Source organism: Synechococcus sp. MEDNS5, assembly GCF_014279875.1.
Classification (GTDB): Bacteria; Cyanobacteriota; Cyanobacteriia; order PCC-6307; family Cyanobiaceae; genus Synechococcus_C.
Genome location: NZ_CP047952.1, coordinates 225,772 through 676,470, shown reverse-complemented (window position 1 = coordinate 676,470; position 450,699 = coordinate 225,772). Strand labels below are relative to the sequence as shown.

At 60.3% G+C, this 450,699-nt stretch carries 438 protein-coding genes, 15 tRNA genes and 3 rRNA genes (2 of these 456 cut by a window edge); 267 read left to right on the top strand and 189 right to left on the bottom strand.

The features are described from left to right. Positions 1-243: the beginning of a hypothetical protein gene (locus SynMEDNS5_RS03355; protein ID WP_186584367.1), read on the bottom strand. The gene continues 276 nt to the left of window position 1, outside the view; 243 of the gene's 519 nt are visible here — the first part of the coding sequence; it begins with the start codon at positions 241-243; its stop codon lies off the left edge, out of view. A 137-nt stretch (positions 244-380) separates the two neighbouring features. Here SynMEDNS5_RS03355 and SynMEDNS5_RS03350 point away from each other — a divergent pair, with 137 nt between their 5' ends. The 3 genes from SynMEDNS5_RS03350 (at position 381) to bchL (ending at position 4,288) form a co-directional block, all read left to right on the top strand. Continuing rightward, the gene (locus tag SynMEDNS5_RS03350; protein ID WP_186585812.1) at positions 381-1,655 is read left to right on the top strand and encodes a ferredoxin:protochlorophyllide reductase (ATP-dependent) subunit N; all 1,275 of its coding nucleotides are present in this window, start codon (positions 381-383) and stop codon (positions 1,653-1,655) included. Positions 1,656-1,659: 4 nt separating this feature from the next. Further along, complete coding sequence (locus tag SynMEDNS5_RS03345) at positions 1,660-3,246, top strand: ferredoxin:protochlorophyllide reductase (ATP-dependent) subunit B (RefSeq protein WP_186584365.1); 1,587 nt, start codon at positions 1,660-1,662, stop codon at positions 3,244-3,246. Positions 3,247-3,397: 151 nt separating this feature from the next. Further along, positions 3,398-4,288, top strand: a complete 891-nt coding sequence (gene bchL, locus SynMEDNS5_RS03340; protein ID WP_186584363.1) for a ferredoxin:protochlorophyllide reductase (ATP-dependent) iron-sulfur ATP-binding protein — start codon at positions 3,398-3,400, stop codon at positions 4,286-4,288. On the opposite strand, the gene SynMEDNS5_RS03335 is transcribed toward bchL, so the two are convergent. The 3 genes from SynMEDNS5_RS03335 to psaM all read right to left on the bottom strand — a co-directional run bounded on the left by SynMEDNS5_RS03335 (position 4,289) and on the right by psaM (position 5,817). After that, positions 4,289-5,239, bottom strand: a complete 951-nt coding sequence (locus SynMEDNS5_RS03335) for a protochlorophyllide reductase (protein WP_186584361.1) — start codon at positions 5,237-5,239, stop codon at positions 4,289-4,291. Between the two features lie 68 nt (positions 5,240-5,307). After that, complete coding sequence (locus SynMEDNS5_RS03330) at positions 5,308-5,649, bottom strand: hypothetical protein (protein WP_186584359.1); 342 nt, start codon at positions 5,647-5,649, stop codon at positions 5,308-5,310. A gap of 63 nt (positions 5,650-5,712) precedes the next feature. Continuing rightward, positions 5,713-5,817, bottom strand: coding sequence for a photosystem I reaction center subunit XII (psaM, locus tag SynMEDNS5_RS03325; protein ID WP_006043638.1), 105 nt, complete (start codon positions 5,815-5,817; stop codon positions 5,713-5,715). Positions 5,818-5,895: 78 nt separating this feature from the next. Between psaM and SynMEDNS5_RS03320 the strand changes: the two genes are divergently transcribed. From SynMEDNS5_RS03320 to SynMEDNS5_RS03310, 3 genes are all read left to right on the top strand, one after another. After that, entirely contained in the window at positions 5,896-6,396 is a 501-nt protein-coding gene (locus tag SynMEDNS5_RS03320) for a CRR6 family NdhI maturation factor (protein WP_186584357.1), read from the top strand. Next, positions 6,393-7,004: a hypothetical protein gene (locus SynMEDNS5_RS03315; protein WP_186584347.1), complete on the top strand. Its 612-nt coding sequence runs from the start codon at positions 6,393-6,395 to the stop codon at positions 7,002-7,004. Before SynMEDNS5_RS03320 ends, SynMEDNS5_RS03315 begins: the two co-directional genes overlap by 4 nt. Before the next feature lie 87 nt (positions 7,005-7,091). Continuing rightward, entirely contained in the window at positions 7,092-8,099 is a 1,008-nt protein-coding gene (locus SynMEDNS5_RS03310) for a hypothetical protein (RefSeq protein WP_186584345.1), read from the top strand. 2 nt (positions 8,100-8,101) lie between these two features. Here SynMEDNS5_RS03310 and SynMEDNS5_RS03305 read toward each other — a convergent pair whose 3' ends face one another. Then, positions 8,102-8,881 (bottom strand): sulfite exporter TauE/SafE family protein, encoded by a 780-nt coding sequence (locus SynMEDNS5_RS03305; protein ID WP_255440276.1) that lies wholly within the window; start codon positions 8,879-8,881, stop codon positions 8,102-8,104. On the opposite strand from SynMEDNS5_RS03305, the gene SynMEDNS5_RS03300 reads away from it, so the two are divergent. Continuing rightward, positions 8,880-9,653, top strand: coding sequence for a lipoate--protein ligase family protein (locus SynMEDNS5_RS03300; RefSeq protein WP_186584343.1), 774 nt, complete (start codon positions 8,880-8,882; stop codon positions 9,651-9,653). The two genes, SynMEDNS5_RS03305 and SynMEDNS5_RS03300, sit on opposite strands and share 2 nt — an antisense overlap. Here SynMEDNS5_RS03300 and SynMEDNS5_RS03295 read toward each other — a convergent pair. Next, positions 9,644-10,894 carry a site-2 protease family protein gene (locus SynMEDNS5_RS03295; protein WP_186585810.1) on the bottom strand — a complete coding sequence of 417 codons (1,251 nt, stop codon included), beginning with the start codon at positions 10,892-10,894 and terminating at the stop codon, positions 9,644-9,646. The genes SynMEDNS5_RS03300 and SynMEDNS5_RS03295 overlap by 10 nt on opposite strands. 72 nt (positions 10,895-10,966) lie before the next feature. Between SynMEDNS5_RS03295 and SynMEDNS5_RS03290 the strand changes: the two genes are divergently transcribed. Continuing rightward, on the top strand, positions 10,967-11,644 hold the full coding sequence (locus tag SynMEDNS5_RS03290; protein WP_186584334.1) for a phosphoribosylanthranilate isomerase: 678 nt from the start codon (positions 10,967-10,969) through the stop codon (positions 11,642-11,644). Between the two features lie 26 nt (positions 11,645-11,670). Then, positions 11,671-12,162: a hypothetical protein gene (locus SynMEDNS5_RS03285; RefSeq protein WP_186584332.1), complete on the top strand. Its 492-nt coding sequence runs from the start codon at positions 11,671-11,673 to the stop codon at positions 12,160-12,162. 29 nt (positions 12,163-12,191) lie between these two features. On the opposite strand, the gene folE is transcribed toward SynMEDNS5_RS03285, so the two are convergent. The 6 genes from folE to SynMEDNS5_RS03255 form a co-directional block, all read right to left on the bottom strand. Continuing rightward, positions 12,192-12,950 carry a GTP cyclohydrolase I gene (folE, locus tag SynMEDNS5_RS03280; protein ID WP_186584330.1) on the bottom strand — a complete coding sequence of 253 codons (759 nt, stop codon included), beginning with the start codon at positions 12,948-12,950 and terminating at the stop codon, positions 12,192-12,194. A gap of 12 nt (positions 12,951-12,962) precedes the next feature. Next, positions 12,963-13,670 carry an SDR family oxidoreductase gene (locus SynMEDNS5_RS03275; RefSeq protein WP_186584328.1) on the bottom strand — a complete coding sequence of 236 codons (708 nt, stop codon included), beginning with the start codon at positions 13,668-13,670 and terminating at the stop codon, positions 12,963-12,965. A gap of 24 nt (positions 13,671-13,694) precedes the next feature. Beyond that, the gene (locus SynMEDNS5_RS03270) at positions 13,695-14,684 is read right to left on the bottom strand and encodes an acetyl-CoA carboxylase carboxyltransferase subunit alpha (RefSeq protein WP_186584326.1); all 990 of its coding nucleotides are present in this window, start codon (positions 14,682-14,684) and stop codon (positions 13,695-13,697) included. A gap of 20 nt (positions 14,685-14,704) precedes the next feature. Next, positions 14,705-15,745, bottom strand: a complete 1,041-nt coding sequence (locus tag SynMEDNS5_RS03265) for a long-chain acyl-[acyl-carrier-protein] reductase (protein ID WP_186584324.1) — start codon at positions 15,743-15,745, stop codon at positions 14,705-14,707. Positions 15,746-15,882: 137 nt separating this feature from the next. Further along, positions 15,883-16,614 carry an aldehyde oxygenase (deformylating) gene (locus tag SynMEDNS5_RS03260; RefSeq protein ID WP_186584322.1) on the bottom strand — a complete coding sequence of 244 codons (732 nt, stop codon included), beginning with the start codon at positions 16,612-16,614 and terminating at the stop codon, positions 15,883-15,885. Positions 16,615-16,663: 49 nt separating this feature from the next. After that, positions 16,664-17,509, bottom strand: coding sequence for a creatininase family protein (locus SynMEDNS5_RS03255; RefSeq protein ID WP_186585809.1), 846 nt, complete (start codon positions 17,507-17,509; stop codon positions 16,664-16,666). Positions 17,510-17,560: 51 nt separating this feature from the next. Between SynMEDNS5_RS03255 and SynMEDNS5_RS03250 the strand changes: the two genes are divergently transcribed. The 3 genes from SynMEDNS5_RS03250 to pgeF are packed head-to-tail and all read left to right on the top strand — an operon-like array spanning position 17,561 to position 20,561. Further along, positions 17,561-18,853 (top strand): S1 RNA-binding domain-containing protein, encoded by a 1,293-nt coding sequence (locus SynMEDNS5_RS03250; RefSeq protein ID WP_186584320.1) that lies wholly within the window; start codon positions 17,561-17,563, stop codon positions 18,851-18,853. Continuing rightward, positions 18,850-19,764: a Tab2/Atab2 family RNA-binding protein gene (locus SynMEDNS5_RS03245; RefSeq protein ID WP_186584318.1), complete on the top strand. Its 915-nt coding sequence runs from the start codon at positions 18,850-18,852 to the stop codon at positions 19,762-19,764. Before SynMEDNS5_RS03250 ends, SynMEDNS5_RS03245 begins: the two co-directional genes overlap by 4 nt. Before the next feature lie 2 nt (positions 19,765-19,766). Then, complete coding sequence (gene pgeF, locus SynMEDNS5_RS03240) at positions 19,767-20,561, top strand: peptidoglycan editing factor PgeF (RefSeq protein WP_255440274.1); 795 nt, start codon at positions 19,767-19,769, stop codon at positions 20,559-20,561. A 12-nt stretch (positions 20,562-20,573) separates the two neighbouring features. Here pgeF and SynMEDNS5_RS03235 read toward each other — a convergent pair whose 3' ends face one another. The 6 genes from SynMEDNS5_RS03235 to hemH form a co-directional block, all read right to left on the bottom strand. Next, positions 20,574-22,241, bottom strand: a complete 1,668-nt coding sequence (locus SynMEDNS5_RS03235; protein WP_186584316.1) for an NAD(P)/FAD-dependent oxidoreductase — start codon at positions 22,239-22,241, stop codon at positions 20,574-20,576. A 34-nt stretch (positions 22,242-22,275) separates the two neighbouring features. Next, positions 22,276-23,532, bottom strand: coding sequence for an ABC transporter substrate-binding protein (locus SynMEDNS5_RS03230; RefSeq protein ID WP_186584301.1), 1,257 nt, complete (start codon positions 23,530-23,532; stop codon positions 22,276-22,278). Positions 23,533-23,566: 34 nt separating this feature from the next. Continuing rightward, a complete protein-coding gene (locus SynMEDNS5_RS03225; RefSeq protein WP_186584291.1) occupies positions 23,567-23,794 on the bottom strand; it encodes a GIVxVP protein in 228 nt (75 codons plus the stop codon). A 1-nt stretch (position 23,795) separates the two neighbouring features. Next, positions 23,796-24,152 carry a nuclease gene (locus SynMEDNS5_RS03220; protein ID WP_186584289.1) on the bottom strand — a complete coding sequence of 119 codons (357 nt, stop codon included), beginning with the start codon at positions 24,150-24,152 and terminating at the stop codon, positions 23,796-23,798. Then, a complete protein-coding gene (gene ilvB, locus SynMEDNS5_RS03215) occupies positions 24,152-26,005 on the bottom strand; it encodes a biosynthetic-type acetolactate synthase large subunit (protein ID WP_186584288.1) in 1,854 nt (617 codons plus the stop codon). The genes SynMEDNS5_RS03220 and ilvB overlap by 1 nt, the downstream gene beginning before the upstream one ends. Before the next feature lie 83 nt (positions 26,006-26,088). Continuing rightward, the gene (gene hemH / locus SynMEDNS5_RS03210) at positions 26,089-27,264 is read right to left on the bottom strand and encodes a ferrochelatase (protein WP_186584283.1); all 1,176 of its coding nucleotides are present in this window, start codon (positions 27,262-27,264) and stop codon (positions 26,089-26,091) included. A gap of 71 nt (positions 27,265-27,335) precedes the next feature. Between hemH and SynMEDNS5_RS03205 the strand changes: the two genes are divergently transcribed. The 3 genes from SynMEDNS5_RS03205 to cobO are packed head-to-tail and all read left to right on the top strand — an operon-like array spanning position 27,336 to position 29,849. Then, a complete protein-coding gene (locus tag SynMEDNS5_RS03205) occupies positions 27,336-28,490 on the top strand; it encodes a site-specific integrase (RefSeq protein ID WP_186585807.1) in 1,155 nt (384 codons plus the stop codon). A 13-nt stretch (positions 28,491-28,503) separates the two neighbouring features. Then, positions 28,504-29,187 (top strand): class I SAM-dependent methyltransferase, encoded by a 684-nt coding sequence (locus SynMEDNS5_RS03200; RefSeq protein ID WP_186584281.1) that lies wholly within the window; start codon positions 28,504-28,506, stop codon positions 29,185-29,187. Beyond that, entirely contained in the window at positions 29,184-29,849 is a 666-nt protein-coding gene (gene cobO / locus SynMEDNS5_RS03195; protein ID WP_186584279.1) for a cob(I)yrinic acid a,c-diamide adenosyltransferase, read from the top strand. Before SynMEDNS5_RS03200 ends, cobO begins: the two co-directional genes overlap by 4 nt. A 6-nt stretch (positions 29,850-29,855) precedes the next feature. Here cobO and SynMEDNS5_RS03190 read toward each other — a convergent pair whose 3' ends face one another. After that, entirely contained in the window at positions 29,856-30,038 is a 183-nt protein-coding gene (locus tag SynMEDNS5_RS03190; RefSeq protein WP_186584277.1) for a hypothetical protein, read from the bottom strand. A gap of 102 nt (positions 30,039-30,140) precedes the next feature. On the opposite strand from SynMEDNS5_RS03190, the gene pyrH reads away from it, so the two are divergent. Genes pyrH through SynMEDNS5_RS03175 form a run of 3 tightly spaced genes read left to right on the top strand, consistent with a single transcriptional unit; the run spans position 30,141 to position 32,532 of the window. Continuing rightward, complete coding sequence (pyrH, locus tag SynMEDNS5_RS03185; RefSeq protein ID WP_006043609.1) at positions 30,141-30,848, top strand: UMP kinase; 708 nt, start codon at positions 30,141-30,143, stop codon at positions 30,846-30,848. 8 nt (positions 30,849-30,856) lie between these two features. Then, entirely contained in the window at positions 30,857-31,405 is a 549-nt protein-coding gene (frr, locus tag SynMEDNS5_RS03180; protein WP_186584275.1) for a ribosome recycling factor, read from the top strand. Beyond that, positions 31,402-32,532 carry an NAD(P)/FAD-dependent oxidoreductase gene (locus SynMEDNS5_RS03175; protein ID WP_186584273.1) on the top strand — a complete coding sequence of 377 codons (1,131 nt, stop codon included), beginning with the start codon at positions 31,402-31,404 and terminating at the stop codon, positions 32,530-32,532. Before frr ends, SynMEDNS5_RS03175 begins: the two co-directional genes overlap by 4 nt. Here SynMEDNS5_RS03175 and SynMEDNS5_RS03170 read toward each other — a convergent pair. The 6 genes from SynMEDNS5_RS03170 to SynMEDNS5_RS03145 form a co-directional block, all read right to left on the bottom strand. Next, on the bottom strand, positions 32,529-34,001 hold the full coding sequence (locus SynMEDNS5_RS03170; protein ID WP_186584271.1) for a deoxyribodipyrimidine photo-lyase: 1,473 nt from the start codon (positions 33,999-34,001) through the stop codon (positions 32,529-32,531). The two genes, SynMEDNS5_RS03175 and SynMEDNS5_RS03170, sit on opposite strands and share 4 nt — an antisense overlap. A gap of 48 nt (positions 34,002-34,049) precedes the next feature. Then, positions 34,050-34,436, bottom strand: coding sequence for a Crp/Fnr family transcriptional regulator (locus tag SynMEDNS5_RS03165; protein WP_186584263.1), 387 nt, complete (start codon positions 34,434-34,436; stop codon positions 34,050-34,052). 66 nt (positions 34,437-34,502) lie between these two features. Beyond that, a complete protein-coding gene (locus tag SynMEDNS5_RS03160; protein ID WP_186584261.1) occupies positions 34,503-35,675 on the bottom strand; it encodes a transaldolase in 1,173 nt (390 codons plus the stop codon). Positions 35,676-35,767: 92 nt separating this feature from the next. Then, positions 35,768-37,573 carry a penicillin-binding protein 2 gene (locus tag SynMEDNS5_RS03155; protein WP_186584259.1) on the bottom strand — a complete coding sequence of 602 codons (1,806 nt, stop codon included), beginning with the start codon at positions 37,571-37,573 and terminating at the stop codon, positions 35,768-35,770. A gap of 3 nt (positions 37,574-37,576) precedes the next feature. Continuing rightward, positions 37,577-38,032, bottom strand: a complete 456-nt coding sequence (locus SynMEDNS5_RS03150; RefSeq protein WP_186584257.1) for a hypothetical protein — start codon at positions 38,030-38,032, stop codon at positions 37,577-37,579. An 83-nt stretch (positions 38,033-38,115) separates the two neighbouring features. Continuing rightward, positions 38,116-39,483 (bottom strand): CPBP family intramembrane glutamic endopeptidase, encoded by a 1,368-nt coding sequence (locus SynMEDNS5_RS03145; protein ID WP_255440272.1) that lies wholly within the window; start codon positions 39,481-39,483, stop codon positions 38,116-38,118. A 110-nt stretch (positions 39,484-39,593) separates the two neighbouring features. Between SynMEDNS5_RS03145 and SynMEDNS5_RS03140 the strand changes: the two genes are divergently transcribed. Continuing rightward, positions 39,594-40,922, top strand: a complete 1,329-nt coding sequence (locus SynMEDNS5_RS03140; RefSeq protein ID WP_186585805.1) for a histidine phosphatase family protein — start codon at positions 39,594-39,596, stop codon at positions 40,920-40,922. 5 nt (positions 40,923-40,927) lie between these two features. Then, positions 40,928-42,208, top strand: a complete 1,281-nt coding sequence (locus tag SynMEDNS5_RS03135; protein ID WP_186584255.1) for a dihydroorotase — start codon at positions 40,928-40,930, stop codon at positions 42,206-42,208. Here SynMEDNS5_RS03135 and lepB read toward each other — a convergent pair. Next, positions 42,180-42,881: a signal peptidase I gene (gene lepB, locus SynMEDNS5_RS03130; protein ID WP_186584253.1), complete on the bottom strand. Its 702-nt coding sequence runs from the start codon at positions 42,879-42,881 to the stop codon at positions 42,180-42,182. The two genes, SynMEDNS5_RS03135 and lepB, sit on opposite strands and share 29 nt — an antisense overlap. A 78-nt stretch (positions 42,882-42,959) precedes the next feature. Between lepB and SynMEDNS5_RS03125 the strand changes: the two genes are divergently transcribed. Further along, a complete protein-coding gene (locus SynMEDNS5_RS03125; RefSeq protein ID WP_186584251.1) occupies positions 42,960-44,465 on the top strand; it encodes a hypothetical protein in 1,506 nt (501 codons plus the stop codon). Here the strand turns inward: SynMEDNS5_RS03125 and SynMEDNS5_RS03120 are convergent. The 4 genes from SynMEDNS5_RS03120 to SynMEDNS5_RS03105 all read right to left on the bottom strand — a co-directional run bounded on the left by SynMEDNS5_RS03120 (position 44,428) and on the right by SynMEDNS5_RS03105 (position 46,511). Beyond that, positions 44,428-44,784: an arsenate reductase family protein gene (locus SynMEDNS5_RS03120; protein WP_186584248.1), complete on the bottom strand. Its 357-nt coding sequence runs from the start codon at positions 44,782-44,784 to the stop codon at positions 44,428-44,430. The genes SynMEDNS5_RS03125 and SynMEDNS5_RS03120 overlap by 38 nt on opposite strands. Positions 44,785-44,792: 8 nt before the next feature. Then, entirely contained in the window at positions 44,793-45,152 is a 360-nt protein-coding gene (locus tag SynMEDNS5_RS03115) for a 2Fe-2S iron-sulfur cluster-binding protein (RefSeq protein ID WP_186584246.1), read from the bottom strand. Positions 45,153-45,245: 93 nt separating this feature from the next. Then, positions 45,246-45,758: an inorganic diphosphatase gene (locus SynMEDNS5_RS03110; protein WP_186584244.1), complete on the bottom strand. Its 513-nt coding sequence runs from the start codon at positions 45,756-45,758 to the stop codon at positions 45,246-45,248. A 288-nt stretch (positions 45,759-46,046) separates the two neighbouring features. After that, positions 46,047-46,511, bottom strand: coding sequence for a resolvase (locus tag SynMEDNS5_RS03105; protein WP_186584243.1), 465 nt, complete (start codon positions 46,509-46,511; stop codon positions 46,047-46,049). A 146-nt stretch (positions 46,512-46,657) separates the two neighbouring features. Between SynMEDNS5_RS03105 and SynMEDNS5_RS03100 the strand changes: the two genes are divergently transcribed. The 4 genes from SynMEDNS5_RS03100 to SynMEDNS5_RS03085 all read left to right on the top strand — a co-directional run bounded on the left by SynMEDNS5_RS03100 (position 46,658) and on the right by SynMEDNS5_RS03085 (position 51,422). Continuing rightward, positions 46,658-48,454 (top strand): proline--tRNA ligase, encoded by a 1,797-nt coding sequence (locus tag SynMEDNS5_RS03100; RefSeq protein ID WP_186584242.1) that lies wholly within the window; start codon positions 46,658-46,660, stop codon positions 48,452-48,454. A gap of 32 nt (positions 48,455-48,486) precedes the next feature. Then, a complete protein-coding gene (gene psb27 / locus SynMEDNS5_RS03095) occupies positions 48,487-48,912 on the top strand; it encodes a photosystem II protein Psb27 (protein WP_186584241.1) in 426 nt (141 codons plus the stop codon). 112 nt (positions 48,913-49,024) lie between these two features. Next, positions 49,025-50,338 (top strand): adenylosuccinate synthase, encoded by a 1,314-nt coding sequence (locus SynMEDNS5_RS03090; protein WP_186584237.1) that lies wholly within the window; start codon positions 49,025-49,027, stop codon positions 50,336-50,338. Positions 50,339-50,408: 70 nt separating this feature from the next. Continuing rightward, positions 50,409-51,422 (top strand): adenosine kinase, encoded by a 1,014-nt coding sequence (locus SynMEDNS5_RS03085; RefSeq protein ID WP_186584236.1) that lies wholly within the window; start codon positions 50,409-50,411, stop codon positions 51,420-51,422. Here the strand turns inward: SynMEDNS5_RS03085 and SynMEDNS5_RS03080 are convergent. Next, the gene (locus SynMEDNS5_RS03080) at positions 51,419-52,228 is read right to left on the bottom strand and encodes a precorrin-6A/cobalt-precorrin-6A reductase (protein WP_186584235.1); all 810 of its coding nucleotides are present in this window, start codon (positions 52,226-52,228) and stop codon (positions 51,419-51,421) included. The genes SynMEDNS5_RS03085 and SynMEDNS5_RS03080 overlap by 4 nt on opposite strands. Positions 52,229-52,242: 14 nt before the next feature. On the opposite strand from SynMEDNS5_RS03080, the gene SynMEDNS5_RS03075 reads away from it, so the two are divergent. After that, complete coding sequence (locus SynMEDNS5_RS03075; protein ID WP_186584234.1) at positions 52,243-52,707, top strand: single-stranded DNA-binding protein; 465 nt, start codon at positions 52,243-52,245, stop codon at positions 52,705-52,707. Here SynMEDNS5_RS03075 and SynMEDNS5_RS03070 read toward each other — a convergent pair whose 3' ends face one another. Next, on the bottom strand, positions 52,708-52,917 hold the full coding sequence (locus SynMEDNS5_RS03070; RefSeq protein ID WP_186584233.1) for a hypothetical protein: 210 nt from the start codon (positions 52,915-52,917) through the stop codon (positions 52,708-52,710). 67 nt (positions 52,918-52,984) lie between these two features. On the opposite strand from SynMEDNS5_RS03070, the gene SynMEDNS5_RS03065 reads away from it, so the two are divergent. From SynMEDNS5_RS03065 to SynMEDNS5_RS03055, 3 genes are read left to right on the top strand one after another with little or no spacing between them, the layout of a single operon-like run. Continuing rightward, entirely contained in the window at positions 52,985-53,551 is a 567-nt protein-coding gene (locus SynMEDNS5_RS03065) for a DUF2854 domain-containing protein (protein ID WP_186584232.1), read from the top strand. A 10-nt stretch (positions 53,552-53,561) separates the two neighbouring features. Beyond that, on the top strand, positions 53,562-54,419 hold the full coding sequence (gene argB, locus SynMEDNS5_RS03060; RefSeq protein ID WP_255440271.1) for an acetylglutamate kinase: 858 nt from the start codon (positions 53,562-53,564) through the stop codon (positions 54,417-54,419). 3 nt (positions 54,420-54,422) lie between these two features. Then, positions 54,423-55,514, top strand: coding sequence for a DUF3153 domain-containing protein (locus SynMEDNS5_RS03055; protein ID WP_186584230.1), 1,092 nt, complete (start codon positions 54,423-54,425; stop codon positions 55,512-55,514). 2 nt (positions 55,515-55,516) lie between these two features. Here the strand turns inward: SynMEDNS5_RS03055 and priA are convergent, their stop codons facing one another. Beyond that, positions 55,517-57,808 carry a primosomal protein N' gene (gene priA / locus SynMEDNS5_RS03050; protein WP_186584229.1) on the bottom strand — a complete coding sequence of 764 codons (2,292 nt, stop codon included), beginning with the start codon at positions 57,806-57,808 and terminating at the stop codon, positions 55,517-55,519. A gap of 298 nt (positions 57,809-58,106) precedes the next feature. Here priA and rpoD point away from each other — a divergent pair, with 298 nt between their 5' ends. After that, positions 58,107-59,450, top strand: coding sequence for an RNA polymerase sigma factor RpoD (gene rpoD, locus SynMEDNS5_RS03045; protein ID WP_186584228.1), 1,344 nt, complete (start codon positions 58,107-58,109; stop codon positions 59,448-59,450). A gap of 122 nt (positions 59,451-59,572) precedes the next feature. On the opposite strand, the gene SynMEDNS5_RS03040 is transcribed toward rpoD, so the two are convergent. Then, positions 59,573-60,025, bottom strand: coding sequence for a DUF6561 domain-containing protein (locus tag SynMEDNS5_RS03040; protein ID WP_186584227.1), 453 nt, complete (start codon positions 60,023-60,025; stop codon positions 59,573-59,575). A gap of 201 nt (positions 60,026-60,226) precedes the next feature. On the opposite strand from SynMEDNS5_RS03040, the gene hemC reads away from it, so the two are divergent. After that, entirely contained in the window at positions 60,227-61,180 is a 954-nt protein-coding gene (hemC, locus tag SynMEDNS5_RS03035; protein ID WP_186584226.1) for a hydroxymethylbilane synthase, read from the top strand. 2 nt (positions 61,181-61,182) lie between these two features. Further along, complete coding sequence (locus SynMEDNS5_RS03030; protein ID WP_186584225.1) at positions 61,183-61,815, top strand: MarC family protein; 633 nt, start codon at positions 61,183-61,185, stop codon at positions 61,813-61,815. Here SynMEDNS5_RS03030 and SynMEDNS5_RS03025 read toward each other — a convergent pair. Beyond that, positions 61,805-62,314, bottom strand: coding sequence for a L,D-transpeptidase (locus SynMEDNS5_RS03025; RefSeq protein WP_186584224.1), 510 nt, complete (start codon positions 62,312-62,314; stop codon positions 61,805-61,807). The genes SynMEDNS5_RS03030 and SynMEDNS5_RS03025 overlap by 11 nt on opposite strands. A 159-nt stretch (positions 62,315-62,473) precedes the next feature. Here SynMEDNS5_RS03025 and SynMEDNS5_RS03020 point away from each other — a divergent pair, with 159 nt between their 5' ends. Then, complete coding sequence (locus tag SynMEDNS5_RS03020) at positions 62,474-63,451, top strand: hypothetical protein (protein WP_186584223.1); 978 nt, start codon at positions 62,474-62,476, stop codon at positions 63,449-63,451. Between the two features lie 91 nt (positions 63,452-63,542). On the opposite strand, the gene SynMEDNS5_RS03015 is transcribed toward SynMEDNS5_RS03020, so the two are convergent. Further along, entirely contained in the window at positions 63,543-64,130 is a 588-nt protein-coding gene (locus tag SynMEDNS5_RS03015; RefSeq protein WP_011932517.1) for an inorganic diphosphatase, read from the bottom strand. 71 nt (positions 64,131-64,201) lie between these two features. On the opposite strand from SynMEDNS5_RS03015, the gene SynMEDNS5_RS03010 reads away from it, so the two are divergent. Together SynMEDNS5_RS03010 and SynMEDNS5_RS03005 are read left to right on the top strand one after the other, a co-directional pair. Continuing rightward, positions 64,202-64,543: a multidrug efflux SMR transporter gene (locus SynMEDNS5_RS03010; RefSeq protein ID WP_186584222.1), complete on the top strand. Its 342-nt coding sequence runs from the start codon at positions 64,202-64,204 to the stop codon at positions 64,541-64,543. Positions 64,544-64,628: 85 nt separating this feature from the next. Next, positions 64,629-65,285 (top strand): TVP38/TMEM64 family protein, encoded by a 657-nt coding sequence (locus SynMEDNS5_RS03005; protein WP_186584221.1) that lies wholly within the window; start codon positions 64,629-64,631, stop codon positions 65,283-65,285. On the opposite strand, the gene SynMEDNS5_RS03000 is transcribed toward SynMEDNS5_RS03005, so the two are convergent. Then, positions 65,274-66,755, bottom strand: coding sequence for a malate:quinone oxidoreductase (locus tag SynMEDNS5_RS03000; RefSeq protein WP_186584220.1), 1,482 nt, complete (start codon positions 66,753-66,755; stop codon positions 65,274-65,276). The two genes, SynMEDNS5_RS03005 and SynMEDNS5_RS03000, sit on opposite strands and share 12 nt — an antisense overlap. An 85-nt stretch (positions 66,756-66,840) precedes the next feature. Between SynMEDNS5_RS03000 and SynMEDNS5_RS02995 the strand changes: the two genes are divergently transcribed. The 3 genes from SynMEDNS5_RS02995 to SynMEDNS5_RS02985 are packed head-to-tail and all read left to right on the top strand — an operon-like array spanning position 66,841 to position 69,521. After that, positions 66,841-67,086: a NifU family protein gene (locus SynMEDNS5_RS02995; RefSeq protein ID WP_186472709.1), complete on the top strand. Its 246-nt coding sequence runs from the start codon at positions 66,841-66,843 to the stop codon at positions 67,084-67,086. Positions 67,087-67,107: 21 nt separating this feature from the next. Beyond that, on the top strand, positions 67,108-68,250 hold the full coding sequence (locus SynMEDNS5_RS02990; RefSeq protein WP_186584219.1) for a hypothetical protein: 1,143 nt from the start codon (positions 67,108-67,110) through the stop codon (positions 68,248-68,250). After that, positions 68,247-69,521 carry an urea ABC transporter substrate-binding protein gene (locus tag SynMEDNS5_RS02985; RefSeq protein ID WP_186584218.1) on the top strand — a complete coding sequence of 425 codons (1,275 nt, stop codon included), beginning with the start codon at positions 68,247-68,249 and terminating at the stop codon, positions 69,519-69,521. Before SynMEDNS5_RS02990 ends, SynMEDNS5_RS02985 begins: the two co-directional genes overlap by 4 nt. Here SynMEDNS5_RS02985 and SynMEDNS5_RS02980 read toward each other — a convergent pair. Beyond that, positions 69,511-70,233: a DUF4079 domain-containing protein gene (locus SynMEDNS5_RS02980; protein WP_186584217.1), complete on the bottom strand. Its 723-nt coding sequence runs from the start codon at positions 70,231-70,233 to the stop codon at positions 69,511-69,513. The genes SynMEDNS5_RS02985 and SynMEDNS5_RS02980 overlap by 11 nt on opposite strands. Before the next feature lie 127 nt (positions 70,234-70,360). Here SynMEDNS5_RS02980 and SynMEDNS5_RS02975 point away from each other — a divergent pair, with 127 nt between their 5' ends. From SynMEDNS5_RS02975 to SynMEDNS5_RS02960, 4 genes are all read left to right on the top strand, one after another. Continuing rightward, a complete protein-coding gene (locus SynMEDNS5_RS02975) occupies positions 70,361-70,534 on the top strand; it encodes a hypothetical protein (RefSeq protein WP_186586038.1) in 174 nt (57 codons plus the stop codon). Between the two features lie 17 nt (positions 70,535-70,551). Then, positions 70,552-71,796: an aminotransferase class V-fold PLP-dependent enzyme gene (locus tag SynMEDNS5_RS02970; protein ID WP_255440268.1), complete on the top strand. Its 1,245-nt coding sequence runs from the start codon at positions 70,552-70,554 to the stop codon at positions 71,794-71,796. Between the two features lie 111 nt (positions 71,797-71,907). Further along, positions 71,908-72,627, top strand: a complete 720-nt coding sequence (locus tag SynMEDNS5_RS02965) for a Coq4 family protein (RefSeq protein WP_186584216.1) — start codon at positions 71,908-71,910, stop codon at positions 72,625-72,627. 140 nt (positions 72,628-72,767) lie between these two features. Next, positions 72,768-73,601, top strand: a complete 834-nt coding sequence (locus SynMEDNS5_RS02960) for a TSUP family transporter (protein ID WP_186584215.1) — start codon at positions 72,768-72,770, stop codon at positions 73,599-73,601. 9 nt (positions 73,602-73,610) lie between these two features. On the opposite strand, the gene SynMEDNS5_RS02955 is transcribed toward SynMEDNS5_RS02960, so the two are convergent. From SynMEDNS5_RS02955 to yidD, 3 genes are read right to left on the bottom strand one after another with little or no spacing between them, the layout of a single operon-like run. After that, positions 73,611-75,110, bottom strand: a complete 1,500-nt coding sequence (locus SynMEDNS5_RS02955) for a UDP-N-acetylmuramoyl-L-alanyl-D-glutamate--2,6-diaminopimelate ligase (RefSeq protein ID WP_186584214.1) — start codon at positions 75,108-75,110, stop codon at positions 73,611-73,613. Positions 75,111-75,136: 26 nt separating this feature from the next. Continuing rightward, positions 75,137-75,427 carry a glutaredoxin family protein gene (locus SynMEDNS5_RS02950; protein WP_186584213.1) on the bottom strand — a complete coding sequence of 97 codons (291 nt, stop codon included), beginning with the start codon at positions 75,425-75,427 and terminating at the stop codon, positions 75,137-75,139. A gap of 22 nt (positions 75,428-75,449) precedes the next feature. After that, on the bottom strand, positions 75,450-75,728 hold the full coding sequence (gene yidD, locus SynMEDNS5_RS02945; protein ID WP_186585803.1) for a membrane protein insertion efficiency factor YidD: 279 nt from the start codon (positions 75,726-75,728) through the stop codon (positions 75,450-75,452). Between the two features lie 72 nt (positions 75,729-75,800). Between yidD and rpsD the strand changes: the two genes are divergently transcribed. Then, positions 75,801-76,409 (top strand): 30S ribosomal protein S4, encoded by a 609-nt coding sequence (gene rpsD, locus SynMEDNS5_RS02940; protein ID WP_011932503.1) that lies wholly within the window; start codon positions 75,801-75,803, stop codon positions 76,407-76,409. Between the two features lie 103 nt (positions 76,410-76,512). On the opposite strand, the gene SynMEDNS5_RS02935 is transcribed toward rpsD, so the two are convergent. Then, positions 76,513-76,704 carry a hypothetical protein gene (locus SynMEDNS5_RS02935; RefSeq protein WP_186584212.1) on the bottom strand — a complete coding sequence of 64 codons (192 nt, stop codon included), beginning with the start codon at positions 76,702-76,704 and terminating at the stop codon, positions 76,513-76,515. Between the two features lie 162 nt (positions 76,705-76,866). Here SynMEDNS5_RS02935 and SynMEDNS5_RS02930 point away from each other — a divergent pair, with 162 nt between their 5' ends. Then, the gene (locus SynMEDNS5_RS02930; RefSeq protein ID WP_255440267.1) at positions 76,867-78,003 is read left to right on the top strand and encodes a fatty acid desaturase; all 1,137 of its coding nucleotides are present in this window, start codon (positions 76,867-76,869) and stop codon (positions 78,001-78,003) included. Positions 78,004-78,012: 9 nt separating this feature from the next. On the opposite strand, the gene SynMEDNS5_RS02925 is transcribed toward SynMEDNS5_RS02930, so the two are convergent. Further along, a complete protein-coding gene (locus tag SynMEDNS5_RS02925) occupies positions 78,013-78,267 on the bottom strand; it encodes a hypothetical protein (RefSeq protein WP_186584211.1) in 255 nt (84 codons plus the stop codon). Between the two features lie 82 nt (positions 78,268-78,349). Here SynMEDNS5_RS02925 and SynMEDNS5_RS02920 point away from each other — a divergent pair, with 82 nt between their 5' ends. The 3 genes from SynMEDNS5_RS02920 to cysK all read left to right on the top strand — a co-directional run bounded on the left by SynMEDNS5_RS02920 (position 78,350) and on the right by cysK (position 82,054). Further along, positions 78,350-79,504, top strand: coding sequence for a PLP-dependent aspartate aminotransferase family protein (locus SynMEDNS5_RS02920; protein WP_186584210.1), 1,155 nt, complete (start codon positions 78,350-78,352; stop codon positions 79,502-79,504). Next, positions 79,504-80,988 carry a PLP-dependent transferase gene (locus tag SynMEDNS5_RS02915; RefSeq protein WP_186584209.1) on the top strand — a complete coding sequence of 495 codons (1,485 nt, stop codon included), beginning with the start codon at positions 79,504-79,506 and terminating at the stop codon, positions 80,986-80,988. Before SynMEDNS5_RS02920 ends, SynMEDNS5_RS02915 begins: the two co-directional genes overlap by 1 nt. A gap of 79 nt (positions 80,989-81,067) precedes the next feature. Beyond that, positions 81,068-82,054 (top strand): cysteine synthase A, encoded by a 987-nt coding sequence (gene cysK, locus SynMEDNS5_RS02910; protein ID WP_186584208.1) that lies wholly within the window; start codon positions 81,068-81,070, stop codon positions 82,052-82,054. 9 nt (positions 82,055-82,063) lie between these two features. Here cysK and queA read toward each other — a convergent pair whose 3' ends face one another. From queA to lipB, 6 genes are all read right to left on the bottom strand, one after another. After that, on the bottom strand, positions 82,064-83,176 hold the full coding sequence (gene queA / locus SynMEDNS5_RS02905) for a tRNA preQ1(34) S-adenosylmethionine ribosyltransferase-isomerase QueA (protein ID WP_186584207.1): 1,113 nt from the start codon (positions 83,174-83,176) through the stop codon (positions 82,064-82,066). 36 nt (positions 83,177-83,212) lie between these two features. After that, entirely contained in the window at positions 83,213-85,099 is a 1,887-nt protein-coding gene (locus SynMEDNS5_RS02900) for an APC family permease (protein ID WP_186584206.1), read from the bottom strand. Positions 85,100-85,170: 71 nt separating this feature from the next. Beyond that, entirely contained in the window at positions 85,171-86,520 is a 1,350-nt protein-coding gene (locus SynMEDNS5_RS02895) for a dihydrolipoamide acetyltransferase family protein (protein WP_186584205.1), read from the bottom strand. Between the two features lie 68 nt (positions 86,521-86,588). Beyond that, positions 86,589-87,032: a YlqD family protein gene (locus tag SynMEDNS5_RS02890; RefSeq protein ID WP_186584204.1), complete on the bottom strand. Its 444-nt coding sequence runs from the start codon at positions 87,030-87,032 to the stop codon at positions 86,589-86,591. Between the two features lie 71 nt (positions 87,033-87,103). Further along, positions 87,104-89,047 carry an AMP-binding protein gene (locus SynMEDNS5_RS02885; protein WP_186584203.1) on the bottom strand — a complete coding sequence of 648 codons (1,944 nt, stop codon included), beginning with the start codon at positions 89,045-89,047 and terminating at the stop codon, positions 87,104-87,106. A 28-nt stretch (positions 89,048-89,075) separates the two neighbouring features. After that, positions 89,076-89,816: a lipoyl(octanoyl) transferase LipB gene (gene lipB / locus SynMEDNS5_RS02880; RefSeq protein ID WP_186584202.1), complete on the bottom strand. Its 741-nt coding sequence runs from the start codon at positions 89,814-89,816 to the stop codon at positions 89,076-89,078. 12 nt (positions 89,817-89,828) lie between these two features. Between lipB and hpf the strand changes: the two genes are divergently transcribed. The 5 genes from hpf to SynMEDNS5_RS02855 are packed head-to-tail and all read left to right on the top strand — an operon-like array spanning position 89,829 to position 94,534. Continuing rightward, on the top strand, positions 89,829-90,416 hold the full coding sequence (gene hpf, locus SynMEDNS5_RS02875; protein ID WP_186584201.1) for a ribosome hibernation-promoting factor, HPF/YfiA family: 588 nt from the start codon (positions 89,829-89,831) through the stop codon (positions 90,414-90,416). A gap of 36 nt (positions 90,417-90,452) precedes the next feature. Beyond that, positions 90,453-91,133 (top strand): 2-deoxyribose-5-phosphate aldolase, encoded by a 681-nt coding sequence (locus SynMEDNS5_RS02870; RefSeq protein WP_186584200.1) that lies wholly within the window; start codon positions 90,453-90,455, stop codon positions 91,131-91,133. Continuing rightward, positions 91,130-91,942, top strand: coding sequence for a DNA repair protein RecO (gene recO, locus SynMEDNS5_RS02865; RefSeq protein ID WP_186584199.1), 813 nt, complete (start codon positions 91,130-91,132; stop codon positions 91,940-91,942). Before SynMEDNS5_RS02870 ends, recO begins: the two co-directional genes overlap by 4 nt. Positions 91,943-91,951: 9 nt before the next feature. Next, complete coding sequence (locus SynMEDNS5_RS02860; RefSeq protein WP_186584198.1) at positions 91,952-93,334, top strand: MFS transporter; 1,383 nt, start codon at positions 91,952-91,954, stop codon at positions 93,332-93,334. Positions 93,335-93,361: 27 nt separating this feature from the next. Next, positions 93,362-94,534: a glycosyltransferase family 4 protein gene (locus SynMEDNS5_RS02855; RefSeq protein ID WP_186584197.1), complete on the top strand. Its 1,173-nt coding sequence runs from the start codon at positions 93,362-93,364 to the stop codon at positions 94,532-94,534. On the opposite strand, the gene proC is transcribed toward SynMEDNS5_RS02855, so the two are convergent. The 6 genes from proC to der all read right to left on the bottom strand — a co-directional run bounded on the left by proC (position 94,531) and on the right by der (position 99,256). After that, a complete protein-coding gene (gene proC / locus SynMEDNS5_RS02850) occupies positions 94,531-95,313 on the bottom strand; it encodes a pyrroline-5-carboxylate reductase (RefSeq protein ID WP_370593585.1) in 783 nt (260 codons plus the stop codon). The genes SynMEDNS5_RS02855 and proC overlap by 4 nt on opposite strands. Before the next feature lie 45 nt (positions 95,314-95,358). Continuing rightward, positions 95,359-95,931 carry a cell division protein SepF gene (locus tag SynMEDNS5_RS02845; RefSeq protein WP_186585801.1) on the bottom strand — a complete coding sequence of 191 codons (573 nt, stop codon included), beginning with the start codon at positions 95,929-95,931 and terminating at the stop codon, positions 95,359-95,361. Positions 95,932-96,007: 76 nt separating this feature from the next. Continuing rightward, on the bottom strand, positions 96,008-96,658 hold the full coding sequence (locus SynMEDNS5_RS02840; protein ID WP_186584196.1) for a YggS family pyridoxal phosphate-dependent enzyme: 651 nt from the start codon (positions 96,656-96,658) through the stop codon (positions 96,008-96,010). 22 nt (positions 96,659-96,680) lie between these two features. Further along, the gene (locus SynMEDNS5_RS02835) at positions 96,681-96,947 is read right to left on the bottom strand and encodes a PipX family protein (protein ID WP_186585799.1); all 267 of its coding nucleotides are present in this window, start codon (positions 96,945-96,947) and stop codon (positions 96,681-96,683) included. Between the two features lie 18 nt (positions 96,948-96,965). After that, positions 96,966-97,883 (bottom strand): energy-coupling factor transporter transmembrane protein EcfT, encoded by a 918-nt coding sequence (locus SynMEDNS5_RS02830; RefSeq protein ID WP_186584195.1) that lies wholly within the window; start codon positions 97,881-97,883, stop codon positions 96,966-96,968. A 5-nt stretch (positions 97,884-97,888) separates the two neighbouring features. Then, positions 97,889-99,256 (bottom strand): ribosome biogenesis GTPase Der, encoded by a 1,368-nt coding sequence (gene der, locus SynMEDNS5_RS02825; protein ID WP_186584194.1) that lies wholly within the window; start codon positions 99,254-99,256, stop codon positions 97,889-97,891. A 151-nt stretch (positions 99,257-99,407) separates the two neighbouring features. Here der and SynMEDNS5_RS02820 point away from each other — a divergent pair, with 151 nt between their 5' ends. After that, positions 99,408-99,791, top strand: a complete 384-nt coding sequence (locus tag SynMEDNS5_RS02820; RefSeq protein ID WP_186584193.1) for a L,D-transpeptidase — start codon at positions 99,408-99,410, stop codon at positions 99,789-99,791. Positions 99,792-99,793: 2 nt separating this feature from the next. On the opposite strand, the gene SynMEDNS5_RS02815 is transcribed toward SynMEDNS5_RS02820, so the two are convergent. Continuing rightward, positions 99,794-100,258: a DUF1823 family protein gene (locus tag SynMEDNS5_RS02815; RefSeq protein ID WP_186584192.1), complete on the bottom strand. Its 465-nt coding sequence runs from the start codon at positions 100,256-100,258 to the stop codon at positions 99,794-99,796. Positions 100,259-100,337: 79 nt separating this feature from the next. On the opposite strand from SynMEDNS5_RS02815, the gene SynMEDNS5_RS02810 reads away from it, so the two are divergent. Genes SynMEDNS5_RS02810 through SynMEDNS5_RS02800 form a run of 3 tightly spaced genes read left to right on the top strand, consistent with a single transcriptional unit; the run spans position 100,338 to position 103,999 of the window. Then, on the top strand, positions 100,338-100,919 hold the full coding sequence (locus SynMEDNS5_RS02810) for a hypothetical protein (protein ID WP_186584191.1): 582 nt from the start codon (positions 100,338-100,340) through the stop codon (positions 100,917-100,919). 51 nt (positions 100,920-100,970) lie between these two features. Beyond that, positions 100,971-101,987 carry a tRNA dihydrouridine synthase DusB gene (gene dusB, locus SynMEDNS5_RS02805; RefSeq protein WP_186584190.1) on the top strand — a complete coding sequence of 339 codons (1,017 nt, stop codon included), beginning with the start codon at positions 100,971-100,973 and terminating at the stop codon, positions 101,985-101,987. Next, positions 101,984-103,999, top strand: a complete 2,016-nt coding sequence (locus tag SynMEDNS5_RS02800) for a glycosyltransferase (protein WP_186584189.1) — start codon at positions 101,984-101,986, stop codon at positions 103,997-103,999. Before dusB ends, SynMEDNS5_RS02800 begins: the two co-directional genes overlap by 4 nt. Before the next feature lie 9 nt (positions 104,000-104,008). Here the strand turns inward: SynMEDNS5_RS02800 and SynMEDNS5_RS02795 are convergent, their stop codons facing one another. Both SynMEDNS5_RS02795 and SynMEDNS5_RS02790 read right to left on the bottom strand, forming a co-directional pair. Beyond that, entirely contained in the window at positions 104,009-104,617 is a 609-nt protein-coding gene (locus tag SynMEDNS5_RS02795) for a DUF4079 family protein (protein WP_186584188.1), read from the bottom strand. A gap of 14 nt (positions 104,618-104,631) precedes the next feature. Further along, positions 104,632-105,357 carry a precorrin-2 C(20)-methyltransferase gene (locus SynMEDNS5_RS02790; protein WP_186585798.1) on the bottom strand — a complete coding sequence of 242 codons (726 nt, stop codon included), beginning with the start codon at positions 105,355-105,357 and terminating at the stop codon, positions 104,632-104,634. A 118-nt stretch (positions 105,358-105,475) separates the two neighbouring features. Here SynMEDNS5_RS02790 and SynMEDNS5_RS02785 point away from each other — a divergent pair, with 118 nt between their 5' ends. Next, positions 105,476-106,033 (top strand): acireductone dioxygenase, encoded by a 558-nt coding sequence (locus SynMEDNS5_RS02785; protein WP_186584187.1) that lies wholly within the window; start codon positions 105,476-105,478, stop codon positions 106,031-106,033. Positions 106,034-106,111: 78 nt separating this feature from the next. On the opposite strand, the gene SynMEDNS5_RS02780 is transcribed toward SynMEDNS5_RS02785, so the two are convergent. Further along, entirely contained in the window at positions 106,112-106,348 is a 237-nt protein-coding gene (locus SynMEDNS5_RS02780; protein ID WP_186584186.1) for a hypothetical protein, read from the bottom strand. A 345-nt stretch (positions 106,349-106,693) separates the two neighbouring features. Here SynMEDNS5_RS02780 and SynMEDNS5_RS02775 point away from each other — a divergent pair, with 345 nt between their 5' ends. Then, positions 106,694-106,876, top strand: a complete 183-nt coding sequence (locus SynMEDNS5_RS02775; protein WP_186584185.1) for a hypothetical protein — start codon at positions 106,694-106,696, stop codon at positions 106,874-106,876. Positions 106,877-106,907: 31 nt separating this feature from the next. Here the strand turns inward: SynMEDNS5_RS02775 and SynMEDNS5_RS02770 are convergent, their stop codons facing one another. Together SynMEDNS5_RS02770 and aroQ are read right to left on the bottom strand one after the other, a co-directional pair. Further along, a complete protein-coding gene (locus SynMEDNS5_RS02770) occupies positions 106,908-107,558 on the bottom strand; it encodes a tRNA-(ms[2]io[6]A)-hydroxylase (protein WP_186584184.1) in 651 nt (216 codons plus the stop codon). Next, positions 107,555-107,998 carry a type II 3-dehydroquinate dehydratase gene (aroQ, locus tag SynMEDNS5_RS02765; protein ID WP_186584183.1) on the bottom strand — a complete coding sequence of 148 codons (444 nt, stop codon included), beginning with the start codon at positions 107,996-107,998 and terminating at the stop codon, positions 107,555-107,557. The genes SynMEDNS5_RS02770 and aroQ overlap by 4 nt, the downstream gene beginning before the upstream one ends. 77 nt (positions 107,999-108,075) lie before the next feature. On the opposite strand from aroQ, the gene SynMEDNS5_RS02760 reads away from it, so the two are divergent. The 3 genes from SynMEDNS5_RS02760 to SynMEDNS5_RS02750 all read left to right on the top strand — a co-directional run bounded on the left by SynMEDNS5_RS02760 (position 108,076) and on the right by SynMEDNS5_RS02750 (position 109,161). After that, positions 108,076-108,157 (top strand) — tRNA-Tyr (locus SynMEDNS5_RS02760). Positions 108,158-108,167: 10 nt separating this feature from the next. Then, positions 108,168-108,239 (top strand) — tRNA-Thr (locus SynMEDNS5_RS02755). A gap of 31 nt (positions 108,240-108,270) precedes the next feature. Next, complete coding sequence (locus SynMEDNS5_RS02750) at positions 108,271-109,161, top strand: LysR family transcriptional regulator substrate-binding protein (protein ID WP_186584182.1); 891 nt, start codon at positions 108,271-108,273, stop codon at positions 109,159-109,161. Between the two features lie 51 nt (positions 109,162-109,212). Here the strand turns inward: SynMEDNS5_RS02750 and SynMEDNS5_RS02745 are convergent, their stop codons facing one another. Further along, a complete protein-coding gene (locus SynMEDNS5_RS02745) occupies positions 109,213-110,661 on the bottom strand; it encodes a glycoside hydrolase family 13 protein (protein WP_186584181.1) in 1,449 nt (482 codons plus the stop codon). A 52-nt stretch (positions 110,662-110,713) separates the two neighbouring features. Between SynMEDNS5_RS02745 and SynMEDNS5_RS02740 the strand changes: the two genes are divergently transcribed. Beyond that, positions 110,714-112,219 carry a glycerol kinase GlpK gene (locus tag SynMEDNS5_RS02740; RefSeq protein ID WP_186584180.1) on the top strand — a complete coding sequence of 502 codons (1,506 nt, stop codon included), beginning with the start codon at positions 110,714-110,716 and terminating at the stop codon, positions 112,217-112,219. Further along, positions 112,212-113,789, top strand: coding sequence for a glycerol-3-phosphate dehydrogenase/oxidase (locus tag SynMEDNS5_RS02735; protein WP_186584179.1), 1,578 nt, complete (start codon positions 112,212-112,214; stop codon positions 113,787-113,789). The genes SynMEDNS5_RS02740 and SynMEDNS5_RS02735 overlap by 8 nt, the downstream gene beginning before the upstream one ends. A 20-nt stretch (positions 113,790-113,809) precedes the next feature. Here the strand turns inward: SynMEDNS5_RS02735 and SynMEDNS5_RS02730 are convergent, their stop codons facing one another. Then, positions 113,810-115,480, bottom strand: coding sequence for an alpha-amylase family protein (locus tag SynMEDNS5_RS02730; RefSeq protein ID WP_186584178.1), 1,671 nt, complete (start codon positions 115,478-115,480; stop codon positions 113,810-113,812). A 111-nt stretch (positions 115,481-115,591) separates the two neighbouring features. On the opposite strand from SynMEDNS5_RS02730, the gene SynMEDNS5_RS02725 reads away from it, so the two are divergent. Beyond that, entirely contained in the window at positions 115,592-116,992 is a 1,401-nt protein-coding gene (locus SynMEDNS5_RS02725) for an aldehyde dehydrogenase family protein (protein ID WP_370593563.1), read from the top strand. A gap of 78 nt (positions 116,993-117,070) precedes the next feature. After that, entirely contained in the window at positions 117,071-118,048 is a 978-nt protein-coding gene (locus tag SynMEDNS5_RS02720; RefSeq protein ID WP_186584176.1) for a LysM peptidoglycan-binding domain-containing protein, read from the top strand. An 8-nt stretch (positions 118,049-118,056) separates the two neighbouring features. Here SynMEDNS5_RS02720 and SynMEDNS5_RS02715 read toward each other — a convergent pair whose 3' ends face one another. Continuing rightward, entirely contained in the window at positions 118,057-119,544 is a 1,488-nt protein-coding gene (locus tag SynMEDNS5_RS02715; RefSeq protein ID WP_186584175.1) for an ATP-dependent DNA helicase RecQ, read from the bottom strand. Positions 119,545-119,586: 42 nt separating this feature from the next. Further along, on the bottom strand, positions 119,587-120,594 hold the full coding sequence (locus tag SynMEDNS5_RS02710; protein WP_186584174.1) for a hypothetical protein: 1,008 nt from the start codon (positions 120,592-120,594) through the stop codon (positions 119,587-119,589). A gap of 169 nt (positions 120,595-120,763) precedes the next feature. On the opposite strand from SynMEDNS5_RS02710, the gene SynMEDNS5_RS02705 reads away from it, so the two are divergent. From SynMEDNS5_RS02705 to mtnC, 4 genes are read left to right on the top strand one after another with little or no spacing between them, the layout of a single operon-like run. Next, positions 120,764-120,973, top strand: a complete 210-nt coding sequence (locus SynMEDNS5_RS02705; RefSeq protein WP_011932452.1) for a photosystem I reaction center subunit IV — start codon at positions 120,764-120,766, stop codon at positions 120,971-120,973. Between the two features lie 5 nt (positions 120,974-120,978). Next, the gene (locus SynMEDNS5_RS02700; protein ID WP_186584173.1) at positions 120,979-121,830 is read left to right on the top strand and encodes a DNA-formamidopyrimidine glycosylase; all 852 of its coding nucleotides are present in this window, start codon (positions 120,979-120,981) and stop codon (positions 121,828-121,830) included. A 3-nt stretch (positions 121,831-121,833) separates the two neighbouring features. Beyond that, on the top strand, positions 121,834-122,451 hold the full coding sequence (mtnB, locus tag SynMEDNS5_RS02695) for a methylthioribulose 1-phosphate dehydratase (protein WP_186584172.1): 618 nt from the start codon (positions 121,834-121,836) through the stop codon (positions 122,449-122,451). Beyond that, positions 122,448-123,176, top strand: coding sequence for an acireductone synthase (mtnC, locus tag SynMEDNS5_RS02690; RefSeq protein WP_186584171.1), 729 nt, complete (start codon positions 122,448-122,450; stop codon positions 123,174-123,176). Before mtnB ends, mtnC begins: the two co-directional genes overlap by 4 nt. 79 nt (positions 123,177-123,255) lie before the next feature. On the opposite strand, the gene rrf is transcribed toward mtnC, so the two are convergent. From rrf to SynMEDNS5_RS02665, 5 genes are all read right to left on the bottom strand, one after another. Further along, positions 123,256-123,372 (bottom strand): 5S ribosomal RNA (gene rrf, locus SynMEDNS5_RS02685). A gap of 115 nt (positions 123,373-123,487) precedes the next feature. Further along, positions 123,488-126,353, bottom strand: a 23S ribosomal RNA gene (locus SynMEDNS5_RS02680). A 447-nt stretch (positions 126,354-126,800) separates the two neighbouring features. Next, positions 126,801-126,873, bottom strand: a tRNA-Ala gene (locus SynMEDNS5_RS02675). Between the two features lie 9 nt (positions 126,874-126,882). Continuing rightward, a tRNA-Ile gene (locus SynMEDNS5_RS02670) sits at positions 126,883-126,956 on the bottom strand. Positions 126,957-127,141: 185 nt separating this feature from the next. Beyond that, positions 127,142-128,626, bottom strand: a 16S ribosomal RNA gene (locus SynMEDNS5_RS02665). Together the 16S, 23S and 5S rRNA genes with 2 tRNA genes alongside form the textbook arrangement of a ribosomal RNA operon. Before the next feature lie 677 nt (positions 128,627-129,303). Between SynMEDNS5_RS02665 and SynMEDNS5_RS02660 the strand changes: the two genes are divergently transcribed. Then, on the top strand, positions 129,304-130,800 hold the full coding sequence (locus tag SynMEDNS5_RS02660; RefSeq protein WP_186584170.1) for a glycoside hydrolase 100 family protein: 1,497 nt from the start codon (positions 129,304-129,306) through the stop codon (positions 130,798-130,800). Here the strand turns inward: SynMEDNS5_RS02660 and SynMEDNS5_RS02655 are convergent. The 3 genes from SynMEDNS5_RS02655 to petB form a co-directional block, all read right to left on the bottom strand. Further along, positions 130,779-131,978: an SLC13 family permease gene (locus SynMEDNS5_RS02655; protein WP_186584169.1), complete on the bottom strand. Its 1,200-nt coding sequence runs from the start codon at positions 131,976-131,978 to the stop codon at positions 130,779-130,781. The genes SynMEDNS5_RS02660 and SynMEDNS5_RS02655 overlap by 22 nt on opposite strands. 132 nt (positions 131,979-132,110) lie before the next feature. Next, positions 132,111-132,593, bottom strand: coding sequence for a cytochrome b6-f complex subunit IV (petD, locus tag SynMEDNS5_RS02650; protein WP_186584168.1), 483 nt, complete (start codon positions 132,591-132,593; stop codon positions 132,111-132,113). Between the two features lie 74 nt (positions 132,594-132,667). Then, positions 132,668-133,324 (bottom strand): cytochrome b6, encoded by a 657-nt coding sequence (gene petB / locus SynMEDNS5_RS02645; protein ID WP_006042106.1) that lies wholly within the window; start codon positions 133,322-133,324, stop codon positions 132,668-132,670. A gap of 67 nt (positions 133,325-133,391) precedes the next feature. Between petB and ctpZ the strand changes: the two genes are divergently transcribed. The 7 genes from ctpZ to SynMEDNS5_RS02610 all read left to right on the top strand — a co-directional run bounded on the left by ctpZ (position 133,392) and on the right by SynMEDNS5_RS02610 (position 138,142). Then, on the top strand, positions 133,392-134,687 hold the full coding sequence (gene ctpZ / locus SynMEDNS5_RS02640) for a carboxyl-terminal processing protease CtpZ (protein WP_186584167.1): 1,296 nt from the start codon (positions 133,392-133,394) through the stop codon (positions 134,685-134,687). Continuing rightward, on the top strand, positions 134,688-135,944 hold the full coding sequence (locus SynMEDNS5_RS02635) for an HD domain-containing protein (protein WP_186584166.1): 1,257 nt from the start codon (positions 134,688-134,690) through the stop codon (positions 135,942-135,944). It begins immediately after the preceding gene. A gap of 18 nt (positions 135,945-135,962) precedes the next feature. Beyond that, complete coding sequence (gene minC, locus SynMEDNS5_RS02630; RefSeq protein ID WP_186584165.1) at positions 135,963-136,664, top strand: septum site-determining protein MinC; 702 nt, start codon at positions 135,963-135,965, stop codon at positions 136,662-136,664. A gap of 33 nt (positions 136,665-136,697) precedes the next feature. Then, complete coding sequence (minD, locus tag SynMEDNS5_RS02625) at positions 136,698-137,513, top strand: septum site-determining protein MinD (RefSeq protein WP_186584164.1); 816 nt, start codon at positions 136,698-136,700, stop codon at positions 137,511-137,513. Between the two features lie 5 nt (positions 137,514-137,518). Next, positions 137,519-137,800 carry a cell division topological specificity factor MinE gene (minE, locus tag SynMEDNS5_RS02620; RefSeq protein ID WP_186584163.1) on the top strand — a complete coding sequence of 94 codons (282 nt, stop codon included), beginning with the start codon at positions 137,519-137,521 and terminating at the stop codon, positions 137,798-137,800. Positions 137,801-137,834: 34 nt separating this feature from the next. Continuing rightward, positions 137,835-138,080, top strand: a complete 246-nt coding sequence (locus SynMEDNS5_RS02615; RefSeq protein ID WP_186584162.1) for a response regulator transcription factor — start codon at positions 137,835-137,837, stop codon at positions 138,078-138,080. Then, positions 138,071-138,142 (top strand) — tRNA-Thr (locus SynMEDNS5_RS02610). Before SynMEDNS5_RS02615 ends, SynMEDNS5_RS02610 begins: the two co-directional genes overlap by 10 nt. Before the next feature lie 19 nt (positions 138,143-138,161). Here the strand turns inward: SynMEDNS5_RS02610 and SynMEDNS5_RS02605 are convergent. The 5 genes from SynMEDNS5_RS02605 to SynMEDNS5_RS02585 form a co-directional block, all read right to left on the bottom strand. Continuing rightward, positions 138,162-138,332, bottom strand: coding sequence for a hypothetical protein (locus SynMEDNS5_RS02605; protein ID WP_186584161.1), 171 nt, complete (start codon positions 138,330-138,332; stop codon positions 138,162-138,164). Between the two features lie 4 nt (positions 138,333-138,336). Beyond that, positions 138,337-138,936 carry an L-threonylcarbamoyladenylate synthase gene (locus SynMEDNS5_RS02600; protein ID WP_186584160.1) on the bottom strand — a complete coding sequence of 200 codons (600 nt, stop codon included), beginning with the start codon at positions 138,934-138,936 and terminating at the stop codon, positions 138,337-138,339. Between the two features lie 20 nt (positions 138,937-138,956). Continuing rightward, positions 138,957-139,856, bottom strand: a complete 900-nt coding sequence (prmC, locus tag SynMEDNS5_RS02595) for a peptide chain release factor N(5)-glutamine methyltransferase (RefSeq protein WP_186584159.1) — start codon at positions 139,854-139,856, stop codon at positions 138,957-138,959. A gap of 9 nt (positions 139,857-139,865) precedes the next feature. After that, positions 139,866-140,897, bottom strand: coding sequence for a DNA-processing protein DprA (locus SynMEDNS5_RS02590; RefSeq protein ID WP_255440259.1), 1,032 nt, complete (start codon positions 140,895-140,897; stop codon positions 139,866-139,868). Positions 140,898-140,983: 86 nt separating this feature from the next. Further along, positions 140,984-141,430 carry a thioesterase family protein gene (locus tag SynMEDNS5_RS02585; RefSeq protein ID WP_186584157.1) on the bottom strand — a complete coding sequence of 149 codons (447 nt, stop codon included), beginning with the start codon at positions 141,428-141,430 and terminating at the stop codon, positions 140,984-140,986. A gap of 52 nt (positions 141,431-141,482) precedes the next feature. Here SynMEDNS5_RS02585 and SynMEDNS5_RS02580 point away from each other — a divergent pair, with 52 nt between their 5' ends. Beyond that, the gene (locus SynMEDNS5_RS02580; protein WP_186584156.1) at positions 141,483-142,331 is read left to right on the top strand and encodes a universal stress protein; all 849 of its coding nucleotides are present in this window, start codon (positions 141,483-141,485) and stop codon (positions 142,329-142,331) included. A 24-nt stretch (positions 142,332-142,355) separates the two neighbouring features. Here the strand turns inward: SynMEDNS5_RS02580 and psbM are convergent, their stop codons facing one another. Together psbM and SynMEDNS5_RS02570 are read right to left on the bottom strand one after the other, a co-directional pair. Next, the gene (psbM, locus tag SynMEDNS5_RS02575) at positions 142,356-142,460 is read right to left on the bottom strand and encodes a photosystem II reaction center protein PsbM (protein WP_011932433.1); all 105 of its coding nucleotides are present in this window, start codon (positions 142,458-142,460) and stop codon (positions 142,356-142,358) included. Between the two features lie 58 nt (positions 142,461-142,518). Beyond that, complete coding sequence (locus SynMEDNS5_RS02570) at positions 142,519-143,007, bottom strand: 2Fe-2S iron-sulfur cluster-binding protein (RefSeq protein WP_186584155.1); 489 nt, start codon at positions 143,005-143,007, stop codon at positions 142,519-142,521. Positions 143,008-143,267: 260 nt separating this feature from the next. Here SynMEDNS5_RS02570 and psbB point away from each other — a divergent pair, with 260 nt between their 5' ends. The 11 genes from psbB to SynMEDNS5_RS02515 all read left to right on the top strand — a co-directional run bounded on the left by psbB (position 143,268) and on the right by SynMEDNS5_RS02515 (position 151,641). After that, complete coding sequence (gene psbB, locus SynMEDNS5_RS02565; RefSeq protein WP_186584154.1) at positions 143,268-144,827, top strand: photosystem II chlorophyll-binding protein CP47; 1,560 nt, start codon at positions 143,268-143,270, stop codon at positions 144,825-144,827. A gap of 21 nt (positions 144,828-144,848) precedes the next feature. Next, positions 144,849-144,944: a photosystem II reaction center protein T gene (locus tag SynMEDNS5_RS02560; RefSeq protein ID WP_006042122.1), complete on the top strand. Its 96-nt coding sequence runs from the start codon at positions 144,849-144,851 to the stop codon at positions 144,942-144,944. 115 nt (positions 144,945-145,059) lie between these two features. Beyond that, positions 145,060-145,536: a transcriptional regulator NrdR gene (gene nrdR, locus SynMEDNS5_RS02555; protein WP_186584153.1), complete on the top strand. Its 477-nt coding sequence runs from the start codon at positions 145,060-145,062 to the stop codon at positions 145,534-145,536. A gap of 104 nt (positions 145,537-145,640) precedes the next feature. Further along, on the top strand, positions 145,641-146,744 hold the full coding sequence (locus SynMEDNS5_RS02550; protein ID WP_186584152.1) for a 30S ribosomal protein S1: 1,104 nt from the start codon (positions 145,641-145,643) through the stop codon (positions 146,742-146,744). 14 nt (positions 146,745-146,758) lie between these two features. After that, the gene (locus tag SynMEDNS5_RS02545; protein ID WP_186584151.1) at positions 146,759-147,553 is read left to right on the top strand and encodes an HAD family hydrolase; all 795 of its coding nucleotides are present in this window, start codon (positions 146,759-146,761) and stop codon (positions 147,551-147,553) included. Between the two features lie 46 nt (positions 147,554-147,599). Further along, positions 147,600-148,859: a methionine adenosyltransferase gene (gene metK / locus SynMEDNS5_RS02540; RefSeq protein ID WP_186584150.1), complete on the top strand. Its 1,260-nt coding sequence runs from the start codon at positions 147,600-147,602 to the stop codon at positions 148,857-148,859. A 17-nt stretch (positions 148,860-148,876) separates the two neighbouring features. Further along, positions 148,877-150,145, top strand: a complete 1,269-nt coding sequence (locus SynMEDNS5_RS02535) for an FGGY-family carbohydrate kinase (RefSeq protein WP_186584149.1) — start codon at positions 148,877-148,879, stop codon at positions 150,143-150,145. 164 nt (positions 150,146-150,309) lie between these two features. Beyond that, positions 150,310-150,597: a DUF2470 domain-containing protein gene (locus SynMEDNS5_RS02530; protein ID WP_186584148.1), complete on the top strand. Its 288-nt coding sequence runs from the start codon at positions 150,310-150,312 to the stop codon at positions 150,595-150,597. Between the two features lie 22 nt (positions 150,598-150,619). Next, positions 150,620-151,282 carry a ComF family protein gene (locus SynMEDNS5_RS02525; protein ID WP_186584147.1) on the top strand — a complete coding sequence of 221 codons (663 nt, stop codon included), beginning with the start codon at positions 150,620-150,622 and terminating at the stop codon, positions 151,280-151,282. Positions 151,283-151,312: 30 nt separating this feature from the next. Beyond that, positions 151,313-151,385 (top strand) — tRNA-Phe (locus SynMEDNS5_RS02520). A 16-nt stretch (positions 151,386-151,401) separates the two neighbouring features. Next, positions 151,402-151,641, top strand: coding sequence for a hypothetical protein (locus SynMEDNS5_RS02515; protein ID WP_186584146.1), 240 nt, complete (start codon positions 151,402-151,404; stop codon positions 151,639-151,641). A gap of 18 nt (positions 151,642-151,659) precedes the next feature. On the opposite strand, the gene SynMEDNS5_RS02510 is transcribed toward SynMEDNS5_RS02515, so the two are convergent. Further along, complete coding sequence (locus SynMEDNS5_RS02510; protein WP_186584145.1) at positions 151,660-152,058, bottom strand: hypothetical protein; 399 nt, start codon at positions 152,056-152,058, stop codon at positions 151,660-151,662. A 163-nt stretch (positions 152,059-152,221) separates the two neighbouring features. On the opposite strand from SynMEDNS5_RS02510, the gene SynMEDNS5_RS02505 reads away from it, so the two are divergent. The 11 genes from SynMEDNS5_RS02505 to SynMEDNS5_RS13060 all read left to right on the top strand — a co-directional run bounded on the left by SynMEDNS5_RS02505 (position 152,222) and on the right by SynMEDNS5_RS13060 (position 160,099). Further along, the gene (locus SynMEDNS5_RS02505) at positions 152,222-152,665 is read left to right on the top strand and encodes a hypothetical protein (protein ID WP_186584144.1); all 444 of its coding nucleotides are present in this window, start codon (positions 152,222-152,224) and stop codon (positions 152,663-152,665) included. Then, positions 152,662-153,264, top strand: coding sequence for a phycobilisome polypeptide (locus SynMEDNS5_RS02500; RefSeq protein ID WP_186584143.1), 603 nt, complete (start codon positions 152,662-152,664; stop codon positions 153,262-153,264). The genes SynMEDNS5_RS02505 and SynMEDNS5_RS02500 overlap by 4 nt, the downstream gene beginning before the upstream one ends. Positions 153,265-153,318: 54 nt before the next feature. Beyond that, on the top strand, positions 153,319-154,053 hold the full coding sequence (locus SynMEDNS5_RS02495) for a phycobilisome rod-core linker polypeptide (protein WP_186584142.1): 735 nt from the start codon (positions 153,319-153,321) through the stop codon (positions 154,051-154,053). A gap of 1 nt (position 154,054) precedes the next feature. Then, a complete protein-coding gene (locus SynMEDNS5_RS02490) occupies positions 154,055-154,768 on the top strand; it encodes a pentapeptide repeat-containing protein (RefSeq protein WP_186584141.1) in 714 nt (237 codons plus the stop codon). 178 nt (positions 154,769-154,946) lie between these two features. Further along, positions 154,947-155,831: a phycobilisome linker polypeptide gene (locus SynMEDNS5_RS02485; protein WP_186584140.1), complete on the top strand. Its 885-nt coding sequence runs from the start codon at positions 154,947-154,949 to the stop codon at positions 155,829-155,831. Positions 155,832-155,886: 55 nt separating this feature from the next. Then, positions 155,887-157,533: a phycobilisome rod-core linker polypeptide gene (locus tag SynMEDNS5_RS02480; RefSeq protein WP_186584139.1), complete on the top strand. Its 1,647-nt coding sequence runs from the start codon at positions 155,887-155,889 to the stop codon at positions 157,531-157,533. A gap of 74 nt (positions 157,534-157,607) precedes the next feature. After that, positions 157,608-158,342, top strand: a complete 735-nt coding sequence (locus SynMEDNS5_RS02475; protein WP_186584138.1) for a phycobilisome rod-core linker polypeptide — start codon at positions 157,608-157,610, stop codon at positions 158,340-158,342. A 119-nt stretch (positions 158,343-158,461) separates the two neighbouring features. Next, the gene (locus tag SynMEDNS5_RS02470) at positions 158,462-158,635 is read left to right on the top strand and encodes a hypothetical protein (protein ID WP_186584137.1); all 174 of its coding nucleotides are present in this window, start codon (positions 158,462-158,464) and stop codon (positions 158,633-158,635) included. Next, the gene (locus tag SynMEDNS5_RS02465) at positions 158,625-159,167 is read left to right on the top strand and encodes a phycobiliprotein lyase (RefSeq protein ID WP_186584136.1); all 543 of its coding nucleotides are present in this window, start codon (positions 158,625-158,627) and stop codon (positions 159,165-159,167) included. Before SynMEDNS5_RS02470 ends, SynMEDNS5_RS02465 begins: the two co-directional genes overlap by 11 nt. An 8-nt stretch (positions 159,168-159,175) precedes the next feature. Next, positions 159,176-159,790 (top strand): chromophore lyase CpcT/CpeT, encoded by a 615-nt coding sequence (locus SynMEDNS5_RS02460; RefSeq protein ID WP_186584135.1) that lies wholly within the window; start codon positions 159,176-159,178, stop codon positions 159,788-159,790. Positions 159,791-159,793: 3 nt separating this feature from the next. Then, complete coding sequence (locus SynMEDNS5_RS13060) at positions 159,794-160,099, top strand: CpeR family transcriptional regulator (RefSeq protein WP_255440256.1); 306 nt, start codon at positions 159,794-159,796, stop codon at positions 160,097-160,099. Between the two features lie 10 nt (positions 160,100-160,109). Here the strand turns inward: SynMEDNS5_RS13060 and SynMEDNS5_RS02455 are convergent, their stop codons facing one another. The 3 genes from SynMEDNS5_RS02455 to SynMEDNS5_RS02445 are packed head-to-tail and all read right to left on the bottom strand — an operon-like array spanning position 160,110 to position 160,985. Continuing rightward, positions 160,110-160,343, bottom strand: a complete 234-nt coding sequence (locus SynMEDNS5_RS02455; RefSeq protein ID WP_186584134.1) for a Nif11-like leader peptide family natural product precursor — start codon at positions 160,341-160,343, stop codon at positions 160,110-160,112. Between the two features lie 37 nt (positions 160,344-160,380). Then, on the bottom strand, positions 160,381-160,662 hold the full coding sequence (locus SynMEDNS5_RS02450; protein WP_255440255.1) for a Nif11-like leader peptide family RiPP precursor: 282 nt from the start codon (positions 160,660-160,662) through the stop codon (positions 160,381-160,383). Positions 160,663-160,664: 2 nt separating this feature from the next. After that, positions 160,665-160,985 carry a hypothetical protein gene (locus tag SynMEDNS5_RS02445; RefSeq protein ID WP_186584132.1) on the bottom strand — a complete coding sequence of 107 codons (321 nt, stop codon included), beginning with the start codon at positions 160,983-160,985 and terminating at the stop codon, positions 160,665-160,667. A 238-nt stretch (positions 160,986-161,223) separates the two neighbouring features. Between SynMEDNS5_RS02445 and SynMEDNS5_RS02440 the strand changes: the two genes are divergently transcribed. The 6 genes from SynMEDNS5_RS02440 (at position 161,224) to SynMEDNS5_RS02415 (ending at position 166,497) form a co-directional block, all read left to right on the top strand. After that, positions 161,224-162,420, top strand: coding sequence for a HEAT repeat domain-containing protein (locus SynMEDNS5_RS02440; protein WP_186584131.1), 1,197 nt, complete (start codon positions 161,224-161,226; stop codon positions 162,418-162,420). 171 nt (positions 162,421-162,591) lie between these two features. Further along, positions 162,592-163,128 carry a C-phycoerythrin class 2 subunit beta gene (locus SynMEDNS5_RS02435; RefSeq protein ID WP_011128866.1) on the top strand — a complete coding sequence of 179 codons (537 nt, stop codon included), beginning with the start codon at positions 162,592-162,594 and terminating at the stop codon, positions 163,126-163,128. Between the two features lie 46 nt (positions 163,129-163,174). Next, on the top strand, positions 163,175-163,672 hold the full coding sequence (gene mpeA, locus SynMEDNS5_RS02430) for a class 2 C-phycoerythrin subunit alpha (RefSeq protein ID WP_011128867.1): 498 nt from the start codon (positions 163,175-163,177) through the stop codon (positions 163,670-163,672). Between the two features lie 367 nt (positions 163,673-164,039). Then, positions 164,040-164,921 carry a phycobilisome rod-core linker polypeptide gene (locus SynMEDNS5_RS02425; protein WP_186584130.1) on the top strand — a complete coding sequence of 294 codons (882 nt, stop codon included), beginning with the start codon at positions 164,040-164,042 and terminating at the stop codon, positions 164,919-164,921. Between the two features lie 166 nt (positions 164,922-165,087). Further along, complete coding sequence (locus SynMEDNS5_RS02420; RefSeq protein ID WP_186584129.1) at positions 165,088-165,993, top strand: HEAT repeat domain-containing protein; 906 nt, start codon at positions 165,088-165,090, stop codon at positions 165,991-165,993. Between the two features lie 159 nt (positions 165,994-166,152). Further along, positions 166,153-166,497: a Nif11-like leader peptide family natural product precursor gene (locus SynMEDNS5_RS02415; RefSeq protein ID WP_186584128.1), complete on the top strand. Its 345-nt coding sequence runs from the start codon at positions 166,153-166,155 to the stop codon at positions 166,495-166,497. Between the two features lie 10 nt (positions 166,498-166,507). Here the strand turns inward: SynMEDNS5_RS02415 and SynMEDNS5_RS02410 are convergent, their stop codons facing one another. Both SynMEDNS5_RS02410 and SynMEDNS5_RS02405 read right to left on the bottom strand, forming a co-directional pair. Further along, positions 166,508-167,188: a HEAT repeat domain-containing protein gene (locus SynMEDNS5_RS02410; protein ID WP_255440252.1), complete on the bottom strand. Its 681-nt coding sequence runs from the start codon at positions 167,186-167,188 to the stop codon at positions 166,508-166,510. Between the two features lie 32 nt (positions 167,189-167,220). Next, complete coding sequence (locus SynMEDNS5_RS02405; RefSeq protein ID WP_255440251.1) at positions 167,221-168,513, bottom strand: HEAT repeat domain-containing protein; 1,293 nt, start codon at positions 168,511-168,513, stop codon at positions 167,221-167,223. A 276-nt stretch (positions 168,514-168,789) separates the two neighbouring features. Between SynMEDNS5_RS02405 and SynMEDNS5_RS02400 the strand changes: the two genes are divergently transcribed. Then, a complete protein-coding gene (locus tag SynMEDNS5_RS02400) occupies positions 168,790-169,029 on the top strand; it encodes a hypothetical protein (RefSeq protein WP_186584126.1) in 240 nt (79 codons plus the stop codon). Here the strand turns inward: SynMEDNS5_RS02400 and SynMEDNS5_RS02395 are convergent, their stop codons facing one another. The 3 genes from SynMEDNS5_RS02395 to cpeB form a co-directional block, all read right to left on the bottom strand. Continuing rightward, positions 169,030-169,479, bottom strand: coding sequence for a DUF2656 family protein (locus tag SynMEDNS5_RS02395; RefSeq protein ID WP_370593561.1), 450 nt, complete (start codon positions 169,477-169,479; stop codon positions 169,030-169,032). Positions 169,480-169,588: 109 nt separating this feature from the next. Then, positions 169,589-170,083, bottom strand: coding sequence for a class 1 C-phycoerythrin subunit alpha (gene cpeA, locus SynMEDNS5_RS02390; RefSeq protein WP_011128874.1), 495 nt, complete (start codon positions 170,081-170,083; stop codon positions 169,589-169,591). Positions 170,084-170,141: 58 nt separating this feature from the next. Beyond that, a complete protein-coding gene (gene cpeB / locus SynMEDNS5_RS02385; RefSeq protein ID WP_011128875.1) occupies positions 170,142-170,696 on the bottom strand; it encodes a class 1 C-phycoerythrin subunit beta in 555 nt (184 codons plus the stop codon). A gap of 310 nt (positions 170,697-171,006) precedes the next feature. Between cpeB and SynMEDNS5_RS02380 the strand changes: the two genes are divergently transcribed. The 10 genes from SynMEDNS5_RS02380 to SynMEDNS5_RS02335 all read left to right on the top strand — a co-directional run bounded on the left by SynMEDNS5_RS02380 (position 171,007) and on the right by SynMEDNS5_RS02335 (position 177,176). Continuing rightward, positions 171,007-171,240, top strand: a complete 234-nt coding sequence (locus SynMEDNS5_RS02380; protein WP_186584125.1) for a hypothetical protein — start codon at positions 171,007-171,009, stop codon at positions 171,238-171,240. A 58-nt stretch (positions 171,241-171,298) separates the two neighbouring features. Then, on the top strand, positions 171,299-171,913 hold the full coding sequence (locus tag SynMEDNS5_RS02375; RefSeq protein ID WP_011128877.1) for a phycobiliprotein lyase: 615 nt from the start codon (positions 171,299-171,301) through the stop codon (positions 171,911-171,913). Between the two features lie 5 nt (positions 171,914-171,918). Beyond that, complete coding sequence (locus tag SynMEDNS5_RS02370; protein ID WP_011128878.1) at positions 171,919-172,626, top strand: 15,16-dihydrobiliverdin:ferredoxin oxidoreductase; 708 nt, start codon at positions 171,919-171,921, stop codon at positions 172,624-172,626. Next, positions 172,623-173,438, top strand: coding sequence for a phycoerythrobilin:ferredoxin oxidoreductase (locus SynMEDNS5_RS02365; RefSeq protein WP_186584124.1), 816 nt, complete (start codon positions 172,623-172,625; stop codon positions 173,436-173,438). Before SynMEDNS5_RS02370 ends, SynMEDNS5_RS02365 begins: the two co-directional genes overlap by 4 nt. Positions 173,439-173,575: 137 nt before the next feature. Then, positions 173,576-174,094: a phycocyanin subunit beta gene (locus SynMEDNS5_RS02360; RefSeq protein ID WP_186584123.1), complete on the top strand. Its 519-nt coding sequence runs from the start codon at positions 173,576-173,578 to the stop codon at positions 174,092-174,094. A gap of 44 nt (positions 174,095-174,138) precedes the next feature. Continuing rightward, complete coding sequence (gene cpcA, locus SynMEDNS5_RS02355) at positions 174,139-174,627, top strand: phycocyanin subunit alpha (protein ID WP_186584122.1); 489 nt, start codon at positions 174,139-174,141, stop codon at positions 174,625-174,627. A 77-nt stretch (positions 174,628-174,704) separates the two neighbouring features. Next, on the top strand, positions 174,705-175,298 hold the full coding sequence (locus SynMEDNS5_RS02350) for a chromophore lyase CpcT/CpeT (RefSeq protein ID WP_186584121.1): 594 nt from the start codon (positions 174,705-174,707) through the stop codon (positions 175,296-175,298). Then, positions 175,298-176,068 carry a HEAT repeat domain-containing protein gene (locus tag SynMEDNS5_RS02345; RefSeq protein WP_186584120.1) on the top strand — a complete coding sequence of 257 codons (771 nt, stop codon included), beginning with the start codon at positions 175,298-175,300 and terminating at the stop codon, positions 176,066-176,068. The genes SynMEDNS5_RS02350 and SynMEDNS5_RS02345 overlap by 1 nt, the downstream gene beginning before the upstream one ends. Then, positions 176,068-176,700, top strand: coding sequence for a HEAT repeat domain-containing protein (locus SynMEDNS5_RS02340; protein ID WP_186584119.1), 633 nt, complete (start codon positions 176,068-176,070; stop codon positions 176,698-176,700). Before SynMEDNS5_RS02345 ends, SynMEDNS5_RS02340 begins: the two co-directional genes overlap by 1 nt. Continuing rightward, positions 176,697-177,176, top strand: a complete 480-nt coding sequence (locus SynMEDNS5_RS02335; RefSeq protein WP_186584118.1) for a low molecular weight protein-tyrosine-phosphatase — start codon at positions 176,697-176,699, stop codon at positions 177,174-177,176. Before SynMEDNS5_RS02340 ends, SynMEDNS5_RS02335 begins: the two co-directional genes overlap by 4 nt. Here SynMEDNS5_RS02335 and SynMEDNS5_RS02330 read toward each other — a convergent pair. Together SynMEDNS5_RS02330 and SynMEDNS5_RS02325 are read right to left on the bottom strand one after the other, a co-directional pair. Continuing rightward, entirely contained in the window at positions 177,160-178,668 is a 1,509-nt protein-coding gene (locus SynMEDNS5_RS02330; RefSeq protein WP_370593560.1) for a bifunctional pantoate--beta-alanine ligase/(d)CMP kinase, read from the bottom strand. The two genes, SynMEDNS5_RS02335 and SynMEDNS5_RS02330, sit on opposite strands and share 17 nt — an antisense overlap. A gap of 44 nt (positions 178,669-178,712) precedes the next feature. Then, complete coding sequence (locus SynMEDNS5_RS02325) at positions 178,713-179,261, bottom strand: septal ring lytic transglycosylase RlpA family protein (protein WP_186584117.1); 549 nt, start codon at positions 179,259-179,261, stop codon at positions 178,713-178,715. 44 nt (positions 179,262-179,305) lie between these two features. Here SynMEDNS5_RS02325 and SynMEDNS5_RS02320 point away from each other — a divergent pair, with 44 nt between their 5' ends. The 3 genes from SynMEDNS5_RS02320 to SynMEDNS5_RS02310 all read left to right on the top strand — a co-directional run bounded on the left by SynMEDNS5_RS02320 (position 179,306) and on the right by SynMEDNS5_RS02310 (position 181,355). Continuing rightward, positions 179,306-179,476, top strand: coding sequence for a hypothetical protein (locus SynMEDNS5_RS02320; protein ID WP_186584116.1), 171 nt, complete (start codon positions 179,306-179,308; stop codon positions 179,474-179,476). Between the two features lie 93 nt (positions 179,477-179,569). Next, positions 179,570-180,607 carry a phosphoribosylformylglycinamidine cyclo-ligase gene (gene purM / locus SynMEDNS5_RS02315; protein ID WP_186584115.1) on the top strand — a complete coding sequence of 346 codons (1,038 nt, stop codon included), beginning with the start codon at positions 179,570-179,572 and terminating at the stop codon, positions 180,605-180,607. Between the two features lie 130 nt (positions 180,608-180,737). Beyond that, a complete protein-coding gene (locus SynMEDNS5_RS02310; protein WP_186584114.1) occupies positions 180,738-181,355 on the top strand; it encodes a histidine phosphotransferase in 618 nt (205 codons plus the stop codon). On the opposite strand, the gene SynMEDNS5_RS02305 is transcribed toward SynMEDNS5_RS02310, so the two are convergent. Beyond that, positions 181,343-182,302: an aldo/keto reductase gene (locus tag SynMEDNS5_RS02305; RefSeq protein WP_186584113.1), complete on the bottom strand. Its 960-nt coding sequence runs from the start codon at positions 182,300-182,302 to the stop codon at positions 181,343-181,345. The genes SynMEDNS5_RS02310 and SynMEDNS5_RS02305 overlap by 13 nt on opposite strands. A 244-nt stretch (positions 182,303-182,546) precedes the next feature. On the opposite strand from SynMEDNS5_RS02305, the gene SynMEDNS5_RS02300 reads away from it, so the two are divergent. Then, positions 182,547-183,050, top strand: a complete 504-nt coding sequence (locus SynMEDNS5_RS02300) for a hypothetical protein (protein ID WP_255440250.1) — start codon at positions 182,547-182,549, stop codon at positions 183,048-183,050. A gap of 26 nt (positions 183,051-183,076) precedes the next feature. Here SynMEDNS5_RS02300 and SynMEDNS5_RS02295 read toward each other — a convergent pair. Continuing rightward, positions 183,077-183,147: transfer RNA gene (locus tag SynMEDNS5_RS02295), tRNA-Cys, on the bottom strand. Between the two features lie 54 nt (positions 183,148-183,201). Between SynMEDNS5_RS02295 and SynMEDNS5_RS02290 the strand changes: the two genes are divergently transcribed. Then, the gene (locus tag SynMEDNS5_RS02290; protein WP_186585794.1) at positions 183,202-184,425 is read left to right on the top strand and encodes a lipid-A-disaccharide synthase-related protein; all 1,224 of its coding nucleotides are present in this window, start codon (positions 183,202-183,204) and stop codon (positions 184,423-184,425) included. A 43-nt stretch (positions 184,426-184,468) separates the two neighbouring features. Next, positions 184,469-184,723, top strand: a complete 255-nt coding sequence (locus SynMEDNS5_RS02285) for a hypothetical protein (protein ID WP_186584111.1) — start codon at positions 184,469-184,471, stop codon at positions 184,721-184,723. 33 nt (positions 184,724-184,756) lie between these two features. On the opposite strand, the gene SynMEDNS5_RS02280 is transcribed toward SynMEDNS5_RS02285, so the two are convergent. Continuing rightward, entirely contained in the window at positions 184,757-185,401 is a 645-nt protein-coding gene (locus tag SynMEDNS5_RS02280; protein WP_186584110.1) for a ribonuclease D, read from the bottom strand. A gap of 121 nt (positions 185,402-185,522) precedes the next feature. Here SynMEDNS5_RS02280 and SynMEDNS5_RS02275 point away from each other — a divergent pair, with 121 nt between their 5' ends. Genes SynMEDNS5_RS02275 through SynMEDNS5_RS02265 form a run of 3 tightly spaced genes read left to right on the top strand, consistent with a single transcriptional unit; the run spans position 185,523 to position 187,330 of the window. Next, positions 185,523-185,906, top strand: coding sequence for a PadR family transcriptional regulator (locus tag SynMEDNS5_RS02275; protein WP_186585793.1), 384 nt, complete (start codon positions 185,523-185,525; stop codon positions 185,904-185,906). 30 nt (positions 185,907-185,936) lie between these two features. Then, a complete protein-coding gene (locus tag SynMEDNS5_RS02270) occupies positions 185,937-186,491 on the top strand; it encodes a cofactor assembly of complex C subunit B (protein WP_186584109.1) in 555 nt (184 codons plus the stop codon). A gap of 17 nt (positions 186,492-186,508) precedes the next feature. Next, positions 186,509-187,330, top strand: a complete 822-nt coding sequence (locus tag SynMEDNS5_RS02265; RefSeq protein ID WP_186585792.1) for an N-acetylmuramoyl-L-alanine amidase — start codon at positions 186,509-186,511, stop codon at positions 187,328-187,330. On the opposite strand, the gene hemF is transcribed toward SynMEDNS5_RS02265, so the two are convergent. After that, a complete protein-coding gene (gene hemF / locus SynMEDNS5_RS02260; RefSeq protein WP_186584108.1) occupies positions 187,257-188,360 on the bottom strand; it encodes an oxygen-dependent coproporphyrinogen oxidase in 1,104 nt (367 codons plus the stop codon). The two genes, SynMEDNS5_RS02265 and hemF, sit on opposite strands and share 74 nt — an antisense overlap. 115 nt (positions 188,361-188,475) lie before the next feature. Between hemF and SynMEDNS5_RS02255 the strand changes: the two genes are divergently transcribed. The 7 genes from SynMEDNS5_RS02255 (at position 188,476) to ppc (ending at position 198,513) form a co-directional block, all read left to right on the top strand. Further along, on the top strand, positions 188,476-189,552 hold the full coding sequence (locus SynMEDNS5_RS02255; protein WP_186584107.1) for an Mrp/NBP35 family ATP-binding protein: 1,077 nt from the start codon (positions 188,476-188,478) through the stop codon (positions 189,550-189,552). 2 nt (positions 189,553-189,554) lie between these two features. Next, positions 189,555-190,829 (top strand): rod shape-determining protein RodA, encoded by a 1,275-nt coding sequence (gene rodA, locus SynMEDNS5_RS02250; RefSeq protein ID WP_186584106.1) that lies wholly within the window; start codon positions 189,555-189,557, stop codon positions 190,827-190,829. Between the two features lie 38 nt (positions 190,830-190,867). Beyond that, positions 190,868-192,223 carry a HAMP domain-containing histidine kinase gene (locus SynMEDNS5_RS02245; RefSeq protein ID WP_186585791.1) on the top strand — a complete coding sequence of 452 codons (1,356 nt, stop codon included), beginning with the start codon at positions 190,868-190,870 and terminating at the stop codon, positions 192,221-192,223. A 94-nt stretch (positions 192,224-192,317) separates the two neighbouring features. Then, the gene (locus tag SynMEDNS5_RS02240) at positions 192,318-192,749 is read left to right on the top strand and encodes a photosystem I reaction center subunit II PsaD (protein ID WP_011932371.1); all 432 of its coding nucleotides are present in this window, start codon (positions 192,318-192,320) and stop codon (positions 192,747-192,749) included. A gap of 78 nt (positions 192,750-192,827) precedes the next feature. Then, the gene (locus SynMEDNS5_RS02235) at positions 192,828-194,360 is read left to right on the top strand and encodes an anthranilate synthase component I family protein (RefSeq protein WP_186584105.1); all 1,533 of its coding nucleotides are present in this window, start codon (positions 192,828-192,830) and stop codon (positions 194,358-194,360) included. Beyond that, entirely contained in the window at positions 194,357-195,505 is a 1,149-nt protein-coding gene (gshA, locus tag SynMEDNS5_RS02230) for a glutamate--cysteine ligase (protein WP_186584104.1), read from the top strand. Before SynMEDNS5_RS02235 ends, gshA begins: the two co-directional genes overlap by 4 nt. Before the next feature lie 32 nt (positions 195,506-195,537). After that, complete coding sequence (gene ppc / locus SynMEDNS5_RS02225) at positions 195,538-198,513, top strand: phosphoenolpyruvate carboxylase (RefSeq protein WP_370593559.1); 2,976 nt, start codon at positions 195,538-195,540, stop codon at positions 198,511-198,513. Between the two features lie 480 nt (positions 198,514-198,993). Here the strand turns inward: ppc and SynMEDNS5_RS02220 are convergent. Next, positions 198,994-199,067 (bottom strand) — tRNA-Arg (locus tag SynMEDNS5_RS02220). 62 nt (positions 199,068-199,129) lie between these two features. On the opposite strand from SynMEDNS5_RS02220, the gene recF reads away from it, so the two are divergent. Continuing rightward, positions 199,130-200,236 (top strand): DNA replication/repair protein RecF, encoded by a 1,107-nt coding sequence (gene recF / locus SynMEDNS5_RS02215; RefSeq protein WP_186585790.1) that lies wholly within the window; start codon positions 199,130-199,132, stop codon positions 200,234-200,236. A gap of 40 nt (positions 200,237-200,276) precedes the next feature. Next, positions 200,277-200,759: an adenosylmethionine decarboxylase gene (gene speD, locus SynMEDNS5_RS02210; protein ID WP_186585789.1), complete on the top strand. Its 483-nt coding sequence runs from the start codon at positions 200,277-200,279 to the stop codon at positions 200,757-200,759. Between the two features lie 37 nt (positions 200,760-200,796). On the opposite strand, the gene larE is transcribed toward speD, so the two are convergent. Next, positions 200,797-201,648: an ATP-dependent sacrificial sulfur transferase LarE gene (larE, locus tag SynMEDNS5_RS02205; RefSeq protein WP_186584102.1), complete on the bottom strand. Its 852-nt coding sequence runs from the start codon at positions 201,646-201,648 to the stop codon at positions 200,797-200,799. Between the two features lie 60 nt (positions 201,649-201,708). On the opposite strand from larE, the gene SynMEDNS5_RS02200 reads away from it, so the two are divergent. Further along, on the top strand, positions 201,709-202,905 hold the full coding sequence (locus SynMEDNS5_RS02200; protein ID WP_186584101.1) for a cob(I)yrinic acid a,c-diamide adenosyltransferase: 1,197 nt from the start codon (positions 201,709-201,711) through the stop codon (positions 202,903-202,905). A 3-nt stretch (positions 202,906-202,908) separates the two neighbouring features. Here SynMEDNS5_RS02200 and moeB read toward each other — a convergent pair whose 3' ends face one another. Further along, positions 202,909-204,072 carry a molybdopterin-synthase adenylyltransferase MoeB gene (gene moeB, locus SynMEDNS5_RS02195; protein WP_186584100.1) on the bottom strand — a complete coding sequence of 388 codons (1,164 nt, stop codon included), beginning with the start codon at positions 204,070-204,072 and terminating at the stop codon, positions 202,909-202,911. After that, the gene (locus SynMEDNS5_RS02190) at positions 204,069-204,659 is read right to left on the bottom strand and encodes a M67 family metallopeptidase (protein WP_255440248.1); all 591 of its coding nucleotides are present in this window, start codon (positions 204,657-204,659) and stop codon (positions 204,069-204,071) included. The genes moeB and SynMEDNS5_RS02190 overlap by 4 nt, the downstream gene beginning before the upstream one ends. 20 nt (positions 204,660-204,679) lie before the next feature. On the opposite strand from SynMEDNS5_RS02190, the gene SynMEDNS5_RS02185 reads away from it, so the two are divergent. After that, on the top strand, positions 204,680-205,054 hold the full coding sequence (locus SynMEDNS5_RS02185; RefSeq protein ID WP_186584099.1) for a CAAD domain-containing protein: 375 nt from the start codon (positions 204,680-204,682) through the stop codon (positions 205,052-205,054). A 36-nt stretch (positions 205,055-205,090) separates the two neighbouring features. Here the strand turns inward: SynMEDNS5_RS02185 and SynMEDNS5_RS02180 are convergent, their stop codons facing one another. Then, complete coding sequence (locus SynMEDNS5_RS02180; RefSeq protein ID WP_186584098.1) at positions 205,091-206,002, bottom strand: fructosamine kinase family protein; 912 nt, start codon at positions 206,000-206,002, stop codon at positions 205,091-205,093. A gap of 6 nt (positions 206,003-206,008) precedes the next feature. Between SynMEDNS5_RS02180 and crtD the strand changes: the two genes are divergently transcribed. Further along, positions 206,009-207,523, top strand: a complete 1,515-nt coding sequence (crtD, locus tag SynMEDNS5_RS02175; protein ID WP_186584097.1) for a C-3',4' desaturase CrtD — start codon at positions 206,009-206,011, stop codon at positions 207,521-207,523. Here crtD and SynMEDNS5_RS02170 read toward each other — a convergent pair. After that, a complete protein-coding gene (locus tag SynMEDNS5_RS02170) occupies positions 207,507-208,412 on the bottom strand; it encodes a prephenate/arogenate dehydrogenase (RefSeq protein WP_186584096.1) in 906 nt (301 codons plus the stop codon). The two genes, crtD and SynMEDNS5_RS02170, sit on opposite strands and share 17 nt — an antisense overlap. A 99-nt stretch (positions 208,413-208,511) precedes the next feature. Here SynMEDNS5_RS02170 and SynMEDNS5_RS02165 point away from each other — a divergent pair, with 99 nt between their 5' ends. The 3 genes from SynMEDNS5_RS02165 (at position 208,512) to SynMEDNS5_RS02155 (ending at position 210,656) form a co-directional block, all read left to right on the top strand. Next, positions 208,512-209,960 carry a helicase gene (locus tag SynMEDNS5_RS02165; RefSeq protein WP_186584095.1) on the top strand — a complete coding sequence of 483 codons (1,449 nt, stop codon included), beginning with the start codon at positions 208,512-208,514 and terminating at the stop codon, positions 209,958-209,960. Between the two features lie 37 nt (positions 209,961-209,997). After that, positions 209,998-210,237: a DUF2839 domain-containing protein gene (locus tag SynMEDNS5_RS02160; RefSeq protein ID WP_186584094.1), complete on the top strand. Its 240-nt coding sequence runs from the start codon at positions 209,998-210,000 to the stop codon at positions 210,235-210,237. Positions 210,238-210,311: 74 nt separating this feature from the next. After that, positions 210,312-210,656 (top strand): DUF1815 family protein, encoded by a 345-nt coding sequence (locus tag SynMEDNS5_RS02155; protein ID WP_186584093.1) that lies wholly within the window; start codon positions 210,312-210,314, stop codon positions 210,654-210,656. 17 nt (positions 210,657-210,673) lie between these two features. Here SynMEDNS5_RS02155 and recA read toward each other — a convergent pair whose 3' ends face one another. The 6 genes from recA to SynMEDNS5_RS02125 all read right to left on the bottom strand — a co-directional run bounded on the left by recA (position 210,674) and on the right by SynMEDNS5_RS02125 (position 216,139). Further along, positions 210,674-211,822 (bottom strand): recombinase RecA, encoded by a 1,149-nt coding sequence (gene recA, locus SynMEDNS5_RS02150; RefSeq protein ID WP_186584092.1) that lies wholly within the window; start codon positions 211,820-211,822, stop codon positions 210,674-210,676. A gap of 152 nt (positions 211,823-211,974) precedes the next feature. Then, positions 211,975-212,685: an HAD family hydrolase gene (locus SynMEDNS5_RS02145; protein WP_370593584.1), complete on the bottom strand. Its 711-nt coding sequence runs from the start codon at positions 212,683-212,685 to the stop codon at positions 211,975-211,977. Positions 212,686-212,755: 70 nt separating this feature from the next. Continuing rightward, positions 212,756-212,827: transfer RNA gene (locus SynMEDNS5_RS02140), tRNA-Gln, on the bottom strand. Between the two features lie 100 nt (positions 212,828-212,927). Continuing rightward, positions 212,928-214,565, bottom strand: coding sequence for an AAA family ATPase (locus SynMEDNS5_RS02135; protein WP_186584091.1), 1,638 nt, complete (start codon positions 214,563-214,565; stop codon positions 212,928-212,930). Between the two features lie 72 nt (positions 214,566-214,637). Then, a complete protein-coding gene (locus SynMEDNS5_RS02130) occupies positions 214,638-215,609 on the bottom strand; it encodes an LdpA C-terminal domain-containing domain (RefSeq protein WP_255440246.1) in 972 nt (323 codons plus the stop codon). A gap of 68 nt (positions 215,610-215,677) precedes the next feature. Continuing rightward, positions 215,678-216,139 carry an NAD(P)H-quinone oxidoreductase subunit N gene (locus tag SynMEDNS5_RS02125; RefSeq protein WP_186584090.1) on the bottom strand — a complete coding sequence of 154 codons (462 nt, stop codon included), beginning with the start codon at positions 216,137-216,139 and terminating at the stop codon, positions 215,678-215,680. Between the two features lie 396 nt (positions 216,140-216,535). Between SynMEDNS5_RS02125 and rplC the strand changes: the two genes are divergently transcribed. The 30 genes from rplC (at position 216,536) to prfA (ending at position 233,119) form a co-directional block, all read left to right on the top strand. Then, positions 216,536-217,192 carry a 50S ribosomal protein L3 gene (rplC, locus tag SynMEDNS5_RS02120; RefSeq protein ID WP_186584089.1) on the top strand — a complete coding sequence of 219 codons (657 nt, stop codon included), beginning with the start codon at positions 216,536-216,538 and terminating at the stop codon, positions 217,190-217,192. Continuing rightward, complete coding sequence (rplD, locus tag SynMEDNS5_RS02115; protein ID WP_186584088.1) at positions 217,192-217,827, top strand: 50S ribosomal protein L4; 636 nt, start codon at positions 217,192-217,194, stop codon at positions 217,825-217,827. The genes rplC and rplD overlap by 1 nt, the downstream gene beginning before the upstream one ends. Beyond that, the gene (locus tag SynMEDNS5_RS02110) at positions 217,820-218,122 is read left to right on the top strand and encodes a 50S ribosomal protein L23 (RefSeq protein WP_131454714.1); all 303 of its coding nucleotides are present in this window, start codon (positions 217,820-217,822) and stop codon (positions 218,120-218,122) included. The genes rplD and SynMEDNS5_RS02110 overlap by 8 nt, the downstream gene beginning before the upstream one ends. Before the next feature lie 15 nt (positions 218,123-218,137). Next, on the top strand, positions 218,138-219,001 hold the full coding sequence (rplB, locus tag SynMEDNS5_RS02105) for a 50S ribosomal protein L2 (RefSeq protein WP_186584087.1): 864 nt from the start codon (positions 218,138-218,140) through the stop codon (positions 218,999-219,001). A 35-nt stretch (positions 219,002-219,036) separates the two neighbouring features. Next, positions 219,037-219,312 (top strand): 30S ribosomal protein S19, encoded by a 276-nt coding sequence (gene rpsS, locus SynMEDNS5_RS02100; RefSeq protein ID WP_006042208.1) that lies wholly within the window; start codon positions 219,037-219,039, stop codon positions 219,310-219,312. Between the two features lie 4 nt (positions 219,313-219,316). Next, positions 219,317-219,682 carry a 50S ribosomal protein L22 gene (gene rplV / locus SynMEDNS5_RS02095; RefSeq protein WP_186584086.1) on the top strand — a complete coding sequence of 122 codons (366 nt, stop codon included), beginning with the start codon at positions 219,317-219,319 and terminating at the stop codon, positions 219,680-219,682. A 19-nt stretch (positions 219,683-219,701) separates the two neighbouring features. Continuing rightward, on the top strand, positions 219,702-220,433 hold the full coding sequence (gene rpsC / locus SynMEDNS5_RS02090) for a 30S ribosomal protein S3 (RefSeq protein ID WP_006042210.1): 732 nt from the start codon (positions 219,702-219,704) through the stop codon (positions 220,431-220,433). Between the two features lie 16 nt (positions 220,434-220,449). Then, a complete protein-coding gene (rplP, locus tag SynMEDNS5_RS02085; protein WP_186584085.1) occupies positions 220,450-220,923 on the top strand; it encodes a 50S ribosomal protein L16 in 474 nt (157 codons plus the stop codon). 2 nt (positions 220,924-220,925) lie between these two features. Further along, positions 220,926-221,135 carry a 50S ribosomal protein L29 gene (rpmC, locus tag SynMEDNS5_RS02080; protein WP_011932342.1) on the top strand — a complete coding sequence of 70 codons (210 nt, stop codon included), beginning with the start codon at positions 220,926-220,928 and terminating at the stop codon, positions 221,133-221,135. 17 nt (positions 221,136-221,152) lie between these two features. Next, complete coding sequence (gene rpsQ, locus SynMEDNS5_RS02075; RefSeq protein ID WP_186584084.1) at positions 221,153-221,419, top strand: 30S ribosomal protein S17; 267 nt, start codon at positions 221,153-221,155, stop codon at positions 221,417-221,419. Further along, a complete protein-coding gene (gene rplN / locus SynMEDNS5_RS02070) occupies positions 221,416-221,781 on the top strand; it encodes a 50S ribosomal protein L14 (protein WP_006042214.1) in 366 nt (121 codons plus the stop codon). Before rpsQ ends, rplN begins: the two co-directional genes overlap by 4 nt. Positions 221,782-221,783: 2 nt before the next feature. Continuing rightward, on the top strand, positions 221,784-222,140 hold the full coding sequence (gene rplX / locus SynMEDNS5_RS02065; protein ID WP_186584083.1) for a 50S ribosomal protein L24: 357 nt from the start codon (positions 221,784-221,786) through the stop codon (positions 222,138-222,140). Positions 222,141-222,189: 49 nt separating this feature from the next. Beyond that, entirely contained in the window at positions 222,190-222,729 is a 540-nt protein-coding gene (gene rplE, locus SynMEDNS5_RS02060; protein WP_006042216.1) for a 50S ribosomal protein L5, read from the top strand. Between the two features lie 19 nt (positions 222,730-222,748). Then, positions 222,749-223,150 (top strand): 30S ribosomal protein S8, encoded by a 402-nt coding sequence (rpsH, locus tag SynMEDNS5_RS02055; RefSeq protein WP_186584082.1) that lies wholly within the window; start codon positions 222,749-222,751, stop codon positions 223,148-223,150. 15 nt (positions 223,151-223,165) lie between these two features. Then, the gene (rplF, locus tag SynMEDNS5_RS02050; protein WP_186584081.1) at positions 223,166-223,705 is read left to right on the top strand and encodes a 50S ribosomal protein L6; all 540 of its coding nucleotides are present in this window, start codon (positions 223,166-223,168) and stop codon (positions 223,703-223,705) included. 33 nt (positions 223,706-223,738) lie between these two features. Next, complete coding sequence (gene rplR / locus SynMEDNS5_RS02045; protein ID WP_186584080.1) at positions 223,739-224,107, top strand: 50S ribosomal protein L18; 369 nt, start codon at positions 223,739-223,741, stop codon at positions 224,105-224,107. Positions 224,108-224,120: 13 nt separating this feature from the next. Further along, positions 224,121-224,768 (top strand): 30S ribosomal protein S5, encoded by a 648-nt coding sequence (rpsE, locus tag SynMEDNS5_RS02040; protein WP_186584079.1) that lies wholly within the window; start codon positions 224,121-224,123, stop codon positions 224,766-224,768. Between the two features lie 5 nt (positions 224,769-224,773). Then, positions 224,774-225,226, top strand: coding sequence for a 50S ribosomal protein L15 (rplO, locus tag SynMEDNS5_RS02035; RefSeq protein ID WP_186584078.1), 453 nt, complete (start codon positions 224,774-224,776; stop codon positions 225,224-225,226). Between the two features lie 106 nt (positions 225,227-225,332). Further along, the gene (gene secY, locus SynMEDNS5_RS02030; protein ID WP_186584077.1) at positions 225,333-226,652 is read left to right on the top strand and encodes a preprotein translocase subunit SecY; all 1,320 of its coding nucleotides are present in this window, start codon (positions 225,333-225,335) and stop codon (positions 226,650-226,652) included. Positions 226,653-226,744: 92 nt separating this feature from the next. Continuing rightward, the gene (locus tag SynMEDNS5_RS02025; protein WP_186584076.1) at positions 226,745-227,296 is read left to right on the top strand and encodes an adenylate kinase; all 552 of its coding nucleotides are present in this window, start codon (positions 226,745-226,747) and stop codon (positions 227,294-227,296) included. A gap of 47 nt (positions 227,297-227,343) precedes the next feature. Continuing rightward, positions 227,344-227,457 carry a 50S ribosomal protein L36 gene (gene rpmJ, locus SynMEDNS5_RS02020; protein WP_006042225.1) on the top strand — a complete coding sequence of 38 codons (114 nt, stop codon included), beginning with the start codon at positions 227,344-227,346 and terminating at the stop codon, positions 227,455-227,457. A 74-nt stretch (positions 227,458-227,531) separates the two neighbouring features. Continuing rightward, a complete protein-coding gene (gene rpsM, locus SynMEDNS5_RS02015; RefSeq protein ID WP_006042226.1) occupies positions 227,532-227,897 on the top strand; it encodes a 30S ribosomal protein S13 in 366 nt (121 codons plus the stop codon). Between the two features lie 57 nt (positions 227,898-227,954). Beyond that, positions 227,955-228,347 carry a 30S ribosomal protein S11 gene (rpsK, locus tag SynMEDNS5_RS02010; protein ID WP_186584075.1) on the top strand — a complete coding sequence of 131 codons (393 nt, stop codon included), beginning with the start codon at positions 227,955-227,957 and terminating at the stop codon, positions 228,345-228,347. 45 nt (positions 228,348-228,392) lie between these two features. Next, positions 228,393-229,331 carry a DNA-directed RNA polymerase subunit alpha gene (locus SynMEDNS5_RS02005; RefSeq protein ID WP_186584074.1) on the top strand — a complete coding sequence of 313 codons (939 nt, stop codon included), beginning with the start codon at positions 228,393-228,395 and terminating at the stop codon, positions 229,329-229,331. A 36-nt stretch (positions 229,332-229,367) separates the two neighbouring features. After that, entirely contained in the window at positions 229,368-229,718 is a 351-nt protein-coding gene (gene rplQ, locus SynMEDNS5_RS02000) for a 50S ribosomal protein L17 (protein WP_006042229.1), read from the top strand. A gap of 20 nt (positions 229,719-229,738) precedes the next feature. Then, positions 229,739-230,620: a tRNA pseudouridine(38-40) synthase TruA gene (gene truA / locus SynMEDNS5_RS01995; protein WP_186585785.1), complete on the top strand. Its 882-nt coding sequence runs from the start codon at positions 229,739-229,741 to the stop codon at positions 230,618-230,620. Positions 230,621-230,775: 155 nt separating this feature from the next. After that, the gene (gene rplM / locus SynMEDNS5_RS01990) at positions 230,776-231,228 is read left to right on the top strand and encodes a 50S ribosomal protein L13 (protein ID WP_186584073.1); all 453 of its coding nucleotides are present in this window, start codon (positions 230,776-230,778) and stop codon (positions 231,226-231,228) included. Next, positions 231,225-231,629 (top strand): 30S ribosomal protein S9, encoded by a 405-nt coding sequence (gene rpsI / locus SynMEDNS5_RS01985; protein ID WP_186584072.1) that lies wholly within the window; start codon positions 231,225-231,227, stop codon positions 231,627-231,629. Before rplM ends, rpsI begins: the two co-directional genes overlap by 4 nt. Before the next feature lie 8 nt (positions 231,630-231,637). Continuing rightward, positions 231,638-231,907: a 50S ribosomal protein L31 gene (rpmE, locus tag SynMEDNS5_RS01980; RefSeq protein ID WP_186584071.1), complete on the top strand. Its 270-nt coding sequence runs from the start codon at positions 231,638-231,640 to the stop codon at positions 231,905-231,907. Between the two features lie 114 nt (positions 231,908-232,021). Beyond that, the gene (gene prfA, locus SynMEDNS5_RS01975) at positions 232,022-233,119 is read left to right on the top strand and encodes a peptide chain release factor 1 (protein WP_186584070.1); all 1,098 of its coding nucleotides are present in this window, start codon (positions 232,022-232,024) and stop codon (positions 233,117-233,119) included. Position 233,120: 1 nt separating this feature from the next. Here prfA and SynMEDNS5_RS01970 read toward each other — a convergent pair whose 3' ends face one another. Beyond that, on the bottom strand, positions 233,121-233,618 hold the full coding sequence (locus SynMEDNS5_RS01970) for an HNH endonuclease (RefSeq protein WP_186584069.1): 498 nt from the start codon (positions 233,616-233,618) through the stop codon (positions 233,121-233,123). A 73-nt stretch (positions 233,619-233,691) separates the two neighbouring features. Between SynMEDNS5_RS01970 and alr the strand changes: the two genes are divergently transcribed. Beyond that, a complete protein-coding gene (alr, locus tag SynMEDNS5_RS01965) occupies positions 233,692-234,873 on the top strand; it encodes an alanine racemase (protein ID WP_186584068.1) in 1,182 nt (393 codons plus the stop codon). Between the two features lie 34 nt (positions 234,874-234,907). Beyond that, a tRNA-Ser gene (locus SynMEDNS5_RS01960) sits at positions 234,908-234,996 on the top strand. A gap of 15 nt (positions 234,997-235,011) precedes the next feature. Here the strand turns inward: SynMEDNS5_RS01960 and SynMEDNS5_RS01955 are convergent. Continuing rightward, a complete protein-coding gene (locus SynMEDNS5_RS01955) occupies positions 235,012-235,911 on the bottom strand; it encodes a serine hydrolase (protein WP_186584067.1) in 900 nt (299 codons plus the stop codon). Between the two features lie 17 nt (positions 235,912-235,928). Between SynMEDNS5_RS01955 and SynMEDNS5_RS01950 the strand changes: the two genes are divergently transcribed. Both SynMEDNS5_RS01950 and SynMEDNS5_RS01945 read left to right on the top strand, forming a co-directional pair. Further along, complete coding sequence (locus SynMEDNS5_RS01950; RefSeq protein ID WP_186584066.1) at positions 235,929-236,669, top strand: C40 family peptidase; 741 nt, start codon at positions 235,929-235,931, stop codon at positions 236,667-236,669. 52 nt (positions 236,670-236,721) lie between these two features. Next, positions 236,722-237,681, top strand: a complete 960-nt coding sequence (locus tag SynMEDNS5_RS01945; RefSeq protein WP_186584065.1) for a glycosyltransferase family 2 protein — start codon at positions 236,722-236,724, stop codon at positions 237,679-237,681. Here the strand turns inward: SynMEDNS5_RS01945 and SynMEDNS5_RS01940 are convergent. Further along, positions 237,639-238,133, bottom strand: coding sequence for a hypothetical protein (locus SynMEDNS5_RS01940; protein WP_186584064.1), 495 nt, complete (start codon positions 238,131-238,133; stop codon positions 237,639-237,641). The two genes, SynMEDNS5_RS01945 and SynMEDNS5_RS01940, sit on opposite strands and share 43 nt — an antisense overlap. 114 nt (positions 238,134-238,247) lie before the next feature. Between SynMEDNS5_RS01940 and SynMEDNS5_RS01935 the strand changes: the two genes are divergently transcribed. From SynMEDNS5_RS01935 to SynMEDNS5_RS01925, 3 genes are all read left to right on the top strand, one after another. Next, complete coding sequence (locus SynMEDNS5_RS01935) at positions 238,248-238,364, top strand: photosystem I reaction center subunit VIII (RefSeq protein WP_006854791.1); 117 nt, start codon at positions 238,248-238,250, stop codon at positions 238,362-238,364. Positions 238,365-238,422: 58 nt separating this feature from the next. Continuing rightward, positions 238,423-238,914: a photosystem I reaction center subunit XI gene (locus SynMEDNS5_RS01930; protein WP_038005163.1), complete on the top strand. Its 492-nt coding sequence runs from the start codon at positions 238,423-238,425 to the stop codon at positions 238,912-238,914. A gap of 111 nt (positions 238,915-239,025) precedes the next feature. After that, complete coding sequence (locus tag SynMEDNS5_RS01925) at positions 239,026-242,163, top strand: efflux RND transporter permease subunit (RefSeq protein ID WP_186584063.1); 3,138 nt, start codon at positions 239,026-239,028, stop codon at positions 242,161-242,163. Here the strand turns inward: SynMEDNS5_RS01925 and SynMEDNS5_RS01920 are convergent. Continuing rightward, on the bottom strand, positions 242,160-242,465 hold the full coding sequence (locus SynMEDNS5_RS01920; protein WP_186584062.1) for a hypothetical protein: 306 nt from the start codon (positions 242,463-242,465) through the stop codon (positions 242,160-242,162). The genes SynMEDNS5_RS01925 and SynMEDNS5_RS01920 overlap by 4 nt on opposite strands. 158 nt (positions 242,466-242,623) lie before the next feature. Here SynMEDNS5_RS01920 and SynMEDNS5_RS01915 point away from each other — a divergent pair, with 158 nt between their 5' ends. Continuing rightward, positions 242,624-243,550, top strand: coding sequence for a cupin (locus SynMEDNS5_RS01915; RefSeq protein WP_186584061.1), 927 nt, complete (start codon positions 242,624-242,626; stop codon positions 243,548-243,550). Between the two features lie 83 nt (positions 243,551-243,633). Here SynMEDNS5_RS01915 and psaB read toward each other — a convergent pair whose 3' ends face one another. From psaB to SynMEDNS5_RS01900, 3 genes are read right to left on the bottom strand one after another with little or no spacing between them, the layout of a single operon-like run. Further along, on the bottom strand, positions 243,634-245,850 hold the full coding sequence (psaB, locus tag SynMEDNS5_RS01910) for a photosystem I core protein PsaB (RefSeq protein WP_186584060.1): 2,217 nt from the start codon (positions 245,848-245,850) through the stop codon (positions 243,634-243,636). Between the two features lie 22 nt (positions 245,851-245,872). Next, on the bottom strand, positions 245,873-248,176 hold the full coding sequence (psaA, locus tag SynMEDNS5_RS01905; protein WP_186584059.1) for a photosystem I core protein PsaA: 2,304 nt from the start codon (positions 248,174-248,176) through the stop codon (positions 245,873-245,875). Then, a complete protein-coding gene (locus SynMEDNS5_RS01900) occupies positions 248,173-248,391 on the bottom strand; it encodes a hypothetical protein (RefSeq protein ID WP_186584058.1) in 219 nt (72 codons plus the stop codon). The genes psaA and SynMEDNS5_RS01900 overlap by 4 nt, the downstream gene beginning before the upstream one ends. A 201-nt stretch (positions 248,392-248,592) precedes the next feature. Between SynMEDNS5_RS01900 and SynMEDNS5_RS01895 the strand changes: the two genes are divergently transcribed. Together SynMEDNS5_RS01895 and cobJ are read left to right on the top strand one after the other, a co-directional pair. Continuing rightward, a complete protein-coding gene (locus SynMEDNS5_RS01895; protein WP_186584057.1) occupies positions 248,593-249,888 on the top strand; it encodes a hypothetical protein in 1,296 nt (431 codons plus the stop codon). A gap of 189 nt (positions 249,889-250,077) precedes the next feature. Next, entirely contained in the window at positions 250,078-251,757 is a 1,680-nt protein-coding gene (gene cobJ, locus SynMEDNS5_RS01890; RefSeq protein WP_186584056.1) for a precorrin-3B C(17)-methyltransferase, read from the top strand. 15 nt (positions 251,758-251,772) lie between these two features. Here the strand turns inward: cobJ and SynMEDNS5_RS01885 are convergent. Beyond that, positions 251,773-251,846: transfer RNA gene (locus SynMEDNS5_RS01885), tRNA-Pro, on the bottom strand. 18 nt (positions 251,847-251,864) lie between these two features. Between SynMEDNS5_RS01885 and lipA the strand changes: the two genes are divergently transcribed. Continuing rightward, positions 251,865-252,743 carry a lipoyl synthase gene (gene lipA, locus SynMEDNS5_RS01880; protein ID WP_186584055.1) on the top strand — a complete coding sequence of 293 codons (879 nt, stop codon included), beginning with the start codon at positions 251,865-251,867 and terminating at the stop codon, positions 252,741-252,743. Here lipA and SynMEDNS5_RS01875 read toward each other — a convergent pair. Continuing rightward, positions 252,721-253,029 carry a YciI family protein gene (locus tag SynMEDNS5_RS01875; protein WP_186584054.1) on the bottom strand — a complete coding sequence of 103 codons (309 nt, stop codon included), beginning with the start codon at positions 253,027-253,029 and terminating at the stop codon, positions 252,721-252,723. The genes lipA and SynMEDNS5_RS01875 overlap by 23 nt on opposite strands. A 13-nt stretch (positions 253,030-253,042) precedes the next feature. Next, on the bottom strand, positions 253,043-257,641 hold the full coding sequence (gltB, locus tag SynMEDNS5_RS01870) for a glutamate synthase large subunit (RefSeq protein WP_186584053.1): 4,599 nt from the start codon (positions 257,639-257,641) through the stop codon (positions 253,043-253,045). Between the two features lie 101 nt (positions 257,642-257,742). Between gltB and SynMEDNS5_RS01865 the strand changes: the two genes are divergently transcribed. The 9 genes from SynMEDNS5_RS01865 (at position 257,743) to SynMEDNS5_RS01825 (ending at position 266,376) form a co-directional block, all read left to right on the top strand. Then, positions 257,743-259,440: a phosphodiester glycosidase family protein gene (locus SynMEDNS5_RS01865; RefSeq protein WP_186584052.1), complete on the top strand. Its 1,698-nt coding sequence runs from the start codon at positions 257,743-257,745 to the stop codon at positions 259,438-259,440. A gap of 43 nt (positions 259,441-259,483) precedes the next feature. After that, on the top strand, positions 259,484-259,810 hold the full coding sequence (locus tag SynMEDNS5_RS01860) for an AIR synthase (protein WP_186584051.1): 327 nt from the start codon (positions 259,484-259,486) through the stop codon (positions 259,808-259,810). Between the two features lie 79 nt (positions 259,811-259,889). Next, positions 259,890-260,264, top strand: coding sequence for a 30S ribosomal protein S12 (rpsL, locus tag SynMEDNS5_RS01855; RefSeq protein ID WP_006042261.1), 375 nt, complete (start codon positions 259,890-259,892; stop codon positions 260,262-260,264). Positions 260,265-260,345: 81 nt separating this feature from the next. Next, complete coding sequence (rpsG, locus tag SynMEDNS5_RS01850; protein ID WP_186584050.1) at positions 260,346-260,816, top strand: 30S ribosomal protein S7; 471 nt, start codon at positions 260,346-260,348, stop codon at positions 260,814-260,816. 86 nt (positions 260,817-260,902) lie between these two features. Next, entirely contained in the window at positions 260,903-262,978 is a 2,076-nt protein-coding gene (gene fusA, locus SynMEDNS5_RS01845) for an elongation factor G (protein ID WP_186584049.1), read from the top strand. 43 nt (positions 262,979-263,021) lie between these two features. After that, the gene (tuf, locus tag SynMEDNS5_RS01840) at positions 263,022-264,221 is read left to right on the top strand and encodes an elongation factor Tu (RefSeq protein WP_186584048.1); all 1,200 of its coding nucleotides are present in this window, start codon (positions 263,022-263,024) and stop codon (positions 264,219-264,221) included. 150 nt (positions 264,222-264,371) lie between these two features. Next, on the top strand, positions 264,372-264,692 hold the full coding sequence (rpsJ, locus tag SynMEDNS5_RS01835) for a 30S ribosomal protein S10 (protein ID WP_011932302.1): 321 nt from the start codon (positions 264,372-264,374) through the stop codon (positions 264,690-264,692). A gap of 56 nt (positions 264,693-264,748) precedes the next feature. After that, complete coding sequence (locus SynMEDNS5_RS01830) at positions 264,749-265,411, top strand: LON peptidase substrate-binding domain-containing protein (RefSeq protein ID WP_186584047.1); 663 nt, start codon at positions 264,749-264,751, stop codon at positions 265,409-265,411. Next, positions 265,411-266,376, top strand: coding sequence for a methyltransferase domain-containing protein (locus tag SynMEDNS5_RS01825; RefSeq protein ID WP_186584046.1), 966 nt, complete (start codon positions 265,411-265,413; stop codon positions 266,374-266,376). The genes SynMEDNS5_RS01830 and SynMEDNS5_RS01825 overlap by 1 nt, the downstream gene beginning before the upstream one ends. On the opposite strand, the gene pheA is transcribed toward SynMEDNS5_RS01825, so the two are convergent. Beyond that, entirely contained in the window at positions 266,352-267,191 is an 840-nt protein-coding gene (gene pheA / locus SynMEDNS5_RS01820) for a prephenate dehydratase (protein WP_186585784.1), read from the bottom strand. The genes SynMEDNS5_RS01825 and pheA overlap by 25 nt on opposite strands. A gap of 50 nt (positions 267,192-267,241) precedes the next feature. Here pheA and SynMEDNS5_RS01815 point away from each other — a divergent pair, with 50 nt between their 5' ends. Next, complete coding sequence (locus SynMEDNS5_RS01815; RefSeq protein ID WP_186584045.1) at positions 267,242-267,811, top strand: DUF1997 domain-containing protein; 570 nt, start codon at positions 267,242-267,244, stop codon at positions 267,809-267,811. On the opposite strand, the gene SynMEDNS5_RS01810 is transcribed toward SynMEDNS5_RS01815, so the two are convergent. The 3 genes from SynMEDNS5_RS01810 to SynMEDNS5_RS01800 all read right to left on the bottom strand — a co-directional run bounded on the left by SynMEDNS5_RS01810 (position 267,773) and on the right by SynMEDNS5_RS01800 (position 273,195). Next, the gene (locus tag SynMEDNS5_RS01810) at positions 267,773-268,357 is read right to left on the bottom strand and encodes a ribonuclease HII (RefSeq protein ID WP_186584044.1); all 585 of its coding nucleotides are present in this window, start codon (positions 268,355-268,357) and stop codon (positions 267,773-267,775) included. The two genes, SynMEDNS5_RS01815 and SynMEDNS5_RS01810, sit on opposite strands and share 39 nt — an antisense overlap. Further along, entirely contained in the window at positions 268,354-270,291 is a 1,938-nt protein-coding gene (locus SynMEDNS5_RS01805) for an Rne/Rng family ribonuclease (RefSeq protein ID WP_186584043.1), read from the bottom strand. Before SynMEDNS5_RS01805 ends, SynMEDNS5_RS01810 begins: the two co-directional genes overlap by 4 nt. 249 nt (positions 270,292-270,540) lie before the next feature. After that, positions 270,541-273,195 carry a TIGR03960 family B12-binding radical SAM protein gene (locus SynMEDNS5_RS01800; protein WP_186584042.1) on the bottom strand — a complete coding sequence of 885 codons (2,655 nt, stop codon included), beginning with the start codon at positions 273,193-273,195 and terminating at the stop codon, positions 270,541-270,543. Between the two features lie 62 nt (positions 273,196-273,257). Here SynMEDNS5_RS01800 and SynMEDNS5_RS01795 point away from each other — a divergent pair, with 62 nt between their 5' ends. The 3 genes from SynMEDNS5_RS01795 to SynMEDNS5_RS01785 are packed head-to-tail and all read left to right on the top strand — an operon-like array spanning position 273,258 to position 275,710. Beyond that, positions 273,258-274,484: an LL-diaminopimelate aminotransferase gene (locus tag SynMEDNS5_RS01795; protein WP_186585783.1), complete on the top strand. Its 1,227-nt coding sequence runs from the start codon at positions 273,258-273,260 to the stop codon at positions 274,482-274,484. Positions 274,485-274,535: 51 nt separating this feature from the next. Continuing rightward, on the top strand, positions 274,536-274,850 hold the full coding sequence (gene clpS / locus SynMEDNS5_RS01790; RefSeq protein WP_186584041.1) for an ATP-dependent Clp protease adapter ClpS: 315 nt from the start codon (positions 274,536-274,538) through the stop codon (positions 274,848-274,850). A gap of 56 nt (positions 274,851-274,906) precedes the next feature. Beyond that, on the top strand, positions 274,907-275,710 hold the full coding sequence (locus SynMEDNS5_RS01785; RefSeq protein ID WP_186584040.1) for a CPBP family intramembrane glutamic endopeptidase: 804 nt from the start codon (positions 274,907-274,909) through the stop codon (positions 275,708-275,710). Here the strand turns inward: SynMEDNS5_RS01785 and SynMEDNS5_RS01780 are convergent. Beyond that, positions 275,674-277,290: a photosystem II high light acclimation radical SAM protein gene (locus SynMEDNS5_RS01780; RefSeq protein ID WP_186584039.1), complete on the bottom strand. Its 1,617-nt coding sequence runs from the start codon at positions 277,288-277,290 to the stop codon at positions 275,674-275,676. The two genes, SynMEDNS5_RS01785 and SynMEDNS5_RS01780, sit on opposite strands and share 37 nt — an antisense overlap. Before the next feature lie 174 nt (positions 277,291-277,464). Between SynMEDNS5_RS01780 and psbA the strand changes: the two genes are divergently transcribed. From psbA to SynMEDNS5_RS01765, 3 genes are all read left to right on the top strand, one after another. Next, a complete protein-coding gene (gene psbA / locus SynMEDNS5_RS01775; protein WP_006040880.1) occupies positions 277,465-278,544 on the top strand; it encodes a photosystem II q(b) protein in 1,080 nt (359 codons plus the stop codon). Between the two features lie 132 nt (positions 278,545-278,676). After that, positions 278,677-279,570, top strand: coding sequence for a bile acid:sodium symporter family protein (locus SynMEDNS5_RS01770; RefSeq protein ID WP_186584038.1), 894 nt, complete (start codon positions 278,677-278,679; stop codon positions 279,568-279,570). Between the two features lie 75 nt (positions 279,571-279,645). Further along, the gene (locus SynMEDNS5_RS01765; protein WP_186584037.1) at positions 279,646-281,091 is read left to right on the top strand and encodes a permease; all 1,446 of its coding nucleotides are present in this window, start codon (positions 279,646-279,648) and stop codon (positions 281,089-281,091) included. 3 nt (positions 281,092-281,094) lie between these two features. Here SynMEDNS5_RS01765 and SynMEDNS5_RS01760 read toward each other — a convergent pair whose 3' ends face one another. Genes SynMEDNS5_RS01760 through SynMEDNS5_RS01750 form a run of 3 tightly spaced genes read right to left on the bottom strand, consistent with a single transcriptional unit; the run spans position 281,095 to position 284,089 of the window. Beyond that, positions 281,095-282,063: a glycine betaine ABC transporter substrate-binding protein gene (locus SynMEDNS5_RS01760; protein ID WP_186584036.1), complete on the bottom strand. Its 969-nt coding sequence runs from the start codon at positions 282,061-282,063 to the stop codon at positions 281,095-281,097. Further along, positions 282,060-282,956 (bottom strand): proline/glycine betaine ABC transporter permease, encoded by an 897-nt coding sequence (locus tag SynMEDNS5_RS01755; RefSeq protein ID WP_186584035.1) that lies wholly within the window; start codon positions 282,954-282,956, stop codon positions 282,060-282,062. The genes SynMEDNS5_RS01760 and SynMEDNS5_RS01755 overlap by 4 nt, the downstream gene beginning before the upstream one ends. Next, the gene (locus tag SynMEDNS5_RS01750) at positions 282,953-284,089 is read right to left on the bottom strand and encodes a glycine betaine/L-proline ABC transporter ATP-binding protein (RefSeq protein ID WP_186585782.1); all 1,137 of its coding nucleotides are present in this window, start codon (positions 284,087-284,089) and stop codon (positions 282,953-282,955) included. Before SynMEDNS5_RS01750 ends, SynMEDNS5_RS01755 begins: the two co-directional genes overlap by 4 nt. A gap of 314 nt (positions 284,090-284,403) precedes the next feature. On the opposite strand from SynMEDNS5_RS01750, the gene SynMEDNS5_RS01745 reads away from it, so the two are divergent. From SynMEDNS5_RS01745 to aroC, 4 genes are read left to right on the top strand one after another with little or no spacing between them, the layout of a single operon-like run. Then, positions 284,404-285,246 carry a class I SAM-dependent methyltransferase gene (locus SynMEDNS5_RS01745; protein ID WP_186584034.1) on the top strand — a complete coding sequence of 281 codons (843 nt, stop codon included), beginning with the start codon at positions 284,404-284,406 and terminating at the stop codon, positions 285,244-285,246. 5 nt (positions 285,247-285,251) lie between these two features. Next, entirely contained in the window at positions 285,252-286,112 is an 861-nt protein-coding gene (locus SynMEDNS5_RS01740) for a methyltransferase domain-containing protein (RefSeq protein ID WP_186584033.1), read from the top strand. Then, positions 286,112-286,615, top strand: a complete 504-nt coding sequence (locus SynMEDNS5_RS01735; protein WP_186584032.1) for a cupin domain-containing protein — start codon at positions 286,112-286,114, stop codon at positions 286,613-286,615. Before SynMEDNS5_RS01740 ends, SynMEDNS5_RS01735 begins: the two co-directional genes overlap by 1 nt. Before the next feature lie 30 nt (positions 286,616-286,645). After that, a complete protein-coding gene (gene aroC, locus SynMEDNS5_RS01730; protein WP_186584031.1) occupies positions 286,646-287,734 on the top strand; it encodes a chorismate synthase in 1,089 nt (362 codons plus the stop codon). A gap of 16 nt (positions 287,735-287,750) precedes the next feature. On the opposite strand, the gene SynMEDNS5_RS01725 is transcribed toward aroC, so the two are convergent. The 5 genes from SynMEDNS5_RS01725 to psbO all read right to left on the bottom strand — a co-directional run bounded on the left by SynMEDNS5_RS01725 (position 287,751) and on the right by psbO (position 293,018). Next, the gene (locus SynMEDNS5_RS01725) at positions 287,751-288,350 is read right to left on the bottom strand and encodes a hypothetical protein (protein WP_186584030.1); all 600 of its coding nucleotides are present in this window, start codon (positions 288,348-288,350) and stop codon (positions 287,751-287,753) included. 44 nt (positions 288,351-288,394) lie between these two features. Then, entirely contained in the window at positions 288,395-288,997 is a 603-nt protein-coding gene (locus tag SynMEDNS5_RS01720) for a bifunctional 4-hydroxy-2-oxoglutarate aldolase/2-dehydro-3-deoxy-phosphogluconate aldolase (RefSeq protein ID WP_186584029.1), read from the bottom strand. Positions 288,998-289,022: 25 nt separating this feature from the next. Next, positions 289,023-290,876: an ATP-dependent zinc metalloprotease FtsH3 gene (ftsH3, locus tag SynMEDNS5_RS01715; protein ID WP_186584028.1), complete on the bottom strand. Its 1,854-nt coding sequence runs from the start codon at positions 290,874-290,876 to the stop codon at positions 289,023-289,025. A gap of 45 nt (positions 290,877-290,921) precedes the next feature. Beyond that, complete coding sequence (sat, locus tag SynMEDNS5_RS01710; protein WP_186584027.1) at positions 290,922-292,091, bottom strand: sulfate adenylyltransferase; 1,170 nt, start codon at positions 292,089-292,091, stop codon at positions 290,922-290,924. A 105-nt stretch (positions 292,092-292,196) separates the two neighbouring features. After that, entirely contained in the window at positions 292,197-293,018 is an 822-nt protein-coding gene (gene psbO / locus SynMEDNS5_RS01705) for a photosystem II manganese-stabilizing polypeptide (protein WP_186584026.1), read from the bottom strand. 138 nt (positions 293,019-293,156) lie between these two features. Between psbO and SynMEDNS5_RS01700 the strand changes: the two genes are divergently transcribed. Next, on the top strand, positions 293,157-293,441 hold the full coding sequence (locus SynMEDNS5_RS01700; protein WP_255440237.1) for a hypothetical protein: 285 nt from the start codon (positions 293,157-293,159) through the stop codon (positions 293,439-293,441). Here the strand turns inward: SynMEDNS5_RS01700 and coaBC are convergent. Then, entirely contained in the window at positions 293,438-294,694 is a 1,257-nt protein-coding gene (gene coaBC, locus SynMEDNS5_RS01695) for a bifunctional phosphopantothenoylcysteine decarboxylase/phosphopantothenate--cysteine ligase CoaBC (RefSeq protein WP_186584024.1), read from the bottom strand. The two genes, SynMEDNS5_RS01700 and coaBC, sit on opposite strands and share 4 nt — an antisense overlap. 3 nt (positions 294,695-294,697) lie before the next feature. Continuing rightward, positions 294,698-294,925, bottom strand: coding sequence for a DUF2555 domain-containing protein (locus SynMEDNS5_RS01690; RefSeq protein ID WP_186584023.1), 228 nt, complete (start codon positions 294,923-294,925; stop codon positions 294,698-294,700). Between the two features lie 46 nt (positions 294,926-294,971). On the opposite strand from SynMEDNS5_RS01690, the gene SynMEDNS5_RS01685 reads away from it, so the two are divergent. From SynMEDNS5_RS01685 to SynMEDNS5_RS01660, 6 genes are all read left to right on the top strand, one after another. Then, positions 294,972-295,044: transfer RNA gene (locus SynMEDNS5_RS01685), tRNA-Ala, on the top strand. 50 nt (positions 295,045-295,094) lie between these two features. Further along, entirely contained in the window at positions 295,095-295,262 is a 168-nt protein-coding gene (locus SynMEDNS5_RS01680; RefSeq protein ID WP_186585781.1) for a PCP reductase family protein, read from the top strand. Then, a complete protein-coding gene (locus SynMEDNS5_RS01675) occupies positions 295,259-295,408 on the top strand; it encodes a hypothetical protein (RefSeq protein WP_186584022.1) in 150 nt (49 codons plus the stop codon). Before SynMEDNS5_RS01680 ends, SynMEDNS5_RS01675 begins: the two co-directional genes overlap by 4 nt. 65 nt (positions 295,409-295,473) lie before the next feature. Beyond that, positions 295,474-295,674, top strand: coding sequence for a hypothetical protein (locus SynMEDNS5_RS01670; protein WP_006042295.1), 201 nt, complete (start codon positions 295,474-295,476; stop codon positions 295,672-295,674). A gap of 224 nt (positions 295,675-295,898) precedes the next feature. Then, the gene (locus tag SynMEDNS5_RS01665; protein ID WP_186584021.1) at positions 295,899-296,240 is read left to right on the top strand and encodes a DUF565 domain-containing protein; all 342 of its coding nucleotides are present in this window, start codon (positions 295,899-295,901) and stop codon (positions 296,238-296,240) included. Positions 296,241-296,320: 80 nt separating this feature from the next. After that, the gene (locus SynMEDNS5_RS01660; RefSeq protein ID WP_186584020.1) at positions 296,321-297,814 is read left to right on the top strand and encodes an NAD(P)/FAD-dependent oxidoreductase; all 1,494 of its coding nucleotides are present in this window, start codon (positions 296,321-296,323) and stop codon (positions 297,812-297,814) included. Here SynMEDNS5_RS01660 and SynMEDNS5_RS01655 read toward each other — a convergent pair. Together SynMEDNS5_RS01655 and SynMEDNS5_RS01650 are read right to left on the bottom strand one after the other, a co-directional pair. Beyond that, positions 297,775-298,803, bottom strand: a complete 1,029-nt coding sequence (locus tag SynMEDNS5_RS01655; protein WP_186584019.1) for an aspartate carbamoyltransferase catalytic subunit — start codon at positions 298,801-298,803, stop codon at positions 297,775-297,777. The genes SynMEDNS5_RS01660 and SynMEDNS5_RS01655 overlap by 40 nt on opposite strands. Next, positions 298,800-299,477: a DNA-3-methyladenine glycosylase gene (locus SynMEDNS5_RS01650; protein ID WP_186584018.1), complete on the bottom strand. Its 678-nt coding sequence runs from the start codon at positions 299,475-299,477 to the stop codon at positions 298,800-298,802. The genes SynMEDNS5_RS01655 and SynMEDNS5_RS01650 overlap by 4 nt, the downstream gene beginning before the upstream one ends. A gap of 76 nt (positions 299,478-299,553) precedes the next feature. Here SynMEDNS5_RS01650 and SynMEDNS5_RS01645 point away from each other — a divergent pair, with 76 nt between their 5' ends. The 4 genes from SynMEDNS5_RS01645 to gatC are packed head-to-tail and all read left to right on the top strand — an operon-like array spanning position 299,554 to position 301,601. After that, positions 299,554-300,342 (top strand): queuosine precursor transporter, encoded by a 789-nt coding sequence (locus SynMEDNS5_RS01645; RefSeq protein WP_186585780.1) that lies wholly within the window; start codon positions 299,554-299,556, stop codon positions 300,340-300,342. Positions 300,343-300,346: 4 nt separating this feature from the next. Beyond that, positions 300,347-300,490, top strand: coding sequence for a hypothetical protein (locus SynMEDNS5_RS01640; RefSeq protein WP_186584017.1), 144 nt, complete (start codon positions 300,347-300,349; stop codon positions 300,488-300,490). Between the two features lie 32 nt (positions 300,491-300,522). Continuing rightward, on the top strand, positions 300,523-301,311 hold the full coding sequence (locus tag SynMEDNS5_RS01635) for a creatininase family protein (RefSeq protein ID WP_186584016.1): 789 nt from the start codon (positions 300,523-300,525) through the stop codon (positions 301,309-301,311). Further along, positions 301,308-301,601 (top strand): Asp-tRNA(Asn)/Glu-tRNA(Gln) amidotransferase subunit GatC, encoded by a 294-nt coding sequence (gene gatC, locus SynMEDNS5_RS01630; RefSeq protein WP_186584015.1) that lies wholly within the window; start codon positions 301,308-301,310, stop codon positions 301,599-301,601. The genes SynMEDNS5_RS01635 and gatC overlap by 4 nt, the downstream gene beginning before the upstream one ends. A gap of 16 nt (positions 301,602-301,617) precedes the next feature. On the opposite strand, the gene crtR is transcribed toward gatC, so the two are convergent. Together crtR and SynMEDNS5_RS01620 are read right to left on the bottom strand one after the other, a co-directional pair. Then, entirely contained in the window at positions 301,618-302,646 is a 1,029-nt protein-coding gene (gene crtR / locus SynMEDNS5_RS01625; RefSeq protein WP_186584014.1) for a beta-carotene hydroxylase, read from the bottom strand. Between the two features lie 53 nt (positions 302,647-302,699). Continuing rightward, a tRNA-Leu gene (locus tag SynMEDNS5_RS01620) sits at positions 302,700-302,781 on the bottom strand. Between the two features lie 54 nt (positions 302,782-302,835). Here SynMEDNS5_RS01620 and SynMEDNS5_RS01615 point away from each other — a divergent pair. Both SynMEDNS5_RS01615 and ileS read left to right on the top strand, forming a co-directional pair. Then, positions 302,836-303,390, top strand: a complete 555-nt coding sequence (locus tag SynMEDNS5_RS01615) for a Ycf66 family protein (RefSeq protein ID WP_186584013.1) — start codon at positions 302,836-302,838, stop codon at positions 303,388-303,390. Between the two features lie 22 nt (positions 303,391-303,412). Beyond that, positions 303,413-306,319: an isoleucine--tRNA ligase gene (gene ileS / locus SynMEDNS5_RS01610; protein ID WP_186584012.1), complete on the top strand. Its 2,907-nt coding sequence runs from the start codon at positions 303,413-303,415 to the stop codon at positions 306,317-306,319. Here the strand turns inward: ileS and SynMEDNS5_RS01605 are convergent. Continuing rightward, positions 306,297-306,614: a hypothetical protein gene (locus tag SynMEDNS5_RS01605; RefSeq protein WP_186584011.1), complete on the bottom strand. Its 318-nt coding sequence runs from the start codon at positions 306,612-306,614 to the stop codon at positions 306,297-306,299. The two genes, ileS and SynMEDNS5_RS01605, sit on opposite strands and share 23 nt — an antisense overlap. Then, entirely contained in the window at positions 306,614-307,225 is a 612-nt protein-coding gene (locus SynMEDNS5_RS01600; RefSeq protein ID WP_186584010.1) for a DUF3177 family protein, read from the bottom strand. The genes SynMEDNS5_RS01605 and SynMEDNS5_RS01600 overlap by 1 nt, the downstream gene beginning before the upstream one ends. A 70-nt stretch (positions 307,226-307,295) precedes the next feature. On the opposite strand from SynMEDNS5_RS01600, the gene SynMEDNS5_RS01595 reads away from it, so the two are divergent. From SynMEDNS5_RS01595 to SynMEDNS5_RS01580, 4 genes are read left to right on the top strand one after another with little or no spacing between them, the layout of a single operon-like run. Further along, entirely contained in the window at positions 307,296-308,621 is a 1,326-nt protein-coding gene (locus SynMEDNS5_RS01595) for an FIST N-terminal domain-containing protein (protein ID WP_186584009.1), read from the top strand. Next, positions 308,621-309,334, top strand: a complete 714-nt coding sequence (trmB, locus tag SynMEDNS5_RS01590) for a tRNA (guanosine(46)-N7)-methyltransferase TrmB (protein ID WP_186584008.1) — start codon at positions 308,621-308,623, stop codon at positions 309,332-309,334. Before SynMEDNS5_RS01595 ends, trmB begins: the two co-directional genes overlap by 1 nt. Next, positions 309,327-310,625 carry an IctB family putative bicarbonate transporter gene (locus SynMEDNS5_RS01585; protein ID WP_186584007.1) on the top strand — a complete coding sequence of 433 codons (1,299 nt, stop codon included), beginning with the start codon at positions 309,327-309,329 and terminating at the stop codon, positions 310,623-310,625. The genes trmB and SynMEDNS5_RS01585 overlap by 8 nt, the downstream gene beginning before the upstream one ends. Further along, a complete protein-coding gene (locus SynMEDNS5_RS01580) occupies positions 310,622-311,590 on the top strand; it encodes a BadF/BadG/BcrA/BcrD ATPase family protein (protein ID WP_186584006.1) in 969 nt (322 codons plus the stop codon). The genes SynMEDNS5_RS01585 and SynMEDNS5_RS01580 overlap by 4 nt, the downstream gene beginning before the upstream one ends. Here the strand turns inward: SynMEDNS5_RS01580 and glmM are convergent. Together glmM and SynMEDNS5_RS01570 are read right to left on the bottom strand one after the other, a co-directional pair. Next, complete coding sequence (gene glmM / locus SynMEDNS5_RS01575) at positions 311,577-312,965, bottom strand: phosphoglucosamine mutase (protein WP_186584005.1); 1,389 nt, start codon at positions 312,963-312,965, stop codon at positions 311,577-311,579. The genes SynMEDNS5_RS01580 and glmM overlap by 14 nt on opposite strands. An 87-nt stretch (positions 312,966-313,052) precedes the next feature. Next, on the bottom strand, positions 313,053-313,256 hold the full coding sequence (locus SynMEDNS5_RS01570) for a hypothetical protein (RefSeq protein WP_186584004.1): 204 nt from the start codon (positions 313,254-313,256) through the stop codon (positions 313,053-313,055). A 24-nt stretch (positions 313,257-313,280) separates the two neighbouring features. Here SynMEDNS5_RS01570 and SynMEDNS5_RS01565 point away from each other — a divergent pair, with 24 nt between their 5' ends. Next, the gene (locus SynMEDNS5_RS01565; protein ID WP_186584003.1) at positions 313,281-315,368 is read left to right on the top strand and encodes a lytic transglycosylase domain-containing protein; all 2,088 of its coding nucleotides are present in this window, start codon (positions 313,281-313,283) and stop codon (positions 315,366-315,368) included. On the opposite strand, the gene SynMEDNS5_RS01560 is transcribed toward SynMEDNS5_RS01565, so the two are convergent. Then, the gene (locus SynMEDNS5_RS01560) at positions 315,325-315,795 is read right to left on the bottom strand and encodes a hypothetical protein (protein ID WP_186584002.1); all 471 of its coding nucleotides are present in this window, start codon (positions 315,793-315,795) and stop codon (positions 315,325-315,327) included. The two genes, SynMEDNS5_RS01565 and SynMEDNS5_RS01560, sit on opposite strands and share 44 nt — an antisense overlap. Before the next feature lie 118 nt (positions 315,796-315,913). On the opposite strand from SynMEDNS5_RS01560, the gene SynMEDNS5_RS01555 reads away from it, so the two are divergent. Then, a complete protein-coding gene (locus tag SynMEDNS5_RS01555; RefSeq protein WP_186584001.1) occupies positions 315,914-316,462 on the top strand; it encodes a thioredoxin domain-containing protein in 549 nt (182 codons plus the stop codon). A 49-nt stretch (positions 316,463-316,511) separates the two neighbouring features. Next, positions 316,512-317,237 carry an FAD-dependent thymidylate synthase gene (thyX, locus tag SynMEDNS5_RS01550; protein ID WP_186584000.1) on the top strand — a complete coding sequence of 242 codons (726 nt, stop codon included), beginning with the start codon at positions 316,512-316,514 and terminating at the stop codon, positions 317,235-317,237. Between the two features lie 22 nt (positions 317,238-317,259). On the opposite strand, the gene dcd is transcribed toward thyX, so the two are convergent. Beyond that, a complete protein-coding gene (dcd, locus tag SynMEDNS5_RS01545) occupies positions 317,260-317,853 on the bottom strand; it encodes a dCTP deaminase (protein ID WP_186583999.1) in 594 nt (197 codons plus the stop codon). Beyond that, on the bottom strand, positions 317,853-318,461 hold the full coding sequence (locus SynMEDNS5_RS01540; RefSeq protein WP_186585779.1) for a cob(I)yrinic acid a,c-diamide adenosyltransferase: 609 nt from the start codon (positions 318,459-318,461) through the stop codon (positions 317,853-317,855). The genes dcd and SynMEDNS5_RS01540 overlap by 1 nt, the downstream gene beginning before the upstream one ends. Before the next feature lie 159 nt (positions 318,462-318,620). On the opposite strand from SynMEDNS5_RS01540, the gene rph reads away from it, so the two are divergent. From rph to SynMEDNS5_RS01520, 4 genes are all read left to right on the top strand, one after another. Then, the gene (rph, locus tag SynMEDNS5_RS01535) at positions 318,621-319,346 is read left to right on the top strand and encodes a ribonuclease PH (RefSeq protein WP_186583998.1); all 726 of its coding nucleotides are present in this window, start codon (positions 318,621-318,623) and stop codon (positions 319,344-319,346) included. A gap of 75 nt (positions 319,347-319,421) precedes the next feature. Beyond that, positions 319,422-320,156 carry a global nitrogen regulator NtcA gene (ntcA, locus tag SynMEDNS5_RS01530; RefSeq protein WP_186583997.1) on the top strand — a complete coding sequence of 245 codons (735 nt, stop codon included), beginning with the start codon at positions 319,422-319,424 and terminating at the stop codon, positions 320,154-320,156. 57 nt (positions 320,157-320,213) lie between these two features. After that, positions 320,214-321,419 (top strand): DUF3084 domain-containing protein, encoded by a 1,206-nt coding sequence (locus SynMEDNS5_RS01525; RefSeq protein ID WP_186583996.1) that lies wholly within the window; start codon positions 320,214-320,216, stop codon positions 321,417-321,419. Further along, positions 321,416-321,856: a resolvase gene (locus tag SynMEDNS5_RS01520; RefSeq protein ID WP_186583995.1), complete on the top strand. Its 441-nt coding sequence runs from the start codon at positions 321,416-321,418 to the stop codon at positions 321,854-321,856. The genes SynMEDNS5_RS01525 and SynMEDNS5_RS01520 overlap by 4 nt, the downstream gene beginning before the upstream one ends. Here the strand turns inward: SynMEDNS5_RS01520 and SynMEDNS5_RS01515 are convergent. Genes SynMEDNS5_RS01515 through psbH form a run of 4 tightly spaced genes read right to left on the bottom strand, consistent with a single transcriptional unit; the run spans position 321,834 to position 323,204 of the window. Beyond that, the gene (locus SynMEDNS5_RS01515; protein WP_186583994.1) at positions 321,834-322,091 is read right to left on the bottom strand and encodes a DUF3146 family protein; all 258 of its coding nucleotides are present in this window, start codon (positions 322,089-322,091) and stop codon (positions 321,834-321,836) included. The two genes, SynMEDNS5_RS01520 and SynMEDNS5_RS01515, sit on opposite strands and share 23 nt — an antisense overlap. Next, a complete protein-coding gene (pth, locus tag SynMEDNS5_RS01510; RefSeq protein WP_186585778.1) occupies positions 322,091-322,717 on the bottom strand; it encodes an aminoacyl-tRNA hydrolase in 627 nt (208 codons plus the stop codon). Before pth ends, SynMEDNS5_RS01515 begins: the two co-directional genes overlap by 1 nt. A gap of 5 nt (positions 322,718-322,722) precedes the next feature. Then, complete coding sequence (locus SynMEDNS5_RS01505) at positions 322,723-322,968, bottom strand: TatA/E family twin arginine-targeting protein translocase (protein WP_186583993.1); 246 nt, start codon at positions 322,966-322,968, stop codon at positions 322,723-322,725. Positions 322,969-323,003: 35 nt separating this feature from the next. Beyond that, entirely contained in the window at positions 323,004-323,204 is a 201-nt protein-coding gene (gene psbH / locus SynMEDNS5_RS01500; protein WP_006042330.1) for a photosystem II reaction center phosphoprotein PsbH, read from the bottom strand. A gap of 85 nt (positions 323,205-323,289) precedes the next feature. Between psbH and psbN the strand changes: the two genes are divergently transcribed. Next, positions 323,290-323,430 (top strand): photosystem II reaction center protein PsbN, encoded by a 141-nt coding sequence (gene psbN / locus SynMEDNS5_RS01495; protein WP_186583992.1) that lies wholly within the window; start codon positions 323,290-323,292, stop codon positions 323,428-323,430. On the opposite strand, the gene SynMEDNS5_RS01490 is transcribed toward psbN, so the two are convergent. Beyond that, complete coding sequence (locus tag SynMEDNS5_RS01490; protein ID WP_370593558.1) at positions 323,418-326,381, bottom strand: alpha-mannosidase; 2,964 nt, start codon at positions 326,379-326,381, stop codon at positions 323,418-323,420. The two genes, psbN and SynMEDNS5_RS01490, sit on opposite strands and share 13 nt — an antisense overlap. Positions 326,382-326,442: 61 nt before the next feature. Between SynMEDNS5_RS01490 and SynMEDNS5_RS01485 the strand changes: the two genes are divergently transcribed. Together SynMEDNS5_RS01485 and SynMEDNS5_RS01480 are read left to right on the top strand one after the other, a co-directional pair. After that, positions 326,443-326,562 carry a photosystem II reaction center protein I gene (locus tag SynMEDNS5_RS01485; RefSeq protein WP_006042333.1) on the top strand — a complete coding sequence of 40 codons (120 nt, stop codon included), beginning with the start codon at positions 326,443-326,445 and terminating at the stop codon, positions 326,560-326,562. Positions 326,563-326,670: 108 nt separating this feature from the next. After that, entirely contained in the window at positions 326,671-329,880 is a 3,210-nt protein-coding gene (locus SynMEDNS5_RS01480; protein ID WP_186583990.1) for a DUF3769 domain-containing protein, read from the top strand. A gap of 11 nt (positions 329,881-329,891) precedes the next feature. Here SynMEDNS5_RS01480 and SynMEDNS5_RS01475 read toward each other — a convergent pair whose 3' ends face one another. From SynMEDNS5_RS01475 to SynMEDNS5_RS01445, 7 genes are all read right to left on the bottom strand, one after another. Continuing rightward, a complete protein-coding gene (locus SynMEDNS5_RS01475) occupies positions 329,892-330,362 on the bottom strand; it encodes a pentapeptide repeat-containing protein (protein ID WP_186583989.1) in 471 nt (156 codons plus the stop codon). Positions 330,363-330,414: 52 nt separating this feature from the next. After that, positions 330,415-331,029: a 3-isopropylmalate dehydratase small subunit 2 gene (locus tag SynMEDNS5_RS01470; protein ID WP_186583988.1), complete on the bottom strand. Its 615-nt coding sequence runs from the start codon at positions 331,027-331,029 to the stop codon at positions 330,415-330,417. Continuing rightward, complete coding sequence (gene leuC / locus SynMEDNS5_RS01465) at positions 331,022-332,443, bottom strand: 3-isopropylmalate dehydratase large subunit (RefSeq protein ID WP_186583987.1); 1,422 nt, start codon at positions 332,441-332,443, stop codon at positions 331,022-331,024. The genes SynMEDNS5_RS01470 and leuC overlap by 8 nt, the downstream gene beginning before the upstream one ends. A gap of 6 nt (positions 332,444-332,449) precedes the next feature. Continuing rightward, a complete protein-coding gene (locus SynMEDNS5_RS01460) occupies positions 332,450-333,775 on the bottom strand; it encodes a competence/damage-inducible protein A (RefSeq protein WP_186583986.1) in 1,326 nt (441 codons plus the stop codon). Continuing rightward, positions 333,768-334,913, bottom strand: a complete 1,146-nt coding sequence (locus SynMEDNS5_RS01455; RefSeq protein ID WP_186583985.1) for an MraY family glycosyltransferase — start codon at positions 334,911-334,913, stop codon at positions 333,768-333,770. Before SynMEDNS5_RS01455 ends, SynMEDNS5_RS01460 begins: the two co-directional genes overlap by 8 nt. A 90-nt stretch (positions 334,914-335,003) precedes the next feature. Continuing rightward, positions 335,004-336,293, bottom strand: a complete 1,290-nt coding sequence (gene glyA, locus SynMEDNS5_RS01450) for a serine hydroxymethyltransferase (protein WP_255440362.1) — start codon at positions 336,291-336,293, stop codon at positions 335,004-335,006. Positions 336,294-336,383: 90 nt separating this feature from the next. After that, positions 336,384-336,457, bottom strand: a tRNA-Arg gene (locus tag SynMEDNS5_RS01445). Between the two features lie 94 nt (positions 336,458-336,551). Between SynMEDNS5_RS01445 and SynMEDNS5_RS01440 the strand changes: the two genes are divergently transcribed. The 3 genes from SynMEDNS5_RS01440 to SynMEDNS5_RS01430 are packed head-to-tail and all read left to right on the top strand — an operon-like array spanning position 336,552 to position 337,432. Then, positions 336,552-336,806 carry a hypothetical protein gene (locus SynMEDNS5_RS01440; protein ID WP_186583984.1) on the top strand — a complete coding sequence of 85 codons (255 nt, stop codon included), beginning with the start codon at positions 336,552-336,554 and terminating at the stop codon, positions 336,804-336,806. A 52-nt stretch (positions 336,807-336,858) separates the two neighbouring features. Beyond that, a complete protein-coding gene (locus tag SynMEDNS5_RS01435; protein WP_186583983.1) occupies positions 336,859-337,143 on the top strand; it encodes a DUF3181 family protein in 285 nt (94 codons plus the stop codon). Positions 337,144-337,168: 25 nt separating this feature from the next. Next, complete coding sequence (locus SynMEDNS5_RS01430; RefSeq protein ID WP_186585776.1) at positions 337,169-337,432, top strand: cytochrome-c oxidase; 264 nt, start codon at positions 337,169-337,171, stop codon at positions 337,430-337,432. Here the strand turns inward: SynMEDNS5_RS01430 and murJ are convergent. Then, positions 337,419-339,026, bottom strand: a complete 1,608-nt coding sequence (gene murJ / locus SynMEDNS5_RS01425; RefSeq protein ID WP_186583982.1) for a murein biosynthesis integral membrane protein MurJ — start codon at positions 339,024-339,026, stop codon at positions 337,419-337,421. The genes SynMEDNS5_RS01430 and murJ overlap by 14 nt on opposite strands. Positions 339,027-339,102: 76 nt before the next feature. Between murJ and sfsA the strand changes: the two genes are divergently transcribed. The 4 genes from sfsA to SynMEDNS5_RS01405 all read left to right on the top strand — a co-directional run bounded on the left by sfsA (position 339,103) and on the right by SynMEDNS5_RS01405 (position 343,448). Beyond that, complete coding sequence (gene sfsA / locus SynMEDNS5_RS01420; protein WP_186583981.1) at positions 339,103-339,864, top strand: DNA/RNA nuclease SfsA; 762 nt, start codon at positions 339,103-339,105, stop codon at positions 339,862-339,864. A gap of 95 nt (positions 339,865-339,959) precedes the next feature. Next, positions 339,960-341,429, top strand: a complete 1,470-nt coding sequence (locus tag SynMEDNS5_RS01415; protein WP_186583980.1) for an ammonium transporter — start codon at positions 339,960-339,962, stop codon at positions 341,427-341,429. Positions 341,430-341,561: 132 nt separating this feature from the next. Further along, the gene (locus SynMEDNS5_RS01410) at positions 341,562-342,761 is read left to right on the top strand and encodes a 4-hydroxy-3-methylbut-2-enyl diphosphate reductase (RefSeq protein WP_186583979.1); all 1,200 of its coding nucleotides are present in this window, start codon (positions 341,562-341,564) and stop codon (positions 342,759-342,761) included. A gap of 60 nt (positions 342,762-342,821) precedes the next feature. After that, entirely contained in the window at positions 342,822-343,448 is a 627-nt protein-coding gene (locus SynMEDNS5_RS01405) for a DUF1997 domain-containing protein (RefSeq protein ID WP_186583978.1), read from the top strand. A 15-nt stretch (positions 343,449-343,463) separates the two neighbouring features. Here the strand turns inward: SynMEDNS5_RS01405 and SynMEDNS5_RS01400 are convergent, their stop codons facing one another. Together SynMEDNS5_RS01400 and purH are read right to left on the bottom strand one after the other, a co-directional pair. Beyond that, positions 343,464-343,925 carry a DUF4079 domain-containing protein gene (locus SynMEDNS5_RS01400; protein ID WP_186583977.1) on the bottom strand — a complete coding sequence of 154 codons (462 nt, stop codon included), beginning with the start codon at positions 343,923-343,925 and terminating at the stop codon, positions 343,464-343,466. 69 nt (positions 343,926-343,994) lie between these two features. Continuing rightward, positions 343,995-345,581 carry a bifunctional phosphoribosylaminoimidazolecarboxamide formyltransferase/IMP cyclohydrolase gene (purH, locus tag SynMEDNS5_RS01395; protein ID WP_186583976.1) on the bottom strand — a complete coding sequence of 529 codons (1,587 nt, stop codon included), beginning with the start codon at positions 345,579-345,581 and terminating at the stop codon, positions 343,995-343,997. A gap of 59 nt (positions 345,582-345,640) precedes the next feature. On the opposite strand from purH, the gene SynMEDNS5_RS01390 reads away from it, so the two are divergent. Next, positions 345,641-346,264: an alpha/beta hydrolase gene (locus tag SynMEDNS5_RS01390; protein WP_186583975.1), complete on the top strand. Its 624-nt coding sequence runs from the start codon at positions 345,641-345,643 to the stop codon at positions 346,262-346,264. A gap of 9 nt (positions 346,265-346,273) precedes the next feature. Here SynMEDNS5_RS01390 and SynMEDNS5_RS01385 read toward each other — a convergent pair whose 3' ends face one another. Beyond that, complete coding sequence (locus SynMEDNS5_RS01385; RefSeq protein WP_186583974.1) at positions 346,274-346,642, bottom strand: DUF3155 domain-containing protein; 369 nt, start codon at positions 346,640-346,642, stop codon at positions 346,274-346,276. A gap of 384 nt (positions 346,643-347,026) precedes the next feature. On the opposite strand from SynMEDNS5_RS01385, the gene SynMEDNS5_RS01380 reads away from it, so the two are divergent. Further along, the gene (locus tag SynMEDNS5_RS01380) at positions 347,027-348,172 is read left to right on the top strand and encodes a sensor histidine kinase KdpD (RefSeq protein WP_186583973.1); all 1,146 of its coding nucleotides are present in this window, start codon (positions 347,027-347,029) and stop codon (positions 348,170-348,172) included. On the opposite strand, the gene SynMEDNS5_RS01375 is transcribed toward SynMEDNS5_RS01380, so the two are convergent. After that, positions 348,120-348,932, bottom strand: a complete 813-nt coding sequence (locus SynMEDNS5_RS01375) for an adenosylcobinamide-GDP ribazoletransferase (protein ID WP_255440229.1) — start codon at positions 348,930-348,932, stop codon at positions 348,120-348,122. The two genes, SynMEDNS5_RS01380 and SynMEDNS5_RS01375, sit on opposite strands and share 53 nt — an antisense overlap. 45 nt (positions 348,933-348,977) lie before the next feature. Here SynMEDNS5_RS01375 and tgt point away from each other — a divergent pair, with 45 nt between their 5' ends. Together tgt and SynMEDNS5_RS01365 are read left to right on the top strand one after the other, a co-directional pair. Continuing rightward, positions 348,978-350,096, top strand: coding sequence for a tRNA guanosine(34) transglycosylase Tgt (gene tgt / locus SynMEDNS5_RS01370; RefSeq protein ID WP_186583971.1), 1,119 nt, complete (start codon positions 348,978-348,980; stop codon positions 350,094-350,096). Between the two features lie 31 nt (positions 350,097-350,127). Continuing rightward, positions 350,128-350,271: a photosystem II reaction center protein K gene (locus SynMEDNS5_RS01365; RefSeq protein WP_006042358.1), complete on the top strand. Its 144-nt coding sequence runs from the start codon at positions 350,128-350,130 to the stop codon at positions 350,269-350,271. A gap of 5 nt (positions 350,272-350,276) precedes the next feature. Here the strand turns inward: SynMEDNS5_RS01365 and SynMEDNS5_RS01360 are convergent, their stop codons facing one another. Beyond that, positions 350,277-351,023 carry a WecB/TagA/CpsF family glycosyltransferase gene (locus SynMEDNS5_RS01360; RefSeq protein WP_186585775.1) on the bottom strand — a complete coding sequence of 249 codons (747 nt, stop codon included), beginning with the start codon at positions 351,021-351,023 and terminating at the stop codon, positions 350,277-350,279. A 49-nt stretch (positions 351,024-351,072) separates the two neighbouring features. Here SynMEDNS5_RS01360 and SynMEDNS5_RS01355 point away from each other — a divergent pair, with 49 nt between their 5' ends. After that, the gene (locus SynMEDNS5_RS01355; RefSeq protein ID WP_186583970.1) at positions 351,073-354,258 is read left to right on the top strand and encodes a glycoside hydrolase family 15 protein; all 3,186 of its coding nucleotides are present in this window, start codon (positions 351,073-351,075) and stop codon (positions 354,256-354,258) included. Positions 354,259-354,283: 25 nt separating this feature from the next. On the opposite strand, the gene SynMEDNS5_RS01350 is transcribed toward SynMEDNS5_RS01355, so the two are convergent. From SynMEDNS5_RS01350 to SynMEDNS5_RS01335, 4 genes are all read right to left on the bottom strand, one after another. Then, positions 354,284-355,288, bottom strand: a complete 1,005-nt coding sequence (locus SynMEDNS5_RS01350) for a Gfo/Idh/MocA family protein (RefSeq protein ID WP_186583969.1) — start codon at positions 355,286-355,288, stop codon at positions 354,284-354,286. A gap of 61 nt (positions 355,289-355,349) precedes the next feature. Then, the gene (locus SynMEDNS5_RS01345; RefSeq protein WP_186583968.1) at positions 355,350-356,657 is read right to left on the bottom strand and encodes a hemolysin family protein; all 1,308 of its coding nucleotides are present in this window, start codon (positions 356,655-356,657) and stop codon (positions 355,350-355,352) included. A 13-nt stretch (positions 356,658-356,670) separates the two neighbouring features. Continuing rightward, positions 356,671-356,743, bottom strand: a tRNA-Ile gene (locus SynMEDNS5_RS01340). Positions 356,744-356,755: 12 nt separating this feature from the next. Beyond that, on the bottom strand, positions 356,756-357,277 hold the full coding sequence (locus SynMEDNS5_RS01335) for a hypothetical protein (RefSeq protein WP_370593557.1): 522 nt from the start codon (positions 357,275-357,277) through the stop codon (positions 356,756-356,758). A 59-nt stretch (positions 357,278-357,336) separates the two neighbouring features. Between SynMEDNS5_RS01335 and pyrE the strand changes: the two genes are divergently transcribed. Beyond that, the gene (gene pyrE / locus SynMEDNS5_RS01330) at positions 357,337-357,918 is read left to right on the top strand and encodes an orotate phosphoribosyltransferase (protein ID WP_186583967.1); all 582 of its coding nucleotides are present in this window, start codon (positions 357,337-357,339) and stop codon (positions 357,916-357,918) included. Beyond that, complete coding sequence (locus tag SynMEDNS5_RS01325; protein WP_186583966.1) at positions 357,915-358,787, top strand: folate-binding protein YgfZ; 873 nt, start codon at positions 357,915-357,917, stop codon at positions 358,785-358,787. Before pyrE ends, SynMEDNS5_RS01325 begins: the two co-directional genes overlap by 4 nt. Here SynMEDNS5_RS01325 and SynMEDNS5_RS01320 read toward each other — a convergent pair. Then, a complete protein-coding gene (locus SynMEDNS5_RS01320) occupies positions 358,784-360,262 on the bottom strand; it encodes a TM0106 family RecB-like putative nuclease (protein ID WP_186583965.1) in 1,479 nt (492 codons plus the stop codon). The genes SynMEDNS5_RS01325 and SynMEDNS5_RS01320 overlap by 4 nt on opposite strands. A 52-nt stretch (positions 360,263-360,314) precedes the next feature. On the opposite strand from SynMEDNS5_RS01320, the gene SynMEDNS5_RS01315 reads away from it, so the two are divergent. The 6 genes from SynMEDNS5_RS01315 (at position 360,315) to SynMEDNS5_RS01290 (ending at position 367,334) form a co-directional block, all read left to right on the top strand. Beyond that, complete coding sequence (locus tag SynMEDNS5_RS01315; RefSeq protein ID WP_186583964.1) at positions 360,315-361,778, top strand: phosphoglucomutase/phosphomannomutase family protein; 1,464 nt, start codon at positions 360,315-360,317, stop codon at positions 361,776-361,778. Beyond that, positions 361,775-362,368 (top strand): RdgB/HAM1 family non-canonical purine NTP pyrophosphatase, encoded by a 594-nt coding sequence (rdgB, locus tag SynMEDNS5_RS01310; RefSeq protein WP_186583963.1) that lies wholly within the window; start codon positions 361,775-361,777, stop codon positions 362,366-362,368. Before SynMEDNS5_RS01315 ends, rdgB begins: the two co-directional genes overlap by 4 nt. Positions 362,369-362,444: 76 nt before the next feature. Continuing rightward, on the top strand, positions 362,445-363,482 hold the full coding sequence (locus SynMEDNS5_RS01305; RefSeq protein WP_186583962.1) for an SAM-dependent methyltransferase: 1,038 nt from the start codon (positions 362,445-362,447) through the stop codon (positions 363,480-363,482). Then, positions 363,482-364,534: a Glu/Leu/Phe/Val dehydrogenase dimerization domain-containing protein gene (locus SynMEDNS5_RS01300; RefSeq protein WP_186583961.1), complete on the top strand. Its 1,053-nt coding sequence runs from the start codon at positions 363,482-363,484 to the stop codon at positions 364,532-364,534. Before SynMEDNS5_RS01305 ends, SynMEDNS5_RS01300 begins: the two co-directional genes overlap by 1 nt. A gap of 11 nt (positions 364,535-364,545) precedes the next feature. Continuing rightward, on the top strand, positions 364,546-365,718 hold the full coding sequence (locus tag SynMEDNS5_RS01295) for an FAD-dependent oxidoreductase (protein ID WP_370593556.1): 1,173 nt from the start codon (positions 364,546-364,548) through the stop codon (positions 365,716-365,718). A 35-nt stretch (positions 365,719-365,753) separates the two neighbouring features. After that, a complete protein-coding gene (locus SynMEDNS5_RS01290) occupies positions 365,754-367,334 on the top strand; it encodes a BCCT family transporter (RefSeq protein ID WP_186583959.1) in 1,581 nt (526 codons plus the stop codon). On the opposite strand, the gene SynMEDNS5_RS01285 is transcribed toward SynMEDNS5_RS01290, so the two are convergent. From SynMEDNS5_RS01285 to fabI, 5 genes are read right to left on the bottom strand one after another with little or no spacing between them, the layout of a single operon-like run. Next, positions 367,261-368,493, bottom strand: a complete 1,233-nt coding sequence (locus SynMEDNS5_RS01285) for an MFS transporter (RefSeq protein WP_186583958.1) — start codon at positions 368,491-368,493, stop codon at positions 367,261-367,263. The two genes, SynMEDNS5_RS01290 and SynMEDNS5_RS01285, sit on opposite strands and share 74 nt — an antisense overlap. Positions 368,494-368,550: 57 nt before the next feature. Then, complete coding sequence (locus SynMEDNS5_RS01280; RefSeq protein WP_255440227.1) at positions 368,551-369,243, bottom strand: SIMPL domain-containing protein; 693 nt, start codon at positions 369,241-369,243, stop codon at positions 368,551-368,553. 58 nt (positions 369,244-369,301) lie between these two features. Beyond that, a complete protein-coding gene (locus SynMEDNS5_RS01275; RefSeq protein WP_186583956.1) occupies positions 369,302-370,789 on the bottom strand; it encodes a carotenoid oxygenase family protein in 1,488 nt (495 codons plus the stop codon). 54 nt (positions 370,790-370,843) lie between these two features. Beyond that, entirely contained in the window at positions 370,844-371,455 is a 612-nt protein-coding gene (hisB, locus tag SynMEDNS5_RS01270; RefSeq protein ID WP_186583955.1) for an imidazoleglycerol-phosphate dehydratase HisB, read from the bottom strand. Positions 371,456-371,495: 40 nt separating this feature from the next. Next, positions 371,496-372,278 carry an enoyl-ACP reductase FabI gene (fabI, locus tag SynMEDNS5_RS01265; RefSeq protein WP_186583954.1) on the bottom strand — a complete coding sequence of 261 codons (783 nt, stop codon included), beginning with the start codon at positions 372,276-372,278 and terminating at the stop codon, positions 371,496-371,498. A gap of 119 nt (positions 372,279-372,397) precedes the next feature. Here fabI and SynMEDNS5_RS01260 point away from each other — a divergent pair, with 119 nt between their 5' ends. Together SynMEDNS5_RS01260 and SynMEDNS5_RS01255 are read left to right on the top strand one after the other, a co-directional pair. Continuing rightward, positions 372,398-373,324 carry an FAD-binding domain-containing protein gene (locus tag SynMEDNS5_RS01260; protein ID WP_370593555.1) on the top strand — a complete coding sequence of 309 codons (927 nt, stop codon included), beginning with the start codon at positions 372,398-372,400 and terminating at the stop codon, positions 373,322-373,324. A gap of 30 nt (positions 373,325-373,354) precedes the next feature. Continuing rightward, positions 373,355-373,783, top strand: coding sequence for a hypothetical protein (locus SynMEDNS5_RS01255; RefSeq protein ID WP_186583952.1), 429 nt, complete (start codon positions 373,355-373,357; stop codon positions 373,781-373,783). 2 nt (positions 373,784-373,785) lie between these two features. Here the strand turns inward: SynMEDNS5_RS01255 and SynMEDNS5_RS01250 are convergent, their stop codons facing one another. After that, a complete protein-coding gene (locus SynMEDNS5_RS01250; protein WP_255440226.1) occupies positions 373,786-374,268 on the bottom strand; it encodes a hypothetical protein in 483 nt (160 codons plus the stop codon). A 109-nt stretch (positions 374,269-374,377) separates the two neighbouring features. On the opposite strand from SynMEDNS5_RS01250, the gene SynMEDNS5_RS01245 reads away from it, so the two are divergent. Together SynMEDNS5_RS01245 and SynMEDNS5_RS01240 are read left to right on the top strand one after the other, a co-directional pair. Beyond that, a complete protein-coding gene (locus SynMEDNS5_RS01245; protein WP_186583950.1) occupies positions 374,378-374,998 on the top strand; it encodes a thioredoxin family protein in 621 nt (206 codons plus the stop codon). 10 nt (positions 374,999-375,008) lie between these two features. Further along, complete coding sequence (locus SynMEDNS5_RS01240) at positions 375,009-376,232, top strand: DegT/DnrJ/EryC1/StrS aminotransferase family protein (RefSeq protein ID WP_186583949.1); 1,224 nt, start codon at positions 375,009-375,011, stop codon at positions 376,230-376,232. Positions 376,233-376,244: 12 nt separating this feature from the next. On the opposite strand, the gene SynMEDNS5_RS01235 is transcribed toward SynMEDNS5_RS01240, so the two are convergent. Genes SynMEDNS5_RS01235 through folK form a run of 3 tightly spaced genes read right to left on the bottom strand, consistent with a single transcriptional unit; the run spans position 376,245 to position 378,845 of the window. Next, a complete protein-coding gene (locus SynMEDNS5_RS01235) occupies positions 376,245-377,723 on the bottom strand; it encodes an FAD-binding domain-containing protein (RefSeq protein WP_186583948.1) in 1,479 nt (492 codons plus the stop codon). Continuing rightward, positions 377,723-378,283, bottom strand: a complete 561-nt coding sequence (locus SynMEDNS5_RS01230) for an NUDIX hydrolase (protein WP_186583947.1) — start codon at positions 378,281-378,283, stop codon at positions 377,723-377,725. The genes SynMEDNS5_RS01235 and SynMEDNS5_RS01230 overlap by 1 nt, the downstream gene beginning before the upstream one ends. 49 nt (positions 378,284-378,332) lie before the next feature. Beyond that, positions 378,333-378,845: a 2-amino-4-hydroxy-6-hydroxymethyldihydropteridine diphosphokinase gene (gene folK / locus SynMEDNS5_RS01225; protein WP_186583946.1), complete on the bottom strand. Its 513-nt coding sequence runs from the start codon at positions 378,843-378,845 to the stop codon at positions 378,333-378,335. Positions 378,846-378,848: 3 nt separating this feature from the next. Here folK and SynMEDNS5_RS01220 point away from each other — a divergent pair, with 3 nt between their 5' ends. Continuing rightward, a complete protein-coding gene (locus tag SynMEDNS5_RS01220) occupies positions 378,849-381,032 on the top strand; it encodes a putative cobaltochelatase (RefSeq protein WP_370593554.1) in 2,184 nt (727 codons plus the stop codon). Positions 381,033-381,042: 10 nt separating this feature from the next. On the opposite strand, the gene SynMEDNS5_RS01215 is transcribed toward SynMEDNS5_RS01220, so the two are convergent. Next, positions 381,043-381,972: an MlaD family protein gene (locus SynMEDNS5_RS01215; protein ID WP_186583945.1), complete on the bottom strand. Its 930-nt coding sequence runs from the start codon at positions 381,970-381,972 to the stop codon at positions 381,043-381,045. A 3-nt stretch (positions 381,973-381,975) separates the two neighbouring features. Further along, complete coding sequence (locus SynMEDNS5_RS01210) at positions 381,976-382,719, bottom strand: ABC transporter ATP-binding protein (protein WP_370593583.1); 744 nt, start codon at positions 382,717-382,719, stop codon at positions 381,976-381,978. Positions 382,720-382,907: 188 nt separating this feature from the next. Between SynMEDNS5_RS01210 and yvcK the strand changes: the two genes are divergently transcribed. Then, the gene (gene yvcK / locus SynMEDNS5_RS01205; RefSeq protein ID WP_370593553.1) at positions 382,908-384,329 is read left to right on the top strand and encodes a uridine diphosphate-N-acetylglucosamine-binding protein YvcK; all 1,422 of its coding nucleotides are present in this window, start codon (positions 382,908-382,910) and stop codon (positions 384,327-384,329) included. Here the strand turns inward: yvcK and SynMEDNS5_RS01200 are convergent. Genes SynMEDNS5_RS01200 through ndhC form a run of 3 tightly spaced genes read right to left on the bottom strand, consistent with a single transcriptional unit; the run spans position 384,326 to position 386,011 of the window. Next, complete coding sequence (locus SynMEDNS5_RS01200; RefSeq protein ID WP_186583944.1) at positions 384,326-384,874, bottom strand: NAD(P)H-quinone oxidoreductase subunit J; 549 nt, start codon at positions 384,872-384,874, stop codon at positions 384,326-384,328. The two genes, yvcK and SynMEDNS5_RS01200, sit on opposite strands and share 4 nt — an antisense overlap. Continuing rightward, positions 384,871-385,617, bottom strand: coding sequence for an NADH-quinone oxidoreductase subunit NuoB (gene nuoB / locus SynMEDNS5_RS01195; RefSeq protein WP_186585770.1), 747 nt, complete (start codon positions 385,615-385,617; stop codon positions 384,871-384,873). Before nuoB ends, SynMEDNS5_RS01200 begins: the two co-directional genes overlap by 4 nt. 31 nt (positions 385,618-385,648) lie before the next feature. Then, positions 385,649-386,011, bottom strand: coding sequence for a photosynthetic/respiratory NAD(P)H-quinone oxidoreductase subunit C (gene ndhC / locus SynMEDNS5_RS01190; RefSeq protein ID WP_006042402.1), 363 nt, complete (start codon positions 386,009-386,011; stop codon positions 385,649-385,651). Between the two features lie 100 nt (positions 386,012-386,111). On the opposite strand from ndhC, the gene SynMEDNS5_RS01185 reads away from it, so the two are divergent. From SynMEDNS5_RS01185 to SynMEDNS5_RS01155, 7 genes are all read left to right on the top strand, one after another. After that, complete coding sequence (locus SynMEDNS5_RS01185; protein ID WP_186583943.1) at positions 386,112-386,528, top strand: rubredoxin; 417 nt, start codon at positions 386,112-386,114, stop codon at positions 386,526-386,528. Between the two features lie 31 nt (positions 386,529-386,559). Continuing rightward, a complete protein-coding gene (locus SynMEDNS5_RS01180) occupies positions 386,560-387,570 on the top strand; it encodes a photosynthesis system II assembly factor Ycf48 (RefSeq protein WP_186583942.1) in 1,011 nt (336 codons plus the stop codon). 87 nt (positions 387,571-387,657) lie between these two features. Further along, entirely contained in the window at positions 387,658-387,906 is a 249-nt protein-coding gene (gene psbE / locus SynMEDNS5_RS01175) for a cytochrome b559 subunit alpha (protein WP_011932178.1), read from the top strand. 10 nt (positions 387,907-387,916) lie between these two features. Beyond that, a complete protein-coding gene (gene psbF, locus SynMEDNS5_RS01170) occupies positions 387,917-388,054 on the top strand; it encodes a cytochrome b559 subunit beta (protein WP_011932177.1) in 138 nt (45 codons plus the stop codon). Between the two features lie 18 nt (positions 388,055-388,072). Next, positions 388,073-388,192, top strand: coding sequence for a photosystem II reaction center protein L (locus tag SynMEDNS5_RS01165; protein WP_006042407.1), 120 nt, complete (start codon positions 388,073-388,075; stop codon positions 388,190-388,192). Between the two features lie 11 nt (positions 388,193-388,203). Then, positions 388,204-388,404: a photosystem II reaction center protein J gene (locus SynMEDNS5_RS01160; RefSeq protein ID WP_011932176.1), complete on the top strand. Its 201-nt coding sequence runs from the start codon at positions 388,204-388,206 to the stop codon at positions 388,402-388,404. Between the two features lie 157 nt (positions 388,405-388,561). Further along, a complete protein-coding gene (locus tag SynMEDNS5_RS01155; RefSeq protein ID WP_186583941.1) occupies positions 388,562-389,026 on the top strand; it encodes a hypothetical protein in 465 nt (154 codons plus the stop codon). Here SynMEDNS5_RS01155 and SynMEDNS5_RS01150 read toward each other — a convergent pair. From SynMEDNS5_RS01150 to SynMEDNS5_RS01130, 5 genes are read right to left on the bottom strand one after another with little or no spacing between them, the layout of a single operon-like run. Continuing rightward, complete coding sequence (locus tag SynMEDNS5_RS01150; protein WP_304623111.1) at positions 389,023-390,087, bottom strand: NAD-dependent epimerase; 1,065 nt, start codon at positions 390,085-390,087, stop codon at positions 389,023-389,025. The two genes, SynMEDNS5_RS01155 and SynMEDNS5_RS01150, sit on opposite strands and share 4 nt — an antisense overlap. Next, positions 390,084-391,514 (bottom strand): nucleotide sugar dehydrogenase, encoded by a 1,431-nt coding sequence (locus tag SynMEDNS5_RS01145; RefSeq protein ID WP_186583940.1) that lies wholly within the window; start codon positions 391,512-391,514, stop codon positions 390,084-390,086. The genes SynMEDNS5_RS01150 and SynMEDNS5_RS01145 overlap by 4 nt, the downstream gene beginning before the upstream one ends. A gap of 41 nt (positions 391,515-391,555) precedes the next feature. After that, positions 391,556-392,428, bottom strand: coding sequence for a glycosyltransferase family A protein (locus SynMEDNS5_RS01140; RefSeq protein ID WP_186583939.1), 873 nt, complete (start codon positions 392,426-392,428; stop codon positions 391,556-391,558). Between the two features lie 51 nt (positions 392,429-392,479). Next, complete coding sequence (gene hisS, locus SynMEDNS5_RS01135) at positions 392,480-393,790, bottom strand: histidine--tRNA ligase (RefSeq protein WP_186583938.1); 1,311 nt, start codon at positions 393,788-393,790, stop codon at positions 392,480-392,482. Positions 393,791-393,811: 21 nt separating this feature from the next. After that, positions 393,812-394,828 carry a hypothetical protein gene (locus SynMEDNS5_RS01130; protein WP_186583937.1) on the bottom strand — a complete coding sequence of 339 codons (1,017 nt, stop codon included), beginning with the start codon at positions 394,826-394,828 and terminating at the stop codon, positions 393,812-393,814. An 85-nt stretch (positions 394,829-394,913) separates the two neighbouring features. Between SynMEDNS5_RS01130 and SynMEDNS5_RS01125 the strand changes: the two genes are divergently transcribed. Further along, on the top strand, positions 394,914-395,177 hold the full coding sequence (locus SynMEDNS5_RS01125; RefSeq protein WP_186583936.1) for a Nif11-like leader peptide family RiPP precursor: 264 nt from the start codon (positions 394,914-394,916) through the stop codon (positions 395,175-395,177). On the opposite strand, the gene SynMEDNS5_RS01120 is transcribed toward SynMEDNS5_RS01125, so the two are convergent. The 3 genes from SynMEDNS5_RS01120 to SynMEDNS5_RS01110 form a co-directional block, all read right to left on the bottom strand. Next, positions 395,159-396,718 (bottom strand): hypothetical protein, encoded by a 1,560-nt coding sequence (locus SynMEDNS5_RS01120; protein WP_255440224.1) that lies wholly within the window; start codon positions 396,716-396,718, stop codon positions 395,159-395,161. The two genes, SynMEDNS5_RS01125 and SynMEDNS5_RS01120, sit on opposite strands and share 19 nt — an antisense overlap. 514 nt (positions 396,719-397,232) lie before the next feature. Further along, complete coding sequence (locus SynMEDNS5_RS01115) at positions 397,233-397,541, bottom strand: hypothetical protein (RefSeq protein WP_186583935.1); 309 nt, start codon at positions 397,539-397,541, stop codon at positions 397,233-397,235. Between the two features lie 81 nt (positions 397,542-397,622). Further along, a complete protein-coding gene (locus tag SynMEDNS5_RS01110; protein WP_186583934.1) occupies positions 397,623-397,847 on the bottom strand; it encodes a hypothetical protein in 225 nt (74 codons plus the stop codon). Between the two features lie 134 nt (positions 397,848-397,981). On the opposite strand from SynMEDNS5_RS01110, the gene SynMEDNS5_RS01105 reads away from it, so the two are divergent. From SynMEDNS5_RS01105 to SynMEDNS5_RS01095, 3 genes are all read left to right on the top strand, one after another. Next, complete coding sequence (locus SynMEDNS5_RS01105) at positions 397,982-398,356, top strand: DUF6447 family protein (protein WP_186583933.1); 375 nt, start codon at positions 397,982-397,984, stop codon at positions 398,354-398,356. A 338-nt stretch (positions 398,357-398,694) separates the two neighbouring features. Then, positions 398,695-401,649: a hypothetical protein gene (locus SynMEDNS5_RS01100; protein WP_186583932.1), complete on the top strand. Its 2,955-nt coding sequence runs from the start codon at positions 398,695-398,697 to the stop codon at positions 401,647-401,649. Continuing rightward, entirely contained in the window at positions 401,646-427,244 is a 25,599-nt protein-coding gene (locus SynMEDNS5_RS01095) for an autotransporter outer membrane beta-barrel domain-containing protein (protein WP_186583931.1), read from the top strand. The genes SynMEDNS5_RS01100 and SynMEDNS5_RS01095 overlap by 4 nt, the downstream gene beginning before the upstream one ends. 91 nt (positions 427,245-427,335) lie before the next feature. On the opposite strand, the gene SynMEDNS5_RS01090 is transcribed toward SynMEDNS5_RS01095, so the two are convergent. Next, entirely contained in the window at positions 427,336-428,019 is a 684-nt protein-coding gene (locus tag SynMEDNS5_RS01090; RefSeq protein WP_186583930.1) for a hypothetical protein, read from the bottom strand. A gap of 303 nt (positions 428,020-428,322) precedes the next feature. Here SynMEDNS5_RS01090 and SynMEDNS5_RS01085 point away from each other — a divergent pair, with 303 nt between their 5' ends. After that, positions 428,323-450,699, top strand: the 5' portion of a protein-coding gene (locus SynMEDNS5_RS01085) for an autotransporter outer membrane beta-barrel domain-containing protein (protein WP_186583929.1). Its footprint extends 756 nt past the window's final position; the window shows 22,377 of its 23,133 coding nt (coding positions 1-22,377); it begins with the start codon at positions 428,323-428,325; its stop codon lies off the right edge, out of view.

The window sequence follows — 450,699 nt, the reverse complement described above, 5'->3', positions numbered from 1 at the left end:
CAGAGATGACAGTGCGGTGTTGAGCTTTTCGCCTGCTTTCTCGGCATCAGCAACAGTGGATTCCGGTGTGAGCGCGTTGACCGCGAACACGGCGGCATCAACATCAGCCTGAGCGGCACAAACCGCCTCAACACCTTTCGCCACCTTCACTTCATCCGTTGCTGCTTTCTTCTCAGCGGACTGGCAAGCAGCAAGTGCCAGGCCAAGGGCCAAAGCAGCGGGGAGGGCACGCAGTGAGGACATGGAATCGTCCGATCGTCGGTCGAAATGTAGTCAGATTTCCAGATTCGTACCGACACGATCCCAAAGAGTTTCAGGCAGTTGGCCCCTTTTGGGATTCCAGCGCCATGGTGAGAACAGGATCTGTGGACGAAGGCGAAATGAGCGCCAATCTTCTCAAGGAGTCAGGGCCTCGGGAGGTGTTCTGCGGCCTGACGTCGATCGTGTGGCTGCACCGACGCATGCCCGATGCCTTCTTCCTCGTGGTGGGATCCCGCACCTGCGCCCACCTGATCCAAAGCGCCGCCGGCGTCATGATCTTTGCTGAGCCTCGATTCGGCACCGCCATTCTCAGCGAGCGTGATCTTGCGGGTCTTGCTGATGCCCACGACGAGCTCGACCGAGTTGCTCGGGAACTCTTGGCGCGCCGCCCTGAAATCCGCACCCTTTTCTTGGTGGGATCCTGTCCAAGCGAGGTCATCAAGCTTGATCTCGCTCGAGCCGCCGAACGTCTCAATGAGGAGCTCCAGGGGCGCGTCCGGGTTGTGAATTATTCCGGAAGCGGTATCGAAACCACCTTCACCCAGGGAGAAGACGGAGCACTGGCTGCACTCGTGCCTCTACTGCCGGCCAGCGACGCCCGTCAGCTTCTCCTGGTGGGCACATTGGCTGATGCCGTGGAGGATCGCCTGATCCACCTCTTCTCAAAACTCGGCATCGAGACCGTGCGCAGTCTCCCGCCGCGCCAATCCTCCCAGCTGCCACCGGTGGGGGCCGGTACCACGGTGCTGCTGACGCAGCCCTTCCTTACCGAGACCGCACGGTTGTTGCGTGACCGGGGCGCCACGGTGCTCAAGGCCCCGTTCCCTCTAGGCGCCGAGGGCAGCCGGCGCTGGATGGAAGCTGCCGCAGACAATTTCCAGTGCCCGGAAGCCAACGTCCGCAACGTGCTCGATCCCCTTGAAGCACGCGCGCGGATCGCCCTCGCACCCCATCGGGAGGTGCTGGCAGGCAAGCGCATCTTCTTGCTGCCGGAATCCCAACTTGAACTCCCCCTGGCCCGCTTTTTGCACAGAGAGTGCGGCATGGAGTTGGTGGAAGTGGGGGTTCCTTATCTCAATCGCGAGCAGATGGGCGAGGAACTGGCCTTGCTTCCGGATGGGACAACGGTGGTAGAGGGGCAGCACGTGGAACGGCAGTTGGATCGGGTCCGCGCTGGTCGCCCAGATCTAGTGGTGTGTGGGATGGGGCTTGCCAATCCCCTGGAAGCGGAGGGGATTACAACTAAATGGTCGATCGAACTGGTGTTCAGTCCGATCCACGGCATCGACCAGGCAGGCGATCTTGCCGAATTGTTCTCACGTCCACTGCACAGACGCCAACTGATCCATCCGGCCCTGCATCCGCAAGCCTCCAACCACCCCGTTCACGCCTGAATCGATGGAACTGACGCTCTGGACTTACGAAGGCCCCCCCCATGTGGGAGCCATGCGCATCGCCGCCTCAATGCATGGGGTTCACTACGTGCTGCATGCACCGCAGGGCGACACCTATGCCGATCTTCTGTTCACGATGATCGAACGCCGCGGGCAGCGACCACCAGTGACTTACACCACTTTTCAGGCCAGAGATTTGGGAGGTGACACTGCAGAACTGGTCAAGCGGCACGTGCAAGAAGCAGCGGATCGCTTTCAACCCGATGCTCTGCTTGTGGGAGAGAGCTGTACGGCCGAACTGATCCAGGATCAGCCCGGTGCGCTGGCGCAGGGAATGGGATTACCGATGCCCGTCGTCACACTGGAGCTGCCCGCGTACAGCAAGAAAGAGAACTGGGGAGCGGCAGAGACCCTCTACCAACTGATGCGCGGGCTGCTGAAACAGAGCGTGCCGCAACAGCCGAACCACGATGTGAAGGCCTGGCAGCACGAAGGGCGTCGGCCGCGGGTGAATCTGCTCGGACCGTCCCTGCTGGGGTTCCGTTGTCGAGACGATGTTCTTGAAGTCCAGCGACTGCTGTCACTTCATGGCATCGACGTTGGCGTTGTTGCACCTCTTGGTGCGGGTGTGGAAGACATCCTTCGGCTGCCCCAGGCGGACTTGAATGTATGCCTCTATCCGGAAGTGGCTGAATCCAGCTGCAGCTGGCTGGAACGCAACTTCGGCATCCCGTTCAGCAAGACGGTGCCGATCGGCATGGGGGCAACCCACGACTTTCTTGTTGAAGTGCATGATCTCCTGGGGATGTCCCCCCCGGAAGCCGCAGAGGGGTACCAGCGATCCCGCATGCCCTGGTATTCCGAGTCCGTGGATTCCACTTACCTCACGGGCAAGCGTGTGTTCATCTTCGGGGACGGCACCCACGCCATTGCAGCAGCAAGGATCTGCAGCGAAGAGCTGGGATTCACCGTGGTGGGGCTGGGGTCTTACAGCAGGGAAATGGCCAGACCCGTTCGCGCCGCTGCCAAACAACTGGGGCTTGAGGCCCTGATCTGTGATGACTATCTAGCGGTCGAAGCAGCCATGGCCGAGGCGGCTCCCGAACTGGTCCTGGGTACCCAGATGGAACGGCACAGCGCCAAACGACTGGGAATTCCCTGCGCTGTGATCAGTACGCCGATGCATGTTCAGGATGTTCCGGCACGCCATAGCCCTCAGATGGGCTGGGAAGGCGCGAATGTGATTTTCGACGCCTGGGTCCACCCATTGATGATGGGCCTGGAGGAGCACCTGATCGGCATGTTCCGCCACGACTTCGAGTTTGTGGATGGACACCAGAGTCATCTGGGTCATACGGGGGGAGCGGGTGCCGGCAACGGCAACGAGGTCATGAACGATTCTGGTTCCCTGCAGGAGGCCCCATCAGGCCAGCTGGTCTGGACCGCCGATGGCGAAGCGGAACTGAAGAAGATCCCATTCTTTGTGCGTGGAAAAGTTCGACGCAATGCCGAGTCGTATGCCCGAGAGGTGGGCTGCAGGGAAATCAGCAGCGAAACGCTCTATGACGCAAAAGCCCACTACAAGGCATGAGCATTTTCACTCAATTATTTAAGCCAACCAACCAATAATCAGCAGCCAAGCTAAAGCTTCTGAAAGCAGATCTTTCATTTCCCGGTGAATCACAGACAGAACACATCCACTGCTGTTGAATGACATTGATCCCTTGTACGAAGGTCGCTGCATGACCACGACCCTGAAGCGTCCTGTTGACGGCGACGGCAGTGTTCAGGTCCATCAGGACCCCTCAGTGAACATCGAAGAGGAAACCCTGGTCATTGCCGTTTACGGCAAAGGAGGCATCGGTAAATCCACCACTTCCTCCAACCTCTCCGCCGCGTTCTCCAAACTGGGTAAGCGGGTGCTGCAGATCGGCTGTGACCCCAAGCACGACAGCACCTTCACCCTCACCCACAAGATGGTGCCGACGGTGATCGACATCCTTGAGGAGGTTGACTTCCACAGCGAGGAACTGCGTCCAGAGGACTTCGTTTTCACCGGCTTCAACGGTGTGAAATGCGTGGAAAGCGGCGGCCCACCGGCTGGGACCGGTTGTGGTGGTTATGTCACCGGCCAGACGGTGAAGTTGCTGAAGGAACATCACCTACTGGAAGACACCGATGTGGTGATCTTTGATGTGTTGGGTGACGTGGTCTGCGGTGGCTTCGCTGCGCCCCTGCAGCACGCCAACTACTGCCTGATCGTGACGGCCAACGATTTCGATTCGATCTTCGCGATGAACCGGATCGTTCAGGCGATTCAGGCCAAAGCCAAGAACTACAAAGTGCGGCTCGGGGGGGTCGTGGCCAACCGCTCGGCTGACACCGATCAGATCGACAAATTCAACGCGCGCACGGGCCTGCGCACCATGGCCCACTTCAAGGATGTGGACGCGATCCGTCGATCCAGGCTCAAGAAATGCACCATCTTTGAAATGGATGATGCAGACGAGGGAGTTCAGGCCGTTCGCCAGGAATATCTACGTCTGGCGCAGAACATGCTCGAGAACGTTCAGCCCCTCGAAGCCACATCGCTGAAGGACCGGGAGATCTTCGACCTACTCGGCTTCGACTGATCAGAGTCCCACCAGCTGCATCGAGAGTTCCCAGACCCTACGAGCGGTGTCTGGGTCGGTGGCCTTGTCCGATAGCTCCTGGCTGAATTGCTGACCATCCTTCTTTTGCCGGTTGCCCCAGCTCCAGTGCACGCCCGATTCGGCGAAGTCGGGATTGGCGACAACGTCTGCAACCCGTTCACCCGCTAACGCTTGCGAGACGTAACCGCCAGTGATGTTCTTCTGGAACCAGGGGAAGATCGTCTGAAAGGCCTTGGGGGTGTTGCGGAACAGCGGCGTGTCTGCCACGCAACCTGGATAGAGCGAAGTGAAGATGATCCCCGTGTCCGCGTGCAAACGGCGATGCAACTCTTGGGTGGTAATCATGTTGCAGAGCTTGCTGTCTTTGTAGGCCTTGCCGGGCTTGAAGGGCTTGCCACTGGCCATCGCAATGGGGTCTTTGAAGCCGCTCTCGAAACCGGACAGGTCTCCAAGATCAGCAGGGGCCGGGATGGGAATCTTTCCACCCAGTTCTTTGGAGTTCGCGGTGACGGTTCCCAGAATCACCACCCGCTTGGAAGGATGGCTGGAGTTCTGCAGGCGACCCAACAGCAGCTGCACCAGCAGGAAATGGCCGAAGTGGTTTGTGGCCATTGAAATTTCGTAGCCCTGAGGGGAACGCTCCGGCTGTTTCAACTTGGGTTTATAAACCGCTGCATTACAAACCACAGCATCCAACTGCTCGGGCAGAGCATCAACAGCTCGGCGCACACTCTCGAGATCGCCAAGATCCATTAACACGTGCTGCAGCCGCTCTTTGGGAAGGTCCAGTTCGTCTGCAACCGCCGCAGCCCGCTGCGGGCTGCGGTTGGCTGATATCACCGTCCAGCCTCGATTCACCAATGCACGCGTGGCATTCAGGCCTACACCCGATGTGGTGCCGGTAATCAGAACGGTGCCGGGCGTGGTCATCTCAAAACCCTTGGAAGAAAGCCAGTCTGCCCTTCAATGCTGCAGCGCTCGCCCCATGAATCAGAAACTCAGCGCCAAATCACCCTCAGGCGGTTCGGCGCAATCCACTGATCTTGCTCATCCATCAAACGCTCATCACCACCGACGGTGAACAACGTGTCGAAACGCTGTTGCAGGGTCTGAAGTTTGGATGTCTCGACATCGACAACGGCAGCCATCTCTCCATGGCGATCGAGTCGTTCCTGATAGGCCATCGACAGACGAACCAAACTCACCACACCAAGAAAGGTGAGACCGAGCTTCACGGTCAGCGCAAGCGTGCTGCACAACAACTCCCTGCGATCGTTTTGATGCTGGAGAAGTGCCGCGAGAGATGCTGCGTCAGCTGGCTTGGTAACGGCGTTTGGCATGCCCGCTTGTAACGCAGGGAACACTGCATGCCAAGGGGACAACCGCTCAGACCCTGATGCCGATCAAGCGCGGTAGAGGCTGACGCACAGACGAACCGCAAGCACCCCTGCGTGGGCAGCGACCACGAGAGCGATGAAGATTTCGGCCTGGGTGATGGAGCTGACCATGGCGGACCTCGAAACCATTGCATTCTTCCGCCAAGCCCCCTCCGAACGCCATCATTCGCAAAGGCCTGTCACACCTTTATGGAAGCCGGATGCCACCAGTCTTCGCTGACCATTACCGCAGAAGCGATCCAGCGACTGGATCTGAAGGTCCTCGTCAGTTGGATGGACCAGCCCCTGACCAAGCTGTTGAACGACGGGGCTGTTCTCGAACTCAACTATGAGTGGCCTCGTGCAGCAGAGGATCCTCGGGAACTGAGTGAGTGCGCTGAACCCAGACTTTGGGCGTTAAGGGCTGACGCGCGCTATCCCTGGCTTCCCCTTCTGTTGGATCGCTCGAAGGGATGCCTCATTCAACATGTGGCCATGCTCGTTCCCCATGATTTTCGCCCGAGCGAAGGAATCCGCTTTGATCCCCAGGCCCTCGAGCTCTGGGTCACACACCGGTTGATGGTTCTGGATCAGCTGGGGGCAGACGCAGGGGTTCCCGGACATCAGCGCGGCAATCTGTCATTGATGGCTGCAAGCCTCGGCTTCGAGCTCGACGCCGGCTTCTGGGAGCTGCTGGACCAGACGCGATGACCCTTGGCACAACCAACGCTCACTGGTGCTGGCTTGTGCTGGCGGGAGTTCTTCTCCAGGGCTGCTTCAGGCGGTCGCTACCGGAGCAAGCCCTCACATCCCCCGTATCGGCGGAAGCCACCAGCCTGGAACGTCAATCAGACACCCAACCTCAGAAACCTCAGCCTCCGGGGCAGCTCGGCCCAAACACAGAGCTCCTTGCCAGTCTGAGCGCAGCGCCCCTGTCTCTGTCGGCTCAGCGCACGGAGCGCAATCGCCTTGATGGAGAACGCCTTTGGGCACTGGAGCTTCATCAAGACGAACGACTCCTGGCCCGCTGGGAGGCCGTGAGCGGATTCACCACCAGCCAATCCCTCGATCGCCGCTGGTCTCCAGGCAACGGAGCTCCCCTGCCTCCAGGCTTGTACACCCTGGGGCTGCCTGAAGCCTGGGGAGACGACATCTGGTTCACCCTGACGCCACGCTTCGAAACGACCCGCTCCGGATTGGGCATCCATGGCTGCAACCCGGGCAGTGGCTGCGTCTGCCTCCCGGATCGCGCCTCCTTAGAGGCCCTTGCAAACTGGGCCAAAACGGTCCAGATCCAGACACTGACTGTGTTGAATTAACCCTCCAAAGAAGACAGCAAGCAGCATGGAAACATTCCATGTGTTGTAAGCATCACACCAACACTGCAGGACGGTCTCTAAAACCGGATGGAATTCCTTGGATCAATGGACACCAATATCTGGATGATCATCGGCTTTCTGTTGGCAGCCTATTCAGTGGTGGCCAACGACTCGCTGCAGACGCTTGGCACCTACATTTCGTCGAACAAAAAACGCACCCCAAAAGTGGTGCAGATGATCTTCATCTGCACCGTCACGATCTTCGTGCTGATGCTCGGCTGGTTCATCAATGGCGGCGACCCGGCATGGGGACGACTCGAAAAATTCCCGATTCCTGAAACCTTCACCTGGGTATACATCATTCCTCCGCTTGCGGTGCTGGGCCTTACCGCCTGGGGCGCACCCGTAAGCACATCGTTCCTGGTGCTTTCCGCATTTGTTCCCAAGAACATCCCCAAACTTCTTGAAAGTTCTCTGTCTGGTTATTTCCTGGCGTTCTGTCTCGCTCTGGCGGCCTGGGGTCTTGGCATGTGGCTACTGGAGCGTTGGGTGTTCCGGCGCACACAGGAAGGCAAGGATTTCAACAAGGTTTGGTATGGCCTGCAGTGGTTCTCCACTGGCTTCCTGTGGAGCATGTGGATGGTGCAGGATCTCGCCAACATTTTCGTCTTCCTTCCCCGCGAGCTTGGGTTATTCCCGATGCTGGTCTGCACCGCCATCCTCTGCATCGGGCTGTGTGTGCTCGTCGCTATCGGCGGTGGTCCGATTCAGGGTGTGCTGCGCAGCAAAACCAACACCGCCGATCTGCGTTCGGCCACGGTGATCGACTTCATGTTCGGACTTTGCCTGCTGTACAAAGCATTTCTCAGCACCTTCCCGTTGAGCACAACGTGGGTGTTCCTGGGTTTGCTGGGTGGTCGGGAAATCGCCCTGCGCATCAAAGAACAGGAATTCGAATACGTGTTCACCAACCGATCCGGAGGCAACCTCGGCAAGATCATCGGTAGTGATCTTTGGAAAGCATTCATCGGCGTGATTGTCAGCCTGGTGATCGCTCTTGGCCTGCAGCCTCTGATCGCCTGGACTGGGGGCTGAGTTCAGTTCAGTGGCAGGGCGAGGGCGATAGCTCGCCGACCGCTGTCGATGGCCAGCACCAATGCCAGAAGCCGCAGGAGCCAGGCCAGGGTTCCTGGCCTGACCCGATCCAGGCGGGATGCGGTCCACTGGGCCGAAACAGCAGCGACACCTCCCAGCAGCAAGCCCATCGAAGCCAGTCCTCGACCCTCCTGCAGAAACTGAAGCGACGCTGCACTGGCCGAACAGGCCACGGCCAAGGTGCTCAGTCGAATGGCCTGGCGAATGGGCATCGACAGTCCACTCACCATCAGGGGCACCATCAACAGCCCTCCGCCCAGACCAAGCAATCCTCCGGCCAGACCCGCCACAGCGCCGACTGCAGACAACCCCCAGGGAGAAGGTCTATGACCATCACTCTGCAGAGCCGCCTCACGATCGGCTCGGATTGATCCAGCCAGCACCAGATACAGCAAGGCCTGCATGGCCAGGAGGTGCCAGCCGGCCACCAGCCCCCCCAGACGACTGAAGATCAGCGCGGTCGCGAAGGCCGTCAGGCCAATCACCAGGCCAGGCTTCAGCGGCAAGGAACGGCTCCGCCAATGGGTGACACTTCCACCGATGGCGGTGGGAACAATGGCGAAGGTGCTCGTGGCCAGGGCCTGATGCGGAGTGAGGCCCATCCAAAGCAGCAGAGGCGCGAAAATCAAACCTCCGCCGATACCCAGCAGGCCTGCCAGGGCTCCCGCGAGCAGTCCCATCGGCAGAACCACTAGACCTTCTGCCAATGTCATCGCTGCCATGACGCTGTCTGCATCTTGCCCGTCCGGCGGACGCCCCCCAGCCAGGCTTGTGCCGACCCAGATCCGCAGCGGTTCTGAACAGATGGCCCTCGACACCCTGCTTCTGGAGCAGAGCTGCAGCGACGGGTCTGACGCCCTGATTCTGCGTTTCTATCAATGGAGTCGTCCCACCCTCTCGTTAGGACGCCACCAGGGTCCCCCAACCCACCAGTGGCGACAGCTCGCCATCTCCGGCGACTTGGATTTGGTACGGCGCCCAAGCGGAGGTGGCGCCGTGCTGCATGCAGGCGGACTCACCTATGCCCTGATCTGGGCCGATCCACCCCGTCAACGCCGGCAGGCTTATGCCCAGGTGAACAAGTGCCTTCAAGAGGGATTGCAGGCCCTGGGCCTCGAACTCCGACCCGGGATCAATGCGACGGAAAGGATCGTGGCTGACTGTTTCGCCCAGTCCACAACTGCTGATCTGGTCGACTCCGGTGGCTGCAAACGCATCGGCAGTGCCCAATTCTGGAAACGAGGTCACCTGCTGCAGCACGGGGAGATTCCCCTTGATCCGCCTCAAGGCCTCTGGGAGGCTGTGTTTGAAACCTCTCCCCCATGCTGGACACCCTCTACACCCTCGGCAGCAAGCCTTGAGCTCGCACTGAAGCAGTCGTTCCAAACGCTCAACCCAGGCCTGAATTGGCGCGACGAGGATCTATCCCAAGAGGAGATTCAGCGAATGGACAAGCTCACGACCTGTTACTGCCTTGAACCGGCTCAGGCCTGACGCTTGAGAAGTCCTGACGCCTGCATGCTGTTGACCACTTGCAGCAGGGGCAGACCAAGAGGGTAGGTGTTGTCCCGCCTCGAGCTTTCCAACATTGCATCAGGAAGCTTCACGGCCAACCCACGAAGCACGGCCTCACCAAGCTCACTGCGATCAAGGGTGCCATCAGGGAGACCTGCGGGGCCCAGCACAAGCAAACGCCCCTGATCACTCTTCTCCAGAGCGAGGACCGCCTTCCAAAGAGGCGATGACTGTTGGATGGACGGCAAGCGGTCCAAAGGCTGCAGATGATCGCTGATCGTCTGCCGATCCCATTGCTGTACGGGGAGGTCTTTGAGGGGTTGATCGGTGATGAATCCGACCCATCGACCGTTCCTGCAAACCAGAACCCAGTCGGAAAGTCGGGGATCATCTGTCCCCACAGCCCCAAGCCTCATCTGACTCAGCGTGCGAAGAGGCTGATCGGCTTCAACAACACGAAAACGACGGGACGCCGTCTTGCCGACAGTTTCGTTCTGAAGAACCTGCTGCAAAGCGAGGGTTTGGGTTTGGCTTCGGGAAGCCCCCATCCCGAACCAGCCGAGCATCACCAACCAGAGGCCTGGCCAAACAGCGCTTTTGAAGATCAACCAAAACCCAATCACCATCGCCAAAAGCGACAGGAAACGTCCGCTGGCCGTTGCCACCTGGATGCCTTTGCGTTGACTGCCGGTCCACTGCCAAACAAGGGCCTTAAGGATCAGACCACCATCGAGAGGCAAACCAGGCAGCAGGTTGAATAGGGCAAGGATGAGGTTGAGCCAACCGAGCTTTGCGACCAGATTTCCCAGCAGCGGATTCACAGATCCGGCTGCCTGCATGCTTGCCAGCAGAGCTGCAGCAAGAAGGAGACTCACGGCTGGGCCTGCCGCAGCGACCCGAAAGGCCCCCATCGGCGTGGGGCATTCCTTTTCAACTCTGGCAACACCACCGAGAAGGAACAGGGTGATGCTGCTGACCTTGACCCCTTCGCGGATCGCCATCACCGAATGTCCCAGCTCATGCAACAAAACGGAGACAAACAGCAGAAGAGCGGTCAGGAAACCCGTCAACCAGCTGGCCCAAACAAGCCCTTGCGCTTCGGGAAGCTGAGCCACTTCACTCTGGAAGGCCAGGGTGAAGAGAACCAAAACAACGAACCAGCTGGGATGGACCCGCAGTGGGATGCCACCGATACGCATCAGTTGCCAACCATCACCCAAGAGATTCGCCGGCAAAGCCGGTCGCCATCAATTCCATGATCCTAGAAAGGATTGCGATCGTCGCTTCTCGCCATGGTGGGTAAAGCCCTGCACCTCAAGATCTGCGGTCTGACCGACAGCACGCAAGCTTGCGCCATCGCTTCGATGGGAGTGCAGGCCATCGGGGTGATCGGAGTGCCTGGAACACCACGCTGCGTCTCTTCCAAGAAGCGGAGGGAGATATATGCCAGGTTGACGTCTCAATCGAACGTTGAGCGCGTCTGGGTTGCTGCGGATCCCGCCGACAACGAACTTGATGACGTGTTGAGCGGCCAGGGAACGCCATCGGTGGTTCAGCTTCATGGCCAGGAATCGGAAGCACGCTGCGCGGAACTCCGCGCCAAACATCCGAGCATCCGTTGGTGGAAGGCCTTGCGCCTCCGTGATGATGCGGATCTCGAGGCGATTCACCGCTACACCCATCAGGTGGATGCACTGCTTATTGATGCCTGGAGCTCCAAGCAGCTGGGGGGAACAGGGCACCAGCTGAACCCGATCTGGCTTGACCGCGTGCAAACGCACCTAGCGGGGGGAGCTCCCTGGTGGCTTGCCGGCGGAATCTGTGCGGAATGGGTGCCGAAGCTCGACAGGGTTCATCCCTTCGGCCTTGATGCCTCCAGTCGGTTGGAGATCAGCCCTGGAGTGAAAGATCTCGAGCGCGTGCGTGCACTTGTGCAATCTCTTGAAGACAGAGCTTGCAGGCTCGGATAGCTTGAATCTCTGTTCACTACAGCTTCATGATTCGGCTCTCACCCCTGCTCCTGGTCTTGATGACAGGACTACCGGTGGGAACGTCAGCACAGGGGCTGCTTCCTGGTTGCCGGCTCGAAAACGGAAGCCTGCAGTGCGTTCCAGGACTCACCGCCGATCCCCAGCAGCAAATCAAGGTTTTGGAAGGTCAGATCAACCGTGATGTGCAGACCGAAGGTCACCTGGAACAAGCCATCGAAGGACTAAAACGCTTTGAACTGATCGGCGAAGCCAAAGAAGGTCAGCTGATCAAGGCTAAGTTGAAGCTTCAAGGTGGAGGCTTCGAGGAAGTCCACATCCATTGGTATCGACGAAACAACCAGGGAAATTGGCAGCTGGTCGATAACGTCACTGAGAGCACCTACCGCGTCGGTCCCAGTGACCGTGGGGATCAGTTAATGGCCGTTCTCGTTGTGCGTACCTCCGATGGGAAGGTGCAACGGATATCGAGCAATGTGCTCGGACCAGTCGACAACTAAGCCACGAAAGCGAGTGAACAGCAAGCGCCTCAAGTACTCAGCAGGGCCTCCTGCTGTCGCACAAGCTCGAAAAACTCCTGCTTCAGGCTGGGGTCATGACGAAAATCACCACGCACTACTGAATTGACCATGCTGGTCTGGGGTTCTTTGACGCCCCGCCACTTCATGCAGTAGTGCTGAGCTTTAATGATGATCCCAAGACCCTGCGGTTTACAAAGTCGCTCAATTTCGTCTGCAAGAATCATCACCGCCTCTTCCTGGATGTGAGGCCTTGAAAACACCCAATCGGCAACACGAGTGAACTTAGAGAGACCAATTACTCTCTCTCCGGGCTTGATACCAATCCAGCAGTTGCCCATGATGGGCACCAAATGGTGAGAACAAGCCGAACGCACTGTGATAGGTCCAACCGTATAGATCTCATCCAGCTTCTTCACATTAGGGAAGCTGGCCACTTTGGGCTGTTGATGATAACGGCCCTTGAAGACTTCGTGTAAATACATTTTCGCAACCCGCTCGGCTGTCTCAGCGGTGTTGTGATCGTTCTCGATGTCGATCACAAGAGCATTGAGAAGATCTCGGACGCGGTCCGCCACCTCAACCTGCAACGCATCGAGTTCACCGGGAAGGAGATGGTCTGCCACGTTGTCATTGGCGAGGAACGACACATCCCGTTCCCTTAATCGCGCTCGGATACGCTCAGAAACACGGGACTCCAGCTCAGAGAGTTTTCCGTTCTGAGACACGGATCCGTTGCCGTTGGTGGAGACAGGAAGGGTGGAAGTCATATCGAGCAGTGATCAGAAAGCGCCGGTGGCCGGCATCAGAGTGAGGTCTTCGATGACCTGAGTGGCAGGTTGCTGTGCAAGATGCAGGAGTGCGGCAGCTGCCTTAGTTACGGGAAGCATGGCACGGCGGTCGAAAGTGCTGTCGACCGTAGGGGAATCCCACAGTGACGTATCCACTGCTCCAAGCGTGAGCGTGCAGGCGCGGATCCCGTTGTCTCGCTCCTCCTCAGCCAAGCAACGGGTGAAGCTGGCAAGAGCAGCTTTGACCGTGCAATAAGCCCCCCAACCAGGAAAGGCGTTTCGTGCCGCATGACTGCTCACATTGATGACCAGTCCGCCAGCGGGACGCATGGCTGGAACAACCGCAGCACAGACCTGAAAAACGCTGGTGAGATTGAGCTGCATCAGCCACTCCCAGCGATCAAGCGGCATGGCGAGCAAGTCTCCTGTCCAGGCAGCACCTGCATTATTGATCAGAACAGAAGGGCGAAGACCCTGGTTGAGGAGCTCCTCGAGGCCCGAAGCGATCAGCGAGGGATCTGTGAGGTCGATGGCTCGATAGGCCACTCGGGAACCGCTAGCCGACAGCTCAGCCTTGAGAGACTGAAGAGCTGCCTCACTTCGAGAAACCAGAAGGAGATCCCATCCAGCGGCAGCAAAGGCTTTCGCCGCAGCTTGACCAATCCCGCGGGATGCACCTGTAATCAGTACGGAAGGCAATGAATCCGTGCGAGCCGAGATACCCTACCCAGCCTCAAAGACTTCCGGTGATAGGCCATCGAGAAATTGCCCCATGGCCCGGAACTTGCCGTAGCGCTGCTCTTTGAGATCCTCCTGGGAGAGCCTCAGAAGAACCTCAAGATTGCGGGTTAGAGCCTCCTTCAAGATCTCGCCAGCCTCCAGTGGAGCCAAGTTATTACCGCCGACCGGCTCAGGGAGCACCTCATCAACCACACCGAGGCTGAGCAGGTCCGGCCCCGTGATCTTGAGAGCCGAAGCCGCTTCGGAGGCTTTGCCTGCATCACGCCAGAGGATGGATGCGCAGGCCTCGGGACTCGCAACTGTGTAGACGCTGTGCTCGAACATCAGCAGCCTGTCGGCGACGCCAATTCCCAAAGCACCGCCGGAGCCGCCTTCTCCGATCACAGTGGCAATGATGGGCACCCTGAATCGGAACATCTCACGCAGATTCACCGCGATCGCTTCCCCTTGCCCCTGCTCTTCAGCCAGCAGACCGGCATAGGCCCCTGGAGTATCAATGAACGAAAGGATCGGCAGTTCAAAGCGGTTGGCATGATCCATCAGGCGGAGAGCCTTTCGATAGCCGCCAGGGGTGGCCATTCCGAAATTCCGCGCCACATTCTCTTTCGTGTCCCGTCCCTTCTGATGTCCGATCAGCATCACGGCGCGATCGCCCAAGCGGCCAATGCCTCCGATCAAAGCCTGATCGTCACTGCCCCGCCGGTCACCATGAAGCTCGACCCAGTCGTCGCAGAGCATCTGGATGTAATCCAGAGTGCTGGGGCGGTGGGGATGACGCGCCACTTGTATTTTTTGAGCTGGCGTCAGCGATTTGAAAATCTCCTCACGGCGGCGTGCAGCCAACGTTTCGAGCTGGTGGAGCTGAGGAGTGACGTCAACCTCTGAGTCGCGCGCGCGCTGGCGGATCTGTTCAATCTGCTGCTCGAGTTCGACCAGGGGTTTCTCAAACTCAAGCAGCGGACGGCGTGGCATGGCGAATCAAGAGAGTGAGGTCAGGCAGCTGCAGCCTGAGGAAGGCCCTGCAGATTGAGGGTGGTGAACCCGTGGCGGACGGAGGCCCCACCAATGAAATCCATTTTCTCCAACGTGATGTTGTTCCGTCCCCAGCTGAAGTTGGTGTGATGCGACTCAAACTCGAGCAGCATCGCTTCGGCGAAGCAGGCAAACATTTGACGCTGAGGTTTTTCCATCTCGGCGATTTCCATCATCGACCATCCGATGTCAGTGAAAAATTCAACAATCCCACCCTTCAGAACGTGAATCCCTTTGGCAGCCACACGGGCATCAAGGTTTTTGGGGTAGCCGCCATCGATCATCAAACAAGGAGTTTTCAGCCTTGACGTGTCGATCTCGAGGGTGCGAGGCATGCTGGCGACCCAAACCACGACATCAGCTTCCGGTAGCGCGTCTTCGAGACTGAGAATCCGGCCTCCGCCCAGCTCTTCGCGGAGATCTTCAAGCGGTTGCTGTTGCCGGGCCACGAGCAACAGTTCAGCCACCCCGGTCCGGGAGGAGAGCCAACGGCACACGGCACTGCCGATATCCCCGGTTGCTCCCACAACAGCCACAGAGGCCTTTTTGAGATCGATGCCCAGAGAAGGAGCATTGTTTTCAACCTGGCGGCAGATCACCCAGGCCGTATGGGTATTGCCGGTGGTAAAGCGCTCCCAAGCCAGGGTTGTGCTGCGCACGTGCTGGTGCTGCAACAGGTTGAAGTTCTCGAAGATGATCGACGTGAATCCGCCAAGCGCTGTGATGTCGATCCCCTTTTTCTGAGCGAGCTCCATGGCATTGAGCACCTTGCGGCGTGCCGTTTTGAAACGGCTCAACATTTCCGGCACGAAGCAGGAATCGATGTAGGCACCCTGAATCGTCCGACCTGTGGCGCTGGTGACTTCGACGTGCTCCACAAGCTGAGGCGGGGCGCTGCACCACACATCGAGGTCACCCTCAGCAATGTGATCGAACCCAAGTTCGGAAGCCTTTCGCCTGGCGGCTTCAAAACTTGTGGAATGTCCGATCAGACCAAACATGTGCCACCGACGGTCGTGTGTAAACGCATTGAACAGAACCGCACCCAATGGTGCGCTGATCGATCATCGTCCCACGTCGGCACGTGTTCTGCATAACGTGCCTGTGGGCGAACCGGACAGGATCAAGGGATCTTGGTTCAGACCGCGAGAGCCGCAGCAGCCATCCGGGCAATGTCCCTGGAAGTGAAACCAATCTGTTCCAGTGCCTCTTGGTAAGCGATCAGGAAATCTTCGATGAGATCTTCCTTTTCCATCTTGAGAACTGCGGCATCGGCTGCCACTTGCTCGAGCATTGAGCGAATCAGTGGCAGGTTCACCTTGTTGGCTTCCATCAATTCTTCGCGGCTTGCTTCGAAGTTGGCTTTGAGCCACTCCTGTCCGTAGTTGAGATGGGTGTATTCATCCTTCACCACACCCTCGGTGATCTTGCGGGCAAATGGGTCGGCTACAGGGATATAGATGTGATAAGCGGAGATAGCAAAGGCTTCAATCAACAACGCCTGAATCAGAAGACAGGTCACCACCTTCCCCTCGTTCAAAGCAGCCTGAAAATTGCCATGAAGGGGCGCGAAGAAGTCCTTAGCGAAGGGCATATCCGCCTCCACACCAAGGTTGCGACCGCAAGACGTGAAGCCCTTCATGTGCTTCATCTCCATCCTGGCCAGTCGAGCCAGTTCATCGGCCTGATCGGGGATCAGCGTGCCGAGGGAAATGTAGTTGTCATGAGCCTCCTGCTCGCCTTCGATCACGATCGCGTTGATACGGCTATACGCATCCTTGTAGGCCTCGCTGGAGAAGTCGGGGAGAGCCTGGGTGGATCCAGCCTGCTCGTCGAGAACGGCGACCTCGGAGGTGACAGGGGTCGGCATGGATCTTTCCGAATTATTCAATGCGACCGACTGTAACCAGAGCCACCCGTTATGGATGCATGGTTGATGGTCCTCTCACACGCCTGGCGTCGGCGGCAGGGGGCCAGTCGGAGACCATCAGACTGCTGAAAAGGCTGCTCCAATGCTCCATGAGGGCGATGTTCAGACGTTGCCCGAGCGAGGCGTCGGCTCCGCGACTGTCTCCGACAACTCCGCTGTTGCTGATGTCGGCTGTGAACCAGGCATAGGGGGCGGCCCCCTCGAGGCTCCACCCGTCCGGAGGGGGTAGGGCGGATTGGAGACCGTCGCAGGGACGCTCCGGTCCGACGAGTTCGGGAGCGAGGGCCAGCATCAGACTGGTTTCTGCCAGCCCTGCGTGCAATCCGTTCTGCAGCTCCTGGCTGGGGATCAGGGTCTCGAGCCCCTCGACACCACTCCAGAGAAAGCAAGGCAACACAGCCATCGATGGAGCTCGGGCCGCCAGCTCCCTGGCCGCGGTTTGCAGCAATCCAATCTGCCCGCCATGGGCATTGAAGAGCACAAGTCGCTTCACACCCTGGGCTGCCAGCTGCTCGCCCACCTCCACAACAAGGCGAATCAAAAGATCGGCACTCAGGCTCAAGGTGCCAGGAAACCCTCGGTGTTCCGGGGAGAGACCGATCGACTGAGGGGGGAGCGCCCAGATCGGCCACGCGTCGGGGAGCGTCTCCAAGACACGGGAAAGGATCCGCTCCGCGAAGAGAGCATCCGTCGCGAGCGGCAGCTGAGGGCCGTGCTGTTCCAGCGCTCCGAATGGCCAGACCAGCGTTGAACGGGGGTCGCGCAGCCGTGACGCTGCATCAGGCCAATGCAGGTGATCCAGGCGTCGCGATCTGCGGGAGTCCGAGCACTCCATCGACTCTTCACCATCTCCTGTCAAACTGACCGATCAAGGACGACAGGTCCCATGGCCGGCACAGAACGTCAGAATTCACCCTCAGAACCCCGCAAGGCAACGACTCCCTCGGCGCAGCCGCCGAAAAAGCCCTTGCAGGTCATGCATATCAGCAAGCGAGAGGAGCAGGACCGTCTGCGCCGTGATGCCGAAGAAGCAAGAGCCGCGGCGAATGCTGCAGCAGCGAGAGCTGAACAACTCGAACAGGCGGCCCTCGAGGCCGGCACATCCCTTGCACCCCCGCCCCAGTTAGCCGCGCCAGCAGCTCCCCGCTCAGCAGAGCCGGAGGTGCGCCGTTCAACCGATGATGACGATTTCGGCGGGATGACCATGGCCGATCTCATGGGTGGATCGGATTCGCGTCGGAAGCCTGCAGAGATGCCGCAGGCCCCTGGGGGACTGCAGCGAAGTGTGGATGATTTCGATTTTGACGAGGATGCCTTCCTGGCTGCCCTTGACGAGAACGAGCCCGTCGGCACCACGGGCGATGTGGTTACAGGAACGGTGATCGGGATGGAAAGCGATGGTGTTTACGTCGACATCGGCGGCAAAGCACCTGGCTTCATGCCCAAAAGTGAATGCGGCCTTGGCGTGATCACGAACCTCAAGGAGCGTTTCCCGAAAGGCTTAGAGATCGAAGTCCTGGTGACACGAGAACAGAATGCCGATGGCATGGTCACCATCAGCTGCAGAGCCCTGGCACTGCGTAAGAGCTGGGACAAGGTGAAGCAGCTTGAGAAGGAGGGCAAAGTAGTGCAGGTGAAGGTGAGTGGTTTCAACCGCGGGGGCGTCACCTGTGATCTGGAGGGCCTACGTGGCTTCATTCCCCGATCTCAGCTTCAAGAGGGCGAGAACCACGAAGCTCTCGTTGGCAAGTCCTTGGGTGTCGCCTTCCTCGAGGTCAATTCCGAAACCCGAAAGCTTGTGCTTTCGGAGAAAAAAGCCGCAACGGCAGCCCGTTTCGCCGAACTGGAAGTCGGCCAGCTGGTGGAGGGCCATGTGGCTGCTGTCAAGCCCTACGGACTGTTCATCGATCTCGGAGGCATCAGCGGACTCCTCCACCAGTCGATGATCACCGGCGGCAGCCTGCGATCACTCCGAGAGGTCTTCGACCAAGGCGACACCGTCAAAGCGCTCATCACCGAGCTCGACCCCGGACGGGGACGGATCGCCCTCAACACCGCCATGCTCGAAGGACAGCCCGGAGAGCTCTTGATCAATCGCGACACCGTGATGGCCGAAGCTGCCGATCGTGCCAACAGGGCTCGTAACGTCCTCAGGCAGCAGGAACAGTCAGCTGGATGATCACCGCTCCACAGACAGCCGGGAACAACGGAGAACGATCCTCGGCGCCGAAACAGGCTGACTGGGAACTGGACTTCTATTCGAGACCCATTCTTGAAGCTGATGGCAAAAAGCGATGGGAACTGCTGGTCACCAGCACTCCCACCCCGTCAGCTCCGGACTGTTTTCGCTTTGAAAAACGCTGTCCTGCTGGTGATGTGAACTCCACATGGTTGGCTTCAGCTCTTCGCGAAGCCTTGGACACCGCCAACGAACAAGGGTGGATGCCGCCAAGACGATTGCGCACGTGGCGCAGCGCGATGCGCACGATGGTGCAGCGCGCTGCCAGCGAGCTCGGCCTGGAAATGATTCCAAGCCGAAGAACTTATGCATTGCTCGACTGGTTGGAGGAACGGGAACGCGATCTCTATCCATTCGATGAGGGATTCATGGCTGGCCCGCTCGCTCCACCTCCCGTACCGATTGCCACCCCTCCATTGCCCTTGCCTGAGGCCGTCCGGGGAGACGCCTGGGGTTGGGCAGCCCTGCCGCTGGGAAGTCTTCGTGAAGCCGGCGAGTGGCCCATGGGATTCAACGGTCTCCTACCGATTCCAGAGGCGATGGATCCTGAGCTGCCGGTCCCAGGCCTTCGCCTCTTCAGCCAAACCCGCGCCCTTGCTCTGGCTGGCTGGCTGGGAGGCTTGGAGCCCGTCCGGCTGCGAGTGAATGCCCAGCAACTGATCCTTGACGCCGGGCAGGATGACAGTTGGCTAGTCAGCGATCTAGGCCAGGCGGAGGCCGATCAGTGCCGTGACGCCCTGATGGACTCCATCAGCAGGTCCCGCGGCCTTCAGTTCATCTCCGTGCAGACCACGCCCGACAGCCAGCGGTTTGACGGGTTCTGGATGCTCAGGGATCAACCCGAGGGCTGAACGTGGATCCAATCCAAACCAACGACCGCTGCTTCAATGCCCTCGAGCAGTGGACGTGGGTCGGCTGTTATGGGGGGTACTACCTCACCTCTGACCTCCTGCACGCAGCAGGGTTTGAACATGGTTTTTTTACCCGTCGCTGGCAGGGCCGGGGACCTGACGAGCTCGCCGGTTACCTCTCGGCGGGCGCCAGTGTGCACCGTCCTCAGCAAGTGCATGGCAACGTCGTTCTGCCAGCCTCCAAAGCAACTGAATCCCCCTGGCCTGAGGCCGATGGGCTGGTGAGCGATCAAGGCGGGCAAAGTCTCTGGGTCTGCGGTGCTGACTGCACGCCTGTACTGATTGCCGATCCGGACAGCGGTCACGCCTCGGCATGTCACGCCGGATGGCGAGGGGTGGCCAGCCGGATTCTTCCAGAAGCGGTCTCTCAACTGGAAGCCCTGGGTGCCCGTAGGAACCGCCTCCTGGTTGCGATGGGTCCTGCCGTGAGCGGAGCGCTTTATCAGGTTGAGGAGGCTGTGGCTGAGAAGGTTGGAGCATCGTTAGGGGGTCAGCAGGCATCCTTCCAGGAGCTGGAACAGAACGGAATCATTCGTGAGGATCCCGAGGACGGTCGCTGTCGCCTCGACATCCGCAGGGCCGCCTTCTCCCAGCTGGTGAACTGGGGCCTGCAAGCTGACAGGATCAGCTTGTGCCCTCTCTGCACAGTCGGCGAAGCCGACCTGTTTCATTCCTGGCGCCGGGATCAGGTGAAGGCGGTTCAGTGGAGTGGCATCGTCGCTCAGGCCGCGGCCTGAGCCCGGCCACAATCAGTCCGAGGGTTGCTCCAAGAGGCGCAAGGCCACAGCTTCAGCCGCCCGGATTCCGTCAATGGCAGCCGACAGGATCCCCCCTGCGAACCCTGCCCCTTCACCGGCGGGAGTCAAACCCTGAACGTTGATCGACTCCAACGCTTGATCGCGCGGGATGCGCAGTGGAGACGATGTGCGCGTTTCGATGGCCGTGAGCACGGCATCGGGGTGGTCGTAGCCGGAGAGTTGCTTCGCAAAAACCCGCAGGGCCTCCCTAAGCGCAGCAATCATCGAAGCTGGCAGCAGGTCAGCGAGGTCGGCAGGACGCACACCTGGCTGATACGACGGTGCCACAGAGCCCACTCTCGTTGATGCACGACCCTCGAGCAGGTCCTCCAAACGCTGGATGGGGGCGCTGTAATCGCCTCCTCCCAGCTCGAAGGCCCGGCCTTCAAGCACGCGTTGAAACGCCATGCCTGCCAGAGGATCCCCCTGGAAACGTTCATGGGGCTCCAGGTCATCCTCCGAGACCGGGATGACGAGTCCACTGTTGGCGTTGCGCTCATTGCGGGAGTGTTGGCTCATGCCGTTCGTCACAACACGGCCTGGCTCAGAGGTTGCTCCCACCACAAATCCGCCGGGGCACATGCAGAAGCTGTAGACGCAACGGCCATTGCCGGCGTGATGCACCAGCTTGTACTCGGCGGCACCGAGCAGCGGATGACCGGCGCAGTCACCCCAGCGAGCACGATCGATCAGCGCCTGCGGGTGTTCGATGCGAACGCCGATGGCAAAGGGTTTGCGTTCCAATGCAACACCGACCCGTTCGAGCATCTCGAAGGTGTCTCTGGCCGAATGTCCTGGCGCCAGTACCAACTGGTCGCAAGCCAGATGCGTGCCATCGGACAGCCTCACACCGGAGAGCTGCAATGGTTTCTTTGCCGAGGACGATCCTGGTTCGATCTCCAGTGCATCAACCCTGCTTCCGAAGCGCACTTCACCGCCCAGCGCTTCAATCCGTGCTCGCAATCCCCTCACCACTGTGGCGAGCTTGAAAGTACCGACATGGGGACGGTGCAGCGTGAGGATCTCTCGGTTGGCACCACAGGCGACAAGTTCCTCCAGCACCTTCCTGCCGTAGTGGGCAGGATCACTCACCTGGCTGTAGAGCTTTCCATCGGAGAAGGTTCCTGCCCCCCCTTCTCCGAACTGCGCATTGGATTCCGGCTGAAACGCCGAGGTTCTTCGCCAGAAGCCGAATGTATCGGCACTGCGCTGCTTCACTGGCTGCCCCCGCTCCAGCAGCAGAGGCCGAAAGCCCATCTGAGCCAGCAGAAGGGCCGCGAAATAGCCGCATGGGCCAGCTCCGATCACAACAGGGCGATGCTGCCCACCCGTTTCAGGGGAAGGTGGAGCCTGCGTGACGTAGTGATAGCGCTCATCGGGGCTGCGACGGACCCGGCGATCCTGAGCACACCGACGCAGGAGAGCATCCTCTCCACGCACCTGCACGTCCACGCTGTAGATCAGGCGAATCCGATCGCGACGCCGAGCATCGATGCTGCGTTTCACCAGATGGCGCTCGAGCAGGCGATCCCGTGGAATTTTCAGGCAGCGAAGAACGGCCCGTTCCAGATCCTCCTCCGTGTGATCAAGCTCCAGACGAAGCTCGCTCAGCCTCAGCACAAGTCCGCTCTCCCGGGTCGTCCCTCTTGAAAACCTACCGACCGGGGATCCGACGGGTGGTGGCCTGCCCAGAAGGTGGTTGGCCGGGACGCTGCATCAGATCGCTCGCGGCACCGATCAGACGCACAGGTTTTCCGCTTAGACGATCCTCAATGGCTTCGCAAAGGGGTTTCGGCTCCTGATCGGGGTCCAGCCAACCCAGTGGATCCCTCGTTCCCTCCGTCGAGACCGGTGGGGGTGTCAGAGAAGACAGGGCCATCAACCGAGCCGTATCAAATCCAGACCCCGCCAGCAGCGTGGGCTGCTCTCCACGTGAACGGCGATAGATGGAAGCAAAGTCAGCCCAACCGGGGCCATGGGCTGGCTGATCGAGAATCAACTGCGGCCAAGACCGTTCGGAGAGATCCTGAACGCGGTGATGGGGCAGCAACCAGACCCGAAGCAGGGCCTCGGGTCGTTGTCCGAAACGGCCTGAGGACTGGGCCTGATCAAGTTGCTCGGCCAAGGCACTGTTATGGGCTGCGGCCAAAACGATGGCCTGAGGTCCCTTCCAGGCCACATCGTTGACCAATCGTTCCAGTGCAGCCGCATCGCCTGGGTTCACCGTCTGTACCAGGGATGGTTCGTACGAGTCCACGATTCCGCCTTCTCCCTGGAAGGCGGACACAAATCGCTCCGCTTGATCGGCACTCCGATCCGTTGGATCGGCCACCAGCATCACCCGTCGAATGCCCTGGTCGAGAAGGTCATCGACCAGTTGATTCAGATCCTGCTGATAAGGCGGAACAACCGGATGGAGACGTCCTTCAGGATCGAGTTCAGCGAGGCTCTCGAGGGATTCTCCACGCTGATATGGGAGGAGAACTCCAAGTTTGCGCTGGCTGGCGAGCTGGGAATAGATGGCCAGGTCAGCGGAAAAAGGGGCCACCAAAACAGACACCTGTTGGCCAAGAAGAGCCGATGGATCATCTCCTGGAGCAATGGACAACCAGTCCACAGAGGCAGGATCCACGCCACAAGCTCTGACTTGATCCAGACCAAGAGCAAAGCCGCCCATGAATTCAGCACTCATGCCGGCCCCATCACCGTGGGCAATGGCAACCACGGTGGATCGCGGCGAGGCACTGGCAGACAGGGCCTGGCAACCGATCAGCGTGGCCAGCAGAACAAAGCCGGATTGCAGGGAGCGGGCAACACGAAACTGACCAGCAAGACCCTCCTTAAGGCGAGACATCGCAAGAGGTTGATCCGATGCAGGGACCTTTGAAGGTGCTTCAGAAGAATGGGTCATGGCCAGACGCCCCCAGGTTCTGAAGTTAGAGATTTCAGACTGGGTCGTCGGGTTTTGTCACAGGATCCTGCTGCGTGTCTGGACGATCCCCCTGAATCAGCAGAGCGAGACCACCTGCCAGAACCAGCAGAGCTCCCATACCCACCGCGAGCGGTCGATTGCCGGAGGCGGCATCACCCCAGATCGCCGTACTCAAAAATGCTGATCCGAGCAGAAAGCAAGGGACCATCACGATGCCGGAGGCAATTCGGTTTTGCGCCATCTCAAGCGGGGGGACAGGTTGTATGGGCCAGGCCCTCATTCACCAGAGCAGCGCCCAGATCCTGTTCGGCACCGATCGGCGTCACACGCGCAAGGAGGAGACCATCGGAGCTTCCCTCCGGACGGAGATTGACGCGACGGCGACGGGGAAGGGTCTGGCGTAACCAATCGACGGCCTGTTGCTGGTCCTCCGGCGACACTTCAATACAGGCCAGACGAACGCTGTAGTTGCGGTTGCGATCACCGACCTGAAGAAGCGTGGCTTCTCGGACCTGAAGGACTTCAGCAGCCTGGGTGAGCAAGGGTTGAACCACAAGCAGCATCAGCGCCAGTGCAACCCCCAGAACTTGACGCGCCATCACAGAGCGCTGCCACAAGAAGGGCAAAAGCGGTGATCACTGGAGGTGACGGCACCGCAGGCAGGGCAGTTGCGTTTGGGATCCATGGCCAGTTCCGGGTGCGAAGGAAGACCCACCATCTGAGCATTGCTGCAACCAGGAGGCACCATCGGATAGCAATTTTCTCCACGTCGAACATGCACATCCACAAGCGTGGGGTGAGGCGAGGCAAGGGCTGCCGCCAGTCCCGACTTGAGCTCGGCACGCTCCACAATCTTCATTCCCTCAACGCCAAAGGAGCGCGCCAGCATCTCGAAATCCGGCATTCCTTTCAGCATGTCGGAGGCTGAATACCGCTCCTCATAGAAACTTTCCTGCCACTGGCGGACCATGCCCTGCCAGTGATTATTCACGATCACCACTTTCACGGGCAGGTCGTACTGCGCGAGGGTCCCAAGTTCCTGAATGTTCATCAGCACACTGGCATCGCCTGCGATGCACACGACCCTCCGATCGGGACAAGCCACCTGGGCACCCAGTGCCGCAGGCATGCCAAATCCCATCGTTCCCAGTCCGGCGCTACTGATCCAGCCTCGAGGCCCGTTACGCAGGTACTGGGCAGCCCACATCTGATGCTGCCCCACATCGGTTGTAACGATGGCATCGGACGCCAGATCTCTGACCGCCAGAAGCACCTCTTGGGGGTAGATCGATCCCTCAGCCGGGGGAATGGTCAAGGGGTAGCGCTGTTTCCAGTCCTTGATACGTTCGAGCCAGGCTGCAGTGCGCGGTTCAGGACTCTGTTGCAGGCTGAGTTCAACGAGTGCGGCCAAGCTGGCCCCAACGTCCCCGAGAACCGCCACATCCGCTCGCCTGTTCTTGCCGATTTCAGCAGGGTCGATCTCAAAGTGGATCACCCGTGCCCGGGGGGCGAAGGTGTCGAGTTTGCCGGTCACGCGGTCATCGAAACGCGCTCCCACCGCGATCAGCAGGTCACAATCGGTGACGGCGAAATTGGCGTAGGCGGTGCCGTGCATGCCGAGCATGCCCAGCGCTAGGGGGTGATTCTCATCAAAGGCCCCCTTCCCCATGAGTGTTGTGGTCACAGGGAGCTGATAGCGCTCAGCCAGCACCCTCAGACTGTCGTGGGCTGAGGCGGCGACGGCCCCACCACCCACGTACAACAAGGGACGGTTGGCCGTTTTGATCAGCGCAAGTGCGTCAGCAACAGCGGCAAGATCCGGAGGGGGAGTGGCTCTGAAACCAGCAGGAATCACCGTGCCCGGCTCCACGGGCACGTAGTCGAACTCCTCCTGTCCGACATCCTTGGGGATATCGATCAGCACCGGACCTGGACGCCCGGAGGCAGCGATGTAAAAGGCCTGGGCGACCACCGAAGCAAGATCCGCAGGGTCGCGAACCACCCAGGAATGCTTCACGATCGGCAGGGTGATTCCGAAGATGTCGGTTTCCTGAAAGGCGTCGGTGCCGATCGCCGTTCGGGGGACCTGCCCGGTGATCACCACCATCGGAACGGAGTCCATCTGCGCCGTGGCGATGCCGGTGACGAGGTTGGTTGCGCCAGGTCCTGAGGTACCGAAACAAACGCCGACGCGACCGGTTGCCCGCGCATAGGCATCGGCGGCATGGGTTCCACCCTGCTCATGCCGAACGAGCACGTGGCGCAGCCACCCCTCGCTTTCCGCCACATGAAGAGCGTCATAGATGGGGAGGATGGCCCCGCCTGGATAGCCGAAGATCGTGTCGACTCCATGGCGACGCAACGCATCCATCAGGGCATGGGCACCGGTCAGACGGCAGCCATCTCCCTTCCCGGACGCTGTTTCGACCTTGGGAGCGGAGGTCAGCGTCACAGCGGCATCACGACATACTGGTCTTCAAGATTAAGGTTCCACCGCCCGTCCTGCCCAACGTAGGAACTGCTCTGTGGCGAGCCTTAGAGAAGACCGAGGGCATGCAGCGGTCCATGGCCACTGATCAGCTCGAAAAGGAACGCGGAGAATCCAAGCATTGCCAGGCGACCGTTCCAAACTTCAGAGCTGTTGTTCCAACCCCATTCCCACTTCTCCTGGGGATAAAGCTTGACCTTCGTAGGCAGCTCAGCCGCAGCATCAAGGCTGATTTCAGGACCTTCCAAACTGGTCGTGACGAGATCAGCCAACCCTTCGATGAAAGGCGGATAGGTGTCGAGGGCGCGGACACGCCGGAAATTCACCACGCCAGCTTCCGTGGCCAACTCTCGATACTCAATATCGATCTCCTCCAGGGTTTCGATGTGCTCACTGACAAAACTGATCGGCACCACAACCAGGTCGTTGATCTTGGCCTTGCCGAGTTTCTCAAGCGCCTCCTCGGTGTAAGGCTTGAGCCATTCCACCGGGCCAACCCGGCTTTGATAGGCGAGGGTGAAAGGATTCTCATGACCCATCAGCTCGCCTAACGCCTTCATGATCAAATCCGTGCAGGATTCAATCTCCGTCTGATAAGGATCTCCGGCTTCCTCCACATAACTCTTGGGAACACCATGGGCGCTAAAAAACACATGCGCCTTGGTGGGGTCATCGCTCTCACGCACTTCCTCGGCGATCAACTCAGCCATCGCCCGCACATAACCCGGGTGATCAAACCAACTGCGGATGCATCGGATCGGTAGCTTTTCGAAGGACGCGTCTCCCTGCCTCAGCCTCTGAAGCTCGCGAAAGCTGGAACCACTCGTGCTGATGGAAAAATGTGGATAAAGAGGAAGAACCACCACCTCATCCATGCCATCAGCTTTGATATCGGCAACGGCGGACTCAGTGAAGGGATGCCAGTAGCGCATGGCCACGTAGCTGGTGGCATCGATTCCGCGCTGACGCAACAAACTCTGAAGTTCTCTGGCCTGCTGCTCTGTGATCCGCCGCAGCGGTGACCCTCCGCCGATGGAGCGGTAGGCCTCCTGGGACTTCCCGCTACGCAGGGTGCTGATCAACCAGGCCAAGGGCTTCTGCAGCGCTGGGATGGGCAACCGGATGATCTCCGGGTCAGCGAAGAGGTTGAACAGGAAGGGGCCTACGTCCTGTATGCGCTCGGGCCCACCAAGATTCAGCAGTACGACGCCGACGCGGGACATAGCAATCACACCGGTTCAGGGGGTTGAGCGTAGCGACCATTAACGCGATCCTTGGCGTCGACGACACATTTATGGAGTTCGAGAAGGCGCTGGTTTCCGCTAATACACGATTGGCGGCGCAGGGATCGAAACTGCGAATCGAGCAACGCGGCTGCCGTTTGAACCTACGCGGCGTACTGCCGTTGCGTTTGGATCCAGACCAGACAAAACTTCAGCGCATCAGCCTTGGCGTCAAGGCCGACCCGGCTGGACTCGACCATGCCCTCAATGCCGCATCCCTGGTTCGACTGCAGATCGATCAGGGGTGCTTTGACTGGTCAGCCTGGTCATCCCGCCGAAGCGGTGCCAACGCACTCGAGCCGACCCACGCGGTTAACGCTGCCTTGAAGCGTTTCGAAAAAGCCTTTTTCTCAGATCCCAGGCGTCGCCGCTCTCCATCTGGCAGTCGCACAACCTGGAGCGGTGCCTACCTTCCTTACCTGCGCCGTCTGTCGAATCAGTGCGATGGCGACACCATCAGCGCCGATCTGCTGATGCAGACTCTCATGAGCTATGAGGACGGCAGCCGCAGTCGCCAGCAATGCGCCACAGCGCTTGCGGCCCTGGCCCGTTTCCTGGAGATTCCGCTGCCTGATGACTGGCGCGAAGAAGCAGGCGGTTATGGCTTGCACCGGGCCCGGTTCCGCCAGCTACCCACAGACCGCCAAATTCTCGAAGCCGCACTCACCATCCCGAATCCAAGCTGGCGCCTGGCCTACGGCCTGATGGCCACCTACGGGCTTCGCAACCATGAAGTGTTCTTCTGCGATTGTTCCGCGTTGGCCGAGGGCGGAGATCGGGTGCTGCGGGTCCTGCCCACCACAAAAACAGGCGAGCACCAGAGCTGGCCGTTCCACCCCGAGTGGGTCGAGCGCTTCGGGCTTCAAGAGCTGGCCGACAACCCGAAAGCGCTGCCGGCGATCCGCACCGACCTCCGTCGGACCACCCTGCAGCAGGTGGGGCGTCGGGTGAGCGAGCAGTTCCGCCGTTATGCACTGCCGATCACCCCTTACGACCTGCGTCATGCCTGGGCGGTGCGCACCATTCATATCGGCCTACCGGACACCGTTGCCGCCAGGATGATGGGCCACTCGGTGGCGATTCACACGCGCACCTATCACCACTGGATCACCCGCCGTGATCAGCAGCAGGCGGTGGATGCGGCCTTAGCCCGTCATCGAGCCTGACCCCCCTTCCCTGATGTCGTCATTCCTCCGCCCCCTGGCCTATCGCTATCGCTGGATATACGACGCGGTCACGGCAGTGTCGTCCCTGAGCGTGGGCGGTATGGAGAAACTCCGAGGCTTAGGCCTTGAAGCCCTCCAACCGCATCTCCAAACTGGAGCTGCCGTGCTGGATCTCTGTTGCGGCAGCGGCGAGGCAGCCGCCCCCTGGCTCGCTGCAGGCTTTGCCGTAACGGGTCTCGATGTCTCCCGTCGTGCCTTGCAGCTGGCCGCGACTCGCCACCCGATGCTCCAACGCGTGGAGGGCCTTGCCGAGGACCCCCCAATGCGTTCCGAGAGTTTCAGCGCCATCCAGCTGAGCGTCGCCCTGCATGAGTTTCCACGCCGTGAGAGGGCAATGGTGTTAAGCAGTGCTCTACGCCTGCTCCAACCCGGCGGTTGGCTGGTGGTGGTGGATTTACATCCAGCTGGCCCCTGGCTGCGACTGCCTCAGCAGATCTTTTGTGAGCTGTTTGAAACGGACACCGCGACAGCCATGCTGGAGGACGATCTGCCCTCCGAACTGCAACGGCTTGGTTTCACATCTGTGAAGCAGGAGCTTCTCGCAGGGCAGGCACTGCAGCGGATCACCGCCATGCGTCCTATCCAAACCGAACAGCCATTCCAAACCGAACAGCCATTCCAAACCGAACAGCCATGAGTACGAACGATCTCGATCAATCGGCAGCGGAGCTGGGCATGGGCGGGAAGCTTGCGCCTGAACCAGACGATGCCGGTTATCGCAAACGCATGGAGCGACGCCAGCAGGTCCAGAAGCAGCGGGTGGAAGAACGCAACAAGGAAAAGGGTCTGATTCTCGTGTTCACGGGCCAGGGCAAGGGGAAAACAACCGCAGGACTGGGTCTCGTCTTGCGCACGGTCGGTCATGGTGAACGGGTGGCCATCGTGCAGTTCATCAAGGGGGGCTGGGAACCAGGAGAAGCACGAGCGCTGAAAGCGTTCGGAGACCAGGTGAGCTGGCATGCGCTTGGCGAAGGCTTCACCTGGGAGACCCAGGACCGGGAACGGGATCAGCAGCTGGTGGAAACGGCCTGGCAGACAGCCCTGGAGTATCTGCGGGATGAAGCGGTAAAGCTGGTGCTGCTCGATGAATTGAATGTGGCTCTGAAGCTGGGCTACATCGATGCAGACACCGTCATTAATGGGTTAAGGGAGCGGCCCGCGCTGACCCACGTGGCCGTGACGGGACGCGGAGCCCCTGCAGAGCTTGTGGAAGCAGCCGATCTGGTCACAGAAATGACCCTGATTCACCACCCGTTTCGCGAGCAGGGCGTCAAAGCGCAGACGGGTATTGAGTTTTAGAGATCACTATCGGTCGAGATCGCTCCGCAACAGCCCCATCGCTGCTGTCAGCACTGACAATCCACTCACCAGCAGTGCGCGGTGAACCAGGGGGTCACGCCAGCAGGAAGGATCCTGGCTGGCACGATCAAGGGCCGAAAGGGTCAGACGGGCCATCACCGAACTGCGCGCGCCGTTCACCTCAGCCATGGAATCCCTGTCGTTTCCCCATCCAAGCGGCTAAGGCACCATGGCGCCAGTAATGGGACCGTCCGATCTCGCTTGCTACTGTCAAAAGGATCAAGTGGATGAATGGCCTACGCGCGCGCACTCCTGAAACTCAGCGGAGAAGCGCTGATGGGGGACCAGGGCTACGGGATCGATCCAGCCATTGTTCAGGCGATCGCCCGTGACGTGGCCGGTGTTGTAGCCAGCGGCACCCAGCTGGCGATCGTGGTTGGAGGTGGCAACATTTTCCGAGGGCTCAAAGGGTCGGCCGCGGGCATGGATCGGGCCACGGCGGATTACGTGGGGATGCTCGCCACTGTGATGAATGCCATCACCTTGCAAGATGGCCTCGAGCGAGCAGGCATCCCCACCAGGGTGCAGACAGCCATCGAAATGCAAGAAGTTGCCGAGCCTTACATCCGCAGGCGGGCCATTCGACACCTCGAGAAAGGGCGTGTGGTGGTCTTCGGCGCAGGTTGCGGGAACCCCTTCTTCACCACCGATACCACCGCAGCCTTAAGGGCTGCAGAGATCGGAGCAGATGTGGTTTTCAAGGCCACCAAGGTGGATGGGGTCTACGACAAAGACCCCCATAAACATGCTGATGCAGTGCGCTACGACGCACTGACCTTCCAGCAGGTTCTCAGCGGTGAGTTGGCGGTAATGGACAGCACTGCCATAGCCCTCTGCAAAGACAACAACATCCCCATCGTGGTCTTCAATCTGTTCGAAGCCGGCAACATCGGCCGCGCCGTGGCAGGTGAGCCCATCGGTTCTCGCATCAGTAACTAGTCATCGTCATGTCTCAATCCGATCTCGAATCCAGCATGCGCAAGTCGGTGGAAGCCACCCAGCGCAACTTCAACACCATCCGAACCGGTCGAGCCAATTCCTCTCTTCTCGACCGCATCAGCGTGGAGTACTACGGGGCAGACACGCCATTGAAATCTCTAGCCACCCTCTCAACCCCGGATTCTCAGACAATTCAGATACAGCCGTTCGACATCAGTGCACTCGCCTCGATCGAAAAAGCGATCGCCATGAGCGAGCTTGGTTTTACGCCAAACAACGACGGCAAGGTGATCCGCATCAACGTTCCCCCGCTGACGGAAGAACGCCGCAAGGAATTCTGCAAACTGGCCTCCAAATATGCCGAAGAGGGCAAAGTGGCTTTGCGCAATCTGCGCAGAGATGCGATCGACAAGATCAAGAAGCAGGAGAAGGATGGTGACTTTTCCGAAGACCAGAGCCGTGATCAACAGGATGAGATCCAGAAGTTAACTGATCAGTTCATCGCCGAACTGGAAAAGCATCTCGCCAAAAAGGAAGCCGACATCCTGAAGGTGTGAGCGTCTACGACGTCGCTGTGATCGGAGCCGGGGCAGCCGGCTCAGCAGCAGCCTTTCATCTTGCCAATGCCGGGCATCGCGTGTCCGTTTTGGAAGCCGTCGAGGGACGACGTGTCAAACCCTGCGGTGGCGGCATGGCGTCATCGGTTCGGCAGTGGTTTCCCTTCGATCTCAGCCCAGCGGTCGATGATGTGATCCGCCAGGTGGACTTCAGCTGGTGCCTGGACGATCCGGTTGTTGCTGAGCTTCCAGGAGAGGCACCGTTCTGGATTGTGAGACGCGAACGTCTCGATGGATTGCTACTGGAGAAGGCCCAGGAGGCCGGAGCCACGCTCCACTGCCCATTTCTGGTGCAGCAGATCGGCCGTGAGGATGGTCAGTGGATGATCCGCAGTGACTGCGGCATCACGTTGAAGACCAAAGCGGTGGTGATTGCAGATGGTTCGGCGTCGCCCTGGTCGGGTCAGTTCGGCCTTGGGCCCCGAGATCTCCATCTCGCCAGCACACTCTCCGTCCGTCTGGAGGGGCTTGGAACACTCAACCCTGGTGTCGCCCGCTTCGAATTCGGTCTTGTCCACCACGGTTTCGCCTGGGCTTTCCCCCTGAATGGAGGCATCAATGTGGGAGTGGGCACATTCATCGGCCGGGATCCCATGGATGCAGAGACTGTTCTCAACGCCTTGCTTCCTGATCTTGGTTTCCCCGCTGATTCAGGGCTCCGCCAACAGGCGGCACTGAGGGTCTGGAATGGCCACAGTCCGCTGCACAGCGATGGGATAGTGGCTGTCGGCGATGCAGCATCACTGTGTGATCCCTTTCTGGCGGAGGGATTGCGACCGGCTCTGATGAGCGGATGTGAGGCCGCGACATGTCTCGACCGCTGGCTCAACAATGAGGTAGAGACCCTTGCGGACTACTCCACGGTGATGCGTCGCCGCTGGGGTGACTCCATGGCGTGGGGCCGCCGCATTGCCCAAGTGTTCTATCGCTTCCCCGGGGTGGGGTACCAACTGGGGATCAAGCGTCCCACGGCTCCTCGAAGAATTGCCCAGATCCTCTCTGGTGAGATGGGCTATGGAGATATCGCCCAGCGAGTGATCCGTCGCCTTCTGCTGCAGCGGGGCTAAAGATCCAGCACCAGTTGTTCAACACCAGGGTCAGTGGTCTTCCGCCTCGGTCGTCTCCGCCTGGTCGAGGGCAGACCTGAACGTCGGGATCCATGGCGATGCTGTATCGCATCCGCATGGCGATCAAATCCTGCGGAACGGCGAATCTCAAAAATGCGCTCTTTGGCTTCACGCGCTGAAAGAGCGCAATCAACAATCGGCATCGGCCTGGCACCGCCGAGAGACCAGGGTTCGTGCAAATGCACCGCAGGAACATCCTCGAGTTCCGGACACCAGCGGCGGATAAAACTCCCATCAGGGTCGTGATCAAGCCCCTGCTTGATCGGGTTATAGATGCGGATTGTGTTGATGGAGGTGCTGCCCGACTGCATCTGGCACTGACTCCAATGAATTCCTGGCTCGTAATCCACGAACTGTCTGGCCAGATGCAAACCTGAATCCCGCCAGGGAAGCCAGAGGTTGTAACTGGCGAAAGACATCAACATGGCACGCATGCGGAAGTTGATCCAGCCATGCGCTCGCAGAGCCCGCATGCAGGCATCCACGAAGGGAACACCCGTTTTGCCCTCGGCCCAGGCCGCAAAGCGGTCGTCATCCAGAGAACGGATGCCGCGCATGAAAGGGTGAAAGTCCTCCCATTCGATCGGAGGTTGATCTTCCAGTTTCTGGATGAAGTGGCAATGCCAGTGCAGCCTCGAGCTGAAGCTGCTCACCCCACGGCCTTGGAGTTCACGACTGCGTTGCAGCACCTCGCGCATGGAGAGGCAGCCCCAGGTGATGTAAGCGGAAAGTCTCGAGCAGCCATTGAAGGCCAGATTCGGACTGGAGATGGAACGGCAGTAGCGCTGCACCCGATGCGCAAGGAAATCATCAAGCTCCTGAAGGGCCAACCGCCTGCCGCCAAGCTGACGGTGTGGGCAAGGATCAGACCGCAGAGCCAGGGAATCGCTGGTGGGCAGGTCTCCGGGAGCGATGCCAGGCAGGGGCGTCAAGCCAGTGGGTGCCGGGGTGATGGCCTCCCCCATACGCTCCTCCCAGCGGCGAGCCCAACCCCTGCGCGTGCGTAACCGCCTGACCACCCCGAACTGGGGCAATTCATGCCAAGGGATGCCCCGTTCCCTCGCCCATGCAGCCACTCGACGGTCACGGGCAAAGGTCCAGGCATTGCCTGTTTCCTCATGGCTCCAGAGTGCCGATACGCCGAGTTGACGCCAGGCGCGTTCCAGCACATCCACGGCATCGCCGCTGCGGATGATCAGCGGCTGGCCTAGAGCGGCACAGGCCTCCTGGAGATCCTGAAGGGATTCACGGCAGAACTCCCATTGCCTGGCAGAGCAATCCGGTTGACACCAGAGTTCAGGTTCAACGATGTAAAGAGGCAAAACCGGGCCCCTGGCCCGAGCTCTGGCCAGAGGCTGGTGATCCACCAGTCTCAGATCACGTTTGAACCAGACCAGCTGAAGGGTCATGGATCACGGCCAAAGCCGGCTTCATTCCGCAGACCTTAGAAAATCCGGTCAGCTGACAGACGTAATCTTCAGATCGCGAAGACGCGAATCCACAGAAGCCAACAGCTCGATGGCGAACATCGGCGCTTCTTGGACGGCAAACAGAAACTTCTCCCTGTTCATCTCAATCAGGCGGCAGGGGCCTTCCGCCTGCGCCGTCCCGAGGCGACGGTGACCATCCATCACCAGAGCGCCGGCTCCAAATACGTTGCCGGCCTCAATGAGCTCGTATCCCTTGTGACCGTCGTCGTTCTGCCAAGACAAACGCACTGAACCTTCGAGGACCCCAAACATCGAAGACCCGGGATCATCAGCTTTAAAAATGATGTCGCCGGAATTGAACGTGTGCACCTCGCTCTTCTGAGCGAGGGCACGCATGGTGTCGAGAGCGTTCACGTCAGCTGATGGAACTAATTGGATTGTGATTGGCGCAGATCAAGAGCCGGTAATGGACTCGCAGACTTAGGCGGTTGTGAGGGCAAGAGCTGCACCGAATCCCCTGCGGACGTCCTCTGGTGTGAGAAGTCCATCGTGATCCAAGTCCAACGCATCGAACACCGCATCGCTTCCGAGCCACTCATCACGGGTGATGCAGCCATCACCGTTCATGTCATTGAGCAGAAAGATTTCCTGAACGGCATGGCCAAAAGCCTCACCACCTTCGAGTTCAGCCAACCGGTGGGCCAGCATGCTCTCAAGTGTTTCGATTGCTTTGCTGAATCCCTTGATGCCCTCAGCAAGTTTGTCGGTGGCCATGCGGTCAATCTTCATCATGGCTTCGAACTGCTCACGGTCCACATGGATCTGAGCTTCGCTGCTGGAGGGATTCTCACCGTCGAGTTTGCGGGAGAGAGTGGCTTGGCTCTCTCGCAGCTGATCAAGAAGCTTGGGTGAAATGGTCAGCAGATCGCAGCCAGCGAGCTCAGTGATTTCATCAATGTTACGGAAGCTGGCCCCCATCACCTCAGTTTTGTAGCCGTAGGTTTTGAAGTAATTGAAGATCCGGGTCACAGACAGTACACCTGGATCCTCGGGACCGGGGTAAGAATCGCGACCGGTATCTGCTTTATACCAATCCAGAATGCGACCGACGAAGGGTGAAATCAGGGTCACACCTGCCTCGGCACAGGCAACCGCCTGACCGAAACCAAACAGGAGCGTGAGGTTGCAGTGAATCCCCTCTTGCTCGAGCACTTCAGCAGCTTTGATACCTTCCCAGGTAGAAGCAATCTTGATCAGCACACGATCATTGCTGATGCCTGCATCGTTATAAAGGCGAATTAACTTGCGCCCTTTTTCGATCGTGGCGTCGGTGTCAAAACTGAGACGGGCATCGACCTCGGTGGAGACACGCCGGGGAACGATCTTGAGAATTTCTTTGCCGAAGATCACGCTGATTTCATCAAGCGCTTCACGCACAACCTGTTCCACCGGTGCGTTGTCGCCAATCAGTCGCCGAGAGCACCGCAGAGATTCATCGATCAGATTCTGATACGCGGGAATCTGGGCTGCCGCCAGGATCAAGGAAGGGTTGGTCGTGGCATCCCTTGGAGTGAACTTGCGGATTGCCTCCAGATCCCCTGTGTCTGCGACCACAACGGTCATCGCAGAGAGCTGCTCGAGCAGACTGGCCATAGCGCTGAAAGTCTTGATGTGCGCAACGTAGCCACGTTTTTCGGAGTGGCATCCGTGGAGGTATTCCTCTGCACAGGCTGTGATGAAAAGAATCAGCCCTGAAGGCTCAAATTCTGGGATTGGGCCGTACTCGGAGGGATCTTCTCGATCACAAGGAGACCGTCGATGATGGATTTAGCAACGGGCAATGCCACCGTTGAACCGTAGGCATTGCCACCTTGAGGCTCATCCACGACGACCAGCACGACATAACGCGGATCGTCGATTGGAAGCGTGGCAACAAAACTGCAAATCAAGGCGCCAGGGACGTACACACCATTGAGCGCTTTCTGCGCGGTTCCTGTCTTGCCTCCGATCCGATACCCAGGAGTTCGCGCTCCCTTGCCGCTGCCCTTCTCCACGACAGACTCCATCCAGGCGAGCACCGTGCGGGTCACCTCGGGCCTGAGCAGTTGCTGGCCTTGGCGCGTTCCGGCAGGCGCAAGGGCATCACCAGTGCGCAATCCCCTGGTGATATGGGGACTGACAAGCCGGCCTCCGTTTGCCAGCAGCGCATGCAGTTGCACAAGCTTGAGCGGCGTGAGTGAAAATCCCTGGCCGAAGGATGCGGTGGCAGGCTCAATCGCTTGCCTGGTGAATTGTTCTTTCGACTTGAGCTGACCGGCTACAGCCCCTGGCAGATCGGTGTCGGGACGGGCATCGAGACGCAACCGACTGAGCAAGTCCCAATAGCGATCGGCCGGTAGACGACGCATCGCCTGCACCATTCCCACATTGCTGGAAACTTGCAGAACCGTGGCGTAATCAATCACTCCATTGGCCTGGCGATCGTGATTGTTGATCGGCCATCCACCAATGGTGAGGGTGCCGTTGTCATGCACCTGACCATCAGCTTTGATCGCACCCTCTTGAAGCGCAAGGGCCAAATTGATGGGCTTGAAGGTGGAACCCGGCTCATAGAGGTCTTGCACAGACCATTCCCTGAATCGGCTCGCAGAAAAGTCCCAATAACGGTTTGGGTCGTAGGTAGGAGCTGAGGCGAGAGCCAGCAACTCACCGTTGGTGACATCCATCACGATGGCAACCCCTTTCTTCGCCTTCCATTGCTTCACCTGTGAGGCCAGAGCCTTTGCAGCCAGAGCCTGCAGGCGGGCGTCAAGAGTGAGCTGAAGTCGGAGGTCATCTCCGAAGAAAACGCCGGCATCAAGGTTGTCCGGCAATGGGGTTCCATCAGCACCACGACGGAGGCTGCGGGCCTGCTCATGACGCTGGAGATCGTCATGGCGGCTCTGTTCCAGGCCGGCCTGGGGGACGCGCTCCTGATTGAGGAACCCCACCACATTGGCGAACAGATCACCCTGGGGATACACCCGATGGGGATAGGACTCCAGATCGACACCACTGATTCCAGCCCCTCGAACAGCAGCAGCCGTTTCCGGATCAAGTCCATCCAGAAGCTTGATACCGGAGGGCCGGTTGCCAATCCGCTTGAGAATCTCAGCCGAGCTCAGGGACAGGAGCGGGGCCAAACGGTCAGCAACATCCACTGATGGACGAATGAGGGCCGGATCATCGCCTGGGAGATTGAAATAGCGAGGGTGCAGCCACAGGCGATAGCGCTCCTCATCGAGAGCGATGAGCCGTCCCGTCCGATCGATGATCGGCCGACGGGTCCCGAGTGGCTGGGTGCGCTGGGTCTGCACGGATCTGGCGCGTGCTTCAAGCTCCGAAGCCTGGAACATCTGCAGCCAGGCCATCCGGCCCATCAGGCCGACCAGCCCGAAGCACAGCAGGGCGAACACCCAGCGCATCCGTGTGGCGGGAATCTGTTCAAGGGGCACAACGCGCCGACGGGCAGAGATCTTTTTCGGCCGTCCTGCGGCAGGCGAGCGACCCATGAATCAATAACCGTTCTTGATCGGACGCTCCATGAGGGAGCCCAGCATGGCCAGATGATCGGGGGCGTCCTGGGACGAAACCGTGCCGGGTCGATCGAGATACAGAAGATTGGCCACGGTGGTGGGCACCATGCGTCCGGGGACCTTGGAGCGTTCCAACAAATGCCGTTCGAGCATCGCAGTCGAGTCTGTGAGCCGATGGGAGAGAGTCCGGGTCAACTCAAGCTGCTGAAACGCCATCGTCCAGCGATGCTGCCAGTGAAGAGTCAGGCCACTGAGCACGAGAACGGCGGCGAAAACCCCGAGAAGTCCGCCATCGGCAGCGCGATGCAGTCCGGCCAGCAGAGGGGAATGACGGGCAGCACGACGGGCCGACAGTGAGCCTTGGATGACCTCAAAGGTTCCGGCACTGGACGACCGCTGCGGGGACACCGGCTGGGGTTGGGGAACCGCGACCACGGCTGAGGTTCAGCAATGCGCCAGTGAACCACCTACAGAGGGGAGCCGCAAGGCTGAAACCTTGATCAACACTGGGGCTTTGCTCAACCCCCAAGCAGCAAGAGATTGAGAAATGTCACGCCATTCCAGAGCGCATGCATCACCACGCATGGGAACAGGCGCCCCGTACTCAGCCTGAGCAAGGCCAATCCGAGGCCGAGAACCAGCAATGGAGGAAGTTCGCCAATGCTCAGGTGAGCAATCGCGAACACCAGTGCGCTAACCACCACACTGCCGGAACGCCCGAGGGATCGTCCCAAAACCGGCAGCAAGACCCCTCGGAAGATCGTTTCCTCAAACAGCGGAGCCAGCACAACAGCGGTGATGGCCAGCAGGGCCAATGCCAAAGGGTCTCGGCTGTTCAGCACAATCTCCAGCAGCGGGTTGCTCCCCCCCTGTTCCCCGATCCATCGACTCACGAGCCAGCCGCTCATCACCACCGGTGGCATCACCATCAGCCATCCCCTCCCACCCTGGAGAAAAGCCAAGGGGATGGGACGCGCCTGCCATTGCAGCCACCCACCCGGAGGGAGCGCCTCTTGATCGCACTGCGATAACTGCTGGCGAAGGATGAGCAGAGGCGGAACCGCGAGAGCGACATAACCGAAGAAGACTGTGACTCCTTGCATCAGCGCAGGAGACAGATCGCGGCTCAGCCAGCCAGTGAATGGGGCAATCAACAGTGGAACCAGCACCTCGCCCAAAACAACGAAGCCACCGGCCACCAGCAGAACCATGTCGAGGGGGCCGAGGGGGGCCGACACGAGCGGCGGCCAGGGCGGCAACCTGCGACCCAGCAGCTGCCAGCCGTGCCTAAGCAGGAGCAGGCCTCCAAGAATCAGGGCCGCCAGTGGGAAAACTTCGCTGAAGATCAGCCGGCGTGCTGCTGCGGAGGCCGGAGCTGGATCCACGCAGTCACTGGGTGGGCCGCCCAGGGCACTGCACACAACGCTTCGGGTCAGGGGATCCGGCGCCAGAGCCAGCAATTCGGATCGTTCCAGCTCAGGAGCATTGGTCCCAGTCAGCGCCTGTTGGAGCGGGATGAGTTGCGGTTGGCCAACGGTCACCTGGCGAAGGCTTTGCTTGTAGTCCTCCTCTTGTTCCAGGGCCGTGAACAAAAGAATCTGGCGATCATCCAATCGGTCGAGCGGGGTATCGCGCAGGGTGCGCAGCAGGGCCGCAGCAGGGTCATCGCCGACCACCAGCGGTTGAAGCGGTTCTGGAACCTTTGACTGGGCCAAAAGGGACAGCTCTTGCTGCTCCAACGACAAAGCCGGAGCAACGGATGGCTTTCCAAAGCTGTCTACCAATCCCAGGATCCACACCAAGGTGGCCAGAACCAGTGAGACGAAGGCCAGAAACACCTTCAAAAACCGGTCAGCCGATGGACGTCCGACAGGTGGGCTGGTCAACACGCCGCAGGCAACTCGATGCGATTCTGGTGGGTAACGGGTGCAGCGGGCGAGGCCAGAGCAAACCGGGGCTCACTCATACGATGGCGGCGCCCTGCACGCACGAAGCCGTGACCCTGCGTCTTCTCCTCGTTCGCCACGGACTCAGCAGCTTCAATGTGGAGCGCAGAATCCAGGGGCGGGATGACCTCTCTACGCTGACTGAAACAGGCGTGGACCAGGCACGCCGCACCGGCACGGCCCTCGCGGACGTACCGATCACGGCGGTGTACAGCTCTCCGCTCCAACGGGCTGCATCAACCACTGCAGGAGTTCTGGCAGCACGGAACGATGCGCTTGAGCCATGCTTCGATGACGGTCTGCTTGAAATTGATCTGGAACCCTGGAGCGGCCTCACGGCAGCGGAACGAGCCGAACGTTTTCCAGAGGAGTACGCAGCCTGGAGGAGTCATCCCGAGCAGCTGGAGCTGACCCGCAACGACGGCACCCGCTACCGGCCGCTGCCGGAACTGATGCAACAGGCCAGCCAGTTTCTGGACGCACTGCTGGCTCGTCATCCTGTTCACGGCAACGACACAGTGCTGCTGGTTGGGCATAACGCCATCCTGCGCTGCCTGATCACAACATTGCTGGGCAACCCTGCGGGAGGCTTCCGCCGGTTGCGGCTCGACAACGCCTCTTTGTCTGTCTTCAATCTCATTCCTCAGGGGAGTGACCACCAGGTTCAGATCGAGTGCCTGAACAGCACGGCGCATCTCAATCCACCGATCCCCCCCAAGGGCACCGGTTCAAGGATGATTCTGGTTCGGCACGGGGAAACAAACTGGAACCGTGATGGGCGCTTTCAGGGACAGATCGACATCCCCCTCAACAGCAATGGTCACGCTCAAGCCGAAGCAGCACGGGCCTTTCTGGAAACCGTGTCGATTCAGCGTGCTTACAGCAGCGCGATGTCTAGACCGCGACAGACCGCCGAAGGAATTCTGCGCTCCCATCCTGGAGTGCCGCTGACGGTGACCAGCGGACTGGTTGAGATCGGCCATGGACTCTGGGAAGGGAAGCTGGAATCAGAGATCAGGGCCGAATGGGCTGAACTTCTTGATGAATGGAAACGCACGCCTGAAACGGTGCAGATGCCAGAGGGAGAGACCATCCAGGATGTTTGGGAACGCTCGGTCCGCAGCTGGAACACGATTGCGGAATCCCTGGATCGGTCTGAAACCGCTCTCGTGGTCGCGCACGATGCGGTGAACAAAACCATTCTCTGTTCGCTCCTCGGCCTGAGTCCTGGCGACATCTGGGCCGTCAAACAGGGAAATGGAGGTGTCACCGTGGTCGACATGCCCACAGAAGCAGGGCAGCCTGCGGTTGTTGCTTGCCTGAACCTCACCTCCCATCTCGGAGGGGTTCTGGACAGAACGGCTGCCGGAGCACTCTGAACCTGATGGATGCATCAATGCTGCTGGATCCGGTCCAGGTCCTGGGCGGACCGGGTCAGGCTGTCGAGAAACAATCGGCCGTTCTGATCAGGAACCGGCGCCTTGAAGCCTTTGGGGACGAAGCCCGCCGAATGGGCCGATCCGAGGCACTGGAACCACAAGACGCCGGCCATCAGCTTCTGGCTCCTTGCCTGGTGGATTGTCACTCTGAACTCCCAGAGCCGTTCCACGGCAGGGGAGAAACCTTGGTGAGTTTGCTGCGAACTGCTGGATCGGCCGGCTTCGGCCAGCTCGCCCTGCTCCCTGGAACATTGCATGGTCCACGGGAGCATCCAGATCAGCTGCAGGGATTTCAGCGGAACGACTGCGATGTCAACGTTCACCTCTGGGGAGGTTTCAGCAGCGGGAGCTCCGGGGTGGAGTTAACGGCCCATGCCGATCTGCTGGAAGCAGGAGCCATCGGCCTCAGTGACGGCAGATCCATGCCACCGATTGCTCTTCTGGATCGCGCCCTGACGCTTGGAGACATGAACGCAGCGCCGGTGCTGATCCCAGCACTGGATTTAGCGCTGCGGGGAGAGGGGCTCCTGCGGGAGGGAGTGAACGCCTTGAGGGCCGGATGGCCTTCGGACCCAGTGAGCAGTGAGACATTGCCCCTCAGCCAGCTTGGGCAACTCCAGCAGTGTCACCCAGACCGCCGGCTGGTCCTGATGGCACTCTCCACCGCCGACGCTGTAGAGCTGCTGCAACAGATGCCATTACGCCCGAAAGCCACCGTGAACTGGTGGCATGTGGTGGCTGATTCCTGTAAGAGCAGCGCCACCGCATCCACATGGTTTGTGGACCCATCCCTGGGGTCACGATCGGATCGCAAGGCTTTGATCAGGGGACTGGCGGAAAACCTGATTCAGGCCGTCGCCGTTCAGGCCACGCCACTAGACGACGAGGAATGCCTCTTGCCGCCCGATCAGCGATCTCGAGGGGTCTCCGGACATCACTTGGTCCTGCCGACCCTTTGGCATACCCTGGTGGTGGAAGAAGGTTGGTCCCCTGAGCAGCTTTGGCAGGTCGTCAGCTTCGGGCCATCCAACTTGCTGGGGTTAAGGGAAGAATGCCTGGCAGTGGGCAGCAACCGCTGGCTGCTATTTGATCCAGAGCTCCCTTGGACGCCCTTACGTTCCGACCCGATGGGTCCCTGCACCGCCAATGTGCCTCTCCAGGGCAAGGCGCTGCGGGGCCAGGTGACGCATTGCGGGCTTAGGACCCCAGCGAACCGAGCCTATTGAGGGGCCAGAAACGCCAGAACGCTCGGCCGATGATCTGGTCCTCCGGCAGGAAAGGACCTCCTGGCCAGTAACGACCATCCCAGCTGTTACTGCGGTTATCCCCGAGTGCCAGCACATGTCCCTCAGGAACCGTCACGTTGAGGGTGCGGCAGAGACTCATGCCCTGGTCATCCAGGGGGCAGAACTTGGTGACATAGGGCTCGTTCAACGCCTTGCCGTTGACAGACACCTCTCCACGGGGATTGACCACAACCCGATCCCCACCAACAGCGACGACACGTTTGATGTAGGCGTCACAGGCGGGATGCCCTAGTCCTGGGATCAGGCCGACCAATGGAAAACTCACCAATGCACAGCGCAACGCAGAGGGGGACGCGGCTGATTTGAGAGCAGGGTCGAACGCATGGGGCGAGTTGAACACCACGATCTCGCCGCGCTGGGGGCTCCTTCCGCCATAGGTGAGTTTTTCCACCAACAACCGGTCCTGAATCTGCAGGCCAGGGAGCATGGACCCTGAAGGAATGAAGCGTGCTTCAGCAACGAAGTGACGGATGCCGAAATAAAGGGCCAGCGTGAACAGAACAGGGCCCCAGAAATCCCAGAAGGGATGGGAACGGGAGGGTGCTGAGGAATCGGGACCCGATGACGATGGGTCGTGCTGCACGTTGGGCAACGGGAACCTATGGCCTGAAGAATTCCAAGATAGGCGTGGAACGATGAGCTCCTAGCCTCATTTCGCGATGGAGGAGCCATGGTCAGACCCCGCTGGCAAGGCGTGCGCCCCAGCGCTGCCAGGCGCTTCTGGCTTGGCTGGGACAGGGTTATCGCAACAATCGCTGCGATCAATCTCGCCTGGGTCATCTTTGATGTGACCTACGTTCCGCTGCGGAATTTCTGGCTCCAGCGAATCCTGTTTCCGCTGCCCACGATCAACCTGGCGATTCCTCTCCCATGGCTGCCAGACATCACGCCGGCGTACGACAAGGTCAAGGGAATCGAACCCCATCGGGACACGCAGAGTTACATCAAACATTTCCGGCGTCTGGAAAAAGCCGCGGCCACAAAAGGGATCGGCAACCAAGAGGTCCGGCAGCTCCGCCTCGAGATGGTGGTTCGAAACAGCCAACTGATCGACGAAAATCCCTTCGTGAGCTCGGGGAAGGCGGGCACCCTCGAGAAGCTCAAGAACCGCCTCCGCTCCAGAGCAGGCATGGATTCGGCGAAACAGGCTGCCGCCCATCTCCTGGGAGACGACCACCTCTCGGAAGAGAACTGGGAAGAGGAAAGGCGCTTCTGGACCAAGAGCATCCTTCCACTGGCCGCGACCAATTACTGGCGCGGAACTGATGAGAACGGACAGGCGATCGATCGCTCCTGGCAAATCGATACCCCCTTCCAGATCCTGTTCCTTCTCGACATCCTGATCCGCAGCTTTCGCCTGAAACGGCGTTACCCGGGAATCACATGGCGTGACGCACTGCTCCGCCGCTGGATTGATCTACCGCTATTGATTCCTTTCTGGAGATTGCTGCGCATCATTCCAGTCACTGAGCGTCTGTCCAATTCCGGACTGATTCAACTGGAGCCATTGCGGGCTGTGATCAGTCGCGGCGTCGTGGCTGTTCTCGCCATCGAGCTCTTTGAAGTGATCACCCTCCGGATCCTGGACACCGTGCAGGACGTGGTGAGATCACCCCGTTTACCTGAAAAGATTCGGCGGTTGTGCACCCATCAGAGTGTTGTCGAGGAGGGGGAACCAGAACTTGCCGAACTTCTCAGGCTCTGGTTACCACTCATTCTCATCCAAGTGGGCCCTGCCCTGCGCCCCCAGCTGGTTGCCCTAGTCGGCCATATTTTGCGGCGCAATCTGGAGGAAGCAGCGTTTCCAGGTGCCCTGAGAACACTTCCGGGAGTTGACAATGCCGAACAGAAATTGAGCCAGACGCTGTCTGCCGGTCTGGTCGACTCGCTTTTGAATCTGTCGCGCAATGCTGGAGATCGGCTCGGCCAGAAAGACCCAGTGTTTGAAAGTCTTGGGGTGGAGACAGCGGATCGCTTCTGGGAAGAATTGGCCCACAAACTTGAGACAGGCGCGGTACTCGAACGCAGCCAAGAGCTCATCGCCATTTTCCTTGAGGATCTCAAGAGATCGAGCATGAGCCAGCTGCGTCTTCAGAAAGACGTCGATGAGCTGATCACGGAGCTGGATGGACTGAACTTCAGCTCAGAAACGCTTCCGCCCAAACCTCAGGCTTGAATCCAACAAGGAAGGCATCAGCAGTACACACGAAGGGGCGCTTGATCAGCTTTCCATCCGCAGCAAGTGCGTCGATGGCTTCGTCGTCTGTCATGGCTTTCACGACAGCGGCGCCCAGGGCCCTGTAGCTCTGACCGCTCGTATTGAACAAAGGCTTCACCTGCCCGAACTGCTGGAGAGCGTCCATAAGGGTCTTTCGGTCAGGAGGCACGACGGTGATGTCGACGACATCAGCATCGATTCCGTGGGAGTCAAGCCATGCCAAAGCTTTTCTGCATGTTGAACAGCGTGAGTAGCTGTAAACCTTCAGAAGCGCCATGGCCCTGATCAGCGACCAAGAAGACTCTTCACAGCGCCAAGAAGGCTATTGGAGCCTTTACCGACTCCGTCATCAGGGCGGGTGCGGATCGTGACATCTCCATTGACGCTCGTACGGCAGCTGAGGCGGTAGTTGGCCGGACGGTCGGAGAGATAAACCTCTTCAACATCGCTGCGGGGTGAGAGGTTCTGGGATCCCTCCAGCACTTCGACAACACAGGTGCCGCACTGGCCCACACCCCCGCAGTTATTGAGATTATTGAGCCCCTTGTAGGGATTGATCCCTGCATCAAGGGCCGCTTTGCGCAGATTGGCACCCTCGATACAACCGACCTGCTGGCCTTCCTGCTCAAAACGGATGGTGGGCACGGTCGATCACAGGCTTGGCGCGAACCAACTTACAAGCAGCAGGGGACTCGGCGGGAGCCAGCAGCCAAACTTTGCTCGAACGTCACCTTCAATTCAGCGCTCTGCTGCCTTGATGCAGGCCTGAAGCAAGGGCTGCACAGCCTCCGAATCCCTCCAACCACCGATTTCCGTGACCCGTCCTTCCATGTTTTTGTACGTGCGGAAGAACTCAGCCACGTCCTCCAGCTGATTGGGGGCAATTTGATGAATGCTGTGGATCTTCGCTTGGCGGGGATCAGCCACCGGCACACACAGGATTTTTCCGTCGTAATGCCCCATGTCGTGCATGTCCAGAACCCCAATCGGTCGGGCCTGAATCAGACATCCCGCAAATGTGGGTTCTTCCATAATCACCATGGCATCGAGGGGAGATCCATCGTCTGCCAAGGTGTTTGGGATGAATCCGTAGTCGAAGGGATAACGCACTGACGAGTGGAGCACCCGATCAAGAGCCATCACTCCACAGTCTTCAAAATATTCGTACTTATTGCGACTTCCTGCTGGAATCTCCACCAACAGATTGACCAGTCCTGGAGAAGGAGATGGGGAAAGAGCCCTGAGATCCATTGCTCTTCGTGACAAAGGAAGACTTTGATGATGGTCGGTCGCTCAAAACCGCCGCCATCGGAATACCGAGCCCAGTTAAAGCAAGCGTGAATCCCAGGAGAGCGAGCAAAGGGATGGCCACCAGCGGACTGGACGCTGGGGTGCTCTCGAAGACAGGCTCAGGATCCATTCAGGGGGATACAGGGACAACCGGCTTCAGCGCAAGGGCTGAATCGAAGATCGGAGCCTTCGACCGGGATTGGCACTAACAAAAAATTTGCCAAACTCATTCTGGCACTTTTAGGCGGCCTATGCAGCGGGTCGGTCCTGACGGTCACGCCTGGAAGCCAGATCCGATGGAGCCGCAGGAATGCCATCCAACTGAGACCTGATGAGACGCAGCTCCTCGAGAATTGCAGCGAGAACCTGCTGGGTTGCCGTTGACGGTGAATTCAGCACTTCAACGGTGACCTCTTTAATCCTGAGCACATCTTTGGCGAAGCGCGCAACCTCGTTGGGGTGAAACAGCAACGGATCCTTTTGATCGCTTCGATATTCAGGATTGAGCTTTCTGGGATTAAAGGGAGGATTGAGATTACGAGGATCAGTATTTGTATAGCGGTACACAGAAGCTCGTGAACGGTTCAGCGACTTCTGCACATCATCAATTCCCACCAATGAATCCGACTGAGAAAGGACAGCCCCAATATCTCCACTCAATCCAGCTGAAACGGCCGCAGAAGTTACTGAACCATCAAGCGGACGAGGAAACATGAGACGGCTCTGGGACGGCTTGGAATTGGCTGAACATAGCAGCTGAGACTCGTGATGCCAGCAACGATCACAGCCAAAGGGACACTTCTCGGATCGACCGTTTTATCAGCGGTGATAACTTTCCCGGGTTCTTTTGTTTGGATGTCATGCGCGTCTCCCGCCTGATGCTGGTGACGCTGAGGGACGTCCCTGCTGACGCAGAAATCCCCTCCCATCAATTACTTGTGCGAGGGGGATACATCCGTCGAATCGGCTCAGGCATCTATGCCTATTTGCCGATGATGTGGAGGGTGCTTCGCAAGATCAATGCGATCGTGCGCGACGAGCTGAACAGTCTTGGGGCTCTCGAGACTCTTCTCCCCCAGCTCCAGCCTGCTGATCTCTGGGAAAGAAGCGGCCGCTGGCAGGGCTACACCGCTGGGGAGGGAATCATGTTTCACCTTGAGGATCGACAGAACCGTCAACTGGGCCTCGGCCCGACCCATGAAGAGGTCATCACCGAACTGGCAGGGGACCTGCTCCGCTCCTACAGGCAACTGCCGGTCACGCTTTATCAGATCCAGACCAAATTCAGGGATGAGATCCGTCCTCGCTTCGGCTTGATGCGCGGGAGGGAATTCATCATGAAAGATGCCTATTCGTTCCACGCCAACCAGGACGACCTCGAAGGCACCTATCAGGCGATGGCTGCGGCCTATTCGCGGATCTTCAAGAGGTGTGGACTCGAGGCCGTGGCCGTAGACGCCGACAGCGGCGCCATCGGCGGCGCCGCATCCCAGGAATACATGGTGACCGCCGAAGCTGGCGAGGATCTGATTCTCACCAGCAGCGATGGCCTGTACGCGGCGAATCAGGAGAAAGCAACGTCGTTGCCCTCCGTGGCCCAACCGCTCGAGGCCGGTGCAGAGCGAATGATCGAGACACCTGATCAGGCCTCAATCGAACAGCTTTGTGCAGCTAATGGTTTGGACCCTACCCAGACCGTGAAAGTGCTCGTACTGCTCGCCCGCCTCGACGACGGACGGGAGCAGCCGACCCTGGTCAGCCTGCGGGGAGATCAGGTTCTCAATGATGTGAAGCTGGCGAATGCGGTCAGTCGATCGCTTGATGCCACGGTTCTTGAGATCAGTCCCATCTCCGAAAATCAGCTTCGCCAGCAGGGGCTATCAGAGCTTCCTTTTGGATCCATTGGCCCCGATCTCAGCGACACGGCCCTGAAAGGATGCCGCTCCTGGCAGAGCCATTTTCTGCGACTAGCCGATGCAACGGCAGTCGATTTGCCGCGATTCGTCTGTGGAGCCAATAGCAGGGATCAACACCACTGGGGCCGCACCTGGGAGGCGATACCGGAGCAGATCAGAGCAGACCTGAGGACAGCGCATGCCGGAGAGCGGTGTGTTCACGATCCTGCCCAGACCCTTTCGGAATGCCGGGGGATTGAAGTGGGGCATATCTTTCAACTCGGGAGAAAATATTCAGAAGCCCTTGATGCTCGGTTCACCAACAGTGAGGGCCGGCAGGAGGCGCTGCTGATGGGTTGCTACGGCATCGGCATCTCCAGGCTTGCCCAGGCTGCTGTGGAACAACACCACGACGATGCGGGCATTTGCTGGCCTGTGGGTATTGCCCCATTTCAAGTGATCGTGGTCATTGCCAAGATCCAGGATGCAACCCAGGTCGCCCTGGGAGAAGGTCTGTATCAGTCGTTCTTAGACGCCGGAATCGATGCCTTGCTGGATGATCGTGATGAGCGGGCCGGCGTGAAATTCAAAGATGCTGACCTCATCGGCATTCCCTGGAGAATCGTGGTGGGCAGGGATGCTGGAGATGGGAAGGTTGAGGTGGTTGAGCGGTCTGCACGCAGTTCCACATCGATGAACCATCAAGAGGCCTTCCGACAGGTGCAGGATTCGATCCTCACCCCCCTGCAACCCGGGATCTGACCCCCATTAAAGTTCCGCAAATCCTCCAAGCCATGCACGCCGCGCTGACCCGCCTGGGCCGACATCTCACGAGCCTCACCCTGTCGCTCTGCCTCGGACTCTCTCTTCTGCTCACCGCCTGTGGTGACAGCACCACCTCGTTGCTTTCCGGGGATTACGTCGAAGACACCGTGGCTGTGGTCCACATGCTTCAGAACACCCTGGCGCTGCCTTCCGACGCAGAGGGGCTGCAGAACTCCGAGCATGAAGCCCACGACCTCATTAATGACTACATGTCCCGGTACCGTCCCAGGCCTCAGGTGAACGGATTGAGCTCATTCACAACGATGCAGACAGCGCTCAATTCACTGCAGGGTCACTACAACACTTACACCAATCGTCCTGTGCCGGATGCTCTGAAAACGCGCGTTGAGAAAGAGCTCACCAAGGCGGAAAAAGCGGCTCTTCGCGGAACCTGACACAACGGCCGATCGGCCTCCATCACAGAATCCGAAGTCTCTTTGACCCCCGGCGGGTAAGTCTGAGAGACTTACGGATTGTGCAGAACCGCGGCTTCGGGCCGCCGAGTCTTTGGCCAACGTTGTCGTCATCGGTGCTCAGTGGGGTGACGAGGGAAAAGGAAAGATCACCGACCTTCTGAGTCGTTCCGCGGATGTAGTGGTGCGTTATCAGGGCGGCGTCAACGCCGGGCACACCATCGTTGTTGATGGTCAGGTCCTGAAGCTCCACCTGATTCCCTCCGGGATCCTCTATCCAGACACGATCTGTCTGATCGGATCGGGAACCGTTGTGGATCCGCGGGTGATGCTCGGTGAGCTCGACATGCTCATCAAAAACGACATCGACATCTCAGGCCTGCAGCTGGCATCGACAGCCCACGTCACGATGCCGTATCACCGTCTGCTGGATCAGGCGATGGAACGCCAACGGGGCGACCGCAGAATCGGGACCACCGGTAGGGGCATCGGTCCGACCTATGCGGATAAGTCGCAGAGAAGCGGCATCCGGGTCATCGATCTGCTCGATGAACAACGGCTGAGGGATCGCCTCGAAGGACCGCTGCAGGAGAAGAATCAGCTCCTGCAAACCATCTATGGCATGGATCCCCTCAACGCCGAAGAGGTGATCGCCGAGTATCTGGACTACGGCCAGCGTTTGGCACCCCATGTTGTGGATTGCTCCCGGGCCATCCACGGAGCTGCCCGCAACAGGAAAAACATCCTTTTCGAAGGTGCTCAGGGAACACTCCTCGATCTGGATCACGGCACCTATCCCTACGTCACCTCCTCCAACCCAGTGTCCGGAGGAGCCTGCATCGGTGCAGGTGTTGGACCAACGCTGATCGATCGCGTGATCGGCGTCGCCAAGGCTTACACCACCCGGGTGGGAGAAGGACCCTTCCCCACCGAACTCGACGGCAGCCTCAACGATCACCTCTGCGACCGCGGTGGTGAATTTGGCACCACCACTGGGCGGCGTCGCCGCTGTGGCTGGTTTGATGGCGTCATCGGACGCTATGCCGTCGAAGTCAACGGTCTCGATTGCCTTGCGGTCACCAAACTGGACGTGCTCGATGAGATCGATGCCCTCCAGGTCTGCGTGGCCTACGAACTCGATGGCGAACGCATCGATCACTTCCCAAGTTGTTCTGAGGCATTCGCCCGCTGCAAGCCGATCTACGAAACGCTGCCGGGGTGGCAATGTTCCACCGCGGACTGTCGCCACCTGGACGATCTGCCTGAGAAAGCCATGGCCTATCTGCGCTTCCTCGCCGACCTGATGGAAGTTCCCATCGCCATCGTGTCCCTCGGTGCCAGCCGCGATCAGACCATCGTGGTGGAAGATCCGATTCACGGACCGAAACGGGCCCTGTTGAGCGCCTGATCAACCAGGGCGTGCAGCAACGAGGGGGCCACGAACAGCGAGACTGCCCCAGTTCACCCGTCCTGCCCCCATGAGCACATCACGATTCGCCAACTCCTCCACCACGTTTGACGTGGTGGGGATCGGCAACGCCATCGTTGATGTGCTCGTACAGACCGATGACGCGTTTCTCGAGCAACAGGGCCTTCAAAAAGGCGGCATGGCCCTGATCGATGAGCAGCAGGCAGAAGCGCTCTACAGCGCCAGCGGTCCAGGATTGGAGACCTCCGGTGGCTCGGTGGCCAACACGATGGTGGGCATTGCCCAACTCGGCGGCCAAGTCGGATTCATCGGACGGGTGCGGGATGACCAACTCGGATCGATCTTCAGCCACGACATCCGCGCCGTGGGAGCCCGATTTGACACACCAGCCGCCACCAGCGGCTCCACCACCGCACGCTGCTTGATCTACGTCACCCCAGATGCCGAACGCACCATGTGTACGTTTCTGGGTGCATCCACGCAGCTCGAGCCGGATGACCTGGATCTGTCGATGGTGAAGCAAACAAAAGTGCTTTACCTCGAGGGATACCTCTGGGATAGTCCGGCTGCGAAGCGAGCCTTCATCGCTGCAGCGGAAGCCTGCAAAGGAGAAGGCGGCCAGGTCGCACTCTCCCTGTCCGATGGCTTCTGCGTCGACCGACACCGCGACAGCTTCCTCGACCTGGTGAACGGCCATGTGGATGTGCTGTTCGCCAATGAGAGTGAACTCACATCGCTGTACAGCACGGATGATTTCGACTCCGCACTCGCGCAGGTCAAAGGCTGCTGCAGTGTGGCCGCACTCACCCGCAGCGAGCGGGGGTCTGTGGTGCTCAGTGGTGACCAGCGCTGGGACATTCCTTCCTATGCACTGGGAGATCTGATCGACACCACAGGCGCTGGCGACCTCTACGCCGGCGGCTTTCTGCATGGGTACACCCAGGGACTTGCGTTGGAGGCCTGTGGACAGATCGGTTCCATCTGTGCTGGACAGGTGGTGACCCAGCTCGGGCCGCGTTCCCAGGTGTCGCTCAAGGACTTGGTTGCCCAGCACCTGAGCTAAACCGACAAGCCATCCAAAGACGTGAGGAGCTCTTGCGTGCTCTGAACGACAGGGACAGTCTCTGGGGGGGAAGGCCGCTTCAATTTCCACAAATGAAATCCGACCGACTCGGCGAGAGCGCTCCACAGCGCATCAGCCGCACCTCCTGACTGCCTGCAGAGCACGTCGGTAATGGCCCAGCGGCGGCAGAGAGCGGCCTCAACAGCCCCTGGGCGAATTCCGCTCAGGGGTCGCAGCACCGCCAGATCCTCTCCGGAGAGACCCGCGGCTCCCGCGAGCCGGATCGCCGCAGGCGTCGGCAAAACCCGAGCTTTCACGATTGCACCAGCAGCCCGGCCGGCCTGCGTGGCCGCCGCCAGATGTCTGGCGCCCAAAGCCAGCAGCACCCTGTGACCCTGCAGGGGCTGATGGGCGAGTGCATGCACCCCGCTGAGCAGGGACGCCCGGTCTCCGGTCCATCCCGGACGTTCAAATCGCACGAGGAACAAAGACTGGGCCATGCACACCTGCTGCAGCTGAGCGCTGATCGTGAGCGCGAAGGGATGGGTCGCATCCACCACCGCATCAACAGCGTGGGTCAGGCAATGGGCGCGGAGATCCTCGAATGAAGGGAACGAACCCACATGCAGATCCCTAAGGTCTGCGAATCGGTACGCGTGGGCCGCGGATTCCGTGACAACGCTGACGCTGACGCCCCAGCCTGCTTGCGCGAGGGCCGCAACCAGCGCAGGGCCCTCGCCGGTGCCTGCGAACACAAGAACGTGGATCTGGCGATTCGTACGTCGGTGCATCAGGATGGCGCTCACCGCATCGATCGAGGATGAATCACTGCGTTCTGGAAGTGGATGTGCTCCAGGCTCCCACCCTCCGTTACACCCAGGACAATCAAACTCCGATCGCCGAAATGGACGTGGGCTTCGATGCTCTTCGACCGGATGATCCCCGCGGGCAACTGAAAGTTGTGGGGTGGGGCAACCTTGCCCAAGACCTCCAGAACCGCGTGCAGGTGGGGCAACGGCTGGTGATCGAGGGCCGTCTCCGGATGAACACTGTTCCCCGGCAAGACGGCACCAAAGAGAAAAGGGCCGAATTCACCTTGTCACGCCTGCATGCAGTTGGCGCAACACCGTCTGGAATGCAGGCAGCACCATCCGCACCGCAGGCCCAGCAAGCCTCTCAACCGGTCACGCCCCGGCAAGCAGCCTCCCAGCCTCCTGCTGCAGAACCTGCTGCTCAGTGGAACAGCGCTCCACTGGTGCCTGATACCGACGACATTCCCTTCTGATTACCCATCGGCCGGTCGCTGCTCCGCGGCTCTGCGGAGCAGCTGACCGAGTTCGCGTTCCAATGCGGCCAGGTCCAATCGAAACTCGGACCAGCGCCCACGATCGATCTGCTCAAGCAGCCAGGCTCTGTCTTGCTCCAGCTGTTGGATGAGCTCCGACGCAGCCTCCTCGGGCGGCGAAGAGGTTTCCGGGGGTGTAGTGCTCTCCATCGGAGTGATCCGTGATCAGCCCATCCTGGCCCCCACGCCGGCAGAATGTCGCCACTGTCGAGGGCGAATGAAGGATCTGCTTTCACCGGGAAGTTTGGTCACTGTTGCCGGAGGCGTGCTCACGGTGGTCGGTGCAGTGGCCTACAGCACAGGCAACGCCAACCTCAGCCTCCCCACAATTTTCTATGGAATCCCGATCCTGCTCGGAGGATTGGCCCTGAAGTCATCGGAACTGCCGCCCGCCAGACGGGTTGTTCCCAAGAACCAGCTACGGCAGGAAAGGGAGGCTGCAGCCCCTGAACTCGGCAAACTGCTCGGCGATGTGACGCGCTGGAGATACGGTCAAAAAGCCCATCTAGAGAGCTCTCTTGAGGCGTTGAAACTCTGGGACGAGGATCGCCCTCCTCAGCTCCTTGAGATCGAGGAGCTCCACGGTGAGTGCGGTTATGGCCTGCGCATGCGCTTTGCCTGCGAGGCGGTCCCGCTCGAGCGCTGGCAAGAGCGCAGGGATCGTCTCGGTCGATTCTTCGCCAAAGGTCTTACTGCAACCATCACGCCACTCGACGGGGACAGCCTCGATCTCACCCTTCTGCCGGCAGGCGCCTCCTCGGCGGGCGAGCATGGTGAGTCCTGATCACGAAGCGATGGATGACGCTCTCAGGGTTTCCGTCCTGAGCGAAGCCCTTCCGTATATCCAGCGATTCGCCGGGCGACGGATCGTGGTGAAGTACGGCGGCGCGGCCATGGCTCATGCCGAACTGCAGACTGCTGTGTTCAGGGATCTCGCCCTCTTGCGCAGCGTGGGTGTGCAACCGGTGGTTGTTCACGGCGGAGGACCTGAGATCAACCATTGGTTGAAACGGCTCGACATTGCACCTGAATTCCGCGAGGGCTTGCGAGTCACTGATCCATCGACGATGGATGTAGTGGAAATGGTTCTGGTGGGCCGGGTCAACAAACAGATTGTGAATGGACTGAATCGCCTCGGAGCCAAGGCGGTCGGCCTAAGTGGAAGCGACGGCAGCCTGGTGGAAGCCCGCTCCTGGGGCGACGGCAGCCATGGGCTGGTGGGCGATGTAGCCCGCGTCAACCCGGATGTGCTCGAGCCCCTTCTGGATCGTGGCTATGTACCGGTGATCTCCAGTGTTGCCGCCAATCGTGAGGGGGTCGCGCACAACATCAACGCTGACACCGTCGCTGGCGAGCTGGCAGCGGCATTGGAGGCCGAAAAGCTGATCCTGCTCACCGATACTCCAGGCATTCTCAGAGATCGGGAATCACCGGAGTCGCTGATCCGACAGCTCAAGCTATCGGAGGCCCGGCAGCTGATCGACGACGGCATCGTTGCCGGTGGCATGACCCCGAAAACCGAATGCTGCATCCGTGCACTCGCCCAGGGTGTCTCCGCAGCGCACATCTTGGATGGCAGGGTCCCCCATGCGTTGCTCCTGGAGGTGTTCACAGATGCTGGAATCGGCACCATGGTGCTGGGACGCAGCTGAACCATGACCATCGGCCTGGCAGAAGCGCAGCAGGCACTGGATCGGGGTGACTATGGCCGGTGCCTTCGTCTTCTGGAACCGTTGGCATCCACTCACCCCATCAGCGAACCCGAGGGGGCGATGATCCGCATGCTGATGGTCACAGCATGGATGGGGCAAGGAGAAGAGCGACGCGCGATCAGCACCTGCAGGCTTCTCACTCGCTGTAAAGACCCAGACCTACGCAATCGGGCCAAACAGCTTCTGAATGTGCTGGAGGCACCCAGCCTGGAACGGCCTGCGCGCTGGTCGATGCAGCTCCCCACCCTCGAGATGACGCCACGCATGGGCCAGCGTCCACGCATCAGCCGACGTCGTCGGCAACCGACTCCGCCACCACCACCACCAACAGGGCCAACCCCAGGTCCATCGGCAGGGTTTGCCGCGGTGGTGCTCGTGGTGCTCGTGGGTCTCACCCTTCTTCTGGGAGGCTGCATGCAGATCCGGGCGGACCTGGATCTGGTGGGCCCGGACCGCCTTGAGATGTCTTGGCACATCAACAGCCTGAGCGGCCACACACTGCCCTGGCAGAGCAATTTCCGAGCAGCGATGCGCGATCAGGAGCCGAACTGGACTCAGACCTTCCTGCGCGATGGAAAACTCAATCTCACCAGTCGGCCTATGAATGCTGACGCGGCCGCAAGGTTGATGGCCGACACCGTTGAACGCGCGGGACGCTTCGCAGGACTGTCGCTGCCACCACCCGATCTCAGCATGCACGAACGGAACTGGTTGGTCGGCGTGCAGCAGGACCTGACCCTGAACCTGGATCTAACGGAGATCGCCTCCCTTCCCAACGATTCCCTGTCGGTGACCATTAGCCCAGGCACCGACCTGCGTCACGTGAGCAGCGTGCCGATCCCGGCGCGTCTCGAGGACCAACGCATCGTTTGGTCCCTGGTCCAGGGGGAAGTGAACCATCTGGAATTGCACCGATGGCAATGGAGCCGCCTCGGCCTCGGCAGCCTCGTGATCCTGGGGCTTCTGCTGGTCAGCACCCTGCTGCAGTCGATCCGGCAATCCCTGGGCTTTGGATACCCGCAGCTCCCTTCCTGACATCAGAGCTGAAGTGGATCGGGATCCACAGAGAGGGTCACATCCTTGGGCAACCCATCCCAAAGGTCCGAGCCCTTAGGCAGAGGGATGGGCGACTCCGGCGGGCCGTGCAGCAACAGCTGCCAGCGGCTGCGCCCTGCCACACGGGCGACCGGCGCTGGCGCTGGTCCAAGCAGCTGCCACCCGGCAGCGACGCAAAGAGGGCGAAGTTGTTCAGCCAGAAGAGTTCCGGCAGTCGCTGTGGCGGCTGCGGAACGCCCCGCCAATCGCAGCAGACAGGCTCGCGCGTAGGGAACCAATCCCGCCTGCTGTCTGAGCGTCGATTCCTCATCGAGAAACCGTTCATAGCGGCCATCGATCAGATGCTGGATCACCGGGTGATCCGGGCTGTAGGTCTGCACAAGCACTTCACCAGGTTTCTCTCCACGGCCTGCCCTCCCAGCCAGTTGGAGCATGAGCTGCAGAGAGTGCTCACCGGCCCGCAGATCAGGGCGGTGCAGAAGGCCATCAGCCGCGAGCACCGCAGCCAGGGTGACCTGGGGCAGATCCATTCCCTTGGCGAGCATCTGGGTCCCTACCAGAACATCAGCTTCACCGTCGGCAAAACGGGCCAACAGGCGCCGATGACCGTCGCGCCCTCCTGTTGTGTCGCGATCGAATCGGAGCAGGCGCAGCCCTTCCAGCTCCTCGGACAAGCGCTCCATCACCCTTTGCGTACCCGCACCGAACGGCTTGAAAGCAGAGGAACCGCAGGCTGTGCAGTGGTCTGTCACAGCAGCGCGATGGTCACACCAATGACAGCGAAGCCACTGCTGCTGAGAACGGCTTCCATGAACGGTCATGGCGACATCGCAATGAGGACACATCACCACCTCACCGCAGCTGCGGCAGCTGAGAAATGTGCTGTAGCCGCGGCGCGGAACCAAAACGACAGCCTGTTCTCCCTTGGCAGGAAGGGCCGCCAACCGGTCCATCAGAGCGCGACTGATGAGCTGCTTATGGCCTTCCGCAAGCTCGTGGCGCATGTCGATGACGCGAACCGGGGGCAGGGATTGCCGGGAGATCCGGGAGGAAAGCCTGGCCAGTTCAAGGGGGCCCTTCGGCTTCAGCCGACTCCAGGACTCCAAAGAGGGGGTGGCACTACCAAGCAGAAGTCGTCCTCCCTGACGGCGAATCCGATCGAGAGCAAGATTGCGTGCGTGATAGCAGGGCATCGGGGATTCCTGCTTGTAGGAACTGTCGTGCTCTTCATCGAGCACCACAAGACCGAGGGGACGCAAGGGGAGAAAGATCGCTGAGCGCGTTCCAACCACCACCAGAGGCTCCTCCGCTTCAAGGCAGCGACGCCAGCAGCGCACCCTCTCCCCATCGCTGCAACCGCTGTGGTATTCGAGCACTCGCCGGCCGAAACGGTTGCGACAGCGGTCCGCCAACTGGGGAATCAAGCCAATTTCAGGAGTGAGAAGAAGGCAATGACGACCACGGACGATCTCCGCGGCCGCCAACTGCAGATACACCTCTGTTTTGCCTGAGCCAGTGATTCCCCACAGGAGAAGACCGCCGCCCTCAGGCAACTCCTGAAAACGTTCGAGCGCAGCCTGCTGCTCCACGGTGAGGTTGCGTGGTGGTTCCAGCTCGTCTTGATCGCAACGAGCGCCATGGCGCTCGTTAAAGGGCTCGGAGGCCGAAGCAAGCCGCTGCTCTCGACGTACGTATCCCTTGGAATGCAGTGACTGCACCATCCCGGCGTGAAACCCCTGGTTGAGGAGATCCCGTTGCCAAGCTCCCCCACCAGCAGCCTTCAGACAGTCCAGCAAGGCTTGCTGACGAGCGGATCGAGGCGGAGGCACAACGCCTGCGGGCAGGAGAGCGATCCACCACAGCTTTCGACCGGATGCAGGGGGCTTGGCCCGCTGCCCCAGCCAGCCTGGTGGCAGGGCTGCTTTGAGCATCCTGAAGGAACTGGTATGCAAGGAGGCCGCCATGGCGTTGAGCCAGGCCTGCCATTCAGAGTCCACGGCAGCCTGCTGGAGCAAGGCCTCCACGGGCTGAAGGTGATGGGATCGCTCCTGCTCGTCGTCGTCGCACAAAGAACGGGATGCTGTCACCAACCCCTGCAGACGCCGACCGCGCAGACGCACCACGACAAGATCACCAAGGGATACCCCCAGTCGGCGATGGTCCGCATAGGTGAACGTCCGCCCCTCCCGACCAGCCTCAAGCCAGACATCCACCACCTGCATCGGGCATGCAACACCTTCCGATTGAAAGGATTCCTCGGGGGTTGCAGACATCACATGTTTTTTCTTAAGATGGTTTTGTTGGACAGCTCACAAGCTGTTGTCGGAACACTGCAGAGTTCCGTCCAGTGGGAAGACACGAAGCTCGAGCCACGGTTTACCTGTCGGCTCACCGGTCTGAGAAAGCCCCTGACAGCCCTGCATCAACCCGACCCATCACCCTGACCTTGATCACTGTCTCGTGTTGTCTGCCCCTGAGCAAAGGGGAGATCAAAACACAGTGAAGCGTTTCTGAGCTCTGCTCAGCCGCCACAGTTGCAAGTTCGACATTGAAGTTCTTCGCCTGATTCCCATGAGCCCTGCTGCGAGCAAGTCAGCTCAGGCTGACGCCACGACATCCCCAGCGATCGTAATGGTGGCCGATGCCAACGGCCAACCCAAGGAGTTGACTGTTAAAGCCAAGGCCAAGCCCAAGAGCAAAGCGGCTTCGTCGTCACCTAAGAGCAGCAAGGCCAAACCCGCCGCGAAGACAACCAAAACTGCAAAAACCAGCAGCCGCAGCAAGACGGCTGCCCCCGCTGCGGTCGATCTCAATGCAGCAGCTGATCAGCTGCTGGCCAAAGCCTCAGGCAAGGGTGCGGAGACCACTAAGGCAGCCCTTGATGCTGCAACCGCTGGCAAAGAAGAAAAAGCCAAAGCAGACGCCAAAGCCAAGGTTCTCGCCAGCATCAAGGTGGGGCCCAAAGGTGTTTACACCGAAGACTCCATTCGCGTGTACCTCCAGGAAATCGGTCGCATCCGGCTCCTACGCCCCGATGAAGAAATCGAACTGGCCCGAAAGATTGCCGACCTCCTCCATCTCGAGGAACTCGCAGCTCAGTTTGAAAGCGACAACGGCAAGCTTCCCGACAACAAGGAATGGGCTGCTCTGGTGGAAATGCCACTCATTCGCTTCCGCCGGCGACTGATGTTGGGCCGCAGAGCCAAGGAAAAGATGGTGCAATCCAACCTGAGGCTGGTGGTATCGATTGCCAAGAAATACATGAACCGGGGCCTGAGCTTCCAGGACCTGATTCAGGAGGGCAGCCTGGGTCTGATCCGAGCCGCGGAAAAGTTTGATCACGAAAAGGGTTACAAATTCTCCACCTACGCCACGTGGTGGATTCGCCAGGCAATCACGCGCGCCATTGCCGACCAGAGCCGCACGATCCGACTTCCTGTTCACCTCTACGAGACAATCTCGCGGATCAAGAAGACCACCAAAGTTCTGAGTCAGGAATTCGGCCGCAAGCCCACAGAAGAAGAAATCGCCGAATCGATGGAGATGACCATCGAAAAGCTGCGGTTCATTGCCAAGAGCGCCCAGCTGCCTATTTCTTTGGAGACACCGATCGGCAAGGAGGAAGATTCGCGCCTTGGCGACTTCATTGAAGCCGACATCGAGAATCCAGAGCAGGATGTCGCCAAGAACCTGCTCAGGGAAGACCTTGAAGGCGTCCTCGCCACCCTGAGCCCACGGGAACGGGATGTGCTGCGGCTTCGCTATGGCCTCGATGACGGTCGCATGAAGACCCTTGAGGAGATCGGACAGATCTTCGATGTCACCCGCGAACGCATCCGCCAGATTGAAGCCAAGGCCCTGCGCAAGCTGCGCCACCCGAACCGCAACGGAGTTCTCAAGGAATACATCAAATAGATAAACCTGAATTGGACTGGCATCACAGACCAAAACGGTGTCAGTCGCTTGATTAATGAGCCAGAAAGAACTGTCTTTCAACGAGAGCAAAAAGGCTCTTAATGGCTCTTTTCAATGTTGGTTCAACCAGGCTCAATGCTGTCGGTGAATTCCTGGAAAGCTTTTTTCAACCGCTCAACCGGGGTTTCTGATGGCGGGCATTCCTGATTCGTGGAGCGGGTGTACACCTGAAGAATTCTGGCTTCGGGCTCAAGCACTGCGGCTACTGCTGCCTTCAGCATCACGATGTTGCGTTGCGGTGTCAGCCCCGCCAGAAATGGATGCAGGGACCATTCATCCCCATCGAGGTCCCCGACCAGGCGTAGGGGGCGAATCAATTGATAAGCACTATCACCATCAGGGTCGGTGGTCTGCCGGAGACGCGCCACGACCAAATGCCCACTGGTGAGTAACACCACGCGGATCGTTCCCTCACTGAGAACTGGCAGAAATGGAAGGGCTTCAGCCACTTGAGAGGCAGCTTCACCGGATGCGGAACGTCCCACTTTCACACCGTTGACGACAGGTCCTGGCATGAAACCCAATCGATAGGAATCGATGGTAGGCCGACTCGTGCGCTTCCTGGGCTGCCGTCGCAGGCAGATGGATGGTCAGCAACGCGCGAAGAGGCAACGGCTGCGATGGAATCCACCGCATTCATTCCGTGTCACTCTCTTCAAGCTGAGGGGGTTTGGATCCGTTGGCTTCGTAGGGTGACCCATCGTTTTGAAATGTCCATGGCTCTCGAGCACCTGCGCATTGCATCCCGCCGCAGCCAGCTGGCCATGGTTCAAACCAACTGGGTGAAGGCAGAACTGGAGTCGGCACATCCCGGCTTGGCGATCTCAGTTGAGGCGATGGCCACCCAGGGCGACAAGATTCTCGATGTGGCCCTCGCCAAGATTGGCGACAAGGGCCTGTTCACCAAAGAACTCGAAGCACAGATGCTCGTGGGCAGGGCGGAGATTGCCGTCCATTCCCTGAAGGATCTGCCCACCAACCTTCCTGAGGGGCTGATGCTGGGATGCATCACCGAAAGAGAGGATCCCGCGGACGCCCTCGTAGTCAACAGCAAAAACGCGGACCACACCCTGGAAACCCTTCCTGAAGGCTCGGTGGTGGGCACAAGCTCTCTGCGCAGACTGGCCCAGCTGCGCCATCACTTCCCCCATCTCCAGTTCAAGGATGTGCGCGGGAATGTGATCACTCGCCTCGAGAAACTCGATGCGGGGCAATACGACTGCCTGATTCTCGCGGCCGCTGGCCTGAGCCGGCTGGGATTCGGGGACCGCATCCACCAGATCATCCCTGGCCACATCTCTCTTCACGCTGTGGGGCAGGGTGCTCTCGGAATTGAGTGCGTCTGTGATCGGCCTGAGGTGCTGAAGCTCATTCAGGTTCTTGAGCATGCGCCCACAGCCGGGCGCTGCCTGGCCGAACGGGCTTTCCTACGCGAACTGGAGGGTGGATGCCAGGTTCCGATTGGGGTGAACAGCCGCATCGATGGACAGGAACTGATCCTCACCGGCATGGTGGCCAGCCTGGATGGCCAACGCCTGATCCGTGACGAGCGCCGCGGAAGCCTCACCGATCCTGAAGCCATCGGCCGAGCCCTGGCTGCAGACTTGAAATCCCGCGGTGCGGGAGAGATCCTTCAGGAGATCTTTGCCGCGGTGCGCCCCGAAGCCTGACCATGTCTCTTCTGCACACAGCTGTTGGCATCTTCACGATCTCGAACCCCATCGGCAATCTGCCGATCTACCTGTCGTTTACGGATGGGAACAGGCGCAAAGATCGCGCCATTGCTCGCAGCAGTGCGATCACGTTTTTAATCAGCCTGATGCTGGCCACCTGGCTGGGCAACGACCTACTTGGATTTTTCGGAATTTCACGCTCGGCATTCCAGGTGGCCGGCGGGCTGATCGTGGTTCTGATCGGCCTCTCCATGCTGCGCTCAGAACCATCAAAGGTTCACCATGATCCAGAGTCCATCGAACGGGATCAGAACTCCGCGGTGAAAGGGATTGTGCCCCTCGGCATCCCTCTGTTGGCAGGCCCAGGCACACTCACAGTGGTGATCGCAGACCCCAATGCAGCCAGCATGGGCGGCAAAATTGGACTGAGTGTGGTGGTGCTGGCACTAACCGCCGTGGTGTATCTGATCTTCGAAGCGGGGGAGATGCTCTCCTCCAAGATCAGTGCGTCAGCGCTTCAAGTGCTCACCAAGATCATGGGGCTTCTTCTCACCTCAATCGCGGTGCAGATGATTTTCACTGGTTTACGCGCAGGCTTCCCTGTGTTGAGGGAGCTGGGCATCAGCGGGTGATCTTCACTGGGGTGCCCACATCCACAAGTTCATAGAGCTTTTGCACATGGGCGTTGAGCATGCGCACGCACCCATTGGAGACTGCCGCCCGGATCTTCACCCAATGGGGCCAGGGGGTTCCATGAATCCCGAATTGGTTGGGCCCCTGCTGAAGAAAACCAATCCAGCGATGGCCCAGGGGACTGGAGGGTCCAGTCACCGGATGAATGCGACCTGACTTGGTGCTTTCGTACTGGGGATTCACCCGCTTGTTCTCAACCTGGAAGACACCCGTCGGAGTGGGAGTCTTTGGGTCGCCAATGGCCACAGGCCAAGGTCCGATGCGTTGACCGTTGCGGATCACGCTGATGCGCCGCTGTCTCAGATCGAGATGAATATGCGTGTCCTCAGCGACCGGAGCAAGCGCCATCGAGGCCGTACCGGGAGCTGCACTGCCCAGGAGAACAGCAGTGACAGCAGCAACAGAGCAGGCTCCCCGCCTGAAACAGAAGTGTTTCATCTCGAGACACTCAAGACTTACTGGTCTCAAGCTATTCATCGGTCAGAGCAAAAACCGTCAACCATCGGAGGACTTTCTGAAGAAACCGAACAGCTGGTCACCGCAATGACAACGTCATCCAAAACCTGGGTGCTAGATCGGGGGACCCGATTCCGATCAATGCCCCAGCAACTTCAGTGGACGGACGCGGAAGCGCGACTCTTTCTGCAGGCGATCAAAACCGTTGGAACAGCGGGAGGCGTGCTTTCACTGGAGTCGATCACGCTGGAGATGATGGAGGCCATTCAGCGCCATGTTCTGCATTCCTCAGTGGATCTCGAAAGCCTTGAGATTCGCCATCCTCCCGATTACCCCGCGCTGATCACGGATCGAAGCAAGCGGGAACAGCTGATTCAAATCCTCGTGCTTATTCCCTATGTGGACATGAACGTGGATCCACGCATGGTGGGCGTTGTGGACGATTTCGCATCATTCCTCGAAATCGCCCCTCAGACTCTGCAAGACCTGCACCAGGTGAGAGACAACCATCTCAGACGCTTGCTTCTCGACTACGGGCGCAGAAGCATGGGTGAATTTTTAGGACTGGACACTCCCTCTCGCTTCGTTCGCGGCGTCATCACGGCCGTCCATCAGGCCATCGGGGATGCGTCCATCGCCAGCAGGTATGCCACTCTCAGCACGTTCGATGAGGGAACTCTCGGCCACACGTTCTTTCACTGGTACCGAGACCGCGGCTGGGCCTTACCAGGGGAGCACAAGAGCACCTCAGAGCTTCTGGTGAATCACGACTGCTGCCACATCCTGGGCGGATTCAACACAGACAGTGCTGGAGAGATGAATGTGGCGGCCTTTCAGGCAGGTCTATTCACTGACGGATTCGGATTTGAATCCCTGCTGGAGGTGATTCTCGACTTCCACCTCGGCAAGGCTTTCAGCACGAGTAACAGCATCATCCCTCCGAAAACTGGTCAATTCATTCCTGATGCGGCGATGGCTGGATATGAAAAAGGCTTGGCCTGCTCCGTCAATCTCATTCAAGACCTTGATTTCTGGACGGTCGCCGATCAACCCGTTGCGGAGTTGAGGGCGACGTACAACATCCCAGCCACTCCCGGCCCCTTGCTGATCAAACCCTAAGAACGATCAAACCCAAAAAATGCCGCTCACGCTTTCGCGAGCGGCATCAAGGATGTGGGGGATCTCAGAGGTCTCAGAGCCTCAAGCCGACTCAGTCAACGAGCTTGGGATCGATCTCTGCCATGTACCTGGCCTCACAGGTCTTAATGATCTCAACGGCCTTCTCGGTGCCGAAGAATCCGTTCACCGTGCAGGTTCCTGGCTTCTTGAGATCTTTGTAGTGCTCCCAGTAATAGGTGGTTTCCTTTTTCCAGTGATCACCAAGATCCTCGAAGCTCTTGATGTGATCCATGCGCTTGTCGTCAGCCAGCACAGCGATCACTTTGTCGTCGACTTCACCACCATCATCAAACGTCATGATGCCGATGATGCGGGCCTCAACGATTGATCCGGGGATCAGCGGCTCGGTGACGTTGACGATTTCAATATCAAGTGGATCGCCATCCTCATCCCAGGTGCGAGGAATGCAGCCATAGGCGAAGGGATAAGCCAGCGAAGAATAACCAACGCGATCCAGCTTCAGATGACCGGTTTCTGTGATCAGCTCGTACTTGTTGATCGTGTTGGAGTTGAGTTCCACGATCGTGTTCAGACGCAGCTCAGATTCGTCGGCGAAGGCCGGGAGCACATGCAACAGATTGGGCATGCTGCGGCTGGGAGCCTGGTCGAGATTGGCCATTGGAGACGGCATTCAGCGCGGTGATCCTACGGGGGCTGGATCGGCACACTGAAACGAAGCGATCCGATTCCATGCCGTCCCTCTCCCCCTGGGCTCTGTTGCTGCTCGCCATCGGCGCTGAGGTGATCGGCACCTCCTGCCTGAAGGTGTCGGACGGATTCAGCCGTCCATGGCCAACCCTGGTGGTGCTCACAGCCTATGGACTTTCGATGACGCTGATGTCACGGGTGGTGAAGACGATTCCCATGGGCATCAGCTACGCCCTCTGGAGCGGAATCGGCATTGTGGCGATCGTGCTGATTGGCGTGGTGGCCTACCGACAGGTCCCCACAGGAGGTCAGCTGATCGGGATGGGGCTGATCACAGCGGGTGTGCTGATTGTGAATCTGTCGTCTCCCCTGACCAAAGGCTGAAAACAGCGTTGCAGTGACGCCGATCGATGCACAGACATCACACTCCCTGTGGGAACTTCGATGGTGTGAAATGCGTCACCAGCCCATGCTTCGCCTTCGCCGATTCCTGCTGATCGCTGCGAGCGTCGCCGGACTCGCTGTGCTGTTTCACCTGATCCAGGTGCACGGACTTGAGCCGCTGCGCAACCAGGTGGAACGCCTGGGAGTCTGGGCTCCAGTCGGCATCGTGTTGCTCCGCGGAGTCAGCATCCTGCTGCCGGCCTTGCCGAGCACGGCTTACTCCCTACTGGCCGGCGCTCTCCTGGGCTTTCAGACCGGCTTCATCGCCATCGTGATCGCAGATCTTCTGTTCTGCCAAAGCGCTTTTCTGTTGGCGCGCAGATATGGCAGGGGGCCGATCAAACGTCTTGTCGGAGACAAGGCCATGGCCAAGGTGGAAGGATTCAGTCGGAATCAATTGGAGGGAAACCCGTTTTTACTCACGGGTCTTCTGATGACGGGTCTGTTTGATTTTGTGAGTTATGCCGCTGGCCTCGGTGGCACCAGCTGGCGTGCCTTTTCCTTGCCCTTGCTGGTGAGTGTGCTGCTCAGTGATGCCCCGATCGTGGCACTTGGGGCGGGGATTCTCGGCGGCGGCAAGCTTCTCCTGGGCGCAGCCCTGCTCGGGGTGTTCGCCCTGGCCCTGGTCGCCGGGCTGGTGAAGCAGCGTGCCCAGCAGCGAAAGGATGGATCAGCCAGCTAAGCCGAGAAGCGCATCGCTGCGCTCACGGGTTCGGCGCAGAGCGTCTCCATCCGCGTTGAGGTCTTGGCCGAAGGAGGGGATCAGTGCCCTGAGGCGCTCTTGCCAGGCGGCTGTCGCCAGTGGCTCTGAGAAACAACGCTCAAGCACGGTGAGCATGATCGACACTGACGTGCTGGCCCCCGGGGAGGCTCCGAGCAGGGCAGCCAAAGAGCCATCCGCGGAGCTCACCACTTCGGTTCCCATCTGCAGGCGACCGCCTTCAGGCGTTCGCTTGATGATCTGCACACGCTGACCGGCCACGGAAAGAGTCCAGTCCTGCTCCCTGGCTTGCGGAAGGAAATCCCGAAGGGCATCCATGCGATCGGTGCGGCTTTGGCGCAGCTGCGTGATCAGGTAGTTCACCAAGGGGAGGTTGTTCACTCCCACTTGAAGCATGGGCTGCAGATTGCTGATGCGAACCGACTTCGGCAGATCCAACAGCGAGCCCGTCTTGAGGAACTTGCTGCTGAAGCCGGCATAGGGACCGAACAGCAACGACCTTTTCCCATCAATCCAGCGGGTGTCGAGATGGGGAACCGACATCGGTGGTGCTCCCACCTTGGCTTTCCCGTACACCTTGGCGAAGTGATGATCCACAAGTTCCGGTTGCTGGCAGACCAACCATTGGCCGCTCACAGGAAACCCAGCAAAGTCGGCAGCCTCGGAAATCCCACTGCTCTGAAGCAGCGGCAAGGCACCGCCTCCTGCACCCAGGAACACAAATGGAGCCCTCACATGACGGCCGCCGGAGGGACTGCGCAGATCCATCTGCCAATCACCAGACGTCATCTGTTGGGTGCGGCTGCGCCTGAGCCTCTGCACACGGGTGCCGAACAGCACGTCCAAAGCTCCTGCATTCTGTAGGGGTGCCAGCAGCATCTGCGTCAGGCTGCCGAAATCCACATCCATCCCTCGCTGAACACGCGTGGCAGCGAGGGGCTCATGCCCATTCCGTCCTGCCATCATCAGCGGAATCCATTCGGCGATCTCACTGGCATCCGTGCTCCACTCCATCGCTGCAAACGCCGGCAAAGCACTGAGTTGGCGGTGCCGCTGCCGCAGAAACGCCACATCCTGCTCGCCCCACACGAAGCTCAGGTGGGGAACACGATGCAGAAAACGATTGGGTTGAAGGGATCCCAGCTCCGCCAGTGAGGCCCAGAACTCAAGACTGCGTTCAAACGACGCATTGATCGCCAGGGCCTTGTCCGTCGCGACTGATCCGTCATCGCGCTGGGGGGTGTAATTGAGTTCGCAGTTGGCCGCATGGCCGGTGCCGGCGTTGTTCGCCGCGGCGCTGCTTTCCAGCGCTGGGGCCTCCAAGCCTTCCACCATCAGCAGCCTGAGCCTTGGGTCCAGGGCATGCAGAAGCGATGCCAGGGTGGCACTCATGATCCCGGCACCCACCAGCACAGCGTCGTATCGGTCCACAGCACAGAGTCACCCTTCTCCAAGCGTATGGATCAACCTCGACGGGCGCATGCCTACGCTGGGTCTGAACGTCTTGAATCCGGCCATGAGCTCCGAAACGATGCCGCTGACCAGCGAAAACGTGGAGAAGGTGCTCGACGAGCTTCGCCCCTTCCTAATGGCTGACGGTGGCAACGTGGAAGTGGTTGAGATTGACGGGCCAGTGGTGAAGGTGCGTCTTCAAGGAGCCTGCGGCAGCTGCCCCAGCAGCACCATGACGCTGAAGATGGGCATCGAACGCAAAATGCGCGAGTCCATTCCCGAGGTGAGCGAAGTGGTGCAAGTGCTCTAAAGGGTGAACGCCAGGGGACGAATGCGCCGGACCATCTCAAAACGCTTCAGGTTTCTGCTCATTGCCTCGGTTCTGGCAATCACTCTGCTTTTGGGCACACGCGCCATCGTTGATCGCGGCCCGAGTGCGGAAACGATTCACCCTGACGCGATGCAGGAGGAGATGGAAGGCACCGCAGGTCTGGAGGCCGTCCAGCCCTCCGAGGAGCTCATCGCCAAACACCCGTTCATCTATGCGGGTATTCATCTCGACAAGATCTACGAACTCAATCTCAACTCGCGCACCTTCACAGCCGACGGTGAAATCTGGTTGGAGTGGCTCCCCGAGGTGGAGGAGCTACTTGAGCGTTACGACACTGAGCCAGCCGATCTGATTTCACTGACCAATCGCATTGAGACATGGGACTCCACCTTTGAGCCATCCGCTGCAGGGCCGCGGGAGCTCTCGGGAGGACGACATCAGCTGCTCTTCCGCTTCTCGAGTCGGTTCTACGACGATGCGGTGGACTTCCGAAGAGATCCCTTCGATGTGCTGAAGGTGCCGATCATCATCGAGCTCGAACCCCTCTGGACCTCCCAGAAATACGCCGATCTGCGTCTGCTGCCTGCTCCCTCCAACGACAATCTCGTGGGGGAACTGGGCTCCCTCAGCGGCTACCAGCTTCAGGGCGCCAGTTTCAAACCATTTCTACGCCGGAGCTCCAACAGCCTGGGCACCTGGTATCGCCCCCAGCTCAGCCAGGTGCGCTTGGAAGTGATTTATCAGTCGAATCTGTGGCCAGGGATTGTGAACTGGATCATCCCCCTGATGATCATCAATTCGATCGTGCTGATGGCGCCATCGGTGGAGGGAACCCTCTCCGATGTACGCCTTGCCATTCCGTCAACGGCCCTGCTCACCCTGATTTTTCTGCAGCAGTCGTACCACTCCTCCTTGCCGAAGCTTCCTTACACCACCTTCCTCGATGATCTCTTCACAACGAGCTATCTGATTGCCATGGCTCTGTTCGGGTTGTTCACGTGGGGGTACAACACCTACGTGGCTGCACCGGATGAGCAGAAGGCCAGCACCATGCGGCGGATCAATCAAGCCGACACGCGCTTTCAGTACCTCTCCCTGGGCCTGCTGGTGCTGACCGCGGTGATCAGCTGGGGAAGACGATGAACCAGGGAATCGCGACTGCGACGCGGAAGAGCCTTTCAAGCCTGGTCAGCCTGCTGGGCTCGCTGTTGCTCCTCAGCTGCGGGCACCGTAATGAGCCGCAGCACACAGCCACAATCCGCGTTGGCATCCTGCACTCGCGCACCGGCACCATGGCGCTCTCTGAAGCCACGGTGGCCGAGGCGGAGCGTCTGGCGATCGAAGAGATCAATGCCGCTGGCGGCCTCAGGCTCAACGGCCGGGCGGTGCTGGTTGAGGCCATTGAAGAAGACGGCATGTCTGAACCCGCCGAGTTCGCTCGCAAGGCACAACGACTGCTGAACGAAGACAAGGTGGTGGCGATCTTCGGTGGATGGACCTCCGCCAGCCGCAAAGCCATGGTTCCAGTGATGGAGACCAACAACAAGCTTCTGTTCTACCCAGTGCAATACGAGGGACAGGAGTGCTCTCCTGTTGTGGTGTATGGAGGATCGGTTCCCAACCAGCAATCCGAACCGGCCCTGAAATGGATGCTGGACAATCACAGCAAACGGCTGCTGCTGATCGGCTCGGATTACGTCTACCCGAGAACAGCCAATCGCATCATCCGCGCTCAGGCAGCGCGCGCACAAGCGCGTGTGCTTCAAGAGCGCTACCTGCCGCTGGGGAGTGCAGCTGTTGAACCGCTGATCGCAGAGATTCAAGCCGCTCTCAACGCAGGTCCGGTTGTCGTGGTGAATACCCTCAACGGCGACAGCAATATCGCTTTCTTCCAGGCCCTGCAAAAACAAGGATTGAATCAGCGTTCTGAACTCAAGGTGCTCAGCCTTTCCGTATCGGAAGAAGAGGCCATCGCGATCGGAGGACGCAATATCGCCGGCAGTTACGCAAGCTGGAGTTATTTCGAGAGCCTGAAGACGCCGGAATCCACCGCTTTCGCGCAACGCTTCCGGCGACGCTACGGCTACCACCGCGTGATCAACGACCCGGCAGAGGCTGGCTACAGCCTGGTGCACCTTTGGGCTCAGGCGGTGGAGACCTCCGGCAGCCTCGAAACCGACGCTGTGCGCCAGTCGCTCATCGGCAGCCGTTTCACTGCACCCCAGGGTGATCTTCAGGTGAGTTCCAGCCTTCATCTGAGGAAGCGGTCTCTCTTGGCCCAGGCCGACGCCAAAGGGGGCTTCAAGGTGCTGGAGGACTTCGGGTTGATCGAACCCATGCCCTGGAACCCTGACCTTGCAGAGTCAGCGGGGGCAACCTGCGATCACCGGGTGCCGCCCCTGATCAAGGACTGATCACAGGCGGCTGTGTTGAGGCCGGCGGCGGACAGGTGCGCGTGTTGAAGTTGCAGGAATAGATCGTTGCCTTCTGCCAGCTCAGGGGGATTTCGAGCAAATCCCTTGTTCCGGTGATGCCTTGCACCACGAACAACACAGCCGCCAGCACATTGGCGGTGACATGCAACCGCCGCAGGCGCAGGTCACGCTGAATCTCTGGCTGGGCACCGAGAGAAAACAGCATCAGACCCACCACAGCCACACCTGACCAGTAATGGGACTGCCAGAAGGCTGGCGACAAGGGATCGTCGGACAGCCGCCAGACCTCAGGCTGCGCGCCCAGGCCCAGGACCCCGGCCCAGGTGATCAGCACGAACGCGAGCCGCAGCCCCGGCGCCTTGGACACCCACAGCGCCGCCAATCCCGCAAGGGTGCCAGCAAGCACCAGCAGCAACTGCGCAGCCCTCGCGGCTCCGCCCTGAAAGGCCATCAAGGGTTGATCAGTCGCAATCGCCACGGTGAGGGCCACGAGCACCAGCATCACAACACCCACCGCCAGCCAGCGGCCCAGATCACTGTGTTCGCGGCCCACGGTGGGAGGACACTTCAGCGTTTGCAACCGTCGTGCCCGGGTCTGGATCGCCAATCGCACCACCATCCCGATCAAGGGATAGATGATCACCACCGCCAACGCGGGGTGAAGGATGCCGAGCCAGTCGACGGTCGTCATGGCGATCTCTCCACAGCGGCAACGTAGCCATGGATTGAGCACATCCACCGGGTGGGAATCCGCTGATTGCCTTGCGCGTTCTCACCCTTCAACAGGAGGAAGCTGGAAGCAGTCAGCGGAGCTTGTCATGAACCAAAGTCAGTGCCATCTGATCAGGTCGGTGCAAGTCATGGTGAATCAAAAAGACCGCGAAGCCACCTGGGATGCCGTGGAGATCTACTTCAACTGCATCAGCCTTTGCGACCTCAACGACAGAGACTGCACCATCTCCTGCACCCGGCAGCTCCGCGATGCGAGCTGAAGAGGAGGTTCGCGATCATGAGCCTGAACCGCCCCATCCATCCCCCCTCTCCTGAACGCATGCTGAGAGACCTCTGCCCAGCCCTAAGCGGCAAGACCTATTTCAACTACGGGGGGCAAGGACCCTTGCCCGATCCCTCCTTAGATGCGATCACGGCCAGCTGGAAACGGATGCAGCAGCTGGGTCCGTTCACCACGGATGTCTGGCCCTACGTCAGCGCCGAGGTGAACAGCACGCGGGCGCAGCTGGCCATGCTTTGCGGCGTCCCTCCCCATCGCTTGGCCTTAAGTGAAAACGTAACCAGTGGCTGCGTTCTGCCGCTATGGGGACTACCCATCAGCGAAGGCGATCACATCCTGATCGGCGACTGTGAGCATCCCGGTGTGGTGGCAGCCTGCCTGGAACTCGCCCGCCGGATGGGCCTCAGCGTGAATGAGCTTCCCGTGAAGCATCTGCGGGGAGGGCGCAACGATCAGGACCAGACCGACACGGCCGTGCTGGAGGCCCTCGAGCAGCAGCTCACCTCAAAAACCCGCCTGGTGGTGCTCTCCCATCTGCTCTGGAACACCGGACAGCGGATGCCGATCGCCGCCGTCGCCGCCCAACTTCAACAGCACCCTGCCAAACCATTTCTCTTGGTGGATGCAGCCCAAAGTGTGGGCCAAATACCAGTTGATGAGGCCGCTGCCGCCGCAGACATCTATGCCTTTACAGGTCACAAATGGGCCTGCGGCCCTGAGGGACTTGGCGGGGTCGCTCTGTCAGAGCGTGTGCTCCAGGAGTCCAAGCCAACCTTGATCGGATGGCGGAGCCTGCGCGATGAAACCCGAGCGTCCCTCGACGATCCCCATCCTTTCCACGCCGACAGCCGCAGATTCGAAGTGGCCACCAGTTGTGTACCGCTGATGGCAGGGCTGCGCTGTTCCCTGGATCTGCTGGAACAGGAGGGGGGACCAGGCCAGCGCCTGGAACGCATTCGCCTTCTCAGTGAGCGTCTCTGGCAAGAGCTCGCGGCCGTTCCCGGGGTGATGCCTCTGCTCGATGGCCCTCCCGCTGCAGGATTGGTGAGTTTTGCGCTCGACCAGACAGCCACTGCGCTGCAACCGGCGCGGGTGGTGAAACGACTGGGAGATCAAGGCATCTGGATCCGCGACCTCGCCGATCCGAGCTGCCTGAGAGCCTGCACGCATGTGTGCAGCAATGACGACGACCTGCAGGAACTCGTCAACGCCATGCGCCAAGTAATCGGCCCAGTTGAGTAACGCCATCCGCGGCATCATTCGAAGCAAGAAATCCACCAAGGGCGACTGGCTATGGAAATCGCTTCGATCCGAACTGGCACTTCAGGCGAGAACTTTTGAATCAAAACTGACGTGAAGAGAACAGAACTTAGAGCCGCTGCTTTCCGTGCTGCAGTGGGCCTGCTGCAGAGCGCTCGTGATCCAGAGCATCTCAGCACCCATGTGTTCCGATTGCTGCAGGTCGTTGATGGAACCCCGCTCGCCCGCAGCAGTTTTGAAGCGCTGGCTCTCGACTCACACCACATCAAAATCGCCGCGGAGCGATACCAACCAGCTTGGCCTGAGGCAGAGCAGCGCCGCCGGATGCCACCCGACAGCCTGGGGGCTTGCCTTCAACGCCGATTTGATGCAGAGGGGCTGAATGATCTACCGCCCAGCTCGAATCAAGGAGATCAACCCTGGCAGTACCTGGCAGAACGCCTTCGACGCACCCATGATCTACACCATCTCATCCTCGGAGTCCCCGACAGCACTGCCGGGGAAATGGTGACAGCCAGTTTCTACGCCTGCCGCTACCGCAATGCTGGAGCCGTTGCTGTCGTCGGCGCCTGGATGACCCATGGACTACTGCAACCAGAGGAGCACGACTTGATCTGGCGAGCCCTGCGTTTTGGAATCATCTTGGCTCAAGACTGGCATCAGCCACTGCTGGCTGTGCGCTGGGAGGAGAACTGGGAACGATCAGTGCCCGCTTGGCGTGATCTCCTTGGGCTCACTCCATTCCTGGAGTCTTCGCCTTTCCCCAAAGAACGGGATGCCTGGCTCGCGACCTCGCCGATCCGAGCTGCCTGAGAGCCTGCACCCACGTGTGCAGCAACGACAACGACCTGCAGACCCTCGTCAACGCAATCTGCCACGTCAACGCGTTAGCAACGTAACGCCAAAGTGACGCAAGCGTTCATTGCTAGCTTTGGTCCGAATGGGCTGATCCATTGCTGGAACCCTTCGTCAGCCAGCCCATCCCGTGGCTCGCCGTCGTTCTCGCGATCCTTTCAGCCTTTCTGATGGGATTCGGCCGCAGTGGCCTGGGCACCGGAGGATTCATCGCCTCACCCCTGATGGTCTTCGCCATCGGCGCTGTGAACGGTGTCGCCGTTGTGGCGCTACTGATGCTTCCAGCAGCCCTGCTCGGTGTTTGGCAACATCGCGCGGGAGCGCGACGCACTCTGCTCCTGCCCCTCTTACCCAGCGCAGCGATCGGAACTGCTATTGGCGGGCTAATCCTCTGGGGCCTGGTCTCCAGCGGGGAGGAAGCCGAGGTGCACCGGCGCCTCGAACTGCTCGTGGCTTTGCTCTGTCTGGTGTATGGCCTGCTGTTGGTCCTAAGGGACAGGCTGGCGCACCTCGGCGGAGGAGCTGGAGCCCCCCGCGCCAGCGGCCTCGTGCTGATGGGATCCGCGGTGGGTATCAGCCAAACCGTGAGCAACACCGGCAGCCCGCTGATGACGCTCTACTTTCTGCGCCACGGGCTGAACCGAGGGACCTTTGTGCCTGCCCAGCTGAGTTACATGCTGGTGCAGAACATCCTCAAGCTGATCCCTCTGATCAGCCTGGGACTGCTCACTCCCATCAACGCGACCGCCGGCTTCTTCTTGATTCCAGTCACCCTGGCTGGCAGCCTTGCTGGAAAACGATTTTTCCTGAAGGCCTCAGAAACCCAGTTCTTCCGTCTCTATGTGCTGCTGCTCGTGATGGGATTTGCAGTCAGCATTGGGTTGCTGATCGGCCGGCTTCCATGCCTGCGTGTTGTGGACACGCTGATCTGAAAAGCGATCTCACCGCCAGTGGCGCAAAGCTTGCTCTGCCTCTTCCCGATCATCGAAATGCACTTTTTCGGTGCCGAGAATCTGGTAGTCCTCATGCCCTTTGCCGGCGATCAGAACCAGATCACCGCAGCGCGCCTGCGCGATCGCCAAGGCAATGGCCTTGGCACGATCCACCTCAACCTGACGCTCGGCAACGGCGGGTAGACCCTCCACCACATCCTCAAGAATCTGGCCTGGATCCTCCGTTCGCGGGTTATCAGAGGTCACCACCACCCGGTCCGCCAGCTCAGCAGCGATGGCCGCCATCTGCGGTCGCTTGCCCCGGTCGCGATCACCGCCGCAGCCGAACACGCAGATCAACTGCCCCCTCACAAAGGGACGACAGGCCTCCAGTGCGTTGCGCAAACCATCTGGTGTGTGGGCATAGTCCACAAGCACGGCGGGATGATCCTCTGCGGCTGAGCCAGTCACAACAACCCGTTCCATCCGCCCTGGCACGCCGCGGAAGGAAGGAAGAGAGCGCAACAGCAGTGCCAAGGGCAATCCCTGCTGGAGCAGGGCACCCACAGCTTGCAGAAGATTCATCAGATTGAAGCGTCCCACCAGCGGTGAGTGGAACCGGCCTTCACCCAGAGGCGTGACAAGCAATCCATCCACGCCATTGGACGTCATGCGCAAGTCGCCCATGGTCAAATCAGCTTCGTGCTCAAGACTGCATCGCCAGGCTCGCTCACCCAACCGATCCGCCAGCTGCCGGCCCCAGGGATCATCCACGTTCACCACCGCCCTGGGCCCCTCACCCACCAGATAGGGCGAGGCGAACAACAGGGCCTTGGCCTCGAAATAAGCCTCCATCGACGGGTGGTAGTCGAGATGGTCCTGGGTGAGATTGGTGAAGACGGCTCCCGAGAAGCGACATCCCGCCACGCGCTGCTGATCGAGGGCATGGGAGCTGACTTCCATGGCTGCCACCTGGGTTCCCCTTTCCAGGGCTTCCGCCAGCTGAGCCTGCAAGCGATCGGCCGCCGCTGTGGTGTGCGTGGCGGTGAGGCTGTGGCCGGGCCATCGATTCACCAGGGTTCCAAACAAAGCAGCAGGCCGACCGCAAGCCTGGCTGAGATGTTCAATTAGGTGGGTGGTGGTGGTTTTGCCATTGGTGCCGGTCACACCGATCAACTCCATACGCATGGAGGGCCGCTGCCAGAAGGCCGACGCCAACTCACCAGCCCAAAAGGCCACGGGATCTGGCACCACGAGAACGCAGTCTCCAGGGCCGGGTGGATGCTCAGCGGCAGCCTGTTCACCGATCAGAACTGCAGCAGCACCATCCGCCAGCGCTTGTGGCCAGAAGCTGCCTCCATCAACCCGTTCTCCAGGCAGGCCAATGAACAGGCTGCCCTTGCCAACACAGCGAGAATCACAGGTGAGTGCTGTCACCGTTGCATTCGCCACCCCAGCAGGCACAGGCAAACCCACAGAATTGAGCAGGGCATGGAGCGTCTGCGTCATCACCAATCCCTGAATGAGAGATCGTTCTAGACCGATCCTGCAGCGCTGGCGCAGACCCGTTGCAACCAGCTGAACAGTCCCTCCCCGGAAAGACGAGGAGACACCCGCGGCAAGGGGCTGCTGTTCAGAGCCAGAACTGGAACCTCGAGGTCATAACGAGCCTTCAGACCAGGTTCCACCCCAGGGGCATCAATATCCACCACCTGCAGAGCAAGGGGAGGCTCAAGAGCTGTGAGGTCAAGGGCATGAAGCCGCTGCTCAAGCCCTTCACACAGACAGCAGCCCTGGCGGCTGTAGAGCGTCAACACATGAAGCATGGAAGGGTGAACCACAAGCCGATCAATCCGGTACGGGGTCACACCCGCAGGGGGTGAGAGGGTGGCAACGGCTGACTCTGCGCAACGTGAGCCAGCCGCCCCGCCAGGGACCATGTCGCTGAATCGCCTCGAGCCCGTAAGCGCTGCAGCTCGGGATGAAGCGGCAGCGAGGGCCGAGCAGCGGCGAAAACCAGCGGCGGTAGAAGCCAATCAGGGTCAACATCACCTGAGCGAGCGCACGATTGATGCGCCCCGCAAAGAAGGTGTTCCGATCGCCAGATAAGATGGCTGATTCGTGCATGTTGATCGCGATGCTGACACTGCGTTCAGCATGGCGTGCCAACGGCGCGAAGGTCCAACCATTCCTTCCCCTATGTCTCGTTACCGCGGCCCTCGTCTGAGGATCACGCGGCGCTTGGGAGACCTCCCCGGTCTCACCCGGAAGGCCGCAAAGCGGTCCTATCCCCCCGGTCAGCACGGCCAAGCCCGTCGCAAGCGCTCTGAATACGCGATCCGTCTCGAAGAAAAGCAAAAGCTTCGCTTCAACTACGGAGTCTCCGAGCGTCAGCTCGTGCGCTACGTGAAGAAAGCGCGCGCCCAGGAGGGTTCCACTGGAACCAACCTGCTCAAGCTGCTCGAGAACCGTCTCGACAATGTCTGCTTCCGCCTTGGCTTTGGACCCACCGTCCCCGGCGCCCGTCAGCTGGTGAACCACGGACACGTGACTGTGAATGGTCGTGTCACCGACATCGCCAGCTACCAGTGCAAGCCCGGCGATGTGATCGCCATCCGTGAGCGCAAGTGCAGCAAGCAACTGGCTGAAGGCAACCTGGAATTTCCAGGACTGGCCAACGTGCCCCCGCACCTGGAACTCGACAAGCCCAAGCTCAACGCCAAGGTGGTGGGCCGCTGCGAACGCGAGTGGGTCGCCCTGGAAATCAACGAACTGCTGGTGGTGGAGTATTACTCCAGAAAGGTCTGACCTGCACTCACCAACTGGCTTTTGGAGCCACTCCAAGAGCCTGGCACTCCTCCTGCTCCCACGACTGTTGGCGGGCAGGAGTTTTTTTTTGATCTTGCCCGATTCAGCGCAACGACTCGGCACTTTTGAGAGATTGCTCCAGATGGCTGACCTGGTGCTCAAGGGTCGCTTCGCGTTGTTTCAGTTCGAGCTCTCGCTCGTAAGCTTGCTCATCCATCTGCGCGCGACCACCATTCATCATCTCTGAATAGGTCAGGGCTCTCAGCTTTCCAGGGAGCACAGATGGGTCAACCATTCACAAAATCCACTAAGGTCAGTGACACAATGGCGAGACCGTGAAATTTCGCGCCATGTTGAATTGATTTTTACCATTAGCTCCATCGTTCGGCACGACCTCCCTACAAAAAAGTTCTCCGAATGATTCGCGCCACACCATTGACCAACGAAGGCAATCCCCTTGACCAGCGCCGTCACCAAAACTTTGCCATCAACACCACTAAGGCGCATTGATTTAAATATCAAGCCTTACATGGCAAGTGACAACAGAATTGCCTCATGGCAGATTATCAATACAGCCGTTCCCTTAGTCCTGTGCTGCATTGCGATCGCTAAAACCACCGAACAGCTAAACGTGTTGTCGTTGATATTAACGCCAGCTCTGTTCGCCTTAATCATTTTATTTTTAAGCAGAAGCTTCTCATTAATGCATGACTGCGGTCATCACAGCTTATTCAAGTCTAAAACTGCTAATCGCTCTGCCGCATTCTTACTGAGCATTTTCCATGCAATGCCGCACCACCCCTGGTCAAGAGGCCATGCCTTCCACCACAAACACAATGGCAATTGGAATCGATACAGAGGCCCGTCGGCTTTAACGACGCGTCTCGAATACGAGAAAAAGAGCAAGAATTCTCAGCTCCTCTATCAAGCACTGCGCCACCCATTAACTCTTTTCCCTGGAGGCTTTTACTACTTAGTGATCAAGCCAAGAGTGGCATTGCTTTTGGGGTTTATTGAATTGATGGCCAATGGAATCATTGATGGGTTTCGAAAAATTTCTAACAGAAAGTTATTCAATCCATTTACATTTATCAACGATCACAAATCCAGCTTCTTCTACACAAAAGAAGAGGTTTACGACACACTTGCCAATACCATTTGCATCTCGCTCGCGTGGTGGTGGATAGGAAGCGCAATCGGATATTGGCACTTCTGGATTCTTTACACCTTAATCATGAGCACAAGCGCAGCAATCATGATTGCTGTCTTCTTTGTTCAGCACAACTTTCCTGGCTCTTATGCGAGTGACGAAGATCATTGGAGTTATTTCAAAGGAGCTATCGATGGTTCATCGTTTCTTATCATGCCTCCTATTCTTAACTGGTTTACCGCCGATATCGCTTATCACCACGTTCACCACCTGTCAGAAAGGATTCCCAACTATCGCCTCCGCCATTGCCACGAAGACCGACAAAACAATTTTGAAGGAGTCAAGAGGCTCCGGCTAGATCAGCTCTGGGACTGCTTCTCGCTCATCCTTTGGGACAATGAGACGCTGCAACTCGTCTCCGCAAAACAATCACTCAAGCGTTGATTTCATTGGTCAGCGAATGAGATTGGCCTTAAAGAAACCAAGACCTAAACCAAAACCTTTCGGCTTATCTTCGAGGAAGGTGATCGCAAGTTCAAAATCCATCAACCCTGCCTCTTCAATGAATTCGCGAGAAAGCTTGCCCTCTCGTTGTTCGAAATAGCGAGAGTGAATTGCTTCTTTGTTCTCGCTCAAAAAAGAAACGATTTCGCTGAGAACGTGATCTCTCCACTCGTCTTTCTGGGACTGCAAAGGGTTCTCAGTCACGATGACGCCTGAACACGGGGCCTGACCCTAATGGGTTCGCAAAGACCATTTCCTAGCCTTACAAGCTGAGCGGAGTCACCCCTTGCAGCATCCCGCGATCGCACCCGCTGATGCCACCCGTGCCATCCATCACGGCGAGAGCTTCGCGGATGACACCGGCACGGTGATGCCGCCGATTTACGCCACCTCCACCTTCGCCCATGGCAATCCCGGAGGCTTTGACTACACCCGTTCAGGCAACCCCAATTTCCGCATTCTTGAAGGTGTGCTGGCCTCGGTGGAACGGTGCGACCACGCCACCGTGTTCGGCTCGGGGGTGAGTGCGATCACAGCCATCGCCTCCACCCTCCAACAGGGAGACCTGGTGCTGTGCGAGGAGAACCTCTACGGCTGCACCGTGCGTTTGTTCGAACAGGTTTTCGCCAAATTCGGCGTGCGTACTGAATGGGTGGATTTCACAGATTCCTCATCACTAACAGCAATCACCGAGCTCCAGCCCGCCATGATTTGGCTAGAGAGCCCAACCAACCCGCTGCTCAAGGTGATTGATCTAGAAGCGGTCTGCAGCGCAGCCCGCAGCGTTGAGGTGCCTGTTGTGGTCGACAACACCTTCGCCACAGCCCTGGTGCAGCGCCCTTTACAGCTGGGTGCCACGCTCTCGCTCACCAGCACCACCAAATACATCAACGGGCATTCCGATGCCCTCGGAGGTGCCGTCTGCACAGATGCCCCTGAATGGCATGAGCGCATGGTGTTCGCCCAGAAGGCTCTGGGCCTGATGCCGTCTCCCTTTGACTGCTGGTTGATCACCCGCGGCATCAAAACCCTGCCACTGCGGCTGCGCCAACAGATCGAAAACGCGGCTGCACTGGCCGACCATCTGGCCGACCACCCCCAGGTGGAATGGACCCGCTATCCCCATCGCTCTGACCATCCCCAGCAGGCTGTAGCCCTTAGACAGATGCACGGCGGTGGAGCCATTGTGACCATCGGTCTAGAGACCAGCCGAGAACAGGCCTATGCGGTATGCAAGGCACTGCGCTGGTTCACCATGGCGGAAAGCTTGGGGGGCGTGGAGAGCTTGATCTGCCACCCCGCCACCATGACCCACGCAGCTGTGTCCCCTGAAGTCAAGAGCAAGCTGGGCATCACCGACGGGTTGATCCGTTTGTCAGTTGGCTGTGAAGACGTCGCCGACCTGATTTCAGATCTCGATCAGGCACTAGCGACGCTGTGATGAGTCCGCGCAACCTGTTGGAGGATCCCTGCTGGCAGGGGCACGACCTCGGCCATCCCCTGCCGGATGCCATCCATGCGGTTTCCGTCGCGCTGCCCCGCTGGAGCGACGTGATCTCCTACGAGGAGAACGAGCCCTCGTGCCGTGCGGCGCTTCGCGCTGTTTACCCGCGCTTCGGACTGCATCCACTGGTCAGGGAACTGGCGGATCTGGCACTGAAGGAATCTGGCTGGGCGTCGTCAACTGGATTCAGCAGTTGGCCCTATCCCAGTGAAGCCGCGGCCAAAGCAGCCGCGAACCATTGCCAACGAAAGGCCCCGGACGGCTTCAGCACGATCCAAACGGTGCGGGGAGTGCCCTGCCTGGTCGCCGATCCGATCAGGACGATGGCCGCGAAAGCCTTCTGGCAACACACGGGCCTGGGTGCATCGTCGCGCCTGGCGGCCATCGCCCTGGGCGAGGAGGCTTCGCCTGATGCGGCGATCGCCAAGGCGGCCCTGAACACGCTGATTCAACGCCTGGCTGGGATCTACGGCTGCCAAGAGAGCGCTATCAGCCTGCATCCCTCCGGGATGGCGGCACTGCACCGGGCGCTTCAACGCATCGAAGTCCTCCATCCCGGGCGGCCGGTGCTGCAGATCGGCTTTCCCTATGTGGATGTGCTCAAGCTGCCCCAGGAGGTCTTCAGCGGAGCAGAGCTGCTCCTCGACGACGCACCCTCACAAGTGAAGACGGCCTTGGATCGCCTCCAACCGGGAGCCATCGTGGTGGAACTGCCGAGCAACCCTTTGCTTCGCTGCGTGAATCTGCCCGACATTGCAGCGTTGGCCCACGAACGGGGGATCCCGGTGATCGCCGATGACACGATCGGCTCGGGACTCAACATCAATGCGCTCCCCCATGCGGATCTGGTGTTCAGCTCCCTCACCAAAAGCTTTGCGGGACGGGGCGATGTGATGGCAGGGAGCCTGGTGATCAGTCCATTTTCCCCCTGGTGGGAGAGCTGGGCCCGGAGCAAGGCATCAGCTCAGGCCGTTGCGGATCTCGCAGGCGCCGACGCCATCGTCCTGGAACAGGGCAGCCGCGATGTAGCCGAGCGTGTTGCCAAGCTCAATGCCAACACTCAGTCACTGGCGGCAAAGCTTCAGCAGCATCCCGCCGTCGCCCAGGTGTTCCATCCGGAACGCTGCGAGAGATTCAACAGGCTTCGCCGTTCCGAGGGAGGCCATGGTTGCCTGCTGTCGTTCACGCTGAAAGAAGGAGCTGAGAAGGCAGCACGGGTCTACGACGCCCTGCAGGTTTGCAAAGGACCCAGTCTCGGCACCGCATTCACCCTGGTCTGCCCCTACGTGCTGCTGGCCCATTACGGGGAATTGCCCTGGGCCGAGACTTGCGGGGTTCCCTCACACCTGCTGCGGGTGTCTGTGGGACTAGAAGATCACGACGAACTCTGGAGCCGTTTCGATCGGGCCCTTTCGGCCTGACCTGAAGATCCTCTTAACAGCAGCAATCAAGACGTGATGAGCTCTTTAAAATTGGCGGACTAGAAACGCCTTCACCGACATGTCACGCGTTTACGCCGACAACAGCCAGGCCATCGGCAACACGCCGCTGGTGCGTCTCAATCACGTCACCAAGGGCTGCAAAGCCACCGTGCTCGCCAAGGTTGAGGGTCGCAACCCTGCCTACAGCGTGAAGTGCCGCATCGGCGCCAACATGATCTGGGACGCCGAAAAGCGTGGGGATCTCACCGAAGGCAAGGTGATCGTGGAACCCACCTCCGGCAACACCGGCATTGCCCTGGCCTTTACCGCCGCAGCGCGCGGATACAAGCTCGTGCTCACCATGCCCGAGTCGATGTCCATCGAACGTCGTCGGGTGATGGCCGTGCTCGGCGCAGAGCTTGTGCTCACCGAGGCCGCCAAGGGCATGCCCGGTGCCATTGCCAAGGCCAAGGAAATCGCCGCTACCGACCCAGCCAAATACTTCATGCCCGGGCAGTTTGAGAATCCTGCCAACCCTGAAATCCACTTCAAAACCACAGGGCCTGAGATCTGGAACGATTGCGATGGAGCCATCGATGTGCTGGTGGCCGGCGTCGGCACCGGCGGCACGATCACCGGCGTATCCCGTTACATCAAAAATGAGGCTGGCAAGGCGATCGAGTCCGTGGCCGTGGAGCCCAGCCACAGCCCCGTGATCACCCAGACCCTCAATGGCGAGGAGATCAAGCCTGGCCCCCACAAGATCCAGGGCATCGGTGCTGGTTTCATTCCCAAGAACCTCGATCTCTCCGTGGTCGACAAGGTCGAGCAGGTGACGAACGAGGAGTCCATTGACATGGCTCTGCGCCTCGCCAAAGAGGAGGGTCTGCTGGTGGGAATTTCCTGCGGTGCCGCTGCAGCCGCGGCCATTCGTCTGGCGGAGAAAGATGAGTACGCCGGCAAAACCATCGTGGTCGTCTTGCCCGACCTGGCCGAGCGTTACCTGTCGTCCGTGATGTTCGCGGATGTGCCCACCGGCATCATCGAACAGCCTGTAGCTGTCTGATCGAACTCATCACCTGGGGCGGGCCTCCATGAGCACCGCTCCCGGTGCGATCCACATCGCATCCCCGTAGGAATAAAAGCGATAGTCGCTTGCCATCGCAAGCTCATACAGATCCAGCAGCCGCTCTCTCCCAATCAGGGCACTCACCAGAAGGAGCAGGGAGCTTTTGGGAAGGTGGAAATTGGTGAGCAATCCATCCACCACCTTGAATCGGTAACCGGGCTGGATCACCAGGTCCACCGGCCCTTTGAGAGGTTGCAGGCGTCCACCGCCAGCTGCAGCAGCCCCCTCCAGAGCCCGCACACTCGTTGTGCCCACAGCAATCACCCGCCCACCACGTTGGCGGCAGGCCTCCACAGCAGCCACGAGCTCCGAAGACACCTCCACCCATTCACTGTGCAGGCTGAGTTCGCGCAGATCCTCAGTTTCCACGGGCCGGAAGGTCCCCAGCCCCACGTGAAGGGTCACTGTGGACATCTGCACGCCACGCTCGCGGATTGCCTGCAGAAGATCATCACTGAGATGCAGGCCAGCGGTTGGTGCGGCCACAGCCCCTGGACGTGATGCATAGCGCGTCTGATAACGCTCCTGATCGGAGTCGTCGTGGCAGGTGATGTAGGGCGGAAGCGGAACTTCTCCATAACGCTGCAGCAGGGCCTCGATCGCGATGGCGTCAGCAAAGGCCGGCGGGAATTGCACAATGCGTCCGCCACTGGCTGGATCGCTCGCCAGAACCTGAAGGGGCAGCGGATCCTGTTCGAGCGCCTCAAGCCAAACCTGATCACCGGGCCGCAACTTCTTGCCAGGGCGTGCCAGACACAACCAGCGCCCCTCTCCCCTCGGCTCCAACACCAGCAATTCCCCCAGTCCGCCACCTGAACGCCTCAACCGCAAGCGGGCCTGCAGCACCCGGGTGTCATTCACCACCAGCAGATCACCGTTCTGAAGTTCGTTCTGCCAATCCCAGACCGTCCCATGCCGCACCTGCGAAGACGGCTCCTTCAGGGGAGGAACCAATAGCAATTTCGCGGCATGGCGCGGCTCGACCGGCCTCTGAGCAATCCGCGCATCAGGAAGCTGGTAGTCGTAGGCACTCAGCTGAAGATCCCTGGGATCAGCCACACTCTGATTTGATCATCCGTCCATCGTGCCTGAGGGTCAGGACGACGCCCCGGATGACTGCTTTTGAATGAAATAACGAACAATCGAAAACACCCGGCTGTGATCATTGGACAGCGCAGCAAAAAGGTTGCGGGCCCGCTGATTCAGCAACATGGCATCAAGTCGGTCGCGCGGGATGGCCACCGGCATGACCACGGTGGTGATGCACTCCGGTCGCAATCGCTCCGTTTCTTTGACGAAATCGCAGAACGGATCGAGAAGCGAACTGAACGGACTCTCCAGGAGAACCAGTTCCAATGCTCCGGTCTCACGTCCGGCGTAGCGATCCCAGGCTGAACTGATCGGACCAGCCTGCTCAGGGTTCGCCAGCACGATCACGGCCGTGACCGAATCGGCAAAGGAGCAGGCGTAACGCACGGCTTCAAACGATGGGCGGCTCAATGCAGCCAACCAGACGATGGCGTGGTGGCCGAGGGGAGGATCCCTTGGGATCACCTGGAGTGGGCTCATGGCCTCGTCCGGCGCGATGGCCTCATACACCTCCCGGTAACGGCCTCTGATTCCGGCCAGCCCCCACACAAGCAAGGGAATGGCAATCACCACCGTCCAGGCGCCCTCGTCAAATTTGCTCACCACGATCACCAGCAGCACCACGAAGGTGGTGAATGAACCCAGGGCGTTCATCGCCATGCGTCCCTGCCACCCCTCACCCCGCAGCCGCCACCAACGCCGCACGAGGCCAAGCTGCGAGAGGGTGAAAGCGCTGAACACCCCGAGGGCATACAGGTTCACAGCAACCGTGGTGTCGCCGCGACAAACCAGGATGATCGCGGCGGTGATGCCCAGCAGCACACCGATTCCGTTCTGATAAACCAGGCGGTCGCCCTGCCAGCTCATCTGCAATGGCAGGCAACGGTCTTCCGCCAACATGGCCGCCAGCCTGGGGAATCCGGCAAACGCCGTGTTGGCCGCCAGCACAAGAATCAGCAGCGTGGCGATCTGAAGAACCCAGAACAGGACACTTCCGGAGCCAAACACGCGCTGGCCGATCTGGGCGAGAACCGTGATGTCGGGATTGGGAGCGATCCCGTACATGAACCCCATTCCACTCACCGCAAAAAACATGGCGGAGAGGAGAAGTCCCATCACCAGGAGCGTCTTGCGCGCATTCTGGGCAGCTGGCTCCCGAAAGACCTTCACGCCGTTGGCGATGGCCTCGATGCCGGTCATCGCTGAACATCCCGAACTGAAAGCACGAAGGATCAGAAACAAGCCGATGGGCTCCAGCCCGGCAGTGAGCGGGGGTGCATCGGGTGTCCAGCCATGGTGAAAGGTGAGGTCCTTCAGGCCTCCAACGGTGAGCAGGGCGATCATCACCACGAACACATACGTGGGTACCGCAAACACACGGCCTGCCTCTTTCACGCCCCGCAGATTGGCCCAACCCACCAGCACCAGCAGGACCAGGGCAATCGGCACTTCGTAAGGCAGAAGGCTGGGAGCGAGGGACGACAGCGCCTGGGTGCCAGCCATCAAGCTCACGGCCGCTGTGAGGGTGTAGTCGATCAGCAGCGCAGCGGCGGCCACCAGGCCCACATTGCGGCCAAGGTTGTCCCGCGCCACCACATAGGACCCACCACCATTGGGATAGGCCGCAATGGCCTGGCGGTAAGACAGCACCACAATGGCGATCAGAGCGATGATCGCCAGGGTGATTGGCACCGACAGGCGCAGAACCGCACTCCCGCCGAGGATCAGGATGCCGAGCGCTGCTTCTGTGGCGTAGGCCACCGACGACAACGCATCCGACGAAAGAATCGGTAGTGCCTGAATGCGTGGCAGTCGCTCGTCATCACCGCTCGAACGCGGCAGAGGGCGACCGATCAAACGGGAAAAAATTGAGACGGACACGCGTCCAGCCAAGCCATTTCAAGAGTGGCAAAACTCTTCAATTCAGACCGCTTGCGCTGATGGCACAGAACCTGGAGCCAGGCTCAGAGAGCCAGGCTTTCAGGACGCGTCTCGATCAGCTCAGCTAAATCCTTGAGGAAGGCGGCTCCATCAGCTCCGTAGATCACCCGGTGATCCGCCGTGAGGTTCACTTGCATCTGGCGCTTCACCGCGATCGAACCGTCTTTTCCAGCCACCACCGTTGGCCGAGAGGCCGCGACCGCAAGGATCGCACCGGTGCCGGGAGGAAGGATGGCATCAAAGCGATCCACACCGAACATCCCGAGGTTCGAGAGGGTGAACGTGCCTGTGCTGTATTCCTCGGGCTGCAGCTGCTTGCTGCGGGACCGTTTCACCAGATCACCCCACTGACGGGAGAGTTCATAGAGGTCGATGCGATCGGCCTGACGCAGCACGGGCGTGATCAATCCACCGTCTTCCATCGCCACGGCCACCGCCACATTCACATCCGCGGGGTAGGCCATCCCTGCCTGGGTTGTGGCGGCGTTCACCTGGGGATGGCGCGCCAGCGTGACCGCCACCGCCTTGGCCAAAAGGGCTGTCATTGTCACGCCCTTGGGTTTGACCTGTTTGTAGAAGGCATCGAGCTTGTCGGTGGTGATGGTGTAACCCACCCGAAAGCTGGGCACAGCCAGACTGGCCTCCATATTGCGGTTCACCGCAGCTTGCAGGGTGTTGAAGGGCACCGTCTCCCCGGGGCGCCCGAAGCTGTTTCCAGCGGGAGCACTCGGCGGAACAGGCACAGAACCCCCAGGCGCAACGGCGGGGGCTGTGCCTTCACCCACTCGGGGCGGACTCACCGGCCGGCCAGCGGCCCGCTCAACGTCCTCCGCTTGGATGCGACCGTTGGGGCCACTTCCACGCACAGAAGACAAATCCACACCCATCTGGGCGGCGAGTTTCTTGGCACGCGGACTGACGATCAGGCGCCCGGTCCCTGTCGGTGCTGGTGAGGGCGTCGCCGCAGGGGCTGGCGGGACCTGGGGAGCCGGAGCGGGAGCCGGAGCGGAGACCGAAACCGGAGCGGGTGGAGCTGGAGTGGGCGCCGGTGGTGCCGCTTTCGGAGGTGCACTGGCCGGAGCCGCAGCAGCACCGGACGGTGTCTTGGCTTGCGCCTCCGCAATTTCCGCCTCTGATTCCACAATCAGTCCAATGGTTTCCCCCACCGGTGCCGTGCTGCCCGCAGGCATCAGCACAGCAGCCAGAAACCCGTCGTTGAACGACTCCACATCCATGTCGGCCTTGTCCGACTCAACGACGAGAACGGACTCACCCCGGGCAACCTTTTCACCTGGCTTCTTGAGCCACTCCACAATCTTGCCCTCCGTCATGGTGGAGCTGAGGGCAGGCATGAAGATGTCGTGGGTCGCCAAAGCCGTCTCCGGATGGACTGGGTAGACGGGGATTTTACGGGCCAGCAGACCGCGGCCCGTTCACTGGATCAACCCTGCTCGATCGACTCAATCACCCCGTCGCGCACCACAACAGCCACCTGCATCTTGCTGACGAGGTTGTCTCCCACCTGCACATCGCAGAAGCTTTCCAGCTGGCCTTGTTCCACGATCTGTTCCATCTCTAGCTCACGCACCTGAGATTGCTGCTGCAGCAGGTTGCGCTTCTGCTCTTCGATCTCTGCGCGCTTGGCTGCCACCTGCTGCTGCACCTGCGCGACCTGCTCCTGAACCCTGGGATCCAAAGGGTTGGAGCTTTGGCTGCGAATGTCGTCAACAACCTGCTGACCCTCCTGCTCCAATTGAGCCAGCTGCTGGTCGGTGGTGGCGATCGCCGTGCTCAATTCGCGCTCGGCTTCCTCCTTCCAAGCCGGTGTAACCACAGCACGGACGGTGATGGAGCGCTTGATCGACAGGGTGGTGCCGTCGGACATGGGAGCCAGGAAGAAGCGCCAAGCGTCTCAGCCCAACGGCCGATGGTCAAGCCAAGCAGCCGAGCCAGCGCTCAGCGCCCGTATAGCGCTTCAATCGCCTCGGAATCCCGCGCAGTGATCCGATCGCGCCGCTGTTTGAGCGTCTGCGTCAGCAATCCGTTGTCGATCGAGAACGGATCCACCAGTGCCACACCCACAAGGCGCTCATCCCCCCGAGCGCCCACCCGTTCACTCAGCACACGGTTGAGCTCTCCGCGAAGCAGCCGCCTCAAGCCTGGATCTCCTGGAGACCCGCCCAGATCCTCCCCAGGGTCAGCGATCTGATCACAGGCCCAGGCACGCATCGCCTCGACACGAGGCACAACCAGGGCCCCCAGCTGACGTTCGTCCTGTCCCACGAGCATCACCTGCTCGATCAGAGGACTGGCCACCAGGGTTTCCTCCAGGGGGCCCGGCTCGATGTTCTCGCCACTGCTGAGAACAATCGTGTCCTTGGCACGGCCGGTGAGCACCACCGACCCATCCGGGAGCAGCAGACCCAGATCACCGGTGTCAAACCAACCCTCAGCATCCAGCACCTTGGCTGTGGCCTCGGGTTTGCCGAGATAGCCCCCCATCACCTGGGGGCCACGCACCTGCACGCCCCCCCGCTGGCGATAGCCGAGAGGCAACCGGGTTTCGGCGTCGACGATCCGAAACTCCGTTTCAGGCATGGGCAGCCCTGAGCTACCTCGGATGTTGCGCCAAGGACGCCGGCAGCTCACCACCGGGCTGGTTTCCGTGAGGCCATACCCCACAAGCAGTTCAATGCCCACCGCTTCGAAGAAGGAATCCACGTGGGGAGCGATGGCACCGCCACCGTTGATCGGAAAGCGCAGGGAACCACCACTGAGCTGAAGTCGCACCTTGGGCCAGATCAGACGGGAAGCCAGGGCATGGGCCGGCCAGCGGCTCGAGGCCTCGGCAGCAGCGATGACACGTTCCCGCTTGCGCACGGGGTCCAGCATCAGATTGCGACTGCGGCGACGTGCCAGTGCATAGGCGGCACTGTTGGCCAGTGCTGCTTTCAGCAGCCGCTGGCGCGCGGGAGGGAACGTTTTCAAAACATCGTCAAAACCAGCCTGAACGGCCTCCCAGAGCCGAGGCACCGTGACCATCACCACAGGTCGAACCCGGGGCAAATCCCGTTTGAGCTGCTTGATCGTGGTGTAACTCTGCGAGCAAGCGCAGGAAAAGAAGTAGTACTCGGCGCTGCGTTCGTAGGCATGCCAGATCGGCAGCACGCTCAGCACTGGATCACCTGCTTCGGGGCGAGCGACACAGGCCAGGCTGCGCATCTGGTGGAGCAAGTTGGCGTGACTGAGGGGCACGCCCTTGGGCCGCCCGGTGGTGCCGCTTGTGTAGAGGAGTGTGGCAATGGTGCCGGTCGCGGAAGCCCGGTCCCTGCCGAGCAGTGGGTCCGGCGCCGAGGCCGACGCGCCAAGTGCCAAAAAGGCATCGAAGGAGAGGGCACCATCCGGTGCTTCTCCCTCCAGAACCAGCACAAAGCGCAGTTGCTCTCGCCATGACGCCGACAGTTCGAGCCGTTGCAGCAGCTCGGCGTTTTGCACCACCAAAGCAACCGAACCTGAATCTTCGAGGATGTAGCGAAGCTCTTCCACAGGTGCCGCCGCACCCCGTACCGCATCGATGGCACCCGCCCGCATCAGCCCCTGATCGGCCACTAGCCATCGGGGGCTGTTTTCTGCAAACAGGCTCACCACATCCCCCGCCGTGACGCCGATCCTGCGGAAGGCAGCCGCTGCCAGGCTGATCCGGTCGGCCAGCTCCCTGTAGCTGAAGCGCTCGGGATGGGTTGCATGGGGAGCATCCACGGCGAGCACCTCGCCGTGGTGATCGGAGAGCCACGGCCAGAGTTGATCAACACGCCCAAAACTCTGAACGTGTTGCTGACGGGCCAGGGCAGCCTGCTCGCGCGGGGTTGGGCGCCAGGAAGCGTGTGCGGTGGCAGTCACAGGAGTGAAACGCAGTCGCCCAGCCCTATCACCAACCTCGACCTTCGGCAATCGCCGTGCTCGGAGTGTCCTTCCAGCGCAGGCCGAACCGTGCTGCCAACGCCTCACAAACAAGGGGTTGCACCTCAGAGACGCTCAAGCCGGGAATCCAATCGCTGAGACGTCCCACGGCCCGCCCGGCGATGCCGCAGGGAACAACAGCCTCAAACCCCTCCATGGCGCAACACACATTTAGAGCAACCCCGTGTTGGGTGATCCAGCGCCTGCACCCCACACCGATGGCCGCCACCTTGCACTGATCGAGCCAGACCCCTGTGAGTCCGGGGAATCGCTCGCCTTTGAGACCGAGCTCAGCCAGCACATCGATCACCACATGCTCCAGCTGACGCAAGTACCAATGCAGATCCATGCGGTGGCGGTGGAGATCCAGCACCGGATAAATCACAAGTTGACCGGGACTGTGATGGGTGACCTCCCCGCCGCGATCGATGCGGTGCAGAGGGGCAGGGGGGTGCTCAGGATCGAAGAGGAGGTGAGCTTCCGATGCACCACGCCCCAGGGTGTAACAGGGAGGATGCTGCAGCAGCCAAACGGCTCCTGCCTGCGAAGAATCGAGGCCCTCAGACTCTTTCAACAAGCGCTCCTGCCAACAGCGCTGCCAAGCCCAGGCCTGTGCAAAAGGCACCAGGTGCGCCGGCTGGAAAAGAAATGCCGCAGACCCTGTTCCGGAATCGGTCGTCGTCTCTAGGTTGCCGATAGGACGAGGCACCGGAGGGATGCCATGAAGCTGTTGATCCATGGTCGCAACTTGGATGTGACACCTGCACTGCGCGACTACACCGAAACCAAGCTCGACAGGGCGATTCACAATTTCGGCGATCTCGTGAAAGAGGCGGATGTGCATCTCTCCGTGGCCCGGAATCCACGGGTCCCGCAGCAAACAGCGGAGGTGACTGTGTTCGCCAACGGAACGGTGATCCGTGCCCAGGAACGCAGTGAAAACCTCTACGCCAGCATCGACCTGGTGGCCAGCAAACTCGCTCGCCAGCTGAGGCGTTACAAAGATCGCCACAGCGACCATCACCACAGCCACGGCCACAAGGCCAGCGAAACCCCCACAACGGAAGCGGTGCTCGACAACGAAGCCGTCGTCGAGTCCCTCCTCGACGGCAAGGAGGTGCAATTGCCCAGCCCAGGGGTGCGCCGCAAATATTTCGCTATGCCACCGATGACCCTGGAACAGGCCAGGCAGCAGCTCGATCTGATCGATCACGACTTTTATGTGTTCCGCGACAGCGGCAGCGGCGAGCTGCAGGTGATCTACCGCCGGAACCACGGTGGTTATGGCGTGATCGAGGCGCGCGGCTGAACAACGACCCATTGACTGCTTTGCCTGTCCCTTGTGATGACCGCGCCAGCGCGCCGGCAGGACCTTCCGGACCTGCCCCCCTTGATTCATCAAGCTCTCCTCAACCCCCTGCTGCTTGAGGACGACCTGCTGAGCCTCTGTGACGCGTCCCGTCAGTACGGCTTCGGTGGCGTGGGGGCCTGCCTGATTCACCTTCAGACCATCCGCCAACGTCTCGGTGGAAGCGGGCCGGTGAAGCTGATTGCCGCTGTGGCCTTCCCATTCGGTGCTCTTCCGGCCGACTTAAAACAATCCCAGGCGGAATGGGCTGCCGCCGAAGGCGCCGATGCCCTCGATGTCACCCCCAACCTGGCAGCGCTGGTGAACGGACAGCCCAATGTTTATGCCGAAGAATTGGCCGCGATCGCCTCTCTCGATTTACCCATGACCGTGGTCATGGATGTGAATCAGCTCTCGCCAGAGCAGTTGGCTCTTGGAGCCGAAGCGGCTCTCGATGCTGGAGCGGCCGCGCTGCAGGCGGGCAATGGCTTCGGCGGCGCGGTCACCACGGAACAGGTGAAGCAATTGCGTCAGCTGACGGGTGGACGCTGCGGTCTCAAGGCCGTCGGTGGCATCAAAACCCTGGACCATGCCCTCGACCTGGTCGAGGCCGGCGCTACGGCCCTTGGGACAGGCCACGGCCCTGCCCTGGTGCAGGCCTTACGGCATCCGGGATGAGTGGCGACAGACGTTTGCAGGGACTGGCCCTCAAGGTGGGTCCCCTCGGTGAGCATGACCGGCTGCTCACGCTTCTGAGCGACGACGTCGGCGTGATTCGACTGGCGGTTCCAGGCGCCAGAAGACCCCGCAGCAGCCTGGCCGCTGCCGTGCCACTGACCTGCCTGGACCTTCAGGTGGTCGGTCGCCGCGGCCTGGCGCGGGTCCGTCAGCTTCGGGTGCTGCGCAGCTACAACGGCTTGGGCCAGCGCCTGGACACCCTGGCCTCAGCCCAAGCACTCGCAGAGCTGGCGATCGCCCTGGTGAGCTCGGATGATCCCGTTCCTGGCCTGCTCGATGCGGTGCTGATCCATCTCGACCGCCTGGACAGCCTCAGCCGCACTCCAGGGGAAGAAGCTGATCTCTGCCTGGCGAACGTGGTGCAGGCGGGAGTGCATCTGCTCGCGCTTGGGGGCTATGGGCTGCCTCTTCAGGCCTGCTGTCGCAGCGGGGAGACCTTGACACCACCGATTGGTCAGTGGGAGTGGCGATGCAGCGTCCTGCCGGAGGAAGGACTGGCCATCGGGGCCTTGGCTGGAGCCAGACTCCAGCTGAATCCCTCGGAGCTCGCTCTGCTGCAGCGCCTGCCCCGAGCCGACTTGCCTCGCCGCAGCAACGGGGATCTCCTCGGACCGCGACCGGTCTGGCTGAAGCTGCTTGCGGTGCTGGAGTGCTGGTGCCGCACCCACCTGCCCCGGCCGGTGCGCTCCCTGGCAATGGTGCGCGACTGCCTGAGCGCTGCTCCTTTGAGCGATCATGAGCCGACTTGACCAGGACCCTTGAGCGGATCCTCCCTGAACAACCCGGAACCGACACTTCCCACCGGGGGGAATCCGGAAGGTCCCCGTGGCCTGCAGGCCGTGGTGCGTTTCGAGGGGTTCCGCCGCCTCTGGATCGGCCAGATCTTCTCCCAGCTGGCCGACAAGTTCTACATCGTGCTGATGGTGTACCTCATCGCCCAGTACTGGGTGACGAGCACCCCACAGGAGAATGGGGCCCTGGCGGAGATCGCCTCGGCCATTCGCATGGATTTCGAGACCCGAGCCCAGCGAATCACGCTCCTGGCAACTGGCGTCTACGTGGCCAACACCATCCCAGCGATGGTTCTGGGATCAGTGGCAGGGGTGTGGGTGGACCGCTGGCCAAAACGGCGCGTGATGGTTGCCTCCAATGGACTGCGCGCCCTGCTTGTGCTCTTCACTCCGCTCTTTCTGCTTCCTGGACCGCACTGGCTTGGCCTCAGTTGGGGCTACTGGGCCCTGCTGGTGATGACCTTCCTGGAATCCGTGCTCACCCAGTTCTTCGCGCCAGCGGAACAGGCAGCCATCCCCCTGCTTGTGCCCAAAGAACACCTGCTGGCAGCGAATTCGCTGTATCAAGCCACCAGCATGGGCGCCACGATCGTGGGATTCGCCCTTGGCGATCCGATCCTCCGCGGATTGAACCACCTCTTTCAGCTGGTGGGGCTGCGTGGGGGCGAGTTCCTGCTCCTGCCGTTCTGTTACGGAATGGCGGCCCTCTGTCTCAGCACGATCCGGATGCGCGAACAGCCACGATCCCAAGGCGGTGAGTCGGTCTGGCGGGAGATCGTGGCCGGTCTGCAGGTGTTGCGTGAACGACCATCCGTGCGAACCGCCATGGTTCATCTGGTCTTGCTTTACAGCCTGCTGGCAGCGCTCTACGTGCTGGCGATCAGCCTGGCTTCGGCCATCCAGGGGCTAGGGCCCACCGGTTTCGGATCCCTGCTGGCGATGAGTGGTCTAGGGATGGCCATCGGAGCGGTGGTGGTCGCCCAGATGGGCCATAGCTTTAGTCGTCGCCGCTTGGCAGCAGCAGGCCTTGGGGCAATCACCTGGAGCCTGGTGCTTCTGGGGCAGCTTCGCGGAAACCTTGGTTACACCCTCGGGCTTTGCGGTCTTCTCGGGCTCGGTGCAGCTCTGGTCGCGATCCCTGCGCAGACCACCATTCAGGAGGACACGCCTGAATCCCAGCGCGGCAGGGTGTTTGGTCTGCAAAACAACCTGATCAACATCGCCCTCAGCCTTCCCCTTGTCTTGGCCGGAGCCCTGGTGAGCAGCATCGGACTGCTTCCGGTGCTTTGGGTGCTTGCAGCTTTCGCTCTAATCGCAGCGGTGATCGAGCGTCCGTGGCAACGCTGCTAACTTCAGAGCCAGCGCTGGAACGGTGCGGTGAGGCATATCGCCTGGCTCGGCAAAAAATCTCCGTTCTGCGGGAACGTCACCTACGGCCTCAGCACCACGGAAGCGCTGAGAGCGCGTGGTCACCAGATCAGTTTTATCCATTTCGCCAACCCCGGGGCCCCCGGCAGCGATACGTCGCTGCTGGCAAACGATCCAGACGTCAGCCTGCCGTATCTGGTGAAATCGCAGGTTTACACCATTCCTTCACCGGGGGCACAACGGGAGCTGAGGGAATCCTTGGAGCGTCTCCAGCCCGATCTGGTCCACGCCAGCCTCACGTTGTCGCCGCTCGACTTCCGACTCCCTGACCTCTGCCAGCAACTGGGGGTTCCGCTGGTGGGCACCTTCCACCCGCCGTTTGATGCCGGACTGCGCAATCTCACCGCTGGGACCCAGCAACTCACCTATCAGCTCTACGCCCCTTCTTTGGCCAAGTACGACAGGGTCATTGTGTTTTCCGATCTGCAGGCCGAGGTGCTGGCCCGGCTGGGCGTTCGCGAGGAACGGCTTGCAGTGATTCCCAACGGCGTCGACCCTGACTGCTGGCGACCGGCCGATATGCCCCTCTCCACCATCGGCAGCCCTCTGCGGTCCGTGCGTGCACGCATCGGCGACAAGCGAATGTTCCTTTACATGGGGCGAGTGGCCACCGAGAAGAACGTGGAAGCCCTACTGAGGGCGTGGAGGCTTGTGAAACCGCAAGGGTGCCATCTGGTCATCGTTGGTGACGGTCCGCTCCACGCGACCCTTCAGAACACCTACAGCAGCAATGACGTGCTCTGGTGGGGCTACGAAGCTGATCTGGCAACCCGAGTGGCCTTGCTGCAGTCGGCTGAGGTGTTTGTGCTCCCCTCACTGGTTGAGGGCCTTTCCCTTGCGCTTCTGGAAGCCATGGCAAGTGGTTGCGCCTGTGTGGCCACGGATGCCGGTGCTGACGGCGAGGTCCTGGCTGGCGGAGCAGGCATCGTGCTGAGCACCCAGGGGGTGACCACACAGCTGCGAACGCTGCTTCCCGTGCTCAGAGATCAACCCGTGCTCACCCGCGAACTGGGTCGACAAGCTCGAGAGCGCGTCCTCGAGCGTTACACCATGCAGAGCAACATCGATGCCCTCGAGCGCCTGTACGCCGATGTGATGCGACACGAACCGATGGCCGCTTAACGAAGAGCGCGTCCCCGCTCGGTAGCTGCCATCACGGCCTCGATCAAAGCTGAACGCAATCCAGCCTTTTCCAAAACGCGGAGCGCAGCGATGGTCGTGCCCCCTGGGGACGCCACCATGTCTTTGAGCTGACCGGGATGAAGCTCCTGCTCCTGCAGAAGGGCCGCAGTGCCCGCCAGGGTGCGATGGGCCAGATGATGGGCGAGAACACGGGGCAGACCGGCAGCCACGGCTCCATCCGCCATCGCCTCGGCCATCAACGCCACGTAAGCCGGTCCGGATGAGGTGAGCGCGAGGAAGGCATCAAGTTGCGATTCCGGCAACTCGAGCACTTCACTGACAGGCTCGAACATCCTTCGCACCCACGCTTTTTGCTCTGGCGACACATCACGCCCCCAAGCGAGCCCACACAACCCTTCAGCCACCAGACACGGGGTGTTGGGAACAGCGCGCACGCAAACCCTGCCTGGAAATGTGCTCTGCAATCGTGCCAAGGTGACTCCGGCCAACACAGAAATCAGCAGCGGTGCCTCACCTGAAGGAGTGTTGCCGGCGGTTACTGCGACCTGATCCAGCTGCTGCGGCTTGACAGCCAGAAGCTGAACCGAGGCTTGCCATGCTTCATGAACACGAGGATCGCTACCGGAAATCACTGTGATTTCAGAGGGCAGTTCAGGCTTGAGCCGAGCTACTGACGGCTCACGACCTACCACTGCAATCAATTCAGAACCCCGAAGGGCACCGCTTTCAACCAAAGGACGAACCAGGGCCTGAGCCATGCGCCCCATGCCGATCACACCAACGGCAAAGCTCACGGATCAGGATCAGAGCGCTGCGGCACCGGGGGCAGCCCAGGCAGGCGCCGGAGCGACGCTGGCCTCTGCGGACGCCTGCTCCACGTCCTTCGTCACGACGGTGGGCGTGGTGGCTTCTTCGTGGGCTGAATTGGTCACCGTGACACAGCTGGGAGCGAACAGAAAAATGCTTTCGCCGACGCGTTCCTGATGACCGTCGATAGCGAAGGTGCCACCTGCCACGAAATCCACCGCACGCTGGGCCTGATCAGGCTCCATCATCGTGAGGTTGAGAATCACGGTCTTGCGCTCGCGCAGGGCCTGAATCGCACGGGGCATCTCATCGAAGCTTCTGGGCTCCATCAGTGACACTTCGGCAGCACTGGAGCTGATTCCGGGCATCCCGATCACATTGGAACTCGAGAATGCTTGGTCCATCTCAAAAGGATTTGCAGCATCGAGGGGAGCGAGGGCACTGGATGCCGACGCCATGGCCTGAGGGCTGTCGTCGTGCTCCCCCGCGTCATAGTCGAGGTCGTCGTAATCGCCGTCGAGATAGTCATCTCCTGCGACAACAGCACGAAGGCGAGAAATCAGCGACACCGGGAAACTGCGGAACCTTGACCCTGGATAGCGCTCCATGGAGTTGTGAGCAAGCGTGTCCGGATCGATTGACGCGTCATGTCGGGGACTGACGAGGACCGAACAGCACAGAACCCAGGCGCACCCAGGTCGCCCCTGCGGCAGAGGCCTCGCGCCAATCTCCACTCATCCCCATCGAACAATGCTGAAGTCCGAGGGCATCAGCCAGATCACGGCACTCCCTGAACAGCTCTGCGCGGTCTTCGGCCGCAACTCCCATTGGGGCCATCGTCATCAGCCCTGAGATCTGAAGGCCCTCCAGCATCTGAAGCTCAGGCCAGGCATCCTTCAGGGCATCAATCTCCCAGCCCCCCTTGGCTGGATCGTCCCTCAGCTTCACCTGGAGAAGTGCAGTGGGCCGTTGTTGTTCTTCTAGGGCAATGCGCGAGGTGCGCTGCGCCAGGGCAAGCGAATCAATGGAGTGGATCCAGCTGAAGGCTTTCACCACGGCTCGCACTTTGTTGGCCTGGAGACGACCGATGAAGTGCCAACGAATCTGAGGAAGATCACGCAAAGCTTCTTGCTTTGGAAGAGCCTCCTGCACACGACTTTCGCCGAAATCCAGCTGACCGCATGCCACCAGATCTCGAATCGCGTCGGCCGGATGGCCCTTGCTTACGGCCAAGAGATTCACCTCACTTGGCAACACCGACGACAGCTGCTGCCAGCGGCTCTGGATAGACGTCACCGGTGCGGCCCCCTCAAGCGATTCAGATGAAGGTCTGATCAAACAATTGTTTCCAACTCTCAAGGTCTGCGGCCCCTTCCCGGCGACGCCTCGCCAGATTCAGTTCCGCGTGATGACGCGCATCCAGATAAGGGATCACCTCAAACTGAGCACCCCGCGGTTGCAACGTGACCAGGAAAAACATTCTCTGCGCGTAGAGCGTTGCATACACATCACGGCCATCTCCAGCCGGAGTCACCCTGTACAGCATTCCGAACGTGGGGTGATTCAGATAACCCTCAGCGCTCACAGGACTCACTTGCATTTATCAAAGGGCACCGTACCTGCCACGCAGTCCGATCACCAGAAGCAGTGCCGCCGCAGACAACCAATTGAGAGCACGCTGGCCTGCGGCAGCGGACACGGGAACAGGCCGAAAAGCCTCCGCTGGCAACCAGACACCACCGCGTGCAAGAAGCGCCTCAGCGCCCTGTTCTGCTCGCAGCAGGATGTTGGCCAACAGCCGTTCCCCAACAGCAAGCACGAGACCAAAGGATGCCTTGAAGCCGAGACGGCGGAGATTCACAGCACGGCTCGCCAGGGAGCGCAGCAAGTTCTGCAACTCCTCCTGCACCAGCGGCAGAAACCGAAGAGCGAGCAAGAGTTGAAAACTGAGCCTGTCCATCGGCACCCCCAGCCAAGTGAGCGGAGTCAGCCACCAACGCAGAGCCCACATCAGATCTTCACTCGGAGTCGAGAGCAGCATGAGATTCACGCTGTGGACCACCGTCACAATCAGCGTCGCGCTGTTCAAGCCGAGCTCGGCTGATCGCCGGTCCACCACCAATGGACCGAGCTGGAGCGGTCCAAGCTGGAGGGGACCAAGGCGCAGCAATTCCCAGGACGGTGCCTGCAGCAGCAGTCCGGGCACCTCGCGGGCTGAGCGCAAATTCAGCGAGGCCCCAGGGTCTCCGGTGGGCAGCAGCATGGCCAACAGACCGACGCCACATCCCAACGCTGAAAGAAAAAGCAGGGAACGCCACCACAGTCTCGGCGGCAAACCGCTCAACCCAGTGACCAGAAGCAGCCCGATTACCAGACCGACCCTCCAGATCGGCCCCGCGAGCACAGGAGTGAGCAGAAACATCAGCACCCAGGCAAATTTGAGCCTGGGATCAAGACGACGCAGCCATCCCTCCTGCCCATCCACGTATTGCCCAATCGGTATCTGCCGCAGCCAGTCCATGCCCCTCAGCCCTGGCGGTTCTGCTGACGGGCAAGGTCACGTTCGGCATCGCGCTGCTGCTTGCCCCGCCAGAACAACTTCAACGGGGTGCCATCAAAGCCGAGACCCTCGCGAATTTGTCGCTCCACGTAGCGGCGATAAGTATCCCCAAACAACTTGGGTTCGTTCACGAACAAGGTGAAGCTGGGGGGACGGCTGGCGACTTGAGTGCCGTAGTAAAGGCGGCCCTGGCGCCCGCCCCGGGTGGTGGGCGGGCTGCGCCAGCTCAAGGCCTCTTTCAGCACCTCATTCACCACAGACGTGCTGACCCTCCGGCGGTGCTGCTCCACAGCCAGAGCGGCCAAGGCAAAGATGCTGTCCACTCGCTGGCCTGTCAGCGCTGAGGTGAACAGCATGGGAGCCCAGTCCAAGAAGTAGAGCTTGGCTCTGAGCTCCTTCTCCATGGCCGTCATGGTGTGGCTGTCCTTTTCCACGGCATCCCATTTATTCACCACCACCACACAGGCTCGTCCGTCTTCCTCGATACGACCAGCAAGCCGTTGATCCTGCTCTGTGACGCCGTCCAGAGCATCGATGACAAGCACGCAAACATCACTGCGCTCGATCGCTTTGAAGCTGCGGTTGATCCCGAAGAATTCAGGGCCGTAACTGACACTGCGACGGCGACGAATGCCCGCCGTGTCGACCAGGCGCCAAGGCCTGTTCTCGCGCACGAGACTGGTATCGATGGTGTCGCGGGTCGTGCCGCGAATCGGGCTCACGATCGCCCGTTGCTCACCGCAGATGGCGTTCAGCAAGCTCGACTTGCCCACATTCGGGCGGCCGATGATGGCGAGCTGAATCGGCTCTTCGCTGTCACCCTCCTCGGACTTCGGTGGCAGGTAAGTGAGCACCTGATCCAGCAGCTCAGCGGTCCCAGCGCCGTGAATCGCAGAGATCGGGTAGGGCTCTCCGAGGCCAAGGCTCCAGAACTCAGCGGCCATCGCAAGTCCCTGCTCCGGCGACTCGCATTTATTCACGGCGAGCAGAGCGGGGCAACGCTGGCCGCGCAGAAATTCAGCGATGGCTTCATCCGAGGCTGTCACCCCCTGCTGACCATCGACAATCACCAGGGCGACACTGGCCTCCTCCAGGGCAAGAGCAGCCTGCTCGCGGATCTCAGGCAGGAACTCGCTGTCGTCATCAAAGACCAGCCCGCCGGTGTCCACCACCTTGAATTCCCTGTCACTCCAGTAACCGTCCTGATAGGTGCGGTCACGGGTCACACCGGGCTGATCGTGCACAATCGCCTCTCTGCTGTGGCAGAGACGGTTCACCAGCGTGGACTTGCCAACGTTGGGGCGCCCGATGATCGCGACGACGGGACGCGCCAAGTCAGACCGATGCAAACACTGTCTTGACAGTACAGAGGCACCATGACGCGCTCCGCGGACAACGGACGAATGGGAATTCTTTCCAAGGAAGACTAATGAGACTCAAACAAGACAGCTACCGATGGTGCAGTGCCGCCGCTGTCACATCACCATGCTGGACCTCATCGCCACCCTGGTTGTGGACCTCTCTGACCAGAAGCTCACCGTCCTGGACACCCAAGACAACATCGTGCGGGTGATCCCAGTGAGCACGGGGAAAGCCTCCACACCCACGCCCACTGGACACGCCTCGGTGATCACGAAATACCGCTCCGTGACCATGCGCGGGCGCAATTACGTGGCGCCAGGCGTTCCTTACGCCATGTGCATCACCGCCAACGAACTGATCTGCATGCACGGTGCCCCCTGGCAAGAGGATGCCGGCCAGTCCTTCGGCGTGCCCCGCAGCAACGGCTGCGTGCGCATGCCCACGGCCCAGGCCCGATGGCTTTTTGACAACACCCGCAAGGGAACGAAGGTGATCATTCAGGGTTGAGCTCAGCCCACCGGCGGGTCCCCCGGATGCCCCTGCACGGGGTTCTCGGGGGGATCGCGCAGTTCGGGAAGAGGACCGGCCGAAGGCAGCTCACCCCCCTTGTCGGCGAGCCAGGCCAGCAACCAACTCACGACTGTCGCCCGACGTGTTCTGCGGGGGTACAGCTCACCAATGCGATAGCCAGCGAAGTGAAGCTGCTCCTTGAGGAGCTGCTTGTGTTCTCGCGGAATCGACCGGGTCAAGGCCACCGACGCCGGCCGGGTGGCCACGACCTCAGGAGCTTCGGGAAATGCATCGCGCCAGGCCTCCGGAGTTTGAGGCCCGGCCAACCAGGGACCGCCCCCTCCGGACTGCTGCCGGTATCCCAGACGCTCCCAGACCAGCGCAGCGACCAAGCGGTCACTGAGACGATCCGAAAGCACGGCCTCCAGAAGCGATCGGCTCAGAGGCCAAGACAGGGACTCCATGGAATCGACCCTAAAACTCCCCCAAAGACGCGAGCCGATCGCCCTGGCGGTCCCTTAAAGAGTCCATTACCTTCGAGAGATGTATGTGTTCGACACCTCTCTCGAGGACTCCACGACCCTTCATGGGAACGCGCATCTTCAGAGGCTGGTCTTCCGCCTGCCCAGAGAGGTGATGAAAGCAGCCAAGCGCGATCATGTCCGCCTGCTGGCATCGCGTGATTCAGATCAAGCCGCCAGCACACCCTGGAACGAGAAGGGGCTCGTCACCTTCAGCTTCAGTGCCGAAAACGGGAGCAGCGCGCCGGTGTTCTCCGATCGCCGCGATCACCCCCTGAGCCGCAGCGCCGTCCAGCGCATTCGCATGGGAAGCAGGGTGAGGCTCTCCATCCGTCAGGTGCGACGGCGCCATCCCCGTCCTGGCAGCCGACTGCAGGTGCTCAAAGTTCAGGTGCTCGATCTGGACGCGATTCCTAAAGGAGGCCCAGCAAGCCCTCACAGCATTCAGAGTGTGAATCTCCAGCTGCCCCTCGACCTCATGCAGGAAGTGGAACGACTGGCGACTCAGGAGGACTGGTCGACCCAAGCTTGGTTGCGAAATGCGATCGAGTCCCAGGCGCGTCGCAGCCGGCAACGGCTGGGGCTGGATGAGTCGGTTGCCTGAGCCGATCGACTGCGCGGATTGGCCAGAATGAGACGAATTAGATCACGTCCGATGCCCCCGAACCTGCATTCGGATTTGCATCTGAGCGGCCGTCGCCACTGTCGTGTTCTCACAAGCAGAGTGCTGCAATCACCGCTTGCCGGCGTCAGCGACAAAATTTTCCGGGCCCTGGTGCGCCGTTGGAGCCGTGATGCGCTGCTCTTCACCGAAATGGTCAATGCCACCAGCCTCGAACTGGGTCATGGCCGCGGAAAGGTGGAGGAGCTCCAGCAGGAAGCAGGGCCAATCGCCGTCCAACTCTTTGATCACAGGCCTGAGTCGATGGCTGATGCGGCGCGGCGGGCTGAAGCTGCCGGTGCTTTTCTGATCGACATCAATATGGGCTGCCCTGTGCGCAAGATCGCCCGAAAAGGCGGGGGCAGCGGCCTGATCCGTGATCCCGACCTGGCCTGCTCAATCGTGGAGGCCGTGGTTGCCGCCGTCGGCATCCCCGTCACCGTGAAGACCCGCCTTGGATGGTGCAGTGATCCCCAGGGTGCAGACAGCCACGCCGCGGCCATGGCCTGGTGCCGCAGGCTCGAAGCCGCCGGGGCTCAGTTACTCACCCTGCATGGCCGCACCCGGGAACAACGGTTCAGCGGTCGCGCCGACTGGGAGGCAATCGCAGCAGTGAAACGCACCCTGAGCATTCCTGTGATCGCCAATGGCGATGTGTTCAGCCCAGAGGATGCCCGCGAGTGCCTTGATCTCACCGGCGCTGACGGTGTGATGGTCGGCCGGGGAACCATGGGTGCTCCCTGGCTCGTCGGTCAGATCGACGCCGCGCTGAAAGGCTTGCCGGTCCCCCCCACCCCTGGAGTGAGCGAACGACTCATGCTCGCTGCCGACCAGCTCCAAGCGCTCGTGGCCGCTCGCGGCGATCACGGTCTGCTGATCGCCAGGAAACACATGAGCTGGACCTGCACAGGATTCAGTGGAGCTTCCCAATTTCGCCAGCAACTGATGCGAGCACCCACTCCAGATCAAGCCCTCAGCTTGCTGCGCCGGAAGCAGGACCAACTGGCATGAGCTGGCTACCGCTGCTCGTCCTGATCTGGCCCGCCTGGCTGAGCAGAACTCCGGAGCAATTGAGCCCGATCTGGCGCAGGCGCAGCCTGATTGTTCTGATCGGTTTCTTCACCCTGCGTTATCTGCTCTGGCGGGTCAGCGCAAGCCTGAATCTGAGCACCCCACTGAGCACAACCCTGAGCCTTCTGCTGCTGGCCGCCGAAGCCTGGCTGCTGCTCAGCGGAATGGTGCCGCTTCTGCTCGCTTGGCGTCGCTTCCCCGACCGCCGTCCAGCCATGCATCAGCTGCGGGAGCAATGGCGGCAAAGCCCCTGGACCCCAACGGTGGACATCCTCGTGCCCACCTTCGGCGAACCGATCAATGTTCTGGAAAGAACGCTGATCGGCTGTTGCAACCAGACCTACCCCCACACCCGTGTGTGGGTCCTGGATGACAGCGGACGCCGGGAGGTGAAGTCCCTGGCATCACGCCAAGGCTGCACCTATGTGCATCGACCGGTCCGCACCTCCGCCAAAGCGGGGAATCTGAACCATGGTCTGCGCCGGTGCCGAGGGGAGCTCGTGGCCGTCTTCGACGCTGATTTCATCCCACAGACCACGTTTCTCGAGAACAGCATCGGCTTTCTTTTGGATCCCAAGGTGGGGCTTCTGCAGACACCCCAAACCTTCATCAACGCCGATCCCGTGATGCGGAATCTGGGGATGGAACGCTGGTTGCTTTCGGATGAGGAAAGCTTTTACCGCTGGATTGAACCGGTGCGTGACGGCTGGGGAGCGGTGGTCTGCGCCGGCACGGCATTCCTGGCCCGCCGCTCTGCGCTGGACTCCGTGGGTGGTTTTGTGGAAAAGGCGATCTCAGAGGATTTCGTCACCGGAATCAACCTCCGACGCAAGGGCTGGAGCCTCCTTTATCTGCAACAAAAGCTGAGCGCCGGGCTGGCCGCAGAAACCATGGCGGACTTCGTGCGCCAGCGGCAGCGCTGGGCAAGCGGCACATTGCAAAGCCTGCGGCTACCGGAAGGGCCTCTGCGCGGAGCCGGCCTCACGCCCTGGCAAAGGGTGGCGTATCTCGAGGGCGTAGTGCACTGGGTCAACAACCTGCCGCGTCTGGTGCTGATGCTCATGCCCTTGAGCTACGGACTGCTCGGGACTGTGCCAATCCTGATCACCGCCGACGATGCCGTCAGGCTGCTGTTACCGCTCTGGGCGACGCTCCTGATGGGGGTAGGCTGGTTGAACCGGGGATCGCGCACCGCGTTTTTGAGCGAACTCACGGGCTGGGTTCTCACCGTTCCGCTCACAGTGACCGTGCTGGCCAATTTGATGGGACGCATCGGTGGGTTCAGGGTGACTCCGAAACACCAGCGGCGCGACCGGGGCAGCTGGAGCTTGCAACTCTCGCTACCCCTGTTGGCCTTGCTGGCCCTCAACCTGTTCAATCTCAACGGTCTGCTCAAACCGCAAAGTGCTCTGGATTCCGCCGCATTCGACGGTCGCCCTCTCGGCCTTCTGTGGGCTGTGCTCAACTTGCTGAGCCTCGTCATCGCTCTGCGCGCTTGCTGGGACCCCCCATCTCAGGATCCGTCACCCTGGCAGGCCATCGAAACCTCAGCATGGCTGCAAGACGATGGAGGTCATCGTTATGCCTGCACCCTCAAGGCCATCAGTGAAAGCGGAGCGGAGCTGCAACTGCACGAAGAAACAACACCCCTGGTGGCAAGCACCAGTCTTGGCTGGTGCAAGGAGGTGCCCCCCTTGCCGGTGCAACTGGAGATGGCGAGAGGACAGCGATTGGCGGTCTGCTGGGGCCCCTTGAACGCCGTGGAGCACAAGCAGCTGATCCGCTGGCTGTTCTGCCGTCCGAACTGCTGGCGCGATCGCATGGCCCCTCCGGAGTGGAAAGCCCTTGGAGCCCTGCTCACAAGGCTGTTCACTGCACCATCGAGACGCCCCTTTCAACGCTGCCTGATGCAGCAGGCTGAAGTCAACGCTTCGGGCAGCCGTGCTGGTTGAAGCGCGGGCCTAACGCAACAGAAGGTCGCGGGTGCCGCTGATCGCCTGCGTGGCCAAGAGCAAAGCCACCAACACGTTCACCAGCACATGCATCCGGCGCAGCCAAAGCCGTGCAGCAATTTCCCTCTGCACAGCCATGGTGAGCAGCAGCAGCGCCAGAAGAAGCAGTCCACCCCAGGTATGGGAGTGCCAGATCGTGGTCTCCCCGAATGCCTCGCCAGCACCTGGGAGAGGTTGCAGAGCAATCAAAAGAAGCATCAGCCAGCAGCCCCAGGCACCGATCAGCTTTGGCACCAGACGCCTGGAGCGCAACAGAACCACAAATGACCCAGCAGCCACAACGACAGCAACAGCCGCCGTTCCCCAAAGGGCCACACTCGCCTGCCCAGAAGCCAAGGCGTGGGTGAACGCGAGCAATACGGCTACCAGCAACCCACCGGTGGCCCAACGGCCGTGCTCCGCATGCTCAACGGGAACCGTGGCAGCGATGGAATTGATCTGGAGCCGCCGCTCCCTGGCCAGGATGCCGAGGCGGATGGTGGCACCGATCACGGGATACACGAACAAAATGATCAGCACTGGATGCGCCAGCGCCAGCCACTGCAAAGGAGTCAGCAAAAGAAGAGATTCGTTCAGGGCAACACCTGGGGCCAGGACTGTCGGATGAGCAGAAGAGAAAAATAGGGTTTCGTGTCTTTTGATACCTCGGCAGCGCGGGAAATCCACTGGTCAGGCCAACCCACCCGCTGGGCAAACACAGCCTGTTCGAGAAGGTTCCGCCGTTGCAGAACGGTGCGGACCCAGGGCCAGCGCTGCCCCACTTTGATCAGGCCGAGCACAGTTTGGTTCTCTTCAGCCATCTGGAGAAGGTTCTCCAGTGGACGAATGGAATCGGGACAAGGACGCATGAGAAAGCCTTCCTGTTGAAAAGCAAGCGGAAGGTCCAGGCCCAGCGCGGGTGCGGCAGCTGCAGCAGCACACACCGCAGGGATGCCGGGAACAAGCCTGAAAGGGAGATCAGGATGCCGTTCACGCAGGGCCAGCTGCACGTAACTACCGGTCGCGAACAGGGAGACATCGCCCTCACAGAGAAGGACGACCTTGGAACCCTCACCGACCAGCTGAGCCAGCTGATCGGCAGCACGGCGCCAGGCATCAACTCGGGGGAGCGCTTCCGCCACCATCGGGAACAACAGCGGCAACCGCTGCTGTTCAGGCTTCAGCCAACGCTCGGCAATGGTGAGCGCCATCCCCGTGCCTCCCTCCCGGCCTACCGGATAAGCCACCACATCTGCAAGCTCCATGGCCCGCAGAGCAGCAATCGTGAGCAGCTCCGGATCTCCGGGGCCTACACCCACAAGTGTGAGGCACGTCGACGATGACCCTGAATGATTGAGCAACGTTGGGGAAATGACGGCAACCGGTCCAGCATGCTGAAACAACAGCGTCGACTGCACCCCAGACAGGTTCCTAGCCATGAGTGAGCTGAGCATCTATTCCGCGCAGGCAGGCGAGCCGGTTTTCAGCACGAACGATCCGGCTCGCATCCAACAGGAACTAAACCTGCGGGGCATTGCTTTCGATCGGTGCGCGAGCAGGGCGGAGCTGGCGCATAATGCTGATCAGAACGCAATTCTCTCGACATATACCGAGGAGATCCAACGAATCCAGGCCCTCGGTGATTACCCCACCGTTGATGCCATCCGGATGCAGCCGAATCATCCAGATCGAGAAGCCTTACGCCAGAAATTCCTAAGCGAACACACTCACGCTGAGGACGAAGTGCGCCTGTTCGTGGAAGGACGTGGCCTGTTTTGCCTGCATATCGACAAGGAAGTGCTTCAGGTGATGTGCGAAACCAACGATTGGATCAGCGTGCCGGCTGGAACCCGGCACTGGTTCGACATGGGCGAAAAGCCTTACTTCTGCGCGATCCGCTTGTTCAACAATCCAAGCGGCTGGGTCGCCAACTTCACAGGCGATCCGATCGCTGAACGGTATCCAACGCTCAAAAGCGCTGAGCCAATGCAATAGAAAATCTTTGCTCTAAGAAGAGCACTGCTGCAAGGCAACAACGCCACCCGGGGTCTTCTTGATTTCTCTTGGTCCGCCTTAGGCGGCAAGAAGCAAACGGGCGTCCACCGAAGACCTCTGCACTTTGCCTCGACGGGTGCAAACCCCATCAACAGCTGGTTGATCGCTGATCAGCCAGGCTGCCTCAAGGTCGGCACATCGACTGATCAAATCGCGCACCAAGGGGTTGGCTTTCAAGCCATCCCACTGCTCGTCGGTGGTGCCATTGCGCAGCGCTTGCAGGGAGTCGGCTACAGCCGTTACGGGGTCAGACACCTGGCAACCAACAACAATTGGGTCAATCCTAGAACTGCCACTCAACCACTGGCGCATCTCTTCAGACTTCTTTTGGACTCGCGTGGCGAAACGTTTCAAGGCGGGCGGTCTCGCCTTTTGAGGGCTGGAAGCAAGAGTGCCTGCTGAGCCCTCCACCATGAAGCGACCAGTGGGCACAAAAAGACTCAACAATCACGACAACAATCCACAGCAATCTTCATCTCTCGCAAAGTTGAAATGCTGTTGGTTCATAGGCCTTCACAAGGTAATGACTTATTGACATTCACTCGTTTCAACGGCGCAGCCGAGGAATGATGTTCATAACAAAGAGGCATAGGAGATTCCATGGCTCGTCGTCGCACCCTTCCAAGTCCTGTAACCGAGAGCACCCAGAATCTCTACGAACTGCTGATTGCAATCGGAGTTTGCATCACCTTTGCCGGCATCTTCAGCACGAGCTATTTGGCACTTCTGGAAGGAGCCAGGGCGCCGTTTCAGGCTTGGATCACCGGCAGCACATTTTTCTAAATCTCAACAAATTCGTTCAAGCTTGCAGGGATTATGCGATCACACCAACTGAATGCATGCGCACGTCCTCAGGACAGCTCAACTCTCCTCTCAGTGCATCAACCTCTGCCGCTGCCAGCTGCTCCAGCCTGGGAATGATCACATCACGCGAATAGCGCTGCTCACACAGCACCCAATAGAGACCGAAGTGACGCGCTTCACTTTTTAAAAGGCTGCCGTAGAGCTCTCGAAGCCCCGGGTCAGGACTGTTTTGGGCCAGCAACGCCATGCGTTCGTGGCTTCGGGCTTCAATCAAGCCTGCGATCAGAAAGGAATCCAGCATGCGCTCGGGCTCTCCCCGTCGAACCTGCTTGGCGAGAAGGGCTCCGTAGGCAGGAGAACGGAGCGGTTCCAAATAGCGCCCCCTGGATTTGAGCAGCGCAAGCACCTGCTCGAAATGCTCCAGCTCTTCCCGCGCCAAAGGGCTGAGAACTTCGCCCAGACCCGGTTCACAGAGATACCGGAACATCAACTGAACCGCGGAACCCGCGGCCTTGCGTTCGCAGTGGGCATGGTCAATCAACACCTCCATGGGCCTTGCGTTGGCCTGCTCAACCCAGCGGTCGCTCGTGGAAGCTGCCAACCAGCGGATCGAGGCTATCGATGGGCCTGAACGGCCCAGCGTTGTACTGGCGATGCTCATGCCTTTGCCCTTATGAGGTGATTCACCAAGCCGTCAAAAGCCATGTCGTAGCTGAAGGCGCCGAAACCACACACCACGCCCAAGGCACGGTCGGCGAGATAGGAGTGATGACGGAACGTCTCGCGTGCATGGATATTGCTCAAATGCACTTCCACAAAAGGAATCGCAACCCCCAGCAGAGCATCGCGCAGGGCGATCGAGGTGTGGGTGTAAGCACCGGCATTGATCAGGATTCCGTCCACCGAGCCCATCGCCTGATGGACCCGTTCCACCAGAGCACCCTCAAAATTGCTTTGAAACGTTTCCAGTTGAACCTCAGCCGCTGTGGCCCGATCCCTCAAGCGCGTTTCAATGTCTGAAAGCGTCTGGTGCCCGTAAAGGCCTGGTTCCCGCTGCCCCAGAAGATTGATGTTGGGGCCGTTGAGCAGCAGCAGACGCATCACCCGCAGGAACGCTGGCCCCTGATCGTATCGACCACCCCAGTCATGTGAGCTGGTAAGTTCATCCGGTGTGGTTCGGGTCGGTGCCCGAGTGGTTAATGGGGGCGGACTGTAAATCCGCTGGCTCTGCCTACGTTGGTTCAAATCCAACCCGGCCCATCCACCACATGCCCTTGTAGCTCAGCGGTAGAGCACTCCCTTGGTAAGGGAGAGGTCTCGAGTTCAAGTCTCGACAAGGGCTTCCATCCAACCGATGGCAGCGGCACCCAGTCATGGTTGATCTCGACACCCTCGCCTGCATGGACGGCCTGGTCTGGCTGCGTTCTGGACGGGAGGTTGCCCACCGACTGAATTTGGACCAGTCATCGGTGAGTCGCCGTCAGCAACGATGCGCCAGCAGCTTCGGCGTCACGCTTAAAAAGGAAGAGCAGGAATGGGTGATCCAAGGCGATCGGACCCTGCTCAAGATGGAGCGCAGGGTTCACCAAGCAGCGCGCCTCCAAGGGTTGCGACCGCTGCGTTTAGAAGCCAGCTACTGGACCCTGCCCCTGCTCTGTGATCCCGAGCCCAGCGGCTGGATCGCTGGGCTTTCCAACCTGGTAGGAGTTGAGCCGAATCTGACCTTGCTCCGTGAGCGGATCTGTGATGCCTGGATCTGCGGGCTGCCCGAGCAACCGGATCCCGAGGATCCCGATCTCTGCATCCTTCCGCTCTGCACAATGCCGCTCCAGCTGCTGGTGCGCGCCGATCACCCCCTGGTGAACAGACCATCCCTCAGCATTGAAGATCTGCAAGCCTTTCCGAGCCTCGCCTTACCCAATGGCGTCTATCCCACCACTGAGAAGCAGCTCAGAGCCATCGGGCTGTGGAACAGCCCAGTGCGGATGACGCGCTATCGCAAGGAACTCTGGGAAGGCCGCAGCGTTACAGACGTGACGATCGGCTACGGCCATTGCCTCAGCCAGGCGGCATGCAACGAGTCGCTGGTTTCCCTGCCTTTTGAACTGACCTTTGCATCGGGTGAGGTGTTGGTGGTGCAGCGTGAACAGCGCCAGCATCCGACGATCCAGGCCCTTGCCCATGACCTTCGCACCCGCCTGGAAGCCCTTCAGGAGCGCTATCCCGAGATCAGGCTGACCCCACTAGCTCGTGCGGATGTCTAAAAGCCAATCGCGATCGTCCAACCGCCCATGGGGCTGGCTGATCCTGGACAATCAGTGCATCCTGCTCGACTGACCCAGCTGGTGCCAGACCAGCGCAGATTGACAGTCAAGCCATTTCACTGTCGAGTCGTAGCGCCCGAGAATCAACCAGGGGTTAGACACGGCCCCCGCCTGCAGCTCCAAACCTTCAAGCGAACATCCCGTCTTGCGGCTTCGATTGACGAGCACGACAACCCCATCCGCCCCACCGATCAGAACATCCGTCCCCCGCGCCTGCCAACGCCAGGACATGGCCCGATTCGGGAGTCGCGAGCGCAAAGCCAACAGCTCTCGGATCGGCCCCCGCAGGTCCTCCAAATAGGGAGCCGTCCAGGGAAAGCCCTCCCGGCAGGCCGGTTCCGGCCCACCGGCCAACCCCGCCTCGGTGCCGTAGTAGAGGCATGGCGCACCGGGTTGCAGCACCAGCAGCAACAGGGCCAGCAACAACGCCGCCCGATCACCACACAGGGTATGGGCGGCCCTGGGCACGTCATGACTGTCGAGCAGGTTGAGCTGACTGGCATTCACCTGCGGCTCATACCAATCCGAAGTCTGGCGCCAAATCGCCAGCAGCTCCTCCGTCGCCAGTGGACGCAGGGGGTAAAGAGGGTTCTCAAATCCAACCTGCAGCTCTCCGGCCGCAGCCCAGCACAGGCTGCTCCAGCCCAGGCGGTAATTCATCACGCCATCAAACTGATCGCCTTGCAACCAGGGACGGGCGTCTCCCCAGATCTCTCCAACAATCCATGCGTCCGGATTGACGTCCTTCACCATGCGGCGGAAATCGACCCAGAACCCATGGGGAACCTCATCCGGCACATCCAGGCGCCAGCCATCGATACCGCGTTCAAGCCAATGCCGTGCCGCCGACAGCAGGTGGTCATGAACCGCTGGATTGGCGTGATTGAACTTGGGTAGCGCTGGATCGTTCCACCAGCAGCTGTAGCCGCAGGACTGCCCCTTATGGGGATAGGGGATCAAGGGCCACCGATGCACCGTGAACCAGTCCCGGTAAGGGGACAAAGGACCGTTCTCCAGCAGATGGTGAAAAGCCCAGAAGCCGCGGCCGCAGTGATTGAACACGCCATCGAGGATGAGGCGCATGCCCCGGCCATGCAGCGCTTCGATCAGGGCATCCAAAGCCGCATCCCCCCCCAGAAGGGGATCCACCTGGAAATAGTCGTAGGCGTGATAGCGGTGATTGGCCGCTGAGCTGAACACAGGGGTGAGATACAGACAGGTCACGCCCATGCTCTGCAGGTGATCCAGCCCCTCGATCACCCCATAAAGATCGCCGCCATGAAATCCCTGCAACTGGGGATCGCTTCCCCAGGGCTGCAAGGCGAGGCTGGATTGCGCCTTCACCCTTCCGCTGCGCCGGAATCGATCGGGAAAAATCTGATACACCACGGCTCCAGACACCCAAGCGGGTGTGCTCGCCGTTGAGACATCCCGAAGCATGGTCTTTGCAGCCGAGCATCACCACCGCTAGCACTTGAGAAACAGGAGTGCCATGGATAATCCACCCCTCCTGCTGGCACTGGATCAAGGCACCAGCAGTTCACGCGCCGTTCTTTTTGATGCGCAGGGGCAGGCGGTGGCCAGCGCCTCTGCGCCCCTGAACATTCACTACCCCGCTGATGGCTGGGTCGAACAGGCGCCCATGGAGATCTGGGCCAGTCAGCGCCAGGCCATGGCGCGTCTGGAGCAGACGATCAGCGCAGAGCAACGCCAGGCGGTGGTGGCCTGCGGCATCACCAATCAGCGCGAGACCACCGTCCTTTGGCGCCGCAGCGATGGCTCTCCCTGCGGACCAGCCCTGGTCTGGCAGGACGGCCGCACAGCCGATGTCTGCGCAGCCTGGAAAAAGGCCGGTATGGAACGGGACTGGAGGACCCGCACTGGCCTGATGCTCGACCCCTATTTCAGCGCCAGCAAGATCCACTGGCTGCTCCAGCACCACGACGCCGCCTCCAGCGCGGCAGCCCAGGGAGACCTCTGCTTCGGGACGGTGGAGAGCTGGCTGCTGTGGCACCTGAGCGGATCAAAGAGCCACTGCTCCGACATGAGCAATGCCAGTCGCACCCTGCTCATGGATCTGGAACAGCGCCAATGGGTGCCGGCGTTTTGTGATCACATTGGACTCCCCACCAGCGCCCTACCCGATCTGGTGCCCTGCCGCGGTGACTTCGGAGCGATCGCCAGCGACTGCCCCTTCGCCGGAGTGCCGATCTGTGCACTCCTTGGCGACCAGCAGGCTGCAACCCTCGGACAACTCTGCCTGGAACCAGGAGAAGCCAAATGCACCTATGGAACCGGTGCCTTCCTGGTGATCAACACCGGGACCGAGATCAAGCGCAGTGACGCGGGGCTGCTGAGCACCCTCGGCTGGACCGATGACCAGGGCACTCCCACCTACTGCCTGGAGGGCAGCCTTTTCAATGCCGGCACCGTCGTGCAGTGGCTCCGCGATGGTTTGGAGATCATTTCCACAGCTGATGAGGTGAACCGTCTCGCCCTCAGTGTTGAAAACGCCGCGGGGGTGATGCTCGTACCGGCCTTCACAGGCTGGGGCACACCCCATTGGGATCCCCAGGCACGCGGGCTGCTGATTGGGCTCACCCGCGACAGCCGACGGGGGCACATCGCCCGTGCCGCGCTCGAGGGAATCGCCCTCTCCGTGGCGGGGTTGGTTCGACTGGCCGAGGACGCCATCGGCCATGGGCTGGGAGAACTGGCCGTCGATGGCGGTGCAGCCGCCTCGGATCCCCTTCTCCAGGCCCAGGCCGACAGCACAGGGCTGCAGGTGCGACGCCCCTCACAGCTGGAAAGCACCGCAAGGGGCGTCGCCTTGCTCGCAGGCCTTCAGTGCGACGTCGTTCCCGACCTTCAGGTCCTTCTTCCCCAGCGTCAGCAGAACACCCAACTGTTCATGCCTCGCCTTGATCTTGATCAGCGACAGACTTGGTTGCGACGGTGGGATGACGCCGTTTCACGGAGCCTCCACTGGCATGAATGACACGTGCTTCGATCTACTGGTAATCGGCGGAGGCGCCAGCGGTGCCTGCGTTGCCTACGAGGGCGTGCGCCGCGGCCTGCGTGTGGCCTTGCTGGAGAGCCATGACCTGGGAGGAGGCACCAGTTGCCGCAGCACCAAGCTGCTGCACGGCGGGGTTCGTTACCTCGAGCTTGCGTTCAAAACCGCCGACACGGCGCAGCTGCGGTTGGTCAGGGAAGCCTTGCTGGAGCGGGGACACTGGCTCCAGCAAGCTCCGTTTCTGGCCAAACGCCTCGAACTGGCCCTGCCCACAGGCGGAGTGATTGGCCAGGCCTACTACCGCCTCGGGCTGGGCCTATACGACGCACTCTCAGGCCGCTCAGGCATTGGCAGCAGTCGCCTGCTTTCAAGCCAACAGCTACGCCACGCCCTTCCCGCCCTTCGAGACGACATCACCCGGGGTGTGGCCTACAGCGATGGGCAGTTTGATGACGCGCGCCTCAACCTCCTGATGGCACTCACCGCGGAACAAGCAGGCGCGGTCGTGCGCACCCGCACGCGGGTCGTGGCCCTGGAAACCGACAGCCGCGGCAGGCTCTGCGGAGCGATCAGCGAAAGCGAGGGCGGTCAGACAGAGCATTGGCAGGCAAGGGTTGTGGTGAATGCCACTGGGATCCACTCCGACACGATCCGGAGGATGGCGGATCCCTCCTGCGAGGAGAGGATGCTCACCAGCCGGGGCATTCACCTCGTGCTCAAGCAAACCCTTTGCCCGGAGGGAATTGGCCTGCTGCTGCCGTCCACCGATGACGGGCGGGTGCTGTTCATGCTTCCGTTCTTCGGGCGAACCCTGGTGGGCACCACCGACACCCCCTGCCCCCAGGAGCAGGCCTCCTCTCCATCAGAAGGCGAAGTGAGTTACTTGCTGGATTACGTGCAGCACTGGTTTCCTGCCCTCAACAACATCGACGTGGGCAGCTGCTGGGCCGGGGGACGCCCTCTACTGAAGCCGGCAGGTGCCGATGTGAACAGCAGCCGGGTTGTGCGCGAACACGAGGTGGAAACCCTGGCCTGTGGACTGGTGAGTGTGATGGGAGGCAAGTGGACCACTTGCCGGCCCATGGCCATCGACACCCTCCAAGCGGTAGAGCAGCAGCTCGGGCACACCCTCAAAGCGCCTGGAATGTTGCCTTTGATCGGCAGCGCCCCAGATCCCCTGCAAACGCCTGCTCTGCTCCAGAGCCAGGCAACCTCTCTTGAATCACTGTTGCCGGACACGCCTCAGCGCCCGCAGCAGATCGCCCATCTCCTGGGCAACCATGGGCTTGCAGCACAACAGTGGGTCTCGAGCTGGTCGGACGACGACCGACAACCGCTCAGTGATGTGATTCCTGTCTGCCGCGGCGAGCTGCGGCATGCGATCACCCATGAGCATGCGCGAGGGGTCACTGATGTGCTCTGCCGCCGCACACGCCTGGCCATGGTGGACCAGCAGGATGCCGAGCGACTGCGCCCGGAGGTGAGCGAACTCCTGGCTCAGGCTGGCCACAGCAGTGCTGATGCTGAGGGCCGCCTGGATCTGTCCCGCTGAGCGCGGGCCCCTCGCGCCCTTCAGCTTTCTTGCAACGCGTCGTTCTGCTCTTCAACCTCGCCCAGCAACCACCAGTTGAAGCCGTGGGCCGGCAGATACACAAACCAATCTGCGGAGGCAGCGGGATACTCACACCCCCACATCACCTCACGGGTCCGCTCTCCCTCCCAGCGGCTGAGATCGAGTTGTAAGGAAGATCCTGCCGCAGAGAGATTGGCCGCAACAAGCACCGTCATCCTTCCATCACAGCGCACGTAGCTGATCACGCTGGGATGAGCGCTGGGGAGCAGCTCGAAATCGCCATGGCGCAACGCCGGCAACAACCGACGGCAGGTGAGCATGCGCCGGTGCCAGTTGAGCAGTGAACCAGGGAGTTGTTTCTGCACCTCCACATTCACCACCCGGTAGTCGTACCCAGGCGCTGTGATCGGTGGCAACACGAGCAGGGGGTCAGGGGCCGACGAGAAACCTCCATTCCGGGCTGGTGTCCAGGCCATGGGCGTGCGGTTGGGATCCCTGTCTCTCAAGCCGGGCCAGTCCCCCATCCCGAGCTCATCGCCGTAATAGAGGCAGGGCATCCCCGGCAGGCTGTAGAGCAGTCCGTGCAACACACGGTTCGAACCGGGGTCTCCGTTGAGCAAAGGCGCGAGGCGGCGATTGATCCCCCAGTTGAGCCAGTGGCCCTGGCCCTGATGAAGCCCGGCACGAATGATCTGGATCACCTCCTCGGGAATCAGATGACCATCTCCAAGCCAGAGCTCGTCGTGGTTGCGCAGGGGTAAGGCCCAGCGGCAGCCACACACGGCGTCCTGGGCATCCTGAAGACACTGACGCAGATGCTCTGTGGACCCGCTGGCAATGGCTGCGAATAAATGGGCCGTGAGAACGAAATTGAACGCACCATGCAGTTCATCGTCCGCGAGGTAAGGCGCAGCCTCCTGCACGGGTTGGATCGCCTCAGCCAGCAGCAGAACATCGCGGCCATGGGAATCCACCCGCTCACGCAACCGCTTCAGAAAGGCATGCGTTTCCGGCAAGCCCTCACAGCGTGAATTCTCCTCTTCACACAGAAAGGGCACCGCATCCAAGCGGAAACCATCAACACCGCGCTCAATCCAGAAGTCCACCACCTCGAGCATCTCGTCCTGCACCAGGGGATTGGCGTAGTTGAGGTCGGGCTGATGACGCAGGAAACGGTGGAGGTAGTACTGCCCTGCCACCTCATCCCATTCCCAGTTAGAGGATTCGAAATGGCGGAACAGCACGGGTGCATCTGCGTAGCGATGAGGGTCGTCGCTCCAGACGTACACCTCCCGTTCAGGCGTTCCCTGCGCGGCCCAGCGAGCCCTCTGAAACCAGGGGTGAAGCGTGCTGGTGTGATTCAGCACCAGATCCATCACCACCTTCAACCCATGCCCATGGGCTGCAGTGAGAAAACGATGAAAGGCCGCCAGATCACCCAGATCTGGATGGATCGCCTTGAAATCAGTGATGTCATACCCACCGTCCTGGAGAGGAGATGGATAAACCGGAGTGAGCCAGATTGCTTCCACCCCAAGCCAGCGCAGATAGGGCAACCGATTCGCCAGCCCCTGCAGATCTCCCACGCCATCGCCGTTGCCATCGGCATAGCTGCGCACGATCAGTTGATAGATCACTGCGCCGTTCCACCACGGCTGCTGCTTCGGCATCCGGCTGATGCTTTCTCACTCCGTAGTAATGACGACAGAGGCTTCCGTCATCCCCTTCGCAATGGATGCAAGGGAAGACCTGCAAACATGCAACGGTCGCAGGGAAGCGTGATGGTTCAGTTCGCCGGGACCAATCCCTTCTCAGCAAGGGATCTTGAAGAGTTACGCGCCCCTGTGGTGGAAGGGACAACCCGCACGGAAGCCTGGAGACGGCTTCAGCTGGATCGCCTCCATGCCCTGGTCTGCGACCACGAGCAGGAGGTGTTAGAGGCGCTCCATCAAGATCTGGCCAAACCTCCCCTCGAGGGGATGGCCGAGGTGGTGTCCCTGCTGCAGGAATTGAAGCTGGCCCGGCGGAACCTGCGCCGATGGATGCGCCCTCAATCGGTCCGGGTCCCGCTCGTGCAACAGCCCGGACGCGCCCAGCTGATCCGCGAACCGCTTGGCTGCGTGCTTCTGATCGGCCCCTGGAATCTGCCCTTCAGTCTCACGTTCTGGCCTTTGGTCAGCGCATTGGCCGCAGGGAATACAGCCGTGATCAAGCCGTCCGAGCAGGCACAGGCAACCGCAGAACTGATTGAACAACTGGTGCCTCTCCACTTTCCAAGCGATGTGGTCCGGGTCGTGAACGGGGATGCCCGGGTGGCAGCGGATCTGGTCAGGCTCCGGTTTGACCACATCTTTTTCACCGGAGGGGGGCGGATTGGCGCCAAAGTGCTTGAAGGAGCGGCGGCCAATCTCACGCCCGTGACCCTGGAACTGGGGGGCAAGAACCCTGCGGTGGTGATCCAAGGAGCCGATCTGGAGGTCACAGCACGGCGACTGATCTGGGGGAAGGGATTCAATGCCGGACAAGCCTGTGTGGCTCCCGATCACCTCCTGGTGGAACAAAGCCTGAGAGACCCACTTCTTCAGGCCATGGCCGATCAGCGGCGGGCGCTCTATGGCGCGAATCCACTGGAATCAGAGCACTTGGCGTCACTGATTTCAGAGCGTCACTACGGACGCTTGGCGGGCTTGCTCAAAACTGCACAGGCCGAAGGACGCGTCCTACTTGGAGGGGAATGCGATGAAACCCGCCGCAGGATTGCTCCAACGCTGATCAGCATCGATGACGACACCGACCCGCTGATGGCCGATGAACTCTTCGGTCCTCTTTTGCCGATGATTGAAATTCCTGATGTCAACCATGCCATCACCCGCATGCAAGGTCAGAACAAACCTCTCGCCATTTACCTGTTCGGAGGTGATCAGGGCGAGCAACAACGCCTGCTGCGCTCCACGAGCTCTGGAACCGTCTGTTTTAACGATGTCATCCTCCAGGCTGGGGTTCCAGGCCTGGCCTTCGGAGGCGTAGGGGCCAGTGGCATGGGATCCCATCACGGCGAGGCCGGATTCCGCACGTTTTCGCATGAACGATCGGTGCTGAAACGGCCGTTCTGGCTCGATTTACCGCAGCGATATCCCCCCTACATACTGAAGCCAGAAACATTCCGTCGCCTTTTGAGCTGATTTTCCCTGACGAGCCGATGAAGCAGGGCTGGCGTCCCGCGGAAGGCACCTTATGGTTCGCCCAGCAGTCGGAGATGTATGCGCCGCACCCTGTTAGCACTCCTCGCCCTCATCGCCCTGTCACCCCTTCCATCGGGCGCAGCGAACGTGACGGTGAGAGCTGGTGACACCCTCTCCGATATCGCTGCTCGCTACGGGGTGTCCGTCGGCAGCTTGATGCGTGTGAACGGACTTCGCGACTCCAACCACGTGGAAGCGGGTCAGACCCTGCGTCTTCCAAGCGGTGCAGCCGCAGGCGTCACAGCTGGAAAAGGCCGGCATACGGTGCGATCCGGAGACACGCTTGGTGCGATCGCGCTTCAGTACCGCGTGAGTGAGCGCCAGCTAATGGCACTAAACGGCCTCGCCAGTGCCGATCATGTGGAACAAGGCCAGACACTGAAACTTCCCAGCAACGCAGTACTACCGAAACCGAAAACAGCTGCCAAACCCAAGCTCAAACCTGTACCGGTGAAGGCTAATCCCAATGCCACAAGCCACACCGTGGCCCGCGGCCAGACCCTGACGCAGATCGCCAAGGCCTACGAAATCCCTGTGGCTTCCTTGGTGAGCGTCAATTCCATTGCTGATCCCAACCAGGTGACCGTGGGCACCAAGCTGATGCTTCGAGCCAGTGAAACTCAACCCCATACGGCAGCAGTTCCTGAGACGAAAGCGCAACCAAGGCCTCAGCCCCAACCAACAGCCAAGGCCAAGCCGGTCATCACTGCGAAGGCCAACACAACAAAAACAGAACCTGCCATCCAACCGAACAAAGCGGAGTGGAAGACCTACGGCCCCCTTCAGGTGGACTGGGGAAACTGGCAGTTAATGGGAGGCAGCGAGGTCGCACCCACGTTGAACAGCGATGGACAGTCCCTTTATGTGGCGGTGAACTGCTCTGCTGGAAAGATCAACGTAACGGGCGCCAATGGCAGCTGGAAGACGTGGATCGCACCCCAGTCAGCCTTCGAACGCGACCTCTTGAAAGACCGCTGCAAGTCCTCGAAGGGCTGATCTAAGGATCAGGCTGCGTAGTGAAGCGGCCATGGACGATGCATGAAGCGTCGTCCGCTTTCCCTGATGTAGAGGCGCTGGCTTCCATCATCACTCTCCTGAATCAGCTCTTCCTGAACCAGACGTCGGGCGAGCCAACCCCAGTGGGCTGATTGCCCCTCTTCACTATTCAAGGCATCACTCAAACGTCTGGCATCCGTTCCGCGTTCCTCAGCGAGCTTTTCCAACAGGATCTGCGCTTCATCCGACCAGTTTTCCCGGCGACACTCCATCTGGCAGCGATCGCAGCGACCGCACGGAGGCACCAACTCACCAACCGAGAGCAGCAGTGCTTGCTCGCGGCATCCCTCCCCCTCAGCCACAGCCTCCATGCGGCGCAACTGTCGCTGGGCCAGTGCAACCCGATGGGCTTCATCTGCAGAGTCTTGAGCCTGCGACCGGCGCAGGGTGGCTTGCATCGCCCAGCCGAGGCTCGTGCGATCAGCAGGGGAGAAGAGAACCAAGCAGTTGGCTGGCAATCCATCACGACCGGCGCGACCCGATTCCTGGAGATACCCCTCCGGGGTGCTCGGTAGATCGAGGTGAAGGACCAACCCCACATCAGCGCGATCCACTCCCATGCCGAAGGCGACCGTGGCCACAAGCACAGGATCGTTGCTGCCCAGAAAATGCTCAAGAGCCCGCAGTCGCACGTCCGGTTCAAGACCAGCGTGGTAAGCGATGGCCTCGATACCGGTTGAGCGCAGCCTCTCGGTCCAGTGCTCCACGGAGCGACGCGTCCGGGCGTAGATCAGGGAAGCGCCCCTGGCTTTTTGGATAGCCGCAACCACCTCCTGGAGAGGATCTTTCACACGCCTGCGCATGGCGTAGTGCAGATTGCGTCGACGAGCTGATCCCACCTGAATCAGCGGCCGGCGAAGATGCAACAAGCGAAGGATGTCGGCGCGAACGCGAGGGGCTGCTGTGGCGCTGAGCGCCACCATCGGCACGCCTGGGCAGAGATCCCTCAGCTGCCCGAGGCGTCGGTAATCCGGACGGAAGTCATGCCCCCAGGCGCTGATGCAATGGGCTTCATCCACAGCCAGCGCAACCAGCTGACCAGACGCCGCCTGTTCCTGCAGCAGAGAGCGGGTCGCTTCCCCCTGTAGCCGCTCCGGAGCCAGGTAAAGAAGTCTGAGGGTTCCTGCATCGATCTGCTCGAGGATGCGGCGACGCTGCCCGGGCTCAATTCCGCCATGCAAACAGGCCGCCTCAATCCCTCGGCGGCGAAGTTGAAGCACTTGATCCTCCATCAGGGCCACTAGCGGAGAGATCACCACCACCAAGCCTGCGCGCACAAGGGCCGGCAGTTGATAGCAGAGAGACTTACCACCGCCGGTTGGGAGCACCGCCAGGCAATCCTTGCCGGCAAGAAGGCTCTCCACGACAGGACGCTGGCCCGATCGGAAGGATGACCATCCGTAATAACGCTGCAGCGTCGTCTGAAGCAAATCCACGACACACCACAGGTGGTGTGCCCACCATAACGAGCGCCAGATCTAGAGAACAGGTGGGTCCAGTTGATCTGGTGATTCCTCGACCAGTTGCAGGCGAACTCGCTTTCCACCAGCCAGTTCCCCCAGGGACACGCGCATGGTGGCTCCACTGAGACTCTGCAGAGCTGAGAGCACATCCCTCAAATAGGGCGTGCTGCTTCCGCTCTCCACCCAGAGTCGCTCCTGAAGACCACCGAGTCGCCGCCAAGAGGTATGCAGCTTGAGCACGGCGGATTCCAGGGCATGGGCCTGACCGACGGCATCCGCAAGGAGTCCAAGCGCATCAAGCCTCTGGGCCTCCTGCATGGCCTTCTCAAGATCCAGTTCACCCTGTTGAAAAGCACGCACGGCCTCTCCCGATTCAGTGGCCTTGGTGATCCATCGCGCCGTATGGGTGACATCTTTGATGCGATCAAGCTCTGGCTCGTCGCGAAGCACCTTGCGCAGATCCTCTTGCTGGGGCTCGGGAAGTTTGGAGAGTTCCCTCACCAGAGGCGCCACAGCCTTCGGAGGAAGAAGGTTCTGCTGGGTCCTTTCACGGATCTCCTCTGGCAGCAGGGGGCTCGTCGCTGCAGTGAACTCATCAGCCAACCGTCGCACCTGCTTCCGGGTGATCTCCTGTCCTTCATTGGCTGCCTCCGAGATCATCAGCTGCACCTCCGGTTCAGCCAGAGAGGTCTCCATGAAGGCTCTCTTCGAAAACTGATTGACGCTTGTTGGCTCTAAAACGCCGTCTCCAAGCATCTGTTCGGCCGATTCCGCCAGTTGGATCAGGCCGTAAGCCCGTGTCTTGCTGATCTCTTGCTCTCTAAGCCACTGCAGAAAACCGGCACCACGCCCCTCACCTCCGCGCTTCTCGCGATCACGGACAGCCTTGAGAATCCGCCCACGCCAGATCTCGGTCTGAAGGTCGAACTTGTCACAGATCGTCCATGCCTCCTCCAGCCTGGCCAGAAACTCCATGGTGCTGATGTCGTCCTGCTCCGGATCGGGCAGATCGAGCTCCAACATTGGAGATTCAGGGGACGAGGGCAACACGAACCGGATCACAGCAGAGGTTGGATGCTGCCACGGCATCCGACACAACAGGCCTAACCGTGGGACGACATTGTGTGACGCTCAGTTCCCGGGGTGCCAGCCGCGAGATACGCTCCTCTTGCATCCCAGTTTCAGCGCAGCGATGGCGATCTCCCGCGGTGACATGGTGCGCATCAAGCGCCCTGAGTCCTACTGGTACAACGAAGTCGGCAAGGTGGCCTCCATCGACACTTCTGGCATCCGCTATCCGGTGGTAGTGCGATTTGAGCAGGTGAACTACAACGGCATCTCAGGTTCCGAGGGCGGCATCAACACGAACAACTTTGCCGAGTCGGAACTCGAACCGGCCTGAGTCCGTTGCCGGAACTTCCGGAAGTAGAGACGGTTCGCCGGGGCCTGGCGAGCCGTCTTCAGTCGTTTGTCATTCACGACGTTGAAGTCCTCCGTGATCGGGCAGTCGCGAGTCCGGGAGGTCCCCAAGCTTTGCGCCTTGGATTACAAGGGCAGAAAGTAGGTGAGTGGAGCCGTCGAGGTAAATACCTCATGGCGCAACTGCACGAGCCGGTGACAGGAACCGACAATGGCGTTTGGGGCGTTCATCTACGCATGACAGGCCAGTTCCAATGGCATCCAACACAATCGGATCCCTGCCGTCATACGCGTGTTCGCCTCTGGAATCGCCAGGGCCATGAACTGCGCTTTGTGGACATGCGCAGCTTCGGAGAGATGTGGTTTGTGCCCCAAAATGTTCCCGTCGACTCTGTTATCACGGGCCTGCAACGACTTGGACCGGAACCCTTCAGCGATAGCTTCAATGCAGCGTACCTGCAACAAAAACTGAAAGGATCGACCCGTTCGATCAAGGCCGCCCTTCTGGATCAAGCCATCGTTGCTGGGGCAGGCAATATCTATGCCGACGAAAGCCTCTTTGCATCAGGTATCTCTCCGCAGCGCAAGGCTGGTGAACTCAACCTCTCTGAACTCGAGCGGCTATGCACGAGCCTTGTGCACGTTCTCGAGATCAGCATTGGAGCCGGAGGCACCACCTTCAGCGATTTTCGGGACCTCGAGGGGGTGAATGGCAACTATGGAGGCCAAGCATCGGTCTATCGACGAACAGGTCAGCCATGCCTGGTCTGTGGCAAACCAATCGAACGCAAACGGCTGGGGGGACGCAGCACCCATTGGTGCTCTGTCTGCCAGAGTTAAACCATGCGAAAGGACGATCACAAACAGCAATTAATCAAAACCATTCACAACTTGCACAACCGTGGGTGGTGTGACGGCACCGGCGGCAATTTCAGTGTTGTCTGTGAGCAGGATCCGTTGAGACTCTTAATGGCACCCAGCGGTGTGGACAAGGGATCCGTAGAAGCAACCGATCTGATTGAAGTCAATGACCACGGAGAGGTTGTCCATGGCGAAGGGAGAGCCAGTGCAGAAACATTGATGCATCTGCAAATCATCAAACAATGCTCAGCAGGGGCAGTTCTGCACACCCATTCATGCAATGGAACGCTTCTTTCCAGATTGCATCAGGCATCAGGTCACCTGAAACTGGAAGGCTGGGAAATGCTCAAAGGGCTGGCTGGCATCAGCACCCATGACACATCAGTTGAGCTGCCAATAATCGAGAACGATCAGAACTTAAAACGCCTTAGCGAACAAGCAAGCCAATATATAGAGGATGCACCCTCAGGCCTACTGGTCGCAGGACATGGCATGTATGCATGGGGTGATGATCTTTTTCAGGCCCAACGGCATACTGAAATCATTGAATTCCTACTCGAAATTTCGTGGAGACAAACACTACTCAACAAGACTCTGTGATTAAGGCCATTGTTCTTGATATCGAAGGGACGACATGCCCTGTCACCTTCGTATCGCAGACGCTGTTTCCCTTTGCCCGACGGCAACTTTCACAGACGATCTGCACACCAAACCGCAAACCCGGTGTGTCGGCTGCGATGCAAGAAGCCATCAGCGAATGGAAGCAAGACACCGATCCCACAAGCCAAGCACTCTTGCTTCAGGCAACCGATCAGAACACACCAACCCCCGAGGAAATTTCTCAGTACCTCGACCATCTCATTCAATGCGATCGAAAATCGACAGCCTTAAAAGAGCTGCAGGGAATCATTTGGGAGCAAGGCTATACCTCAGGCGAACTGCAATCCCCTTTATACGCTGATGTGATCCCAACACTCAATGCATGGAAACAGCAAGAGATAATGCTTGCTGTTTACTCATCAGGAAGCGTTAAAGCACAACAATTACTGTATTCCTATACAACCGGTGGAGACATCACTGATCAGTTCAGCCAATGGTTCGACACCCGAACAGGCCCAAAGCTCAATGCGGATAGCTACAGAGCAATCAGCCAAACCATTGAAATTAGGCCAGCATCAATTCTTTTTGTCAGTGATCATCCTGGAGAATGCGACGCAGCATTGGCTTCAGGAATGGAGACCCGATTCTGCCTCCGCGTAGGCAATCCATTCCGCGACGGCGGGGTGCACAGAGTGATCCACAATCTGAGCGAAATCAATCTCTGATCTTTCTCTGATCCTTGTGCCGAAAGAAGCCACAAAAAAAGCCACCCGCATGGGTGGCTTTCTTCGTTTGGAATGTTTTACCTGGCATCGAGCTATTTTCTCAGGGGGCTACCCCCCAAATATCGTCGCCGCTGCTGCGTTTCACAACCGAGTTCGAGATGGATCGGAGTGGTTCCACAGCGCCATGGACACCAGGATAGTTTCATTCCCAAGGATTGAACCCTGAGAACTGCATAGGTCATTACACAAAGCTCTCGCTTCACATAACGTGTCTGTCTGAATAAAACTTGCCTCAGACAAGAGCCAAATTAATGGTCAAGCCCTCGGTCTATTAGTACTCCTCCGCTGCATCCATTACTGGACTTCGACGTAGAGCCTATCAACGGGTGTTCTTCCCGTGACCTTACTGGGTTACCCCATGGGAATACTCATCTTGAGGTGGGCTTCCCACTTAGATGCTTTCAGCGGTTATCCACTCCGCACATGGCTACCCAGCGTTTACCGTTGGCACGATAACTGGTACACCAGAGGTGCGTTCCTCCCGGTCCTCTCGTACTAGGGAGAAATCCTCTCAATATTCCTACGCATACACCGGATATGGACCGAACTGTCTCACGACGTTCTGAACCCAGCTCGCGTACCGCTTTAATGGGCGAACAGCCCAACCCTTGGGACCGACTTCAGCCCCAGGTTGCGATGAGCCGACATCGAGGTGCCAAACCTCCCCGTCGATGTGAACTCTTGGGGGAGATCAGCCTGTTATCCCTAGAGTAACTTTTATCCGTTGAGCGACGGCCCTTCCACTCAGAACCGTCGGATCACTAAAGCCGACTTTCGTCCCTGTTCGACTTGTAGGTCTCACAGTCAAGCTTCCTTCTGCTTTTGCACTCGTCGGCTGATTTCCAACCAGCCTGAGGAAACCTTTGCGCGCCTCCGTTACCTTTTAGGAGGCGACCGCCCCAGTCAAACTGCCCACCTGATACTGTCCGCTCCCCGGATAACGGGTGAACGTTAGAACCCTAGCTCTGAAAGAGTGGTATCTCACCATTGACTCACCAGCACCCGCAAGCACTGGTTCAACGTCTCCCACCTATCCTGCGCATTCAGAGCCCGGGCACAATACCAAGCTACAGTAAAGCTTCATAGGGTCTTTCTGTCCGGGTGTATGTAGTCCGCATCTTCACAGACAATTCTATTTCGCCGAGCCTCTCTCCGAGACAGCGCCCTGATCGTTACGCCTTTCGTGCGGGTCGGAACTTACCCGACAAGGAATTTCGCTACCTTAGGACCGTTATAGTTACGGCCGCCGTTCACCGGGGCTTCAGTCGCCAGCTTCGCTTACGCTGACCGGCTTCCTTAACCTTCCGGCACTGGGCAGGCGTCAGCCCCCATACATCGTCTTGCGACTTAGCGGAGACCTGTGTTTTTGGTAAACAGTCGCCAGGGCCTCTTCACTGCGACCACCTTGCGGTGGCACCCCTTCTCCCGAAGTTACGGGGCCATTTTGCCGAGTTCCTTAGAGAGAGTTACCTCGCGCACCTCGGTATTCTCTACCACCCCACCTGTGTCGGTTTCGGGTACTGGCAGTTATGCCTTAACGGGTATAGAGCTTTTCTTGGAAGCATGACATCACCAACTTCGCTGCCGTAGCAGCTCGTACTCACGCCTCAGCTCGGAACGTTTTCTCCGCTCCTCAACGCCTCGAACGCTTGAACCAGTAACCAACATCTGGCTTGGCTAGCCTTCTCCGTCCCTCTTCCCAAAACATAACCGGTACAGGAATGTTGACCTGTTATCCATCGACTACGCCTTTCGGCCTCGCCTTAGGTCCAGACTAACCCTCCGCGGACGAGCCTGCCGGAGGAACCCTTAGGGTTTCGGTGCATGGGATTCTCACCCATGTTTTCGCTACTCAAGCCGACATTCTCACTTCTATGCAGTCCACGCCCGCTCACGCTAACGCTTCGCCCCACATAGAACGCTCCCCTACCATAAATCCGCAGCTTCGGTACAACACTTAGCCCCGTTCATTTTCGGCGCAGGATCGCTCGACCAGTGAGCTATTACGCACTCCTTTGAGGATGGCTGCTTCTAGGCAAACCTCCTGGTTGTCTGGGCAATCCCACCTCCTTTATCACTTAGTGTTGATTTGGGGACCTTAGCTGGCGGTCTGGGCTGTTTCCCTCTCGACCATGGAGCTTATCCCCCACAGTCTGACTGCCTCGCTACACACAGGGTATTCAGAGTTCATCTCGATTTGGTACCGCTCTCGCAGCCCGCACCGAAATGGTGGCTTTACCCCCCTGCTGGAGCACGAGACGCTACGCCTCAACGTATTTCGGGGAGAACCAGCTAGCTCCGGGTTCGATTGGCATTTCACCCCTAACCACAGCTCATCCGCTGATTTTTCAACATCAGTCGGTTCGGACCTCCACTTGGTATCACCCAAGCTTCATCCTGGCCATGGTTAGATCACCCGGGTTCGGGTCTATAAACACTGACAAACGCCCTATTCAGACTCGCTTTCGCTATGGCTCCACCATTTCCGGTTTAACCCGCCAGTGCCTATAAGTCGCCGGCTCATTCTTCAACAGGCACACGGTCACCCTATGAGTAGGGCTCCCATTGCTTGTAAGCTCACGGTTTCATGTTCTATTTCACTCCCCTCCCGGGGTTCTTTTCACCTTTCCCTCGCGGTACTGTTTCGCTATCGGTCACACAGGAGTACTTAGCCTTACGAGGTGGTCCTCGCGGATTCACACGGAATTTCACGTGCTCCGTGCTACTCGGGATACAGCTAGGTCAGTTCAGTTTTCGTGTACGGGGCTTTCACCTTCTGTGGCGTGTCTTTCAAACACTTCCACTAACATTCCTGATCCACATTGCTGTCCCACAACCCCGACAGTCGAAACTGTCGGTTTAGGCTCTTCCCCGTTCGCTCGCCGCTACTTAGGGAGTCGTTTTTACTTTCCTTTCCTCCAGCTACTAAGATGTTTCAGTTCGCTGGGTTGGCTCGCGCCAGCCTATGGATTCAGCTGGCCGTTCTAGGGGTTGCCCCATTCGGAAATTCCCGGATCAAAGCGTGTTTCCAGCTCCCCGAGACTTATCGCAGGTAACCACGTCCTTCATCGCCTCTGTGTGCCAAGGTATCCGCCGTGAGCTCTTTGTAGCTTGACCATATAATCTCCAACACGCTTGCTGTCGTTGAAACAGATTTTCCCTGATTCATTGCTGAATCAAGAATCAAACTCTTGATTGCTCGACACAATCAAAAGAACGTGATGGAGTCTCGGCTCTTGCTCTATAGAATTCGCAATCACTCCTTTTAATCATCCTTTCGGATCATTATCTAGAGTCATCGCATCATCCATGAGATGCTTTATTCTTTCCAGACTTACCTATGCAGTTGTCAAGGTTCTGCTAGAACTTCAAATCAAACCATCAATTGCTTGATCATTTGACTTGAGCCCAGCATCTTATCAACCAAACACAACAAGCAAAACTCTCTTTGCTTTCATTTGGAATGACAGGAAGCTGGGGTCATCCAGCGGACACGTCTAAAATCACACTCCAATCGAACTCATACTCCAATTCCTTTTGGAGATGGGGATACAGTTCGGTCAGTGGAGGTTAGGAGACTCGAACTCCTGACATCCTGCTTGCAAAGCAGGCGCTCTACCAACTGAGCTAAACCCCCAACACCGAATGGGCCATCCTGGACTTGAACCAGGGACCTCACCCTTATCAGGGGTGCGCTCTAACCACCTGAGCTAATGGCCCAGGAGTCTCATCCCTTCAGGGGTGTGACCTAGACAAAGTTTAGGAACTAAAAATCTCCACCATCCTCACTTGCATCGCTGCAAACTTGATGGCTTCAAAGCTGAGGTACCGATCGACCTAAGGTGACAGGATTTCGGCCTAAGAATAAAAACACTCAGACATCAAAATCGTTGTTTGTCTCCCTGTTAGGAGGTGATCCAGCCGCACCTTCCGGTACGGCTACCTTGTTACGACTTCACCCCAGTCATCAGCCCCACCTTCGACGTCCTCCTCCACAAGGGTTGGAGTAACGGCTTCGGGCGTGGCCAACTTCCATGGTGTGACGGGCGGTGTGTACAAGGCCCGGGAACGTATTCACCGCAGTATGCTGACCTGCGATTACTAGCGATTCCTCCTTCACGTAGGCGAGTTGCAGCCTACGATCTGAACTGAGCCACGGTTTATGAGATTTGCTTGTCCTCGCGAACTTGCTGCTCTTTGTCCGTAGCATTGTAGTACGTGTGTAGCCCAGGATGTAAGGGGCATGATGACTTGACGTCATCCACACCTTCCTCCGGTTTATCACCGGCGGTCTCTCTAGAGTGCCCAACTAAATGCTGGCAACTAAAGACGTGGGTTGCGCTCGTTGCGGGACTTAACCCAACATCTCACGACACGAGCTGACGACAGCCATGCACCACCTGTCACTGCGTTCCCGAAGGCACCCTCTCGTTTCCAAGAGGTTCGCAGGATGTCAAACCCTGGTAAGGTTCTTCGCGTTGCATCGAATTAAACCACATACTCCACCGCTTGTGCGGGCCCCCGTCAATTCCTTTGAGTTTCACACTTGCGTGCGTACTCCCCAGGCGGAACACTTAACGCGTTGGCTACGACACCGAGGGGGTCGATTCCCCCGACACCTAGTGTTCATCGTTTACGGCCAGGACTACAGGGGTATCTAATCCCTTTCGCTCCCCTGGCTTTCGTCCATGAGCGTCAGTTATGGCCCAGCAGAGCGCCTTCGCCACTGGTGTTCTTCCCGATATCTACGCATTTCACCGCTACACCGGGAATTCCCTCTGCCCCTACCACACTCAAGCCCAACAGTTTCCACTGCCATGATGGAGTTAAGCTCCACGTTTTAACAGCAGACTTGAAGGGCCGCCTGCGGACGCTTTACGCCCAATAATTCCGGATAACGCTTGCCACTCCCGTATTACCGCGGCTGCTGGCACGGAATTAGCCGTGGCTTATTCCTCAAGTACCGTCAGATCTTCTTCCTTGAGAAAAGAGGTTTACAGCCCAGAGGCCTTCATCCCTCACGCGGCGTTGCTCCGTCAGGCTTTCGCCCATTGCGGAAAATTCCCCACTGCTGCCTCCCGTAGGAGTCTGGGCCGTGTCTCAGTCCCAGTGTGGCTGATCATCCTCTCAGACCAGCTACTGATCGATGCCTTGGTGAGCTCTTACCTCACCAACTAGCTAATCAGACGCGGGCTCATCCTCAGGCGAAATTCATTTCACCTCTCGGCATATGGGGTATTAGCGGCCGTTTCCAGCCGTTATCCCCCTCCTGAGGGCAGATTCCCACGCGTTACTCACCCGTCCGCCACTAACCCGAAGGTTCGTTCGACTTGCATGTGTTAAGCACGCCGCCAGCGTTCATCCTGAGCCAGGATCAAACTCTCCGTTGTAGATCAAGTCCTCTCGATAACTCGCGCTATCTCAACTTGATTTGCGTCACCCACTACTCAGACATACTGGTAATAGTTGAGGCCTCCTTCCGCTGACACAGAAAGGGTTCTTAAGAGTGCACATCTAGATTTCTCTATCTATGACTTTCCAGGATCTCAGATCCGGTTGTTGCTCCACATTGCGCACACCGACAACTCCAAAGCTCGTGAAAACTCTCAAGCTGTAAGCGCAATGCTTCTTTGCAACGAATAATTGTTGACGGGACCTCACACCTTCATCGCTCTTTCATTCATCACTCACTCCTCAACCTCGCAGTTGATTCATCAGTAACAAACGCAATGAAAGCGTCAGTTCCTAAACTTTTCAGTTGTCCAGGTTCTGCCATCGCACTCCCTTTCAAGAGCGGTTGGCGGTGCAGCCTCGCGGCCGCTTGTGAAACTTACAACACCGTGGGATCGCTCCCCTTTGGCCTTGTAAGCACTTCCAAACACTACAAGCTCTCGCTCTAAGCATCTAAAAGCTGCGCTTCGGGCCTCAGCCCCCGCGCAGTCCATAACCATAACACCTCCTCACCCCTTCAACGCAACAACACCTTTACAAAAGGCATCTCAAGACTTGCTTCCACTGGCGAGAACAGAAGTCATCACTAGGTTTCGGGGATCTCCGGAGGAGAACCATGGCCGGACGGTTCAGCCAACAGAACCAGAGGGTGCGCCCGAGTTCCAAAGAGGATCAGGTCGTTCTCAAAGCCCGCGAGCATTTCGAACGCACGCTGATTCCTGTGCGCGGGCAGCTCGCTGGAAGCGTCGCGGCCCTCGAGCACCCACGGCACGACGAAGCCCTCAACTATGGCGAAATCTTCCTGCGCGACAACGTGCCGGTGATGGTCTACCTGCTCACGCAGAAACGCTTCGACATCGTCAAGCAGTTCCTGAGTCTCTGCCTTGATCTACAAAGCACCACGTATCAAACCCGAGGGGTTTTCCCCACAAGCTTCGTCGAAGAGAACGGTCAACTGATCGCTGACTACGGACAGCGCTCCATTGGTCGCATCACATCTGTTGACGCCAGTCTTTGGTGGCCCGTGCTGTGCTGGATGTATGTGAAGTCCAGTGGTGACGAGGACTTCGCCTCCAGCCAAGCAGTTCAACGCGGGGTGCAACTGCTGCTCGACCTTGTACTGCACCCAACCTTTGAAGGCACACCGGTTCTGTTCGTGCCGGACTGTGCCTTCATGATTGACCGTCCGATGGACGTTTGGGGAGCTCCGCTTGAAGTGGAAGTTCTCCTTTATGGCTCACTGCGCTGCTGTGCCCAGCTCATGGAGCTGGGGCGAAAACATCAAAGCAGCCGACTGCTGGATCAACGGCTTGTTCTGACCCGGCAGTGGGTTCATGACCTGCGGCAGTTTCTGCTCAAGCACTACTGGGTCACAAGCAAAACCATGCAGGTGCTGAGGCGACGGCCTACGGAACAGTACGGAGACAACCAGCACCAAAACGAATTCAATGTTCAGCCTCAGGTGATCCCCGACTGGCTACAGGACTGGCTTGAAAACCGCGGTGGGTACCTGATCGGAAACATACGCACGGGCCGACCCGACTTCCGCTTCTACAGCCTGGGCAACTCACTGGGCTGTTTGTTCGGACTGCTCACGGCTCCGCAACAGCGCGCTCTGTTTCGACTGACGCTGCACAACCGTGATCACCTGATGGCCGAAATGCCGATGCGCATCTGCCATCCCCCGATGGAAAGCCTGGAATGGCAGAACAAAACCGGATCCGACCCCAAAAACTGGCCCTGGAGCTACCACAACGGTGGGCACTGGCCCAGCCTTCTCTGGTTTTTCGGCAGTTCCATCCTGCTACATGAGCGCCGCCACCCCCATGCTGATGTGTTGCTCATGGGGCAGATGAAAGCATTGCTCGAAGAGTGCTACTGGAGTCATCTCAACCAGTTGCCCCGGCAACAATGGGCTGAATACTTCGATGGTCCAACGGGCACCTGGGTCGGACAGCAATCAAGGACCTATCAGACCTGGACCATCGTTGGCTTTCTCCTCCTCCATCATTTTTTACGGGTTAATCCCGATGATGTTCTCTTGCTCGACCTCGATGAGGGAGCTGTTCCGGATCCGGACTCGCACGAGAGTCATACGAGCCACAACCCATAAACCGCCAGACAAGCCAAGCCCAGTGGGAGCCCAATCAGCGTGAATTCAATGATTGAGAACGCCTTACTGCCCCGTTGCTCAGCCGACTGAAGAATAATGATGTTGCTGGCTGCGCCAAACACGGACAACGTCCCCGCGGCGGTACTACCAGCCGCCAGTGCCAAAAGCTGGGAAGGGCTCTCGGGCCCTTGATTCAAGAGCGGAAGATAAAGCTCAACCAGAGGAACGTTGGAAATCAATTGGCTGACCACGCTGCTGATCAGAACAATCTGTGGAATGCCGCGCACATCAACGTGTGTGCGCTCAAGCAGGGACTGAAACACCCCGGAGTTCCAGACTGCCTGAGTCAGCACAAACAATCCCACAAAAAAGAGGAGCGTGCTCCAGTCCATGCGTTGGAGCGTGCTCAGTCGTCGTCGACTAAACAGAAGCACTGGCGCACCGGCAATAAGTCCGATCACCGCGAAGGGCAAATCAAACAGACCACCAGCGCGAATCAAAACCAGCTTGAGGCCGATGCCCAACAGCAGAAGCACCAATCCAGCCCAACAGAGGCGTGAAAGAGCGCGATCCACAGGCCCACTGGTGACAGGGATCACCCGATGATTGGCTAACAGGCGCCCAAAGCGGATCCACAGCACGAGGAGCACCAAACCCAGGCACAAAAGGGTTGGCCAAAACAATCCACCAAGAAACGTCTCAAAGGGTCGATTCAAATCACCCTGGGTGGCGATGAGCAGATTCTGGGGATTGCCGATCGGACTCATCACACTGCCGATCGATAGGGCGTAAGCAAACGCCAACAGGAACGGTTGGCTCGGCAATTGGTTGTGTGTGGTGAGTGCAAGCAACAAGGGGACACCAAGAATCGCCGCCGTGTCGTTTGTTAACAGCGAGGCGCTCAAACCACCGACCACCACCACCAACACGAGCAAAACTGAAGCCGTCTGGGCACGCCCCCAAACAAAGGTCCCCAGCTGCGCAAGCGTGCCGCTGTCTTCAAGTGCCTGAGAGAGAACAAAAACACCGAAGAGATAGAGGATCACATCCAGATTGATCGCTTTGAAAGCATTGAACAGACTGATCTCGCCACTCACGATCACCAGCACGGCACCCAGTGCCATCAACACTGAAATCGATGGGAGACCTGGGATGAACCCACGCAGGATGATCGCCAAGAAGACCAAGATCAAGATGACAAGCGCTAAACCAGGCATCTGAATCAACCGATAAAACCCAGACTGTGATGGCACTCACAAAAAAGCCCGGTCTTCGACCGGGCTTTGAAGCAGACTCAAACGTTCAAATAATCAGAACAGTCCGAGGGTGAGGGATTTGTCGATCGGCATAGCAGCACCAATGCCTAGATAGATCGTGGTGAAAGTTCCAAATAAGAACACAGCCATGGCCACAGGACGGCGGAAGGGGTTCTGAAACTTATTGAAGCTCTCGATGAAAGGAACGAGCATCAACCCTAAAGGAACCAAAGTTTGCAGAGCGATTCCAAGCAGCTTGTTGGGAACCACACGCAGGATCTGGAAGACCGGATACAGGTACCACTCAGGAAGAATTTCCAGAGGAGTGGCAAATGGATCAGCTTTATCACCCAGCATTGCGGGGTCGAGGACTGCAAGACCCACGACGCAGGCAATGGTTCCGAGGATGACGACAGGAAAGATATAAAGGAGATCATTCGGCCAGGCCGGCTCTCCGTAATAGTTATGCCCCATGCCCTTGGCGAGCTTGGCACGCATCTTGGGATCTGATAGATCCGGCTTCTTGAGAATGTGCATGGAACGGCAGAAGATGAAAAAACCTTAGACAGACCTGAGTTTTCTGATCAGAAACGATCAGAGACTGAAACGGATCACAACGGACCAGAAATGCCCTGCTTCCGGATCATCAGGAAATGCATGAGCATGAACACCGCAAGCAGCCAAGGCATCACGAAGGTGTGAAGGCTGTAAAAGCGGGTCAACGTGGACTGCCCCACACTCTCACCACCGCGGAGAAGTTCAACCATGAAATCTCCCACCACAGGGATGGCAGCCGGAACACCGGACACGATCTTCACGGCCCAGTAGCCAACCTGATCCCAGGGAAGGGAGTAACCAGTCACTCCGAAGGAGACGGTGATCACAGCCATCGTCACGCCAGTCACCCAAGTGAGCTCGCGGGGGCGCTTGAAGCCTCCGGTGAGGTACACACGGAAGACATGCAAGATCAGCATCAGCACCATCATCGAGGCGCTCCAGCGATGCACCGAACGGATCAACCATCCGAAGCTCACGTCAGTCATGAGGTACTGAACCGAGCTGTAGGCCTCAGCAACAGTGGGCTTGTAATAGAAGGTCATCGCGAACCCAGTGGCGAACTGGATCAGGAAGCAAACCAACGTGATGCCACCCAGGCAATAAAAAATGTTGACGTGAGGGGGTACGTACTTGCTGCTGATGTCGTCAGCAATGTCCTGAATTTCAAGACGTTCCTGGAACCAGTCGTAGACGGGTGAGGAGTTCGCCATGCAGTTATGGGCTTGGATTGCGAGAGTCTACCGACGACACTCTGGGAGGCGCGCAAGAATGAAGCCAATGTTGCCGACTGTTAACAGCTGGTCAGATCTGTTGCACCGCCTTGCATTTGGGCTGTTCATCGGCGTGTTGATCAGCCTGCTGACCGCTCCTCAGGCCCTCGCTCTCAATGACGCACAGCAGCTGGTGGTGGAGAGCTGGCGTCTTGTGAATCAGAGCTATGTCGATCCCGAGACGTTCGAAACCATCCGCTGGAAGCGGCTGCGTCAGAAAGCACTGGAAAAAACCATCGAAACCAGTGAGCAGGCCTACAGCGCCATCGAAACCATGCTGCAGCCGCTGAATGACCCTTACACCCGGTTGCTCAGGCCTGACGACTACAGCGTGATGAAAGCCAGCAACGAGGGAAGCCTCAGCGGGGTGGGATTGCAGCTCGGACATCCACCTGACGGGGACTCCATTGTGGTGATTGCCCCTCTGGAGGGCTCACCTGCGGCCGATGCCGGTGTTGTCAGCGGAACAGAGATCCTCGCAGTGGATGGCGAAGGTGTTGACGCTCTCGGACTGGAAGCGACTGCAGCTCGCCTTCGGGGAGCTGTGGGCAGCCAGGTGTTGGTGACGTTGATGCCTCCTCTGGGAGAACCCAAAGAGATCAGTCTTGAAAGGCGAACCATCGACCTCCGGCCTGTGAGAACACGCCGCCTGCGCAGTGATGCTCACACCCTCGGCTACCTGCGCATCACTCAGTTCAGTGAAGGCGTTCCTTCCCAGGTGAGAGAAGCTCTTGAAGAGCTGTCCGACAAGAACGTTGAGGGGCTCGTGCTGGATCTCCGGAACAACTCTGGTGGGTTGGTGAGCGCCGGACTAGCAGTGGCTGATGTGTTCCTGGATCAGGAGCCGATCGTGGAAACACGCAATCGCGACGGAATCGCCGACCCCATTCAGGCTGGTCCTGGGGAGCTGTACAGCGGGCCAATGGTGACCCTGGTCAACAGTGGGACCGCAAGCGCTAGCGAAATCCTGGCTGGCGCACTCCAGGATGACGGTCGGTCTCTTCTGCTTGGAGAGAACACATTCGGCAAGGGACTGATTCAGACCCTCACCAACCTGAGCGATGGAAGTGGTCTGGCTGTCACGGTGGCGGGTTACGTCACCCCAAGCGGACGGGACATCCAAGGGCAAGGCATCCAACCCGACCGGATCCTGGATCAACCGGAGCCTCTCAACCCCGGAGGAGAAGGCGATCGCTGGCTGAATGATGCCGAACGAGTGCTTCAGGCACTGATCGAACAGGAGCATCCGAGCGATCAGACCCAGCCTCTGGACAGCACGGACGTGGCATCGGAACCAACCTGAATGGGCTCCCGCACTTACCACGACCCACTGCATCGAGGCATCAGCCTCGATGCGAGAGATCCAGCGGAAGCCATGGTGCTCTCGCTGGTGGACTCATCACCATTTCAACGGTTGCGCCGAATCCGGCAGCTCGGACCTGCCTTTCTCACATTCCATGGAGCCGAGTCGAGTCGATTCACCCATTCCCTTGGGGTGTTTTCCATTGCGAGGCGGGCGATGGAGAAGCTCAAAATGCTGGATCCATCACTGGAGCAGCAACGGGGTGTTCTCTACGGGGCCGCTCTGCTGCACGACCTAGGGCATGCCCCACTGAGCCACACCGGTGAAGAGATGTTCGGCACCCACCACGAGCAGTGGTCAGCGCGGGTGATCCGGGAGCATCCTCAGATCCGGGATTCCCTGGAGAATTACGCCTCAGGTACCGCTGATGCGGTTGCGGATCTCCTCGAACATGGCCATACGGAACGCGGGGTGATCAAATCCCTGGTCAGCAGCCAGCTGGATTGTGATCGCCTCGACTACCTCCTGAGGGACAGCTACAGCACCGGTGCCCGGTATGGGCAGCTTGACCTCGATCGCATTCTTGCGGCTATCACGCTTGCCCCTGATGGAGAGCTGGCCATTCACCCAAAGGGATTGATGGCGGTGGAGCACTACCTGGTGGTTCGCAACCTGATGTACCGCAGCGTTTACAACCACCGGCTGAACGTGATGTGCAACTGGCTACTGGAGCGTCTCATTCAGGAGGCCCGCCATCTCGGTCCAGACCGCATTTGGGCGGATTCCACGATTCACCGTTGGCTGTGGGAAACCGAACGCCTTGATCTCGACAGCTACCTCGCCAATGACGACCTTCGCATCGGCTACCACCTGCAGCGCTGGCAGGCTGAAGCCCCTGCCCCCCTGGCAAGCCTCTGCGATCGCTTTCTCAATCGCAGGCTGCTGAAAGCCCTGGATGTGAGCTCACTCAACACCTCCGATCGTCTGGAACTGCTTGCTGCTGCACGGACGATGTCGGAATCAGTCGGACTGGACCCCACCCTCTGCTGCGGGCTTCGGCAACACCAGCTCCACGGCTATCACCCCTACCGAGGAGGGCTCCGGCTTTGGGATGGGCACAGCCTGCAGGCCCTTGAGCAGGAGTCGGCACTCGTGAGCAGCTTGGCCACGCCCGCGGAATCGGCCTGGTTGATCCACCCCCGGGAGATTGCTGCCGAGCTGAAGACCAGGGTGAGACAGGAGGTCTCGCCTCTCTGAAGGGGGTAACGTCTGGCCATGAAAGCTGCGTCCCCTTCGCCGGCCCGACGTGTCCTGATTCTCCCGCCCCACCGGAGCTGTCACTGGCATCAGTGGCTTCCAGACCAGCGAGAGACTGTGCCGGCGGGATCGATCGTCCTCGACATGGGTGACTGGTCGATGGGTTGTCGAGAGCTCACTGAACTGATGGACGCTCTCGAGCACGAGGGTTACACGGTGCAGCAGGTCATCACCCACTGCCCCACAACACAGATCGGAGCCGCTGCCCTTGGTCTGCCGACAAGCCGCCGGCCGATGGCAGAAACTGGCGGAGAGACCGGAGAAACCGAAACCAGTGACAGGCGCGGAGACCTGCGGATTCACCGAGGAACGCTTCGATCAGGGGATCACCTCAGCAGCGAGGGGCATGCGCTGGTCATCGGGGATGTGAACCCAGGAGCGTCTGTCACAGCGAATGGCGACGTTTACATCTGGGGGCGCCTGCGCGGACGCGCCCATGCCGGGGCCGCTGGTAACCCATTAGCACGCATCGTTGCGCTGCAGCTGAGGCCGTTACAGCTGCGCATTGCCGATCTTGTCGCCAGAGGCCCGGAAGAGCCCCCGATGCCCGGACAAGCTGAACAAGCATGCATCCGCGATGGCGACATCGCCATCGAACCGGCCCAGCCTCCGTTCCTGGATGATCAAGCGAATCAACGGAAAAGTTTTTCAGCCGATTGAAGCCATTAATGTGACCGCACCAACCGGGACCCCGTGACGATTTCGCGAACGATCCTGATCTGCTCAGGCAAAGGAGGCGTTGGCAAAACAACGCTCACTGCCAATCTCGGCATCGCACTCTCCAGGCAGGGTGCACGCACTGTGGTGCTGGATGCTGATTTTGGACTGCGAAACCTTGACCTGCTCCTCGGCCTCGAAAACCGGATCGTGTACACAGCCCAGGAAGTGCTGGCTGAAACATGCCGCCTGGACCAAGCCTTGGTGAAGCACAAGCAGGAGCCGAATCTTGCCTTGCTTCCCGCCGGCAACCCACGCATGCTCGAGTGGCTGAAACCAGAGGACATGCAGGCCATCGTCGGCATGCTCTCCGAACGCTTCGATTACGTCCTTATCGACTGTCCTGCAGGCATCGAAGACGGATTCAAGAATGCTGCGGCCGCGGCCAAGGAAGCCATCGTGATCACCACTCCCGAGGTGTCCGCGGTGCGGGATGCAGATCGCGTGATCGGTCTCCTGAACACGCGAGGGGTCACCCCCGTGCAGCTCGTGCTCAACCGGGTTCGCCCCCGGATGATGGCCAACCAAGAGATGCTTGCTGTGGACGATGTCACCGACATCCTTGCGCTTCCACTGCTGGGCCTCGTTCTCGAAGATGAGCAGGTGATTGTGAGCACGAATCGAGGTGAGCCGCTCACACTCAACGGCAGCGCGTCTCCTGCAGCGAGGGCTTACACGAACATCGCCCGACGCCTTCAAGGTGAGGACGTGCCGCTGATGGATCCAGCACGGGAAGGGCGAACAGGACTGCGTGCCAAGGTTCGCCGACTGATGCAAACCAAGATCTTCTGAACGCCATGACACTTCAGGACCTTCTGGATCGAATTCTTGGTCGCCAGCCGGCCAGTGCGACCACGGCCAGAGAACGCCTCCAGCTCGTGCTGGCTCACGATCGCAGCGATCTGAGTCCCGAGCTGTTGGATCAGATGCGCCGGGAAATTTTCGAGGTCGTGGCCAAATACGTGGATATCGACCTTGAAGAGGGTGATGTCACTCTTGAAACCGAAGATCGCGTGACAGCCCTTGTGGCCAATCTGCCGATCAGGCGATCCATGGCCTCGACGAAACCTGGCGGTTGACCGTGGAATCCTCGCGGCAGCGAGACCCAACGGCATGGTCAATTCACCCAACCTCACCCAGGCCGAGATCGGCGTGATTCAGCTTCTTCTCCATGGCATGTCAAACAAGGCCATGGCAGAGACCTTGATGGTCAGCATCCGAACCATCGAGAGTCATATCAGCCATGCGCTCTTGAAAACAGGCTGCCGCTCGCGATTGGAACTGGTTCTCTGGTGGCTGAACCAGACAACAGAGCCCCACGGTCAACCCATCGGTAAACTTCCTCCCATGCCGGCTTAGCTCAGCGGTAGAGCAGCGCTTTTGTAAAGCGAAGGTCATCGGTTCAAATCCGTTAGCCGGCTTCCAAAGGGGATGGATCCTTCAAGGGTGATCGCGATCGCGGTGCCCGGCAAGGAGCCACAGCCCTGTGAACGCGAACAACCAGGGCAGCACGTTGAGCTCGAACACCGGGGTGAAAAGACGAATCACCGGCTCAAGAAGCCAGTGAAAGGCCGTCTGGAGAAACAGCACGAGCGCTATTAACCAGATCATCGCGTTAGGCGCTGCCGTCTGGAACCATCACAGCGCCCTGACGCAGCATCTGCCAGCACCCCGGAGATGTCCACTTCAGAACGGTGCTGGCCAGACCCGATGGTTGGGGCCACGGCAAAGGGCCAAGCAAGGGAAGATCAGGGAAAGCCGCGGCCGCCTGCTCAGCGCTGCAATTTGGAGTTGCGCCCGATCGGTTGGCACTCGATGTGGCCAAAGGACCACACCGAGCCAGGAGAGATCGGGTCACGGCACAGGCAGGAATCCTCATGCCAAGCGTGTCTTGACCCGGATTGAGGTGGTTCATCAGCGCCCCCTCGGCAGGCAGAACCAGCGTGAGCGGCCCAGGCCAATAACGGTCGACCAGAGGCAGAGCATCCACCCTCGCGCTGTCAGTGGTGAGGTCGAGAAGATCGCTGACCTCTGCCGCCATCAGGATCAACGGTTTGTCCTGCGGGCGTTGTTTCAATGTCCAGATCTTGGCCGCAGAGGGAGGAGAACACGCCAACGCCGGCAGCGTATCTGTAGGCAGGAGTGCAGCGCCCCCGCCAAGAAGGTGACTGGCAATCTCATCGACTGCCTTCAGTTGTGCATCCAAAGGCGTCATGACCATCGCCTGGAAAGTTCTCACCCTCGCAAGGGACGCCGTGCCAGGGCAAAGCGCATCACACCCTGAAGGTCGGGACGGGCCTGAACAGCATCAAGACCTGCATTGCGCAGCAGCAACAGAACAGCCTCGCTCTGGTCATGGTGATGCTCCAGCAAAAGCCATCCCCCTGGAGCCAGAGCCCTTGGTGCTTCATCAATGATCGCTCGACAGCTGTCCAACCCGTCATCGCCACCCGAGAGGGCGAGATGAGGTTCATGGTCGCGAACCACCGGCTCGAGACCAACCAACTGAGCGCGCGGGATGTAAGGAGGATTCGAAAGCACCAGATGCAAGTTGCCCCACAAAAGACGCAAGGGCTCCCACCAGCTGCCCACGTGCAGCCTGCAGCAAGGCGAGGGCGCGAGTGATCGCAGATTCACACGCGCCAGCTCAAGGGCCTCGGCGCTGAGATCGACAGCATGCCCTTCCCAGCGGGGCAGGGATCGGGCGAGAGCGACAGCCAGGGCACCACTTCCGGTACCGAGATCAGCCCAGACACCTCTCTCAGAACAAGCATCTGGATCCGAGAGCTTCAAGCATTGCAGAGCCAGATCAATCAGCAGCTCAGTCTCCTGGCGGGGAATTAGCGCTGCTGGGCTGACCTGCAACTCCACATCACGCCATGGACACCGTCCCACCAGATGCTGAAGAGGAACATGCTCCTTGACATGTCGATGCCACAACGATTCCAGCTCGTTGAAGGATGCAGCGAGCTGAACGCTTGATTCCGGCAGGATTCGCATCTTCTGCAATGCAGCCCAGCTCAGATCGCCCTGCATCATCAGCAGCCAGTCGAAATCAACAGCCCGCCCCCCCTGGGCAAGCTGGGATCGGCGCCAAGCGAGCAGGTCCTGCCCTGAGCAACGCGGTTTTTGCATGGGCAGAAGCTAGAGGGAGCGCCAGCGCAGGCCAGGCATCGCTGTCACGACGCCTTCAAGCTCTAATTGCATCAAGTTCTTGGCGATGTGCTGAGGATCCTCCTGAAGACGCTTTGCCATCTGCTCAAGAGTGGCACCGTCATTCACCTGCTGGAGGAGCTTCTCTGTCGATGGTTTCAATGCCGTGGGGCTGACCATCGAGTCCTGACAGGGGACAGGGCCGGTTCCCAGCGCATGGATGAACGCCCTGGGATCAACCAGAGCGGAAGCCTTCCCTTGCAGGAGTGCATTACTGCCCTGCGCAGAGTGACGCATGGCATCACCTGGAACCACCCAGAGCGGTAGCCCAATCGACTGGGCAATGGCAGCGGAATGCAAAGCACCACTGGCCTTGGGACACTCCACGATCACCACTGCCCTGGCGACAGCCACCAGCAACCGATTCCTGAGGGCAAACGTCGACCTTCGCACCCCGGCGTCATCCCTGAGCTCCGTGAAGAGAAGCCCGATCTCTGCGACGGACTGCTGCAACCCACGATGGTCCTGGGGATAGACCCTGTGCAAAGGAGTACCGAGGACCCCAACGGGCACACCTCTGGATCGAACACAGGCCCGATGAACGGCAGCATCAATGCCTTCTGCCAGCCCACTCACCACTGGCCACCCAGCCAAGGAGAGGGACCGCCCGAGCGCCTCCGCCATTCTCAGTCCATGGGCCGACGGTCGACGGGTACCAATCACAGCCACGGCCTGACGACTGGAGAGCAGGGGCCAAAGATCACGGCGACCACACCACTGCAATGAGAGAGGCGGGCGATCGAGACCGCTTAGGGACTCTGGCCAGCATGCGTCCATCGGCAGCAGAACATGGTCTGGAACCGCGACACTGCCTGGCGATCGACACGCTTGGCGGTAACGCGCCAGCGAACGAATCAATGACTCGGGCCAGCCAAGAACATCACGAAACCTGGAGAGAGGCCAATCCCAGAGATCACCCAATCCACAATCCATCTCGCAAGACAAGCCCGCGAGCTGCTGCATACGCGTAGACCCAATTCCAGGACAACCCGACCAAACCCACCACCAAGAGCGATCCAACACCAGCAATAAGTACATGTGTACTGATTTCAATGCGTTCGCTTGCTGCCTGTCAATGCTTCGAAAACTTCCGCCACCTCCGCGGGAGGGTGTCGCAAGACCTTCCGAGCGCCTTGTACTTGAACAAGCGCCAAGTCAACCCTGGCTTCAACCGCACAGACGCCAGATCGCATCACGCACGTTGTCCAGGGCCAGCGCACGCCATGACGCGGCTTCGGCCATGACTCCAGCAAAACCTCATCGCCGAGCCTCAAGGCCTCTCTGTAGCGGATGTCGAGACGCACCACAGGCATTTCCAGCCCTGCCGCGACAAAGCGCTCATAAGGGAAGCCAATGGCACAGAGCGCCTCAACCCTGGCCTCCTCCAGCCAAGCCACGTAGCCCCCATGCCACATCACGCCACCGTGATCCGTGTGCTGAGGAAGCACACGCTTAACAAGGCGGAATGGACTCGCCGTAACGCTCTCATTCACCATCGAAGAGCACCAATGAAACAGCCATAGGCTGCTGCATGTCTGAAGCAATGCAGTGTTCAAGAACCTGTTGATCGCCGACTCCGGCAAAGGCCACGTGGAAGAGATGGTCCGCATGCTGCGAGACCTGCCCGCTTGTCAGACAGCGAGAGTGAACTTGCTGCATGTGGTTTCCGAACAGAGCAAGGACAATTCAGACCAGCACTGGACCACGGCCGGCAGCCTGTTGGCCAAGGCTATTGAAAAGCTTGGCCTCAACCCGGGTGACGTGAACTCGATCATCCGCCAGGGAGACGCCAAACAGACCGTTCTCACGGTGGCTGATGAGCTGGATGCGGATCTGATCGTGATGGGCTCCCGCGGCCTGGGACGCTTGCAATCGATCCTTGGCAATAGCGCCAGCCAGTACGTTTTTCAGCTGTCCACGCGCCCCATGCTCCTGGTTCGTGACGACCTCTATGTGAGACACATCAATCGCGTCTTGGTGACGATCGACGGAACTGGCGTTGGAGACGACGCCCTCAGGCTGGCCTGCGAGATGGTGAGAGAAATTCCTGGCGGACAACTCACAGGTGTGCACGTTTCGCGCTCAGAACCAACCCCATCGCGAGGGGCATCCGGGACCAGCGACACCCTGCTTGATCAGGCCGTTCAAAAGGCGCGGATACTCGGAGTCACTCTTACCCCACTCCATGTCACGGATGCGGATGTGGGCAAGGGTGTGTGCCAGGCAGCAGAGAAAATCCAAGCCGATCTCGTGGTGTTGGCTTCGCAAGATCGACGCCCTCTCGTGGCAAGGGGACTCGTTGATCTCGACAAGTTGCTAGGGGGATCTGTCAGTGACTACATCAGAGTGCATGCCCCCGCCCCTGTGCTGCTTGTACGCGAACCAGAGCGGCGCTGAGTCCAAACCAACAGGGAGGGGGAATCAACCCTCCTTGCTGTTGGTTTGGATGAAGAGAATGATCAAGAAAACGGTTGGCACAAGCACAAAAAGCAGGCTGGCCACGAAACCGAGGTCGTTGGTTTCCATGAACGATCGAGAATCTGATGGAACGTATCACCGCTCGGAAGGGTTCGACGCGAACCCATCACGGCTCGTCACCGGGTGTAGCAGGAGCGTCGGTGGATGACTGATTATGAACAACCTCATCATCTCCTGCCTCTTCGTCGTCATCCTCACCGCTTTCCACCACAGGCCATGCCGTGGGGCCTTGCGGCAGGGGTGCACCGAGAGCCGCCTCAATGCGTCGGCGCTGATCGCCCATCGACACCTGCGGCCTCGTGAGAATCACAACAGAACGTTCCACAAGAGCCTGGCAGGCGAGTCTCCAGCTTTCAGGCCGGCGGCGGAGCTTGGCGTCCTCCACAGCCGTGCGAACGGAGAGGGAGTTGGCGGCCGACTGATCCCCCTTGACCTCGACAAAACAGGTGATGCACTGCCCACATCCACCACAGTTCCCCAGCTGGCCTTTCAAGCCATAGAGCTGAATGCCCTCCCTGAGGGCCACATCGCGGAGGTTCTCGCCGGGATAGCACTCAACATCGCGACCTTCGCGCACAAACCGGATCACAGGCATGGAATCTCCCGGAAGCGACGCAGGACAGCGCCAAAGCCCCAACACTCTGGAGCCTGAAGTTGCGATTTGTAACCCCCCTGCTGAGACTCGGCCAAGCCATTCGAACCGGGATGAAAACAGCCACGAGGGGGCAGCGCCAATCTCGCCATGCCAATTCCAGACGTTGCAGCTCGCGACAAGGGCACGCGCACACTGAGATGGACGCCTTACGATCGCCAGGTCTGGCTGCCATTGCAGCTCCGTTCCCCCGAACCTGACCCATGGGATTGCCCTGGTATCGGGTGCACACCGTCGTCATCAACGACCCCGGCCGCCTCTTGGCCGTGCACCTCATGCACACTGCCCTCGTTGCCGGCTGGGCCGGCTCGATGGCCCTTTATGAACTTGCCATCTTCGATCCGTCCGATCCTGTCCTGAACCCAATGTGGCGTCAGGGCATGTTCGTGATGCCCTTCATGGCACGCCTCGGCGTGACCGACAGCTGGGGTGGTTGGAGTATCACCGGCGCCACCGGAGTCGATCCAGGTTTCTGGAGCTTCGAAGGAGTTGCCGCCGCCCACATCGTGTTCAGCGGCCTGCTGATGCTGGCTGCCATTTGGCACTGGACCTACTGGGACCTCGAGATCTGGCAAGACCCCCGCACAGGGGAGCCTGCTCTCGATCTCCCCAAGATTTTCGGTATTCACCTCCTCCTCGCTGGTCTTGGTTGCTTCGGTTTCGGAGCCTTCCACCTCACTGGTGTATTCGGGCCTGGAATGTGGATCTCTGACCCTTACGGCATCACTGGTCACCTCGAACCAGTGCAACCTTCATGGGGTCCTGAAGGATTCAATCCCTTCAATCCGGGGGGCATTGTTGCTCACCACATTGCCGCCGGAATCGTTGGCATCATCGCTGGAATTTTCCACATCACGACCCGTCCCCCCGAGCGCCTTTACAAAGCGCTGCGAATGGGCAACATCGAAACGGTGCTTGCCAGTGCCATTGCAGCTGTTTTCTTCGCTGCATTCATCGTTGCCGGAACCATGTGGTACGGAGCAGCTGCCACCCCAATTGAGTTGTTTGGTCCCACTCGTTACCAGTGGGATCAGAACTATTTCAAGACGGAGATCAACCGTCGCGTTCAAACTGCGATGGATCAAGGCGCAACCGCATCAGAGGCGTACGCTTCGATTCCTGAAAAGCTCGCTTTCTACGACTACGTCGGCAACAGCCCTGCCAAGGGCGGTCTGTTCCGTGTCGGCCCGATGGTGAATGGCGACGGTCTTCCCACCGGGTGGCTCGGCCATATCTCCTTCACCGACAAAGAAGGTCGGGAATTGCAGGTCAGGCGTCTTCCCAACTTCTTCGAGAACTTCCCCGTCATCCTTGAAGACAGTGATGGAATCGTTCGTGGAGACATTCCCTTCCGCCGCGCTGAAGCGAAATACTCCTTCGAACAACAAGGCATCACTGCAACAGTGTTTGGTGGTGCCCTGGATGGTCAAACCTTCACCGATCCTGCTGAGGTGAAGCGTCTGGCCCGAAAGTCACAACTGGGTGAAGCGTTCGAATTTGATCGCGAGACCTACAACTCCGACGGAACGTTCCGCAGTTCACCCCGCGGCTGGTTCACCTTCGGCCACGCAACCTTTGCGCTGCTGTTCTTCTTCGGCCATATCTGGCACGGTGCTCGTACCCTGTACCGCGATGTGTTTGCCGGTATCGATCCAGACCTCGGTGAACAGGTGGAATTTGGCCTCTTCCAGAAACTGGGAGACCGCTCCACCCGTCGTCTGCCCGATGGCTATGTGCCACCGGCAGGCACCCCGCTCAGCTAATCGCCCTCCAGGAGTCATCCGATGGAAAGCTTTGCTTACATCCTCATCCTCACCCTTGCGATTGCCACCCTTTTCTTCGCCATCGCCTTCCGCGATCCACCGAAGATCGGCAAGTAGTCCTTCAAACCCCGCCAAATGGCGGGGTTTTTTATGTTTTTCGAGGGAAATCACCGCTGGTGTGTTCACCCCTGGACGCAAACCGTATGATTAGTGCACATTCGTGTATGCGGGCGTGCAGTGCCCTTCCTGCCAAAACACAGACAGCCGCGTGCTCGAGTCACGAGCAGCGGATGGGGGTCGCAGTGTGCGACGTCGCAGGGAATGCTTGAACTGTGAGTTCCGCTTCACCACCTACGAACGCGTCGAGACCGTACCGATCACCGTGATCAAACGGAACGGCAACCGCGAAACATTCAGTCGCTCCAAGCTTCTCCACGGACTTAGCCGTGCGTGCGAAAAAACAGGACTAGCCCCAGAGCGGCTCGAAACAATTGTGGATGAACTGGAACTGACCTTGCAGCAACGTAGTGGTCGAGAAGTTTCAAGCCATGACATCGGCGAACTGGTGCTCGAGCAGCTCAAGGAACTGAGCGAAGTTGCTTATGTCCGCTTTGCCTCGGTTTACAGGCAATTCAGTGGCGTCAGCGATTTCGTGGCCACGCTCGAAGGGATCAACGCCTCCAAGACACCCCTGGAAGCACTGGTTTAAAAGGCCGCGGCTTCACTCTGTAAAGTGAGAGATTGCCTGAACCAGGTCGGCGGGCCTGGAACAGTTTCCTTCGCTCTGCTCACTGGGCAGACCGCCAACCCTCCATGACTGTCACCTCCACTGATCCCGTTCAGGATCCTGCTGTGGAAACAGCTGAAGCCCTCACAAACGTGCCCGAAGCAGCAGCGGAAGTTGCCGACCAGGCTGATTTCGGCACGGATGAGGATCTCAGCATCCCCGACGACATCCCCACCGCCGACGACCCGAGCAGTCGTGCCGCAAACCGGGACATGGACAACGCCGGCTTCACTCTGGATGAGTTTGCGGCCCTCCTCAGTAAGTACGACTACAACTTCAAGCCAGGCGACATCGTGAACGGCACGGTGTTTGCCCTGGAATCGAAGGGCGCCATGATCGACATCGGCGCGAAAACTGCCGCCTTCATGCCTCTTCAAGAGGTTTCGATCAACCGGGTGGAAGGGTTGAGCGATGTGCTTCAGCCAGGCGAGATTCGCGAGTTCTTCATCATGAGTGAGGAGAACGAAGACGGTCAGCTCTCACTTTCCATCCGCCGAATCGAATACCAGCGTGCCTGGGAACGGGTTCGTCAACTCCAGAAAGAAGACGCCACGATCTACTCCGAGGTGTTTGCCACCAACCGCGGTGGTGCCTTGGTGCGTGTGGAAGGTCTGCGTGGATTCATCCCCGGGTCCCACATCAGCACCAGAAAGCCCAAGGAAGAACTCGTTGCCGATTTCCTTCCACTCAAATTTCTCGAAGTCGACGAAGAGCGCAATCGCCTCGTGCTCAGCCACCGTCGCGCGCTGGTGGAGAGGAAGATGAATCGCCTGGAAGTGGGCGAAGTTGTGGTGGGAACCGTTCGCGGCATCAAGCCTTACGGCGCTTTCATCGACATCGGCGGGGTCAGCGGCCTGCTTCACATCTCGGAGATCAGCCACGAACATATTGAGACACCCCACTCAGTGCTCAATGTGAATGATCAGATGAAGGTGATGATCATCGACCTCGATGCCGAGCGTGGACGCATCTCGCTGTCGACCAAAGCCCTTGAGCCTGAGCCGGGTGACATGCTCACCGACCCTCAGAAAGTGTTCGATAAGGCCGAAGAGATGGCGGCCCGTTACAAGCAGATGTTGCTTGAACAAGCCGAGGAAGGCGAAGAGCCCCTGGGCTCGATGATGGTCTGAGTTGCTGAGCCCCCTTGGCTCATTTCAACCTCCGGGGCCATCGCATTGGTCCCATCGATGGGGTGCTGTTCGACAAGGACGGCACCCTTTCGCATAGCGAGCCTCAGCTCAAGATCCTGGCTGATGCCCGGATCGCAGAAGCCAGGCGTCAGTTCGCAGCTCAGGGCGCCTCGAGCGAGGACATCAACGAGCTGGAAGCGTTGCTGGTTCGCACCTATGGACGCAACCAGGATGGGGTGCTTCCCGACGGACCCTTGGCTGTGGCTTCCAGGCAGCACAACATCCTGAGCACAGCCACTGTGTTCGCACAAATGGCTCTGGGTTGGCCCAAGGCCTTATTACTGGCAGAGGACATCTTTGATCGTGTTGATGTCCAGTGGCATGCACTACATCCCCATGGACATTCCGTCTCCATGTTGCCGGCAGCCTCCACCATGCTTCGATCGCTGAAGGACGCCGGTGTGATCTGTGCCGTGATCAGCAATGACACCACCGATGGCATCCAAAGGTTTCTGAGGCATCACAATCTCACCGACCTATTTGCGGCGGTATGGAGTGCTGACTGCTTGCCCTGCAAACCAGATCCAGCTGCGGTCCACGCCCTGTGTGCACAGCTCAACCTATCGGTCGATCGCTGCGCTCTGATCGGTGATGCTGACACCGATCTGTTGATGGCCAAGCGTGCGGGGATCGGGGCCGCCATTGGCTACGTGGCAGGTTGGCATCGCTCCCCTGATCTCACGGCTCATGACCATCTGATTCATCACTGGCAAGACCTCACCGTGGTCCAGCCATCAGGACGACCTTGATGCGGGAACTCCACGCTTTACAGTCCGACGAATTCATCAGCCCGGTATGAGTCGCTACGTCTTCACCTCCGAATCGGTTACAGAAGGACACCCCGACAAAATCTGTGATCAGGTGAGTGACGCCGTTCTCGACGCCCTGCTGGCCCAAGACAGCAGCAGCCGAGTGGCCTGTGAAACGGTGGTGAATACCGGGCTTTGCATGATCACGGGTGAAGTGACCTCAAAAGCCCAGGTTGACTTCATCCACCTGGTTCGTGATGTCATTCGAGAGATCGGTTACAGCGGTGCAAGGGCCGGCGGATTCGATGCCAACAGCTGTGCCGTTCTCGTCGCACTCGATCAACAGTCTCCCGATATCGCCCAAGGTGTTGATGAAGCCGACGACCACGAGGGAGATCCTCTCGACAAGGTCGGCGCCGGCGATCAGGGAATCATGTTCGGCTACGCCTGCAACGAAACCCCTGAGCTGATGCCGTTACCCATCAGCCTGGCGCACCGACTGTCCCGGCGGTTGGCCGAAGTACGTCACAACGGCACCCTGGATTATCTGCTTCCAGACGGCAAAACCCAGGTGAGCGTGGTTTATGAGAACGACAAACCCGTTGCCATCGACACGATCCTGATCTCAACGCAGCACACCGCTGAGGTGGCTGGAATGACTGACGAACAGCAGGTTCGTGAACGCATCAGCGACGACCTCTGGACCCATGTGGTGGAACCTGCAACGGCCGATCTTCCGCTGAAGCCTTTGAAAGACTCCACGCGCTACCTGGTGAATCCCACAGGCAAGTTCGTAGTGGGTGGCCCCCAGGGTGACGCTGGACTCACAGGCCGAAAAATCATCGTGGACACCTACGGGGGTTATGCCCGTCACGGCGGTGGTGCCTTCTCTGGCAAAGACCCCACAAAAGTGGACCGTTCGGCAGCTTATGCAGCCCGCTACGTGGCCAAATGCCTTGTGGCTGCTGGACTTGCTCAACGCGCTGAAGTGCAGCTCAGCTATGCCATCGGGGTGGCCAAGCCGGTCTCGATCCTGGTGGAGTCCTTCGGAACCGGCAAAGTTTCGAATGCTGAACTCACCGAATTGGTGCAACAGCACTTTGATCTGCGTCCGGGAGCCATCATCCAGCAGTTCAAATTGCGTGAAATGCCCTCTTTGAGCGGAGGACGCTTCTACCGCGACACCGCTGCCTATGGCCACTTCGGCCGTCCCGACCTCAAGCTGCCCTGGGAAGATGTCGAGAGCAAAGCATCAACCCTGCTTCAGGCTGAAGCCAGCCGTCTTCAACAGGGCAACACCCTCTGATCACAGGCGTTAACACCATGGCGAACACGCCGCTTGCCCTCGGCATCGACCTGGGAACAAGTGGTGTGCGGATCGCCGTGATCGATGCCGGCCGGTCGCTGCTGTTCAGCGCCGCGACCGGCTACCGCCAGGGTCTGCATGCACCGTGTGACTGGATTCGGGCTCTGGAAGAACTCATCCCATCCATCCCCACGCCGCTCCGCAGGCAGCTGGGGGCTCTCGCTGTGGATGGAACCTCCGGCACGCTGCTCGCATGCACCCATCAGGGGGATCCACTTGGCGATGCACTGCCTTACCACCAGGCCTGTCCGGAACAGATCGAGCACGTGCGTGATCTGATCACCGAGGACGGTCCTGCCTGCAGCTCAAGCAGCAGCTTGGCCCGTGCTCTGAGGTTGCTGCAACAACATCCGCAGCCTGTCTTGCTGAGACACCAGGCCGATTGGCTGCATGGGTGGCTTCTCCAGGACTGGCGCTGGGGAGAAGAAGGCAACAACATCCGGCTGGGCTGGCTGTTGCAACGCCAGTGCTGGCCGGAAAGTTTTCACGGAGAAGCGTGGATGGCGTCGTTGCCCGACATCCGCCCGAGCGGATCGCCTCTGGGAACGCTTTCAAGGCAACGCTCCAGAGACCTCGACCTACCCGATGACCTGATCGTGGTCGCCGGCACCACGGATGCCAACGCTGCGGTGCTGACGGCCGATGCAGCAGACGATGAGGGCATCACCGTGCTGGGCAGCACCCTTGTGATCAAGCGCTTCATGGATGAGCCACTCAGGCCTGGAGCCGGCACCTCCACCCATCGGGTGGGTGGCCGATGGCTTGGAGGAGGAGCGTCGAACAGTGGAGGAGCCGTGCTTCGTCAGATATTCCCAGGCATCGACTTAGCGGAACTAAGCCGTCAGATCGATCCCGAAAGGTCCAGCGGGCTCGATCTACGACCGCTGGCTTGCCGGGGAGAGCGCTTCCCCGTGGATGATCCGACTCAGGAACCCGTGCTCACGCCTCGCCCCGTCAGTGATTCGCTCTATCTCCATGGACTGCTTGAAGGGCTCAGCAAAATCGAACGGGATGGGTGGCAACGCTTGCAGCAACTCGGAGCTCCGGCACCCAAAAAGCTCGTGACCTTGGGAGGTGGCGCCAGAAACCCGCAATGGCGACGCCTGCGCGAGCGAATGCTGGGACTGCCGATTCGCAGCTGCACCACCCCCCCGGCTGCAGGAGTCGCCCGTCTGGCGCTCACCGCTCTGCAACAAAAGTCCCCTGCGGCGAACCATTCCGAGTGAGAATTGGTTGAGCTTCTCTGAACCCTTGCCCAACCGACTGCGTGACGTCCTGGCTGTGGGTCTGTTCCTGGTTCTCGCGGGCTACGTGGGGTTCAGCGGCTTCCGCCTGGCGCTGTTGCTTTGGCAGCGCTTCGGTTGAAACACCTTGACCGCTCTTGATCCCCATGGCTGCCGACCCTCTCACCCCTGAAGTCAGCGACCGCATCTGCCGTCATATGAATGACGACCACAGCGATGCCGTACTGCGCTATGCCCACCATTACGGCGGGGTTTCATCCGCAACAGCGGCAACGATGAAAGAGGTCACAGCTGACGCGATGACCTTGGAAGTGAACAACCAGGCCGTGCGCATCCCCTTCGACCATGTGCTCACTGACAGCGAAGATGCGCACAGAACCCTGGTGGCCATGCTTCGGGCCATGCCAGCGCCTGTGACCAGAGGGGAATCCTGAGAACAGCGCTGAAGAGCATGCATTGCTGACTCCCCTCAAGGATTGCCTGAAGGATCTGCTCACCACGGCCTGCTGCCCCTGCTGCAAAAGGGAGATTGAACGTTGTCCTCGTCAGGGACCGTTCTGCAGAGCGTGCTGGCAACACTTCGCCCTTCCTGCGCGAGGTTTGCATGGCATCCATCCCTACCGCTGGACGGCGGCGGGTTGGTACGACGGAGAGCTGCGGCAACTCATCCTGCAACTGCGGCGCCATCCGGACACCCGTCTTCTTTGTGCACTCACCGAAGGCCTCGGTGCAACGCTGCCCAACGATGCCGTTCTGGTTCCCATTCCCGGCTGGAAAACTGAATCCAGAAGCAATCCACTGCCCTTGATGATCTGTCGGTCCCTGCAGCGGAGCACCCGATCGCTGCTGAAGCGTTCACGGCCGACCGTCGGCCAGCACCATCTCAACCGCCAGCAGAGGATGGCGAATCAACGGGGCAGCTTTGCTGTAGAACCTGGGGTGCCGGTCCCCCGATCTGTGCGCAATCCCGAAGGGGAACCGCTGGAACTCTGGCTCGTGGATGACATTCTCACCAGTGGAGCCACGGCCCAGGCTGCAATGGACGCCCTGAACGACCAGGGAGTGAAGGTGAGTGGAGTGATCTGCCTCGGCAGAACGCCCCTTGGACGCACACGGTGATTTAAGATCTCCATGTCGCGCAGACAACGCGCCGGGATAGCTCAGTTGGTAGAGCAGGCGACTGAAAATCGCCGTGTCCCCAGTTCAAATCTGGGTCCTGGCATTCCGCCAATCGTTCGTTGATACGTTTTCCTGTCAATGACGATCGTCAGTTCAACAATGCCGACGGCTTTGCTATGGCATTCGATCCTGCATGGAAAGATTGTCATGGCAGAGGGTTGCTTTCTGGGCTCGATCTTGATGAGCAAATTGAAACGGTGATCAAAACCTTTGATGATCATCCATTCATCCAGTCCAGCCCCCAACAGGCACGGCAGGTCGCCAGATTTCGTGTGAGGTTGCTTGATCTTAATGGCTGAATCAGGGGCTTGATCGCCTCAGGCACTGAGCAGATCAATCTGTTCTTGATCAACAGCTGAATCTTCAATATTTTCTTCGACTACAGGGTCTATTTCTGCATGATCCAGCTGGGGATCATCCACGTACACCGTTTCGTCGACCGGCTCTTCGGAAGCTTCAACAAGCCGAAGATCAGGCGCGGAAGGCTCCTCTGTCAGCAACCCATGCAGATGACGCAGCCGGTCACTGCTCTGCGTGAGCAGCTGTTGACTCTCCTCGTCGTTCGCCGTTGGGTGGTCGGCTTCAACCTCAAGTTGCTGGATTCGCTGTTCCAGCGAGAGCAACCGAAGCGTGAGGGATTCTGCAATCTCACTCACGGCATGGAGCTGTCGACTGAGCTGCTGCACCGTGGCCAAGGAGGCATCACCAGAGGTCATAAGAAGTAAGGACAATGCATTCTTCGTGGATCGTATCGATCGTGAAGATGTTGTCCAGCAAGGAGATCTCAACCAGCACCGATCCCGGCGCAAAGCGTCCTAATCAACAGGACACGTACTTCAAGAACAACAGCGGTACTGTGACTGGCAAAGGGGAGGACCGATGACAGCATCATCTGCGACCATCATCCGCTCGCTCACAGCGGAGCTCGCACCGGAGATGGAGCGTCGATACAGCATCGGGGGAGGGGTTCTGCGCATCAATGTGAAGCCAGATGATCGAACCCTTTGGCAAGACACACTCCTCTTGATCGATGAACCAGGGAATATTCTTTTGGCGTGCGAAAGCAGCTCCTGCGCCCTGGAAGCCACGCAACTGACCTGGGTTGTTGGGGCCGCAATTCGCAACACCTCGATTGACCAAGCCGAAGCGATCGTGAACCTGCTTCAAACACTCGGAGTCGAGCCATCCCTTGCTGAGGCGGTACCGGAACACTGCCCAGGCCTCGCAGGGGAGGTGACCTGGGCGTTCTATCTCGAGCGCCACGGCTGGCTAACGGCCTCCCCGATTCTTCCAAGCAAGCCAGTCGCCAGCGAATCGCAGTGAACGGTTGGGATCAGCAGCGGATTGTTGAGCTTGCTCGACGAGCACGCGTGTTTGATCCAGGGAGCTTGGATGGCGTTCCCAAAAACCTTCTCGTCATCTTGATTCGCGCCAATCAAGACAAAAGACTTCTCCACCTCGGTGAACTCGAACAACTGTGCGCTTGGTCTGGCGTGAACGCAAAAGCTCTGATCCAGCTCCAGAACCAGACCGAAGACCTGGTGAACCAGGCACGACACACTCTTTTGAGCCAGCTACCTCAGCTGACGCGACCCGGTGGCGGCCTCCACCCCGAAGAGCGGGCGCAGGCCTGCTGGAACGACTGCTTTCAGTTTCTGCGGATCAGCTTCTACGGCGTGGCACTGCAGCGAACGGCCATCACCAATGCCAGTGGAATGCATGCTCTTGCAGAGCTCTACGCCTATCTCGACGTTCCCGTCCCAGCTCTGTTGACGCTCCTCGATGAGCTGGCGGAACTCTGCAAGACCCAAGCTGATGCAGCGGATGCCAAGCAAGAAACAACAGCCCTGAGTGAAACCCTCCTGCACATCAGCAGGATGGTTCGTATTTCTCAACATCATGACGAGACCAAAAGTTTCTGAAGTGCACCCCCAAACCATGGGAAAAATGGCGCCCGTAACTGGTGATTTGTACCTATGGCATCCCCCCAACTCAGTTATCCCCTAACAACCATGAACTGCAGGGTCGGCGATTTGGGAGGGCTAAAGCCTCAGGAGCTACGCACCGTTAATCCAAGCCGAAGCGACCGCAGTGTTCAGATCGAACAGGCTTACCGGCAGATTTTCTTTCACGCCATGAAGCGTGATCGGGACGAAGCCCTTGAATCCCAGATGCGCGATGGCAGCATCACAATGCGTGACTTCATTCGTGGCCTGCTGCTCTCCAGACGGTTTCAGGAGGGCTACGTCGCCTGCAGCAGCAATTACCGCTTGGTCGATCAGCTGGTTGGACGCGTCCTTGGGCGCTCCGTTCACGGCGAGTGCGAACGCATCAGCTGGTCGATTGTGATCGGGGAGAAGGGTTTCACAGCATTCGTTGAAGCCCTGCTGGACAGCAGCGAGTACATGGACAGCTTCGGCTATGACCTCGTGCCGCAGCAACGATCGAGGCTGCTCCCCGGACGGGCCCTCGGTGAAACGCCGATTTACCAACAGTTCCCGCGCTACGGGGCCGGTTGGCGGGATGCACTGCAGGATCGGGCCCCAAGCGATCAAGCCGCTCAGATGCAACAGCTGAAGACCTCCGCGGCCTGGGTCAACGGCCAGCCTCCGGCCTTCGCGCTAAGGATCTGGCTTGGACTTGCCCTGGTAGGAGTATTTGAACTGGGACGGGTGGTCCTTACGATCGCTTTGGCAATGGCGAAAAGTTGACATGTCCACCACCGGATCTGCACCCCTCAACCTGCGTGAGTGGACGGCACCGGAAAATCTCTTGCCAAACGGTTCACCTCTAGTACCCGTTGATGCAAGAGGTGCTGACTGGCACGGGATCGAGCTGGGCGGACTCGATTTACGCGGAGCAAAGCTTTGTCGCTGCGATTTACGAGGCACAGATCTCAGTCATTGCCAACTTGATGGCGCGGATCTCCGCCTAGCTCGCTATGACAGCCAAACCGTCGTACCTGTTGGTTTCGACTTGAGCAACAGTGGAGCTGTTGGGCCCGGCGCCAAGCTCAACGGTGTCTATCTCAACAGCTCCGACCTGCGAGGCATGGATCTGCGGGGAAGCATGCTGCTTGGCAGCTATCTGAGTGGAGCTGACTTAAGCGGAGCGATACTTGATGGCGTTTCACTGGCCGGTTCAGATCTCCGGTCGTCCACCATGCGGGGAGCAATGTGCCGCGGGACACGATTCGGCACCTGCGAACTCGACATGGCTGATCTTCGCGGCGCTGACTTGGAAGGAGCTGTTCTAGAAACAGTCGAGTCGATCAGAGGCGCCGATTTTTCCCTCTGCACAGGGCTGGGCACTCAGATCGATGCTCTGTTGTCCCGATCAGTTGAAGAACTCGATTGCTGGAACCCAATAACACGCTCTACAACACGTGACAGCCTTGAATCGTTACGGGCTGCCAGGGCAGATTAGCCCCGGCCTGCCCACCTACAGCCACAAAGCCCTAACCCACAACTGCTTGGGGGCGAGGGAATTTGGCAAAAGGGTCACTCCACGCAACACGTGAACACACTTGATTGAGGTTTATAAAGAACACGTTCTGTCAGAACGCTTCTGACGGAGCATTGCATGGCGAAACGTCAGAGCATCCATGCCCTTTGGACCTGCCTCACTTCTAGGGGTCGAACGCTTCTCGGAAGAGAGTGAGGCACCATTCGAGCTGATCCCTGGCGATGACGATGCCCGAAAAGAACAGATCATTCGGGCGGTGTACAAGCAGGTTCTTGGCAATGCTTATGTCATGGACAGCGAGCGTCAGGTTGTCGCTGAATCTCAGTTCAAGCTTGGAGAGATCAGCGTCCGTGAACTGGTTCGCCGCATAGCCAAGAGCGACCTGTATCGCAGTCGCTTCTTTGAAAGCTGCGCACGCTACCGCTACATCGAGTTGGCCTTCCGTCACCTACTGGGTCGTGCGCCCGCCGACTTTGAGGAAATGCGTGGTCATTCTGAGCGGCTTGACAGCAGTGGATACGACGCCGACATCGACAGCTTCGTGGACTCTGATGAGTATCAGAACGCTTTCGGGGAATGGACGGTGCCCTTTCAACGGGGTTGGAAAACCGAAAGCTGTGGAACCATGCAGGAATTCACCTGGAGCTTTCAACTGTTGCGAGGCAATAGCAGCAGCAGTCTGAAAGGAGACCTTGCTGGCATCAGCAGCAAGCTCGGTGGTTCTGCATACCAGAACCGTGCCATCCCCGTGGTTCCACCGTCTTCAACCGAGTCCTTGGGATGGAGCTTCCGTCCTTCCCCAAATCTGCAGGATGCACCAACTCGCCTGGGGGTCGGCGCAGGCGAGCAAGGCCTCACGTATCGCGTGGAGGTCACCGCCTACAGCGCCAACAACGTTCGTCGGATCTCCCGCTACACCCGCAGCAACCGGGTCTTCTACGTGCCGTTCGACAAGCTCTCGGAGCAGTTCAAACGCATCCACCGCGAAGGAGGAAAGATCGCCAGCATCACACCGGTGACCTGAAGCTCCCCTCACTGAAATCACGTACACCAGACCACTTCAAAATCTCACCTGAACAATGGCCAGCAATCAAACATCACTCGGCTTTGGAGCAACCACGAAGTGGGGAGATCCAGTCAGCTTCCAGCGCAAAGGCCAAGCTGGTCAGAAGCCGGCCCTGACTATTGGGGAGTTCAAGAAGCAATCCTGCGATCAAATGGCGATCGGGGTGGGGCCCCGTAGTCACGCCGACTGCCCTCACCGTGTCACAAGCGAGTGCTACAGCCCGGAGGACAATGGTGCTCTAGAGACAGTCATTTCAGCGTCGTACCGACAGGTCTTCGGGAACGCTCATGTCATGAATTTTGAGCGGTGCACAGAACTTGAGGCTCAGCTCAGGGACGGCCGTCTGACCGTGCGTGATTTCATAAGAGGTCTGGCAAAGTCAAGCTTTTACAAGAGCCGGTTCTTCAACAGCGTTGCTCCACAGCGGGGTGTTGAACTGAATGTCAAACATCTTCTAGGGCGCGCTCCGGAAACTCAGGCTGAGATTTCTGCCATGATCACCCTGCAGGCAGAACAGGGGCAGGGAGCCCTCATCGACAGCATCGTCGATTCAGCTGAATACCTCGAGGTATTTGGAAGCGATGTTGTGCCTTATGCCCGCTCTTGGAGTTCTCCTGCAGACCTCTCGACTGCTGCATTCCCGATGCTGGCAGCTCTCGAGAAGAGTTTCGCCGGCAGTGATAGTGCCCGTGGAGGAAGCCCAGCGCTAACCAGAAGCCTGGCCTCCGGCATCGCTCCTCGGATCAGCGTCCCGAGTCAGGCCGTGGGCGTGCGTCCCTCCGCAAGCTTCACTTCTGGTCGTTTCAGCAGCAAAGCTCCTGGCATCACCAGTGGCAATGACTCCGCTCCGCTTCGCGGCGACGCATACGTCACCTTCGGTCTTGGTCAGCGTGAGCAGGAAACATTTCAGCGTTGCCCAGGAGACAGCCCGGATCAGCTCAATGCCCTGATTCGCTCTGCATACAAACAGGTCATGGGTAACCCCCACCTGATGGAGTTTGAACGCGCTCTGTCGGCAGAAAGCAAGTTCATTGATGGTTATTTGAGCACCCGTGAATTTGTGCGGGCTGTCGGCCTTTCAGCTGAATACAAGCGGCGATTCTTCGAAACCAACGCTCCTTATCGATTCATCGAGCTGAATTTCAAACATTTCCTCGGTAGAGCCCCACAGTCTCAAGCGGAGATCAGCGAACACACCAAGATCCTCGCCGAAGGTGGTTATGAAGCTGAAATCTGCAGCTACGTCGACAGCGTGGAGTATCAGAGCATCTTTGGTGAAGACACCATTCCATACGCCAGGATCCTCACCGAAAACGGCCGCTCCCAGGTTGCCTTCAATCGACATCTGAGCCTGGCAGAAGGCTTCGCAGCTAGTGACACGGTCCTGAGCAGCTCCTCTCTTGTCACCTCCGTCGCCACAGGAATGGTTCCAAGTGGCTGGAGTGCTACGACGACGCGAATCAACCGAACTGGAACACAGTCCGGCGCTCCTGATCCCACGAAGAAGCGCTTCCGGATTGTCGTAGCAACCCAGGCAGCTCGTTCACGTCAGCGCACCGCGGGAAACACTTATCTCGTCTCCGGCAAGGACATGTCCAGCCAAATGAAGTACATCCATGCACGTGGAGGCAAAATTGTCTCCATCACTGAGGTGATGTAAGAGCAGATCTAGTCCTGCCATAGGGGGCCGCAACCTCAAGCGGCCCTTATAGATTTCATACCCATTCCAGCAACATGACTGAGCCCACAACTCTTGCTTCACAACCCAACGTTGATACCAGTCATGCTGCTGAGGTCATTCAACAAACGTATCGCCAGGTCTTCGGAAACCGACACCTGATGGAGCTTGATGTCAATAGCTCCATTGAAGCACTATTCATGAATGGTGATCTCACCGTCCAGGGATTTGTTATGGCCCTCGCTCAGTCTGACACCTACAAAAAACTGTTCTTTGAGACCAATAGTCCCTATCAGTTTGTTGAACTTAATTTCAAGCATCTTCTTGGCCGTCCTCCTCATGATCAGGTCGAGCTAATGAATCATGTGAGGCTGCTGCAAGACGAAGGATTTGAAGCCGAGATGGCAAGCTATGTTTACAGCGAAGAATATTTATCAGCCTTCGGAGTCGATCAGGTCCCATACAACCGAGCCTCAGAAAGCATGGTAGGAGGACGAACCCTGAACTACACCCGATCAAGGGTTGTTGATGCCGGTTACGCCGGATACGACAGTGCTGATCGCCAGTCCAAGTTGCTGCAAAGCCTTTGCTCAGGCAACTCACCAGACGTGGTTGATCGCAAGAGTGTCGGAAACGCCAACTCCTTAACGATCAATTGGACGTCACGCCGCCAGGTTGGAGCCAATCGGCGCGCTGTACAGAAATCGGTGGTCAACCAGACCTCCATGTCGGCAACGATTCGCTCGATCCTCTCCCAAGGCGGAAAGATCCTTTCTATTGCGAAGGCTTAATCCTTAGCGCTTTTTCCACAATCCAGACAGGCAAATCAGTCATGATTGCCGAGTGGTCATACAAAGGCGACCCTCAAGAACGCAATCACCAGATCCAAATCTAAAAACGGTTTTTCCCAATGCCAATTCTTCGCCCATTTTCAAGAGAACAACCGACTCAGAACACAGCTTTTCAGCAATCAGTAGCTGCCGCACCAATGGCCATGTCGATGATGATCGACTCAATGGTTAACATGATGCATAGCAATCGCCAGCCGCTGGATGAGCACAATATTAAAAAGTATGACGATTGAGCAATTTGTTGCTCAAAGTGTGGGTAAATGGCGTTCCATGAGATCAGGCCATTCTCTAGCTTTTCAACAATTTGAAGACGTTCTTAGCGAAGTAAGCATTGAATCCATCGAGAAATGCGATTCTGCTGTTCAGGATTTACTCTCAACCGCAACTTCTAACCAAGGACATAGCTCCGACATAGTCGCGCCATTCAGGATGGAATGGTCAGCCGAAAGTGACTGGGAGCCCGAAGATCCATCTCAAGTTTCATCAGGCTCGTGCCTGATCATCCCACTGAAAAAAAATGACTATTCTGGCATCTTGATCAGAAGTGTGGGGTATGCTGAATCCGAATTAGCAGAGTCGACATACCAGTTTTTAGACGATGGCACATTCTTGCTTACAACGCATTATGAGCAATCAATAGCAGAGGAAAGAATCTGGTTTGTTTCAGACAATGTTCGGTGCAGATCATCTGTATTGAAGACATCTGCAGGCTCAGGAGTTCTGCAAACCTCATTTGCCTCTGAAGTCAGACGAATTAAGGCCTAGAGATATATATGAGAAACTATACAGCAATTGCAGACTTTGCCAAGACTCTTGCAGGCACATTCGATAACATTAATCAAGCACAAGAAAATCCAAAGGATTACGCACGAATCAATATTGTTTTCCGACCATTACCATGGCGCATCTTTAAAGGACCAGGCTTTTATTCTGAGCAATGCTATGACTATGCTCCGTGGGATCCCTACCGGCAAGGGATACATCGGCTAGTACTAGATCAGAACTTGTTTGTAATGGAGAATTTTGCCTTTGATAATCCTCGCCGACTTGCCGGCGCTGGACGCAATCCCGAACTTTTGGACGAACTGCATTCAGAATCATTGAAGAGGCGCTGCGGTTGTGCCATGCATTTCAGATCCATATCACCTGGACACTTCGTTGGCAATGTTGAACCCGGGAAAAGTTGTCTAATTCCAAGGGACGGAAAATTGACTTATCTTGTCAGTGAAGTTGAATTCAATCAAACCTCCTGGATTAGTCGGGATCGTGGATTTGATCCAGAGAACAATGTGCAAGTCTGGGGATCAGAGCATGGGATGCTGCGATTCGAAAAAATCGCAAGTTTTTCGAATGAAGTCACTAACGAATGGCTCGAGCTTAAAACCTGAACAATGGTTGATTATGACAAACAAATGAAAACCTGGATACGTTCACAACATTTAATCTGTGTTGGAAGCGACTTTATTTTTGAAACTGTTGATCAAACTCAATTAGACAAGTTCGAGACTTGCATTAGAGCCATGGGGGGGAGAATTAGAACTGTAAAAGCCATTGGAAACTGGCCAATGGGACCTAGACGATCATTCAAGATCCTGCAAGCAACTGCTAGTGTTCCACGACCTGGCGGCGAGGCTTTGGTGACATACTGGGCCAAAAAGGGAAGCAAAACAACAAGGTACTCTGAGATATCTTCTTGACAATTGAGGCTCACTCGTCAAACCATCCCATCCAAGTATCCTGAGTAAAGTCAGTGTGCTTGCTCCACCTTCTTAAAATAGTCGTGGAATCGAATTGATATCCCTTAGATGCAGCAATTGCGATCACGTCATCTTGATTGAGGGCTGCCTTGATTTCAGCTTTGAGATCAGGATCCTGGCGAACCATTGTAATGAATGATTCCAAAGATAAATCTTGCTTTACGTTAGAGGAGGAATCCGTCATACCAAAGACTGCTCAATAGAGATAATCACATTGTAGATCAAATTCCATCCATGAGCATGGCACGCCATGAGGCAACCTTCCGAAATGCCCAGGACCAATGCTCAACAGGTACGACAAGAATCTTTGCCAATTCTGCATCACTCAAAGTCTTACGATCCAAAGCAAGATATAGCTGCCATTCACTCGATGAAAAAATAAATCCCTTGGAAGCTGCATAATCAATAATATCCTGGTCAGTCTCACAAGCCTTCAGACCAGTGGCAATTGAATGGTCATACACAACAGCCTGGATGAATTCTTTAATCGGAGGTGGATTCATTCTCAACAACTTTCAATCCACAAAGCAAAGTTGACACTTGTACAAATCATTTGAAGCACTAATGGCCCCCCAGGACAACGCAAAAGACGCCATGGAATATTCTTTTCTAGAACACCAGAATCAATGGTGATCTTTGGAGGACTTGTTGCCTGTTCGTAAGGTATCAATGCAGCACCAGTCAATGCTGGTTCAATAGAGTCGACGATTGTTTTCAACTGATCGATAGTTGTGATCTCGTTCAACTCGGATTGGACATCCTCCCGTGCTTGAACGGCAGCGACGAATTCAGAGAGCGCTTGCTCACGCTCAGGGGACACAGGCATCGTGTTGCGACGAACCGATCGAATAGTACCAAAAACAGGTCTTTGCATTTTATTACAGCAACAGCAGTCTGAGCCGACAGCACTCATGGATGGAGTAAGTTAAAGTTTAAATATTGAATCCTAAAGTAAATATTTCCTTGCGTATAAACAATAATCGTGGAACATAAGCTCTAAAATTATTCAGGAAATCGAAGACTGCCTTTGTCACCTTTATCAATTCACCCGAGCAAATAAAACTATGCCAGAGCGTTTCGACAACTTGGTTGAAGGATTGACAGAAGATCGTGCCATGTCTGTGATTCTGGCCGACCCAGAGACATTGGATCGACCTGTCGACAAATATATGGCTGCGACGAGGTTGGGAGCTAGCGACACTGAGGAATCCCTTGATGTCCTCATTAAGGCAGCAGAATTAAGTCCGGAACATCTGTTTGACCGAATCACACGACGAAAAGCCATTGACGCCCTAGGCCGCAGAAAAAGCACTAGGGCATTACCTACTCTGTTTCGCTCACTGTCTTGCACAGATGAGGCTGCAGTCATTAACGCTGTTGACGCCATCACAAAAATTGGTGCACCACTAACAGAAAGCGATCAGAGAAGCTTGATCAAGGCACTCGCTGGGGAAGATATCCAAAAGCGAGCAGTCATCCAGGCCTTTTGCAGGCTGGAAATCAACAAGGCAGAAGAGGCAATACGCCCACTCGCGAACGATCAGAATCCGCTCGTCTGCGGTGCAGCCAAAGCATATTTAGCAAGAGTGCACAAAGAGACCTCCGGTCTAGATGATCTGGTTCCCCAGCTGATCGATCCCATCGCTGGTCGACGCCGATCCGCCGTCATTGACCTTGGCGATGCTGGTGATGTCACAAGATTGGAGGCACTGGTTACGGCACCTGTGTCCATGTCATTACGGGCAAGAAGCGCTTTCCAGCTCGTCGATCCCAACAAAACATGTCACGTTCCTGATGAATATTCAGAATTAATAACGCAACTTTTGCAAGACAACCCACAACATTTAAAGCTCAGACAAGAGTGGGTCTGCCCTGTTGACGCAATTGAAATCGAAAATAATCTTCAACACCGAGACGAAGCACGTCAATACGGTGGTGCTTTGAGCCTAATGAATATGGACAAACGAAGCAGAATGGAATTAATTAATGAAATTAAACAAAAATTATGGAGCGACTATGTTACTCACTATTACTTAACATCAGTCATCAGCCTTCAAGGCTTGTCCGAAAGGAGTGACTTGATCTGCCTAGCTCTGGCCGAAACGATCCCTCAGTACACAAAATCGAGGATTGCAGCAGCCTGGGGTTGCCTGAGATTGAGGCTGACTGATCAGAAGCCCCTCCTCGAGGAGCTTTCAGTCTCAGCTAACTGGCTACCACTGAAGTGGACCTGCAGGCAGGTACTTAAACAGTTGTCATGATTAGTGTCTGCTTCAGTAACAACCAGGTCAAATGATGTCGTGGTGTTACCGATTTTTCTTTTGTCAACTTGTGTGTCCTGACACGCTTGTCTGGGAGTTAGGCAAAAAAAGCAGGGTTACTGTCCATCTTGATGCGGAATGCATCTCCCCAAACAACGTATTCCCCAACCCATGCTCGACGCATTCTCCAGGGCAGCTGTCTCAGCCGATTCCAGCGGCTCTTTCATCGGCGGCGGCGAACTGGCCTCTCTGAAGTCCTTCATTGCCGATGGCAACAAGCGCCTCGACGCTGTTAACGCCATCACTTCCAACGCTAGCTGCATCGTTTCCGACGCCGTTGCAGGCATCTGCTGCGAGAACACCGGTCTGACCGCCCCCAACGGTGGCGTTTACACCAACCGCAAGATGGCTGCTTGCCTGCGCGATGGTGAGATCGTTCTGCGTTACGTCTCCTACGCCCTGCTGGCTGGTGATGCTTCTGTTCTCCAGGACCGCTGCCTGAACGGACTGCGTGAAACCTACGCTGCACTGGGTGTTCCCACAGGTTCCGCCTCCCGTGCCGTGGCCATCATGAAGGCCGCTGCTGGTGCCCTGATTACCAACACCAACAGCCAGCCCAAAAAGATGCCTGTGACCACTGGAGATTGCTCCAACATCGCCGGCGAAGCTGCCAGCTATTTCGACATGGTGATCAGCGCTATCAGCTGAGCCAGAGATTGAATTTCTGCACATCTGAACACCCCCCTTTTTCATCATGAAGTCCGTCATCACCACCGTCGTCGGAGCAGCCGACAGCGCTTCCCGCTTCCCCTCTGCCTCCGACATGGAGTCCGTCCAGGGCTCCATCCAGCGTGCTGCTGCTCGTCTGGAAGCTGCTGAGAAACTGGCCGGTAACTACGACCAAGTTGCTCAGGAAGCTGTCGATGCTGTGTATAACCAGTACCCCAACGGAGCTACCGGCCGTCAGCCCCGCAAGTGCGCCACCGAGGGCAAAGAGAAGTGCAAGCGTGACTTCGTTCACTACCTGCGCCTGATCAACTACTGCCTGGTCACCGGCGGCACCGGCCCCCTGGATGAGCTAGCCATCAACGGTCAGAAGGAAGTGTACAAAGCACTCAGCATCGACGCTGGAACCTACGTTGCTGGTTTCTCCCACCTGCGTTCCCGCGGTTGCGCTCCTCGCGACATGAGTGCTCAAGCACTGACCGCTTACAACCAGCTGCTCGACTACGTTATCAACTCCCTGGGCTGATTATCAGTCCTTAACGGATTGGTATTTACGACTAGTCGTCTCAGGGGGTGAGCAAATAGCTCACCCCCTTTTTTTAGCAGTATGCGAGAAAACTTCCTGCGAAGGAAAGAAACTCAACGACTCGATAGCGACATTAGATCGATCGGCGCCAACCCCCCCAAAAAAGACAATCAGCCAGCCAAAGTTAAATCTATCGCAATTATTGTCGATGATTGCTCGAGTGGTTGAATGCAGAAACTTGTAAAACCTGTTTCAAACCTTAAACCACTAAGGATCCTCCCGCTGTTCTGTCAAGTACCGCCTCAATTCGAGAGCGATCAGAATACTTGAAGGTCTCGACATCATCAATCACCTCCAAATCCTTATCATGCTCACCACACAAACTACTCCTGCAGGTATGTCTGCAGCAAATCGAACCAAATCCGCTTCGTATTCCACCTCCAGCAAAGCTGGAATGAATACTGTTGCCCGAACGGTGGCAGGTTCGATTGCAGAGTTTAAGCGGAACACTTGCTCATCTATGGGTCTCGGAATCGGCCCTCGACTCCACAGTGAGTGTCCATTCGGTTCGGTCTTCGATGAGTATCACCCCAATGATAGTGCGGCGTTGGAGCGCACAATCCGCGATAGCTATCGCCAGGTTTACGGGAACCTACCTCCAACGGAAAATGAGCGTTGCACCTCACTGGAAGCACGCCTCATGAATGGAGAAATAACGGTACGTGACTTCGTCAATGGTCTGGCCAAATCTCCTTTTTACAAAAAAAATTACTTCCACGCAGTCGCGCCCCAGCGAGGGATCGAACTGAACTTCAAACATCTCTTAGGGCGAGCTCCACTTAATCAGGCAGAAATTCAGGCCAGCATTAAGCTGCAGGCCGAACAGGGATTTGATGCTCTCATCGATAGCCTGACGGATGGGGCAGAATATGCCGAGGTCTTCGGTTCGGATATCGTCCCATACGTGCGGACTACTGATTCTTATGCCGGAATGATGACGTCCTCCTTCAACATGATGAGGGAGCTTGCCAGCACCAAAGTAGCAGTTAGTGACAACGCTCAGGGATCCCGGAGCCGCACCGTTTCACCACTCGCCTTAGCAGCGAGCAGCGCGATTAAACCTGTGACATTTAACTATTTTGCACTTACCAAGCCTGCTCCAAAGCTGCCTCAACAGCAGTACAGCGGTCATCAGCCTCCTAAGCAGACAGACTACGTCGCATTCCGCCCCTTCGGAATCCACTTCTGACCGACCCAAAATGGTCTAATGGTCAGAATTCAACACTCAAGTGTGTGATGACCAGCTCCCTTTCAAAAGGGAGCTTTTTTTTGTCCAAGAGCTCGTGGGCGAAAAAGCTTCAAGGAATCAACAGTACAACAACCGTAATCGATTAGATTGATATGAAGATTGTGCGATGCCCACAGTGCTCCAGGATTTCTCTAATGTCTCGTCACTCAGCGACAGTCAGCTCACCGAAGAAGAAGCGCTTCAACTCGCCAACGAACTAAGTTTAAAATTAAGTGATGGTGAGAGACCTGGGTCTGATGCAGAGTCTCTCAAGAAAATGGTTGCTGGCCTTGGTGATGCTAGAGGAGCCCTACGACTAACCTTTGCAAAAAGCCTTGGCGCAGTAGGAGACGAGGCTCTACCCATTCTTTGTGAAGCTCTTCGCCAACACCAAAATGTAGTCGTCAGAAGAGCATCAGCCAAAACACTCAATTTGATTGGAAGTAAGGAGGCTCTGCCTTATCTCCTCGAAGCTTTTTTAGAAGACAGTGATCCAGTTGTCCTCGGGTCATCTGCTGGAGCAATGGCAACGATTGGACCCGACGCTATGGACTCATTACTTGGGATCCTGAAAAATCCAGACTGCACACCATTTCAGGTGGGCTTGATTAATCTTGCGCTTAGTTTCATCGGCGCCAAAGCACCTGAGGCATTACTCGAGGCTGCAGAGTCAGACGTGACTGAAGTTCGCGTAGCTGCAATTTCAGCCCTAGGAGATCAAATACAAAAGAGTGACGATCATCGTGCAAAAAATAGAGTGTTCAGAGCTTTAGATGACTGCTCACCAGACGTTAGAGCAGAAGCTGTAACACTTATCGGAAAATCATGTGATGCCGAAGATGTTGAACATATGCTGACAAGGAAACTGATCGACAAAGACACGCAGGTACGAAAAAACACGGCGATGGCACTGATGAAGCTTGAAGCATTTAACTCTGTAGAAAGCATAGAGAAGGCAAAGGCAACAGAAGATGACGAGTCAGTTCAAGCAGTATTTGATGTCGCCATCAACATACTAAGCAGAAATTTGTGAGAAGCTAGGGTCAAAACAATGCACAGAAGGGCACTGAAGAATTCCAAGGATACCTCAAATACCCCAAGTTCTCTCTTGTAAAGTTAGCGGAGCATTTTCAGTGATCCTGGTAAAAAGCGGATAGATGCTGATAAAATTTGAACATATAGGTGATCTTTTATGTCGCGCGCTGAGTTCATACGCTTTCTTCAGGTCCTGGAAGAAAATTTACCGTTCAGAGCTCTTTTTCAAGAAGCTGATCCCGAGGAAATCCTCAAGCTTGCTGATCAACATGGGTTTATCTTTTCGGATGAAATAAAAGGGCGTTTCCTGAATCGGTGGGCAGGTGTGTATTTCTGCCCATTCGCCAACGATGTGGGAAGGTTATGCCCAAAAATGGTACCCGAGGGATTCAGCACACTGCTGCATTATTCACAAACAACATGTACCAAAGAGGACAAAGTTGAGCGTTTTGATTTTCGCGCTGGAGGCTATTACGAAGGAGTAAAAGCAGTGACTGGATAAAGAAAAGGTTTTAACTCCTTGAATTGAGTAGATCTTGAAGTCGCGCCAATGCAGACTGAGCTGCTTCCTGAATCAGCGGATCGTCATTATTATCTTGAAGTGCATGCAAAGCGACCTCCGCCATGGGATGCGGGATATCAGCAAGAGCCTGAGATGCACTAAAGATCAAAGCCACATTTTCACTGCTGAGAGATTTTGCGAGTAGTTTAATTGCCTCTTCAGACTTGAACTGTTGCTTACCGATTTGACCAAGACACATCAGAGCTCCTTGTACGACTACCATGTCTGTGTCATTAATCGCTTGTTCCAACATTTCTATGACTGAATCAGGAAACGGTTGATCAGGAAAATTCTTGAACAATTGAACGAATGCTTTCGGGCAACAACGCCTTGCAGTTTGATTCTCAGTTGTTGCATAAAGTTCGATCAAAGGATCGAATGCAGAACTCCCAAAAAAACCAATTCCCTTAACTGCTGCTCTGTACACTTTGGGATCTTGATGACAGAATAGTTCCAATAATATAGGCAAGGCTTCTTCCTGATAGTGCTCCGAAAGAATTAAACTGGCTTCTTCTTGGATCCTAGGGTTGGGATGCCTAAGATCCTCGAATAGGGAATCAATGGAAGGCACAGACTGATTATCGCTCACAGAAAGCCTGAATTGATAAATTATTTTAGCACTGGTGATCAACCGAAAACAGACGCAGACGTCTCATACATGCACTATGTATATTGGAGAATCGAGTGCGCTTTCCAACGAACAAAATAATCTGGATCCGATTCAGACAAATTACTGACTACTTCAAGATTTTGAGACCGGATTTGACTCAACTCGGGAGATTGAAGTAGTAGAAGCGATGTATAACGGAAATCCCAAAATGGTTGCATTACGGTAGTCAAACCATCATTCAAGAAGTGGTCGCACTGCCCAGGAAATAAGATGGCAAAAGACAACAACGCAGCAGATGGAGATTTCCTGAATTGTGGACGTCTATCTCGAATAGCATCCGACAGGATATCGTGAATAGACGCAAGGGCCTCATGACTCCAATTCCTTATGAGACCAAATAGATGCATCATGAAATAGTGCGCTCCATAGTCGTTATGGGCTTTCTTATGCCAACTCGCCCAGACATGGGTCCAGACTTCATCTGGATCACGATCCAGCAGGGTTTGCATCGACAAATAGCAGCGACTGAAATCAGGATGAAACAGACCTTCGACAAGCAGCTGAGTCGGTAGGGGGTCTCCATAGTGATGAAGCACCGTGATCAGCCTGGGGTCATCGCGAAGGACCTGGTCAACAGCCGAAAGAGCACTATTTTTCAACTGCTCACCTGACGATCGGTCGACAAGAGCACGAACAGCTCTCATTCGAAACGCTGGTGAAATGGGTGCCTGAAGCAAACTCGACATGAGTTCAATCCCACCAGCATCGATTACATCTTGAACTGCCGACTGACGATCCATCTGATTAGGAACGTACAAATGATCAGCCAAATCAGCGAGACGTGTCCTATCTCCTGACAAGTGAATTGTGGCCGCAATTGCAGCACCGCACACAGAAGACTTTTCATGATCCATTAAGGGAGCAATCGACGAAAGTGCTGTAAAGACGGAGAGTTGAGACAAACTTTGAATTAAAACCCGTTGATTCTGTCTTGAATCATGCAACAATTGTATTAAGCGCTGATGAACAGATTGATCTTGGCAGCCTATTTGTGCCAGTGCCCAGGCAGCATTTTCGACCATATAGATATCCGAACTATCAAGAAAACTGGCAATTTTCTCCTGAGCTTGCGTCACCCCTAGCCGGGCAAGAACTTCTACAGCTTTTCGTTGAGCAAGAAGGACAGCAGACTCAGTCGACACCCTGCCAAGAAAATTCAGCAATGCTTCATTTGCCAACTGACTAGGAAAATTGACCAAGTGCGCAATGGCCATATAGTAGTCACTGTCGCTTTCAAGATCTTGGAACTCTGTAGCCAAGATCTCGATAGCACCAGCCTGGTCCAACTCAGGGTGAATATTGTCAAACAAGCCCGACATAAAAGAAAGACTAATATCAATTAAATTCTACACGCCCAATTATCAAGCGTTCTTAAACAACAATAAGAAAAGCATTGGGCCACTTCTCAGCATTTAGATTTAAAGTATTATCATAAGGTCTGCAAGAGGGAAATGGGGCCATTCTCCGGTCGTTTGCTCAACGTTTCTGCTGCAATGTTGCCAGGCTCGAGAACTTCGAAACAGAGACATATAAGTCTAGACAGTCGGTTTATGAGCCAATGGATGAAAGCCGCCAAAAATTCCCATGCAGCAATCACTCAGATCAGCGCCGCTCACCTTCATTCAACAACAACAAGGAAGGGAACAACAGGAGGTTCAAAAGATAAGTCGCAGACCTTAATTGGGAAAATGAGTGCTCAGTTTCCGAACCTGACCAAAAATATGAAAACCGATGTAGTCGGAACGAGTGATGAATCTAAACAAAAGGGCAAACGCCGCAGAGGTCGTCGCAAATCGTCCTAATCAATTATTTGAGGAGATCTCGAAAACACCATCTTCAGGGCGATTGGACTTAAGTGCATCCCAATTAATGGCTTGCAGGAAAGCCTTTTCATCGTGGGTTTCCACAACATCTACGCCCCAGAAACCTTCTTGAAGCGGTGCACCTGGAGCAGCCAAAGAATCTTTGCGCCCACCAAGCGCCAGTATGACATGATCTACACTTTGTCCAAGTTTAGACCTCAATTGCTTCCAAGACTTGACCAACTCCACTGCCATATCGTTGGGAGGCAAGTTTGAAGTCAATTCAATGATCCAATGAGGATGTTGAATGACTGTTGCAGAAATAATTGCCGAAGAATTCGAGACTATACCGTCAGCGAGAACTTGAGTTTCAAAGGGAGGGACATCTTTAGATTGAACCTGCAGGTTATGAGAAAGAATAAATGTCGTCATTGGAAAAGACTTGTCCATTCAATCTTAACGGAACAACTACATAGCCGCGATTCAATCTGAGAAGCCTGCAGTCATCAAAAAAAGGGGGGGGCTTATCGCCCCCCTCTCTCTCACAGCCGTTGCCAGTTCAAGACAGGGCGTTGATGGCGTAATCGAGATAGCTCTTGAATTCGTTGAGAGCCTGAGCGCTCATATCACGAGGTGCACATGCACGATCACGTGTGTAAGTGAGAGCTTCGATGTATGCGTTGGTTGGAAGACCAAGGGTGCGATACACCTCACGAGCACCAGCAATACCCCACTCGTCCAGAGGACCAGTACCACCAACAATGAGGCAGTAGTTGATCAGACGCAGGTAGTGACCAAGATCGCGATAGCACTTGTCGATCTTCACCTGGCTGTCACCGGCTTCACCGGGCTGCTTCAGGTAGGCGTACTTGTTAAAGCAGGCGTCGCCTGCTTCACGAGTCACGTTATCGAGGCCAGCGGCCAGCTTTTCAGCAGCCTCAAGGCGAGCAGCTGCACGCTGGATATTGCCCTGAACGGCTTCGAGGTCGTTCTGGGAAGGGAAGCGACCGGCTGCATCAGCAGCGGTCACAACAGTGGTGACGACGGATTTCATTTGAGATCCTTAGATAAGGGTGCTGAGAAGGAAAGAAGAAGACGAATTCAGCCGCAGATCAGCTGATTGCCCCGATCACGCGATCGAAGTAAGAACCTGCTTCAGACACCAGTGCAGAGCAATCGCCCTGTGTGGTTTCCATCTTGCGGTACTTTGCGCCACCGCTAGCAGGGGTGTTGGTTTGTCCGATCAGAGCCGTTGCTGCGGATTTCATGATCGCGACAGCGCGAGCTGCAGACTGAGTGGGAACACCCAGAGCGATGTAGGTCTCTTTCAGACCATTGAGGCAACGGTCATCCAGCACGGAAGCGTCGCCAGCCAGCAGGGCGTAGCTGATGTAGCGAAGAACGATCTCACCATCACGCAGGCATGCGGCCATGCGACGAGTGGGATAGCAGTTGCCACCGGCCTGGATCAGACCGGTGTTTTCGCAGATCATGCCTGTGACCGCATCCGAAACGATGCAATAGGCGTTGGAAGTGATGGCGTTAACAGCGTCCAAACGCTTGTTGCCATCCTGCACATAAGAACGGAGGCTAGCGAGCTCGCTACCACCAACAGGTGCAGTTTTGGCGTCAGCGCTGACGACTGTGCGGGAAAATGCGTCGAGCATTGGGGGCCAGACAGTTTTTTGGGGATGCGGTGCTTCGGAAACCGCCTTGGGAACTAGCCGCTAAGACTGGAGGCCCAAAGGGGGAAGATGCGCCCAGCCACGCTAAACCCCGGTTCCCGGCTGGGTTCCAAAACAGACGCGGTCACGCAAGAGTTTGTCACCTTGGGGCACGAGTCAACGACTACCGGCAAGACCGTCGGCCATCAAGGCTTCCAAGCCGGTCGGTCCATGTCGTGCGTCAGAGACGAGGCCCTACGGAGCCAAGGCAGACAGGTAGAAGGTTTAAAATTTCAGAGACAGTCAGCATTTCATGGATCAAACAGCCTCTGATCTGCCCAGCATTGAGGAATTGCAGGAGTCCATTGACGAACTATCTGCATACCGAGAGAGACTTTTTAAGGATGTGGTCGGACTTGGAAAGAAGCTGCGCCTCTCGCAGAAAAAAATTGATTCGACAGTCGCTGAGCACGAAGAGCTGCAGCGTCTTGACGAAGTTATGTCACAACTTGTTGCACAAAGAGATTCTCAGCAGTCTAAATCTTGAATTTTATTAGAAGGATTGGTTCACAGTCTCAACACCTCAGCTCCGCAAGTTCAACCTAATGTTTCCACTCCAGTCATATCCACCAATGACGATGGTGGATTTTTTCGAAGCAAGCCGTGGGACCTGGTTGAACCGACGTGCTGTTCATCATTTGGATCACCAGGATGATGAAGCAGCAGATTCTAATCTTGTTATCGAACCATTTAAAAATGATGATCCGGCAGTTCGCAGCATTTGCGAAGCCCTAAACATCAATATGATCGACAGCACTGGTGGAGCTAGATTTTGGTGGGAAAGTAATATTAAAAAAGGAGTCCGCAACGAAGATTATGCGGCTGTTGTGATCGATGTACCCAACCGAGATAATGCTCGAAAGGGTTTCTTACTACGAGATGTAGGATATGTTGAAAAGCAGGCGGTATTGAGCACTTACGTTTTTGCCGAAGATGGCGTGTTGACGATCACTACAAGATATGACACGAATATTGGAATTGAACGATGCTGGTTTGTGACTGATCAGATCCGAATGCGTGTCAGTTCTGTCCAATGCTTGGATGGTGTCGCAATGACTACCTACTGCACTGAATTTCGCTGTCCAACAGATGCTGATATCAATGCCATATCTGAGCATGCCAGGCAGATCGCTCGTTCGACTGCATCCATTGGAGCTTAACCATCATGTTTGATCCGTTCCTTGAGGAATTACAAACAGGAATTCAAGCCCGCGGTGGCATATCAGTTGAAGTTCCGGCCGGGCTGGAACACAATCAATCCCAGAAGGGCTCAAGCACCATCCAAAGCTGGCTTTGGCAGGTTCCAGGTTTTCGTCGCTGGCGCGTCACCCGACTTGATGCAGGTGACAGCCTTCAAGTTCTGAATTCAGTCGCATATCCCGATTTCGATTTGGACCATCCTTTGATGGGTGTTGATCTGCTCTGGTTTGGCGCACGTCAAAAGCTAGTTGCGGTTCTTGATTTTCAACCACTGGTTCAAGATAAAGACTATCTCGATCGTCATTTTGATGGTCTGAAAGATCTGAATGCTCGTTTCCCGGATCTAAACGGAGAAGAAACGATGCGATCTTTCGATCCGAATCAATACTTCTCATCATGGCTACTTTTTTGCCGTGGAGGTTCTGAAGAGGCTGACAGGTCACTGCCAAAAGCCTTCAGCGCCTTTTTGAAAGCCTATTGGGGTTTACACGATGAGGCTTCCAAGGAACCATCCTCAATCTCACCTGGAGATGTGGAACGGCTTCAGAACGCCTACGACGTGTACAGCGCCGAGCGTGATCCTGCCCATGGATTGTTCACCAGCCATTTCGGCAAGGAGTGGTCTGACCGGTTCCTGCACGAATTCCTTTTCCCCGCCAGTCAGCCCGCATGAGCATTGATCTCCGCGCGTCGAGCCTTGATCCCGTTCAGATTCCGGGATGGCGATGGCAGCCCTTTCTCGATGAAGCCATTGCTGCACTCAAGCCTTTCAACCTATCTCCCTATCCAGTAGCGGAAACGTTTCTGCAAAAGGATGGCAGCACAGGATCAAAGGCAAAACCCGTTCCAGTCACCACCGCTACCTGGGCCTGTTCCACTGACAAATTGCGGCAGGTGCGTTGTGCCTGCGTTGAAGCAGGCATGGCTGCGTCAGTCCTCAATTTTGTGATCAACCCCAGCTGCCGGTTCGACCTGCCGTTCTTCGGAGCCGATCTGGTAACGCTTCCCAACGGTCATTTGCTCGCTCTGGATCTGCAGCCGGTTGACAAGACTGATCCCGATCACACTCAGTCCGTGTGGGAGCAACTGATCCCAGTGTTCGAGCGCTGGCAAGCCGAGCTACCTGATGGCGGCCCCATCCCAGACGAAGCCAAGCCGTATTTCTCACCGGCTTTTCTTTGGACCCGCATCCCTCTCGGACAAGAAGGCGACGCGTTGATTGAACAAGTGATCCGTCCGGCTTTTAGGGAATATTTGCAGCTCTACCTCAAGCTGGTGGATGAGGCTCAACCCGTGAATGACGATCGTGCAGCCAAACTTTTATCAGGCCAGAAGCGCTACACGAGATACCGTGCCGAAAAAGATCCGGCACGCGGCATGTTGACGCGGTTCTACGGGAGCGAATGGACAGAGTCTTACATTCACGGCGTGCTGTTTGACCTTGAGGAAGCCTCAGCAACTCCCTTGATGCAGCAAGGGAGTTAAGCATTATGAACAGCTTTCGGAGGGCTTCCGTTGTGTTGGTCAGAATCGCTTGCGACGGGATGGGCACAGCTTCCCGGCCGTCCCCATTCAGCCCTGAAGATTCCTAATCTTCAAATCAAGATCCAAGGAGTTAACTCATGTTCGACGCCTTCACCAAGGTTGTCGCCCAGGCAGACGCCCGGGGCCAGTTCATCAGTGCCAGCGAAATCGATGCCCTCGCGGCGATGGTTTCTGACAGCAACAAGCGTCTGGATGCTGTGAATCGCATCTCCAGCAACGCTTCCACCATCGTTGCTTCGGCCGCACGCCAGCTGTTCGCTCAGCAGCCCGCACTGATCGCTCCCGGCGGCAATGCTTACACCTCCCGTCGCATGGCTGCTTGCCTGCGCGACATGGAGATCATCCTTCGCTATGTCACCTACGCAAGTTTCGCTGGTGACGCATCGGTTCTCGAAGATCGCTGCCTAAATGGACTGCGCGAGACCTACCTCGCCCTCGGCACTCCCGGAGCCTCCGTTGCTGCTGGCGTGAATCTGATGAAGGAAGCAGCTCTGGCGCTCGTGAACGACCGGGCTGGAATCACAGCTGGCGACTGCGCCTCCCTGAGCAGCGAAATCGGCACCTACTTCGACCGTGCAGCCTCCGCTGTGGCCTGATCGAGCCCCTGAACTCCCGACACAAGCAATTCTCCTGACGAATCATGAAGACCCCTCTTACTGAAGCTGTTTCTGCAGCTGACTCCCAGGGACGCTTTCTCAGCAACACCGAAGTTCAGGCCGCATCCGGTCGCTTCAACCGTGCCGCAGCCAGCCTGGAGGCCGCCAAGGCCCTCACCGCCAAGGCTGATGCCCTCGTGAATGGTGCTGCCCAGGCTGTTTACACCAAGTTCCCCTACACCACCCAGATGGAGGGGTCCAACTACTCAACCACTCCCGAAGGCAAGGCCAAGTGCTCCCGTGACGTGGGCTACTACCTGCGCATGATCACCTACTGCCTGGTGGCCGGTGGCACGGGGCCCATGGACGACTACCTCATCGCTGGTCTGGACGAAATCAACCGCACTTTCGAGCTCTCCCCCTCCTGGTATGTGGAAGCACTGAAGTACATCAAGTCCAACCATGGCCTCAGTGGCGATGCCGCCACCGAAGCCAACAGCTACATCGATTACGCCATCAACGCTCTGATCTGATCGAGCCCCGATGCGACAAAAGCCCCCCACAGAGGGGGCTTTTTTTATTGTTCTGCACCAGGCCCTACCGAAGCGCTGTGATCAATCCCAATGTTCGGCGCTTTCTGAACCTGCTCTGCGGCGAGTACAGCAACCAGCAGCAAGCCTTCGACAATCCCCCCTTCTACGCCCATATTTTTTTGAGGTACCGGCCTCTTCCACAGCTCACTCCAGGATCCATCCTGCTGGAGCAGACCTACGCGGTGGCCCCCGACACCCCCTACCGCCTGCGGATGATTCGCGCCGAGGAGCAACCCTCCGGTGCCATCAAATTGTGGAACCACACCTTCCGGGACCCCTCACGCTTTGCGGGCGCAACATTCCATCCCGACCTCCGCCAGTCCATTCAGGCCACGGATCTCATCAACCTGGAGCAATGCCACTATCAGGTGCTGGAACAGGAGGACGGTTACCACGGCGCCATGGAGCCTGGGTGCCAATGCATCGTGAGACGCAATGGAAAAGACACGGTGCTGGTGAGCAGCTTCCACCTGCAGGGAGAGTCGCTTCAGACCCTCGATCGCGGCCATGACCCAATCACAAATGAGCGCTGCTGGGGCTCCGTCGCAGGACCCTTTCGGTTTCAGAGAACCCAGAGCTGGTCAGCAGACCTTGCATCAGCCTGGATGTGATGGAACCCCTCACTGAATCGCAGGTGATCGAAAATCTCCGTCAAACGGAGGACCCCTCGGCGCAGTACTACGCCGCCTGGTGGCTGGGGAAAATGCGCAGCCGTCATCCCGATGCCGTTCCGTTGCTCCTAGCCACCCTTGGAGCTCTCGACAACAGCCCCGTTGATCCAAACCGGCGAGGCGTTGCCCTCAACGCGATCCGTGCCATGGGCCTGCTGAAGGACGAACGCACGGATGGTGCCTTGCTGGATCGCTTGCACTCCAAGGACTACAGCGTGCGGGAGGAGGCAGCACGCAGCCTTGGCACCATGGGCAGCCACGCGGCCGCAGAGACCATCCGTTCCCTGTTGGCCAGTGGCGTCGAAGGAGCCGGACGCGAACAGCCCTCGAGCCCCTTACTGCAGGAACCCTGCGAAGCACTGTTGGAAGCTCTCGGGGACATCGGCATCAAGGATGCAGCGACCCTGGCGACGATCCAACCCTTCACGCGGCATCAGCGTCCATTGATTTGTTCAGCAGCCTGCCGGGCGTTGCTGCAACTCACAGGTGACTCGTGCTGGGGAGAGCAACTGACGCAGCTGTTGCTGCATCCCGACCCCCTGGTGCGGCGCGGAGCTCTACTGGATCTTGGTGCTGCCGGATGGACGGCGGCCGTGCCGATGATTCGGGCTGCCGCCGTGGAGCCCAGCCTCAAACTGGTGGCGTTGAAGAGGCTGGCGGAGACGAGCGGAGACCCGCAAGTGCTCGATGTGATGGATGCCCTCCTCTGATGACCTCGTCTGCCCTGAGAGAGGCGATCCAGGCGTTGGATCGCGCCACCAGCACCCCCGACTTGGTGGAGGCCACGCGCGCTGTGTGCGCCTTGGGTGATCCCGAGGCAGCCGGGACACTGGTGAAAGTGCTGGGCTTCAACAATCCAGCCGTGGCTGGGGTGGCAACCCAAGGACTGATCCAGCTGGGTCGGGACATCGTGCCGACTTTGCTGGTGAGCCTGGATGCCCGTAATTACGGTGCACGGGCCTGGGTGGTGAAAGTCCTTTCCGCCCTTCGCGATCCACGGGGTCTCGATCTTCTCGAACATGCCCTCAACGCTGATATCGCACCAAGCGTGCGGCGCTCAGCAACTCGCGGCCTGGCGGATTTAGAGATTGATCCCAGTTTCAAAGACCAGCAATTGCAACGCTGCATGCAAGGGCTTCTGAAAGCCGCGCAAGACGACGAATGGGTCGTGCGTTACGCCGCAGCGTTCGGGCTGGAACAGCGCCTAAGCAATGCGGCTGTTGATCCCTCCATCGCCGATCAGGCCGTCGCCATGTTGCAAAACCTGGCTTCCGATGCTGAGGATGCCAGGGTGGTGCGCCATCGGGCCGAGCTGGCCCTGCAACGCCTGAACCTCGAATGACTCAGAAGCTGTTGTTCGTCTGTCTCGGCAACATCTGCCGATCCCCCGCTGCAGAAGGAGTGTTTCTCCACCTCATCAAGACGCGTGGGCTCGAGGATCAGTTCGTCGTGGATTCCGCCGGAACAGGCAGCTGGCATGTGGGAAATCCTGCCGACCGACGCATGCAGGCCGCGGCCAATCGCCGTGGCATACAGCTGCCCAGCCGAGCCCGGCAGATCGATCTGAACGATCTTGAAACGTTCGATCTAGTGCTGACGATGGATCAGGACAATCTCAATGCCGTGAACGGTCTTGCTCGGGAAGCCGGCGCGAGGGCCACGGCGCGCATTCAACCGATGCTCAGCTACGGCCGCCGCTACAGCGAAGCCGAGGTTCCAGATCCGTATTACGGAGGCGACGCAGGCTTTGAGCACGTGCTCGATCTTCTCGAGGATGCCTGTGAGGCTTTGCTCGAAGAACTCAGCCCTCCGGCGTAGGCCAGACCTCCTCAGCAACCCGGAAGCGAAACAAATCCTCGAGTGCATCAATCACAGCTTCGATCGACATCCCATCGGTGATCAATTCAGTGGCATCGTCCGCCTGGACCAGTGGAGCCACCTCACGGGTGCTGTCCAAACGGTCCCGCTCCACGATCTGAGCTTCCAGCTCAGAGAGCTCGGGCACGGCGTGCCCCCGTGCCTCAAGATCCTTGGCCCGACGCCGGGCTCGTTCTTCAGGGGACGCGGTCAGAAACACCTTTACATCAGCATCGGGGAACACGGCGGTGCCGATGTCCCGGCCTTCGGCCACAAGGCCACCTCGCTCCCCAAGCCGCTGCTGCTGCCGCGTGAGCAAGGCTCGGACGCAGGGATGCGCAGCCACCAGCGACACCGAGCCTGTGACCTCGGGATCGCGGATCGCATCGGTGATGTCACGACCATTCACGCGAACGGTCTGCACACCATCCTTCAACGGTGATAGATCCACCTCCAGCTCCTCGAGCAAGGCTTCCACCGCTGGAGCACTGCTGGGATCGGCGCCGTTCTTCTGCACCCACCAGGTGACGGCTCGATACATGGCTCCGGTATCGAGGTACAGAAGTCCCATCCGTTCTGCAAACGCACGGGTCACCGTGCTTTTGCCAGCGCCAGCAGGACCGTCGATGGCGACGATGGGCGAACGGGTCATAACGAAAACGTGATCGATCAGGCGGGTTGCGCCACAACGGACCGACGCAGCCAGCAGTCGAATCGAACGACCGGGCGGCGCGGGCTGAAGCGTGACGGGATCCACGGTCTCTACATACTCCACCTCAAGGCCCGCCTCCCTGAATTGCTGGTGCAAAGCGGCATGCTCGAAAGCCCCATCAACGAGGCCTCTGGAACAAGCACGAGCGGCGGAGCACAGCGCCGAACTGAATACAGAGGCCTTGGTTCGCTCCGCAACGCTCAGATAACGGTTGCGGGAACTGGCAGCCAACCCATCGGACTCCCTGACGGTGGCACACCCTCTCACCCTCACGGTCAGGCCGAAGTCGTTGACCAGATGCCGCAGGATCGTGAGTTGCTGCCAGTCCTTTTCACCCAACCAAAGTTGACAGGGACGCACCAACCCCAGCAACCGCATCACGACCGTGACGACACCATCAAAATGGCCTGGGCGCCAGGGACCACAGAGATGGGCCGTCAGGCGGGCAGGCGCCTGTAGGCGCCATCCCTCACTGTCGCCATAGGGGTACACCTGCCTCTCATCCGGAGACCACAATGCTTTCGCTCCCGCTTGTTCGGTGAGCGTGCAGTCAGCCTCAAAGGTGCGTGGATAACGATCGAAGTCTTCATCCACTCCGAACTGCAATGGATTGATGAATGTGCTGACCAGGACGGGGCCCATCGAGCCTTGGTCCTTCACCGCCGCGCCGATCAAACGGGCATGCCCCTGGTGAAGCCCCCCCATGGTGGGAACAAAGGCAATGGGGGCCTGGCAGGCCAAACGCCAGGAGCGAAACTCCGAAGCCGTCCTGAGGATCTGAAGGCTCAGCGCAGAACCTCGAGCTTCACCTGGGCCACACCGCTTGACGTGAGCCCGAGATGCCTGGCCGCACCATGGCCCAAATCAATCACGCGATGGCCGACGAATGGTCCGCGGTCGTTAATGCGCACCACAGCTTTGCGGCCGTTCCAAAGATTGGTCACCCGCACCTTGGTTCCAAATGGAAGTGAGCGATGAGCCGCCGTCATGGTGCCGGGGCGGAAGACTTCTCCACTGGCTGTGCGATTTCCGTAAAACCCAGGCCCGTACCAGCTGGCCTCGCCGGAATGCGTGGAGACAACGACAGGTCCCACTGACTTGGGCGGTTCTGCAGGAGCGACCGGTTCAGGAGCAACCGGCTCGGCGAGGGAGGTCTCCAACTCAAGGCTGGCTGGAGTTGGTTCCACAGCAGTGGCTTCTTCAGCAGGAAGAACAAGGTCGAGGGGGTCGACGAAGTCGAACCCCTCGAGGTCTCTGGCAATCACCGGATACAGCGCAGCCCCTGACGCGGCAATGCCCGTGATGAGGGCTGTAAGGAACCAATGACGTTGCATATCGGGGAAACGCTGAATTGCTCGGTGACAGCAGCCGCTTTTAGATGAAGCAACCGTATAAATACCCACCCTTCACTGGTCTCCACCGCGGTCTTGGAATCCGAGAAGAGGACCTTCGCGACAGCGCTGCTATCCCTCGCCGTCACAGGCTTCCGAAGCGCAATGAGCAGACCACAAAGATCAGCCAGGGCTATGGCCCTTACAAGCAAAGCTGATCGAGGCCAGGTCGATGCCTTGATCGGCACAGCCGGCTAAGCCCCCGGCGTGCCCCACGAGGAGGGAGGATCGCATCAGTTCCCAACCAATTGATGGACTACCGATCCGCCGGTGTCGACGTGGAAGCCGGCAGGGCCTTTGTGGACCGGATCCGAACCAGCGTGGAGGCCACCCATCGCCCCGAAGTCGTGGGTGGGCTCGGCGGCTTTGGAGGCCTGATTCGGTTGCCTGAGGGCCTGCGCAAGCCACTCCTCGTATCCGGAACAGACGGAGTCGGCACCAAACTGGAGCTCGCTCAGGAACACAACAGCCACCACAACGTGGGACTTGATCTCGTTGCCATGTGTGTCAACGACGTGATCACCAGCGGCGCCGAACCACTGTTCTTTCTCGACTACATGGCCACAGGGGCTCTGAGCCCGGACGCCATGGCTGAGGTCGTGGAGGGTATTGCCGATGGTTGCCGCCAAAGCGGGTGTGCCCTGCTGGGGGGAGAAACGGCGGAGATGCCTGGCTTCTACCCACAAGGCCGTTATGACCTTGCAGGTTTTTGTGTTGCCGTGGTGGAGGAGGACAACCTGATTGATGGCCACCGTGTACAAGCCGGCGATTCCATCCTGGGAATTGCCAGTAGCGGCGTTCACAGCAACGGATTCAGCCTGGTTCGCAAGATTCTGGAGCGCTGCGATGCAGGGGCCGTCTCCCGTTTCGGGCCGGAACAAACAGGCGTGATTGACGCACTGCTGAAACCCACCCATCTCTATGGATCCCTCATCAGAACTCTTCTGGCGGCAGGCACTCCCATTCACGCCATGGCTCACATCACAGGAGGCGGGATTCCTGAGAACCTGCCCCGCGCTTTACCGGAAGGATTGAGAGCCAGTGTTGATCAGAACAGCTGGCCGCGCCCAGAGCTCTTCAATTGGTTGAAAACCCAAGGGGATCTTCAGGAACGGGACCTTTGGCACACCTTCAACCTGGGGATCGGTTACTGCCTGATCCTTCCGGAGTCGGAGGTGGCTGGCACTCGAACCCTCTGCAAAGACAGCGGTTTTGAGAGCTGGGTGATCGGCCAGGTGATCCCAGCCACTGGGCCACAGGAGGCGCCGGTGCTCGGACTACCCGCCTGATGAACACAGCGAGATCCGTTGTCACATCCAATGTGATGTGAAGCACCAACCCTCGCTTAACTCGTTATTGTCAACACAGACAGATCGGGCTTGAACCGATCGACGCGACGTCAAATACGTCTTAATACCAATGCCCTTTGAAAGACCTCAGCGCACAACCCGGCGCCGTACTTCGGCAGGACCCACTCCACCACGCCGACCAGCTCTTAATGGTCATGACAGGCAGACAATGCACCGCCAAGGTGGACCACGACCGACCTTTCTGGCACTGAAAGATCACGGGAAGGTTTTCGTTGCTGACATGCCCTTCCTGTCGGATGGCCAGCTAGCCAACATCAGCAAAGAGGCATCTGAAGTTTTGGTCAGCCTGGAGCGACGGATCGCGGAGCTCGAGACCCTTCAGGGAGACAGGGACACCCTGATCAAAGCCTGCACGAAGCGGGACGTCACCCATCGCTTCCTCAGAGCCATCGAGGAGGAGCAACAGCAACGGAAAGACAACCCAGCCGTCCGCAGCGCAGCAGCTGAGTCGCTCCCCCGCACATTCCTGGAGATCGCCAGGCACCGCCTGCCTGGCGCCACGTTTGATTCACTGCTGCAGGAAGCCCTCTCCGCCTGTGAACAATCGGCTGAATCCCAGGTCGCCCCTCCCAAACCTGACCTCAAAGTGGTCTCCTTGCCTTCCTCGAACGCATCCCTGCCGGTCGTGGTGAGTCCTGATCCTGAACCGACCGATCAGGCACTCTGAAACGGATTTTCAGGCATCCTCACCGACATCGCGGCGCTGGTCTCGTCCAAGCGCATTCGTTCATCGGCCGACAGCGACCACAACAGTGCCTGCTGGGCATCGATCACCTGGCTGGGTCGTCTCAACCCAGGGATCGGACAAGCGCCATGGGATCGGCACCAGTTCAGAGCCACCTGCACCTGTGTAACCCCTCGGGCTTCGGCGATCGAAACCATGGTCTGGCGCAAGGACTCCGATGCCGGCAGCAGACGAAGGAACAATCCACGTCGCAACAACGTCAGCCCCTGGGGAGTCCAACCTGGCTCCCTGGCGAGAACACCAAGAGCGAGGGGGCTGTAGGCAAGCACTTCAACCCCGAGATCCCTGCTGATCTCCAGGACACCTCCAGGGAGACGCGGCTTGGGGGCCAGTAGGGAGAACTGAACCTGGATGCTGGTGAGCGGGATTCCACGGTCCTTGAGATAACGATGCAAGAGGGTGAGGCGACGAGGACCGACATTGGACACGCCGATCTCCCTGACAGCTCCCTGCTCCACAAGATCTGCCAACCCATCGAGAAGGGGACGCTCTTGCCAGGGGGCATAACGGGCCGTGCTCCAGTGCAACTGGACCCGATCCATACAGCCTTGCAGTCGCCGCTGGCTGGCGAGAAATGCCTTCACCAGCCCGCGCCGTCCGAGTCGCCAGGGGAAAGGGGCCAGTTTGGTGGCCACGGTGAGCTGGGCGCGGTCCTCTGGCTTCATCGCAGTGAGGAAGTGCCCCAGCAGTTCCTCACTGCGGCCATTGAGGACTCCGGTTCCATAGGAATCAGCGGTGTCGACCAGACAAAGCCCCCCTGCAACCGCTTGCTGGAACGTCGACTCCAGAATCAAGTCGTCAAGGTCAGGGTTGTATCCCCAGAGCAGCTGATTCCCCCAGGCCCAGGTTCCGAAACCGATTCCCGTCACACCGCCTCGGATCACTGCACGCCATGATCGCCTCAGACCGGTCCTGGCGATGACGTCCCACCCAGCAGAAAGGAAGCCGCAATCCAGTGAGGAGCAACCACCTTCTTCTGCAGCGGGCGGTGGAGATCAGGACCCCGTACTGTGCAATCACTGCGGTCGCACAGCCAGCAATGGCATCCGTTGCCTGGGAATGTGTGTAGCTGACAGTGAGTACTGACCTGTGAGATCTGTCCCGATGCGGGGAATGGCAAACCGAGGACAAGGGAGCCACTGGATCGCCCTGGGCCTGATGGTCAGCCTTTTTCATCTTCATCCTGGGCATGCAGAGCCGTTCGTTGGTCGTTTCGAAACCACGAGCAATGACTGCCGATACACGCTGTCTGAAGGCGACTCTGGTGGTTGCCGCGTTGTTCAGATTGATGGGCGGTCAGCCACGGTTCTAGGCGTTCGTTTCATCGGCCGCGGGCCGGTGAGGGGGTCAAGCCGAAGCCTCACGTTTGTCACCACCACAAACGGACAGGACTCACCACTCAGCTGTCACCTAGGACGTTGCCGCCTGTCTGGCACAACCTGGAGCGGCACTGTGAGCAGTGTTGCTGAAGCGGCCTTCGACGCTGACGGCATCGCCGAGGGAGTTCCCAAGGCATGGCCTGCGAAAGAGGGGCACTGCAAGCTGGAAGCACGGCAGATTCGCTGCAAAGTCGATGTGGTCACAGGAGAACAGCTCGATGCGCAGGCCAAGCTGTGAACCGTCGATCGACGCGATGCATTCAAAGGCGGCACCCAGATTCGAACTGGGGATAAAGGATTTGCAATCCTCTGCCTTACCACTTGGCCATGCCGCCGTCCGGGGCCTTTCCTCCCCATCAACGGATCGTATCAGCGAGGCATCCCAGGCACTGCTGGTGATCAGCAACGGTCATGGTGAGGATCTGATCGCCCTGCGCATTCTTGAGGCTCTTCACCGACTTGAACCGCAGTGGCGTCTGAAGGCCATGCCTCTGGTGGGTGAGGGTCGCTGCTTTCAGCAGGCTGTTGATCAGGGATGGCTGGAGCGCGTCGGCCCCTCGGCTCGCTTGCCAAGCGGGGGATTCAGCAACCAGAGCCTGCGTGGTCTCCTCGCTGATCTCCTGGGAGGGCTGCCGATGATCAGCATGAAGCAATGGGTCTGCCTGAGACAGGAACGCACATCAGTGTCAGGAATCCTTGCCGTTGGCGATCTTCTTCCTCTTCTGATGGCCTGGACAAGCGGCCGACCCTTCGGATTCGTTGGCACTCCAAAAAGTGATTACACCTGGAGCAGCGGCCCAGGCTCGAGCTTCAGCGACCGTTATCACGCCCTGAAGGGCAGCGAGTGGGATCCATGGGAATGGAGCTTGATGCGAGCGCGCCGATGCCGGCTCGTGGTGATGCGTGACCGGCTTACAGCCCGAGGACTACGCCGTCATGGCGTCAGGGCCATGGCACCTGGCAATCCAATGATGGATGGGCTGATGGAGAGCACCCCTCCCCTCGCACTCGAGCGATGCCGGCGGATTCTCCTGCTTTGCGGCAGCCGGATGCCAGAGGCCCTTCGAAACTTCAGGCGTTTGTTGAACTGCCTCATCCGCCTTCCGAGCCCGGTGCCTCTCGCTGTCATGGCAGCCCTTGGATCAACACCCACAGAATCAGATCTGGTCGACACCCTGCAGCAATTGGGGTTCCGACGCTGCCCTCCCCCCAGCAGCAGCTTGCATGCAGACCAGTGCTGGGTCCGAGGCCCCTTGCTGCTGCTCCTTGGGAGCGGTCGGTTTGAACGCTGGGCTTCCTGGGCTGAGGTGGGTGTCGCCACTGCCGGCACAGCCACAGAACAGCTCGTCGGCCTCGGAAAACCGGCTCTGTCTCTTCCAGGTCCCGGGCCGCAGTTCACCCGTGGCTTCGCCTCACGGCAGAGCCGTCTCCTTGGTGGTGCTGTGCAGGTTTGCGCGAACGAATTCGAATTGTCTCAACAACTCACAGCCCTGCTCGAGAACCACGCGAGACGCCAGGAGCTCGGGCAGCGGGGGCGGCAGCGCATGGGCTCTCCTGGAGGAAGCGAAGCGATCGCCCGCGCCGTAATCCGCGTGCTCGCCCCCGGAGGTTGATACTGATTGCATCACAGAGGCAGTTCTGCCCTCCCTCTCCGCCATGGCAGCGATCCAGGATCACAACTATCTGAGACTGTGCGCGGAACTGGCGAGCTGCCTCAGCATCAGCCAGTCCGCAGCGCGACGGAGAGTGGAACACGAAGCGGCACGATCAGGCGCGAAAGACCTCCCAGCCCGTCTTCAGGTTGCATCCAAACTGCTTGATCAGGCCAAGGACGAAGCCACCTCGGGAGAAGCACTCGATCAGTTGCTGGAGGCTCAACCCATCGATCAGCACTTCATGCTCGAGGACTGAGCCAATCGCTGAGGGCTGAGCCAAGACAAGGGATCAGTGCTCGAAGGTATTGACGAAACGGAAGCGATCGAGATCCGACATCACGGGAATGCACTGGAAGCAGCTCTGAGCCAGCTCCCAGCGCCCTTCACGGCGCAACATGACCTCTAACTGCCTCCGAGCGGGGAGCAGGTAACGGGCATCATTGGCTGCATAAGCCAGTTGAACATCGGTGAGTTCATCAACCCGACCCCAATCACTGCTTTGAGCTTGTTTATCAAGTTCGACTCCCACAAGCTCCATCACCAGATCCTTCAAACCGTGGCGCGGGGTGTAAGTGCGAGCCAGACGGCTGCCGACCTTCGTGCAAAAGAGAGGATTCACTCTGATACCCAGCCCAGTAGCTAGTGCTGCGACATCGAACCGTGCGAAATGGAAAACCTTCTCGATCGCCGCGGCTTCCATCAGCGCTTTGAGGCGGGGAGCTTCCGACTGCCCCAGGGCAATCCGAATGCAGGACACCTGATCCTTGTCATCACAGATCTGAACGAGGCAGAGCCGATCGCGACCATGAATCAACCCCATGGCTTCGGTATCCACAGCCAGAGCTGTCGCCCCTGCGTAGCGCTCCGACCACTCCTCGTTTAAATCGCCATCGAGAACAACGAAGGCATGGGGCTCGCTGGGGATCTCAGCCATGGCTGACCACTTGAAACAGGCGGAACATCCACCACTCTGACGGCTTGAGGGATGAACTTCCTCCCGCCGCTTGAAAATCAGAATGAGACTGAGCTAGACAAAAATGAGACAGCAGCGTCTCATGCTCTCCCATCGCAAACCCATGCGCGCCTGCCTGGCCGACATCGAGGATTACTTCCAGCAGCCACCGCCGCAGTTTCTGGATCTTGAGCTCGCAGTCTGCTGGGTTCTGGCCTGTCTTCTGCAAAACGACAGCTATCCATCGGGCCTGCTCCAGCGACTCCAGCACGACCATCCCCAACTGCGTCTCTCAGAAACGGTTCTGCATCAAGCTGTTGACTTCCTGGAACGCCAGGAGATGCTCGATTGCTATACAAAACGCTGTCCCAGCAGGGGCCGACCCCGTCGCATGCTCCACCTGCATCAGGACGCCCGCGATCAGGCTGAGCGCCTGATGAAGCCCTGGACGCGCTGGCTCCACGAGCACGCCCCAATCACCACTTAGAACGGTCTTCAGTGCCCTTGGCGGCTACCGATGCCCTCGCCTCAGACCTCCACCCTGCTCCTCACCCTCCTGCTGGGGATCGGCCTGATCTTCTTTCTCCGTGCCGCCAGCAAAGACCGAACAACCATTGTGGAGGTGCATTCACCCCGCCCACCACTGGAAGTGCTTGAGGGTCTTGATCAGTGGCTCAAGCAGCGGGGCTGGAATCGCCATGGAGGTGATGCCGACCGCTGCCTGCTGGAATACCGCGGCCGCGTCGAGAGCAGTTCTGCGCTTGCGATTCTGTTGTCCGTTCTCGGCACGGTGGGAGCTGGCAGCCTGGGACTCGTCATCCGCCAAGTGAACGCTGGGCTTGGCTGGTGGCCCTTGTTGATCGCCAGCCTCGGCCCCTTGGCGGGATGGGTTTACACCCGGAGAGCTCAGCGGGAAGAGGGCCTGCAAATTCGTCTTGTCGAAACCGAAGCAAGCGAAGGCAGCACCCTGCGGCTGCAAGCCCATCGCGATGAGCTGATCGCACTTGAACTCGCCCTGGGCGGCCCACTGCAGCTGGCCAGTGATGGCGCCCTGCTCTCGTCTCCGATCTGATCGTGAAGCTCCGGCCATTGCTGCTGCCAGCAGGTCTGAACATCACAGGGCTGCTTCTTCTGCTCGGCCTGGCGACAGCGGCGGACGCACCGCGCCGGTCTGGCGACGACCTTCTCACTGGGCCTCAGGTCCCACTCGATGCAAACTGGGTCGGGCGTCGCCGTGAACGCCAGGGTGTGCGGATCCTGCTTCTTGCAGGCCATGCCGACTCTCAGGGCATTGAGGGAGCAGGCACCTCGGGAGCCGCCGTTGACCGCCGCGGAGCCAGACCCATGGATCCAAGAATGCGCGACGAGCTGTTCTGGAACCGAAAGATCCGCGATGCGTTGGTTCGCCAAGGGCAGGCACGCGCCCTCAACATCAGTGGTTACGAACCGAATGCCCTCACGATCCTTGATGAAAACGACCCACGCACCAACTGGTCAGTCGGTCGCCGCCACCACGATGCGGGTGGTTATGCCCTTGAAATCCACTTCGATGCCTACGGCCCTGACGGGTACGGTTCCGGTCTGATTCCAAGCCTGAGACGGGAACCCAGCCGCATCGATGAAAGCCTGGCCCTGAACTTCGGTCGCTACCCCCTGCAGTTTCGAGGAGGCCTCGGTGCACCAAGACGGGGGATCAGCATCCTGGAGATTGGCAAACTGGAAGGAAACCTCGAAGCCCGACTGCGAGATCCATCCAGCCAGGACGCTGTCATTGAAGCGCTGGCCCACCGCATCATTGAGGCCCTCGAGCAGGGGCTCAACGCTCCACCCCCCACTCTCAGTTCACAGCTTGATGGGGGCGGCAGCGATCCTCGAGGGAAGAATCACCAAACCAGTCCTGAGGACGGGTGAAGAGATCGGTGAGCAACGCTTCTCTTGATCCCGGAGCAGGCTGGTAGGCGTACTCCCACCGGGCCAGTGGCGGGAGCGACATCAGGATGGATTCGGTGCGTCCGTTCGTTTGCAATCCAAAGATCGTGCCGCGATCCCAAACCAGATTGAACTCCACATAACGACCCCGGCGATACAACTGGAACTGGCGCTCACGGTCTCCATAGGACAACCCATTCCGTCTCTCAATGATGGGCGCGTAAGCAGGCAAAAACGCCCGTCCGTTGGCGCCAGCCAGTGCAAAAAGCTGTTCCCAGCTCAAGGGCACCGCGCCGATCTCCGAAGCCTTACGCGCTGCAGGCCCCTCAGGATCCTGCCCCCGGTAGAGACGTCCGGAACCATCCTGGTAGTCGTAGAAGATGCCTCCCACTCCCCGGGTTTCCTGACGGTGCTTGAGGAAGAAGTACTCATCACACCAGGGCTTGAACACCTGATAAAGACGCTGATCCACCGAATCGCACGCCTCTTGATGGGTGCGGTGGAAGAGACGGGCATCCTCCAGGAAGGGATAGAAGGGAGTGAGATCGGCACCGCCTCCGAACCACCACACCGGACCGGCCTCGAAGTAGCGGTAGTTGAGATGAACCGTTGGCACAAAAGGGTTCCGGGGATGCAGAACCATGGATGTTCCAGTGGCGAACCACGGATGCCCCTTGGCCTCAGGCCGCTGTTTGAGGATGGAAGGAGGAAGCTCCTCACCCTGAACCTCGGAGAAATTCACCCCGCCCTGCTCAAAGATCCGGCCTTCACGCATCACCCTGGAACGACCGCCACCTCCTTCAGGCCGCTTCCAGCTCTCCTCTTGGAAGCGACCAGACCCATCGATCTGTTCCAGGCCAGCACAGATTTCATCCTGAAGTGCCATCACAAGCGCCCGCGCGCGCTCACGCGAGTTGGCTGGAGGGCGTTCCCCGGGCCTCTCGGAGGTGCTTGACACCAAACTTTCCTCCGGTGGCTGCCCCTTCCAACGCTTGAACAGGGAACGGATCATGGTTGGCAGAGATGGAGAGCTTTTGACCATTTCAGCCCAGTGCCTCTCCCGACAAGAAGGTGTGAAGGACTGTTATGGGAAGCGCCCCTAGGATCCATCCCAACGAACGGGACGGATGACCTCAGCGGAACAGGCCACTCAGGCGCTCAGCGACCTCCGTGATGCAGGTAGCGACCGCTCACTTCTGGACCTCGGCTGGCTTGATCAGGTGCGAATCTCTCCACCGCGCGCTGTGATCCGTCTGAATCTGCCCGGCTTTGCCCAGGGCCAGCGCGAGCGAATCGTCAACGACGCACGCGCCCGTCTGCTGGGACTCGAGGGGATTGATGAAGTGCAGATCGAGGTGGGACAGCCCCCATCCCAGGGTGGGATCGGTCAGGCAGGTCATGGCCAGGCAGCTGAACGTCAGGCCATTCCTGGGGTGCACCATGTGATCGCCGTGAGCAGCGGCAAGGGTGGTGTCGGCAAGAGCACCGTGGCCGTCAATCTGGCCTGCGCCTTCGCCAGCCAGGGACTGCGGGTGGGACTGCTGGATGCTGATATCTACGGCCCCAATGCACCCACCATGTTGGGAGTGGCCGACCGTACCCCCGAGGTCAGCGGCAGCGGCGAGAACCAGTGCATGCAGCCGATCGAGACCTGTGGTGTGGCCATGGTGTCGATGGGGCTCTTGATTGAAGAAAACCAGCCGGTGATCTGGCGAGGTCCAATGCTTAACGGGATCATCCGTCAGTTTCTTTATCAAGTGAATTGGGGTGAACGGGATGTGCTGGTCGTGGACCTTCCACCAGGGACCGGCGATGCCCAGCTGTCACTCGCGCAGGCCGTTCCCATGGCAGGCGTCGTGATCGTGACAACCCCTCAGCAGGTGGCGTTGCAGGACGCCCGTCGGGGACTGGCCATGTTCCGCCAGATGGGAATCCAGGTGCTCGGCGTTGTCGAGAACATGAGCGCGTTCATCCCTCCGGATCAACCTGAAAAGCGTTACGCCCTGTTCGGGTCTGGTGGAGGCAAAACCCTTGCGGATGCCTTCGACGTTCCCCTGCTGGCGGAGATCCCCATGGAGATGCAGCTGCAGGCAGGAGGCGATCTGGGCCAGCCGATCACACTGGCCCAGCCGGACTCCATCAGTGCCAGGCAGTTCATCGAGCTGGCCGACCGACTCTCGCCAGTGGTGCAGTCCGGCCGCTGATCATGCTGACCGGACTGGGCCGCAGCGGACAAAAGCTTTTCTCGCAGTCTGGGAGCCGGCGCCGCCGAACCCGTGATCGCGACTGGATTCTCTGGGGTATCCCGCTCGCCATGATTGCCGTGGCCGGTCTCCTGATCGCCAGCACGCAGCGCCAAGCCAACTACGCCAACTGGTATCAACACTGGATCACCGCAGGGGTGGGAATCGGGATTGCGCTCCTGCTCGCGCGACTGTCGATGCTGAGGCTCAAACCCTTGCTGATTCCGATCTATGGAGCAACGGTGATCAGCCTTGTGGCGGTGCGGATGATCGGCACAACCGCTCTTGGCGCCCAGCGCTGGATCAGCATCGGCGGCGTGCATGTGCAGCCATCAGAGTTCGCCAAGCTGGCCGCCATCCTGCTGCTGGCCGCAGTGCTGGATCGCCACCCGGTGGAACGACCAGTGGATCTTCTCCGACCACTCGCCGTGATTTCACTTCCTTGGCTCTTGGTTTTCATCCAGCCAGATCTCGGCACCTCTCTGGTCTTCGGAGCTCTGCTGCTCACGATGCTCTATTGGTCTGGAATGCCATTTGAGTGGTTGCTCCTGCTGCTCTCACCGCTGATGACAGCGTTGCTGGCCGGCCTCTTTCCCTGGGGATTGGCCGCCTGGATTCCCCTGACCCTTGCGATCGCCTACCGATCCCTGCCTTGGAAACGGGTGGCCCTTGCCCTTGTCTCCCTGGTACAAGGGGCCTCGGCGTTAATCACTCCCTGGCTCTGGCAGAACGGATTGCAGGACTACCAGCGCGATCGTTTGGTGCTCTTTCTCGATCCCACAAAGGACCCCTTGGGTGGCGGCTACCACCTGCTCCAGAGCACGGTGGGCATTGGGTCAGGAGGACTGTTCGGCACCGGACTCCTCCAGGGACAACTCACCAAATTGCGATTCATCCCTGAACAACACACTGATTTCATCTTCAGCGCGCTGGGAGAGGAAACCGGATTTCTCGGCACAGCTCTCGTCGTGGTGGGCTTCATGCTGCTGATGTGGAGGCTCCTGCAGGTGGCTGGGAGGGCACGCTCGGATTTCGAATCTCTGGTGGTCATCGGAGTCGCCACCATGCTGATGTTCCAGGTGGTGGTGAACATCTTCATGACCATCGGCCTGGGCCCCGTCACCGGTATCCCCTTGCCTTTCCTGAGTTACGGACGTAGCGCCATGGTCGTGAATTTCATCGCTCTGGGGCTGTGTCTTTCGGTGGCTCGCCGCTCACGGCGCGCCTTGGTCCGTTGACGGACACCAGCACGCCACTGCATTCAATCCACCGCCTGATGGCCGAAGGAGTGCCTGCAGGCAAGGCAGATGACGCCCATGCTCGGCGTCTCTGGTGGGGAGCGCTCGAGGTTCTACAGCAACGGTTGCTTAGCGATCACTCCAGCTTGGAAGGAGTATGGATCGCTGCTCCCCTACCGGCCCTCTACGCACCCGAGCTACTGCAGCGATACCGAGGCTGGGTATGGGCACCTGAAGCCCTGACGCTTCTCAACGAGCTTCAGGGCAGCTCACTGCTGCCTTCTGACCTGATCAGCGCACCGACGGGTGTGGCAGAGGAGCCCCTCCTCAGCCACCGATTCCAGCGCATGACCCTGCATGCCGAGGACAGCCAAGATCCTTTCCTGCTGGTGATCACCACCAAACTGCAAGTCGCACTGGCGCTGCAGGGCCATGAAGGCCAGCGCAGGCTTTTAATGCGCAGCGAGCCCAGCCTTCTGACTGGGGTATTGAGACTGGTGGAGCAAAGGCTCAAAGAGGATGATCCGGCACAGGCCGAGGTTCTTCATCGGGCGCTGAACGACCTCGGCCCGCTTCAGAGCAGCGGGGATCTGGCACTTCAATTTTGGCCAGACCTCGCCCAGAGGCTGGCGTCGATGGCTCCCACCGTGACGCTTCAAACCGCCCACGAAACGCCCCAGGACGCTCCTCCATCGCACGCCTCAGGCGAAATTGATGCCGAACTCTCTCTGCTCGAAGCGATCGCCCATGAGGTGAGAACCCCCCTGGCGACCATCCGCACGCTGATCCGCTCGCTCCTGCGCCGCCGCGACCTTCCCGAGAAAGCGATGGAGCGTCTTCAGCAGATTGACACCGAATGCAGCGAGCAGATCGATCGCTTCGGGCTGATCTTTCAAGCGGCGGAACTGCAGAGGCAACCCGAAGGTCCATCACCGTTGGCCCGAACCGATCTGGGAGCGATGTTGCGACTGCTGTCCCCCATCTGGACGCAGCAACTCAAACGCAGAGGGGTGGGCTTCGCGATGACCGTTGCCGACTGCATGCCCTTCGTGCTGAGCGATCCCAGCCGACTGGAGCCGATGCTTGGGGGCCTGGTGGATCGCTGCAGCCGCAGCCTTCCTCCCGGAAGCAAGCTGCTTCTGACCCTGGAACCCGCAGGAGCTCGCCTCAAACTCCAACTCATTTCCCGCACCCCAGAACAGATCGCGGCCCAGACGATCGATCCGATGCCGCAGGAACGCTTGGGGCCGGTTCTCAGCTGGAACACCGACACCGGCAGTCTGCAGCTCAGCCAAACTGCGACCCGACGGTTGCTGGAAAGCCTCGGGGGGCGAGTGACCCAACGTCGGGACCGGGGACTCACTGTGTTCTTCCCAATCGCCGAACAATGTTGACGGGTGTGAAGTTTCCAGGCCTGTAGGGCGATCAGGGCCGAATCACGGTGCTACTTTCCAGCCGTAAAGGCATGCCGATTTCGCGAGGACAGCCATGACAGCAACGGCGTTGAACGGACAGCTTCCCCAGTTCATCGGCAGCACCGGAGGTCTTCTCAACTCTGCTGAAACAGAAGAGAAGTACGCGATCACCTGGACGAGCAATAGCGCTCAGGCCTTCGAACTTCCCACCGGAGGCGCAGCCATGATGAACGCCGGTGAAAACATCATGTATTTCGCCCGCAAGGAGCAGTGCCTGGCGCTCGGCACCCAGCTGCGGACCAAGTTCAAGCCCCGGATCGAGGACTACAAGATCTATCGGATTTTCCCCGGTGGTGACACTGAGTATCTCCATCCCAGCGATGGCGTGTTCCCTGAAAAGGTCAACGAAGGTCGGGCCATGGTGGGACACAATCCACGCCGCATCGGTCAGAACACCAATCCGGCCAACATCAAGTTCAGCGGACGCAACACCTTCGACGCTTGATCAGCTGAAAAGCTTGACCCATCCCCCCGGTCGGCCCGACCGGCATGATGGCTCGCGGTCGGTTCGACATCTCTGTTCATGCTCACACCCGACCGCACCGCATTCCTGGAAGCCGTTGCATCAGGCTCCACGTTGATTCCTGTGGCCAGCAGCTGGCCGGCAGATCTGGAAACACCCCTCACCACCTGGTTGAAAGTGGGCGAGGGACATCCCCCGGGAGTTTTGCTCGAATCCGTCGAGGGCGGCGAAACCCTGGGGCGTTGGAGTGTGGTGGCTTGCAATCCGCTCTGGACACTCTCTGCCAGGCACAACCAGCAGCAACGGATCTGGAGGGATGGGCTGCGAGAGACGTTTTCAGGCAATCCCTTCGAGACCCTTCGCGACTGCCTTACGCCCTACAAACCGGCGACCCTCTCCGGACTGCCTCCGCTCGGCCAGCTCTACGGAATGTGGGGCTATGAACTAATCCGCTGGATCGAGCCTTCGGTGCCAGTCCATTCGAATGATGGGGATGGGCCACCGGAAGGACTGTGGATGCTGATGGACAGCATCCTCATTTTCGATCAGGTGAAACGCCTGATCACGGCCGTGGCCTATGCCGACCTCTCCGGAGAACACAACGCTTCTACCGACCCAGAGGCAGCGTGGACTAATGCGATCGAGCGCATTCAGGCCCTGAAGCAGACGATGGCCGAGCCACTCCCCCCTGTGCGCCCGCTCAACTGGACACCCAGCCGAGGGGACACTCCATCGACATCCAGCAATCGAACCCAGGATGACTTTCAGCAGGCGGTTCTCAAGGCCAGGGACCACATCGCCGCCGGAGATGCCTTTCAACTGGTGATCAGCCAGAGACTCAGCACGGAGATCCGCCACCCACCCCTCGATCTCTACCGGAGTCTGCGCATGGTGAATCCATCGCCATACATGGCGTTCTTCGACTTTGGCGACTGGCAGCTGATCGGATCCAGTCCTGAAGTGATGGTTAAGGCCGAACCTGACCAAGGGGGTATCCGCGCTGTGCTGCGGCCGATTGCAGGAACAAGGCCTCGGGGAAGCAATGAACTTGAGGATCGGAGCCTGGAAGCGGAGCTGCTCGCCGATCCAAAGGAGCGAGCCGAACACGTGATGCTTGTCGATCTCGGTCGCAACGACCTCGGCCGCGTCTGTGTTCCCGGGTCAGTGGCAGTCCGCGAGCTGATGGTGATCGAGCGCTACTCCCATGTCATGCACATCGTCAGTGAGGTGGAGGGTCGACTGGCTCCGGGAAACGACATCTGGGATCTGCTGATGGCGTCCTTTCCTGCTGGCACAGTGAGCGGAGCTCCCAAGATCAGGGCGATGCAACTGATTAATGAGCTTGAACCCGACCCTCGCGGCCCCTACTCCGGTGTGTATGGGTCGGTGGATCTGGCGGGCGCTTTGAACACCGCCATCACCATCCGCACGATGGTCGTCAGGCCCAACCATGACGGCAGTTGGACCCTGCAGGTTCAGGCGGGCGCAGGCATCGTCGCGGACTCCAAACCTGAGGCTGAATACCAGGAAACCCTGAATAAAGCCCGAGGCATGCTGACCGCACTGGCCTGCCTTGAGGGCACCGGGTCATGACCAAGGATCATTTGCTCAAAGGCTTTGAGGTCGAACTGTTCACCGGTCGACGCGATGGTCGCAACGTCGGGATTGCAGCCACCGCCAAACAAGAACTCGAAGGCTTCGTCACGGAGCCGGATCACCGCAACCTCGAATACGTCACAGCTCCAGAATCGGACTATGGACCGCTCACGGAGGCTCTGCTCTCGCCACGACGCACCCTGCGGACATGGCTTCAGTCGCGGGACTTGACCTTGCTTCCCGGCAGCACTCTCAGTTTGGGAGATGCAACACGGTTTGAACGGTCCGATCCCAAGAATCCGTACCACGATCTGATTGAAGCCACCTACGGCACGGATGTGGTGACAGCCAGCATCCATATCAACCTCGGCATCGAAAATCCAGAGGCACTGTTCCAGGCTTTACGCCTGGTTCGATGTGAGGCGGCACTGATGCTCGCCCTCAGTGCCAGTTCCCCATTTCTCAATGGCGAGGTCACCGGAGCCCATTCCCAGCGCTGGCTGCAGTTCCCCCTCACGCCTGCTCGCGTCCCGTTGTTCGTCGATCATCAGCACTTCATTCGCTGGACAGAGGAGCAAATCGCAGCGGGGACAATGCATAACGTGCGCCATCTCTGGACATCCGTGCGCCCCAACGGTCCTGAGCGGCCTCATCAACTCAATCGGCTGGAGCTGCGCATCTGTGATCTGATCACCGATCCAGCCCATCTGCTGGCGATCACCACCTTGCTCGAACTCAGAGTTCAGCAGATCCTCCGTGCCCCCTCCGCTCACGACCCCATGACCAGGAGCTCGTTGAACCTGGACGACCTCGAGCAGCTCAGCCTGGACAATGACCGGGCAGCAGCCCAGACAAGCCTCGAGGCCACCCTCCATCACTGGGAAGACGGCCGGCCACTGCAGTGCAGAGACTGGCTGCTGATGTTGATCGAATCCGTGGAGCCTTTGGCAGCGGAACTCCACCTGAGCGAACGGCTTCAGCCCCTGGCCACCATCCTCGATCAGGGGAATCAGGCGATGCGCTGGCTGGCCAGTATTCGTGATGGTGGCACGATCCAAACCGTGCTCAGCAACAGCATCAGGGCGATGGAAGCGGAGGAATCCCCACTTGTTTCCGCACCCGGCCATCATGCTTTGGGATGATCATGACGGTTTCCGATCCCGGCGGGTCTTCAATGTCCTCCTCCTCCGCAGTCACTCCTGAGAGCGAACAGCCCAGGGCTGCGGTCAGCGAGGCTCCCGTCGGTGGACAGCTCCTGCAGCAGCGACTGGCCCTGGTCGAGGACCTTTGGCAGACTGTTCTTCGCAGCGAGTGCCCAGCGGAGCAGGCGGAGCGCCTGCTCCGCATGAAACAACTCAGCGACCCGGTCCTCCCTGACGGAAACGCAATCAGCAGTGACGCTTTGGTGTCGCTGATCAGGGACATGGACCTGTCGGAAGCCATCGCTGCGGCCCGGGCTTTTTCGCTCTATTTCCAATTGGTGAACATCCTCGAGCAACGCATCGAGGAAGACGGATACCTGGAGAGCATCGTCCGCTCGCAGGACATGGCGGAACAGATCAACCCGTTCGCACCGCCCCTGGCCACACAAACGGAACCGGCAACCTTCCGGGAACTTTTTGAACGCCTGCGCCGATTGAACGTTCCCCCTGCCCAGCTGGAAACCCTGCTGCAGGAGCTCGATATCCGCCTGGTCTTCACCGCCCACCCCACCGAGATCGTCCGTCACACGGTCCGCCATAAGCAGCGGCGGGTCGCGAGCCTGCTGCAGCAGCTTGAAACCAAAACTGAATCCAACGCCTTTGAAGCTGGAACCATCCGCCTTCAACTGGAAGAGGAAATCAGGCTGTGGTGGCGCACTGATGAGCTGCACCAGTTCAAACCATCGGTTCTCGATGAGGTTGATTACGCCCTGCACTACTTCCAGCAGGTGCTCTTCGATGCCATGCCCCAGCTGCGCCGGCGACTCTCCTCGGCACTGGCTTGTAGCTACCCGGATGTTCAACTGCCGCCGTCATCCTTCTGCACCTTCGGTTCCTGGGTTGGATCCGATCGCGATGGCAATCCCTCAGTCACGACTGACATCACCTGGCGAACGGCCTGCTATCAGCGCCAGCTGATGCTGGAGCGCTATGTGAGCGCGGTCCAGGGGCTTCGAGACCAGCTGAGCATCTCGATGCAGTGGAGCCAGGTCAGTGCTCCACTCCTTGAATCTCTGGAAATGGATCGGTTGCGGTTCCCCGAGGTCTACGAAGAGCGTGCCACCCGCTATCGCCTGGAGCCTTACCGACTCAAGCTGAGTTTTGTGCTTGAGCGGCTGCGCCTCACCCAGATCCGCAATCAGCAGCTGGCGGACGCCGGCTGGCGGGCTCCAGCGGATGGACTGGTGAGCTCCAACCCCGAAGGACCTCAAAGTGAATCGCTTCACTACGGCTCCGTGGCCGAGTTCCGCAGTGACCTTGAACTGATTCGCACGAGTTTGGTCAGTACAGACCTCACCTGCGAGCCCCTCGACACCCTGCTCACCCAGGTGCATATTTTCGGTTTTTGCCTTGCCGGCCTGGACATCCGTCAGGAGAGCACTCGCCACAGCGATGCTCTGGATGAAGTGAGCCGCTATCTCAACCCCGACCAGGCCTATGGAGATCTGAATGAACAGGAACGCGTGAACTGGCTGCTTCAGGAGCTGCAAACCCGCCGCCCCTTGATCCCACCCTCCGTGAGCTGGTCACCCACTACAGAAGAAACTGTTGATGTCTTCCGGACGCTGCATCGCCTCCAGGATGAATTTGGCAGTCGCATTTGCCGAACCTATGTGATCTCAATGAGTCACAGCGTTTCGGACCTGCTCGAAGTGCTTCTCCTGGCGAAGGAGGCGGGGCTTGTGGAACCTTCTGCAGGCCATGCCGACCTTCTGGTCGTTCCTCTCTTCGAAACCGTGGAGGATCTGCAGAGAGCTCCAGAGGTGATGGAACAGCTGTTCCAGAACCCTCTTTATCGCAACCTGCTTCCCAGAGTTGGCAGCCAAGGCCAACCCCTGCAAGAGCTGATGCTCGGGTATTCCGACAGCAACAAGGATTCGGGCTTCCTCTCCAGCAATTGGGAGATCCATAAAGCACAGATTGCCCTCCAGGACCTGGCGGCAAGGAACGGCCTAGCCCTGAGGCTGTTCCACGGACGCGGCGGTTCAGTCGGCAGAGGAGGGGGACCTGCTTACCAGGCGATTCTCGCTCAGCCCAGTGGCACGCTCCAGGGACGCATCAAGATCACGGAGCAAGGGGAAGTCCTCGCCTCGAAGTACAGCCTCCCTGAGCTGGCTCTCTACAACCTCGAAACCATGACCACCGCGGTCGTGCAGAACAGCCTGGTCACGAACCAACTGGATGCCACCCCCAGCTGGAACGATTTGATGGCTCGACTGGCCCGCTGCTCCCGGCGCCACTACCGCGCTTTGGTGCACGACAACCCAGATCTGGTCGCTTTCTTCGAGCAGGTGACGCCGATCGAGGAGATCAGCAAGCTTCAGATCTCCAGCCGGCCGGCCCGGCGCAAAACCGGAACGCGCGATCTCTCCAGCCTGCGGGCAATTCCCTGGGTGTTTGGCTGGACCCAAAGCCGCTTTCTGCTTCCCAGCTGGTTTGGTGTGGGCACAGCCCTGCACGAAGAGCTTGAGAACGACCCCGATCAGATGTCATTGCTGCGGACCCTCCACCAACGATGGCCCTTCTTCAGGATGCTCATCTCCAAGGTGGAGATGACCCTTTCCAAGGTGGATCTGGATCTGGCCCGTCACTACGTGACCAGCCTGGGGAGTGCCGATCACCGCGAAGCGTTCGACGGCATCTACAAGACCATCGCCGAGGAATACAGCCTTACCCGCCGCCTTGTTCTGGAGATCACAGGGCAAGAGCGACTGCTGGACGCAGATCCAGCCCTTCAGCTCTCTGTTGATTTGCGCAACCGCACCATCGTGCCGTTGGGATTTCTTCAGGTCGCCCTGCTGCGCCGTTTACGGGACCAGAATCGCCAACCACCGATGAGCGAATCTCCCAGCGACGGCGACGGTCGCACCTACAGCCGCAGCGAACTGCTTCGTGGTGCCCTTCTCACGATCAATGGCATCGCCGCAGGCATGCGCAACACCGGGTGATTGGCATTGCTTCCCTTCCGCAGACAACCCGCAGCGCCATCCCTCAAGGAGGGTTATTCCCTAAAAATTGACCACATCCCTGATGGAGCCAGCATCAATGCGCTGCTTAAGGCTTGCGGTGACCAGGTCCATCCAGAGGAGCGCTGGTCACTCGCCCTAAGCCGCAGTCTCTGGGTCATGACCATCCTGGACAACGATCATGCGCTTGCTGGGTTTGTACGCACCACAACCGATCAGGCTCTGAATGCCAACCTCTGGAACCTCGCAGCGCGGCCAGGGCCGGATCAAGTCCATCTGCTTGACGTTCTTGTTCACCGTTCCCTCGCGGTTCTGCGCAGAGATCTTCCGGGCTGCAGTATTTCGATTTCGGCACCTCCCCAGGCCCTAACCGCTCTGAAAACCCATGGATACATCCTCGATCCAGGGGGAATCCGAACCATGGGGTTAAGGCTCCGAGCCCTGGTGGAGCCTGACGAAACACGAGCATGGAGGGACTCGAACCCCCGACCCTCAGAACCGGAATCTGATGCTCTATCCAACTGAGCTACATGCCCACGCGGCAGTTGGGAGAACAACCACGATTTGGTTACCTTAGCGACACGTCGCACCCGGACCGATTCGGCTTCTCCGGCTTGAACTGCAGGCGTTCCGCAACCACTGCCACCTGCAGCTGGAGATCGAAGCGCCGCGTTTGCTGGTGATCGGCAGCAACGGCATCGGCAAATCCAACCTGCTGGAATCAGTGGAACTCCTGGGGAGTTTGCGCTCTCACCGCAGCAGTCAGGATGCGGATCTGATCCACTGGAACGCTTCAAGAGCTCTGTTGAAGGCCTCCTGCGTTGACGACATCGAAGTTGAGCTGGAGCTCCGCCGCCGCGGTGGCCGTCAGGCACGACGCAACGGCAAGGTGCTGCAGCGTCAGATGGATCTGATTGGGCCCCTGCGCTGTGTGGGCTTCAGTGCCCTGGATCTTCATCTTGTGCGGGGAGAACCGGCCCTAAGACGCCACTGGCTCGATCGGGTCGTGTTGCAACTGGAGCCGATCTATGCCGAGTTGATCGGACGGTACAACCGCCTCCTGCGCCAGCGCAGCCAGTTCTGGAGACGAGGGGGCGGAGGAACAAGCATCGAACACCAAGCGCTCCTGGACAGCTTCGACATTCAGATGGCTCTGGTCTGCACACGAATTCACCGGCGCCGACGCCGGGCTCTGTCGCGGCTCGAACCCCTGGCAGCGGCCTGGCAGTCACGCTTGAGCCAGGGCCATGAACAATTGGAGCTCCGCTACAGCCCAGGGAGCGTTTTGGAAGGGGAGGAGGCCGAAGAGCCCTGGCGACTGGCGATCGAACAGCAGCTGCACCGCCAACGCTGTGAGGAGGAACGGCTCGGCAGCTGCCGAGTCGGCCCCCATCGGGACGAGATCGACATGCTGCTGAATGGCACCATCGCCCGTCGCTTCGGGTCATCAGGTCAACAGCGCACCCTTGTTCTGGCGCTGAAACTGGCGGAACTGGAACTGGTGGGAGAGCTCTGCGGCCATCCACCGCTCCTGCTGCTGGACGATGTGCTGGCGGAATTGGATCCGCAGCGACAACTGGCCTTGCTGGAAGCGGTGGGTGACAGCCATCAGTGTCTTGTGAGTGCCACCCATCTCAACGCCTTTGAGGGCGAATGGCGGCAACGCTCACAGATTCTCAATGCTGATCATTTGAGAAACGGTTGAGATACAGCTAAAGTGGATGACTGTTTTCTTTTGCATCCTGATGGAGCAGACCCTGTCATGCCTGCATCCCAACCCGGGATGGGACGACGCTCAAACCCGCACCCCTGCCAGTGCCCCGATTGCCAGTGACACCGACATGGTGGGCAAGCACTGCATTCTCGAGCTTTACGATTGCGACAAAACCAAGCTCGACGACGAAGCTTTTTTGAGAACCACCATCACGACCGCTGCGAAACGTGCTGGTGCCACTCTTCTCAACCTCATCACCCATCGATTCGAACCACAAGGCGTCACTGGACTGGCTCTTCTGGCGGAATCTCACATCTCCATCCACACCTGGCCTGAAACCGGGTATGCAGCTGTGGATGTCTTCACGTGCGGCGATCACACCATGCCCGAGAAGGCTTGCCAGCACCTCTGCGATGAACTCAAGGCCATGAACCATGCGCTACGCAGCTTCTTACGGGAAACCCCGGCAGCTGTGGCGGAAGCAGAGCGGACGCCAGGTTGGTCTCCCCATTAAGGCCTTCCCATTGACCGAATGTTGGTGCCTGGAATCCTCAGCGCATGGTCGACATGCGATTGAGCTTTCCACTCACCAGCCCCTCAAGATCAACGCTGACCGATGTGAACCCCAGGGCTAAGAACTCCTGAACCAGTTCGCTGCGCATCGGCTCATTGAGAAAATCGCCGAGCTTGCTGGAAGGCACTTCAATCCGAGCCGCAAGCCCTTGACAGCGGACGCGCACGCGCGGAAATCCCCTGGCCATCAACGAGGATTCCGCCGCTCCGACCAGCCGCAGTCTTTGGTGCGTGATCACCTCCCCGTAAGGGAATCGCGAGGCGAGACAGGGTTGGGCCGGTTTATCCCACCAGGGAAAACCAAGGGCTTTGGAGAGTCGCCTGATGGTGGCTTTGTCGATCTGCAGCTCGGCCAGTGGCGATCGCACACCGGCCTGACGGGCCGCTTCAATCCCGGGCCGATGGTCTCCGAGGTCATCGAGATTCACCCCGTCTACAACCACTGCGCCTTCAGCGGCTCTGGCGATGTCTTTGAGGTGGTGATGCAGTTCCCGCTTGCAAGCGAAGCAGCGATCGATCGGATTCGAGCTGTAGTTCGGATCATCCAATTCGCTGGTTCCCACCTCCAGGTGACGGATCGCAAGCCAGCGGGCCTGGAGTCGCGCCTCGTCTAATAGATGAGGGGCAAGCGATGGAGACACACCCGTCACGGCAAAGGCGGACTCACCCAATTGTTCACAAGCAATGGCCGCCACAAGGGTGCTGTCCACTCCGCCTGAGTAGGCCACACAAACGCTTCCGGCTGATCGCAACAGGCCGCGCAGAGCCTCAAGGCGATCCTCGTCGCCCCGAGGCAATGATTCCAGCGGACGGAAGCGCGTTTCGGCCACTGAAGAACACAGGAATCTCAGTATGCTCCGATCGTACGCAGCGCCATCTCCTAAACGTCGATGGACGCAACACGCTCATCCGATACCTCAGACGGTGCGCGCCGGCGTAGCAACCGGGGCATCGGCATCGTCACAGCGGCGGACAGCAGGGAGCGCAGCCTCGGCCAGTTGCACGTCTATGACGGCGACGGCAAGGGCAAAAGTCAGGCGGCCCTGGGGGTTGTGCTGCGCACGATCGGCCTGGGTATCTGCGAGCAGCGCCGCACGCGGGTGCTGCTGCTGCGATTTCTGAAGGGACCTGGACGGGCTTATGACGAAGACGCTGCCATCGAGGCCCTGCAACAGGGTTTTCCCCATCTGATCGATCAGGTCCGCACGGGCCGCGCCGATTACTTCAATGCCGAAGAAGCCACACGCTTCGATCAGCAGGAGGCACAAAGGGGCTGGGACATTGCCCGTGGCGCCATTGCCAGCGCTCTGTATTCCGTCGTGGTGCTCGACGAGCTCAATCCCGTTCTGGATCTCGGCCTTCTCGAGATCAACGATGTAGTGCAAGCTCTCTCCTCCCGCCCGGAGGGAATGGAGATCATCGTGACCGGCCGTGGTGCACCCAGGCCTCTGATCCAAATCGCTGACTTGCATTCTGAGATGCGTGCCCACCGTCGGCCCTCAGATGACAACCAGCCTGTGGTGCCCTTCACCACACCAGGAGGGATTGAGATCTACACGGGTGAAGGCAAGGGCAAATCCACCAGCGCCCTCGGCAAAGCACTGCAGGCCATCGGACGCGGCATCAGCCAGGACAAGAGTCACCGAGTGCTCATTCTTCAGTGGCTGAAAGGGGGCAGCGGTTACACCGAGGATGCCGCCATCGCAGCATTGCGCGAGAGCTATCCACATCTGGTGGATCACTTGCGTTCGGGCCGCGACGCCATCGTCTGGCGCGGTCAGCAGCAGCCGATCGATTACGTGGAAGCAGAGAGGGCCTGGGAAATCGCCCGTGCAGCAATCGCCAGCGGGCTTTACAAAACGGTGATCCTCGATGAACTCAATCCCACCGTTGATCTCGAGCTTCTGCCGGTCGAGCCGATCGTGCAGGCCCTGCTTCGCAAGCCTGCAGAAACAGAGGTGATCATCACCGGCCGTTGCAAACATCCACCGGCCTATTTCGACCTCGCGAGTGTCCACTCGGAGATGGTCTGCCACAAGCATTACGCCGAGCAGGGCGTTGATCTGAAACGCGGGGTTGATTACTAAAGGTCAATAACGGGGCACCGAGGCATCCACCTCCTGGCTCCAGGCGTCGATTCCTCCTGTCACATTCACCGCCTGGATTCCGAAGCTCGTCAACAGGTCGACGGCCTTGGCTGATCGACCACCCAGTTTGCAATGCACGTAAACAGTTCGACCGGTCGCGAGCGAACGGATCCGCTCGATCGCGTCACCCGATTCGATAGAGGCCAGAGGAATCAGCTGGGATCCCTGAATCACCGCCACATCAGCCTCAGCCTGCTGCCGAACATCCAGGAGCACAAGATCGGTTCTCTCATCGAGCAACGCCTTGAGCTCACGCACTGAGATGCTGTTCATTCCCTGGAACTCCTCGTCCTCAACAGGACCCCCAGGATTACAGAACTGCTCGTAGTTCTCCAGATGTTCAATAGGGGGCCGATGAGGCCGGCGTTCGAGGCGCAGCTCCCTGAAACGCATGCTGAGGCTGTCAACCAAAAGCAAACGCCCGTCGAGGGTGTCACCGAGACCGGTGATCACCTTGATCGCTTCAGTCGCCTGAAGGAGACCGATCAATCCGGGCATCACACCCATCACACCGCCATCGGCGCAAGATGGCACAAGGTCCCGTGGAGGCGGCTGAGGCACGAGGTCGCGGTAATCGGGAGAGTGTGGCCCTTGGTTGAACACCGAGACCTGGCCTTCAAAACGCTGGACGGATCCATAAATGAACGGTCTGCCGAGCATCACGCAGGCGTCGCTGATCAGATATCGGGTCGGGAAATTATCCGAACCATCCACAACAAGGTCGTAGCCCTCAATCAACTGAAGAGCGTTCTCCGCCGTCAGCCTGCATGGATGCTCCTCCACCTGACAGTGCCCATTGAGATCCCCAATCCTTTTGCTGGCTGAAGAGGTTTTGACCTCACCGACAGAATCCTGGCCGTGGATCACCTGCCGCTGAAGATTGCTGAGATCGACGCGGTCATCGTCCACAATGCCGAGTCGGCCGATCCCGGCAGCAGCTAAATAGAGGAGAAGCGGGGAACCGAGGCCTCCAGCGCCGATACAGAGCACCGAGGCAGCCTTCAGACGCCTCTGACCGGCGAGTCCAAGTTCCGGCAGCGTGAGGTGGCGGGCGTACCGCCCCCGTTCTTGTGAGCTGAGTTCAGACAATTGACGCTGATCCGTCATCGAAGGGGGCGGCAATGACTGTTGATCGCACTCACGCCAGTGCTATCCAACGATGCACCATCAGGATCCACGAGGGGAAGGGGGTGGACCTTGGCAGCACTGGCGGGATCGGAACCAGGTCTTGGGCGGGATCGCTCCATCCACCATCCCGCCAGGCCACCAGAACCAGCGTCGATCACCACCACCCCATCCGCAGCAGCCCAACGTCTGTCGTTCCTGCTGGGATGTGGCTCACCTCCCGGATGAGAATGGGCGTTCCCCAAAACATGGAGTCCCCGGCGACGCGCCCAGCGGTGCGCAGCAATCTGCTCGAGCGGAGCGAGAGCGAACCGCGTCTGGCGTGAAGGAGGAACGCCACTGCCGCGGCCCGGTTGCTCCTCAAGACCCTGAAGGCCTGGACGCCAGACATTGCAGCAGGGCCAAACCACGCGCACTCTCGGCTCAGGACCGGAGTCCCCCAGCAGCAGGGCGCACCCCTCCTCCGGCGTCACTGCATGAAGCGATTTCCGCAAAACGATCAGGCAATCCCGATCGAAGCACAGTCGCCATGGCATTTGCGGAGGCTTGTCGATAAGGTCAGCGAGCATTAGATCCATGCCAAGGCGTCATGAGCGACGAAAGCACCACCCAGGTGAATGACACCGACGTCACGAATGCTGCCCCAGCTGGTGAGAGCGTCGATTTTGCTGAGCGATACAAGGACATTCTCGGCAAAGTGAATGAGACCCTCGACAAAGTCGATTGGGGCCAGGCCGGTCGTATCGGCAAGGTTGTAGGAATTTTCGCCGCGGTGATCGTTGCCCAGATCTTGATCAAGGGCATTCTCGACACCATCAATCTGCTTCCCGTCGTACCAGGCCTGCTGGAACTTCTGGGCGTGGTTGTTGTCGGCCAGTGGAGTTGGAAAAACCTCACCACCAGTGAGAAGCGCTCAGCCCTCGTCACCCGCATCCAGACACTCCGCAAGGAATACCTCGGTTGATGTTTACGGAGGGAGGTCAAGTCCCCCTCCGATTCCTTACAGAAGCGTCTTTCGTAGCCGATCGATCACTTGGCGGCAACGAGCTTGATAGCCGCCGCCGAACAAATTGGCGTGATTGAGCAGGTGATAAAGATTCAGAGCCTCCACTCGTTGCTCAGCGCCTTCCGGCAGCGGCCACTCAAGGTTGTAACCGTCGAGAAAACGGTGAGAAAATCCGCCGAAGAGTTGCGTCATGGCGAGATCGACCTCGCGATCCGCCCACCAGCTGGCAGGGTCGATCAGTAGCCCCCGTCCATCGGCCAGCACGCCGGCATTGCCCGCCCAGAGATCCCCATGCACCAAACAGGGGTCGGGACCATGTTCGCCAAGCCACTGGGCCAGCGGAGCAAGAAGAGAGGAGAAGTGATTCTCATGCAACGACCAGGCCTCAGCCAAGCGCAGCTGAGGCTTCAAACGCAGCTCAACAAAGGCCTCACCCCAGTCATCACACCATCCGGCCGGCTGGGGGCCGAGACCGATGAAGCCGTCATGGTCCCAACCAAACCGTGAAGGACCGTTCAGCGACGACCTCCTGTGCAAACGGGCCAGACCTCTGCCGAGGTTGAACTGATCGCCATTCCCCATCTCCCACCAAGGGAGCACCAGAACCCCCCGATACTCGAGGGGGATCCACGCCAGCACATCCACAACCTCAACAAGGTTGGCATCAGCCCACCGGCGCAGGGACCGCAGCCCCCGTTGCTCAGCCTCAAGAAGGGCAGGATCGGAGATCTTGAGAAACCAAGCGCTGCCGTCACTGAGGTCTGCTCTCCAACAGGCTCCGAGCTCACCACCGCCGACAGGTCCGATCGACCTCACGCACCGTCCCCGCAGCAGGTCTTGTTCCTTGGAAAGGATCTGCTCGAGCTGATCCCGCATCCACACGCACCAGAAAGCAGCTGCCAGCATGCCGGCATGGACAGCTCCAGGGACGCGATTGTGATTGGAGGCGGCATTGCCGGCCTCACTGCAGCGGCCTTGCTGGCTCGCGAAGGGTTGTCAGTGACCCTCTTGGAGGCCCACCACCAGCTCGGAGGCTGCGCTGGAACCTTCAAGCGGGGGCGCTACACCTTCGATGTCGGCGCCACACAGGTGGCAGGTCTTGAACCGGGCGGAAGCCATGCCCGACTGTTTCGCCATCTCGGCCTGGAGCCTCCTGCCGCGGAACGCCTCGATCCAGGCTGTGTGGTGAATCTGAATGACGGGTCACCCCCCATCCACCTCTGGCATGACCCCCAACGCTGGTTGGAGGAACGGGCGCGCCAATTCCCTGGAACGGAGCGGTTCTGGGAGCTGTGCAGCTGGATTCATCGCCAGAACTGGCAATTCGCCGCAGCCGACCCCGTACTGCCTGTGCGTTCAGGCTGGGATCTGAGCAGAACGCTCAAAGCACTCACACTCGGCAATCTCGCCACGGCACCTCTCAGTCTTCTCACCGTTGCCGATCTTCAGAGGCTCTGCGGCTGCGGAAGCAACCATCGCCTGCGCCGTTTTCTCGACCTGCAGCTCAGGCTCTATTCCCAGCAGCCGGCCGATCAAACGGCGGCGCTCTACGGAGCCACCGTTTTGCAAATGTGCCAGGCACCCCTTGGCCTCTGGCACCTGCAGGGTTCCATGCAGTGCCTCAGCCACCATCTCCTGACCTCCCTTCAGCGGGATGGCGCCGAGGTACTCCTACGCCATCGCGCCGTCTTGCTGGAGCGAAACCGAACCAGCGGCGGCTGGACCGTGCAGATGGAGCTGCCAGGAGGTGAGCGACGGTCCTTGCAAGCAGCCGATGTGGTGTGCAGTCTTCCGCCTCAGTGCTTGCCCTCGTTGATTCCAGACAAGAACGTTCTCGGCCAGTCCTATCGCCGCCGGCTCCAAACCCTTCACGCTCCCAGTGGGGCACTGGTGTTCTACGGAGCGGTGAACCGACGCGATCTTCCTGAAGCCTGTCCAGGCCATCTGCAGTGCGATTGGGACACGCCAGGGTCCCTCTTCCTCTCGATCAGCAGGGATGGAGATGGCCGTGCCCCGGCCGGCGAGGCCACGGTGATCGCCAGCGTGTTCACCACCCCTGAGGGTTGGCATGACCTTCCGGAAGAGGACTACCAGAAACGCAAACAAGCTGTGCTGGAGCAAATGCGCCGCGGCGTTGAACACGCCCTGACGCTTCCTGCCGAGGCCTGGCTCCACACCGAGCTGTCCACCCCCCGTGGCTTCGCCTACTGGACAGGTCGCCCGAAGGGTGTTGTGGGCGGTCTGGGACAAAGTCCGGATCGCTTCGGTCCATTCGGTCTGGCCAGTCGCAGTCCGATCAGCAAGCTTTGGCTCTGCGGTGATTCGATTCACCCCGGCGAGGGGACCGCCGGAGTGACGCTGTCGGCCCTGATGGCTTGCAGTCAGCTGGTGGAGGAACGAGGCCGAACGCTCACTCTGGCGAACTGAGCGGATCGGGTCCCTTTTCGACAAACCCTGGACGCAGGGCGCTGGTCTTGTGCAATTCATTTTCGAGCTGAGCCCAGTGACCACTGAGAATTGCCTCCTCCAGCTGTTCAAGGCTCCAGCGATAAGCGGCCAATGCCTTGAGCAGGGCTGCCGTGTTGCGGCACGCCATCGCCGTACCCAGGGCAGGGTTGCCCCCGCCAACACGGGTGGTGTCAGCAAAACCGCTGGAAGCCAGACGCCGGGCGAGATCCTGAACCCTTGGATCCCGTTCGTCTCCTGCCGCCCTCAACAAAGCAGCGCTCACCATCACCGGCAGGTGGGAGACCAGAGCCACGGCCTGGTCGTGGCAGGCAGCATCCGCTGTGATCCACTCGCTTCCAAGCCCTTCAGCCAACACCTTCACGCTGGCCAAGGCCTGGGGATCGGTCGACGGCTCAGGCGTCGCCACCCACGGACGGCCTCGGAACAATCCAGGTAAACCTGCATCGACACCGGACTGATCCGTTCCTGCCATGGGATGGGTCGCCACGAAACGAGGGTGACGGTGGCGCCAGACCTCAAGCACCGCCCCTTTCACGGACCCCACATCCGTCACAACGGCATTGACCGGTAATGCCTCGACCAACTGTGGCTCAGGCTTCAGCAGCGCTTCGATCGGAAGGGCCAGGATCACGGTGTTGCAGTCGCTGAGGCAGGAGGAATCGCAACTGACTTCGTCCACCAACCCCCGCTGCATGGCACGAGCCGCTGTGCTGTCGCGATGCACAAGCCCGGTGACCGACACACCCTGCTGACGAAGGTCGAGAGCGATCGAGCCACCGATCAGACCGAGGCCAACCACACCAACTTTTCCGAGAGCCTCCAGCCCAGTGCTCCGCTCCTCGCCCATGCCTACCCAGCCAAGGCCACCATGTTGCTTCACCTCTCAACAAAGCAGGCATGGTCAGGTTGAACCATTCCTGATCAGAGGGCTCCGTAGGGTTACCCGATGCTGGAAGTTCAGGCCCATCAGCAGCTGAAGCATCTGCTCCGTGCGGATGCCGGACAGTGGGAGCATCAACTGACGTTGAGTCGGCTGGTGGGCCGTAGCCTGCGCCGCCGCGATCAAACCAGCATCCAGCTCTCTGCCGGCAGCGATGAACGCTGGTGGCTTGCCCTGCTCGTTCCCCTCTGCCTCCAGAGCCGCAACACCGTTCTGGTGCTGGATCCGCAGCAACGGCAGCGCTTTCTCAGCCTGGAGCGTCCCCGCCTGCTCCAGAGCGACCTACGGCTCGGATGCTGGAGCAGTGTTCATCCACCCACGAGCGATCAATTGTGGCTGCTCACTCCCAGCCAGCTGATCACGGCGTACCGCCTCGGGCACCTCCGGCATGACGACCACCTGGTGATTCCAGAGGCAGAGCATCTGGCCACACGACTCCGGGACGCCATGGCCGTGCAGCTCGAGGCGCGCCATTGGGAAGAGCTCAGAACCGCCTTTCCTGCCACTGGCCAGGGACTTCTGGACCTGCACGAACGCTTGAGCCGGCAACTATTCGCCCGTGGTTCCGGCAAGTGCCGCCAGCTCTCCATGCCGGACAGCGCCCTGACCAGCATCCGCGATCTACTGCAACTGACAGGCCAGGCGCCGGAACCCTGGTGTCAGCTCACAACCATGGCGATGGACACCTGGGCGAGCTGGGCCCGACTCGACCATGAACACCTGCAGTGGCAATGGACGCTTCAGCCCCTGGAGCCCCTTGAGGAAATCCAAGGCCTGTTCAGCACTCGGCCCTGGACCCTGATTCATGGCGATGGGGGATGCCGCAGATCCTCCAATCCAACACCTCCCGACCGTGACGATCCCGTCATCCGGATCGATCTACGCGAGCCGCCACGCAGCGAACCGATCCCGATCTACGCCCCCCGCAGGCAACCCCTGCCCAACACGGAGATCTACGCCAGCCATCTGCTCGATCAATGCCGGCGTCTCATCCTTGGCCGCTCAGGTCTGACGGTGGTTCTTGCGAATGACACAGCCCTGCTCCAGAGACTGGCCAGCGAACTGGCGGCGGAATTCGGCAGCAGGGTGACCCTGGATCGTGCTTGCGACAAACCCAATGGCGTGATCTGCACCAGTTGGAGCTGGTGGATGACGCATCAACCAACCCTGCCGGAACCGGATCAGCTCATCACAGCTCTGCTGCCGATCGCGAGCCTGGAAGATCCACTCACGGCTGCGCGTGTGAAAGTTTTGAAAAAACAAGGTCGCGACTGGTTCAGAGACCTGCTTCTGCCAGAGGCGTTGGCCATCCTGATTCCCGCCATTGCCCCCCTCAGGCGCAGTGGCGGCCGTCTGGCCATTCTGGATGGTCGGGTGCGAAGCCGAAGCTGGGGGGAGCAAGTGTTCCAAGCACTGGAGCCTTGGAGTTCACTGCAACGGCTTCGACCGGACTGAAGGACACCCCTAGGCTGGTCTTAGGGATAGAACAACCATGGGAGAAGCCCGCCGTCGCGCCAGCCAGGGCCTGCCGCCCCGTCAGCAGAAAACCAATCCCAAGGATGCCGAGCGCTTCATTGAGTGGTTGCCCCTGACCCGAAGCCAGGCCTCGCAGTTCGTTTCAATCACCACACGCGGCGCTTGGATCGGAATCGGAGCGTTGGTTGTGTTCTGGGTGGTGGTGCGATTTGTTGGTCCTGCAGCGGGCTGGTGGACCCTTGCAGACACACCCTGAAAGAGCCAAGAACCAGAGACTCGGCCAAATCAATAGAAAACCTTTAGAATTTCCCCAAGCGTCGGGAGATCGAAGTGTTTTTGCGTTTGTCAGAGCAATATCGAACTGTTGTTAAGGATCTGGTGATGAGCCTTCAGGCTCTCGCCAAGAGCCTTCAGAAGCTTGGCGTTACAGCAACCTGCTACGTCTGCGACGACGGTCGTGATGGATCTGGAGCCTCATTTGTCGCTGAGCTCGGCGATCAGCACATGGTGCGATTTCTCGTGTCCGACTTCGGCATCAGCTGGGTTGAGTCGCGCAACGGACGCGAATTGGTGAAGTTCGAAGGTGCTGAAGCGATCCAGGAACTTCAGCGCATTGCCGACAATCTCCAGGAGAGCCGCAGTCAACGCGGCTCTTCCTGCTCGATTCAAGCCTGAGCCAAGGGGGGCAGCGGTCAGGCAGCCCCTTTGGTCTTGACATCCGCCTGACCGTTAGAAGCCTTATCGGCAGGCTTGGTTGCAGCCGATCGGGCGGCGGCAGCAAGAGGCCGCATGGAGTTAGACGTCACCTCCGAGCCCTCGGTGAGCTTCTGACGAACCAACGTCTCGATTGTGTCTTTGGCCTCAGGGTTCTGCTCCAGCCAGCCAATGGTGTTGTCCCGGCCCTGGCCAATGTTGTCGCCTTCGTAGCTGTACCAGGCTCCTTTGCGGGTCACGACGCCTGTTTCTTCCGCCAAATCCAACAAGCATCCCAGCGTGCTGATGCCACGACCGAAAAGAATGTCGAATTCAGCGATTCGGAAGGGCGGAGCCACCTTGTTTTTGGCGACCTTCACCTTCGCCCGGATCCCGTACTCCTCGGTGCCGCGCTTCAGCGTCTGAATCCGGCGAATATCGAGGCGCACCGATGCATAGAACTTGAGGGCGTTACCACCGGTAGTTGTTTCCGGATTGCCATAGGTCACACCGATTTTCAGACGCAACTGGTTGAGGAAAATCACGGTGCAACCGGATTTTCCGATGTTGCCTGTGATCTTGCGCATGGCCTGACTCATCAGACGCGCCTGGGAGCCCACCGCCAGATCACCCATTTCTCCTTCGATCTCGGCTCGGGGCGTCAGCGCCGCGACCGAGTCCACCACAACGATGTCAACGGCAGCAGAGCGCACGAGCTGATCGACGATCTCCAGGGCCATTTCACCGGTGTCGGGCTGCGACACCAACAGATTCTCGATATCGACACCGAGCGAAGCGGCGTAAACGGGATCGAGGGCATGCTCGGCATCCACGAAGGCCGCCACACCTCCCCGCCGCTGCACCTCAGCGATGGCATGCAACGTCAGCGTGGTTTTACCGGAGCTTTCCGGCCCATACACCTCCACAACACGTCCTTTCGGATAACCACCCCCCAAGGCAAGGTCGAGAGTGAGTGCTCCGGTGGAGATGGTCTCCACCCGCATGCGGGAGGCGTCTCCAAGACGCATGATCGACCCCTTCCCGAAATTGCGCTCGATCTGCCCGAGCACGAGATTGAGCGCCTGATCACGCTCACCGGGGCGGACATCTCCACCGGAGGACTGGGAGGATTTCACTTCGACTGGCATGGCTTAAACAGTTAAGGAGCTAAAGGGCGTCGGCGGCAGCTGATCAGGACGGCGGCGGAACCGCCGCTGTCCCGGGAACAGACACCGGACAATGCATCCAGTGCCCCATCACGAACCATCCGTCACACGTAGTACAGATGTACGTTAACGAATCAGTTCCAGCTCGCCAAGGCCCCTGCGAAGCATTCCGGACTGAGTAGCGACACACCGTCGGGGAGGGTCGCGGGGTCATCCGGCTTCAGATATCCCCATGAGGCCAGCCAGCAAGGCAGGTCCTCGAGACCCTCTGTGCCGCGCACCGTTTCCAGGGTCGCCTTGCGGTCCTCGATGAATCCCATCAAATGCCAGTCCCGACTGAGACTGAGCAAGACCTCGGGCTTGGGTCCCGACTCCCGTCCATCCAATCGCGCGGGTGCCAGGCCCATCGAAGCCAGCAATTCTGCAGTGAAGGCTTTGCCTTTGGTGGTGAGCACCGCCCAGGCCACTCCTTCATCGTCCAAAGACGCGAGGCGTTCCGGCACCCCTGGATAGGGCCGATGCATCGCCAGCCAGCCAATCCGATCCGTCAGGACAGCCTCACGGCGGACATGCTCAAGCCGCTCCTGCAGGAGACTCGGGGTCCAGCCGAACCGGGAAAGGCCTTCGGAACAGAACGCGCTGTAATCACTGATCACCCCATCAAGATCACCCGTCATCAGCGACCGACTGGGTTCAGAGAACAGCGACGCGATCAGCACCATCTCCCAGCCATGGTGAATCCAGGGACGCAGAGCGCGAAACCCATCGGGAATGGCTTCTGGCAGTGCGGCCCCGGGGCAGAGGCTCAACGCGGCACGGCGAGCACTCCACCAGTACTCGTCCATACCATCGACGATCACACCGTCGAAGTCGAAGACAAGGAGTTCACAGGACAACACTGGAATCCTTAAAAAACTGGGCCGCTAGGATTCGAACCTAGGAATGGCGAGACCAAAACCCGCTGCCTTACCGCTTGGCGACGGCCCAATGTTCCGGCAGAACCCGCGATCCGCGGTCGTCCGGCGTCCAGATAGTTACGCACAGCAGCCAACACTTCGTCAATCCGTCCGTGTCAGGAGAGCCTTGTTCAAGGTGGGAAAACCCTGAGCCGACGCTGATCAGAAGGCCCGTACACATCACTGCGCAGCCTGTAGCGCGCCACCAGATCAGCCTGCATCTGCAGCACTACTTCACTGCGGGGCAGCAGCTCCACAGGCCGTCCCTCCGGCATCACAACCTGTTCGACAGCCAACCGACACTCCTCGAGGGCTGCAAGCGCATCAGCGCGCCCTGGTTCCGACCCGGACGTCAGCAACGGAGGTTGGTCGCAATCGCGTGAGCGGCGACTGAGCAGGCGCTCTAGAGCCCGCTCAACCTGAGGCAAAGAGTCGGACTTGATCACCAGAATGGGGACTCCGGCATCCCTTGCCTGACGACGAAGATCCGGCTGGCGACCAAGACCCTGACGCACGCTGAGCAGAACATCAGCGGCTGAGAGATCATTCACAGCCTGAACGGGCCAGCGATGACATCGGACGGCTTCTTCAAGGCGTTGACGGCTGAGTCCGCAGCAAAGAATCTGAAGCGTTTCCGGATCGCGGACCGCCTCCGCCTCCTCTTCTCTGAACTGGGAATCCCGCACCGGTGCAGCCACCGGATCCGGCATGGGAACAACGGCAAGAGCTGGTCGCTTTTGCGGAGCCCGCAAGGACTTCGGGACAACAGCGTCCACGAGCCGTACGCCCCCATCCTCTGTCAATTCGCGTTCCTGAGGCCTCGGGGTCTGCCCCCTCAAGAGCAAATCAACCGTTCGGGCCACATCGTCATGAACAGCCCAGCGATGACGGCTGTGCATCTCAATCGCGATCGGGAACGTCGGCTCAGCGGCCCGCTCCAGGACTGTCTTCTGGCTACGCCGCCGCCGAGCCTCCTCATCCCCGAGGGTGACCGATTCAATTCCGCCCACCAGATCACAGAGGGTTGGATTCTTGATGAGATTGGTGAGTGCGTTTCCGTGGGCCGTGGCCACCAGCATCACCCCCCTCTCGGCGATGGTGCGCGCAGCCTGCGCCTCAAGCTCGGTGCCGATTTCATCGATCACGATGACCTCGGGCATGTGATTCTCAACGGCTTCGATCATCACCTGGTGCTGCAGCTCAGGGCGCGCAACCTGCATGCGCCGCGCCCTGCCGATCGCCGGATGAGGAATGTCACCATCACCGGCGATTTCGTTGCTGGTGTCGATCACCACAACCCGTTTCCCCAGGTCATCCGCAAGCACCCTGGCGATCTCGCGCAAAGCTGTGGTCTTTCCCACACCCGGCCGCCCCATCAGCAGCAGAGATTGCTCACTGTCCAGCAGATCCCTCACCATGGCGACCGTGCCAAAAACAGCACGCCCCACCCTGCAGGTGAGCCCCACCACATCACCGCGTCGATTGCGAATGGCGCTGATGCGGTGAAGCGTGCGTTCGATGCCGGCCCGATTATCCGCACCGAATTGTCCAAGGCGGTTCACCATCTCCTCCAGGTCTTTGCGCTCGAGGCTGCGTTCGCCCAAGGCCAGGGAGCGTCCTGGATAACGGGCCTCGGGAAGCCTTCCGAGATCCAGCACCACTTCGAGCAACTGATCGCTGTGATCGTCCTGTTCCAAGACCTGACACACCGTTGCGGGCAAAAGCGACAAAAGTCGCTGCAGGTCATCGGTGATGCGCTCGGTGCTCATGTCCGTATCAACCCGCCAACCGTCAGGTCCCGATCGCCTTCTAGCAGGGAGAGGCCATGCAGTGAGGCCGGCTCAGAGCCTCTGCAACCAGGGTGCAACGAGAGAACGTGCCAGCGTCACAGCTTCCTCCCAACCCGTGGGCCAGTCCCGCAGCGAGGTCTGACGAGACTCCGCCTCGAGGAGCAGGGGCTGGAGGAGCGCCCGAGCCATCCCGCCAAACGCCACTCCTGAGGGTCGAGCTTCTGATGATGAATCCAGTGTTTGCAGAAGGCTGATCGTCACGTCATTGGTGCCTCCTGCCAGCTGCAGTGGTCCTGGAGGAGCGATCGTGCGCAGCTGCTGCCAGAGCCGCAGGGCGGCACGGGCCGTCCCAGCCCCTACATCCCCGCTCATCGGCCGGCCATCCAACTGCCAGAGGGGTCGCATCCCCTGTCGACGCAGGGCGCCATGACGATGCCAGAGCTCCCTAGCCAGAACAGCTGGGGTAACGCCATGGCCCTCCATCCCACAGCTGACAGCCAAGCGACGCAGGGGCACACGGGATGCGGCCACCGCAAGCAGCGTGCGTTCGAAAGCAGCGCTTCGCTCCGGTGCCGTGTGAATTTCCAGAGCATCCGGCTGCAGCTCCTGCAGCAATTGACTCAAACCCTCGAGTCCAACCTGGTGCTCCTCGGCGTGGATGAGCTGCTGGGGACAGGCAGGAAGACAGCGCCCACATCCATAACAGACGCTGGCTTCAACGCCTCTGTCCGCAGTGATGGCGCCGGCGGGGCAGACCCGTTCACAAGGCCTCGGGCAGTCGGGGGGGCACAGCGCTGGGTCAAAGACAGCCTTGCGAAAATGCACATCGGATCCATCACTAACGCTGACCATCAACCAGGGTGAGGATCCGGTGCGCTGGCGGGCCCAGTTCAAGCCGAGGCGAGCCGCATGAACCACCGCCGCATCGGCCGCGACATCCACGCAGTGCACTCCCGCAGCGGCATACACAGCACACAGGTCGCTGATCGAGGCCAGATCCTGATTGCTGGCACCACATATCAACTTGACCCAGCACCCCTGACGAAGCGCTTCATCGCCAGTGAGACCGGCACGCCGTGGCAGAGAAACGATCAGGCCCCGAGCAGCTGAGTCATTGGCTGCCAGCGCAAACTCCTTGCTCCTCCCATTTCCACAACAATCTTGAGTCGGGGCTCTCTTCGGCAGAGATCGCAGAGCGTAAGAAGTTCGGAGCGGGACAGAACCTGGCCTTCCAGCAACCAGAGCAAGACAGGCTTCTCACCAAGTAGAGCTTCCCCGAGCTGGGGCATCACTTCCTGAACCTCTCCAACGGCAGCACCGCGTCCGACGCTCTGGTGACCCAGATGGGGCGGGCGCACCCCGTGTTTCTGAAACAGGAACACCTCAGGATCGCCAAGTCCGCGAGCGGAACTCAAGTGGGTGCGATAGCCAGCCGCGCGCAGGCGCCGGAGCAGGCGCGTCTCAGCTCCTCCCTCGAGAGGGGCATGAACAGCCATGCATCCCACGGACTCCAGCTCACGGCGGAAACCCCGACCTGAAAGCAGCAGCGGCATGAGTCCATCTCAGATGGAAGGGAGTCTGGCAGCTGATCAGGGATGAACGAAAGCAGACACTCGCTGGTGTAGTGTTTTTGTTTGCTCTGAAGAACTGTGACCGTCCGCTAGCCGGGCCTCCAGTTCCAAGAGCAGATCCGGCGAGTGCGCCGGGTCCCAGGCCAGAGCAGCAAAACGATTCCGATTGTTCTGCTGCCGGGAAACTACCGATCCATCCGATCGGTCAAGTCCCAGCCAGCTGATTCGCTCGCTAGCTCCATTCCGAATCGTTCCGGCCCTCATGGTGCCTGTCGCTTCGGCCACGACTGCGTCACTTCGATCAGCCCCCACTTGGCCACCGTTCCTGCACCTTCGGATGCACGAGCGGGGTTGTCCACGCTGGCGTCACTACCTCCCATGTCCATCGGCATCCTTGGGAAGAAGCTGGGTATGTCCCAGCTCTTCGACGAGCAAGGCAAAGCCGTCCCGGTCACTCTGATCGAGGCGGGTCCTTGCCGGATCACCCAACTCAAAACAACAGAAACGGACGGCTACATCGCCGTTCAGATCGGCTTCGGGGACACCCGCGAAAAGCTGGTCAACAAACCAGCCAAGGGGCACCTCGCCAAATCCGGCGAAGGTGTACTCCGTCACCTCAGTGAGTACCGCGTTGACGACGTCAACGGCCTGGAACTCGGCGGTTCAGTCACCGTGGGTGACTTCGAAGCCGGCCAGAAGGTTGACGTCAGCGGCGACACGATGGGACGCGGCTTTGCCGGTTACCAGAAGCGTCATGGCTTCAGTCGCGGTCCGATGACGCACGGTTCCAAAAATCACCGTGAACCAGGCTCCACCGGCGCTGGTACAACGCCGGGTCGCATCTACCCCGGCAAGCGCATGGCTGGGCGTTACGGCGGCAAGAAGATCACCACGAGAGGGCTCACCATCCTCAGAGTGGACAGTGATCGCAATCTGTTGGTGGTGAAGGGCTCCGTTCCTGGCAAGCCCGGAGCGCTGCTCAACATCCGCCCCGCCAATCGCGTGGGTGCCAAGCCCGCCAAAGGAGGTAAGTGATGGCTAACTGTGTAGTCCGCGACTGGCAGGGCAAGGAAACCGGCAAGGCCTCCCTCGACCTGAAGGTCGCCAAAGAGACCACAGCCCTTGATCTGATGCACCGTGCGGTTCTGCGTCAGCAGGCCCACAGCCGTCAGGGCACCGCAAGCACCCTGACCCGGGCCGAAGTTCGCGGTGGCGGTCGCAAGCCTTACAAACAGAAAGGCACAGGCCGGGCCCGTCAGGGTTCGATCCGTACGCCTCTCCGTCCCGGTGGCGGCATCGTGTTCGGACCGAAGCCCCGCAGCTACAACCTCGCGATGAACCGCAAGGAGCGTCGCTTGGCACTGCGCACCGCGCTGATGGCACGCATCGACGACGTCACGGTGGTCAAGGATTTCGGAGCATCACTGGAAGCTCCGAAGACTCGGGAAATCACCGATGCCCTCGGACGCCTGGGCATCGAAGCCGATTCCAAAGTATTGATCGTGGTGGGGAACCCCTCGGACGTGCTGCGTCGTTCCGTCCGCAACCTCGAGAAGGTGAAGCTGATTGCAGCCAACCAACTCAACGTCTTCGACCTGCTCCATGCCAACGCGCTGGTGCTGGGGGAAGAGGCTCTCGCAACCATCCAGGAGGTTTACGGCGATGACTGAGCGCTTCACCGGACGCCTGGCGGATGTGATCCGCCGGCCGCTGATCACAGAAAAAGCCACCCGTGCGCTGGAACTCAACCAGTACACCTTCGAGGTGGATCACCGAGCTGCCAAACCAGACATCAAGGCTGCTGTTGAGCAACTCTTCGATGTCAAGGTCACCGGCATCAGCACCATGAACCCTCCTCGCCGCAGCCGTCGGGTCGGCCGTTTCGCCGGCAAGCGTGCGCAGGTGAAAAAGGCCGTGGTGCGCCTCGCCGAAGGCAACTCCATCCAACTCTTCCCTGAGTCCTGAGGGGTCTGAAACGTCATGGCAATTCGCACTTTCCGCCCCTACACCCCCGGAACCCGCACCCGGGTGGTCACAGACTTCAGTGAAGTCACCGGCCGCAAGCCGGAACGCTCGCTTGTGGTGTCCAAGCACCGCCGCAAGGGACGCAACAACCGCGGCGTGATCACCTGCCGCCATCGCGGCGGTGGCCACAAGCGGCAGTACCGCGTCGTTGATTTCCGACGCAACAAGCACGGTGTGCCCGCCAAAGTGGCGGCCATCCATTACGACCCACACCGCAATGCGCGGTTGGCACTGCTCTTCTACACCGATGGCGAGAAGCGCTACATCCTTGCCCCTGCTGGTGTCACGATCGGACAAACCGTGATTTCAGGGCCTGATGCCCCGATCGAGGACGGCAATGCCATGCCGCTCTCCTCCGTGCCGCTCGGTTCGAGTGTGCATTGCGTCGAGCTGTATGCCGGACGCGGAGGCCAGATGGTGCGCACGGCCGGTGCCAGCGCCCAGGTGATGGCAAAGGAAGGCGACTACGTCGCCCTCAAGCTGCCCTCCACTGAAGTGCGCCTGGTCCGTCGTGAGTGCTACGCCACCCTGGGCGAAGTCGGTAACTCCGAAATTCGCAACACCAGCCTCGGCAAGGCCGGTCGTCGCCGCTGGCTGGGACGTCGTCCCCAGGTGCGAGGCAGTGTGATGAACCCTTGCGACCACCCCCATGGTGGTGGTGAGGGTCGGGCACCCATCGGCCGCTCTGGTCCCGTAACGCCCTGGGGCAAACCTGCCCTTGGTCTGAAGACCCGCAAGCGCAACAAGCCGAGTAACAAGTTCGTCCTCCGGAAGCGTCGCAAGACGTCCAAGCGGAGCCGTGGCGGACGCGACTCCTGATGTTCATCACTGTTTTGCTGTTCGCTTAATCCGCCATGGGACGTTCACTTAAAAAAGGCCCTTTCATCGCTGACAGCCTTCTTCGCAAGGTTGAAAAGCAAAATGCCGCCGACGACAAGTCGGTGATCAAGACGTGGTCCAGGGCCTCCACGATTCTGCCGATGATGATCGGTCACACCATTGCCGTGCATAACGGCAAAACCCACGTGCCGGTCTTCGTGACCGAGCAGATGGTCGGTCACAAGCTGGGCGAATTCGCTCCGACCCGCACCTTCAAGGGCCACATCAAAGACAAGAAAGGAGGCCGCTGAGTCCATGACAACGTCATCCCCAACGGCAACCACCGCGCTAGCCCACGGCCGCTTCATCCGCGGCTCCGTGTCCAAGGTGCGGCGGGTGCTCGATCAGATCCGCGGACGCACTTACCGCGATGCGCTGATCATGCTCGAGTTCATGCCCTATCGCTCCACCGGCCCGATCACCAAGGTGCTGCGTTCCGCAGTGGCCAACGCCGAGCACAACCTCGGCCTTGACCCTTCCACCCTGGTGATCTCCCAGGCCAGCGCCGATATGGGCCCCTCCATGAAGCGCTATCGGCCCCGCGCCCAGGGTCGCGCCTACGCGATCAAAAAGCAGACCTGTCACATCAGCATTGCTGTGGCATCCCAGACCGACTCCTGACCCCCGAGCACACCGACTGATGGGACACAAAATCCATCCAACCGGCTTACGCCTGGGGATCACCCAGGAGCACCGGTCCCGCTGGTACGCCTCCAGCAAAAGTTATCCGACCCTCCTCCAAGAGGATGATCGGATCCGCAAGTTCATCCACAAGAAGTACGGCTCCGCCGGCATCAGTGATGTCCTGATCGCCCGCAAGGCCGATCAGCTCGAAGTGGAGCTCAAAACCGCACGTCCCGGCGTGTTGGTGGGTCGCCAAGGCAGCGGCATTGAGGATCTTCGCTCCGGCATCCAAAAAACTGTTGGTGATCCAAATCGTCAGGTTCGGATCAACGTGGTTGAAGTGGAACGGGTCGATGCCGACGCATTCCTGTTGGCCGAATACATCGCCCAACAACTGGAAAAGCGGGTGGCCTTCCGCCGCACAATCCGCATGGCCGTGCAGCGAGCCCAACGGGCTGGTGTTCTCGGCCTCAAGATCCAGGTGTCCGGTCGCCTCAACGGTGCCGAGATTGCCCGGACCGAGTGGACCCGCGAAGGGCGTGTTCCCCTTCACACCCTGCGCGCTGACATCGACTACGCCACCAAGGTGGCCAGCACGACCTACGGCGTGCTGGGCATCAAGGTTTGGGTGTTCAAGGGCGAAGTGCTGGGGGATGAAGCCCAGCAGCAACTGCCTGTGGGGGCAACCCCTCGGCGTCGGGCCGGCCGCAGGCCCCAACAGTTCGAAGACCGCTCCAACGAGGGGTGAACAGGAGGCCTGAACCATGCTGAGTCCAAAACGCGTCAAATTCCGCAAGCAGCAACGCGGCCGTATGCGCGGTGTCGCCACCCGTGGCAACACCATTGCTTTCGGCCAGTTCGCCCTGCAGGCACAAGAATGTGGCTGGATCACCTCGCGTCAGATCGAGGCCAGCCGTCGTGCCATGACCCGCTACGTCAAGCGTGGCGGCAAGATCTGGATCCGAATTTTCCCGGACAAGCCGGTCACCATGCGACCCGCCGAAACCCGCATGGGTTCCGGTAAGGGCAACCCGGAATTCTGGGTCGCTGTGATCAAACCCGGTCGGATTCTTTTCGAAATGGGTGGTGACGAAATCACCCCTGAAATCGCACGGGAAGCCATGCGCCTGGCGCAATACAAGCTCCCTGTGAAAACCAAGTTCATCAGCCTCGATGAACAGGAGCAGTCCACCGGTGCGAACGCTCCGGCCGCTGCTGCCGCCACCGTGGAGTCCTGACCATGGCACGTCCCAACGCTTCCGAACTGCGTCAGCTCTCCGACGCAGACATCACTGAACAGATCAACGGTCTTCGCCGTGAACTGTTCGATCTGCGCTTCCAGCAAGCCACCCGGCAGCTGGGCAACACCCACCGTTTTAAGCAGAGCCGCATCAAGCTGGCTCAGCTGCTGACGGTGCAGAAGGAGCGTCAAAGCTCCACCGCCTCCTGATCCCCCGCTTCATTCCCATGGCACTCAAGGAAAGGGTCGGCACCGTCGTCAGCGACAAGATGGACAAAACGGTGGTGGTGGCGGTGGAAAACCGCTTCCCACATCCCATCTATCAAAAGACGGTGAGCCGCACCACCCGCTACAAAGCTCACGACGAGAACAACAGTGTTCGCGTCGGAGACAGGGTTCGCATCACCGAAACACGTCCGCTCAGCCGCCACAAGCGCTGGGCCGTTGCCGAAGTGCTCAGCAACAGCCCCAAGGCTGAGGAGGGTCAAAAATGATCCAGCAGGAATCGTTCCTCACCGTCGCCGATAACAGTGGCGCCAAGCGCATCCAGTGCATTCGTGTGCTGGGCACGAACCGTCGCTACGCCCACGTTGGTGATGTCATTGTCGCCGCCGTGAAAGACGCCATGCCCAACATGGGCGTGAAAAAGTCTGATGTGGTCAAGGCTGTGGTGGTTCGCACCAAGGCGACCCTGCGTCGCGACACCGGAAATTCCATCCGGTTCGACGACAACGCCGCCGTGATCATCAACGACGACAAAAATCCCAAGGGCACCCGCGTCTTCGGTCCCGTTGCCCGTGAGCTCCGCGAGCGCAACTTCACCAAAATCGTGTCCCTCGCTCCGGAGGTGATCTGATCATGGCCGCTGCAACATCCCAATCCGCACCGACCCAGCGCATCAAAATGCGTCTGCGCAAAGGCGATACCGTTCAGGTCATTGCCGGCAAGGACAAGGGCAAGACCGGAGAAGTGCTGCGCACTCTGCCCAATGAAAACCGCGTGATCGTGGAAGGCGTGAACATGCGCACGCGCCACGTGAAGCCCACCCAGGAAGGTGAGAGCGGGCGGATCGTCACCGAAGAGGCATCACTGCATGCCTCCAACGTGATGCTCTACTCCACCACAAAAAAGGTGGCCAGCCGAGTCGAGCTGATCACCGAGAAAGACGGCAGCAAGAAGCGCCGTCTCAAGAAAACAGGCGAGGTGATCGACTGATCACCCCGACCCTCCTTCTGACCAAGCCCAGAAGTCCCATCCCCCAGCCATGTCACTGAAACAGCGCTATCGGGAGACCATTCAGCCCAAATTGCTGAAAGACCTGAGTCTCTCCAACATCCACGAAGTCCCCAAGGTGGTGAAAGTCACCGTCAACCGAGGACTTGGCGAAGCCGCCCAGAACGCGAAGTCCCTTGAGGCCTCCGTGAACGAGCTGGCTCAAATCACCGGCCAAAAAGTGGTGGTGACCCGCGCCAAGAAAGCCATCGCCGGTTTCAAAATCCGCCAAGGCATGCCGATCGGTTGTGCCGTCACCCTTCGTGGCGAACGCATGTATGCGTTCCTTGAGCGACTCATCAACCTGGCGCTCCCCCGAATCCGCGACTTCAGAGGCGTGAGCCCCAAGAGCTTCGACGGTCGGGGCAACTACACCCTGGGGGTGAGAGAGCAGATCATCTTCCCTGAAATCTCCTTCGACAAGATCGATGCCATCAGGGGCATGGACATCACCATCGTGACCACTGCCCGCACGGATGAAGAGGGCCGGGCCCTCCTCCGCGAGATGGGAATGCCATTCCGCAGCAACTGAGCCCTCCTCGGAAACCACCATGGCCAACCACGACCCTATTTCCGACATGCTCACCCGCATTCGTAATGCGAGTGAGAAACGTCACCAGAACACCAAAGTCCCCGCATCCCGAATGTCCCGCAGCATCGCCAAGGTGCTGCAGCAGGAGGGTTTCATCGCTGAGATCAGCGAAGAAGGCGAAGGAGTCCACGCCAATCTGGTGCTGGAACTGAAGTACAGCGGCAAGCATCGACTGCCCACGATCCGCTCCATGCAACGGGTGAGCAAGCCCGGTTTGCGCATCTACAAGAACACCCGCGGACTACCCAAAGTCCTCGGTGGACTGGGGGTGGCCATCATCTCCACCTCCAAGGGTGTGATGAGCGATCGCGACGCCCGCAAGCAGGGCGTCGGCGGTGAAGTGCTCTGCTACGTCTATTGATCCGGAGCCAGAACCATGTCACGTATCGGTAAAAACCCCATCCCCATTCCCGACAAGGTGAGTGTGAGTCTTGACGGACTCGCGGTCACCGTGAAAGGACCGAAAGGCGAACTGAAGCGCACGCTCCCCGACGGTGTAAGCGTGAATCAGGTGGACAACACCATTGTGGTGACCCCCACCAGCGAGAAGCGCCTCTCCAGAGAGCGTCACGGACTGTGCCGCACCCTGGTGGCCAACATGATTGAAGGCGTCAGCAACGGGTATTCCAAAAAACTGGAAATCGTGGGCGTTGGCTCCAGGGCTCAAGTCAAAGGCAAAACCCTTGTGGTGAGTGCCGGCTACAGCCACCCAGTGGAGATGCTGGCCCCTGAAGGCATCACCTTCGCGGTTGAAAACAACACCAACGTCACTGTCTCCGGCACCGACAAGGAGCTGGTGGGCAATGAGGCGGCCAAGATCCGCGCCATCCGTCCGCCTGAGCCCTACAAGGGCAAAGGCATCAAGTACGCGGGCGAGCGCATCCTGCGCAAGGCAGGCAAGTCAGGCAAGAAGTAATTCCCCGCCAGACACTCCTCCGCATAACCCACCATGTCGACCATCTCTCGCAAACAACAGACCCAGAAGCGCCACCGGCGCCTGCGTCGCCATCTCAGCGGCACCGCCGATCGTCCCCGGTTGGCTGTGTTTCGCTCCAACAGCCACATCTACGCCCAGGTCATCGACGATGCGGCCCAGAGCACGCTCTGCTCGGCATCGACGCTTGACAAGGACGTGCGCACGAGCCTCAAGGACACAGGGAGCACCTGCGATGCTTCCATCGTCGTTGGCGAGCTCGTCGCCAAACGCGCCCTGGCCAAGGGCATCCAACAGGTGGTCTTCGATCGTGGCGGCAACCTGTATCACGGCCGGGTGAAAGCCCTCGCCGACGCCGCCCGGGAAGCGGGCCTTCAGTTCTGATCCTGCTCTCAACATGACCGATTCCAACCCTCAGACCAACCCAAACGACATCCCATCGGCGGCTGATGTCCCGGCAGCCGCCGAAGGACAGCAGGAGCAGCGCCGCGGCGGCGGTGGACGCAGTGACCGCGGAGACCGTCGTGGTGGCCGTCGCGGTGACCGCCGCAACCAGGAGCGCGACTCCGAATGGCAGGAGCGCGTGGTTCAGATCCGCCGGGTCTCCAAGACCGTTAAAGGTGGTAAGAAAATGAGTTTCCGCGCCATCGTCGTCGTCGGAAACGAGCGTGGACAGGTGGGTGTCGGCGTCGGCAAGGCCGGTGATGTGATCGGGGCCGTCCGCAAGGGCGTTGCCGATGGCAAAAAGCACCTCGTGAAAGTGCCGCTCACTCGCCACAACTCAATTCCCACCCTCTCCAACGGGCGTGATGGAGCCGCCAGCGTGCTGATCCGCCCCGCCGCTCCCGGCACGGGTGTGATCGCCGGCGGCTCGATCCGCACGGTTCTTGAGCTCGCCGGCATCAAGAACGTGCTGGCCAAGCGCCTGGGCAGCAAGACTCCCCTTAACAACGCGCGAGCCGCCATGGTGGCTCTGGACAGTCTCCGCACCCACAAGGAGACCGCCAAGGAACGGGGGATCTCCCTCGAGCAGATCTACTCCTGATTCCCATGACTCTCCGACTCGAATCCCTCAAATCCAACAAAGGCGCCCGTCGCCGCAAACTGCGCAAAGGTCGCGGCATTGCCGCTGGCCAAGGCGCAAGCTGCGGCTTCGGCATGCGCGGTCAGAAGTCCCGCTCGGGCCGGCCAACGCGCCCTGGCTTCGAGGGCGGCCAGATGCCCCTGTACCGCCGAGTCCCGAAGCTGAAGCACTTTCCCCTAGTGAACCCCAAGCAGTTCACTGTGGTGAATGTGTCGGCCCTGAATGACCTCAAGGCAGGCAGCACAGTCAATCTCGACTCGTTGGTGAAGGACGGCATCGTCACAAGCCCCAAGCATCCCTTGAAAATTTTGGGGAATGGAGAACTGAAGGCCAAACTCACGGTTCAGGCTGCCGCCTTCACGGCATCAGCCCGCACCAAGATCGAAGCCGCCGGTGGAACCTGCGAACTTCCTGAGTGAGACCCTTCAAGGTCATGCCGCCCAGCTCTAAGGTCTGAGCCGTCCGCAGGATTTCGATCCACGGACGGCTTTCCTGCATCAAGCCCAAACCCACGCTCTCTGTTTCATGCTCGTCAGTCGGGGACGCAACCCCAGTGCCGCTGAAGTCATCACCCAACTGGTGCAGAATCCGGAGCTGCGCGGCCGGGTTCTCACCACTCTGGGTTTGCTGATGTTGGTGCGCCTCGGCATCTACATCCCCATGCCAGGGATCGACCGTGTGGCCTTCCAGCAGTTCATTCAACAGGGAGGGCAGTTGATTGGCTTCCTCGACATCTTCACAGGTGGAGGTATCTCCACGCTGGGAATCTTTGCCCTCGGAATTCTCCCTTTCATTAACGCTTCGATCATCCTGCAGCTGCTGACAGCGTCTCTGCCCCAACTCGAAGACCTGCAGAAAAATGAGGGAGAAGCCGGTCGACGCAAAATCGCCCAGATCACCCGCTACGTGGCGCTGGGCTGGGGACTAATTCAGAGCGTGATCTTCGCAGTGATTCTCCGTCCCTACGCGCTTGAAGGACTGTCAGACAGCGTCTTCATTACTCAGACAGCTCTGGCCTTGGTGACCGGGTCGATGATTGTGATGTGGATCAGCGAAGTGATCACCGAGCGTGGGATCGGCCAAGGAGCCTCCTTGGTGATCTTTCTCAACATCGTGGCCACCCTGCCTCAGGCTCTTGGCTCCACGATCGAAAAGGCCCAAACCGGCGACCGTAACGACGTGTTTGGAATCATCGTTCTCGTGCTGGTGTTTCTGGTCACGATCGTTGGAATCATCTTCGTTCAGGAAGGAGCCAGGCGGCTTCCGATCGTGAGTGCCAAGCGTCAGGTTGGAGGATCAGCCCTCTTGCCAAACCGTCAGAGCTATCTGCCTCTCAAGCTGAATGCAGGTGGCGTGATGCCGATCATTTTCGCTTCTGCGCTGATCTTTCTGCCGATCACAATCGCCAATTTCAGTCAAAACCCTCTGCTGATCACCGCAGCGAGCGCATTGAATCCGAGTGCATCCAACCCTTGGCCTTACGCACTGCTGTTTTTCTCGTTGATCCTGGGATTCTCCTACTTCTACGCCTCGCTCACCTTTAATCCGACTGAGGTCGCTACCAATCTCAAACGTGGTGGGGTCGCCATCCCAGGGGTCCGCCCCGGGAGCGCCACAGCCAGCTATCTCGAGGGTGTGAAAAATCGACTCACCCTGCTCGGCGGCTTATTCCTTGGGGCTGTGGCCATCATTCCCTCCGCCGTCGAGCGCGCCACCAGCGTCACCACATTCCAAGGACTGGGCGCAACATCACTGTTGATCCTGGTCGGCGTCGCCATCGACACCGCCAAACAGGTGCAGACCTACGTGATCTCCCAGCGCTACGAAGGAATGGTTCGCGAATAGCAAGAGCACTATCTCGTAACGCTTTAGGAACGAGTCAGGCACGAAATCGTGCCGTCCCATTGCCTTAACTCCTGCCCCATCCCATTGACACCATGAAGCAACGTCTGCTGTTCATCGGCCCACCAGGGGCCGGCAAGGGTACCCAGGCTTCACGCCTCTGCGACACCCACGGGCTTCGCCATCTCTCCACCGGCGACCTGCTGCGCTCGGAGGTGTCAGCAGGCAGCTCCCTTGGCAAGGAGGCGGAAGCGGTCATGAACCGCGGCGAACTCGTCAGCGACGACCTGGTTCTCGCCATCGTCCGTTCCCAGCTCACGGCGCTGAACGGTCAGGGCTGGCTGCTCGACGGCTTTCCTAGAAACGTTGCTCAAGCTGAGGCATTGGAGCCTCTGCTCGGAGAACTACAGCAAAGCATCGAAACAGTTGTCCTGCTGGAACTCGACGACGAGGTACTCGTCGAACGACTTCTAGGCCGGGGTCGAGCGGACGACAACGAGTCCGTGATCCGCAATCGTCTCGAGGTGTATCGGGAGCAGACCGCTCCTTTGATCGACTACTACCGAAGCAAGGGACTCTTGATCGCGGTTGATGCCCAGGGCAGCGTGGAAGCCATCACGACAAGACTTGAAGCAAGTCTGGCTTGACCCACTGTGGTAGGTTAGCTGTTTGGAATTTTGGAGAGCCACACCCAATGAAGGTGCGCGCCTCGGTCAAGAAAATGTGCGACAAGTGCCGGGTGATTCGTCGCCATGGCCGCGTCATGGTGATCTGCGAGAACCCTAAGCACAAGCAGCGTCAGGGCTGAACGCCCGTCGTCTGGAATTCTGATCGCCCATTCGCCGCCTAAGGCGGCAACTGTCCCCCTCGATTATTAGCTCAGTGGCACGGATTGCTGGTGTCGACATTCCCCGCGACAAGCGGATCGAAGTCGCCCTCACCTACATCTACGGAATCGGCCTTACCCGGGCCAAAACCATCCTCTCCAAGACCGGGGTCAATCCCGACATCCGCGTCAAGGATCTCGAGGATGGTGACGTGCAGAAACTGCGTGGTGCCACCGAAGCCTTCACGATCGAGGGTGATCTGCGCCGGCAGGAGGGCATGGCCCTCAAGCGTCTGCAGGACATCGGCTGTTTGCGTGGCCGCCGTCACCGCATGAGCCTGCCGGTTCGCGGCCAGCGGACCCGCACCAACGCCCGAACCCGTCGCGGCGCCCGTAAGACCGTGGCCGGTAAGAAGAAGTAAGCCTCCCGCGCTCGTTCGGATCGCTCCGTTCCTCCAGCTCCCATCACCCCCAGGCCCATGGCCAAGACCGTCAAGAAATCCGGCCCGAAGAAGGCCAAGCGCAACGTCCCCAACGGCGTCGCCCATATCCAGAGCACGTTCAATAACACGATCGTCTCGATTACCGACACCACCGGTGAGGTCATCTCCTGGTCGTCGGCTGGCGCCAGCGGTTTCAAGGGTGCCCGAAAAGGCACACCCTTCGCAGCGCAGACCGCAGCCGAAGCCGCGGCCCGTCGCGCACTCGATCAGGGGATGCGCCAGATCGAAGTTCTCGTTCGTGGCCCCGGCTCCGGGCGGGAAACCGCCATTCGTGCTCTTCAGGTCGCCGGCCTGGAGATCACCCTGATCAGGGACGTCACGCCGTTGCCCCACAACGGCTGCCGCCGTGCCAAGCGTCGCCGCGTCTGATCCACACGTTTCCGTTCAGGTCCCTCTCTCCCCCCGCCTCAGACCGTGTTGCAATACCAGATCGACCGTATCGAGCATCAGATCGCTGACGATCGCTCGCAAACCGGTGTGTTTCTCATCGGCCCCTTGGAGCGTGGTCAGGCCACGACCCTTGGCAACTCCCTGCGGCGTGTGCTGATGGGCAACCTCGAGGGCACAGCAGTCACTGCCGTGAGGATTGCCGGTGTCAATCACGAATACGCCACCATCCCAGGAGTTCGCGAGGATGTTCTCGACATTCTCCTGAACTGCAAGCAGATCACGGTGAACAGTCGCACGAGCGAGCTGGAAATCGGACGCTTGGTGGTCGCCGGACCTGCAACCGTGAAGGCCCGAGACCTGCAGTTCTCATCTCAGGTCCAGGTGGTGGACGGAGAGCGTGCCATCGCCACCGTTAGCGATGGTTACAGCCTCGAGCTCGAGGTGCATGTGGAGCGGGGCATCGGCTACAGGCCGGTGGATCGCCACAACGAAGACACCAGTGCCATCGACCTTCTGCAGATCGATGCCGTGTTCATGCCGGTGCATCGGGTGAACTTCACCATCGACGAGACGGCCGTTGCCGAAGGCGGATCCGCCCGAGAGCGTCTGCGCATGGAGGTGGTGACCGATGGATCCATCACCCCAGACGATGCCATTGCAGAGGCTGCCAATCAGCTGATCGAGCTGTTTCAGCCACTGGCCACTGTCACCATGGTCGAAGAGGTCAGCGCCGAACCCGAGCCCACGGCTGAGGCTCAGATTCCTCTCGAGGAACTTAACCTCTCGGTTCGTGCTTACAACTGCCTGAAGCGAGCTCAAGTGAATTCGGTTTCCGATCTCATGGGCTTCAGCTATGAGGATCTGCTGGAAATCAAGAACTTCGGATCCAAGTCTGCTGACGAAGTGATCGAGGCCCTCGAGCGCATCGGCATCCAGATCCCCCAAAGTCGCACCAGCGCCTGATCGTTTCTCACTCCATTCCCAGACCTCACCCGAACCATGCGTCACCAATGTCGAGTTCCTCAGCTGGGCCGCCCAGCTGACCAACGCAAAGCCATGTTGCGTGGCCTGACCACGCAGCTTATCCGCGAAGGCAGGGTTACGACAACCAAGGCTCGTGCCAAGGCCCTGAGGGATGAAGCCGAGCGGATGATCACCTTGGCAAAAGAGGGCAGCCTGGCGTCTCGCCGAAGGGTGCTCGGCTACGTGTACGACAAGCAGCTCGTGCATGCTCTCTTTGAAAAAGCCCCCGACCGCTACAGCGATCGCAAGGGCGGTTACACCCGGATCACCCGCACGGTCCGCCGCCGTGGCGACAATGCCGAGATGGCCATCATTGAGTTGGTCTGAACCCTTCGGATCAGAGCACGATTCACGACCCCCGACCCGGACCTGAAGCCGATCCCCCTCAGCGGATTGCTCTCAGCCTCCAATACGCGGGGTCGTTTTTTTGTGGCTGGCAGCGGCAACGTCAGGGCACAAGCGTGCAGGGCGTGCTTGAACAGGCCATCGCAGATCTCGACCCCCATCGTCCAGTCCATGCCGTCGCCGCTGGCCGCACTGACGCCGGCGTGCACGCGGCCGGACAGGTGGTGCATTTCGACAGCAGCGGCCCGATTCCTGCCAGTCGCTGGGCTCCAGCATTGAATGGCCGGCTACCCGCCAGCATCAGGGTCCGCGAGGCCGTGGAACGACCTCTCTCGTGGCATGCCTGCTACTCGGCCACCTACCGGCGCTATCGCTACACCCTCTACAACGGCCGCAGACCCAATCTCTTTCTCGCACCCTGGAGCTGGCATCGCTACAAAGCGCGTCTTGATGACCAAGCAATGGCTGAGGCCTTGGAGGGAATGCTCGGCAGTCATGACTTTGCAGCTTTCCAGCGCGCTGGAAGCCGCAGAGCTCACTCTCGAACCACCATTCAGGATGTCTCCGTTCAACGGCGTGGCGATCTGATTGACCTGGAGATTCAGGCCAGCGGGTTCCTCTATGGAATGGTGCGCCTGTTAATGGGGCAACTGGTCGCCGTTGGTGAACATCGACTGACCCCGGAACAGTTCGAGCGCCGCTGGCGGGAACGACGGCGCGAAGAGGTGAGAGACGGGGCCCCACCTCAGGGCCTGTGCCTGCTCAGAGCAGGCTACGAAGACACCATCTTCAGCAAAGGCGGCTGGTATGATTGCCAACCGACTTTTTGTCTGGCATCGGAAGATCCGCCTCCGGATCCTCCGGGCTGGCGATTCAGCACCTGAACCGCACCACACCCACCCACATTGAGAGGATGGGGTTACGGCGACAAGGTAGAGTCGATCTTTGAGCTCTGGTTGGAACGCCACGGCGTAACCAACGCTCCCTGCCCAGCTTCGTCGCTCGCGACGGGGCATATCAGAACCGGCATGCCGGCGCGATGAACAAGACCTCTGTCCCTTCCATCGATTCAATCGACCGCCAGTGGTATCTGGTGGACGCTGAGAATCAAACCCTCGGCCGACTGGCAACCGAGGTAGCTTCCGTGCTCCGCGGCAAGAACAAAGCCAGTTTCACCCCTCACCTCGACACCGGTGATTTCGTGGTCGTGGTGAACGCTGACAAGATCCGGGTGAGCGGCAACAAGCCTCAACAAAAGCTGTACCGCCGCCACTCCGGTCGTCCCGGAGGCATGAAGGTCGAAACCTTCGCGCACCTTCAGGAGCGCCTGCCCGAGCGGATCGTGGAGAAGGCCATCAAAGGCATGCTTCCCCACAACGCCCTGGGTCGGCAGATGTTCCGCAAATTGAAGGTGTACAAGGGTGCCGAGCATCCGCACGCCGCCCAGCAGCCCCAGCCCCTGCAGCTCGATCCCGCCGCTACTGCCCAATGAGCACCACGAATTCAGTCGTTTACTGGGGTACCGGCCGCCGCAAAACCTCTGTGGCCCGCGTGCGCCTCGTGCCAGGAGACGGCACCATCACCATCAACGGTCGCCCCGGCGATAATTACCTCAACTACAACCCCGCCTATCTGGCTGCGGTTCGCGCCCCACTGCAGACGTTGGGTCTCCTCACGGAGTACGACGTTCTGGTGAATGTGCGTGGAGGTGGTCTGACCGGTCAGGCTGATGCCATCAAGCAAGGCGCCGCTCGCGCCTTGTGTGAGCTTTCAGCTGACAACCGCAAGCCCCTGAAGACCGAAGGTCATCTCAGCCGAGATCCACGGGCCAAGGAACGTCGCAAGTACGGCCTCAAGAAAGCCCGTAAAGCTCCCCAATTCTCCAAGCGCTGATTTCTGTCATGCCCAAGCCCGAAATCCATCCCACCTGGTATCCCGATGCCAAGGTGATCTGCAACGGAGAAGTGGTGATGACCACCGGCTCCACGCAGCCTGAAATCCACGTTGATGTGTGGAGCGGCAACCACCCATTCTTCACAGGCACGCAAAAAATCCTCGATACCGAGGGGCGTGTGGATCGCTTCATGCGCAAATACGGAATGGGCGGAGTTGGCAAAGCTGCCGAAGACAAGAAAGCCGGCAATAAAGCCGACGACAAAGCTGAAGCCTGAGCACTGTCTTGCCATGGTCTTTCCCCCGAAGGCAGGGTTGCGTCTGCCTTCGGGGGTTTTTGTTGACCCACCATCGTTCGTTGCAGACCAGGCATCAACTCCGTGTCTGAGGGAATGGATCCATCGACCTTGATCAGTCGCCTTGAGGCGGCACGCAACAGTTTCCACAACCTGGAACGCCAACTGGCGGATCCAGACGTGGCCTCCGATCCCACGCGTCTGCAATCAATCGCTCGGGAACGATCCAGACTCGAACCCTTGGTGAACGATTACACCAGCCTGCAATCGGTGCAGGCCGAGCGGGAACAGGCCAGGGAGCTCCTACGCGATAGCCGTGGTGATCAGGAAATGGCCAACCTCGCGCAACTGGAGTTGGAGGAGCTGGACACGCGCCATGAGGCCCTGATTCAGCGGCTCACCCTGGCACTGCTGCCGAGAGATCACCGGGACGAACGCAGTGTGATGCTGGAGATCCGTGCCGGAGCCGGCGGCGATGAAGCCTGCCTCTGGGCTGGAGATCTGGCACGGATGTACGAACGCTTCAGCAGCCGGCGCGGCTGGACGGTTCAACCCGTGAGTGCCAGTGAAGCCGACCTTGGAGGCTTCAAGGAGCTGATCCTCTCGGTGAAAGGAGATTCGGTGTTCAGCGAACTGAAATTTGAAGCTGGAGTTCACAGGGTGCAGCGTGTCCCAGCCACAGAATCGCAGGGGCGCGTTCATACATCCACAGCCACCGTGGCCGTGATGCCAGAGGCCGACCCTGTTGAAGTCCAGATCGAACCCGCCGATTTGGAGATCAGCACTGCACGTTCCGGCGGAGCCGGGGGGCAAAACGTCAACAAAGTCGAAACCGCCGTGGATTTAATGCATCGCCCCAGCGGAATCCGAGTGTTTTGCACCCAGGAGCGATCTCAGCTCCAGAACCGGGAGCGGGCGATGGAGATTCTGCGGGCCAAGCTCTACGAACGCCAGCTGGCGGAAGCCAACGCCCGGGAAAGCTCAGCACGACGCGCGCAAGTGGGCACAGGCGATCGCAGTGAAAAGATCCGCACCTACAACGCCAAAGACAACAGGGTCACGGATCACCGCCTGGGCCGGAACTTCAGCCTTGATCCGGTGCTCCAGGGACAAATGGAGGATGTCATCGGTGCCTGTATCGCTGAGGAACAGCGCAGCAAACTCGAAGCGCTCAGTCGTCAGTCAGACGACTAAATCAGGCGCCGATCACATATTTGGCCCACTCACTGTGCCGACCAGAATCGATCTGACGGACGGCATCAAAACTGAGACTGCTCAGCGGTCTTCTTGGTATTTTCCGCAGAGGCATCACTGCTTCCTGGGGCGTGCGATTCCCTTTTCGAACATTGCAGCGCATGCAGGCTGTGGTCACGTTGTCCCAGCTGTCGCCGCCGCCACGACTGCGAGGCATCACGTGATCAATCGAGAGATTCTCCTTGGCGCCGCAGTACTGACAGGTGTGATTGTCTCTCTGAAACACATTGCGGCGGGTCAAGGGAACCTGACGGAACGGAACACGCACGAATTGCCTCAACCGGATCACGGTTGGAACATGCAAATCACTGCGTACAAGCCGGTCAGGATCATGCTCAAGGCTCTCAGCCTTGCCCTTGAGCATCATAACCAAGGCCCTACGCCAGGTGGTGATATTGAGGGGCTCGTAGGACGCATTGAGAACGAGAACCTGGCTCATGCAAGCTCCCAGATTAAAAGGCATGCTAACGGGGTCACAACGAACACTTTGTGACCCTCACTACCTCAAGTCCATGTCCGAGCTGTTCGTCGACAACCCACAATCTGCAGGGCTCGAGAACCAGAAAGGATCCGACCCTCGCCAACGGGCCTGGATGGAAGTCTCCGCTCAGGCGATAGAAAACAATGCGCGAGCACTGCGAGGGATTCTGAATCCTGGCTCTGCACTGATGGCGGTTGTCAAAGCCGACGGCTACGGACACGGCGCTGAAACGGTTGCCAGAGCAGCCATTTGTGGAGGAGCCACCAGCCTCGGCGTGGCCACGCTTCAAGAGGGAATTGAGCTGCGGCGAGCAGGGCTCGAACTGCCCGTGCTGGTGCTCGGCAATCTGATCCAGGCGGAGGAGCTGCGGGCTTGCTTGCACTGGCAATTGATGCCCACCTTGAGCAGCATGCGTGAAGCTCTGCTCTGCCAGAACCTCGCGAGTGGCAGCGGCAGACGCTTCTCCGTTCAGCTCAAGCTGGACACCGGCATGACGCGCCTCGGTTGCGATTGGCAGGACGGCGGCCGTCTCACCGAGGCCATCCAGCAACTTGACCAGCTGATGCTCCGTGGGGTTTACAGCCATCTAGCCCTGGCCGATGGAGGCCCCTCGGGTGAGGCTGAGCGCATCACCCGATTGCAGCAGGAACGCTTTGTCGCGGTCACACGCTCCCATCGCAGCGACAACCTTCAACTCCATCTCGCCAATTCAGCCGGAACGCTGCGCGACCGCTCTCTCCACCATGACCAGGTGCGTGTGGGCCTGGCTTTGTACGGCCATGCGCCCAGTGAACACCTGAACCAGAGCGTGTGTCTAGAACCTGCGATGGGGGTGAAGGCCCGGGTGAGTCTGATCCGCGACGTACCTGCGGGAGTGGGCGTGAGTTACGGCCACCGTTTCATCACCAGCCGTCCCAGCCGATTGGCCGTGGTGGGCATCGGCTATGCCGATGGCGTGAGCCGTTGTCTCTCGGGCCAGATCGAGGTGCTCCACGCCGGCCAACGCCTACCGCAGGTGGGTGCGATCACCATGGATCAACTGATGGTGGATGCCACCGACCACCCAACCCTGGATGTGGGCGATGTGGTGACCCTGCTTGGATCGGACGGTGACGCGGTGATTCCTCCCCAGGACTGGGCCGAGCTGTCCGATTCGATCCCATGGGAAGTGCTCTGCAGCTTCAAGCATCGACTGCCCCGAGTGGTGGTCTGAAGGGACGACCCCTTGATAGGGTGGGCGGGCTGCTGGAGAGGTGGCTGAGTGGTTGAAAGCGGCTCCCTGCTAAGGAGTTACAGGAGGCAACTTCTGTCGAGGGTTCGAATCCCTCCCTCTCCGTTGAATTAAACGTGATCAATCGCTGGTTGCGAAGAGCGCCAGATTGTTAGCGACGGCGGGAAGCAGAGCTTCGTCTTTTGCCAGCTCGGCACCTTCGCTGAACACCACCAGCAGGCTTGGTGGTTCATTGTTCAAACACCACCAGGCGGCATCGTGGCGCGCCTGGCTCATCCAACCGGCCTTGCTCCAAAGCGTGCTGCCTGCAGGCAACCCTTCTCCGAGAAATCCATCGACCTGATTCTCAGGATCTGCCGCTCTCGCCTCCTGATTCAGGGAGCGGAGCAGGCGAGTCCTCAGGCGCTGACAAGCAGGTGGAGACAGCACACCGTCCGTCATCACCGCCTCCAGCATGCGTCCCACCGCTGCAGTGCATAAAGCATTGCGATTGGCGTTGGTCTCGCCGTAGAAAGCCTTTTCGCGGCCATAAGGCCCCTCTCCCCAAGTTTTCTGGCAACAATTCACTCGGTCCAGTTCGGGCCATCCCAAATCCCAGAGCCACCGATTCACGGCCAGCCGCTGTTGCTGCCACTGCTCCCATGCCGGAGAACGCAAGGCGGGCCCGCTGGTGGTGCCGGTCAGAAGATCCACAACCAACCCAGTGGCATCGTTGCTGGAGTCAGCCAGCATGTCGAGCAAAGCGCGGCGGAATTCCTCACTGTCAAGAAGAAAATCTCTCTCAAGCCAGTGCTCTGCTGCCACTGCATAAATCAGCTTCACCACGCTGGCGGGATAAATGAGTTTCTGATCCGCCCAAGACGCCCCGCAGCCACTGCCCGTTACTGGTGATGACTGGTCGTAACGCACCCAGGTCACAGCGATCCGATCATGCAGTCCGGGGCGGCCATCGGCGGCGAGTCGATCGATCAGAGCAGCCAGATGCTCCTGCATCGTCGGCTCGGGACGGTAGAACGCCATAGCACGGGCTTTCGTTAATGCCGACCTTAGGGACTCCGTTGGCTCCGGATCTGATCACCCCAGGGAGCTGCTGGCAACTGCTCAAGGGCCTCAACGGGTACTCCCGAGCCGCTGGTGAAAGCCTTGCAACCCAGGCAGCGGCGGGCCGGAGATTCCGCGTGATCAGCTCTGTGAACAAGCCGGGCGGCACCCGCATTCGGGTGCAATTGCTCGAGGACGGCTACCGCTGCTGGCTGAATGTGGCCGATCTCGCAGGGCAAGCACGCTCAACGACATCCCCCAGGCCCCGACTGTTGACGAGTGACGCGATCGCGGCGCGGATACCTGCGGTCCTCGCATGGCTCAAGGTTGCTGCTGCTCGCCCGAATGTGTACCTCTGGGGCGGAACGCTGGGCCCTGATCTCGACTGCTCGGGGTTGGTGCAGTGTGCCTTCGCCAGTGCCGGCATCTGGCTCCCCAGAGACGCTTACCAGCAGGAACGCTTCTGCGAACCCGTCGCGGTTCGGCCCGGCAATGACCAACTACTGCGACCTGGTGATCTGATTTTTTTCGGCCGACCACAACGCTGTACGCACGTAGCCATCCACCTCGAGCGCGGCCGCTACCTGCACAGCTCAGGACGGGAGCATGGACGCAATGGCATCGGCATCGACAGCCTCCATCCCAATGACCGACACCCTGTTGCCAGTCATTACAGAGCCGAACTGCGTGGGGCTGGTCGGATCATGCGATGTCACGACGGCACCCGCCTGCCCTGAGCAAAAGGGATCCAAGCGCCGATTAAGTTGCTGCCACACGAGATTGAACCCCATGGCAGGGCTTGACCTTTCGGTCGTAGTGCCCCTCTACAACGAGGAGGAGAGTCTGCCGGAACTGGTCGAGCAGCTCCTCACAGCGCTGCGTCCGACCGGAGAGCACTTTGAACTGGTGTTGGTCAACGATGGGTCAACCGATGCAACGGCTGCTGTTCTCGAACAGATCGGCGCAGACGTGCCGGAGCTCGTAGGAGTGCTCCTGCGCAAGAACTACGGCCAGACAGCTGCAATGGCAGCGGGCTTCGACGTCGCGCAAGGCAAGGTCATCGTGAGTTTGGATGGCGACCTTCAGAACGATCCTGCCGATATCCCCCGACTGCTGGCCAAGCAACGCGAGGGCTATGACCTGGTGAGTGGCTGGCGCCACGATCGTCAGGACGCCGAGCTGCAACGCAAGCTTCCCTCCAGAATCGCCAATCGGATCATCGGGCGCGTCACGGGTGTGCGCCTGCATGACTATGGCTGTTCACTGAAGGCCTACGACCGCGATGTGCTCGCCGACATGCGTCTCTACGGAGAGCTTCACCGGTTCCTGCCGGCGCTGGCCTTCATCGAGGGGGCACGCATCACAGAAGTGAAGGTGAATCACCGAGCCCGCCAGTACGGCACAAGCAAGTACGGCATTGACCGCACCTTCCGGGTGCTCATGGACCTGCTCACGGTGTGGTTCATGAAGCGGTTTCTGACGCGCCCGATGTACGTCTTCGGATTTGGGGGTCTGATTGCGATTCTCCTGAGCCTGATTGCAAGCTCCTATCTCCTGGTGATCAAGCTGATGGGCGATGACATCGGCACCCGGCCACTGCTGATCCTTGCGGTGGTGCTTGGGTTGGCCGGCATTCAACTGTTCTGCTTCGGGCTGCTGGCGGAACTGCTGATCCGCACTTATCACGAAAGCCAGGGGCGTCCGATCTACCGCATTCGGGCGACGTTGCGAGGTGGCCGGGCCGACTGAGAAAGACTGGGACGGGTTGCACCACGCTGCCGCTCGATACCGGCGGCGGCGGCCAGCACAACGCGACGATCCGAATCACGCAGGCCCCGGCGGAGCACAGGCAGCACCGAGCGATGCCCCCAGAGTCCTGCACGCTCGACGGCCGCAAGACGCTGCTCCGGTCCGCCCTGATCCATGGCCTGACGAAGCTCCTTTGCCAGAGCCAGTCGCGCCGCGGTCCCCACAGGCAGGGCAAAGACCTGGGCGGCAGAAACCTCCGACGCTTCAGCGGCGGTTGAGGACTCGGGCAATGCGGAGGCGTCGCTTCGAACGAGGCCGAGCTGGGCCCGGTTGATCGCTGCCACCGAGCCCGCATCGGTGCTGCGCAGGAGAGTCTTGCTTGGACGACGTCCAAGCAACCAGAGCACAACCACCAGCACGAACGCTGCACCACCGGCAAGAAGCTGAGTCATGGAGCTTGCGCGACTGACGCCGCAGGGATTGAACTTTTATGTCGCCGTTGCCGTCGGCGCGAGACCGACAGAAAGGCACTCACTACAGTACTGGCGGACCTTTTGGCCGCTGCCATGACCGGAGAATTTGTCGCTGCCTGGATGCCCTCAGTGTTTGTTCCCCTCGTGGGGATCATGGGCCCAGCTGTGGCCATGGCTCTGCTGTTCAACGTGATCGAAGCCACTGATTGATTGGCCGCGTGCCCTTCAGACCGCTTCAGCGCTCCGCACCTCAATCGCTATTAAATCCATGACCGTGACCCCCGTGGCCGACCCCACAGTCGGCAACCTGGCCACCCCGGTGAACAGCAGCTATTTCGCCAAGGCCTTCCTCAACGCTCTTCCTGCTTACAGACCTGCCCTCTCACCCAACCGTCGCGGCTTGGAAGTGGGCATGGCCCACGGCTTCTTTCTGTATGGCCCGTTCACGATCTGCGGCCCCCTGCGACTCACCGAATACTCCACAACCGCTGGATTGCTGGCCACCATTGGTCTGGTGTCCATCCTGACGGTGTGCCTCTCCATCTATGGAACCGCAGGCAATGGCCCCAACGTGCAGCCTGCTGATGCCACGATCGACAATCCTCCCGCCGACCTGTTCACCAAAGCTGGTTGGGCTGAGTTTGCCAGTGGCTTCTGGCTCGGAGGCTGTGGTGGCGCTGCGTTCGCCTGGTTCCTCACCGGCACAGCCCTCGTCGCCCCTCTCGTGAACATCGCTGGCGGAGTCTGGAGCGTGAACTGACCCGGTTTAACCGGAGCTCCCTTCAGAAACCACAAGGCCCCGAATGTTCCTGAATGGCGCATTCGGGGCTTTCTGCTGTCAGGATCTTGGCGCTACTGAGCCACTGCCGCCTTGCGGTCCATCTCCCAGCCGTTCCTGCGGCGGCCTGTGTTTACCATCGTCTGCAGCTTGCTTGTGCTGCTGGCGGGCTCTGTGGCACTGGTGGGCCTCGGCCTTGAAGACTTACCCCAACTGGCACCAACGCGTGTGAGAGTGAGCGCCTCCTTCCCGGCTGCAAGTCCGGAGGTGGTGGAGCAAAGCGTCACGGCCGTTCTTGAAAAACAGCTCAATGGGCTGGAAGGACTCGAAAGCATGACGTCCAGCAGTCGTCAGGGCGGCGCCAGCCTCAGCCTGCGCTTCGAATCAGGCGATCCCGAACTGAATGCGATCAAGGTTCAGAACGAGGTGAACCTGGCCAGCCGTCGGCTTCCCCAGGCCGTGACTCGCCAGGGCCTGAACGTGAACCGTTCCACCGATGACCTGCTGCTGATCCTGGGGTTCAGCGCACCACCGGGCCTTTACGAACCGATCTTTATCGGCGGCTGGCTGGATCAAAACCTGCGAGAAGCGCTCAGGGCAACGCCTGGCGTCGGCGACATCCGCGTGTTCGGCAGCAGCGAACTGGCCTTCCGACTCTGGCTTGATCCCAATCGTCTGGAGCAGTTCAACCTCTCCACCAGCGACATCACCGCAGCGCTGGCCGAGCAAAATGTTCTTGCTGCAGTTGGCAGCCTGGGAGAAGCCCCAGCTCCAGCCGGACAACTGTTCAGCCTGCCCATCGATGCGGAGGGACGTCTTCGCAGTCAGGCTGACTTCGAGACCATGGTGGTCAAACGCACTGAGACGGGTGGTCTCGTTCGCCTGAAGGATGTTGGACGGGTCCAACTGGGCCAGCGCAGTTACGGCAGCAGCACCCTGAACCTTGAAGGGAACAGCTCTGTCGCAGTGGGCATTTTCCAGCGGGACGGTGCCAACGCCCTTGAAGTGAGTGGCGCTGTGATGGACGCGCTCAAGGGCCTGGAGAGCAATTTTCCTCCAAGCCTGAGCATGCAGGTGATCGTGGATGTCGCCGAAACCGTGCAGGCCAACCTGGATCGCACCACCGGCACTCTCCGAGATGCGGTAGTGCTCGTACTGGTGGTGCTGGTGCTGTTCCTTGGGCGTTGGCGACTGGCACTGATCCCTGGCATCGCAGTGCCTGTCGCCCTGATCGGCAGCCTCGTGGTGGTAAGGCTGAGCGGATCGAATCTCAACAGCCTGATTCTGTTCGGACTGGTTCTCGCCACCGGAATCGTGGTCGACGACGCCATCGTGGTGAGCGAGGACATCGCAGGGCGCATCGAAGAGGGAGCTGAGCCGCAGGGTGCCGCTGAAGACGCCATGGCCGAGCTCGCTGGGGCCGTCGTGGCGACCTCCCTCGTGCTGGCCGCTGTCTTCCTGCCTGTGCTGCTCATCCCAGGATCCATCGGTCGCCTCTACCAACCGATTGCTCTGGCCATCAGCGGAGCCATCCTGTTCTCAACCTTCAACGCCCTCACCTTCACCCCCATGGCCTGTGCCCGAGTGCTCAGTTCAGGGAGCGGCCGCTTACCCGGGCCTGTGAAACGCATCAGCCAGAGGCTGCGTCATGGGATGCGTCGTCTGCAGAGCTGGTATGGCCGAGCCCTGGCGCTCTGGCTCCCTCGCGGTCGCATCGTTCTGGGCCTGATCCTCACGGGTTTGATGCTCACGGGCATCGGACTGGCCACGATTCCTACCTCCTTCATTCCCAATGAAGATCAGGGCCAAGTGCGGGGGTATTTCACCCTGCCTGAAGGCGCCAGCCTTGAGCGCACCGAAGCGGTCATGGAACGGATCCGTCAGGTGATCGCAGAGGAGCCACTGATCCGCAGTGGCAATTTCTATGCCGGCCGTTCGTTCGGTCAGAGCGGAGAAGACCGGGGAGCGTTCTACCTGCGTCTGGCCCCCCTCAAGGAACGACCGGGACGCGAGAACAGCAGCGAGGCTCTGAAGAAACGCCTGAACAAGGCCCTCAAGCAACAAATTACGGAAGCGAGGGTGATTGTCACCACACCCCCCACGGTGCGGGGATTCAGCAGCGAATCAGGTCTGCAGTTGGAACTGCTGGACCGCAGTGGTGGCCAGCTGAGTCTTCAAGAATTCGAAGCCCAGGCCCAGCGGTTCATTCGATCAGCACAGGAGTCCGGCCTCTTCCAGCGGGTGAGCACCCGGTTTGATGCCAGTTCACCGCGATGGCGTTTGGAGATCGACAGAAGCCAGATGGCAGCGCTCGACTTGCCGGTAGGCCCGACCCTTCGCGACATCGGAACGGCCATCGGCGGCCGCTACATCGATGACACGTTTGAAGGCGGGCAGATCCGCAGTATCTACGTTCAGCTCGAGGGATCCGATCGCAGCACTCCAGGGGACCTGACAAGCCTGATGGTGCGCAATCGCAGCGGTGAGTTGGTGTCGGTCGCCAACGTTGTGACGCTGAAACGGGATTCCGGGGCCAACAGCATCACCCACTACAACCAGAACCGCTCAATCAGCATCACCGCCGTGCCGACCGACGCTGTGAGCAGCGGACAGGCCATCGATTCACTCCAAGCCCTAAGCGATCGCACCGGCGGAACCAATCTGGCTCTCACCTTCACAGGACTGGCCAAAGAAGAGACCCGGGCTGAATCGGTGACCTGGGTGCTGTTTGCCCTGGGCCTCACGGTTGTGTATCTGCTGTTGGCAGGGCTTTACGAAAGTTTCCTCGACCCACTGATCATCCTGCTCACCGTGCCCATGGCCTTGCTCGGTGCCTTGATCGGCTTGAAGCTTCGGGGTCTCACGCTGGATGTCTATGCCCAGATGGGTCTGCTCGTTCTGGTGAGCTTGGCAGCAAAGAATGGCATCCTGATTGTGGAATTCGCCAATCAACGCCTCGAGCAAGGCATCCCCCTGCTTGAGGCGATTGAGGAAGCGGCCATCAATCGGATGCGACCGATCCTGCTCACAGCAGTCACGTCGCTCGCAGGCTTCCTGCCCCTGCTTCTGGCCAGCGGAAGCGGGTCAGCCAGCAGGATCAGCATCGGAACAGTGGTCTTCAGTGGATTGCTGGTGTCCACTCTGCTGTCCCTGTTCGTAATCCCGGCGATCTACCTACAGCTCAAGCGCTGGCGCGGCGTGGGCCCATCCATGCCGGAGCTGGATGGTTAACAGGGTTCAAACTGGTCGTTCAGGGCGGGACCACCTGTCGCAGGCACAGCACAGATCCCTCGTTTGTTCACAACGGCCACATCCATCACGACAGCTGGTGTGGAATTCCTGCTCACGGAGGCTCTCGCAGCAGACGCAGATTGAGTTGGGCGAGAGGCCTCTGAAGCCTGAATGCGCTCTTCGGCCTCTAATTGCGCAAGGTCGATGCGCTGACTGGGCAGGATCTGCATCGTGAGGTTGTAACCAGTCGCTGCGGCAGAAAGAAGCAACACGAGTTCGAGGCGGGGGGGCAGCGTTGGCATGGTCTTGGCCCGAGGGAAAAGCAGGGATGCCTTAGTTCAGCGTCCGAGAGCCGCAGAAACGTGACTGAGCCTCAACGAAAACATGACGCGGTGCATACCGATGCCCGAACCACTGATCCGTAAGGTGGGTCTCTTTTTAAGACTTGGGTGACGAGCGCATGGTGAGCAGTGCAACCGAACGATGCGCCTCATCGGAGCAGGCACAGTTCTTTTCCTACGGAGAAGCGGCCAATCCGATTCGCAAGGGCCTGACAGAGCTCGTGCCCTATCGAAGCTTCTCGCCTGCCTTCTTCCAGGAACCTGGCAGCGAAGTACTGCCGCTGGATCTGAGTGAATCACTGGGCTGCGCAGGTCCAGCCACTGGCCCCTCCCTCTGCGCCAACTTCATTCGCCTGGATCAAGGGGAGTTGCGAACATCCGCAGTGGCCACCAGCCAGCTGTTCTTCGTGGCCGAAGGCCAGGGTGAAACTGCTGCCTGCGGTCAACGCTTCACCTGGACCAAAGGCGACATGCTTGTGTTGCCGGCGGGCGGCGACGCCATTCACGCCAGCTCGGACAAAGCGGCCATCTACTGGGTGCACGATGCTCCACTGCTAAGGCATCTGGGAGTGGCGCCCAGCCAAGCTCGCTTCGAACCCACCTTCTACAGCCATCAGGACAGTGAGCAGAAGCTCGCGGAGATTGCTGACAGCGCCAGTGGTTCGAAGGCCAACCGCGTCAGTGTGCTCCTGGGGAACAGCGCGTTTCCCCAGTCACGCACAGTGAGCCACACCCTCTGGGCCATGCTCGGCATTCTTCCAGCGAACCAAGAGCAGATGCCCCACCGCCATCAGTCCATCGCCTTGGACTTCGCAGTGGCCTGTGAACCGGGCTGCTACACGCTGATTGGGACGGAGCTGAATGAAAAGGGGTGCATCATCAACCCGCATCGGGAAGACTGGGCGCCAGGTGCAGCGTTTGTCACACCGCCTGGCTACTGGCATTCCCATCACAACGAATCCGGTGCAGACGCTTATGTGCTGCCGATTCAGGACGCTGGCCTGCACACCTATTTGCGCACGCTCGACATCCGTTTCAGCGGCTGATCGCCATAAAAAACCCCGTCCGAATAACCGGACGGGGAAGGAAACGAGGAACGACTGCTGACTTCAAAGGCAGCTCAGTTGGATCAACCGAATTTGCCAGAGGTCGAGGCGATCAGGAATGCGGCGTACGTCAGGATGTAGCCGATCGTGAAGTGGGCGAGACCCACAACACGAGCCTGAACGATGGACAGTGCCACTGGCTTGTCGCGCCAGCCAACCAGGTTGGCCAGGGGCGTGCGCTGATGAGCCCAGACGATGGTCTCGATCAGCTCCTGCCAGTAACCACGCCAGGAGATCAGGAACATGAAACCGGTGGCCCACACCAGGTGACCGAACAGGAACATCCAGGCCCAGACGGCGAGGTTGTTGCTGCCAAACGGGTTGTAACCGTTGATCAGCTGAGAGGAATTGAGCCACAGGTAATCGCGGAACCAGCCCATCAGGTAAGTGCTGGATTCGTTGAACTGAGCCACGTTGCCCTGCCAGATGGCGAGGTGCTTCCAATGCCAGTAGAAGGTGACCCAACCCACGGTGTTCAAGGCCCAGAAGACAGCCAGATAGAAGGCGTCCCAAGCCGAGATATCGCAGGTGCCGCCACGGCCTGGGCCGTCGCAAGGGAAGGAATAGCCGAAGTCCTTCTTGTCAGGCATCAGCTTGGAACCACGGGCATCCAGTGCACCCTTGACCAGGATCAGAGTGGTGGTGTGCAGTCCCAGAGCGATGGCATGGTGAACAAGGAAGTCACCAGGGCCGATGGGCAGGAATAGATCATTGCTGCCACGTACACCGTTGATGGCATCCATCCAGCCACCCATGTAGGCAGCATTGGCATTGGCTGCGACACCGCCGGTATTGGCGAGCAGAACATCGAAGCCGTAGATCGCCTTACCGGAGGCGGCCTGAACGAACTGAGCGAAGACTGGCTCCACCAGGATCTGTTTCTCAGGAGTTCCAAAGGCCACGACCACGTCGTTGTGAACGTAGAGGCCGAGGGTGTGGAAACCGAGGAAGAGGGACACCCAGCTCAGGTGGCTGATGATCGCTTCTTTGTGCTCGAGCATCCGAGCCAGGACGTTGTCCTTGTTGGCTTCGGGGTCGTAGTCACGGATGAAGAAGATCGCACCGTGCGCAAAGGCACCGCACATCAGGAAGATGGCGATGTACTGGTGGTGGGTGTAAAGCGCAGCCTGTGTTGTGTAGTCCTTCGCGATGAAGGCATACGACGGCATCGCATACATGTGCTGGGCCACCAAGGAGGTGACAACGCCCAGGGATGCGAGGGCCAGACCGAGCTGGAAGTGCAGGCTGTTGTTGATGGTGTCGTAGAGACCCTTGTGGCCTGCGCCCAGATCTCCAGGGGTGCCCTGGGGAGGGTTATGGGCTTCGAGGATCTCGCGGATGGAGTGACCGATTCCGAAATTCGTCCGGTACATGTGGCCGGCGATCACGAAGATCACGCCGATGGCCAGATGGTGATGGGCGATATCGGTGAGCCAGAGAGCCTCAGTCTGAGGGTGGAAACCTCCCAGGAAGGTGAGGATCGCGGTGCCAGATCCTTCAGCTGTACCGAACACCTGGCCCATGGTGTCGGGATTCTGGGCATACACACCCCAGTTGCCAGTGAAGAAGGGTCCCAGACCGGCGGGGTGGGGCATCACGTTGAGGAAGTTGTCCCAACCAACGTGCTGACCACGGGACTCAGGAATCGCCACGTGAACCAGGTGACCGGTCCAGGCAATGGAACTGAAGCCGAAGAGAACTGCCAGGTGGTGGTTCAGGCGAGATTCCGCGTTTTTGAACCAAGCCAGGGACGGGCGGAACTTGGGCTGAAGGTGAAGCCAACCGGCGAACAGGGCCCAAGCCGACAGGATCATCATGAAGATGGAACCCTGATACAGCTCGGCATTGGTGGTCATGCCAATTGTGTAGAACCAGTGATACAGGCCCGAATAGGCGATGTTCACCGGGGAGGAGGCACCCGCTTGGGTGAAGGCGTCAATGGCGCCCTGCCCGAAGTGGGGATCCCAGATTGCGTGAGCGATGGGGCGCACGTGCAGAGGGTCGGCGACCCACTGCTCGAAGTTGCCCTGCCAGGCGATGTGGAACAGGTTTCCCGAAACCCAAAGGCCGATGATCGCGAGATGGCCGAAATGGGTGGAGAAGAGCTTTTGGTAAAGCTTCTCCTCCGTCATTCCGTCATGGCTCTCGAAGTCGTGAGCCGTGGCGATCCCGTACCAGATGCGGCGGGTTGTCGGGTCCTGTGCCAGACCCTGGCTGAACGAAGGAAATTTCGTTGCCATTAGAGGGAAAGGTCAGGAGAGGTCAGCCGACCACAAGGATGTGGGCGTGGAAGAAGGCCCATGTGGTCGCAATGCCGCCCAAGAGGTAATGGGCGACACCCACGGCACGGCCCTGGGTGATGGACAGCGCACGGGGCTGGATGGCCGGGGCCACCTTCAGCTTGTTGTGAGCCCAGACGATGGACTCGATCAGCTCCTGCCAGTAGCCGCGGCCGCTGAACAGGAACATCAGGCTGAAGGCCCAGACGAAGTGGGCACCGAGGAACATCAGGCCATAGGCGCTGGTGTTGGAGCCGTAGCTATTGATCACCTGAGCGGCCTGAGCCCACAGGTAGTCACGCAGCCAGCCATTAATGGTGATGGCGCTGTTGGCGAAATTGCCGTTGGTGATGTGCTGAACGGAACCGTCAGCATTCACCGTTCCCCAGACATCGCTCTGCATCTTCCAAGAGAAGTGGAAGATCACGATGGACAGGGAGTTGTACATCCAGAACAGACCCAGGAACACGTGGTCCCATGCAGACACCTGGCAGGTGCCGCCACGGCCGGGGCCGTCGCAAGGGAAACGGAAGCCAAGGTTGGCCTTGTCAGGGATGAGGCGGGAATTACGGGCGTAGAGCACACCCTTGAGCAGGATCAACACCGTCACGTGGATCGTGAAGGCGTGGATGTGGTGCACCATGAAATCGGCGGTGCCCAGGGGGATCGGCGCAGCTGCGACCTTGCCACCCACGGCAACGACGGAACCGTTGAACACCTCGCTCACACCCGCAAGGGCATTGGGAGCGGTGCTGCCAGCAGCAGCGGCATGCAGACCCTGAATCCACTGAGCGAACACAGGCTTCAGCTGAATCGCTGAGTCGCTGAACATGTCCTGGGGACGTCCCAGGGCACGCATGGTGTCGTTGTGGATGTAGAGGCCGAAGCTGTGGAAGCCAAGCCAGATGCACACCCAGTTGAGGTGGCTGATCAGGGCGTCACGAGCCTTCAGCACCCGGTCCAGCACGTTGTCGACGTGCTTGGCAGGGTCGTAATCGCGGATCATCGCGATGGCAGCGTGCGCTGCGGCACCAACGATCAGGAAGCCACCAATCCACATGTGATGGGTGAACAAGCCGATCTGCGTCGGATAGTCGATTGACATGTAGGCGTAGGGAGGCATCGCATACATGTGCTGAGCCACGATGATGCTCAGGGAGCCGAGCATGGCGAGGTTCACAGCCAGCTGGGCATGCCAGCTCGTGGTCATGAACTCGAACAGGCCGTCATGGCCCTTCGTGGCAGGGAAGAGAAGGGGATCGCCCTTCTGACCTTCGAGGATCTCCTTGATGGAGTGACCGATGCCCCAGTTCGTGCGGTACATGTGACCGGCCACGATGAAGAGCACCGCGATCGCCAGATGGTGATGAGCGATGTCGCTCATCCACATGCTGCCGGTGACAGGGTTCAGACCACCCTTGAAGGTGAGGAAATCGCTGTAGGCAGCCCAGTTACCCGAGAAGAAAGCACCGATGCCGGCACCGAATCCTGGATAGAGCTGCGCCAGCAGATCCTGATTGAAAAATTCATGCGGCAGGGGAATGTCCGCCACAGAAGCGATGGTCTTGCCGTTGAGCACCAGCGGCTGGCCGGCGTCGATGGCGTCCATCAACTTGGTGGTGGGCAGGGACACATGGAGAAGGTGACCTGTCCAGGACAGTGACCCGAGGCCGAGCAGTCCAGCAAGGTGGTGGTTGAGCATCGACTCAACATTCTGGAACCACTCCAGCTTTGGAGCTGCTTTGTGATAGTGGAAAACGCCTGCATTCAGCATCAGGCCGGCCATCACCAGGGCGCCGATGGCCAGAGACATCAGCTGTGTTTCGTTGGTGATGCCCCAGGCACGCCACACATGGAAGAGGCCTGAGGTGATCTGGATGCCCTGGAAACCGGCACCCATATCGCCATTGAGGATCTCCTGGCCGAACACCGGCCACACCACCTGAGCGCTGGGCTTCACGTGGGTGGGGTCAGCAAGCCAACCGGAGAAGTTGGAGAAGCGGGCTCCATGGAAGAAGGCACCGCTCAGCCAGATGAAGATCACGGCCAGATGGCCGAAGTGAGCACTGAAGATCTTCCGAGAGACCTCCTCAAGGTCACTCGTGTGGCTGTCGAAATCGTGAGCATTGGCGTGGAGGTTCCAAACCCATGTGGTGGTTTTGGGACCTTTCGCGAGAGCACGGTCGAAGTGTCCGGGCTTGCCGAACAGCTCAAAGGTTGCTGGATTGTCAACCTTCTCGACCTGAGTCTTCGCGGTGCTCCCACGCTCTGGTGGGCTGATGGTCATCGAGTCGTTCCTCGAGGGACGGGATCGAGGTGGTGGGCCACCCCTCCGGTGAACAAATGTTCACCGGGGCCCCGGACGCAGCTCCGCAGAGCGTCACCGCGACCGGGCGCCAATGGCACCAGGAGCGCAAACCCCTGGCCACCACTGGAGCGCTGGGCCCCAAAGAGGGGACCGCTGGCGGAAGCATAGGGGCGCAGATGCACAGAAGTCCCCATGGAGTTACAAAGGTTCAATCCGGCCGCGCGCCTGTCTGGGCCTGGCATCTTTGCGCAGCTCGCTATCAACAAAAAGATCCAAATCACACAAGAAACTATTTACGCAAGGCCCAATGCAGGCCACTAAGTGATACAAACAACCCCAAATCTCCTTGGCTCCGGCATGGGCATTCAGAATGAACTGAACTCGAATTTGTCCCCATGACGGCTTCGGGCCGCTTTCAATCCCGCCTCCGCTGGATCACTGCCCTTCTGTGCGTTGTGTTGCTGGTCACGAGCGCAGAGCCGGCCTCAGCCTGGGGATGGGGACGGATGGGGTCCATGGACACTGGGTCCACGACGGATCCCATGAATCCCACTGCCCCAACCGGGCGCCTGCAGGAAGTGGCTCCTCCGGGCGCAGTTCAGCAGCTGCAGACAGCCCTCTCTGGCCATCACCCTCAGTTGAAGCTGATCAGCCCTGCCGACGGCACGGTGCTCCAGTCGGGCCAAAACACCCTGGTGCTCGAAGTCAGTGACTGGCCCCTGGCTGAAGATCCCGAACTCGGTCTGGGAGCCCATGTCGCCCTCCAGATCGATGATCAGTCTCCGCTTCGATTCAGCGAGGCTGACGGCGGGCGCCTGCGGATCCAACTTCCATCGCTCACGCCGGGAAGCCATCGTTTCTCGGCCTATGCAGCCATGCCCTGGGGCGAAGCGGTGAAATCCCCTGGAGCCAGCCTGCAATGGCGTTTTGATCAGCTTCAGGGCCTTGCAGGCACTCAGCCAGCGCCGGACTCTCCCTGGCTTGCCATGATCAGCCCGGCGGACCTTGGCAGCGACGAGCCACTTCTTCTCGACTGGCTGATCTGGAACGCACCGCTGCAGAACCTGCGCGAAGGAGACGGTCGCTGGAGGCTGCGGATCTCCGTCAACGGAGACAGTTTCTTGGTGGGCCGACAGGAGTCTCTCTGGATCAAGGGAAGCGGCAATGGTTCTGGGCGCGTTCAGATGGAGTTGCTGGATGGCGTGGGTGAACCGATGAGCCCTGTCTTCAACAACCAACTTCGGGCGATTCCCCATCAGCCGGGATCCCGCCCCGTCTGGATGCAATCCCGGCTCAGCGACGAGCAGATCGCCCGCCTACTGGGAGACATTTTCATGAAGGAAGAATCGCCCACCCCTGAGCAGGCAGAGCAACCGGTGCTCTCTGATGACCCAGAACCGAAACCCGCAACAGAACCGCAGGTTGTTAAGGAACCAGTTGTTCAGGAGCCAGTCGCGCTCGAGCCCATGGTCGAGCCCATTAAGGAAGACCCCCTCCCGGAAGCCATCGCTGCAGAGAATCCAACCTCAGAAGAGGCACCCCCCGAGAAAGCACCCCCCGAGGACGTACCCCCCAGTGCCCAAAGCGCCCCTGAGCCACCGCCGCAACAGCAAACACCGCAGGCAGCACCATCCAGCAGCCTGGGAGGATCAGCAAGGGAGCTGTTGAACGCTGATGGCACCCAGCGCTGACCATCCGAGGCTGCAGTTCTGAACGACACGTCTTCCCCATCACGCTCTGGTGCTGCATCGCTGGCCATCGGACTCTCAAGGAGCGCATGGCCGCTGCTTCAGCGCCTGTCACACCAAGGCCTTAGCGAACGCATTGCGCTGTCCCCGGGTGCCGCAGCATCCCTCGATCCCTGCCCAGATTCGGTTCTGGTGGCAACAGCCAGTGACCTCTTGCAGACGCACTGGATCGAGGGCGGTCGCCTGATTGTGGTCGGAGCTCTGGGAGCCGTCACCCGACTGATTGCACCTTTTCTCAAAGACAAGGAGAGCGATCCAGCCGTTCTGGTGCTCGATGCCCAGGGTCTGCAGGTAGTCCCTCTGTTGGGAGGGCATCGAGCCGGAGGAGAACAACTGGCCAGGGAACTCGCAGCAGCGCTGGGAGGCACCGCTGTGATCACCGGTGATGCAGCCACTCAGGGGCGGCTTCCGCTCGACTCCTTCGGAGAGATCTGGGGGTTTCGGCGCAGTGGCGATGCCGATGCCTGGCGCCGGTTGATGATCCACCAGGCCCAGGGACGTCCGATTGCGGTGAGGCAGCACAGCGGCAGCGGACACTGGCGTGCTTGTGCCTCAGCCAGCACCTTGGCGTTCACCTCAGGTCCTGATGGCACCTCCGAGCTGGCGATTGGTCCTGGAATTGAAGCCGCACCCTGTCGCTGGCATCCGGCCACCTTGTGGCTGGGCCTCGGCTGCGAACGCAACACGAGCCATCGCCTGATCGAACGAGCCGTTCATCAAGCACTGGAGAACGCAGGGCTGGCCGCCGAGGCTGTTGCTGGCTTCGGGAGCATTGACGCCAAGGGCGATGAGCCGGCTTTGCTCGCCCTGGCAAAGGAACGCGACTGGAGATTCCGGCTGTTCAGCGCATCAGCCCTCGCGGCAATGCCGGTGCCTACACCTTCGGCCGTGGTTGAAGCGGAGATGGGCACAGCATCCGTTGCGGAAGCTGCGGCTCTGCTGGCCGCTGGTGAGGATGCCCGGCTCTTGCAGACCAAACGCATCCTCCATGCCGGGCCAGAGGAACAGGGCGCTGTCACCGTGGCGATCGCCGAAGCAGCGCTGCCCTTTGCACCGCAACGGGGAGAACTGCATCTCATCGGAAGCGGCCCGGGGGATCTCAGCCTGCTCACCCCCGATGCCCGCCGCGCGTTGAGCCGCTGCGGGGTCTGGGTGGGATACGGGCTTTACTTGGATCTCCTCGAACCGCTTCGCCGCCAGGATCAGGTCCGCCTGGACGGTCAACTCACCCGCGAACGGGACCGTTGCCAGCAGGCTCTGTCCCTTGCTCAGCAGGGGGCCAAAGTGGCACTGGTGTCGTCTGGCGACAGCGGCATTTATGGCATGGCCGGGCTGGCCCTTGAGCTCTGGATGGAGCTGGTTGATGGCTCTCGGCCCTTATTCGAGGTGCATCCGGGCCTCTCCGCCCTTCAACTGGCGGCTGCCCGGGCGGGAGCGCCACTGATGCATGACTTCTGCACCATCAGCCTCAGCGATCGGCTCACGCCCTGGCCTGTGATTGAACAACGGCTGCACTCCGCCGCCGCCGGTGACTTCGTAGTGGCTCTCTATAACCCTCGATCGAAAGGCCGCGACTGGCAGCTGCAACGGGCCCAAGAGATTCTTCTTGGCCATCGTCCCGATCACACCCCGGTGGTGATGGCCCGTCAGCTGGGCCGCGCGGAAGAGCAGGTGACCCTGCATTGCCTCAATGCTCTGCCCATCAACAGCGTGGACATGCTCACGGTGCTGGTGATCGGCAACAGCAGCAGCACCATAGAGGGCGGGCGCATGGTGACACCGAGGGGGTACCCGGGAGCCGAACTCAGCTGATGGAATCGCGTGCAGTCGGGATGACAGGATTCGAACCTGCGGCCCCTTCGTCCCGAACGAAGTGCGCTACCAAGCTGCGCTACATCCCGATGGATCGACTGTAGAAGATGACCTCCGCCTTGAAACCCGAGTGGTTGCGCGTGAAAGCGCCGCAGCGGGAGCGCATCGGTGCCGTTGCCGATCTTCTGCTCGACCTGAAGTTGAACACGGTCTGCCAGGAGGCCAGCTGCCCCAACATCGGTGAGTGCTTCGCCGGCGGCACCGCCACCTTTCTGATCATGGGGCCGGGCTGCACCCGCGCCTGCCCTTACTGCGACATCGACTTCGACAAGAGCGTCCGTGCGCTCGACCCCACCGAACCAGAACGACTCGGTGAAGCGGTGGCTCGCTTGGGCCTCAAGCATGTGGTGATCACCTCGGTGAACCGCGACGACCTGCCGGATGGGGGAGCCTCCCAATTCGTGGCCTGCATCGAGCAGGTGAAGCAACGCTCACCGCTCACCACGATCGAGCTGCTGATTCCCGACTTCTGCGGCAACTGGGATGCCCTGGCCACGGTGATGGCCGCCGCCCCCCATGTGCTCAACCACAACATCGAAACGGTGCCGCGGATGTACCGCCTGGCCCGTCCCCAGGGCATTTATGAACGCTCACTTGAGCTGCTGCAGCGGGTTCGAGACGACTGGCCGCGGGCTTACAGCAAGTCGGGGCTGATGGTGGGCCTTGGTGAAACCGACGATGAAGTGATCGGGGTGCTGCGCGATCTGCGCACCCACCGGGTGGACATCGTCACCATCGGCCAGTACCTCTCCCCAGGCCCCAAGCACCTGGCTGTGGATCGTTACGTGACGCCCGAGCAGTTCGACTCCTATCGCCGCATCGGCGAAGAGGAGCTGGGCTTTCTGCAGGTGGTGAGCACGCCGCTCACCCGCAGCAGTTACCACGCCGGCGAGGTGCAGCGGCTCATGGCCAGCCATCCCCGCTGACGGGGATCCACTCCTGCAGGGTCCAGGCCACCAAGCCGGCCTGAATCATCGGGTCGTGCGACACCCAGGCCAACGCCTCCTCGAAGGACTCAGCCTCAAAGATCAACAAGCCTCCGCCACCGGGGCGCCGCCGCTCATCCACAAGGAAACCACTGCGGATCCGCCGACCCGCCTGGGTTTCTCTTGCCACCCAGGCACGGTGAGCCTCCAGGTGGGGCCGCCGTCGCTCGAGCGAAAGAGCGGCCGTTTCCGCCGTGAAGGTTTCGTGTTTGACAAACCAAGGCATGGAAACGGCCTGTTCAGGCCGCCACCGCCTGCTGATCCACCAGGCCCATCGCCGCCCGTTCACTGGGAGGAATCAGCACCTTGAAGCGCCCCTTGGCCGCGGCCCAGTCGGCCAACAGCGCTGAGGCCTTGCTGCTGCCAGTGGCAACCACGTGAGCTTCCAGCAGCCCTTTGAGCGTGGCCTCCTGCTGCGCGGTGGTGAGGCTGCACACCGCAACGATCTCAGGATTGACCCTGGAGGCGACGCGGTCGCCTTCGTCCAGCAGGAAGGTGACGCCACCGGTCATGCCTGCACCCACGTTGCGGCCGGTGCTGCCCAGCACCACCACCACGCCGCCGGTCATGTATTCACAGCAGTGGTCGCCGGCTCCCTCCACCACGGTGCGGGCCCCGCTGTTGCGCACCCCGAAGCGCTCACCGGCGCGACCGAGGGCAAACAGCTCTCCGCCCGTGGCGCCGTAGAGGCAGGTGTTGCCGAGGATCACCTGATCGCCTGGATTGGCACAGCCATCAGACGGCACAAGGCTGATGCGACCGCTGTTCATGCCCTTGCCCACATAGTCGTTGGCTTCCCCCTCCAGGCGCACGTTCATGCCCTGAACCAGGAAGGCACCGAAGCTCTGGCCGGCAGCACCCTGGAAGGTGAAGTTGAGCTGGCCGCTGAAGCCGCGGTTGCCGTGGCGCTGGGCAATCTCACCGGCCAGGCGGGCCCCCACGCTGCGATCGGTGTTGACGATCGCGATCGTGCGGCTGAGGGAACCATGACTCTCCACCGCTGCCATCAGCTCGGCATCGGCCAGCAACTGATCCTCCAGGATCGACCCATTGCCATGGGCTTCAGCACTGTGGCGCAGCCAGGAACGGTCCTCTGAACCCTGGATCGGTGCTAACAGGCTGGAGAGATCCACTCCCTGGGTCTTGGCCAGATCCACCGCACGGGGTTGAAGCAGATCGCTGCGGCCGATCAGGTCCTCGAGTTTGGCCACACCGAGGAGGCTGAGCAGCTGACGCACTTCTTCCGCCACGTACCAGAAGAAATTCACCACGTGCTCGGGCACACCGGTGAAGCGCTTGCGCAGGGCCTCCTTCTGGGTGGCCACGCCCACTGGGCAATTGTTGGTGTGGCAGACGCGGGCCATGATGCAGCCCTCGGCGATCATCGCCACTGAGCCGAAGCCATACTCTTCAGCGCCAAGCAGGGCTGCGATCACCACATCCCAGCCGGTCTTGAGGCCGCCATCGGCCCGCAGCAGCACCCGATCCCGCAGGCCGTTCTCGACCAGGCTGCGGTGCACTTCGGTGAGACCCAGCTCCCAGGGGCTTCCGGCATGTTTGATCGAACTCAGCGGCGAGGCCCCGGTACCTCCGTCGTGGCCGGAAATCTGAATCACATCTGCATTGGCCTTGGCCACACCGGCGGCGATGGTGCCGATACCGATCTCGGCCACCAGCTTCACGCTCACCGGCGCCTTCGGGTGCACCTGGTGCAGATCGTGAATCAACTGAGCTAGATCCTCGATCGAATAGATGTCGTGATGGGGCGGCGGTGAGATCAGCGCCACGCCGGGTTTGCTGTTGCGAAGCCAGGCGATGTAGTCATCCACCTTCGGGCCGGGCAGCTGACCGCCCTCACCGGGCTTGGCCCCCTGGGCCACCTTGATCTCCAATTGCTTGCCGCTACGCAGGTACTCGGCCGTCACACCGAAGCGTCCGGAAGCGATCTGCTTGATCGCCGAACAGGCGGTGTCGCCGTTGCGGAGGCCACCGATGCTCGGGAAGGCCTGCGAGCGGCCTTCGGCGTCCACATCATGAAGAACCTGGAAACGGGCCGGGTCCTCGCCGCCTTCACCACTGTTGCTCTTACCGCCGATGCGGTTCATCGCCACCGCCAGCACCTCGTGGGCTTCCCGCGACAAAGCACCGAGGCTCATGCCACCGGTGCAGAAACGCTTGCAGAGACTTTCCGCACTCTCCACCTGATCCAAGGGCAGCGGTGTTGGAGCCAGCTTGAACTCCAGCAGATCCCGCAGGGCTGTGACCGGCCGGTTCTCCAGCAGGGTTTTGTAAGTGGAGAAATGGTCATAGCCCGGCCCTTCAGCCACGGCCTTATGCAGAGCCTTGGCCATATCAGGACTGTTGAGGTGGTACTCACCGCCAGTGCGGTACTGCACAAAGCCCATGAACTCAAGCTTGCTGCGGTTGAGCTCCGGGAAGGCCTTGGCATGCAGTGAGAGCGTTTCATTGGCCAGCTCCGCCAGGGTCATGCCCGCCACACGGCTGGTGGTGCCGGTGAACGCGGTGTCGATCACATCGGCCCCGAGACCGATCGCTTCAAAAATCTGGGCACCGTGGTAGCTGGCCAGCAGCGAAATGCCGATCTTGGAGAGGATCTTGCGCAGGCCGTTTTCCAGGGAAACGCGCACATTGGCCTGCACCTTGTCGGCGTCTAGAACGGGCAGCTTGCCCTGCTCGATCCGCTTCTGGGTTTTGGGGTGGGCGAGCCAGTGGCGGGTTGTCTCCCAGGTGAGCCACGGGCAAACCGCGCTGGCGCCGTAGCCGATCAGGCAGGCCATGTGGTGGGTGCTCCAGCACTGGGCGGTGTCGATCACCAAGGAGCAGCGCAAACGCAGCTTCTGCCGCAGCAGGTGGTGATGCACCGCCCCCACGGCCAGGAGGGCCGGCATCGCCACGCTGGTGGCGGTCAGCTGGGCAGCGGCACCGGACCTATCAACACGATCGGAGAGCACCAACACCTGGGCACCGCTGCGCACAGCTTCCTCAGCCGCCTGACACAGCCCTTGAAGGGCCGATGACAAGCCACCGGCGCAGGCCTCAACGGCCACCTGGGTCGACAGGGTTGCGACGGGGAGTCCCTGCTCGCTGATCGCTGCAAGTTCGGCTTCATTGAGAACCGGAGTGTCCAGATGGATCACGGCGGCCGCCTCGGGCTGGGGCTTCAGCGCCGGCCGGCGCTCACCCAGATGCATTTCCAGGCTCATCACCAGCTTTTCCCGCAGGGGATCAATCGGCGGGTTGGTGACCTGGGCGAAGCGCTGTTTGAAGTAGTCGTAGAGAAGGTGGGGTTTGTCCGACAACACCGCGAGGGGGATGTCGTCTCCCATGCAATAGGTGGGCTCCTTGCCCAGTCCGGCCATGTCCTCGATCACCAGATCGAAGTCTTCGGCGGTGAAGCCCATGGCGGTCTGCAGCCGCAGCAGATCCAGCTCGCCGATCTGTCGATCTTGAGCCCAGGGTTGGGCCGCCACGCTGCGGCGGTGCTGCTGCAGCCAGTCGCCATAGGGGAAGCGTCCTGCTGCGTCCTCCTTCACAGTCCAGTTGTCGAGCAGCTGACCGTTCTCCAGATCCACAGCCACCATCTGGCCGGGGCCGAGACGACCCTTCTGAACAACGGTCTTGCCGCTGAGATCCACCACACCGGTTTCCGATCCCATGATCACGAAACCGTCGGCGGTGGTGCACCAGCGAGCCGGTCGTAGCCCGTTCCGATCCAGGGTGGCACCCACCCGTTTGCCGTCAGCAAACACCAGCAGGGCTGGACCGTCCCAGGGCTCCTGGATGCCGGCATTGAATTCGTACATCGCCGTCACCTCAGGACGATCCTCCAGGTCCGGCTGGTTACGGAAGGCCTCAGGCACCAGGGTGATCAAGCTGTCGGTGATTGAGCGACCGCTGCGCACCATCAGCTCCAGGGTGGCGTCGAGGTTGGCCGAATCACTGAAAGCCGGGTTCACCACGGGGTTTAGATCATCCGCGGCTTCACCCCAAACGTCAGCGAGGCTGGCTTCTGAAGCCTTGGCCCAGTTGAGGTTGCCCAGCAGCGTGTTGATTTCACCGTTGTGGCCAAGCAGCCGCATCGGCTGAGCCAGAGGCCAGCGCGGCAGGGTGTTGGTGCTGAAGCGGCGGTGATACACAGCAAAGCTCACCTCAAAGCGCGGATCACGCAGATCGGCGAAGTACTGCGCCAACACCTCGGAGCGCACCATGCCCTTGTACACAACGGTGCGGCTGCTAAGGGAGGCCACATACAGGTCACGGGACCCCTCAAAACCCCAGGTCTTGCGGGCGCGGGCACCGATCCGACGACGCAGTCGCAGCAACAATGCCTCGAAGCCATCACCATCGGGACCGCCGGCGAGACTCCACTGCTCGATCACAGGGGCGGTGTCCCGCGCCATGGGGCCCAACACAGATGGATCCACCGGAACCACCCGCCAGCCTGCGGATGTCAGGCCGAGGGACTCGGCTTCCTCATTGCAGAACTGGCGCGCCAGTTCCCGCCTCTCGGGGTCCTGAGGCATGAACATCATCCCGAGCCCACGGGCCGACGCCGCCTCGGGCCAGACCGCCTTCAGATAGCTCCAGGGGATTTGGCAGAGCACGCCGGCACCATCGCCGGAATCACCATCTCCCCCACAGCCGCCGCGATGCTCCATACAACCGAGACCGCGCAAGGCCTGCTGCAGCACCCAGTGACTGGTCTCACCGGACAGTTGCGCCAGGAAACCCACGCCGCAGGCATCTTTCTCACCGGCCACCGCCTCAGGCGCAGCACTGTCGCTGTAGGGCCAGAGGGATCCGGTGGGATGAGACATGACCTTCATGGATTCGGACAATCACCACCAGTGGAATCGGCGATCCAAGGCGGGATAGTCTCGAATCCTAAGGATTGATCAGCCCGGCTAGCGTCTGGCGCATGTCGTTACCGCCTCCCCCGCCTGCTCCTGTCGCTGAAGTGCGTCAAGCTGATCAGAGCATCGGCAGCAGAGTAAGGGTCGGTGAGATCTCTCAGAAAAGCGCCTGGCTTTGGATCGCAGGCAAGGGAAACTCCCCCAATCAACTCTGGCTGCCCTTAGACGTCCTGACCGGCCGCCTTGGATTCCGCAGAACAACAACGGCCGCGGGTGAGCAGCTCGAATGGTTCGGGCGTGATCAACTCCTCAGTGATCTCGAGACACGCACCCTGAAGGACGAGGTAGCGGTGGATGCCTGGCCCTGGTTCCGCGCCATCGGCGTCTCGGTGCAACGGCGGGAGACAACCCTTGAACTCTCTCTGGCATCACCGCGGATTGTCTCGATCCGCCAGGGCCGTGGAAGCACAGCTGGCCGCGTGGTGCTCGACCTTTCAGCTCCAGCATTGATCCAGCGCGATCAGCAGGGGTTGGTGTTGGGCGTGAAGAGCAACCGATCCCAGAACAATCTGCTGCGCAGGCTGGGCCTATCCCCGCAGACGCTCCAAGAGGCCCTGCGACTGACGAGCAGAGGTGGCGACCTCGACTTTTTCACGCTCAAAGCCCCGTGGCGCATCGTCATGGACGGGACCCAGCGCCGATCGGTCATCAGTGGGAGGGCTCGCACCTCGCCTTTTCGGGCGGCACGTTTCACCCCTGAGATCCAGCAGGCAATTCGCGAGGGGCTGATCCTGGACATCCGGCCCGTGCAGGTTGGGGTCAAGCCTCTGCGCGTCTATCGCGCAGGGTGGCCTCTGGGCAACGAGAGCCTTCTGCTGCGTCCACTGGCCCCTGTCAGGGCCCAGACCGGGCTTCGGTTCCTCAACCAGCTCGCCCAGCCAGCGAACGCCCTGGCCGCCATCAACGGCGGTTTCTTCAACCGTGTGCGTCAACTGCCCCTGGGAGCCGTACGCCTCGACGGGGTCTGGCTTTCCGGTCCGATTCTCAACCGTGGAGCCGTGGGCTGGGATGGGCCAGGCCCGCTTCTGTTCGACCGGCTTCGCCTCGATCAAGAGATACGCGTGAACGGTGGACGTCGCTGGGGACTTGGATTTCTGAACAGCGGCTACGTACAGCGGGGCTTGAGCCGGTACACCCGGGCATGGGGTCCCATCTACCGATCTCTCAGTGGGGAGGAACAGGCCATCCTGATCCGCGATGGACGGGTCACCGATCAGTTTTCCCGGACTGAACTCGCTCGTGGGGTTCCTCTTCCCCAAGGCGCATCCCTCGTTGTGGCTCGCGCCAGTGCACCCCTTCCAGCCAGGCCCGGTGACGAGGTCGTGATTCGCCTGAGGGCATCAAGCCCGGTGGGAGAACGCCATCAGGTCATGGCGGGCGGCCCCCTGTTGCTGAAAAAAGGACAGGTGGTGCTACGTGGACGACAGGAAGGATTCAGCCCAGGATTTCTCGGCCAGGCCGCTCCTCGGACCGTGGTGGCGCAAGACTCAAAGCACCGCTGGATGCTGACGCTTGAAGGACAAAGCGGCAGCGATCCAACCTTGCTGGAAACCACGCTGGCCCTCCAGCAACTGGGCCTGAGCGACGCCCTGAATCTCGACGGTGGGAGCTCTACCACCATGCTCATCGCCAACAGGACCGTCATGACAGGACGGGGCGTACCGCCGAGGATCCAGAACGGCTTGGGGTTGATCAAACCCTGACTGGGAAAGCTGCGAAACTGAATTCACCTGTTGATGCACGACGGTGGGCGCAATCCTTCAGATCACCGCAGCTGCCGCTGCCGAACTCGGTCGCCAGGCTGCCGTGGCGGGGACCCCAGGGCTAATGCACCTTGATCTGCAGCACGGACACTGCGAAAAGCACGTGATCCGCCTGCAGCCTGGGCACCTCTCCGGGAGACCGATCGCAAGGGCTGACGGAGTCACTCTTCATGCGCCTGAACCCCAGATCGAGCTGCTTGAAGGACTCACCCTCGACTACAGAAGCGACATCAGCGGCGGTGGGTTCCTGATTCTCAGCAGTGATCAGGTGCGCTGCTGCGCCTGTGGAAGTGCTTTCAGCCGCAACTGAGCGGTGCAGGGGGGGGGCGACCCGGTAATGTTGTGGATTGTCGAACCAGGTCGGGTCCCCGGCCGCATACCGACCGTCGATGCCAACCATTCAGCAACTAATCCGCACCGAGCGCCAGAGCTCTAAAGCGAAGACCAAATCACCCGCGCTCAAATCCTGCCCTGAGCGTCGCGGGGTCTGCACCCGTGTGTACACCTCCACGCCGAAGAAGCCGAATTCTGCTCTTCGCAAGGTGGCCCGTGTGCGCCTTACATCCGGTTTTGAGGTGACGGCGTACATCGGAGGCATCGGTCACAACCTTCAGGAGCACTCGGTTGTGTTAATCCGCGGAGGCCGTGTCAAAGACCTCCCAGGCGTTCGCTACCACATCATCCGCGGAACGCTCGACACTGCCGGCGTGAAGGATCGCCGACAGTCCCGGTCCAAGTACGGCGCCAAGACGCCCAAGGAGTGATACCGAGCGATCCGTCCATTGGATCGCCTGTTTTCATCCACCATCCATCCACCCCTCATCGTTCCCTCCCACTGACAGTCCATGTCACGCCGTAATGCCGCCGTCAAGCGTCCGGTCCTCCCGGATCCTCAGTTCAACAATCGCCTTGCAACGATGCTCGTGGCCAGGCTCATGAAACACGGCAAGAAGGCCACGGCGCAACGCATCCTTTCCGATGCCTTCGGCTTGATCGGGGAGCGGACCGGTGGTGATCCGATCGAGCTGTTCGAAACGGCAGTCAAAAATGCCACCCCCCTCGTGGAAGTGCGAGCACGTCGCGTGGGTGGTGCCACCTATCAGGTGCCGATGGAAGTTCGTCAGGAACGGGGAACAGCCATGGCCCTGCGCTGGCTGGTGAGCTTCTCCCGTGCGCGCAACGGCCGCAGCATGGCCCAGAAGCTGGCCGGTGAACTGATGGATGCGGCCAATGAGGCCGGCAGCGCTGTACGCAAGCGCGAAGAGACTCACAAAATGGCCGAGGCCAACAAAGCCTTCGCCCACTACCGCTACTGATCCGCGGTCGCCCTGCCGGCCTCACCGGCCGGGGGCTGAGCTGTAGAGTCTCACCCGCCTTTTAACGCCCCACCCCGGAGTTTCCTGTGGCTCGCGCCTTTCCCCTGGAACGCGTCAGAAATATAGGTATTGCCGCTCACATCGATGCCGGCAAAACCACAACCACCGAACGCATCCTGTTCTATTCAGGTGTGGTTCACAAGATCGGTGAGGTGCACGATGGCGCCGCCGTGACCGACTGGATGGCCCAGGAGCGGGAACGTGGCATCACGATTACTGCGGCTGCCATTTCCACGAGCTGGAACGACCACCGCATCAACATCATCGACACCCCTGGGCACGTCGACTTCACGATCGAAGTGGAGCGCTCCATGCGCGTGCTGGATGGTGTGATCGCTGTGTTCTGTGCTGTTGGCGGCGTTCAACCACAATCAGAAACCGTTTGGCGTCAGGCCGATCGCTATTCCGTTCCCCGGATGGTGTTCGTGAACAAGATGGACCGCACTGGTGCGGACTTCCTCAAGGTTCACGGTCAGATCAAGGATCGACTCAAAGCCAATGCGGCCCCGATCCAACTCCCCATCGGTGCTGAGGGTGATCTAAGCGGCATTATCGATCTGGTTGAGAACAAGGCCCACATCTACAAGGATGACCTTGGTCAGAACATCGAAGTGACGGATGTCCCTGACGACATGAAGGATCAGGTCGCTGAATGGCGCAACTACCTCATGGAAGCCGTCGCAGAGACCGACGAAGCGCTGATCGAGAAGTTCCTCGAAACTGGCGAACTCAGCGTTGAGGAGCTCAAAGCCGGAATCCGCAAGGGCGTGCTGAAGCATGGCTTGGTGCCCGTGCTGTGTGGCTCTGCCTTCAAGAACAAGGGTGTACAACTGGTTCTCGATGCTGTTGTCGACTACCTTCCGGCTCCGATCGATGTTCCCCCGATTCAGGGTTTACTTCCCAGCGGAGAAGAAGCGGTTCGTCCTTCCGATGACAGCGCTCCCTTCAGTGCACTCGCCTTCAAGGTGATGGCTGATCCTTACGGCAAACTCACCTTTGTTCGGATGTACTCCGGTGTGCTGCAGAAGGGCAGCTACGTCTTGAACTCCACGAAGGATTCCAAGGAGCGCATTTCCCGTCTGGTGGTGCTGAAAGCCGACGATCGTGAAGAGGTCGACGAGCTGCGCGCCGGCGACCTCGGGGCCGTGCTTGGCCTCAAGGCCACCACCACCGGAGACACCCTTTGTTCCGCTGAAGATCCGATTGTCCTCGAGACCCTGTTCGTTCCTGAACCGGTGATCTCAGTGGCCGTGGAGCCCAAGACCAAAGGAGACATGGAGAAACTCTCCAAGGCACTGGTGGCTCTGGCAGAAGAAGACCCCACTTTCCGCGTGAACACTGACCAAGAGACAGGTCAGACCGTGATTGCCGGCATGGGAGAACTTCATCTGGAGATCCTGGTGGACAGGATGCTTCGGGAGTTCAAGGTCGAAGCCAACATCGGTGCACCGCAGGTGTCCTACCGGGAGACAATCCGCGCGTCCTCACGGGGCGAGGGCAAGTTCTCCCGCCAGACCGGAGGTAAAGGCCAGTACGGTCATGTGGTGATCGAAATGGAACCCGGTGAGCCGGAATCCGGATTCGAATTCATCAACAAGATCGTTGGTGGTGTTGTTCCCAAGGAATACATCAAGCCCTCTGAAATGGGCATGAAGGAGACCTGCGAATCCGGCGTGATTGCCGGTTACCCGCTGATCGACGTGAAAGTCACGATGGTCGACGGCTCCTATCACGACGTCGACTCCTCGGAGATGGCGTTCAAGATCGCAGGCTCCATGGCCTTCAAAGATGCCGTCAAGAAGTGCAATCCTGTGCTTCTTGAACCGATGATGAAGGTCGAGGTCGAGGTTCCCGAGGATTTCCTCGGCTCGGTCATCGGCGACCTGTCCTCCCGTCGGGGTCAGGTTGAAGGTCAGGCGATTGACGATGGCACGTCGAAAGTCTCGGCCAAGGTGCCCCTGGCCGAGATGTTCGGCTACGCCACCGAACTCCGATCCATGACCCAGGGTCGGGGTATTTTCTCGATGGAATTCAGCCACTACGAGGATGTTCCTCGCAACGTGGCCGAGGCCATCATCTCCAAGAATCAGGGCAATTCCTGATCTCTAACCCCCCTTAATTCACCCCCTCGATTCTTCACAAAAAATGGCACGCGAGAAGTTTGAAAGGAACAAGCCTCACGTCAACATCGGCACCATTGGCCACGTTGACCATGGCAAAACAACCCTGACCGCTGCGATCACCAACGTGCTCGCCAAGAAAGGCCAGGCTCAGGTTCAGAATTACGCCGACATCGACGGTGCACCTGAGGAGCGTGAGCGCGGTATCACCATCAACACCGCTCACGTCGAATACGAGACAGATACCCGTCACTACGCCCACGTGGACTGCCCCGGTCACGCGGACTACGTGAAGAACATGATCACCGGTGCTGCCCAGATGGATGGCGCCATCCTGGTGTGCGCCGCCACTGACGGCCCCATGGCCCAGACCAAGGAGCACATCCTGCTGGCCAAGCAGGTGGGCGTTCCCGCTCTGGTGGTTGCACTGAACAAGTGCGACATGGTCGATGACGAAGAGATCATCGAGCTGGTCGAAATGGAGATCCGCGAGCTTCTCTCCAGCTACGACTTCCCCGGCGACGACATCCCTGTGGTTCAGGTCTCCGGCCTGAAGGCCATCGAAGGCGAAGCGGACTGGGAAGCCAAGATCGAGGAACTGATGGAGGCTGTTGACGCCAACATCCCTGAGCCCGAGCGCGAGGTTGATAAGCCCTTCCTGATGGCTGTGGAGGATGTTTTCTCCATTACCGGTCGTGGAACCGTGGCCACCGGCCGTATCGAGCGCGGCATCGTCAAGGTAGGCGAAGAAGTCGAGATCGTCGGCATCCGCGATCCCCGCAAAACAACCGTCACCGGTGTGGAGATGTTCCGCAAGCTGCTCGACGAGGGCATGGCTGGCGACAACGTCGGCCTGCTGCTGCGCGGCATCCAGAAGGAAGACATTGAGCGCGGCATGGTGCTGGTGAAGCCTGGCTCCATCACCCCTCACACCAAGTTCGAAGGTCAGGTGTATGTATTGAAGAAGGAAGAGGGTGGCCGCCACACTCCTTTCTTCGCTGGCTATCGCCCGCAGTTCTACATCCGTACAACGGACGTGACCGGCCAGATCACCGCGTTCACCGCGGAAGACGGCAGCAACGTGGAAATGGTGATGCCCGGTGACAATATCCAAATGACCGGTGAGCTGATCTGCCCCGTTGCCATGGAAACCGGCATGCGCTTCGCCATCCGTGAAGGCGGCCGCACCATCGGTGCTGGCGTGGTGTCCAAGATCATCGAGTGATCTAAAGCCATCCAGACGCGGGGATGATCCGACCACGGTCGGTTCATCCCCTAATCTTTTGAAATGGAGTCAGCAGTGTTTGCGAACAAGCTGAACTGCACCTCGACAATCCACCTCTCGTGATCTCCTCAGGAGATTCCATCGCGCTTCATGTCAACTGCCATTGCTCAGCAGAAGATCCGCATCCGTCTCAAGGCGTTTGATCGCCGCATGCTGGATCTCTCTTGCGACAAGATCATTGAAACGGCCGACACCACGGCAGCGACTGCCATCGGCCCCATCCCCCTCCCCACCAAGCGCAAGATCTACTGCGTGCTGCGTTCCCCTCACGTGGACAAGGATTCCCGTGAACACTTCGAGACCCGCACCCATCGGCGCATCATCGACATCTACAGCCCTTCAGCCAAAACCATCGACGCTTTGATGAAGCTGGATCTTCCCAGTGGCGTTGATATCGAAGTGAAGCTTTGAAGTCAGCTCGATGAACCGGTCAGCTTCCTAGGATCAATTCCCCGATTGATGCGTGCGTGGCTGACCTGTCCGTCAGAGAACTTCCTCTTTTCCCTCTGCCGGACGTCGTGCTCTTCCCGAGCGATGTGCTGCCATTGCACATCTTTGAATCTCGCTACCGGATGATGCTCCAAAGCGTCCTGGAGACTGACAGGCGCTTCGGCGTCGTCCGGTGGGATCCTCGCAGCCAAAGCATGGCCTCCATCGGCTGCTGTGCCGAAGTGATTCAGCATCAAACCGGTGAGGATGGGCGAAGCAACATCGTCACACTTGGCCAGCAGCGCTTCCGGGTTCTGAACGTGACCCGTGACACGCCCTTCCGTTCTGCCATGGTCAGTTGGATCGAAGACGATCCAGTTGAAGACATTCATTCGCTCCACTCCCTGACGGAATCGGTTGCATCTGCCTTGAAGGATGTCGTCGAGCTCACTGGCAAACTCACCGATTCACCGACTGCACTTCCGGACGATCTTCCTGATCTCCCCAGGGAGCTCTCCTTCTGGATCGGTGCTCACCTGGGCGGCCCCGTTGCCGATCAGCAACAGGAACTTCTTGAGCTCACCAGCACCCGCAGCAGACTTGAACAGGAGTTCAGCATGCTGGATGAAACACGCCGTCAACTGGCAGCTCGCACCGTCCTGCGGGACACTCTGTCGTCCTCCAATTCGGATGACGGCTGATGCCCCTGCCCGCTTTTCTCGGACCAGCCGCGATCGGTGTGGTTGCTATCGCCGGCGGGTATGCGCTGTGGTCTCGGCGTAATCGCGCGTACCTCTCCAGTGAGAGTGTTGCTTCGGCTTACGACGCCTGGACGGAGGACAAACTTCTTGAAACCCTTTGGGGCGAGCATGTTCACCTAGGTCACTACGGAAATCCTCCCCGCAGCAAGGATTTCCGTCGTGCCAAGGCCGATTTCGTCCATGAATTGGTTCGTTGGAGCGGCCTGGATCGCCTGCCCACAGGAGCGAAAGTGCTGGATGTGGGTTGCGGCATCGGCGGCAGCGCCAGGATTCTTGCCCGGGATTACGGCTTTGACGTTCTGGGAGTGAGCATCAGCCCAGGGCAGATCCGGCGAGCCACCGAGCTAACTCCGGAGGGAATGACCTGCCGGTTCGCCGTCATGGATGCCCTGGATCTGGAACTGAACGATGGGGGATTTGACGCTGTTTGGAGTGTTGAAGCCGGTCCGCACATGCCGGACAAACAGCGTTATGCCGATGAGTTGCTGCGCATGCTCCGTCCTGGTGGAATCCTGGCCGTCGCCGATTGGAATCGTCGTGACCCGCTGGATGGACCTTTGAATGGCCAAGAGCGCTGGGTGATGCATCAGCTGCTCACCCAATGGGCGCACCCTGAATTCGCCAGCATCCGTGGGCTGCAACACAATCTGGAAACCAGTGCCTATTCCAAAGGTCCGATCGCAGTGGCCAATTGGAACCAGGCGACTTTGCCCTCATGGAACGAGTCAATTCTGGAAGGCCTACGGCGCCCCGCAGCGGTGTTGCGACTCGGCCCCTCGGCCATCCTTCAGGGGTTGCGCGAAACACCGACCCTGCTGTTGATGCGCTGGGCCTTTGCCCGGGAAATGATGCAGTTCGGTGTGTTTCGCCTCGATAACGTTCAGGACAGATCTGAGCTCGGATAGGCACCAAACTGGGCCAGATGCTCACAGAGCGGTTCAAGGTGGGACTCGAGTGCATCAAGACTTACCGAAGCCATCCCCTTCGGGAGCTCCACATCCACAAAAAACACATATTCGCCGAGCTCCCTCTTGGAAGGTCGTGATTCGATTCGATTCATGTTCAGTCCAAGCCCAGCGATGGCCTGGAGGGCCTCGATCAGTGCACCAGGTGCATTGCGATGCAACGAAAAAGCCAGGCTGGCAACATCGCCGTCCCGCAGCCGTTCACCCCGTTTCAGAAGCAGAAAGCGGGTGCAGTTCGCAGCCACGTCATTCACCGGGAATGCAAGCTGCTGCAACTCCAGGCGTGCCCCAACGGCGCGATCAGCGATCGCTGCACGAAAGCGGCTCCCCCGCACCATCCGAGCGGCTTCAGCCGTTGAGCTGGTGGGAAGCTGCAAGGCTCTAGGAAGATTGGTGGAAAGCCATCCGCTGCATTGCGCCAAGGCCTGGGGATGGGAGAGCACCTCCGTAATGTCATCCAACGATCCGCTGCTGAGCAGGGCATGACGAATCGGGAGCACCACGGCTCTGCGAATCGAAAGGTCCCGATGGGACCAGAGAGCATCGAGGCTGGCGGTCACGCCCCCCTCCACTGAGTTCTCCACGGGAACCACAGCACCATCGCAGCGGCCATCGGCCACATGGTCCACAACCGCGCGCAATCCAGTGCACGCCACAAGCTCTCCATCGGGGATGTCTTCAAGAGTGAGCATCTCCCTCGCTGCCCGTTCTCCGTAGGTTCCCTCTGGCCCCAGAAAGGCCAAACGCATCGGCATGAAGACCGTCCCTTGCATCGATAGGATCATGCCGCGTCAGCGGAAGGTCCATGGCTCTGGCCTTCAACGCCAGTCAAAAGCTCGATCTTCCGGTTGTGGCCCAGAAGGCCCTCCTGGGGGCTTACCTGCAAGAGAAGGATCGCGTGATCAAAGCTCTGCTCGATCCCCGTCAGCTCTCGAAAACAGGCGAAGGGACCTACACCTACACAGTCACCACACTCCAGGTGTTTCAACTGCAGGTGCGACCTGTCGTTTCCCTGGCCGTCGGGCTCAGTGAAGGCATCCTCAGCATCAAGGCCACAGATGCGACCCTCGACGGACTGGGACTCGTTGATGACTTCCAACTCAACCTCGAGGCCTTGCTGGAAGCGACGGAGCGCGGCCTGCAGGGGCAGGCAACGCTAGCGGTCAATGTCAGTCAACCCCCGCTGCTTCGACTGATCCCCAAGCGGGTTCTGGAAAGCACTGGAGAATCCATCCTCAACGGCATCCTGATCACGATCAAAGGCAGAGTCGGCCGTCAGCTGGTCAACGACTTTCAAGACTGGTGCCGGCACGCCAACGAAGGGCAAACCACGCCGTCAACTCGGGACTCCATCACTGGGAAGCAACCGGGTTAAAAAGGACCGCCGATGCAGAGACGTAGGGCCTGAAGCAATCAGGGCCTGGCGGTGCTGGGCAGTGCCATAGCCGGCATGACGTTCAAGGCCATAACCAGGAAACCGTTCTGCCAGTCGGCACATCAGCCTGTCACGGGCCACTTTCGCCAGAACGCTGGCACCAGCGATCGAAGCCTCTTGGCTGTCGCCTCGCACAATCGTGCGCTGAGCTCCCGTCCAGAGGCGCAAGGGCAGAACGCCATCCACAAGCACAAGCTCAGGCTCTTTCGGCAGCTTCTGCAGGGCCCTGAGCATGGCCAATTCCGTCGCCACCCTGATGCCCTGCGCATCGATTTCCCTTGCTGACCCCTGGCCAAGAGCCCAGGCCGAAGCCTTGGCTTGGATATGGGGAACCAGATCAACCCGCCGTCTAGCGGAGAGGGCCTTGCTGTCAGTCAGCCCCAGCGCCGTGAGCTCAGCCACCGCATCGTGAGGGAGGCTGACTGCTGCTGCAAAAACCGGGCCGAACAGACAACCGCGGCCGACCTCATCAACACCGACGATCACCCTGCCGTTGCAGATGAGCGCCGCCGACGACGACCGGGCCGCTCTTCAGCCCCTGCGCCATCGGGATCCTGCAGCGCCTGAACCGGAGAGGGCTCGGCATCAGGAAGAGCAGGAGGAGCGGCCACCTCTGGCACTGGAGCCACCTCAAGGGGTGTGATCTCCACCAACAGCGGCGACTCCATCGCAGGCGAGGCCTGAACATCGAGCTCGGAGGTTGGGGGGGGCACGGCGGGGCCATTCATGCTCTTCCCGGCACCGCGGCTGCCACGGGCACCGCGGCGCCGACGCCGGCCTGATGAGGCCGCCATCTGCTGGCGTGCTTCATCAAGAACGGCTTCCGCATCCTCTCCTGGACGAACCACACGTACAAGGAGATTGTCCTGGGATGGCGGCGGGTCCAGAAGCAGAACAGGGTTCAGACCAAGCCAGCCGTAAACCTTCTCCTGTTCATCATCCATGGGAACAGCCACCAGTTCGGGATCCTGACGCCGTGTGACCGGTGCTGGCTCAGTGGCTTCACTCGACGATTCCCCGGACACTCCAGGCTCCAGGCCTTCCTCGAGGACGGGAGTGTCCGTATTAACCGGAGAGCGTCCGCGGCCACCCCGTCGACGTTTGCCGTTGGCTGACTCCGTGGACGCGGACACCTCAGCGCGCGCTGACGCAGCCGAACGCACCAGGCCGGTGGCTGTCGCGAGGGGCTGGAGAAGATCTTTGCCGGGCAGAACAGCCACATGGCCGAGACCGCCACAGCTTGGACAGGCACGGCCAAACAATTCGTAGATGTTTTGACCTTGACGCTTACGGGTCAGCTCCACCAGACCTAGCTCGGTGAGCTGGGCAATCTGAGGACGGGCCGAATCGTCACGAATCGCCGTAGTGAAGTGCTCCAGGAGCTGAAGCTGATCACGACGTGAATCCATGTCGATGAAATCGACAATGATCACGCCGCCGATATTGCGCAGCTTGAGCTGCCGCGCAATTTCAACAGCGGCCTCACAGTTGGTCCAGAGCACGGTTTCTCTGGCATTCGCGGAGCGCGTGAAAGATCCCGAGTTCACGTCGATAACCGTGAGCGCCTCGGTGGGTTCGATGATCACGTACCCGCCCGAAGGAAGGTCAACCCTGGGCTTCAGGGCATCGCGGATCGCCGCATTGACCTTGAAATGCTCGAGGAGCTCATCAGGCTCACCGTGGGCTTCCACACTGACGTGAGCCCCTTCCTCACCAAGAAATCCGCTGACTCTCTCCACGGCTGCCGGATCATCAACAACCACGCGGCTGAGTTCTGGGTCGATGTGATCACGCAGGATTCGGTGGATGAAATCCTCATCGCGATTGAGAAGCACTGGGGGTGATGCCGTCTCTGCAGCCTTCTGGATGGCCTCCCACTGACGCAGCAGAGACTCAAGATCATCGATCAGGAGTTCTTCGCTCACCTCTTCGGCTTCGGTGCGAATCAGCAAACCCGCGCCCGGTGGTTTCACGAGGACCCCAAGGGCACGAAGGCGGTTGCGCTCGCCTTCAGAACTGATCCGCCTGGAGATGTTCACCCCCTGGCCACTGGGCTGAAGCACGAGGTAACGCCCTGGCAGAGCCAGATTTCCTGTGAGCCTGGGCCCTTTGGTGCCGGTGGGCTCCTTCATCACCTGCACCAGCACCTTCTGGCGGGGCTCGAGCAATTCGGTGATGCCAGCAGCACCTTTCTTCAGGCGCAGAGGACCAAGATCGGTGACGTGGATGAAACCGTTCTTTTCGCTTTCACCGATATTGACGAAAGCGGCATCAATTCCCGGAAGCACATTTTCAACTGTGCCGAGATAAACATCACCAATCTGATAGCGGCCCTGGGCCACGATCAGCTCATCCACACGGTCATCGGTCAGAACCGCTGCGATGCGCAGCTGTTCAGCGATGACAATTTGCTGGGGCATAAACAGAACTGACGACGCCCGTCAGGACAGAAGCCGATCGGTGGACTGAACAGCGCACCGCACGGAAGGGAGTTGAAGCTGAAAGCCCGAAGGCCGAAATGATGCGGAGTGGATCACTCCTTTCAGAACAATCAACGTGTACACGAAGATTGAAGAAGAGGCGATGGACCTCTCGTTCCAACGAATCTGGACAAGAAGACCGGGACGAATCTGTGGCGTAAGCCCTTGATGTGACGTCCTGAACGAAACCTAGCACCGCAGGAGTCCCAACTCCACGCGCCGAACCCGGGAGAGCGTCAGCTCTTCACCCAGTCGCTCAGACAGCCAGTGGCAGAGCTGGGCAGGTTTGAGACTGCGGCCCAGTTCATCCACAGCGGCCATCAACTCCAGCTGGGCCGACAGCGGTGGATCGGCAGCATCCACGGAGATCAGGTGCAGGGTCTTCAGCAGAGCCCTGACATCACGCCGCCGAGGTCGCCCCTTCTTGTCTGTGTCCTCCCAGATCAGTTCATCAGCGCGGAGCATCTCCGCAATCGCACCCTCCCACTTGGCTCTGGAGCAATCCGCCTGAACGGATTGAGCGCTCAGGGTGAAACACCAGCGGCTGAACACAATCCTTTGGGAGAGGCTCGGAGAGGACACAGGAACCTCTTCAGCGGCCAGGAGGCGCAGCCCAGGAGGCAACCGAGCCTGCCAGGACTCTTGTGCGACTTGAGGATCCACAGGGTCGGTGAATTCCAAATCCATCCACTCGCCCTCGGCCTCGACACCCAGAGGAAGCGCCAGTGCGAGCTGCAAGCGGGGAAGGGGATGAAATCCTCCCGTGAAGCTCACCGGCAGCCCCGATCGCCGCAGTGCTCTCTCAAACAGACGCACAAGGTCGAGGTGACTTAGCAGTGCCATGGCTCCGGTTTTGCTGAAGCGGAAGCGGATCCTGCAAATGCGCTCGCTGGCCGGAGACCGTTGAGGCTTTGCCTCAGGAATCGATGGAGGCGGCACCACAACGTTATGGCCCAGATCAGGGCCACAGACCCCGCAGCTGCTGCAGCCATCAAAGGAGCAGTCAGGAACGACTGTGGCGGCGAGCGCTTGCTGGAGATCGCCAGCAAGCCACTGCTTCTCGATGCCGCTGTCGATGTGATCCCACGGAAGCGGCTGACGGCAGAACGCCTGCAGATCGTGCCGCTCAAGCGCAGCCACCGCACTCCAGCTCCCGAGCTCCATGGCTCGATAGCGCCCCTGCAGCCCGGCGGCAGCGATGGCCCCGGTCCAGGCCTCATAGGTGCGATCAAGAGCCTCGAACCAGGCATCCATCCCTGCCCCCGCACGCCACGCCGCTTCGATCACCGGAGCCAAGCGGCGGTCTCCGCGGCCCACGAAATCCTCCATGGCCGAGAGGCGGACATCCGTGAAATTGAACCGCACCCCACGCAGTCTCCGCCCTGCCTCCCGAAGCAGCTGCTGACGACGCAGGAACTCCTCCGTGGAGACGCTGTGCCACTGAAACGGCGTGTGTGGCTTCGGAGTGAAGTTGCTGATCGTGATATTGAGACTGAGGCGTCCGAGATCCCGGCAACAGTCCTGGAGCATCCGACAGGTTTCGGCGATGCCGAGCACATCCGCATCGGTCTCTCCCGGCAACCCGATCATGAAATAGAGCTTCACCTTGCGGTAACCGTTCTGCATGGCCGTGCGGATGCCTTGCACCAGGTCCTCATCCGTGAGGCCCTTGTTCACGATGTCGCGCAACCGCTGGGTACCGGCCTCAGGCGCGAAGGTGAGCCCGGCCTGCCTCGCACCACCGAGGATATGAGCGATGTCCTCGTCGAAGCGGTCCACCCGCTGGCTGGGTAGCTGGAGTGTGACGTTGCGGTCGGCCAAGCGGTTGCGCAGCTCCACCCCCACCGCCGGCAGAGCGAGGTAATCGCTGCAGCTGAGAGACAACAGTGAAAAATCGCTGTAACCGGTGCGTTCCATGCCGGTTTCAACAGCCTCAATCACAGCCTCCGGTTCAACATCCCTGGCAGGGCGGGTGAGCATCCCCGGTTGACAGAAACGGCATCCGCGGGTGCAGCCGCGCCGAATTTCCACGGTGAGTCGGTCATGCACCGTCTCCACGTGAGGGACCAGCCCCATTGCGTAGTGAGGCATCGGTGTGGCCACCCGGCGCAGGACGCGTCGGGGCAGCGCCGGATCAAGGGGCTGCAGGGTGACGCCGTCGTCACCCGGTTCATACAGCGACGGCACATAGATCCCTGGCACTTGAGCCAGATCCCGAAGCAGCTGTGAGCGGGTCAGGCCATCGGCCTTCGCTTCAGCCACCACCAATCCGATCTCGGGCAGCAGCTCCTCACCATCGCCAAGGGCAATGAAATCGAAGAAAGGGGCATAGGGCTCGGGATTGCTTGTGGCTGTTGGGCCTCCGGCGAAAATCAGCGGCGGAGCTCCTGGGGCATTCAGGGGAAGGTCCCCACGGGCGTCCGCGCGGATCGGCACCTGACACAACGCCAGCATCTCCAAGATGTTGGTGGCACCAAGCTCGTAGCTGAGGCTGAATCCAAGAATGTCGAAGGCATTCAAAGACCAACGGCTTTCCACGCCGAACAGCGCTTGATCCTTCTCTCTTAGACGCTGCGCGAGATCGGATGCCGGCAAATAAGCCCGGTCACAGACCTGACCTGGAACGGCATTGAGAATCGAATAGAGAATGATGTGCCCGAGATTGCTGGCTCCGACCTCGTAGACCTCGGGGTAGGTGAGTGCCCAGCGGACCCGCGCACCAGCCCAGTCCCGGGGGACGACACCAAGTTCATGGCCGATGTAGCGGGCGGGCCGGTTGATGCCCGCATCCACGAGCTCATCGAACGGCGCTGTCTGGAGCTCTGTATTCACGGAGACGGTCAAGACGTCCCGACCCGGCTCACTGCATCGTATGTAGCAGGATGCCCCCAGACATCGGTTTCCCCGTGGTTCAGGTCAACGGCAACTACCTCAAACTCAAAGCTGGGTATCTCTTCCCAGAAATTGGCCGCCGCGTGAAGGCCTTCAGTGCCGCCCATCCCGACGCTGCCCTGATCCGCCTCGGTATCGGTGATGTGACAGAGCCACTGCCCCAGGCCTGCCGCGAAGCGATGAAAACCGCCATCGATGCCATGGGAACGGCCGAAGGCTTCCATGGCTACGGCCCCGAGCAGGGCTACGGCTGGCTGCGTGAGGCCATCGCGACCCACGATTTCAAGGCCCGCGGCTGCGACATCAGCGCTGAAGAGATCTTCGTCTCCGACGGATCCAAATGCGACAGCAGCAACATCCTCGACATCCTTGGTGAAGGCAATCGTGTTGCTGTCACCGATCCTGTTTATCCGGTGTACGTCGACAGCAACGTGATGGCCGGCCGCACCGGTGAGGCGGGCGATGAAGGCCGCTACGCGGGGCTGACCTACCTGCCAATTAGCGCCGACAACGGCTTTACGGCCCAGATCCCCACGGATCCGGTTGATCTGATCTATCTGTGCTTCCCTAACAATCCCACCGGGGCCGTTGCCACCAAAGAACAGTTGAAGGCCTGGGTGGATTACGCCCGCGCCAACGATGCTCTGATCCTGTTCGATTCGGCCTACGAGGCCTTCATTCAGGATCCCAGCCTGCCCCATTCGATTTTTGAGATCGAAGGCGCCCGTGATTGCGCCATCGAATTCCGCTCCTTCTCCAAGAATGCTGGTTTCACAGGCACCCGCTGCGCCTTCACCGTCGTTCCGAAGGGGCTGAAAGGCAAGGCTGCCAACGGTGAGGCCGTGGAGCTTTGGAGCTTGTGGAACCGCCGTCAAAGCACCAAGTTCAACGGCGTGAGCTACATCATCCAACGCGGTGCCGAAGCGGTGTATTCCGAAGCCGGCCAGGCCGAGGTGAAGGGTCTCGTGAGCTTTTACATGGACAACGCCACCATCATCCGTCGCGAGCTCAGTGCGGCGGGCCTCACAATTTATGGGGGTGAGCACGCGCCGTACGTGTGGATCAAGACTCCAGACGGCATGGACTCATGGGGCTTCTTCGATCACTTGCTCCACAAAGCCAATGTGGTGGGCACTCCCGGCAGTGGATTCGGTGCCGCAGGCGAGGGCTACTTCCGCCTCTCGGCCTTCAACAGCCGAGACAACGTCAACTCGGCGATGGCCAGGATCAAGGCACTCTGATCAGACGTGTACCGAATCGCTTTAGATTTAAACAAGCCGAGCTCGGTAGTTATGGCCGTGGAGACCCCCAGCAGCACCCCCGGTGGAGCAGCAGTGCTGGACAAAGCCCCTGAGCGCGTGCGCAAGCAATCGCCGCGTTACAAGGTGCTGCTCCACAACGACCCTGTGAACTCCATGGAGTACGTGGTGTCCACTCTCAGGCAGGTGGTGCCGCAGCTGAGCGAACAGGACGCGATGGCGGTCATGCTCGAAGCGCACAACACGGGCGTGGGGTTGGTGATCGTGTGTGATCTCGAGCCGGCTGAGTTCTATTGCGAGACCCTGAAAGGTAAGGGCCTTACCAGCACCATCGAACCGGAAAACTGATCTTCCATTCCATCGTCCAGACCTGGAAAGCCCTTCTCGAAGCGCGTCCGCGCTGGATGGCCACCGTTGTTCTGATTCCTGCCCTTTACGGGCTGGGGTGGGTCCTGACGCAGCCTTTGGGGCTCATTCTCCCTGAAACCACGGCATCAAGACTGAGCCTGATCGGCACCGTCTTGAGTCTGGTGCTCTTTGTTCTGATCCTTCCGAGCTGGGTCCGACAACGCTGGAACAGTCGTCATCCCTGGCGGATGCTGGGCTTGCGTAGCCGCAGACAGGCCCCCTCCTCCGGTCGATGCCTTGTCGCGGGCTTACTGCAGTCGGTCGCACTTCTCACCTTGATCAGCTTGCCGCTTCTGCTCGGATCCTGGGGACGCTGGCTTGGTGAACTCAACGCTGCGGATGCTCTCAATGCTCTGGCACTGTGCTTCGGCGTTGGGCTAGCAGAAGAGCTGCTGTTCCGGGGATGGCTTTGGGGAGAACTCTCTCAATACACCGGGCCTCGTACCGCGGTTGTGACCCAGGCATTGATCTTCAGCTTGGTGCATACCCGATTCAATCTCGGCGTTCTTCCCATGGTCGGCCTGCTTGTGGGACTGACCTTGCTCGGCCTGATTCTGGCTGTTCAAAGACGACTCAATGATGGCTCTCTTTGGGGATGCGTCGGCTTGCACGGCGGACTCGTCGGCGGGTGGTTCGCTCTCCAGGGAGGCTTGCTTCAGATCTCGCCAAGCGCACCCCATTGGCTGATCGGACCTGGTGGTGCCCATCCCAACCCCCTGGGAGGCCTGGTGGGAATCGCTGCTCTCACAGTTCTGCTTTGTCGTCAGCTGACAGCGTTAGCAAGAGCGCCGCGCCCCTGAACCGGAGCCCGTAAGGCTTCATTGAGGCTTGAAGCGCCGTAATCCCTTTCCAGAAGGCTCATCACCGTTCGCCCGAAATCCGATGGGTTGGAGTCAAAGGCTTCCAGACACACACGTCCGAAGGTGCTGCCCATGGGCTCCGGGTTCCAAAGAAGCTTCCGTGCCGTCCAAGGCATCATGCTCATCGGGTTGTAGCCAGGCTTGATCAGTCCCTGATCGAATCCGTACTGCTCAAGATGGGTGTGGGGTTGCAAGCCGATGAAGAAAATCGCAGGCTCCACGCGATCAACGCCGAAGATGGCTTCCAGCTCACGGTGGTAAGCCACGGTCTGACGAATGGTCTCGGGGCGCTCATCAATCACGTTGAACGAATAGTTCACGGAGACGTGATCCTTAAAGCCCGCATTGGCGAGCATTCTGCAACTGTCGAGAACAGTGCGCAGGTTGTAGCCCATGCGCATTTTGCGAACGAGCTCCTGGGAACCTGATGTAATGCCGATTTCGAAATAGCTCATGCCCGTGTCCACCATGAGCTGGGCCAACTCGGGGTCGAGGTTGTCGGCACGGATGTAAGCAGCCCAGCGAATGCCAGTGAGACCCTCGGCCTTGATCGCACGCAGCAACTCTTTCGCATCTTCGATGTAACGCCGAGCTGGGATGAACTGGGCGTCGGTAAACCAAAAACCTCTAACGCCACGGTCATAGAGCTGGCGCATCTCCTTCACCACCTCGTCCACAGGATTGAGGCGAACCTGCTTGCCTTCGACCACCGTGTAAACGCAGTAACAGCAGTTGTGGGGGCAGCCCCGCTTGGTCTGCACGCCCACATAGAAATCGCCGCCCTCGAGATACCAGTCAAGTTGGGGCCAGATGGAGGCGATGTAGTCGTAATCGCAAGCCGTTTTCGGCCGACTCTCCGGCTGTTCATGGATCAGGCCCGGGCGAGGAGGCGCTCCGACCACGAAGCAGCGTTCGCCTTCGAGACTCTGGCCCTTCAATAGCTTTTCAAGAAGAGGTTCCCCCTCTCCGATGGAGACGATGGTCCCCTTCGGCAAGGAGCGGCCAAGCTGCTCGTAGAACACACTGACGGCTCCACCACCAAGAACAGCCCTGGCTTGAGGCTGATAGCGACGCGCCCGACGCAGCCCCTGTTTCACAAGCAACTGATTGCGACGAAGCTCCCCGTAGTGACTGGTCATCAAGCGCAGACCACCCAGAGCACCGTGCAGGCGTTTCACGGGATTCCGCGAATAGAACACTTCAAATGAGTTCTGAAGAGGATTTCCGCCCCTGCCATCCACCGGGGCGTAGATCTGAATGTCTCGCCAGGAGAACACCAGCAGCGTGGGCTGGAACTGATCAATCGTGATGCGCAGAACACGATGAACGTCTAGCACCGGCAAGGCGGCAAGATCCAGAATGCGCTGGGGCAAACCTGGGAAGCACTTGTGCAGATGGTCTGCCAGGTAGATCGGACCGATCGGAAAGATCGGATTGCAGGGAAGCCGCACCAACAACACGCGCTCGTCGGCGGCTGAGCTCGGGGCTGCGAGCGCTGACAGCTGCGGGAAATCATCCATAAAATGGACGCTAACAAGCACTCCCCAGGAGGCGAGACGGGCTGGAGCTCAACGCTTCTTCACAACGACTTCATAAAGAAACGGAAAACTTCCGCAATGTTGCTTTACACTCCTGTTTGGCAGGGCACTCCTGCCCTTCCGTAACCGCTCTTTTGAGCCTTCTTTTCCGTACTCATGACCACCACCATTCAGCAGCGCTCCGGCGCCAATGGCTGGCAGTCCTTCTGCGAGTGGGTCACCTCCACCAACAACCGCCTGTATGTGGGCTGGTTCGGTGTGCTGATGATCCCCACCCTGCTGGCTGCCACCACCTGCTTCATCGTTGCTTTCATCGCAGCGCCCCCCGTCGACATCGACGGCATCCGTGAGCCCGTCGCCGGCTCCCTGATCTATGGCAACAACATCATCTCCGGTGCTGTTGTGCCTTCCTCGAACGCCATCGGCCTTCACTTCTATCCCATCTGGGAAGCTGCCTCCCTCGACGAGTGGCTGTACAACGGCGGTCCTTACCAGCTGGTTGTCTTCCACTTCCTGATCGGCATCTTCTGCTACATGGGCCGCGAGTGGGAACTTTCCTACCGCCTCGGCATGCGCCCCTGGATCTGCGTTGCTTACAGCGCACCTGTGGCTGCTGCCTCCGCCGTGTTCCTGGTGTACCCCTTCGGTCAGGGTTCCTTCTCTGACGGCATGCCCCTGGGCATCTCCGGCACCTTCAACTTCATGCTGGTGTTCCAGGCAGAGCACAACATCCTGATGCACCCCTTCCACATGATGGGCGTCGCAGGTGTGTTCGGTGGCTCCCTGTTCTCCGCCATGCACGGCTCCCTGGTGACCTCCTCCCTGGTGCGTGAAACCACCGAGAGCGAGTCCCAGAACTACGGCTACAAGTTTGGTCAAGAGGAAGAGACCTACAACATCGTGGCTGCCCACGGTTACTTCGGTCGCCTGATCTTCCAATACGCCTCCTTCAATAACAGCCGCAGCCTTCACTTCTTCCTGGCTGCCTGGCCTGTGGTCGGCATCTGGTTCACTGCCCTGGGCGTCAGCACCATGGCTTTCAACCTGAACGGTTTCAACTTCAACCAGTCCATCCTTGATGGTCAGGGCCGCGTCCTGAACACCTGGGCTGATGTGCTGAACCGCGCCAACCTCGGCATGGAAGTGATGCACGAGCGCAACGCTCACAACTTCCCCCTCGACCTGGCAGCTGCTGAGTCCACTCCTGTGGCTCTGCAAGCACCCGCCATCGGCTGAGGCTGAAGTCTCTACCAAAAGATTCAGCGTCAGTTGAATCGGAAAGCCCTCACCTCAAAGTGGGGGCTTTTTGTTGCGCCTAAACATCGGCGTTTAGCCTGCTGCACCTTTCACGCTTCGCGTCCATCGACCTTGATCGAACTCGTTCTGTCCGTCGGCCTGGCTTTGATCATGCTGAGCCTGGGCCTGTCGCTCCAACCGACTGATTTCAGCAGGGCTCTTGGCCAGCCGCGCGCCCTCATGGGCGGAGCAGTGGCTCAGCTCATTCTTCTGCCACTCGTGGCCTTCGCTCTTCTGCGCTTGTTCGGACTGAATGGCGACCTTGCCTTGGGGGTCATGATCCTGAGCTGCTGCCCGGGAGGAATCACCTCCAATGTGATGACAAGACTGTCCCGCGGAGACGTGGCGCTATCGATCTCCTACACAGCGCTGGCAAGCCTGGTGACAGCATTCACCTTGCCGGTGGTTCTCAGCCTCACAGCACCGTTGTTGCTTCCGAGCCAAACCCTCGAGCTATCCATCCTCCCTCTCAGTCTCAAGGTGTTTTCCATCTCCACCGTGCCGGTGATGATCGGGGTATGGATCGCTCAGCAGGCACCTGGCTTCTGCAAACGCAACAGACAAAAGGCGGAACAACTCGCCAATCTGTTGTTTGTGCTGATCGTGGCCGGAACCCTGATCAGCCAATGGTCCGTGTTTACGAGCAACCTGAAGACGATTGGTCCAACCCTTCTGGCGCTGAATCTGCTGATGCTGGCCATCGGACTGAGCCTCGGCAATCTTCTGACGATGCCAACAGAACAGACCACCAGCTTGTCCATCGAAGCGGGATTTCAAAACGGCACCGTGGGCATCGTCGTGGGATCGTTGCTCGGGCCAGACCTGATGCAAAGCCAGCTCAACAGCTTCAGCCTTCCGTCTGCTGTTTACGGCGTGCTGATGACAGTCACCATCATTCCGTTCATTGCCTGGAGACGAAGCCTCCCTTCGCTCGCAGCTTCACCTCAAGCTGAGATCAACTGCTGATCCCAAAAGTAAATCAAACGACGTAGGAAAACTTTCCATTCCTGTCTATGAAGTGGGTGAATCACTTCATCACCAATGAATGCTCAGCTGGAGCTTCCGCTGCTGATAGCCGAGGGACTCTGGACCGGGTGGCTGATGTTCTGGGCAACGCTCTGGCCGCTTGCCCTTGGCTTTGGGATCTCCGGAGTCGTCCAGGCCTGTGCCAGTCGTTCGGGGATGGAACGCGTCATGGGATCCCACCGGCCTGGAGCTGTCGTGAGGGCATCGGCCTTGGGGATGTTGTCATCGTCCTGCTCGTATGCAGCCTCGGCAATGAGCAAGAACCTCTTTGCCAAGGGTGCTGACTTCATCACCGCACAGGTCTTCATGCTGGCCTCCACCAATCTGGTCATTGAGATTGGCTTGGTACTGATCGTGCTGCTGGGCTGGCCATTTGCAGCAGCTGAGTTCATTGGGGGACCGATCATGATTGTTCTCCTGGCTTGGTGGGGGGCACGGCTTTTTCCCAAACGCCTTACCCAACCAGCACAGGCACGTCTACAGGAAGGTTCAACAGCCGACAAAGCAAGTGAGACTGCACCGGGAATGGAGGGTCTCCGCAGAAAGCTGAGCACTCCAGCGACCTGGGCCAATGCAGCTGGATACACCCTGGCGGACATCACGATGTTGCGCAAAGAGCTGTTGATCGGCTTCGTCGTGGCGGGATTGCTGACCACCGTGATTCCCGATGCGGTCTGGAGGGTGGTGTTTCTTCAGAACCAAGGGATCTGGACCTCGATCCAGAACGCCTTCATAGGACCTTTGATTGCCGTGATCAGCTTCGTCTGCTCCGTGGGCAATGTGGCAATGGCCGCTGCCCTTTGGACTGGTGGTGTCTCCTTTGGAGGCGTAATTGCATTCATCTTCGGTGACCTGATCACCCTGCCGCTGTTGCTGATCTATCGGAAGTACTACGGCCCCAAACTGGCCTTGCGGCTGATGGTCAGCCTGTGGCTGCTGATGTCAATTAGCGGATTGATCGTGGAAGGTCTCTTCCATGCCGCTGGATGGATTCCCAGCGTCCGAACGCACGCTGGGCAGAGCCTGGCCATGGGATGGAACAGCACCACATGGCTCAATCTCGTTGCCCTTGCCGGACTGCTTTCGGCCTGGTGGATGGCCCGCCACAAGGAACGATTTGGAGGGGGTTCCGGATACGCAGTCGATCCAGTGTGCGGCATGCAAGTTGAGAAGGTGAATGCTCCCGCCACGCGCGAACGGGCCGGAAAGCGCTTCTGGTTCTGTTCCGACCACTGCGCCGAACACTTCGACCAAAGCGGTGGCACCCCCTCGACATCACTTGTTCAGGCAAACCTTTCGCCATCTCTTGAAGCCAACGTGCTTGGCAAGGCACAGGCGAAGGATCCCATCTGCGGAATGACGGTTTCCATCACTGCCAGCACACCCCATCGAAAGCAAGGGGACACCAACGTCTGGTTCTGCAGCACCCGCTGCGCAGAAGCCTTTGATCACCGCGACTGATGATCACCCAGCGGCGATCTGGCCGGTGGTCCAGTAGCGAACGCGTGCGGGATGGGTGTCGAGGTACTCATCCACAGCAATCTCAGCTGATCGATCATTGGCCTTGAGCAGCAGGTCCGACATCTCCTGATCCGGGAGATGGAAACGGGTCAAGAAGTCGGCGACATCGGGAGCATCAAGATCAAGACTCGGCCGACCCAGCGCGTGAATCCACTCAATGCCCCCAAACACACGCTTCGGGTCTTCGAGAAAACGCAACTTGTAGCGGGCGAACATCCAATGCGGCATCCAGCTGGTCACGATCACCCACTGCTGCCTGCGAATGGCCTGGTCAAGCACCGCCGTCATCGCCGCACTGCTCGACGCCACCAAGTCCAGGTCATTGAGTTGGTAGCTCTTGAGCGCCTCTGCAGACGCCTGATTCAGGCCTGAACCGGGATCGATCCCCTGAACACGGTTCTCAAAACGAGCGGCCAGGGCAGGGTTCCGCAACTGCTGGATCGATGAGAGCTCAGCCTTCGGGATGTAGTCGGGAACCACCCAGCCCAGACGGCCGGAATACATGGACCCGAAATCGAGCACGCGGTCGCGTACCCGTCGCCAGTAGTCACGATGGGTCAGCGGCAACCAGGCCATGAGCATCATGTCGAGATCGCCGCGAGCAACTGAGGCGTATTGAATGCCGATGTCGGCGAGAACTCTCTCCACCTCGATGTTGTAAGCCTGCTGAATCACTTTCTGAGCGATCAGGCTGATGACCTCGGCATCAGCCCAGGGAGACCAGCCCAGTCGCAGGGTAAATCCTGACGATGCCGAGATGGGCTGCGGTGCACCTCCAGTCTCCGCACCTGCGACCTGGGACTTCCGAACCGAAGGTTGACTGAGATTCACCAAGCTGGCCATCGAAGCCCCCGCAAGCCCCAGGCCTCCGAGCAACACAGCGCGTCGACGGATGCGGTTGTGATCACTCATGACGACCTCCAGGGAGACATCCACGTGCGCCAGCGCTGACGAAGGGGTTGCACTTCGCGGGCTGTGAAGCTCTGACTGAGACGGTCGAGGATCACGGCAAGGATCACAACAGCGATTCCACCCTCGAAACCCAGACCCACGTCGAGCTGCTGAATGCCACGCAACACCACATCGCCTAATCCGCCTCCGCCAATCATGGAGGCGATAACGACCATGGACAGAGCCAGCATGATCGTTTGATTAACGCCCGTCATCACCGTTGGCAGAGCACTCGGCATCTGAACTTTCCAGAGAAGCTGGCGTTCACTGCATCCGAAGGAGCGTCCTGCTTCGATCAGATCAGCAGGCACCTGGGACAATCCGAGCTGCGTCAATCGGACGACAGGAGGCATGGAAAAGATCAGGGTGGCCAGGATCGAAGGCACCGCACCCGTGCTGAACAGCATCACAGCAGGAATCAGATAAACGAATGCCGGCATGGTCTGCATCAAGTCGAGACAGGGCCTCACCAGACGCCAAACCGAGCGGTATCGGGCCGAGAGGATACCCAGGGGCAACCCGATCACGAGAGCCAACAGCGAGGCCGTGATCACCAGAGCCAGGGTGGCGATCATCTCATTCCAGAGCTGGAGGGAGAGCACAAGGTTGAGGCCGAGAAGCACGAAGAGAGCGAAGCCTCCACTCACTCTCCATAGGCCGATCGCGGCCACACCCCAGGCGAGCAACCAGGCCGGAGGACTTTCCAGAAGCATCTCGGTGAAGGAGACCACGGCGAGGACCGAGACCTTGATCACATCAAAAGCGCCCTGCGCATTGGCGAGCAGCCAGGCAACGATGACATCGACGCTTTGTCCGAGCCAACCGGCCTGGTGTGCCGCTGCAAGGAGAGTCATGAGCCAAATCCCTCCATCGATCTGAGCAGTTGCTGGGCGCTGATCACACCGATCAATCGCTGCTCAGAGTCCAGCACCGGCACTGGATCGGAGCAGAGAGCCACCGATTGGATTGCGTCCTTGACGCGAGTCCCCGACTGCAAAACGGTGGTTTCCGAAGCGTCAAGCCAACCCTTTTGCGCAGTGACTATCCCCAAGAAGCGACGCTCGGAGTTGACGACGTACAGCGTGTTCTGAGAGCGCTCAGGTCGGGGGGCGCCGTGCTCAAGCACCAGCTCACGGTTGGTTGGCGTTGCCACACGGTCGACGGTCTGCACCGATGCCACATCCACGTCCCTGAAAAAACGGCGAACCTCCTCGCTGGCGGGTTGATGCAGCAGGGTCTGGGCCGTATCGCACTGGAGCAGTCGCCCCCCTTGCATCAGAGCGATCCGGTCACCGATCCGAATGGCTTCATCAAGGTCGTGGGTAATGAAAACAACCGTGCGGCGCTGCTCCGCCTGGAGATCGAGCAGCAGATTTTGCATGTCGACGCGAATCAGAGGGTCGAGGGCGGAAAATGCCTCATCCATCAGCAGGATCGGGGGATCGAGCGCCAACGCTCGCGCCAGGCCCACGCGCTGTTGCATACCTCCGGAGAGTTGCGCGGGTCGCTTGCGCAATTCCTGTCCCAGGCCAACCCGCTCCAGCGCCTCGATGGCTCGGGATTGCCGGACTCTGCGTGGAACACCGGCCACCTCAAGGCCGAAAGCCGCGTTGTCGAGAACGCTCCGATGGGGGAACAGCGCAAAGGATTGGAAGACCATGGCCATCTGACGCCGGCGCACTTCAGCCAGCTCGGAGGGCGTTAACCCAGCGAGCGAACGCCCTTGCACAAAAACATCACCAGCGGACGGTCGAATCAACCCATTGAGCAGTCGCAGCAATGTGGACTTCCCCGAGCCAGACAGGCCCATCACGACGAAGATCTCGCCCTCCCGAATGTCAAGACAAACATCTTGCAGAGCAGCCCTGGCACCCAGTTGCTGGTGGAGTTGCTCAGGATCTGCGCCCTTGCGCAATTGATGGATCACGTCGGAGGGAGAACCACCGAATATTTTCCAAACAGAATGTATAGAGATCTCTGATTTCACTTCAGAGGCCTCCAGCACCACTTGAGCCTTATAGCAAAAACAGGCAGAGGCATGAAGGATCCCAGCAGAAAAGCCTCAAATACGCACACTTTTGCATTGCTGAAACCGACTGTGCCCCTTTGTTTTTCGCCAATTTGCGCATGATCTCTGAATGACCGATTGCACCAGAACACTGACAACCATGCACTTCATGGTTAGCTTGCAGATGGAGCGAGAATATTGTTCATCGTTCACATCAATGGTGTTGCGTGCACTGCAGTCAAAGCATCTGCGGCATCGCTGCCATCTCCAGTGCATTCAAGAGCGAATTCGGCATGACCTCAACCAAGAGCCACCCTTCAGCGGAGTCCGGTGATGCTCAGCGGTTCGGCGAGACCCCCGAAAGCGTGAGGGAAACGGACCACTACCAGCAGGAGTACATCGAGCAGTTCGCTGACCGCTGGGATCGCCTTATCGATTGGCAAGCACGGGAGGAAGCCGAAGGGGATTTCTTCGTGAAACTGCTGCGGGAGCATGGGGCCAAGTCTGTGCTGGATGTGGCCACGGGAACCGGGTTTCATTCCGTGCGCCTGCTGCGCGAAGGCTTCGAGGTGGTGAGCGTGGATGGGAGCCCGAACATGCTGGCCCGGGCCTTCAAGAATGCTCGGAGTCGAGACCTGCTGATGCGAACGGTTCACGCCGACTGGCGTTTCCTGAACCGCGACATCCACGGCGAATACGACGCCGTGATCTGCCTGGGCAACTCGTTCACCCATCTGTTCCGGGAGAGGGATCGGCGCAAAGCCCTGGCGGAGTACTACGCCGTTCTCAAGCACAACGGCATCCTGATTCTCGACCATCGGAACTACGACAGGCTGCTGGAAGGAACTTCAACCAGTGGCAAGAGCAACGTGTATTGCGGCAAGGATGTGGAGGTTGGTCCTGAGCATGTGGATGACGGACTCGCGCGCTTCCGCTACGCCTTCAGCGATGGGAGCACGTACCACCTCAACATGTTCCCTCTGCGTCATGGCTACGTGAGAAGGCTGATGCGCGAGGTGGGCTTCCAACGCATCACCACCTATGGCGACTACCAACGTGGCCACGACGATCCTGATTTCTACGTGCACGTTGCGGAAAAGGAATACCTCTTCAACACCGATATGACCGCCATCTAAACCCCATGACGCAAAACCCCTACTCCGATGCCGCGGCCACGGCTGCCAGTTACTACGACAGCGCCGATGCCGATCACTTCTATGCCGACATCTGGGGAGGCGAGGACATCCACATCGGTCTCTACGCCGATGCCGATGAAGCGATCGCTACTGCCAGTCGGCGCACGGTCGACACCCTGATCGACCTGATTGGCCGCGATGGTCTGAGCGATGGTGAAGCTGAGCGCCTTGTGGTGGATTTCGGCTCCGGCTACGGGGGCGCCGCTCGCCGTCTCTGCCAACACCCCAACGTGCGGATCGAAGCCATCAATATTTCCGCCGTTGAGAATGATCGTCATCGACTTCTCAACCGCGAGGCCGGTGTCGACCAGAAAATCACCGTTCACAACGCCTCCTTCGAATCGGTTCCTCTGGCGGATGGCTGTGCCGATGTGATCTGGAGCCAGGATGCAATCCTGCACTCCGGCAACCGTCAGACCGTGATGCATGAGGCGTCGCGCCTGCTGAAACCTGGCGGAGTGATGGTGATGACCGATCCCATGGCCGCCGATGGCGTTCCCGCAGAGTCGCTCTCGGCAATCCTGAAGCGGATCCACCTGCAAGACCTTGGCTCCCCGGAGCGGTACAAAAACTGGGGCGACGCAGCTGGGCTTGAACGAACGCACTGGGACGATCGGACTCCCATGCTGATCAGGCACTACAGCCGCGTACGTGAAGAGCTCAGGCAGCGCCGTGAGCTTCTGAACCGCACGATTAGCGCCGACTATCTCGAGCGCATGGATGCTGGCCTCGGCCACTGGGTGGAAGGGGGTGAAGCCGGCCGACTGTGTTGGGGCCTGATGCGCTTCAGCAAACCCCTGCACTGATGGACACACCTGACAAGCAAACGCAATCCTCCGACCACACCCCCCGCGAAGTGGTGGAGCAGCTCATCAAAGACTGGGATCTGCACCCCCATCCCGAGGGCGGCTGGTACAGGGAAATGCACCGCAGCCTGGAACAGGTCACCCGCAGCGACGGTGCGCAACGCAGCAGCATCACCACCATCCTCTTTCTCCTGGATGCCGAATCCAAAAGTTGCTGGCATGCCGTGCACAATGCCGACGAAATCTGGATCCATCTGCAGGGATCACCCCTGAGCCTCTGGACGCTGGCGCCGGATGGCAGCAAAGCCCTTCAACACGTTCTGTCGCTTCACCAGCCTCTGCACGCGGTTCCGGCGGGTCACTGGCAGGCAGCCCGCACGGAAGGGCAGTACAGCCTGGTGAGCTGCTGCGTTGGCCCAGGATTTCAGTTCGAAGATTTCGAGATGCTGAGATCGCGACCCGCGGCTCAGCATCCACCGGGAGCGCTGCCTGACCTGCTCTGACATCTACGCTTTGGCGATCGATGGCATTCCATGGGCAGCAGTTTCGGCACCCTGTTCCGCATCAGCACCTTCGGCGAGTCCCATGGCGGCGGCGTGGGGGTGATCCTGGAAGGATGCCCGCCAAGACTGGAACTAGACCAGGTGGCCATTCAGGCTGAACTGGATCGCAGACGTCCTGGGCAAAGCAAGATCACCACACCGCGAAAGGAAGCCGACCAGGTGGAGATCCTCAGCGGTGTGATGGATGGGGTCACCCTTGGCACACCGATCGCCATGGTGGTACGCAACAAAGATCAACGTCCGCAGGATTACAAGGAGGTGGAGGTCGCTTTCCGCCCCTCCCATGCCGACGCCACTTATCAGGCGAAATATGGGATTCAGGCCCGCAGCGGTGGCGGGAGAGCGTCGGCCCGGGAAACCATCGGACGGGTGGCGGCTGGAGCCATTGCCCGGCAAATGCTGCAGCGATCCCATGGCACCGAGGTTGTGGCTTGGGTGAAACGCATCCACGATCTGGAGGCCCAGGTGGACGCCAGCACCGTGACGCGTGACGCGGTGGACGCCAACATCGTGCGTTGCCCGGACGCAGAGATGGCTGATCGGATGATCGAACGGATCGAAGCGATCGGACAGGATGGTGACTCCTGCGGTGGCCTGATCGAATGCGTGGTGAGACGACCGCCCGTCGGCCTGGGGATGCCGGTGTTCGACAAGCTGGAAGCGGATCTGGCCAAAGCCGTGATGTCCCTGCCTGCCACCAAGGGCTTCGAAATCGGCTCAGGCTTCGCGGGCACCCTGCTCAAAGGGAGCGAGCACAATGACGCTTTTCTCCCCAGTGATGACGGACGGTTGCGCACGGCCTCCAACAATTCCGGGGGAATCCAAGGAGGAATCAGCAATGGTGAGCCGATCGTGATCCGCGTGGCCTTCAAACCAACCGCAACGATCCGCAAGGAGCAGCAGACCATCAACGACCGTGGCGAAGCCACCACCCTTGCCGCCAAAGGGAGACACGACCCCTGCGTTCTGCCCAGGGCCGTTCCAATGGTGGAAGCGATGGTGAATCTCGTGCTGGCCGATCATCTGCTGAGACAGCAAGGCCAGTGCAGTTTGTGGTGAAGGCTCGCAACAGCGCTTAGCTGCGGGCCGGCGAATTGATGCCGTTGGCACTGACCAGCTGGGCTGCGGCCTTGGCCATCCGCCCCGCCACGGTGCCGGAAGCAACAGATGCCTGCGTGCGCTTGCGCGCCCGCTTGGCAGGCCGGGGTTTAGCAGCGGTCGCTGACGATGCTTTTGAAGCCGTTTTCGCTGAAGCCTGCTTCTTGGCGGCGGCTGGCTTAGCGGTTGCTGGCTTGGCGGTCGATTTCGACGCAGCCTTGGCAGACCTGGAGGTCGTGGCTTTCTTGGATGCCGTCGCCGGTTTCTTGCGGGCCGGTTTGACTGACGCAGCGCGATTGCGATGGCTCAACACCATCACCCACTCCTCATCGGTTAGTGACGCGGGCTTGCTGCCATGGGCATTGGCAAGCTTGGCAGCTTTTTCAATGTCCTTGATCAGATTCACCCAGGAGGTCGCGAACCGCTTATCGGATTGCGAACGGGCACCGCTTTCAACCAGGGTTTCCACAACCCCTGCGGCAGTGACCTTCTTGCGGCGACGGTTGAAGATCTCTTTTTGAAGCTGGGCGACAAGAGCATCGGCTTTGTCGCTCAACTTGATGGATAACTGAGACATCAGTGCAGAAACATCTCTCTCATCTGTAGCAGATGAGTCTCAGATCATCCAGTCAGCCATGGCGTCATGCCGGGATCCAGGGCATCGTCGATGAACACGGTGCGGCCCAGGGCAATGGCGTTGTAGCCGGCCGCCAACCAAGGAACCAGATCGGTGCATCGCAACCCCCCAGCAGCAATCATGAACGGAAGCTCACCCATGGGAACCGAGATCTGACGCCGATAGTCGACGCCCAAGACTGAAGCAGGAAAGAGCTTCACCAGGCTGCAGCCAAGCGCTTGCGCTGATCGAATTTCAGAAGGGGTCATCACCCCTGGCACCAGAACACAGCACAACGCTCTGGCCTTGGATTGCAACTCGGGATCCAGAAGGGGAGACATGGCATAGCCAAGACCCAGGTCGGCGACCTCCTGCAGGGCCGGCAGTGTGGACACGGATGCTGCACCCAGCCTGAGCTTGGGGTGACGCTTCCCGATCGCTTCCACCAGTGAGGGCCAGCGGGGATGGGCCGCCCAGGCGAGCTCAACATGCAAAACACCCGCCGCTACCAGCTGATCGAGCTGATGGCAAAGGCCGGTGCTTTCAAAGGGATTTTGGTAGTCGTTGGATCCCGGTCGCATCACGACCAGAAGCGGCTGATCGGTCAACGACCTGATCAGCCGCTCCGATGGATCAGACGTATTCAGCAACCCGGACGTCACTGCGAATCAGAAGTTCCTGAAGCTGCTCGGCGTCGACCGTCTCAAGATCAACAAGCATGTCTGCGAGCTCGTCGAGAACACTTCGGTTGCTCACGAGCACCTTGGTGGCACGCTTGTAAGCGACATCCACAAGCTCAGAGACCTCCTCGTCGATGGTGGCAGCAGTGTCCTCAGAGAAATCACGTTCAGCGGCAATATCCCGACCCAGGAACATCCCACCCTGGGATCGACCCAGCGCCACCGGACCAAGCTTGTCGCTCATGCCGAAGCGAGTCACCATCTGACGAGCCACCTGGGCCACCTGCTGAAGATCGTTGGAGGCACCGGTGGTGACCTCGTCTTCGCCGTAGACGATCTCTTCGGCCACGCGTCCGCCAAGGGCCACGGCCATCTGATTTTGAAGATAAGTACGTGAGTACAGACCCGACTCCATCCGTTCTTCGCTGGGGGTGAAGAACGTCAGTCCCCCGGCATTGCCTCGGGGAATGATCGAAATCTTCTGAACCGGGTCGTAATCGGGCATCAGCGCCCCAACCAAAGCATGACCCGCTTCGTGATAAGCCACCAGACGTTTGCGACGTTCGCTCATCACACGATCTTTTTTCTCGGGGCCGGCCATCACCCGTTCGATGGCATCGCTGATTTCGTCGTTGCTCACCTCACTGAGATCCCGGCGGGCCGCAAGAATTGCAGCTTCATTCAGGAGGTTGGAGAGATCAGCACCTGTGTAACCAGGGGTTCGGCGAGCCACTTTGTCGAGATCGACGTCCTTCGAGAGGGTCTTGCCTCGGGCATGAACATTGAGAATCTGCAGACGACCGGCGTAATCAGGACGGTCCACGACAACCTGACGGTCGAAACGACCAGGACGCATCAGCGCTGCATCCAGCACATCAGGACGGTTCGTGGCAGCCACGATGATGATTCCTGTATTGCCCTCGAAACCATCCATTTCGGTGAGCAGCTGATTCAGAGTTTGTTCTCGCTCATCGTTGCCACCACCAAGGCCAGCTCCACGCTGGCGGCCCACCGCATCGATTTCATCGATGAAGACGATGCAAGGAGCATTTTTCTTGGCCTGCTCAAACAGATCACGGACGCGGCTGGCACCGACACCGACAAACATTTCCACAAACTCCGAACCGGAGATGGAGAAGAACGGAACGCCGGCCTCACCTGCCACCGCCTTGGCGAGCAGCGTTTTACCTGTTCCAGGAGGGCCGACCAGCAATACACCCTTGGGGATCTTGGCGCCAACAGCGGTGAAGCGGTCGGGGTTCTTGAGGAAATCCACCACCTCAGTGAGTTCAAGCTTGGCGCCCTCAATTCCAGCCACATCTCCGAAGGTGATCTGGGTGGAAGGCTCCATCTGAACGCGGGCCTTGCTCTTGCCGAAATTCATGGCGGGGTTGCCGCCGCCACCGCCACCGGATTGAGCCCGACGGAAGAGGAAGAACAGGCCACCAAGCAGGAGGAGCGGGAAGATCAAGCTCGAAGCAGCCTGCTGCCATGCTCCGGGTTGCCTGGAAGGTTGCACAGCGATGTCCACGTTGTGATCCGTGAGCATCTTGAGCAGATCCTTATCTGGAGCCAGATTCACTTCAGAACGACGGCCATCGGTTGCCACAACCTGTGCCGTCCCGCGATCGGGCGAGAGCAGAACCCGACTGACCTGATCCTCCTGAACCTGTTCAACGAAATCGCTGTAACGGAGATTCTGAGCCGTTGCTGCGGGATCCGGACGGTCGAGGAAGGCCGTTCCGACCACGATCACCACGACCACTAAGAGGACGTACAGCCCTACGTTGCGCCAGCGCTTGTTCAAGGTTTTTTGCCTGGGGTGAAGGAATGTTAATGGGATCCTGAGAGGTCAGGAGGCTCGAAGCACTTCGACCACGCTACGGAATGCGAACCATTCCGGAATCTCCTCGCCACTGCGCAGCATCTTGCGGAACTGCGTACCACTGAGTTTCTTCACGTGCAGGCCACGTGCTTCGGCATGTTCGGCCGTCACGTAGCCCTCTTCTTCGGTGTAGACGAGATTGAGCGAAGGCACGGTCTCCATCGTGAGCTCAGGCGCACATTCCTTGGCGAAATTCTGAGCGTCGTAAGGGCCGTAAAAATCCTCGCCCGTGAGGGACGACTTACAGCCAGCCATATCGCGGCCGATGATGAAGTGGGTACAGCCGTAATTGCGGCGGATGATCATGTGCTGCAAGGCTTCGCGGGGCCCGGCCATGTGCATGGCATAGGGGAGATAGGCCCAGCGAATGCGCGGGTTATCCACCTCAGCGGCGAGACGTTCATAGGTCTGAAAGCGCACCGCACCAGGAATGTCGTCCTGTTGGGTGGGCCCGCAGGTGGGATGCACCAACACCACGGCGTTCTCGCTCACGTTCTGCGCATGGAGAGCACGGGTGAAAAGTTCGTAGTGGGCACGGTGAATGGGATTACGGCATTGGAAGGCGACAACATCCTCACCAGCAGGCAACCCGGCACGCACTTCCGCAGGGGTTTTGCAGGGAAACACCCGCTTCGGAAGCTCAAGGCCCTCGATCAAGCCACCGAGGTAAAAACGACGGCGTTCGGTCGCGATCATGCGCACCGCAGGGTGCTCAAGGGATGTGGTGCCGTAGCAGCCCTTGGCTTCAACCACCTTGTCGGGCTCCCACTTGTCCTCCACCGTGAGAACAGCCAGCTCCTGGCCCTTGTAGGTGAGCAGAACCTTGTCTCCGACGCTCACATCCTCCCTGTCGGTATCCATCACGATTGGGAGTCCGAACAAATGCCCAGACGTGGTGCGATGGCCTTCCACCACGGCGGCATAGTCCGCCTGATGCATAAATCCGCGCTCAGGTGAAAAGCCGCCAACGATGAGAAGCTCCACATCGCAGGCATTGCGGTCAGAGCATTCAAGACACGTTGTTGCCGAGGCTTTCACAGAAGCCCGATCGGCTTCCGGCACCATCAGATCCACCAGAGTCCCTCCGTAGGGGGCAATCACGTCTGAGGGCTGCGTGGAGGTGGTGCTGGCGGTCATGACGGGCCTTCGCTCGATCGTGAGACGACGCGATTCTCCCAGATCACAAAAAAGGGGAGCATCAGGCCCCCCTTTCTCTGAGTTTTTGCACGAGAGCCTCGGCGATCAAGCCTCCTCGAGCCGTCCGTAGAGCTCGCCGTTGATCTTCACATCAACGATTTCACGGCCACCCATATCGGAATCCGAAGGCTGTATGGCTGAGAACACGCCAGCGAATTCTCCGGTTTCAGGATCAACCTTGGTGATGGACAGACTCATCACGCCCTGACCGTCGATGTAGCGCTTGACGTTCTCCGACTCCAGCTCCTTGTAATCGCCACCGAGGCCGATCAGGCCCTGGGGGTAGTCGACACCCGTGGTGAGAGCGCGGCCTTTGGGGTCAATGAAGTTGCTGGTGCGGTAGCTGGGGGTGCGGTAGGTGCCTTCGAAATCAGTGCTGGTTGTGATGGCGGCACCATTGGCCACAGCATCGAGATTCTTGCTGGAGAACGTGAAGGGGAACTCCTCGCCACCGGGGATCAGCACTGTGATCGGCTGGAAATCAATTCCACCCTCTTCCTTGAAACTGATGCTGTCCTCACCCACGGTGAGCGTGCCGTAAACCTCATCAAGGCTGGAGGTGTAGCGGGTGAGAATTTTGCCTTCAACAAACTGGGCTTCCTGGCGCTTGTTGGCAGGCTCACCTTTGATGAACACCTGCGTGGGATGCATGCAGATCCCCCTGAGCTCGTAGGCATCACCCGCAGTCAGCGCTATGGAGCCTCGGGCCGAGTCTGAAAGGGTTGGGCAGTCGTTGGCCTTACCCGTATTGCGGATGTCGTCGTAGGTGACATTGGAGCGATCAACGGCTTGAGCACCGCCGCTGCAGGCGGTCACAACCGTGAGACAGAAAGCCAGCACGAGGGCCAGCAAAGGACGGAAGCGCATGGGAGAGTTGCCGAGTGGCCGGGTGGTGACAATGTCCACCGATGAGGCGGATCCTACAGAAGTTGATCGGCCACTCCAGCTAGGTTCGCAACCTCTCAACAACGTGAAGCGATCGGCGTGCAGAGCAACGGTGACTCCATGATTCAGGCTCAGCTTCAACCCCTGCTGGAGCAGCTTCGTGCGCTCGCCGACAACCACCGCGAAGACCCCGAAGCACTCCTGCTCTTCCTCAGAGAACTCGAGGCCCTTCACCGCGACGTTCAAGAGGGAGCATTTCGCAACAGCCTTCCGGAAGACCGCCAGCAGTTGTTCGGCTTTCTTCAGACCCTGGAACGCAGCGGCGGCTGGCCCTACATCCCTCGGCTGCAACTGAAAACCTTCATCGCCCTTCTCGATCAGGGACCTGCCGACATGGCGGCCTAATCGCCAAGCTGGCTGAGCCGATCCAGCAGGTCGTGCGCCAGAGCGAGCTTGTGCATAGCGGGAATGGCCTCCTGTCGGTCACCTGGCCCGAGAAGCCATCCACCGTTCAGGTCGCTGTCAAGGCCCTGATCAGGGCGATCAATCGGATTGACCATCAACAGGTCACACCCTTTGGCCTTGAACTTCTCACGACCGCGCTGGAGGAGGGTTTCATCGTCTCCTGCCAAGGCAGCGAAACCCAGCAGGCGTTGCCGGGAGGGACGTCGTGACCCCAGCAACTGCAGCAGATCCGGCACCTGCTCCCAGCCCTGAGCGATCGTCTCCATGAGCTCGCCCTTGGGAAGCTTGGAGGAGTTGTCCAAGCGCTCGCGCCGCACATCCGCAACGGCTGCGCACATCAGCACGGCATCAGCGCGGGGTTGACGCTCCAACAGGCAGACCTCCATGGCGGCGCTACTGAACGCCGGCAGACAGTACAAACCCTCCAGCCAGGCCTCTGGAACAGTCAGCGGACCATGCACCAGATCCACGTCCGCACCGCGGAAGCGGGCCGCTTGGGCAAGCAGAACGCCCATACGCCCGCTGCTGCGGTTGCTGATCAGACGCACTGAATCCAACGGTTCCTGGGTGGGGCCAGCGCTGATCAGCACATGCTTGCCGCGCCAATCGGAACGCAGCTTCCCCTCGTTGTCAGCCTGTAGAAGCATGCTGGCGGCAGCCAGCACGATGCACTCCGGAGCTGCCATCCGGCCGGTGCCGACGCGGTCACACGCCAGCAGTCCGGCCTGCGGAGCCAGGGGCAGCACCCGAGGATCGTCGTGGAGCGTGCTCCAGTTGCGCTGAACCGCCGGGTGTTGCCACATGGCGGTGTTCATGGCGCTTGCGGCCAGCACCGGGCACTCGCAGGCCAACAGCAGACTGGCCAGCAGTCCCTCGCCATCACCATGCACCCAGCGCGCCAGAGAGCTGGCGCTGAGGGGCGCAACAATCACCAGGTCGGCCCATTCCGCTAGCTCGATGTGCAGGGGCCGCGGGCATGACGAATCCCATTGATCGGCGTCCTGAAGGCAGGCATTGCGACTGAGACACGCGAGTGCAACAGGACTCACAAGTTGAGAACCACTGCTGGTGACCACGCAGCGGACCTGAGCTCCCTCCTTGACAAGCGCACTCACCAGCAGTGGAGTCTTCACAGCGGCGATGCTTCCGCAGGCCGCAACAATCACCCGCCGTCCTTGCAGGAGCCCAGCCATGGATCAGTCCTCGTCGAAGGGTTCCTGATCGATCAGGTGGACGTAGGGGCGGGTGAGCTCAGGACGGTGAATCGCAAGAGCACGCAACAGGTGCCAGTCGCTGAGGCCCGCAAACGGGGTCGGATAGTCGTCGTCTTCCAGGCGACGGGCCAGGGAGGCCACCGACGCTTCATCGAAGGAAGCCAGACGCTCCGGCGTGATCGGCATGCAGAGCGTGGACGCTTCCGTCATTGTGCCTGGCGTCTTGCACGAAAGACAGACGCTAGGTTTCAAGCACGGGGGGTTAGCTCAGCTGGTAGAGCGCTGCGATCGCACCGCAGAGGTCAGGGGTTCGAATCCCCTATCCTCCATGTACACATAGACGTGCAGACACAAACGTGCAGACACAGAGATGGGCGTGATGAAGTGGACGTCCGAGGCTGAACAGGCGCTTCGCGAAGTTCCATTTTTTGTTCGTCCCGCTGTGCGCCGCAAAATCGAAGCGTTAGCAACAGACCACAAACAGCAACTGATTGACGAGGCTTTTTACAAAGAGGCTCGCGCCAAGTTCTCTCGTCGCTCGCCATGACCTCTTTTGGCATCACCCGCAGAAGCATGCGACCGCTGCTGATGACGCTGTTGGGATGCACCGTTCTGGCATCGATTCCCGTGCGGCCCTCGGCATTGCCCACCTACATCCTGATCCTTGTGGCGGGCGGCCTGGCACGCCGCTGATCCGGAGCAGACTGTCGGCCTTTGCAGGCCATGCGGTAAAAGAGAAGCTGAAAAGCCCTTGGTTGATGTCTCAGTCAAAACGAGAACAGGTTGTGAGTCACCTGCGCTATATCCGCCAGGAACTGCGGGAAATGCACCAGGGCGTCATGGAAGACGGCCTTCTCCCGGAAGCCGGCGAGGTTCGTGGCGTGATGGCACAGATGGAAGCCCTGCTCGAACTTCTCGAGGGCAAGAGCTCTCGCAAGGCCAAGGCTGAATCCGACTGATTTCAACTGCGCCACTTGCCAAGTGGTGCAGTTCAAGCTTTCCTTCGCCAGACCCCATCATCCGGCCCAGGCTGAGCCTGGGCTTTTCTCTTGGAAGACCAAGATGTAGCGCTTGATAAAGGCAAAAGCACCATGAATGGTGTATACAAAGGGCGGCAGGGCCTGGGTCGGGTGATGGGGATCACCAGTGCACCTCCCTGCCTCTTCTCTGAGCGGCTCCTTTCATGACCGCCCGTCTTCAGTCAACCAGGCTTCAACGCAGCCTTGGTGAGGCCTCGACCCGTCTCGATCATTGGGCGACTAATCCCTGGCGTCGCATCTCCCTGCTCCTGATCGCCTTGACGGGAAGTTTCATGCTGGGCAACGGAATCGCCGCGATTTCCGGATCTTTGAATTTGATGGATCCGCTGGCATCGATGCTCACCGTGGGCGTGCTGGAGGTGATGGTGCGGGTGAGGCGTCATTGGGCTCGGGACCACCAGACCCATCTGGGAAGGCAGCTTCTCGACATGGTCCGGATCGGTCTTCTCTATGGGCTTCTGCTCGAGGGATTCAAGCTGCTCTGATGCCCTGGTGTGCGCCACAGAGCACGGACAAAATCAATTTCAATCCATACCCTACGGACAGATCTGCTGAAGTTCTGGCCATGGCTGGTGAGCGTTTCTACCTCGAGCTAGAGCCCCCTGAAGAACGCCTGCGCCACGCCCCCCACGTGGTGATTGTTGGCGGCGGCTTCGCCGGCGTCAGAGCCTGCAAGGCCCTCGCCAATGCCGACGTTCGCATCAGCTTGATCGACAAACGCAACTTCAATCTGTTTCAGCCGCTTCTGTACCAGGTGGCCACCGGGCTGGTCTCCCGCGGGGATGTGGCAACGCCCCTGCGGCAGCTGGTTGGACGGCAGCGCAACGTGCAGGTGCTGTTGGGTGAAGTGACCCAGATCAACCCTGAAGGCAAGCAGATCGTTTTCAACGGCAAGGCCTACGGCTACGACTATCTCGTTCTTGCCACCGGTTCAGGCAGCACGTTCTTCGGCCATGAAAACTGGCGCACCTTCGCGCCACCGATGAAGATCCTCGAGCACGCTGAAGAAATCCGCCGGCGGCTGCTGATGGCGATGGAGCAGGCGGAACAGACCCCTGACCCAGAAGCGCGTCGTTTCCTGCAAACCGTTGTGATCGTGGGCGGCGGCCCCACGGGCTGCGAAATGGCAGGCGCCACCTCGGAACTGATGCGCAATGCCATGCGCCGTGAGTTCCGCCAGCTCAATCCGGCTGACACTCGCATCATCCTGGTGGATCCGGGCGACCGTGTGCTGAGGGCGATGCCGGAAGCGCTGTCTCAAGCTGCCCAGGAAACCCTTGAGGCCCTTGGCGTGGAAATGCTCTTCAAGGGTCGGGTGCAGACGATGCAGCCCGGCGAGGTGACCGTGGGCACACCCGATGGAGACCAACGCCTTCAGGCCGCCACTGTGATCTGGACAGCCGGTGTGCGCCCCTCCCATCTCGGGAAGAAATTGGCCGACGCCATCGGCTGCGAAACCGACCGGCGCGGACGGGTGATCGTGGAACCGGACTTCTCGGTGCAAGGGCACCCGGAAATTCGCGTGGTTGGCGACCTCTGCTCCTACAAGCACACCCGGGACGGCAATCCCCTGCCTGGAATGGCGGGACCCGCCACCCAGGCCGGCGGCTTCGTTGGCAAAGACATCGCCGCCATGGAGAGTGGACAATCACGTCCAACGTTCAGCTGGTTCGACTTCGGCAGCATGGCTGTGCTCGACCGGGTGGACGCGGTCGCCGATCTACGCGGTTTCAAGTTCAAAGGGGGCATCGGCTGGCTGCTCTGGGCTGCCGCGCACCTCGCCTTCATGCCCGATCGAGAAAACCGTTACAGCCTGTTGATCAAATGGATCTTTGCGGTGGTGTCGCAGTCGAGAGCATCGATGCTGCTCACGGGGATGCCCAGTCAGCACATGGGACTGGACGCCCCGGATGCTGCATTCCCAATGCAGTCTGGATCGGGCCCTTCGATCGCCGAACCCGGTGCTGCATTACGGGCCGCGATGGATTACTACTCCAACCAGGTGTCCGGTCTCCCCACTCAGAGCGAAAGCGGTGACTCCGCAGCCGCCATCAAGTAAAGCAGCGCCATGCGGATCGGGATGCCGTTGCGCACCTGATCCTCCACACGATTGGCGCTCAGATCATCGAGAAGGGCACCGCTCATCTCCACACCCCGGTTCACTGGGCCTGGGTGGAGCACAGGGATCGCAACCGGGCAGGCCTGCAGCCGCTCATGGCTGAGCCCGAAATCGCGGTGATAGCGATCCAGGCTGGTGAGCATGTGCTGGCGCATGCGCTCCTTCTGCAGACGCAGGGTCATCACCGCATCGGCTCCGGCAAGCGCATCATCAAGATTGCGCACAACCGTCAACGCTCCCCGGTTGGCAACAGGGTCTGAGGATTGGCCAGGTGGCGGCTGCGCAACGAACTGCGCAAAGGCGTCAGGCACCAAACTTGGCGGGCCGCAGAGAATCACATCCGCGCCGCAGGCGGTGAGGGCCCAGAGATTGGAGCGCGCCACCCGGGAATGCAGCACATCTCCCACGATCACGATGCGGCGTCCGCGCAGGGCTTCCGGCAGCGGATGACTGGGATCGAAATGCTGCGCCAAGGTGTAGAGATCAAGCAGCCCCTGGCTTGGATGGCTGTGCAGGCCATCCCCCCCGTTGAGCACAACGGTGCGCTCGCCCGTGCCTTCGAGGGCTTCGGCCAACTGCCTAGGCACGCCAGTGCAGCGGTGGCGCACCACCAGCACATCCGCGCCCATGGCGACATAGGTGCGTGCCGTATCGAGAAGGGACTCTCCCTTACTGAGCGAACTGCTTGAGGGCGAGAAACTGGAGACGTCGGCAGACAACCGCTTGGCTGCCAGCTCAAAGCTGCTGCGGGTGCGGGTGCTGGGTTCAAAGAAGAGGGTGGCCACCAGCCGCCCCTGGAGCGCCGGCAGCCGCCGCGCGCCAGTGACCGGCATCGCGCTGAACCGATGGGCCAGCTCCAGAACGGCCGCGTAATCCTCCCTGGAGAAGGTGGAGAGATCGAGGATGTGGCGGTGGGTCCACGCGCTCAACTGGGCGTCCGCTCACTCTGCTGAAGTTTAGAGGGAGGTGATCCATTCGCCCAGGCGGCACTGGGCTGGTATGCAGCCTCCAGCAGCGGCTTGCGGTCTCCCTTGGCCCGTTTGCTCACGCTGCGGCTCGCCTGGAGATACCAGCGCCATGGCAGCTCCTGGCCTCTGGCAATCCCGATGCGGGTGGTGGTGAACAGCACTGGCTCAAGCAGATTTGAAAGACGCGGGGCAATCCAGAGATCCTTCCCTTTGCAGGCAGAGCAACCATCCATCTGCCGGTCGATCCCGAAGCGACGGGCCAGCAGCCCAGGCCCCGCCGCCACACGCTCAGGTTCACCAGGCAGCGCCACGGCCCTAAGCAACACACCGTTGGCCCAGCCAGCCCGATCGGTGACCACATTCACGCAGTGGTGGATGCCATAACTCACATACACATAAAACCGCCCAGGCTCGCCAAACAGGGTTTCGTTTTGAGGGCTCCTGCGCCGATAGCCGTGGCAGGCGGGCTCCTCCTGGGAATACGCCTCCGTTTCCACAATCACGCCCCAAAGCAACTCACCAGTCTCTTGGCGTTTCACCAGCAGGCAGCCAATCAACTCAGGGGCAACCACCTCGGCAGGGCGACAGAAGAAGGTGTGAGAGAGGGAAGAGAACTCAGATAAAGCAATGGCCATGCTTCCCACGCATCGATTCAAGCCTGCTGAAGTGGTGACAGGGATGCAAACTGCCGCCAGGCTGCAATCAATCCCCATGCTCGCAGCGATGGACGCCTCAATCCAGGCACGCCGCGACTTTGTCTTTTTAACTCTGGCGGGGTTGTTCCTCGGCACTCTGGGGATGCTCAACATCCTCGGACTCACCCGCTTCCTCGAACTGGGGCACATCGGGTCGTGGCCGATCGTGGTGGCCGTTGGCGCCTTGCCGTATCCGATCACCTTCCTATGCACGGATCTGATCAGTGAGTTGTGGGGTGAAAAAAGAGCCGGCCAGGTGGTGTGGGTTGGCCTGCTGCTCAACGGCTGGGTCGTGCTGATTCTCTGGCTGGGCGGCTTGCTGCCCGGCGTTGAAGGCGCTCCGGATTCCACATTCTTCGAAATTCAGAGACTGGCGTTCGGCTCCGTGCTGGCCTCCATGGCGGCCTATCTCACAGCCCAGTTCGTGGACGTGCGCCTCTTCCATTTCTGGAAACAGTTCAGCGGCGGACGGGCGCTCTGGCTGCGCAACAACGGCTCAACCCTGGTGAGTCAACTGGTGGACACCAGCGCTGTGGTGCTGATCAGCCACTACGCCTCCGGCGTGCTGCCCGTTCGCCCCGGGGAACCGGTGGCTCCGCAGCTGGTGTCATTCATCGCCAGCGGCTATCTGTTCAAGGCCATGGCCGCACTGATCGACACCATGCCCTTCATCTGGATCACCGGCTGGCTGCGCCAGTGGTTGGCCGTGCCTCGCACCGGCAGTGAGATCGGCGGAGATCACGATCCCACCATGCAGGGCATGACAACAGAGTCATCCCTGCCAGGCTTGGACAAACGAATGTGATCAGATGGACGCCGCCCTCTCCGGATTCAACCTGGGTACGGTTCTGCTCTTCGGCAGTGGACTGTTCGTGATCGCCACCCTCTTCTTCGGCACCAGGGGTGGGTACTACAACACCGATCAGTACGACGGCAACGGCACCGCCCACTGAGCGCCAGGATCAACAGCAGTTGTCAGCAAGGCATGACCCCATCGCTCCCCGGCCCGGTGGACAGTACCGATGCCATTCGCCTGGCCCTGCAGAGCTGGCCGGACGTGGACCGGTACCTGCAGAGCTGCAAAGGCGTGATCATCCCCCTGGGTTCCACCGAACAGCACGGGCCCACCGGTGCCATCGGCACCGATGCGCTCACCGCTGAAGCGGTGGCTCTCGAACTGGGACGCCGCAGCGGTGTGCTGGTCACGCCGGTGCAAGCCTTCGGCATGGCAGAGCACCACCTCGGTTTTGCCGGCACCATGAGCCTTCAACCCGCCACGCTCCTGGCGGTGCTCCATGATCTTGTGCTCTCTCTGGCCACCCATGGATTCGAGCGGATCCTGGTGGTGAATGGGCACGGAGGCAACATCGCCACCACCAGAGCCGCCTTTGCCCAGGCCTACGGCACGGCTGCCAGCCGCGGCCTCGAGGTGGCCCCCAGACTGCGCTGCAAGCTCTCTAACTGGTTCATGGCCGGGCCGGTGATGCGCCGCGCCAGGGAGCTCTACGCAGACCGTGAAGGGCAACACGCCACCCCCAGCGAAATCGCCGTCACCTTGCATCTGCACCGCTGCCTGCAGGAGAAGCAGCGCCCCCTTCCCGAAGCCGCACCCTGCGGGGCCATTCATGGTCCGCAGGACTTCCGCCGCCGTCACCCCGATGGCCGCATGGGATCCGATCCCTATCTGGCCAAGCCTGAGCATGGTCAGGAGCTGCTGAACACAGCCGCGGAGGCGTTGCGCGAGGATCTCAGCACTTTCCTCACCGCCGCATGAGCAACATCACGGCCGACGACGTGCGCAAGGTGGCCCATCTGGCCAGGCTCGATCTCCCTGAGGACACCATCGCCACCTACACCGGTCAGCTGGAGCGGATCCTGGATTATGTCGACCAGCTGCAGGCCGTTAATACCGAAGGAGTGCCGGCAACCACCCGCGCTGTGGAAGTGGTCAACGTCACCCGTGAGGACACCGTCGAAGCGACCGAAGTGAGGGACGATCTGCTGAATCAAGCCCCGCTTCGGGAAGGGGATTTCTTCCGTGTCCCGAAGATCCTGGCCGAATGAGACCTGGCCGAATCAGTCAGGGAGAGTGAGGCCGGCGTGGCTGGGTTTTGATGGCGATGCGGTCCACAAAGCCCAACCAAGTGCGCTGCAAAGCGCGGCCAGGAATAAAGCGAGCAGCGCGGCGCATCTTCCCTCTGCGGTGCTTGTGACTGCGCACCCCCACAAGAATGTCGTAGAGGAAATTGGCGCCATCCGCACGGGTTTCAAAAATTCCAAGCCGTTGCGGTGAACCTTTGGCATCCAGGAGGGGTTTGGTGGCCTCGTAGGCGGGCTTGTACTCAAACCAGGGCACTGAGGGCCAGAGATGGTGCACGAGGTGATAGTTCTGACCCATGATCAGCCAGTTCATCAGCCTGCCTGGGTAGATCCGGGCGTTCGTCCAACGATTCCTGGACGTGAAGGGGCGATGGGGCAGGTAGTCGAAGAAAAGCCCAAGGGTGACACCCACCATCAGGGCCGGCGCGAACCAGCAGTTGAAGATGAATGGCAGGAAATCAAAGCTGACCGCAGCGGCAACGATTGTGAAGAACACGGCACGCTCGAAGCCCCACTGCATCAGCTCCCAGCGCTTCCAGAGCTTGCGCTGAAAGAAAAAAACCTCGTGATAGAAAAATCGCGGAGCGATCAACCACAGCGGGCCAAAGGTGCTCACGATGTGGTCGGGATCATTCTTCGGATCGTTCACATGGGCGTGGTGCTCGAGGTGCACCCGCGTGAAAACCGGAAAACTGAAACCCAGCAACAACGCCGACCCATGCCCCATCAATTGATTCACCCAAGGCACGGGATGGGCCGATTTATGGCAAGCGTCGTGAACCACGGTTCCTTCCAGGTGCAACGCCAGAAAGCCAGTGACCAACATCACCGGCAACGGCCAACCGGCTGAAAACCAGCCCCAGATGGTGAGCGCAGCCAGGGCATAACCGCCCAGAAACAAGCCCACCGTGGGATTCCAGGCCGCAGGAGGGTCTACAAACTGTTTGGGAACAGAACGCAAACGAACCTCCGCAACAGGCATTTCAGGTTGTACGAAAGCCTGGGTCATTCAGCGAAGGAGCGTCAGCCGACTGCTAAGAGCTACCAAATTAGGAAAACGGATGCCCACCGGGGGACTTGAACCCCCACGACCGAAGCCACTGGTACCTAAAACCAGCGCGTCTACCAATTCCGCCAGATGGGCAAGGTTGCAACTTTAGGCAGCAGCCCAGAATGGGTAAATCCCCTGGACCTCGTGATGCTGGCCACCCTTGCAGGAGATCTCTGTCTGGTGTTGGGCCTGGCGGTGCTGGTGCTTCCGCTTCTGGTCACGGAACTGAGCAGACCGCGCGATGGAGTGTGGGGTGCCGTGGTTCTGCTGCTGGGGCTTGTGCTGGTGACCAGCAGCGACCGCCTCCGGGGAGCACCGATGCTGGCGGTGGTTTGCGCAGGGCTGCTGATCAGCCGCCTCGGAAGCGAAGTGGCTCAGGCCCGCTGGCAGCAGCTGAGCCCCGAGGAGCAGCAGCGATTGAAATCCAGTGAGCGCTGGTCCACCAGCCTGCAGCAGCTCACCGCAACATCGAGCACGTTGCTGAGCAATGCCGGCCAGGCCCTGGGCAGCCTCAAGCCCAAAGCGCCAGCCGCTGACCGCCCTGAAGGCAGCAGCCGCACAGGCAAGCGCTGGGTCAGGCCCGAACCGGAGTCTGCAGCAGGCAAAGCTGAAGCAGCCAAAGCTGAAGCACCTGCCCAAAAAGCAGCGGAACCGAGAACGCCTGATCCAGAAGCCGCAACCCCACCCAGCGAAGACGGATAATTCCGGTTGCAGCTGCCCCAACGTGAGCAAGGAGACCCGCGACGCCGCCGAGGGACGTCCCTCCTACAAGGACACGCTCAACCTGCTGCAAACAGGCTTTGGCATGCGTGCCAATGCGGTGAAGCGGGAGCCGGAACTGCAGACCTTCTGGAGCGAGAACGGCATTGATGGGCAGCTGGGGCTCCAAAACAGTGGCCCCACGTTCACCCTCCACGACGGGCCTCCCTACGCCAACGGTGCCCTGCACATGGGCCATGCCCTGAACAAGGTGCTCAAGGACGTGATCAACAAATACCAAGTACTGCGGGGCCGCAAGGTGCGCTACGTGCCGGGCTGGGACTGCCACGGCCTGCCGATCGAACTCAAGGTGCTGCAGTCGATGGATCCGGAACAGCGCCAGGCGCTGACGCCGATCAAGCTGCGCAAGAAAGCTGCTGCTTACGCCCGCAAGCAGGTGGATGGCCAGATGAAGGGCTTCCAGCGCTGGGGCATCTGGGCCGATTGGGAGCAGCCTTATCTCACGCTGCAGAAGGAGTACGAAGCCGCCCAGATCAAGGTGTTCGGCGAGATGGTGCTCAAGGGGCACATCTACAGGGGCCTGAAGCCGGTGCACTGGAGTCCCAGTTCCCGCACCGCCCTGGCCGAGGCCGAACTGGAATATCCCGACGGCCACACCAGCCCCAGCGTGTATGTGGCGTTTCCAGCGGTGGAAGTCCCCTCCCCCCTGCGGGAGGCCCTGCAGAGCGATGGCATCGACCTGCCCACTGAGGCGGCTCCCCTGGGCGATGCCCTGCAGGTGGCGATCTGGACCACCACTCCCTGGACGCTTCCGGCCAACCTGGCGGTGTCGGTTAACGAACGGCTCGACTACGCCCTGGTCGACGATGGCAACGGCCGAATGCTGGTGGTGGCAGCCGATCTGATCGAATCGCTCTCCAAAACCCTGGAGCGCCCCCTCAAGCGTCGCGCCACGGTGAAGGGGGCTCAGCTTGCCGGGCTCACCTACCGGCATCCGCTGCTGGATCGCACCAGCCCAGTGGTGATCGGCGGCGAGTACATCACCACCGAATCCGGAACAGGCCTTGTGCACACCGCCCCAGGCCACGGCGTCGACGACTTCCACACCGGCCAGAAGCACGGCCTGCCCGTGCTTTGCCCTGTGGATGAAGCCGGCACCCTCACCGCGGAAGCCGGCCCCTTTGCAGGCCTGAACGTGCTCAAAGATGCCAACCCGGCGATCATCGAGGCCCTTGAGACTGCAGGAGCACTGCTCAAGCAGGAGGCCTACGGCCACCGTTATCCCTACGACTGGCGCACCAAAAAGCCCACGATCTTCCGGGCCACTGAACAGTGGTTCGCCTCGGTGGAGGGCTTTCGCAAGCAGGCTCTTGAGGCCATCGATCAAGTGCAGTGGACCCCCGCCTCGGGCCGTAACCGGATCGAAGCGATGGTGAAGGAGCGGGGGGACTGGTGCATCTCCCGCCAGCGCACCTGGGGAGTGCCGATCCCTGTCTTTTACCACCGCAGCAACGGCGAGGTGCTGCTCAACGCCGACACCCTGGCCCACATCGAAACGCTGATCGCCGCCCACGGCGGCGATGTTTGGTGGGAGAAAGACGAAGCGGCTCTGCTACCGCCCGCCTACGCCGACCAGGCCGATCAATGGCGCAAAGGCACCGACACCATGGATGTGTGGTTTGACTCCGGATCCAGCTGGGCCGCGGTGACAAGCCAGAGAGAGACCCTCAACTATCCCTCTGACCTCTACCTGGAGGGATCCGACCAGCATCGCGGTTGGTTCCAGAGTTCCCTGCTCACCTCCGTCGCCGTCAACGGCAAGGCGCCTTACAAGCGGGTGCTCACCCACGGTTTCGCCCTCGATGAGAAAGGCCGCAAGATGAGCAAATCCCTCGGCAATGTGGTCGATCCGATGGTGATCATCGAGGGGGGCAACAACCAGAAGCAGGAGCCTGCCTACGGCGCCGATGTGCTGCGGCTCTGGGTGAGCTCCGTGGATTACTCCGCCGATGTGCCGATTGGCGCCGGAATTCTCAGGCAACTGGCAGACGTGTACCGCAAGGTGCGCAACACCAGCCGATACCTGCTCGGCAACCTGCATGACTTCACCCCGGAAACCGACGCCATTGCCGTGGCCGACCTGCCGCTGCTGGACCGCTGGATGCTGCAGCGCACCGCCGAGGTGATGGATGAGATCACGGAGGCCTTCGAGAGCTACGAGTTTTTCCGTTTCTTCCAACTGCTGCAGAACTTCTGCGTCACCGACCTCTCCAACTTCTACCTCGACATCGCCAAAGATCGGCTGTACGTGAGCGCTCCCGCCGACCAGCGCCGGCGCAGCTGTCAAACCGTGATGGCCTTGATCATCGAACGCCTGGCAGGCTTGATTGCGCCTGTGCTCTGCCATATGGCCGAAGACATCTGGCAAAACCTTCCCTACGCCGTGAACGAGGCCTCGGTCTTCCAACGCGGGTGGCCGACCGCGCCGGACAGTTGGCGCGACGCGTCCCTGAACGAACCGATGCAGCAACTGCGCGAGCTGCGGGCATCCGTGAACAAGGTGCTGGAAGACTGCCGCAGCCGTCAGGAGCTGGGCGCGTCTCTGGAGGCATCGGTTCGCCTTGAGGCCCACAGCACAAGCCTGCAATCCGCTCTGCAGTGGCTCAACAACCATGGCCATCCCGAGGTGGATGGCCTACGCGATTGGCTTTTGGTGTCCCAGTTGCAGATTGGCGGTGAACCCTGGGCGGAACTGCTTGCCAACCAGGACGACGACGTTGCGATCATCGAAGTCGCCCGGGCCCGCGGCAGCAAATGCGAGCGCTGTTGGCATTACGAGAGTGATGTGGGCCAGCATGCCGATCATCCCCATCTCTGCGGCCGCTGCGTCAGCGTGCTTGGGAGGCTTTGACCCAGTGCTCCTCATCCAGCAGAGCAACAGGCTCCATCGGACCTGACAACACGATCTCGCCCGTTGGCGACAACGGGCCCTGCAGCACTTCCACTTGATCCAAGCGCGTGCCGTCGGGCAGGACGGAGGCATCCGGATCAAAGGAGGTGGGATGGGTGGTGCTGCTGCTGAAGCCGCGAAAAATCAACAGCTCGAAGGGCTCATCATCAACCTGTCCCCGCAAGCGCACCACACGGTCGGGATGTTGGCGGGTGCGCTCCTCGAAGGCGTGCACCAAGTCGTCATCCACCGGCATCAGAACTCTCCGGCCACCCGACCCTGGCGCGGGAAGCGCACCAGCAGCCACTGCAACAGGCCCACGGCATAGGCCACAAGAGCCACATAGCCGATGAAGGCGGCAACGGCTTCCGTCCACTGGCCGCCGAACACGAAATCAAACAGGCGTTCCGCAACCCGGTGCAGCCCCTTGGGAGCTTCGAGCCAGATCTTGCACTCGGCGGCCTCGAGTGCGCGGGCACAACCCAGCGCCGACCCGGACATGCCAACGGCGAAAACCGCAAACACCGTGAGGGACCAGCGCCAGATGCGCACGGTCATCGGCAGAGCCCGGCCCGGGGGACTGTCGGCCAGTTCCTCGTTGAGATCCACCCAGAACCACACCGATCCAGCCATCAGCAAGGGGGCCAGCACGGCCGTGACGTAGCCGATCGGCCGCTGATCGGTGAGTAACAGCACACTGATGGCCAGAAGGCTGGCCACCTTCCAGTAGATGCTCAGCAGGCGCACAAGGGCCGGATCACGGCGAACTCCAGCCCAGATCAACAGGATCAAGGGAAGACCAAGAGCAATCGTGGCGCCCAGGCGGTAGGTCAGCCACACCAGGGTTCGGGTCGTGAGATCAGGCACCGGCCAGGCACATCAGCACGTCATTATCAGTGCCATCCATCAAGACCACAGGATTGGTAGGGTCCAATTCATGGTTCCGTTTAATCCTCTCGACTGGTTCCGGAGTTCGGGTTCCCAAGCGCGTTGCCGCCATGCCCTCTCCCATCAGCCATCCATGGAGGAGGCCGTTCGGGATGTGTCCAGCACCCTCGGGGCCAACGCTGCCGACGTTGCCCTGGTGTTCGTGTCCAGTCACTTCGCCAGTGATCTTCCCCGCTTGCTGCCCCTGCTTCAGCAGCGTCTTCACGCCAGCCACTGGCTGGGATGCCTCGGCGGTGGTGTTGTGGGCACCACAGCGGACAACGAAGCCCATGAAGTGGAGCAGAACCCTGCGTTGAGCGTGATGTTGCTCAACCTTCCTGGAGCCCAGCTGCAGAGCGTGCAACTCAACAGCAACGACCTTCCGGATCTTGACGGCGCTGCGCAGCACTGGCACGAGTGGGTGGGCCTGAAGCCGGGATCCAGTCGATCACTTCTGCTGTTGATCGATCCCACGTGCAGCGGCATCAATGATCTGATCAGCGGTCTGGATTACGCCTACCCCGCGGTGGACAAGATCGGCGGAATCGCCATTCCCCACAACGCCGCCCATGGCTCCCTGCTCTGCGGCGATGGCGTCGCAGCCGGAGCCGTTGGCCTCAGCATTGGCGGCGATTGGTTTCTCGACCCTGTGGTGGCGCAGGGGTGTCGACCGATCGGTCCGGTGTTCGCGATTGAGCAGGCCCAGCGCAATGTGCTTCTGGAACTCAGCGATGGCGACCGGCGCGACAGCCCCGTGGCTTGCCTGCAGCGGGTGCTTGCAGGACTGAGCGCCGAAGATCGTGAACTGGTGCAGCACTCGCTGTTTCTGGGTGTTGAGCGGCAGGAACTCTCCGCAGGGGCCGCACTGGCCAAGCTGCAACGCTTCGCATCCGACAGCGGACAGTCCGATCCAGCAGGCAACAACGAGCAGGAGCGCACGTTCCTGGTTCGCAACCTGATCGGTGTGGATCCCCGCAATGGAGCCGTTGCCGTGGCCGAGAGGGTTCGCGCGGGGCAGAACGTTCAATTTCAGCTGCGGGAAGCGCAGGCCTCCCGCCAGGAAGCACGCCAACTGCTGCAAACCAGCCACTCAACCTCAGCCGAGAAGGATCCGCTCTGTGGCCTGCTGTTCGCCTGCCTGGGCCGAGGCAGCGGCCTGTTCGGAACCGCTGATGGCGACGTGAGCATCGCCCGTGAGGTGATGCCGAATCTCCCCATGGCCGGAAGTTTCTGCAACGGCGAGATCGGTCCCCTCGGCGGCGCGACGCATCTGCATGGATACACCGCCTGCTGGGGCCTTCTCCGCCATGCACCGCTCGAGTCCTCGCCGTCCTGATGCGTCAGCACGTCAATCCCCTCAGCCGGTTCTTTCAGCTGCCGCTGGAGTTGCCTGCGCCGGATCATCTGTTTGATGACCCCAGCCGCCCCATTCATCTGGACATCGGCTGCGCCCGGGGCCTTTACCTGCAGGAGCTGGCCGCAATAAGGCCGGATCGCAATCACCTGGGTGTAGAAATCAGACGGCCCCTGGTGCGATCCGCCCAGCGCGATCGGGACCGCCTTGAACGCCTCAACCTGCACTATCTGTTCTGCAATGCCAATGTCAGCCTGGAAGGATGGATGGCCGCGCTGCCACACGATCGCCTGCAGCTGGTGAGCATTCAGTTTCCGGATCCGTGGTTTAAGCGTCGGCACCGCAAACGACGCGTGCTGCAACCCTCCCTGTTGCTGGCCATTGCTGCCACGTTGCAACCGGGTCGGGAGCTGTTTGTTCAGAGTGACGTGCTGGCCGTGATCGACCCGATGGTGGCCCTGGTTGAGCTGAGCGGATGCTTTGATCGCCCCGCCGAGGACGCCCAACCCTGGAGAGCCGACAACCCTCTGCCGGTGCCTACGGAACGGGAACGCTATGTGCAGGAGCTGGGTCTCCCTGCCTATCGGGTGCTCTACAGGCGCAACCAGCAGCCACTGCCGGATCGTGAAGATCTGGAGATTGCTTGGCAACGGGTCGATAATCCCGCCAATGATGCATCCCCCCCGGATGGCTGAGGCTTCAGATCCGTCCCCATGGTTGCTGCGCTGGCAGGGATGTCTCCCCGGTTCGGCAACGCAGCAGAAGCGCCTCAGCAATCTGGCCGGCATCACGCTGATCCTGCTGCTCGCAGGACTGCCTCTGGTCACGCGCACGGGGCTGGGGTTGATCGTGCTGGCCTGCGGTGCTCTCTGGCTGCTGTGGTCGCTCACCAAGCCTCCCGAGCGGCTGGGTGGAATCAGCGGCTGGCTGCTGCTGTTTCTGGGCGTCGCCGTGCTGGCCACAGGCTTTTCGCCAGTCCCTGCCGCGGCCCTCAAGGGGCTGGTGAAACTGCTCAGCTACCTGGGGGTTTACGCCTTGATGCGCCAGCTGCTCGCCGTGCGGCCGGAATGGTGGGATCGGCTGATGGCAGCTCTCCTCGGGGGATCGCTCGTCACCGATGTGCTGGCCCTGCGCCAGCTCTATGCCCCCACCGAAGAGCTGGCCCGCTGGGCTGACCCGAATTCAGTCGCCGAAGGAACGATCCGGATCTATGGGCCGCTCGGCAACCCCAATCTGCTGGCGGGCTACCTGGTGCCGATCCTGCCGCTGGCGCTGGTGGCCTGCATCCGCTGGCGCGGATGGGGAAGCCGGGTTTTTGCGGCGACTGCCCTCATCCTTGGGAGTGCGTCGGTGCTCTTCAGCTACAGCCGAGGGGGATGGCTGGCCCTGGTGGCGGCCCTGGGCAGCCTGGTGCTGCTTCTGGTGCTTCGCGCCATTCGCCACTGGCCCCCACTCTGGAAGCGATTGGTGCCCCTGGCCCTGCTGGGGGCCGGGGGGGTGCTGCTGGCACTGGCCGTCACCCAGGTGGACCCGATCCGCACCCGGGTGATGAGCCTGCTTGCCGGACGCGGCGACAGCTCCAACAACTTCAGGATCAATGTGTGGCTGGCTGCGATCGACATGATCCAAGACCGCCCCTGGTTGGGAATCGGCCCGGGGAACGCTGCCTTCAACAGCGTCTACCCCTTGTATCAACAACCGAAATTCAATGCCCTGAGCGCCTACTCCGTGCCTCTGGAACTGCTTGTGGAAACAGGCATTCCGGGCCTGATCGCCTGTATGGGGTTAGCGCTTGCCAGCGTGCGTAGCGGCTTGAAAGCACTGGCGTCCGATGCTGATCTGGCTCTTCCCTGCATCGGCTGCCTGGCAGCAATCACCGGGCTGCTCGTGCATGGGGCCGCCGACACCATCTTCTTCCGGCCTGAAGTGCAGATCAGTGGATGGTTCTGCTTGGCCACCCTCAGCCAATCCCGTCCAAAGGCATGACTGACTCCACCACGGACACCACCCCCGTGCTGGCTGGATTCGATGCTGGTCAGACCCATTGCCGCTGCAGGCTCAGTCGCTGGACTGGGGGTGGCTGGCATGTGGTGGGAGAGGGCACTGGCAGCGGCGTCAGCCATCTGGATGCCTCGGGCGGCGAGGAACGCTTCCGGGAAGCCATCCGCTCCAGCCTGCAGGCCGCCTGGCCCCATGGCTGCCAGGCTCCACTGGCTGCGGCGGCCGTGGGGGCGAGTGGCGTGGAAGCCGGCACAGCTCTGCAGACCCGCGCAGCCTCACTGCTGCATGAAGTGGTGAACCTCCCCGAGGGGCGCTGCGTCGCCACGGGCGATGAACGCACCGCCCTGCGCGGCGCCTTCGCCGACCAAGCCGGAATCGTGCTGATCAGTGGAACGGGAATGATCGTGGTGGGACGCAACACCCTTGGCGAAGAACACCGCTGCGGCGGCTGGGGTTGGCGCCTCGATGGCGCAGGTTCAGCGTTCGACCTCGGGCACCAGGGCCTGCAGGTGAGCCTGCGCATGGCCGATGGACGTCTGGCCGATGGGCCCCTGCGCCAGAGGCTGTGGGAAAGCCTCGGCTGCCGCACCGCCGACGCGCTCAAAACCCTGGTGGTGCAGCAGGATCATCAGCCTGCCGATCTAGCACGCCTGGCACCGCTGGTGGATGAAGCCGCCGCCCAGGGAGATCGCGAAGCCCGGAGAATCCTTGATCGATCAGCATTCGCTCTCGCCGAAGCCGCCAGCGCCGTGGCCAGACAGCTGAGTCTGAATGAACCCAACCTCTGCGCCCACGGAGGCGCACTTCTGAATCTCAGGGAATTCAACGGCGCCGTACACCAGGCAATGCAGCAGCACTTACCAGGTGCTCGCTGGACCCAACCCCTAGGAGACGCCTGTGATGGCGCTCTGGCCCTGGCCCGCGATTGCTGTCAGCTCACGCCGCATTGAGGTGCTTGTCCGCCGCGTCCGCCAGGCGCTGGGTCCAATGCTCAACGGCCTTGGGATCGGCCGCCTCCACCATCACCCGCAGGAGTGGCTCGGTGCCACTGGCCCGCACAAGCACCCGCCCGTCGTCCGCCATGCTGCGCTCGGCCTGCTGCACCAAATCAGCAAGTGGTTGGCAGTCCGCCCAGGCCTTGCGGCGTGACCGATCAGGTACCCGCACATTCACCAGCTTCTGGGGGTAAGCCTCAAAGCTGCGGTCCAACCAATCGGCCAGGGTGATCCCCTGGCCATGGCAAAGGCTGGCCAACTGCAGGGCCGTCAGCACCCCATCACCCGACAAGCCGTGGGCTGAGGAAAGAATGTGGCCGGATTGCTCGCCGCCGAGCGCCGCACCACTGCGGACCATGGCGGCATGAACATGCTGATCACCCACCGGAGTGCGATCAAGCTGCCCGCCACGCGCCTGCCAGGCCCGCTCAAAACCGAGATTGGACATCACCGTGGCCACCAGCCTCTGGTCGGGGAGCACGCCGCTGTCCTGCAGCGCTGAGCCCCATAGGAAGAGCACATGATCACCATCGACGATGCGGCCCCGGCCATCAACCGCCAGCATCCTGTCGGCATCACCATCAAAGGCGAAACCCATGGTCGCCCCACGCTCCAGCACGGCCCGCCGCAGGGGCTCGAGATGGGTGGACCCGCAACCCACATTGATCCGCTCCCCATCGGCTTCGCCATGGAGAACCGTGACATCGGCACCGAGCTCGGAGAACACCGCGGCCCCGCAGGCTGTCGCCGAGCCCCAGCAGAGATCCAGAACAATCGGCACACCATCCAGCCGCTGATGCTGCACGCTTTGGAGAAGATCCTGTTGGTAGAGATCGAGTAGATCAGACCGTTGGTGTGACACCCCGAACGCATGCGCTTGCGGTAACGGCGGCTCCTGACCGCGCAAACCGGCTTCGATGCGCGACTGAAGCGCAGAGCCGAGCTTGCTGCCATCGGCACCGAACACCTTGATGCCGTTGTCTTCCGGTGGGTTATGGCTGGCGGACACCATCAAGCCACCGGCTGCCTCAAACCGGCGGATCAGGCTCGGCACTGCCGGGGTTGGGCACAGCCCAAGGGTCCAGACCTCCCGCCCCGCTGCGGTGAGACCGGCCGCGAGTGCCGATACGAGCATGGATCCGCTCGTGCGGGAATCCATCCCGATCAGCACAGGCCCATCAGAGGGGAGAACCCGTCCACACCAGAACCCCACCTGCAGAGCCAGCGTGGAGGTGATCGCCGTACCGACATGGCCACGCAGGCCATCGGTGCCAAAACTCACCTGGGCAGGATCAGGACAATCCAGGGGATGGAATGCAGGTGAGGCCATGGAGTCTCATTGATGGGTGAACCTTAAAAGGCCCGACAGCATCAGAACTTCGGCGCAAGGACAGGCCAATAGCTGCACGCCAAGCGTTCAACGCCAGCGCTGCGGAATCAAGAGGATGGCCGCCAGTTCCAGCAACGCCCAGGCGCCAACCAGAAGCACCATCCATCCAGGCAGCCACTGCAACGGCCAGAGCCAGCGCATCCCCCACAGCACAAGGGCCACACCGCAGACGATCGCGCAACGCAGTCGCTGCCGCCGCCCCGGGCGGGGCGTGCGCTGATCCGCACCCATCCAATGCCTGCCACTGGCAACAGAATGCCAGCAGTTCAAAGACCGTGTGTGAGTGCTGGACCGACCCGCGGACTGCTGCTCCTCGGAGGCACGTCGATTCTCACGGTGATGGCGATCGTGGGGGGCCAACGGCTGCTGCGTCAGCGTCACGTCCCTGTGACCGCTCGCATGGAGAGCGCGCAGGTATGGGCGCGCTATCGCTGGTCGATTGACCCGCTGCAGCGCAGGGAAGCGGCCTTGCTCCTCGCCAGTCGCAGTCGGGACTCACCAGAGCGCCAGCGACGGCTGCTCGCTGGCCAGGGATGGGGACCGTCGCCCCTGGCGGCCGTGGCGCTCAAGCAGCAGGCCCTGGCAGCTCGACGGGCCGGCCGGCCCGTCGAAGCAGAGCAGCGCTGGCAAAGCCTGCTCGAGCGCTTCCCAACCAGCGCCGCCAGCGCCGATGCCCGCTACTACCTCAAGGGCGACGACGCGCAACTGAAACAACAGTTGCTGTCCCAGCAGCCTGCCCATCCCGCCACCCTCGCGGCGGCTGCAGAACTCCCCGATGACGCCAACCAGGACACCCTTCAGGCCAACGCCTTGCACCTGGCACGCTGGGGCCCCCGCTGGCCTGGAGCGGCCAACCTCATTCGCCGCACCTGTGGGGATATCACCGGCACGGGACTGTCTCAAGAGCAACGGCTCAACCTTGCCTCTGCCCTGGCCGAACTCGGGGATGGCACGGCCTCGGAGCTCTGCCTGCAGGGCACCCCGCTGCAACCGCCCCAGGCGCTGATCATCGGCCGCACCCTTTGGCGCGGAACCCCAGCCCAGAAACGTCGCGGGGAAGCAATGCTGCTGCAGCTGGCCAACGCCCATCCTCAATCCGAGGAAGCCTTAAGGGCAGCGGCTCTGCTGAGTGAGCCGCTGAGGCCGAATCAGGCGCTGTTGGATGCCTTGCCACTACAGCTGCAAGAGCGTTCAGCGGATGTGGCCGCAGCCCGCGTACGCCTGAACGCCGACCGAAACGGCCTGGAGGTCCTGAAACAATGGCCGGATCACCCCGCGATCTGGCAGCTGCAATGGGATCTGGCCCGCAACGCATTACTGGAGGGCCAATGGGACCAGGCCCTCAGCGTTCTGAAGACCATCCCCGGGAACAAGCTGCCCGATCCCCTGGCCGCACGACAGCAGTTCTGGATCGGCTTCAGTTTGGCCAAGCTGGGGAAACAGCAGCAGGCAGAGCGGGTCTGGGAGGCCCTGATCAAGGCCTATCCGCCGGGGTATTACACCTGGCGTGCCGAAGCCCGGCTTGGAGGCGGCGATCTGCCCGCACTGAACGGGGAAGCGGCTGCCACTGCAACCCGGACCATCAATGCCAACAACGACGCCTGGGAGCGTCAGGGCTGGAGCCCTCTGAACAGCGGTGATCGCTTCGTGGATCAACTCTGGAGACTGGGGTTGCGCCAGGAGGCCTGGGACACCTGGCGCAGCAGCCAGGCCACGGCCAAGCCATCCCCGCAGAGCCAGCTCATCGAAGGTCGGCTGCGCCTGGGGGTGCAGGACTTCTGGACGGGCCTGAGTCGGCTGTGGAGGGCCAACCTGCGGCTTGTCTCTCCCGATGACGACACGCAGCTGCAGCTGCATCAAAGCCAACACCCCCGACCACTTCTGCCTGAGTTCAGCGCCGCAGCGCAGCAGGAAGCGGTGCGCTTGGAATTACTTCTGGCGATCGCCCGTCAGGAATCTCGCTTTTCCCCAGGCGTGCAATCGCCGGTGGGAGCCGTGGGCCTGTTGCAGCTGATGCCGGCCACTGCAGCGGAGATGGCAGGAGCCCCTCTCAGCGATGCTGATCTCAGGCAACCCGGACGCAACGCAACCCTGGGAGCGCGTTACCTGGCCTGGTTACTCACGGAATGGCAGGGAAACCCCTGGCTCACCGCCGCAAGTTACAACGCTGGGCCGGGAGCAGCTGGTTCCTGGCGGAGTGAGGAACTCGCCCGGGATCCGGAGCTTTGGGTTGAACGGATTCCCTATCCGGAAACGAGGCTGTACACCAAGAAAGTGCTCGGGAATCTCTGGGCCTATCTCAGACCGGACTGGGAAGGTCGTGACCGATCCAGATTCCGCTGATCACAATCACTGACAGCCAGAAGGCGGTGATCTGGGGAGACGGCACCACCTTGATCCGGGTGAGATCCAACCGAGCCAGAAGGGTGGCAGAGGCCAGAATCAACACATCAGAGAGCAGGCTGAGGCTGAGCACATACAAGCCAACAGTGATCACCAAGGTGAGCGTGACCACAAGGCTGAGCACCCGACTGGAGGCCATCAGCAAGGAGAGTTGTCGCAGCAGCAGATCAGGCATGGTGCAGACCACCACAACAACAAAGGCCTGAATCAGTTCAATCGTCCAGAACACGTGGACACTCATCTGATGGGCCTGCGCAAGCCAGGTTTCCTGTATGGCCCAGTGATGACCGAGGAACAGCGACACACCGAAGAGCACCAGAAGCAAAGGAGCTCTGAGGGGCAGCAGCAAAAAGCGCAGGAGTGGCATCAGCGTGGCGGGGTTCCCTGATGGATAGACACCGGATAGCGATGCTGGATCCACGGCTAAACGCTAGCAACAGCAGCTGGTTTGTCCTGTCAAGATGGGTTCTCGATCCCTCTCCTGGATGACTGGCACTCCCGAGAGCTCAAGCCTCACACCCCTGCAGAAAGGTCTTCTGCTCGTGTCGGCCATTGCATTAGCCGTGAGCCTGTTTCTGGTGCGCAACGGAGGGATGGCGGAATCACCCCTCGACCAGCTGGCCCGACGCTCCCTGGCGCCAGAGGTTGCACTGAGCAATGGCCGGCCCACGATCCTGGAGTTCTACGCCGATTGGTGCGAGGTCTGCCGGGAGATGGCTCCCGCGATGCTGGCGATGGAAAACGCACACACCGACGATCTCGACGTCGTCCTCGTGAACATCGACAACCCTCGCTGGCTCGACCTCACCGACCGCTACGACGTGACTGGCATTCCCCAGCTGAACCTGTTCGCTGCTGATGGACAGCTGCGAGGGCGCTCGATTGGTGGACGCACGCAAAGCGAACTGAACACCCTGGCCGCCGCGCTGGTAACGAATGCAGCCTTGCCAACGCTGACGGGCGTTGGCAGTACCAGTCCCATGCCCGAGCCGACCACGATGGACTCGGCCGCCGGCCCACGCAGCCATTCCTAAGCAGACCGGCCATGATCAGCACACGCTTTTTTCCCAATCCGACGTGACCATGGATCCCCGCTTCCGCGTCGACCTGATTGCCGCCACCCCCAACCCGCAGCAGTGCGTGTATGCCGGCATGCATCAGGACTACAGCGAGGGCTTTGTGGCTGCAGACCGCGCCGACTGGCCTGACGAAACCAAAGCCGGCGAGATCTGCGTGAAGCGTTTACTCGCCGGCGAGCGAGGCCACTACGGTCCGCTCGAGCATGCCCAGATCGTGCTGAACGTGGGCTGGTTTCCCCACTCGGTGATGCAGCAGGCCCGCACCCATCGGGTGGGTGTGAGCTTCGATGTGCAATCCATGCGCTATACGGGCGAGCGCATTGCCAGAGCTGCCGATGGCGAACTGGATCTGGAAGATGTTTTCTACCTCAGGCCAGTGGGGGATTACAGCGATCGCCAAGGCAAGAAATACACCTACAGCGAGGCGTTGCGGGCGCAGGATCTGCAGCTCTGCCGGCAGGCGTCCGAACGCTATCGGGATCGACTGCGCGCCGGCTTCGCTGAGGAACATGCCCGCGGCATTCTTCCCTTTGACTACCGCCAGCACTTCGTGGTGAGCTTCAGCCTGCGAGCCTTCCTGCACTTCATGGACTTGCGCGCCAAGCTCGATGCACAGCAGGAAATCCGCGAGCTCTGCGACCTGATGTGGCCCCACCTGCAGCAGTGGGCACCTGAGTTCGCGGCCTGGTACGAAAAAAGCCGACTGCACAAGGCACGATTGGCGCCCTGAGGTCAGGGCGCCTCGCAAGGTTTCAAACTTTTGCGAGCGTTACCCGCTCAGGCTGGTGTTGATATTTGCCCTGGCGATCGCTGTAGGTGGTGTCGCAGGGATCACCTTCAAAAAACAACAGCTGGCAGATGCCTTCATTGGCATAGATGCGGCAATCAGCGCCTGAACTGTTGCTGAATTCAAGAGTGAGGTGCCCTTCCCAACTGGCTTCCGCCGGCGTTGTATTCACAATGATGCCCAGGCGGGCATAGGTGCTCTTGCCCAGGCAGATCACTGTGATGTTGGGCGGCACTTTCATCTTTTCTAACGCCACACCCAAGCCATAGGAATGGGCCGGAAGGATGAAGTAATCACCGTCCTCGTCATGATGAAGTTCGGTGGGCTCCAAGTTCGCGGGATTGAAGCGCTTGGGGTTCATCACCGTGCCCGGCACATGCTTGAAGATCAGGAACTCCTGCGGTGAGAGGCGCAGGTCATAGCCATAGGACGAACAACCGAAACTCAACACTGGGCGCAACTTCTGATCAGGCTCCAAATGACGCACGAGCCCTGCCTGGAAGGGCTCAAGCATCCCCTGAGCAGCTTGCTCGGTGATCCAGCGATCGTTTTTCAGCATCAGAACCCCCTGCGCAATTCCGTGACCTGATCAGCCAGAGCCATCAGTGAGTCGGGGATGGATGGCCCCGTGATGATCACATCCATCGATGCCGGACGCTGCTCCAGACGACACAGCACCTCCTGCTCATCGAGATAGCCGTAGGCAATGGCCAGACCGAGCTCGTCGAGCACCAGCTGATCAAGATCTCCACGTCTCAGCTGCGTGGAACAGGCGTTCCAGATGGATTGCACAGCGTCCACAACCCCTGGCTCCGCTTGAGCAACAGGCTGAGACAGGCACTCCAGAACGGCCGGACGCATCCAGACGAGGCGATCACAAAGCGTGACGGCTGCATCAGGCCCCTGCACAACACCGCCTTTAAGGAACTGGGCAACCATCACCCGGCTCCCCAGCCCTGCGCTGCGCAGAGCCTGACTTAACACGGTGCCGTAACTGCCACGGTACGGGGCCGTGTGAACCTGCAGCTGTCCCTCCTGGGCCACCAGATGCAACGGCGGCCTCGGCTCGAGGGCAGGCAGTCCGCGCAAACCGGCTTGCTCCAGCGTCCGATGATCCGCACTGCGGGCGTCTCGGGATCGATGGCTGGGGCTCAGGCTGGTTGTCATCTCGGTCGCTGGCGTCAGGGCTGGTGTCCAGACGGCCCAGCAGAGTTTGAATCTAGCGGTGCGAATCCGATCCACAAGCCCTTTGACACCATCCATGGTGTCTCGGCCCATGGTGTCTCGGTCCAACTGGCAGGCTCAATCAAGCCATCGTCGCCAGGCATGAACACCAGCTCCCGCAAAGACGGACGCCAAGCGTCCGAACTGAGGCCCTTCGCCGTCGAATGGGATCCCATGGGCTTCGCCCTCAGCTCCGTGATCGTTCGCACCGGCCAAACCGCTGTGCTCTGCAGCGTCTGCCGCGAAGAAGGCGTACCGCGTTGGCGCCGTGATCAGGGCCTCGGTTGGCTCAGCGCGGAATACCGGCTCCTGCCTGGCTCCACCCCCGAACGCCAGCGACGGGAATGGCTCAAGCTCTCTGGACGCACCCAGGAAATCCAACGCCTGATCGGCCGCAGCTTGCGAGCCGCACTTTCCATGGAGGCGCTGGGAGAGAACACCCTGCTGGTCGACTGTGATGTGATTCAGGCCGACGCAGGCACGCGCACCGCCTCCGTCACCGGAGCCTGGCTGGCCCTGCATCGCGCCTGCGCGTCCCTGGTGCAGCAGGGGGTCCTCCAGACCAATCCGGTCTGCTCCCAGGTGGCGGCTGTGTCGGTGGGGCTACTCGGGGGCGAGGCCCTGCTGGATCTGGATTACAGCGAGGATTCCAGGGCTGATGTTGATCTCAATGTGGTGATGAACGACCGCGGTGACCTGCTGGAACTGCAGGGAACAGCGGAAGGAACAGCCTTCAGCCGGCAGCAACTGAACCTGCTCCTCGACCGAGCGGAACCTGGGCTGAAGCAGCTCATGGACGCCCAGAACGAGGCTCTACAACTGCGCTGAGCCCTTCGAACCGTGTGCGTTGCTACAGGGTGAGAGTCGATCACTTCTTAGCTTCCCCTGAGCGATGTGCTGGCCATGCCCGAAGTGATCCGCGGCTTCAGTCGCACAGTGCCCCAGGCCGGTCGAGCCACCAATGTGAGCTTGGCCAACGCACCCGCTCCCTCCAGCAGAACCCTGTTGGAGGTGATCCGAGACCTGGATGGCGCCAACACGGAGCTGGTGGAACGCAACAAAACCATCTTCTTCCCGGGCGATCCCGCCGAGCGTGTCTACCTGATCCGCCGAGGTGCGGTGCGCCTCTCTCGCGTCTACGAGTCAGGGGAGGAGATCACCGTGGCGCTGCTCCGAGAGAACAGCCTGTTCGGTGTGCTTTCTCTGCTGACCGGCCATCGCTCCGATCGCTTCTACCACTCCGTAGCCTTCACGAGAGTGGAAATGGTCACGGCTCCCGCCACATCAGTCCGACAGGCCATCGAAGCCGACACCTCGGTTGGACTGCTCTTGCTGCAGGGACTTTCAAGCCGAATTCTCCAAACGGAGACCATGATCGAAACACTCACCCACCGCGACATGTCGTCCCGCCTGGTGAGTTTTCTGCTGGTGCTCTGCCGCGACTTCGGCATCCCTGGGAACCAGGGGATCACGATCGATCTGCGGCTGTCGCACCAAGCCATCGCCGAGGCCATTGGATCCACCCGGGTCACGATTACCCGCCTCCTTGGAGACCTACGCAATTCGGGACTTGTAGAGATTGACCGCAAAAAAATCACAGTGCTCGATCCGATCGCCTTGGCCAAACGCTTCAGCTGACCGTCGGACGGGTGAAGATAGCGGCGTTTAACCTGCACGCCCTGCAATGAATTCACTGTGACCGGCTGGTTACTGCTGCTGTCATTGCTGGTCCTCGGAGGCGTGCTCTCGACCCTGGGGGATCGCCTCGGATCCAGGGTGGGCAAGGCTCGGCTGAGCCTCTTCGGCCTGCGTCCCCGTCAGACCGCGGTGGTGATCACGGTGCTCACCGGCAGTCTGATCAGCGTCCTCTCCCTGGGCCTGATGCTGCTCGTGAGTCGGCAGTTGCGCGTTGGCCTTTTTGAACTGAATGACCTCCAGGCCCGGCTGCGCACCAGCCGGGCGGACCTGGAGTCCAGCCGGTCGGCGCAGAGACAATCCAGACAACAACTCGAGACAGCGCGCAAGGATGAAATCGAAGCGCGCAGACGCCTTGAAGAAGCGCGCAAGCAAGCCAACGAGCTGAGAGAAACACTCAAACCCCTACAGGAGCAAACGCGCCGACTGGAAGCAGAACGACTGCGCCTGAGCCAGGACGTTCGCCAACGCGACGACGAAATCCGCAGAACCGACCGTGAGCTTGCCGCGGTGCGCAATCGCATCCGCTCCGGCGAAGCCGAGTTGAAACAGCTGGAAGGCAATCTTCTGGCCCTGCGCCGCGGCAATGTGGCCATCAGCAGTGGCCAGCCCCTCGCAACAGCCACCCTCAAGCTTGAACGTCCTGACCAGGCGCGCCAGGTGATCGACCAGGTGCTGAGAGAGGCCAATTTGCAGGCTTACCAGCAGGTTCTCCCAGGGCAAGCGCCCGATAAGCAGATCCTGTTGGTGCCCCGTCAGGACATCAAACGCCTGGAAGACGCCATCCGCAAACCAGGCACGTGGGTTGTGCTGCTGCGCTCGGCCGCCAACGTGCTGCAGGGAGAAACGGTTGTGTATGCCTTTCCTGAGGTCAGGCCGAACCTCACCATCACCCGCGATGGCGAGGTGCTTGCGGCGACCGCCCTGGCCAGCGGAGAAACATCCGCGGAACAGGTCCGCAACAGGCTGAACCTGCTACTGGCCTCAACGCTGGCGGAGATTCAACGGCGCGGATCCATCAGCAAAGGATTGCAATTCGACTCCCAGGCGCTGAACGCGCTTGGACAGACCCTGATCGATCGCAGCACCGGACGGGTTGAGCTGGAAGCGGTGGCACTCGGCGGCACTGAAACAGCCGACCCCGTGGCGATTGAGATTCGGCTTCAACGCAGCTTCAAGCCCACCCCTGCGGAGGACTCTCCTTGACCCGCATCGCCGCTCTGGATCCAGGCCGAAGCAAGTGCGGGCTCGTGCTCGTCGACACGGATTTGGAAGTCGTCCTTGAGGGCCAAGTCGTCCAAACAGGCTCCGTCTTGGAAACTCTGGAGCAGTGGCGCTCGCAGGCCCCTCTTGCTCGCATGGTGATGGGCAACGGCACAGCCAGTGAGCACTGGCGTGAGCAGCTACCGGCGGATCTGCAGGTCACCATTGTTGACGAACGCGGCACCACCCTTCTGGCAAGGAGTCGCTACTGGGAGCTCTGGCCTCCCAGAGGCTGGCGGCGACTGCTGCCTGAGGGACTACGCATCCCCCCCTGCGATCTCGATGCTGTTGCAGCACTGGTGACACTCGAATCTGCGCTCAACTGCCGTTTCCAATGGCCTGCGCCAGCCCCCCACATCAGAACTTGGCTCTCACCGTGAAGCTGTAATCCCCTCCAGCCTCCAGCCGGTAATCGGACCTCACCAAAAATCGCAGCAACGCATCCTGGATCAGGGCGCGTCCGAGCGAAGGCTCAACGCTGAGCTCACCGCGGTTGAAGAACCACTGAAACTCCCAGACAAAGCCACCGGCCTGAACCTCACCTTCCAAACACTGGTCGCTGAAACTCTGGCGATGCACCCTTAGATGTGCCGTGGTGACGGGCAATGGCGCCATCAACCCGACTCACTCTGAGCAGGGGCGAGATTCAGGGCATTGATGTGATTCCCTGCCCTCTCCAATCCCTGACGCTGGATTCGTTCCAGCCCGGCGAGAACTTCGTCTAACACCTCCTTCAGCAAAGGCTCTTCCTCACGGCTGAACTGCCCCAGCACATGGGACACGGTGCGAGCCCGCCGCTCCTCAGGCGAACGCCCCGGAGCGCCAATACCAATGCGAAGACGTGCGAACTCTTGGGTGCCGAGATGCTGAATCGTGCTTTTCAAGCCGTTGTGACCGCCGGCACTGCCTTGGGCCCGCAAGCGCAGGCGTCCCAGAGGCAGGTCCATGTCATCAACGAGGACGATGACCTGTCCCAAGCTCAAACCAAACCAGTCGAGGGTGGACCGGATCGATCGGCCGCTCTCATTCATGAAGGTCTTGGGCATCAACAGGCGCAAACGATCGGGGCCGGCGCCGATATCCGCAAGATCACCCTGGAGCTTGGCCATGGCTCTGAACCGTGCATGTTCCCGCGCAGCAAGCTGCTCAAGAACCATGAACCCCACGTTGTGACGGGTCGAGGCGTAACGGTCACCCGGATTGCCAAGACCCACCACCAATCGGAGGTCGCCGGAGTTGATCACGATCAGTCAGCGCTGGCGCCTTTCGACGGCGTGGTGTCCGTCGTGGGCTCAGAAGCCTCAGGAAGCACCTCAGGCTCAGCCATGGCTTTGTTGATTTCCCGCTCAAATTCCTTGGAAGCGGATTGAAACCCCTTCAAGGTCTTGCCCAGGGTGCGGCCGAGCTCAGGAAGGCGCTTCGGACCGAACACAAGCAATGCAACGGCGCCAATGACGGCCATCTCAGGAAGGCCGATTCCAAACACGTTCATGAGCCTCGCCCAAAAGGGGGATGAGCCGGCAGAAATCAGCCAGCCCCATTCCAGTTGACGTTGATCCCTTCAAGGATCAGGGACTGGTTATAAAGCTGCAGGATGACGAGCAAGAAAACCAGGAACAGCACCATGAAAATTCCCATCACTGGGGTGGTTCCCCAGCCAGGCACAACCTTGCCGTACTCAGAATTAAGGGGACGGAGCAGATCGCCCAGACGAGTGCGTTGAGCCATAACGGCGCTTGGGTCTCGGGTGTAGTTCAGTCCAGATACTCTAGGGGTCCCGGCCCGGAAGAGGCCGATCCTGTCGAGAGATGTGATGGAAAGTTCTTCGCCGGCCATGTCCGTTGCGATCGCCGTTCTGGCTGCCTTGCTTGGTCTCACCGGTTTCGGTGTGTACACAGCCTTCGGTCCGCCCTCAAAACGCCTCGACGACCCCTTCGACGATCACGAGGACTGACGGACCAACCGAACTTCCCTGAGTTCACCGGGCCTCAATTGGATGCTGGTCTCCCCCGTTGGCATCGCCCAGACACCATCGAGGTGCCAACACAAGCGCTGGGCGCCGGGGTTCAGCAGCTGAATCACCAACGCCGAGTCTGCTGTTGAGGGCTTGATGGCCAAGGGGATCACGCCATCGGGGACAGCGGGAAGCCCCTGCCAAAGGGCCTGTAGGCCCACAGGGCCATGCCACCCCGGCTCTCGGAATCGAATGGCCGCCTGAGGCACACCGTTGCGCATCCATCCCTCGGCCAGCGGCATCAATGCCACACGCTGCCGATGCCAGCCGGCATCGGCCGAGGGGTCCGGCCAGGTTGGACCTCTGAGCAAGGACACCCCGAGGTGATCTGACCCTGCATCAGCACCCTGAGGTCCATTGAGCAACAGCGCCAGCCCACCTCCTGGAGCGGCAGAAACGCTGGCCAACCAGGAGATCACAGGCACCTCCCATCGCGCTCTCTCCATGGGTGTGCGCGGCACGGCAGGTCGCTCGATCACACCACCGCTGGTGTCGGAGGCCCAGCGCACCGCAGGGCTCAGCAGGGGACACTCAAGGCGCAAGACCTCATGGGACTGGCGCCACTGAACACTGAGGCGCAGCTCCACGAGGGGAGAGTCAGCACAGAGCAGCACATCCAGTCGAAGTGCACTAACTCCGAACTGCCCGCGCAGCGTGACGCGGGCCACCAAGGGGCCAGAGTCCTGCAGCTCCACCTGCCAGCGCTCTGGCATGGGCAACGGATGCTTCCGGTACTCAGCGGCAAGATCCCAGGCATCCCAGAACTCACCGTGATCGCGGTAGCGGTTCAGGCGCAGCGGTGCCGCCAGACAGTCGCAACCCCCAGCATCCCGCAGACCGACCAGTCCCCGGGGCCCAACGTCGATGGAGAGTTGTGCGTTAGATAGCCTCCAACCTCCGCTTTCAAGGGCTGTGACCCGAACGGGGTCGCGCACAGCCTCGACGCTCTGACAAGGCTCGGAACGATGGTCAGAGCGCTCGAGCGGCACCGCACTCACTCCATCGACGAGAGGCAGCTGCACCCAGACACCGCCGGCAGCTGCCGCCTGAACCGGCAGCCCCCGACCGGCGCTGGACCATTGCCCTCGCGGAAGCCGTACCAGCGGCGACCAGCGCGGCAGGGGCTGCAGCGCACACCAGGCCCAGCGCCCAGGGGCGAAGCTTTCATCGCCATGGTCCGATGAGTCCCCAGAGAGGAGATGCTTCAGACCTGCATCACGGGCAGCCGCAGCCGCGCGACGGGCGGCGCGCCACTGCGGTTCGGCATGATCAAACACCTCTGGGATGGCCGTGCCGGGAAGAATGTCATGGAACTGATGAAAGAGCAGGACCGACCAGGCCCAGTCCTGCCCCTCCCGGCCCAGCAGTGCTGCCACGAGATCGGCTTCCCGCAGCAGTCGCTCCAGGGTTCGGTTGTGGCGTTTCTGATCAGGGCGAGAGGTGGCACAACCCCGATGCAGCTCGAGATAGAGCTCATCACGCCAAACCGGTAATTCCGTGCGCAGAGGCTCCAGGTGCTGCAGAAAGCCACGCACGGTGCCGCCTTCACGGGCCGGAGACTGAGGATGGTCTTGCCAGAGCTGCAGCTGCTCCAGCATCTCGGCCGTCGGGCCACCTCCGTGATCTCCCACACCGGGAAGCCACAACGCCCGGTCGATGCCAGTGCTCTGTTGAAACGCGAGCTGCTCAGCCCCCATCGCCACGGGGTCGGCATCGGTGCCAATCCCAGGAAGCATCAAGGCCATCACCTCGGCGGAGCCGCGGCCTCGCCAGCGGAACAACCTGTGGGGGAATGGATTCGTCGCGTTCCAAGCCAGTTTGTGGGTGCAGAACCAGTGCACGCCGGTGGCGTTGGCGACCGCAGGAAGCCCGGCGCCAAATCCGAAGCTGTCAGGCAGCCAGGCCAGGTCATGCCTCCATTCAGGGAAGTGCTGGCGACTGAATTGTTGGCCGCTGTCGAACTGCCTCCACAGGGAGGCTGTGCTGATCAGAACGCAGTCGGTTTCGACCCAGGGGCCATTGATGGGCTCCCAGCGCCCCTTACGACTGGCCTCCTGAATGCGGGCAAAGAGCGCAGGCCGATGCTGGGCCATCCAGGCATAAAGAGCCGGCGTGGAATGGGCGAAATGCAGATCCGGCCAGCGCTCCATCAACGCCAGGGCCGAACGGAACGTGCGCTCGGCCGCTTGCCAGGTGTCGGCCACTGGCCAGAGCCAGGCCAGATCAAGGTGGGCATGGCCAACCCAATGCAAGACACCATTGGCGGGAGCCTGCTCTGCCAGATGGGCCTGCACCAAGGCGACAGCCCGGTCTGAACTGGGCTCACAGTCGAGCCACGACTCAGGGATTGGAGGATGGCTGAGCTGCAGAAGATCCAACGCCTCCGGCAGGAGGCAACCGTCAGGGTCCACTTGGGGATCACACGGCTCCCTCACCAACTGGCTGCTGATCAGAGCGCCATCGTCATGGCATGGGCTGCGCAGCTCAAGCCGAACCCGCAGTCCTGAACTGCTGCGCCAACGCTCCGGCAGAACCCAACGGCAGCGGGTATCGAACAGGTCACCGCTGTGGACCAGCACATCATCAACCCAGACCCGGACCTCATCCGCCCACCAACTGAGCACAAGACGCTCCTGCTGATGTGAGCTTTGAAGCCAGTGCGACGGCCAGCGGATCACCTGCTCAATGTTCAGCCATACGCCACCTCTGGGCCAGATCAACAACCCCCGCTCAGCCCAGTCAGGTCGGTGGACTGCCCCCCAGGGTTCCGTCAGCACAGGCCGTTGCTCATGATCACCGCAGCGGTGCCACCTGGGCAGTAGATCCAGGCGACTGCGACACCGAAACGTTTCAATCCACGCCAATCGCCGGGGCTGCAGAGGGTCCTGCATCGTGAACTCACATCCTTGACCCATAAGATGATGACGCTGTCCATGACGCCGGTCGGTCTCCATGCTCGCCCTCAAGATCTCCGTTTACTCGGTCGTCTTCTTTTTCCTCGGGATCTTCGTGTTCGGCTTCCTCGCGAGCGATCCCAGCCGCACACCGAGCCGTAAGGACCTCGAAGATTGACCACCACTCGCTGAAGTTCCATCGGTCGGGTCCACGCCGATCACTGGTCATCCAACGGCTTGTAATGCTCCTGCCCATGGGAGGATCGCCGGCCACTGCTGAGCGGGTTTGCCAGCCTTCCGGGCGCCAATCACCATCACGGGTCTGCTGGCCATCGCTTCGGCTCTGATCGTTCCTGTTGGAGCGGCGGAGGGGGAAGAGTTAGTGGATTTCGGCATCGTTCCTGAGTCCAACGCCGAGGTACTCGTCGAAGAGACCCCTGAGGATGATCCAGATCCGTCGGCCACATCCAGTGATCAGCAGGACCTACAGCCACAAGCGATTCAACCTCCGGCTGAACTGCTTCTGCGGTCGAACAGCCAGTCGTTCGACGCCCGCCGCAACCTGTTTATCGCAACAGGCGATGTGCAGGCCACCCTCAACGGTGGGGTGCTTCAAGCCGACCGCATCGAATTCGACGCTGAGTTCAACACGCTCTTTGCACGCGGAAGTGTGCGCTTTCGCAGGGGGGCCCAGTACTTCCAAGCCAGCACCCTGCGCTTAAGCCTGATCCAAGGCAGCGGAGAAATGGAAGACGTGTACGGCGTCTTGGATCTGGACACAGCAGCCGTTGATTTCAATCCCTTCCCCTCCGCAGGCAATGCCGACCGAGGGCAAACACGTCAGCCCTCAGATACACCCGAGCGAAGGCTCCCCGTGCTGGAAAGCAGTGGGCTTGGATTTCCAACTGCTCTCGACATCGACCTTGGGGCCAGCACCGCAGAGCGACTGAGTCCGCAAGGGGATGACAGCACATTCTGGGATTTGGAGCTTCCCCTCTCTCCGGAATGGCTGGTGCCTGAGGTTGCGCCCCGTCAAGCTTCTGATGATCAGGTCGGTATGGCGTGTCCGCCAGATCTTCCCCCGATTCCCAATTGGCATCCCCATCCCTGGGCGATCACCGCCTGGGGCGGGCAGATGATCGATTCCAATTTCGGCGACACCTTTCTGTTCAACGGACGCCTGCGTCCGGAGTACCTGCTGGGCGTGAGCATGCAGAAGCGCATCTGGCGCGCTGGCCCGCTGGCGATCGAACTGGAAGCGGATCTCTTTGGCCACCAGGCTTACCAACAGCAAGGAGGCCCCTTCAACCAGAGCGTCCCCAATGCCGACACCCCCGATCAAGCTTTCGCCGAGGGCATCATTGGCATCGGAGCTCGCCTCTGGCTTCAACCTTGGCTGAGCTTCGGCTTTGTGGAAGGCATCAGTTACAACTCCGCAGTTAGCAACTACGAACGCACCTATCGAGAGAACTTCGCCCAGCTCCTCAATTACCTCGCCTTTGAACTGGAGGCAGCCGTCTCTCCAGAGCTTTCCCTGGTTGGACGCATCCACCACCGATCCGGTGCTTTCGGCACCTACAGCGGCGTAAAGGAAGGAAGTAACGCTTACCTAATCGGCGTCCGTTACCGCTGGGGCCAGGACAAGCCCGAAGCCATCTCACCGCAGGCACCACCGCCCTTGGGCTGCCCTGACCCAGTACGCAGCGCGCGTGTCTCCCCCCAGCCCCTGAACGAGCAACTCGAAGACATCACGCTCGGCAACCCCATGCGCCCAGCGCCGTCGACCTCAGCCAACGCACCCTCCACCCCAGTCCTCTCCCAAACACAAAATTCCAAGCTGTCTCTCTGGGAACAGGAACGTCTGCGAACACAAGCGATCGCCGCTATCGATCAGCGCATCAGCAGCATTCAGCTGCAGCAGCGTCTCGTATTTGAACGCAACCGTGGATCCGCCAATGCTCGAAATAATGAAGTGCTCGCAGCCAATCGCTACGGCGGAGTGAGACCCGCCCAGCTGAACAAAAAAGGACGAACCCAGTTCATCACAGGAGAAATCAGCCGCTGGCGCATTCAGGCTGCCAGGGTCCGTCTCACTCCAGATGGGTGGAGCGCCGATCGCATGGCCTTCACCAACGACCCCTTCACCCCGGCGCAGACACGCATTGATGCCGAAAACGTGGTGGCAACAGAAGAAGATAATGGCGACATCTTGATCAAGAGTGAACGCAATCGCTTGATCGTTGAAGAGCGTTTGCCGATTCCTGTATCTCGAACACAGAGAATCCAGAAACAGGAAGAGGTGGAGAACCGTTGGGTTTTCGGAATCGACAATGAAGACCGCAGCGGCTTCTTCGTCGGTCGAAACCTGCGACCAATTGAGTTCTCTAATGATGTCGTCTTAGACATCCAGCCTCAATTCTTGCTCCAGCGCGCCATCAATGGTGACAACAACAGCTATGTGGCGCCTGGATCATCCATCGATAGCGAAGAGGTCACCCAAGACAACACCGTCGGTGACCTCTTCGGTCTAGAGGCGGAGCTCAACGCAAAGATTTTGGGATTGTCGACCAACATTGAGGCCGAAATCAGCACCTTCAATCCCCGCAACTTCAGCAACGGAAGTCGTTTCTGGGGTACAGCGAAGCGCACTGTTCCATTGCCATGGATCGGCGACGTGAACGCTCGCGTTTTTGGGGCTTACCGCTATCGAACCTGGAACGGATCACTTGGTGAGACGGATGTCTACAGCGCACTCGGTGCCTTCGCTGAGCAGAAAGGTGATTGGCGTTGGGGGAAGCTGAGCAACGACTACATCTGGCGCTTTGGGGTTGGCAACTATCAGGCAGAGAGCTTCACCAGCACCAACCTGATCGACACCCTGCGGGCCAACTTCTACGGCTCGCTCAACAGCAGCTACCAACTTTGGCGTGGGAAGCCTGCATCGCTAACCCCTGAAGCGGCCTACCGCTACAGCCCTGTGGCGATTGTTCCTGGCTTGGAGCTGCGTTCCAATGTGAACACCTCGCTGGCAGCATTCGGCGACGGCAACCGCCAGAACACCATCAGCCTTACTGGAGGACCAACGCTCACCCTTGGCACTTTCAGCAAGCCCTTCCTCGATTACACCCAACTGTCTGTTGTTGGCGGAGGAACGTTGAAGCAGGGATCCAGTCCTTTTGAATTCGATCAAGCCATCGATCTCGGCACCCTTGGATTTGGCCTAACGCAGCAGATCGCAGGCCCCCTAATTCTGAATGCAGGCGTTGCTCTCAACATCGATCCAGCCTCGGAGTTCTACGGCGATGTGATCAATTCGAACATCGAACTGCGTTGGCAGCGACGCAGTTATGACCTCGGCTTCTACTACAACCCCTATGAGGGCATCGGTGGATTCCGCTTCCGCCTCAACGACTTCAACTTCACCGGAACGGGCCGACCTTTCATTCCCTATTCGTCAGACCCTCTCCCCAACCCCCTCGACAGTCGCCCCTTCTAAAGCGCTGCAGATCAGTCGGGACCGCCGCCATAGATCAGATGACTCCCCGTGAGGTCGGCCCCGGCAAAACGCATGCCATCCGTTCGCACATTCGGGGCATAGGCATTGATCACAACCGCATCGCGCAAGTCGGCACGTCGCAGGTCTGTGTCTGTGAGGTCGGCATTGCTGAGCCGTGCTCCGCGCAGATCAGCTCCATCGAGCCGAGCACCGCTGAGGTCGGCCCCTTCGAGATTGGCCTGCCGAAGATCCACTCCCCGTAGATCAGCGTCGCGCAGATCCGCACCAATCAGATGCTCACCCTGAAGGCTCAGCCCACGCAGATCGCATCCGGTGCAGGCTCCAAGCTGAAGCAATCGCTCCTGCGGCGTTCCATAGGGAACAACCTTGATGGATTGCGGCGTTCCCGCCTGGAGAGCCAAGGGTGTCAGCAGCGCTGTGAACAATGCAGCTGCCCATGAATAAAACCTGGGATTCACCATGACCTGAGCCCCTCTGTCTCATTCATAGACAATCCTGGAGCCGGCTGCCGCGTCAGAACCCGCGAAGGTAAGGAAGGTTCTCCATGGTGCGTGTGAGTTCGGCATCTCGTGCCACCAACTGGCTTGTGGCATCCCACTGACCACTGCGCAACATGTCGAGAGCACCCGAGGCCACCTGGATCGACTCGGAGACGGAACCGGCTGAAAAAGTAAGACCGTTGAGATCAAGCAGCCAGTTCACTGAAGGATCCACGGCCACAGCATCCTGAAGAAGGCTGATCTGCTGCGACGAGGCGGTGGCACAGGGAATCCCGAGCGCAAGGCAGTTGCCATAAAAGATCTCAGCAAAGTTCACACCCACCAGAGCCCTGATCCCCCAGCGCATCAGCGCCTGGGGAGCATGCTCACGGCTTGACCCGCAGCCGAAATTGTCATTGACCACCAGGATCGAGGCCCCGGCGTGCACGGACTGATCAAAGGGATGGCGACCGGCCAGCTCCTGGCGATCATCCGCAAAGGCCTGTGCTCCGAGAGCCTCGAAACTGACGCATTTGAGGAAGCGGGCGGGAATGATCCGATCGGTGTCGATGTCATCGCCGCGCAGCACGAGTGCGCGCCCCCTCACCATCGGGATTGGACCTTGCGGGAAAGGAGTGGTCTCAGTCATCGGAAGTCATGCAGTTCAGCTGCCGCACATCACGAACCTGACCTGTGATGGCGGCGGCAGCAACCATCGCGGGACTCATCAGCAGCGTTCGGCCGCTGGCCGAACCCTGCCGGCCCTTGAAATTGCGATTGCTTGAGCTGGCGCTGATCTGACGCCCCTCCAGCCGATCAGGATTCATGGCTAAACACATGGAACAGCCAGGTTCCCGCCATTCAAATCCGGCCTCGCGGAACACGGCATCGAGACCCTCGGCCTCCGCAGCCCGGGCCACTTGTTCAGATCCAGGCACAACAAAAGCCCGGATGCCCGAGGCCACATGATGTCCCCTGGCCACCGCAGCCGCAGCCTGCAAATCACTGAGCCGTCCATTGGTGCAACTGCCGATGAAGCACACATCCACAGGCACCCCTGCGATCGCCTGTCCGGGCGCCAGATCCATATAGCGATAAGCCTCCTCCGCGATGGGACGATCGGCAGGGTCAAGCTGCTCGGGCGTGGGCACGGTCTCATCAACACCGATTCCCTGACCGGGTGTGATGCCCCAGGTCACCGTGGGAGCGATGGTGGCGGCATCAAAGCGCACCTCATCGTCGAAGCGGGCATCAGCACCGGAGGCCAGAGATCGCCACCAGCTCACCGCCCGGTCCCAGGCCTCTGCCGAAGGCGCCTCAGCACGCCCGTGGAGATAGTCGAAGGTGGTCTGATCAGGGTTCACGTAACCGCAGCGCGCACCCCCTTCAATCGCCATGTTGCAGAGGGTCATGCGCTCTTCCATCGACAGCGCCTCGATGGCTGGACCCGCGAATTCATAGGCATGTCCCACCCCCGCCTTCACACCCAGGGAGCGAATCACGTGCAGGATCAAATCCTTGGCGAACACCCCAGGGGTGAGCGTGTTCTCCACCCAGATCCGACGCACCTTGAGCTTGTTCATCGCCAGGCTCTGGCTGGCGAGGACGTCGCGCACCTGACTGGTCCCGATCCCGAAGGCGATGGCCCCGAAGGCCCCATGCGTGGACGTGTGCGAGTCACCACAGGCCACTGTCATTCCGGGCTGCGTGAGACCGAGCTCCGGCGCAATCACATGCACGATTCCCTGGCGACCACTGCCAAGACCATGCAAGGTGATGCCGTGGTTGGCACAGTTTCGCTCCAGTGTGCTCAGCATCTCCTCTGCGAGTGGATCCGCAAACGGCCTGGCCTGACTGGTGGTTGGAACAATGTGATCCACCGTGGCCACGGTGCGCTGAGGACAGCGCACAGCAAGTCCCTTGTCTTCCAGGGCCGCGAAGGCCTGAGGACTGGTCACCTCATGAATCAGGTGCAGGCCGATGAACAACTGAGTGGATCCACCAGGAAGATCAGCGACGCGATGCAGATCCCAAACCTTGTCGTAAAGGGTCCCGCTGCTCATTCCAGGTCAGCCTTGAACATTCAACCCTAACGGCTTGTCGACAGACTCACTTCCCCGCCCCGACTCGATGGCCATCAAGCGCAACCGCAGGCGGTTCAGCGCCTCCCCAGCACTCACCAACCGGATCCAGTCCCGTCCTCGGGATGAGCCAAGCCGGATGGGGTGACTCTCACAACCGTCCGGTCCTGCCACAGCGATATGCACCAGCCCGACTGGTTTCTGATCGCTACCACCTCCCGGACCGGCAATTCCCGTGAGTGCGAGGGCCCAATCGCTGCCTGTCAGCCGTCGCACCCCCTCAGCCATCGCCTGGGCGACCGGGTCACTGACAGCGCCGACTTCTTCCAGGAGGGAGGAGGGAACACCCAGCAACTCACACTTCACTGCATTGGCATAGGCGATCACGCCGCCGAGCAGGACCTCCGAAGAACCAGGGACTGCGGTGAGCTCGGAGCCCAGCCCACCACCCGTGCAGGATTCCGCCACAGCCAGGGTCTCCCCACGCACGCGCAGGTGCTTCAGCACCACCGAAGCAAGTGAATCATCATCGGCACCGAAACAGAGATCGCCTGTTCGATCCCGGAGATCTCGTTCGGTCTCATCCACGAGCTCACGGGCTTCAGGCTCCGAAGCCGCGCAGGCGGTGATGCGCAGCTTCACCTCGCCGCGGCCGGCGTAGGGAGCCACGGTGGGGTTGGCCTGATCCAGCAGATCACTGACCTGTTCGGCCAGGGTTGATTCGCCGATTCCCCAGAAGCGAAGCAACCTGCTGACAAACACGCCACTGGAGAGTCCCGACTGGTTGAACCAAGGAGCCGCGGTGGCTTGCCACATGGCACGCATCTCACTGGGAACGCCCGGGAAGGTGAGCACCGTGAAGTCTTCGGTGGGTGACCAGATCATCCCCGGCGCCGTTCCGGTGGGATTGGGAAGCAACGTCGCGCCGACAGGCAGGAGGGCCTGCCGCCGGGTCTCCGGGCTGGGCTCCCTTCCACGGCTGCGTGACTTGGCCGTGATGTCAGCCCAGACATCGGCCCGCTCCTCGAGGGGAGTCGCGAAGGCCGCAGCAATCGCTTCGGTGGTGAGGTCATCGGGGGTCGGGCCCAAACCACCTGTGGTGATCAACACCCTGGAACGACAGGAAATCTCCCGCACCTGAGCGATCAAACGATCCCGGTTGTCTCCTACAACGATTTGCCGGAAGTGAGGCAGACCCAGAGCAGCCAGCTCCTCGGCAAGCCAGCGTGCATTGCCGTTCACGATATTTCCGAGCAAAAGCTCCGTGCCGATGCAGAGAATCTCCACGCCAGCACGGCTTGCACCGTCAGCCATGGTGATCGCAGGAGCAAGATTGCCGGTTCCCCGGAAGCGCATCCTCTGCCGCCGCTTCCTGAGCCAGCTCTGCCTGTTTCTGCTTCTGCATCACCACCACCGTGCCAACGAGGATGGCCGTCGCCAGACCTAACCAGAGAAAGCGCATTTCCACATTGGCCACCACCATGGCCAAGGCCGCAAGCCACTGGGTGAACACATAGATCAGCAGCACGGTGCGACGGTGGCTGAACCCCGCTCTCAGAAGCCGGTGATGCAGATGGCGACGGTCCGGATAGAAAGGGGAATGTCCGGAACTCAAGCGCCCCATGATCACGGCCGACATGTCGGCCAGGGGCAAAGAAAGAATGAGCAAAGGCAGCAGCAAACTCACCGTGGTGAGACCCTTCGCTGGGCCAACGATGCTGATGGCAGCGAGGCTGAAGCCGAGGAAGTATGACCCCCCATCACCCATAAAAATCCGAGCAGGATTGAAGTTGTGCCGGAGGAAACCAAGACAACTTCCAGCCAACGCTGCCGCCAGGAACGCAGCAGCGACCTGATGCAGAGAGAAACTCACGGACACCAGTCCGATGGCCGCGATCCCAGCAACTCCGGCCGCCAGGCCATCGAGTCCATCGAGCCAATTGATCGCGTTGGTGATGCCCACAAGCCAGATCACAGTGGCGATCAGGCTCACCAAGCCCGGAAGCACAACAGCGTCAGCGGTGCTGGATGCCCAAGGCAAGTCAATGGCGCCGATCCTCACGCCCTGGGACCAGACCACCATGGCAACCGCCACCTGGCCCGCCAGACGAGGCCATGGAGAGAGAGAAAAGAGATCATCGGCCAAGCCGATGATGAAGAAACACAGAGACCCCGCAAGCGTGGTCCAGATCAGCTGATCCCGCGCGGGGGTGAGCATGCCGAAACCACCGGCCAACCACGTGAGACCGAGCGCGACACTGAACCCGAGCACCATGGCCACACCACCGAGCCGGACCATCGGCACGCTGTGCTGCTTGCGGGAGTCAGGAGCATCGGTGAAGCCGTGGCGAAGGCCAAGCCGGCGCACCAGCGGCACGGTCACCATGGTGACCAAGGCCGCCGCCAGGAAAATCACAACAGCGACTGCGAGAGGAGTGCTCGCGATGGTCACGCAAAACTCCGGAGAGGGCGGCCCGAAAAGGGGCTTGTCACACCCAATCTAGGCAGACCTGAATTGGGAATCCAGGCCTGCTTGGACCAGTCAGACAAGCGCCGGCTCAGTCGACGTTGCGTAAAGGGGAAAACGACGACAGAGACTCGCCACACGCTCCAGGCAACGCGATTGAATCGCATCGTCCTCAGGATTCAGCAAGCGATCAGCGATCACCTCAGCCACCTCAGCGAACGCATCTGCATCGAAGCCTCGGGTGGTGAGAGCAGCGGTCCCTAAACGCAGCCCGCTGGTCACGAACGGAGATTCTGGATCGAAGGGGACCGTGTTCTTGTTGGCGGTGATGTGCACGTCGCTCACCAGGAGATCAGCCACCTTGCCGGTTATACCGATGCTGCGCAGATCAAGCAGCACCACGTGGTTATCAGTGCCTCCGCTCACCACATCGATGCCGCGGGCCATCAATCGGTCGGCTAGGGCTTGGGCATTGGCCACCACCTGCTGGCTGTAGGCCTTGAAAGAAGGTCGGAGCGCCTCGCCAAAGGCCACAGCCTTGGCCGCAATCACATGCTCCAGAGGCCCGCCTTGGGTACCGGGGAAGACGGCTTTGTCGAACTTCTTGGCAAAATCAGCATCCCTGCAAAGGATCAGACCACCGCGGGGACCGCGCAGGGTTTTGTGCGTTGTGGTGGTCACCACATCGCAATGGGGAACAGGACTGGGATGGACGCCGGCTGCCACCAGGCCTGCGATATGGGCCATATCGGCCAGCAGGTAGGCGCCAACTTCATCGGCAATCGAACGAAAAGCCGCAAAATCAATGATTCGGGGATAAGCCGAATACCCACAAATGATCAGCTTGGGCTTGTGCTCGAGGGCCAGCTGACGGATCGCTTCCATATCCAACCGCTGGGTCTCTCGATCAACCCCGTACTGGACAACGTTGAACCATTTGCCACTCACATTCACCGGTGAACCATGGGTCAAGTGCCCGCCATGGGACAGGTCCAGACCCATGATCGTGTCGCCCGGCTGAAGCAGGGCCAGGAAGACAGCAAAGTTGGCCTGGGCGCCACTGTGAGGCTGAACGTTGGCCCAAGCTGCACCGAAAAGCTCCTTGGCCCGCTCAATCGCCAGTTCCTCGATGGCATCGACGTGCTCACAACCGCCGTAGTAACGCTTGTGCGGCAGGCCTTCCGCGTACTTGTTGGTCAATACGGATCCCTGAGCGGCCATCACGGCGCTCGATGCAAAGTTCTCCGACGCGATCAGCTCAAGATGGGTTTCCTGGCGGTCGCGCTCCTGATCGATCAGGCGGGCAATCGCAGGGTCGGAGTCTGCCAGTGGTGCATTGATCGGAGCGGTTTCGAAATCCACCATGCATTGCCTCGATGCGTTGATTGGATGGTAGGCAACGGTCAACAGAAGAAGTGCTGAACCAAAAAAAAACTGCCCGAAGGCAGTTAACAGCGCGCCTGGAGAGATTCGAACTCCCGACCCTCTGATCCGTAGTCAGATGCTCTAATCCGCTGAGCTACAAGCGCTGGCGTCCCACTATCTGACCCCACGAAGGGGCCCTTCGTCAACTGAGGCACATCCCCACGCCAGAATCATTTCCATTCCTTTCGGTTTCCCTCCATGCCGATCCGCTGGTACGGACCTGCTGACCCCACTGATCCCACTTACCGGCACTTCAACCGGGTTGTGAATCTCACGCTTCACGGCATGGTGTTCGCTGCCGTGAACAGCGGGCTCTGGTTTCTGCAAGAGATGCGCCATCCCTGGAGCCATCTCAATGTTCTGACTGGACTTTGGCTGGTAGGACTGGCTGTGCATCTCACGTTGGTGCTGAAACTTCGTCCACAGCTGGATACAGACAACCCGGCGACGTGAAGCCATCATGCGACTGTCTAACTGCTTGCAATAACCACTGCCTGCCCTAACCATGGATGCCGCTGATCTGCATGATCTGACCTCGGCCATCGGCGATCGTCTGTACCTGCAGGTCTCCGGTTGGCACCTGTACCTGAAAGATGCGGGCCTGGCCGAGGCCCTCGCGATCGAATGCAGCGCACTCGTCGACCAGGGAGCGGAGATCGCCGCTCGCCAGGCTGTCGAACGTGTCCAGGTTCCGATCGGAGGCGGGAGCAGTCGGCTGCCCTTAGCGAGGCTGTTGCCGTCCTCGCAACTTTCCGACCTCGAACAGATTCTTGAGGACCACTGCCGATAAGGTTGCTCCCGATCTGGGAACGCGCGTGCTGATCATTGAAGTCACCAACGCACGTGAAGTGGTGCGTCAGCGCATTGGCCGCCTTGGAGAGCGCCTGATCGGCAAGGTCGTGGACCCCGAAGCGCAGGTGGAGAAGGCCCTGATTCAGGAACTTGACACTGCCTTCCGTGAATTCGGAATTGAAGCCAGGATCGTTTCGGTGCAGGGTCCGCAGCTCGTAGGCCGGCAACAGCTCGAGTTACCGATTCAAGTGCGCGACGACAGAACCGTGACCCTCAGCGACGACTGAAGCGCCGCGCAATCCCCTGATTGATCTCAACGACTTCAGCGATCCCGAGCGCCTGCCCGCACAACGCAAACAGAACCCCGCCGAAGCCTCCGGAGAGAGCCACCTGGAGCCCACGGCCGATCAGATCAGAAGGCCATTGCACCGTTGTGCTGAGCCCCCAGGCAGCACAACCTGCCAGCGCTGCCGCTGCGGTAAGTCGCAGGGCGTCAAACCCCCAGCTGCGCAGAGGCAGGCCTGCCAAGCGTTGCTGGAGCACAAGAAGCAGCGCCAGACAGGTGAGGGCATTGATCAACACCGTGGCCAGCACCAGCCCAGGCGCCCCGAAATCAAAGGGCAGCTGAGGTCCCCAGGGGGAGGGCCCCCCAACCAAGGCCCAGTCGAACAGCACATTCAGACCGATACCGGCCAACGACAGTCGAAAGGGAGTTGTGCCGTCCCCGAGGGCGTAGAACACCCGCACGAGCACATCGCGGCCGAGATAGGCCGGCATGCCAATTCCGTAAGCCATCAACAGCCCGGTGACCAATTGCGCCGCCTGTGCATCAAAGGCACCGCGCTCGTAGACGAGAGCAACGATCGGAGCAGCCAACGCCAGAAACAAAGCGCCCAACGGCAGCATCGAGGCGGTGGAGAGCATCAGGCCCTGACGGATCCTGGCGATGAGCTGAGGGCGGTCCTCTGGAGCCGTGAGCCGGGAGAACGTGGGCAGAAGCGGAACCAACAGAGCATTGGAAATCAGTCCAAGCGGCGTCTGCACCAGAAGATTGGCGTAACCAAGTCCTGCAGCTGCGCCGAGGATCCCCGATGCGAAGAACAGATCGGTAAACACATTGATCTGAAGCATTCCGGAGGACAGGGTGGCGGGACCCATCACCTGCCAGACCTCCTGCACGCCAGGGTGACGAAAGTCCCAGGACAACTGGAACCGGGCCAGTCGCTGCCGAATCAAGGCCGGCAATTGCAACAACCACTGCAAGATGGCTCCAGAGAGCGTGGCCAGGGCCAGCACCACCCCTCCCCAGAGGGCATGTTCAGGCAGGGCGATGGCGGAACCAAGCTGCCACCAGAGCAAGCCGACACCGAGAATCAGCGCCAGGCTCGACATCAGCGGCGAAATCGCTGGAATCCAGAATTCATCGGCGGCATTGAGCGACCCAAATCCCAGACCGATCAGACCGGCGAGCAGGGCCATCGGGGCCATCACCTGCAACTGCGCGACAGCGATGCGATGCAGCTCGGGCGGCAGGCCTGGCCCAACCAGGGTGATCAATGGACCGGCAGCCATCACCAGCACCAGGGTGACCGCCAGCAGCAGAGCACTCACCGTGGTGTTCAGGGTGGCCAGGATGTGGGCGCCTTCATCTCTGGGCCTGCGGCTGAGCACACTCACCATGGCGCTGTGAAAGGGCCCGTTGATGCCCCCCAGAAGAATGAGCAGAAAACCGGGAAGCACATAGGCGTAGTTGTAAGCGTCGTAGGCAGCGCCTACGCCGAACGCTGCCGCGATCACCAACTGCCGGACAAGGCCGCCGAATTTGCTGACAAGGGTCCCAACGGTGACCACCAGGGCAATGCGCTTGAGAGATCTCGCCATCAGCGCTGCCAGCCGCCACTACTGCTCCAATTCTCGGTTGATTTCCAGGCACCATGGCTAGAACCTGCCCGCCCCCATGACCGGCACCCCTCTCCTCTCATTCGAACCGCTGACGGAGGGGATATTGATCAAGCGCTACAAGCGTTTTCTGGCAGACATCGAGCTGGAGGATGGATCGTGCGTGACCGCTCACTGCGCCAACACCGGACCGATGACCGGCGTGTTGATTCCTGGCCAGCGGGTGCGTCTACGCCACGCCCCTTCCCCAACCCGCAAGCTGGCCTGGACCTGGGAGCAGGCCGAAGTACTCGGTGCTGATGGGAATCCTTGTTGGGTTGGGATTAACACCGCTTTACCCAACCGGCTGATCAGGGCAGCGATTGAGGCCGGCCACCTAGAGGACCAGCTGGGTCCGATCGCTGAAATCCGAGCTGAGGTGGCCTACGGCGAGCACCGCCGCAGCCGCATCGATCTGTTGCTGACACCGGAGGCCAACGCTGAGGATCCGAGGCCGATCTATTTAGAGGTCAAAAACACCACCTGGAGCGATGGGCTCTTGGCCCTGTTCCCAGACACCATCACCGAACGCGGCCAAAAGCACCTGCAGGAACTGATGCATGTGCTGCCTGAAGCTCGAGGTGTGTTGGTGCCATGCATCAGCAGACCGGATGTCACAGCTTTTGCACCAGGTGACAGCGCTGATCCGCGCTACGGAGAGCTCTTCCGTCAAGCACTTTCGGAAGGGGTGGAAGTTGTCCCCAGCGCATTCCAATTTGAAAAAGACAAGATTCTCTGGCGAGGCAAACGCGCCATCCAAGAGAGGCAATCGGCAGTTTAGTAACAACTGCTACTTGCCAGGTGTCCATCGATGTACATCTTAGGTCTGCGAGACGGTCTTCACGACAGTCCGATCTGCAGTTCCGCTTTCTTTTCATGACAACTGCTTTGAACTCTCCATCAGGGAGGCGAAAAGCTCTCCAGGAGGCAAGCCTGCTGGAGGGGCCAATGCTCCTTTTACGAAGCATCCGCGGCTTCCGCACAAACCGCTCGCTCACGTGGCTTGCATGTGTGCCTGTAGCCCTCTTGGGACTCGGCCTCTTCAACTTGTCGGCCCACGCTGCTGAACTCCCCGATCTCAACGCAGCGTTCCTCGCCAACAACCTTTGGTTGCTGATCGCCACCATTCTGGTGATCTTTATGAACGCCGGCTTCGCCATGGTGGAAGCCGGGATGTGTCGCCAGAAGAACGCAGTCAACATTCTCGCCAAAAACCTCTTTGTGTTCGCCCTTGCGGTGACTGCCTACTGGTTCATCGGCTTCTCGCTGATGTACGGCAGCGCTTTCTGGGAGGGAATTCTTTACTACGGCAAAGGCGGCGCTTTTGGTCTGTTCTTTGATCCCACGGTGACGCCTGAGATGGTCACGAATGGAGATCTTGTTCCATCCGTTGATTTCCTCTTTCAGGCTGCTTTCGCAGGAACTGCTGCAACCATCGTTTCCGGACTGGTTGCTGAACGGGTCAAGTTCGGTGAATTCGTGATCTTTGCGCTGGTCCTTACCGCTTTCATCTACCCGATTTCCGGCTCCTGGCAGTGGAATGGTGATGGCTGGCTCGCTAAATTGGGTTTCATCGACTTTGCCGGTTCCTCAATCGTTCACTCCGTGGGCGCCTGGGCAGGCCTAGTTGGCGCCATGCTGCTTGGACCCCGTATCGGCAAGTACGTGAATGGCAGAACTCAAGCCATTCCCGGCCACAACATGGCGATCGCCACACTCGGTGCCTTGATCCTCTGGATCGGCTGGTATGGCTTCAACCCCGGCTCTGTGCTGGGTATGGACCAAACGGTTGCTTACGTGGCCGTGACGACCACCCTTGCCGCAGCTGGTGGAGCCATTGGCGCCACCGTGGTTTCCACCATGACCTCCGGCAAACCTGACCTCACCATGATCATCAACGGCATCCTTGCCGGCCTGGTGAGCATCACCGCGGGTTGCGGAAATATGACCATGGTTGGCTCCTGGGTGGCAGGTTTGATCGGCGGCATCATCGTGGTGTTCTCGGTCGCAGCCCTCGACAACGCAGGTATCGATGATCCTGTGGGCGCCTTCTCAGTTCATGGCGTATGCGGTATTTGGGGAACCCTGGTGGTTGGCCTATGGGGTGTTGATGGTGCAACCGGCATCGGCCTTTTCAACAGTGGAAGCTTCTCCCAGCTCGGCATCCAAGCTGTTGGCTGCGCGGCTTACGCCATCTGGCCACTGGTGACCTGCTGGATTGCTTGGAGCATCATCGGTGCACTGTTCGGGGGCATTCGTGTCAGCGAAGAAGAAGAGACCATGGGTCTTGACATCGGTGAGCACGGCATGGAGGCCTATCCCGACTTCGCTTCCTCTGGGAACTGATTTCCGGTTTCAAAGATCCAAAGCCTCGGCCCTGAAGCCGGGGCTTTTTTTTGGACCGGTTCGTTCCATCTCGAGAGGGGGGAGTCAAGCCTGACCCGCAGCCCATAGAGTCATCGCATCGTCGTCGCGACCATGGATACCCACGCCTTCAAGCGCTCCCTGCACCATTCCGACCGCTACAACCGCCGAGGGTTCGGACGTGCTGAAGAGGTGGCCGGAAGCCTGGAGCAGGCCTACCAAAGCAGCCTGATTGGATCCATTCGTGACAACGGGTACCGCTTGAACCATGGTCGGCTTCAAGTGCGCCTCGCCAAGGACTTCGGCTTCTGCTGGGGCGTGGAGCGCGCTGTTGCCATGGCCTATGAAACCCGGAAGCACTACCCCAGTGAGCGCTTGTGGATCACCAATGAGATCATTCACAACCCTTCAGTCAACGACCACCTCCGTGAGATGAACGTTCAGTTCATCCCCGTTGAGCAAGGCGTGAAGGACTTCTCCGGTGTCACCTCTGGAGATGTCGTGATTCTTCCCGCTTTTGGCGCGACGGTTCAGGAGATGCAGCTGCTCAATGAACGGGGATGCCACATCGTTGACACCACCTGCCCCTGGGTCTCCAAGGTTTGGAACACCGTGGAGAAGCACAAGAAACAGACGTTCACCTCAATCATTCACGGCAAGGTGAAGCATGAGGAGACCCTGGCCACCAGCTCCTTCGCTGGAACCTACCTCGTGGTTCTTGACCTTGAGGAAGCGCAGATCGTCGCGGATTACATCCTGGGCAAAGGAGACCGGAGCAGCTTCATGGCTCGCTTTTCCAAAGCATGCTCCCCGGGCTTCGATCCGGATCAGGATCTTGAAAAACTCGGCGTTGCCAATCAGACCACCATGCTCAAACGGGAAACCGAAGAGATCGGTCGCCTATTTGAACGCACCATGCTCAGCAAATTCGGCCCAATGCAACTCAATGAGCATTTCCTGGCGTTTAACACCATCTGCGATGCCACCCAGGAACGCCAGGACGCGATGTTTTCCCTTGTGGATGAACCCCTCGACCTGATGGTGGTGATCGGCGGCTACAACTCCTCCAACACCACACATCTCCAGGAAATCGCCATCAACCGCGGCATCCGCTCCTTCCATATCGACACACCAGAGCGCATCAGTGCCGATAACAGCATCGAACACAAACCTCTCGGCCAAGAGCTCATCCGCGAACAGAACTTCCTGCCGGGAGGATCCGTCTCGGTGGGCATCACATCCGGCGCCTCGACCCCGGATCGTGTTGTGGAACACGTGATCCAGCAATTAATCAGTCTCAGCGAGAGGAACTGAAGACCAGCTCGCTTTACATTGGTTCATCTTGGGGATCACCCCTGCCAGGGACGCTCATCCGTGCTGCTCTTGTCGAGACCACCAGCCGATTCCCTCCGCACCTGCCATGGCAAGGATCCACAGGTGCGCTGTTATCGCAGCCACTTCAGTGACTGCATGGAGATGCGCGCCAGTTCAGCTGTGGTAGCCAGCTATCTCGATCGACACGACGATTGGTTCCGCCGTTGCGCCGCACCGATGGAGGCACAGGCTCTTGACGCCCAGGCTTATGTCATGACCCTTGGGCGGTTCGGGAATTTCGGCTTCGAGGTGGAGCCAACCATCGCCTTGCGCCTGCTGCCTGGCCATGAGGGCAGCTATGCCATTGAAACGGTGACGCTGCCAGCGGTGGATCCCGCATTGGCCGCGCTCTACGACGTTGATTTTCAGGCTGGTCTCACCCTGATCAACGACGTTGACCGGGGCCTTCCTGCGACCTGCGTGCGCTGGGAGCTGGATCTCAGCATCTGGATCTCACTTCCGAAAGTGATCACCATGCTCCCCGATGGCCTGGTGCAATCCAGCGGTGATCGACTGCTGCGTCAGATCGTGAGGCAGATTTCACGGCGGCTCACCTGGAAAGTGCAGGAAGACTTCCATGGAAGCCATGGGCTTGCCTGCCCGCCACGACGACGGGCCACCTTCTAATCGCCTCGCGAGCCGTCAGCGACTCGACCAGATCTTGTTGACGATTTCCATTCCACTGACCGCCTGCCAGAGGAAGAGGGTCATCATCCCCATATTGAGACCGACATGGGCCTTGCGGGCGATCACATTGCCTTGCTGCATGAACGGTGACAGGGACGCCGCCACCGCGATCATGGCCGTCATGGCCAGTCCGGCCAGGAGGTGAGGGCCCATGAACAGCTTGTCGTTGTTCAGATAGGTGACCGCCATGCCACCGATGCTGCCGAGAACGATCAGCCCTAGCAGCAGCCCACCCCAGCGGAAATGACGCTGAGCGAACTTTCCAGGGATCAAAGCCTTGCGCTGTTCAGGCGTTCCCGTGCGGGTCTTCTTGGCTTTAATCCCCAGATACATCGCATAGGCAGACGCCAAAAGCAGCACCCACATCATCAGTGGGTGAACGAAACTCAGGGCGAAAGGCAGCGCGGCAAGCGTCATCACAAGTCATCGCGTGGGAGCTTTCGCGAGGCTAGGACTCCGAGGTCATCAGAAGCGACACCCACGAACTCAATGCAGGAAGTGCCGCCGCCCCGTGAGCAGCATCGCCAGCCCGAGTTCATCACATGCCTTGATGGAATCCTCGTCACGCTTGCTGCCTCCCGGATGAATCACAGCCGTGATGCCGTGCTGCGCCGCCAATCGCACCGTGTCATCGAATGGGAAGAAGCCATCACTGGCGAGGACGGCGCCGCGAGCTCGATCCCCTGCCGCCTCGAGGGCAATCCGGGCTGACCCCACCCGGTTCATCTGCCCCGCACCGATTCCGAGGCTCTGACCCTCTTTGGCCACGACGATGGCATTGGAGCGGACATGACGGACCAACTGCCAGGCAAAGCACAGGTCATCGCTCTCAGCCTGACTGGGAGCCCGCTCAGTGGCCACGGTCCACGCATCCATTGCAACCGGATGGTCATCCAGATCCTGGACGAGCAGACCACCCAAAATGCTGCGCAGATGGTCATGCCCGGCAGCATCGATCGCAGTGGATGGGAGCTCCAACACTCTGAGATTGCCCTTCGACGCGAGAATCTCCCGGGCCTCGGGCGCATACTCCGGCGCCACCACACACTCCAGGAAAAGACTGGTGAGTTCACGGGCAGCGGGGGCATCCACGCGACCGTTGACCGCCACAATGCCCCCGAAGGCGCTGACACGATCGCCGTCCAGGGCTCGGGTCAGGGCGGCCGCTTCTCGATCGGCGACCGCCACACCGCAGGGGTTGGTGTGTTTCACCACAACAGCCGCCGGCCGCACAGCCGGGTGGCTCCCACTCTGGCCATAGCCGAACTCCCGCACCGTGGCGAGCGCTGCTTCGAGATCGAGAAGGTTATTGGTGCTCAGCTCCTTCCCCTGCAACTGAATGGCGCCTCCCCACCCAGCCTTGGGTGTGCTGTACCAGGCTGCGCTTTGGTGAGGGTTCTCGCCGTAACGCAGCCGCTGGCGCAGGGGCAGGGCTTCCAGCCAAGGGAGTGGAGATGCTGATGGGTCGTCGGCAGGCTGCAACTCTGGCCTGCTCTGCATCCAGCGCGTAATCGCAGCGTCGTAAGCCGCGGTGTGAGCAAAGGCCTCCAGGGCCAGCCGCCGCCGCAGCGCAGAACTCACGGTCCCCCCCGATTCAGCCAGGTCCTGGAGAAAGCGGTCGTATTGGTCTGGATCGGTCAGCACAGCCACGTGTTCATGGTTCTTGGCTGCGGAGCGCACCATCGTGGGCCCTCCAATGTCGATGTTCTCGATCGCCCGCTCCCAGCTCACAGCGGGATCGGCGACGGTCTCTCGGAAGGGATAAAGATTGACCACCACCACATCAATCGGCGTGATCTGCTGAGCCTGCAGATCCGCTTCATGCTCTGGATCACCGCGACGAGCCAGGATTCCGCCATGAATGCGGGGATGGAGCGTCTTCACACGACCACCCAGGATCTCCGGGGCACCGGTGTGATCGGCCACAGGCGTGACCGGTAGACCGGCCTCCTGCAACACCTTGGCCGTACCGCCACTGGAAAGAAGCTGGTACCCGTGACGCTCAAGCAGGGTCTTGGCCAGTGGCACCAGACCACTCTTGTCAGACACACTCAGCAGCGCTGTGGGGGCCATGGCAGCAGGACAGAGGAGACACCTTTCGCCAACCTACGCAGCAGTCGGTCAAGAGCTTTATGGACGACCTCCTGATCCATTGCAGCGAGGAACACCCCCAGATACGTCTGGTGCTTCTGCACGGCTGGGGGGCCGATGCCAGTGATCTGATGCCCTTGGGCGAATCCCTCGCCAGAGGTTCTGGGTTGGCCTTGGAGTGCTTGGCCTTGAACGCACCGTTGCCTCACCCGGCAGGCTTTGGGCGTCAGTGGTACGGGTTATTTCCAGCGCAATGGGCCGACGTTCCCCAAGCTGTGAACCAGTTAAAAGAGCGCCTCGAGGCAATCGATCAACAGCAGATTCCGCTTTCAAGAACGGTATTGCTGGGTTTCTCTCAGGGGGGCGCCATGGCCCTGGATGTGGGATGTCAACTCCCTTTGGCAGGGATCATCGCCTGCAGCGCCTATCCCCACCCCCATTGGCAACCGCGAACAGAACGGCCCCCGGTCGTGCTCATCCACGGCCGGGATGACGACGTCGTTCCCGTCGAAGCGCAAACAGAATTGGCCGAACAGCTGGGCGGCGAGAGTGAGACATGCCAGCTGATCACTTTTTCAGGAGGGCACACCATCCCCGAGACCACTCAGCCTCTGATGGTTCAGGCCCTGCAGTCCTGGCTGAAGCCAATCAGCCAGGCGCCTTAGACAGTCGGCTCAAACGAACGCGTATTCGTATTCCTCCATCTCCTCCCAGTCGTCGGAGGCAAGCTCGAGGCCCTCGAAGATCACCTCTTCGCCGACGTTGTCGACAATCAATCGCAAGGAAGGGAAGAGAAAATGATTTTCTTCGGCGTACTGCGCGCTAAACAGACCTTTTTCTCCCCAGAAGAAACGGTCCGTGGTGTGCTCGTTGCGCCGGACGTTCAGAAGGGCAGGAGGCACCAGTCCGCCCTCCGCGATGAAGCGGCGGGCTGCAGTGACGGGCTTGTGCTCGCCGGTTTCGAGATGAAACGTCGGTACATGGGCGAGAACCCGTTGGCCGGCGAGACGGCGGCGGCTGATCCGCTTGCGCTTCTTAGACATGGTTGTGGTCGACCCTTAGCGGGAGAAAGGAAAAAACAATGGACAAGCGGGAAGAGCCGTGAATTCAGCGCATACCGCAGGACGCTCATCACAAGCATCCAGAATTCAGCGCTCCAAAACACGAATGAGCTGGCGAACCGCTTCCGTGAATGGAGACGCACCGTTGCACTCGTCAACAAGGCTGCTGACGACAACAGAAGATTCATCAACCTCTGCTGTAACCTTGGTCGTGCGTAAAGCGCAACCTTGATCCAACAATCGACAGAACCCAACCTTCACAAGGATGGGCTTTTGGTCGTTCATCTGATCTTAAGACTTTTTTCTGAATTAGCAAGCGAGTGGCGTCTGTCGCCTCTTTGACAGTTTCCGAACACCGCCCGGCTGATGCATCTTTCTGATCGGTTTCTGGCTCTGGCGCAGCAACATCTCAACGCCCTGACCAGCGACGGAGCCGCCGAACGCCTGGCCCTCTACCTCACAGAACGGCAGGAAGGAGCCACACCGAGCCTCACCCTGATCGCCCAGTCCCCCCAGGAAGTCGCCCTTCCTGACTCGATCGCCCAGGATCCAAGCCTGCGCAGCGCAGCACCGGAACGACGCTGGTACCCCCTGCGGCATCAATCCATGCTCCTCGGCGTGCTGCGGGCTGAACGGCACGAAGGAGCCGGGCCAACCACAGCCCATGACGACCGCCTGCAGACCTGCGCCGAAACCCTGGCCTGCATTCGCGGACTGGAACTCGAGCAAGACCGGCTGAATGGCCGGCTGGATGTTCAGCGTCAGCAGCTTTCGCTGATGGTGCACCAGCTGCGCAATCCGCTCACAGCCCTGAGGACCTACGCCCAGCTGTTGCTGCGGCGCCTGGGTCCCGATGACCAGCAACGACCACTGGTGGAGAACCTGATCCGCGAACAGGCGCAACTCGATCGCTATGTCAGCTCTCTCGAAGGGATCGGCCGGGAGGACCTGCGGCTTGAGCCGGAGAACGCCACCCCACTGCTGCTACCACCTGTGCCTGCTGACGCACCCGATCTCACGATCGCCGACCTGTTGAGCCCACTCGTGGAACGCGCCGCTGCTACGGCCGCGCTGCAGGGACGGCTATGGCGAGCACCGGAGCGATGGCCGAGCTGGACGCAGAGACAACGTCCGGCCGCCGATGCCGTGGCCGCTGAGATCGTGGCCAACCTGCTGGAGAACGCCTTTCGTTACAGCCCCAATGGCTGTGACCTGGGCCTGCACTTGCATGACCATGGGGTGTGCGTTTGGGATGCGGGCCCGCCCATTCCCGAGAACGAGCGAGATCGGATTTTTCTGAAAGGGGTCCGCGGGAGCACCAGCAGCGAGCGAGCAGGATCAGGGCTCGGTCTCGCCCTGGCACAGACGCTTGCCCGGCAACGGGGAGGACAGCTCGAACTCCTGCGATCACCGGCGGAACTGGATCCCTGTCTGCCGAATCAGGGCAATGCCTTCCTGCTCAGCCTGCCGCCAACCACGCAGGAAAGAGCAGCGCTGAACTCAGCAGAGTGAAGGTCTCTCCCCACATCAGACAGGCTCCGTAGGTGTCTCCGGTGTGACCACCCAGGCGCTTCCCGAGACACTCCACAACCCGCCAAGCAGCTCCCAGGCCCACCACTGAGACCAGAGCCAAGTACTGAACGAGACCGCCCCCCCACAAGGCCGCGCCGCAGAGGAGCAACACGATCAGGATCATGGCCGGCACCCAGTCCTGGGCCCCACGCCAGTGCCGGCGATGAAAGGCCGCAGTCCCGCCCTGGCGGAGGTAAGGAAACCATGCCATTGCGCCGAGAGGAGCAATCCTGCCAATCACAGCAGCCATCACCAGCGCGATCGGGGCCCATGGCCCCAGCCTGATCAAGGCCCCTGCTTGCAGAAGCACAACAAGCAGCAGAGCCAGAACACCGCTAGCTCCGACACGACTGTCGTCCATGGCTTCAAGGCAGCGCTCTTGCCCTGCAGCCAGACCGTCGGCCGTGTCCATCAGGCCGTCGACATGCAATCCACCCGTGAGCCAGGCTGCCAGGGCGATGACCATCAAGGCACAGCTCTCAGCCGACCAGCTCATGGCACTGAGCAGGACCCAGAGCAACGCCTGAAGGCCACCGATCACCAGGCCGATCCAGGGAGCAAAGCGGGCAATGCGCTCAAACCGTGGCGAAGGCCAGGGCCAGGCGGGCAGAACGGAATAGAAAATCCAGGCACCGGCTAGATCCCGAAGCCAGAACAGAGAAGCGATTCTCAGGGGGCAGCATCGGCGATCTGACCTCACCGTAGGGTCAAGACCTAGGCAGAGATGCGGGTAGCGGAGATGCGGATGTTCGACTTCCAGATCAACGCAACATGCCGGCACACCGCTGCACGCTGCGGTTGTTTTCAGACTCCCCATGGACCGGTGAGTACGCCGCGATTCATGCCCGTGGGAACGCTGGCCACCGTGAAGGGCGTGACAGCCGATCAACTCGTCACGACGGGAGCACAGATGGTGCTCTCAAACACTTACCACCTGCACCTCCAACCCGGTGAAGCCGTGGTGGAGGCCGCCGGCGGGCTCCATCGCTTCATGGGCTGGCAGGGCCCGATGCTCACCGATTCAGGAGGATTCCAGGTGTTCAGCCTGGGGGACCTCAATCGCATCGACGACCATGGCGTTGATTTCCGCAATCCTCGGGACGGCAGCCGCATCCTGCTGACGCCGGAACGCTCGATGGAGATCCAGATGGCCCTGGGCGCGGATGTGGCCATGGCGTTTGATCAGTGCCCCCCTTACCCAGCCACGGAAAATGATGTGGAGGAGGCCAGTCGGCGCACCCATGCCTGGCTCGAACGTTGCGTGGCCTCCCACACCCGCACCGACCAGGCCTTGTTCGGGATCGTGCAAGGGGGGTGCTTCCCTCACCTGCGGGACGCCAGCGCAAGAGCGGTCGCCGACTTCGACCTCCCGGGCATCGCCATCGGCGGCGTCAGCGTGGGAGAGCCGGTGGAGGACATGCACCGCATTGTTCGGCAAGTCACGCCCCTGCTGCCTCATGACCGTCCGCGGTACCTGATGGGCATCGGCACGCTGCAGGAAATGGCCGTCGCTGTCGCCAATGGAATCGATCTGTTCGACTGCGTGCTCCCCACCCGCCTCGGGCGGCACGGCACAGCCATGGTGGCCGGGGAACGCTGGAACCTCCGCAACGCCCGCTTCCGGCACGACCACACACCGCTCGACCCCACGTGCCCCTGCATCGCCTGCAAGCAACACACCCGGGCCTACCTGCACCACCTGATCCGCAGTGAAGAGCTGCTCGGACTGACCCTGCTGAGCCTGCACAACCTCACGCATCTGATCCGCTTCACCAGTGCCATGGAACGCGCGATTCGCGAAGGCTGTTTTGCAGAGGATTTCCGTCCCTGGAACGACGACTCACCGGCCCATCACACGTGGTAGCGTCCGCTCACTGACCGAACTGTTCGCCGGGATGGCTGCCTTCTCCCTTGACCTGCTGGCCCAACTTCCCGAGGCCTACCAGGCATTCGGCCCACTGATCGACATCCTTCCGATCATCCCCGTTTTCTTCCTGCTTCTGGCCTTCGTTTGGCAGGCCTCCGTAGGCTTTCGTTAAGCGCGTTAACGCCGACGACCGCCCGCTCGAAGCACAGCCCAAGCGAATTGGGGGAGCACCAGATAACGCCGCCAGCGTGATGGGTCCTGGAGCAGCCTGAAAAGCCATTCCATCTGCAGTCGACTGGTCCACTCCGGTGCGCGCTGCTTGAGGCCGGACCAGACATCGAAGCTGCCACCCACGCCCATCCAGAGCCCCGGAAGGGACTGACGCATGCTCTTCGCCCAGACTTCCTGACGGGGCACACCAAGAGCCACCAGCACGAGATCAGGCCGCAGACCGCGCAGACGAGACTCCAGAGCCGGCCAAGCCTCTGAGGCTTGAAATCCGTGCTCTGCCATCAGCAACCTCAAGCGGGGATGGCTCCGAGCCAGCGTGGTCTTCAAACGCTCCATCACCTCGGGTGAACCACCCACCAGGGCAACGGACCAGTCATGAGCTTCGGCATAGCTGAGCAGAGACCAGGCCAGCTCGATACCAGGGCTGCGACGCACCCTGACCCCCTGACGACCTAAGGCCCAGACCACTCCTGCTCCATCCGGAACCACCAGGTCGGCCTGGGCAATCACCGCTCCCAGATCTGAGTCCTGACGTGCCCGCATCGTCATTTCAGCATTGAGTGTCACGATCTGACCCCCACCCTCTCCATGCAGGCCGATGGCTGAAGCCGCCACGTCGCGGCAAGCGTCAACAGGAACCCCAAGAACGTGGCAGCGACGGCGATCTCGCGGGCCAGTGCTGATTGTTTCCATCTCCGAAAAGGCTCCGAGGGAGAATCTAGATCCGGTCGAACGCAAGGCCATGGTTCTGTCCCATCCGGTTGCCGGGAATCACCAAGAGAAGCTGGTCCAGTTGCAGCACCTGGACAGCGCCATTGAAGCCGTGGTCTTGCAACGGCAGAACCCTCTCAGCGGACTGCTTCCTGCGAGCACGGCCCACACCGTTCACGGCAACTACGGCGATGCCTGGGTTCGCGACTGCGTGTATTCGATCCAGTGCGTTTGGGGATTGGCCATTGCCCACCGCAAACTCCTAGGCCCCTGCCAACGCAGCTGGGAACTGGAGCAGCGGGTGGTCGACCTCATGCGCGGACTGCTCAGCGCCATGATGCGTCAGGCGGACAAGGTTGAACGCTTCAAGCAAAGCCTGGATCCGCTGGATGCGCTCCATGCCAAGTACGACAGCCGCAATGGCGAACCGGTGGTGCCCGATGACGGCTGGGGGCACCTCCAGCTGGATGCCACATCACTCTTTCTGCTCCAACTGGCCCAGTTGAGTCGCGGTGGTCTGGCCGTGATCCACAACCGCCACGAGGCGGCCTTCATTCAGAACCTGGTTTATTACGTCGCCCGGGCCTACCAGATCCCCGATTACGGCATCTGGGAACGGGGAGACAAGGGCAACCACGGACTGCCAGAACGCAATGCCAGCTCGATCGGCATGGCGAAGGCTGCCCTGGAGGCTCTGGACGGCGTGGATCTCTTCGCCGCCCATGGCGATGGCAGCGTGACCGTCCTGATCCCCCCTGGTGCGGTGGTGCGTCTGCGGCGAGCGCTGCAAGGGCTTCTCCCGCGCGAATCCGCCAGCAAAGAGGTGGACAGCGCCTGCCTTTCGGTGATCGGCTATCCCGCCTGGGCTCTCGAGGATCCTGAGCTCGTCGAACGCACGGCCCGACGCATCCGCAGGGAACTGGGCGGCCTCTACGGGTACAAGCGCTTCCGGCGGGACGGCCACCAGACCGTGGTGGAAGACATCACCCGACTGCACTACGAATGCGATGAACTAGCCACGTTTGAGGGGGTCGAGTCGGAGTGGCCCCTGTTCCTGGCCTATGAACTGGTCACCGCCTGTTTTGAGGAGCGCTGGGACGACGCCAGGCAGTGGCGCCATCGCCTGGAAGCCCTCCGCGTGGAACGCAATGGGCAGATGCTCTACCCGGAGCTCTACCTCGTTCCTGCAGAAGCCCTGGAGCACGAACGCCAGGTGCCCGGGAGCCAGAAACGGGTCGCCAATGACAACGTCCCCCTGCTTTGGACGCAGAGCCTGGCCTGGCTCGGGGAGATGCTGATGGACGGGCTGATCGAGGCGGCAGACCTCGATCCCTGTGGTCGACGTCTGCCGTGCGTTCTTGGCGCCGAATCGGTGCTGGTCTGCCTCGTCCCGAACGACTCCAGCGTGGCCCTGCGCCTGAAGGAGCTGGGGCTACCAGTGATCGATTCAGACGCTGCAGGGATCGAGGTTCTGAGCTCCGATGCACTGCGGCAACACCTGGGCGCTGTTGGCGTGGATGAGGTTCTCGGCCTGAGCGGTCATCCACCTGTAAGGCCTGAGACTGCTGCCAGTGCCAGGCTCTACCGACTGGGTGACAGGCAGCTGGCCTTTCTTCCCGCCGTTCTTGAAGAGGGAACGTTTTATCTCAGTCACGATCCCAGGCACCTGGTGGACAGTGTGGTGAACGAGCTGCATCTGCTGCAGAGGCACTGGCAGGGGCCTGGCTCACCCCTGCTCTTGATTCCGGTGCAAGCCTCCTTGCTGGAGCGGGGTGACACCCATCTGCTTGCCCTCACAGAGCGTCTCCGCAGTGGTTGCGTGGAGGACGTTCGTGTGGAGTTCGCCAATCTGGAAACCCTGGCAACCCGTGCTCAGTGGCATGACCTGCCGGGATCGCCAAGGACCTCGAGCCTGACAGCCGCGGCCTCTGCCAGGCAACTGCTAAGGGCCTCGACGGATCTGAGTGACCTCACCGCTGCTCAGGAACAGGAGCTGGATGACACTTCGTTGGAGGAGCTGCGGCGGCGCATCTGGTCCAGCAACTCCCTGCGAGAGCAGGCCGAAGTGCTGGAGTTACTCACGCGCAGGCTGGGAAGCGCAGCGGTTCTGAGCGGCCCTCAGGGTGCTCCGGTGGAGATCAAAACGCTGCTGGAGGAGATTTACAGACGGGGGCTTCAGCAGGAGGACTGGAACGTGGCCCGTCGCTGCGCCGGTGCCATGGGACTGATTCACCCGCAGCTGGACGACGCACTCATCGACCTGCTCAGCCGTCAGAAACAGGTGGTGGTTGGACGGAATTACACCAAGGCCTCCCGACTGAGTACTCCCGTGTCCAGCCAGGCGATTGCAGCCCTGATCGAGCAAACAAGCGGCAGTGATAGTCGCGAGTGGATGCTGCAGCAGGAACTCTTGCTGGCGCTCGACGGAATCGCTCGACGCGAACCGGACATGATCCGAGGTTCTCTGACCTTCCAGCTCGGACAGTTGATGCTGCTGCTCACGTCTGAGCTTGCCACTGAACGACAACTCAGCCAAGACGAAGCCTTCGAAGCCGTGTGTGATGAACCGCCGCACCGCCTTGGCCAACGGCTGCGCACGGTGTTGGAGGATGTCGACCATGCCCGCGACGCCTTGCAGCGCCGAGAGTTGCTGCATGTGCGTGGGCAGGTGCAATGGAGTGTGCCGGAACCACTTGAAACCGGTCCCGGTGGCAACGACTGGCTGCAACATCGCATTCGTCTGGGCTCCCTTCAGCAGGTCCCCAAGGAGTTCTATGCAGGCATCTGGTCGCTTCTGCACCACTGCCGGGGGCTGGTGATTGGTGACAAACTTGAACGCCGCAATCGGCTGACCAGCGCCCTCCTGTTGGAGAAAACTCCCGGCGAACGCAACTTCGCGATCCAGGTTGAACATCTTCTGAGCCGAATCACCGCGCCCGAGTACCGGCAACTGTGCACGGAAACCCTGCTCTCACTGATGGCTTTTGCCACCGCCAATCCCAGGATCCAGATTGACGATGACATCGCTCTGGACGTGGTGATCGGCCATGCGGTTCGCGTTGGCTGGCACGCCACCCACCCCGACCTGACCGAGGCTGATTACGCCCAACACAAAGCCAGTGCGTGGGATCAGTTTTACCGGTCATCCCCTGCACTCTGCAGGCACTGGCAGATCGAGGCCCTGCGTCAGCTCGCCGATCAGGACACTCTCAACTGAAACCCTGAGGCAAGAGAGACCCGACTCAGATCGGCGCATCTAGCGGAATGCCAACGCCAGGTTGTTCCACTGCCTGCTCAATCAGATCAGCCAACCGCAGAGCCCTGGAAGCCTGTTGGCCATCCACTGCTGGTGTCTCCCGGCCCCGCACGCACTGCAGGAAATGCTCGAGCTCGGCGTAGAGGGGTTCGATGGACGTGGTGCTCACCTCCTCGATGAACCCGTCGTTTCGATAGAGCAGTTCACCGTGGTCTGCCGAGTACCACTCATGGGCGCGACGGTGGATGTGCAGGTTGTGATTGAGAAAGTCCGTCTCCACCAGACTCGAGCGGCAGTGAGCGCTGAGGCTTCTGATCTTGCGATGACTCATCTTGCTGGCCGTGAGACTGGCCACCACACCATTGTCGAAACCCAGCGTGGCATTCACGTAGTCAATCGGGCCTGCCGAGCTGCGACCACCTGCCGCAGCCAGATGCACCACCGATGAGCCAGCGAGTTCCAGCACAAGGTCGAGATCGTGAATCATCAGATCCAGAACCACAGACACATCATTGGCGCGGTCGGCATGGGGGCTGTGCCGGCGTGCTTCCAACACCACAACCTCCTCATTGGCCACCACTTTGGTGAGCTCCCGGAAAGCGGGGTTGAAGCGCTCAATATGACCAACCTGAAGCAGACGGCCTCCTCTGCTGGCGGCAGCAATCAGAGCAGCGGCCTCCTCCTGACTTGCAGCGATGGGCTTTTCAATCAGAACGTGCAAACCGGCTTCCAGACAAGCCAGACCCACGGGGTGATGGAGCAGGGTCGGCACAGCAATGCAGACGGCCTCGACCTCAGCGAGCATGTCGCGGTAATCAGCGAACCAGCGACATCCGAACTGCTCCCTGGCCAAACTCCCACGGGCGGAATCGGGATCGGCCACACCGATCAGATCAGCGTCTTTCAGAAGGCTGAGAACGCGGGCATGGTGCCAGCCCATGTTGCCGATGCCGATCACGCCGACCTTCACCGGAACCATGGTGTCGGTCATCAGCGAGCCTGCGCGAACGCGCTGATTATCGGTGATCGACGCGGCGGTTAGCGAAACGGAATTACGGCTCTTCTGGATTGGGAGATTCCTCGGTGGAGACCTCCTGATCCAGCAGCACCAGACGCACCCGCACAATTCGAGGTCCCGCCATGGCGAAGATCTCGAACTGAACCCCGTCATGGCGTAGAGCTTCGCCGGGGGAGGGGATGTGCTGAAGTTTTTCCAGCAGGAAGCCGGCAAGGGTGTGGTGGTCGCTGGCCTCTGGCAGATCCAGCGAGAGCTGGCGGTTCAGCTCGAAGATCTCCAGATCGCCTGCAACAAGCCAGGTCCCCGGCTGGTCTTCCACCGGCTGAAGATCCGGTTCATCGCTCTCCTCGGCAGGCTCATCGCCGACGATTTCGCCGTTGAGATCAGCAGCGGTGACCAGTCCCTCGGTGCCGCCATGTTCATCCACGACCAGAAGCAGGGGATGACCTGAACGGATGATCGCCAAGAGATCAGCAAGGTTGCTGGTTTCCAGAACGGTCTCAGCAGGCATCAGGTAGGGCTCTAACGAAGAGTCTTCCTTCAGTTCTCCTCGAGCGATGGGTTCGGCTAGGCGCCTGAGATCAAGAACACCACGAACGTCATCAAGCGATTGACCAATCACAGGGAAACGAGCATGACGGGTGCGATGCACCGCCTCCATCAGCCCAGCGAAGCGCACCTCAACCGGCAGGGTGACCATCCCGGAGCGAGGCACCATCACTTCCCGCACCTGGGTATCGCGCAGAGCGAACACACCCTCAAGGATGTTGCGCTCATCGGGCTTGAGTCCTGTCACGCCGCCGCTTTCGATCAAGGTTTCCAGCTCATTGGCCGACAGCACCGAAACGGTGGCGCCCCAGCGTTGACTGAGGCCGGCGAGTCGCAGAAGAAGCGTGGCCAGACCATTGAGGAGCGTGAGAAGGGGCTGCAATGCGCGGATCGCGCCCTCCAGCACTGGCCCCAGCTGCAGCGCAGCGCGTTCGGGGCGACTGAGCACCCAGGCCCGAGGCAACACCCCAGCGATCAGGGTGGCCATCACCACCAGCACAAGGAACCAGGCCAGGTCCCACCAACGGCCGGAAGGCATATCCAGGGGCCACCAGCGCTGACCGAAGCCCCGCCCCGTCCAGCCGAGCGCCACAAGCGACAACGACGTCCCGAACTGCGTCATGAGCAGCGCTGTCGGCAAGCGCCGCAGCAGCCTCTGCAAAGCCTGAGCACCGGGCCGACCTTGCTCGCTGAACTCCTGGACCTGACTGGGCCGGAGCCTCAGCAGTGCCACCTCGGCCGCTGAAAACAGAGCCGGTAGAACCAGCAGCGCGATCAGCAGAAAGGGGCGCATTCGGAGAAGGGGATGGGGGTCGCGAGGATCGAACTCGCCTTAGGCGAATTATGAGTTCGCTGCATTCACCAGATTGCTAGACCCCCGCAACCGAGGTCTTACCACAGCGCACGAACAGCAGGAAAGGGGTCTGGTGACGGCTTCACCACGGACTTGGGCTCCTGCATTTCCTCAGCCAGGCTGCTGCCGAATCCATTGGACAAATCAACCGTACGCCAGGGAATCGGTGCGCTCTGCTCTTCGAGCAGCATCCGGGTGGTGTTCTGCAGAGCAGATCCGTCCCAGATGATGGTCTGGTCGGGGAATCCCAGACCCATCAATCGCTGTCCATCGGACCCAGCCAGCGCGATTCCAAACAGATCAGTGACCTGGTGCAGAAGGTCGACCCCTCGGGCATAGGACGACGTCCAAGTGTAAAAACGACGCTCGATCAGGGCTTCGGTGGTCTCCACAGGCCCACAACGGGTCACCTCCACAGGCTGGGCGACGCCTTGAGCCGAAGCCGAGATCCCCGAAGGTGCTTCCAGTGTGGTGGTGCAAACCATCGGCCTGGCCAGCCCTTTGGGACACAGCACCAGAGGAATGAACAGAAGCAACGGGCTGAGGCAATGCCTGGCCACGGGAAGGGAGCAACTCTGCGCGCAAACTAGGCAGAGGATTCGCCGTGCACCAGCCCCCCATGACCGATCGTTCCGACCCATCCATGGATCGCGATGTTCTTCTCGACCGCCTGGCGCGGGAGGCCTATCGGTTTGGACACTTCACCCTGGCTTCCGGCCGCAGCAGCGACCATTACGTGAACTGCAAGCCCGTCGCCCTCAGTGGCAGCGGCCTTGCCCTGCTGAGTCCGGCGATGCTCGCGCTAGTGGACGAGGAGGCCGTGGCGGTGGGGGGACTCACCCTCGGTGCTGATCCCCTGGTGAGCGGTGTGGCGATGGCGGCCGCGCAGCAAGGCCGTGCACTCGATGCCCTGATCGTGCGCAAACAGGCAAAGGGCCATGGCACTGGAGCCTGGCTCGAGGGACCTCTGCCCGAGCCAGGCGCCCGCGTCACGGTGCTGGAAGATGTCGTCACCACCGGTGGCTCATCGATCAAAGCCGTGCAGCAGCTTCGTGAGGCGGGGTACAGCGTGGGACGGGTTGTGACGATTGTGGATCGTGAGGAAGGGGGCAGCGCCGCGATGGCCGCGGCCGATCTCGAGCTGGTCAGCCTGTTCAAACTGGACCAGGTGGCAACCCGCGCCAAGGAGCTGACGGCTTGACGATGGATGGATCGAAACCACAAGCCCTTCTCTGGGACGAGCACTTTGACGTCATCCGCCTCGAAGGCTCGGGCTGCGCGGGATTCCTGCACGGCCAGACAAGCGCCAGGGTGGAAGGCGCATCCTCAGGGCAGTTGCTTCAGGCGTGCTGGCTCAATGCCACGGGCCGGGTGCAGGCGCTGCTGGAGCTCCGCCTCGACGATCAAGGCGCCGATGTGCTGGTGCTCAACGGCAACCCGGACCATCTGGCCAAAGGCCTGGATCGTGTGATCTTCCCGGCTGACCGCGTCAAGCTCGGTGCGCCGCGACAGCAAAGGCGCCTGCAGCACCTGAGCAGCGGCCAAGCACCAGGTCCGGAGAGCGTGCTTTGGCTGGATCACGACGCCAACCCTCCTCCGCCGTGGGATCGAACGCAAGCGTGCACCGCGGCCGAACTGGAGCGCTGGCGGCTTCGGCAGGGCTGGCCCCTCGGTGCCGAAGAGATCAATGGCGACACCAACCCTTTTGAGCTGGGCCTGGCGGCGTGGGTGAACCTCGAGAAAGGGTGCTATCTGGGCCAAGAAACCCTGGCCAAACTGGGATCTCGTGGTGCGGTGAAACAGCAGTTGCGCTGCTGGCAATGCGCAGATCAAGAGGCCGCAGAGCTCAAGCCAGGGGATGGGCTGACCCTGAACGGTGAACGAGCCGGACGCATCACCAGCGTTGCTCATCCAAACGGGAATGAACCTCAGTGTGGTCTGGCCCTGATCCGACGACAAGCACTCGAGGCCGAGGAACTGCAGAGCGAAACCACGGAGTCCCGGCCCCATCCATTGACCTTGACGCTGCAGCGTCCCGGCGCCTTTCAAGATCCACCAAGCGGGCGTTAACCCTTCCGCTCCGTTTCGTCTTGTGCCAACAACCAGGCGGCCACCGCCCAGGTCGCCAGGCCGTCATCCCGGTTGTAGGCAAAAATCCAGCGCAGAGCCTGCACGTGGCCCCGGTCCCCCTGCCCGGTTCCCCGCCACTGCCGCCACCAAAGCAGTGCTCGGGCACCATCCACTCCAGCCTGTCCCCAGCGGAAGCCGAGCCAGTCCGCCACGGTCTTGAGCCCGTAGCTGTTCAGCGGCAGACGCCAATGACGTCGCAATCGCTCGTGAACATCCACCAGCCGACGTCGCAACACCATCTGATCCGCATCCCCCATCCCCTGACGCTGGGCCATGCGACGCAGCGCCAGGGATTCGGTTTCTCCGTAGTGGAGCACGGGCCAATCGGGGTAATGCCTCAGCATCCGTTGGAGGCGCGTCCAACAAGCACCCTCCCCGTGCTCCTGCAGCGCCAGCAAAGGGTGATAAGTGGCCAGCGAGAGATCCCAGCGACCATCCAATGCTCTTGGTAAGCGCACGAATCCATGCAGGAAATCGTCGCGGGCATCGGGATCGGATTCGATGTCGTACAACAGCACCCCAGGCGCTTCAGCCAGTTCTGGAAGGGCTGGTGGTGCAACCAGTGGCTCCGCACATCCATCGCGTTGGGCCCGTGCCTGCGCCACCAGAGGCGCCGCCACAGCACCATGCTGCTCACCGAATCGCTCGAGCTGCAGCGCCAGCCGCTCTGGATCGGCGTCGGCCAGAGCCGCCAGGCCATCAATGCCGATCTCCATCAGCATCTCCCTGCGTTTGGCACCGATGCCGCTCACTTCACTGAGGTGGCCTTCACGGGCGGCATCGGCATTGCACACACCACGCCATGAACACAATGTGCATTTGCGGCGGTCCGCCGCCAGAGCCGGCGGAATGGGGCGACTCAGATCTGCCGCAAGCTTGGAGAGAGACTCATCCAGCTGATGCTGAAGTCCGCCGCCGAGCGGCACGGTTTCCCGCTCGAGGCGCCGGCCGGAGCCAGCCAGGGCAAGGCCGTCGGCGACAGGCGCCTGCTGCAGGCGTTCGAGAAGACGCCCGGCTAGGGCCAGCTGCAGCCTGTGTTCACGCGTCAGCCGTCGCCCCTGCCTTGCCAGAACAGGTCGGTAGACAAAACGTCCCCAACGGCTGGCCCCCTCTCGTCGCTGAAGGAGCGCAGGGTGAGCCTCAACAGCGAGACCATCCCGGGTGGTGGAGCGCAGCCGCAATCCCACCACACCACCCTCTCCCTGTTCACAGGCCTGCAGTCCATGGCCAGGTTTCTTGGCCATGAGAGCCACAAAACTGCGCTGCTGATCATCGAGCTGAAGCGTCCGGTGGGCCGTATAAAGCCTTAACTGGTCGTCTCCATGGCGATCCAACCAGGCACGCCGGCGACAGCGGGTCCAGCTGCGCAGCAGACGATCTGTGAGCGGCTTGTCAGCAGAGCGGGTGTCACCCATGGGCCGACGTTACGGCGGCCGGCTGCTAGATCCAGTGCATTGCAGGCTTCTTATGGCGTCGGCTCCTCTTCCCCTGACGGCAGCACCAATCCGTTTCGGAACCGATGGGTGGCGCGGAATTCTCGGGGTGGACATCACCGTGGAGCGGCTCCTTCCAGTAGCAGCGGCAGCTGCCCGGGAACTGGCTTATCAGGCACCTGAGGGCCTTAAAAGCCGCACGGTTGTGATCGGTTACGACCGGCGCTTTCTCGCTCCTGAGCTGGCCGAGGCGATCGCCGCGGCCGTACGCGGGGCCGGGTTGGATCCCTTGCTCACGAACACTGCAGTACCCACTCCCGCCTGCAGCTGGGCTGTGGTGCAGCGCCAGGCCCTCGGCGCCCTCGTGATCACCGCCAGTCACAACCCACCGGAATGGTTGGGCCTGAAGATCAAAGGGCCCTTCGGCGGCTCCGTGGAGGGTGAATTCACGGCTGCGGTGGAACAGCGGCTGGCTGCAGGTGGAATCAGCGTTCCTGTGGCTGGCGACCTGCCCCGTTTTGATGCTCGGGACGAGCATCTCCAGGGCCTTCGCAACAAGCTCAATCTGAGCGCCATCACTCAGGGCCTGAAATCCATGGGCCTGAAGGTGATCGTGGATCCGATGCACGGCTCCGCCGCCGGCTGTGTGCAGAACCTCCTTGGTGAAGAGGCGAAAGGGATCGTCTCCGAAATCCGCAGTGTCCGCGATCCACTCTTCGGAGGGTGCCCGCCGGAACCTCTGGCCCCCCACCTGGAACAGCTGATCGCCGCCGTGCAGGCCTCCACGCAGGCAGGTGAGCCAGCCGTCGGCCTGGTGTTCGATGGCGATGGCGACAGGATCGCGGCGGTTGATGAAACCGGTTGTTTCTGCAGTACCCAGCAGTTAATGCCACTGCTGATCGACCATCTGGCAGGGTCAAGAAAGCTGCCGGGCACTGTCGTGAAGACCGTGAGTGGCTCTGATCTGATGCGTCTGGTTGCCGAGGATCTCGGTCGAACCGTGCTCGAACTGCCCGTGGGCTTCAAGTACATCGCTGCGGAGATGCTGAGCGGAGATGTCTTGATCGGCGGCGAGGAATCCGGCGGCGTCGGCTTCGGCATGCACCTTCCGGAACGGGACGCCCTGTTCGCAGCGATGCTGGTTCTCGAGGCTCTTGTGGAAGGCGGCAAGCCTCTGGGAAAGCGGCTCGAAGCCTTGCGGAATCGCTGCGGAGGGGCCTGCCATTACGACCGCCTCGACCTGCGCCTGCCCGACATGGACTCGCGCCGCCGCCTCGAGGCACTGCTAGAGGACCAGCCACCGCAAACGGTGGCTGGTGTCGCCGTTCAAGAGGTGATCACCACCGATGGGGTGAAGCTGCGACTGGGCCCAAGCCATTGGCTGATGCTCCGTTTCTCAGGAACCGAGCCGCTGTTGCGCCTCTACTGCGAGGCTCCGGATGCTGGGCGGGTGGCTGAGGTGCTCGCCTGGGCCCGCAGCTTCGCGGAGGCAGCATGAGCCCTTCACTGCGAACACTGGTGATCGCCAGTGGCAATCGCGGCAAGATTCGTGAATTCGAACACCTGCTGAACAGCCTTCCCCTGCAGATCACAGCCCAGCCGGAGGGACTGGAGGTGGAGGAAACGGGTCAGACATTCGCTGCCAACGCCCGCTTGAAAGCCGTGGCCGTCGCCAACGCCACCAACTCCTGGGCCCTTGCAGACGACTCAGGCCTGAGCGTTGACGCTCTTGACGGAGCCCCTGGGGTGCATTCCGCCCGCTATGCCCCTACCGACCCGGAGCGCATCGGCCGACTGCTCAAGGCCCTGAAGGATCGCGACGACCGAAGTGCGCATTTCTGCGCTGCCTTGTGCCTGGCCGCTCCTGGTGGTCGCGTGTTGCTGGAAGTGGAGGGACGCTGCGAAGGACAGATCACGCGGATCCCCAGAGGCGAAGGCGGCTTTGGATATGACCCGATCTTCGAGGTGGATGGCACCGCACGCACCTTTGCCGAGATGGCTCCACCAGAGAAGAAAGCGCAGGGTCACCGGGGCCGGGCCTTCGCCCTGCTGGAACCCCAGCTCCGGCAACTGCTGCTTGAGGCCTGAGGCCACCGTGGTGACCTATGTCACGAAGTCCTGACAGATGACTCCTGTACCGTGAACGCTGTCGCTGACGAGGTCCATGGCCATTGCCATGACCACGGGTTACAGCGCGCAGACCGAAGGCGCTCTCCTCTGCATCGAAGCCGCCTCGGACTGGGCCCTGACTTGTGTGGATCAACTTCCTGTATCTGACAGCCACGTGCTGATCGATTACGGAGCAGCCGATGGAGGCACCGCCGTAGGGCTTTGGAACCAGATCCTCGATCGCCTGCATGCCAATCAGCCGCAAGCTCATCTCACGTTGATCGGCAACGACCTGCCAAGCAACGACAATGTGGCCCTGGCCGAAAATCTGGCTCTGCAGATTCCCAGGGAACCCAAGCCCACAGTTCTGGTGAGTGCCCGGAGTTTTTACGAGCCCTCCGTCGGCCCCAACACCATCAGCTTCGGCTTTTCAGCAACAGCCATGCACTGGCTGAGCCAGTCACCCGGCCCGCTCGACACCCATACGCACGTGCTGGCCTCGGGCGACGCCGATGCTCTACAACGCTTCACAGCCCAGGCTCTCAAAGACTGGACCTACGTGCTGGAACTGCGCAGCCGCGAGCTGATCGCGGGTGGTCGCCTGCTGACCGTGAACCTGTCACGTGACAACGAAGGCCGCTATCTCGGACACAACGGCGGGGAGACTCGCAATGTGCACGACCAGTTACATCAGATCTGGCGTGGATTGGCCGATGAAGGTGTGATCAGTGAGGAGCAGTACCGCAACGGCACGGTGCTGAACTTCTACAAATCCCCTGACGAATTCATGGCGCCGTTGAAGGATGAATCATCAGCGCCTTACCGCAACGGTCTGCGTCTGGTGGATGAACGCACGGTGTACGTGAAGTGCCCATACCGCAGGCGCTGGAACGAGGATGGCGACACGGCCACCTTCGCGGCGGGCCTGATGGCCACGATCCGCAGCTGGAGTCGACACAGCTTCGCCAGTGCCGCGGGCGACAAGGCCGCTGACCTGGTCTATGAGCGCCTCCAGCAACGCATCGCCGATAACCCGAGCGAGTGGAGCCTTGATTACGTCGAACACCACCAAATGATGGAGAAAGTTGCCTGATGACAACCACCCCTACCAAGCCGACCGTGTCGGTGCTCGCTGAGCACGTTTCGGATCATCTGTCGGTGTTTGTCGTCGCTGAGAACACAGACTCCGCGCGCCCCGCCAATGGTGGACTGCGCCTGCTCAACTATCCAAGCGACGAAGCGTGCATCGCCGACGGAGAACGTTTGGCTGGACTGATGACGCACAAGCATGACCTCTACGGAACAGGCTTCGCCGGCGGCAAGATCGTGGCTCGCGCCGCTGAACCGGCGGCGGTCAAGGACGAGCTGATCCACGTCACCGCCAGCCTGCTCGAATCTCTCGATGGCGCCATGATCACAGGCTGTGACCTCAACACCAGCCTGGAAGACATGGAGCGCCTGATGGCGCTCACCCCCTATGTGCTGGCTGCTGTGGGAAGTCCGGTGGACGCCAGTGCCGCCACGGCCCACGGCACCTTGGGCGCGGTTGAAGCCGTGCTGGAAGCTGAGCTCAGTGAGGCCACCCCTGGCCGCGCTCTTGTGCATGGCTGCGGCGCCGTGGGAGGCACGGTGGCTCGCGTGCTGGTTCAACACGGCTGGACCGTGTTCACCGCCGATCTCGACAGATCGCGTGCAAGTTTTCCCGGAGCCACCCCCCTGCCAAGCGACTGCCCTTGGTGGGAGCTCAAGGTGGATCTCCTGATCCCCTGTTCCATTTCCGGGTTGATCAACGCAGAGATGGCATCCGCCCTGAAGGTGGCTGCAGTGGTGCCAGCGGCGAACGCCCCCTTCCAGCAGCCCCAGCTCGCGGACGACCTGCGCCGGCGCGGTATCCGGGTACTCCCAGATCCGCTGGTGAATGCCGGTGCGGTGATCGCTGATTCGATTGAACGCTTTTCACCCGATGCCTGGGACGGTGCGGGCGCCAACGACGTCTATGCCTTCGTTCGCCAGGAAGTGCGCCAACGCGCAACCAACTATCTCAATCAGCGTGATCAGGGCTTATCGGTGGGGGCTGCCCTTGTGGAAGTGGCCGCAGAACCGGAAAATGATCCGATCGGTCTGAGTTTCGGAGACGCGGCATGAGCCAACCACCAATGCCTGTCCAAGCCGAGGTCGTGATCGTCGGTGGCGGCATGGCCGGTCTGAGCTGTGCAGCAGCTCTTGCTCGGCGGGGAGTGCGTGATGTGGTGCTGCTGGAAGCGAAGACCCTGGCCCATGCACGGGCCAGCAGCTTCGGCGAAACCCGCATGTTCCGGGAGATGTATTCCGACCCGGTGCTCTGCCGCCTGGCCCAGGAAGCCAATCGGCTCTGGCGGGAGGAGGAGCAGCACGCTGGACAGCATCTGCGGGAAACCCACGGATTGCTGTTTTACGGCGAAAGCTGGGATGAAGAAACCATCGAGGGGTCCATCCCTGGCGCCCGACGGGTGATGGATGAACAGAACATTCCCTATGAGGCTCTGAACGCAAAACAAATATCCGAACGGTTTCCGCTTAAACCCAAACCCGACTTCACCGGTCTGTTCGAGCCCACCGCCGGGGCGGTGCGCAGCGACAAGGTGATCGCCCACTGGCGGCGCACAGCGGAACAGGCGGGTCATCAGCTCCTGGAGGAAACTCCGGTAAAAGGGGTTGACGCCAACGGCGGGGGCGTGACTCTGGCCGACGGTCATCACATCGCCGCCGATCAGGTGGTGGTCGCGTGTGGTATTTGGAGTGATCTGTTGCTGGCCCCGCTTGGTCTTTCACCGAAGCTCGAGATCTGGCCGATGTTGTGGGCGCACTACACCGTTGATCCCTCCCTGGCGGATCGCTATCCGCAATGGTTCTGCTTCCAACGGGAACGCGGCGACGATGGTGGCCTGTACTACGGATTCCCTGTTCTCAGCCGCACAGCGGATGGACGGCCGCGCATCAAGGCCGGCATCGACTGGGCTCCAAAGGAGCTGCGGGTCGCTGAACCCAATGCCATGTGCAGTGAACCCCCAGCTCGACTGGTCGAACTTCTCGACAGCTTTCTGTTCAACGAACTTGATGGTGTGCAGGAACGGGTGGAAACCGTGATGAGTCCGTACTCCATGACGAGTGATGTGAACTTCGTTCTCGACCGCCTCACGCCAAAACTCAGCCTGTTTGCCGGGGGCTCCGGCCAGGCTTTCAAGTTCGCTCCACTTGTCGGCGATTCCCTCGCCCAACTGGCCTGCGGAGAGTCACCGGCCGTGGATCTCTCCTGTTGGAGTCACCAGCGCGAGGCCGTGCGCGCCTGAAGCGCGACCCGCTAGTTCTTCGTTACAGCGTTTTCGTGAGCGATCAAACCAATTTCAACGATGGTCCCGTTTCAACAGGGCCATGGTGGCGTCGCCCGCCCCTTTGGATCGGTGCGGGCCCTCTGCTGGCCTTTCTGGTGCTGGCGGCCGTTGACCTCACACTGGCCCAGCAATTCACCAGCTCCGGCAAAGCAATCGTCAGTGGATCCCTTGGCGGCTTGTGGCAGTGGATGGTGCTGTTGCTGTTCGTGATTGCCGTGGTGATGGCGATCAGTCCAGTAGGACGGCTGCGCCTGGGAGGAGTCGACGCCCAGCCAAGTCTGAAATTCTTTGACTGGTGCGCCGTGCTGATCTGCACGCTGTTGGCCGGTGGTGGAGTGTTCTGGTCAGCGGCCGAACCGCTATTCCACTTCCGCACGCCAGCGCCTTACTTCAGCGACGTCAAAGGTTCCACAGCAGCAGCTGTCGATCCCTCGTTGGCCGTGAGCTTCCTGCACTGGGGGTTCCTGGCCTGGGCACTTGTGGCCACCACGGTCACGATCACGCTCTCGATCCAGGAACAACGGGGCGAACCACTGCGGCCTCGCACCCTGCTGGTGGGACTGCTCCCCCAACGGTGGGTGGAAGGTCCTCTTGGAGACCTCGCCGACGGACTCTCTGTGGTGGCAGCCATTGCCGGCACGGTGGGGCCTCTCGGCTTCCTGTCCCTGCAGCTCAGCAACGCCGCGGGCATGCTGCCGGGCCTTAGCGACAGCGCAGGCCTGCAGTCGCTGGTAGTGGTGCTGCTCACCGCCGTGTTCGCCACCTCCACGGTGAGCGGGATTCAACGGGGCATCAAGTGGCTTTCGGAAGTGAACGTGTGGCTCACGCTCGGCCTCGCCGCGGCCTTGCTTCTGCTGGGGCCGGGTCTTTGGCTGATTCAACACTTCGCCAGTTCCTTCACGCTCTACGTGCGCAACCTGGTGCCGATGGCCCTGGCTCCCAACCGTGGGCCCGACAACTGGGTGAATGCCTGGACGGTGTTCTACTGGGGTTGGTTTCTGGGCTACGCCCCTTTGATGGGGCTGTTCACTGCTGGGGTCAGCCGGGGCCGAACCCTGCGCGAACTGGTGCTGGCGGTGGCGATTCTCTGCCCGATCGTGACCAATGTCTGGTTCACGCTGCTGGGAGGCACAGGCATGCAACTGGAGCTGAGCAACCCAGGGGCCATCAGTGGACCTCTTGCTGCCAGCGGAGAAGCAGGCGCTTTGCTCGCAATCCTTGGCCAGCTTCCACTCCCCTGGCTGTTGATCCCTGTGGGCCTGATCCTGGTGGTGCTGTTCATGGCCACCAGCGCCGACTCGATGAGCTACGCCGCCGCCATGGTGGTCAGCGCCCAGCGAAAGCCACCAGCACTTCTGCGCTTGTTCTGGGCCTTGATGATTGGAAGCCTCACCTTGGTGCTGCTGCGCATCGGAACCAGTCTGGGTGACAGCACTTCCATCAATGCCCTGCAGGCCTTCATTGTGATTTCAGCCGTTCCGGTCACCCCTCTGGTGCTGATCACTCTTTGGACGGCACCGCGTCTGGCATGGAAGGAATGGCAGCAGCGTCAACAAGCTCCGAGTTCCAGCTGATCCAGCCCGCCATCACCACCCCAAACAGGGCTAGCGCGCCATAAATCACCAGCACCAGCGACACATCACCGCGGGGCGAAGCCTGCAGGATTAACCCTGACACCACCGTCATCACTCCACCCATCAAGGTTCCGCAGGTATTGACGATTGAAACGGTCATCGCCGTCTGACCAGGAGGGGCCGAGGCCTCCGCGATCGGAAAGGCCAAGACCGCTGAACCAATGCCGATGCCGAATGTGAGCGCCGGCAGTTGCAGCAGAGGTTGGGGAATCCAAGGTGCAAGCAGGAGAAGCAGTGACAACAGAGTGATGAGGGTTCCCAGCAGCAGCACACGGCCGCGTCGCTGGGGCCTGCCACCGAGAGCCCCACTGCCGACCATGCCTACCATCAAACCGATGGACATGGTGAGGGTGAGTCCTTCCATCAAAGGGCTGGACCATCCCTTCAGGGTGGAAAGAAGGCCGTACTGGGCCATTCCGAACACAAACCCCAGTCCCCAGGCGTACAGCATGCAGCACTGAATCAGTCGCAGCACTCCCCCCCGGCTCCAGCGCGGCACGTCCACCGGAGGAGCGACGATCGGCAGCCGATCCACCCTGGCCCGCGAACGCCTCGACACACTCAACAGCAACACCGGCAATGCCACCAACAGCAGCAACGCAAGGCTCTGCAGCAGCACCAAACCACGCCAGGCTGAGCGGCCCAGAAGCAGGGGAACCACCGCAGCGAGCGCAGCCCCCAAACCAACCAGAGCATCGGTGAATCCCATCGCCAAGGCAAAGCGGTTGGCGGGCAAAGTGCGTCGCGCCAAGACCGCCGAAGCCGGGAATGCAACCGCACAGGCCATCCCGGTGCCGATGCGGGACAGCAACAATCCAGTCAGGGTTTCACTGCGGGCAAACACCACGCTGCAGCTGGCAGCGACCATCGCGGCAAGAAGCAGCCAGAGCTCAACCCGCCCCCGATCGATCAGTCGCCCCACGGGAACCTGCACGAGCCCGTAGGGCACCAGAAAGCTCCCGGCAATCAGGGCCAGACCCGCTGGCCGTACAAGCAACTCCAAACCGAGCGCCCGTTCGTAGTACTGAAAGCCGGTCTCCACCCAGACCAACCAGAGAACAAAGAGAAGACTGAACAGCCAGAGCAGACGATCACGCACAGCGAGCGTGCAACATCAACCCCAGTGTGAAGGGATCGTTGGGTTGCGCTTCGCGGCTTAAGACAGGCAGTAGTCCAGGGTGAGCCTCAGACTCCCGGTGGGAGGAGGAGCCTCCCCGGGCCTGAAGCGAGGAACGGCCGTTGCCGCCATCGTCAGCCCATGGGTCGCGGGCTGACTGCGCTGATCAATGCGCAACAACTGCACCTGGGACAGCCCCAGGGCTGAAGCCGTGCTCGCCGCCTGCGACTGACCACGCTCCAGTGCCCGCTTCAGCAAGCGCTCCTCCAGCTCCTTCTGGCCCTGCGCCGAAGCCAGGGAGGTCATGCCCTGGAGGCGAACCCCGGGCAGCCGGCCGGCCCGCTGAATCAGCGTGTCGTAATTGCTGCGGCTCACCAAGCCACTGATGGATGTGGACGCTCGGTAGCGATCAGGGGACTCCGATCGACGGATGGGGACTGTGCTCGGCGCAGACACGTTCAGATCGCCTTGCACCAACGCCGTGAGATCAGTGCGCACACGCGCGAGACGACCATTGAGCTGGTCTAGAGCGGCAGCCGTGCTGGAGGTTTCAGCCTCCAGACGCAGCGTGAAACGAAAACGGGCGGTGCGCGTGTCACCTCGCTCCTGCACTGTCAGCTGCAGCACGGTCCCGCTGCAGCGCGGTCCCTGAACTTGCGCCCGAGCCGACGGTGACCATGCGGGAGACCCGAGGACTGCCATCGGAACGGCGAGCACACGAACAGCAGACATCAAAGAGCGCATGACTGAGGGCGAAGACAGGGCCTTGGTGATGTCTAAATCCCCCCGGTCATCGGGCCTCAACCCAGCTGCCGTGCAGCCCATGGGGAATCGCCAGAGGCAACTCGATGACGGCGACCTCCCTGAGATCGGACGCATCGAGAATCACCAGATCAGAGCCTTCCCGGGCCCCGTTCCAGACCAGTTCCAGAACCCAGCCATCGTCCTCAGCGGTGGCACCGGCTCGGGGAACCATCAGCGGTTCACTGACGAAACCATGGGGTGCGGCACTCCAGATCTGGCGTTCCCCGCTATGGAGGTCCAGCTTCTTGATCACCTGCAGGGGATCATTGCCCTGCTCACGGGCGGCGGCAGCCATCCATGCATAACGGCATGGCAGACCTTCCTTGTCAGGATTCACCATGGCGAATTCGCAGCAGCGTTCGCTTAAGCGAGTGGTTTGCACTTCGCCACTGTCCAAGGTGATGCGGCATTGCTCCAGCAAACCTTCTGGGATCAGATCGAAATCCACCGCGGTGAAGTCCATCTCCGGGCCAACAGAAGGGAAGTCGCTGTAATAGATGCTTTCCACCACCACATCACCGTCGTCTTCCCAGGCGTTGAGGTGATGGAACACAAATCCGTCCGGGGCATCGACGATGCGTGGCGCCTGCCCTGCAAAGGCACCACTTTCGCGGGGAATCAACCAAAACTTGGCCTGACCATCGGGCTTCGACTGCAGGCACTGAGCAGCCCCCTTCTGGCCGAGTACAAACGGCAGAGGATTGAAGGCGATGGCGTTCTGAAGGAACACCGCCCAGTTGGGTGTGATCGCGAAATCGTGCAGAAAGGCGAAGCCGTTGAAACTGTCTTTGCGTTCACAGAGAAGATCGCCGGCCTTGATGCCTGCAGCGGCATCGGTTTCAGTGGCGAACTCCATCAAGCGGATGGTGCTGCGCGGTCCGGTTTTCACCCCGAAGGTGACCATGCGCGGACGATCGTGATGGCCGGGATCGAAGCGCGGGTGCGCACTGAAGGCCTCACCTTTCTTGAGCACGCCGCCCAGAAGGCTGATGCCATGGGTTTCCAGGGTGCGGGGATCCAGCGCATGTGGTTCCGCCGCTTCCCAGAGCGCCAGCAATTGATCACCCAGCTGCACCACCCCGGTGTTGGCGATGTTTTTCAGACGAAGATCAAAGGCATTCGCCAGGGGCCCACCGGGCTTCTGGCTGCCGAACACACCGCGATACAGCACCTTTCCCGCCGCTTCTTCTTCCTGCCAACCGACCGTTCGCACAAAGCGATTGCTCAAGGCAAGCGCACCCTCTTCAAAGCGAAGGGCCGTGATCATCCCATCGCCATCAAATGGGTGATGCACCCGCTGGCCGTTGCGCTCGAGCCGACCGGGACCGTTGCGATACAGGGTTCCCAATAACTCAGCAGGAATGGTGCCGCGCACCGGGGTCAGAGGCACATCAGTGAGCTCCTGCTCCACATTGCGAAAGGCACTGGCCCATTCCGACCGTTCGAAACGGTCAACGGCGGGAGCAACGGTCACAGAAGACGAAGCAGTTGCTTCCATCCTCTCGTAACGGACTGTGAAGCGCGCGCTTCAATTCATTCCGGCCTGTTCCAGCACCCCCTTACTGCTTGGCACCGCATTGGCTCGGCGTGGGTCGATCTCTGTGGCCTGGCGCAGCGCTCTGGCGAAGGCTTTGAAACAAGCCTCCACGATGTGGTGGGAATTGGCGCCATCAAGCTGGCGGATGTGCAGGGTGAGCCCGCTGTTGTTCACCACAGCCACGAAGAACTCCTTCACCAGCTCAGTGTCGTAGGTGCCGATTTTCTGGCTGGGAATGCTGAGGCTGTAACTCAGGTGGGGACGACCGGAGCAATCCAACGCCACCTGCACCAAGGCCTCATCGAGAGGCGCAAGGAAATGGCCAAAGCGATGAATGCCGCGGCGATCTCCGAGCGCCTGAGCCAGGGCCTGGCCCACGGCGATGCCCACATCTTCATTGGTGTGGTGATCATCGATGTGCGTATCGCCTTGCGCGCTGATCTCCAGATCAATCAGACCGTGGCTGCTGATCTGATGGAGCATGTGATCGAGAAACGACACTCCGGTGCTGGCCTGGCATTGACCGCTGCCATCGAGGTTCAGGCGCACCTGCACATCGGTTTCTCCGGTGACCCGGTGGATTTCACCTGTACGCATGCTCATCGGCCTCAGGATCGGGGACGCCTGCGCTGATCATGCCGGCTCACATGCCATTGATGCAGTAACCGGCATCCACGTAAAGGGTTTGCCCAGAGATCCCGCTGGAGAGCTCGCTGAGGAGGAAAGCCGCCGTGTTGCCCACCTCGGTCTGCGTGACCGTGCGGCGCAGAGGAGCCTTCTCCTCCACGTTGTGGATCATGTCGAGAATGCCGCCGATGGCCGAACTGGCCAGGGTGCGGATCGGACCGGCACTGATGGCATTCACGCGCACTTGCTTCTCGGGACCAAGTTCGGCGGAGAGATAGCGCACGGATGCTTCGAGGGCCGCTTTGGCCACACCCATCACGTTGTAATTGGGGATGGCCCGCTCAGCGCCGAGATAGGTGAGGGTGACGACCCCTGCCTTTTCACTGAACAGGGGCTTGGCATGGCGACAAAGCGGAGCCAGGGAATAGGCACTGATCTCCAGGGCACGGGCGAAGCCTTCAGCCGTGGTGGCGCTGTAGTCGCCCACCAACTCCTCCTTACCAGCGAAGGCCAGACAGTGCACCAGTCCGTCGAGGACGCCCCACTGGCTCTTGATCTCACTGAACACGGCCTCCATCTGGGCCGAATCCTGCACGTTCAAAGGGAGGAACAGAGACGGCTCCAGGGGTGCGGTGAGCTCACGCACCTTCGCCTCGAAACGACCCTTGTCGTCAGGGAGATAGGTGATGCCCAGCTCAGCCCCTGCGGCTTTGAGCTGCTGAGCGATCCCCCAGGCGATCGATCGGTTGTTGGCAATGCCGGTAACGAGAATCTTCTTGCCCGTGAGATCGAGAAGCATCGGACCGGCTGACGTTGAACAGTGTTGGAATTCTCTCTTATTCCGCACCCCTGCCCTGAGAAGCCTGTCGCAGTTGTCTGCAGCGATCGACAGGATGGCGGCGTTCCTGTGATCCCGTGGTGCTGCCCTTACCCCCTGTCACACCCCTGTCCTGGCCTGAAAAGCCAGGGGATCTGCCGCGAGACCTGCCGGATCGCAGCGCGCTCGATCGACTCCTGGCTAGCGAATTCCCCACCGCCCAGGGGCCACTCAGTGGGATCCAAGGTGGACGACGAGCGGCCGAAAGCCAATTACGCCGGATGGATGCGAAGCGTTATGGCCGCAGCCGCAACCATCTCAAGGGTGCCGTCACCCGCTTGTCCCCCTGGATCCGACACGGCGTCCTCACCCTGGCGGAGATCAGAGAGGTGGTGTTTGCCCAACTGCGGGATCGCGGCCAGGGCAGGGAGGACGGCGGCAAGCTGATCAATGAACTGGGATGGCGTGATTTCTGGCAGCGGATGTGGAGCGATCTCGGCGATGCCATCCACGAGAGCCAGGAGGAGCTGAAGACCGGCCACGATCCAGCCAGTTACTGCCGGGAGCTTCCAGACGACGTGCGCGAAGGCCGCACGGGGCTGGCCTGCATGGATGGATTCAGAGAAGAGCTGGTGAGCAGCGGCTGGCTTCACAACCACGCGCGGATGTGGATGGCGGCCTATCTGGTGCACTGGCGCAGGGTGCATTGGAAAGCAGGCGCCGACTGGTTCCTGGAGCATTTGCTCGACGGCGATCCCGCAAGCAACCACCTCAGCTGGCAATGGGTTGCCAGCTGCTTCAGTCACAAGCCGTACTTCTTCAACCGCGGCAACCTGGAGCGCTACAGCGACGGGCAGTACTGCAGCACCTGCCCAAGCGCGCAAACCTGCCCGTTCGAGGGAAGTTACGACCAGCTGGAGTCGCAGCTGTTCGCACCCCAGCCCGCGATCCGGGATGTGCTCAGCCGGCGACGCAACGGCAACACCCGAGGCAGTGCCAGCGCCGCCTTCGCCCGACCGAAGCGCTGAGCCTTCAATCCGCCAGTCTCCGATCACCCCATGCCATTCCAAAATCCAATCCTCTGGATCCACGAGGAAGCCCTTGGCCCCCGCAACCCTGCCCGGCTCGCCTGGCCGAACGCCCCAGCCCTGTTCGTGTTCGACACGCAGTGGATCGAGAACGCCGGCATCAGCCGCAAACGTCTGGGCTTTCTCTACGAGAGCGCCCTCGACTGTGCCGTGACGTTGCGAAAGGGCGATGTTGCGGCCGAGGTGATCAGTTTTGCCCAGCGGCATCAGGCCGATGGAATCATCACCAGCGTGCCCGTGGATCCCCGTCTGGCGGGAATCGCAGCACGGGTTGAGAGCCAATACCCCCTGGAACGACTTGAACCGGAGCCCTTCGTAAGCCTGCCGCGGCCACCGCGCCTGGGCCGCTTCAGCCGTTATTGGCGTGAAGCAGAACCCGTGGTCTGGGAAGGCTTTTAGGTTTACGACGCATCGTCCTTCAGCAGTGCCTCTTCCCGCTTGAGCTCCTCGGCGGGATCGGTGAGCAAGTCTTCCTGCTCGAAGGCAGGCAGCGCAACGGGGACCACCTCCGAGGCCTTGGTGGGTGGCTGAACCCACTGCCAGCGGGCCTTCGGCGCCCGGTCTGCACACAAAGCCTTCAACTCCTCTTGGAGCGCCTTCAGAACAGAACCACGCTGAACAACGTCAAAAAACTCCGAACGCGGAGCCAGGCCAGCACTGAACGGAGCCGTGCCATTTCCGTTGAAGAGACGAGCGGCATCCGCAAACCAGCGGGGTTTGCAGACCGCCGGATCACGGGTATCCGTTTCCAGGAACAAGTGAAGACCGAATCCATCGGGCTGGCTGACCACCGCTAACCCGTCATGGGGAACACTTCGCTGCAGAGGGAACACCGCCCAGGAAGCTTCAGGAGATGCACCACACCCCGCCAGGGTGAACGCCATTGCAGCAAAACCTGCAGGAGCCGTCTGAACCCAGCGCACCAACGCCCCACCAACGTTCTGCAGGATTCTGAACCAAGATCAGCGACACTGCAGGCTTCTGGCAGGTCGCATGGTGCTCACTCCCTCCACGATGCTTCCCCTTGGGCATCCACTCCCCACGTTCCGTTTGCCCAAGGTGAGCGGCGCGCTGGCGCAGCAATCCCCTGACGCAACCCTGGAGAGCGACGACCTGCCGAAGAAGCGTCCGGTGCTGGTGATGCTGATCTGCTCCCACTGCCCGTTTGTGAAGCACGTGGAACCGGAACTGAGCCGCCTTGAAGGCGACTACGGCCAGCGAGTCTCGCTGCTCGCCGTCTCGAGCAACAGCGTGATCACCCACCCCCAGGACGGACCTGAAGGCCTTCGCCAGCAGGCCGAACGCATGGGCTGGACATTTCCTTACCTCTTCGACGAGCAGCAGAGCCTGGCGAGGGATCTTCGCGGCGCCTGCACGCCGGAGTTTTACCTGTTCGCACCGGATTCCAACGCGCAGCAGACTCTGCGCTATCGGGGGCAGCTGGATCGGAGTCGGCCGGGGAACGGGGCAGACCTCGATGGTTGTGATCTGAGGAAGGCCATGGATACCGTCCTGGCTGGTCAGCCGCTGGAGGGCCAGCAGCATGCCTCGATCGGTTGCAACATCAAATGGCATCCCGGACAGGAACCCCCGTGGTTCGGGAGCCAGGCTTAAGGTGCCCTGCATGCAGGTGCCACCCTTCAGTCTCAGCCAACAGCTCGCGGATCTCGGGCAGGAACTCGATGACGCAGCGCTTCGGGTGCTGCACAGCGGCCAGTACATCGGTGGTTCCGAAATCCAGGCGTTCGAGCGCTCCTTCGCAGAAGCTGTCGGTACAGCTCATGCTGTGGGCTGCAACAGCGGTACGGATGCCCTCGTCCTGGCCCTGAGAGGCCTGGGCATCGGCAGCGGCGATGAAGTGATCACCGCATCGTTCAGTTTTTTTGCCACGGCTGAGGCGATCAGTGCGGTGGGCGCCACGCCGGTGTTCGTGGACGTAGACCCGTCGACCTACCTGATCGACCTGAACCGCATCGAGGCGGCGATCACCCCCAGAACCCGTGCACTGCTGCCGGTGCATCTGTTCGGCAGGCCGGTGGACATGACACGGCTGATGGCCATCGCTGAACGCCATGGCTTGCGGGTGGTGGAAGACTGCGCCCAGGCCACCGGTGCCCAGTGGAACGAACGGGGCGTGGGCAGTTGGGGAGATGTGGGTTGCTTCAGCTTCTTCCCCACCAAGAACCTCGGCGCTGCCGGGGACGGGGGAGCCGTTTGCTGTCACAGCCCTGAACTGGCTCAGCGGATGCGCGAACTGGCTGTGCACGGCATGCCGCGCCGCTATCTGCACACCGAGCTCGGTTACAACAGCCGGCTCGATGCTCTTCAGGCGGCTGTGCTCAATGTGAAGCTGCCCCATCTCAGTCGCTGGGTGGAGCGTCGTGCTGCCATCGCAGCCCGCTACAGCGAAGCCCTCCAGGATCTTCCTGGTTTGCAGCTTCCTGGGCCAGACGCTTTCGAGGGCCATGGCTGGAATCAGTTCGTGATCCGCGTCCGTCTCTGCGCGAGCGGGCAGGAACTGTGCGGCGGCAGTTGCCCGGCGGTGTGCAACGAGCATGGACTTCCCGACAGCCGCTGCCGCGACTGGCTCAAGCAGAGTCTTCAGCAACAGGGTGTGAACACGATCATCTACTACCCGATCCCCATTCATCGCCAGCCTGCTTACAGCGATCTGAATCTGGCTCCTGGGTCTCTACCGATCACCGAACAGCTCTGCAGTGAGGTGCTCAGCCTGCCGATTTTCCCCGAACTCACCCTGGAACAACAAGACCGGGTGATCACCGTGCTCGAAACCCTGCTGAATCAGCGCGACTTCAAGGCCGACCAGTCCTGCGGCGTTGCAGCCTGATCGCTACCTGCTTCAGGCTTTAATCGTGGCGTAGAGCGCTTTGAATTTGGCCTGCTGAATCTTGTGATTCACAAGTGGTTCCGGATACCCCCTGCGCTCCAGAGCACCGATCTCACCGCTGAGTAGATCCTTGGTGCACACATGCCTCAGCTCCGGCACCCAGCGGCGGATGTACTCCCCATCGGCATCGAATTTGGAGGCCTGGGTAGCGGGATTGAAGATGCGCAGGGGCTTGGGATCCATGCCACTGCTGGCACTCCACTGCCAGCCGCCGTTGTTGGCAGCCAGATCGCCATCCACTTCCAGCTCCATGAAGGCCCGTTCACCCCAGCGCCAGTCACAGATCAGGTCCTTCACCAGGAATGAGGCCACGATCATGCGACAGCGGTTGTGCATCCAGCCGCTCTGCTGGAGCTGACGCATGGCCGCGTCAATGATCGGCATACCGGTCTGACCCTGCTTCCAGACGTCAAACCAGTTCTCGTTGTTCTCCCAGGGGAATCTGCGCCACTGTTCCCTGTAAGGACCATCAGCCAGCTCTGGGAAATGGAACAGGGCCTGCTGGTAGAACTCACGCCAGCCCAGCTCCTGTTCCCACACGGCGATGGCCTGACGCTGTTCATCACTGCGGGCCAGATCCTTTGCGGCCTGCGCCGCGCACCAGGCCTGCCTCGGACTCACCGTACCCACGCTGAGTGCGGCACTCAGGCCGGAGGTGCCAACGGTGCCGGGGAAATTGCGATCGGGCTCGTAACCCAGCAGAGGACCATCCGCAAAGACCGCCAGCTGATCGGCAGCGGCCGCTTCACCTGGACGGCAAGGACAGAGATCCGTACCGGCGAATCCATGCTCCGTTTGCAGGCGCTGCAACGTCTGCTGCCCATCCGCGCACAGGCGGCCAAGCGCCGTCTCCGTGGAGCTGATCGCCTGCCGCTGCTCAGCGGTCAGATCCTGCAGGGCTGTGGGCGCAGCCACAGTGCCGGGACGCTGGCGTTCCACCTGCCCACGCCAGTTGCGCAGGAAGGGGCCATACACGCGATAGGGATCACCGTTGCCGGTTTTCAGCAGCTCCGGAGCCACCAACAGCTGATCCCAATCCACAAGCACCTGGCGTCCATCCGCCTGCAGAGCCTTCGCCACCCCACGATCACGTTCACGGGCGTAAGGCTCCACATCCCGGCTCCACACCACGGTGAAACAGTCCAAGAGCGCCGCCAGCTGGGGAAGCAACGTGAGCGGATCCCCCTGCAACACCAGCAGGCGACTTCCCGCCTCGCGCCAGCGCTCCTGGAGTTCGATCAGGCTCTCCACCAGGAACCACAGCCGCGCCGGGGCCATCGGCGGCAACTGCGGCGGTGGCGTGATGATGGCCGGGTCGAGGACATAAACCCCTGTCAGCGCAGGACCGAGAGCAGCAGCAGCCTGAAGACCAGTGTTGTCCGCCAGTCGCAGGTCACGCCGATGCCAGAAGAGGGTGCGTGCAGACGCCATCACAGATCCAGAAGTTGCTTGGCACGGAACCAGGCCGTGACACTCTTGCCATCGAGCCATTCCTCACCGGAGGCCAGGGCAGCGTCGAGCTCAGCCGGCGTCATCTCTAACACCTCCAAATCCTCATCATCGTCACCAGCTGGTGGGTGTTCCAAAGCGGTGAGCTCGCGGGCGAGGAAGCAGTGGATCACCTCATCGGAATAGCCCGGGCAAGGCAACATCGGACCCAAGGAATCCCAACGGGCAGCGCTGTAACCGGCTTCCTCTCCGAGTTCGCGCTGCATCGACTCCAGCGGATCCTCGCCATCCTCCAGGGTGCCGGCAGGGAATTCCAACAGGCGGGCCTGAACGGCGAAACGGTATTGACGCAGCACCACCACCCGGCCCGCATCAGTGATCGGCACCGCCAGGGATGCGCCCGGATGCCGGATCAGCCCAAAGGTGCCCTCCACGCCCAGGGGCAACTTGATGCGATTGCGCTCGAAGCGGATCTTGCGCGCCTGCATCACCTCGATGGTTTCCAGCAGCTCGAAGGGCTCGGGGGCTGGCAGCGGTGCCATGGAGCAGGGGCTCAGGGTGCCCCAGCATGGCGCATGAATCCAGAGACTCTCATCCATTCCAGTTCACGGATTCCCCCATGGCAGCCAGCAAAGGCTCCATCACAAAAGACCGCAGATGCAGGCGAGGGTGGGGAAGCACTAGGCGCGGATGATCCAGGCGCCAGGCGCCCCAGAACAGCAGATCAAGATCCAGGGTGCGCGGTCCCCAGCGCTGTTCGCGGGCCCGATCGCGGCCGAACGCACGCTCCAGGTCATCCAACTGATCGAGTAGCTGCAAGGCATCGCGGGCGTTGCAGGCGCGCTGGACGCCCCTGAGGAGCACCACTGCGTTGCAATACGGGGGCTGACCGCTGGGTCCGCCCACAGGGTCGGTCATCAGCAGAGGCGACCAGGAGCACACCAGCCTTGAGGCATCACCTGACTCAGACCAGCGCAGCAACAGCTGCTCGAGCCTGGGGCGGACAGCGATCAGGGTGCGGCGAGGATCACCGGCAGGACCTGGACGATTGCCACCAAGGGCCACGGCCAGATCGTTGGGCTGATCAGCGAGACTGGAGCTCACGCGATGGGTCGGACAACGTTCATGGTTTCAGGTGGAGGGGTTGCCGATGGAGTGAGAAGCACGGCCGCTCAGGACCAGGCGAACCGCGCGTTCCCCCTGGCAGCGATCACAGGCCACGGCACGCTCAAACTGGCGTTAATGCTGGCAGCCGTCGACCCGGGATTGGGCGGCGTGATCATCGCCGGAGGACGCGGCACCGGAAAGTCAGTGCTGGCGCGGGGACTGCATGCGCTTCTGCCTCCGATCGAAGTCCTGGATCCAGAAGCGGCAGGTCTTCCCTCAGGCCCAGGGCGCAACCTCGATCCCACTCGCCCGGAGGAATGGGACGCAGCGAGCCGCAAGCAGCTGAGCGCTGATCCACCGGCACGGGTCATTCCGGCTCCATTCGTGCAGGTTCCCCTCGGCATCACGGAAGACCGCCTCGTGGGTGCCGTGGACGTGACCGCATCCCTCAGCAGTGGCAGCCCTGTGTTTCAACCGGGCCTTCTGGCCGAGGCCCATAGGGGTGTGCTGTATGTGGACGAACTCAACCTGTTGGATGACGGCATCGTCAATCTGCTCTTGGCCGCCGTTGGAGCCGGCGAGAACCGGGTGGAACGTGAGGGGCTGAGCCTCAGCCACCCCTGCCGGCCCCTGTTGATTGCCACTTACAACCCAGAGGAAGGCAACGTCCGCGACCATTTACTCGATCGCTTCGCGATCGCACTCTCGGCTGATCAACTCGTAAGCACTGAGCAGCGTGTTGAGATCACCAACGCGGTGCTCAGCCATGGACAGTGCAGCCGCAGCTTCGCGGAGCGCTGGAAGGAGGACACCGATGCCCTGGCCACCCAGCTGCTGCTGGCCCGGCAATGGCTTCCGGATGTGCAGATCAGCCGCGAGCAGATCGAATACCTGGTCACCGAAGCCATCCGCGGTGGGGTCGAAGGGCATCGCTCCGAGTTGTATGCCGTGCGCGTAGCCAAGGCCCATGCGGCCCTCAGTGGCCGCGATCAGGTGGAGGCCGACGACCTGCAGGTGGCGGTGGCCCTGGTGATTGCACCACGCGCCTCCCAGCTGCCGCCGCCGGATCAGCAGATGGAGCCACCGCCACCGCCCGAGCAACCGGACGATCAGACCCCGCCGCCGCCGGACTCCGGTGAGCAGAACGATGACGACACGCCTCCCCCACCCGAGGGATCCGGTGAAGACGATAACGATCCACCGGAGGACAACAGCGACGACAGCGACAGCGAAGACGACAACAGCGACGAAGACGAGGACTCGGAGCAGGACGAGGCACCTCCATCGGTGCCGGAAGAGTTCATGCTGGATCCGGAGGCGGTGGCGATCGATCCCGACCTGCTGCTGTTCAATGCCGCCAAGAGCAAGAGCGGCAACAGTGGCAGCCGTTCCGTGGTGCTCAGTGACAGCCGTGGCCGCTATGTGAAGCCGATGCTCCCCCGCGGTCCCGTCCGGCGCATCGCCGTCGATGCAACGCTTCGAGCAGCCGCGCCGTATCAAAAAGCACGCCGGACACGCCAACCGGATCGCACGGTGATCGTTGAAGAGGCGGATCTGCGCGCCAAGCTGCTGCAGCGTCAAGCAGGAGCCTTGGTGATCTTCCTGGTGGATGCCAGCGGATCCATGGCTCTCAACCGGATGCAAAGCGCCAAGGGCGCGGTGATCAGGCTGCTCACCGAGGCCTATGAAAACCGCGATGAAGTGGCCCTGATTCCCTTCCGCGGCGATCAGGCGGAGGTGCTGCTGCCCCCCACCCGCTCAATCACAGCCGCCCGCCGGCGGCTGGAATCCATGCCCTGCGGCGGCGGTTCCCCTCTGGCCCATGGACTCACTCAGGCGGCTCGCGTCGGCGCCAATGCTCTGGCCACCGGCGATCTCGGGCAGGTGGTGGTGGTGGCCATCACTGACGGGCGCGGCAACGTACCCCTCAGCACCTCCCTGGGCCAGCCGGAGCTTGAAGGGGACGAGAAGCCCGATCTCAAGCAGGAAGTGCTCGACGTGGCCAGTCGCTACCGGATGCTCGGTCTCAAGCTGCTGGTGATCGACACCGAACGCAAGTTCATCGGCAGTGGCATGGGCAAGGATCTGGCGGAAGCGGCTGGGGGTAAATACGTCCAGCTTCCGAAAGCCAGTGATCAGGCAATCGCAGCGGTGGCCATGGAGGCCATCAATTCCGTGACCTGAACCTGAACCGCTAGTTCGAGGTACCTGTCTTGGCCGGGTAGACCTCATCGAAGAAGGCGCCGAGGCCGATCATCACGCTGCGCAGGCCTTGCATGAACTGACGGTCATCCGTGAGCTGTTCGATGTCTCCGCCCACCGCATCGATGCGGGCCGTGAGGACCTTGGCATTTGTGACGGTCTGCTTGAGATCACTCACCGTTTCCGGATTATCAAACGCCTTGGCGAGATTGTTGATGCTGGCTGCCGCAGAGGCGGCTTCGGCTGTGGCCCGATTGAGGTTATCGATCGTGGGCTGGGCACGGGAGACCTCAGCGCGCAGTTGCTGAACGAGAGCATCAACGTTTTGGGCTGCCACGTCGGCGGTGTCGAGGAATTTGGAGGCGTCCTGGCTGGTCGTTCCGAACTCCTTGGTGGATTTCACCAGTTCAGGGATCAGGTTGGTTTTCTGCGCCTGATCGAGCAGTTTCTCCAAACTGGCGGTCACCGACGTGAGGCTGGATCCCGACTGGCCGCGAATCGTGGCACCGTCGCACAGCAGCCCACTGTTTTTGCACCTGCGCGATTTGGGGGATGGAGCATCCTTGATCAGCGTTGAACTCGTGGTTTTCAGTTCAACCTGGGCGTCACCACCGAGCAAGGACGCCTCCGAAACGGTGGCCGTAACCGGCAGAGGAAGTTTGAGGTCGTCTTGGTTGATTTCAAGCGTGGCCCTCACCGCCTGAGGAGTCACTTCAATGGATCGCACCGTTCCCACGGTGATTCCCCTGAAGGTGACGGGTGAGCGGTCAGCCAGACCACCGGCATTCTGAAAATCCGCCTGAACCGTCCAGGTTTCCGAGCCCAGACGCACACCCCTCAGCCAGAGCATGGTGCCTGCAAATCCGGCGATCGCTCCAACAAGCGAAAAACCAACGAGGGCTTCGCGAACACTACGGCGCATGAATTAGTGGTCGGAGGGTTGCATCGGTCCGCGCAGATTACCCGTCCTGAACTGAACGACGTAAGGATTGTCTGAATTGCGGTATTCCTCAACGGTTCCATCCCACTGGAAGCGCCCGCCATACAGCATCACGATCCGTTCCGCTGAGCGCTCAATCGTGCTGTGCACGTGACTCACCACCACCGAACAGCCACGGGCCACGGTGGTGGTTTTCACGATCAGATCTTCAATCCGTGTGGAGGCCACCGGATCCAGGCCGGCGGTGGGCTCGTCGTAGAGAAGCAGGGGCATGGCCCCCTCCTCCCGGTCAGGATCATCGATCAGGGCCCGGGCGAAGCTCACCCGTTTCTGCATGCCGCCACTCAACTGTCCTGGGTACTTGTCGGCCACTTCATGAAGCCCGACAGCTTCCAGGCACTGCTGCACCCGCTCTCTGATCTGGGCTGGATTGAGGCGTCCCAGGCGTGTCAGCAAAAAACCAACGTTCTCCTCCACCGTGAGAGACGCCAGCAGAGCAGGGTTCTGAAACACCAGTCGCACATCCGGGGGGCGGCGCTGGTCGAGACGCAGGTAGGTCTGCGGTTCACCGAAGAGGCGCAGTTCACCACCCGTTGGCAACTGCAGACCGGCTAGTAGACGCAACACCGTGGATTTACCGGCACCGGAGGGACCGACAACAGCAATCCGCTCGCCCGGTTTCATGGTGAGCGACACACGATCGAGCACGGGCCGGGGGCCCCATTGCATGGTGAGGTCGCGCAACTCCACCACGGGCGTCTGGGTTGATGCTGGGGTTGAGCTCGGCCGGCTCATCAGGGGCCGCGTGGCAAGTTGCACCATCCTGCCGCGTTTGGCATTGGGGGATGGCCATTGGGGCCAGCTTCCGTAGAGTTTGCTGATTGCAAGGGATGCGAACCCCTCGCTTCGGATCGCACTTGACCAGTCCTCCACGCCGCGGAAACCGTCAACGCATCCGCGCGATGCAGGCGCAGCGGCAGCGCGATCTGATGCTGCGCTCCCGGAGAGCCATGCGCTGGCTGCAGCCCGGACTGGTGGTGAAGCGCTGGCTGCTCACCTCAGGCATCGGACTGGTGCTGGCTCTGCTCGGCGCAGCCGTGTGGGCCGACCTGCAGCCGATTTACTGGACTCTCTGGGCCATCCAGGAAGCCCTTGGCTGGATCACACGGGTAATGCCCCGTGGATTCACGGGTCCTCTCCTGTTGCTCTTGGGGATCGGTCTACTTCTCTGGGGCCAAAGCCGCAGCTTCGGGTCGATCCAACAGGCTCTTGCTCCTGAAAAAGACACCGTTCTGGTGGATGCTCTACGCGCCAAGAGCCGGCTGAACCGCGGACCGAACATCGTGGCCATCGGCGGTGGCACCGGTTTGTCCACCCTGCTCAGTGGTTTGAAGCGCTACAGCAGCCATATCACCGCCATTGTCACGGTGGCCGACGACGGAGGCAGCAGCGGCGTGCTGCGCCGCGAACTTGGGGTTCAACCACCGGGCGACATCCGCAATTGTCTGGCTGCCCTTTCCACCGAAGAGCCGCTGTTAACGCGCCTGTTTCAGTACCGCTTCTCCTCGGGAACAGGACTGGAAGGCCACAGCTTCGGCAACCTCTTTCTCTCGGCACTGACAGCGATTACAGGCAATCTCGAAACGGCCATCACCGCCTCGAGCCGCGTGCTGGCCGTACAGGGCCAGGTGGTACCGGCCACCAATGCCGATGTACGGCTGTGGGCAGAACTGGAGGACGGGCGCCGGATCGAGGGGGAATCCGCCATCGGCAAAGCGCCGAGCCCGATTGTGCGTCTGGGCTGTTTGCCGGAGCGACCACCGGCTCTCCCGAGAGCTCTGGAGGCCATTTCCCAGGCAGATCTGATCCTGCTGGGACCAGGGAGCCTGTACACCTCACTGCTTCCGAATCTGCTGGTGCCCGAACTGGTCACAGCGATTCAACGCAGCCGTGCTCCAAGGCTTTACATCTGCAATCTGATGACCCAGCCCGGTGAAACCGATGGGCTCGATGTGAGCGGCCATCTGCGGGCGATCGAAGCGCAGTTGGCCTCTCTCGGCATCAATCAGCGGCTGTTCGACGCAGTGCTGGCCCAGGAAGCGATCGCGGATTCTCCTTTGATCGCTCACTACCGATCCAGAGGTGCTGAACCGGTTGTCTGCAACCGTCGGCAGTTGATCGTCGAGGGGTACGACGTGATGGAGGCCCCACTTCAGGGCAGCAGACCCACGGCCACCCTGCGACACGATCCACGTTCCCTGGCACTGGCTGTGATGCGCTTCTACCGAAAACACAAAAAAGATGTTCAGGGATCAGCGTCCCAGCAAGCGGCTCACTAGTAAGCGTCCTGCATTTCGTAGAAATCAGGTTGCACGTAGTCCTTGCGCAGGGGCCAGCCAGTCCAATCTTCTGGCATGAGCAGGCGCTTGGGATGGGGATGGCCTTCGAACTGAATGCCGAACATGTCGAAGGTTTCCCGCTCCTGCCAGTCGGCACCTCGGAAGAGCCCATAGAGGCTGGGAACGCTGGGCTGCCCTTCACGGGACAGGAACACTTTCAAGCGCACCTCTCGCACCTGGTCGGCGCCACCTTCGGTGACTTCCGCCATGGCCAGCAAGTGGTAGAAGCACACCAGTCGCTCTCCGGGACCTTCGTCGTAGCCGCCCTGGCATTGCAGATAATCAAACCCATGGCTCTTAAGTGCCGCAGCGATCACTGGCAGAAACAGAGCCTCAACAGCGATCTGCTCAACACCCACGTGATCGGGCTCAAGCAACTCATGCTCGAAGCCCTGCTGGCTGAGCCATTGGCTGACGGGGCCAGGGACAGGGGCCACGGCCACTGGAGCGTCAGCATTCACTTGCTTGTCAGGAGTGGTACTCATGAGGGCTCAGATGTTTGAACAGCGTCCGCGGTTTCCAGGGCGGGCATGGGCAGGCCCGCGCCAGGCTTGAGCGCAGCCACCTGGGTTTCAGCACGAAGATAGGCACCCGTCACGATGGGTTCCACTGGGGTCATCGCGTGCGCAACGGTGCAATACCGGTGGGTCTGCTTCAGCTGACGACGATCGGCAACGGATTCGTTGGCCACCTTCTTTCTGAGCTTGATCACCGCATCAAAGATCGCCTCCGGGCGGGGGGGGCAACCGGGCATGTAGAGATCCACGGGAATGAGCTTGTCGACGCCGCGCACAGCTGTTGTGGAATCGGCACTGAACATCCCACCGGTGATCGTGCAGGCGCCCATGGCAATGACATACTTCGGCTCAGGCATCTGTTCGTAGAGCCGCACCAGGGCCGGAGCCATTTTCATCGTCACCGTGCCAGCCACGATGAGCAGATCGGCTTGGCGCGGTGAGCTGCGAGGCACAAGCCCGAAACGATCGAAATCGAAACGGGACCCGAGCAACGCCGCAAATTCAATGAAGCAGCAAGCCGTGCCGTAGAGAAGCGGCCAGAGGCTGCTCAAGCGGGCCCAGTTGTGGAGATCATCAAGGCTGGTGAGAATCACGTTCTCACTCAGGTCCTGAGTCACCGTGGGGACGCCGTCGGCAGCACCAGCAACAGGCCCGCAGCTGGCCTCGCGCAGATCGCGCAGCGCCTGAATGGAAGGGGAGTCTCCGGCCATGGCAGAACGATCAGGGGATGAGGTCATGGGGTCAGCTCCACTCCAGAGCGCCCTTGCGCCAGGCGTAGGCGAGAGCCACCACGAGGATGGCGATGAAAATCAGCGCTTCGATGAACGCCAGCAAGCCCAGGCGGTGGAAGGCCACTGCCCAGGGATACAGAAACACTGTCTCCACATCGAAGATCACGAAGACCAGCGCAAACATGTAATAGCGGATGTTGAACTGAATCCAGGCACCGCCAATAGGCTCCATCCCGGATTCGTAAGTGAGCTGTCGCTCTCCGGCCTGACTGCGGGGAGCCAGCAGTTTGTTGGTCACCAACGCCAGCACAGGAACGGCTGCTGCGATCAGCAGAAAGCCGAGGAAGGCGTCGTATCCCGGAAGCACAAACATCCAAGGGGCTCCGATCTGCGGGTCAGTCTGGCATTTGCAGGCGCCATCTGACGTTTGCCGTGATCACGCCGATAGAGTGATGCAGCCCGGATGAGCGACGGTGAGCGAGAAATCACAGGCCCCAGACAACGTTGCAGCTGCGGACGCCGAATCCGGAGCTCCCCAGGCGCCCGCCGAACAGACCCTCGCCGAAGCGACTGATCCGCGCACGCACCGTTTCGAATGCCGCAGTTGTGGCTACGTGTACGACCCCGATGAGGGGGTGAAGAAGCTGGCGATCGCCAGCGGCACCGCCTTTGAAGATCTGGATGCAGCCAGCTTCCGATGCCCGGTATGCCGCAGCAGGGTCGGCGCCTTCCGCGACATCGGCCCCCGTTCCAAGGCCAGTGGCTTCGAGGAGAACCTCAACTACGGCCTGGGCGTCAATCGCCTCACGCCGGGACAGAAGAATGTTCTGATCTTCGGTGGCCTGCTTCTCGGCTTTGCCTTTTTCCTTTCGCTGTACTCCCTGCGTTGATCGCGTCGCCCCGTTGTTTTCTGTGCCCGGCATGTCTTCTCTGCTCAAATCCCTGATCCAGCTCGTGCTGGTGGCCTGCATCGGCTTCGGCCTTGGCGGCTGTGTCACCACCCGTGTTCCGGTGGCCACGAGCAGTCCCTGGCAGGTTGTGGATCTCAACACCGACGCCAATCCTCTGGATGTGGCCTTCACCAGTGCGGATCACGGCTTTCTGGTGGGCAGCAACCGCTTGATCCTTGAAACCAACGACGGTGGTTCCAGTTGGAACGAACGCAGCCTTGATCTCCCCGATGAGGAGAACTTCCGCCTGCTCAGCATCGCCTTTGAAGGTGAGGACGGCTGGATCGCAGGCCAGCCTGGCCTGCTGATGCACACCACCGATGGCGGCCAGAACTGGACCCGCTTGTTCCTGGACACCAAGCTTCCTGGTGAGCCTTACCTGATCACCGCCCTGGGACCTGACAGCGCTGAACTGGCCACCAACGTTGGTGCGGTTTATCGCACCCGCGATGGCGGCGGCAGTTGGGAAGCGGAGGTGAGTGATGCAGCAGGTGCGGTGCGCGACCTGCGCCGCAGTGCTGACGGCGGCTACGTGAGTGTGAGCAGCCTGGGCAATTTCTACGCCACCTGGATTCCCGGGCAAGAGGTTTGGCAGGTGCACCAGCGCGTGAGCAGCCAGAGGCTTCAAAGCATTGGCTACCAGCCGGATGGAAACCTCTGGATGGTGGCCCGGGGCGCTCAGATCCGTCTCAATGACAACTCTGAGGACCCTGAGAGCTGGAACAAGCCAATCATTCCCATCACCAACGGCTACGGCTATATGGACATGGCCTGGTCGAACGATGGCGCCATCTGGGCCGGTGGCGGCAACGGCACCCTGCTGGTGAGCCGTGATGGAGGCGACAGCTGGGAGCGCGACCCCGAAAGCCGGCAGGCACCGACCAATTTCAATCGCTTCGTCTTCGACGACAGTGAAGGGCAGGAGCACGCGTTTCTCCTCGGGGAGCGTGGCTTGCTGCTGCACTGGACGGCGGTGAGCTGAGGACAACGCTTCGTAACCATGGGGAGGCGCCGGCCGCGATGGCCGGAGCCCTACCCCTAGGATCACCATGCTGATACGCCCGAAGTCATGGCCGCCGGCTCCACCGGGGAACGCCCGTTTTTCGAGATCATCACCAGCATCCGCTACTGGGTGATCCACGCCATCACATTGCCCTCCATCTTTTTGGCGGGTTTCCTGTTTGTGTCCACCGGCCTGGCCTACGACGCTTTCGGAACTCCCCGTCCTGACGCCTACTTCCAGGCCACCGAAAGCAAAGCTCCGGTCGTGAGCCAGCGCTACGAGGGCAAGTCTCAACTCGACGACCGTCTGCAATAAAGCCTGAACCATGACCCAATCCCCCGCCACATCCACACCGCGCAACTATCCGATCTTCACGGTGCGTTGGCTCGCTGTTCACACCCTGGGTGTACCAACCGTGTTTTTCCTTGGCGCCCTGGCCGCCATGCAGTTCATCCGTCGTTGATTCCTTCCTGACATCCCCATGGAGCGCAATCCCAACCCCAACAACCTGCCGGTTGAGCTGAACCGCACAAGCCTCTATCTCGGCTTGTTGGTGGTGTTCACCACGGGCATCCTCTTCTCCAGCTACTTCTTCAACTGAGGACTCCAATCATGAGTGGTAAGAAATCAGGTCTTCCTGACGGCCGCATTCCCGATCGCCTTCCTGATGGTCGCCCTGCTGTGGCCTGGCGTTCCCGCTGGACTGAAGGCACCCTGCCCCTCTGGCTCGTGGCTACTGCCGGTGGCATGGCTGTGCTGTTCGTGGTGGGCCTGTTCTTCTACGGCTCCTACACGGGTGTTGGTTCCGCCTGAATCCCTGGATCATTTTCGAGACAAGTCAGACTCACTTCTTCCGCCTGTGTGATCAGGCGGAATTTTTTTTACGGTCTCAAACTCTGGTGATCAGCGCACTCTGGCCACTTTTTTGATCTCATCCATCCCATAAGCTGATTCCAGATGCATGGGTCCCATGGTTGCCGTCCCTCAGGGCCGCCCCGTTCCCAGCGCAAAGAGCACTGGCCGTCGCAACCGTCGCCCGAAGCGTCGCGAACTGTTCTGCCCAGCCCATCCCGAGCAACGGATCGAGGGCAACGGCAAAAAGTATTTCCTGCACCTGCTTAGCCCCGAAGAGCTCCAGCAGCGCGGAATGTCCGCGAAGCGAGCCCAACTGATCATCCATGCCTATCCGGTACTGGTGCTGAGCAATGAATGGCTCGAGGAGCTGTTCTGCCCCCAGTGCGGCACATCACGATGGTGCCACGTCATCAAGCACGACCGTGTAGAGCACACGGTGCGCTGGGCACCCCGTAACCTCTGGGAACAGGTAGCCCATGTGGACCCCACCGTGGCCAACCCGACCGCGAGCGAATACAGCCGCCGGGAAGCGCGACGTCATCGCCAGAAACGAGTCGATGGCAAGCGGTTTTACGACTAAGCCTTGTAAAACTCCCGATACCAGCAAGCGAAGCGCTCCACACCATCTTCGATCGGAGTGGAAGGCTTGAAGCCCACCCAGGCTTCCAGGGCGGCTGTATCAGCGGCTGTCGCCACCACATCCCCCGGCTGCATTGGCTGAAACTGCTTGATCGCCTCCCGCCCGAGTGCCTGCTCCATCACCTCGATGAAGCGCAGAAGCTCCGTGGGCTGGCTGTTGCCGATGTTGAACACGCGATGAGGAGCCGCTGCCGTGGCTGGATCGGGCGCCATCGGGTCGAACTCGGGATTGGCGGTGGCCGGCTTGTCGCAGCAGCGAAGCACCCCCTCCACGATGTCGTCGATGTACGTGAAGTCGCGCTGCATTTTGCCGTGGTTGAACACTTTGATCGGCTCACCAGCGAGGATGGCCTTGGCGAACAACATCGGCGCCATATCAGGCCGGCCCCAAGGGCCATAGACGGTAAAGAAGCGCAGACCGGTGGCGGGCAGACCATAAAGATGGCTGTAGGTGTGGGCCATGAGCTCATTGGCCTTCTTGCTGGCCGCATAGAGGCTTACCGGGTGGTTCACCGGCTGTCGCTCATGGAAAGGGAGATTGCGGTTACCGCCGTATACCGAACTGCTGGAGGCATACACCAGGTTCTCCACACCGTGATGCCGGCAACCTTCGAGGATGTTGCCGAAGCCCACCAGATTGCTCTGGATGTAAGCGGCAGGATTCTCGAGGGAGTAACGCACGCCGGCCTGGGCGGCGAGATTCACCACCACCTCGGGCCGCTCAGCGGCAAACAGGTCCATCAGCGCCCCGCCCTCCTCCAGAGCCAGGGGTTCAAAGCGCCAACGACCGGCCGATGCCGTGGCCGCCACCGCATCGATGCGCGCAAGGCGGGCGCGCTTGAGCGCCGGGTCGTAGTAGCTGTTGAGGTTGTCGATGCCGATCACCCGCTCGCCCCGCTCCAGCAGGCGCAGACAGAGATCAGCGCCGATGAAGCCTGCGGCGCCGGTCACCAGAACGGTTCTCATGGCTGTTCCCTCGCTCATGGATGTTCCCTCGCTCATGGTTGGCCCTCGCCGATGCGCCAGAGCTTCAGGCCGGCGGCATGCACCTGATCGGGATCCACCACCGAGCGCGCATCGAACACCCAGGCGGGCTGACGCATGCGCTGGGCAAGATCAGTCCAGTCGAGCTGCCGGTACTGGTTCCACTCCGTGAGAATCAACACGGAATCAGCCCCTTCCAGGGCAGCCGCCACAGACGCGCTCGGCCACCAGGTGCCCTCGCCGCTGAGAGAGGCTCGGGTGGGGCCAGACTCGGCATTAGGGGCTTCACTGGCGGGCAGGCTCAGATCGCGGGCGATCTGCTCGGGCTCCACCTTGGGATCGTGGATTGCCAGTTGCGCCCCTTCCTCCAGCAGGTCCTTGGCGATGCGGATCGCCGGCGCTTCGCGGGTGTCGTTGGTGTCGGCCTTGAAGGCAAAGCCAAGGATCGCCAGGCGCTTGCCGGTCACGGTGCCGAAAAGCTTCTGCACCACCAGGCGTGCAATCCGGTGCTGCTGCCAGGTGTTGAGCTGCACCACCGATTCCCAGTAATCGGCCACATCCGGCAGACCGAAATGACGGCAGAGATACACCAGATTGAGAATGTCCTTCTGAAAGCAGCTGCCCCCGAAGCCAGGGCCGGCATTGAGGAATTTGGGACCGATGCGGCTGTCGGTGCCGATCGCCCGGGCCACCTCGCGCACATCCGCGCCGGTGGCTTCGCAGAGGGCCGCCACGGAATTGATCGAACTGATGCGCTGGGCCAGAAAGGCATTGGCGGTGAGCTTGGAGAGCTCACTGCTCCAGAGGTTGGTGCGGAGAATGCGCTCCTGCGGAACCCAGTGGCTATACACGCAGGCCAGGGCATCGATTGCCTCGGGGTGCTCGCCGCCGATCAACACGCGATCGGGTGATTCCAGGTCAGGGATGGCGGTGCCTTCGGCGAGGAATTCCGGATTGGAGAGAACGGCGAAGGAGCGATCTCCCCCGGACGCTTCCGCCGAGGCCAGGATCGCCTTAATCGCTTCAGCGGTGCGCACCGGCAGGGTGCTCTTCTCCACCACGATCGTGTGGCCGGTGGCGGACTTGGCCACCTGGCGAGCACAGGCCTCAACCCAGCGCAGATCACTGGCCTGGCCGGCACCCAGGCCCTTCGTTTTGGTGGGGGTGTTCACAGAAATGAACACCATGTCGGCCGCAGCGATGGCCTCATCCACAGCCGTGGAAAAGCGCAGATTGCGGCCCCGGGCACGGCCCACCACGGCATCCAGGCCGGGTTCGTACACCGGCAGCTTGCTGAGGTCGGCATCATTCCAGGCGTCGATACGCGCCTGGTTGATGTCCACCACCGTCACCTGCACGCCGGGGCAGCGGTCGGCAATCACGGCCATGGTTGGCCCGCCCACATAGCCGGCGCCAATGCAGCAAATGGAGCGAATCGAAGGCACGAGCAATACGGTGAAGGGTGGTGTTGATAGAGCCTCAACGGCTAGGACTGTTCTGCAATCGGAGACAGCCGAGGGCCACTGAGGCTAGACCCCTGATGAACAGTACCGGCAGCACCTGATGCACTCGCCGGCGTGGTGAGAGCCAGGTGCAGACCGGTTCGGCGATACACATCCCCGGGGTCGAATTGAGCTCGAAGACGGCCCCAATCGATGTCATGAACGTCTTCAGGCACAGGGCGACCAAGCGCCTGATACCCCCAGCTGTAGTGGGCTGTAAAGACCACACTGGGTTGGTGGGTGCCGGCCATCACCAAGCCGTAGTCATCAATTGCCTGCCGTATGAAGCGATCGCAAATAGGGCCCAAATAGGGGGGCATCATTCCCCAAAGCGGCAACACCCTGAAGGCTGATGGATAAAACACATACGACGATGTATCCACATGACGAAGCCCTAAATCTTCCTCAGGCAGCCCTGGAATCAACGTGCCATCAGGGAGGGCACATTCACGCCCCATCGCCAACACATCGGCACTGGGATGACGATGGCGCAGCGTCACCACAGCGCTGATATGCCAAGGATGGAACCAGTTATCGGCATCTAGAAAAAGAATGGGCCAATAGCCCTGATTAATGGCTGAGATCGCCCCGATGCAACGGGGCGTGTTGCCGTTATCGCCATGCCCCCTCGCCAAGCTGATGTGCTCGACATCCCAGCCCTCGATTTCCGGCCGAGCAAAGCCATCCGCCACCATCACATGGCGGAGAGGCCAGTCCCCTTCTTGCGCAAGGCAACTGCGATGGCAGCGCTCCAGAACCTCTAAAGATTCTTTGTAGTAAGGCGTGATGACCGCAGCCCCCCGAGGACCCATCACCTGAGCGCCGCCGAACCGCCGCGAAAAGTCATCGAAAGCCATGGGCGAAAACTCCCTGCTCAAAGGGCTGAGATCGAAGCCGCACCAGAACTATCACCCCTTTCTGAGCTGAGCCACAAGTGCATCGAGATCATTGAGACTCCAGTCCGCCTGGGGGAATGCCGTCTCAGCTCCGGAGGCAGCCTGAAGCGCTTTCAACCGAACGACGCCACGGGCCGCCTCCTCATCGCCCAGCACGAGGGCAAATGCAGCACCACTGCGGTCAGCACGCTTGAACTGCTTGCCAAAGGCTGAACCGGATTCATCCCTTTCAACAACCAAACCAAAGCCACGAAGACGACGACACAGCACCAACGCCTGATGAGTCGCGGCATCGCCCCGATTCACCACATACACATCCGGTGCAGCCGGCTGAACCAAGCGAGAGGCTCTCCCTGACGGATTGGCCTCTGCTGCCGCCGCCAGGACCAGCAGCAAACGTTCCATGCCCAAAGCCCAACCAATGGCGGGCGTTGGTCCACCCCCCAGCTGCTCAACCAGCCCGTCGTAACGCCCACCACCGCAGACCGTGGCCTGAGCTCCAAGTTGATCGCTAGTGATTTCAAATGCTGTATGGCCGTAGTAGTCCAGACCACGCACCAAACGAGGATTGAGCTGATAAGGAATTGCTAGAGCATCGAGAGCCTCAATAACCGCTTGGTGACGCTCCCGGCTCTCATCACACAAGCTTTGTTCCAACATCGGGGCGTCCTGGAGTAGGGACTGCGTTTCGGGGATCTTGCTATCGAGAATGCGCAAGGGATTCGTGTTCAAACGTTGCTGAGAATCGGCATCCAAATGCTCCCGCCGCGCGTCAAGCCAGTTCACAAGTGTGGTGCGATACGCCTTGCGATCAGCAGGGGTGCCCAGGCTGTTGAGCTCCAAAGCCAGACCTTCAACTCCACAATCCGCAAGCAAATCCCAAGCCAAAGCGATCACTTCGGCATCACTGACAGGTGATGCAACTCCGAGCCACTCCACTCCAATTTGATGAAACTGACGCTGACGACCTGCCTGAGGCCGCTCATAGCGGAACATCGGCCCGGCGTACCACAGCCGCTGACCGCCTTGGGCAAGAAGGCCATGCTGCAAGGCTGCTCGCACGACGGAAGCCGTTCCCTCTGGCCTAAGGGTGCAAGAGCGCTCACCACGATCCTGAAAGCTGTACATCTCCTTACCCACCACATCAGTGGCTTCACCGATGCCACGGGCAAACAACTCAGTGACCTCGAGCAAAGGCGTGCGGATCTCGAGGCACCCCGACCGCCGAAAATGGCTACGGGCCATTGATTCCACCGCCTGCCAGCGCTGGGTTTGCCCGGGCAAGAGATCAACCATGCCGCGCAGGCTTTGCAGTTGCGTCATGGCAACGGAAAACAACTGCGATCAGTTTGCCGGTGAGCTGTCTTTCGGCTTACGGCGAGAAGCGCGCGTGGGCTTCGAGGCTGATTGCTCATTAGCAGCTGGCTTGGCTGTCGTCTTGGGAGCAGCCTTCGTCTTGGGAGCAGCCTTCGTCTTGGGAGCAGCCTTCGTCTTGGGAGCAGCCTTCGTCTTGGGAGCAGCCTTTGCCTTCGAAGCAGCCTTTGCCTTCGAAGCAACCTTTGCTGGAGCATCATGTGTAGCGCTTGCTTGAGTGACCGATGCTGAGCCTTCGGTCGAACTGGATGTTGAAGCGGAAGGCGCACTCAGTGGAGAAGTGGAAGCCGCTGCAGCTGGAGCCGTAAGCTGCGCGCTAAGACGGGCTAGAAGCGAAGCTTGGGCAGCCTCTGAGAAGGCATATGACCCTATGTGAGTGAGGGCGAAACGCTTGGAAATAAAGATTTTTCCGCCAAGGGATCGCCAACGATTACAAAAAAGCCAGTCTTCACTCATAAATACTTTCTCTCCAAATAGCCCGCATTCGAAAAAGGCATAGAGATGTTGATTAATGGAAGGGTCTAACCCGCAGTCATCGATATACTTCAACTCCGGCATCGCTTTCGCCATTCGCGAGAATACATTTTTTTTCAGCAGCAAAAACCCGGTCCCAATACGCTCAACTTCAGCCTTCACGTCATCAGCAATCCCACCAACAATTGGGTTGATCACATAGTCGATGGGCAAGCTTTTCTTTGGATAACCACCACCAATCACATCCACATCCTCTTGCAGAAGCATCAGGATATATTCCGGATCAAAACCTATATCTGCATCTAGGAACATTAAATGAGTGGCACGGGGGTTATGCATTGCCCGTGCCACCAATGCATTACGTCCTCGAGGGATCAGGCTTTCGTTCACCAAGGTGTCCAAGCTCCACTCCAAGCCCCATTGGGGTGCACGTGCGATAAAACGGACAAAACTCGTGAAGGTAGCTTCCGAAATCTGACCGCCATAGCAAGGAATCAGAAAATGGATATGCACGATGATCGGGCAAAGCAGAGCAATCTTATGGGAATTTCAGCGAAGCAATGGCAAAATTCCCGAGATTGCCTGAACCAGTACTGACGTGGCCGTTAAGGATCTTCAATCATTCCTTGCCAAAGTTGAGCAGGATCCCAATCTTCAAGAGCAGCTCAGTCAGCTCGACCTGCTTGGAATTTTAAAGCTAGCCGAACAGCAAGGATTCCAAGTGAGAGCTGCAGATCTTCTCAGAGCTCAGGCTGAGCAAATCATGGCCATGAGCGACGACGAGCTCGATCTCTTGGTGGAAGGAGGGCTTGACGACCTATTCGATATGAATGACTTTCAGGCTTACCTAGAACGCACCTGAGCCGCTAATAGCAAAGCAGCTGCCAAACAACCCTGATTCTCTGGTGCCAATGCCCCTTCCATTCCTCCAGACCAGATCCAGCGCTCCTGGCCCCTGGGATCGCAGCAATCCGGATCCGGCAGTTGCATCACCAGCAGCTCGCTGAAGCTTTTCGGCGAAATGAGCAGATGATCTATCTTGGCCAAGGCAATCTGTTGCTCCTCCGAGGTGCCGTGCACCAGTTGCATCAACGAACGCGAGAAGATCAACAAACCCTCGGCACGATCTGGAGGCATCTGCGCACGAACCGCAGGACTGAGCTGTTGAGCGATCACGCGCTCAACAGCAAACCGCGGGAGAGCTCCTCTAGGGAGAAGGCTGAGCATCAACCCATCCAAAGGCCACCAGTAGCTCTTGAATTGGTTCAATTCCAATCGCCCTCGCAATAACGCCAACGCCTGCGTGGCATCGGGCAACTCATGGGTAGCCGCGAGATTCGCTAGAACACAGTCGTGAGGCGAGCACCAGCCATTCAGCGCTGATGTTGGCCGCTGAATGTAAGCCGCTATAGCCTGAGGTGTTGCGTAAGTGCGAATGCCGACTTGCGGACGCCACGCTTCCTCGAGGTAAGCATCCAAAGACGAAGATGACGGCAGCCCTAGGGCCACAAGGCAGCGTTTCAACCACAGCGAACTATCGGAATCCGCTGGTGTGGCTTGGCAGTAGCCAACAGGAGCCGGTGCGTCCAGAATTGCCTTCATGCTCTTGCACTGACGCGCGTAGGCACCACGCAAGCGAGGGTGTTGGCGCCAAGGCGCCAACAATGTGAGGCAGGCCAACGGAACCCAGAGATCCGATGATCCAGGGTTGAGGGCAAACCCCGTCCATCTGTCTGCCTCAACTAAAAGGTCAAGTGCATGATGCACAGCCGGCGAATTCTTGCTTGATGTGGAACCGCCATAAGAAGCATGCGATTTTGCTCTCGAAGCAGCAACCATCACGCCGAGATAAGCCTTGTGATCGACCAATTCACCAGCCTCCACAACCAGCTTTTGATGACTTAGGCCTCCTCGGAGAGACAGGGTCTGCACTCCGAACTCAACTGCAGGAGCATGCACGCTTTTCCGCATCAAGGCCGCTAGACGCTTTGGAGGCAAATAGGCTGGGTTCTCAGGCCATCTTGGCCATTGACCTGGCTCGGCGGGAACCTCACCTGGATAGGCAGTCACAGTGTGTTCTTGGCGGTAACGAGGGAAGACCTCGATGGCGTAGCGATCGACAGGACGATGTCTACTATCAAGAGCTAATGCAATAGGGCAGCCCTGCAAGGCATGAGTCACATCATCCGGGAATCGCAAAGCCGAACACAAACTTTTAGGTTTTGACACGCCAAACAGAAAACGCCAACAACCTGAATCAACACTGAAGTCCACGCCAAGTTGATCTAAACCGTCAATCGGCAGAGCATCAACTGCATCCCACCAATCGACGCTAGGCAACGGCAAGCGCTGCCGCAAAGTTTCAGGGAATGCAACATGGATTCGCTTTAATCGCAGTTTCATCTGGGCAACGGACCAGGGCTGCATTGTCCGCCGAAAAAGGAGAAAAGGCTGACCTGCTCCCCGCCGAGGTGGCTGGGTGTACTCCACCCAGGTGGCTTGGTCAAACCAAACGTCTTCCCCATGCAGGGATTGGAAGAAAGGACTGAGATCCGTGAGTTGCAAGCCACCAGCAAAGCTGCCATCGGCCTGAAGGAGAGGAGCAAGCAAGGCCCTCCAACGCAAGAGTCGTCGACTCAATAACAAAACAGCCATTTGAGGCTTACGACGAATCCCTCGCCTCGAAACCTCAAGCCCAATCGCTGGAGCCTCAACCGGACTCAACCCCGCCAAAAAAGAGCGTTGCAAGTCAGACGGTGCGAGAGTGTCAAAGAGATTGGCTAGCTCTGAACCATCGCGCCAAAACGTGCTCCAGCTCCCTCGCATGCCGATCCCACTCTGGGCAGACATAATGGCAGCCTGATCAAGGAGTGGCATGACCTCGGCAAACTTGCAGGGGATTATGCGTGAATTCTGCTCAATTCAAAAATTGGCAGTGATCACTGATTTGATCGCCAAAAACAACGCCGACTCTCAGAGCCAAGGCCGCGGCACCAGCCTCGAGGACAGTGTGCGCAGTTATGGCCAACAGTGGGATTTTCGGGAAAACATCTGGAGAGAACAAACCACAATCAGCACCTGGTTGCTGGAAGAAGAACCAGCACAACTCGCCGCCAATCTCCTTGGTACCGATCGCATCTGGCTGTTGCGGGATCAGACCTACTTCAAAAAACCTGGCAGCCAACGAACACCGTGGCACCAGGATGCCATGTTCATCCCAGTTCAAGGATGCACATTTCTAACTCTCTGGATTCCTCTGAGTCCGATCCATACTGAAAGAGATTCACCCCTGGAATATTGGTCACCTCTAGCTCCCGCCTGTCAGTTCCTCGATGGCGGAAGCGCGAAAGCCAGTTACGTGAAACATCAACACAGATGGAGCAATGGGGGCTGGACGCACCTCACCACCGTTGGCCTCAAGCCTGGTGACTGCAGTTTTCACGATGGTTGGACCATTCATGGCAGCGATGAGCACAAGGCCCTGGAGGACCGACTCGCTTTTGTCGCTGTGTACGGATGCGGAGAAGGACATCTGCAACTGGCGCCTGCCATGCCCCATGCCCCACGCCAATTACGCGATCAAGTTCATTTGCTGAGAAACGGTCTACATCACTCGTGTTTTCAAGGTCTTCAAGAGGGGGATCCTGTCCCCAGTCATCACAATCCTTGGATTCGTTGTTTACCATCGGCAAAATTACCCATACAATCGGCCGACACTACAAAACCATCATGAGCGATTTCGAGAACGTTCAGGACAACACGGCGGTCAGCGAGCAATCCACTGGTAGTGATCAGCAGACCTTGACTCTCGATGGTCGCGTCTATCCCATGAATGCACTGCCAGCAGAAGCCATCAATGTTCTCAACGACCTCATTCGCTCTGAGACCGAATTGAACGAGCATCGTTTCCGGATGCGTCAGTTGTCTGCAGCACAACAAACCCTGACCGTTGCCTTGAACAAATTGGTTGAAAACGCTGGTATTGCGCCAATTTCCACAATCGAGAATAACGAAAGCAACAGCAAAGAAGAAGCAGCCTGAGCTTTAAGCCTGAAAAAGACTCAAAGAAATCGTCATACTTTAAGCAACCATAGATCAAAAACATATAAACAACAGATAATGACTGAGATTGGATAAATTATAGTTAGTCTTGAATTGCGCCTTTTTCTTGTAGGACAAACTCTAAGGCTATTGAATGAGTCCCGGAAGTCCAAATACAAGACAAATCAACCTTAATGCGTTGAAAAAGCGAACTGCTTATTCACGATTTCCAGAAATTTCGTTCACAAGGAAGAAAATCCCTTAGTCTCTCTTCGTTGGGTAGACAAGTGAACCGTCGCACATCGTCAGCTCTAGCGCTTCTTCCTGCCTTCCTACTAATGGCGGGCAAGACGACGAGTGTGCTGGCCCAGACTGGGGTTAGTTCCGGAAGTTATCAATCACCACCTTCTGCTGCCCTGCTTCAGGGCACCGGTGGACCTGGCAATAGCCAAGGATATGACGCTTGGAGCAGCACCGGGCGTACGGGGGGTACCGGAGGCCAGGGTCCAGCGATCACCCAAACCGTCACCGGTTCTTTCAATTCGACAGTTGGTTCTCGATCTACTGGCGGCGCCGGTGGTACTGGCGGCACTTCTGTAGGCAATGGTGGAGCTGGGGGTCAGGGCGGATCTCCTGGAAATGTTCAAGTCACAATCAGTTCAGGGGCTTCCATCACCGTTTCCACGTCCAGTGGAAATCCGATTGCAAGTGTGCAGTCTTCGGCAATAGCAGGAAATGGCGGCAACGGCGGTGGCGCTGGGTTAGCAGGGGGTGGGGCTGGCGGAGCTGGAGGGTCTTCAACCGGCCAAACATCGTCCATCACTGTGCAATCAGGTGGTTCCGTTAACGTCACCAATAGATCATCAGGTGGCGCAATTGGTGTTCTTTCTCAGAACACTGGAGGCATTGGTGGAAAGGGTGGTCGCGGGACTTTTGCCAGTGGTGGTGCAGGTGGCACTGGTGGTTATTCAGGAGTATCGACAGCCAATAATGAGGGCAACATCGTTGTGTCCTCATCCGGAACCCGGGGTGGCGCCGGAATCTTGGTGCAGTCAGTTGGCGGGCAGGGCGGCACCGCAGGTTCGGGCGGCGTACTCGTTACTTTCGGCGGGCTTGGGGGCACCGGTGGGCTTGCTGGAGACGTAACGGCGTTCAATTCCGGAGCAATTACCACCTCCGGAGGGAGCACCCCAGGGATCAATGCTCAATCTGTTGGCGGCGGTGGCGGGGCCGTTCCATCGAGCGTGTCGTTACTCAACCTTGGAACTCAACAAGGTGGGATAGGCGGCGGCGCAGGTTCAGCAAGTGCCTCAATGACCGGCGGATCCATCACCACCTCTGGACTTAATTCTCAAGGCATCATTGTCCAGGCGATTGGTGGTGGTGGTGGCTCGATCGGCACACAAACATCACTCATCACACTCGGGGGCGAGGCCGGTAACGGCGGTGCTGGTGGTAACGCCAACCTCACCTTCAGTGGTGGCAGGATTACGACGCGGGGAGACCTCGCCACTGGTGTCCTCGTGCAATCCGTGGGCGGTGGTGGTGGATCCGGCGGAACCAGTAACGGCATTATTTCCTTCGGTTCCGAAGGCGGCGGCGGCGGCAATGGTGGAACGGCCACCGCCTTGATGGGGAATGGCTCGATTAGCACCTCTGGTCAGTTCGCTCCGGGTGCCATTGTTCAATCCATCGGTGGTGGTGGTGGAAACGGCGGCAATGCCAACTCAGTCGGCTCCATCAGTGTGTCCGTTGGAGGCTCTGGTGCTGCTGGAGGAACTGGCGGGTCGAGCTCCTTATTCGGCATCAACGGAGCTGAACCCATTGAAATCACGACCCAGGGATCGAACTCTCCAGGCGTATTGGTTCAATCGATCGGTGGGGGTGGCGGAAATGGTGGTAGCAGCACATCTGTTGCTGCAGGCGGCATATCCGTAAGCGTCTCCGTCGGCGGTTCCGGTGGCTCTGGTGCTGTTGGAGGCGATGTCACGATCGGGAGCACGAGCACTCCCTTCCTCGCTTCGATCACCACTGGTGTTGAAGGCGATCCCGACAAAGGCGAGTTCTCACCTGGCATTAACGCCCAGTCCATCGGTGGTGGTGGTGGTTCCGGTGGCTCAGCCACATCAGTGTCCGTCGGTGGTATCAGCGTTTCCACCAGTGTTGGCGGCTCCGGTGGCACAGGAGCCAATTCTGGAACCGTCGATGTTGACGCGGGTGGAGCGATTACCACGTATGGCTTCATGTCTCCCGGCCTCACTGCTGCGAGCATTGGAGGCGGCGGTGGATCAGGCGGTAATTCCGTCAGTGTCTCGGCGGGGCTTGGAGCTGTTTCGCCATCCATCGGTGGCAGTGGCAATGCCGGTGGTAGCGGAAACACCGTCGATGTCGATTACAGCGGCACCATCTCGACATTTGGACAATTTTCACCAGGCGTCAGCATCAGCAGCATCGGCGGTGGTGGTGGTGCCGGGGGTAGCTCTGTCAGCGCATCGGCATCTCCAGCGATTTCGGTAGGCGTTGCAGTTGGCGGCAGCGGTTCGTCAGGCGGATCAGCGGGCACTGCCACCGGCACCATTGCCGGAAACATCAGCACAGCTGAGAGCTTCTCACCTGGAATCATCATCCAGTCCGTTGGCGGTGGTGGTGGCTCGGGTGGTTCAGCCACTTCGGGAGCCATCTCAGTTAGCCCAGCGGGGTCAGCTGCCGTTTCCGTTGGCATCGGAGGCTCCGGCGGTCAAGGCGGTTTTGGGCGTGACGTCAACCTCACTTATCGCGACGGAGCCATCCGAACAGCAACCGCAGCTGAGACTTCATTCTCCCCAGGAATCCTGGCTCAGTCGATCGGTGGTGGTGGTGGCAATGGCGGCCGAGCATCCACCGGATCAGCCGCTGTGGGTGGAGGGGGAATTACCGCCAATTTTGCGATCGGTGGTGCAGGGGGTTCTGGTGTTAACAGCGGCACCGTGAACCTGGCACTGCAAAACGCCGATATTTTCACGGGCATCCAAGGCCAATCCGACAGGGGCGCCTTCTCTCCAGGGATCCTCGCCCAATCCATCGGTGGTGGCGGTGGACAAGGCGGCTCCACCGTGAATGTGCAACTTCAGGTGGTGGCGCCGGGGGGATCAATCTCGGGGGATCGGTCGGTGGCTCTGGTGGAAGCGGAGCGAACAGTGGCAACGTCACGGTCAGCACCCAGTCCGGGACCATTGCCACGTTTGGTGAGCAATCCTCGGGCATTTACGCCCAGTCGATCGGCGGGGGTGGTGGCAACGGCGGAACCAGTGTGAACATCCAAGCCTCCGGTGGAGGAGCCGGCATCAATGTGGGGGCCACCGTTGGCGGAAGCGGGGCAGGGGGCGGAAATGCTGGCGCCGTGACGGTGAATAGCGGCAGCATCATTCGAACCGAGCAGGTTCGCTCTTACGGAATCTTTGCCCAGTCCGTCGGAGGTGGCGGTGGTTCAGGTGGTAACGCGATTAGTGCGTCCGCATCCGTTGGCGCTGCAGCTGTAAATGCCAATGCGGCGGTTGGAGGCAGTGGCAGTGGTGGGGGCAGTGGCAGCTCCGTGAGCGTGACGTCATCGGGCGCAAGCATCACCACGCTCAAGAATCTGTCCACAGCTCTCTACGCACAGTCGGTAGGCGGTGGCGGCGGCGCAGGCGGCAGTGCCATGAACTTCCAAGTTGCTGGAGGCTACTTTGCTGGCGTCAACGCTGGAGTGACCCTCGGTGGTGATGGGGGGCGCGGCGGCAGTGGTGGCAACGTCACAGTGAGCAATTCCTCTGTGCTGAGCACCTTCGGCGACAGCTCCAGAGGTTTGTTTGCTCAATCTGTTGGTGGATCAGGCGGTGATGGGGGGAACGCAATCGCCGGGCAGTTGTCCATCAGCGGTCAGGGTGCCTCGGTGAATGCCAGTGCCAGCGTCGGCGGAACGGCAGGCAGTGGCGCCACTGCAGGCAACGTCACGGTCAACAACAGCGGTGCCATCACCACTTTCGGAAGTAACGCAGCCGCTCTCTTCGCCCAGTCGGTCGGTGGCTCTGGTGGTTCCGGAGGTTCTGCACTCAATCTCCAACTGGCCTTCACAGGGCAGGGTGCCGCAGTCAACGCTGGCGCCACCGTGGGTGGTGGTGGTGGCAGCGGTGGTCGTTCCGGCAATGTCTCAGTGACGAACTCGGGTGTGATCGACACCACAAGCGATAACGCTGGAGGCATCTTTGCCCAATCTGTCGGTGGCGGTGGCGGATCAGGTGGTAATGCCCTAACCGGACAACTCTCCTTCTCCGCACAAGGAGCATCCGTGAATGCCGGTGCTGCTGTTGGAGGTAAGGGAGGTAGCGGCAACACGTCAGGGAACGTGACCGTTGTCAACAGTGGCACTTCGATCACGACGCGAGGGAGTCAAGCGCCAGCTATTTATGCCCAATCCGTGGGTGGTTCAGGCGGAGCTGGAGGCTCAGCGCTCACAGCGTCCTTAGCCATCAGCGCTGACGGTGTTCCCATTAGTGCCCAAGCCACCGTGGGTGGCAAAGGTGGTTCCGGTGGGCGTGCAGGCAATGTTGCTCTAACCAACAGCGCCAACATCAGTACGGGCAGCGTGATGTCGTCGTCTGCACTGGGTCGTGATTACATCGCTGGGGCCTATTCCTACGGCCTCTTCGGACAGTCTGTTGGCGGGGGCGGGGGCACAGGTGGCTCTGTCCTGCAGGCCAACATCACAGCTGGAGGAGATGTTGCCGTTTCTGCAGGAGCAGCTGTAGGAGGCCAAGGTGGCTCAGGGAACACCGCCGGCAATGTCACTCTCGTCAATACTGCGACAAGCCTGTCGACTCTCGGCGACTTCGCCACAGGAATCCTGGCTCAGTCCGTTGGTGGTGGCGGTGGTACGGGGGGCTCTGCTCTCAACATTCAGGGTTCAGGAAGTGATACGGCCATTACGGTTGGCGTAACCCTCGGCGGCGATGGGGGCACGGGTGCATCCGCTGGGAATGTATCGGTCACCAACAACGCCAACATCTCCACCGGAACGCTGTTCACCGATGATGTGATTTATGGCGGCAACGCCTACGGCATCTATGCCCAATCCGTGGGTGGTGGCGGTGGCTCAGGTGGCGAGGCCATAGCCGGCAACCTGGCTCTCTCCCAGAGCGCATCCGTCAATGTCGGAGTCAGCCTGGGCGGAAACGGAAGCACTGGCGGTAACAGCGGAGCTGTGACGGTCAATAACACCGGTGACATCACCACCCGTGGTGATCAAGCCGCAGCGCTCTATGCCCAATCTCTGGGTGGTGGAGGTGGCTCCGGCGGCCGTGTGATCAATGTGCAGCTCGCGGGATCAGGCGATGGCACATCAATTAATGCTGGTGCGGCTGTCGGTGGAAAGGGTCGCGGCGGCGGTAACGGCGGTGATGTCACGGTTACAAGCAGCGGCAACCTCAGTACAGGTGCAGTCAGCAGCGACACCCTGTACGGCAGCTACGGCACCGGCATCTTTGCCCAGTCCATTGGCGGTGGTGGAGGTGCTGGCGGTAGTGCCATTAATGCCCAACTCTCCGCAGGCTTTGGAGGTGATCCAGCGGTCAACGCAGCTGTGAATATTGGTGGCGGCGGCGGCACTGGCGGTACTGCTGGCAGGGTTTCAATCACCAACACCGGCACTTCGATCAGAACACTGGGTGATTTCGCCAGTGGAATTCTCGGTCAATCCATTGGTGGTGGCGGTGGAGTCGGCGGCAACGTTCTCAATATTCAGGCAGCAATTGCAGGCGGCGATGGCGGAACCGCCGTGAATATGGGCGTCAACATTGGAGGCGAGGGAGGCACAGGAGCAAGTGCCAATTCAGTTTCGATCTCCAACAATGCCACCATTAATACCGGTGCACTTTTCGACGAAGAGATTTACGGAAGCAACTCTTACGGAATCTTCGCCCAATCCGTTGGTGGCGGTGGTGGTGCTGGTGGCAATGCCTGGTCTGGTGGATTAAGTCTGTCTCAAGGCGATTCTGTCAACCTCGGCGTCAGCCTCGGTGGTCGTGGAAGCAGTGGTGGCATCGGTGGATCCGTAACAGTTACAAACTCCGGTGCGATCACCACACTGGATAGTCAAAGTTCAGCGATCTATGCCCAATCACTTGGCGGTGGCGGTGGCGCTGGCGGCCAGGTTGTCAATGTTCAAGCCAACCTTTCCTCAGGCGGAAAAACTATCAATGCAGGTGCCAACGTAGGCGGAGATGGTGGCAGTGGATCCAACGGTGGTGATGTCACCGTGACCAACTCGGGCTCAATCAGCACCGGCGTTAATAACGACAACACCATTTACGGAGAGTTCTCCTATGGCATCTATGCCCAATCCGTGGGTGGTGGTGGTGGCAGCGGCGGTGGTTCGATCAATGCGTCTCTCTCTGCATCAAAAACCGATCCATCGATCAATGTCGGCGTCAACATCGGTGGCACTGGTGCCGCAGGTGGTCGGGGCAGCAACGTCACCGTCCTCAACACCGCTGAAACAATTACAACCCTCGGTAACTACGCCGCTGGCATCGTTGCCCAGTCGATCGGGGGCGGTGGCGGTTCAGGCGGGAATGTCCTCAACCTGCAAGCCACCGCCACCAATTCCGATGAAGTCGCCATCACGGCGGGGGTCAACCTGGGCGGCTCTGGTGGTGCCGGAAGTTCAGCGGGCAATGTGACGGTCTCGTCGAGCAGCGCCATAACTACTGGTGCTGAAACCTCAGGTGGCACTGTCACCGGCGACTTCGCTTACGGCATCCTTGCGCAGTCCATCGGTGGCGGTGGCGGAACGGGTGGCTCCACGGCTAACTATTCAGCCACCGTTTCTAAATCAGGCAGTCCAATCAGTCTTGGAGCCAATATTGCAAGTGCTGGAGGCCCTGGCGGCTCCGCAGGAAATGTCGTTGTCAATGTGTCCGGTGCCATCAGCACCACCGGCCAACAGGCAACTGGTCTACTCGCCCAATCCGTTGGTGGCGGTGGTGGTGCTGGTGGCAACAGCGAATCCTTCAATCTCACCGCTTCGAAAGAAGGAGACGACACAATCCAAGGCAGCATCAACGTCAATCTGGGCGGCACCGGAGGGACTGGTGCAACGTCCGGCAATGTGACGGTTCAGCCAGACACCACCGGCAACAATCTCACCATTCAAACTAAAGGTGCGCTTGCCTATGGATTAGTTGCCCAATCGGTTGGCGGTGGTGGAGGTGCTGGCGGTAGTGCCAGCAACAGGAGTTACAACAAAAGTGAATCCAGCTATTCGTTTGGAGCCAGCGCCATTCTCGGAGGAGGTGGTGGTACCGCCGGAAATTCAGGCGCAGTAAGGGTTGGGAATGGAACGACCAATCCCCTCGATCTCACGATCACGACTGCCGGTGACAGCGCCATCGGCTTCTTGGCACAGTCTGTCGGCGGCGGCGGTGGTGCAGGTGGTGGGGCGAGCACTGACAATCAGGGTGGTGCACTCAACGTCAACTTCAGCATGGGCGCCCGCGGTGGCGCCGGTGGCAATGCTGGAGCCGTCACAGTTAATTCCTTGGCCGACATCGTCACCCTGGGTGACAATGCAGCCGGCTTCATCGCCCAATCCATCGGCGGCGGCGGTGGTACTGGTGGAAGCACCACCACACGTTCGAGTGCATCCGCTCCATCAGGGAACTCAAGTTCATCGTCGAGTTCAAGCTCGAGCAGTGGTGACAGCTCCTCCGATTCCGGAAATTCGAGCTTCAGCTTCGGTGCCAGTGTCAGCGTCTCAGGCAACGGAGGAGGCGGTGGTAACGCCAGTGCGGTGTCTGTCGGCTATGGGGGCAACATCGCGACCAGCGGGTCTTCAGCCGACGGCTTATTCCTCCAGTCGGTGGGGGGCGGTGGTGGCACCGGTGGTTCATCCCTGAGCGACGCCTCAGCATCCGGCGGCAGCAGTGTTTCTGGATCTGTGTCTTTTGCCATGGGAGGCTCCGGGGGCTCTGGAGGCTCTGGCGGATCCGTGAGCCTGATTGGATTGGATCCAATCAATGTGCTGACTCGTGGTGATTCCTCGGTTGGAATCACCCTCCAGAGCTTGGGTGGCGGTGGTGGACGAGCAGGTGACGTCAAAACCACTACCTCGACTGACTCCAACGCCAACTTCACATTTGGAGCTTCCGCTGGTGTTGGAGGGTCTGGTGGTTCCGGAGGATCTGCCAGCAATGTGAGCTTTGGATCCAGCTCCAATGTCATCAATTCCGCCATCACCACGTTTGGCGACAATGCAACTGCGTTACTGCTCCAATCAGTTGGCGGCGGCGGTGGAATTGGCTCGACCACCAACAATGGATCGTCTGCCGGAAATCTCTCTGTCTCCTTCGGCCTAGGCGGAAAGGGCGGAAACGGTGGCGGAGCAGGCAGCGTCAATCTTTTTGCAGACGGCACCTTCCTCACCTCTGGCCAATACGCCACGGGTGTGTTGCTTCAATCCGTTGGTGGTGGTGGTGGCGCCGGAGGCTCCGTCACCTCCAATGCGTCCTCTCAAGCGAAAACAGCCAATTCAGAGTTTTCCTTCGGCGCATCAGCAGGTGTCGCCGGCGAGGGTGGAGGCGGTGGATCAGGCGGTTCAATCAACGGCAGCCTGGTTGGCCAAGTGATCACCCAAGGTGATCAATCCTTCGCACTCTTCGGCCAGTCGGTCGGCGGTGGCGGTGGCGCGGGTGGTTCCGTTACCCAAGCCCAGTCCTCAGCTGGAGGCGCAAACATTTCCGCCTCCGCGTCCTTCGCCATGGGTGCCTCCGGTGGCGATGGCGGTGATGGAGGCAACATCAATCTTTCTGTACCTGGTCGTCTGGTGGTCTCCACCGGCAACAGCGCACTTGGCACGGGCGATGGCGCCACTGGCATCCTCCTCCAGTCCATTGGTGGCGGTGGCGGACAAGGTGGCTCGATCACCGGTAGCAATGCCACCACCAACGCCTCCAACACCAACTTCTCCTTTGGTGGGCAGGTCTCCCTCGCTGGCCAAGGCGGGGCTGGTGGCAGCGGTGGTTCTGTTCAACTCGGCAGCAGCGGCCAACGCGCTGATCTTGGGATCCAAACCGCTGGCGATAACGCCTCAGGACTCTTCCTTCAATCCGTCGGCGGTGGCGGTGGTGTCGGTGGTTCCGTTAACTCCGCCTCGGCTGCTGCTGGCAACCTCTCCGCCTCCTTCTCCATGGGCGGCGCTGGCGGCAGCGGCGGCAGTGCCAACACCGTCAATCTTTTCGCTGACGGCACCTTCCTTACCGCTGGCAAGAGCTCCTACGGCATTCTTCTCCAGTCCGTTGGTGGCGGTGGTGGACAAGGTGGCTCCGTCACCTCCAATGCGTCCTCCCAGGCCAAAACTGCCAATTCCGTCTTCTCCTTCGGGGCCAGCGCTGGTGTCTCCGGAAGTGGTGGTGGTGGTGGGTCAGGCGGAGCCGTTGGTGGCTCAATCGCTGGCACCATCAAGACCCTCGGCGACGGCTCCATCGGTCTCTTTGCCCAATCCGTTGGTGGCGGTGGTGGTGCCGCTGGTTCGGTCACCAATGCCGGTAGCGCCGGTGGTGCCAACATTTCCGCCTCCGCGTCCTTCGCCATGGGTGCCTCCGGTGGCATCGGCGGACAAGGTGGTTCAATCAATTTCGCCGTTCCGTCCAGGCTCGTCGTCAGCACCGGCAACAGCGCACTTGGCACGGGCGATGGCGCCACTGGCATCCTCCTCCAGTCCATTGGTGGCGGTGGCGGACAAGGTGGCTCGATCACCGGTAGCAATGCCACCACCAACGCCTCCAACACCAACTTCTCCTTTGGTGGGCAGGTCTCCCTCGCTGGCCAAGGCGGGGCTGGTGGCAGCGGTGGTTCTGTTCAACTCGGCAGCAGCGGCCAACGCGCTGATCTTGGGATCCAAACCGCTGGCGATAACGCCTCAGGACTCTTCCTTCAATCCGTCGGCGGTGGCGGTGGTGTCGGTGGTTCCGTTAACTCCGCCTCGGCTGCTGCTGGCAACCTCTCCGCCTCCTTCTCCATGGGCGGCGCTGGCGGCAGCGGCGGCAGTGCCAACACCGTCAATCTTTTCGCTGACGGCACCTTCCTTACCGCTGGCAAGAGCTCCTACGGCATTCTTCTCCAGTCCGTTGGTGGCGGTGGTGGACAAGGTGGCTCCGTCACCTCCAATGCGTCCTCCCAGGCCAAAACTGCCAATTCCGTCTTCTCCTTCGGGGCCAGCGCTGGTGTCTCCGGAAGTGGTGGTGGTGGTGGGTCAGGCGGAGCCGTTGGTGGCTCAATCGCTGGCACCATCAAGACCCTCGGCGACGGCTCCATCGGTCTCTTTGCCCAATCCGTTGGTGGCGGTGGTGGTGCCGCTGGTTCGGTCACCAATGCCGGTAGCGCCGGTGGTGCCAACATTTCCGCCTCCGCGTCCTTCGCCATGGGTGCCTCCGGTGGCATCGGCGGACAAGGTGGTTCAATCAATTTCGCCGTTCCGTCCAGGCTCGTCGTCAGCACCGGCAACAGCGCACTTGGCACGGGCGATGGCGCCACTGGCATCCTCCTCCAGTCCATTGGTGGCGGTGGCGGACAAGGTGGCTCGATCACCGGTAGCAATGCCACCACCAACGCCTCCAACACCAACTTCTCCTTTGGTGGGCAGGTCTCCCTCGCTGGCCAAGGCGGGGCTGGTGGCAGCGGTGGTTCTGTTCAACTCGGCAGCAGCGGCCAACGCGCTGATCTTGGGATCCAAACCGCTGGCGATAACGCCTCAGGACTCTTCCTTCAATCCGTCGGCGGTGGCGGTGGTGTCGGTGGTTCCGTTAACTCCGCCTCGGCTGCTGCTGGCAACCTCTCCGCCTCCTTCTCCATGGGCGGCGCTGGCGGCAGCGGCGGCAGTGCCAACACCGTCAATCTTTTCGCTGACGGCACCTTCCTTACCGCTGGCAAGAGCTCCTACGGCATTCTTCTCCAGTCCGTTGGTGGCGGTGGTGGACAAGGTGGCTCCGTCACCTCCAATGCGTCCTCCCAGGCCAAAACTGCCAATTCCGTCTTCTCCTTCGGGGCCAGCGCTGGTGTCTCCGGAAGTGGTGGTGGTGGTGGGTCAGGCGGAGCCGTTGGTGGCTCAATCGCTGGCACCATCAAGACCCTCGGCGACGGCTCCATCGGTCTCTTTGCCCAATCCGTTGGTGGCGGTGGTGGTGCCGCTGGTTCGGTCACCAATGCCGGTAGCGCCGGTGGTGCCAACATTTCCGCCTCCGCGTCCTTCGCCATGGGTGCCTCCGGTGGCATCGGCGGACAAGGTGGTTCAATCAATTTCGCCGTTCCGTCCAGGCTCGTCGTCAGCACCGGCAACAGCGCACTTGGCACGGGCGATGGCGCCACTGGCATCCTCCTCCAGTCCATTGGTGGCGGTGGCGGACAAGGTGGCTCGATCACCGGTAGCAATGCCACCACCAACGCCTCCAACACCAACTTCTCCTTTGGTGGCGGAGTCTCCCTCGCCGGAACCGGTGCCAGCGGAGGGGTCGGAGGTTCCGTTCAACTCGGCAGCAGCGGCCAACGCGCTGATCTTGGGATCCAAACCGCTGGCGATAACGCCTCAGGACTCTTCCTTCAATCCGTCGGCGGTGGCGGTGGTGTCGGTGGTTCCGTTAACTCCGCCTCGGCTGCTGCTGGCAACCTCTCCGCCTCCTTCTCCATGGGCGGCGCTGGCGGCAGCGGCGGCAGTGCCAACACCGTCAATCTTTTCGCTGACGGCACCTTCCTTACCGCTGGCAAGAGCTCCTACGGCATTCTTCTCCAGTCCGTTGGTGGCGGTGGTGGACAAGGTGGCTCCGTCACCTCCAATGCCTCAGCTTCTGCCGATTCCGCCAATTCCGTCTTCTCCTTCGGGGCCAGCGGTGCGATTGGCGCCAATGGGGGTGGAGGTGCTTGGGGGCAAACCGTCAATGCCTCGCTTTCCGGGTTAATCGTCACTGAAGGAGACAGCTCCATCGGTCTATTCGCCCAATCGATCGGTGGCGGTGGTGGCGCTGGTGGTTCCGTCACCAATGACGCCACCGGCTCAGGCAATGCATCCATCACAGCGTCTGCAAGTTTCGCGATGGGTGGCGCCGGTGGAAGCGGTGGTTCTGGCGGAAGGGTCAACTTATTCACCCCTGAAGCCCTCTCCATCGCCACCGGCAACAGCACGGCCGGGAGTGGCGATGGTGCCCATGGCATCCTGCTCCAGTCTGTAGGCGGTGGTGGTGGCACGGCGGGATCCGTGATCGGCAGCAATGTCAGCACCACTGCCTCCAACACCAACTTCTCCTTTGGTGCCAGCGGCACCGTTACCACCGACGGTGGCAACGGCGGTATGGGCAGCGATGTTCAGCTGGGCAGCGGCAGCCAGGTCGCAGATCTCACGGTTCAAACAGCAGGAGACAATGCCATTGGCGTCTTCCTGCAATCGATCGGAGGTGGCGGAGGTGCCGGAGGCTCAGTGAACTCCGCAGCCTCTTCTGGTGGCAATCTGTCTGCCGCCTTTGCAATGGGTGGCGATGGAGGAAGTGGAGGTATCGCAAGCAATGTGAGCCTGTTCGCGGATGCCACCGTCGTAACGGGTGGAAATGTTTCCCACGGTTTATTGCTTCAATCGATCGGCGGTGGTGGCGGACAGGGTGGTTCGATCACCTCCAATGCCTCAGCTTCTGCCGATTCCGCCAACTCCAGCTTCGCCTTCGGTGCCAGCGGAGGCGTTGGCGGATCCGGTGGCAATGGCGGTCAGGCCGGTGCGGTAGAGGCCCTTCTCAATGGTGCGATCACCACTGGTGGTGATCAATCAATGGGTGTGCTGTTGCAATCCATCGGTGGTGGAGGTGGTTCTGGTGGAGCTGTCACGAGTGCGGCATCCGGAGGTGGGAACGCCAGTTACTCAGCTGGTGCCGGTTTCTCCATGGGTGGTTCCGGTGGTTCCGGTGCAAGTGGCAATCGTGTGACGCTTCAGAACGGACCCTCCGACACCCTCACGGTCGTCACAAGCGGCACCGGCAGCAACGGAATCCTCCTTCAGTCCATTGGTGGCGGTGGTGGGCAAGGTGGCTCCGTCACAGAGCAAGCCTCGAACAGCACCACCAATGCACAACTGGGAGGCCTGGCATCGTCAGTGTCGGGGAGTGGAGGCGGTGGAGGACGAGCCGGTGTGGTGAACCTGAACATGGGGAATCTGCGCATTGGCACCTCTGGCGACAACGCAAAAGGACTCATCGCACAATCCATCGGTGGCGGCGGTGGCAGCGCCGGCAGCAGTACGAACAACGTTCAAGGGGGTGACGTTGGGCTCAGCGTTGCTATAGGCGCCAGTGGTGGTGCCGGTGGTGACGGCAACATCATCAACATCACCACCCGCGATGGCCTCATCAGCACAAGCGGAAATGCCTCCACAGCAATGTTCATTCAGTCCGTTGGTGGCGGTGGTGGTGATGCCACCAGCTTTGTGAACGGAACAGGAAATTCCACACTGAGCCTGAACGGCACGATCGGTGGCTCCGGTGGATCTGGTGGATCTGGTGGGGCAGTGACCGTGTCGAATGCGGCACGTCTGCAAACAACCGGAGACAACTCAATCGGCCTCTATGTGCAGTCGATCGGTGGCGGCGGTGGTGCCACCAGCCTGGCCGCTCCAGGTTCTGACAGCAACAACAGCTTCAGTGGCTCCCTTCAAGTCGGCAGCAGTGGAGGGAGTGGTGGTGAGGGAGGAACTGTCAACGTTTCTAACTCCGGTGTCATCGTCACCACCGGGAGCCAATCGCACGGTTTACTCAGCCAATCCATCGGCGGCGGCGGCGGCCGTGTCAGTGTCAATTCAGCAATCGACACGGAGGGCACCACCGCCTCGCTCAGCTTCGGCGGCAGTGGTGGTGACGGCGGCAATGCCGGCAACGTGACCGTGAACAACAGTGGTTCCATCACCGCGACCGGCGATGCGGCCTACGGGCTTTACGCCCAATCAGTGGGTGGTGGTGGTGGCTCTCTCTCCAGCACGGCTCCCTTGAGCGTGTCCCTCGGCGGCAGTGGTGGCGGTGGTGGCAACAGCGGCAACATCACCATCACCAACGACGGCACCATCACCACCACCGGCACCAACGGCATTGGCATCATGGCTTTGGCCATCGGTGGGGGCGGTGGTGATGTGGGCAGTACCCGTGATGCCCTGAGCCTTGGGGCCAGTGGTGGCAACGGTGGAAGTGCCGCCAACATCACGATCACAAATCGTGGAGCGATCGAAACCTTTGGGAAAGGCTCCTATGGCGTAGTGGCCAAGAGCATCGGCGGAGGCGGCGGCCGCGCAACTGCCAGCATCAATCAAGGCACAATTTCCCTCGGTGGCAGCGGAGGAGCTGGCGGCAATTCCGGCAGCGTGGTGCTCACCAATACCGGCAACATCGCCACCTACGGTCCGTCGTCGATCCCGGTGTATCTCCACAGCATCGGCGGAGGCGGCGGTGACGCCCAGAGTGGCTTCGGCGACGCTGTGCTCGGCAGCAACGGTGCGGAAGGCCAATCCGGAACGACCCGCCTGATCAACACTGGCACCCTGGTGTCGAATGATCAGTTTTCACCAGCCATCCTGTACCAGGCAATCGGTGGCGGAGGCGGCAGCCTCGACAGTGCCAACGGCACTGTGGCGCTTGGCTCCCGCAACGCCGAGGGTCTTCAGAATGGCGAAGCCATGAGTCTTGTGAACCGGGGCACACTCATAACCCTGGCCGATTACTCCCCCGCGATGTTTACCCAGAGCATCGGCGGCGGTGGTGGCCGTGTCGCCCAAACCCAGGGCGGCGCCGTCAGCCTCGGCAGTGTGTCGGGCAGCAGCAGCGCCGATCTCTCGGGTGCAGCCATCAGCATTCAGTCGAACGGGGACCAACTGATCACCCGCGGTGACTTCAGCCCGGCGATCTCAGCTCAGAGCATCGGTGGCGGCGGCGGCTGGGTGGGCCCTGTGGAAGGTGATCTTCTGCTCGGTGCGATTAACAGCACCAGCGCCATGAATGGTGGCGCGATCTCACTCACTAACAACGCCACGATTATCACCACGGGCAACACCTCGGCGGGCATCACCCTGCAGTCGATCGGCGGCGGCGGCGGTTACACCGGTGCTGTGAATGGCAACGCCTCGATGGGCAGCCTGAGCAGCGGTGGCGCACAGAACGCTGATGCCGTCACCCTCACCAACACATCCTCGATCCTGAGCACCGGCAACTTCAGTCCTCTGATCAATCTGCAGAGCATCGGCGGCGGCGGCGGTCGGGCCGGATCGATCAACCGCACTCTCAACCTGGGCGCGGTCAACCTTTTTGGCACTGCCAATGCCGGTGATGTGTCGATGACCCTCAGCGGGGAAGCACTCACCAGCACCGGAGCCGCCTCCCCGGCGCTGGTGGCCCAATCGATCGGCGGCGGCGGCGGCAGCACCGCCCAGGTGACGGGCAACGTGACGATGGGCGCCAGCGGCAGCGGCAGTGCCAACGCAGGCAACGTGGTGGTGACCAACCGCAGCCAGATCAGTACCGAAGGGGCTGATTCCATGGGCCTGCTGGCCCAGTCGATCGGGGGTGGCGGTGGACTCGCAGGCCAGACATACGGCGACGCCCTAATCCTGGGCGGCTCGATGAGCGGCTCTAGCCAGGGCGGCTCTGTGACGGTCACCAACAACGCTGTCATCACCACGCTAGGCGTCAATGCAGCCGGCCTCGTGGCCCAGAGCATCGGCGGCGGCGGTGGTGCCGCCGCCAAGGTCACGGGCACCCTGAGCCGTCTTGGTGCCAGCGGCAGCACGCTTGCCAACGCCGGCGCGGTGACGGTGCGCAACAGCGCGGTGCTCCAGACCAGCGGCAACGGTTCCCCGGCCCTGCTGCTCCAATCGATTGCTGGTGGCGGCGGTGTGATCGCCGAAACCAATGCCCTGTCCAGCTACGACGTGACACTGGCGGGCAGCGACCTTGGCCAGGCGATCGCCGGCGATGTGACTCTGAACAACACGGGCAACGCCATCGTCACCGCCGGTGCCTACAGCCCCGGCCTTATCGCCCAGAGCATCGGTGGTGGTGGTGGCTGGTCGCTGCTGCGCAGCAGTCCCGATGCCCAACTCGGCAGCCAAGGCGGCTCCAGCCTGGGCGCCGGCAACGTGTCTGTGATCAACAACAGCACGATCATCACCACAGAGGATTACTCCACAGGGGCTGTGATCCAGACCATCGGCGGCGGCGGTGGCGTCACCGGCAACGCACTCGGCAACGTCACTCTGGGTGCCAGCGGCATTAGCGGAGCCCTTTCCGCCGGCGCGGTGAGCCTGCGCCAGAGCGGCAACATCGGCACCAGTGGGCTGAACTCCGCCGCCCTCGTGGTGCAATCGATCGGCGGCGGCGGCGGCCTGGGTGGTCAAGTGCTGGGCAATGCGGTACTCGGCATGAGCAGCACCAGCTCCGGTGTGGCCACGGCCGGAGATCTGAGCGCAGTGACCGAAGCCGATCGGCTCTTCACCCGAGGCGACAGCTCCCCGGCGATGGTGATTCAGAGCATCGGCGGCGGTGGTGGCTGGCTCGGCGATGTTGGCGGCAATGCCCGACTCGGTGATGACATGGGTGGTGCCACCAGCTCCGGAGCGATCACCCTCACGAATACGGTGACCACGATCGTCACCCAGGGCCAGAACAGCACAGGTCTTTTGGCGCAGAGCATCGCCGGAGGTGGTGGCTTCACCGGGATCACGTCTGGAGACGTCTTAACACTCGGTGGCACTTTGAACGCCAACAGCGTCAGTTCGGCCAGCAACGTGGCCTTGACCAGCCGATCGTCCATCGCGACCCAAGGCTTGAACGCGGCGGCCCTGGTGGTGCAGAGCATCGGCGGCGGTGGTGGTGCCTCCGCCACCGACAGCGGCAACGAGGTGATTCTCGGCGCCGATGCCTCCGAGGCCAGCAACGCCCGCGCCCAGGGTGGCGCCATCACACTCACCAACAGCGGTGATCTGCTCACCGCCGCCAACGGTTCCGCCGGCCTGATCGCCCAGAGCATCGGTGGTGGTGGTGGCTACATCTCCCAAACCGCCGGCACCGATGAATACACAGTGCGCGTTGGCAGCCGTGGCTCGGTCACTGCCAATGCCGGCGATGTCACGATCAACAACACCGCGTCACGCCTAGAGACCCTGAAGGATTTCTCTCCTGTGTTCACGGTGCAATCCATCGGCGGCGGCGGCGGCTATGCCCTGGTGAGTGCCCAGAGCCTCGCCAGCACCCGCATCGGTGCATCCAACAACAGCGCGAATGCCAATGGTGGCGCTATTGAAGTCACCAATACGGCCAATCTCGTGTCGTCGGGTGAGACTTCGGCCGCACTCACGGTGCAGAGCATCGGTGGTGGCGGTGGTGTGATCAGCTCCGCTTCTAACGGCCTGCTACTGGGCGGGCTCAACCTCACCGGCAATGCCAGCGGTGGTTCCGTGTCAGTCACCAACAGCGGTTCGGTGCTCACACTCGGCAATGTGTCGAGCGGCATGCTTGCGCAGAGCATTGGTGGCGGTGGAGGCAGCGTCGCCGCCAGCGACAGCGGCGATGTGCGGCTGGGCGGCGCCATCGCCAACAGCGAAGGATCGCAGAGCGCTGAAGATGTCAGCGTGAACAATCGGGGGCTGGCGATCGAAACACGTGGTGCTGGTTCCTTTGCCCTGATCGCCCAGACCATCGGCGGGGGTGGTGGCTATCTCGGCAGTTCCGCCAAGACCACCAAACTCGGTGGTGTGAACCTCAGCAACACACAGGCCGGCAACGTGTCTGTGACCAACACCAGCACAATCACCACCAGTGGAAATGCAGCCACGGTGCTGCTGGCCCAGAGCATCGGGGGTGGCGGTGGTGTGGTGAGTCTCACCAACGGCAATGAAGTCATCCTGGGTGGTGATGATCTGAGCAATGCCAGCTCTGGTGACATCACGATCACCAACAGCGGCGATCTGAGCTCCACTGGCATCACCTCACCACTCCTCACCGTGCAGACGCTCGGTGGTGGTGGCGGTTTCACCACCACCTACGCCAACACGGTGAAGCAAGCGCCGCTCACCCTCGGTGATCTCAACTCCCTTAACACCAATGCCGGCGATCTGACGATCACCAACAGCGGCAACCTGATCAGCACCGGCACTTCCTCCACCGGCCTGATCGCCCAGAGCATCGGCGGTGGTGGCGGCAACATCCGCCGGCTCGGACAACAACAACTCGCCAACAACCTCGTGCTTGGCGCCGAGGGTCTGGTGAACGGTTCCGGTGGCTCCATCAGCCTGCGCAACAGCGGTGCTCTGATCCAGACCGAGGGGGATTACGCCCGCCCAATGCTCGTGCAGAGCATCGGTGGCGGCGGCGGCTGGGTTGCCGGCAACGTGAGCAGCAACACCACCAGTCAGCTGGGTGCCAAGGGATCATCGGGAACGCTCGCGGCCGGCGATCTCACCATCACCAACGGCGCCGACATCATCACCACAGGCCTGAGTGCAGCGGGGATCACAGCGCAGAGCATCGGTGGCGGTGGCGGCGTGATCGGCAACCGAGCCGGCTCGATCAGCATGGGCATGCTGGACAGCACAGGCCTTGCCAGTGGGGGCTCGCTTGACCTCACCAACACGGGCTCGATCAGCACCTCCGGTAACGGCGCCGCCGGTCTGATCGCCCAGAGCATCGGTGGTGGTGGTGGCCTCGCCAACCAGATCTACGGAGATCTGGACCTGGGGCTTGACGGTTCCGGCGGCAGCGTCACAGCCAATGGCGGCGATGTGAGTGTGACCAACCGCGGTGCCGCGATTGTGACCCGTGGCGAAGGATCCCCTGCCCTGGTGAGCCAAAGCATCGGCGGCGGTGGCGGCTATCTCGGCTCCCAGCAGACCATGAACCGCGGCGGGCGTCTGGGCAGTGGTGCGTACGACCGGAACCGACTCACCGAAGTTCCCATTCCCCAGCTCGGCAGCGATTACACGCTCAATTCCGGGGCGGTGGACCTCACCAACCGGGCTGAGATCCTCACCAACGGCGGAACCTCTCCGGGGGTCATCGCCCAGAGCGTCGCCGGGGGTGGTGGCGTCACCGGCCTGATCCTCGACGGCATCCTCACCAACGGCATGAACGGACCGGGCCGGGCCAGCGCCGGCGACGTGAGCGTTGACAACAGCGGCCAGGTGATCACCAACGGCATCGGCTCGAGCGCCCTGCTGGCCCAGAGCATCGGTGGCGGTGGTGGTTTCTCCAGCGCTGACAGCAACGATGAGCTGTTCCTCGGAGCGCTGTATGCCCAACTGGCGGAAGCGGGCGATGTTTCGGTAACCAACAGCGGCAACCTCCAGACCAGCGGAGTGGGCTCGATCGGCCTGCTCGCCCAGAGCATCGGCGGTGGCGGCGGTGCCAATGCCTACGTCAATCCCGACACCAGCCTCAGCAGCAGCGACCGCCTGTACCTCTCCTCCTACTTCAGCAACGAAGGGAATTCCGGTGATGTCACTATCACCAACACTTCAACTCTGATCCGCACCAACGCCAACAGTTCCCCCGGCATGTTGGTTCAGAGTGTGGCTGGTGGCGGTGGTTGGTCGGCCCTCGTCGGCGAAACCACAGCCAATGCCCGGCTGGGGAGTCGCAGTGGAACCAATGCCAAGGCCGGCGACCTTGGCGTCACCAACAGTGCCGATGTAGTGACCGTGGGAAGTGATTCCCACGCCATCCGTTTGCAGAGTGTCGGTGGTGGCGGCGGTGCGATCAGCGCTTACACCAACGAAATACGCATGGGCAGCCTGGATGCAGCCGGCAACCTCTCCGGCGGCTCGATCAGCCTGCTCAACAGCGGTTCGGTGGGCACGAGCGGGGACACCTCGGTGGGTGTGAATGTGCTGTCGCTCGGCGGCGGAGGCGGCACTGTATTTGGGGGTGCGAGTCAAAGGGTGCAGATGGGCACGGTCACAGAGTCGGCCGTGGTGGCGGATGCTGGATCGGTCAACGTCCAGCAGACCGGCGCCCTGATCCGCACCGAGGGCGATGGCTCAAGTGGTTTGGCGATGATGAGCAACGGTGGTGGTGGTGGCTTCATCGCGAATGTTCGCGGTGACCTCAACGTTGGTTCACAGATCAGCAGCGGCAGTGCCCGGGGTGGGGCGATCAGTGCCATCAACAGTTCCCGGATCAGCACCGCAGGCGATTATTCCCCCGGTCTGATCCTGCTAAGCACCGGTGGTGGTGGCGCCATCACCGGCTCCGTGGGGAGCACCGACCAGCTGGTGAATGTGGGCAGCCGCGGCAAGGCCATCAGCGATAGCGGCGCGATCAGCCTGAACAACACTGCCGACATCACCACGGTTGGCATCGCCTCCCCAGCCTTGCTCGGCCAGAGCATCGCCGGTGCTGGTGCCTACATCCCCCTGAGCAACACCCCAAACTTCATCAAGCTCGGTAGCAATGGGGCCGGCTCCTCGCAAGCGGGTGATCTGACCATCAGCACCAGCGGCATCCTCCAAACCGAAGGGATTGGCTCCCAGGCCCTGATCCTGCAGAGCATCGGTAGCGGTGGCGGCTTCATTGGTGATGTGGACCTCGATGCCAGCAATTCCGGGGCGATCCTGATGGGCAGCCAGGGCAGCGTGAGCGCTTCCCTGGCGGATACCGCTGCGTCCTGGCAACAGTCCTGGCTCAATCTTCTATCAAGCATCAGCACCAACGAAAATTACGAGCTCTCCTTCCTCGACGACATCGATCTCGGCTTAACCGCCTTGATCACAGGTTCCGGTGGTGGTGGTGACGGTGGTGCCATCAACCTCGATGCCCGAGGCAGTCAGTTCAGCACCAAGGCCGACAATTCCTCAGTGGTGCTGGCCCAAAGCATCGGCGGCGGCGGCGGTTGGGTGCTGATCGACGAGGGTTCCACCTATTCCCTGCTCGGCTCCTTGCTGTCTGATGGCGGAGATGGTGGCTCTATCACTTTGACCATCGATGCCGACCTCATCAGCCAGGGCGATAACTCGCCAGTGCTGGTGAGCCAGAGCATCGGCGGTGGCGGCGGCTACGCCGGCTCCTCCCGCTACATCACCCGCCTGGGGGCGTCGCAAAGCAGCGGCAACATGGCAAGCGGTGCGATCGAAGCCGACTACAGCGGCGTGATTAGCAGCAGCGGCAACTACGGCATCGGTCTGGTGCTGCAAAGCGTGGGCGGTGGCGGTGGCATGGCCGACAACGTGGACGGCGCCGCCCTGCTCGGTGCCACCGACATCACCAGCAGCGGCAGCTCTCTCGATGGCGGCGCCATCACCGGGCGCAGCAGCGGATCGATCAGCACCCAGGGCAACAACGCTCCGGGTCTGCTGGCCCAGAGCATCGGTGGCGGCGGCGGCCGTATCGGCAACGTGGATGGGGAGCTGCAATTGGGCAGCGACGCCAGCAGCGTGAGCCAGAGCGGTGGTGCTGTGACCATCACCAGCAGCTCCAGCATCACCACCCTGGGTGAAAACAGCACTGGCCTGTTGAGCCAGAGCGTCGGTGGTGGTGGTGGCATTGCCGGCATCAACACTTCGCTGTACTCCAGCTGGCTGGGTGCCGAGACCTCCTCGCTGAGCAGCGGCAGCGCCATCAGCCTCACCAGCGGCGGTGCGATCCGCACAGCCGGCAACAACGCCGCCGGCCTGGTGGCCCAATCGGTGGGCGGAGGCGGTGGTCTGGCCGCCCTGCTCAGCGAGGGTGTGACCGGTCAGAGCCTCATCCTCGGCAGCCGCACCGCCAGCGGGGCGAACAGCGGCGCTGTGACCGTCACCAACAACGCCGACGTTGTCACCTCCGGCGTAGCCTCCCCTGCTGTGCTGCTGCAGAGCCTCGCCGGCGGGGGTGGTGCCGTACAGGGACTGCAATCGGCGAACAGCGGCCTGATCCAGTTAGGCAGCAGCAACAGCAGCAGTGCCAATGCCGGCGCCATCAACTTCATCTCCAATGGCGGCAACACGATTGCCACCAGCGGGCTACGATCAACAGCCGCCGTTCTGCAATCGATCGGTGGTGGTGGTGGTTGGTCGCTTGTGGACAGCCTCTCTTCCGCGACGCTCGGCGCCAGCGATCTCAGCTCCGGCACCGGTGGCGCCGTGAGCGTGATCCTGCGGGGCCAGCTGCAGACCACCGGGAACATCAGCCCCGGCCTGGTGGTGCAATCGATTGGCGCCGGTGGCGGTTTCGCCGGCGATCTCGCCACCGACGCCACCCTCGGCAGTTCCGGCAGCAGCGGAAATCTGGGCATCGCCGGCAACAGCGGCCTGCTCTACCCCGTGGCCTGCCGCTTCGGCAGCTGCCCCGATCAAGCGGTGGAGCAAGCCATCCTGATTGATATTCAAGGCGATCTCATCACCACCGGCTCCACCTCCCCGGTGATGCTGGTGCAGGCGATCGGTGGCGGCGGCGGACGACTCGGCACCGTTGGCGGCAACGCCACGCTCGGCATGACCAACGGCAGCGGCAACGCTGATGGCGGTGCCATTCGCGTGATCAGCAATGCCGGCGCCTCGATGACCTCCACAGGCGACGACTCCGCCGCTCTGGTGGTGCAATCGATCGGTGGCGGTGGGGGCAGTGTCAACTCCGTGGCCGGTGATCTCATCCTCGGAGGCAACGGCAGCGGCTCCCTGCGTGCCGGCGCGATCTCCCTCAACGGCCCCTTCACAGCCATCACTCAGGGTGCTGAAAGCCCCGGAGTTGTGCTCCAGTCAATCGGTGGCGGTGGCGGCTACGCCGCTGATGTGGCCGGCAACCAGCTGAACCTCGGCACCGTGAGCATCGCCGACACCTCTGCCGGCAACGTCCAGGCGATCAGTCGCAACTGGCAGATCAGCACGGAAGGCCGCAACAGCCCCGGCCTCACCCTGCAGTCGATCGGTGGCGGTGGCGGTGTGGGCTTCACCTCCAGCGGTTCCGTGAGTTTGGGGGGGGATGTGGTCGGCACCACCACAGCCGGCAGCGTCAGCCTCACCTCCAAATTCGACTCCCGCATCCAAACCACCGGCACCTCCTCTCCGGCGGTGATCGCCCAGTCGGTCGGTGGCGGTGGCGGTTACGTGGGCGGTGACGGCAGCGGCAGCGCGGCCCTGGTGGAACTTGGCGGCGCCGGACAGCAGGTCGGCAGCAGCGGCCCGGTCGATCTCTTCTTCAGCAGCGGCAGCAACCTGGTCACCGCCGGCGTGCAATCGCAGGGTGTGATCGCCCAGAGCGTGGGCGGTGGCGGTGGCTTTACCTCCCAGAACGGCGCAACGATCCGCCTCGGGATGGATGGGGGTGTCGCCAATTCCAGCAACGTCGCCATCGACAATCGCGGCCGGATCACCACCCTCGGCAACAACTCGGAAGGTGTACTCGCCCAGTCGATCGGTGCCGGTGGGGGCACCGCTGGCGCCAGCAGCTCCTCACTCCGGCTCGGTGCCGTCAATGCCAGCGGCAAGGCCGGCGATGTAGTGGTGAACAACCAGGGCGGCACGATCAGCACCGCAGGCCTCTACAGCATCGGCGTTGTGGCCCAATCCGTCGGTGCGGGTGGCGGTCGCGTCGGTTCCGCCAGCGGCTCCATGACCCTCGGCGCCGACAACGGGCGCGGTGATGGCGGCAACGTCATCCTCAACAATGCTGGCGGCGTGATCGCCACCAGCGGCGACTACTCACCCACCTACCTCATGCAGTCCGTTGGCGGCGGCGGCGGCATGGTCGGCCTCGGTAATTCCAGTGGCAGCGGCACCGTCATCCTTGGCGGCAACACCAATGGCACCGCAGGCTCCGGCGGCACACTCACCCTCATCGAGGGCGGCGGCACACTCCAGGCCACAGGCGCCTTCTCCCCTGGCGTTATCCACCAATCCATTGGTGGTGGCGGCGGCTGGATCGGCAGCGTCCCCGCTGGCACCGTTCAGCTCGGCGGCCTCACCACTGGAACCTCCACAGGTGCCGACCTTGCGCTCACGCTCCCCTTTGAAGTCGCCACCTTCGGGGCCAACAGCCCCGGTGCAGTCCTGCAATCCATCGGTGGTGGTGGCGGCATCGTCGCCGATGTCGGCGGCAACGTCACCATCGGTGGCACCCAGCTAGCAGGGGTTGATGCCTCCGCAGGCTCCCTCGCTTACACCCAGCTCTCCCGCAGCATCACCACCACCGGTAATGACAGCCCGGGCGTTGTGCTGCAATCCATCGGTGGTGGCGGTGGTCTGCTCGGCGCAGTGGACGGCAGCCTCACCACAGGCAGCACCTCCGCACTCCTCAGCGATGTCCGTGCTGGTGCCATCACCGCCAGCAGCGGCGCACCCATCGCCACCGCTGGCGTCAGCTCACCTGGCTTCACCATTCAATCCATCGGCGGCAGTGGCGGCCTCATCGGTAGTGCTCCCACCGCAGTCTCCGCTGGTGGCTCTGGCTTCGGCGACAGCCGCTCCGGTGCCATCGCCTTCTCCAATGCCGGAGCCATCAGCACCACAGGCGACAATTCCACCGGCGTGATCCTGCAATCGATCGCCGGAGGCGGCCTCTACACCACCTCCGCCGGCGGCAATGCCATCAACCTCGGCGGCTCCGTCATCGGCAACAACGACGCCGAAAGCATCACCTTCTCCACCAGCGCCCCGATCGCAACTGGTGGCAGCAATTCCGCAGCTGTCGTCGCCCAATCGATCGGTGGTGGTGGTGGCGCTGTCTTTGGCCTTAAAGGCGCAGAAGCCACCACAGTCAACCTTGGTGGCGATCGCGCGACACGCAACACAGGTGCCGATCTTGATCTCAGCATTGAGGATGCCCTCTCCACCTTCGGAGCCCTCTCTCCAGCCCTGATCGCACAGACCATCGGTGGTGGTGGCGGGTATGCACCCATCAACAGCGCCAGCGCCACCGCTGGTGCACGTACCAGCACCGCGCTGGATGGCGGTGCCATCAACATCAATCTCAGCGGTGAGCTCTTCACAGCAGGATTCGGCAGTGATGCTCTACTCGCCCAATCCATTGGTGGTGGTGGTGGACTCGTCGGCGAAACATCCACCGCTCTCAACCTTGGCAACAGCAATGGAGGTGCTGGCGATGCCGGCGATCTGAGCATTAGCAGCACCGGCACGATCACCACCACCGGTGATCAATCCATCGGAATCTCTGCTCAATCCATTGGTGCAGGTGGTGGCCGCGCAGGCACGGCTGGCGGAAGCGTCACCCTCGGTGCGAATGGAGGTCGCGGTAACGCCGGTAATGTCTCCCTCGATCTCGCCAGCAATGGCGGTAACGGCTCCGTCGTCACCACTGGACGTCAATCACCTGCCTTCGTTCTCCAGTCCGTCGGTGGTGGCGGCGGCCTCGTCTTCCCAAGCTCCAAAACAAGCAGTGGCAACCTGCTCCTCGGCGGCGGCAGCCTCGGAAGCGAGGGCAGCGGTGGCAGCATCAGCTTTACCGCCGGTGGCAGCAGTGCCATCACCACCACCGGCACTGGCTCCAGCGGCCTCACCTATCAATCCATCGGTGGTGGTGGTGGCTACACCGGCAGCACCAGTGCTGACGCACAGATCGGCGGCCTCTACAGGGGCACCTCCACAGGCGCCAGCCTCACCCTCAGCAGCCAGATCGATTCCGCCACCAACGGCACTGATGCTGCTGCTCTGATGATTCAAACCCTCGGCGGCGGCGGCGGCCGCGTTGGTGATGTGGGCGGCAACGCCAACCTCGGTGGCACCTCTGCTCTCCTTGGCACGCCCAATGGTCAATCCGGCAATCTTGAGATCACCCTGAACTCCAATCTCACAAGCGCTGGTGATCGCAGCGCTGGCGCCATCATCCAAACCATCGGTGGCGGTGGCGGCCTCGCCGGTGCCATCGGCGCTAATGCCAACCTCGGCGGCCTCGGACGCGGCAATCGCTCCGCTGGTTCCCTCGCTCTCTCCATCGATAACCGCGTTGGCTCCGCTGGTTCCAACTCCCCTGCCCTTCTCGCTCAATCCATCGGTGGTGGTGGCGGCAGCCTCGATACCGTCGCCGGAAACCTCTCCCTCGGACGCAATACAACCCTCACTTCTCCCAATTCAGGCAATACCTCCGCCGCTGCTCTCTCCCTCTCCCTCAACTCCGGCGCTCAGCTCTTCTCCTCCGGTAACACCAGCCCAGCCTTCATCGCGCAATCCATCGGTGGTGGTGGTGGCTTCGCGGCCTCCACCACAGGCTCTGTTCAACTCGGTGCTGGCGGCACAGGCACCCTCAACGCTGATGCCTCCGCTGGCGCCATCTCCTTCTCCAATACAGGCGCTGCTATCTCCACCTCTGGAAACCTCTCACCTGCTGTCGTCCTTCAAACCATCGGCGGCGGTGGCGGCTACACCACAGGCGGCACCAGCACTTCCTTCTCCGCCACCGGCCACGCCGGTACTTCCACCGCTTCTGCGGACATCTCCGCCTCCAACTCCGGCATCATCTCCACCTCCGGTGACAACAGCTTTGGCCTTCTCCTCCAGACCATCGGCGGTGGTGGCGGTGTCAGCGGGTCCTCCTCTGGTTCTGTTTCCCTCAACAACACCAACACAGCCTCCAACTCCGGTTCCATCTCCTTCTCCAACACAGGCACCATCGCCACCAGCGGCACCGGATCCCATGCCGTCGTCGCTCAAACCATCGCCGGCGGTGGTGGCTTTGTCTTTGGCGGCGTCAGCAAAGACGACAGCACCTCACTGCTCGGCAATCCAACCGGTTCCTCCGGTGATATCAACATCGACAACAGCGGCGTCATCACCGCTTCTGGCACCAATGCCGTTGCACTGCTCTTCCAAAACGCCACAGGCGGCGCTTTCCTCTACCAAAACCCCGATGGCTCAGTCAGCGCCATCACCGAGGGCGTCATCGATGGCACATCTCCAGCCGGTGAAGTCGTGGTTCGCAACAGCGGCGTGATCCAGGCCACAGGCCAAGGCGGCGTCGGCATCACCAAGAGCACCAACCTCCTCAGCAGCGGCAACCTCCGCGTTGAAAACGCCGCTGGTGCCGTCATCCAAGGTGGTGATGGCGGCTCGGCCATCAACCTCCCCACCAGCCGGGTGGAGCGCGTCAACAACTACGGCACCATCATCGGCGGCTCCGATGGCACCAGCCCTGCCATCACAGGACCAGGCGGCCCTGATGAAATCAATAACTACGGCGAAATCTCCGGTGACATCATCATCCCCGGCATCACCCGCAACATCTACAACGCTCCTGATGCCCGCATGGAATCACAGCTCGTTGATGCCAACGGCAACGTCACCCTCACCCAAAGCGGTGTCATCAACCCCAACGGCGAATACCGCATCGGCAACCTCGTGGTCAACGCCAACTACGACACCACTGACACCTCCCTCTATGAGGCTGATCTCGTCCTCCGCTCCGGCGAAACCGACAACCTCACCACCAACTTCCGCGCCAACCTCAACGGCACCGTTGAGCTCCTCGCCAACCAGGTCGGTCAGGCCATGCCTGGCACCTTCATCTCAGAAGGCATCGTCGATGCCAAGCAAGGCATCACCATCGGTGATCTCAAACTGGTCGCTCCCAAATCAGCTGTTGCATCCTTCAGTTTCGATCTCATCGACAACAACCAGGATCTCAGCTTCCTCTACACCGTGGATTACGCACCCAGCGGTCTCGATCCCAACAGCACAGCCGTCGGCCAGGCCATCAACGACATCCAAGCCGCAGGCAGCACCAACAAGTTTGAATCCACTGCCGCGCTGATCTTTGCTCAAGAAACCACCAACGATCTCAACTCCCTCTACCGCCAGCTCTCAGGCGCCACATCAGCCGCCTTCCCACAAGCCACCATCACCGCTGGTCTGGGCTTCCAGCAAGACGTCAACAACGCCCTCGACAGCGCCATCCTCAACCAACTCCAGCGCTGCATCGCCGAGGTTCAACAGCTCCAGCCCGATCAGGACTACACCGGTGATCCCGCCGATTGCGGCAAGTGGCGCAGCTGGGTCAATGCCGGCGGATCAGGGGCCACCACTCCCGCCAGCGGCAGCTCTGATCAGGCCGGATACAACACCACGGCCTTCAACACCACCATCGGCGCTGACACCCTGATCGGTTCCAACACACTGGTCGGTATCGCCGGACGCTTTGACAACCTCTGGACCACCACCGGTGAACCCAACACCTTTGGCGAAACAGAAGGCTGGAGTGGCATGCTCTACGCCAAGCAACGCCTCGGCTCCGCCACCTGGCTCACAGGCACCTTTGGCGCTGGTGGCTTTAACACCGACATCACACGCCAAGTCAATATCCCCGGTTACCCAGCCACTGAAAACGCCACCAGCAACAGCACCGCTCTCGGCGGCACTCTCCAAATCAGCCAGGTCATCAACACAGGCAACCGCGGCAGCCTCATCCCCTCACTCGGACTCAGCTGGTTGCAACTCAACCAAAACAGCTACTCCGAATCCACTTCCTCCAACAACCGCGCCTACCAGCAGCCAGGCAACCCCCTCATCGCCTACCCCGATCCAGGCAAGGCCAGCTACTCACTCCGCTACGACAACGTCTCCTACAGCTCCGTTCCTCTTGAGCTCGCCCTTGAGTTCAAGCAACCCTTCCAAACCAACGGCATGACCGTCATCCCACGCGTCTCCGTTGGTTATGCCTGGGATCTCGGTAACACCAACCGAGACCTCACCGCACAATTCACTGCCGCTCCAGGCTCCTCGTTCACCGTCGCAGGTGTTACTGCTCCTTCCTCTTGGTGGAACATCGGTCTTGGACTTGATGTCGTCATGAACGACAAGCTCAGCCTCTACGTCAACGGTCTCGGTCAGCTCTCTCCTGGCAGCACTGAATCCATCAACTACGGCGGTGGCTTCCGCTGGAAGTTCTGATCTCTCCTTAGGTCTCTCACCAAAACAACCTCCAATAAAAAAACGGCCATTAGGGCCGTTTTTTTATTCAGGTGTAAACACCGTATGAACCTTAATTCTCGGCAGTTGGAGCAGCAATTGGAGAGGCAATCACCAGATTGCGAGCATCATCGCCAGACTGCTCACTCAAGAATTGCACCATCTCCTGGAGGGAATAAGCCCGCAGAACAGTCGGAGCCTTGGCATTCTGGTTGGTGCGGTTCACCAGCAATGCCATGGATGTAAATGTGAACGCACAAGGAACAACAGTGGAAGACTTGCCATCCTGGGTTTGGGTGATGCGCACCAAAGGATCAGGGCAGAACACATAAGGCTCGCGGCGCGCTAATGATCGAGCCTCCTCCATGGTCCGGCCTTGCTGAAGTTGCAGACCCACCACAGCAGGAATTTGCGCGGGGTCAGGAACGTAAGTCTTAGCAAGATCTGAATTGCTCTCTTTTGCCGCCAGGTATGCAGACTCAAACTGCGTCAAGGCCAAAGGAGCCACACGAAATTCACCTTCATTGCCAGGACGCTTACGCCACTCCTGGGCAAACAAATCAGCTGCAAGAGGCGAGAAAAAAGCCACCATTCCTGCCTGCTTGAGTGGCTTTAGCTCTCCTGCCTTGGTGACAGGCGTCAGCACCCTCACCTCTTTAAATTTGCCGTCCACCATTTCAGGCTCCAACGCATACGCAACTGGCGCCGCCAAAGACATTCCAACGAGTGCGAGAGCCGCAGAGATCGTTTTGGCCATCATGATCAAAATCTCGCACCAATTAAAGCATCGATTACCGATGCTTCTGCCTTACAAATCACAGGCCATCGCTTCCTTTCAAGACCTTGCGCTCAAACAACCACGGCGAGATCGACAAAGACGATGCCGCAAAGCCCCGAATCGCGTTACCACACACCCCATGCTGCGCGCCAACTACGAACTACCAGCCAATTGCGCTGTACAAACCAATGTGGGCAAATCCTGCAATTTCTGCAGTCAGGTTCAAACACTTTAAAATCTCTCTGCAAAAGGAAAATATTGAGAAGTTCTGCCCAACGGCTGATGATCGTGTTGCCCACCCTGCTTTTGGCGTGTGGGTCAATGGGTCGTGGCATCGCCCAAACCGAGAACATCGGCGGAAGCAGTGGCAATTATTTCTACGGCAGTGGTGGTTCGGGCACCGTCACCACAGCTCCCTACATCTACGGAATTGGCAATCCTGGCCCCACTGTTACTTACACCTTGGGGGGCAGCCTGACGGAATCCGGTGGTGCAAATTCCGGAGGCAACACAGGCTCTAAAGGCGACAGCCCCGATTTCGGCAATGGTGGCAATGGTGGACAAGGCGCCAGCCCTGGTTCCGTCACCGTTGTGCTGAGTAGCGGTGTGTCGATCACCGTGAACGATGCCAACTTGATTGATGGCTTCGACAACGTCGTAGGCGGCATCGCTTCAGCCCAAGCCGGCAACGGCGGTGATGGCGGTAATGCCGGCGCATTTGGAGACCCCGGAAATGGCGGTGCAGGCGGCTCATCGCAAAACCAAGTTGTCAACCTCAGCGTTGATAGCGACGTGAGCGTCAATGTGTCGGTCGACTCCACCGACTACGGCGCCATTGGCCTCCTCAGCCAAAGCGTCGGTGGCGTCGGCGGAGATGGCGGTGACGGTAACGTTACTTCCACCGATAGCAGCGACGGCGGCAGCGGGGGTTACTCCGGGCTGGCCACAGTCACCAACGCCGGCTCGATCGTGGTCAGCTCTGAACAAAGTGATGGACCGGGTGGCTCCGGCATCTTGGTGCAATCGGTAGGCGGCCAAGGCGGCGCCACAGGCTCAGGCGGCCTGATCACCTACGGCGGCCAAGGAGGAACCGGCGGTACTGCCGGCAATGTTTCAGTCACAAATACTGGGACAATCTCGGTCTCTGGAGACAGCGTTACCGGCATCAACGTGCAGAGCGTTGGCGGTGGTGGTGGTGCTGTCACCGGAGGGCTTTCAGTTGCCAACCTCGGGGGATCCGAGGGTGGAGCGGGCGGGGATGCAGGCACCGCCGAACTGGTGATGAGTGCAGGCAGCGTCAGCACCGCGGGCAACAACGCGCAGGGGGTCCTGGTGCAAGCCATCGGCGGTGGCGGTGGTTCTGTTGGCAATCAAACCAGCCTGACCACAGTCGGTTCCGAAGCTGGAGGAGGGGGCAATGGCGGCTCAGCGTCGCTCACCTTCACCGGTGGAAGCGTGATCACAGGAGGGACAGACGGAGGCACCAATACGGGCTCCACAGGAATTCTGGTGCAGAGCATCGGCGGTGGCGGAGGAAACGCTGGCACCAGCTCGGGCGTGATCGCCATCGGCTCCTCAGGCGGCGATGGAGGCAATGGGGGAAGCGCCAGTGCCATCCTCAGCAACGGATCTGTTTTTACCGAGCAGGACTTCGCCGGTGCCGTGGTGGTGCAAAGCATTGGCGGCGGTGGCGGCAACGGCGGCAATGCAAACAGTGCAGGAGCTGGCGCCTCCGTTGCTGTGGGCGGCAATGCCGGAGGTGGCGGTGTTGGCGGCGCTGTAAGTGTCGGCACTGATTCCTCCGCATCAAGCGCGATCAGGCTTACCACCATAGGTTTTCAAGCCCCAGGCCTACTGGTGCAGAGCATCGGTGGAAGTGGTGGAACAGGGGGCAGCGCCACATCAGTTGCGGTTGGATCCGCAGCCTCTTACTCTCTCGCCGTCGGCGGGGAAGGTGGAACCGGCGGGAACGCCGGAACGGTCACCGTTGGGAGCACAGACCTGCCGCTCCAAGTCAACGTTGCAACTCTCGGTGCTTATTCCACTGGAGTTTCAATAAACAGTATCGGAGGCGGTGGTGGCAACGGCGGCAATGCCGTGTCCGCCTCCGTCAGCGTTGAATCGTATTCAGTGGGTGTTGGTGGCAGCGGGGGCGCAGCCGGAAATGGCTCCAGCGTTTCGGTCACTTTGGCTGGAGAGCTGCAGACCCGAGGATTCCAAGCACCTGGCCTTCAAGTGCAGAGCATTGGCGGAGGTGGCGGCAACGGCGGCAGCAGTATGGCGGTCTCTGGTGGAGCCATCGCCGCAGCTCCTGCCATTGGTGGGAGCGCGGGAGCCGGCGGCAACGCTGGTGATGTCACAGTCAGCTTCAGCGGCCCGATCGAGACTCGGAGGGGCTACTCACCAGGCGCAATCATTAGCAGTATTGGTGGCGGGGGCGGCACGGGCGGCAGCTCGCTTTCTGTTAGTGCAGGCACGGTGTCAGCATCCGTCGCAGTTGGAGGAGATGGCGGAGCGGGTGGCAGCGGCGGCGACGTCAACGCAACCTTGGCTGGAGACATCACCACGCAAGGCGAATCGTCACCAGGGGCTCTGATTCAGAGCGTGGGCGGTGGTGGCGGAGCTGGTGGTTCTGCCGTATCTGGTTCGATGACCGCAGGCGTTGTCTCCGGGGGCGTTGCCGTTTCCCTGGGGGGGGACGGGGGAAGTGGGAATAGCGCTGGGTCCGTCAGCCTGTCCTTTAACGACAGCACGATCAAAACAGGACGCAGCGTTGAGGGAATTCTGATCGGCCACTCCCCTGCCCTCTTGGTGCAGAGCGTGGGCGGTGGCGGCGGCCAAGGCGGCTCAAGCGTGAGTGGATCCGTCTCTCTATCCACCGATGGCTCCTACAGCGGCAGCTTCGGATTGGGTGGTTCCGGAGGGAACGGGGGCACAGGAGGAGCCGTAACGGTGTCACTCACCAACATGGTGCTCGACACCCTTGGCGACTACTCCGCAGGTCTGATCGCACAGAGCCTCGGTGGCGGTGGTGGGCAAGGGGGCTCAAGCACGAGCATGCAGGCCTCGGCCTCAGGCGGGACGTCCGTATCCGTCGGAGGTGTGGTGGGTGGTTCCGGAGGCGGTGGGGCCAATGCAAGCTCCGTATCTGTAATCAACAGCGGCGGCAACATCAGCACCAAAGGCGACTTTGCCCCAGGGCTTTACGTCCAATCGGTGGGAGGCGGCGGCGGCAGTGGCGGCAGCACAACAACCCTTGGGTTGTCAGCGAGCAGCAGCACAAGCGTGAGCGGCAGTGTGTCGATCGGTGGTTCTGGGGGCGGAGGCGGCACCGGCGGTGCTGTGAATGTCACCAACAGCGCCAGAAGCATCAGCACCAAAGGAGACCACTCGCCCGGGATCGTGGCCCAGTCAATCGGTGGTGGGGGCGGCACCGGCGGAAGCACAACAACCCTCAACGGTTCTGCAGGAGGGAGCACCAGCGTGAGCGGCGGGGTGAGTCTTGGCGGCGATGGCGGCAGCGGCAGCTCAGCCGGTGATGTCTCCCTCACCACAAGCGGCGTGGTAATCACCGGTGACACGCTGCGGCCGGATCTACTGCTGCCGGCTGGCGCTTTTTCCTACGGAATCCTGGCCCAGTCGGTGGGCGGCGGTGGCGGTGCCGGCGGCTCCACCAGCACCTACAACCTTTCAGCATCGACGAGCGGCGATGCCGTCACCCTTGGCGCCGACTTCGGCGGTGATGGCGGCGATGGCGGCACCGGCGGCAATGTCTCGGTCACCGTCTCAGGTTCGATCAGCACCGTGGGCTTTCAGGCCACTGGCCTGCTGGCGCAATCCGTTGGCGGTGGTGGCGGTGCCGGCGGCTCCACCCAGTCGCTATCAGCCTCAGCCTCCAAAGGCGATGAGTCGTACACCGGCAGCCTTAGCCTGGGCATGGGCGGCAGCGGCGGCGATGGCCAAGCAGCCGGGGCGGTGGTTGTGGAGGGGCCCGCCGCAGACAGCCTGCTGAGGATCAGCACCAGCGGCGTCATGGCCCTCGGTCTCAACTCCCAGTCCATCGGCGGCGGCGGTGGCCAAGGAGGCAGTTCGATGGCCGCAAGCATCACCGAATCGCCCTCGCAATACAGCTTCGGGGCCTCGGCCGTCGAAGGCGGCAGTGGCGGCACCGGTGGCACCGGTGGCTCGGTGCAACTCGGCACCAGCAGCACGAGCCCCTTACGGGTGGTGATCGACACCACAGGGCTGGCAGCAGATGCCGTGCTTGCCCAGTCGGTAGGCGGTGGCGGTGGTGCCGGTGGCGGGGCGATCAGCTCTGGAGACGGCGGTTCCTTCTCTACCAACATGAGCTTCGGCGCCCAAGGCGGGGCTGGAGGGAATAGCGGCAGTGTGAACGTCTACTTGCTGGGAGACATCAGCACGAGAGGCACCCACTCTTCTGGACTGATCGCTCAGTCGGTCGGTGGTGGCGGCGGTGCAGGCGGGAGTGCCATCAGTGGCTCCACCACCGGTGATGCCGATGTTGATTTCAGCTTCGGCGCCAGCGTCAGCGATGGCGGTGATGGCGGCGGTGGCGGCAATGCCGGCGCTGTATCGGTGAGTTTCGGCGGCAGCATCAACACCCGAGGTGTCGGCGCCGATGGTTTGTTCATTCAGTCGGTGGGCGGCGGCGGTGGCCGCGGAGGCGCCGCCATCAGCAAGGCGTCCAGCTCCAGCAGCTCGAGCGACACCGGCAATAGCTCCACCAGCACCTCCGGATCCGCGACGATGAGTTTCGGTGGGGAAGGTGGTGACGGCGGTGATGGCGGCAGCGCCAGCCTCCAGGCCCTCAGCGACATCAAGGTGAGCACCCGGGGCACCAACGCAGCAGCCATCACCGTGCAGAGCATCGGTGGTGGTGGTGGACGGGGAGGCAAAGCCAATGCCAACAGCACCACTGATGGCAATGCCGACTTCAGCTTCGGCGCCTCCGCCGCCAGTGGCGGTGATGGCGGTTCCGGCGGTGGGGGCGGCAGCGTCAGCCTGGGCAGCTCCAGCAATGTTGTGAAAGCCCAAGCCAGCACCGAGGGCGTCAACGCCATCGCCCTGCTGCTCCAATCCGTGGGCGGTGGGGGCGGCATCGGCGGCAGCAGTCAGGCCGGTGCAAGTGGGGGCAACCTGTCGGCCTCGTTCGCCATGGGTGGCGATGGAGGCAACGGCGGCACGGGCGGTGCCATCACCGTGTTCACCGACGGCACTTACCTCACCCAAGGCACCCTCTCCCACGCGGTGTTGATCCAATCGATCGGCGGCGGCGGCGGCCAAGGAGGCTCCGCCACCTCCAATGCCGATCCATCCATGGCATCGGAAGACGACAGCACAAGCGCCGACTCCGACTTCTCCTTTGGCGCCTCGGGCGGCAGCGGTGGCGACGGCGGCGGCGGCGGCAGTGCCGGGTCGATCAGCGGCTCCATCAGTGGCCTGATCCGCACACTCGGTGACAGCGCCATCGGCCTCTTCGCTCAATCCGTGGGGGGCGGCGGTGGAGCCGGTGGAGCTGTAACGAGCGGGGCCTCCAGCGGAAGCGGCAACCTCTCCGCCTCTGCATCGTTTGCCATGGGAGGCGATGGCGGCAATGGAGGCCGGGGCGGCAGCATCAACCTGGACGTGCCCAATGGCCTCAGGGTCGCCACCGGCGACAGCGCTTTAGGCACTGGCCATGGCTCCCACGGCATCCTGCTGCAATCAATTGGTGGAGGCGGCGGCACCGGCGGCTCGGTAGTGAGCAGCAGCACTGTGGGCACCAGCAGCTCCAACACCAGCATGTCCTTCGGGCTAAGCACGGGTGATGGCGGCGATGGCGGCTTCGGCGCCAACAGCGGCAGTGTCAACCTGGGGAGCAGCAGGTCCCCCGCAGCACTCACCGTTGAGACCAGTGGCGACAACGCCATGGCGGTGTTCCTGCAATCCGTTGGTGGCGGCGGTGGTGCCGGAGGAAGTGTGAATAGCACCTCCGCCGGCGGCAATCTCTCGGCATCCTTCGCGATGGGCGGAGACGGTGGCGTGGGCGGTACCGCCGGTGCAGTGTCGCTCTTTGCCGACGGCACCTATCTCACTCGAGGGGCCACCTCCCATGCGGTGTTGCTGCAGTCGGTCGGCGGCGGCGGTGGCCAAGGCGGCGCCGTTACAGCGAACGCCACACCGGTCAGCAGTGATGACAGCGCCAACGCCAGCTTCAGCTTCGGCGCTTCCGGAGCTCTCTCAGGCAGCGGTGGCCGCGGAGGAAACGGCAGCCGGGTGACTGCAGGCCTCAGTGGATCCATTCGCACCCTCGGCGATAGCGCTATTGGCCTCTTCGCTCAATCCGTGGGTGGCGGCGGCGGCGCAGGCGGCAGCGTCACCAACGTGGCCGACTCCGGTGGCGGCGAACTCTCGGCGTCCACAACAATGTCGATGGGTGGCGCCGGCGGCAGCGGCGGGTCAGCCAGCAGCGTTCAGTTGACCACCCCTGCCAAGCTCACCGTCATCACCGGTGACAGCAGCGCAGGCACTGGCCATGGCTCCCATGCCCTGATGCTGCAATCGGTAGGCGGTGGTGGTGGCCAGGGTGGTTCGGTGGTGAGCAGCACCACTGCTGGCACCAGCACCTCCAACAGCAGCTTCTCCTTTGGCGCCACGCTCGCAACCTCCGGCAGCGGTGGCGCTGGCGGAGCTGGGGGCCAAGTGAGCTTGGGCAGCAGCGGACAACCAGCCGATCTCCGCCTGCAAACCTCCGGCGACAACGCCATGGCGGTGTTCCTGCAATCCGTTGGTGGCGGCGGTGGTGCCGGAGGAAGTGTGAATAGCACCTCCGCCGGCGGCAATCTCTCGGCATCCTTCGCGATGGGCGGAGACGGTGGCGTGGGCGGTACCGCCGGTGCAGTGTCGCTCTTTGCCGACGGCACCTATCTCACTCGAGGGGCCACCTCCCATGCGGTGTTGCTGCAGTCGGTCGGCGGCGGCGGTGGCCAAGGCGGCGCCGTTACAGCGAACGCCACACCGGTCAGCAGTGATGACAGCGCCAACGCCAGCTTCAGCTTCGGCGCTTCCGGAGCTCTCTCAGGCAGCGGTGGCCGCGGAGGAAACGGCAGCCGGGTGACTGCAGGCCTCAGTGGATCCATTCGCACCCTCGGCGATAGCGCTATTGGCCTCTTCGCTCAATCCGTGGGTGGCGGCGGCGGCGCAGGCGGCAGCGTCACCAACGTGGCCGACTCCGGTGGCGGCGAACTCTCGGCGTCCACAACAATGTCGATGGGTGGCGCCGGCGGCAGCGGCGGGTCAGCCAGCAGCGTTCAGTTGACCACCCCTGCCAAGCTCACCGTCATCACCGGTGACAGCAGCGCAGGCACTGGCCATGGCTCCCATGCCCTGATGCTGCAATCGGTAGGCGGTGGTGGTGGCCAGGGTGGTTCGGTGGTGAGCAGCACCACTGCTGGCACCAGCACCTCCAACAGCAGCTTCTCCTTTGGCGCCACGCTCGCAACCTCCGGCAGCGGTGGCGCTGGCGGAGCTGGGGGCCAAGTGAGCTTGGGCAGCAGCGGACACCCAGCCGATCTCCGCCTGCAAACCTCCGGCGACAACGCCATGGCGGTGTTCCTGCAATCCGTTGGTGGCGGCGGTGGTGCCGGAGGAAGTGTGAATAGCACCTCCGCCGGCGGCAATCTCTCGGCATCCTTCGCCCTCGGGGGGCCAGGCGGCAACGGCGGCACCGCCAGTGACGTGGCGTTCTACGGCGATGGCACGTTCATCACCACCGGCAACCTCTCCCACGCGGTATTGCTGCAGTCGGTCGGCGGCGGCGGCGGCCAAGGCGGATCGGTCACTTCAAACGCTGATGGCACCAGCGAGGCCAACAGCGAGTACTCCTTTGGAGCTTCCGCCGCGAGTGGAGGCAACGGAGCTGGCGGTGGGTGGTCGGGAGCTGTCAAAGCCTCTCTCAGCGGACGGATCATCACCACGGGCCAAGGTTCCCTCGGCGTCTTTGCCCAGAGCATCGCCGGTGGCGGTGGTGCCGGCGGATCGGTCACCAGCAATTCCGATGGAGGCAACGCCAACGTTTCGGTGGCAACAAGCTTCGCGATGGGTGGTGCCGGGGGTAGTGGAGGCTCCGCAGGAAGCGTTTCCCTTTTTGCACCTGAGACCCTCACCGTGATCACCGGTGACAGCGATCGCAACCTGGGTTCCGGTGCTCACGCCATCCTGCTGCAATCCGTGGGTGGCGGCGGCGGCACCGCTGGATCCGTACTCGGCAGCAACGTGAGTGCGAGCACCGCCAACAGCTCTGTCTCCCTTGGAGCTTCAGCAGCTGTTACCACCGACGGTGGCAATGGCGGAACCGGGGGAGACGTGTTGGTTGGATCTGCGAATCAACCAGCACAGCTCAATCTGATCACGAGCGGTGATAACGCTCATGCGCTGTTCCTGCAGTCGGTCGGCGGCGGCGGCGGCTCAGCCGGGACGGTGAACAGCGGTAATGCCTCAGGCAACCTCTCTACCAGTTTCAGCATGGGAGGCGCCGGCGGAAATGGCGGCCAAAGCGGACAAATTTCTGCTTACGTCGACGGAACGATTGTCACCACTGGCGACAATTCCCATGGCTTCCTGCTCCAATCGGTGGGCGGTGGGGGCGGCCAAGGGGGATCGGTCACAGAAAATGCTGCCTCAGTCGCTGGAACAAGCAGCGGCAGCATCGACACCATCTACAACTTTGGGCTGGCGCTGGACGAAAATGATGACAGCTCCGGTGGCAACGGCGGCATTGGCGGCCGCACCACAGGTTCGATCACCGGCAATGTGATCACAAGCGGCGATCAATCCATCGGCGTGCTCATCCAGAGCATCGGTGGTGGTGGCGGTGCGGGCGGCACCGTGATCAACACGAGCGACAGCGCCGATGCCACCTACAGCTCGGTGATGAGCGCATCGATGGGCAGCGATGGTGGCACTGGAGGGGATGGCGGTCGCATCAACCTCAGTCCTGGCCAGAGCCGCAACCTGACGGTGCTCACCAGCGGCGAAGCCAGCCCTGCGATTCTGCTGCAATCAATTGGTGGTGGTGGTGGCCAAGCCGGCACGGTGATCGCCAAAGCCAAAGCCAGCAGCACCCAGGCCAGCCTGGGCGGGGGTGGCGGTAATGCTGGTGCGATTCAGGTCAATGTGGGCGACCTACAAATCCAAACCACCGGCAATAACAGCAACGGCCTGACCCTCCAATCCATTGGTGGAGGCGGTGGCGCAGCAAGTCACACCATCAGCAACCAGCAGACCGGAGCCCTCAATCTAGAGCTGGCCATCGGCAGCAGTGGCGGTGACGGTGGCAATGGCAACAACCTCAGCTTCACTAACGACAGTGGCCGCATCCTCACCAGCGGGGCCGCATCAACCGCACTCATGCTTCAGAGCATTGGTGGCGGCGGTGGATTGATCAACACCGTGGCCGGAGGAACGGAGGGTTCCTTGGTGCAGCTGAGCGGCAGCATCGGCGGTGCTGGCGGTAATGGCGGCGATGCCGGCAACATCAACGCCACCAGCGCCAGCAACCTGGTCACCACTGGCGTGAATGCCATTGGCCTCTATGCCCAGAGCATCGGCGGTGGCGGTGGTGGAACCGGAATCACCATTGCTGATTCCGAAGGACGCACCTCTGTGGTGGGATCGCTCCTAATCGGAGGCAGTAGTGGTAGTGGCGGTAACGGGGGCGCAATCACGGCCACGAACAGCGGCACCATCCTCACCACAAACACCCAGTCCCATGGAATATTCGGCCAATCCATCGGCGGTGGTGGTGGTCGCCTCGCCGTCGGCGGCGGGGGCAACAGCCTTCGGAACACCGGCAGCCTCCAGATCGGTGGCACCGGCGGCAGTGGAGGCGATGGCGGCTCAGTGGCAATCTCCAACAGCGGAAGCATCGAGGTCCGCGGCCAAGGGGCCTATGGACTGGCCGGCCAAAGCCTGGGTGGCGGCGGCGGCAGCGTCTCAAGCACATCCGCCCTCACCTTCAGCCTTGGAGCCAACGGTGGGCGTGGAGGAGATAGCAGCGCCATCAACATCACAAACTCCGCCCCGATCACCACCACAGGCCGCGATGGCATCGCCCTCAGTGCCCTCAGCATCGGAGGTGGCGGCGGCGATGCTGGGCTCACCATCAACGACGTCACGCTGGGAGCCCGCGGTGGAAGCGTTGGCGATGCCGGTGCCATCACCATCACAAACAACGGAGCTTTGAGCACGAGCGGCGTCAACGCCACGGGCATCGTTGCCCGCAGCATCGGTGGCGGCGGTGGACGGGTCACGGGCTCGGTTAACCAAAGCGACATCCAGCTGGGCGCCAGCGGTGACAGCAGTGGCAACGGTGGCAGGGTCACCGTGACCAACCGCGGCACGATCACCACCAGCAAACGGAATGCGACGGCTGTCACCGTCAGCAGCATTGGTGGAGGTGGAGGGGAAGCTGCCAGCGGCTACAGCAATGCCACCCTCGGCAGCATCAACGCCAGCGGTGCCGCCAGCGCCATCAGCCTTACCAATACCGGCACGCTGATCACGGAGGGGATGGATTCTGCAGCCATGCTCGTGCAATCGATCGGCGGCGGCGGCGGCAGCATTGACCAGATCAGTGGTAACGCCCAACTGGGATCAAAGGCTGCCGTGGGAGCGCAGAACGGGGGCACTCTGAACCTCACCAACAGCGCCGAATTACAAACCAGCGGATCGTTCGCGCCGATTGTGATGGCACAAAGCGTGGGCGGCGGCGGCGGCCACGTTTCCAATGTTGGCGGCTCGGCCAGCTTGGGAAGCCAATCAAGCGCCTCAGGCTCCAACCTCGATGGCGCCAATCTTCAGGTCAACTCCAACGGTGACCTACTGATCAACAACGGCGACTACAGCCCGGCGATGGTGGCGCAGAGCATCGGCGGTGGGGGTGGCTGGATCGGTCCGGTGGCAAACACGCTGCTAGCAGGATCCACCAATGGCGTGGGCAGCATGAGCGGTGGCAACGTGAATGCCAGCAACAACGCCACCATCGTGACCCGTGGCGCCTACTCAGGAGCGATCAACCTGCAATCGATTGGTGGAGGGGGGGGGACAGCAGGCTCCGTTGGCACCACTGTGCAGTTGGGATCGGCGAGAAGCGGCAGCAACCAAAGCGGCGGCAAGATCAGCCTCACCAACCGGGCCTATCTCTCCGGCATCAAGGATTTCAGCCCCTTGATCAATCTTCAATCGATTGGTGGCGGCGGCGGCTTGGCCGGTGCAGTCAGAGGCACCACGGGGACGATTCAACTGGGCAGTACCCAGAACAGAGGCGGTGTGAGCGACGGTGGAGACATCAACCTCAACCAGCGTGGAGACGAGCTGGTCAGCACTGGCAACAATTCAGCGGTGATCCGCGTGCAAAGCATCGGCGGCGGCGGCGGTGCCGTGGCGAGCACCCTCACAAACGTCAATCTTGGTGCTTCAGGGTCCGGCAGTGGCTCCGGTGGAACAGTCACCGTGACCAATCAAGGGGTGCTGATCAGCAAAGGACGCAACGCCATGGGGCTGCTGGCTCAGAGCATTGGTGGAGGTGGCGGGCTGGTGGGCCTATCGAGGGGGTCACGCCTGACATTGGGCGGGTCATTGCAAGGCAGTGGAGGCGCTGTAACGGTGACCAATTCCGGTGCCATCACGACTTTGGGCAGCAATTCCGCAGCTCTACTCGCACAAAGCATCGGTGGAGGTGGCGGCGCCATCGCCACCGCCACCGGTGCCATCACGCAACTGGGAGGCAGCGAAGCCAGCCTGGCCAATGCCGGCGAAGTGACGGTGACCAACCGCAGCGGCTTGCAGACCGCTGGCAATGGATCACCCACCTTGATCGCGCAGAGCATTGCAGGTGGTGGCGGATTTGTCGCAGAAACCAATTCAATCCAAGACGCGAGTTCCTTGCGTGTGAGCTTGGGAGGAAACGCACTAGGCCAAGCCAATGCTGGACGGGTTCAAATCAGCAACAGTGGTGAACGTCTACTCACCACCGGAACGATTAGTCCTGCTTTGGTGGTCCAAAGCGTTGGTGGCGGCGGTGGCTGGTCACTGCTGGAAAGTACAAATACTGCGCAGCTCGGAAGTGCAGGCGGAAGCTCGTTGCAGGGTGATGCCGTCAACGTCACCAACACAGCACCGATCATTACCCGAGGGGATTCTTCAGCAGCTGCCGTGATTCAGAGCATCGGCGGCGGTGGCGGTGTGGTCGGCAATGCAGTCTCCAACCTCTCCCTCGGGGCAACCCAGGTTCAAGGACAGCTGATTTCAGGAGACATCACCACCTCCCAAACGGGATCAATCACCACTTTTGGAGCATCGGCCTCAGCCTTGGTGATTCAAAGCATCGGTGGCGGCGGTGGTTTAGGAGCCAGCACAACAGGTGACGCGCAACTGGGCCAGATCGGCAGAAGCAGCACAGGCAACAGCAACAGCGGCTCTGTGCGCTATCAAGGCCAAGGAGCGGCTCTTCAAACAGTAGGGATCAATGCACCTGCCCTCGTCGTCCAGAGCATTGCTGGAGGGGGTGGATGGTTGGGCACCGTGACTGGCAATGCCACCCTTGGAATCAAGGGCAGGGGATCAGGAACCGCTGGATCCATTGAGGTCAGCAGCACTCACGACTCAGTGACAACAGAAGGTCGCAACAGCGCGGGAATGCTGGTTCAATCCATCGGCGGCGGAGGTGGTTACACCGGACTCACCCTCGGCGACGATCTCACTCTTGGAGCCAATCAACAGGGGAACACAGTCGGCGGCTCCGTTCAGGTCACGAACCGTTCCTCCATCACCACTCTCGGGCTCAATGCCATCGGCCTGATGGCTCAATCCGTCGGTGGCGGTGGCGGCACCAGTGCCACCGGTCAAGGGAGCACCATCACGCTGGGGGCCAGCGGTCAAGGCCAAGCCAATGCCGGCTCCGTCAGCGTGACCAACAGCGGCGTGATCCAAACTAGAGGCCGAGGTTCAGCCGCCCTGATCGTCCAGAGCATCGCTGGTGGCGGCGGTTTCATCTCTCAAGCCAACGGTTCGGAGGACTACACCCTCACCTTTGGCGCAACTGGCAATGTGAGCGGAAAGAGCGGATCTGTCGATGTGAACAGCAGCGCCGCTTTGCTCAGCACTCGCGGCGATAGTGCACCTGTTTTCACAGCGCAGAGCATCGCTGGCGGTGGTGGCTATGCCCCAGTGAATGCAGCCGACCGCGCCAGCACCCGGTTGGGCACGAATGGCAGCAACGGCGACAGCTCAGCCGGCGACGTAACGGTGAATAACCGCTCCGATCTTGTTTCACTCAGCAATAACGCACCAGCCCTCATCGCCCAATCCATCGGCGGTGGCGGGGGTGTCATGGCCTCTGCTGGAGGTCGTCTGCAGCTCGGAGGCACTGATCTCGGCGATGTCGCTCAAGGCGGGTCGATCGCAGTCACCAACAGCGGTTTGATCGACACCCGAGGGCAGACATCGCCGGCTCTGATCGTTCAAAGCATTGGTGGAGGCGGTGGGTCTGCTGGTGGATCCGGTGGCAGCTCAGCTCAACTCGGCGCCACGAATGCCAGTGCAAGGCGAGGCGTCAGCGGCGGTGATGTGCAGGTGACCAGCAACGGCACCTCGATCACCACCCGAGGGCTGGGCTCGGCGGGTCTGGTGGCGCAGTCAATCGGTGGCGGCGGCGGCCGCATGGGCAGTAGTTCCTCCACAGCAACGCTGGGAGGCACAGGCCTGCAAACCGGCAACAGCGGCAATGTCAGCGTCGTCAATCGCAGTGTGATCACAACCCTCGAAGGCGCCTCCGCTGCTCTTGTGGCACAAAGCCTGGGAGGAGGGGGCGGCATCATCGCCCTAAGCGAAGGGAACTCCCTTCAGTTGGGGGGAAGCGATCTCGTTCTCGCCCAAGCCGGTGATGTAACCGTGAACAACGCTGCAAACTTGCGATCGAGGGGTCGCACGTCACCCTTGCTGACAGCCCAAAGCATCGGTGGGGGTGGTGGCTTCACCACGATTGTCAACAACCCGCTTTTCAACCAAACCATCGTCCTCGGCAGTAACGGGCTGAGCAACGGCAACGCTGGTGATGTGAACGTCACCAACAGCGGCGGGCTGGTGAGCACCGGAGCTTCCTCGAGCGCGATGGTGGTGCAATCGATCGGTGGTGGTGGTGGCATCGCCCGCCGCCTTGGATCAGAAGCACTGAGCTTCGATCTACAACTCGGCAGCATCGACACTGAAGACGCCCGGGGTGGCAACGTCGATGTCACCAACAACGGGAGGGGCATCTTCACCACGGGTGATTACGCCCGACCCCTGCTGGTGCAGAGCATCGGGGGTGGCGGTGGCTGGATCACCACCAACGTGGACGCCAGCACTGAAGCCCTCCTCGGTGCCACCACCGCCAGCGGCAACACCTCAGCCGGCAACGTGAACGTCGACAACAACGCCACCCTGAGCAGTACCGGAAAAGGCGCTGCCGCACTCGTGGCCCAAAGCGTCGGCGGTGGCGGTGGCTTGATCGGAGATCAGGCCGGCTCCGTCGTGATGGGCAGTGTCCGGTCCAGCGGTCTCGCCAGCGGCGGCTCAGTTCAGCTCACCAACTCCGCAGCCATCACGACCTCTGGATTGGATGCCCCAGCCGCACTCGCGCAGTCGATTGGCGGCGGCGGCGGCCGTAGCAACAACTTAAGCGGTGATCTACGCATGGGGATCGTGAACAGCAGTGGTTCACTAACGGCCAGCGGCAATGCCGTGACCCTCACCAATCGTGGCTCCACGGTGGTGACATCAGGGCAAAATTCCGGCGGACTGATTGCGCAAAGCATCGGCGGTGGTGGTGGCTATGCCGGCTCACAAACCAGTGACGATGGCGCCAGCAGTACGGATGCCAGCAGCCGCCTAGGTGGCGGCACAGGCCTGATCAGCCTCCAAAACACTTACACGCTTAATGGCGGTTCCGTCAGCCTCAGCAACCGCGCCGAGATCACCACCACTGGACTCCAATCCCCGGGAGTGCTGGCGCAAAGCGTTGGCGGTGGTGGTGGTGTCGCTGGTCGGCTCGGAAATCAGAGCATCCGCTTCGGAATGAACGGATCCGCCACCGCCAATGCCGGCGCCGTGACCATCACCAACTCCGGCGCAATAAGCACAGCCCTGCGTGGATCCAGCGCAGTCGTGGCCCAAAGCGTCGCCGGAGGCGGCGGTTTTGCCAGTGGCAGCGACTCGATCGAAGTGAATTTAGGAGCAAAAGGAGCGGTTCGTTCCCAAGCCGGAGCGGTCACCGTGAGCAACAGCAACGACCTCACCACTTTGGGAACAGGAGCCGTGGGCCTACTCGCGCAATCCGTTGGGGGGGGAGGCGGTTTTCTTTCGGATGTGAGCCGCAGCAACAGATTCGGGACGGGGGATACTCTCAACCTCGGTGCGATCAAAAGCAACAACAGCTCCGCTGGAGCAATCAGCATCGAGAACAGTGCCGAGCGGATCGTCACCCGAGGTGATGGGGCCTCTGCCCTTCTGGTGCAGAGCGTTGGGGGCGGTGGCGGCTGGGCGGCCTTTGATCAAAACCAGATCAAGGAGGGACAATTCGGACAACAAGAGGGGATCAACGCCAGCGGCGGAGACCTGACGGTGACGACAAGCGGTGGCATCCTCACATTGGGAGCCGATGCTCAGGGTCTGCGTCTCCAGAGCATCGGCGGAGGCGGTGGTGCATCAAGCGCCTCGATTCAAAAGCTTCAGCTCGGCAGCACAAATGCCAGCGGCGCGCTCTTCGGTGGCGACATCAACTTCACCAACAGCGGCACAATCATCACCCGTGGTGACAGTGCCGCCGCGATGGCTCTGCTCTCACTCGGCGGTGGCGGCGGCACCCTCTTCGGCACTGTCGACACCCGCGCTGATTTCGGTGCCACCGGCTCTACTGGCGCTGGAAGCAGTCTCAGTGGCGGAGACATCACGGCCTTCAACCGGGGTGAGGGAGCCTTCACCGAAGGCCAGAACGCTCCAGCCTTTGTTGTGCAAAGCATCGGCGGTGGTGGCGGCATGGTCAACACCCTCCAGGGCACGGTCCATCTCGGCAGTCGTAACAGTGAGGGACGGCAGCTCGGCGGTGATGTCGCCACCACGAATGAAGCCAACCTCAACACCAGTGGCGACAACAGTGCCGGCCTGATTGTTCAGAGCATTGGTGGCGGCGGTGGCTTCAGCGCCTTAGAGACCCGCAACGCCCTGCAGGACAGCCTGGTGCTGGGCAGTTCATTGAGCAGCCAATCCAGCAGCGGCGGCCGTCTCAGTCTTAGCAATCAAGGACGCATCATCACCGCCGGAGCCGCCTCCCCTGGACTTGTTGCACAAAGCATCGGTGGGGGAGGTGGATCGATCCAAGGGCTTGGCATAGCTCGCACCGGTTCGCTGCTGCTTGGGAGCCGTTCAGCCACCAATGCCAATGCGGGAGTTGTGGAGCTTTCTCCCCTGCGCGGAAGAATCGCCACCAGCGGATCACGCTCGGCGGGAGCCGTGGTGCAGTCGATCGGCGGCGGCGGCGGTTGGGCTTTGGTTGACAGCCTCAGCACCACAACTCTGGGAGCAACGCAACTCAGCAGTGGAAGTGGCGGCGCCGTGAGCGTAGTGCTCGATGGCCTGCTTCTAACCACTGGAACCATCAGCCCCGGCATTGTGGTGCAGAGCGTTGGCGGAGGCGGTGGCTTCGCCGGCGACAGCAAGGGCGACGCCACCCTTGGCAGCAGCAACAGCAGCGGTGATCTCAGCGTGAACGGCAGCAGCGGCTTGCTGTATCCGGTGGCCTGCCCCATTGGATCCTGCCCAGTGCAACCGGTTGAGCAAGCCGTACTGGTCGACATTGAGGGTGCCGTCACCACCACAGGAGACACCTCACCGGTGATGCTGGTGCAGGCCATCGGTGGTGGTGGCGGTCGCCTCAGTCAGGTCGAAGGCAATGCTGATCTGGGCATGGACGGATCCACAGGGTCAGCGGATGGTGGCTCGATCAGGGTGATCAGCAACAGCGGCGCCAACCTCACCTCCCTCGGCGATCACTCCGCAGCCCTGATGGTGCAGTCGATCGGTGGTGGCGGTGGCAGCGTTAACAACGTGAACGGCACACTGCGCTTAGGCAGCAGGGGGCTGGGCAGCAGTGCAGGCGGCAGCGTCACACTGAATGGTCCCTTCAAGGCCATCACCCAAGGAGAAGAAAGCCCCGGAGTGGTGTTGCAGGCGATCGGTGGTGGTGGTGGTTATGCCTCAGATGTGGCAGGAGAACGCATTCGGCTTGGCACCCTCAGCAGCGGCAACACAGCTGCAGGTGCTGTGCGAGCGATCAGTGCGAACTGGCAAATCAGTACGGAAGGACGCAACAGCCCTGGCCTTGTCCTTCAATCCATCGGTGGCGGCGGTGGTGTGGCTTACACCAGCAGTGCGTCGGTGGCCATGGGAGGTGAAGTCATCGGGGTAACCCGCGCTGGTGCGGTGAGCCTTATTTCCAAAGGCACCTCTCGCATCCAGACCACCGGTTCGTCCTCCCCAGCGGTGATCTCCCAATCGATCGGTGGTGGTGGTGGCTACGTCGGAGGCGATGGCAGCGGCCGTGCCCCTGTGGTGGCGCTCGGCGGCGGTGGAACACAGCTGGGCGGAAGTGGCTCTGTGGAGCTCAACATCAGCCGCGGCACCAGACTGATCACTTCAGGCAAAGAATCCCAAGGGGTCTTAGCCCAATCGATCGGCGGTGGAGGTGGCTACACCTCGCAAAACGGACTGGTGATGCGTCTCGGCATGACTGGCGGACGCGCCAACGCCGGTGATGTCACCGTCGACAACCAGGGCTCCATCATCACCCTGGGGGCATCCTCAGAAGGCGTCATCGCCCAAAGCATCGGCGCCGGTGGCGGCAGTGCCGGCAACAGCCAGGTCAGCCTCGTGCTTGGGGCCAACAATGCCAGCGGTGATGCCGGCGATGTGGTGGTGAACAACCGCAATGGACGCGTCAGCACGGCTGGGACTTACAGCATTGGCGTGGTGGCTCAAAGCGTGGGCGGTGGAGGTGGCCGGGTCGGTCTTGCCAACGGCAGCATGACGCTGGGCGCGAACGGCGGCGGCGGCAACGCCGGTGACGTGACGCTCAACAATGCCGGTGGTTTGATCGCTACCAGCGGTGCCTACGCGCCGGCTTATCTGATGCAGTCCGTCGGCGGCGGTGGCGGTCAGGTGGGACTAGGCGACAGCGATGGCAGCGGCATTGTCGTGCTCGGCGGTGGTGTCGATGGCACCTATGGCTCCGGCGGTACGCTCACTCTCATTAATGCCGGCGGCAGCCTGCAAGCAGAAGGCCCTTTCTCCCCCGGTGTCATTCACCAATCGATCGGTGGCGGCGGCGGTTGGATCGGCAACGTCTCCAATGGCAGCGTGCAGCTGGGTGGCCTCAACACCGACGAGTCCACCGGTGCCGACCTGACCCTCATCCTGCCCTTCGAAGTGCTCACCGTCGGAGACAACAGCCCTGGGGTGGTGCTCCAGAGCATCGGTGGTGGCGGTGGTGTAGTCGCTGATGTCAGCGGCAATGCAACTCTCGGCGGCACCATCAACCGCGGTGTCGACACCAGAGGCGGCAGCCTCACTTACACCCAACTCCAGCGCAGCGTCACCACCCTCGGCAATGACAGCCCTGGCGTTGTACTGCAATCCATCGGTGGTGGCGGCGGCTTGCTGGCGGCCGTCGATGGCAGTGTTGCCGTGGGAAGCGATTCCAAGCCCGGCAGCGACGTCAGTGCCGGATTGATCAGCGCCAGCAATGGCGCACCGATCACCACCAACGGCATCAGTTCACCCGGCTTCACGATCCAGTCGTTCGGGGGCAGTGGCGGTCTGGTGGGCAGTGCGCCCACCAGTGTCATCGCCGGCGGATCGGGCCAGGGCGACAGTCGCGCGGGAGCGATCGAGCTCACAAACCGTGGCGCCATCATCACCACGGGAGCCAACTCCAGCGGCGTGGTGCTGCAGTCGATTGGCGGTGGTGGCGTCTACACCACCACCGCTGGCGGCGCCGCCATCCGCTTAGGGGGATCCGTGGTGGGGCTGAACGACAGCGGATCCATCGCCTTCACCAGCCGCGGAGCCATCCGCACTGTTGGCGCCAATGGCGCTGCAATCGTCGCCCAAAGCATTGGTGGTGGGGGCGGTGCTGTGTTTGGCCTTGAGGACGCTGAAGTGCCTTCAGTGCGGCTGGGAAGCGACACCGCAACCAGCAATGGAGCTGGGACGGTGACCCTCACCATTGAAGACAACCTCAGCAGTTTTGGAGCGGGCTCACCAGCGGTGCTGGCCCAGAGCATCGGCGGCGGTGGCGGCTACGCACCGATCGCCAGCCGTGAAGCCCAGGCCGGTGCCACCAGCAGCAGTGGTCTGGATGGCAAAGCTGTATCGATCCTGATCCGAGCCAATGCGACCACCACTGGCTTCAGCAGCGATGGCCTGATCGCCCAAAGCATCGGCGGCGGCGGCGGCATGGTTGGAAGCACTACCGACCGTTTGCAGCTCGGTGCGGGCAATGGCGGCAACGGCGACGCTGCAGCCGTCACTATCCGCAGCACCGAAACAATCACCACCACCGGTGATCAATCCATCGGAATCTCCGCTCAATCCATCGGTGCCGGTGGTGGCCGTGCCGGTCGTGCCGACGGCAGCATGGATTTAGGTGCCAACGGCGCGCGTGGAGATGCGGAGGCCGTCACGCTCAATCTCACCAGCCTCGAGCCCCGCGATGACGGCTCCATCGTCACCACCGGACGTCAATCACCTGCCTTCGTTCTCCAATCCATTGGTGGTGGTGGTGGTTTGGTATTCCCCAACGCCAACAGCAGCAACGGTGATCTGCTGTTAGGCGGTGGTGACTTGGGTAGCCAAGGCCAGGGTGCTGCGATCAGCTTCACAGCAGGCCGACGCAGCCGCGTGATCACCAGCGGAGACGGTTCCAGTGGTCTCGCCTACCAATCGATCGGTGGCGGTGGTGGCTATGCCGGCAACACCAGCGCCAATGCGCAACTGGGCGGTCGCTACCGCGGTGCCTCATCGGGAGCCAAGCTCGAGCTGGTGAGTCAGGTGGCAACCGCAACCCAGGGGCGTAATGCGAGCGCCATGTTGGTGCAAAGCATCGGCGGCGGCGGCGGCCGCGTTGGTGATGTGGGCGGGAACGCCAACCTTGGTGGCAACAGCGAAACCATCCTGCCCAACACAGCCGACGGATCCGGCGGCGCGATCACTCTCACCCTCGATACCGCGCTCACCAGCAGCGGTGATGCCGCCACCACTGTGCTCGCTCAAACCATCGGTGGCGGTGGCGGCCTCGCCGGTGCCATCGGCGCTAATGCCAACCTCGGCGGCCTCGGACGCGGCAATCGCTCCGCTGGTTCCCTCGCTCTCTCCATCGATAACCGCGTTGGCTCCGCTGGTTCCAACTCCCCTGCCCTTCTCGCTCAATCCATCGGTGGTGGTGGCGGCAGCCTCGATACCGTCGCCGGAAACCTCTCCCTCGGACGCAATACAACCCTCACTTCTCCCAATTCAGGCAATACCTCCGCCGCTGCTCTCTCCCTCTCCCTCAACTCCGGCGCTCAGCTCTTCTCCTCCGGTAACACCAGCCCAGCCTTCATCGCGCAATCCATCGGTGGTGGTGGTGGCTTCGCGGCCTCCACCACAGGCTCTGTTCAACTCGGTGCTGGCGGCACAGGCACCCTCAACGCTGATGCCTCCGCTGGCGCCATCTCCTTCTCCAATACAGGCGCTGCTATCTCCACCTCTGGAAACCTCTCACCTGCTGTCGTCCTTCAAACCATCGGCGGCGGTGGCGGCTACACCACAGGCGGCACCAGCACTTCCTTCTCCGCCACCGGCCACGCCGGTACTTCCACCGCTTCTGCGGACATCTCCGCCTCCAACTCCGGCATCATCTCCACCTCCGGTGACAACAGCTTTGGCCTTCTCCTCCAGACCATCGGCGGTGGTGGCGGTGTCAGCGGGTCCTCCTCTGGTTCTGTTTCCCTCAACAACACCAACACAGCCTCCAACTCCGGTTCCATCTCCTTCTCCAACACAGGCACCATCGCCACCAGCGGCACCGGATCCCATGCCGTCGTCGCTCAAACCATCGCCGGCGGTGGTGGCTTTGTCTTTGGCGGCGTCAGCAAAGACGACAGCACCTCACTGCTCGGCAATCCAACCGGTTCCTCCGGTGATATCAACATCGACAACAGCGGCGTCATCACCGCTTCTGGCACCAATGCCGTTGCACTGCTCTTCCAAAACGCCACAGGCGGCGCTTTCCTCTACCAAAACCCCGATGGCTCAGTCAGCGCCATCACCGAGGGCGTCATCGATGGCACATCTCCAGCCGGTGAAGTCGTGGTTCGCAACAGCGGCGTGATCCAGGCCACAGGCCAAGGCGGCGTCGGCATCACCAAGAGCACCAACCTCCTCAGCAGCGGCAACCTCCGCGTTGAAAACGCCGCTGGTGCCGTCATCCAAGGTGGTGATGGCGGCTCGGCCATCAACCTCCCCACCAGCCGGGTGGAGCGCGTCAACAACTACGGCACCATCATCGGCGGCTCCGATGGCACCAGCCCTGCCATCACAGGACCAGGCGGCCCTGATGAAATCAATAACTACGGCGAAATCTCCGGTGACATCATCATCCCCGGCATCACCCGCAACATCTACAACGCTCCTGATGCCCGCATGGAATCACAGCTCGTTGATGCCAACGGCAACGTCACCCTCACCCAAAGCGGTGTCATCAACCCCAACGGCGAATACCGCATCGGCAACCTCGTGGTCAACGCCAACTACGACACCACTGACACCTCCCTCTATGAGGCTGATCTCGTCCTCCGCTCCGGCGAAACCGACAACCTCACCACCAACTTCCGCGCCAACCTCAACGGCACCGTTGAGCTCCTCGCCAACCAGGTCGGTCAGGCCATGCCTGGCACCTTCATCTCAGAAGGCATCGTCGATGCCAAGCAAGGCATCACCATCGGTGATCTCAAACTGGTCGCTCCCAAATCAGCTGTTGCATCCTTCAGTTTCGATCTCATCGACAACAACCAGGATCTCAGCTTCCTCTACACCGTGGATTACGCACCCAGCGGTCTCGATCCCAACAGCACAGCCGTCGGCCAGGCCATCAACGACATCCAAGCCGCAGGCAGCACCAACAAGTTTGAATCCACTGCCGCGCTGATCTTTGCTCAAGAAACCACCAACGATCTCAACTCCCTCTACCGCCAGCTCTCAGGCGCCACATCAGCCGCCTTCCCACAAGCCACCATCACCGCTGGTCTGGGCTTCCAGCAAGACGTCAACAACGCCCTCGACAGCGCCATCCTCAACCAACTCCAGCGCTGCATCGCCGAGGTTCAACAGCTCCAGCCCGATCAGGACTACACCGGTGATCCCGCCGATTGCGGCAAGTGGCGCAGCTGGGTCAATGCCGGCGGATCAGGGGCCACCACTCCCGCCAGCGGCAGCTCTGATCAGGCCGGATACAACACCACGGCCTTCAACACCACCATCGGCGCTGACACCCTGATCGGTTCCAACACACTGGTCGGTATCGCCGGA

Excerpts from the sequence above, each read along its gene's own strand:
- SynMEDNS5_RS02560 (WP_006042122.1), top strand. The coding sequence starts at position 144,849 with ATGGAAAGCTTTGCTTACATCCTCATCCTCACCCTTGCGATTGCCACC.
- rpmE (WP_186584071.1), top strand. The coding sequence starts at position 231,638 with ATGCCCAAGCCCGAAATCCATCCCACCTGGTATCCCGATGCCAAGGTG.
- SynMEDNS5_RS02245 (WP_186585791.1), top strand. The coding sequence starts at position 190,868 with ATGGCCGAAGGAGTGCCTGCAGGCAAGGCAGATGACGCCCATGCTCGG.
- SynMEDNS5_RS02535 (WP_186584149.1), top strand. The coding sequence starts at position 148,877 with ATGGCGAACACGCCGCTTGCCCTCGGCATCGACCTGGGAACAAGTGGT.
- clpS (WP_186584041.1), top strand. The coding sequence starts at position 274,536 with ATGGCCGTGGAGACCCCCAGCAGCACCCCCGGTGGAGCAGCAGTGCTG.
- rplE (WP_006042216.1), top strand. The coding sequence starts at position 222,190 with ATGTCACTGAAACAGCGCTATCGGGAGACCATTCAGCCCAAATTGCTG.
- SynMEDNS5_RS02995 (WP_186472709.1), top strand. The coding sequence starts at position 66,841 with ATGAGCTCCGAAACGATGCCGCTGACCAGCGAAAACGTGGAGAAGGTG.
- SynMEDNS5_RS02815 (WP_186584192.1), bottom strand. The coding sequence starts at position 100,258 with ATGGAGTCCCTGTCTTGGCCTCTGAGCCGATCGCTTCTGGAGGCCGTG.
- SynMEDNS5_RS02530 (WP_186584148.1), top strand. The coding sequence starts at position 150,310 with ATGGCTGCCGACCCTCTCACCCCTGAAGTCAGCGACCGCATCTGCCGT.
- SynMEDNS5_RS03065 (WP_186584232.1), top strand. The coding sequence starts at position 52,985 with ATGAAGGATCTGCTTTCACCGGGAAGTTTGGTCACTGTTGCCGGAGGC.
- pheA (WP_186585784.1), bottom strand. The coding sequence starts at position 267,191 with ATGCCGATGCGTTTGGCCTTTCTGGGGCCAGAGGGAACCTACGGAGAA.
- SynMEDNS5_RS01635 (WP_186584016.1), top strand. The coding sequence starts at position 300,523 with ATGACCCCATCGCTCCCCGGCCCGGTGGACAGTACCGATGCCATTCGC.
- coaBC (WP_186584024.1), bottom strand. The coding sequence starts at position 294,694 with ATGGCTGGGCTCCTGCAAGGACGGCGGGTGATTGTTGCGGCCTGCGGA.
- SynMEDNS5_RS02475 (WP_186584138.1), top strand. The coding sequence starts at position 157,608 with ATGACTGAGCCCACAACTCTTGCTTCACAACCCAACGTTGATACCAGT.
- SynMEDNS5_RS01165 (WP_006042407.1), top strand. The coding sequence starts at position 388,073 with ATGGAGCGCAATCCCAACCCCAACAACCTGCCGGTTGAGCTGAACCGC.
- SynMEDNS5_RS01380 (WP_186583973.1), top strand. The coding sequence starts at position 347,027 with ATGCATCTTTCTGATCGGTTTCTGGCTCTGGCGCAGCAACATCTCAAC.
- rplB (WP_186584087.1), top strand. The coding sequence starts at position 218,138 with ATGGCAATTCGCACTTTCCGCCCCTACACCCCCGGAACCCGCACCCGG.
- psbF (WP_011932177.1), top strand. The coding sequence starts at position 387,917 with ATGACCCAATCCCCCGCCACATCCACACCGCGCAACTATCCGATCTTC.
- SynMEDNS5_RS01200 (WP_186583944.1), bottom strand. The coding sequence starts at position 384,874 with ATGAGTACCACTCCTGACAAGCAAGTGAATGCTGACGCTCCAGTGGCC.
- SynMEDNS5_RS01765 (WP_186584037.1), top strand. The coding sequence starts at position 279,646 with ATGAATGCTCAGCTGGAGCTTCCGCTGCTGATAGCCGAGGGACTCTGG.
- psaB (WP_186584060.1), bottom strand. The coding sequence starts at position 245,850 with ATGGCAACGAAATTTCCTTCGTTCAGCCAGGGTCTGGCACAGGACCCG.
- SynMEDNS5_RS02325 (WP_186584117.1), bottom strand. The coding sequence starts at position 179,261 with ATGCAACGTCATTGGTTCCTTACAGCCCTCATCACGGGCATTGCCGCG.
- SynMEDNS5_RS03285 (WP_186584332.1), top strand. The coding sequence starts at position 11,671 with ATGATTCGGCTCTCACCCCTGCTCCTGGTCTTGATGACAGGACTACCG.
- SynMEDNS5_RS02570 (WP_186584155.1), bottom strand. The coding sequence starts at position 143,007 with ATGCCTGTGATCCGGTTTGTGCGCGAAGGTCGCGATGTTGAGTGCTAT.
- rplN (WP_006042214.1), top strand. The coding sequence starts at position 221,416 with ATGATCCAGCAGGAATCGTTCCTCACCGTCGCCGATAACAGTGGCGCC.
- SynMEDNS5_RS02300 (WP_255440250.1), top strand. The coding sequence starts at position 182,547 with ATGGCAAACCGAGGACAAGGGAGCCACTGGATCGCCCTGGGCCTGATG.
- rplV (WP_186584086.1), top strand. The coding sequence starts at position 219,317 with ATGACAACGTCATCCCCAACGGCAACCACCGCGCTAGCCCACGGCCGC.
- SynMEDNS5_RS03005 (WP_186584221.1), top strand. The coding sequence starts at position 64,629 with ATGCTTCGCCTTCGCCGATTCCTGCTGATCGCTGCGAGCGTCGCCGGA.
- SynMEDNS5_RS02465 (WP_186584136.1), top strand. The coding sequence starts at position 158,625 with ATGACGATTGAGCAATTTGTTGCTCAAAGTGTGGGTAAATGGCGTTCC.
- SynMEDNS5_RS01755 (WP_186584035.1), bottom strand. The coding sequence starts at position 282,956 with ATGACTCTCCTTGCAGCGGCACACCAGGCCGGTTGGCTCGGACAAAGC.
- hisS (WP_186583938.1), bottom strand. The coding sequence starts at position 393,790 with ATGACGCAACTGCAAAGCCTGCGCGGCATGGTTGATCTCTTGCCCGGG.
- SynMEDNS5_RS02375 (WP_011128877.1), top strand. The coding sequence starts at position 171,299 with ATGTTTCCACTCCAGTCATATCCACCAATGACGATGGTGGATTTTTTC.
- SynMEDNS5_RS01930 (WP_038005163.1), top strand. The coding sequence starts at position 238,423 with ATGACCGTGACCCCCGTGGCCGACCCCACAGTCGGCAACCTGGCCACC.
- cobO (WP_186584279.1), top strand. The coding sequence starts at position 29,184 with ATGAGTACGAACGATCTCGATCAATCGGCAGCGGAGCTGGGCATGGGC.
- SynMEDNS5_RS02025 (WP_186584076.1), top strand. The coding sequence starts at position 226,745 with ATGAAGCAACGTCTGCTGTTCATCGGCCCACCAGGGGCCGGCAAGGGT.
- SynMEDNS5_RS01315 (WP_186583964.1), top strand. The coding sequence starts at position 360,315 with ATGGCGTCGGCTCCTCTTCCCCTGACGGCAGCACCAATCCGTTTCGGA.
- SynMEDNS5_RS01935 (WP_006854791.1), top strand. The coding sequence starts at position 238,248 with ATGACCGGAGAATTTGTCGCTGCCTGGATGCCCTCAGTGTTTGTTCCC.
- SynMEDNS5_RS02360 (WP_186584123.1), top strand. The coding sequence starts at position 173,576 with ATGTTCGACGCCTTCACCAAGGTTGTCGCCCAGGCAGACGCCCGGGGC.
- SynMEDNS5_RS02890 (WP_186584204.1), bottom strand. The coding sequence starts at position 87,032 with ATGTCCGACGGCACCACCCTGTCGATCAAGCGCTCCATCACCGTCCGT.
- SynMEDNS5_RS02710 (WP_186584174.1), bottom strand. The coding sequence starts at position 120,594 with ATGTTGGAGCTCGATCTGCCCGATCCGGAGCAGGACGACATCAGCACC.
- hpf (WP_186584201.1), top strand. The coding sequence starts at position 89,829 with ATGAAGCTGTTGATCCATGGTCGCAACTTGGATGTGACACCTGCACTG.
- SynMEDNS5_RS02125 (WP_186584090.1), bottom strand. The coding sequence starts at position 216,139 with ATGCCGCTGCTGCTTTCAGGTCGGGGTTTCCGCCGTGAGCTGGAGTCC.
- SynMEDNS5_RS02145 (WP_370593584.1), bottom strand. The coding sequence starts at position 212,685 with ATGGACGAGTACTGGTGGAGTGCTCGCCGTGCCGCGTTGAGCCTCTGC.
- SynMEDNS5_RS01435 (WP_186583983.1), top strand. The coding sequence starts at position 336,859 with ATGGATGCCGCTGATCTGCATGATCTGACCTCGGCCATCGGCGATCGT.
- bchL (WP_186584363.1), top strand. The coding sequence starts at position 3,398 with ATGACCACGACCCTGAAGCGTCCTGTTGACGGCGACGGCAGTGTTCAG.
- SynMEDNS5_RS02285 (WP_186584111.1), top strand. The coding sequence starts at position 184,469 with ATGGCAGCGATCCAGGATCACAACTATCTGAGACTGTGCGCGGAACTG.
- SynMEDNS5_RS01460 (WP_186583986.1), bottom strand. The coding sequence starts at position 333,775 with ATGGCTGACGGTGCAAGCCGTGCTGGCGTGGAGATTCTCTGCATCGGC.
- SynMEDNS5_RS01815 (WP_186584045.1), top strand. The coding sequence starts at position 267,242 with ATGGCTCTGGCCTTCAACGCCAGTCAAAAGCTCGATCTTCCGGTTGTG.
- rplX (WP_186584083.1), top strand. The coding sequence starts at position 221,784 with ATGGCCGCTGCAACATCCCAATCCGCACCGACCCAGCGCATCAAAATG.
- SynMEDNS5_RS03015 (WP_011932517.1), bottom strand. The coding sequence starts at position 64,130 with ATGGCCAATCTCGACCAGGCTCCCAGCCGCAGCATGCCCAATCTGTTG.
- cpcA (WP_186584122.1), top strand. The coding sequence starts at position 174,139 with ATGAAGACCCCTCTTACTGAAGCTGTTTCTGCAGCTGACTCCCAGGGA.
- SynMEDNS5_RS02605 (WP_186584161.1), bottom strand. The coding sequence starts at position 138,332 with ATGATCTGGTTAATAGCGCTCGTGCTGTTTCTCCAGACGGCCTTTCAC.
- rpsL (WP_006042261.1), top strand. The coding sequence starts at position 259,890 with ATGCCAACCATTCAGCAACTAATCCGCACCGAGCGCCAGAGCTCTAAA.
- SynMEDNS5_RS03100 (WP_186584242.1), top strand. The coding sequence starts at position 46,658 with ATGCGCGTCTCCCGCCTGATGCTGGTGACGCTGAGGGACGTCCCTGCT.
- psbH (WP_006042330.1), bottom strand. The coding sequence starts at position 323,204 with ATGGCTCAACGCACTCGTCTGGGCGATCTGCTCCGTCCCCTTAATTCT.
- rodA (WP_186584106.1), top strand. The coding sequence starts at position 189,555 with ATGCTGACCGGACTGGGCCGCAGCGGACAAAAGCTTTTCTCGCAGTCT.
- psbN (WP_186583992.1), top strand. The coding sequence starts at position 323,290 with ATGGAAAGTTCTTCGCCGGCCATGTCCGTTGCGATCGCCGTTCTGGCT.
- SynMEDNS5_RS02440 (WP_186584131.1), top strand. The coding sequence starts at position 161,224 with ATGCCAGAGCGTTTCGACAACTTGGTTGAAGGATTGACAGAAGATCGT.
- cpeA (WP_011128874.1), bottom strand. The coding sequence starts at position 170,083 with ATGAAATCCGTCGTCACCACTGTTGTGACCGCTGCTGATGCAGCCGGT.
- psbE (WP_011932178.1), top strand. The coding sequence starts at position 387,658 with ATGGCCGCCGGCTCCACCGGGGAACGCCCGTTTTTCGAGATCATCACC.
- SynMEDNS5_RS02270 (WP_186584109.1), top strand. The coding sequence starts at position 185,937 with ATGCCCTCGCCTCAGACCTCCACCCTGCTCCTCACCCTCCTGCTGGGG.
- SynMEDNS5_RS01580 (WP_186584006.1), top strand. The coding sequence starts at position 310,622 with ATGACTGACTCCACCACGGACACCACCCCCGTGCTGGCTGGATTCGAT.
- SynMEDNS5_RS03230 (WP_186584301.1), bottom strand. The coding sequence starts at position 23,532 with ATGACCCATTCTTCTGAAGCACCTTCAAAGGTCCCTGCATCGGATCAA.
- SynMEDNS5_RS01665 (WP_186584021.1), top strand. The coding sequence starts at position 295,899 with ATGACCGCCCGTCTTCAGTCAACCAGGCTTCAACGCAGCCTTGGTGAG.
- SynMEDNS5_RS03190 (WP_186584277.1), bottom strand. The coding sequence starts at position 30,038 with ATGGCTGAGGTGAACGGCGCGCGCAGTTCGGTGATGGCCCGTCTGACC.
- SynMEDNS5_RS02185 (WP_186584099.1), top strand. The coding sequence starts at position 204,680 with ATGAGCGACGAAAGCACCACCCAGGTGAATGACACCGACGTCACGAAT.
- gatC (WP_186584015.1), top strand. The coding sequence starts at position 301,308 with ATGAGCAACATCACGGCCGACGACGTGCGCAAGGTGGCCCATCTGGCC.
- SynMEDNS5_RS01680 (WP_186585781.1), top strand. The coding sequence starts at position 295,095 with ATGAAGTGGACGTCCGAGGCTGAACAGGCGCTTCGCGAAGTTCCATTT.
- SynMEDNS5_RS01360 (WP_186585775.1), bottom strand. The coding sequence starts at position 351,023 with ATGGAAACAATCAGCACTGGCCCGCGAGATCGCCGTCGCTGCCACGTT.
- rpoD (WP_186584228.1), top strand. The coding sequence starts at position 58,107 with ATGAGCCCTGCTGCGAGCAAGTCAGCTCAGGCTGACGCCACGACATCC.
- SynMEDNS5_RS01305 (WP_186583962.1), top strand. The coding sequence starts at position 362,445 with ATGGCCATTGCCATGACCACGGGTTACAGCGCGCAGACCGAAGGCGCT.
- SynMEDNS5_RS01475 (WP_186583989.1), bottom strand. The coding sequence starts at position 330,362 with ATGGTGAATCCCAGGTTTTATTCATGGGCAGCTGCATTGTTCACAGCG.
- SynMEDNS5_RS02415 (WP_186584128.1), top strand. The coding sequence starts at position 166,153 with ATGTCGCGCGCTGAGTTCATACGCTTTCTTCAGGTCCTGGAAGAAAAT.
- SynMEDNS5_RS02445 (WP_186584132.1), bottom strand. The coding sequence starts at position 160,985 with ATGCCTGTGTCCCCTGAGCGTGAGCAAGCGCTCTCTGAATTCGTCGCT.
- SynMEDNS5_RS01515 (WP_186583994.1), bottom strand. The coding sequence starts at position 322,091 with ATGGCGCCATTGCCCGTCACCACGGCACATCTAAGGGTGCATCGCCAG.
- SynMEDNS5_RS03075 (WP_186584234.1), top strand. The coding sequence starts at position 52,243 with ATGAATCACTGCGTTCTGGAAGTGGATGTGCTCCAGGCTCCCACCCTC.
- petD (WP_186584168.1), bottom strand. The coding sequence starts at position 132,593 with ATGCACATTCTCAAGAAGCCGGATCTATCAGATCCCAAGATGCGTGCC.
- rpsE (WP_186584079.1), top strand. The coding sequence starts at position 224,121 with ATGACCGATTCCAACCCTCAGACCAACCCAAACGACATCCCATCGGCG.
- SynMEDNS5_RS03160 (WP_186584261.1), bottom strand. The coding sequence starts at position 35,675 with ATGGCCAGTCTGCTCGAGCAGCTCTCTGCGATGACCGTTGTGGTCGCA.
- aroC (WP_186584031.1), top strand. The coding sequence starts at position 286,646 with ATGGGCAGCAGTTTCGGCACCCTGTTCCGCATCAGCACCTTCGGCGAG.
- pyrE (WP_186583967.1), top strand. The coding sequence starts at position 357,337 with ATGACCGATCGTTCCGACCCATCCATGGATCGCGATGTTCTTCTCGAC.
- minC (WP_186584165.1), top strand. The coding sequence starts at position 135,963 with ATGAAAGCTGCGTCCCCTTCGCCGGCCCGACGTGTCCTGATTCTCCCG.
- SynMEDNS5_RS01940 (WP_186584064.1), bottom strand. The coding sequence starts at position 238,133 with ATGACTCAGCTTCTTGCCGGTGGTGCAGCGTTCGTGCTGGTGGTTGTG.
- SynMEDNS5_RS03270 (WP_186584326.1), bottom strand. The coding sequence starts at position 14,684 with ATGCCACGCCGTCCGCTGCTTGAGTTTGAGAAACCCCTGGTCGAACTC.
- SynMEDNS5_RS02750 (WP_186584182.1), top strand. The coding sequence starts at position 108,271 with ATGGTTGATCTCGACACCCTCGCCTGCATGGACGGCCTGGTCTGGCTG.
- SynMEDNS5_RS01255 (WP_186583952.1), top strand. The coding sequence starts at position 373,355 with ATGCCATTCCAAAATCCAATCCTCTGGATCCACGAGGAAGCCCTTGGC.
- SynMEDNS5_RS03305 (WP_255440276.1), bottom strand. The coding sequence starts at position 8,881 with ATGGCAGCGATGACATTGGCAGAAGGTCTAGTGGTTCTGCCGATGGGA.
- SynMEDNS5_RS02830 (WP_186584195.1), bottom strand. The coding sequence starts at position 97,883 with ATGGACTGGCTGCGGCAGATACCGATTGGGCAATACGTGGATGGGCAG.
- SynMEDNS5_RS01410 (WP_186583979.1), top strand. The coding sequence starts at position 341,562 with ATGGATACCCACGCCTTCAAGCGCTCCCTGCACCATTCCGACCGCTAC.
- SynMEDNS5_RS02255 (WP_186584107.1), top strand. The coding sequence starts at position 188,476 with ATGACCTCAGCGGAACAGGCCACTCAGGCGCTCAGCGACCTCCGTGAT.
- SynMEDNS5_RS02425 (WP_186584130.1), top strand. The coding sequence starts at position 164,040 with ATGCTCACCACACAAACTACTCCTGCAGGTATGTCTGCAGCAAATCGA.
- SynMEDNS5_RS03030 (WP_186584225.1), top strand. The coding sequence starts at position 61,183 with ATGTCTCTTCTGCACACAGCTGTTGGCATCTTCACGATCTCGAACCCC.
- SynMEDNS5_RS01140 (WP_186583939.1), bottom strand. The coding sequence starts at position 392,428 with ATGGCTTTCGATGACTTTTCGCGGCGGTTCGGCGGCGCTCAGGTGATG.
- SynMEDNS5_RS02240 (WP_011932371.1), top strand. The coding sequence starts at position 192,318 with ATGACAGCAACGGCGTTGAACGGACAGCTTCCCCAGTTCATCGGCAGC.
- SynMEDNS5_RS01320 (WP_186583965.1), bottom strand. The coding sequence starts at position 360,262 with ATGGGTGACACCCGCTCTGCTGACAAGCCGCTCACAGATCGTCTGCTG.
- alr (WP_186584068.1), top strand. The coding sequence starts at position 233,692 with ATGTCCGAGCTGTTCGTCGACAACCCACAATCTGCAGGGCTCGAGAAC.
- SynMEDNS5_RS01785 (WP_186584040.1), top strand. The coding sequence starts at position 274,907 with ATGGCCACCGTTGTTCTGATTCCTGCCCTTTACGGGCTGGGGTGGGTC.
- SynMEDNS5_RS01595 (WP_186584009.1), top strand. The coding sequence starts at position 307,296 with ATGGTTCCGTTTAATCCTCTCGACTGGTTCCGGAGTTCGGGTTCCCAA.
- SynMEDNS5_RS01605 (WP_186584011.1), bottom strand. The coding sequence starts at position 306,614 with ATGCCGGTGGATGACGACTTGGTGCACGCCTTCGAGGAGCGCACCCGC.
- SynMEDNS5_RS01865 (WP_186584052.1), top strand. The coding sequence starts at position 257,743 with ATGTCGTTACCGCCTCCCCCGCCTGCTCCTGTCGCTGAAGTGCGTCAA.
- SynMEDNS5_RS01900 (WP_186584058.1), bottom strand. The coding sequence starts at position 248,391 with ATGGGGACTTCTGTGCATCTGCGCCCCTATGCTTCCGCCAGCGGTCCC.
- rpsK (WP_186584075.1), top strand. The coding sequence starts at position 227,955 with ATGGCCAAGACCGTCAAGAAATCCGGCCCGAAGAAGGCCAAGCGCAAC.
- rplC (WP_186584089.1), top strand. The coding sequence starts at position 216,536 with ATGTCCATCGGCATCCTTGGGAAGAAGCTGGGTATGTCCCAGCTCTTC.
- SynMEDNS5_RS03155 (WP_186584259.1), bottom strand. The coding sequence starts at position 37,573 with ATGGGTCGCTCGCCTGCCGCAGGACGGCCGAAAAAGATCTCTGCCCGT.
- leuC (WP_186583987.1), bottom strand. The coding sequence starts at position 332,443 with ATGAGCAGCGGGACCCTTTACGACAAGGTTTGGGATCTGCATCGCGTC.
- thyX (WP_186584000.1), top strand. The coding sequence starts at position 316,512 with ATGGATCCCCGCTTCCGCGTCGACCTGATTGCCGCCACCCCCAACCCG.
- SynMEDNS5_RS01540 (WP_186585779.1), bottom strand. The coding sequence starts at position 318,461 with ATGACAACCAGCCTGAGCCCCAGCCATCGATCCCGAGACGCCCGCAGT.
- rpsS (WP_006042208.1), top strand. The coding sequence starts at position 219,037 with ATGGGACGTTCACTTAAAAAAGGCCCTTTCATCGCTGACAGCCTTCTT.
- glyA (WP_255440362.1), bottom strand. The coding sequence starts at position 336,293 with ATGGTGGATTTCGAAACCGCTCCGATCAATGCACCACTGGCAGACTCC.
- trmB (WP_186584008.1), top strand. The coding sequence starts at position 308,621 with ATGCGTCAGCACGTCAATCCCCTCAGCCGGTTCTTTCAGCTGCCGCTG.
- rplF (WP_186584081.1), top strand. The coding sequence starts at position 223,166 with ATGTCACGTATCGGTAAAAACCCCATCCCCATTCCCGACAAGGTGAGT.
- SynMEDNS5_RS01950 (WP_186584066.1), top strand. The coding sequence starts at position 235,929 with ATGCCGACCTTAGGGACTCCGTTGGCTCCGGATCTGATCACCCCAGGG.
- SynMEDNS5_RS01670 (WP_006042295.1), top strand. The coding sequence starts at position 295,474 with ATGTCTCAGTCAAAACGAGAACAGGTTGTGAGTCACCTGCGCTATATC.
- SynMEDNS5_RS03265 (WP_186584324.1), bottom strand. The coding sequence starts at position 15,745 with ATGTTTGGTCTGATCGGACATTCCACAAGTTTTGAAGCCGCCAGGCGA.
- psbA (WP_006040880.1), top strand. The coding sequence starts at position 277,465 with ATGACCACCACCATTCAGCAGCGCTCCGGCGCCAATGGCTGGCAGTCC.
- SynMEDNS5_RS03170 (WP_186584271.1), bottom strand. The coding sequence starts at position 34,001 with ATGACCCTTCAGCTGGTCTGGTTCAAACGTGATCTGAGACTGGTGGAT.
- SynMEDNS5_RS02340 (WP_186584119.1), top strand. The coding sequence starts at position 176,068 with ATGACCTCGTCTGCCCTGAGAGAGGCGATCCAGGCGTTGGATCGCGCC.
- recO (WP_186584199.1), top strand. The coding sequence starts at position 91,130 with ATGAGTGGCGACAGACGTTTGCAGGGACTGGCCCTCAAGGTGGGTCCC.
- recA (WP_186584092.1), bottom strand. The coding sequence starts at position 211,822 with ATGCCAGTCGAAGTGAAATCCTCCCAGTCCTCCGGTGGAGATGTCCGC.
- SynMEDNS5_RS01210 (WP_370593583.1), bottom strand. The coding sequence starts at position 382,719 with ATGCAATGGGGCCCCCGGCCCGTGCTCGATCGTGTGTCGCTCACCATG.
- SynMEDNS5_RS01915 (WP_186584061.1), top strand. The coding sequence starts at position 242,624 with ATGGTGAGCAGTGCAACCGAACGATGCGCCTCATCGGAGCAGGCACAG.
- SynMEDNS5_RS02705 (WP_011932452.1), top strand. The coding sequence starts at position 120,764 with ATGGCGATCTCCCGCGGTGACATGGTGCGCATCAAGCGCCCTGAGTCC.
- SynMEDNS5_RS01565 (WP_186584003.1), top strand. The coding sequence starts at position 313,281 with ATGCCAGCAGTTCAAAGACCGTGTGTGAGTGCTGGACCGACCCGCGGA.
- dcd (WP_186583999.1), bottom strand. The coding sequence starts at position 317,853 with ATGCTGAAAAACGATCGCTGGATCACCGAGCAAGCTGCTCAGGGGATG.
- folE (WP_186584330.1), bottom strand. The coding sequence starts at position 12,950 with ATGACTTCCACCCTTCCTGTCTCCACCAACGGCAACGGATCCGTGTCT.
- SynMEDNS5_RS02985 (WP_186584218.1), top strand. The coding sequence starts at position 68,247 with ATGAACCAGGGAATCGCGACTGCGACGCGGAAGAGCCTTTCAAGCCTG.
- SynMEDNS5_RS01825 (WP_186584046.1), top strand. The coding sequence starts at position 265,411 with ATGCCCCTGCCCGCTTTTCTCGGACCAGCCGCGATCGGTGTGGTTGCT.
- SynMEDNS5_RS01955 (WP_186584067.1), bottom strand. The coding sequence starts at position 235,911 with ATGGCGTTCTACCGTCCCGAGCCGACGATGCAGGAGCATCTGGCTGCT.
- SynMEDNS5_RS03260 (WP_186584322.1), bottom strand. The coding sequence starts at position 16,614 with ATGCCGACCCCTGTCACCTCCGAGGTCGCCGTTCTCGACGAGCAGGCT.
- SynMEDNS5_RS02505 (WP_186584144.1), top strand. The coding sequence starts at position 152,222 with ATGACAGCATCATCTGCGACCATCATCCGCTCGCTCACAGCGGAGCTC.
- SynMEDNS5_RS02800 (WP_186584189.1), top strand. The coding sequence starts at position 101,984 with ATGAGCTGGCTACCGCTGCTCGTCCTGATCTGGCCCGCCTGGCTGAGC.
- yidD (WP_186585803.1), bottom strand. The coding sequence starts at position 75,728 with ATGCACGAATCAGCCATCTTATCTGGCGATCGGAACACCTTCTTTGCG.
- SynMEDNS5_RS01150 (WP_304623111.1), bottom strand. The coding sequence starts at position 390,087 with ATGAGCGAGGGAACATCCATGAGCGAGGGAACAGCCATGAGAACCGTT.
- SynMEDNS5_RS01640 (WP_186584017.1), top strand. The coding sequence starts at position 300,347 with ATGGACGCCGCCCTCTCCGGATTCAACCTGGGTACGGTTCTGCTCTTC.
- SynMEDNS5_RS01690 (WP_186584023.1), bottom strand. The coding sequence starts at position 294,925 with ATGACGGAAGCGTCCACGCTCTGCATGCCGATCACGCCGGAGCGTCTG.
- SynMEDNS5_RS02600 (WP_186584160.1), bottom strand. The coding sequence starts at position 138,936 with ATGACGCCTTTGGATGCACAACTGAAGGCAGTCGATGAGATTGCCAGT.
- SynMEDNS5_RS01920 (WP_186584062.1), bottom strand. The coding sequence starts at position 242,465 with ATGCCAACGCTGCCCCCCCGCCTCGAACTCGTGTTGCTTCTTTCTGCC.
- ntcA (WP_186583997.1), top strand. The coding sequence starts at position 319,422 with ATGCCCGAAGTGATCCGCGGCTTCAGTCGCACAGTGCCCCAGGCCGGT.
- SynMEDNS5_RS02335 (WP_186584118.1), top strand. The coding sequence starts at position 176,697 with ATGACTCAGAAGCTGTTGTTCGTCTGTCTCGGCAACATCTGCCGATCC.
- SynMEDNS5_RS02590 (WP_255440259.1), bottom strand. The coding sequence starts at position 140,897 with ATGCAGCAGCTCGCGGGCTTGTCTTGCGAGATGGATTGTGGATTGGGT.
- SynMEDNS5_RS02980 (WP_186584217.1), bottom strand. The coding sequence starts at position 70,233 with ATGACGACCGTCGACTGGCTCGGCATCCTTCACCCCGCGTTGGCGGTG.
- rplD (WP_186584088.1), top strand. The coding sequence starts at position 217,192 with ATGGCTAACTGTGTAGTCCGCGACTGGCAGGGCAAGGAAACCGGCAAG.
- SynMEDNS5_RS02635 (WP_186584166.1), top strand. The coding sequence starts at position 134,688 with ATGGGCTCCCGCACTTACCACGACCCACTGCATCGAGGCATCAGCCTC.
- minE (WP_186584163.1), top strand. The coding sequence starts at position 137,519 with ATGACACTTCAGGACCTTCTGGATCGAATTCTTGGTCGCCAGCCGGCC.
- SynMEDNS5_RS01345 (WP_186583968.1), bottom strand. The coding sequence starts at position 356,657 with ATGCGCCCCTTTCTGCTGATCGCGCTGCTGGTTCTACCGGCTCTGTTT.
- SynMEDNS5_RS03010 (WP_186584222.1), top strand. The coding sequence starts at position 64,202 with ATGCCGTCCCTCTCCCCCTGGGCTCTGTTGCTGCTCGCCATCGGCGCT.
- crtD (WP_186584097.1), top strand. The coding sequence starts at position 206,009 with ATGGACAGCTCCAGGGACGCGATTGTGATTGGAGGCGGCATTGCCGGC.
- SynMEDNS5_RS02660 (WP_186584170.1), top strand. The coding sequence starts at position 129,304 with ATGGCCGGACGGTTCAGCCAACAGAACCAGAGGGTGCGCCCGAGTTCC.
- SynMEDNS5_RS01180 (WP_186583942.1), top strand. The coding sequence starts at position 386,560 with ATGTCTTCTCTGCTCAAATCCCTGATCCAGCTCGTGCTGGTGGCCTGC.
- SynMEDNS5_RS02820 (WP_186584193.1), top strand. The coding sequence starts at position 99,408 with ATGCTGGACCTCATCGCCACCCTGGTTGTGGACCTCTCTGACCAGAAG.
- SynMEDNS5_RS01700 (WP_255440237.1), top strand. The coding sequence starts at position 293,157 with ATGATTCAGGCTCAGCTTCAACCCCTGCTGGAGCAGCTTCGTGCGCTC.
- SynMEDNS5_RS01745 (WP_186584034.1), top strand. The coding sequence starts at position 284,404 with ATGACCTCAACCAAGAGCCACCCTTCAGCGGAGTCCGGTGATGCTCAG.
- argB (WP_255440271.1), top strand. The coding sequence starts at position 53,562 with ATGGATGACGCTCTCAGGGTTTCCGTCCTGAGCGAAGCCCTTCCGTAT.
- cysK (WP_186584208.1), top strand. The coding sequence starts at position 81,068 with ATGTCACGCGTTTACGCCGACAACAGCCAGGCCATCGGCAACACGCCG.
- gltB (WP_186584053.1), bottom strand. The coding sequence starts at position 257,641 with ATGTCTCATCCCACCGGATCCCTCTGGCCCTACAGCGACAGTGCTGCG.
- SynMEDNS5_RS03335 (WP_186584361.1), bottom strand. The coding sequence starts at position 5,239 with ATGACCACGCCCGGCACCGTTCTGATTACCGGCACCACATCGGGTGTA.
- rpsJ (WP_011932302.1), top strand. The coding sequence starts at position 264,372 with ATGTCAACTGCCATTGCTCAGCAGAAGATCCGCATCCGTCTCAAGGCG.
- prfA (WP_186584070.1), top strand. The coding sequence starts at position 232,022 with ATGGATCCATCGACCTTGATCAGTCGCCTTGAGGCGGCACGCAACAGT.
- SynMEDNS5_RS13060 (WP_255440256.1), top strand. The coding sequence starts at position 159,794 with ATGGTTGATTATGACAAACAAATGAAAACCTGGATACGTTCACAACAT.
- SynMEDNS5_RS02165 (WP_186584095.1), top strand. The coding sequence starts at position 208,512 with ATGCTGGAAGTTCAGGCCCATCAGCAGCTGAAGCATCTGCTCCGTGCG.
- SynMEDNS5_RS02490 (WP_186584141.1), top strand. The coding sequence starts at position 154,055 with ATGTCCACCACCGGATCTGCACCCCTCAACCTGCGTGAGTGGACGGCA.
- SynMEDNS5_RS02170 (WP_186584096.1), bottom strand. The coding sequence starts at position 208,412 with ATGGGCGAGGAGCGGAGCACTGGGCTGGAGGCTCTCGGAAAAGTTGGT.
- SynMEDNS5_RS01355 (WP_186583970.1), top strand. The coding sequence starts at position 351,073 with ATGGTTCTGTCCCATCCGGTTGCCGGGAATCACCAAGAGAAGCTGGTC.
- rplO (WP_186584078.1), top strand. The coding sequence starts at position 224,774 with ATGACTCTCCGACTCGAATCCCTCAAATCCAACAAAGGCGCCCGTCGC.
- speD (WP_186585789.1), top strand. The coding sequence starts at position 200,277 with ATGGAGCAGACCCTGTCATGCCTGCATCCCAACCCGGGATGGGACGAC.
- SynMEDNS5_RS01490 (WP_370593558.1), bottom strand. The coding sequence starts at position 326,381 with ATGCAGGACCCTCTGCAGCCCCGGCGATTGGCGTGGATTGAAACGTTT.
- SynMEDNS5_RS03205 (WP_186585807.1), top strand. The coding sequence starts at position 27,336 with ATGGAGTTCGAGAAGGCGCTGGTTTCCGCTAATACACGATTGGCGGCG.
- glmM (WP_186584005.1), bottom strand. The coding sequence starts at position 312,965 with ATGGCCTCACCTGCATTCCATCCCCTGGATTGTCCTGATCCTGCCCAG.
- SynMEDNS5_RS02955 (WP_186584214.1), bottom strand. The coding sequence starts at position 75,110 with ATGACGCAGACGCTCCATGCCCTGCTCAATTCTGTGGGTTTGCCTGTG.
- SynMEDNS5_RS01505 (WP_186583993.1), bottom strand. The coding sequence starts at position 322,968 with ATGAACGTGTTTGGAATCGGCCTTCCTGAGATGGCCGTCATTGGCGCC.
- SynMEDNS5_RS01740 (WP_186584033.1), top strand. The coding sequence starts at position 285,252 with ATGACGCAAAACCCCTACTCCGATGCCGCGGCCACGGCTGCCAGTTAC.
- SynMEDNS5_RS03105 (WP_186584243.1), bottom strand. The coding sequence starts at position 46,511 with ATGTTTCCTCGTCCGCTTGATGGTTCAGTAACTTCTGCGGCCGTTTCA.
- SynMEDNS5_RS03245 (WP_186584318.1), top strand. The coding sequence starts at position 18,850 with ATGATCACCGCTCCACAGACAGCCGGGAACAACGGAGAACGATCCTCG.
- SynMEDNS5_RS02990 (WP_186584219.1), top strand. The coding sequence starts at position 67,108 with ATGCGCCGGACCATCTCAAAACGCTTCAGGTTTCTGCTCATTGCCTCG.
- SynMEDNS5_RS02770 (WP_186584184.1), bottom strand. The coding sequence starts at position 107,558 with ATGAGCATCGCCAGTACAACGCTGGGCCGTTCAGGCCCATCGATAGCC.
- ppc (WP_370593559.1), top strand. The coding sequence starts at position 195,538 with ATGTCCTCCTCCTCCGCAGTCACTCCTGAGAGCGAACAGCCCAGGGCT.
- prmC (WP_186584159.1), bottom strand. The coding sequence starts at position 139,856 with ATGCAAAAACCGCGTTGCTCAGGGCAGGACCTGCTCGCTTGGCGCCGA.
- SynMEDNS5_RS02380 (WP_186584125.1), top strand. The coding sequence starts at position 171,007 with ATGGATCAAACAGCCTCTGATCTGCCCAGCATTGAGGAATTGCAGGAG.
- SynMEDNS5_RS01895 (WP_186584057.1), top strand. The coding sequence starts at position 248,593 with ATGACGGCTTCGGGCCGCTTTCAATCCCGCCTCCGCTGGATCACTGCC.
- proC (WP_370593585.1), bottom strand. The coding sequence starts at position 95,313 with ATGGCTCAGGCCCTGGTTCGTCCTTTGGTTGAAAGCGGTGCCCTTCGG.
- SynMEDNS5_RS01250 (WP_255440226.1), bottom strand. The coding sequence starts at position 374,268 with ATGGCGTTCACCCTGGCGGGGTGTGGTGCATCTCCTGAAGCTTCCTGG.
- SynMEDNS5_RS01245 (WP_186583950.1), top strand. The coding sequence starts at position 374,378 with ATGGTGCTCACTCCCTCCACGATGCTTCCCCTTGGGCATCCACTCCCC.
- SynMEDNS5_RS02365 (WP_186584124.1), top strand. The coding sequence starts at position 172,623 with ATGAGCATTGATCTCCGCGCGTCGAGCCTTGATCCCGTTCAGATTCCG.
- rph (WP_186583998.1), top strand. The coding sequence starts at position 318,621 with ATGAACACCAGCTCCCGCAAAGACGGACGCCAAGCGTCCGAACTGAGG.
- psaA (WP_186584059.1), bottom strand. The coding sequence starts at position 248,176 with ATGACCATCAGCCCACCAGAGCGTGGGAGCACCGCGAAGACTCAGGTC.
- SynMEDNS5_RS02310 (WP_186584114.1), top strand. The coding sequence starts at position 180,738 with ATGCCCTTTGAAAGACCTCAGCGCACAACCCGGCGCCGTACTTCGGCA.
- hemF (WP_186584108.1), bottom strand. The coding sequence starts at position 188,360 with ATGATCCGTTCCCTGTTCAAGCGTTGGAAGGGGCAGCCACCGGAGGAA.
- rpsQ (WP_186584084.1), top strand. The coding sequence starts at position 221,153 with ATGGCACTCAAGGAAAGGGTCGGCACCGTCGTCAGCGACAAGATGGAC.
- SynMEDNS5_RS03290 (WP_186584334.1), top strand. The coding sequence starts at position 10,967 with ATGGTGGGTAAAGCCCTGCACCTCAAGATCTGCGGTCTGACCGACAGC.
- rplP (WP_186584085.1), top strand. The coding sequence starts at position 220,450 with ATGCTGAGTCCAAAACGCGTCAAATTCCGCAAGCAGCAACGCGGCCGT.
- SynMEDNS5_RS01295 (WP_370593556.1), top strand. The coding sequence starts at position 364,546 with ATGCCTGTCCAAGCCGAGGTCGTGATCGTCGGTGGCGGCATGGCCGGT.
- SynMEDNS5_RS02720 (WP_186584176.1), top strand. The coding sequence starts at position 117,071 with ATGCGCCGCACCCTGTTAGCACTCCTCGCCCTCATCGCCCTGTCACCC.
- SynMEDNS5_RS01560 (WP_186584002.1), bottom strand. The coding sequence starts at position 315,795 with ATGCCACTCCTGCGCTTTTTGCTGCTGCCCCTCAGAGCTCCTTTGCTT.
- SynMEDNS5_RS02725 (WP_370593563.1), top strand. The coding sequence starts at position 115,592 with ATGGTTCAGTTCGCCGGGACCAATCCCTTCTCAGCAAGGGATCTTGAA.
- SynMEDNS5_RS01440 (WP_186583984.1), top strand. The coding sequence starts at position 336,552 with ATGCCGATCCGCTGGTACGGACCTGCTGACCCCACTGATCCCACTTAC.
- SynMEDNS5_RS02190 (WP_255440248.1), bottom strand. The coding sequence starts at position 204,659 with ATGCTCGCTGACCTTATCGACAAGCCTCCGCAAATGCCATGGCGACTG.
- SynMEDNS5_RS03310 (WP_186584345.1), top strand. The coding sequence starts at position 7,092 with ATGGAATTCCTTGGATCAATGGACACCAATATCTGGATGATCATCGGC.
- SynMEDNS5_RS02745 (WP_186584181.1), bottom strand. The coding sequence starts at position 110,661 with ATGCTTCGGGATGTCTCAACGGCGAGCACACCCGCTTGGGTGTCTGGA.
- SynMEDNS5_RS01615 (WP_186584013.1), top strand. The coding sequence starts at position 302,836 with ATGCTGGCCACCCTTGCAGGAGATCTCTGTCTGGTGTTGGGCCTGGCG.
- SynMEDNS5_RS02495 (WP_186584142.1), top strand. The coding sequence starts at position 153,319 with ATGGCATCCCCCCAACTCAGTTATCCCCTAACAACCATGAACTGCAGG.
- rpmJ (WP_006042225.1), top strand. The coding sequence starts at position 227,344 with ATGAAGGTGCGCGCCTCGGTCAAGAAAATGTGCGACAAGTGCCGGGTG.
- SynMEDNS5_RS01555 (WP_186584001.1), top strand. The coding sequence starts at position 315,914 with ATGACTGGCACTCCCGAGAGCTCAAGCCTCACACCCCTGCAGAAAGGT.
- SynMEDNS5_RS02915 (WP_186584209.1), top strand. The coding sequence starts at position 79,504 with ATGAGTCCGCGCAACCTGTTGGAGGATCCCTGCTGGCAGGGGCACGAC.
- SynMEDNS5_RS01470 (WP_186583988.1), bottom strand. The coding sequence starts at position 331,029 with ATGACTGAGACCACTCCTTTCCCGCAAGGTCCAATCCCGATGGTGAGG.
- SynMEDNS5_RS02970 (WP_255440268.1), top strand. The coding sequence starts at position 70,552 with ATGAGCCTGAACCGCCCCATCCATCCCCCCTCTCCTGAACGCATGCTG.
- SynMEDNS5_RS02345 (WP_186584120.1), top strand. The coding sequence starts at position 175,298 with ATGGAACCCCTCACTGAATCGCAGGTGATCGAAAATCTCCGTCAAACG.
- rpmC (WP_011932342.1), top strand. The coding sequence starts at position 220,926 with ATGGCACGTCCCAACGCTTCCGAACTGCGTCAGCTCTCCGACGCAGAC.
- SynMEDNS5_RS02275 (WP_186585793.1), top strand. The coding sequence starts at position 185,523 with ATGCTCTCCCATCGCAAACCCATGCGCGCCTGCCTGGCCGACATCGAG.
- fabI (WP_186583954.1), bottom strand. The coding sequence starts at position 372,278 with ATGCTTCTCGATCTCACGGGCAAGAAGATTCTCGTTACCGGCATTGCC.
- crtR (WP_186584014.1), bottom strand. The coding sequence starts at position 302,646 with ATGACCCAGGCTTTCGTACAACCTGAAATGCCTGTTGCGGAGGTTCGT.
- SynMEDNS5_RS01650 (WP_186584018.1), bottom strand. The coding sequence starts at position 299,477 with ATGGCCATTGCTTTATCTGAGTTCTCTTCCCTCTCTCACACCTTCTTC.
- SynMEDNS5_RS01235 (WP_186583948.1), bottom strand. The coding sequence starts at position 377,723 with ATGGCGTCTGCACGCACCCTCTTCTGGCATCGGCGTGACCTGCGACTG.
- ndhC (WP_006042402.1), bottom strand. The coding sequence starts at position 386,011 with ATGTTTGTGCTTCCGGGATACGACGCCTTCCTCGGCTTTCTGCTGATC.
- SynMEDNS5_RS03110 (WP_186584244.1), bottom strand. The coding sequence starts at position 45,758 with ATGGATCTCAGGGCTCTTTCCCCATCTCCTTCTCCAGGACTGGTCAAT.
- SynMEDNS5_RS01215 (WP_186583945.1), bottom strand. The coding sequence starts at position 381,972 with ATGCGCCGTAGTGTTCGCGAAGCCCTCGTTGGTTTTTCGCTTGTTGGA.
- SynMEDNS5_RS02735 (WP_186584179.1), top strand. The coding sequence starts at position 112,212 with ATGAATGACACGTGCTTCGATCTACTGGTAATCGGCGGAGGCGCCAGC.
- SynMEDNS5_RS01485 (WP_006042333.1), top strand. The coding sequence starts at position 326,443 with ATGCTCGCCCTCAAGATCTCCGTTTACTCGGTCGTCTTCTTTTTCCTC.
- rpsG (WP_186584050.1), top strand. The coding sequence starts at position 260,346 with ATGTCACGCCGTAATGCCGCCGTCAAGCGTCCGGTCCTCCCGGATCCT.
- SynMEDNS5_RS02420 (WP_186584129.1), top strand. The coding sequence starts at position 165,088 with ATGCCCACAGTGCTCCAGGATTTCTCTAATGTCTCGTCACTCAGCGAC.
- hisB (WP_186583955.1), bottom strand. The coding sequence starts at position 371,455 with ATGAGCATGCGTACAGGTGAAATCCACCGGGTCACCGGAGAAACCGAT.
- rplQ (WP_006042229.1), top strand. The coding sequence starts at position 229,368 with ATGCGTCACCAATGTCGAGTTCCTCAGCTGGGCCGCCCAGCTGACCAA.
- SynMEDNS5_RS02870 (WP_186584200.1), top strand. The coding sequence starts at position 90,453 with ATGACCGCGCCAGCGCGCCGGCAGGACCTTCCGGACCTGCCCCCCTTG.
- SynMEDNS5_RS01110 (WP_186583934.1), bottom strand. The coding sequence starts at position 397,847 with ATGTCCTTCTCCGCATCCGTACACAGCGACAAAAGCGAGTCGGTCCTC.
- SynMEDNS5_RS03315 (WP_186584347.1), top strand. The coding sequence starts at position 6,393 with ATGACCCTTGGCACAACCAACGCTCACTGGTGCTGGCTTGTGCTGGCG.
- SynMEDNS5_RS03350 (WP_186585812.1), top strand. The coding sequence starts at position 381 with ATGAGCGCCAATCTTCTCAAGGAGTCAGGGCCTCGGGAGGTGTTCTGC.
- SynMEDNS5_RS01570 (WP_186584004.1), bottom strand. The coding sequence starts at position 313,256 with ATGGGTGCGGATCAGCGCACGCCCCGCCCGGGGCGGCGGCAGCGACTG.
- aroQ (WP_186584183.1), bottom strand. The coding sequence starts at position 107,998 with ATGCGTCTGCTGCTGCTCAACGGCCCCAACATCAATCTTCTGGGGCAG.
- SynMEDNS5_RS01585 (WP_186584007.1), top strand. The coding sequence starts at position 309,327 with ATGGCTGAGGCTTCAGATCCGTCCCCATGGTTGCTGCGCTGGCAGGGA.
- petB (WP_006042106.1), bottom strand. The coding sequence starts at position 133,324 with ATGGCGAACTCCTCACCCGTCTACGACTGGTTCCAGGAACGTCTTGAA.
- SynMEDNS5_RS02160 (WP_186584094.1), top strand. The coding sequence starts at position 209,998 with ATGGGAGAAGCCCGCCGTCGCGCCAGCCAGGGCCTGCCGCCCCGTCAG.
- SynMEDNS5_RS02935 (WP_186584212.1), bottom strand. The coding sequence starts at position 76,704 with ATGGTTGACCCATCTGTGCTCCCTGGAAAGCTGAGAGCCCTGACCTAT.
- SynMEDNS5_RS01220 (WP_370593554.1), top strand. The coding sequence starts at position 378,849 with ATGGGTCGGACAACGTTCATGGTTTCAGGTGGAGGGGTTGCCGATGGA.
- SynMEDNS5_RS02135 (WP_186584091.1), bottom strand. The coding sequence starts at position 214,565 with ATGAGCACCGAGCGCATCACCGATGACCTGCAGCGACTTTTGTCGCTT.
- SynMEDNS5_RS02450 (WP_255440255.1), bottom strand. The coding sequence starts at position 160,662 with ATGAATCCACCTCCGATTAAAGAATTCATCCAGGCTGTTGTGTATGAC.
- rdgB (WP_186583963.1), top strand. The coding sequence starts at position 361,775 with ATGAGCCCTTCACTGCGAACACTGGTGATCGCCAGTGGCAATCGCGGC.
- psbB (WP_186584154.1), top strand. The coding sequence starts at position 143,268 with ATGGGATTGCCCTGGTATCGGGTGCACACCGTCGTCATCAACGACCCC.
- SynMEDNS5_RS02400 (WP_186584126.1), top strand. The coding sequence starts at position 168,790 with ATGAAAGCCGCCAAAAATTCCCATGCAGCAATCACTCAGATCAGCGCC.
- ctpZ (WP_186584167.1), top strand. The coding sequence starts at position 133,392 with ATGTTGCCGACTGTTAACAGCTGGTCAGATCTGTTGCACCGCCTTGCA.
- tuf (WP_186584048.1), top strand. The coding sequence starts at position 263,022 with ATGGCACGCGAGAAGTTTGAAAGGAACAAGCCTCACGTCAACATCGGC.
- SynMEDNS5_RS01400 (WP_186583977.1), bottom strand. The coding sequence starts at position 343,925 with ATGACGCTTGCCGCGCTGCCTTTCGCCCTGAGTTTCGTTCACCCACTG.
- psbM (WP_011932433.1), bottom strand. The coding sequence starts at position 142,460 with ATGGAAACCAACGACCTCGGTTTCGTGGCCAGCCTGCTTTTTGTGCTT.
- SynMEDNS5_RS03345 (WP_186584365.1), top strand. The coding sequence starts at position 1,660 with ATGGAACTGACGCTCTGGACTTACGAAGGCCCCCCCCATGTGGGAGCC.
- psaM (WP_006043638.1), bottom strand. The coding sequence starts at position 5,817 with ATGGTCAGCTCCATCACCCAGGCCGAAATCTTCATCGCTCTCGTGGTC.
- SynMEDNS5_RS02110 (WP_131454714.1), top strand. The coding sequence starts at position 217,820 with ATGACTGAGCGCTTCACCGGACGCCTGGCGGATGTGATCCGCCGGCCG.
- SynMEDNS5_RS01780 (WP_186584039.1), bottom strand. The coding sequence starts at position 277,290 with ATGGATGATTTCCCGCAGCTGTCAGCGCTCGCAGCCCCGAGCTCAGCC.
- SynMEDNS5_RS03040 (WP_186584227.1), bottom strand. The coding sequence starts at position 60,025 with ATGCCAGGACCTGTCGTCAACGGTGTGAAAGTGGGACGTTCCGCATCC.
- rpsH (WP_186584082.1), top strand. The coding sequence starts at position 222,749 with ATGGCCAACCACGACCCTATTTCCGACATGCTCACCCGCATTCGTAAT.
- rpsC (WP_006042210.1), top strand. The coding sequence starts at position 219,702 with ATGGGACACAAAATCCATCCAACCGGCTTACGCCTGGGGATCACCCAG.
- priA (WP_186584229.1), bottom strand. The coding sequence starts at position 57,808 with ATGTCTGCAACCCCCGAGGAATCCTTTCAATCGGAAGGTGTTGCATGC.
- SynMEDNS5_RS01160 (WP_011932176.1), top strand. The coding sequence starts at position 388,204 with ATGAGTGGTAAGAAATCAGGTCTTCCTGACGGCCGCATTCCCGATCGC.
- SynMEDNS5_RS01660 (WP_186584020.1), top strand. The coding sequence starts at position 296,321 with ATGGCTGGTGAGCGTTTCTACCTCGAGCTAGAGCCCCCTGAAGAACGC.
- SynMEDNS5_RS03120 (WP_186584248.1), bottom strand. The coding sequence starts at position 44,784 with ATGGCGCTTCTGAAGGTTTACAGCTACTCACGCTGTTCAACATGCAGA.
- SynMEDNS5_RS02775 (WP_186584185.1), top strand. The coding sequence starts at position 106,694 with ATGGCTCGTCGTCGCACCCTTCCAAGTCCTGTAACCGAGAGCACCCAG.
- SynMEDNS5_RS02435 (WP_011128866.1), top strand. The coding sequence starts at position 162,592 with ATGCTCGACGCATTCTCCAGGGCAGCTGTCTCAGCCGATTCCAGCGGC.
- SynMEDNS5_RS02785 (WP_186584187.1), top strand. The coding sequence starts at position 105,476 with ATGAGTGAGCTGAGCATCTATTCCGCGCAGGCAGGCGAGCCGGTTTTC.
- SynMEDNS5_RS01155 (WP_186583941.1), top strand. The coding sequence starts at position 388,562 with ATGGTTGCCGTCCCTCAGGGCCGCCCCGTTCCCAGCGCAAAGAGCACT.
- SynMEDNS5_RS02550 (WP_186584152.1), top strand. The coding sequence starts at position 145,641 with ATGACTGTCACCTCCACTGATCCCGTTCAGGATCCTGCTGTGGAAACA.
- metK (WP_186584150.1), top strand. The coding sequence starts at position 147,600 with ATGAGTCGCTACGTCTTCACCTCCGAATCGGTTACAGAAGGACACCCC.
- SynMEDNS5_RS03250 (WP_186584320.1), top strand. The coding sequence starts at position 17,561 with ATGGCCGGCACAGAACGTCAGAATTCACCCTCAGAACCCCGCAAGGCA.
- dusB (WP_186584190.1), top strand. The coding sequence starts at position 100,971 with ATGCCCCCGAACCTGCATTCGGATTTGCATCTGAGCGGCCGTCGCCAC.
- purM (WP_186584115.1), top strand. The coding sequence starts at position 179,570 with ATGGACTACCGATCCGCCGGTGTCGACGTGGAAGCCGGCAGGGCCTTT.
- SynMEDNS5_RS02235 (WP_186584105.1), top strand. The coding sequence starts at position 192,828 with ATGCTCACACCCGACCGCACCGCATTCCTGGAAGCCGTTGCATCAGGC.
- frr (WP_186584275.1), top strand. The coding sequence starts at position 30,857 with ATGTCTCAATCCGATCTCGAATCCAGCATGCGCAAGTCGGTGGAAGCC.
- SynMEDNS5_RS03025 (WP_186584224.1), bottom strand. The coding sequence starts at position 62,314 with ATGAAACACTTCTGTTTCAGGCGGGGAGCCTGCTCTGTTGCTGCTGTC.
- SynMEDNS5_RS02585 (WP_186584157.1), bottom strand. The coding sequence starts at position 141,430 with ATGGTGAATGAGAGCGTTACGGCGAGTCCATTCCGCCTTGTTAAGCGT.
- hemC (WP_186584226.1), top strand. The coding sequence starts at position 60,227 with ATGGCTCTCGAGCACCTGCGCATTGCATCCCGCCGCAGCCAGCTGGCC.
- SynMEDNS5_RS02320 (WP_186584116.1), top strand. The coding sequence starts at position 179,306 with ATGAAGCAACCGTATAAATACCCACCCTTCACTGGTCTCCACCGCGGT.
- SynMEDNS5_RS01415 (WP_186583980.1), top strand. The coding sequence starts at position 339,960 with ATGACAACTGCTTTGAACTCTCCATCAGGGAGGCGAAAAGCTCTCCAG.
- SynMEDNS5_RS01805 (WP_186584043.1), bottom strand. The coding sequence starts at position 270,291 with ATGCCCCAGCAAATTGTCATCGCTGAACAGCTGCGCATCGCAGCGGTT.
- lipA (WP_186584055.1), top strand. The coding sequence starts at position 251,865 with ATGACCTCCGCCTTGAAACCCGAGTGGTTGCGCGTGAAAGCGCCGCAG.
- SynMEDNS5_RS03125 (WP_186584251.1), top strand. The coding sequence starts at position 42,960 with ATGGTCAGACCCCGCTGGCAAGGCGTGCGCCCCAGCGCTGCCAGGCGC.
- SynMEDNS5_RS01230 (WP_186583947.1), bottom strand. The coding sequence starts at position 378,283 with ATGGCACCGCTGCCAGCCCCCGAGCCCTTCGAGCTGCTGGAAACCATC.
- SynMEDNS5_RS02280 (WP_186584110.1), bottom strand. The coding sequence starts at position 185,401 with ATGGCTGAGATCCCCAGCGAGCCCCATGCCTTCGTTGTTCTCGATGGC.
- gshA (WP_186584104.1), top strand. The coding sequence starts at position 194,357 with ATGACCAAGGATCATTTGCTCAAAGGCTTTGAGGTCGAACTGTTCACC.
- SynMEDNS5_RS03300 (WP_186584343.1), top strand. The coding sequence starts at position 8,880 with ATGACGCTGTCTGCATCTTGCCCGTCCGGCGGACGCCCCCCAGCCAGG.
- tgt (WP_186583971.1), top strand. The coding sequence starts at position 348,978 with ATGTTCGACTTCCAGATCAACGCAACATGCCGGCACACCGCTGCACGC.
- nuoB (WP_186585770.1), bottom strand. The coding sequence starts at position 385,617 with ATGGCCGGAGACTCCCCTTCCATTCAGGCGCTGCGCGATCTGCGCGAG.
- mpeA (WP_011128867.1), top strand. The coding sequence starts at position 163,175 with ATGAAGTCCGTCATCACCACCGTCGTCGGAGCAGCCGACAGCGCTTCC.
- cpeB (WP_011128875.1), bottom strand. The coding sequence starts at position 170,696 with ATGCTCGACGCATTTTCCCGCACAGTCGTCAGCGCTGACGCCAAAACT.
- psb27 (WP_186584241.1), top strand. The coding sequence starts at position 48,487 with ATGCACGCCGCGCTGACCCGCCTGGGCCGACATCTCACGAGCCTCACC.
- moeB (WP_186584100.1), bottom strand. The coding sequence starts at position 204,072 with ATGACGGATCAGCGTCAATTGTCTGAACTCAGCTCACAAGAACGGGGG.
- SynMEDNS5_RS01875 (WP_186584054.1), bottom strand. The coding sequence starts at position 253,029 with ATGCCTTGGTTTGTCAAACACGAAACCTTCACGGCGGAAACGGCCGCT.
- SynMEDNS5_RS02460 (WP_186584135.1), top strand. The coding sequence starts at position 159,176 with ATGAGAAACTATACAGCAATTGCAGACTTTGCCAAGACTCTTGCAGGC.
- rplM (WP_186584073.1), top strand. The coding sequence starts at position 230,776 with ATGAACAAGACCTCTGTCCCTTCCATCGATTCAATCGACCGCCAGTGG.
- psbO (WP_186584026.1), bottom strand. The coding sequence starts at position 293,018 with ATGCGCTTCCGTCCTTTGCTGGCCCTCGTGCTGGCTTTCTGTCTCACG.
- SynMEDNS5_RS03055 (WP_186584230.1), top strand. The coding sequence starts at position 54,423 with ATGACCATCGGCCTGGCAGAAGCGCAGCAGGCACTGGATCGGGGTGAC.
- mtnB (WP_186584172.1), top strand. The coding sequence starts at position 121,834 with ATGCGAAAGGACGATCACAAACAGCAATTAATCAAAACCATTCACAAC.
- SynMEDNS5_RS03255 (WP_186585809.1), bottom strand. The coding sequence starts at position 17,509 with ATGGAGTGCTCGGACTCCCGCAGATCGCGACGCCTGGATCACCTGCAT.
- SynMEDNS5_RS02485 (WP_186584140.1), top strand. The coding sequence starts at position 154,947 with ATGCCCTTTGGACCTGCCTCACTTCTAGGGGTCGAACGCTTCTCGGAA.
- rpsI (WP_186584072.1), top strand. The coding sequence starts at position 231,225 with ATGAGCACCACGAATTCAGTCGTTTACTGGGGTACCGGCCGCCGCAAA.
- SynMEDNS5_RS02510 (WP_186584145.1), bottom strand. The coding sequence starts at position 152,058 with ATGACCTCTGGTGATGCCTCCTTGGCCACGGTGCAGCAGCTCAGTCGA.
- SynMEDNS5_RS02370 (WP_011128878.1), top strand. The coding sequence starts at position 171,919 with ATGTTTGATCCGTTCCTTGAGGAATTACAAACAGGAATTCAAGCCCGC.
- SynMEDNS5_RS02470 (WP_186584137.1), top strand. The coding sequence starts at position 158,462 with ATGCCAATTCTTCGCCCATTTTCAAGAGAACAACCGACTCAGAACACA.
- SynMEDNS5_RS02200 (WP_186584101.1), top strand. The coding sequence starts at position 201,709 with ATGGACGCAACACGCTCATCCGATACCTCAGACGGTGCGCGCCGGCGT.
- SynMEDNS5_RS02615 (WP_186584162.1), top strand. The coding sequence starts at position 137,835 with ATGGTCAATTCACCCAACCTCACCCAGGCCGAGATCGGCGTGATTCAG.
- SynMEDNS5_RS03020 (WP_186584223.1), top strand. The coding sequence starts at position 62,474 with ATGCCCCAGCAACTTCAGTGGACGGACGCGGAAGCGCGACTCTTTCTG.
- SynMEDNS5_RS01350 (WP_186583969.1), bottom strand. The coding sequence starts at position 355,288 with ATGACCGACACCATGGTTCCGGTGAAGGTCGGCGTGATCGGCATCGGC.
- SynMEDNS5_RS01100 (WP_186583932.1), top strand. The coding sequence starts at position 398,695 with ATGGCGGGCAAGACGACGAGTGTGCTGGCCCAGACTGGGGTTAGTTCC.
- SynMEDNS5_RS02950 (WP_186584213.1), bottom strand. The coding sequence starts at position 75,427 with ATGCTTCATGTGTTGACGCTCTACAGCCGCCAGGGCTGCTGTCTGTGT.
- pyrH (WP_006043609.1), top strand. The coding sequence starts at position 30,141 with ATGGCCTACGCGCGCGCACTCCTGAAACTCAGCGGAGAAGCGCTGATG.
- SynMEDNS5_RS03135 (WP_186584255.1), top strand. The coding sequence starts at position 40,928 with ATGGATGCATCAATGCTGCTGGATCCGGTCCAGGTCCTGGGCGGACCG.
- SynMEDNS5_RS03085 (WP_186584236.1), top strand. The coding sequence starts at position 50,409 with ATGAGCACATCACGATTCGCCAACTCCTCCACCACGTTTGACGTGGTG.
- SynMEDNS5_RS01090 (WP_186583930.1), bottom strand. The coding sequence starts at position 428,019 with ATGGCCAAAACGATCTCTGCGGCTCTCGCACTCGTTGGAATGTCTTTG.
- SynMEDNS5_RS03330 (WP_186584359.1), bottom strand. The coding sequence starts at position 5,649 with ATGCCAAACGCCGTTACCAAGCCAGCTGACGCAGCATCTCTCGCGGCA.
- rpsD (WP_011932503.1), top strand. The coding sequence starts at position 75,801 with ATGTCTCGTTACCGCGGCCCTCGTCTGAGGATCACGCGGCGCTTGGGA.
- SynMEDNS5_RS01970 (WP_186584069.1), bottom strand. The coding sequence starts at position 233,618 with ATGAGCCAGGTTCTCGTTCTCAATGCGTCCTACGAGCCCCTCAATATC.
- purH (WP_186583976.1), bottom strand. The coding sequence starts at position 345,581 with ATGGCCCCCACAGCGCTGCTGAGTGTGTCTGACAAGAGTGGTCTGGTG.
- SynMEDNS5_RS01725 (WP_186584030.1), bottom strand. The coding sequence starts at position 288,350 with ATGTCTCAGTTATCCATCAAGTTGAGCGACAAAGCCGATGCTCTTGTC.
- SynMEDNS5_RS01645 (WP_186585780.1), top strand. The coding sequence starts at position 299,554 with ATGCTCGCAGCGATGGACGCCTCAATCCAGGCACGCCGCGACTTTGTC.
- secY (WP_186584077.1), top strand. The coding sequence starts at position 225,333 with ATGCTCGTCAGTCGGGGACGCAACCCCAGTGCCGCTGAAGTCATCACC.
- sat (WP_186584027.1), bottom strand. The coding sequence starts at position 292,091 with ATGACCGCCAGCACCACCTCCACGCAGCCCTCAGACGTGATTGCCCCC.
- SynMEDNS5_RS01760 (WP_186584036.1), bottom strand. The coding sequence starts at position 282,063 with ATGAGTGATCACAACCGCATCCGTCGACGCGCTGTGTTGCTCGGAGGC.
- hemH (WP_186584283.1), bottom strand. The coding sequence starts at position 27,264 with ATGTCCCGCGTCGGCGTCGTACTGCTGAATCTTGGTGGGCCCGAGCGC.
- SynMEDNS5_RS01945 (WP_186584065.1), top strand. The coding sequence starts at position 236,722 with ATGGCAGGGCTTGACCTTTCGGTCGTAGTGCCCCTCTACAACGAGGAG.
- SynMEDNS5_RS02810 (WP_186584191.1), top strand. The coding sequence starts at position 100,338 with ATGTATGTGTTCGACACCTCTCTCGAGGACTCCACGACCCTTCATGGG.
- SynMEDNS5_RS01675 (WP_186584022.1), top strand. The coding sequence starts at position 295,259 with ATGACCTCTTTTGGCATCACCCGCAGAAGCATGCGACCGCTGCTGATG.
- SynMEDNS5_RS03200 (WP_186584281.1), top strand. The coding sequence starts at position 28,504 with ATGTCGTCATTCCTCCGCCCCCTGGCCTATCGCTATCGCTGGATATAC.
- SynMEDNS5_RS01300 (WP_186583961.1), top strand. The coding sequence starts at position 363,482 with ATGACAACCACCCCTACCAAGCCGACCGTGTCGGTGCTCGCTGAGCAC.
- SynMEDNS5_RS02730 (WP_186584178.1), bottom strand. The coding sequence starts at position 115,480 with ATGCCGAAGCAGCAGCCGTGGTGGAACGGCGCAGTGATCTATCAACTG.
- SynMEDNS5_RS03220 (WP_186584289.1), bottom strand. The coding sequence starts at position 24,152 with ATGGCGCGTCAAGTTCTGGGGGTTGCACTGGCGCTGATGCTGCTTGTG.
- sfsA (WP_186583981.1), top strand. The coding sequence starts at position 339,103 with ATGACCGGCACCCCTCTCCTCTCATTCGAACCGCTGACGGAGGGGATA.
- SynMEDNS5_RS02180 (WP_186584098.1), bottom strand. The coding sequence starts at position 206,002 with ATGCTGGCAGCTGCTTTCTGGTGCGTGTGGATGCGGGATCAGCTCGAG.
- SynMEDNS5_RS01365 (WP_006042358.1), top strand. The coding sequence starts at position 350,128 with ATGGCTGCCTTCTCCCTTGACCTGCTGGCCCAACTTCCCGAGGCCTAC.
- SynMEDNS5_RS03320 (WP_186584357.1), top strand. The coding sequence starts at position 5,896 with ATGGAAGCCGGATGCCACCAGTCTTCGCTGACCATTACCGCAGAAGCG.
- SynMEDNS5_RS01735 (WP_186584032.1), top strand. The coding sequence starts at position 286,112 with ATGGACACACCTGACAAGCAAACGCAATCCTCCGACCACACCCCCCGC.
- murJ (WP_186583982.1), bottom strand. The coding sequence starts at position 339,026 with ATGGCGAGATCTCTCAAGCGCATTGCCCTGGTGGTCACCGTTGGGACC.
- SynMEDNS5_RS02395 (WP_370593561.1), bottom strand. The coding sequence starts at position 169,479 with ATGGACAAGTCTTTTCCAATGACGACATTTATTCTTTCTCATAACCTG.
- rplR (WP_186584080.1), top strand. The coding sequence starts at position 223,739 with ATGTCGACCATCTCTCGCAAACAACAGACCCAGAAGCGCCACCGGCGC.
- SynMEDNS5_RS02740 (WP_186584180.1), top strand. The coding sequence starts at position 110,714 with ATGGATAATCCACCCCTCCTGCTGGCACTGGATCAAGGCACCAGCAGT.
- SynMEDNS5_RS01240 (WP_186583949.1), top strand. The coding sequence starts at position 375,009 with ATGCAGGTGCCACCCTTCAGTCTCAGCCAACAGCTCGCGGATCTCGGG.
- SynMEDNS5_RS01390 (WP_186583975.1), top strand. The coding sequence starts at position 345,641 with ATGGACGACCTCCTGATCCATTGCAGCGAGGAACACCCCCAGATACGT.
- SynMEDNS5_RS02455 (WP_186584134.1), bottom strand. The coding sequence starts at position 160,343 with ATGACGGATTCCTCCTCTAACGTAAAGCAAGATTTATCTTTGGAATCA.
- SynMEDNS5_RS01385 (WP_186583974.1), bottom strand. The coding sequence starts at position 346,642 with ATGTCTAAGAAGCGCAAGCGGATCAGCCGCCGCCGTCTCGCCGGCCAA.
- SynMEDNS5_RS01120 (WP_255440224.1), bottom strand. The coding sequence starts at position 396,718 with ATGAAACTGCGATTAAAGCGAATCCATGTTGCATTCCCTGAAACTTTG.
- SynMEDNS5_RS02975 (WP_186586038.1), top strand. The coding sequence starts at position 70,361 with ATGAACCAAAGTCAGTGCCATCTGATCAGGTCGGTGCAAGTCATGGTG.
- SynMEDNS5_RS03070 (WP_186584233.1), bottom strand. The coding sequence starts at position 52,917 with ATGGAGAGCACTACACCCCCGGAAACCTCTTCGCCGCCCGAGGAGGCT.
- SynMEDNS5_RS02480 (WP_186584139.1), top strand. The coding sequence starts at position 155,887 with ATGGCCAGCAATCAAACATCACTCGGCTTTGGAGCAACCACGAAGTGG.
- SynMEDNS5_RS01280 (WP_255440227.1), bottom strand. The coding sequence starts at position 369,243 with ATGTCTGCTGTTCGTGTGCTCGCCGTTCCGATGGCAGTCCTCGGGTCT.
- SynMEDNS5_RS03225 (WP_186584291.1), bottom strand. The coding sequence starts at position 23,794 with ATGGCGCAAAACCGAATTGCCTCCGGCATCGTGATGGTCCCTTGCTTT.